Annotated in this window: 442 protein-coding genes, 3 tRNA genes, 3 rRNA genes, 6 pseudogenes, 1 riboswitch and 1 other annotated feature (2 of these 456 cut by a window edge); of the genes and pseudogenes, 236 read left to right on the forward strand and 218 right to left on the reverse strand. The window is 49.2% G+C overall.

The window, feature by feature from the left end:
* The 3 genes from HQ393_RS03185 to HQ393_RS03195 all read right to left on the reverse strand — a co-directional run.
* On the reverse strand, window positions 1-1,041 hold the 5' portion of the coding sequence (locus HQ393_RS03185; RefSeq protein WP_179357421.1) for a potassium channel family protein. It extends 675 nt beyond the left edge of the window; the window shows 1,041 of its 1,716 coding nt (coding positions 1-1,041); the start codon lies at window positions 1,039-1,041; the stop codon falls past the left edge of the window.
* Window positions 1,042-1,043: 2 nt separating this feature from the next.
* Window positions 1,044-1,427 carry a DUF6394 family protein gene (locus tag HQ393_RS03190; protein ID WP_179357422.1) on the reverse strand — a complete coding sequence of 128 codons (384 nt, stop codon included), beginning with the start codon at window positions 1,425-1,427 and terminating at the stop codon, window positions 1,044-1,046.
* 344 nt (window positions 1,428-1,771) lie between these two features.
* Window positions 1,772-2,401 (reverse strand): LysE/ArgO family amino acid transporter, encoded by a 630-nt coding sequence (locus tag HQ393_RS03195; protein WP_218871276.1) that lies wholly within the window; start codon window positions 2,399-2,401, stop codon window positions 1,772-1,774.
* Between the two features lie 120 nt (window positions 2,402-2,521).
* Here HQ393_RS03195 and HQ393_RS03200 point away from each other — a divergent pair, with 120 nt between their 5' ends.
* From HQ393_RS03200 to HQ393_RS03230, 7 genes are all read left to right on the forward strand, one after another.
* Window positions 2,522-3,421, forward strand: coding sequence for a LysR family transcriptional regulator ArgP (locus HQ393_RS03200; RefSeq protein WP_179357423.1), 900 nt, complete (start codon window positions 2,522-2,524; stop codon window positions 3,419-3,421).
* A gap of 463 nt (window positions 3,422-3,884) precedes the next feature.
* The gene (locus HQ393_RS03205) at window positions 3,885-4,601 is read left to right on the forward strand and encodes an energy transducer TonB (RefSeq protein ID WP_179357424.1); all 717 of its coding nucleotides are present in this window, start codon (window positions 3,885-3,887) and stop codon (window positions 4,599-4,601) included.
* A 9-nt stretch (window positions 4,602-4,610) separates the two neighbouring features.
* Window positions 4,611-5,282 carry a MotA/TolQ/ExbB proton channel family protein gene (locus tag HQ393_RS03210; RefSeq protein ID WP_179357425.1) on the forward strand — a complete coding sequence of 224 codons (672 nt, stop codon included), beginning with the start codon at window positions 4,611-4,613 and terminating at the stop codon, window positions 5,280-5,282.
* Window positions 5,283-5,347: 65 nt separating this feature from the next.
* The gene (locus HQ393_RS03215) at window positions 5,348-5,770 is read left to right on the forward strand and encodes an ExbD/TolR family protein (protein WP_179357426.1); all 423 of its coding nucleotides are present in this window, start codon (window positions 5,348-5,350) and stop codon (window positions 5,768-5,770) included.
* Between the two features lie 170 nt (window positions 5,771-5,940).
* Window positions 5,941-8,211, forward strand: a complete 2,271-nt coding sequence (locus HQ393_RS03220; RefSeq protein ID WP_179357427.1) for a TonB-dependent receptor — start codon at window positions 5,941-5,943, stop codon at window positions 8,209-8,211.
* Between the two features lie 100 nt (window positions 8,212-8,311).
* Window positions 8,312-8,992, forward strand: coding sequence for a Fe2+-dependent dioxygenase (locus HQ393_RS03225; protein ID WP_179357428.1), 681 nt, complete (start codon window positions 8,312-8,314; stop codon window positions 8,990-8,992).
* Window positions 8,993-9,209: 217 nt separating this feature from the next.
* Complete coding sequence (locus HQ393_RS03230) at window positions 9,210-10,508, forward strand: hemolysin family protein (protein ID WP_179357429.1); 1,299 nt, start codon at window positions 9,210-9,212, stop codon at window positions 10,506-10,508.
* A 527-nt stretch (window positions 10,509-11,035) separates the two neighbouring features.
* On the opposite strand, the gene HQ393_RS03235 is transcribed toward HQ393_RS03230, so the two are convergent.
* The 6 genes from HQ393_RS03235 to HQ393_RS03260 all read right to left on the reverse strand — a co-directional run bounded on the left by HQ393_RS03235 (window position 11,036) and on the right by HQ393_RS03260 (window position 18,755).
* Window positions 11,036-11,968: a DUF808 domain-containing protein gene (locus tag HQ393_RS03235; RefSeq protein ID WP_179357430.1), complete on the reverse strand. Its 933-nt coding sequence runs from the start codon at window positions 11,966-11,968 to the stop codon at window positions 11,036-11,038.
* A gap of 67 nt (window positions 11,969-12,035) precedes the next feature.
* A complete protein-coding gene (locus HQ393_RS03240) occupies window positions 12,036-12,257 on the reverse strand; it encodes a DUF1653 domain-containing protein (RefSeq protein ID WP_179357431.1) in 222 nt (73 codons plus the stop codon).
* 115 nt (window positions 12,258-12,372) lie between these two features.
* Complete coding sequence (gene alaS / locus HQ393_RS03245) at window positions 12,373-14,991, reverse strand: alanine--tRNA ligase (RefSeq protein WP_179357432.1); 2,619 nt, start codon at window positions 14,989-14,991, stop codon at window positions 12,373-12,375.
* Between the two features lie 242 nt (window positions 14,992-15,233).
* Window positions 15,234-15,695, reverse strand: a complete 462-nt coding sequence (recX, locus tag HQ393_RS03250) for a recombination regulator RecX (protein ID WP_179357433.1) — start codon at window positions 15,693-15,695, stop codon at window positions 15,234-15,236.
* Between the two features lie 80 nt (window positions 15,696-15,775).
* Window positions 15,776-16,819, reverse strand: a complete 1,044-nt coding sequence (recA, locus tag HQ393_RS03255) for a recombinase RecA (RefSeq protein ID WP_179357434.1) — start codon at window positions 16,817-16,819, stop codon at window positions 15,776-15,778.
* Window positions 16,820-16,901: 82 nt separating this feature from the next.
* Window positions 16,902-18,755, reverse strand: a complete 1,854-nt coding sequence (locus HQ393_RS03260) for an ATP-binding protein (RefSeq protein WP_179357435.1) — start codon at window positions 18,753-18,755, stop codon at window positions 16,902-16,904.
* Window positions 18,756-18,850: 95 nt separating this feature from the next.
* Between HQ393_RS03260 and HQ393_RS03265 the strand changes: the two genes are divergently transcribed.
* Window positions 18,851-20,245 (forward strand): D-amino acid dehydrogenase, encoded by a 1,395-nt coding sequence (locus tag HQ393_RS03265; protein WP_179357436.1) that lies wholly within the window; start codon window positions 18,851-18,853, stop codon window positions 20,243-20,245.
* A gap of 104 nt (window positions 20,246-20,349) precedes the next feature.
* Here HQ393_RS03265 and HQ393_RS03270 read toward each other — a convergent pair whose 3' ends face one another.
* The 3 genes from HQ393_RS03270 to HQ393_RS03280 form a co-directional block, all read right to left on the reverse strand.
* The gene (locus HQ393_RS03270) at window positions 20,350-21,939 is read right to left on the reverse strand and encodes a peptide chain release factor 3 (protein WP_179357437.1); all 1,590 of its coding nucleotides are present in this window, start codon (window positions 21,937-21,939) and stop codon (window positions 20,350-20,352) included.
* 118 nt (window positions 21,940-22,057) lie between these two features.
* The gene (locus HQ393_RS03275) at window positions 22,058-24,916 is read right to left on the reverse strand and encodes a PAS domain S-box protein (protein ID WP_179357438.1); all 2,859 of its coding nucleotides are present in this window, start codon (window positions 24,914-24,916) and stop codon (window positions 22,058-22,060) included.
* Window positions 24,917-24,968: 52 nt separating this feature from the next.
* Window positions 24,969-26,900, reverse strand: a complete 1,932-nt coding sequence (locus tag HQ393_RS03280; RefSeq protein WP_179357439.1) for an ATP-binding cassette domain-containing protein — start codon at window positions 26,898-26,900, stop codon at window positions 24,969-24,971.
* Window positions 26,901-27,007: 107 nt separating this feature from the next.
* Between HQ393_RS03280 and HQ393_RS03285 the strand changes: the two genes are divergently transcribed.
* From HQ393_RS03285 to HQ393_RS03300, 4 genes are all read left to right on the forward strand, one after another.
* Window positions 27,008-28,441 (forward strand): MltF family protein, encoded by a 1,434-nt coding sequence (locus HQ393_RS03285; RefSeq protein WP_179357440.1) that lies wholly within the window; start codon window positions 27,008-27,010, stop codon window positions 28,439-28,441.
* Between the two features lie 241 nt (window positions 28,442-28,682).
* Window positions 28,683-30,125, forward strand: a complete 1,443-nt coding sequence (gene pyk / locus HQ393_RS03290) for a pyruvate kinase (protein WP_179357441.1) — start codon at window positions 28,683-28,685, stop codon at window positions 30,123-30,125.
* A gap of 75 nt (window positions 30,126-30,200) precedes the next feature.
* Entirely contained in the window at window positions 30,201-30,602 is a 402-nt protein-coding gene (arfB, locus tag HQ393_RS03295; protein ID WP_179357442.1) for an alternative ribosome rescue aminoacyl-tRNA hydrolase ArfB, read from the forward strand.
* Between the two features lie 48 nt (window positions 30,603-30,650).
* Entirely contained in the window at window positions 30,651-31,403 is a 753-nt protein-coding gene (locus HQ393_RS03300; RefSeq protein WP_179357443.1) for a pseudouridine synthase, read from the forward strand.
* A gap of 58 nt (window positions 31,404-31,461) precedes the next feature.
* On the opposite strand, the gene HQ393_RS03305 is transcribed toward HQ393_RS03300, so the two are convergent.
* The gene (locus HQ393_RS03305) at window positions 31,462-32,589 is read right to left on the reverse strand and encodes an HD domain-containing phosphohydrolase (protein ID WP_179357444.1); all 1,128 of its coding nucleotides are present in this window, start codon (window positions 32,587-32,589) and stop codon (window positions 31,462-31,464) included.
* 189 nt (window positions 32,590-32,778) lie between these two features.
* Between HQ393_RS03305 and HQ393_RS03310 the strand changes: the two genes are divergently transcribed.
* A complete protein-coding gene (locus tag HQ393_RS03310) occupies window positions 32,779-33,411 on the forward strand; it encodes a YceH family protein (RefSeq protein WP_179357445.1) in 633 nt (210 codons plus the stop codon).
* A 222-nt stretch (window positions 33,412-33,633) separates the two neighbouring features.
* Entirely contained in the window at window positions 33,634-33,837 is a 204-nt protein-coding gene (locus tag HQ393_RS03315) for a cold-shock protein (RefSeq protein WP_157670506.1), read from the forward strand.
* A 68-nt stretch (window positions 33,838-33,905) separates the two neighbouring features.
* Here the strand turns inward: HQ393_RS03315 and HQ393_RS03320 are convergent, their stop codons facing one another.
* Both HQ393_RS03320 and HQ393_RS03325 read right to left on the reverse strand, forming a co-directional pair.
* A complete protein-coding gene (locus HQ393_RS03320; protein ID WP_179357446.1) occupies window positions 33,906-34,481 on the reverse strand; it encodes a lysophospholipid acyltransferase family protein in 576 nt (191 codons plus the stop codon).
* A complete protein-coding gene (locus HQ393_RS03325; protein WP_179357447.1) occupies window positions 34,481-34,654 on the reverse strand; it encodes a hypothetical protein in 174 nt (57 codons plus the stop codon). Before HQ393_RS03325 ends, HQ393_RS03320 begins: the two co-directional genes overlap by 1 nt.
* A 65-nt stretch (window positions 34,655-34,719) precedes the next feature.
* Between HQ393_RS03325 and HQ393_RS03330 the strand changes: the two genes are divergently transcribed.
* The 3 genes from HQ393_RS03330 to HQ393_RS03340 all read left to right on the forward strand — a co-directional run bounded on the left by HQ393_RS03330 (window position 34,720) and on the right by HQ393_RS03340 (window position 36,390).
* The gene (locus tag HQ393_RS03330) at window positions 34,720-35,028 is read left to right on the forward strand and encodes a nucleotide pyrophosphohydrolase (protein WP_179357448.1); all 309 of its coding nucleotides are present in this window, start codon (window positions 34,720-34,722) and stop codon (window positions 35,026-35,028) included.
* Between the two features lie 75 nt (window positions 35,029-35,103).
* Window positions 35,104-35,874, forward strand: a complete 771-nt coding sequence (locus tag HQ393_RS03335; protein WP_179357449.1) for an HAD-IIA family hydrolase — start codon at window positions 35,104-35,106, stop codon at window positions 35,872-35,874.
* A gap of 45 nt (window positions 35,875-35,919) precedes the next feature.
* Window positions 35,920-36,390 carry an SRPBCC family protein gene (locus tag HQ393_RS03340; protein ID WP_179357450.1) on the forward strand — a complete coding sequence of 157 codons (471 nt, stop codon included), beginning with the start codon at window positions 35,920-35,922 and terminating at the stop codon, window positions 36,388-36,390.
* A gap of 48 nt (window positions 36,391-36,438) precedes the next feature.
* Here HQ393_RS03340 and HQ393_RS03345 read toward each other — a convergent pair whose 3' ends face one another.
* From HQ393_RS03345 to HQ393_RS03355, 3 genes are all read right to left on the reverse strand, one after another.
* Window positions 36,439-37,182, reverse strand: a complete 744-nt coding sequence (locus HQ393_RS03345) for a Tll0287-like domain-containing protein (RefSeq protein WP_179357451.1) — start codon at window positions 37,180-37,182, stop codon at window positions 36,439-36,441.
* A gap of 144 nt (window positions 37,183-37,326) precedes the next feature.
* Window positions 37,327-37,656: an RnfH family protein gene (locus HQ393_RS03350; RefSeq protein ID WP_179357452.1), complete on the reverse strand. Its 330-nt coding sequence runs from the start codon at window positions 37,654-37,656 to the stop codon at window positions 37,327-37,329.
* 10 nt (window positions 37,657-37,666) lie between these two features.
* Window positions 37,667-38,095: a type II toxin-antitoxin system RatA family toxin gene (locus HQ393_RS03355; protein ID WP_179357453.1), complete on the reverse strand. Its 429-nt coding sequence runs from the start codon at window positions 38,093-38,095 to the stop codon at window positions 37,667-37,669.
* Between the two features lie 121 nt (window positions 38,096-38,216).
* Here HQ393_RS03355 and dnaB point away from each other — a divergent pair, with 121 nt between their 5' ends.
* The 7 genes from dnaB (at window position 38,217) to HQ393_RS03390 (ending at window position 47,659) form a co-directional block, all read left to right on the forward strand.
* Window positions 38,217-39,665, forward strand: coding sequence for a replicative DNA helicase (gene dnaB, locus HQ393_RS03360; RefSeq protein ID WP_179357454.1), 1,449 nt, complete (start codon window positions 38,217-38,219; stop codon window positions 39,663-39,665).
* Window positions 39,666-39,693: 28 nt separating this feature from the next.
* The gene (locus HQ393_RS03365; RefSeq protein WP_179357455.1) at window positions 39,694-40,068 is read left to right on the forward strand and encodes a cupin domain-containing protein; all 375 of its coding nucleotides are present in this window, start codon (window positions 39,694-39,696) and stop codon (window positions 40,066-40,068) included.
* Window positions 40,065-43,181 carry a DNA translocase FtsK gene (locus HQ393_RS03370; RefSeq protein ID WP_246307936.1) on the forward strand — a complete coding sequence of 1,039 codons (3,117 nt, stop codon included), beginning with the start codon at window positions 40,065-40,067 and terminating at the stop codon, window positions 43,179-43,181. Before HQ393_RS03365 ends, HQ393_RS03370 begins: the two co-directional genes overlap by 4 nt.
* Before the next feature lie 157 nt (window positions 43,182-43,338).
* Window positions 43,339-45,672 carry a serine/threonine protein kinase gene (locus tag HQ393_RS03375; protein ID WP_179357456.1) on the forward strand — a complete coding sequence of 778 codons (2,334 nt, stop codon included), beginning with the start codon at window positions 43,339-43,341 and terminating at the stop codon, window positions 45,670-45,672.
* A gap of 108 nt (window positions 45,673-45,780) precedes the next feature.
* Window positions 45,781-46,332, forward strand: a complete 552-nt coding sequence (locus HQ393_RS03380; RefSeq protein ID WP_179357457.1) for a phasin family protein — start codon at window positions 45,781-45,783, stop codon at window positions 46,330-46,332.
* Window positions 46,333-46,500: 168 nt separating this feature from the next.
* Window positions 46,501-46,671: a hypothetical protein gene (locus HQ393_RS03385; protein WP_179357458.1), complete on the forward strand. Its 171-nt coding sequence runs from the start codon at window positions 46,501-46,503 to the stop codon at window positions 46,669-46,671.
* 133 nt (window positions 46,672-46,804) lie between these two features.
* Window positions 46,805-47,659 (forward strand): mechanosensitive ion channel family protein, encoded by an 855-nt coding sequence (locus tag HQ393_RS03390; protein WP_179357459.1) that lies wholly within the window; start codon window positions 46,805-46,807, stop codon window positions 47,657-47,659.
* A gap of 14 nt (window positions 47,660-47,673) precedes the next feature.
* On the opposite strand, the gene HQ393_RS03395 is transcribed toward HQ393_RS03390, so the two are convergent.
* Window positions 47,674-48,594 (reverse strand): LysR family transcriptional regulator, encoded by a 921-nt coding sequence (locus HQ393_RS03395; protein WP_179357460.1) that lies wholly within the window; start codon window positions 48,592-48,594, stop codon window positions 47,674-47,676.
* 123 nt (window positions 48,595-48,717) lie between these two features.
* On the opposite strand from HQ393_RS03395, the gene metE reads away from it, so the two are divergent.
* The 8 genes from metE (at window position 48,718) to HQ393_RS03435 (ending at window position 55,148) form a co-directional block, all read left to right on the forward strand.
* The gene (metE, locus tag HQ393_RS03400; RefSeq protein WP_179357461.1) at window positions 48,718-51,099 is read left to right on the forward strand and encodes a 5-methyltetrahydropteroyltriglutamate--homocysteine S-methyltransferase; all 2,382 of its coding nucleotides are present in this window, start codon (window positions 48,718-48,720) and stop codon (window positions 51,097-51,099) included.
* Window positions 51,100-51,159: 60 nt separating this feature from the next.
* On the forward strand, window positions 51,160-51,663 hold the full coding sequence (locus HQ393_RS03405; protein WP_179357462.1) for a GAF domain-containing protein: 504 nt from the start codon (window positions 51,160-51,162) through the stop codon (window positions 51,661-51,663).
* Between the two features lie 144 nt (window positions 51,664-51,807).
* On the forward strand, window positions 51,808-52,371 hold the full coding sequence (locus HQ393_RS03410; protein WP_179357463.1) for a DUF1415 domain-containing protein: 564 nt from the start codon (window positions 51,808-51,810) through the stop codon (window positions 52,369-52,371).
* Window positions 52,368-53,063, forward strand: coding sequence for a peptidoglycan DD-metalloendopeptidase family protein (locus tag HQ393_RS03415; protein WP_246307937.1), 696 nt, complete (start codon window positions 52,368-52,370; stop codon window positions 53,061-53,063). Before HQ393_RS03410 ends, HQ393_RS03415 begins: the two co-directional genes overlap by 4 nt.
* A gap of 33 nt (window positions 53,064-53,096) precedes the next feature.
* Complete coding sequence (locus tag HQ393_RS03420) at window positions 53,097-53,351, forward strand: hypothetical protein (protein ID WP_179357464.1); 255 nt, start codon at window positions 53,097-53,099, stop codon at window positions 53,349-53,351.
* Window positions 53,352-53,384: 33 nt separating this feature from the next.
* On the forward strand, window positions 53,385-53,726 hold the full coding sequence (locus tag HQ393_RS03425) for an FKBP-type peptidyl-prolyl cis-trans isomerase (protein ID WP_179357465.1): 342 nt from the start codon (window positions 53,385-53,387) through the stop codon (window positions 53,724-53,726).
* A 545-nt stretch (window positions 53,727-54,271) separates the two neighbouring features.
* Entirely contained in the window at window positions 54,272-54,592 is a 321-nt protein-coding gene (locus HQ393_RS03430) for a hypothetical protein (RefSeq protein WP_179357466.1), read from the forward strand.
* Window positions 54,593-54,659: 67 nt separating this feature from the next.
* Window positions 54,660-55,148 carry a dihydrofolate reductase gene (locus HQ393_RS03435; RefSeq protein ID WP_179357467.1) on the forward strand — a complete coding sequence of 163 codons (489 nt, stop codon included), beginning with the start codon at window positions 54,660-54,662 and terminating at the stop codon, window positions 55,146-55,148.
* Window positions 55,149-55,254: 106 nt separating this feature from the next.
* Here the strand turns inward: HQ393_RS03435 and mltA are convergent, their stop codons facing one another.
* From mltA to trpS, 5 genes are all read right to left on the reverse strand, one after another.
* Entirely contained in the window at window positions 55,255-56,466 is a 1,212-nt protein-coding gene (gene mltA, locus HQ393_RS03440) for a murein transglycosylase A (protein WP_179357468.1), read from the reverse strand.
* The gene (locus HQ393_RS03445; protein WP_218871279.1) at window positions 56,467-56,718 is read right to left on the reverse strand and encodes a PhaM family polyhydroxyalkanoate granule multifunctional regulatory protein; all 252 of its coding nucleotides are present in this window, start codon (window positions 56,716-56,718) and stop codon (window positions 56,467-56,469) included.
* The gene (locus HQ393_RS03450; RefSeq protein ID WP_179357469.1) at window positions 56,711-58,999 is read right to left on the reverse strand and encodes an NADP-dependent malic enzyme; all 2,289 of its coding nucleotides are present in this window, start codon (window positions 58,997-58,999) and stop codon (window positions 56,711-56,713) included. The genes HQ393_RS03445 and HQ393_RS03450 overlap by 8 nt, the downstream gene beginning before the upstream one ends.
* Window positions 59,000-59,157: 158 nt before the next feature.
* Entirely contained in the window at window positions 59,158-59,661 is a 504-nt protein-coding gene (locus HQ393_RS03455; protein WP_179357470.1) for a DinB family protein, read from the reverse strand.
* Window positions 59,662-59,708: 47 nt separating this feature from the next.
* Window positions 59,709-60,722, reverse strand: coding sequence for a tryptophan--tRNA ligase (gene trpS / locus HQ393_RS03460; protein ID WP_179357471.1), 1,014 nt, complete (start codon window positions 60,720-60,722; stop codon window positions 59,709-59,711).
* 370 nt (window positions 60,723-61,092) lie between these two features.
* On the opposite strand from trpS, the gene rfbF reads away from it, so the two are divergent.
* The 7 genes from rfbF to HQ393_RS03495 are packed head-to-tail and all read left to right on the forward strand — an operon-like array spanning window position 61,093 to window position 67,179.
* Window positions 61,093-61,866 carry a glucose-1-phosphate cytidylyltransferase gene (rfbF, locus tag HQ393_RS03465; protein ID WP_179357472.1) on the forward strand — a complete coding sequence of 258 codons (774 nt, stop codon included), beginning with the start codon at window positions 61,093-61,095 and terminating at the stop codon, window positions 61,864-61,866.
* Window positions 61,866-62,984, forward strand: coding sequence for a CDP-glucose 4,6-dehydratase (rfbG, locus tag HQ393_RS03470; protein WP_179357473.1), 1,119 nt, complete (start codon window positions 61,866-61,868; stop codon window positions 62,982-62,984). Before rfbF ends, rfbG begins: the two co-directional genes overlap by 1 nt.
* The gene (locus HQ393_RS03475; RefSeq protein WP_179357474.1) at window positions 62,984-64,213 is read left to right on the forward strand and encodes a class I SAM-dependent methyltransferase; all 1,230 of its coding nucleotides are present in this window, start codon (window positions 62,984-62,986) and stop codon (window positions 64,211-64,213) included. The genes rfbG and HQ393_RS03475 overlap by 1 nt, the downstream gene beginning before the upstream one ends.
* A complete protein-coding gene (gene rfbC / locus HQ393_RS03480) occupies window positions 64,210-64,749 on the forward strand; it encodes a dTDP-4-dehydrorhamnose 3,5-epimerase (protein ID WP_179357475.1) in 540 nt (179 codons plus the stop codon). Before HQ393_RS03475 ends, rfbC begins: the two co-directional genes overlap by 4 nt.
* 52 nt (window positions 64,750-64,801) lie before the next feature.
* Complete coding sequence (locus tag HQ393_RS03485) at window positions 64,802-65,929, forward strand: DegT/DnrJ/EryC1/StrS family aminotransferase (RefSeq protein ID WP_179357476.1); 1,128 nt, start codon at window positions 64,802-64,804, stop codon at window positions 65,927-65,929.
* Window positions 65,922-66,557: a GNAT family N-acetyltransferase gene (locus tag HQ393_RS03490; protein WP_179357477.1), complete on the forward strand. Its 636-nt coding sequence runs from the start codon at window positions 65,922-65,924 to the stop codon at window positions 66,555-66,557. Before HQ393_RS03485 ends, HQ393_RS03490 begins: the two co-directional genes overlap by 8 nt.
* Window positions 66,550-67,179 (forward strand): LbetaH domain-containing protein, encoded by a 630-nt coding sequence (locus HQ393_RS03495; protein WP_218871281.1) that lies wholly within the window; start codon window positions 66,550-66,552, stop codon window positions 67,177-67,179. The genes HQ393_RS03490 and HQ393_RS03495 overlap by 8 nt, the downstream gene beginning before the upstream one ends.
* A gap of 2 nt (window positions 67,180-67,181) precedes the next feature.
* On the opposite strand, the gene HQ393_RS03500 is transcribed toward HQ393_RS03495, so the two are convergent.
* Window positions 67,182-69,383 carry an O-linked N-acetylglucosamine transferase, SPINDLY family protein gene (locus HQ393_RS03500; protein ID WP_179357479.1) on the reverse strand — a complete coding sequence of 734 codons (2,202 nt, stop codon included), beginning with the start codon at window positions 69,381-69,383 and terminating at the stop codon, window positions 67,182-67,184.
* A 193-nt stretch (window positions 69,384-69,576) separates the two neighbouring features.
* Here HQ393_RS03500 and HQ393_RS17875 point away from each other — a divergent pair, with 193 nt between their 5' ends.
* The 9 genes from HQ393_RS17875 to HQ393_RS03545 all read left to right on the forward strand — a co-directional run bounded on the left by HQ393_RS17875 (window position 69,577) and on the right by HQ393_RS03545 (window position 77,424).
* Window positions 69,577-71,061, forward strand: a complete 1,485-nt coding sequence (locus HQ393_RS17875) for a flagellin N-terminal helical domain-containing protein (RefSeq protein ID WP_179357480.1) — start codon at window positions 69,577-69,579, stop codon at window positions 71,059-71,061.
* Between the two features lie 79 nt (window positions 71,062-71,140).
* On the forward strand, window positions 71,141-71,521 hold the full coding sequence (locus HQ393_RS03510; protein WP_179357481.1) for a flagellar protein FlaG: 381 nt from the start codon (window positions 71,141-71,143) through the stop codon (window positions 71,519-71,521).
* A 35-nt stretch (window positions 71,522-71,556) separates the two neighbouring features.
* Window positions 71,557-73,527, forward strand: a complete 1,971-nt coding sequence (fliD, locus tag HQ393_RS03515) for a flagellar filament capping protein FliD (RefSeq protein WP_179357482.1) — start codon at window positions 71,557-71,559, stop codon at window positions 73,525-73,527.
* A gap of 2 nt (window positions 73,528-73,529) precedes the next feature.
* The gene (fliS, locus tag HQ393_RS03520) at window positions 73,530-73,988 is read left to right on the forward strand and encodes a flagellar export chaperone FliS (RefSeq protein WP_179357483.1); all 459 of its coding nucleotides are present in this window, start codon (window positions 73,530-73,532) and stop codon (window positions 73,986-73,988) included.
* Between the two features lies 1 nt (window position 73,989).
* On the forward strand, window positions 73,990-74,292 hold the full coding sequence (fliT, locus tag HQ393_RS03525; RefSeq protein WP_179357484.1) for a flagellar protein FliT: 303 nt from the start codon (window positions 73,990-73,992) through the stop codon (window positions 74,290-74,292).
* Window positions 74,293-74,320: 28 nt separating this feature from the next.
* On the forward strand, window positions 74,321-74,731 hold the full coding sequence (locus tag HQ393_RS03530) for a DUF2802 domain-containing protein (RefSeq protein ID WP_179357485.1): 411 nt from the start codon (window positions 74,321-74,323) through the stop codon (window positions 74,729-74,731).
* A gap of 2 nt (window positions 74,732-74,733) precedes the next feature.
* Window positions 74,734-75,918 carry a flagellar hook-length control protein FliK gene (gene fliK / locus HQ393_RS03535; protein ID WP_179357486.1) on the forward strand — a complete coding sequence of 395 codons (1,185 nt, stop codon included), beginning with the start codon at window positions 74,734-74,736 and terminating at the stop codon, window positions 75,916-75,918.
* Window positions 75,908-76,252: an EscU/YscU/HrcU family type III secretion system export apparatus switch protein gene (locus HQ393_RS03540; RefSeq protein WP_179357487.1), complete on the forward strand. Its 345-nt coding sequence runs from the start codon at window positions 75,908-75,910 to the stop codon at window positions 76,250-76,252. Before fliK ends, HQ393_RS03540 begins: the two co-directional genes overlap by 11 nt.
* Window positions 76,249-77,424, forward strand: a complete 1,176-nt coding sequence (locus HQ393_RS03545) for an MFS transporter (RefSeq protein ID WP_218871283.1) — start codon at window positions 76,249-76,251, stop codon at window positions 77,422-77,424. Before HQ393_RS03540 ends, HQ393_RS03545 begins: the two co-directional genes overlap by 4 nt.
* Window positions 77,425-77,488: 64 nt before the next feature.
* Here HQ393_RS03545 and HQ393_RS03550 read toward each other — a convergent pair whose 3' ends face one another.
* The 11 genes from HQ393_RS03550 to HQ393_RS03600 form a co-directional block, all read right to left on the reverse strand.
* Window positions 77,489-78,259: a flagellar brake protein gene (locus HQ393_RS03550; protein ID WP_179357488.1), complete on the reverse strand. Its 771-nt coding sequence runs from the start codon at window positions 78,257-78,259 to the stop codon at window positions 77,489-77,491.
* Complete coding sequence (locus tag HQ393_RS03555; protein ID WP_179357489.1) at window positions 78,260-78,835, reverse strand: SCO family protein; 576 nt, start codon at window positions 78,833-78,835, stop codon at window positions 78,260-78,262.
* A 42-nt stretch (window positions 78,836-78,877) separates the two neighbouring features.
* A complete protein-coding gene (gene bioD / locus HQ393_RS03560) occupies window positions 78,878-79,570 on the reverse strand; it encodes a dethiobiotin synthase (protein WP_246307938.1) in 693 nt (230 codons plus the stop codon).
* Window positions 79,570-80,472, reverse strand: a complete 903-nt coding sequence (gene bioC, locus HQ393_RS03565; protein ID WP_179357490.1) for a malonyl-ACP O-methyltransferase BioC — start codon at window positions 80,470-80,472, stop codon at window positions 79,570-79,572. The genes bioD and bioC overlap by 1 nt, the downstream gene beginning before the upstream one ends.
* Window positions 80,469-81,110 carry a DedA family protein gene (locus HQ393_RS03570; protein ID WP_179357491.1) on the reverse strand — a complete coding sequence of 214 codons (642 nt, stop codon included), beginning with the start codon at window positions 81,108-81,110 and terminating at the stop codon, window positions 80,469-80,471. Before HQ393_RS03570 ends, bioC begins: the two co-directional genes overlap by 4 nt.
* 65 nt (window positions 81,111-81,175) lie before the next feature.
* The gene (gene secF / locus HQ393_RS03575) at window positions 81,176-82,111 is read right to left on the reverse strand and encodes a protein translocase subunit SecF (RefSeq protein ID WP_179358382.1); all 936 of its coding nucleotides are present in this window, start codon (window positions 82,109-82,111) and stop codon (window positions 81,176-81,178) included.
* A 19-nt stretch (window positions 82,112-82,130) separates the two neighbouring features.
* Window positions 82,131-83,957: a protein translocase subunit SecD gene (gene secD / locus HQ393_RS03580; RefSeq protein ID WP_179357492.1), complete on the reverse strand. Its 1,827-nt coding sequence runs from the start codon at window positions 83,955-83,957 to the stop codon at window positions 82,131-82,133.
* Between the two features lie 56 nt (window positions 83,958-84,013).
* Window positions 84,014-84,337, reverse strand: coding sequence for a preprotein translocase subunit YajC (yajC, locus tag HQ393_RS03585; RefSeq protein ID WP_179357493.1), 324 nt, complete (start codon window positions 84,335-84,337; stop codon window positions 84,014-84,016).
* Window positions 84,338-84,498: 161 nt separating this feature from the next.
* Window positions 84,499-86,469: a transglutaminase TgpA family protein gene (locus HQ393_RS03590; protein ID WP_179357494.1), complete on the reverse strand. Its 1,971-nt coding sequence runs from the start codon at window positions 86,467-86,469 to the stop codon at window positions 84,499-84,501.
* Window positions 86,470-86,480: 11 nt separating this feature from the next.
* Window positions 86,481-87,434 (reverse strand): DUF58 domain-containing protein, encoded by a 954-nt coding sequence (locus tag HQ393_RS03595; protein ID WP_179357495.1) that lies wholly within the window; start codon window positions 87,432-87,434, stop codon window positions 86,481-86,483.
* A 1-nt stretch (window position 87,435) separates the two neighbouring features.
* Window positions 87,436-88,368, reverse strand: a complete 933-nt coding sequence (locus HQ393_RS03600; protein WP_179357496.1) for an AAA family ATPase — start codon at window positions 88,366-88,368, stop codon at window positions 87,436-87,438.
* A 69-nt stretch (window positions 88,369-88,437) separates the two neighbouring features.
* Here HQ393_RS03600 and HQ393_RS03605 point away from each other — a divergent pair, with 69 nt between their 5' ends.
* The 6 genes from HQ393_RS03605 to astE all read left to right on the forward strand — a co-directional run bounded on the left by HQ393_RS03605 (window position 88,438) and on the right by astE (window position 95,066).
* Window positions 88,438-89,376 carry a histone deacetylase family protein gene (locus tag HQ393_RS03605; RefSeq protein ID WP_246307939.1) on the forward strand — a complete coding sequence of 313 codons (939 nt, stop codon included), beginning with the start codon at window positions 88,438-88,440 and terminating at the stop codon, window positions 89,374-89,376.
* A gap of 79 nt (window positions 89,377-89,455) precedes the next feature.
* A complete protein-coding gene (locus HQ393_RS03610) occupies window positions 89,456-89,887 on the forward strand; it encodes a C40 family peptidase (RefSeq protein ID WP_246307940.1) in 432 nt (143 codons plus the stop codon).
* Between the two features lie 148 nt (window positions 89,888-90,035).
* A complete protein-coding gene (astA, locus tag HQ393_RS03615; RefSeq protein WP_179357497.1) occupies window positions 90,036-91,058 on the forward strand; it encodes an arginine N-succinyltransferase in 1,023 nt (340 codons plus the stop codon).
* Between the two features lie 3 nt (window positions 91,059-91,061).
* Entirely contained in the window at window positions 91,062-92,519 is a 1,458-nt protein-coding gene (gene astD, locus HQ393_RS03620) for a succinylglutamate-semialdehyde dehydrogenase (RefSeq protein WP_179357498.1), read from the forward strand.
* Window positions 92,519-93,883, forward strand: a complete 1,365-nt coding sequence (astB, locus tag HQ393_RS03625; protein WP_246307941.1) for an N-succinylarginine dihydrolase — start codon at window positions 92,519-92,521, stop codon at window positions 93,881-93,883. The genes astD and astB overlap by 1 nt, the downstream gene beginning before the upstream one ends.
* Window positions 93,884-94,049: 166 nt before the next feature.
* Complete coding sequence (gene astE / locus HQ393_RS03630) at window positions 94,050-95,066, forward strand: succinylglutamate desuccinylase (protein WP_179357499.1); 1,017 nt, start codon at window positions 94,050-94,052, stop codon at window positions 95,064-95,066.
* A gap of 64 nt (window positions 95,067-95,130) precedes the next feature.
* On the opposite strand, the gene HQ393_RS03635 is transcribed toward astE, so the two are convergent.
* Window positions 95,131-96,087 (reverse strand): C40 family peptidase, encoded by a 957-nt coding sequence (locus tag HQ393_RS03635; protein ID WP_246307942.1) that lies wholly within the window; start codon window positions 96,085-96,087, stop codon window positions 95,131-95,133.
* 85 nt (window positions 96,088-96,172) lie between these two features.
* On the opposite strand from HQ393_RS03635, the gene HQ393_RS03640 reads away from it, so the two are divergent.
* Entirely contained in the window at window positions 96,173-97,858 is a 1,686-nt protein-coding gene (locus HQ393_RS03640; RefSeq protein ID WP_179357500.1) for an ABC1 kinase family protein, read from the forward strand.
* Here the strand turns inward: HQ393_RS03640 and HQ393_RS03645 are convergent.
* Genes HQ393_RS03645 through HQ393_RS03660 form a run of 4 tightly spaced genes read right to left on the reverse strand, consistent with a single transcriptional unit; the run spans window position 97,855 to window position 101,090 of the window.
* Window positions 97,855-98,364 carry a DNA-deoxyinosine glycosylase gene (locus tag HQ393_RS03645; RefSeq protein WP_281361483.1) on the reverse strand — a complete coding sequence of 170 codons (510 nt, stop codon included), beginning with the start codon at window positions 98,362-98,364 and terminating at the stop codon, window positions 97,855-97,857. The genes HQ393_RS03640 and HQ393_RS03645 overlap by 4 nt on opposite strands.
* 36 nt (window positions 98,365-98,400) lie before the next feature.
* Complete coding sequence (locus HQ393_RS03650; RefSeq protein ID WP_179357501.1) at window positions 98,401-100,188, reverse strand: methyl-accepting chemotaxis protein; 1,788 nt, start codon at window positions 100,186-100,188, stop codon at window positions 98,401-98,403.
* Between the two features lie 53 nt (window positions 100,189-100,241).
* Window positions 100,242-100,655: a tellurite resistance TerB family protein gene (locus HQ393_RS03655; RefSeq protein WP_179357502.1), complete on the reverse strand. Its 414-nt coding sequence runs from the start codon at window positions 100,653-100,655 to the stop codon at window positions 100,242-100,244.
* Window positions 100,656-100,658: 3 nt separating this feature from the next.
* Window positions 100,659-101,090 (reverse strand): acyl-CoA thioesterase, encoded by a 432-nt coding sequence (locus tag HQ393_RS03660; protein ID WP_179357503.1) that lies wholly within the window; start codon window positions 101,088-101,090, stop codon window positions 100,659-100,661.
* A gap of 128 nt (window positions 101,091-101,218) precedes the next feature.
* Here HQ393_RS03660 and HQ393_RS03665 point away from each other — a divergent pair, with 128 nt between their 5' ends.
* Entirely contained in the window at window positions 101,219-101,677 is a 459-nt protein-coding gene (locus HQ393_RS03665) for a universal stress protein (RefSeq protein WP_179357504.1), read from the forward strand.
* A gap of 35 nt (window positions 101,678-101,712) precedes the next feature.
* The gene (locus HQ393_RS03670; RefSeq protein WP_179357505.1) at window positions 101,713-102,570 is read left to right on the forward strand and encodes a radical SAM protein; all 858 of its coding nucleotides are present in this window, start codon (window positions 101,713-101,715) and stop codon (window positions 102,568-102,570) included.
* Window positions 102,571-102,588: 18 nt separating this feature from the next.
* Here HQ393_RS03670 and HQ393_RS03675 read toward each other — a convergent pair whose 3' ends face one another.
* The 3 genes from HQ393_RS03675 to HQ393_RS03685 form a co-directional block, all read right to left on the reverse strand.
* On the reverse strand, window positions 102,589-102,870 hold the full coding sequence (locus HQ393_RS03675) for a helix-turn-helix domain-containing protein (protein ID WP_179357506.1): 282 nt from the start codon (window positions 102,868-102,870) through the stop codon (window positions 102,589-102,591).
* Window positions 102,871-103,175: 305 nt separating this feature from the next.
* The gene (locus tag HQ393_RS03680) at window positions 103,176-103,454 is read right to left on the reverse strand and encodes a barstar family protein (RefSeq protein WP_179357507.1); all 279 of its coding nucleotides are present in this window, start codon (window positions 103,452-103,454) and stop codon (window positions 103,176-103,178) included.
* Window positions 103,445-103,885, reverse strand: coding sequence for a ribonuclease domain-containing protein (locus HQ393_RS03685; protein ID WP_179357508.1), 441 nt, complete (start codon window positions 103,883-103,885; stop codon window positions 103,445-103,447). The genes HQ393_RS03680 and HQ393_RS03685 overlap by 10 nt, the downstream gene beginning before the upstream one ends.
* 192 nt (window positions 103,886-104,077) lie before the next feature.
* Here HQ393_RS03685 and leuC point away from each other — a divergent pair, with 192 nt between their 5' ends.
* The 7 genes from leuC (at window position 104,078) to HQ393_RS03720 (ending at window position 110,262) form a co-directional block, all read left to right on the forward strand.
* Window positions 104,078-105,487: a 3-isopropylmalate dehydratase large subunit gene (leuC, locus tag HQ393_RS03690; protein ID WP_179358388.1), complete on the forward strand. Its 1,410-nt coding sequence runs from the start codon at window positions 104,078-104,080 to the stop codon at window positions 105,485-105,487.
* Window positions 105,488-105,502: 15 nt separating this feature from the next.
* On the forward strand, window positions 105,503-105,619 hold the full coding sequence (locus HQ393_RS03695; RefSeq protein ID WP_179357509.1) for an entericidin A/B family lipoprotein: 117 nt from the start codon (window positions 105,503-105,505) through the stop codon (window positions 105,617-105,619).
* A complete protein-coding gene (gene leuD, locus HQ393_RS03700) occupies window positions 105,616-106,254 on the forward strand; it encodes a 3-isopropylmalate dehydratase small subunit (protein WP_179357510.1) in 639 nt (212 codons plus the stop codon). Before HQ393_RS03695 ends, leuD begins: the two co-directional genes overlap by 4 nt.
* Before the next feature lie 116 nt (window positions 106,255-106,370).
* Complete coding sequence (nagB, locus tag HQ393_RS03705) at window positions 106,371-107,102, forward strand: glucosamine-6-phosphate deaminase (RefSeq protein ID WP_179357511.1); 732 nt, start codon at window positions 106,371-106,373, stop codon at window positions 107,100-107,102.
* A gap of 177 nt (window positions 107,103-107,279) precedes the next feature.
* Window positions 107,280-108,344: a 3-isopropylmalate dehydrogenase gene (leuB, locus tag HQ393_RS03710; protein ID WP_438833116.1), complete on the forward strand. Its 1,065-nt coding sequence runs from the start codon at window positions 107,280-107,282 to the stop codon at window positions 108,342-108,344.
* Window positions 108,345-108,457: 113 nt separating this feature from the next.
* Complete coding sequence (locus HQ393_RS03715) at window positions 108,458-109,219, forward strand: substrate-binding periplasmic protein (protein WP_179357512.1); 762 nt, start codon at window positions 108,458-108,460, stop codon at window positions 109,217-109,219.
* A 107-nt stretch (window positions 109,220-109,326) separates the two neighbouring features.
* The gene (locus HQ393_RS03720) at window positions 109,327-110,262 is read left to right on the forward strand and encodes an Asd/ArgC dimerization domain-containing protein (protein ID WP_179357513.1); all 936 of its coding nucleotides are present in this window, start codon (window positions 109,327-109,329) and stop codon (window positions 110,260-110,262) included.
* Window positions 110,263-110,330: 68 nt separating this feature from the next.
* On the opposite strand, the gene HQ393_RS03725 is transcribed toward HQ393_RS03720, so the two are convergent.
* A complete protein-coding gene (locus tag HQ393_RS03725) occupies window positions 110,331-111,191 on the reverse strand; it encodes a 23S rRNA (adenine(2030)-N(6))-methyltransferase RlmJ (RefSeq protein ID WP_179357514.1) in 861 nt (286 codons plus the stop codon).
* Window positions 111,192-111,471: 280 nt separating this feature from the next.
* Between HQ393_RS03725 and HQ393_RS03730 the strand changes: the two genes are divergently transcribed.
* Window positions 111,472-113,175: a putative bifunctional diguanylate cyclase/phosphodiesterase gene (locus HQ393_RS03730; RefSeq protein WP_179357515.1), complete on the forward strand. Its 1,704-nt coding sequence runs from the start codon at window positions 111,472-111,474 to the stop codon at window positions 113,173-113,175.
* Window positions 113,176-113,213: 38 nt separating this feature from the next.
* Here the strand turns inward: HQ393_RS03730 and HQ393_RS03735 are convergent, their stop codons facing one another.
* Window positions 113,214-113,621: a hypothetical protein gene (locus HQ393_RS03735; protein ID WP_218871285.1), complete on the reverse strand. Its 408-nt coding sequence runs from the start codon at window positions 113,619-113,621 to the stop codon at window positions 113,214-113,216.
* A gap of 2 nt (window positions 113,622-113,623) precedes the next feature.
* Window positions 113,624-114,103: a DUF4231 domain-containing protein gene (locus HQ393_RS03740; protein ID WP_179357516.1), complete on the reverse strand. Its 480-nt coding sequence runs from the start codon at window positions 114,101-114,103 to the stop codon at window positions 113,624-113,626.
* 196 nt (window positions 114,104-114,299) lie between these two features.
* Here HQ393_RS03740 and HQ393_RS18010 point away from each other — a divergent pair.
* Window positions 114,300-114,728, forward strand: a pseudogene (locus HQ393_RS18010) (M16 family metallopeptidase); the annotation flags it as partial.
* 27 nt (window positions 114,729-114,755) lie between these two features.
* A complete protein-coding gene (locus tag HQ393_RS03745) occupies window positions 114,756-116,996 on the forward strand; it encodes a M16 family metallopeptidase (RefSeq protein ID WP_246307943.1) in 2,241 nt (746 codons plus the stop codon).
* Between the two features lie 56 nt (window positions 116,997-117,052).
* Here HQ393_RS03745 and HQ393_RS03750 read toward each other — a convergent pair whose 3' ends face one another.
* Genes HQ393_RS03750 through HQ393_RS03760 form a run of 3 tightly spaced genes read right to left on the reverse strand, consistent with a single transcriptional unit; the run spans window position 117,053 to window position 119,984 of the window.
* Window positions 117,053-118,078: a cytochrome d ubiquinol oxidase subunit II gene (locus tag HQ393_RS03750; protein WP_179357518.1), complete on the reverse strand. Its 1,026-nt coding sequence runs from the start codon at window positions 118,076-118,078 to the stop codon at window positions 117,053-117,055.
* Window positions 118,078-119,406, reverse strand: a complete 1,329-nt coding sequence (locus HQ393_RS03755; protein ID WP_179357519.1) for a cytochrome ubiquinol oxidase subunit I — start codon at window positions 119,404-119,406, stop codon at window positions 118,078-118,080. Before HQ393_RS03755 ends, HQ393_RS03750 begins: the two co-directional genes overlap by 1 nt.
* A 2-nt stretch (window positions 119,407-119,408) precedes the next feature.
* Complete coding sequence (locus HQ393_RS03760) at window positions 119,409-119,984, reverse strand: GbsR/MarR family transcriptional regulator (protein ID WP_179357520.1); 576 nt, start codon at window positions 119,982-119,984, stop codon at window positions 119,409-119,411.
* A 187-nt stretch (window positions 119,985-120,171) separates the two neighbouring features.
* Window positions 120,172-120,399, forward strand: a riboswitch (cobalamin riboswitch).
* 145 nt (window positions 120,400-120,544) lie between these two features.
* Between HQ393_RS03760 and HQ393_RS03765 the strand changes: the two genes are divergently transcribed.
* From HQ393_RS03765 to HQ393_RS03845, 17 genes are all read left to right on the forward strand, one after another.
* Complete coding sequence (locus HQ393_RS03765; protein ID WP_179357521.1) at window positions 120,545-122,386, forward strand: TonB-dependent receptor domain-containing protein; 1,842 nt, start codon at window positions 120,545-120,547, stop codon at window positions 122,384-122,386.
* Window positions 122,387-122,389: 3 nt separating this feature from the next.
* The gene (gene cbiB, locus HQ393_RS03770; RefSeq protein WP_179357522.1) at window positions 122,390-123,364 is read left to right on the forward strand and encodes an adenosylcobinamide-phosphate synthase CbiB; all 975 of its coding nucleotides are present in this window, start codon (window positions 122,390-122,392) and stop codon (window positions 123,362-123,364) included.
* Between the two features lie 15 nt (window positions 123,365-123,379).
* Window positions 123,380-124,402, forward strand: a complete 1,023-nt coding sequence (gene cobD, locus HQ393_RS03775; RefSeq protein ID WP_179357523.1) for a threonine-phosphate decarboxylase CobD — start codon at window positions 123,380-123,382, stop codon at window positions 124,400-124,402.
* Between the two features lie 11 nt (window positions 124,403-124,413).
* Entirely contained in the window at window positions 124,414-125,214 is an 801-nt protein-coding gene (locus HQ393_RS03780; protein ID WP_179357524.1) for an ABC transporter substrate-binding protein, read from the forward strand.
* Window positions 125,211-125,813, forward strand: a complete 603-nt coding sequence (cobO, locus tag HQ393_RS03785; protein WP_179357525.1) for a cob(I)yrinic acid a,c-diamide adenosyltransferase — start codon at window positions 125,211-125,213, stop codon at window positions 125,811-125,813. The genes HQ393_RS03780 and cobO overlap by 4 nt, the downstream gene beginning before the upstream one ends.
* A 178-nt stretch (window positions 125,814-125,991) precedes the next feature.
* Entirely contained in the window at window positions 125,992-126,438 is a 447-nt protein-coding gene (locus HQ393_RS03790; RefSeq protein WP_179357526.1) for a YiiD C-terminal domain-containing protein, read from the forward strand.
* A gap of 18 nt (window positions 126,439-126,456) precedes the next feature.
* On the forward strand, window positions 126,457-127,302 hold the full coding sequence (locus HQ393_RS03795) for an NYN domain-containing protein (RefSeq protein ID WP_179357527.1): 846 nt from the start codon (window positions 126,457-126,459) through the stop codon (window positions 127,300-127,302).
* The gene (locus HQ393_RS03800; RefSeq protein ID WP_179357528.1) at window positions 127,303-128,724 is read left to right on the forward strand and encodes a nucleotide-binding protein; all 1,422 of its coding nucleotides are present in this window, start codon (window positions 127,303-127,305) and stop codon (window positions 128,722-128,724) included. It begins immediately after the preceding gene.
* Complete coding sequence (locus HQ393_RS03805; protein WP_179357529.1) at window positions 128,721-129,587, forward strand: cobalamin-binding protein; 867 nt, start codon at window positions 128,721-128,723, stop codon at window positions 129,585-129,587. The genes HQ393_RS03800 and HQ393_RS03805 overlap by 4 nt, the downstream gene beginning before the upstream one ends.
* The gene (locus tag HQ393_RS03810; protein ID WP_179357530.1) at window positions 129,584-130,576 is read left to right on the forward strand and encodes a FecCD family ABC transporter permease; all 993 of its coding nucleotides are present in this window, start codon (window positions 129,584-129,586) and stop codon (window positions 130,574-130,576) included. Before HQ393_RS03805 ends, HQ393_RS03810 begins: the two co-directional genes overlap by 4 nt.
* On the forward strand, window positions 130,573-131,340 hold the full coding sequence (locus tag HQ393_RS03815; protein ID WP_179357531.1) for an ABC transporter ATP-binding protein: 768 nt from the start codon (window positions 130,573-130,575) through the stop codon (window positions 131,338-131,340). The genes HQ393_RS03810 and HQ393_RS03815 overlap by 4 nt, the downstream gene beginning before the upstream one ends.
* 486 nt (window positions 131,341-131,826) lie before the next feature.
* Entirely contained in the window at window positions 131,827-132,069 is a 243-nt protein-coding gene (locus tag HQ393_RS03820; RefSeq protein WP_179357532.1) for a hypothetical protein, read from the forward strand.
* Between the two features lie 108 nt (window positions 132,070-132,177).
* Window positions 132,178-132,948: a DUF2092 domain-containing protein gene (locus HQ393_RS03825; protein ID WP_179357533.1), complete on the forward strand. Its 771-nt coding sequence runs from the start codon at window positions 132,178-132,180 to the stop codon at window positions 132,946-132,948.
* Window positions 132,938-133,489 (forward strand): hypothetical protein, encoded by a 552-nt coding sequence (locus tag HQ393_RS03830; protein ID WP_179357534.1) that lies wholly within the window; start codon window positions 132,938-132,940, stop codon window positions 133,487-133,489. The genes HQ393_RS03825 and HQ393_RS03830 overlap by 11 nt, the downstream gene beginning before the upstream one ends.
* A gap of 291 nt (window positions 133,490-133,780) precedes the next feature.
* Window positions 133,781-136,699, forward strand: coding sequence for an HD domain-containing phosphohydrolase (locus HQ393_RS03835; RefSeq protein WP_179357535.1), 2,919 nt, complete (start codon window positions 133,781-133,783; stop codon window positions 136,697-136,699).
* Window positions 136,700-136,710: 11 nt separating this feature from the next.
* Entirely contained in the window at window positions 136,711-137,415 is a 705-nt protein-coding gene (locus HQ393_RS03840) for a transglutaminase-like cysteine peptidase (RefSeq protein WP_179357536.1), read from the forward strand.
* Window positions 137,416-137,427: 12 nt separating this feature from the next.
* A complete protein-coding gene (locus HQ393_RS03845) occupies window positions 137,428-139,341 on the forward strand; it encodes a bifunctional diguanylate cyclase/phosphodiesterase (protein ID WP_179357537.1) in 1,914 nt (637 codons plus the stop codon).
* A 127-nt stretch (window positions 139,342-139,468) separates the two neighbouring features.
* On the opposite strand, the gene HQ393_RS03850 is transcribed toward HQ393_RS03845, so the two are convergent.
* The 5 genes from HQ393_RS03850 to grxC form a co-directional block, all read right to left on the reverse strand.
* Window positions 139,469-140,008, reverse strand: coding sequence for a DUF1523 family protein (locus HQ393_RS03850; RefSeq protein ID WP_179357538.1), 540 nt, complete (start codon window positions 140,006-140,008; stop codon window positions 139,469-139,471).
* A gap of 91 nt (window positions 140,009-140,099) precedes the next feature.
* On the reverse strand, window positions 140,100-141,092 hold the full coding sequence (locus HQ393_RS03855) for an NAD(P)H-dependent glycerol-3-phosphate dehydrogenase (RefSeq protein ID WP_179357539.1): 993 nt from the start codon (window positions 141,090-141,092) through the stop codon (window positions 140,100-140,102).
* Window positions 141,093-141,116: 24 nt separating this feature from the next.
* Complete coding sequence (locus HQ393_RS03860; protein ID WP_179357540.1) at window positions 141,117-141,566, reverse strand: SH3 domain-containing protein; 450 nt, start codon at window positions 141,564-141,566, stop codon at window positions 141,117-141,119.
* Window positions 141,547-142,020: a protein-export chaperone SecB gene (gene secB, locus HQ393_RS03865; protein WP_179357541.1), complete on the reverse strand. Its 474-nt coding sequence runs from the start codon at window positions 142,018-142,020 to the stop codon at window positions 141,547-141,549. The genes HQ393_RS03860 and secB overlap by 20 nt, the downstream gene beginning before the upstream one ends.
* Window positions 142,021-142,157: 137 nt before the next feature.
* The gene (grxC, locus tag HQ393_RS03870) at window positions 142,158-142,418 is read right to left on the reverse strand and encodes a glutaredoxin 3 (protein WP_179357542.1); all 261 of its coding nucleotides are present in this window, start codon (window positions 142,416-142,418) and stop codon (window positions 142,158-142,160) included.
* Window positions 142,419-142,831: 413 nt separating this feature from the next.
* Here grxC and HQ393_RS03875 point away from each other — a divergent pair.
* The 6 genes from HQ393_RS03875 (at window position 142,832) to HQ393_RS03900 (ending at window position 148,789) form a co-directional block, all read left to right on the forward strand.
* Window positions 142,832-144,365: ribosomal RNA gene (locus tag HQ393_RS03875) — 16S ribosomal RNA — on the forward strand.
* Between the two features lie 119 nt (window positions 144,366-144,484).
* Window positions 144,485-144,561, forward strand: a tRNA-Ile gene (locus HQ393_RS03880).
* A gap of 38 nt (window positions 144,562-144,599) precedes the next feature.
* Window positions 144,600-144,675: transfer RNA gene (locus HQ393_RS03885), tRNA-Ala, on the forward strand.
* A 358-nt stretch (window positions 144,676-145,033) separates the two neighbouring features.
* Window positions 145,034-147,920 (forward strand): 23S ribosomal RNA (locus HQ393_RS03890).
* 161 nt (window positions 147,921-148,081) lie between these two features.
* Window positions 148,082-148,195, forward strand: a 5S ribosomal RNA gene (gene rrf, locus HQ393_RS03895).
* Together the 16S, 23S and 5S rRNA genes with 2 tRNA genes alongside form the textbook arrangement of a ribosomal RNA operon.
* A 132-nt stretch (window positions 148,196-148,327) precedes the next feature.
* The gene (locus HQ393_RS03900) at window positions 148,328-148,789 is read left to right on the forward strand and encodes a DUF4124 domain-containing protein (RefSeq protein WP_179357543.1); all 462 of its coding nucleotides are present in this window, start codon (window positions 148,328-148,330) and stop codon (window positions 148,787-148,789) included.
* 62 nt (window positions 148,790-148,851) lie between these two features.
* Here HQ393_RS03900 and HQ393_RS03905 read toward each other — a convergent pair whose 3' ends face one another.
* The gene (locus tag HQ393_RS03905) at window positions 148,852-150,741 is read right to left on the reverse strand and encodes an MFS transporter (protein WP_179357544.1); all 1,890 of its coding nucleotides are present in this window, start codon (window positions 150,739-150,741) and stop codon (window positions 148,852-148,854) included.
* A 177-nt stretch (window positions 150,742-150,918) separates the two neighbouring features.
* Between HQ393_RS03905 and HQ393_RS03910 the strand changes: the two genes are divergently transcribed.
* From HQ393_RS03910 to HQ393_RS03935, 6 genes are all read left to right on the forward strand, one after another.
* Window positions 150,919-151,722: a DUF1338 domain-containing protein gene (locus HQ393_RS03910; protein ID WP_179357545.1), complete on the forward strand. Its 804-nt coding sequence runs from the start codon at window positions 150,919-150,921 to the stop codon at window positions 151,720-151,722.
* A gap of 23 nt (window positions 151,723-151,745) precedes the next feature.
* Entirely contained in the window at window positions 151,746-152,867 is a 1,122-nt protein-coding gene (locus tag HQ393_RS03915; RefSeq protein WP_179357546.1) for a saccharopine dehydrogenase family protein, read from the forward strand.
* Window positions 152,864-154,480 carry an L-piperidine-6-carboxylate dehydrogenase gene (gene amaB / locus HQ393_RS03920; RefSeq protein WP_179357547.1) on the forward strand — a complete coding sequence of 539 codons (1,617 nt, stop codon included), beginning with the start codon at window positions 152,864-152,866 and terminating at the stop codon, window positions 154,478-154,480. The genes HQ393_RS03915 and amaB overlap by 4 nt, the downstream gene beginning before the upstream one ends.
* A gap of 88 nt (window positions 154,481-154,568) precedes the next feature.
* Window positions 154,569-156,629, forward strand: coding sequence for a prolyl oligopeptidase family serine peptidase (locus HQ393_RS03925; RefSeq protein ID WP_179357548.1), 2,061 nt, complete (start codon window positions 154,569-154,571; stop codon window positions 156,627-156,629).
* 28 nt (window positions 156,630-156,657) lie between these two features.
* On the forward strand, window positions 156,658-157,023 hold the full coding sequence (locus HQ393_RS03930) for a hypothetical protein (RefSeq protein ID WP_179357549.1): 366 nt from the start codon (window positions 156,658-156,660) through the stop codon (window positions 157,021-157,023).
* A gap of 104 nt (window positions 157,024-157,127) precedes the next feature.
* Window positions 157,128-157,442, forward strand: a complete 315-nt coding sequence (locus HQ393_RS03935; protein WP_179357550.1) for a hypothetical protein — start codon at window positions 157,128-157,130, stop codon at window positions 157,440-157,442.
* A 219-nt stretch (window positions 157,443-157,661) separates the two neighbouring features.
* On the opposite strand, the gene HQ393_RS03940 is transcribed toward HQ393_RS03935, so the two are convergent.
* From HQ393_RS03940 to mfd, 3 genes are all read right to left on the reverse strand, one after another.
* Window positions 157,662-159,092, reverse strand: coding sequence for an IS1182 family transposase (locus HQ393_RS03940; protein WP_179357551.1), 1,431 nt, complete (start codon window positions 159,090-159,092; stop codon window positions 157,662-157,664).
* A 185-nt stretch (window positions 159,093-159,277) separates the two neighbouring features.
* Window positions 159,278-163,387, reverse strand: coding sequence for a DEAD/DEAH box helicase (locus HQ393_RS03945; protein WP_179357552.1), 4,110 nt, complete (start codon window positions 163,385-163,387; stop codon window positions 159,278-159,280).
* Window positions 163,387-166,797 (reverse strand): transcription-repair coupling factor, encoded by a 3,411-nt coding sequence (gene mfd, locus HQ393_RS03950; protein WP_179357553.1) that lies wholly within the window; start codon window positions 166,795-166,797, stop codon window positions 163,387-163,389. The genes HQ393_RS03945 and mfd overlap by 1 nt, the downstream gene beginning before the upstream one ends.
* A 404-nt stretch (window positions 166,798-167,201) precedes the next feature.
* On the opposite strand from mfd, the gene tyrS reads away from it, so the two are divergent.
* On the forward strand, window positions 167,202-168,476 hold the full coding sequence (gene tyrS / locus HQ393_RS03955) for a tyrosine--tRNA ligase (protein ID WP_179357554.1): 1,275 nt from the start codon (window positions 167,202-167,204) through the stop codon (window positions 168,474-168,476).
* Between the two features lie 72 nt (window positions 168,477-168,548).
* Here tyrS and HQ393_RS03960 read toward each other — a convergent pair whose 3' ends face one another.
* The 4 genes from HQ393_RS03960 to phbB form a co-directional block, all read right to left on the reverse strand.
* Window positions 168,549-169,940: an efflux transporter outer membrane subunit gene (locus HQ393_RS03960; RefSeq protein WP_179357555.1), complete on the reverse strand. Its 1,392-nt coding sequence runs from the start codon at window positions 169,938-169,940 to the stop codon at window positions 168,549-168,551.
* Entirely contained in the window at window positions 169,927-173,082 is a 3,156-nt protein-coding gene (locus HQ393_RS03965; RefSeq protein WP_179357556.1) for an efflux RND transporter permease subunit, read from the reverse strand. The genes HQ393_RS03960 and HQ393_RS03965 overlap by 14 nt, the downstream gene beginning before the upstream one ends.
* Window positions 173,083-173,097: 15 nt before the next feature.
* Entirely contained in the window at window positions 173,098-174,276 is a 1,179-nt protein-coding gene (locus tag HQ393_RS03970; RefSeq protein ID WP_179357557.1) for an efflux RND transporter periplasmic adaptor subunit, read from the reverse strand.
* 253 nt (window positions 174,277-174,529) lie between these two features.
* Window positions 174,530-175,264, reverse strand: coding sequence for an acetoacetyl-CoA reductase (gene phbB, locus HQ393_RS03975; RefSeq protein WP_179357558.1), 735 nt, complete (start codon window positions 175,262-175,264; stop codon window positions 174,530-174,532).
* 156 nt (window positions 175,265-175,420) lie between these two features.
* Between phbB and HQ393_RS03980 the strand changes: the two genes are divergently transcribed.
* From HQ393_RS03980 to HQ393_RS18100, 13 genes and pseudogenes are all read left to right on the forward strand, one after another.
* Window positions 175,421-176,296, forward strand: a complete 876-nt coding sequence (locus tag HQ393_RS03980) for an SDR family NAD(P)-dependent oxidoreductase (RefSeq protein ID WP_179357559.1) — start codon at window positions 175,421-175,423, stop codon at window positions 176,294-176,296.
* A 102-nt stretch (window positions 176,297-176,398) separates the two neighbouring features.
* Window positions 176,399-178,051, forward strand: coding sequence for a CTP synthase (gene pyrG, locus HQ393_RS03985; RefSeq protein ID WP_179357560.1), 1,653 nt, complete (start codon window positions 176,399-176,401; stop codon window positions 178,049-178,051).
* A 69-nt stretch (window positions 178,052-178,120) separates the two neighbouring features.
* Window positions 178,121-178,960: a 3-deoxy-8-phosphooctulonate synthase gene (gene kdsA, locus HQ393_RS03990; RefSeq protein ID WP_179357561.1), complete on the forward strand. Its 840-nt coding sequence runs from the start codon at window positions 178,121-178,123 to the stop codon at window positions 178,958-178,960.
* A 211-nt stretch (window positions 178,961-179,171) separates the two neighbouring features.
* Complete coding sequence (gene eno / locus HQ393_RS03995) at window positions 179,172-180,467, forward strand: phosphopyruvate hydratase (protein WP_179357562.1); 1,296 nt, start codon at window positions 179,172-179,174, stop codon at window positions 180,465-180,467.
* A 120-nt stretch (window positions 180,468-180,587) separates the two neighbouring features.
* On the forward strand, window positions 180,588-180,926 hold the full coding sequence (gene ftsB, locus HQ393_RS04000; protein WP_179357563.1) for a cell division protein FtsB: 339 nt from the start codon (window positions 180,588-180,590) through the stop codon (window positions 180,924-180,926).
* A gap of 95 nt (window positions 180,927-181,021) precedes the next feature.
* Complete coding sequence (locus HQ393_RS04005) at window positions 181,022-182,497, forward strand: aminotransferase-like domain-containing protein (RefSeq protein WP_179357564.1); 1,476 nt, start codon at window positions 181,022-181,024, stop codon at window positions 182,495-182,497.
* Window positions 182,498-182,583: 86 nt separating this feature from the next.
* Window positions 182,584-183,213 carry a dTMP kinase gene (tmk, locus tag HQ393_RS04010; protein ID WP_179357565.1) on the forward strand — a complete coding sequence of 210 codons (630 nt, stop codon included), beginning with the start codon at window positions 182,584-182,586 and terminating at the stop codon, window positions 183,211-183,213.
* On the forward strand, window positions 183,210-184,235 hold the full coding sequence (holB, locus tag HQ393_RS04015) for a DNA polymerase III subunit delta' (protein ID WP_246307944.1): 1,026 nt from the start codon (window positions 183,210-183,212) through the stop codon (window positions 184,233-184,235). Before tmk ends, holB begins: the two co-directional genes overlap by 4 nt.
* Window positions 184,236-184,237: 2 nt before the next feature.
* Window positions 184,238-184,606 (forward strand): PilZ domain-containing protein, encoded by a 369-nt coding sequence (locus HQ393_RS04020; RefSeq protein WP_179357566.1) that lies wholly within the window; start codon window positions 184,238-184,240, stop codon window positions 184,604-184,606.
* Between the two features lie 95 nt (window positions 184,607-184,701).
* Window positions 184,702-185,478, forward strand: coding sequence for a TatD family hydrolase (locus HQ393_RS04025; protein WP_179357567.1), 777 nt, complete (start codon window positions 184,702-184,704; stop codon window positions 185,476-185,478).
* On the forward strand, window positions 185,478-186,257 hold the full coding sequence (locus HQ393_RS04030; RefSeq protein ID WP_179357568.1) for an MBL fold metallo-hydrolase: 780 nt from the start codon (window positions 185,478-185,480) through the stop codon (window positions 186,255-186,257). Before HQ393_RS04025 ends, HQ393_RS04030 begins: the two co-directional genes overlap by 1 nt.
* A 69-nt stretch (window positions 186,258-186,326) precedes the next feature.
* Window positions 186,327-186,530 (forward strand): annotated as a pseudogene (locus HQ393_RS18095) (DUF2237 family protein); the annotation flags it as partial.
* A gap of 23 nt (window positions 186,531-186,553) precedes the next feature.
* Window positions 186,554-186,697: a hypothetical protein gene (locus tag HQ393_RS18100; RefSeq protein ID WP_246307945.1), complete on the forward strand. Its 144-nt coding sequence runs from the start codon at window positions 186,554-186,556 to the stop codon at window positions 186,695-186,697.
* Window positions 186,698-186,762: 65 nt separating this feature from the next.
* Here the strand turns inward: HQ393_RS18100 and HQ393_RS04040 are convergent, their stop codons facing one another.
* The gene (locus HQ393_RS04040; RefSeq protein ID WP_179357569.1) at window positions 186,763-187,581 is read right to left on the reverse strand and encodes a pseudouridine synthase; all 819 of its coding nucleotides are present in this window, start codon (window positions 187,579-187,581) and stop codon (window positions 186,763-186,765) included.
* Between the two features lie 145 nt (window positions 187,582-187,726).
* On the opposite strand from HQ393_RS04040, the gene HQ393_RS04045 reads away from it, so the two are divergent.
* Window positions 187,727-189,046 (forward strand): hemolysin family protein, encoded by a 1,320-nt coding sequence (locus HQ393_RS04045; protein ID WP_179357570.1) that lies wholly within the window; start codon window positions 187,727-187,729, stop codon window positions 189,044-189,046.
* Window positions 189,047-189,125: 79 nt separating this feature from the next.
* On the opposite strand, the gene rquA is transcribed toward HQ393_RS04045, so the two are convergent.
* A complete protein-coding gene (gene rquA / locus HQ393_RS04050; RefSeq protein WP_179357571.1) occupies window positions 189,126-189,833 on the reverse strand; it encodes a rhodoquinone biosynthesis methyltransferase RquA in 708 nt (235 codons plus the stop codon).
* A gap of 192 nt (window positions 189,834-190,025) precedes the next feature.
* On the opposite strand from rquA, the gene HQ393_RS04055 reads away from it, so the two are divergent.
* Window positions 190,026-191,489, forward strand: a complete 1,464-nt coding sequence (locus HQ393_RS04055) for an aminoacyl-histidine dipeptidase (protein ID WP_179357572.1) — start codon at window positions 190,026-190,028, stop codon at window positions 191,487-191,489.
* Window positions 191,490-191,583: 94 nt separating this feature from the next.
* Window positions 191,584-192,042 (forward strand): copper chaperone PCu(A)C, encoded by a 459-nt coding sequence (locus HQ393_RS04060; protein ID WP_179357573.1) that lies wholly within the window; start codon window positions 191,584-191,586, stop codon window positions 192,040-192,042.
* A gap of 34 nt (window positions 192,043-192,076) precedes the next feature.
* Here the strand turns inward: HQ393_RS04060 and HQ393_RS04065 are convergent, their stop codons facing one another.
* Complete coding sequence (locus HQ393_RS04065) at window positions 192,077-194,245, reverse strand: EAL domain-containing response regulator (RefSeq protein WP_179357574.1); 2,169 nt, start codon at window positions 194,243-194,245, stop codon at window positions 192,077-192,079.
* A gap of 115 nt (window positions 194,246-194,360) precedes the next feature.
* Between HQ393_RS04065 and HQ393_RS04070 the strand changes: the two genes are divergently transcribed.
* Window positions 194,361-196,886, forward strand: a complete 2,526-nt coding sequence (locus HQ393_RS04070; RefSeq protein ID WP_179357575.1) for a bifunctional diguanylate cyclase/phosphodiesterase — start codon at window positions 194,361-194,363, stop codon at window positions 196,884-196,886.
* 26 nt (window positions 196,887-196,912) lie between these two features.
* Here HQ393_RS04070 and HQ393_RS04075 read toward each other — a convergent pair whose 3' ends face one another.
* The 7 genes from HQ393_RS04075 to HQ393_RS04105 form a co-directional block, all read right to left on the reverse strand.
* The gene (locus tag HQ393_RS04075) at window positions 196,913-197,803 is read right to left on the reverse strand and encodes an AEC family transporter (protein WP_218871290.1); all 891 of its coding nucleotides are present in this window, start codon (window positions 197,801-197,803) and stop codon (window positions 196,913-196,915) included.
* A 117-nt stretch (window positions 197,804-197,920) separates the two neighbouring features.
* Entirely contained in the window at window positions 197,921-199,090 is a 1,170-nt protein-coding gene (locus tag HQ393_RS04080) for an FAD-dependent monooxygenase (protein ID WP_179357576.1), read from the reverse strand.
* Window positions 199,091-199,201: 111 nt separating this feature from the next.
* Window positions 199,202-200,527 carry a Xaa-Pro aminopeptidase gene (gene pepP / locus HQ393_RS04085; protein ID WP_179357577.1) on the reverse strand — a complete coding sequence of 442 codons (1,326 nt, stop codon included), beginning with the start codon at window positions 200,525-200,527 and terminating at the stop codon, window positions 199,202-199,204.
* Between the two features lie 98 nt (window positions 200,528-200,625).
* The gene (locus HQ393_RS04090) at window positions 200,626-201,483 is read right to left on the reverse strand and encodes a M48 family metalloprotease (protein ID WP_179357578.1); all 858 of its coding nucleotides are present in this window, start codon (window positions 201,481-201,483) and stop codon (window positions 200,626-200,628) included.
* A 2-nt stretch (window positions 201,484-201,485) separates the two neighbouring features.
* Window positions 201,486-202,010: an SH3 domain-containing protein gene (locus HQ393_RS04095; RefSeq protein ID WP_179357579.1), complete on the reverse strand. Its 525-nt coding sequence runs from the start codon at window positions 202,008-202,010 to the stop codon at window positions 201,486-201,488.
* Window positions 202,007-203,818: a CHASE2 domain-containing protein gene (locus HQ393_RS04100; protein WP_179357580.1), complete on the reverse strand. Its 1,812-nt coding sequence runs from the start codon at window positions 203,816-203,818 to the stop codon at window positions 202,007-202,009. Before HQ393_RS04100 ends, HQ393_RS04095 begins: the two co-directional genes overlap by 4 nt.
* Before the next feature lie 98 nt (window positions 203,819-203,916).
* On the reverse strand, window positions 203,917-204,540 hold the full coding sequence (locus HQ393_RS04105; protein WP_179357581.1) for a TetR/AcrR family transcriptional regulator: 624 nt from the start codon (window positions 204,538-204,540) through the stop codon (window positions 203,917-203,919).
* Window positions 204,541-204,644: 104 nt separating this feature from the next.
* On the opposite strand from HQ393_RS04105, the gene HQ393_RS04110 reads away from it, so the two are divergent.
* Genes HQ393_RS04110 through HQ393_RS04145 form a run of 8 tightly spaced genes read left to right on the forward strand, consistent with a single transcriptional unit; the run spans window position 204,645 to window position 211,449 of the window.
* Window positions 204,645-205,928, forward strand: a complete 1,284-nt coding sequence (locus HQ393_RS04110; RefSeq protein WP_179357582.1) for an NAD(P)/FAD-dependent oxidoreductase — start codon at window positions 204,645-204,647, stop codon at window positions 205,926-205,928.
* Window positions 205,925-206,704 (forward strand): DUF1365 domain-containing protein, encoded by a 780-nt coding sequence (locus HQ393_RS04115; RefSeq protein WP_179357583.1) that lies wholly within the window; start codon window positions 205,925-205,927, stop codon window positions 206,702-206,704. Before HQ393_RS04110 ends, HQ393_RS04115 begins: the two co-directional genes overlap by 4 nt.
* Window positions 206,701-207,912: an SAM-dependent methyltransferase gene (locus HQ393_RS04120; RefSeq protein WP_179357584.1), complete on the forward strand. Its 1,212-nt coding sequence runs from the start codon at window positions 206,701-206,703 to the stop codon at window positions 207,910-207,912. The genes HQ393_RS04115 and HQ393_RS04120 overlap by 4 nt, the downstream gene beginning before the upstream one ends.
* Entirely contained in the window at window positions 207,881-208,453 is a 573-nt protein-coding gene (locus HQ393_RS04125) for a chalcone isomerase family protein (RefSeq protein WP_179357585.1), read from the forward strand. The genes HQ393_RS04120 and HQ393_RS04125 overlap by 32 nt, the downstream gene beginning before the upstream one ends.
* Window positions 208,450-209,712 (forward strand): MFS transporter, encoded by a 1,263-nt coding sequence (locus HQ393_RS04130; RefSeq protein ID WP_179357586.1) that lies wholly within the window; start codon window positions 208,450-208,452, stop codon window positions 209,710-209,712. The genes HQ393_RS04125 and HQ393_RS04130 overlap by 4 nt, the downstream gene beginning before the upstream one ends.
* Complete coding sequence (locus HQ393_RS04135) at window positions 209,709-210,245, forward strand: DUF3833 domain-containing protein (protein WP_179357587.1); 537 nt, start codon at window positions 209,709-209,711, stop codon at window positions 210,243-210,245. Before HQ393_RS04130 ends, HQ393_RS04135 begins: the two co-directional genes overlap by 4 nt.
* Before the next feature lie 2 nt (window positions 210,246-210,247).
* On the forward strand, window positions 210,248-211,030 hold the full coding sequence (locus HQ393_RS04140) for an SDR family NAD(P)-dependent oxidoreductase (RefSeq protein WP_179357588.1): 783 nt from the start codon (window positions 210,248-210,250) through the stop codon (window positions 211,028-211,030).
* Window positions 211,027-211,449 (forward strand): nuclear transport factor 2 family protein, encoded by a 423-nt coding sequence (locus HQ393_RS04145; RefSeq protein ID WP_179357589.1) that lies wholly within the window; start codon window positions 211,027-211,029, stop codon window positions 211,447-211,449. Before HQ393_RS04140 ends, HQ393_RS04145 begins: the two co-directional genes overlap by 4 nt.
* Window positions 211,450-211,492: 43 nt before the next feature.
* On the opposite strand, the gene metG is transcribed toward HQ393_RS04145, so the two are convergent.
* A complete protein-coding gene (gene metG / locus HQ393_RS04150; protein ID WP_179357590.1) occupies window positions 211,493-213,535 on the reverse strand; it encodes a methionine--tRNA ligase in 2,043 nt (680 codons plus the stop codon).
* Window positions 213,536-213,688: 153 nt separating this feature from the next.
* Between metG and HQ393_RS04155 the strand changes: the two genes are divergently transcribed.
* From HQ393_RS04155 to typA, 4 genes are all read left to right on the forward strand, one after another.
* Entirely contained in the window at window positions 213,689-217,948 is a 4,260-nt protein-coding gene (locus HQ393_RS04155) for a PAS domain-containing hybrid sensor histidine kinase/response regulator (protein ID WP_179357591.1), read from the forward strand.
* A 32-nt stretch (window positions 217,949-217,980) separates the two neighbouring features.
* The gene (locus HQ393_RS04160; RefSeq protein WP_246307946.1) at window positions 217,981-218,619 is read left to right on the forward strand and encodes a trimeric intracellular cation channel family protein; all 639 of its coding nucleotides are present in this window, start codon (window positions 217,981-217,983) and stop codon (window positions 218,617-218,619) included.
* Complete coding sequence (locus HQ393_RS04165; protein ID WP_179357592.1) at window positions 218,600-219,220, forward strand: CoA pyrophosphatase; 621 nt, start codon at window positions 218,600-218,602, stop codon at window positions 219,218-219,220. The genes HQ393_RS04160 and HQ393_RS04165 overlap by 20 nt, the downstream gene beginning before the upstream one ends.
* Window positions 219,221-219,434: 214 nt before the next feature.
* Window positions 219,435-221,252 (forward strand): translational GTPase TypA, encoded by a 1,818-nt coding sequence (gene typA / locus HQ393_RS04170; protein WP_179357593.1) that lies wholly within the window; start codon window positions 219,435-219,437, stop codon window positions 221,250-221,252.
* Between the two features lie 150 nt (window positions 221,253-221,402).
* Here typA and bamC read toward each other — a convergent pair whose 3' ends face one another.
* Together bamC and dapA are read right to left on the reverse strand one after the other, a co-directional pair.
* A complete protein-coding gene (bamC, locus tag HQ393_RS04175; protein WP_179357594.1) occupies window positions 221,403-222,467 on the reverse strand; it encodes an NlpB/DapX family lipoprotein in 1,065 nt (354 codons plus the stop codon).
* A gap of 108 nt (window positions 222,468-222,575) precedes the next feature.
* Window positions 222,576-223,457 carry a 4-hydroxy-tetrahydrodipicolinate synthase gene (gene dapA, locus HQ393_RS04180; RefSeq protein ID WP_179357595.1) on the reverse strand — a complete coding sequence of 294 codons (882 nt, stop codon included), beginning with the start codon at window positions 223,455-223,457 and terminating at the stop codon, window positions 222,576-222,578.
* Between the two features lie 466 nt (window positions 223,458-223,923).
* On the opposite strand from dapA, the gene nagE reads away from it, so the two are divergent.
* Both nagE and HQ393_RS04190 read left to right on the forward strand, forming a co-directional pair.
* Window positions 223,924-225,417 carry an N-acetylglucosamine-specific PTS transporter subunit IIBC gene (gene nagE / locus HQ393_RS04185; RefSeq protein ID WP_179357596.1) on the forward strand — a complete coding sequence of 498 codons (1,494 nt, stop codon included), beginning with the start codon at window positions 223,924-223,926 and terminating at the stop codon, window positions 225,415-225,417.
* A gap of 23 nt (window positions 225,418-225,440) precedes the next feature.
* Window positions 225,441-225,926 carry a PTS sugar transporter subunit IIA gene (locus HQ393_RS04190; protein ID WP_179357597.1) on the forward strand — a complete coding sequence of 162 codons (486 nt, stop codon included), beginning with the start codon at window positions 225,441-225,443 and terminating at the stop codon, window positions 225,924-225,926.
* A 73-nt stretch (window positions 225,927-225,999) separates the two neighbouring features.
* On the opposite strand, the gene HQ393_RS04195 is transcribed toward HQ393_RS04190, so the two are convergent.
* On the reverse strand, window positions 226,000-226,686 hold the full coding sequence (locus tag HQ393_RS04195; protein WP_179357598.1) for a hypothetical protein: 687 nt from the start codon (window positions 226,684-226,686) through the stop codon (window positions 226,000-226,002).
* A 24-nt stretch (window positions 226,687-226,710) separates the two neighbouring features.
* Window positions 226,711-227,457, reverse strand: coding sequence for a fumarate/nitrate reduction transcriptional regulator Fnr (fnr, locus tag HQ393_RS04200; protein ID WP_179357599.1), 747 nt, complete (start codon window positions 227,455-227,457; stop codon window positions 226,711-226,713).
* A 156-nt stretch (window positions 227,458-227,613) separates the two neighbouring features.
* Here fnr and hemN point away from each other — a divergent pair, with 156 nt between their 5' ends.
* Entirely contained in the window at window positions 227,614-229,038 is a 1,425-nt protein-coding gene (hemN, locus tag HQ393_RS04205; RefSeq protein ID WP_179357600.1) for an oxygen-independent coproporphyrinogen III oxidase, read from the forward strand.
* A gap of 16 nt (window positions 229,039-229,054) precedes the next feature.
* The gene (locus tag HQ393_RS04210) at window positions 229,055-229,723 is read left to right on the forward strand and encodes a sulfite exporter TauE/SafE family protein (RefSeq protein WP_179357601.1); all 669 of its coding nucleotides are present in this window, start codon (window positions 229,055-229,057) and stop codon (window positions 229,721-229,723) included.
* Between the two features lie 25 nt (window positions 229,724-229,748).
* Here HQ393_RS04210 and HQ393_RS04215 read toward each other — a convergent pair whose 3' ends face one another.
* The gene (locus HQ393_RS04215) at window positions 229,749-230,243 is read right to left on the reverse strand and encodes a GNAT family N-acetyltransferase (protein WP_179357602.1); all 495 of its coding nucleotides are present in this window, start codon (window positions 230,241-230,243) and stop codon (window positions 229,749-229,751) included.
* Window positions 230,244-230,328: 85 nt separating this feature from the next.
* Between HQ393_RS04215 and HQ393_RS04220 the strand changes: the two genes are divergently transcribed.
* Window positions 230,329-230,652 (forward strand): YkgJ family cysteine cluster protein, encoded by a 324-nt coding sequence (locus tag HQ393_RS04220; protein WP_179358393.1) that lies wholly within the window; start codon window positions 230,329-230,331, stop codon window positions 230,650-230,652.
* 117 nt (window positions 230,653-230,769) lie between these two features.
* On the opposite strand, the gene HQ393_RS04225 is transcribed toward HQ393_RS04220, so the two are convergent.
* Window positions 230,770-232,536, reverse strand: a complete 1,767-nt coding sequence (locus HQ393_RS04225) for a DEAD/DEAH box helicase (protein ID WP_179357603.1) — start codon at window positions 232,534-232,536, stop codon at window positions 230,770-230,772.
* Window positions 232,537-232,922: 386 nt separating this feature from the next.
* On the opposite strand from HQ393_RS04225, the gene HQ393_RS04230 reads away from it, so the two are divergent.
* The 4 genes from HQ393_RS04230 (at window position 232,923) to HQ393_RS04245 (ending at window position 237,303) form a co-directional block, all read left to right on the forward strand.
* Window positions 232,923-233,954 carry a hypothetical protein gene (locus HQ393_RS04230; RefSeq protein ID WP_179357604.1) on the forward strand — a complete coding sequence of 344 codons (1,032 nt, stop codon included), beginning with the start codon at window positions 232,923-232,925 and terminating at the stop codon, window positions 233,952-233,954.
* Window positions 233,941-235,632, forward strand: a complete 1,692-nt coding sequence (gene recJ / locus HQ393_RS04235; RefSeq protein ID WP_179357605.1) for a single-stranded-DNA-specific exonuclease RecJ — start codon at window positions 233,941-233,943, stop codon at window positions 235,630-235,632. The genes HQ393_RS04230 and recJ overlap by 14 nt, the downstream gene beginning before the upstream one ends.
* A gap of 61 nt (window positions 235,633-235,693) precedes the next feature.
* Window positions 235,694-236,920: a chitinase N-terminal domain-containing protein gene (locus HQ393_RS04240; protein WP_179357606.1), complete on the forward strand. Its 1,227-nt coding sequence runs from the start codon at window positions 235,694-235,696 to the stop codon at window positions 236,918-236,920.
* An 11-nt stretch (window positions 236,921-236,931) separates the two neighbouring features.
* Window positions 236,932-237,303 (forward strand): gamma-glutamylcyclotransferase family protein, encoded by a 372-nt coding sequence (locus HQ393_RS04245; protein WP_179357607.1) that lies wholly within the window; start codon window positions 236,932-236,934, stop codon window positions 237,301-237,303.
* An 11-nt stretch (window positions 237,304-237,314) separates the two neighbouring features.
* Here HQ393_RS04245 and HQ393_RS04250 read toward each other — a convergent pair whose 3' ends face one another.
* From HQ393_RS04250 to HQ393_RS04285, 8 genes are all read right to left on the reverse strand, one after another.
* Entirely contained in the window at window positions 237,315-238,118 is an 804-nt protein-coding gene (locus tag HQ393_RS04250) for an HvfC/BufC N-terminal domain-containing protein (protein WP_179357608.1), read from the reverse strand.
* Window positions 238,115-238,957 carry an MNIO family bufferin maturase gene (gene bufB / locus HQ393_RS04255; RefSeq protein WP_179357609.1) on the reverse strand — a complete coding sequence of 281 codons (843 nt, stop codon included), beginning with the start codon at window positions 238,955-238,957 and terminating at the stop codon, window positions 238,115-238,117. Before bufB ends, HQ393_RS04250 begins: the two co-directional genes overlap by 4 nt.
* An 84-nt stretch (window positions 238,958-239,041) precedes the next feature.
* Window positions 239,042-239,293, reverse strand: a complete 252-nt coding sequence (locus tag HQ393_RS04260) for a BufA1 family periplasmic bufferin-type metallophore (protein ID WP_179357610.1) — start codon at window positions 239,291-239,293, stop codon at window positions 239,042-239,044.
* Between the two features lie 80 nt (window positions 239,294-239,373).
* On the reverse strand, window positions 239,374-239,622 hold the full coding sequence (locus tag HQ393_RS04265; protein ID WP_179357611.1) for a BufA1 family periplasmic bufferin-type metallophore: 249 nt from the start codon (window positions 239,620-239,622) through the stop codon (window positions 239,374-239,376).
* A 177-nt stretch (window positions 239,623-239,799) separates the two neighbouring features.
* The gene (gene serB, locus HQ393_RS04270) at window positions 239,800-240,648 is read right to left on the reverse strand and encodes a phosphoserine phosphatase SerB (protein WP_179357612.1); all 849 of its coding nucleotides are present in this window, start codon (window positions 240,646-240,648) and stop codon (window positions 239,800-239,802) included.
* 18 nt (window positions 240,649-240,666) lie between these two features.
* A complete protein-coding gene (locus HQ393_RS04275) occupies window positions 240,667-241,629 on the reverse strand; it encodes an FUSC family protein (protein ID WP_179357613.1) in 963 nt (320 codons plus the stop codon).
* Window positions 241,630-241,707: 78 nt separating this feature from the next.
* Window positions 241,708-242,442 carry a UPF0149 family protein gene (locus HQ393_RS04280; RefSeq protein WP_179357614.1) on the reverse strand — a complete coding sequence of 245 codons (735 nt, stop codon included), beginning with the start codon at window positions 242,440-242,442 and terminating at the stop codon, window positions 241,708-241,710.
* Window positions 242,420-242,896 (reverse strand): GNAT family N-acetyltransferase, encoded by a 477-nt coding sequence (locus HQ393_RS04285; RefSeq protein ID WP_179357615.1) that lies wholly within the window; start codon window positions 242,894-242,896, stop codon window positions 242,420-242,422. The genes HQ393_RS04280 and HQ393_RS04285 overlap by 23 nt, the downstream gene beginning before the upstream one ends.
* Before the next feature lie 189 nt (window positions 242,897-243,085).
* Here HQ393_RS04285 and HQ393_RS04290 point away from each other — a divergent pair, with 189 nt between their 5' ends.
* The gene (locus HQ393_RS04290; RefSeq protein ID WP_179357616.1) at window positions 243,086-244,198 is read left to right on the forward strand and encodes a L,D-transpeptidase family protein; all 1,113 of its coding nucleotides are present in this window, start codon (window positions 243,086-243,088) and stop codon (window positions 244,196-244,198) included.
* Between the two features lie 112 nt (window positions 244,199-244,310).
* Here HQ393_RS04290 and HQ393_RS04295 read toward each other — a convergent pair whose 3' ends face one another.
* The 6 genes from HQ393_RS04295 to flgA form a co-directional block, all read right to left on the reverse strand.
* Window positions 244,311-246,092 carry a GGDEF domain-containing protein gene (locus tag HQ393_RS04295; protein ID WP_179357617.1) on the reverse strand — a complete coding sequence of 594 codons (1,782 nt, stop codon included), beginning with the start codon at window positions 246,090-246,092 and terminating at the stop codon, window positions 244,311-244,313.
* Between the two features lie 103 nt (window positions 246,093-246,195).
* Window positions 246,196-247,116 (reverse strand): 4-hydroxy-3-methylbut-2-enyl diphosphate reductase, encoded by a 921-nt coding sequence (gene ispH, locus HQ393_RS04300; RefSeq protein WP_179357618.1) that lies wholly within the window; start codon window positions 247,114-247,116, stop codon window positions 246,196-246,198.
* A gap of 4 nt (window positions 247,117-247,120) precedes the next feature.
* The gene (gene lspA / locus HQ393_RS04305; RefSeq protein ID WP_179357619.1) at window positions 247,121-247,624 is read right to left on the reverse strand and encodes a signal peptidase II; all 504 of its coding nucleotides are present in this window, start codon (window positions 247,622-247,624) and stop codon (window positions 247,121-247,123) included.
* A complete protein-coding gene (gene ileS / locus HQ393_RS04310; protein WP_179357620.1) occupies window positions 247,617-250,499 on the reverse strand; it encodes an isoleucine--tRNA ligase in 2,883 nt (960 codons plus the stop codon). Before ileS ends, lspA begins: the two co-directional genes overlap by 8 nt.
* Window positions 250,500-250,525: 26 nt before the next feature.
* Complete coding sequence (locus HQ393_RS04315) at window positions 250,526-251,452, reverse strand: bifunctional riboflavin kinase/FAD synthetase (protein ID WP_179357621.1); 927 nt, start codon at window positions 251,450-251,452, stop codon at window positions 250,526-250,528.
* A gap of 163 nt (window positions 251,453-251,615) precedes the next feature.
* Complete coding sequence (flgA, locus tag HQ393_RS04320) at window positions 251,616-252,305, reverse strand: flagellar basal body P-ring formation chaperone FlgA (RefSeq protein ID WP_179357622.1); 690 nt, start codon at window positions 252,303-252,305, stop codon at window positions 251,616-251,618.
* 69 nt (window positions 252,306-252,374) lie between these two features.
* Here flgA and HQ393_RS04325 point away from each other — a divergent pair, with 69 nt between their 5' ends.
* Both HQ393_RS04325 and acnB read left to right on the forward strand, forming a co-directional pair.
* Entirely contained in the window at window positions 252,375-253,856 is a 1,482-nt protein-coding gene (locus HQ393_RS04325) for a DNA recombination protein RmuC (RefSeq protein ID WP_179357623.1), read from the forward strand.
* Between the two features lie 264 nt (window positions 253,857-254,120).
* On the forward strand, window positions 254,121-256,706 hold the full coding sequence (acnB, locus tag HQ393_RS04330; RefSeq protein WP_179357624.1) for a bifunctional aconitate hydratase 2/2-methylisocitrate dehydratase: 2,586 nt from the start codon (window positions 254,121-254,123) through the stop codon (window positions 256,704-256,706).
* 165 nt (window positions 256,707-256,871) lie between these two features.
* On the opposite strand, the gene HQ393_RS04335 is transcribed toward acnB, so the two are convergent.
* A complete protein-coding gene (locus tag HQ393_RS04335) occupies window positions 256,872-257,678 on the reverse strand; it encodes a carbonic anhydrase (RefSeq protein ID WP_179357625.1) in 807 nt (268 codons plus the stop codon).
* Window positions 257,679-257,817: 139 nt separating this feature from the next.
* Here HQ393_RS04335 and HQ393_RS04340 point away from each other — a divergent pair, with 139 nt between their 5' ends.
* The 5 genes from HQ393_RS04340 to rfaD are packed head-to-tail and all read left to right on the forward strand — an operon-like array spanning window position 257,818 to window position 262,706.
* Window positions 257,818-258,312 (forward strand): PilZ domain-containing protein, encoded by a 495-nt coding sequence (locus HQ393_RS04340; protein WP_179357626.1) that lies wholly within the window; start codon window positions 257,818-257,820, stop codon window positions 258,310-258,312.
* A complete protein-coding gene (gene ung, locus HQ393_RS04345) occupies window positions 258,309-258,986 on the forward strand; it encodes a uracil-DNA glycosylase (RefSeq protein WP_179357627.1) in 678 nt (225 codons plus the stop codon). The genes HQ393_RS04340 and ung overlap by 4 nt, the downstream gene beginning before the upstream one ends.
* A 9-nt stretch (window positions 258,987-258,995) precedes the next feature.
* Window positions 258,996-259,880 carry an ROK family protein gene (locus tag HQ393_RS04350; RefSeq protein WP_179357628.1) on the forward strand — a complete coding sequence of 295 codons (885 nt, stop codon included), beginning with the start codon at window positions 258,996-258,998 and terminating at the stop codon, window positions 259,878-259,880.
* Window positions 259,881-259,924: 44 nt separating this feature from the next.
* Window positions 259,925-261,700, forward strand: coding sequence for a glycoside hydrolase family 9 protein (locus tag HQ393_RS04355; protein WP_179357629.1), 1,776 nt, complete (start codon window positions 259,925-259,927; stop codon window positions 261,698-261,700).
* A 1-nt stretch (window position 261,701) separates the two neighbouring features.
* On the forward strand, window positions 261,702-262,706 hold the full coding sequence (rfaD, locus tag HQ393_RS04360; protein ID WP_179357630.1) for an ADP-glyceromanno-heptose 6-epimerase: 1,005 nt from the start codon (window positions 261,702-261,704) through the stop codon (window positions 262,704-262,706).
* 73 nt (window positions 262,707-262,779) lie between these two features.
* On the opposite strand, the gene HQ393_RS04365 is transcribed toward rfaD, so the two are convergent.
* From HQ393_RS04365 to HQ393_RS04380, 4 genes are read right to left on the reverse strand one after another with little or no spacing between them, the layout of a single operon-like run.
* The gene (locus HQ393_RS04365) at window positions 262,780-264,930 is read right to left on the reverse strand and encodes a putative bifunctional diguanylate cyclase/phosphodiesterase (protein ID WP_179357631.1); all 2,151 of its coding nucleotides are present in this window, start codon (window positions 264,928-264,930) and stop codon (window positions 262,780-262,782) included.
* 57 nt (window positions 264,931-264,987) lie between these two features.
* Window positions 264,988-266,802 (reverse strand): M61 family metallopeptidase, encoded by a 1,815-nt coding sequence (locus HQ393_RS04370; RefSeq protein WP_179357632.1) that lies wholly within the window; start codon window positions 266,800-266,802, stop codon window positions 264,988-264,990.
* Between the two features lie 28 nt (window positions 266,803-266,830).
* Window positions 266,831-268,093, reverse strand: a complete 1,263-nt coding sequence (locus tag HQ393_RS04375) for a diguanylate cyclase (protein ID WP_179357633.1) — start codon at window positions 268,091-268,093, stop codon at window positions 266,831-266,833.
* Between the two features lie 14 nt (window positions 268,094-268,107).
* Window positions 268,108-268,497: an RNA-binding S4 domain-containing protein gene (locus HQ393_RS04380; protein WP_179357634.1), complete on the reverse strand. Its 390-nt coding sequence runs from the start codon at window positions 268,495-268,497 to the stop codon at window positions 268,108-268,110.
* Between the two features lie 173 nt (window positions 268,498-268,670).
* Between HQ393_RS04380 and HQ393_RS04385 the strand changes: the two genes are divergently transcribed.
* The 5 genes and pseudogenes from HQ393_RS04385 to pflA all read left to right on the forward strand — a co-directional run bounded on the left by HQ393_RS04385 (window position 268,671) and on the right by pflA (window position 273,550).
* Window positions 268,671-269,171, forward strand: coding sequence for a Smr/MutS family protein (locus HQ393_RS04385; protein WP_246307948.1), 501 nt, complete (start codon window positions 268,671-268,673; stop codon window positions 269,169-269,171).
* Entirely contained in the window at window positions 269,168-269,527 is a 360-nt protein-coding gene (locus tag HQ393_RS04390; protein WP_179357636.1) for a VanZ family protein, read from the forward strand. Before HQ393_RS04385 ends, HQ393_RS04390 begins: the two co-directional genes overlap by 4 nt.
* Before the next feature lie 465 nt (window positions 269,528-269,992).
* Window positions 269,993-272,338, forward strand: coding sequence for a formate C-acetyltransferase (pflB, locus tag HQ393_RS04395; protein ID WP_179357637.1), 2,346 nt, complete (start codon window positions 269,993-269,995; stop codon window positions 272,336-272,338).
* 107 nt (window positions 272,339-272,445) lie between these two features.
* Window positions 272,446-272,616, forward strand: a pseudogene (locus tag HQ393_RS04400) (glycine radical domain-containing protein); the annotation flags it as partial.
* A gap of 127 nt (window positions 272,617-272,743) precedes the next feature.
* Entirely contained in the window at window positions 272,744-273,550 is an 807-nt protein-coding gene (pflA, locus tag HQ393_RS04405; protein ID WP_179357638.1) for a pyruvate formate-lyase-activating protein, read from the forward strand.
* A 111-nt stretch (window positions 273,551-273,661) separates the two neighbouring features.
* Here pflA and HQ393_RS04410 read toward each other — a convergent pair whose 3' ends face one another.
* Complete coding sequence (locus HQ393_RS04410) at window positions 273,662-274,894, reverse strand: phosphoglycerate kinase (protein ID WP_179357639.1); 1,233 nt, start codon at window positions 274,892-274,894, stop codon at window positions 273,662-273,664.
* A gap of 173 nt (window positions 274,895-275,067) precedes the next feature.
* Between HQ393_RS04410 and hemH the strand changes: the two genes are divergently transcribed.
* The 3 genes from hemH to HQ393_RS04425 all read left to right on the forward strand — a co-directional run bounded on the left by hemH (window position 275,068) and on the right by HQ393_RS04425 (window position 278,332).
* On the forward strand, window positions 275,068-276,174 hold the full coding sequence (hemH, locus tag HQ393_RS04415; protein WP_179357640.1) for a ferrochelatase: 1,107 nt from the start codon (window positions 275,068-275,070) through the stop codon (window positions 276,172-276,174).
* A 69-nt stretch (window positions 276,175-276,243) separates the two neighbouring features.
* Window positions 276,244-276,942 carry a response regulator transcription factor gene (locus tag HQ393_RS04420; protein WP_179357641.1) on the forward strand — a complete coding sequence of 233 codons (699 nt, stop codon included), beginning with the start codon at window positions 276,244-276,246 and terminating at the stop codon, window positions 276,940-276,942.
* Window positions 276,902-278,332: a sensor histidine kinase gene (locus HQ393_RS04425; protein WP_179357642.1), complete on the forward strand. Its 1,431-nt coding sequence runs from the start codon at window positions 276,902-276,904 to the stop codon at window positions 278,330-278,332. The genes HQ393_RS04420 and HQ393_RS04425 overlap by 41 nt, the downstream gene beginning before the upstream one ends.
* 81 nt (window positions 278,333-278,413) lie before the next feature.
* Here the strand turns inward: HQ393_RS04425 and trhP are convergent, their stop codons facing one another.
* Window positions 278,414-279,772 (reverse strand): prephenate-dependent tRNA uridine(34) hydroxylase TrhP, encoded by a 1,359-nt coding sequence (gene trhP / locus HQ393_RS04430; RefSeq protein ID WP_179357643.1) that lies wholly within the window; start codon window positions 279,770-279,772, stop codon window positions 278,414-278,416.
* Window positions 279,773-280,004: 232 nt separating this feature from the next.
* Between trhP and HQ393_RS04435 the strand changes: the two genes are divergently transcribed.
* On the forward strand, window positions 280,005-280,805 hold the full coding sequence (locus tag HQ393_RS04435) for a polysaccharide deacetylase family protein (protein WP_179357644.1): 801 nt from the start codon (window positions 280,005-280,007) through the stop codon (window positions 280,803-280,805).
* Here HQ393_RS04435 and HQ393_RS04440 read toward each other — a convergent pair.
* A complete protein-coding gene (locus HQ393_RS04440) occupies window positions 280,799-281,587 on the reverse strand; it encodes an NUDIX hydrolase (protein ID WP_179357645.1) in 789 nt (262 codons plus the stop codon). The genes HQ393_RS04435 and HQ393_RS04440 overlap by 7 nt on opposite strands.
* Before the next feature lie 90 nt (window positions 281,588-281,677).
* Between HQ393_RS04440 and HQ393_RS04445 the strand changes: the two genes are divergently transcribed.
* The 7 genes from HQ393_RS04445 to rpoS all read left to right on the forward strand — a co-directional run bounded on the left by HQ393_RS04445 (window position 281,678) and on the right by rpoS (window position 289,184).
* Window positions 281,678-283,198, forward strand: a complete 1,521-nt coding sequence (locus HQ393_RS04445) for a fumarate hydratase (RefSeq protein WP_179357646.1) — start codon at window positions 281,678-281,680, stop codon at window positions 283,196-283,198.
* A 181-nt stretch (window positions 283,199-283,379) separates the two neighbouring features.
* Window positions 283,380-284,603 carry an aromatic ring-hydroxylating oxygenase subunit alpha gene (locus HQ393_RS04450; RefSeq protein WP_438833117.1) on the forward strand — a complete coding sequence of 408 codons (1,224 nt, stop codon included), beginning with the start codon at window positions 283,380-283,382 and terminating at the stop codon, window positions 284,601-284,603.
* Between the two features lie 102 nt (window positions 284,604-284,705).
* Entirely contained in the window at window positions 284,706-285,590 is an 885-nt protein-coding gene (locus tag HQ393_RS04455; RefSeq protein ID WP_246307949.1) for a DMT family transporter, read from the forward strand.
* Between the two features lie 56 nt (window positions 285,591-285,646).
* Complete coding sequence (surE, locus tag HQ393_RS04460; RefSeq protein WP_179357647.1) at window positions 285,647-286,402, forward strand: 5'/3'-nucleotidase SurE; 756 nt, start codon at window positions 285,647-285,649, stop codon at window positions 286,400-286,402.
* Window positions 286,392-287,042: a protein-L-isoaspartate(D-aspartate) O-methyltransferase gene (locus tag HQ393_RS04465; protein ID WP_246307950.1), complete on the forward strand. Its 651-nt coding sequence runs from the start codon at window positions 286,392-286,394 to the stop codon at window positions 287,040-287,042. The genes surE and HQ393_RS04465 overlap by 11 nt, the downstream gene beginning before the upstream one ends.
* A 180-nt stretch (window positions 287,043-287,222) precedes the next feature.
* The gene (locus HQ393_RS04470) at window positions 287,223-288,209 is read left to right on the forward strand and encodes a peptidoglycan DD-metalloendopeptidase family protein (protein WP_179357648.1); all 987 of its coding nucleotides are present in this window, start codon (window positions 287,223-287,225) and stop codon (window positions 288,207-288,209) included.
* A gap of 3 nt (window positions 288,210-288,212) precedes the next feature.
* Window positions 288,213-289,184 (forward strand): RNA polymerase sigma factor RpoS, encoded by a 972-nt coding sequence (gene rpoS / locus HQ393_RS04475; protein WP_179357649.1) that lies wholly within the window; start codon window positions 288,213-288,215, stop codon window positions 289,182-289,184.
* 100 nt (window positions 289,185-289,284) lie between these two features.
* On the opposite strand, the gene dapD is transcribed toward rpoS, so the two are convergent.
* The 5 genes from dapD to HQ393_RS04500 all read right to left on the reverse strand — a co-directional run bounded on the left by dapD (window position 289,285) and on the right by HQ393_RS04500 (window position 293,520).
* The gene (gene dapD, locus HQ393_RS04480; RefSeq protein ID WP_179357650.1) at window positions 289,285-290,106 is read right to left on the reverse strand and encodes a 2,3,4,5-tetrahydropyridine-2,6-dicarboxylate N-succinyltransferase; all 822 of its coding nucleotides are present in this window, start codon (window positions 290,104-290,106) and stop codon (window positions 289,285-289,287) included.
* 31 nt (window positions 290,107-290,137) lie between these two features.
* Window positions 290,138-291,325, reverse strand: a complete 1,188-nt coding sequence (gene dapC, locus HQ393_RS04485; protein WP_179357651.1) for a succinyldiaminopimelate transaminase — start codon at window positions 291,323-291,325, stop codon at window positions 290,138-290,140.
* Window positions 291,326-291,456: 131 nt separating this feature from the next.
* Window positions 291,457-291,984, reverse strand: coding sequence for a peptide-methionine (S)-S-oxide reductase MsrA (msrA, locus tag HQ393_RS04490; protein ID WP_246307951.1), 528 nt, complete (start codon window positions 291,982-291,984; stop codon window positions 291,457-291,459).
* A gap of 9 nt (window positions 291,985-291,993) precedes the next feature.
* Window positions 291,994-292,821 (reverse strand): NADPH-dependent 7-cyano-7-deazaguanine reductase QueF, encoded by an 828-nt coding sequence (gene queF / locus HQ393_RS04495; protein ID WP_179357653.1) that lies wholly within the window; start codon window positions 292,819-292,821, stop codon window positions 291,994-291,996.
* A gap of 111 nt (window positions 292,822-292,932) precedes the next feature.
* Window positions 292,933-293,520: a LexA family protein gene (locus HQ393_RS04500; RefSeq protein WP_179357654.1), complete on the reverse strand. Its 588-nt coding sequence runs from the start codon at window positions 293,518-293,520 to the stop codon at window positions 292,933-292,935.
* A gap of 121 nt (window positions 293,521-293,641) precedes the next feature.
* On the opposite strand from HQ393_RS04500, the gene HQ393_RS04505 reads away from it, so the two are divergent.
* On the forward strand, window positions 293,642-294,586 hold the full coding sequence (locus HQ393_RS04505; RefSeq protein ID WP_246307952.1) for a tRNA dihydrouridine synthase: 945 nt from the start codon (window positions 293,642-293,644) through the stop codon (window positions 294,584-294,586).
* A 91-nt stretch (window positions 294,587-294,677) separates the two neighbouring features.
* Here the strand turns inward: HQ393_RS04505 and HQ393_RS04510 are convergent, their stop codons facing one another.
* Together HQ393_RS04510 and HQ393_RS04515 are read right to left on the reverse strand one after the other, a co-directional pair.
* The gene (locus HQ393_RS04510) at window positions 294,678-294,872 is read right to left on the reverse strand and encodes a RepB family protein (protein ID WP_179357655.1); all 195 of its coding nucleotides are present in this window, start codon (window positions 294,870-294,872) and stop codon (window positions 294,678-294,680) included.
* A gap of 256 nt (window positions 294,873-295,128) precedes the next feature.
* Window positions 295,129-296,205, reverse strand: a complete 1,077-nt coding sequence (locus HQ393_RS04515) for a class I SAM-dependent methyltransferase (RefSeq protein WP_179357656.1) — start codon at window positions 296,203-296,205, stop codon at window positions 295,129-295,131.
* A gap of 202 nt (window positions 296,206-296,407) precedes the next feature.
* Here HQ393_RS04515 and HQ393_RS04520 point away from each other — a divergent pair, with 202 nt between their 5' ends.
* From HQ393_RS04520 to HQ393_RS04535, 4 genes are all read left to right on the forward strand, one after another.
* The gene (locus HQ393_RS04520) at window positions 296,408-296,725 is read left to right on the forward strand and encodes a hypothetical protein (RefSeq protein ID WP_179357657.1); all 318 of its coding nucleotides are present in this window, start codon (window positions 296,408-296,410) and stop codon (window positions 296,723-296,725) included.
* Window positions 296,726-296,963: 238 nt separating this feature from the next.
* A complete protein-coding gene (locus HQ393_RS04525; protein ID WP_179357658.1) occupies window positions 296,964-297,386 on the forward strand; it encodes a hypothetical protein in 423 nt (140 codons plus the stop codon).
* Between the two features lie 72 nt (window positions 297,387-297,458).
* A complete protein-coding gene (locus tag HQ393_RS04530) occupies window positions 297,459-301,640 on the forward strand; it encodes a PAS domain S-box protein (protein WP_179357659.1) in 4,182 nt (1,393 codons plus the stop codon).
* A 5-nt stretch (window positions 301,641-301,645) separates the two neighbouring features.
* A complete protein-coding gene (locus HQ393_RS04535; protein ID WP_179357660.1) occupies window positions 301,646-302,644 on the forward strand; it encodes a response regulator in 999 nt (332 codons plus the stop codon).
* A 115-nt stretch (window positions 302,645-302,759) separates the two neighbouring features.
* Here the strand turns inward: HQ393_RS04535 and HQ393_RS04540 are convergent, their stop codons facing one another.
* Window positions 302,760-304,847, reverse strand: coding sequence for a TonB-dependent siderophore receptor (locus tag HQ393_RS04540; protein ID WP_218871294.1), 2,088 nt, complete (start codon window positions 304,845-304,847; stop codon window positions 302,760-302,762).
* 246 nt (window positions 304,848-305,093) lie between these two features.
* Between HQ393_RS04540 and HQ393_RS04545 the strand changes: the two genes are divergently transcribed.
* The 4 genes from HQ393_RS04545 to HQ393_RS04560 all read left to right on the forward strand — a co-directional run bounded on the left by HQ393_RS04545 (window position 305,094) and on the right by HQ393_RS04560 (window position 309,655).
* The gene (locus tag HQ393_RS04545) at window positions 305,094-305,900 is read left to right on the forward strand and encodes a siderophore ferric iron reductase (protein WP_179357662.1); all 807 of its coding nucleotides are present in this window, start codon (window positions 305,094-305,096) and stop codon (window positions 305,898-305,900) included.
* Between the two features lie 181 nt (window positions 305,901-306,081).
* Window positions 306,082-306,861: an ABC transporter ATP-binding protein gene (locus HQ393_RS04550; protein ID WP_179357663.1), complete on the forward strand. Its 780-nt coding sequence runs from the start codon at window positions 306,082-306,084 to the stop codon at window positions 306,859-306,861.
* The gene (gene fhuB / locus HQ393_RS04555) at window positions 306,858-308,804 is read left to right on the forward strand and encodes a Fe(3+)-hydroxamate ABC transporter permease FhuB (RefSeq protein ID WP_179357664.1); all 1,947 of its coding nucleotides are present in this window, start codon (window positions 306,858-306,860) and stop codon (window positions 308,802-308,804) included. Before HQ393_RS04550 ends, fhuB begins: the two co-directional genes overlap by 4 nt.
* The gene (locus HQ393_RS04560; protein ID WP_179357665.1) at window positions 308,801-309,655 is read left to right on the forward strand and encodes an iron-siderophore ABC transporter substrate-binding protein; all 855 of its coding nucleotides are present in this window, start codon (window positions 308,801-308,803) and stop codon (window positions 309,653-309,655) included. Before fhuB ends, HQ393_RS04560 begins: the two co-directional genes overlap by 4 nt.
* Window positions 309,656-309,839: 184 nt before the next feature.
* Here HQ393_RS04560 and HQ393_RS04565 read toward each other — a convergent pair whose 3' ends face one another.
* Window positions 309,840-310,169, reverse strand: coding sequence for a helix-turn-helix transcriptional regulator (locus tag HQ393_RS04565; RefSeq protein WP_179357666.1), 330 nt, complete (start codon window positions 310,167-310,169; stop codon window positions 309,840-309,842).
* A gap of 171 nt (window positions 310,170-310,340) precedes the next feature.
* Here HQ393_RS04565 and HQ393_RS04570 point away from each other — a divergent pair, with 171 nt between their 5' ends.
* The 16 genes from HQ393_RS04570 (at window position 310,341) to HQ393_RS04640 (ending at window position 317,848) form a co-directional block, all read left to right on the forward strand.
* The gene (locus tag HQ393_RS04570; RefSeq protein ID WP_179357667.1) at window positions 310,341-310,616 is read left to right on the forward strand and encodes a hypothetical protein; all 276 of its coding nucleotides are present in this window, start codon (window positions 310,341-310,343) and stop codon (window positions 310,614-310,616) included.
* Window positions 310,613-311,404, forward strand: a complete 792-nt coding sequence (locus tag HQ393_RS04575) for a hypothetical protein (RefSeq protein WP_179357668.1) — start codon at window positions 310,613-310,615, stop codon at window positions 311,402-311,404. The genes HQ393_RS04570 and HQ393_RS04575 overlap by 4 nt, the downstream gene beginning before the upstream one ends.
* A 113-nt stretch (window positions 311,405-311,517) precedes the next feature.
* The gene (locus HQ393_RS04580) at window positions 311,518-311,793 is read left to right on the forward strand and encodes a hypothetical protein (protein WP_179357669.1); all 276 of its coding nucleotides are present in this window, start codon (window positions 311,518-311,520) and stop codon (window positions 311,791-311,793) included.
* Window positions 311,774-311,899: a hypothetical protein gene (locus HQ393_RS17880; RefSeq protein ID WP_281361484.1), complete on the forward strand. Its 126-nt coding sequence runs from the start codon at window positions 311,774-311,776 to the stop codon at window positions 311,897-311,899. The genes HQ393_RS04580 and HQ393_RS17880 overlap by 20 nt, the downstream gene beginning before the upstream one ends.
* Window positions 311,900-311,909: 10 nt before the next feature.
* Window positions 311,910-312,197 carry a hypothetical protein gene (locus HQ393_RS04585; RefSeq protein ID WP_179357670.1) on the forward strand — a complete coding sequence of 96 codons (288 nt, stop codon included), beginning with the start codon at window positions 311,910-311,912 and terminating at the stop codon, window positions 312,195-312,197.
* 9 nt (window positions 312,198-312,206) lie between these two features.
* Complete coding sequence (locus HQ393_RS04590; RefSeq protein ID WP_179357671.1) at window positions 312,207-312,692, forward strand: hypothetical protein; 486 nt, start codon at window positions 312,207-312,209, stop codon at window positions 312,690-312,692.
* Window positions 312,693-312,813: 121 nt separating this feature from the next.
* The gene (locus HQ393_RS04595; RefSeq protein ID WP_179357672.1) at window positions 312,814-313,371 is read left to right on the forward strand and encodes a hypothetical protein; all 558 of its coding nucleotides are present in this window, start codon (window positions 312,814-312,816) and stop codon (window positions 313,369-313,371) included.
* A gap of 9 nt (window positions 313,372-313,380) precedes the next feature.
* Complete coding sequence (locus HQ393_RS04600) at window positions 313,381-313,518, forward strand: hypothetical protein (RefSeq protein WP_179357673.1); 138 nt, start codon at window positions 313,381-313,383, stop codon at window positions 313,516-313,518.
* A 343-nt stretch (window positions 313,519-313,861) separates the two neighbouring features.
* Window positions 313,862-314,674: a major capsid protein P2 gene (locus tag HQ393_RS04605; RefSeq protein WP_179357674.1), complete on the forward strand. Its 813-nt coding sequence runs from the start codon at window positions 313,862-313,864 to the stop codon at window positions 314,672-314,674.
* 10 nt (window positions 314,675-314,684) lie between these two features.
* A complete protein-coding gene (locus HQ393_RS04610) occupies window positions 314,685-314,930 on the forward strand; it encodes a hypothetical protein (protein WP_179357675.1) in 246 nt (81 codons plus the stop codon).
* On the forward strand, window positions 314,931-315,290 hold the full coding sequence (locus HQ393_RS04615) for a hypothetical protein (RefSeq protein ID WP_179357676.1): 360 nt from the start codon (window positions 314,931-314,933) through the stop codon (window positions 315,288-315,290).
* A 4-nt stretch (window positions 315,291-315,294) separates the two neighbouring features.
* On the forward strand, window positions 315,295-315,849 hold the full coding sequence (locus HQ393_RS04620) for a hypothetical protein (RefSeq protein WP_179357677.1): 555 nt from the start codon (window positions 315,295-315,297) through the stop codon (window positions 315,847-315,849).
* A complete protein-coding gene (locus HQ393_RS04625; RefSeq protein WP_179357678.1) occupies window positions 315,849-316,424 on the forward strand; it encodes a hypothetical protein in 576 nt (191 codons plus the stop codon). The genes HQ393_RS04620 and HQ393_RS04625 overlap by 1 nt, the downstream gene beginning before the upstream one ends.
* Window positions 316,424-316,963 (forward strand): tail fiber protein, encoded by a 540-nt coding sequence (locus tag HQ393_RS04630; protein ID WP_179357679.1) that lies wholly within the window; start codon window positions 316,424-316,426, stop codon window positions 316,961-316,963. Before HQ393_RS04625 ends, HQ393_RS04630 begins: the two co-directional genes overlap by 1 nt.
* Window positions 316,964-316,982: 19 nt before the next feature.
* Window positions 316,983-317,195 carry a hypothetical protein gene (locus HQ393_RS04635; RefSeq protein ID WP_179357680.1) on the forward strand — a complete coding sequence of 71 codons (213 nt, stop codon included), beginning with the start codon at window positions 316,983-316,985 and terminating at the stop codon, window positions 317,193-317,195.
* The gene (locus HQ393_RS04640) at window positions 317,195-317,848 is read left to right on the forward strand and encodes a lytic transglycosylase domain-containing protein (protein WP_179357681.1); all 654 of its coding nucleotides are present in this window, start codon (window positions 317,195-317,197) and stop codon (window positions 317,846-317,848) included. The genes HQ393_RS04635 and HQ393_RS04640 overlap by 1 nt, the downstream gene beginning before the upstream one ends.
* On the opposite strand, the gene HQ393_RS04645 is transcribed toward HQ393_RS04640, so the two are convergent.
* Window positions 317,845-318,174, reverse strand: a complete 330-nt coding sequence (locus HQ393_RS04645; protein ID WP_179357682.1) for a hypothetical protein — start codon at window positions 318,172-318,174, stop codon at window positions 317,845-317,847. The two genes, HQ393_RS04640 and HQ393_RS04645, sit on opposite strands and share 4 nt — an antisense overlap.
* Before the next feature lie 48 nt (window positions 318,175-318,222).
* Here HQ393_RS04645 and HQ393_RS04650 point away from each other — a divergent pair, with 48 nt between their 5' ends.
* The 3 genes from HQ393_RS04650 to HQ393_RS04660 all read left to right on the forward strand — a co-directional run bounded on the left by HQ393_RS04650 (window position 318,223) and on the right by HQ393_RS04660 (window position 319,195).
* A complete protein-coding gene (locus HQ393_RS04650; protein WP_179357683.1) occupies window positions 318,223-318,654 on the forward strand; it encodes a hypothetical protein in 432 nt (143 codons plus the stop codon).
* A gap of 131 nt (window positions 318,655-318,785) precedes the next feature.
* Entirely contained in the window at window positions 318,786-318,983 is a 198-nt protein-coding gene (locus tag HQ393_RS04655; RefSeq protein ID WP_179357684.1) for a hypothetical protein, read from the forward strand.
* Entirely contained in the window at window positions 318,980-319,195 is a 216-nt protein-coding gene (locus HQ393_RS04660; protein WP_179357685.1) for a hypothetical protein, read from the forward strand. Before HQ393_RS04655 ends, HQ393_RS04660 begins: the two co-directional genes overlap by 4 nt.
* Here the strand turns inward: HQ393_RS04660 and HQ393_RS04665 are convergent.
* Complete coding sequence (locus tag HQ393_RS04665; protein WP_179357686.1) at window positions 319,192-319,425, reverse strand: hypothetical protein; 234 nt, start codon at window positions 319,423-319,425, stop codon at window positions 319,192-319,194. The genes HQ393_RS04660 and HQ393_RS04665 overlap by 4 nt on opposite strands.
* 443 nt (window positions 319,426-319,868) lie before the next feature.
* Here HQ393_RS04665 and adhE point away from each other — a divergent pair, with 443 nt between their 5' ends.
* A complete protein-coding gene (adhE, locus tag HQ393_RS04670) occupies window positions 319,869-322,478 on the forward strand; it encodes a bifunctional acetaldehyde-CoA/alcohol dehydrogenase (protein WP_179357687.1) in 2,610 nt (869 codons plus the stop codon).
* A 161-nt stretch (window positions 322,479-322,639) separates the two neighbouring features.
* The gene (locus HQ393_RS17515; protein WP_218871296.1) at window positions 322,640-322,786 is read left to right on the forward strand and encodes a hypothetical protein; all 147 of its coding nucleotides are present in this window, start codon (window positions 322,640-322,642) and stop codon (window positions 322,784-322,786) included.
* Here the strand turns inward: HQ393_RS17515 and HQ393_RS04675 are convergent.
* The 30 genes and pseudogenes from HQ393_RS04675 to HQ393_RS04810 form a co-directional block, all read right to left on the reverse strand.
* Entirely contained in the window at window positions 322,772-323,266 is a 495-nt protein-coding gene (locus HQ393_RS04675; RefSeq protein ID WP_179357688.1) for a retropepsin-like aspartic protease family protein, read from the reverse strand. The two genes, HQ393_RS17515 and HQ393_RS04675, sit on opposite strands and share 15 nt — an antisense overlap.
* A gap of 62 nt (window positions 323,267-323,328) precedes the next feature.
* The gene (locus HQ393_RS04680) at window positions 323,329-325,245 is read right to left on the reverse strand and encodes an ATP-binding cassette domain-containing protein (protein ID WP_179357689.1); all 1,917 of its coding nucleotides are present in this window, start codon (window positions 325,243-325,245) and stop codon (window positions 323,329-323,331) included.
* Window positions 325,246-325,384: 139 nt separating this feature from the next.
* Window positions 325,385-325,894: a phosphatidylglycerophosphatase A family protein gene (locus HQ393_RS04685; RefSeq protein WP_179357690.1), complete on the reverse strand. Its 510-nt coding sequence runs from the start codon at window positions 325,892-325,894 to the stop codon at window positions 325,385-325,387.
* A gap of 5 nt (window positions 325,895-325,899) precedes the next feature.
* Window positions 325,900-326,856, reverse strand: coding sequence for a thiamine-phosphate kinase (gene thiL / locus HQ393_RS04690; protein WP_179357691.1), 957 nt, complete (start codon window positions 326,854-326,856; stop codon window positions 325,900-325,902).
* 12 nt (window positions 326,857-326,868) lie between these two features.
* Window positions 326,869-327,315 carry a transcription antitermination factor NusB gene (gene nusB / locus HQ393_RS04695; RefSeq protein ID WP_179358398.1) on the reverse strand — a complete coding sequence of 149 codons (447 nt, stop codon included), beginning with the start codon at window positions 327,313-327,315 and terminating at the stop codon, window positions 326,869-326,871.
* 38 nt (window positions 327,316-327,353) lie between these two features.
* Entirely contained in the window at window positions 327,354-327,824 is a 471-nt protein-coding gene (ribH, locus tag HQ393_RS04700; protein WP_179357692.1) for a 6,7-dimethyl-8-ribityllumazine synthase, read from the reverse strand.
* A gap of 42 nt (window positions 327,825-327,866) precedes the next feature.
* Entirely contained in the window at window positions 327,867-328,958 is a 1,092-nt protein-coding gene (gene ribBA, locus HQ393_RS04705; RefSeq protein WP_179357693.1) for a bifunctional 3,4-dihydroxy-2-butanone-4-phosphate synthase/GTP cyclohydrolase II, read from the reverse strand.
* Complete coding sequence (locus HQ393_RS04710; RefSeq protein WP_179357694.1) at window positions 328,955-329,584, reverse strand: riboflavin synthase; 630 nt, start codon at window positions 329,582-329,584, stop codon at window positions 328,955-328,957. Before HQ393_RS04710 ends, ribBA begins: the two co-directional genes overlap by 4 nt.
* Before the next feature lies 1 nt (window position 329,585).
* The gene (locus tag HQ393_RS04715) at window positions 329,586-329,750 is read right to left on the reverse strand and encodes a YfgJ family double zinc ribbon protein (protein WP_179357695.1); all 165 of its coding nucleotides are present in this window, start codon (window positions 329,748-329,750) and stop codon (window positions 329,586-329,588) included.
* Between the two features lie 2 nt (window positions 329,751-329,752).
* Window positions 329,753-330,889, reverse strand: a complete 1,137-nt coding sequence (gene ribD / locus HQ393_RS04720) for a bifunctional diaminohydroxyphosphoribosylaminopyrimidine deaminase/5-amino-6-(5-phosphoribosylamino)uracil reductase RibD (protein ID WP_438833121.1) — start codon at window positions 330,887-330,889, stop codon at window positions 329,753-329,755.
* Window positions 330,890-330,897: 8 nt separating this feature from the next.
* Window positions 330,898-331,350, reverse strand: a complete 453-nt coding sequence (nrdR, locus tag HQ393_RS04725) for a transcriptional regulator NrdR (protein WP_179357696.1) — start codon at window positions 331,348-331,350, stop codon at window positions 330,898-330,900.
* A 208-nt stretch (window positions 331,351-331,558) separates the two neighbouring features.
* Complete coding sequence (gene glyA, locus HQ393_RS04730; protein WP_179357697.1) at window positions 331,559-332,806, reverse strand: serine hydroxymethyltransferase; 1,248 nt, start codon at window positions 332,804-332,806, stop codon at window positions 331,559-331,561.
* A 96-nt stretch (window positions 332,807-332,902) separates the two neighbouring features.
* Window positions 332,903-334,564, reverse strand: coding sequence for a hypothetical protein (locus HQ393_RS04735; protein ID WP_179357698.1), 1,662 nt, complete (start codon window positions 334,562-334,564; stop codon window positions 332,903-332,905).
* A 47-nt stretch (window positions 334,565-334,611) separates the two neighbouring features.
* Window positions 334,612-335,160 carry a hypoxanthine-guanine phosphoribosyltransferase gene (locus tag HQ393_RS04740; protein WP_246307998.1) on the reverse strand — a complete coding sequence of 183 codons (549 nt, stop codon included), beginning with the start codon at window positions 335,158-335,160 and terminating at the stop codon, window positions 334,612-334,614.
* Between the two features lie 27 nt (window positions 335,161-335,187).
* Window positions 335,188-335,751 (reverse strand): adenine phosphoribosyltransferase, encoded by a 564-nt coding sequence (locus HQ393_RS04745; RefSeq protein ID WP_179357700.1) that lies wholly within the window; start codon window positions 335,749-335,751, stop codon window positions 335,188-335,190.
* An 8-nt stretch (window positions 335,752-335,759) separates the two neighbouring features.
* A complete protein-coding gene (locus tag HQ393_RS04750; RefSeq protein ID WP_179357701.1) occupies window positions 335,760-337,052 on the reverse strand; it encodes an NCS2 family permease in 1,293 nt (430 codons plus the stop codon).
* A 102-nt stretch (window positions 337,053-337,154) separates the two neighbouring features.
* Window positions 337,155-337,724 (reverse strand): TMEM165/GDT1 family protein, encoded by a 570-nt coding sequence (locus HQ393_RS04755; RefSeq protein WP_179357702.1) that lies wholly within the window; start codon window positions 337,722-337,724, stop codon window positions 337,155-337,157.
* A 248-nt stretch (window positions 337,725-337,972) separates the two neighbouring features.
* Window positions 337,973-338,434, reverse strand: coding sequence for a low molecular weight protein-tyrosine-phosphatase (locus HQ393_RS04760; RefSeq protein WP_179358400.1), 462 nt, complete (start codon window positions 338,432-338,434; stop codon window positions 337,973-337,975).
* Window positions 338,435-338,580: 146 nt separating this feature from the next.
* Window positions 338,581-338,781, reverse strand: coding sequence for a hypothetical protein (locus tag HQ393_RS04765; protein ID WP_179357703.1), 201 nt, complete (start codon window positions 338,779-338,781; stop codon window positions 338,581-338,583).
* Window positions 338,782-338,913: 132 nt separating this feature from the next.
* Window positions 338,914-339,933: a type VI secretion system baseplate subunit TssG gene (gene tssG / locus HQ393_RS04770; protein ID WP_179357704.1), complete on the reverse strand. Its 1,020-nt coding sequence runs from the start codon at window positions 339,931-339,933 to the stop codon at window positions 338,914-338,916.
* Window positions 339,897-341,900, reverse strand: coding sequence for a type VI secretion system baseplate subunit TssF (tssF, locus tag HQ393_RS04775; protein WP_281361492.1), 2,004 nt, complete (start codon window positions 341,898-341,900; stop codon window positions 339,897-339,899). The genes tssG and tssF overlap by 37 nt, the downstream gene beginning before the upstream one ends.
* A gap of 72 nt (window positions 341,901-341,972) precedes the next feature.
* Window positions 341,973-342,461 (reverse strand): annotated as a pseudogene (locus tag HQ393_RS17605) (restriction endonuclease subunit S); the annotation flags it as partial.
* Window positions 342,458-343,429 carry an HsdM family class I SAM-dependent methyltransferase gene (locus tag HQ393_RS17885; protein WP_281361485.1) on the reverse strand — a complete coding sequence of 324 codons (972 nt, stop codon included), beginning with the start codon at window positions 343,427-343,429 and terminating at the stop codon, window positions 342,458-342,460. The pseudogene HQ393_RS17605 and the gene HQ393_RS17885, both read right to left, overlap by 4 nt.
* A 20-nt stretch (window positions 343,430-343,449) precedes the next feature.
* The gene (locus HQ393_RS17890; RefSeq protein WP_281361486.1) at window positions 343,450-343,914 is read right to left on the reverse strand and encodes a type I restriction-modification system subunit M N-terminal domain-containing protein; all 465 of its coding nucleotides are present in this window, start codon (window positions 343,912-343,914) and stop codon (window positions 343,450-343,452) included.
* Between the two features lie 85 nt (window positions 343,915-343,999).
* Entirely contained in the window at window positions 344,000-345,247 is a 1,248-nt protein-coding gene (locus HQ393_RS04785; protein ID WP_246307955.1) for a type II toxin-antitoxin system HipA family toxin, read from the reverse strand.
* A complete protein-coding gene (locus HQ393_RS04790) occupies window positions 345,244-345,561 on the reverse strand; it encodes a helix-turn-helix domain-containing protein (RefSeq protein WP_179357706.1) in 318 nt (105 codons plus the stop codon). The genes HQ393_RS04785 and HQ393_RS04790 overlap by 4 nt, the downstream gene beginning before the upstream one ends.
* Before the next feature lie 153 nt (window positions 345,562-345,714).
* Window positions 345,715-349,233: a type I restriction-modification system endonuclease gene (gene hsdR, locus HQ393_RS04795; protein ID WP_179357707.1), complete on the reverse strand. Its 3,519-nt coding sequence runs from the start codon at window positions 349,231-349,233 to the stop codon at window positions 345,715-345,717.
* A 275-nt stretch (window positions 349,234-349,508) separates the two neighbouring features.
* Window positions 349,509-350,651 (reverse strand): rolling circle replication-associated protein, encoded by a 1,143-nt coding sequence (locus HQ393_RS04800; protein ID WP_179357708.1) that lies wholly within the window; start codon window positions 350,649-350,651, stop codon window positions 349,509-349,511.
* Window positions 350,652-350,735: 84 nt separating this feature from the next.
* Window positions 350,736-350,912 carry a helix-turn-helix domain-containing protein gene (locus HQ393_RS18020; protein ID WP_179357709.1) on the reverse strand — a complete coding sequence of 59 codons (177 nt, stop codon included), beginning with the start codon at window positions 350,910-350,912 and terminating at the stop codon, window positions 350,736-350,738.
* A gap of 179 nt (window positions 350,913-351,091) precedes the next feature.
* A pseudogene (locus HQ393_RS04810) lies at window positions 351,092-351,394 on the reverse strand (integrase core domain-containing protein); the annotation flags it as partial.
* A gap of 67 nt (window positions 351,395-351,461) precedes the next feature.
* Between HQ393_RS04810 and HQ393_RS04815 the strand changes: the two are divergent.
* On the forward strand, window positions 351,462-352,838 hold the full coding sequence (locus HQ393_RS04815) for an IS30 family transposase (RefSeq protein ID WP_179355150.1): 1,377 nt from the start codon (window positions 351,462-351,464) through the stop codon (window positions 352,836-352,838).
* Between the two features lie 7 nt (window positions 352,839-352,845).
* Here HQ393_RS04815 and HQ393_RS04820 read toward each other — a convergent pair.
* A pseudogene (locus HQ393_RS04820) lies at window positions 352,846-353,768 on the reverse strand (IS3 family transposase); the annotation flags it as partial.
* Window positions 353,377-353,493: a sequence feature (AL1L pseudoknot), on the reverse strand. It overlaps the preceding pseudogene by 117 nt.
* A 196-nt stretch (window positions 353,769-353,964) precedes the next feature.
* On the opposite strand from HQ393_RS04820, the gene HQ393_RS04825 reads away from it, so the two are divergent.
* The gene (locus tag HQ393_RS04825) at window positions 353,965-354,507 is read left to right on the forward strand and encodes a hypothetical protein (RefSeq protein ID WP_179357710.1); all 543 of its coding nucleotides are present in this window, start codon (window positions 353,965-353,967) and stop codon (window positions 354,505-354,507) included.
* Between the two features lie 19 nt (window positions 354,508-354,526).
* Here the strand turns inward: HQ393_RS04825 and tnpC are convergent, their stop codons facing one another.
* Genes tnpC through HQ393_RS04840 form a run of 3 tightly spaced genes read right to left on the reverse strand, consistent with a single transcriptional unit; the run spans window position 354,527 to window position 356,822 of the window.
* A complete protein-coding gene (gene tnpC / locus HQ393_RS04830; protein ID WP_179357711.1) occupies window positions 354,527-356,056 on the reverse strand; it encodes an IS66 family transposase in 1,530 nt (509 codons plus the stop codon).
* A 32-nt stretch (window positions 356,057-356,088) separates the two neighbouring features.
* The gene (gene tnpB / locus HQ393_RS04835; protein ID WP_179357712.1) at window positions 356,089-356,427 is read right to left on the reverse strand and encodes an IS66 family insertion sequence element accessory protein TnpB; all 339 of its coding nucleotides are present in this window, start codon (window positions 356,425-356,427) and stop codon (window positions 356,089-356,091) included.
* Entirely contained in the window at window positions 356,424-356,822 is a 399-nt protein-coding gene (locus HQ393_RS04840; RefSeq protein ID WP_179357713.1) for a transposase, read from the reverse strand. Before HQ393_RS04840 ends, tnpB begins: the two co-directional genes overlap by 4 nt.
* 327 nt (window positions 356,823-357,149) lie before the next feature.
* Here HQ393_RS04840 and HQ393_RS04845 point away from each other — a divergent pair, with 327 nt between their 5' ends.
* Complete coding sequence (locus HQ393_RS04845) at window positions 357,150-357,887, forward strand: PEP-CTERM sorting domain-containing protein (protein WP_179357714.1); 738 nt, start codon at window positions 357,150-357,152, stop codon at window positions 357,885-357,887.
* A 131-nt stretch (window positions 357,888-358,018) separates the two neighbouring features.
* Here HQ393_RS04845 and HQ393_RS04850 read toward each other — a convergent pair whose 3' ends face one another.
* Window positions 358,019-358,645, reverse strand: coding sequence for a recombinase family protein (locus HQ393_RS04850; protein WP_179357715.1), 627 nt, complete (start codon window positions 358,643-358,645; stop codon window positions 358,019-358,021).
* An 805-nt stretch (window positions 358,646-359,450) separates the two neighbouring features.
* Between HQ393_RS04850 and HQ393_RS04855 the strand changes: the two genes are divergently transcribed.
* A complete protein-coding gene (locus HQ393_RS04855) occupies window positions 359,451-360,713 on the forward strand; it encodes an NUMOD3 domain-containing DNA-binding protein (protein ID WP_179357716.1) in 1,263 nt (420 codons plus the stop codon).
* 274 nt (window positions 360,714-360,987) lie between these two features.
* Here HQ393_RS04855 and HQ393_RS04860 read toward each other — a convergent pair whose 3' ends face one another.
* From HQ393_RS04860 to HQ393_RS04990, 28 genes are all read right to left on the reverse strand, one after another.
* Complete coding sequence (locus HQ393_RS04860) at window positions 360,988-361,545, reverse strand: hypothetical protein (protein WP_179357717.1); 558 nt, start codon at window positions 361,543-361,545, stop codon at window positions 360,988-360,990.
* A gap of 2 nt (window positions 361,546-361,547) precedes the next feature.
* The gene (locus HQ393_RS04865; RefSeq protein ID WP_179357718.1) at window positions 361,548-362,531 is read right to left on the reverse strand and encodes a transglycosylase SLT domain-containing protein; all 984 of its coding nucleotides are present in this window, start codon (window positions 362,529-362,531) and stop codon (window positions 361,548-361,550) included.
* Window positions 362,528-362,974: a hypothetical protein gene (locus tag HQ393_RS04870; RefSeq protein ID WP_179357719.1), complete on the reverse strand. Its 447-nt coding sequence runs from the start codon at window positions 362,972-362,974 to the stop codon at window positions 362,528-362,530. The genes HQ393_RS04865 and HQ393_RS04870 overlap by 4 nt, the downstream gene beginning before the upstream one ends.
* Before the next feature lie 37 nt (window positions 362,975-363,011).
* Window positions 363,012-363,521, reverse strand: coding sequence for a DUF7338 family protein (locus HQ393_RS04875; protein ID WP_179357720.1), 510 nt, complete (start codon window positions 363,519-363,521; stop codon window positions 363,012-363,014).
* Window position 363,522: 1 nt separating this feature from the next.
* The gene (locus HQ393_RS04880) at window positions 363,523-363,999 is read right to left on the reverse strand and encodes a hypothetical protein (RefSeq protein ID WP_179357721.1); all 477 of its coding nucleotides are present in this window, start codon (window positions 363,997-363,999) and stop codon (window positions 363,523-363,525) included.
* Window positions 364,000-364,011: 12 nt separating this feature from the next.
* Complete coding sequence (locus tag HQ393_RS18105) at window positions 364,012-364,761, reverse strand: gp53-like domain-containing protein (protein WP_438833118.1); 750 nt, start codon at window positions 364,759-364,761, stop codon at window positions 364,012-364,014.
* A 113-nt stretch (window positions 364,762-364,874) separates the two neighbouring features.
* Window positions 364,875-367,097, reverse strand: coding sequence for a hypothetical protein (locus tag HQ393_RS04885; protein WP_179357722.1), 2,223 nt, complete (start codon window positions 367,095-367,097; stop codon window positions 364,875-364,877).
* A gap of 14 nt (window positions 367,098-367,111) precedes the next feature.
* Window positions 367,112-368,854: a hypothetical protein gene (locus HQ393_RS04890; protein WP_179357723.1), complete on the reverse strand. Its 1,743-nt coding sequence runs from the start codon at window positions 368,852-368,854 to the stop codon at window positions 367,112-367,114.
* 10 nt (window positions 368,855-368,864) lie between these two features.
* On the reverse strand, window positions 368,865-369,464 hold the full coding sequence (locus HQ393_RS04895) for a hypothetical protein (RefSeq protein WP_179357724.1): 600 nt from the start codon (window positions 369,462-369,464) through the stop codon (window positions 368,865-368,867).
* A gap of 19 nt (window positions 369,465-369,483) precedes the next feature.
* On the reverse strand, window positions 369,484-370,476 hold the full coding sequence (locus HQ393_RS04900; RefSeq protein ID WP_179357725.1) for a hypothetical protein: 993 nt from the start codon (window positions 370,474-370,476) through the stop codon (window positions 369,484-369,486).
* Complete coding sequence (locus HQ393_RS04905) at window positions 370,469-370,909, reverse strand: hypothetical protein (protein WP_179357726.1); 441 nt, start codon at window positions 370,907-370,909, stop codon at window positions 370,469-370,471. Before HQ393_RS04905 ends, HQ393_RS04900 begins: the two co-directional genes overlap by 8 nt.
* Entirely contained in the window at window positions 370,885-371,190 is a 306-nt protein-coding gene (locus HQ393_RS04910; RefSeq protein ID WP_179357727.1) for a hypothetical protein, read from the reverse strand. Before HQ393_RS04910 ends, HQ393_RS04905 begins: the two co-directional genes overlap by 25 nt.
* Entirely contained in the window at window positions 371,187-372,638 is a 1,452-nt protein-coding gene (locus tag HQ393_RS04915) for a hypothetical protein (protein WP_179357728.1), read from the reverse strand. Before HQ393_RS04915 ends, HQ393_RS04910 begins: the two co-directional genes overlap by 4 nt.
* A gap of 1 nt (window position 372,639) precedes the next feature.
* Complete coding sequence (locus HQ393_RS04920) at window positions 372,640-373,245, reverse strand: phage adaptor protein (RefSeq protein WP_179357729.1); 606 nt, start codon at window positions 373,243-373,245, stop codon at window positions 372,640-372,642.
* Window positions 373,246-373,247: 2 nt separating this feature from the next.
* Window positions 373,248-373,538, reverse strand: coding sequence for a hypothetical protein (locus tag HQ393_RS04925; protein WP_179357730.1), 291 nt, complete (start codon window positions 373,536-373,538; stop codon window positions 373,248-373,250).
* Window positions 373,539-373,540: 2 nt separating this feature from the next.
* Entirely contained in the window at window positions 373,541-373,840 is a 300-nt protein-coding gene (locus HQ393_RS04930; protein WP_179357731.1) for a hypothetical protein, read from the reverse strand.
* Window positions 373,841-373,903: 63 nt separating this feature from the next.
* A complete protein-coding gene (locus tag HQ393_RS04935; RefSeq protein ID WP_179357732.1) occupies window positions 373,904-374,845 on the reverse strand; it encodes a DUF5309 domain-containing protein in 942 nt (313 codons plus the stop codon).
* A gap of 19 nt (window positions 374,846-374,864) precedes the next feature.
* Window positions 374,865-375,824 carry a hypothetical protein gene (locus tag HQ393_RS04940; protein ID WP_179357733.1) on the reverse strand — a complete coding sequence of 320 codons (960 nt, stop codon included), beginning with the start codon at window positions 375,822-375,824 and terminating at the stop codon, window positions 374,865-374,867.
* A gap of 61 nt (window positions 375,825-375,885) precedes the next feature.
* The gene (locus tag HQ393_RS04945; protein WP_179357734.1) at window positions 375,886-376,209 is read right to left on the reverse strand and encodes a hypothetical protein; all 324 of its coding nucleotides are present in this window, start codon (window positions 376,207-376,209) and stop codon (window positions 375,886-375,888) included.
* 15 nt (window positions 376,210-376,224) lie between these two features.
* Window positions 376,225-378,387 carry a portal protein gene (locus HQ393_RS04950; RefSeq protein ID WP_179357735.1) on the reverse strand — a complete coding sequence of 721 codons (2,163 nt, stop codon included), beginning with the start codon at window positions 378,385-378,387 and terminating at the stop codon, window positions 376,225-376,227.
* Between the two features lie 58 nt (window positions 378,388-378,445).
* Window positions 378,446-379,696, reverse strand: coding sequence for a PBSX family phage terminase large subunit (locus HQ393_RS04955; protein WP_218871297.1), 1,251 nt, complete (start codon window positions 379,694-379,696; stop codon window positions 378,446-378,448).
* A complete protein-coding gene (locus HQ393_RS04960) occupies window positions 379,693-380,154 on the reverse strand; it encodes a terminase small subunit-like protein (protein WP_179357736.1) in 462 nt (153 codons plus the stop codon). The genes HQ393_RS04955 and HQ393_RS04960 overlap by 4 nt, the downstream gene beginning before the upstream one ends.
* Window positions 380,155-380,286: 132 nt before the next feature.
* Window positions 380,287-380,781, reverse strand: coding sequence for a helix-turn-helix domain-containing protein (locus tag HQ393_RS04965; protein WP_179357737.1), 495 nt, complete (start codon window positions 380,779-380,781; stop codon window positions 380,287-380,289).
* Window positions 380,782-380,794: 13 nt separating this feature from the next.
* Window positions 380,795-381,247, reverse strand: coding sequence for a RusA family crossover junction endodeoxyribonuclease (locus HQ393_RS04970; protein ID WP_246307957.1), 453 nt, complete (start codon window positions 381,245-381,247; stop codon window positions 380,795-380,797).
* A gap of 1 nt (window position 381,248) precedes the next feature.
* Window positions 381,249-382,034 carry a hypothetical protein gene (locus tag HQ393_RS04975; RefSeq protein WP_179357738.1) on the reverse strand — a complete coding sequence of 262 codons (786 nt, stop codon included), beginning with the start codon at window positions 382,032-382,034 and terminating at the stop codon, window positions 381,249-381,251.
* Window positions 382,015-382,995 (reverse strand): DUF1376 domain-containing protein, encoded by a 981-nt coding sequence (locus tag HQ393_RS04980; protein ID WP_179357739.1) that lies wholly within the window; start codon window positions 382,993-382,995, stop codon window positions 382,015-382,017. Before HQ393_RS04980 ends, HQ393_RS04975 begins: the two co-directional genes overlap by 20 nt.
* 3 nt (window positions 382,996-382,998) lie before the next feature.
* Window positions 382,999-383,319 carry a CII family transcriptional regulator gene (locus HQ393_RS04985; RefSeq protein ID WP_179357740.1) on the reverse strand — a complete coding sequence of 107 codons (321 nt, stop codon included), beginning with the start codon at window positions 383,317-383,319 and terminating at the stop codon, window positions 382,999-383,001.
* A gap of 32 nt (window positions 383,320-383,351) precedes the next feature.
* On the reverse strand, window positions 383,352-383,555 hold the full coding sequence (locus HQ393_RS04990) for a hypothetical protein (RefSeq protein ID WP_179357741.1): 204 nt from the start codon (window positions 383,553-383,555) through the stop codon (window positions 383,352-383,354).
* A gap of 17 nt (window positions 383,556-383,572) precedes the next feature.
* On the opposite strand from HQ393_RS04990, the gene HQ393_RS04995 reads away from it, so the two are divergent.
* The 5 genes from HQ393_RS04995 to HQ393_RS05015 are packed head-to-tail and all read left to right on the forward strand — an operon-like array spanning window position 383,573 to window position 386,215.
* Entirely contained in the window at window positions 383,573-384,073 is a 501-nt protein-coding gene (locus HQ393_RS04995) for a hypothetical protein (protein ID WP_179357742.1), read from the forward strand.
* A complete protein-coding gene (locus HQ393_RS05000) occupies window positions 384,070-384,528 on the forward strand; it encodes a DUF6932 family protein (RefSeq protein ID WP_179357743.1) in 459 nt (152 codons plus the stop codon). The genes HQ393_RS04995 and HQ393_RS05000 overlap by 4 nt, the downstream gene beginning before the upstream one ends.
* Window positions 384,513-385,520, forward strand: a complete 1,008-nt coding sequence (locus tag HQ393_RS05005) for a hypothetical protein (protein ID WP_179357744.1) — start codon at window positions 384,513-384,515, stop codon at window positions 385,518-385,520. Before HQ393_RS05000 ends, HQ393_RS05005 begins: the two co-directional genes overlap by 16 nt.
* Window positions 385,521-385,580: 60 nt before the next feature.
* Window positions 385,581-385,886: a hypothetical protein gene (locus HQ393_RS05010; protein ID WP_179357745.1), complete on the forward strand. Its 306-nt coding sequence runs from the start codon at window positions 385,581-385,583 to the stop codon at window positions 385,884-385,886.
* Window positions 385,883-386,215 carry a hypothetical protein gene (locus HQ393_RS05015; protein ID WP_179357746.1) on the forward strand — a complete coding sequence of 111 codons (333 nt, stop codon included), beginning with the start codon at window positions 385,883-385,885 and terminating at the stop codon, window positions 386,213-386,215. Before HQ393_RS05010 ends, HQ393_RS05015 begins: the two co-directional genes overlap by 4 nt.
* A gap of 148 nt (window positions 386,216-386,363) precedes the next feature.
* Here the strand turns inward: HQ393_RS05015 and HQ393_RS05020 are convergent, their stop codons facing one another.
* Window positions 386,364-386,804 carry a hypothetical protein gene (locus HQ393_RS05020; protein WP_179357747.1) on the reverse strand — a complete coding sequence of 147 codons (441 nt, stop codon included), beginning with the start codon at window positions 386,802-386,804 and terminating at the stop codon, window positions 386,364-386,366.
* Between the two features lie 76 nt (window positions 386,805-386,880).
* Here HQ393_RS05020 and HQ393_RS05025 point away from each other — a divergent pair, with 76 nt between their 5' ends.
* The 8 genes from HQ393_RS05025 to HQ393_RS17895 all read left to right on the forward strand — a co-directional run bounded on the left by HQ393_RS05025 (window position 386,881) and on the right by HQ393_RS17895 (window position 391,558).
* A complete protein-coding gene (locus tag HQ393_RS05025) occupies window positions 386,881-387,294 on the forward strand; it encodes a hypothetical protein (RefSeq protein WP_179357748.1) in 414 nt (137 codons plus the stop codon).
* Between the two features lie 316 nt (window positions 387,295-387,610).
* Window positions 387,611-388,213: an HNH endonuclease gene (locus tag HQ393_RS05030; protein ID WP_179357749.1), complete on the forward strand. Its 603-nt coding sequence runs from the start codon at window positions 387,611-387,613 to the stop codon at window positions 388,211-388,213.
* Between the two features lie 60 nt (window positions 388,214-388,273).
* Window positions 388,274-388,651 (forward strand): Lcl C-terminal domain-containing protein, encoded by a 378-nt coding sequence (locus tag HQ393_RS05035; protein ID WP_179357750.1) that lies wholly within the window; start codon window positions 388,274-388,276, stop codon window positions 388,649-388,651.
* Between the two features lie 456 nt (window positions 388,652-389,107).
* Window positions 389,108-389,365: a hypothetical protein gene (locus HQ393_RS05040; protein ID WP_179357751.1), complete on the forward strand. Its 258-nt coding sequence runs from the start codon at window positions 389,108-389,110 to the stop codon at window positions 389,363-389,365.
* Entirely contained in the window at window positions 389,362-389,592 is a 231-nt protein-coding gene (locus tag HQ393_RS05045; protein WP_179357752.1) for a hypothetical protein, read from the forward strand. Before HQ393_RS05040 ends, HQ393_RS05045 begins: the two co-directional genes overlap by 4 nt.
* Window positions 389,589-389,735, forward strand: coding sequence for a hypothetical protein (locus HQ393_RS05050; RefSeq protein ID WP_179357753.1), 147 nt, complete (start codon window positions 389,589-389,591; stop codon window positions 389,733-389,735). The genes HQ393_RS05045 and HQ393_RS05050 overlap by 4 nt, the downstream gene beginning before the upstream one ends.
* Entirely contained in the window at window positions 389,732-390,667 is a 936-nt protein-coding gene (locus HQ393_RS05055; protein WP_179357754.1) for a YqaJ viral recombinase family nuclease, read from the forward strand. The genes HQ393_RS05050 and HQ393_RS05055 overlap by 4 nt, the downstream gene beginning before the upstream one ends.
* 6 nt (window positions 390,668-390,673) lie before the next feature.
* Window positions 390,674-391,558 (forward strand): RecT family recombinase, encoded by an 885-nt coding sequence (locus HQ393_RS17895; protein WP_179357755.1) that lies wholly within the window; start codon window positions 390,674-390,676, stop codon window positions 391,556-391,558.
* Window positions 391,559-391,561: 3 nt separating this feature from the next.
* On the opposite strand, the gene HQ393_RS05065 is transcribed toward HQ393_RS17895, so the two are convergent.
* The gene (locus HQ393_RS05065; RefSeq protein WP_179357756.1) at window positions 391,562-391,762 is read right to left on the reverse strand and encodes a hypothetical protein; all 201 of its coding nucleotides are present in this window, start codon (window positions 391,760-391,762) and stop codon (window positions 391,562-391,564) included.
* A gap of 108 nt (window positions 391,763-391,870) precedes the next feature.
* On the opposite strand from HQ393_RS05065, the gene HQ393_RS05070 reads away from it, so the two are divergent.
* The 12 genes from HQ393_RS05070 (at window position 391,871) to HQ393_RS05120 (ending at window position 399,358) form a co-directional block, all read left to right on the forward strand.
* Entirely contained in the window at window positions 391,871-392,722 is an 852-nt protein-coding gene (locus HQ393_RS05070) for an H-NS histone family protein (RefSeq protein WP_179357757.1), read from the forward strand.
* 3 nt (window positions 392,723-392,725) lie between these two features.
* Window positions 392,726-392,890, forward strand: a complete 165-nt coding sequence (locus HQ393_RS05075; protein WP_179357758.1) for a hypothetical protein — start codon at window positions 392,726-392,728, stop codon at window positions 392,888-392,890.
* Window positions 392,891-393,012: 122 nt separating this feature from the next.
* Entirely contained in the window at window positions 393,013-393,621 is a 609-nt protein-coding gene (locus HQ393_RS05080; RefSeq protein ID WP_218871298.1) for an Lcl domain-containing protein, read from the forward strand.
* A 30-nt stretch (window positions 393,622-393,651) separates the two neighbouring features.
* On the forward strand, window positions 393,652-394,131 hold the full coding sequence (locus tag HQ393_RS05085; protein WP_179357759.1) for an Lcl C-terminal domain-containing protein: 480 nt from the start codon (window positions 393,652-393,654) through the stop codon (window positions 394,129-394,131).
* Window positions 394,132-394,161: 30 nt separating this feature from the next.
* Complete coding sequence (locus HQ393_RS05090; RefSeq protein WP_179357760.1) at window positions 394,162-394,644, forward strand: Lcl C-terminal domain-containing protein; 483 nt, start codon at window positions 394,162-394,164, stop codon at window positions 394,642-394,644.
* Window positions 394,645-394,665: 21 nt separating this feature from the next.
* The gene (locus tag HQ393_RS05095) at window positions 394,666-395,019 is read left to right on the forward strand and encodes a four helix bundle protein (RefSeq protein WP_179357761.1); all 354 of its coding nucleotides are present in this window, start codon (window positions 394,666-394,668) and stop codon (window positions 395,017-395,019) included.
* Window positions 395,020-395,267: 248 nt separating this feature from the next.
* The gene (locus HQ393_RS05100; RefSeq protein ID WP_246307958.1) at window positions 395,268-396,452 is read left to right on the forward strand and encodes an RNA-directed DNA polymerase; all 1,185 of its coding nucleotides are present in this window, start codon (window positions 395,268-395,270) and stop codon (window positions 396,450-396,452) included.
* A gap of 178 nt (window positions 396,453-396,630) precedes the next feature.
* On the forward strand, window positions 396,631-397,359 hold the full coding sequence (locus tag HQ393_RS05105) for a DNA cytosine methyltransferase (RefSeq protein ID WP_218871299.1): 729 nt from the start codon (window positions 396,631-396,633) through the stop codon (window positions 397,357-397,359).
* A 55-nt stretch (window positions 397,360-397,414) separates the two neighbouring features.
* Entirely contained in the window at window positions 397,415-397,804 is a 390-nt protein-coding gene (locus tag HQ393_RS05110) for a hypothetical protein (protein WP_179357763.1), read from the forward strand.
* Complete coding sequence (locus HQ393_RS05115; RefSeq protein ID WP_179357764.1) at window positions 397,801-397,992, forward strand: hypothetical protein; 192 nt, start codon at window positions 397,801-397,803, stop codon at window positions 397,990-397,992. Before HQ393_RS05110 ends, HQ393_RS05115 begins: the two co-directional genes overlap by 4 nt.
* A gap of 71 nt (window positions 397,993-398,063) precedes the next feature.
* Window positions 398,064-398,243, forward strand: coding sequence for an excisionase family protein (gene xisR, locus HQ393_RS18190; RefSeq protein ID WP_498371127.1), 180 nt, complete (start codon window positions 398,064-398,066; stop codon window positions 398,241-398,243).
* A complete protein-coding gene (locus HQ393_RS05120) occupies window positions 398,186-399,358 on the forward strand; it encodes a tyrosine-type recombinase/integrase (protein WP_179357765.1) in 1,173 nt (390 codons plus the stop codon). The genes xisR and HQ393_RS05120 overlap by 58 nt, the downstream gene beginning before the upstream one ends.
* A gap of 24 nt (window positions 399,359-399,382) precedes the next feature.
* Here the strand turns inward: HQ393_RS05120 and HQ393_RS05125 are convergent.
* Together HQ393_RS05125 and HQ393_RS05130 are read right to left on the reverse strand one after the other, a co-directional pair.
* Window positions 399,383-399,473, reverse strand: a tRNA-Ser gene (locus HQ393_RS05125).
* Window positions 399,474-399,564: 91 nt separating this feature from the next.
* Window positions 399,565-400,389, reverse strand: a complete 825-nt coding sequence (locus HQ393_RS05130; protein WP_179357766.1) for a class I SAM-dependent methyltransferase — start codon at window positions 400,387-400,389, stop codon at window positions 399,565-399,567.
* A gap of 342 nt (window positions 400,390-400,731) precedes the next feature.
* Here HQ393_RS05130 and HQ393_RS05135 point away from each other — a divergent pair, with 342 nt between their 5' ends.
* From HQ393_RS05135 to rph, 4 genes are all read left to right on the forward strand, one after another.
* Window positions 400,732-402,060 carry a M23 family metallopeptidase gene (locus tag HQ393_RS05135; RefSeq protein WP_179357767.1) on the forward strand — a complete coding sequence of 443 codons (1,329 nt, stop codon included), beginning with the start codon at window positions 400,732-400,734 and terminating at the stop codon, window positions 402,058-402,060.
* 25 nt (window positions 402,061-402,085) lie between these two features.
* Complete coding sequence (locus HQ393_RS05140) at window positions 402,086-403,195, forward strand: anhydro-N-acetylmuramic acid kinase (protein ID WP_179357768.1); 1,110 nt, start codon at window positions 402,086-402,088, stop codon at window positions 403,193-403,195.
* A gap of 8 nt (window positions 403,196-403,203) precedes the next feature.
* Entirely contained in the window at window positions 403,204-403,461 is a 258-nt protein-coding gene (locus tag HQ393_RS05145; RefSeq protein ID WP_179357769.1) for a DUF2164 domain-containing protein, read from the forward strand.
* A gap of 68 nt (window positions 403,462-403,529) precedes the next feature.
* Entirely contained in the window at window positions 403,530-404,246 is a 717-nt protein-coding gene (gene rph / locus HQ393_RS05150) for a ribonuclease PH (protein WP_179357770.1), read from the forward strand.
* A gap of 35 nt (window positions 404,247-404,281) precedes the next feature.
* Here rph and HQ393_RS05155 read toward each other — a convergent pair whose 3' ends face one another.
* Window positions 404,282-406,429 carry a DUF1631 family protein gene (locus HQ393_RS05155; RefSeq protein WP_179357771.1) on the reverse strand — a complete coding sequence of 716 codons (2,148 nt, stop codon included), beginning with the start codon at window positions 406,427-406,429 and terminating at the stop codon, window positions 404,282-404,284.
* Between the two features lie 226 nt (window positions 406,430-406,655).
* Between HQ393_RS05155 and HQ393_RS05160 the strand changes: the two genes are divergently transcribed.
* The 3 genes from HQ393_RS05160 to lysS all read left to right on the forward strand — a co-directional run bounded on the left by HQ393_RS05160 (window position 406,656) and on the right by lysS (window position 414,152).
* The gene (locus HQ393_RS05160) at window positions 406,656-411,380 is read left to right on the forward strand and encodes an NAD-glutamate dehydrogenase (protein WP_179357772.1); all 4,725 of its coding nucleotides are present in this window, start codon (window positions 406,656-406,658) and stop codon (window positions 411,378-411,380) included.
* Between the two features lie 78 nt (window positions 411,381-411,458).
* The gene (gene prfB, locus HQ393_RS05165; RefSeq protein ID WP_179357773.1) at window positions 411,459-412,562 is read left to right on the forward strand and encodes a peptide chain release factor 2; all 1,104 of its coding nucleotides are present in this window, start codon (window positions 411,459-411,461) and stop codon (window positions 412,560-412,562) included.
* A gap of 75 nt (window positions 412,563-412,637) precedes the next feature.
* Window positions 412,638-414,152, forward strand: a complete 1,515-nt coding sequence (lysS, locus tag HQ393_RS05170; protein WP_179357774.1) for a lysine--tRNA ligase — start codon at window positions 412,638-412,640, stop codon at window positions 414,150-414,152.
* Between the two features lie 121 nt (window positions 414,153-414,273).
* Here the strand turns inward: lysS and HQ393_RS05175 are convergent, their stop codons facing one another.
* Entirely contained in the window at window positions 414,274-414,576 is a 303-nt protein-coding gene (locus tag HQ393_RS05175; RefSeq protein WP_179357775.1) for an HU family DNA-binding protein, read from the reverse strand.
* Window positions 414,577-414,753: 177 nt separating this feature from the next.
* Between HQ393_RS05175 and HQ393_RS05180 the strand changes: the two genes are divergently transcribed.
* From HQ393_RS05180 to HQ393_RS05190, 3 genes are all read left to right on the forward strand, one after another.
* Window positions 414,754-415,983, forward strand: coding sequence for an MFS transporter (locus HQ393_RS05180; RefSeq protein ID WP_179357776.1), 1,230 nt, complete (start codon window positions 414,754-414,756; stop codon window positions 415,981-415,983).
* A 9-nt stretch (window positions 415,984-415,992) separates the two neighbouring features.
* Entirely contained in the window at window positions 415,993-417,903 is a 1,911-nt protein-coding gene (gene mnmC, locus HQ393_RS05185) for a bifunctional tRNA (5-methylaminomethyl-2-thiouridine)(34)-methyltransferase MnmC2/FAD-dependent 5-carboxymethylaminomethyl-2-thiouridine(34) oxidoreductase MnmC1 (RefSeq protein WP_179357777.1), read from the forward strand.
* Between the two features lie 177 nt (window positions 417,904-418,080).
* A complete protein-coding gene (locus HQ393_RS05190) occupies window positions 418,081-418,383 on the forward strand; it encodes a DUF2917 domain-containing protein (protein ID WP_179357778.1) in 303 nt (100 codons plus the stop codon).
* An 89-nt stretch (window positions 418,384-418,472) separates the two neighbouring features.
* Here the strand turns inward: HQ393_RS05190 and rfaE1 are convergent, their stop codons facing one another.
* From rfaE1 to gluQRS, 27 genes are all read right to left on the reverse strand, one after another.
* Complete coding sequence (gene rfaE1 / locus HQ393_RS05195) at window positions 418,473-419,396, reverse strand: D-glycero-beta-D-manno-heptose-7-phosphate kinase (protein WP_179357779.1); 924 nt, start codon at window positions 419,394-419,396, stop codon at window positions 418,473-418,475.
* A gap of 15 nt (window positions 419,397-419,411) precedes the next feature.
* The gene (gene pyrF, locus HQ393_RS05200; RefSeq protein ID WP_179357780.1) at window positions 419,412-420,110 is read right to left on the reverse strand and encodes an orotidine-5'-phosphate decarboxylase; all 699 of its coding nucleotides are present in this window, start codon (window positions 420,108-420,110) and stop codon (window positions 419,412-419,414) included.
* A 33-nt stretch (window positions 420,111-420,143) separates the two neighbouring features.
* Window positions 420,144-421,319 carry a lipopolysaccharide assembly protein LapB gene (lapB, locus tag HQ393_RS05205; RefSeq protein ID WP_179357781.1) on the reverse strand — a complete coding sequence of 392 codons (1,176 nt, stop codon included), beginning with the start codon at window positions 421,317-421,319 and terminating at the stop codon, window positions 420,144-420,146.
* A 2-nt stretch (window positions 421,320-421,321) separates the two neighbouring features.
* The gene (locus HQ393_RS05210; protein ID WP_179357782.1) at window positions 421,322-421,624 is read right to left on the reverse strand and encodes a LapA family protein; all 303 of its coding nucleotides are present in this window, start codon (window positions 421,622-421,624) and stop codon (window positions 421,322-421,324) included.
* Between the two features lie 116 nt (window positions 421,625-421,740).
* Window positions 421,741-422,025 (reverse strand): integration host factor subunit beta, encoded by a 285-nt coding sequence (locus HQ393_RS05215; RefSeq protein WP_179357783.1) that lies wholly within the window; start codon window positions 422,023-422,025, stop codon window positions 421,741-421,743.
* 28 nt (window positions 422,026-422,053) lie between these two features.
* Entirely contained in the window at window positions 422,054-423,748 is a 1,695-nt protein-coding gene (gene rpsA / locus HQ393_RS05220; RefSeq protein WP_246307959.1) for a 30S ribosomal protein S1, read from the reverse strand.
* Between the two features lie 222 nt (window positions 423,749-423,970).
* Entirely contained in the window at window positions 423,971-424,624 is a 654-nt protein-coding gene (gene cmk / locus HQ393_RS05225) for a (d)CMP kinase (RefSeq protein ID WP_179357784.1), read from the reverse strand.
* 68 nt (window positions 424,625-424,692) lie between these two features.
* A complete protein-coding gene (gene mgrA / locus HQ393_RS05230) occupies window positions 424,693-425,682 on the reverse strand; it encodes an L-glyceraldehyde 3-phosphate reductase (protein ID WP_179357785.1) in 990 nt (329 codons plus the stop codon).
* Window positions 425,683-425,724: 42 nt separating this feature from the next.
* Window positions 425,725-426,606 carry a prephenate dehydrogenase gene (locus tag HQ393_RS05235; protein WP_179357786.1) on the reverse strand — a complete coding sequence of 294 codons (882 nt, stop codon included), beginning with the start codon at window positions 426,604-426,606 and terminating at the stop codon, window positions 425,725-425,727.
* The gene (locus tag HQ393_RS05240) at window positions 426,603-427,280 is read right to left on the reverse strand and encodes an META and DUF4377 domain-containing protein (RefSeq protein ID WP_179357787.1); all 678 of its coding nucleotides are present in this window, start codon (window positions 427,278-427,280) and stop codon (window positions 426,603-426,605) included. The genes HQ393_RS05235 and HQ393_RS05240 overlap by 4 nt, the downstream gene beginning before the upstream one ends.
* 9 nt (window positions 427,281-427,289) lie before the next feature.
* On the reverse strand, window positions 427,290-428,306 hold the full coding sequence (gene aroF, locus HQ393_RS05245) for a 3-deoxy-7-phosphoheptulonate synthase (protein ID WP_179357788.1): 1,017 nt from the start codon (window positions 428,304-428,306) through the stop codon (window positions 427,290-427,292).
* 78 nt (window positions 428,307-428,384) lie between these two features.
* A complete protein-coding gene (locus tag HQ393_RS05250; protein ID WP_179357789.1) occupies window positions 428,385-429,530 on the reverse strand; it encodes an MFS transporter in 1,146 nt (381 codons plus the stop codon).
* A gap of 81 nt (window positions 429,531-429,611) precedes the next feature.
* Window positions 429,612-430,184, reverse strand: coding sequence for a CDP-diacylglycerol--glycerol-3-phosphate 3-phosphatidyltransferase (pgsA, locus tag HQ393_RS05255; RefSeq protein ID WP_179357790.1), 573 nt, complete (start codon window positions 430,182-430,184; stop codon window positions 429,612-429,614).
* Between the two features lie 114 nt (window positions 430,185-430,298).
* Window positions 430,299-431,051: a 23S rRNA (guanosine(2251)-2'-O)-methyltransferase RlmB gene (gene rlmB, locus HQ393_RS05260; protein WP_179358406.1), complete on the reverse strand. Its 753-nt coding sequence runs from the start codon at window positions 431,049-431,051 to the stop codon at window positions 430,299-430,301.
* A gap of 106 nt (window positions 431,052-431,157) precedes the next feature.
* Window positions 431,158-432,330 carry an O-succinylhomoserine sulfhydrylase gene (locus tag HQ393_RS05265; protein ID WP_179357791.1) on the reverse strand — a complete coding sequence of 391 codons (1,173 nt, stop codon included), beginning with the start codon at window positions 432,328-432,330 and terminating at the stop codon, window positions 431,158-431,160.
* Window positions 432,331-432,398: 68 nt separating this feature from the next.
* Entirely contained in the window at window positions 432,399-433,934 is a 1,536-nt protein-coding gene (purF, locus tag HQ393_RS05270; RefSeq protein WP_179357792.1) for an amidophosphoribosyltransferase, read from the reverse strand.
* Between the two features lie 28 nt (window positions 433,935-433,962).
* Window positions 433,963-434,454: a CvpA family protein gene (locus HQ393_RS05275; RefSeq protein ID WP_179357793.1), complete on the reverse strand. Its 492-nt coding sequence runs from the start codon at window positions 434,452-434,454 to the stop codon at window positions 433,963-433,965.
* Window positions 434,451-434,978, reverse strand: coding sequence for an SPOR domain-containing protein (locus HQ393_RS05280; RefSeq protein WP_179357794.1), 528 nt, complete (start codon window positions 434,976-434,978; stop codon window positions 434,451-434,453). Before HQ393_RS05280 ends, HQ393_RS05275 begins: the two co-directional genes overlap by 4 nt.
* A 280-nt stretch (window positions 434,979-435,258) precedes the next feature.
* Entirely contained in the window at window positions 435,259-436,551 is a 1,293-nt protein-coding gene (folC, locus tag HQ393_RS05285; RefSeq protein WP_246307960.1) for a bifunctional tetrahydrofolate synthase/dihydrofolate synthase, read from the reverse strand.
* Window positions 436,551-437,417, reverse strand: coding sequence for an acetyl-CoA carboxylase, carboxyltransferase subunit beta (gene accD, locus HQ393_RS05290; RefSeq protein ID WP_179357795.1), 867 nt, complete (start codon window positions 437,415-437,417; stop codon window positions 436,551-436,553). Before accD ends, folC begins: the two co-directional genes overlap by 1 nt.
* 18 nt (window positions 437,418-437,435) lie before the next feature.
* A complete protein-coding gene (trpA, locus tag HQ393_RS05295; RefSeq protein ID WP_179357796.1) occupies window positions 437,436-438,239 on the reverse strand; it encodes a tryptophan synthase subunit alpha in 804 nt (267 codons plus the stop codon).
* A 61-nt stretch (window positions 438,240-438,300) separates the two neighbouring features.
* A complete protein-coding gene (gene trpB, locus HQ393_RS05300; protein ID WP_179357797.1) occupies window positions 438,301-439,506 on the reverse strand; it encodes a tryptophan synthase subunit beta in 1,206 nt (401 codons plus the stop codon).
* A gap of 2 nt (window positions 439,507-439,508) precedes the next feature.
* A complete protein-coding gene (locus HQ393_RS05305) occupies window positions 439,509-440,135 on the reverse strand; it encodes a phosphoribosylanthranilate isomerase (RefSeq protein WP_179357798.1) in 627 nt (208 codons plus the stop codon).
* Window positions 440,136-440,144: 9 nt separating this feature from the next.
* Window positions 440,145-440,936, reverse strand: coding sequence for a tRNA pseudouridine(38-40) synthase TruA (truA, locus tag HQ393_RS05310; RefSeq protein WP_179357799.1), 792 nt, complete (start codon window positions 440,934-440,936; stop codon window positions 440,145-440,147).
* Window positions 440,927-441,556 (reverse strand): hypothetical protein, encoded by a 630-nt coding sequence (locus tag HQ393_RS05315; protein ID WP_179357800.1) that lies wholly within the window; start codon window positions 441,554-441,556, stop codon window positions 440,927-440,929. Before HQ393_RS05315 ends, truA begins: the two co-directional genes overlap by 10 nt.
* 13 nt (window positions 441,557-441,569) lie before the next feature.
* Window positions 441,570-444,443, reverse strand: coding sequence for a motility hub landmark protein FimV (locus HQ393_RS05320; protein ID WP_179357801.1), 2,874 nt, complete (start codon window positions 444,441-444,443; stop codon window positions 441,570-441,572).
* A 158-nt stretch (window positions 444,444-444,601) separates the two neighbouring features.
* Window positions 444,602-445,546: a tRNA glutamyl-Q(34) synthetase GluQRS gene (gluQRS, locus tag HQ393_RS05325; protein ID WP_179357802.1), complete on the reverse strand. Its 945-nt coding sequence runs from the start codon at window positions 445,544-445,546 to the stop codon at window positions 444,602-444,604.
* A gap of 109 nt (window positions 445,547-445,655) precedes the next feature.
* Between gluQRS and fdxA the strand changes: the two genes are divergently transcribed.
* From fdxA to rplI, 5 genes are all read left to right on the forward strand, one after another.
* Window positions 445,656-445,979 carry a ferredoxin FdxA gene (fdxA, locus tag HQ393_RS05330; protein WP_179357803.1) on the forward strand — a complete coding sequence of 108 codons (324 nt, stop codon included), beginning with the start codon at window positions 445,656-445,658 and terminating at the stop codon, window positions 445,977-445,979.
* Window positions 445,980-446,087: 108 nt separating this feature from the next.
* Window positions 446,088-446,450 (forward strand): 30S ribosomal protein S6, encoded by a 363-nt coding sequence (gene rpsF / locus HQ393_RS05335; RefSeq protein ID WP_179357804.1) that lies wholly within the window; start codon window positions 446,088-446,090, stop codon window positions 446,448-446,450.
* Between the two features lie 10 nt (window positions 446,451-446,460).
* Window positions 446,461-446,766 carry a primosomal replication protein N gene (gene priB / locus HQ393_RS05340; protein WP_179357805.1) on the forward strand — a complete coding sequence of 102 codons (306 nt, stop codon included), beginning with the start codon at window positions 446,461-446,463 and terminating at the stop codon, window positions 446,764-446,766.
* Window positions 446,767-446,776: 10 nt separating this feature from the next.
* The gene (rpsR, locus tag HQ393_RS05345) at window positions 446,777-447,004 is read left to right on the forward strand and encodes a 30S ribosomal protein S18 (RefSeq protein ID WP_157315514.1); all 228 of its coding nucleotides are present in this window, start codon (window positions 446,777-446,779) and stop codon (window positions 447,002-447,004) included.
* A 21-nt stretch (window positions 447,005-447,025) separates the two neighbouring features.
* The gene (gene rplI, locus HQ393_RS05350) at window positions 447,026-447,478 is read left to right on the forward strand and encodes a 50S ribosomal protein L9 (protein WP_179357806.1); all 453 of its coding nucleotides are present in this window, start codon (window positions 447,026-447,028) and stop codon (window positions 447,476-447,478) included.
* A 59-nt stretch (window positions 447,479-447,537) separates the two neighbouring features.
* Here rplI and tcdA read toward each other — a convergent pair whose 3' ends face one another.
* Window positions 447,538-448,314 (reverse strand): tRNA cyclic N6-threonylcarbamoyladenosine(37) synthase TcdA, encoded by a 777-nt coding sequence (gene tcdA / locus HQ393_RS05355; protein WP_179357807.1) that lies wholly within the window; start codon window positions 448,312-448,314, stop codon window positions 447,538-447,540.
* 105 nt (window positions 448,315-448,419) lie between these two features.
* Window positions 448,420-449,091: a polyhydroxyalkanoate synthesis repressor PhaR gene (gene phaR / locus HQ393_RS05360; RefSeq protein WP_246307961.1), complete on the reverse strand. Its 672-nt coding sequence runs from the start codon at window positions 449,089-449,091 to the stop codon at window positions 448,420-448,422.
* A gap of 209 nt (window positions 449,092-449,300) precedes the next feature.
* Here phaR and HQ393_RS05365 point away from each other — a divergent pair, with 209 nt between their 5' ends.
* Window positions 449,301-449,870, forward strand: coding sequence for a phasin family protein (locus tag HQ393_RS05365; protein WP_179357809.1), 570 nt, complete (start codon window positions 449,301-449,303; stop codon window positions 449,868-449,870).
* A gap of 88 nt (window positions 449,871-449,958) precedes the next feature.
* On the opposite strand, the gene pnp is transcribed toward HQ393_RS05365, so the two are convergent.
* The 7 genes from pnp to rimP all read right to left on the reverse strand — a co-directional run bounded on the left by pnp (window position 449,959) and on the right by rimP (window position 458,871).
* Window positions 449,959-452,103, reverse strand: a complete 2,145-nt coding sequence (gene pnp, locus HQ393_RS05370) for a polyribonucleotide nucleotidyltransferase (RefSeq protein WP_179357810.1) — start codon at window positions 452,101-452,103, stop codon at window positions 449,959-449,961.
* Between the two features lie 236 nt (window positions 452,104-452,339).
* Window positions 452,340-452,609, reverse strand: a complete 270-nt coding sequence (gene rpsO, locus HQ393_RS05375) for a 30S ribosomal protein S15 (RefSeq protein ID WP_179357811.1) — start codon at window positions 452,607-452,609, stop codon at window positions 452,340-452,342.
* Between the two features lie 92 nt (window positions 452,610-452,701).
* Entirely contained in the window at window positions 452,702-453,619 is a 918-nt protein-coding gene (gene truB / locus HQ393_RS05380; protein ID WP_179357812.1) for a tRNA pseudouridine(55) synthase TruB, read from the reverse strand.
* Entirely contained in the window at window positions 453,606-453,989 is a 384-nt protein-coding gene (rbfA, locus tag HQ393_RS05385) for a 30S ribosome-binding factor RbfA (protein WP_179357813.1), read from the reverse strand. The genes truB and rbfA overlap by 14 nt, the downstream gene beginning before the upstream one ends.
* 152 nt (window positions 453,990-454,141) lie before the next feature.
* Complete coding sequence (gene infB, locus HQ393_RS05390) at window positions 454,142-456,862, reverse strand: translation initiation factor IF-2 (protein WP_179357814.1); 2,721 nt, start codon at window positions 456,860-456,862, stop codon at window positions 454,142-454,144.
* A gap of 18 nt (window positions 456,863-456,880) precedes the next feature.
* A complete protein-coding gene (gene nusA, locus HQ393_RS05395) occupies window positions 456,881-458,353 on the reverse strand; it encodes a transcription termination factor NusA (protein WP_179357815.1) in 1,473 nt (490 codons plus the stop codon).
* 83 nt (window positions 458,354-458,436) lie between these two features.
* Window positions 458,437-458,871, reverse strand: a complete 435-nt coding sequence (gene rimP / locus HQ393_RS05400; RefSeq protein WP_179357816.1) for a ribosome maturation factor RimP — start codon at window positions 458,869-458,871, stop codon at window positions 458,437-458,439.
* Window positions 458,872-459,088: 217 nt separating this feature from the next.
* On the opposite strand from rimP, the gene HQ393_RS05405 reads away from it, so the two are divergent.
* Complete coding sequence (locus HQ393_RS05405; RefSeq protein WP_179357817.1) at window positions 459,089-460,756, forward strand: AMP-binding protein; 1,668 nt, start codon at window positions 459,089-459,091, stop codon at window positions 460,754-460,756.
* A gap of 18 nt (window positions 460,757-460,774) precedes the next feature.
* Window positions 460,775-461,373 carry the 5' portion of a PilT/PilU family type 4a pilus ATPase gene (locus HQ393_RS05410; RefSeq protein WP_179357818.1) on the forward strand. The gene runs 541 nt beyond the window's last position, so only the first 599 of its 1,140 coding nucleotides appear in the window; its start codon is at window positions 460,775-460,777; its stop codon lies off the right edge, out of view.

The raw sequence follows: 461,373 nt of genomic DNA on the forward strand, positions 1-461,373 counted from the left end.
CTGTTCAATCCGCGCTTGACGCAAGGAGGCTGCATCTACGCCCAGCGCCAAAATAAAATCAGACTCGGGTAACTGCGCTTGCGGCTCTGGATCAATGACCGTGACAGTACATCCTGCCTGTATCAGTGCGGTATACACTGCGCCGCCAAAGCGTCCGTAGCCGACAATAACCCAGTGCCCAATCGGTGGTGGTGGATCATTGCTGATAAGATTGCCCGGGAAGTCGGCCAAGACATCACATAGCTGGGCAACCGTGGGTTGCTGCAATCGGCGCGCAAATTTGCGGCCTACAGTTTCAAATAGATTGATGACCTTATTCGTGCCAAACGAGGCCATATTTTCGGCGACTGATCGATTGCGGCTGCGGCAAATCGACAGTAATTTTGGGCGCAATACATAGGCACTGATTGCGATCGCTAAATTGACTTCTTCGTTGCCAGTGATACCGATAATGCCGATGCATTGTGGATGCTCTATGCCTGCGACTTTGAGTAATTCGGGATTGGCGGCATCGCCCGCAATGCAGGGGGTGTCGTAATGAAAATCAGCCAAGGCAATGTCGTTAATGCGCTCTTCACGCAATTCCACAATCACAAAGCGCATATCAAGATCATCGAGCACCTTGCACAGTAGCCGTGCGCTTTGCCCGTAACCGCAAATCAGATAAAAAGGCTCGCTAATGCGCCGCACTTTACGTCGGAATCGGGCATGGGCAATCGCTTTGCGTAGCGATTCATCGCGCATCAAGCCAAAAATCGAGCCTATCGTGTACGCCCAGCCTGTGACGGCCAAATAAATGCACACCAAGACCCATAAGCGTTGCTGATAGGTAAAAGGGTGGGGGATCTCGCCAAAGCCAATCGAGGTGGCGGTATAACTAATGAAATAAAAGGCGTGGAAAAAATCGATGTGATACGGCTTGCCATCGCCGTCTATCCCCGGAATCAAGACCAGACCGAGTACGGCGATCGCATACACGCTGATCAGCATGACAATCGGCGCGCGCAAGCGCCGCAGCATGAGGAAGAAGATGCCGTCCATGCTTAGCGCCGATGTTGCAGCGTTTCACCAATCAGCAGCACCACCGAAACCAAATTAGCGGCCAGTGCGCCGGCGGCAAATGACACCACCATCGAGGTAATACCCGGTGTCATGCCTAAGCCAGAAACATATTCGGCATGCCCCCAGATCAAGGCCGCAGTGACTAATTGCAAATCAGCGACCAGGCTAGTGGCCAAATGCAGCGCACCAACTTGGGTACGATCGCCAAATTTGAGTGTGGTCGCAATCAGATTAATCACAATCGCGGCAAATAGCTCAAACACATCATGCTGGTGCGCCACATCGATTTGGCCCAAGACAAAGCCGAAATTGAGCGTGAACGCGAGCAGGATGAAAAAACCAAAAATCACTTTTTCAATATTCATGATGCCAGCCTAGTGGGTAGATACATGCAGGGGTATATCGTTGTAAAGCCGCTGTAATGGCTGTGCAGGGATATACATATTGAATTGATTGTGGCGTAGTCCACTGCCGAGTTCAAGTGCATTTTGCCGCCGCTGAGCTTATCCACGCGCAAGGTGGATAAAACCGGCGCTGCGCTGTGGATAAGTGCGCTAAGTCCTTGAACTAATGTGCTGCTGCTAGATTGATGCAAAAAGTGGCAGCGAGAAAGGCTTTTCCCCGCATTACTGGCATAGCTGCGGGGGTAAGCTGTGGATGAGTGAGCTAAGTGGCTGTTTTGAATTACATAATCATCGCTGCTTAATTTTTAAGCAAAAACAAGCCCGCTCATCTTCAATAGTGACACGCCAATTGCGGCCATCATTAACGCAATCAAGCCATCCAGCACGCGCCAAGCCACGGGTTTGGCGAACAAAGGCGCAAGTTTGCTGGCACCAAAGGCCAAGGAAAAAAACCACAAACCCGAAAAACTCACGGCACCTAATAAAAACATCGGTTGATTGGCCGGATCTTGCTGCGCACCGATCCCGCCGACTAACACCACCGTATCCAAAATCGCATGCGGATTGAGTACCGAAAAACCCAGCGCTGCCAATGCCACGCCTTTCGCGGTTTTAATGCCCTGACTTTGCGCATCCAGTACCAGCGCTGCTGGGCGAATGGCTTTTTTCAGCGATTGCCAGCCAAACCAAAATACAAAGGCCGCACCGGCTAAAGCCATCCAGACTTCGAGTTGCGGTAAGGTCTGCAGCATTTTGCCCATGCCCAGTACGCCTGCCGACATCAGCAACATATCGCAGGTCACACAAGTGATCGCCGCAACAAAAAGATGTTGGCGCGTGATGCCTTGGCGCAAGATAAAAGCATTCTGCGCGCCAATCGCCATAATCAGGCTGGCACACAAAGCCATGCCTTGGAAAAACACACTGCTATTCATTGTTTCAACCCTGTTCGAATTATTTTTGGAATAAAGGCATTGTGCTAAGAAACGCTTGCTTGATAAAGAATATTTAATTTATCTTGTGAATACTTAAAATATCTTAATTTAGAGGCGGCGATGCAATTCGATCATAAACAGGCCGAAGCCTTATTGGCGGTCATTGATACGGGGAGCTTTGAACAGGCCGCCCATGAGTTGCATTTAACTGCATCGGCGATTTCGCAGCGCGTGCGGCAATTGGAAACGCAATTGGGTACGCCGCTGTTGGTGCGCTCGCGGCCATGCCGAGCAACGATGGCTGGGCAACAATTATTGCAATACCTGCGTCGCGCGCGGCTGCTGGAGCAAGATTTTTTTGCCAGCTTTTCCGGTGAGCAATCAATGCCTTTGAGTGTGCCATTGGCGGTCAATGCCGATACGCTGAGCACATGGCTGTTACCGGCGCTGAGTGATTTTTTGATTAGCGAAAATGTCCTGATTAGCCTCACTGTCGATGATCAGGATCATACCTATAGCCTGATGCAGGAAGGTCAGGCGCTGGCATGCGTGTCCGCCGAGCCCAATCCAATGCAAGGCTGTATGGTGCATGAGCTGGGCGTGCTGCGGTATCGGATGTTGGCTTCACCCGTATTTCACGCGCGCTGGTTTGGCAAGGGCTATCACCGCGAAGCGGCACGGGTGGCGCCCGTGATGGTGTTTAACCGCAAAGATGCCCTGCAGGCAGGGTTTTTGCAGCAGTTATTTGGATTGCGCCCCGGTAGTTATCCCGAGCATCACGTGCCGGCGAGCGAGCCCTATTTGCAATCGATTTTGCTCAGCTTAGGTTACGGCATGGTGCCGCACCTGCAAGCAGATGAATACATCGCCCGTGGTGAGCTCATCGACGTTGCGCCGCAAAAGCCCACCGATGTCGTGCTGTATTGGCACCATTGGAAAGTGCAGTCTCCACGCTTGGAGCGACTTTCGCGTCGCTTGGTTGAGGCGGCGCGGCAGACTTTGCTGACTCGGCTTGATTAATGGCTGTTGCAGCTTGTGCTTGCCGGTGTTTTTCAAACGCGCTTCGCGCTTGTTTCAGAGTTGAAAACAGCATAAAGCTGTTTTGGACGTGTTCTGTTTGAGCCGACTGCGCCACGCGGGCCTCAATCTGGCTTTTGCGCCCCGCGAGCGCGAGTGGTATGCCGCGTTCAGCCAAGCCTTGCTGTAAATCCCACATAGCCTGCTCGCCGGCCATATCAATTTGCGTAATCAGTGTTGTATTGATTGCCGCTAATGTGATTTTCGCTTGTTCCATAGACAATGCCCGTCAGAATTTCTGATGTATTTGCCCAAGGATTAGTCAAGTCAATGTATTGATGACTATACCCTGCACGGTATTTTGTAGGCCTTTGAGTGAGGTAAGCGACGACTTCGCAAGTCATTAAAGCAGAATCGAAGTTAAATACGTATTGCAAATGAGAATGGTTGCTAGTAGCATATGCGAATGATTCTCGATAACAAAAAAATTCTTTGCGGTGTCGTCGTCCTTCACGCGGCTATGTTTTATCAGCTGAGTCAGTCGGTACGGCCGCAGTCGCAAGCTGAGCCCCTGATGATGCAGGCCATCCCTTTGGCGATGGGCGACTTGGCTCCCGAGCCTAAGCCCGAAGCGCAAAAGCCGCTTGCTCAGCCCAAGCAAAAAATGAAGACGGTCAAACAGAAAGTGCAAGAGCGCGTTGTTCGACCTGCGCAGGTAGCCAAGACCGAAGCGCAGACGCAAACGCCAGAGCGCAGCGCAACGCTGGAAGTCGCGGCTGCAAAAGCCAATCAAAATGCAGATAACGCTGAGCCGACTGTGAGCAAAAGTCGCGATGCCACTGAGCACGCCGCAGCAGGCGGGCAAGAAGGCGTGAGCAAGCAGGTAGAGCCGACGGTTAGCGCGCCCAGCTTTCATGCCAATTATCTAAGCAACCCCAAGCCGCCTTATCCTCCCGCGTCACTGGCGCTCGGTGAGCAAGGCGTCGTGATGTTGCGCGTTGCAGTGAGCCCGGCGGGTTTGCCTGAAAAAATCGATTTGGCCAAAAGCAGTGGCTATTCGCGCCTGGATGCGGTGGCGCAAAGCACCGTGCTGAAATGGCGCTTTGTGCCGGCCAAGCGGGGCGATGAAGCGGTGGCTGGCACCGTTGTAGTACCGGTTAATTTTTCAATCAAGAAGTCTTAAGGATTCGTCATGGATTTGTCTTTGGTTTTGCACTCAGGTGACCCGATATTGCAATCGGTTTTTGGGCTTTTGGTCTTGATGTCGATCGTGAGCTGGGTGGTGATCATCGCACGCTCTCGCCTGCTTTGGATTATGAAGCGCCACCAGCAAAAGTTTATGAGCTCTTTTTGGGAGGCCAGTGATTGGCAAGAGGCACTCAGTTTAGCGCTCAAACATAAAGCGCCAGCGGCCAAATTGGCGCGCGCGGGGGCTGATGGTTTGCGCCATTATCGGGCTCATGAGGGCGGCGGCTTGGGTAAAGCTGTTTCGCTGGATGATTATCTGGTTCGCAATCTACGCACCAAATTAAGCCAAGAAACCGCCAAGATGGAGCGCGGCTTGACGTGGCTGGCCACCACAGGCTCGGTCGCGCCATTTATTGGCTTGTTTGGCACGGTCTGGGGGATTTATCACGCCTTGGTCGGTATTGCGACTAGTGGTAATGCCTCGCTGACAACGGTGGCGGCACCGATTGGTGAGGCTTTGGTGGCGACGGCGGCGGGTTTGGCGGTCGCGATTCCGGCGGTGATTGCCTACAACGCGTTTATTCGCAGCAACCGCCGCTTTGCGCAAGAGCTCGATGGCTTTACGCATGATTTACACGCACAACTCTTGACGGAGGGTGGTCATGGCATTCGGTAATTTTTCAGCGCAAGAAATTGTGTTAATCGCAGAAATCAATACGGGTTTGTGGATGGGGATGAATCATGGCATTCGGTAGTTTTGGGCAGCAAGACGCCGCGCCAATGGCGGAAATCAATACCACGCCACTGGTGGATGTGATGCTGGTGCTGTTGGTGGTCTTTATCGTGACCGCGCCGGTCATGACGCATGCCGTCAAAGTTGAGTTGCCAAAGGCGAGCGCTGAAGTAGTGCAACAGCAAAAAGCCGTCATTCGTTTGAGTTTACAGGCCGATGGGGCATTGCTCGATGAGAAAACGCCAATTGATCCGGCCAGCTTGAGCGCAAGATTTAGCGCGGCATTTGCGCAAGATCCGCTCACAGAAGTGCATCTATACGCCGACAAAACCGTGCAATACGAGCGGATTGCCCAAACGATGGCGCAAGCGCAGCAGGCGGGTCTGACGCGAATTGGCTTAATGACCAATGGACAGGGGGCAGGGCAATGAGCATTCAATCAGCACTGAATTGTAGTTTTTGGCTGGCGCAGCTTTGGGCTGCGGCCTGCTGTCGACACGAGCGACTCATTCATTCATAGCGTCAGACTGTGATTATCCAAGCGACGGCGGGTTAATCCCGCCTTTTTTTGTCTCAAAAATATAGAAAAGTGTTCAAGACCATGCGTGAGATTCATAAGAAAAAATCTGGGGTACGCCATTTGGCTAAATATCCCGCAGCTGCCGCCCTTTTTGGGGTGGTGGCCGGTGGCGCTCAAGCGGCGGATGCAGCCGCTGAAACGGTATTGGCGCCAGTTGAAGTTAAAGCGACCGCCACATCGCAAAACGGGACTGCCAATACCTACAATGCGCCGACTGTGAGTGTGGGCCGCACGACCGAAGAAGCCCGCGATGTGCCGCAATCCATCACCAGTATCACGCAGGAAGTGATGCATGATCAGGATGCCAATACGCTCAAAGAAGCGCTGCGCAATGCGGTTGGGGTGACATTTAACGCCGCAGAAGGTGGCGCGAGCGGCGACGGGATTCGTATTCGTGGCTTTGCTGCGTCTAATGATTTGTATCTGGATAATTTCCGTGACTCGGCACAATATAATCGCGACACGTTCAATACCGATACGCTGGAAGTTTTGCGTGGCCCATCTTCAATGTTGTATGGCCGTGGCTCGACGGGCGGGATTGTGAATCAGGTTAGCAAAAAACCGTTTTTGGGCGAGTTGAACCAGCTCTCGGCGACGGTGGGCACTGATGCCTACTACCGCGCAGAAGGTGATTTTAACAAACAGATCGGTGAAACCAGTGCGATCCGTTTGAATGTCATGGGTCAGGATGCCGGTAGCTTCCGCGAAGGTGCGGAAATGAATCGCTGGGGCGTAGCGCCTAGCGTGAGCTTCGGCATTGGCGAGCAAACCGAAGCGACCTTGTCTTACCTGCATTATGAAGAAAACAATGTCCCCGATTATGGCGTGCCTTATTACCGTAAAACGGCCGTTCCCAATGTGAAAAACACCAGTAGCTCCATCTATGGCAGCAATACGCCACTTGATCGCGTTGATACGTTTTATGGTTTGAAAGACTTTGACAGCGAAAAAACGCAAGCCGACGTGTTCTCGGTCAACGTCCAGCATCAGATTAAGCCCAATATGCTGATCAAGAACGCAACGCGTTATGGTCAGTATGACCTTGATCTGCGCGCTAGCGCTCCAGGCCTGCTCTTTGCCAACAGCAATGATCCATTGACGGACAGCACCACGGTGACACGCGGCCGTAAATTACGCGAACGCAATCAGGAAATCTTATCCAATGTGACTGATTTGCTGTGGGATTTTGATACCGGCACAGTGCGCCATAATGTGCTAGCGGGTGTTGAGCTGACGCGCGAAACCTTGCGCAGTACTGGCCGTATGCAACTCGATACCACTGGGAAAGTGAAGCCGGGTAGCAATGGTCTTGCGGGGTGCGTGTTGCCAACCACTACGGTCGGTAATCCAAATACCAGCGGCGTGCCGGCAAATTGTTCGGCCCCAGTTAAGACTGTCGTCGCTGATTCGACTGCCGACACGGTGGGTTTTTACGCTCAGGATATGATTGAGCTTAATACTCAGTGGAAAGTATTGCTTGGTGCGAGGTACGACCGTTTTTCTGCCAGTACGGAAAATCAGTCGTTCACTAAGGCTGCCGCCGCGCAAAACGTCAGCCGTACCGACAATGTCTGGAGCTGGCGTACGGGTGTGATCTACCAGCCTGATCAGCAGCAATCTTATTACATTTCGTACGGCACCTCGTTTAACCCATCGGCTGAAGCCTATTCAACCGACCCGAAAGGCGCGCTGACCGATCCAGAGAAAAACGCCAACTATGAAATTGGCGCGAAATGGAATTTACTCGATGGCAAACTCGCGCTGCGCACGGCGCTGTTCCGCACCGAAAAAACGAATGAACGCCAAACCGACATTGAGCCAGGCGAGGTGAAGCCTTACTTGCTATCGGGTAAACGCCATACCGATGGGATCGAGATTGAAGGTGCAGGTCAGTTGACCGATAAATGGCAGATTTTTGCCGGTATTGCCGTGATGGACCCAGTGATTGACGATGTGGCCAATCCAGCACGCAAATATCAGGAAGGCAATCGACCTGACAATGCACCGACCTATACCGGTAATCTCTGGAGCACTTACCAGATCGACGGCAATTGGAAGGTGGGTGGCGGAATGAACGCAATGGGTAAACGTTACACCAATCTCGACAATATCGTTTACCTGCCAAGTTATGTGCGTTGGGACGCGATGGCTGAATGGTCACATCGCGATCTGAGCGTGCAGCTAAATATTTATAACCTGTTTAATACCAAGTATTACGAAGGCCTATACCAAGGCTTTGCAGTGCCGGGTACAACGCGCGCTGCACGCGTAACGGTGGGGTATAAGTTCTAAAGCCTTTTAAAAAAATGATGTTTGAGTAAATACGTGGCCGGGTATATTCCCGGCCATCGGCATTGCAGTTTTAATTCAGTATTAGCGAAGTGAGAAAACCATGTTATTGCATATTCCCCAAGTGCTCGATCAGCAAACCGTCGCAGCGTGCCGCGCCCGCCTTGATCGGACCGAATGGCTTGATGGTCGAATTACTGCGGGTAGTCAGTCGGCCAAAGTAAAAAACAATGAACAATTGCCTAATGATGATAGAGAAGCCATCGCGGTGAGGAAGGTGATCTTGGCGGCGCTGGAAAAGAATGAGCTGTTTTTCTCAGCGGCCCTACCCAAGCGTATTTTTCCACCTTTATTCAATCGCTATAGCGAAGGCATGACCTTTGGTAATCATGTTGATAATGCGGTGCGCCGTATCACTGAAACGGGTGAATGGGTTCGATCGGATTTATCGGCGACGTTGTTTTTTTCGGCTCCCGAGGAATACGATGGTGGCGAATTGATTATTGAAGACACGTTTGGCTTGCACGAAGTTAAGCTGGCCGCAGGCGATATGATTTTGTACCCATCGAGTAGTTTGCATCGCGTCGAGCCCATTACGCGGGGTACTCGCGTCGCTTCGTTTATGTGGATGCAAAGCATGATTAAAGATGTTGGCGAGCGTGGCCTATTGTTTGATCTGGATACCAGTATTCGCCAGATTCGCGGTGAATTGGGCGATACCCCCACCGCGGTGCAACTCACTGGGGTTTATCATAATTTACTGCGCAAGTGGGGCGAGATCTAGTCAGTCTCTGTTTCTCCTGGTAGGGTATGTGCATAAAGGCTTTATTTAGTATTGATTCTATTGATATACATCGCAATTGTTGTCGGGTTGGTATGATTTCGCTCCAATCGGCCTCATTGTGTTAATAAGGCCGAAATCAGGCGTGCAGCCTAAACAGCTATGCGGTTAAGCGCTACTTTGTGACACAATAAGCGGGTCTCTTTCTTTTGAAGCGAAAATGGAAATCTTCATACTACTGGGGCTGATTTTGCTCAATGGCCTGTTTGCCATGTCTGAAATCGCCCTGGTGACAGCAAAAAAAGCACGGCTTACGAAAATGGCTGAGGGCGGCAATGCGGGCGCTGAAATCGCCCTCAAATTGGGCGCTGAGCCAACGAAGTTTATGTCTACCGTGCAAATTGGCATTACGTCGATTGGTGTATTAAGCGGTATTGTCGGTGAGTCAGTCTTGGCTGCGCCGTTTGCCGATTGGCTGATTAGCCTTGGCTTACCTGCGCACCTGAGTAATAGCAGCGCCACCGTCTGCGTGGTGGCCTCGGTTACGTATTTCTCGATTGTGCTCGGCGAATTGGTGCCCAAGCGTTTAGGGCAAATTTCTCCGGAAACCATCGCTTGCCTCGTGGCGCGACCGATTCAGATTTTGGCCTTGGTGTCGCGCCCATTTGTGCGTTTATTGACTTTCAGTACCAGCTATATCCTCAAATTATTGGGGGCGAATCAGCACGCGGCACACAGTGTGACGCAAGACGAAATCGACGCCATGCTGATCGAAGGCTCTGAGGCTGGCCTGATCGAAGAACACGAGCACACCATGGTGCGCAATGTGTTGCGTCTGGACGATCGCATGGTCACGTCCTTGATGATTCCGCGCGGCGATATGGTGTATCTGGATCTGGATGATCCCTTGGATGAAAATCTGCATCGTGTGGCGCAGGCTGATTATTCTCGCTTCCCGATCTGCCGCGACGGGCTTGAGAATATGTTGGGGGTGCTGAGCACCAAAGATATTTTGAAAAAGGTGCTCAAAGGTGAAGCGGTCGATTTATCAGCGCATTTGCAGCCTTGTGTATTTGTTCCTGAAACGCTGACCGGGCTGGAGTTGCTGGAGCAAATGCGCTCGTCCGGCGTTGAAATGGTGTTTCTGGTTGATGAGTACGGCGAGTTGCAAGGGTTGGTGACTTTGCAGGACGTGCTGGAAGTGTTAACCGGCGAATTTAAGCCACAAAATATCGATGACGCTTGGGCGATTCAGCGCGCAGATGGCTCTTGGTTACTCGATGGTTTAATTCCAATCCCTGAGCTCAAGGATCGACTGTCTTTCTCTAGCGTACCTGACGAGGAAAAAAACAGTTACCACACCCTGAGTGGTTTGGTGATGTTGTTATTGGGCCGTATGCCCCGTACCGGCGATATCGCTCAATGGGAAAATTGGTCGCTGGAAATTGTCGATATGGATGGGCGGCGGATTGATAAAGTGTTGGCCAGTAAGCTGCCCATTCAATCTATTAATCAATGATTAGCATTCTCGCCAGCTTAGTTAGCAACTATCATTGGTCAAACTTGATACAGTAGGTGACTCATTTCAAGCGAATGTGGTTTCACACTTTAGGCAGTCTTCAAGGCATGAATGGCAACGCGGGCGATTTGCATTGACCACATTACGCAATAGCGTTATTGCTTCCAGTAGAGTTGCTCGGTCTTTCTGATCATAGGAATGAAACAACCTATTCTCTAATCTAGCTAAGCGATGTTCTGGATAATTCAGGGGCATAGTTTTTTCCTTGGTATTTAGTAGTGGCAGGCGTCCTCTCTTTACGACCCGTTTTCGTTATATTTGAGTAATTTTGCGCGCATGTAGAAAATTCTGCGATGTAAATTTGCACACTAAGCAAATCTTATTGTGTTGGTAGGGCTTTGTTTTTTATACGAAAGTTAATCGGGTGTGATGTGTCAATATGGTGAAAATGCTCTGCGAGAACTATCGCCAATTGAAAAATAAAGGCCCATTAGGGGCCTTTTTTGAGTGTGTCTGAATAGATTGATTTAGTTATTTTTCTGCAGTATTTTTGATCCCAATTGCACGACTACTAGGCAAAGGGTCCCGGCTATAACGCCCACGATCAAGTCTGCTAGGCTCGGTACAAGGGCATGCAAAATTGGGCCAAGTCCAGCAATTGCCGCGCTTTCTTGTGTTAAACCTTCAATGCCGTGATGTAAAAATGGCAAACCATGCGTCAAGATCCCGCCACCGACCAAAAACATTGCGGCTGTACCGATCACCGTTAAGGCTTTCATTAATTTTGGGGCGGCAGCAACCAAGCCACGACCTAGGCGGGTGAGCAATGAATTGCTTTTTTTCATCAAGTAAAAGCCAATGTCATCAAGTTTGACGATGCCCGCCACAATGCCATACACGCCAACAGTCATAATCATGCCAATCCCCGCGAGTACGGCCAACTGCGTCATAAATGGCTGTCCATTAACGGTGCCCAGCGCAATGACGATGATTTCTGCTGACAGGACAAAATCAGTGCGGATCGCGCCGGTGATTTTTTCTTTTTCCAGCGCCACCAGATCGATGTTTTCGTCACTAACGGCTTGAATCAGCTCGGCTTCATGGGCGTGATCTTCATCGGCTGAGTGCAAAAATTTATGCGCGAGTTTTTCTACGCCTTCAAAGCATAAATACAAACCGCCAATCATCAGCAGCGGCACAATTGCTTGCGGCAAAATGGCGCTAATGGCTAATGCCGCTGGAACTAAAATCAGCTTGTTTTTCAATGAACCCACGGCCACCGCCCACACCACCGGTAACTCGCGCTCGGCTCGTACGCCGTTCACTTGCTCCGCATTGAGTGCTAAATCATCACCCAGCACCCCGGCGGTTTTCTTGGCGGCGACTTTGGTCATTAAGGCCACATCATCGAGTACCGATGCGATATCGTCGATCAGGGCAAGTAAACTGGCTCCAGCCATGGTGTTCATTCCTTTATTGGTTTTTTAGTGTGCAGCCGTGTAGGGGCTCAATTTCGTCAGTTTGCTGTTAGTTTTTAACTTTGGCAAATCGCGCTTGGCGTGTGCCGTTGACTTCGACTTCTTCGATAAACATGGCCAGCGGTCGTACCCACAAACCACGTTCGCCATATTGCGGCCGATATACGACCAGCCATTCTTCGGTTTCGGAGTGTTGGGCCAGGTCAATGACTTCATACAGCTGACCTTTATAATGGCGGTAGAGGCCAGTGTCGAGTTGGGGCTTGTTCATAGATACCTTGCTGAGTATGCCTCTAAAAGCTTTTTATCAATCGCCTTTCAGGGCTATACCTATAGTAAAAATGGCCGCCCGAAGGCGGCCATTTGAGTTTCAATTGCTTGAGCGCTTAGAGCTTGCCTTCCAGCCAAGCTGTCGCAGCTTCCATGGCTTCACTCAGTTTGGCAACTTCGGTGCCACCCGCTTGCGCCATATCTGGGCGGCCACCACCTTTACCACCGACGATTTGTGCCGCCACATTGACCAATTCACCCGCTTTCACTTTGCCGGTGAGGTCTTTAGAAACACGGGCAATCAAACTGACTTTGTCGTCGTTGATGCACGCGAGCAGGGCGACGCCGCTGTCGACGCGATCCATCAGTTTGTCGCTCATTTCACGCAACATACCCGCTTCAACACCTTCAACGACGCTGCCAATGCATTTCACACCATTAATGGTGCGCATGCCCACGCCGATCAATTGATCCAGCTGTGTGAATGCCATTTGGCCTTTCAATGACGACACTTCTTTTTGCGCCGCTTTCAGATCAGCTTGCAGCTTTTCCAGTTTGGCCAGTAATTCGCCCGATTGCGCGCCTGCGATGGCCGCTGCCGCTTTCAATTCAGCATCTTGCGCTTGGACGGCAGACAATGCTGCAGTACCAGTAATGGCTTCGATACGACGGATGCCCGCTGCGACGCCACCTTCAGAAACGATTTTGAACAGGCCGATATCGCCAGTGCGATTGACGTGCGTACCACCACACAACTCAGTCGAGAAATCACCCATTTTCAGGACGCGCACTTCGTCGCCATATTTCTCGCCAAACAGCGCCATTGCGCCAAATTTGATCGCGTCGTCATAGCTCATCAGGCGCGCAACCGCTTCTTCATTGGCCATGATAACTTGATTGACCAAGTCTTCGACTTTGGCGATCTCGTCGCTGGTCAATGCTTTGGGGTGTGAGAAGTCAAAACGCGTGCGTTCGTGATTCACCAGCGAGCCTTTTTGCTCCACGTGCGTGCCCAAAACTTCGCGCAAAGCGGCGTGCAGCAAGTGCGTTGCCGAATGATTACGCTGGCTGGCTTGGCGTTTTGCAATGTCGATGCTCGCAGTCACTGCATCGCCCACTTTCAATGTGCCGCTGATGATTTGACCTTGGTGACCAAATACATCGGCTTTAATTTTTTGCGTGTCGGTAACGTTGAATACGCCACTACCTGCAATCACGCCGACATCTCCGCCCTGGCCGCCTGATTCCGCGTAGAACGGTGTGTGATCAAGCACGATGACGCCTTCATCACCGTCAGCCAATTGCTGAACTTGTTCGCTGCCTTTGTAGAGCGCAATCACTTTGGCTGCGCGGCTGCTCTCGGTGTAGCCGTGGAAGCAGGATGCTTCACCTTCGTAGGCCAAGCCTGCGGTCATTTTGAATGTGCCAGCGGCTTTCGATTGTTTGCGCTGCGCTTCCAGCGCGGCCTCAAAGCCTGCGATATCGACAGTGACATTGCGTTCGCGACAAACGTCGGCGGTCAGGTCAATCGGGAAGCCGTAAGTGTCTGACAGTTTGAACGCCACATCGCCATCGAGCACTTGTTTGCCGCCACCCAATACGGTGTCGAGCAAGGTCATGCCGTTTTCCAGCGTGCGACCGAAGATTTCTTCTTCAGTTTTGAGTGCGTCAATGATGTGTTCTTTGCGTTGACGCAATTCTGGGTAAGCATCGCCCATGACGTCGGCCAATGGCGCAACGAGTTTGTGGAAGAAGTACCCTTTTTGGCCCAGTTTGTAGCCGTGACGAATCGCGCGGCGAATAATGCGGCGCAATACATAACCGCGACCATCGTTCGCTGGCAATGCGCCATCAGCGATCAGGAAGGCGCAAGAGCGGATGTGGTCGGCGATGACTTTAAGTGACGGCGAATTAGCATCCGTGGCGCCTGTTTCGCGCTGTGCTGCGGCGAGTAAATGCTGGAACAAGTCGATTTCGTAGTTGGCGTGCACGTTCTGCATTACGGCAGAAATACGTTCCAAGCCCATGCCGGTATCCACCGATGGCTTTGGCAGTGGATGCAAGACGCCCGCTTCGTCACGGTTAAATTGCATAAAGACGTTGTTCCAGATCTCGATGAAGCGATCGCCGTCTTCTTCTGGTGATCCTGGAGGGCCGCCCCAGATATGGTCGCCGTGATCGTAGAAAATCTCAGAACATGGGCCACATGGACCGGTGTCACCCATTTGCCAGAAGTTATCTGACGCATAAGGCGCGCCTTTGTTGTCGCCAATGCGAACGATTTTTTCCGCTGGAACGCCAACTTCTTTATTCCAGATATCAAAAGCTTCGTCGTCCGTGGCATACACAGTGACCATCAATTTTTCTTTTGGGATGCCGAGCCATTCAGGGCTGGTCAGAAATTCCCACGCGTACAAAATTGCTTCGCGTTTGAAGTAGTCGCCAAACGAGAAATTGCCGAGCATTTCAAAAAAAGTATGGTGACGGGCGGTGTAGCCAACGTTTTCCAAGTCATTGTGTTTACCGCCAGCGCGTACGCATTTCTGGCTGGTGGTGGCGCGCGAGTAAGGGCGTTTGTCAAAGCCCAAGAACACGTCTTTAAATTGGTTCATACCGGCATTGGTAAACAAGATCGTTGGATCGTTAGCCGGAATCAGCGATGATGAGGCCACGACTTGGTGGCTTTTGCTAGCAAAAAAGTCCAAGAACTTTTGGCGAATCTGGGATGATTTCATAAGACGGTTCACGCGCGCGCAGTTTAAATTCAAGGGTATCGATTCTAAAGCAAAGCGGCTTGGGCGGGTAGGCGGGAAGGGGATTTGTGTGGCGTCGCGATCAGAATCGATCTTTTCCCTCACATTTGGTCAAAATTGGTCCTGATTAGCACAGTTTGCCATTTGAATGCGTTGGATGTGTGGGTATATTGCTATGATTATTTTATTTATTAGTTTTCAGGTTTATACATAGGTAATGTATCTTAATCAAATTCCATGTCATCGATAAAATCATCGCTATTGCCACTCACCACACGATAGATAACAGCGGTGCTAAAGCCGCGACTGGCTAAAAAGCGCATTTGTTTGGCGCGTTCTTTCTGATCCTTAGGGGGGCTGCCGAATTTTTTTAGCCACAAGCGGCGAGCAGTAGCCTCTTCTTGCTCGGCAACGGCTTCGATGCTGCTGTCGATGATTTCGCTGGCAACGCCGCGTTGCCGCAATTCTTGTTTTAAACGGCTGAGGCCATAGCGTTGACTACGGTAATGCGTCCACTGCTCAGCAAAGCGGCTATCTGATAACCAGCCTCGGGCTTCAAAATCATCCAGTAGCGCGGGGATTTCTTCGGGCGTTTCGGTAAATGCTTGAAGTTTTTGCGCCAACTCTGCGCGAGAATGATCGCGACGCCCGAGCATTTGCAGTGCTTTATTGCGCAATGAAATCATGATGCAAATTCCATTTGAATTTGGATTGATGAAAAAAGGCTCTCAAATGAGAGCCTTTCGCGTTTTTACACTTGCTGAAATTACTCAGCTGCGTCGTCGTTTTCCGCGCCCATTTCAATAGGCAGGCTGCTACCAATCAATTTATCGCGTACTTTTTTGATGATCTCTTCGGCCAGCTCTGGATTGTCTTTCAAGAATTGACGAGAGTTTTCCAAACCTTGGCCAATCTTATTGCCGTTGTAGCTGTACCAAGCGCCTGATTTTTCTACGATCTTGTTAGCAACGCCTTGCTCGATAATCTCACCTTCGCGAGAAATGCCTTCGCCGTACAAGATATCAAATGTAATTACGCGGAACGGTGGGGCAACTTTGTTTTTGGCAACTTTAACTTTGGTTTGGTTGCCAATAATCTCTTCGCCTTTTTTGACTGCACCGATGCGGCGAATGTCGAGGCGTACTGAAGCGTAGAATTTCAGTGCATTACCACCCGTGGTGGTTTCAGGGCTTTGCCCTGGCATCATGGCGCCAATCTTCATGCGTAACTGATTAATAAAGATCACCAGCGTATTGGTACGCTTGATATTACCGGTTAATTTACGCAGGGCTTGGCTCATCAAACGGGCTTGCAAGCCGACGTGTACGTCACCCATTTCACCTTCAATTTCGGCCTTTGGAGTCAGCGCAGCAACCGAGTCAACGACGATAATATCTACGCCGCCAGAACGAACCAGCATGTCAGCAATTTCCAGACCTTGCTCGCCAGTATCAGGCTGAGAGATCAACATGTCGGATACATTGACACCCAGTTTTTGGGCGTAGATTGGATCAAGTGCATTTTCCGCATCAATGTAGGCGGCTACACCACCGAGCTTTTGGATTTCTGCGACGACGTGCAAGCACAAGGTTGTTTTACCCGATGACTCTGGCCCGAAAATCTCAACAATACGACCACGCGGCAAACCACCAACGCCCAGCGCCAAATCCAAACCGAGCGAGCCAGTTGATACGACTTGCAGGTCGTTTTCAGCTTGGTTTTCGCCCATTTTCATAATGGCGCCTTTACCGAATTGGCGTTCAATCTGGGCTAATGCGGCAGCGAGTGCTTTGCTTTTGTTGTCATCCATGATGTGATCCTGAGCTATTTTGTTTGGGTGATGTGATTATAGAACATTCGTTCTGTTTTGCAAGCGTTCTTGAGCGTGATCATCAATTTTGTAGCGGTTGGCCGTGGTGCGAAGGGAGGGTGAAGTAAAAAATCGTACCTTCATCGGGGGCTGACTTGGCCCAGATTCGGCCTCCGTGGCGACTGATGATCCGCTGGGTCACTGTGAGGCCAATGCCATTGCCGCTGTATTGCGCTTGTGAATGCAGGCGATAAAAAGGCGTGAATAGGTTTTTAGCCTGAATCATATTAAAGCCTATCCCCTCATCTGCAATATAAAACACGAGTTGGCCATTCACATGGGTGCTGGCAAACGTGATTTTGATGGTTTCTTTGCTTTGCGAGTATTTCCAAGCATTTTCAATTAAATTAAACAGCGCAATCCGAATCAGGCGAGGATCGGCATCTGCCAGTAGATCGGGGCTGATGTCGATGTGGTGACTACGATTGGGCTGCAAAATGGTGATTTCTTCCGCGATGTCATGTGCCATCACACTCAAATCAAGTGTTTGTGGTCGCAACTCCGCGCGGGAGAGCTGTTGCAGCATCAATAAGTCATCAATTCGGCTCGCCATGCCGTTAATACTGCTGCGAATACGCTGCAGGTAATTGCGGGCATTATTATCGAGATGGTCCTGATAGTCATCGATGAGCACTTGGCTAAATCCATCAATCGTGCGCAGAGGATTGCGCAAATCTTGGGCCAGAATATTGGTCAAGATTTCTAACTCATGCGTACTATTGGCTAATTCACGGCTGCGCTCTTCCACGACTTCTTCGAGGTGGTGGCGGTAATCTTCGAGTTGCGATTCATTGAACTTGCGATTACTGATATCAAATAAATAACCTTGTAGGTGCGGGCGACCAGTTTGGTCGAGGTCACAAGTCGCCATAATTTGCACCCAGACTTCCTTGCCATTGGCTGCGAGCAGACGACATTCAAATTCGTAAACTTGGCCAGGCTCATGCACATCGGCAAACAAGGGATAGGCAAAATGTCGATCGTCGGGGTGCAGATAGCTACTTAAAAAGCCCTCGCTGTACCAGACCGAGAGCGGATAGTTGAGTAGTTGCTCAGCTTGCGGGCCAACATAAGTAAAGCGCCACTCTTCGGGACGAGCGTCCCAAGGAATTAAGCGGGTAGATTCAACCAGGCGGCGCATTCGATCTTCACTGACCCTGAGTGCGAGCTCGATTTGTTGGCGACTCATTAAGTCGGCTTCAAGTTGCAGGTTTTTTTGTTCGAGCGTGCCAATCAGCTGTTTTAACGATTGCCGAGTTTGTTCGAGTGAGCGGCCTAATTGGCCAATTTCATCGGGGCGTAGCCAGATAAATTCACGATCGAGCTGATTATTGGCCAGTTGCTGCGATTGCTTGGTCAGCGTTTCTAAGGGTCGCAATACACGAGAATTCAATAGGAACAAAATCAGGCCAAGGCTAAAGCACACCTGAATGGCGACGGCGATTAAATATTGCTGCTGTTTACGTTCAATATTCTGTTTGGCTATCCCATCGTCAAGCTCAAGGGTGACGTTGCCAATCACATTGCCTTGTTTACTCACCAGATGTGAAAGCGACAGAATTTTGCCCAAGCGACGATCTGGTTTGTTTTTGGATAGAAAAATACCCAGCGAGGCGTCGTTGACCAAAATGCGCACGACCCGTGCATCGCTCATGACCGAGTCAAGTAGCGGCTTGCCTGATTCGGGGGCGAGATTCCACAGCGGCTCTTGCATCCCCAAGACCAGAATATCCAGCAGACGTTCGTGGTCTTCGCGGATACTTTGCTCCGCCTGCGCCAAATCCGAACGTATGCTCATATAGCCGTTAATGGTGGCTGGTAAGAGCAAACCGAGCAAAATTGCCAAAATCACGGCAGGGCGTAGAGACAGATTCATTCAGTGGTTCATTAGCATTAGCTGACAATAGGGTGAGTCTAATCGAGTTTAATTATTCCGACTATGGATTCGCTGTTGCTGGTCAATGAACGGCTATGGGGTGTTGTAAAGCAGAAGAAAAACGACGGATTTTCGCAAGATTTGATTTGTCGCAGCTTCGGGGCAGAATCTGCTTCGGGCGTGAGAATCTGCACGGCATAATAGCGTCACCAGTAAGGGGAGCTCAAAAAATGAAAATCATCGTCTTAGGTGCAGGGGTCATTGGTGTTACTACCGCGTGGTTTTTGGCGCAAGAAGGTCATGATGTGACAGTGATCGAGCGCGCACAAGAGCCGGCACGTGAAACCAGCTATGCCAATGGTGGGCAAATCTCGGTGTGTCATGCCGAGCCATGGGCCAACCCTAAGGCGCCATGGAAAACCCTGCAATGGCTGGGTGAAGAAGACGCCCCCTTATTGTTTCGCCTTAAACTCGATTGGAATCAATGGCGCTGGGGTTTACGTTTTTTACAGCAATGCACCAAGGCCAAAGCCAAGTCCAATTTACAAAATTTAGTCCGCCTGGGCTTATATAGCCGCGACACTTTGCAAAGCGTGCGAGCGCAAACTGGGGTGCGTTACGATCAGCGTACTGAAGGCATCTTGCATTACTACACTGAGCAAGCTGAATATGAAGCGGCCATTCCTGCTGCAGCGCTGATGCGCGAAGTGGGTTTAGATCGGCAAGTTAAAACTGCTGCCGAATGCTTGATGATCGAACCTGCTCTGGCACAATCGCGCCGCCCCATCGTTGGTGGCACCTATACGCCGAGCGATGAATCAGGCGATGCGCGCCAATTTACCAATGAATTGGCAGATCGTTGCGCAGCAATGGGCGTGCAATTTCGCTATGACTGTGCCATTGAGGCGTTAGAGCGAATCGGCGATGATGTGAAGACGGTACGCGTACGCAGCGCAGAGAATGACGTTGAGCGCTTGAATGCGGATCAGATCGTCGTCTGCCTGGGTAGCTACAGCCCACTGTATTTGCAGCCGCTGGGGATTACGCTCGATATTTACCCTGCCAAGGGATATTCAGCGACGATTCCGGTGGTTGATCCTGAGTTTGCGCCGACGGTGAGTTTGACCGATGACGGCTATAAATTGGTGTTTTCTCGCTTGGGCGATCGGCTCCGCGTGGCGGGAACCGCCGAATTTAATGGCTACAACCTCGATCTCAATGAAATTCGCTGCAAGGCTCTGATCGAGCGAACCAGTCAAATTTTCCCGCAAGGTATGGATTACACGCGTGCTGAATTCTGGACCGGTTTACGCCCCGCGACGCCGGGAAACTTGCCCTACATTGGGCAAACAAGGTATGCCAGTTTGTGGCTCAATACGGGGCACGGTACTTTAGGGTGGACTGAGTGTTGTGGCTCAGCCAAAGCAATTACCGACTTGATTTCTCATCGCAAGCCGGAAGTGGATTATCCGTTCGTGGTTGGTGTGTAAGCTTTGCTTGTGTAGCTGATTGCGAGTGAAAAAAAGGGTATTGCCTTGTAGATCAATTAAATCATGATCTACAAGGCAATACCCTTGGTTTTTTTGGCTGCTAATTACAGCGTTACAGCATGCTCGCGTGTCGCGTGGAATTTCAGCTCTGGCCAACGTTCCATCGTCAAATCCAGATTGACACGGCTGGTGGCCAAATAAGCCAAGCTGTCGGCCGCATCGCGACCGAGATTGTTGACCAGATTTTTTTCGAAGTCAGCGAGTTTTTTCGCATCATCGCAAGAGACCCAGCGCGCAGTGTAAATCGGCGTTGATTCAAACATCGCTTCGACGCCGTATTCGTTCAGCAAGCGGGATGCCACGACTTCAAACTGCAGCACACCCACTGCACCCAAGATCAAATCGCCACCGTTCAGTGGTTTGAACACCTGCACTGCGCCTTCTTCGCCGAGCTGTTGCAAGCCTTTTTGCAATTGCTTGATCTTCAGTGGGTTTTTGATCCGCACAATACGGAACATTTCCGGCGCGAAGTACGGAATACCGGTGAACGACAGCAATTCGCCCTCAGAGAAAGAGTCACCAATCTGGATATTACCGTGATTGGGCAAGCCGATAATGTCGCCCGCGTAGGCTTCTTCCACCTGCTCACGACCTTGCGCCATAAAAGTCACCACCGAGTTGGCAGCGATTTCGCGGTTCAGGCGCAGGTGCTTGAACTTCATGCCACGGGTAAATTCACCCGAGCACACGCGCAGGAAGGCAATCCGGTCGCGGTGTTTCGGATCCATATTGGCTTGAATCTTGAACACGAAAGCCGAGAATTTTTCTTCGGTTGGCTCCACATCGCGCTGAATCGCATGCGTTTCGGATGGTTGTGGCGCCCAGTCAACCAGTGCATTCAAAATTTCACGAATACCGAAGTTATTAATCGCCGAGCCAAAGAATACCGGCGTCAAAGTACCAGCGAGAAATTCTTCCAGATCAAACGGGTGCGAAGCGCCACGCACTAGCTCAAGCTCCATGCGGGTGTTTTCGATTTCGAGCGGGAATAGTTCATCCAGACGCGGGTTGTCGATGCCTTTGATGATTTCCACTTCATCGAGCGGGCCTTGGCCTGGCGTGAAGATGATAATCTCATCCGACAAAATGCTGTACACGCCGCGGAAGGTTTTACCCATCCCGATTGGCCAAGTGATTGGCGCACAGCGGATTTCCAACACACTTTCGACCTCGTCGAGTAATTCGAGGTTGTCCCGCACTTCACGGTCGTACTTATTCATGAAGGTGATAATCGGCGTGTGGCGCATGCGGCAGACGTTCAGCAATTTGATCGTTTGCGCTTCCACACCCTTGGCCGCGTCAATCACCATCAAGGCTGAGTCAACGGCGGTCAGTACGCGGTAGGTGTCTTCCGAGAAGTCCTGGTGGCCAGGAGTGTCGAGCAAGTTCACGACGTGATCGCGGTAATCGAACTGCATCACCGATGAAGCGACCGAGATACCCCGTTGCTTTTCGATGTCCATCCAGTCGGATGTCGCAAACTTGCCGCCTTTTTTACCTTTGACCGTACCGGCAGCCTGAATCGTGCCCGAAAAATACAATAATTTTTCGGTCAGCGTGGTTTTACCCGCGTCAGGGTGGGAAATGATGGCAAACGTACGACGACGCGCCACTTCGCTGCGAATATCCGGCATGGTCTTGGTCTTTGGCGAAAGCTGGGGAAAAACGCGCGATTGTACGCCAATTGCCTATTTTCGAATAGAGCAGGGGCTAAAAGCCCCTTGGGCTAAGCGGCAGAAAATAAAAACAAAATTAGGATGTGCTGGCGTGTTGCTTGCTTTGAACAGGCAAGCTGATTTGGAAGATGGCACCACCGTCAGGATGATTTTGAGCGCTAATCTGCCCGCCATGATCAAGCATAATCTGTCGGCTAATGGCGAGGCCGAGCCCGGTGCCACCACCGACTTTGACACGGCTGCTTTGGATAAATTTATCAAATATCGTTTCTAGCTCTTCAGGTGGAATGCCTGGGCCATGATCATGCACTTCAACCCCTACGGCAGGGCTACCATCATCGAGGGTGACTTCGGGCAAAAATTGGATATCAATATTGCTGCCGACAGGGCTAAATTTGATGGCATTTGATAGTAAATTAACCATGACTTGGGTGATGCGGGCTTTGTCAAAAATGGCCAGAATTTCTTCTTGCCCATCGTCCATTTTGATTTGCAATTGCTTACCGCTGATCAATGAGCCCATTTCTGCGCTGGCCATGCGCACGATCAGCTGCAGACTGTGTCGCCCTTTGTCGTAGCTCATTTTATTGGCTTCGAGGCGTGACATATCGAGCAGATCATTTAATAACACCAGAAGGCGTTTGCCTGAGGCATTAATGCGCTCGTAATAGCGATTGAGGTGGGCATTTTCAGGCAGATCGAGTTTGCTCGTTTTGGCGAGTCCCATTTCCGAGAAGGATAAAATCGCATGCATCGGCGTGCGCAACTCATGACTCATATTGGCCAAGAATGATGATTTGGCAAAGTTGGCACTTTCGGCGGCATCTTTGGCTTCGACCAAGCGTTTTTCGATTTCTTTGAGCTGGGCAATGTCGGTAAAGAAGGCGTAGGCATATTCGATGTTTTCATTTTCATCGAGGACTACACCACTATTGATCAGGAAAGGTCGAATGCGTCCGTGTTGATCGGCTAATTCAATATCCTTGGTAGTATGCTCTTGCAGAGCAAGGTCCATAAGGTCTTGCGGGAAGAACGGGGTACAGGTATCACCCCAGAGTGATTGTGGATTTAAGCCAATTAAGGTTTCCCGGCTAAAGCCTAAGAGGCGAGAAAACGAATGGTTTACATCGCAAATACGGTGTTGCGTATCGATGAGCAAAAAGCCGTCAGCAGTTTGGTCAATAATCGTACGGTTCAGTCGTTCAGATTGGCGCAATGCCTGAGCAGCAATACGCTGCGCAGTAATATCTTCAATTACGGCAATCATGCCCTTGCTCATATCACCCGCAACCAAGGCTTTGGCATAGATCATCGCCCAGAATGGCGTATGGTCACGTCGATATAGCTCGGTCTCTCCACGGTAAACCCCACCAGTAGCAATGCGCGACCAGATTTTTTGCCGAGTTTCATCAAATTGATCAGAAGACTGAAAAATATGCTGCGTCGAGGTGCCGATGATGTCACTGCTGGCGTAGCCAAACAGTAATTCAAACGCAGGGTTGACCAAGCGCACCACATTATTCATCGACAGCATGATGGCCAGTGGGCTGGCATCAAGTACCGTACGGATTTCCGCCGTACGTTCTTGCACCATTTCATGTAGTTGGTCACGGTGCTGGCGCAGTTCCTGTTCGGCTTGACGTCGCTGTGAGATGTCACGAGCAGTACAGCAGATATACGCTTCACGCTGGAATTTAATCAGCGAGAGCGTGAGCTCCATCGGGGTGGTATTGCCATTATTGTCGTGCAAAGCACTTTCGAGGCTGACTTGCTTTTCATTTTGTAATTGTTGCCAATAAGCCAGCCACGCTTGATCGTTAATGTCGGCAAAAAGGTCGCCAAAATGTTGATTCATCAATTCACGCCGGCTTAAACCAGACATCGCCGCCAGACTCTTATTGGCATAACGAATTAGGCCGCTATGATCGCACCAAAGGGTTAAATCGGGGGATTCATCAACGGTATGTTGTGTTAAAAATATTCGGCCTTCAATGTCTTCAACACGGCGAATTTGACGCAATAGTAAGTACAACAAGATCGAAACTACGGCCATTAAGCCCAGTCCAGCCAAAATGCGGGTGATTGTTTGAGTTTGGAAGGTCGCGAGTAGGGTGTCTAGCTCGTGGGTGATGACAATGATGAGCGGTAAATCACTTTGATTGACCATAAAGGTCACCAACTGATCTGCACCCTGTGGTGTTTTGGTAATGAAGGAGCTACTGCGCTTGAGGCGTAATTGTTCAAAACGCAGCGAGTCGTGCTGACGTAAATTGCTCGCGAGTTTGTTTTCGTCAAAAGGATAATTAACCAACACCACGCCATCACTACGCAAGACCTGAATCTTGACCCCTTTGGGCAGTGTTAGTGATTCGTAGAATTTTAGAAAATAGGAGGGCTCCATGCCCGAGAGCAATACCCCGCCAAATTCACCACTTGGTAAATCGATTCGACGCGTTAATGGGATAAGCCATTTACCATCGGTGCGCGAAATAACTGGTTCGCTGATGAAGTTTTGCGTGGTTGAGTATTTGCTGTGATATTGAAAATAACTACGATCGGAAAGGTCTATTTTCCTGGCTGGAAATTCCAATCCATGGCTATGAATAATGCCATTGGGGCCGATGGTGATAATGCCGCGAATTTGCGGCGTAAGGCGGACTTTATCTTTGAGCAGCAGGTGCATCAGATATTCATCGGCATGCTCAACCCCGCCTTGCCGATCAAGATCTTCGGCAATATTTTGCATTCCTTGCTCGGCCGATAAAAAAGCACGAGTCGCATTTTCATCGAGCGCCCGCGCTAGCGATTGATCGCTGCGTTCTGCTTCAGCAATCGCTTGGTGATAATCACGCACGGTAATCCATGCCAGCGTCAGCAGCACCAATAACACCATCACGCCATAAAAACCCAGCAAACCCGTGCGCAACGCGCGCAAGGTATGCCGGGTGTTGGTATTTGGCGTTTTTGTACCGTCAAAAATACCTAAATCAAAGATTTTTCTTGGCCTCCAGCGCTTCCCAGCGCTCAAGCTTTTCTAGGGTCAGTAATTCAATCGCTTCAATTCTAGCTTGCATTTCACGCGCTTTGTCGGGGGCGGTGCGATAAATTGTAGGATCGAGTAAAGACTGTTGTAATTGTGCTTGCTCGGCTTCTAATGCTTCCAAGTCAGCTGGCAATCGCTCTAGTTCCCGATTTTCATTGAAACTTAATTTATTGCGATTGTTTTTCGACTTGTCCTCAGCGGCAGGTTTAACTGCTGGCGCTGTTGCAGTAGTGGTTGTTGCCTTTTTCAACTCTGCTTGGCTAGCCTGCATGCGTGAGCGGGCGCTAATCCAATCGGCATAGCCACCTGCATTTTCAAGTAGTTGGCCGTTTGGCTCAAAAACGATAGTTTGAGTGACCACATTATCTAGAAACGCGCGGTCGTGGCTCACGACGAAAACGGTGCCGGTATAACTTGAAAGTAATTCTTCCAAGAGCTCTAAAGTATCGATGTCCAAGTCATTCGTCGGCTCGTCCAATACCAGAATGTTGGCTGGCTTAGTAAAGAGGCGAGCCAAGAGCAAGCGATTGCGCTCGCCACCTGATAAGGACTTGACTGGGCTGCGCGCACGTTCAGCAGGGAATAAAAACTCTTCCAGATAGCCAATGATGTGTTTGCGCTGTCCGCCAATTTCGACATAGTCGTTGCCTTGTCCGACAGTGTCGGCCACGGATTGCTCTTCATCGAGTTGCTCGCGGAATTGGTCAAAATAGGCAACTTGCAAATTTGTACCCTGTTTGACGCTACCTGTATCAGGTTGCAAGTCGCCCAGAATCATTTTCAATAATGTCGTCTTGCCTGCACCATTGGGGCCGATCAAACCGATCTTGTCACCACGTAAAAGGCGAGTGGTGAAATTCTTAATTAGAACTTTTTCGCTACCATCTGGATTGGTGTAGGACTTGCTAACGTTTTCCAATTCAGCAACGAGTTTGCCACTTCGTTCACCTGCATCCAGTTGAAATGAGACATTACCAACGCGCTCGCGGCGGGCAGCACGCTCACGACGTAATTGTTCGAGTCGGCGAACGCGACCTTCGTTACGGGTGCGACGCGCTTTAATCCCTTGGCGGATCCAAACTTCTTCTTGTGCGAGGACTTTATCAAACTGACGATTGGCCGTTTCTTCAATCGCAAGTAATTCGGCTTTTTTGGTTTCATACGCCGAAAAATTACCAGGGAAGCTCACGATATTGCCGCGATCCAGTTCGACTATTCGCGTGCTGACATTATCGAGGAAGCTACGATCGTGGGTAATAAACAGTACGCTGCCAGCAAAACCTTTAAGTAAGGTTTCCAGCCATTCAATTGCACTGACGTCCAAATGGTTGGTCGGCTCATCAAGCAGCAGAATATCGGGCTCCGTGACCAAGGCGCGTGCGAGTGCCACACGTTTTTTCCAGCCGCCAGACAATGAACTGACCAGCGTGTCGGGTGGTAAATTCAAAATCGACATCGTATTGGCAATGAGCGAATCTAAACGCCAGCCATCTTGGTTTTCTAATTCATGCTGCAAATCTGCGAGTTTTTGCATGCCTTCATCAGAGTCGTCTAAATCATGAATTGCCGCATGGTAATCGACCAATAACTGGCGCACATTGCCCAAGCCTTCGGCGACTGCTTCATAAACAGTATGGCTTGGATCAAACACGGGTTCTTGGGGGACAAATGCCATTTTGGCATTATTAATCAGTCGAATTGCACCCTCATCAAGTTTATTGACGCCTGCAATTGTCTTTAGTAACGATGATTTACCCGCGCCATTGCGACCAATCAAACCTACGCGTTCGCCTGGTTCTAAAACCAGATTTGCTCCATCGAGTAGAGGCCAGTGACCGAAGGCAAGATGGGCATTTTCAACAATGAGCAGTGGCATGAATAAACTTAAGAGATGATTTTATAAGCCGCAATTATACGTCGTGCGTTTGGACAATGACATGCTGCGATATAGAATCAATGCAATTGAATTTTGGAGCAGGCCGCATGAAGCGAGCTTTGTCCTTGTTTTTCCGTGTTTTTTTCTGTCTAGTGGCTAGCTTAATGGCCGTGCAAAGCATGGCCGCTAGCAAGGCCAAACCGAAGGCTGCTGCGGTTGACCGAGCCCACCCTGTATTACAACAGGCCAGCGAGCTGGCGCAGGATGGGCAATATGACTCTAGTAACCCGCCTGCCCGCCTCAGGGTACTCGTGGCTCTTGGCCCATCGACCTATTTTATTAAATATGGTAAACCGCACGGATTGGAATATGCATTCTTACAAGGTTTTGAAGCCGAGTTAAATCGCCGCCGAGCCAAAAACCGCCCACCTATTCGTTTTCAATATATTCCTATTGATGCCGGCGAATTAATTCCCGCCTTGCGCGAAGGTCGAGGTGATATTGCCGCGGGCATGATCCCATATAGTGAAGGCCTAAAATCGCTCATTGCCGTAACCGAGCCTTATGCCAAAGATGAGTGGTGTTTGGTCAGTCACACAAGTAATCCCATCACCTTTGAGAATATCAGTCAAAAACCTCTGAGCTTGGGCAGTGGTAGCTTGGGTCGTCGCCTCCTGGCTACGGAAGGTAAAACGGATCTGGTGATTGAAGAACCAGCAACAGGGTTTAATGCAGAAATGGTTTTACGCGAGATTGATAGCACCCCCGCTATGCAAACCTTGGCCAGCAAGCATATTTTTAAATTATGGTCCCCAAACTACGCCAATCTCAAACAGGCAGAATGCCTTAGTACTAATGTGTCATGGGTATGGGGGGTGCGCAAAGAAAATCACGCACTTGCCGAGGATTTGAATGCTTATATCAATAGCAAAAATAGCGTAACCATTGAAAAGGCGATTGAGCAAACACGGCGTTTTTTGATTGCGGGAGGCAAAGTTGAAAGCACTGACAAAATTTCGTCGATGGATAAACTAGCTATCTTTGCGCCCATTTTTCAAACCGCAGCAGCTGCAAATAATGTCGATTGGCTATTGCTTGCTGCGATTGGTCAGAAAGAATCGAAATTGAGCGCTGTTATCCGAAAGAAAGGCCCGACAGGGGTGATGCAGATTAATCCTTCTACGGCTCGCGCCATGGGGGTGAGTGATCCGCATGGCAATGAAGGTAATATTTCGGCGGCTGCGATTTACTTGGGCTATCTGCGAAAAATGTTTAGCAAGCAGGGCGTGACAGAAGAAAATCAACTCTATTTCATGATTGCAGCCTACAACGCAGGAGAGGGGCGTTTACAACAATTGCGCAATCAAACCCAGAAAAAAGGCTTAGATCCAAACGTATGGGTCGGTAATGTGGAGCAAATGGCCCTTCACTCGGTTAGTAAAGGCATGGTTGATTATGTTTCAACGGTCAATCGCTTGTATCTCGCGTATCAAGCCGCCGAAAAGGTAACAGGCAAACAAAAAAAAGCGACGGATAATTAATGCATTAAGTTGCTGGTTTGGGGCTAAAACACGTATTGCGCCCCAAATCTGTAGTGTTTGTAATAAAACTACGTGAGTAGTGCGCTTGCGATTCGCAAAAAATTACTAAAAATTACTAAAAAAATGTTGAAAAAAAATACAGGTTTAGCTTTTTACCTGTTTTAAGTCATGTCTTTCAGTCGCTAACTGGCGTATTGTTCTGCCTGAACAACCCAGCTTTTTCTTTCGGAGACTTCGTTCTATGCATTGCGGTACAAAAATTGTAGCCACGCTTGGCCCAGCTTCAACTGACCCAGTGGTATTGGAAAGCCTGATTCAGGCAGGTGTTAATACAGTTCGTCTGAACTTCTCTCACGGTACGGCGCAAGACCATATCGATCGCGCCGCCACGGTTCGTGGTATCGCTAAAAAGCTGGGTAAATCAGTGGCGGTGTTGGCTGACTTGCAAGGCCCAAAAATCCGCGTTGGTAAATTCGAAAAAAACAAAATCGAATTGGTGAAAGGCGCTAAGTTTGTGCTGGATGCTGAGTGTGAATTGGGTAACCAAGACACCGTAGGTCTGGATTATAAAGAATTGCCAAATGACGTTGAGCCAGGCGTTGTGCTGCTATTGGACGACGGTAAAATCCAATTGGTGGTTGATTCTGTCGTTGGCGCCAAAGTATTTACCACCGTGACTGTGGGCGGCCCGCTGTCCAATAATAAAGGTATTAATCGCCAAGGCGGCGGCTTGACTGCTCCGGCGTTGACTGCCAAAGACATGGAAGACATCAAAACTGCTGCAGTTTTGGAAGCCGATTACATTGCCGTTTCATTCCCAAAATCAGCTGCTGATATGTATATGGCACGCACTTTGGTGCGCGCTGCGGGCGGTCACGCTTTGCTGATTGCCAAAATCGAGCGTACTGAAGCCATTACTAACCTCGAAGAAATCCTCGATGCTTCTGACGGTATCATGGTTGCGCGTGGTGACTTGGCGGTTGAAGTGGGCGATGCCGCTGTTCCTGCCTTGCAAAAACGCATGATCAAACTGGCTCGTAAGAAACACAAATTGACCATCACTGCGACGCAAATGATGGAATCAATGATTACTAGCCCAGTGCCGACACGCGCCGAAGTTTCGGATTGCGCCAATGCGGTATTGGATGGCACCGATGCAGTCATGCTGTCGGCTGAATCTGCTGCGGGTAAATACCCGCTGGAAGCAGTTCAAGCGATGGCACGGACGTGTCTGGAAGCTGAACGTTCAGGCGAAGGCAAAATCGAAGGCGAATTCGATAATGTCAGCGATTTTGAGCGCATCGACCAAGCGGTAACGATGGCTGCGGTTTACGCCAGCAGCAATATGAATGTGAAAGCGATCATGTGCATTTCTCATTCGGGCGCTTCAGCGTTGTGGTTGTCACGTTATATCACTGGTGTGCCTATCTATGTATTCACACAAGAGATCAACACTTATCGTAAATTGGCGCTTTACCGTCATGTAACCCCAATTATGGTGGACGCGAAAATCGGTGCTGATCGTGAAGATCACGTGGCCTACGCACAATTGGAATTGCTGCGCACCGGTAAAGTTGTACCAGGCGATCGCGTGGTCGTGACTTTTGCGTCACACAAAAACGGCCCAAATTCTGGTGCCAACACCATGCGTATTATCCAAATTGGTCAAGGCCAACGCGTGTAAGCGTATGTCATGACAGCACATCAAACAGCCGGCTGATTGCCGGCTGTTTTTTTATGGCGGGAATCTGGAGTTCGCATGAATTATCAAGTTGATGAATCTGATGTGGTGTTTTCTGCGATTCGAGCGCAAGGCGCTGGCGGGCAAAATGTAAACAAAGTGTCGAATGCCATCCATCTGCGCTTTGATATTCGCCAATCGCGTTTGAGCGATGATCTCAAAGAGCGCTTATTGCATTGGCCAGATCAGCGCATTAGCAAAGAGGGCGTGATCATCATCAAAGCCCAAGCCTCACGCAGTCTGGAGGCCAATCGCTACGAGGCAATGCAACGCCTGCAAGCGTTAATCGATCAAGTCGCTCATCGCCCCAAAGCCAGGCGTGCCACCAAGCCAAGTTGGGGATCGCAGCAAACTCGCATGGACAAGAAAAACCTGCGTGGCTCAATTAAATCGCTGCGCGGGAAAGTTCGCATCGATTAATTGGCGCTGCGGCGCGTACAATAGCGTTTTAGCAAAGAGAAACGCGCCATGAGCACAGATAGCCAAAAAGGCCCCGAAGCAATTCGCCTCTCCAAACGCATGGCGGAGCTTGGACTTTGCTCGCGCACGCAAGCCGATGTATTGATCGCCGAAGGGCGCGTTCAAGTGGATGGTCAGATTGTCGACGTCCTAGGTAGCCGTGTTCTGCCGCATCAGGACATTAAAATCCTTGAAACCGATATGCTCAGTAGCATGCTGGCACCCAGCGATAAGGTGACTTTGCTTTGGCATAAACCTGCCGGTGTTGCAGCTTGGCCTGGGGAAGAATATACGCAGTTTTTTGTACCGGAAAATCGCGCTGCTGACGATCGATCTGGGATAGTCTGGATCAAGAAACACCGCTCACGTTTGGTTACGCCACTAGGGCTAGATGCCGATGCAACGGGTTTGGTGCTGTTAACGCAGGACGTTCGTTTGGCCCAAAAGCTCGCACAGATCAATGACTATGAGCAGGAATATTTGGTCTGGCTCGATCAAGTCGCCAGTGCCGAGCAAATTGATGCCATGAATGCCGTCAAAATGTTTGACGAGCAGCCAATCAAGGGCTGGAAAACCAGTCGTCAAAGCGAGCAGCAATTGCGCATGGTGATACGTGCGAATGCTGAGGGCGTGGTGCCTGATCTTTGCGATGTAGCTGGTTTGACAGTGACTGCCTACAAGCGCAACCGGATCGGCCGTCTGCCGCTGGGCTCGCTTGAAGTCGGGCAGTGGCGCTATTTACTGCCAAACGAAAAAGTGTAGGGTATATGGGTGAAGGCTTTTATTTATAAAGTCTTCATGCCTATACATCGCTATATATCTATGCGCGATGCCCCGCTTCAAGCTGGGTGCGGATGACGCGATTGAATGCGGCAATCCAGTCTGCCGCAAATTGTCGATCACCGGCGTTAATTTCAGCAATGGCGCGTAAGGTCGATTTTTGCTGGCCACGATGGCTATGGCGCAGCAAAATCGCATCAAAAGCATCGACCAGCGCCAAAATTTTGGCGCCATCACAAATCTCATTGGCCGTGAGCCCGTTTGGATAGCCACTGCCATTGATTTGTTCGTGATGCTGCAAAATCATCTGCGCAGCATCTTGCCAGCCTGCAATCCGATTGGCCCATTCTGCGGACCAAGCGGGGTGGCGAGCCATTTGTTGGCGGGCCTCATCACTGAGTTTTTCTGTTTTTAGCCACATTGATTCGGGCAAAAACATCATGCCAATATCATGAAGGTAAACCGCCGCTTCAAGTTGTTGCGGATCAACGCGGTTGCCAGCGGCCAAATTCGTCGCCAAAGCGAGCTCAAGCTTGCGAGTCGTGCGGCCTTGATACAAAGGCGAGCGTTGATCGAGTTGCAGAGATAGCTCGCGAAAAAAACGCAAATCCTGATGCGTTTCCGCGATGCTGCGTTCCATTTCGGGTTGATGGCGAGCCGCCATCCGCGCTGCGCTAGGTTTAAAGCCCGTGACGGCCTCAATCAGCCGCGCTGCTGCGGCATTAATTAATTGTGGTTCTTGCTGCGATAAGGCATTTAGCCCATCAGCTAGCGCTGGTAGCGCAAGGGCGCTGACGTTCTGCCCCTCTGCCAGCATGGCGATGCATTGCTCAAGTCGATCCAAGGTGAGCAAAATGACATCACCTAGGAAATCCGTTAAAGCAACTTCACCCGCGCGCATGCGCGATAGCAAGGTTTCAACGCCATGCACTAGCGGGATGACAAAGTTTAGGCGGCATAAACCTGCATCACCTTTGATATTATGAAACAGCCGAAATAGGCTGGTGATTTTTGCGCCATCATCAGGGCTACGCTTTAATTCAGCCAGCAGGCTTTCAATTTTTGGTGCATTGTCGGCCAGCCCGTCGCGAAAATCATTAAAACTATTCCAGTCTTCAATTTGCGGATTGATCAGACTCGCGGTAATTTGGTCGGGGATGTTATTCATAAGGGCGGTAACCGAGGGTGGGGCTGGCCAAGTGATATCTCAGTATAGGCGGCTTGATTCATGCTTGACCATGTGAATGGGCAAGTTTGGATTAGATTGTGGTGCGCATTGAGCGCTGAATGTGGCATCCTGACAGAGCCGATGTGTGTCACAGGCAAAATCTGAATTAACGTATGAAAGGAATTGGCAATGGATATGGGGCAATTAGATGCAGTACAAATTCGGGTGCTGGGCGTATTAATCGAAAAAGAGCGTACCGTGCCCGATACCTATCCATTATCGATCAATGGTTTACTCGCGGGATGCAATCAAAAAAGTAGTCGTGAACCGGTGATGGAATTGACCGAAGGGGACATCATCGCTGCAATTGATGCACTCAAGCAAAATGGCTGGGTCATTGATCACTTGAGCGCACGTGTCGCTAAGTACAGTCATCAATTTGGCAAAGTATTGCAAATACCCAGCCAATCGGTGGCGGCCTTGGCGGTTTTGATGCTGCGAGGCCCACAAACAGCGGGTGAGTTACGCAATAATTGTGAACGACTCCATCGCTTTGCTGATATCTCTGCGATTGAGGCTTTCTTACAAGAATTGGCTGAGCGACCGAGTGGCGCATTGGTTAAATTATTACCTCGCCAGCCTGGTTCGCGTGAGCCGCGATGGGCGCATTTGCTGGCGGGAGATGTGGAATTGCCTATCGCAAGCCATTTGCCAAGCAGTGAAAATCAGCTTGGATTACTGACAAGAATCGAAGAGCTAGAGGCGCAATTGGCCGAGCTGAAAAGTGAGTTTGTGGCGTTAAAAACGCAGTTAGGCGCATAAAAAAGGCGGCTTGAGTAAAAAAGTCGTCGTAATTATGCCGTTTTGCTCAATTTTTGCTCTTTTTATGTAAAAAATGCTTGCCAGCGCTGCCGCGCTCGGCGAATATATCAACCGCAGGATCTTCAAGCAGTGGATGTATGTTGTAGTGGCTAGGCCGTACCGCAGTGCTTTCCCTTGATTTTCGTGCATCTTTTATTTATTCCGCATTTTAGGATACGAAAAATGGCACAAGGTACCGTTAAGTGGTTCAACGACTCTAAAGGCTTCGGCTTTATTACTCCAGACGAAGGCGGCGAAGATCTGTTTGCTCACTTCTCACAAATCGTGTCTAAAGGTTTCAAAACCTTGGCTGAAGGTCAAAAAGTTTCTTTCGAAGTAACTACTGGCCCTAAAGGCAAACAAGCTTCTAACATCCAACCTCTGTAATTCAGAGCGGATAGTTAGCTTGAAAAAAACCCAGCGCTGCTGGGTTTTTTGTTGTCTGTCATTTCGGCTTATTGATTTTCTGGCCGTTTGCCGACGATGGGGGTATAAAAAGCGCGTATTTTAGCCATATCTGCCTCAATATCACCGGTCGGATAGAACACCTCACCACAGCCACCCATTTTGCGGCCAAAGTCGATGTAGCCCAACACAATCGGCAATTGACTACCGAGCGCGATGTAATAAAAGCCGGTTTTCCACTTTTCGACTTTTTTGCGTGTGCCCTCGGGAGGAATCGCAACAACTAATTGCTCATGCTCGCCAAAGACTTGCACCATCTGCTCGACCAGTGAATTCGATTTACGGCGATCGACGGGGATGCCGCCTAACCAGCGTGATAGCGGGCCGAGCGGCCCAGCAAACAGCGTATGTTTACCCATCCAGTAGACTTTCTGTTCCCGGGCAAAGCAAATGGCCATCCCGATCGGAAAATCCCAATTGCTGGTATGCGGCGCGCCGATCAATACGTACTTGGGCAAATTGGGAAACTCACCCTCAATTTTCCAACCGAAAATCCGTAATATCAGCCGGCCAAAGGCGGGGAGAATATGCCGCAATATCGGCGTATCGAAAATCGTGCGTTGCATTATTTGGCCTGAGTTTTTCCGAGCAATTTGCTCATCAGATTATTCATGCCCGCCTTGCGTTTTTTATCCTGAGCACTGGCCGTGCCAAAACGGTCTGGCGTGCTTGTGCCCTGCAGATCGTTGTGTAGTTTTTCTGCTTTGCGTTTTTCCAATTCGTATTTTTTCATTGGCATGATGGTTTTCCTTAATCTAGGAGGCGTATTCTACGGATTACTGTCCATAAAGTCCTAAAAAAACGATGAATCTGGCTGAACTCTCGATCAAAGTCCGGCAATTTGCCGACGAGCGCGATTGGCGCAAATATCATAATCCGAAAAATCTAGTGATGGCGATGTCGGTTGAAATGGCCGAACTCGTTGAACATTATCAATGGCTCACTCCCGAAGAAGCCTCACACTTGGAAGTCGATGAGCAATCGCCCATTGCGCAAGAAATGGCTGATGTCATGCTGTATATGCTACGGCTGGCCGATGAGTTGGGGGTCGATATTGAAGATGCCATTTTGCATAAGATGACACTCAATGCACAGAAATACCCTGTAAAATAATTCGATGTATATCGCTGAAAATCAATTGGTATCTGGTTTTTATGGCTATACCCATTAAATTTATTGGAGTTTGTTATGGTTAAGTGTGTAATTTCTGATATGGATGGTGTGATCTACCGAGGTAAGCAACTCATACCTGGTGCCAACGAGTTTGTGCAAAAGCTGCATGCTGATAAAACCCCATTTTTATTCTTAACCAATAACGCCGAGCAAACGCCTCTTGATTTGAAACTAAAACTGGAATCACTCGGTATTCACGATCTGACAGAAGATAATTTCATTACCAGTGCCATGGCCACTGCAATGTTTCTGCGCCAGCAAAAAGAGCGGGCAAAGGTCTATGTGATTGGCGGCGGCGGTCTGATTAACGAGCTGTATAACGTGGGTTTTTCGATTTCCGAATCCAACCCTGATTATGTGGTGGTGGCCAAATCGTCGACCTTTAGTTTTGAGCAACTTAAAAAAGCGGTTCGTTTTATTGATCATGGCGCGAAATTTATTGGCACGAATCCCGATATGATCGACCCGATTGAAGGGGGAAATGAGCCCGCCGCCGGGACGATATTGGCCGCGATTTCGGCCGCTACAGGCAAAAAACCCTATATTGTCGGCAAACCCAATGCGCTAATGATGATGCTGGCGAGCCGCAAGTTGGGCATGCATCCCGAAGATTGTGTAATGGTTGGCGATCGGATGGATACCGATATTGTGGGCGGTATGGAAGCGGGAATGAAAACTGCACTGGTGCTGTCGGGGGTCACGACCACCGCGATGCTCAATGATTTCCCGTATAAGCCTGATTATGTCTTTAATCATGTTGGGGAAATTGATTTCAAATCGTTATAATTACGGCAATTAAAACATTCGGCCTTTGCGCCGCGAGCGTTTCGTATGAAATTTGAGCACTTAGTCCAAATTAATGACTTACTCAGCCCTACAGCCCCGCCGTTGACGCGCAATCAAGTGTGGCAAGGCTTGGTTTATCGGGCTGAGTCGCCCAAAGAGTTCGTTGAGCATATCGATGAAGCTTATATTTTGCATCGCCATGAGCAAGGCATTCATCGCCGGGTGATTATGGGTAAACTGGAAGTCATTGATCATATCTATTACGAATATGAATCAGCGGTGCATTACGATACCCAACCCAGTGATTTGCATTTGGGTGGCAAATTATGGATGAAAATCGAAGAGCCGCAAGAGATGGCGCTGTTCGTGCGTTTCATCTACGAAACGCCTCATCCAGAGGATGCAGATCCTGAGCTCGATAAATACCTCAGCTACCTCAAGTCTGCATGGCAAGAGGCCGATATCGATACGATACGCTTGATTAAGCAGCTTGCTCAGGAAGGGCGATTGGGCTAATTGAGTTAAGCAATAAAAAAGGGACTACAAATTGTAGTCCCTTTTTTATTATCGTTTACGCATTACCCAAAAGCTTATAAGTCCCACTCCAAGCAGTGTAAGCAGGCTGAGTAAGTCAAATGCACTGAAGATCGACGTGGCAGAATAAGTCGTTGGAACCGTGACAGAAATAACGCCAGCTACTTTGCCTAACTCATAACCATAACCCTGAGTGGGGTATAAATTGCGCACCGAGTTTGGCGCTTTTTCAGCAGAGGCGTGACAACGCATACACGCTTCAGTGGCGATTAGGGCGCGAGCATAATGTAATGTCCCATTTTTGACTTCACTGTATTCGAGCGTATTATTTTTTCGCATATTTTCGATTGAATCTGTTTCGAAAACTGTCGGGCTATTTTTGGGGTTCATGTATTTATCGGATGTAATCCGATATGACGTATTGTTCTGATTTTTCTGCATTAAATCAGATATTTCACGCTGAATTAATGCTGGGTTTTTTAAGTGAAAATCGAGTGTGGTTTCTACTTGCTCTTGGCTAGTCACGGAGTTGTCGTTATTAGCTAACGTGACAGTCAATGTATCTAGGTGGGAACCTAGATCGACGGCTTGACCTTTGCCTTCTTTAATCCAAACACCGCGATATTGCGAAGCCCATTGCCCAATATGTTCAACCATATTTGCTACGGTGCGTGCTTGATTCAGTTGCTCTTTTTCGTAGATAGATTTGCCTAGCGTAAAGGCGAGTAATAGAGCTGCTACTAGAACAACTAAGGTCTTGATGGTGGTGTTCATTTCACTCTCTGCGTAAATACTTTTGGACAAGTTGTCAGAATTTTCTTGGTTTCGCTGTAATTTTTCGTAACCAAGCGGCATCTTAAATTATGTGTAGAGTGAAATAAATAATTAATACAATTGATGGTCTTTCTTGTGTCTTTATTAAGCTTCGCCGCCACCTTTCTTCATGATTTTGCCTTCAGCCGCACGCTGGCGACGGACTTCTTTGGGGTCTGCGATGAGGGGGCGATAGATTTCAACTCGATCTTTTTCGCGTAAAACGGTATCGAGTTTGACTGCTTTGGCAAAGATGCCAATTTTCTGCGTAGCCAGATCAATTTCTGGAAATTCAGCCAGAATGCCTGATTTTTCAATGGCCTGTTGAGCGGTGCTGCCGCTGGCTACCTTTACGCGTAAGAGCTTTTGTTTGGCTGCCGTCGCATAAACAACTTCAACATTAATCAGTGATTCGTTGTGGGCTGGCTTGTTCATGGTGTGTGTCTTATCCGTATTTACGATCGGCTTCTTTGACGAAGGCATCGACAAAAGTTGACGTGATTTTGCCAAACACGGGCCCGATCACGGCATCGAGGGTGCGGCTGGAAAATTCGTAATCAAGTTCGAATTCGATTTTGCAGGCATCTTCCATTAATGGCGTAAAACGCCAAGTGCCTGTTAGCGCCTGAAAAGGGCCATCGACAAAATGCATAATGATTTCGTTGTCCGATTTTGTGTCACGTGTGCGAAAGAAAGTGCTGACTTTCAAAAATTCAATTTTGATGGTGACATCCAAGATGGTCTCAGATCGTTCGTGCACTTCAACGCCGCCGCACCAGGGCAAAAAACGTTGGTAATCTTCGACACGATCGACCAATTCATACATTTTGGCGGCGGAGTGGGGCACAAGTACAGATTTGCGGATGGACTGCATGGTCATCAATGGGTAGGCGGGGTAAAATGGTCCGCTTGCGAAGGACTACTTTACGCCCTTGCTTGAAAACCATCGTTGCGACAGATTAAAGTCCGCCGAAAACATCCGCCAAAAAGTGAAAATGAACGAATATCCTACCGAGCTAGTTCGCGACATGCAAGCCGAATACAACGCCGCAGCGCAAGTCGATGAGACTGCGGCGTACCGCATCCCGCCCCATTCGGTGGAGGCCGAGCAATCGGTGCTGGGTGGTTTGATGCTGGATAACTCGGCATTTGACCGCGTGGCTGACATTATTGGCGATCAGGATTTCTATCGTGAAGACCATCGCCGGATCTATCAGGCGGTGTTAAAGCTGATTGAACATAATCGCCCCGCTGATGTGATTACGGTGAAGGAATCACTGGATATCACCAATGATCTTTCCTATGTGGGCGGCCTGGCTTATTTGGGCTCTTTGGTACAAAACACGCCGTCTGCGGCCAATATTCGTCGTTATGCCGAGATCGTGCGCGAGAAGTCGGTACTGCGCCAATTATCAGGTGTTGCGACTGAAATTGTAGATGCTACTTTTTTCCCTAATGGCCGTGATGCGAAGCAGATTCTCGACGAGGCCGAATCACGGGTATTCCAAATCGCTGAACAATCGGCGAAAGGCACGCAAGGTTTTCATGCGATGCCGCCGATTTTGAAAGAAATTGTCGAGCGCATTGATTATTTGTACCAGCAAGATAATCCGTCTGAAGTCACAGGTACACCGACTGGATTTATTGATCTCGATAAGATGACATCTGGCCTACAGGGCGGGGATTTAATTATCGTTGCAGGTCGTCCTTCGATGGGTAAAACGGCGTTCTCGGTCAATATTGCTGAGAATGTCGCGATCAATAGTAAATTGCCAGTGGCGATTTTCTCGCTTGAGATGGGCGCGGCTCAGCTCGGTATGCGTATGGTTGGCTCAGTTGGCAAGATCGATATGCATAAACTCAAAACAGGTCGTTTTGAGGATGAAGATTGGCTCAAACTCACGCATGCGGTCGGCAAATTATCCGAAGCGCCGATCTTTATTGAAGAGGCTGGCGCATTGACTGCGCTGGATGTTCGTACTCGCTCGCGCCGTTTGGCGCGCCAATGTGGCGGCCAGCTGGGCTTGATCGTGATCGACTATTTGCAATTGATGGCGGGGCGCCCAGGCGGTAAAGATCAAAATCGCGCCAGCGAGTTGGGCGAGATTTCGCGCTCGCTCAAAGGCTTGGCGCGTGAATTGAAATGCCCGATTATCGCGCTCTCGCAGTTATCGCGTTCGGTCGAGCAGCGTACCGATAAACGCCCGATGATGTCCGATTTGCGTGAATCTGGCGCGATCGAGCAGGATGCGGATTTGATTATGTTTATGTACCGCGACGAGTACTACAACCCCGATAGCCCGCACAAAGGTTTGGCCGAGTGTATTCTCGGTAAACACCGTAACGGCCCGGTTGGCCGGATTCCGTTGGTGTTCCAAGGTATGTATTCCCGTTTTGATAATGCCTTGATGCGGCCAGATGATTGGAATAGTGATCTGGAATAACGGCCTGAATGGATGCACCGAGATAACAATGAATAGCCCTGCCATTACTCATTTTTCCCGCGAAGTCGAAGTGAGTTTTGACCGCCCGCGCCCAGATCGTTTGGTGTCTGGGAATCCCAATCGGACGACTTGGACGCATTACACCTCAAACGACCAAATGCTTTCATGCGGTATCTGGGCTTGCAAAGTGGGTAGCTGGAATATTCGTTTTGCCTCGGATAAAGAAGAGTTTTTTTGCGTGATTAGCGGGAAAGTGCGGCTAGTTGATGAGCAAGAGCAAGGCGTTATCGTGAGTGCAGGTGAAGCGGCGGTCATTCCCGCAGGGTTTGTTGGGCGCTTTGAAGTGCTTGAAGCCGTGCGTAAATATTTTGTAGTGTTAGATCGTTCAGTGATTAGGGCATGAAAAAAATACAGCAGTTGTTTGATTCTTTGAATCAAAAATTAGAAGGTGATTTATCGCAGCTTGATCCGCTCAAAGATCAGCCAGCCTTACCCCAAGCCCCAGCGCCATCTGAGCACGAAGCACAAGAGAGGAGTGCTTCGAAGCTCGATGCAATGTTTGAATTGCCTTTATCACCCATGGCCAACGCCGCCGCGAAAGGCTTGGGCTCGCTCAAGTCGATGATTAGCCCCGTCACGAGCAAAATTGGCGCGAAAGTGGCTGATGTGCTGCATCATGCTACTGAAAAATCAGGCAATAGCCAGCCAGATGCACCGCGTGGGCAAAGAATAGAGCCCCAATTTGATCCCTTGTTTGCGCCTCGCCAAACCAAGGTCGCTGCACCTCAGCATGATTTGCCGCCAAAGCGCGTTTCTCCACAAGAAAATCCATCAGCACCATTAATTCGTACTGCTGGGTATCAGTCTACACAACAATCTGAATATGATTTGGCGGCGGATACCCTTGCTGATGATGGCGAATTTGATGCTGGCCTACCATCTGATATACGCACACAGCAAATTGATGCCGCTCAGCCACTCGCTAATCAATTCGCTTGCAATGAAGCGGCCAAATCGACAGCATCGCCGCAGTTAATTGAGCGCTTTAATGCTAAGCCGACTGCCGCAGCTTTTGCTCAGCCTACGCCAGAGGTGCACAGCGTTAAGCCAGAGCGCTCGGAGCAACACAGCGCCGTGGTGGCCGACCCTATAACAACGCCCAGCCCAGCCCAGATGTCGCCACCCAGCCCGCCTATTTTGTCGGCGGAACAAGTTAAAACGCCCAGCCAACCTTTACCGCCGCCACGCAAAGCAAAACGGGATTTGCCAGTGCTCGATATGAGCCATATTCAGCGCAATTTGGAGCGCAGTCAGCGCAAATTAGCGATTGAAGGCGCGAAAATGCCGGAACGCAAAGTGCCTGAGCCTTTGCCGGTGATTGATCCATCTGAAGTGCGTGAACGCTTGCAGGATATTCGCAGCGGCAAACAACCCAGCCCGAAAATTACGCCAGCGCATTCGGCACGAACTCCATTAACACATAGTCAGCCTGTACGCCCGCCGGCCGCAGGTACGGCCGCTAAGCCGCAGACTGAAGCGTTACGAGTGAGCTCACCTGAAGTCATACGCGTATTTCAAGCAGCAAACCCAGCCCAGAATGCTGCGACTATGTTGCCAACAGGCGCAAACCCACTGAGTCACGCGGATGACGCTCGGACACGGATCGTAGATAGCGCGGCGGTCATCGCAGCGGAGCAAGTTACTACCGCGATTGCTAGCTCGCCAAATAGCCCAACGATCGTTCACGACGCGGATGCCTATTATGCTGTGCCGCATTCCGCTGAATTTGACTCTGCCGTTTCACTACATGTTGGCAGCAGTGCTTCAGCCGCGCAAAGTAAAGCCAGCGAACCAGTGTCTTCCTTTGGGTATGTTGCCGCAGGTCTTTCTGGTAATGCTGTTCAGGGTTATACCCATGGTACACAGCAGCTGGAGTTCGCGCCACCTGAAGTACCACAAAGGCCGCAGCAGTTTTTACGGCCAGATACGATTGCTCCTGCAGCACGCCCAGCCCCCAATCCTGCGTGGCGTGGTGAAGATGGCTTGTGTTTGCCGCTGGAATTATTGCGCCCTGCGACGGTACAAGCGATCACCGTCACGCAAGAAGACTTGCTGGAGCGCAGTATTCTGATCGAAGAAAAGCTCAATGAATTCAAAGTCAAGGTCAGCGTGCTAGACGCCTACGCAGGGCCAGTAATTACGCGCTTTGAAGTTGAGCCTGCGACGGGGATTCGCGGCGCGCAGGTGGTGAATTTGGCCAAAGACTTGGCACGCTCGCTGGGGTTGGCCTCAGTGCGTGTTGTTGAAACGATTCCGGGTAAAACTTGTATGGGATTGGAATTGCCCAATCCAACGCGGCAAATGATTCGTCTGTCTGAAATCCTCTCTGCGCCCGAATACCATGGGCAGGTATCCCCCCTGACCATCGCACTTGGCAAGGATATTAGTGGTATACCCGTTGCCACCGATCTGGCTAAAACACCGCATATGCTGGTGGCAGGTACGACCGGCTCGGGTAAATCGGTCGGCGTGAACGCGATGATCTTGTCTATTTTGTTTAAAGCCACGCCCGATGAAGTGCGCTTTATTATGATCGACCCAAAAATGCTGGAATTGTCGGTGTATGAAGGCATTCCGCACTTGCTCGCACCCGTTGTAACCGATATGAAGCTCGCCGCGAATGCATTGAACTGGTGCGTCGGCGAGATGGAAAAACGCTACCGGCTAATGAGCGCGATGGGCGTGCGTAACTTGGCGGGCTTTAATCAGAAAGTGGCTGAAGCCGAGGCCGCTGGGCGCAAGCTGACCAATCCGTTTACGCTCACGCCAGATGATCCAGAGCCGCTGGAGCACCTGCCGATGATTGTGGTGGTGGTCGATGAGTTTGCTGATTTGATGATGGTGGCGGGAAAGAAAATCGAGGAATTGATTGCTCGCCTTGCGCAAAAAGCGCGCGCGGCGGGTATTCACCTTATTTTGGCGACGCAGCGTCCATCGGTGGATGTGATTACGGGTTTGATTAAGGCGAATATTCCAACGCGTTTGGCCTTCCAGGTGTCGAGCAAAATTGATAGCCGTACGATTCTTGATCAAATGGGCGCCGAGGCGTTACTGGGGCAGGGTGATATGTTGTTCTTGCCGCCGGGTACGGGCTATCCGCAGCGGATTCACGGTGCCTTTGTCGATGATGCTGAAGTCCATTGTGTGGTGGAATACCTCAAGCAATTGGGCGAGCCGAACTACATCGAAGGCGTGCTGTATCCAGCGACTGAGGCTGAAGCGGGTGGTAATTGGTCGGGTATTCCGGGCGATGCCGAAGAGAATGATCCGCTCTATGACGAAGCGGTGGCGCATGTCTTGCGCAGCCGTCGGGCGTCAATTTCTGCAGTGCAGCGGCAATTTAGAATTGGTTACAACCGCGCGGCACGCTTGATCGAGCAAATGGAAAGCGCAGGAATTGTTAGCGGGATGGAAAGTAACGGCAATCGCACGGTATTGGCACCGTCCAATGATTGAGTGAATTTTGTTCATCAGATAAGAAAACCGGCTTTATGCCGGTTTTTTTTATGAAATTTCGTCTCTAAATTGTTCGGTTTGGCACGGATTCGACTCTGCAATCTCGCAGCACTGCTATAGCAAGCTATATTGCAGTAAATAGAGCGGAAGGCTGGTAATGAAATCGTTTGGTGATGGTCGTTTTCAGGTGGAAAAAAAGCTCGGGCAAGGGGCTCAGGGCTTGGTTTATCTGGCGCGTGATACGCATTTAGACCGTGCGGTGGCGATCAAAGTACTGCACAGTCAGCCCTTGCAAGCGCTGAATGAAGCGCAACTTGTCAGTCGTATCCAGCATCCCAATATTGTGACCTTGTACGACGCATTTGCTGATCATGCCCATCCCTGTTTAGTGTTTGAATATGTCGCCGGTGAAACACTGGGCGATTATTTGCGCCGTGAGAAAAAAATGCAGCCCGTGGCGGCTGTCAAAATGATGATTGCGATTTTGGCCGGCTTGCATGCTGCGCACGAAAAAGGCGTGATTCATCGTGATATGAAGCCGCAAAATATCATTCTGGATGATGAAAAACAGCCGCGAATTATGGATTTTGGCGTTGCCAGCCAGCGCGGCCAAAGTTATGAAGGGCTGCAAGGAACGGCAGGATTTATCTCCCCCGAGATGATCAACAATCTCCCCGTCGATGCGCAGGCGGATGTGTTTGCTTGTGGCGTGATTTTGTATCAAATGCTCACGGGCAAGCTGGTCGCTGACGGCGAAAGCGTAATGGCTATTTTGTATCGCACCGCGCATGAGGCGTTTGATCCGCCTTCTAATTTTAACGATCAGATTGATGAGCAACTCGACCATCTGGTGATGGCCGCTTTGTTCAAAAACCCTGAAGCGCGCTATAGCGATGCAGGGGAAATGCGCGTGGCTTTGCTCGATTGGCTCGATACTGCAGGCGGTGAAAATGGGGCTGAGTCGAGTGATGCTCGACATAGCACCATCGAGTTTTTGTTACGCCGTCTGCGCCATTCCGCCGATTTTCCCGCTTTGTCACAAACCATCGCAGCGATTAATCGGGTGGATGAATCCAATGCAGAAAAAGTCCAAAGCCTATCAGGCGTGATTTTGCAGGATTTTTCGCTCACGAATAAATTACTTAAAATTGTGAATTCGGCGAGTTTCGGGCAATTTGGCGGCTCGATCAGTACGGTATCGCGTGCGATTGTGATTTTGGGTTTTGATCGAATCCGCAGTTTGGCGGTCACGATTTTGCTATTTGAGCATATGCAAAATAAAGGCCATGCTGCTCGGCTGCGTGATGTGGTGCTTGAGATTTTTTTCGGCGGCGTTTTGTGCCGCAAGCTGGCGGAAAAAAGTGGCTGGCGTGATGTCGAGGAAGCATTAATTTGCGGCATGTTCCAGCATCTAGGCCGATTGCTGACTCATTTTTACTTTAATGAAGAAAGCCTAGAGATCATAAAGCGCAAAACTCAAACGGGTGAGCGCGAATCAATTGCGGCTGAGGCCATTTTAGGTGTGAGCTATGCCGAATTAGGCGTGGCCATTGCCAAAGAATGGAATTTCCCTGATCGCATCGTCATTAGTATGCGCCCTTTACCTGAAACCAAGGTTAAAGAGCCCGCCAATCAAAGCGAGAGACTCCGAGTTTTTGCCAATTTGGCTTCTGATTTATTGCCGGTGATTGCGATGAAGGCACAGGAAAGTGTGCCGCATATGCAAAAACTAATGCAGCACTATATTTCAGTGGTGCCATGGTCCGAGCGTGAATTTCGCGAGATACTGCAAGAAGCAGCCAAGCAATATTTGGCCTATCTATCTGTGTTGCAAATCGAATTGGGCAGCGCAACTTTTGCAAATCAACTTCGTGCGCTTGCAGGACTTAAGCCAGAGCTGGGTGCGGGAGGGCAAGACACGTCGTCGCTGGTCGCCGAGTCGGGATTAACTGTCCCTCCAACCATTACCAATCCTGCTGCAATGCTCTCGGCGGGAATTCAAGACATTACCAATACCTTGGTTGGTGATTTTAATCTCAATGATGTATTGCGGATGATTTTGGAAACGATGTTCCGCAGCGTGGGTTTTGATCGCGTGCTGTTTTGTACTCGGGATGTCAAAAAAGGCACTATGGTTGCGCGATTTGGTTTTGGCAAAGAGGTGGATGCGATTTTGCCAAAATTCAGTTTTCCAGTTAGCCCCTTAGCAGATGTGTTCCAACTCGTGTTGGCGAGAAACGCCGATGTGTTTATTGAGGATGTCGACGCAGAAAGTATTGCACAGCGTATCCCTGATTGGTATCGCACACTCTCGCAAGCTAAAACGCTAGTCGTTTTTCCGGTGGTAGTCGATAAAAAACCCATCGGTTTATTTTATGCCGATCGCTTTGCTGCACATTCTTTGCATCTGCCGCATGAGCAGCTCAATCTGCTAAAAACCCTGCGTAATCAAGCGATTCTGGCGATCCGACAAAAACAAATGGGGGGCTGAGTGAGGCAACTCATAATTTATTGTGCGGCGCACAAATAGTGCTTGACATGGCGATAGATCAGGATAAAAATGGCGTTATTGCAGCGCACAATTTAACGGAGAAACGCCATGTTTAACGCACAAAAACAATTTGCAGAACTGAGCCAAGCTAATCTTGAGAAATCTTTGCGTCTGACGAATATCGCTTTAGCGGGTGCTGAGCGTTTGTTCCAGTTGCAAGTGGGCATCGCCCGCGATTTGTTGGCTGAAAATGCAGAAACTGCTAAATCTCTTGCTCAAGTTAAGAACGTGCAAGAATTGGTTGATCTGCAAAAAACACTGACTCAACCTAGTGTTGAGAAAAATATCGCAGTTGCCCGTACTATTTACGAAGCAGCAAGCAGCACTCAAGCTGAATTGAACAAACTGATCGAAGAGCAAGTTTTGGAATTCAACAAAAACTTGGTGTCTTCTTTGGAACAAGCCGCTCAACAAGCTCCTGCTTCTGGCGCAGCGGTAAATATGTTCAAAAATGCGGTTGAAAGCGCTAATACTGCATTTGAAACAGTGCAAAAAACTAGCCAACGCATTGCCAATGATCTGACGCAAGCGACTGTTGCTGCGGTTGAATCTGGCGTAAAAACGGTTGAAACTGTAACGCGTGCTTCAAAATCAGCCTAAGTTGATCATTGCTAGATCAAAGCCACCTTCATTGAAGGTGGCTTTTTTATTTCCTACGTTGTGACTCTCCCGAGATAGCTTGCGTATGATTTTGCGACTTTGAACCTTGAACGTCGCGACCGTATCAGGCGTATAATCTCAAAGATTGATGACCAGTGAGGCCAAACCATGAATGCAAAAATCAAACGTCTAAGCAAACGCCAACAAAAACGCTACCTGCTGCGTGAGGCAGAAAAAGTGCTGCAAAATTTGCTCATCACGAATAAAGCCTTGCCAACTGGTGATCAGCTCGAAGCTGCTGTTTCTGTGCGCTACAACGAAATCTTGATCAAATCCTGATCAGAATAGTCGCATGTGAAAGCCCTGCTTCCCTTCTGGGAGCTGGGCTTTTTCACATTTTATGCTGGAAAAATCCAGCGAAATCGACGCGGCCCATACTTCAATGGGTGATTTACCAACTGGAGAATACTAGATGTCTTTGATGCCGAGCTGGCTGGTCGATATTTTCCCATCGGCGGTTGATAAACCCACGCAGCACGATGTGCTCGCGTCCTTGCTGTTCATCGTGTTTCTGATTGTGACCCGCATGTTGGTAAAGCGTGCGGTCATTCAGCGTACGGATCTCAGCCTGGAGGTCAAGCGTCGCTGGTTGGTCACTCTGCGCAATATATGGTTTGTATTATTCGTTAGCGGCTTGATGATGATTTGGGGTCGCGAGCTGCAAACCTTGGCTGTGTCGATGGTCGCAATTGCGGCTGCTATTGTCTTGGCAACCAAAGAAATGATTTTGTGCATGATGGGCTCAATCTATCGCACTAGTACCCATGCGTTTAGCGTTGGAGATCGCATTGAGTTTAACAAGCTCAAAGGGCAGGTAATTGATACCAATGTCTTGTCGTTTACCTTAACCGAGTCAAGCTATGCCAGCGCTCAGCAAGGCACGGTAGGGCGGGTTGTCACGATCCCAAATAGTCTTTTGCTGGGAAATCCGGTTTTTAATGAAACGCGACTTGGCCAATTTGTAATGCACACGGTGCATTTGCATGTACCGCGTGATGCAGATTGGCAGCGGGTTGAAGAAATCCTCTTGCAAGCAGGTAATGAAGCCATTGCCGGATATGCGGATGAATTATCGGTCCATGTTTTGGAGCAAGCCCAGCAGCAGGTACTCAATAGCATCAATGTTGAGCCGCGGGTGCGGATTGATTTGGAAGACATCGACGCGATCGCCTTCCAATTGCAATTGCCCGTACCACTCGGGCAACGCGCCAAGGTCGAGCAGTCGATTTTGCGTCACTATCTGCGAATCTGCCCTCAATCGCTTTAGGGGAGCAAAACGGCTTAAAGCAGCACAACATCGGTCAGTGTCTGTACGCTGACCGTACGCATCGTTTCGACAAAATCGCTCAAATATGCCGCCTGATTGCGTTCGCTATGCATCGCCGCATGCAATTCGCTTTTAAGTCCATGAGCGGTGATGGGCTTGGCCAATACATAGCCCCGATCTAAATAGCCTTGCACACTCCAGCGCGGCAGCGCGGCAATGCCACGGCGGCTGGCCACGAGTTGCAACATCGCGACTGTCAGCTCAGTAGGGCGGCGTTTCGGGTTAATGCCGGCTGGTTTAAGCACTTTGCGCAGTAAATCCAGCATTTCATCGGGTACTGGATACGTAATCAGCGTGTCGGTCGCGAAATCTGCGGCTTCCAAATAGGGCTTATCGGCCAGTGCATGATCAGTCGCGATCAGCGCCACCATGTCGTAGCTAAATAGCGGCAAATGCGTTAACTCAGGCTGATTTTCTACTTCGGACACGATCGCAATATCGGCGCGATCTTCGTACAGCAGTTGCACCGGGTCGGCGTGAAAGCCCGACACAATATCCAGCTCAACCTCAGGCCAGTGGGTGCGAAATTGATCCATTGCTGGCATCAGCCAGTCAAAACACGTATGGCATTCCACTGCGATACGCAATTGCCCTGCTTGCCCTTCGCGCAATCGCGCAATATCGCGCTCGGTCGCTGCAATCGCGGGTAAAACATCCGCTGCCAGCGCTGCCAGTTTTTCGCCTGCGGCAGTGAGTTTAAGTGGGTTGGATTTGCGCGCAAACAGCGGCAAACCATAATGATCTTCCAGTAATCGCACCTGATGCGATAACGCTGATTGCGTCAGATGCAGTCGTTCAGCCGCGCGCGTCAGGCTACCAGCCTCGGCAATGGCGGTGATGGTTTTTAAATGGCGCAGTTCGAGTAGAGATTGCATGTGCTTTTCCATGTGCAATCGTATGATTAATAATTTTCATGACGATTGCAAAAATAATGAGCTGTAATCATAACGTGTGGCGGCGTAGTATGCAAATCACTTTCATGGATAAGGATCTTAGTGATGAACGCTGTTAATGAAGTTAGTGTTAAAGCCCACGTTTTAGGTTTTCCCCGCATCGGTGCGCAGCGCGAATTGAAGTTTGCACTCGAAAAATTCTGGCGCGGAGAAATCGGCGAAGGAGAGTTGGCGCAGGTGGGTCAAACGCTGCGTCGCCGCCATTGGCAATGGCAGGCCGAGGCTGGGCTGGATTTTGTGACGGTCGGTGATTTTGCTTGGTATGACCAGATTTTGAATGCAGCCGCTTTACTGGGGGCGCTGCCAGCACGGTTTGGTTTTGACGCTAAACGGCTCAGCTTGCCACAGTATTTTGAATTGGCGCGTGGCAATACCGAGCAATTTGCGATGGAAATGACCAAGTATTTCGACACCAATTACCACTATCTGGTGCCCGAAATCAGCAGCCAAACCACATTTGATGGCGGGGTGGAATGGTTCTTCCATGAAATCGAGGATGCGATCACCCAAGGCCACGCAGTGAAAGCGGTATTACCAGGGCCATTAACATTTCTGTGGTTGTCGAAATCTAAGCAAGATGGGTATAGCAGGCTAGATCTTTTACCATCTATTGTTGCAGCATATACCCGTGTGTTAGACAAGCTATCCGCATTGGGGGTTGGCTACGTACAGCTCGACGAGCCGATTCTGGCGCTGACGCTGCCAGCGGAATGGGTTAATGCCTTTGAGCCCACTTACCGTACCTTGGCTGATCAGGGTGTAAAAATCTTGCTGGCGACCTACTTCGACTCGGTGGCCGAGCACGCGCAACTTTTGGCTGATTTACCCATTGCGGCCTTGCATCTCGACGGTGTTCGCGCGCCGGAGCAACTCGATATTTTCGCCGCCATTTGGCCAGCCAATAAAACACTCTCGCTGGGCGTGATTGATGGGCGCAATATTTGGGCCGCTGATTTAACTAAAGTATTGGGTAGCTTGAAACCGTGGCATGCCAAATTGGGCGCGCAGTTGTGGATAGCGCCAAGCTGCTCTTTACTTCATACGCCAGTCGATCTGGAACAAGAGACGAAGGAAGAACAACTCGATGTCGAGCTGAAATCTTGGCTGGCGTTTGCCAAACAAAAACTGGCGGAATTGAATATTCTCAAGCAAGCACTCAACGGCAAAGATGTGCAAGCTGAGCTGGACAAAAACCAAGACGCGCACCATGCGCGCCGTACCTCAAAACGGATTCATAACTCAGCAGTAGCCGCTCGCTTGGCTGCTTTAGCACCCACAGCCGATCAACGTTGGGCTGATTTTGCTACGCGCCAAGCAGCGCAACGGGCGCGTTTCAATTTGCCGATCTTGCCGACCACGACGATAGGCTCTTTCCCGCAAACCAAGGAAATTCGCGCAGCGCGAGCTGCATTTAAAAAAGGTGAAATCACTGCCGAGCAGTATGAAACAGCAATGAAGGCGGAAATTGCTTTGGTCGTGCAAAAGCAAGAAGACTTGGGCATAGACGTGCCGGTGCATGGTGAGGCCGAACGCAACGATATGGTCGAATATTTTGGCGAGCAATTGGCGGGTTTTGCCTTTACCCAATTTGGTTGGGTGCAAAGCTATGGTAGCCGCTGCGTGAAACCGCCTGTGTTATTTGGCGATGTTTCGCGGCCGAATCCGATGACGGTGGCGTGGTCAAGTTATGCGCAAAGCCTGACGCAAAAGCCGATGAAGGGCATGCTGACCGGGCCGGTGACGATATTGCAATGGTCATTTGTGCGCGACGATCAGCCACGTTCGCTCACTTGCGAGCAAATTGCGCTGGCAATTCGGGATGAGGTGGTCGATTTGGAAGAAGCAGGCATCGGCATTATTCAGATCGACGAGCCCGCTTTTCGTGAAGGTTTGCCGCTCAAACAACGTGACTGGGCACAATATTTGGCGTGGGCGGGTCGAGCGTTTCGCCTCTCTGCTTCAGGTGTGGCCAATGGCACGCAGATTCACACGCATATGTGCTATTCGGAATTTAACGACATTCTGCCCGCGATCGCGGCGATGGATGCGGACGTGATCACAATCGAGACCAGTCGCTCGGATATGGATTTGCTTGAGGCCTTCGCTGGTAAAAATGGCAGTGCCTTTATCTATCCAAATGAAATTGGCCCTGGTGTGTATGACATTCACAGCCCGCGTGTGCCACAGGTTAATGAAATGCTACGGCTGATCGCCAAAGCACTGGAAGTCGTTCCCGCTGAGCGATTGTGGATTAACCCTGATTGCGGATTGAAAACGCGTGGCTGGCCAGAAACTGAGGCCGCTTTGGCCAATATGCTGAAAGCGACCAAAGAAGCGCGCGCAGCGATCGATGAAGGGCGCCAATTGGTGGTCGATGCGGCTAAAACGGGCAATACCAGCCAACATTCTGGATGTGCTTGCCATTAATATATTGCTGCACGGCGGGGCTTAGCTATAATTCGGCTTAGTATATTTAGGCCACCCATTATGCAAGCACCTGCCAATCCCAGTAATGAAGCATTACGCATTGAAACTCTGCGCCAGTTTTTGATTTTAGATACGCCCCCCGAAGAGCGATTCGATAATCTGACACGCGCAGCAGCGAGCTTTTTCCGGGTGCAAATTGCGGTAGTCAGCTTGGTGGATGTCAATCGCCAATGGTTTAAATCGACTTGCGGACTAGATGCGAAGGAAACGCCCCGTGATATCTCATTTTGCGGTCATGCTATTTTGCAAGATGATGTGATGCTCGTTCACGATGCATTACTTGACCCACGCTTTGCGGATAATCCACTCGTCACTGGCGAGCCAAAAATTCGCTTTTACGCTGGTGCTCCACTCAAAGCGAGTAATGGAGTTAATGTTGGGACTTTGTGCTTGATCGATCGAGAGCCCAAAATGCTAACGCCGACAGAAATTGAAATGTTGCAAGACATGGCCCGAGTGGTTGTTGGCGAAATTGAAAAAACGCCTGCGCTGCTAGCTAAGTAATTAGCTGATTCAATACCCAAGTAATAAAGCGGGGAAATGTGCTGAATTCACAGCGTATTTCCCCGTTTTTTTATGATTATTGACATGCATCAGCGGCTAAAGCTCGGTAAAATTGAGCCCATTCCATTGCATAAGAGCCGCCCGATGTCTGATGAAGTGATCATTAATCAAACCCGACATTGGCTGGAGCAAGCCGTTATTGGGCTTAATTTATGCCCGTTTGCCAAGTCGGTGTATGTCAAAAACCAGATTCGCTTTGTGGTATCGCACGCCAAGCACCTCGATGGCTTTTTGGATGATCTGGATCGCGAGTTAGATCTGCTGGCACAAAGCAATCCCGATGAAATCGATACGACACTGTTGATTCACCCCTCACTTTTTCCCGATTTTGAAGTGTTTAACGACTTTTTAACCATCGCGGATGAAGTAGTGGCCGAGCATGAACTCGAAGGCATTTTGCAAATCGCCAGCTTTCACCCCGATTTTCAGTTTGCCGAAACCGAAATCGCTGACATCAGCAATTACACCAATCGCGCGCCATATCCCACCTTACATTTGTTGCGTGAAGAAAGTATTGCGCGAGCGGTCGCCGCGTTTCCCAATCCAGAAGCCATATTCGAGCGCAATATCGAAACCTTGGAAAAGCTTGGTTTGGCAGGCTGGCTAGCGCTAGGATTGCAGCAGTCCAAAGCAGGGGATGCCGCTTGATCGCCAAGCTTGTCCAGCGGTTGAAATTGCTATGGGCGATTTTTTTCCTGTCACTCTTGGCAGCCTGTAGTAGTACGCCGACTGGCAATGCCGATGGCGCGCCAGCTGGTTTTTATCGGGTGAAAGCAGGCGACACCCTGTATCGCATTGCCAAAAACAACAACCAAAGCGTTGAAAATATCAAAGCGTGGAATAAATTAAGCAGCAACGATATTGAGGTGGGCCAGCTATTGCGGGTGAGTGCCTCGTCTGCAAGCGTACCTGCTAAACCCAGCTCGCCAGCAGCGAAGCCCGCCACGCCCAAGCCGACTGCTGCGCCTCGGGCCAGTATTAATCTAATCTGGCCTAATGCTGGCAATATCGTGCAAAAGTACGCGCCGCCGCGTAATAAAGGCATTGATATTGCGGGTAATGAAGGCGATACGATTGTTGCCGCCGCCGATGGCAAGGTGGTATACGCCGGGGATGGCATCCGAGCCTATGGCAATTTGCTGATTATTCGCCACAATGACGATTACTTAACGACCTATGCGCATAATCAAACCTTGCTCGTCACCGAAGGGGCGCAGGTCAAGCAAGGTCAGCCGGTGGCGAAAATGGGCAAAACGGGTACTGATAGTGTGAAGCTGCATTTTGAAGTGCGTTATAAAGGCCAACCGATTGACCCGATCGGCCCCTTGCCAGATCGTTAATGCCGTAGGATTCATGCCTAAAGAGGATGCACAATGACTGAGCAGAAAAAGTATTGGTTTCCAGCGAAACGCTATGGCTGGGGTTGGGGTTTCCCAAGCTGCTGGCAGGGCTGGGTGGTGCAAGCGATCTATATGGCCGTCGTTTTGGCCTTGGCATTGTCGCGATATTATGAGCAAAACCCGTTGATGTTCGTCGTGTGGGTCAGTATTGCAAGCCTGATTTTAACGGCGATTTGCTGGCTCAAAGGCGAACCACCGCGCTGGCGCTGGGGCAAGGATCGCCAGTAGGCGATAGTCTGATGAAATTTGATGGAAACTATGATGAGTGCAGAATTACAAATTATTGATCTCGAAGTCGGCACTGGCAAAGAAGCCGTGCGCGGCGCTTTGATTACCACGCAATATCAGGGCTGCCTCGAAGACGGCACGGTGTTTGATTCATCCTACGCCAAGGGCAAACCATTTCAATGTGTGATCGGCACGGGTCGCGTGATCAAGGGCTGGGATCAAGGGCTGATGGGAATGAAGGTCGGCGGCAAGCGCAAACTGTTTGTGCCAGCACATCTGGCCTACGGCGAGCGCCAAATCGGCGAGCATATCAAGCCAAACTCCAACTTAGTCTTTGAAATCGAGTTGCTCGAAGTGCTGACGCGGGATGATTGAGTATTCGGTTCTCGGCCAACTGCGGACAGTTTTGTGTCTTTTTATTTACTACATGAATAACATATACGTCCAAAAAGTAAAATACTTTGCATAAATCATTAATAACAACTTTGCAAATGAAAAATAAAATACCTATATACATTATTCTTTACTTAATAAATCCATATATTTGCTGGGTGATTGTTTTAACGTCACTTCTCAAAGAAAATAGGATGCCATGGTTCGTTCTTATTTTTATGTGCGCACTAACCACTGCGTTTTTCTTTGAAACCATCAAGAAAATAAAAAATTATGGTGAATTCACAAGCCCGATTGAAATATGTATTTATTATGTTTTATCTGGTTCAGCAGTTTTTTGGGGCTGGACATACCTATTGTATTTATTTTTTCATTGATCACCTTTGCCGGCTGTAGTTTCACATCAACAATATTTATGCCTAATGTTGGGTCGAAATTAGTGGCTAATTTCGGCCAAGAGCAGCCTCTCGTAGTTGCTTTATTCAGAATCAAAGGAACGAAACTATATCATTTTAACTTGGTGCTAAATGAACTTAACCATCCGAGATTACATGGCTTTCTTTACTGCTTTTGCTGTAATGTTTATTTATTATTTAATTTGGTATTTATTTAGATACATGAGTTGGCCATGGCATAACTCATACAACATCCCAGGTTTTTTCCTTCTTCTGCTTTCTTGGCCGTGGTCAGAAGTTTTGTTTTCTGCTCAAAGCTACTTCGAAGGACTTAATATTTTTGGAAAATATAGTTCACAAATTTTGTTGAATTTGCTTACTTCAATTGGGTTTGGGTTAAACGTAGTCATCGTCAGAAAAGTGTTTGTTGGCGTAAAGTTAATGCTGAAATGACTTCCGCTTTGGGTCGTGTCCAGCCAAACCATCTCGCAAATTATCACCATCTATATTTTGAGGTCGTATGCAATTAGCCATTATTTCTGCGGTGGGTGCCAATGGTGTGATCGGGATTGAAAACCGCTTGCCATGGCGTTTGCCGGAAGATTTGCAATATTTCAAAGCCCTCACCATGGGTAGCCCGATGTTGATGGGGCGCAAAACCTTTGAATCGCTGCCCGGACTGTTGCCCGGGCGTCGGCATTTGGTGGTGAGCCGCAATGCCGATTGGAAAGCGGACGGCGCTGAGGTGTTCCCAAGTATCGAGGCGGCCATCGCAGCCTGTTCGGCGTGTGCTGATCTGGATAAATTATTCGTGATCGGTGGCGGGGAAATCTATCGTCAGGCGTTTGCCTACGCTGATACGCTGTATCTGACTGAGGTGAACCTTAGCCCAGAGGGCGATGCTTATTTTCCCGAGTTTGATCGCAGCTTGTGGCAAGAAACCAGCCGCGAGGCGCATCGCTCGGCCAAAGACATAGACTATGCCTTTGTTATCTATCGGCGAAAATGAAGGGTATTTGTCTGAAGTTATTATTTTGATTGGTTTTTATGATTATACATCCAGGGTGTATATTTAAAAGGCCGCTTGATCGCGGCCTTTTTACTCGTTGAGCGGCTTAATTCGGCAGTGCCGTTCCTTTGGGCCACAGCAGCCACAATTTGCCATCTTGCTTCATCTTGCCGGCCAGCTCGCCTGCGGCATCGCCCGTGCCCCAGAAAAAGTCAGCTCGCACCGTGCCACGAATCGCGCCGCCCGTGTCTTGTGCCGCCACCATGCGGTGAATGCCGCCATCGTTATCCGGGCGCGTGGTCGCAATAAACGCGAGGCTACCCAAAGGCACGGTGTTGGGATCGACCGCAATACTGTAACCCGCCGTGAGTGGGACGTTTAGTGAGCCAATGGGGCCATCGGCCCCATTCGAACCAGTCCGGCCATCGTTGCTCGGTGGCAAGGTGCGGAAAAAGACATAACTTGGGTTGCTATTGAGCAGCTCGTCGATGCGTTTCGGATTGGCTTTGGCCCACGCGTTAATCGACTGCATTGATACTTCACTGGCTGGCATCAAGCCTTGCTCGACCAGCCAACGCCCCACTGGTTTGTACGGACGACCATTTTGATCGGCGTAGCCCAAGCGTAATTGCTGGCCATTGGGCAATTGCACTCGGCCTGAGCCCTGAATTTGCAAAAATTGCACATTCATCGGGTCAGTTAGCCATGCCAATACGGGCGCATCGAGCCCTTTGGCGACGATTTCGGCACGATCAGGGTAGGGAACGAGCTTGTTGCCGACAATGCGGCCACGCAGCCGCTTGCCTTTGAGTTCAGGGTAAACCTCATCCAGCGCTACGGTAATCATGTCTTTCGGCGGCGCGTACACAGGTTGATTGGCGGTGGCGGTGCGCGTTAGGCTCCCGGGATAAACGGGCTCGTAGTAGCCAGTGATTAGCCCCGTTTCATTGCCATCGGGGTTGATTAGCTGATACGGCGTGAGTCTGGTTTCGATAAATTGCCGAATCGCAGCGCTTTGCACTGGCACTGATTTGGCGTCTGCGCAGATTTTGCTCCACACAGTGCGCGGTTTGGCGCAGCCTTTGAGCCATGCTTGCCAGCCATTGACTAGCTGATCTTGATTCCAAGCCGGTACTTCTTGCCAGGTGCGCTCCGCATAACGAGGGGCGACTGGTGCACTCGAGGGTATAGGGCTAGGGGCTATAGTTGGCTTTGGTTTAGCTGGGGTACTAGGCTGGGTATTTTGCGTCGTGCTACAGCCAGATAAAAAAACGGCCAGTACACTGGCCGTTGTGAGTAGTGTGCTACGAATCTTCATTTACGGGTTTTCCGATGATTTGGGATCTAGCCCTTGTTTAAACGCCGCTAGCCCCGCTTTTTGCATTTCTAAAGTTTTGATCGTCATTTGCAGCATGCCCACTTGCAGGCTGAGCCATTGCTCAACGGTGCGACATTCGACAATTTTGCGTTCGATTTCTTCTTCAGACAAGGGCGGCAGAAAAGGGTTGCTGCCCGGTTTCATCATTTGCGAAAAAAAAGCGAATGGGTCGGCAGGGTTAAACTCACTCATTATGCTCTCCTGTGTGTAGGGCGGCGGCTTCGACCGCGGCCAGTGCGGCCATATTAATGATACGACGTACCGATGCCGTTGGCGTCAAAATATGGGCCGGTTTGGCCAAACCCATCAAAATCGGGCCGATGGTCACGCCGTCAACCGAGGTGGTTTTGAGCAAATTAAACGAAATATTGGCGGCATCCAGATTCGGCATGACCAAAATATTGGCCTCGCCTTTGAGCCGAGAATGCGGAAACACTTGCTGCCGCACCGCGACCGACAACGCGGCATCGCCATGCATTTCACCGTCGATTTCGAGCTCAGGCGCGCGCTCGTTCACCAATTGCAATGTTTGCTGCATTTTTAATGCCGATGGGCTTTCATAGCTGCCAAAGCTCGAATGACTGAGCAAGGCGACTTTGGGGACGATACCAAATTTGCGCACGGTCTCGCTCGCCATGATGGTGATGTCGGCCAACTGCTCGGCGCTGGGTTCTTGATTGACGTAGGTATCGCAAATAAACATATTGCCCGTTTGTAGCAGCACAATATTCATCGCGGCGGTGACCTTGCTGCCTTCTTTTTGCCCCAGCACATTCATTAAATGATGATGGTGATTGTGGTACAGCCCATAGGTGCCGCAGATCATCGCGTCGGCCTCGCCGCGTTTGACCATCAGCGCGCCAATCAAGGTGGTTTTACGGCGCACTTCAGCTTTGGCAAGGTTTTCTGACACGCCTTTGCGCATCATGATGCTGTAATACAGCTGCCAATATTCGCGATAGCGCGGATCATTTTCTGGATTACACACTTCAAAATCGATGCCGGGGCGAATGCGTAGGCCTAGTTTGTCGATACGGGCTTGCAATACCTGTGGTCGGCCGACGAGGATGGGCTGACACAATTTCATATCGAGTATTTCTTGCACCGCATGCAGTACGCGCTCGTCCTCACCTTCGCAGAAGACAACGCGTTTTTGCGCTTTTTTGGCGGCAGCAAATACGGGGCGCATAAATAAGTTCGTTTTGTAAACAAACTGCGTCAGCTCATCAATATAAGCATGGAAGTCAGTTATAGGGCGCGTTGCAACGCCGCTATCCATGGCTGCCTTGGCCACGGCGGGTGCGATTTTGATAATCAGGCGTGGATCGAATGGTTTTGGAATCAGGTATTCCGGGCCGAATGACAACTCTTGCCCGCCATACGCATCGGCCACTACATCCGATTGCTCGGCATGCGCCAATTCGGCAATCGCATTGACGGCGGCGTGTTTCATCGCTTCATTGATCGTGGTTGCGCCCACATCGAGCGCGCCGCGGAACATAAAGGGGAAACACAGCACGTTATTGACCTGATTGGGGTAATCAGAGCGACCCGTACAAATAATCGCATCACTGCGTGCCGCCTGTGCTTCGGGTGGGGTAATTTCTGGGTTGGGATTGGCAAGCGCCAACACTAGCGGGCAGGCGGCCATGGTTTGTAGCATCTCGCCCGTTACCAAACCTTGCCCTGACAGTCCGAGGAAAATGTCTGCGCCGACTAAAGCTTGGCTCAGTGTGCGCAAATCGGTGTCGCGCGCATAGCGTTGCTTGGTTTCATCGAGCGGCCCGCGTTCGGTATGAATCACGCCTTTGGAGTCGCACACCATGATATTGCTGCGCTGCACGCCCAAAGACACCAGCAAATCGAGGCAAGCAATCGCAGCTGCACCTGCGCCAGAGGCGACGAGTTTAACTTCAGAGAGCTGTTTACCAATTAAATGCAGCGCGTTTTTCACCGCTGCGCCCACGATAATGGCTGTGCCGTGTTGATCGTCGTGAAAAACGGGGATTTTCATCCGCTCGCGTAATTTGCGTTCCACATAAAAGCATTCAGGCGCTTTGATGTCTTCCAGATTGATGCCGCCAAATGTTGGCTCTAGCGAGGCAATAATTTCGACGAGTTTATCTGGGTCTTTTTGTTCGATTTCGATGTCAAAAACATCAATGCCGGCGAATTTTTTGAATAAGACGCCTTTGCCTTCCATGACGGGTTTGCTGGCGAGTGGGCCAATATCGCCCAAACCGAGTACGGCTGTGCCGTTGGTGATGACGGCAACCAGATTACCGCGGGATGTGAGATTGCGCGCTTCAGCAGGGTCTTCCACAATAGCATCACAGGCCGCAGCTACACCGGGGGAATAAGCCAGAGCTAGGTCGCGCTGGCTGGCTAGCCCCTTGGTGGGTACGACCTGAATCTTGCCCGGCTTTGGAAAACGATGATACTCGAGTGCTTTCTTGCGTAATTCTTCGTCCATGCTGCGCCCCTGTTGTGCTGCTTGTGCAGATGATTCATTCTAGACGCTGAAACTGCTTTGAGTATTGCTGAAATACAATATGGCGCAGCGCAACAATTTAATGTTGCAAATAGCCCAAAGTTGGGCGACAAAATATGCTGTGTGTTGTGCTTGATGGCTTATGAGGCAGATTGGTCTTCTCGGTTGCGATGCAAAAATCCAGTCAAAATATCGGCTGGAATTTTGACCTTAGCTTCGGCAATCACACGGCCGATTTGCCCGCGATGGTAGCTGGCGTGTGTGATCAAATGCATCAGGATTTCTGCGACACTCATCCGACCGGCTTTGCCGTCGGTAAAGACAAAATCAATCACTTCATCAAATCGCGCCTTGGGGCATTGAGCGATGAAATTGATTAATTCACGATCAGTCTCGCTGGTGTTGCGCAGCAAATCGGCCAGCTCAGGCGTTTCGGGGGTATTGGTGGCGGGATAGCCGTGCGCAATTCCGGTTAAATGGCCGATAAAAATGCGATCGACCACATACAGATGATTCATCAGCCGCGTCGCCAGCCGCCAGCTCTTGGCGTTCTCTACGCTTTGATGCGCAATCAGTTGCGCGAGTAGCTCCTGATTGGCCCAAGCTTTATGTTCAAATAAAGTCGTAAAGAGCTTGGCGGACATTTGGCTTTTCCTTGTTCGGCATTGGCGGGTTGCGGTGTAATGTTGAATTAAAAGTAGTACATGCCCATCGCGGTTTTGACTTTATGCAGCGTCAAGACTGCAGTTTGGCGTGCTTTGGCCGATCCGCACAATAGCATCGAGAGCACGGCATCAGGGTCTTTCGCAAACTCAGCACGGCGCTCGCGGATGGGGCCAATTAAGGCTTGTAGCACCTCATTGAGGCGCGCTTTGATGACGCTATCGGCCAAACCGCCATGCTGGTATTGCGCTTTTAATTCGGCGATTTTTGCTGAGTCAGGATCAAAGGCATCCAAAAAGCTAAAAACCACATTACCTTCGACTTGCCCAGGGCTGCCGATCGTGAGGTGATTGGCATCGGTGTACATTTTATTGACCGCGGCGGTGATGTCATCGCTGCTGGCCGATAAGGCAATATGGTTGCCAGCGCTACGGCTCATTTTGCCTTTGCCATCGATGCCGGGTAATCGTGTGGTGTTCGAGAGTAGCGCCTCGCATTCATTGAGGATATTTTCACCCACCATGCGGTTAAAGCGGCGCACGATTTCATTGGTTTGCTCAATCATCGGCAATTGATCTTCACCCACTGGAATCAAAGTGCCGCGCAGGGCGGTAATGTCGGCGGCCTGACTCACTGGGTAGGTGAGAAAACCTGCCGCAACGTCGCGCTCTTGGCCTTTCGCACGTAATTCAGATTTCACCGTTGGATTGCGCTCCAGGCGAGCGACTGACACCAGATTCATCATGTAAAACGACAATTCGGCGAGCTCTGGCACCATTGATTGAATCAAAATCGTCGATTTCTTTGGATCAATTCCAACCGCAAGATAATCGAGTGCCACATCAATCACCGCTTGACGCACTTTGCAGTAATCACCTTGGTGATCGGCGAGGGCTTGTGTATCGGCTAGCAAAATAAATGGGTTGTGATTTTGTTGCAAATTTAAACGCGTTTGCAAAGAACCCGCAAAATGGCCGAGGTGCAGCGGGCCGGTCGTACGATCGCCGGTAACTACGACGGTTTGTGAGTCTGTGTGAGACATGATCCTGCTCCTTGGAAACTTGGGAGCCACCGGATTTTGGGGAAGGGGAAATAAAAAAACCTGTCACCGTATCCGGCAGCAGGTTTTGTTTTGAACGAACAAACCCTAGTGCCGCCTAAAGGCGCCACCAGTAGTAATACGCAACTGAAAGGGTTTGGAGGTTCGTGTTCATGGTTACAATTCTGGCGCTTGTTGTTGCGATGCGTCAAGTAGAAAAAGACTGGGGAAAACCCTTAGGGTTTACATTAATTAGTAAATTTGTTCAATTTTTGCCAGATGTGCTGCCTTAACTTGTAGCACTTTCCTTCATAAAGTATCTTACAAATACTTTGCGAATTGTTGTAACGGCTTTGGTTTATATGGGGGCAATATGAAAGCTGTAATTCTTGCTGGTGGACTTGGAACCAGGATCCTAGAGGAAAGCCACTTAAAGCCAAAACCGATGATCCAAATTGGTGGCCATCCGATGCTGTGGCACATTATGAAAATCTATTCTGCGCATGGAATCAACGATTTTATTATTTGCCTTGGGTATAAAGGGTATTTGATTAAAGAGTATTTTAGTAATTATTTCCTGCATATGTCGGACGTGACTATTGATATTGCCAACAACAGTATCGAAGTTCACGAAAGAAAAAGCGAGCCATGGCGAGTAACTTTGGTTGAAACAGGTGAACATTCGATGACTGGTGGTCGCTTAAAACGAGTTGCACGATATCTTGATGAGAATGAACCGTTTTGCTTTACCTATGGTGATGGTGTAGCGGATATCGATATCAGTGCTGAAATTGCTTTCCATCAACAGCACGGCAAACTGGCTACGGTCGCTGCGGTGCAGCCGCCGGGACGATACGGCGCCCTACTGCGTGGTGATACTGGCCAAGTTTCTGGTTTTGTCGAAAAACCACAAGGCGATGGCGGCAGTATCAATGGTGGTTTTTTTATTCTCGACAAGCGCTGTCTAGAATATATTTTTGATGATGAAACAAGTTGGGAGCTAGAACCAATGCAGCGTTTAGCTCACGATGGGGAGTTGATGGCATTTGATCACCTCGGTTTCTGGCAGCCGATGGATACGCTGCGCGATAAAAATTTGCTGGAATCATTATGGGATTCTGGTAAAGCGCCGTGGAAGGTTTGGTAATGTTGCCTAACCACAAGGATGCATTGACACTAGGTAATGCCGATGAATCGGCAAACAGTTTTCCCGAATTATCGCTCTATGCAGGAAAGTCAGTATTCCTGACTGGTCACACCGGTTTTAAAGGTGGCTGGTTGACCGCTACATTGAGGTATCTTGGTGCGAATGTTCATGGGTATGCCTTAGTGCCAGATACCCAGCCTAATCTATTTGAAGTAGCCGATATTCAATCATTCTTGTCGTCGCACACGTTGGCAGATTTGGCGGATTCGACTGTGATGCTGGCTGCAATGCGCGCTGCTCAGCCTGAAATCATCTTTCACCTCGCTGCCCAGCCACTGGTGCGGCGCAGCTATTTAGAGCCTGCGATAACGTGGCAAACGAATGTGCAAGGCACGGTGAATCTGCTTGAATGTGTGCGGCAATGTCCATCAGTACGTGCTGTAGTGATTATTACGACCGATAAATGTTATGAAAATCAGGAGTGGTATTGGGGCTATCGTGAGAACGACCGTCTTGGTGGACACGACCCCTATTCGGCCAGCAAAGCTGCGTGCGAATTAGTGGTGAACAGTTATCGTGCTTCTTTTTTTAATGCTTCAGGCGTGCGTATAGCCAGCGCCAGAGCTGGCAATGTGATTGGAGGTGGGGATTGGGCTGCTGATCGGCTAATTCCTGATGCTGTCCGTGCCATTGCCGCAGGGCAAACGTTGCAAATTCGTAACCCAACGGCCAGCCGCCCATGGCAACATGTACTTGCCCCTTTGCATGGTTACCTATTACTTGGAAAGGCACTGTTGTGCGGTCAGGCCGAGGTAGGCTGCGCCTTCAATTTTGGCCCGCCGTCACAAGATAATCTCACTGTCGCTAATGTGTTTGAACAGTTGAAAATACATTGGCCACAGCTGCAATTGGAACTTGCTAACAATAACAATCAAGCTCATGAGGCTCAATTGCTTTACTTGGATTCAAGTAAAGCACTCAACGAATTGGCTTGGCGGCCCCGTTGGTTGTTAAGTCAGTCAATTGAACATACTGCAGCCTGGTATCAGGCTGCATACTCTAATCGTCTTGATATGCAGAGCTATACCCTAGCTCAGATAGAGGAGTACCTTGCATAATGAGCCAATGCCGATCCTGTGGTGCAACGCTAGAACACACTTTTGCTGATCTTGGCCTGTCGCCAGTTTCCAACGCCTTTATTCGTGAAGCTGATTTGCAGCGTGGTGAAATGTATTACCCACTGCATGTTCAAGTCTGTGGTCAGTGTTGGCTGGTGCAGTTAAATGATGTACTGGATGTAAGTACCCATTTCCATGACGATTACGTCTATTTCTCATCTTATTCTTCATCGTGGCTGGCACATGCCCGCCAATATGTTGAGAACATGACTCAACGATTCAAACTTGGTGATCTTAGCCAAGTGGTTGAAATAGCAAGCAATGATGGCTATTTGCTTCAATACTTTCAACAGGCGGGAATTCCTTGTCTTGGCATTGAGCCTTCGGCGAATACGGCACGGATTGCATTAGAACGAGGAATAGACACGCTTCAAGCTTTTTTCAATATTGAGACAGCAACTAAATTAATTGCTAAAGGTGTCAAGGCGGATTTGCTGCTAGGGAATAATGTGTTGGCGCATGTCCCTGACTTACAAGGTTTTGTAATAGCATTGAAAATGTTACTAGGTGCTGAAGGGGTTATCACGCTGGAATTTCCGCATCTGCAACAATTAATCGCCAATAATCAGTTTGATACGATTTATCACGAGCACTATTCATATTTATCTCTAACAGCTTTAATCCCCGTGTTTAATCGCGCTGGGTTACGGATATTTGACGTTCAGCAATTGCCAACTCATGGTGGTAGCTTGCGGATATTTGCTTGCCATCAAGCAGCAATTCATCCATTCAACACGGCTGTAGATGAGATATTGCGGGCTGAAGATCTAGCAGGGTTGCAGGATCTTCAAACATACTCGGATTTTTCTGCACAGATGCAGAAAATCAAATACCAATTAATTACCTTTTTGATTGCTGCACGCCAGGGCGGCAAACGAGTCGCCGCATATGGTGCGGCTGCCAAGGGTAATACCTTACTTAATTATTGTGGTATCAAGCCTGATTTACTGACGTTTGTAGCAGATCGAAATCACTTAAAACAAGGCCGATATTTGCCCGGTAGTCGTATTCCTGTTTATGCACCCGATGCGATTTTCGAGCATCGGCCTGATTATTTATTGATACTCCCTTGGAATATTCAGGATGAGATCATGGCTGAAATGAGCACAATTCGTGAATGGGGTGGTCAATTTGTTTGTGCCATCCCTGAGGTGAAAATTCTGTCATGATTTTTCATCCCTTACCGCTTGCAGGTGCTTTTTTAATCGAGCCCGAACCTATTCGCGATCAGCGTGGTTTTTTTGCCCGCACGGTTTGTCGTAAAGAGTTTGCCGAGCACGGGCTTAATGCAGAATTTGTACAGCAAAGTCTGTCGTGGAATGAGCAACAAGGAACTTTGCGTGGGATGCATTACCAAGTTCAAGAGCGCAAAGAAGCAAAACTGGTGCGAGTAGCAGCTGGATCTATCTATGACGTGCTGCTTGATCTGAGGGATCAAGAATCTACTTATTTGCAATGGTATTCTGTTGAGCTTTCGGCTATTAATCGAATGCATATCTATATCCCACCAGGCGTGGCTCATGGGTTTTTGACATTATCGGATCATTGCGAAGTCATCTATCAAATGACCGCATTTTATGATCCAACCGCGGCGCGAGGAGTACGTTGGGATGATCCTGTTTTTGGTATTGAGTGGCCTCAGGCAGTGGATCTATTAATGTCAGCGCAAGATAAAAGTTGGCCGTTATGGGTACGTGAAAGCTAATTTTTCGCACGAATTTTATATATTTATTCAATTTTGATATTCGAGGTGAGTTATGATTCCCGTTTTTAAACCTTTGATTGAAGCTGAAGAAATTAATGCAAGTAAAGAGTCTTTAGAAATGGGCTGGCTCGGCATGGGAAGTTATGTTTCTCAGTTTGAAGAAGCCGTTGCGAAAGAAATTGGAGGTGATCGTTATGTAGCAGCCGTAAGTACTGCAACAGCGGGGCTGCACTTGGCTCTTTTATTGGCTGAGGTAGGCGCTGGGGATGAGGTTATTGTTGCCTCATTTAATTGTTCGGCAGACTTTCAAGTTGTATCATGGGTAGGGGCGGAGTTAGTTTTTTGTGATTGCATTGATGATGGTTTAGGCATTGATCTTGATAAAGCCCAATTACTTGTTACGGAAAAGACCAAGGCCGTTATTGTGATGGACTATGCTTGTGGCGTAATGGATCACGAAAAAGTCCGCATCTTTGCTGAGAAAAACCAGGTTCGCATTATCCATGATGCCTCTCATTCTTTTGGATCATCCTATCAAGGGAAAAAAATTGGTTCTTTTTCAGACATTACAGTCTTTAGTTTTGACCCAGTAAAAACGGTGACGTGTCTTGATGGTGGTGTTGTCGTTGTAAAATCAGAGGCTGAATTGAAACGGTTGCATGAGCTCCGCTTACTTGGTATGCAGCAGCCTTCAACAGTAATGTATAAAAATCAGCGTGCATGGACTTTTGATGTTGCATCTGTTGGTTTTCGATATCACATGCTTAATATGCACGCCGCAATTGGAATGGCACAAATTAATAAATTAGATGTGATTAGGGATACTCGCCGTCTGGGGTGTCTTGAATACAGTAAACAACTCGCCAATTTTGATGCGGTAAAAATTCCGAAGGGTGATTTTTACGGAATGAATCCGTTTATTTATTATATCCGCGTTGATAGTCAGTATCGCGATAATTTACGTGAATATCTAAAAGAGCAGGGGGTGGATACGGGGATTCATTGGTTGCCTGGGCATACCTTTACATTATGGAAACAATGTAAAGCTGGTGATTTGACTGTGACTTCTTTATTGGCAAAAGAATTAATAACTCTGCCGTTGCATTCTAAGATGGCAATAAATGATATCAAATTTATTTGTGAGAAAATTAGAGCGTTCTTTGGAGATAAAAATGATTGAACCAGATGGTCTAAATCTGCTGAGATTGTTAAAGTCTAATAGGGGCTGGCAAGAGGGCTCACTCTGTTTGCCAGTCGGAAAGCCAGTTGTTGCCTTATTAAGGCCGATTGTTACCAAAGGCGATGCCCTTAGTGATCAAGACTTGGATAATTTAAGCGAGTGGCGAAATCGATTTGTGAAATCATTTTTGACTGAGTTTGACGCTACCCGAGAGCAGACAAGAAGATGGCTAGTCAATTCTGTCGATGCTGATCTAGGTAAAATATTGTTCATGCTTGAAGATTTGAATGGAAATTCTATTGGGCATTTGGGGTTGGGGTTTATTAATTGGGATGCAAAATATGGTGAAGCAGATGCGATTGTACGTGGTAATCCTGCTCCAAAAGGGCTGATGAAAGAAGCTCTACAAACCTTGATTAAATGGGCTAAATCTGAATTGGGCTTGGAAGAAGTTTGTGTCCGAGTTCGTTCAGATAATACGGCAATTGATTTTTACAGAAAATCAGGCTTTGTTGAGTATAAACGGGTCAGTATTATGGCGAGTCAAGTTGACAGCACGCTCATATGGTCAGAGCGAGAAGGTCATATTGCTCCTTTTTTAGTTTATATGCGTTATGCACATGCTTGATTCTGAACTTGCAGCATATGTTAATCGGCAGCTTGAAGCTGTGTATCCTGATGGTGATCACTGTGTTGCAGAGGTCGCTTCTCATATTGCCCCAGCTAAGCTTCGATTGATGCGATGTATTAATGAAGTTAAGCTATGGGAACCTAATAAATTCAACTACCTTCATTCGAGTCAATATTGTATATTTTTATACTATCTGTCTAATCAAATTTGGCGGAGCGGTGGCTCGCGCCAGGTATGTGAAAAGCTATTCGGCTTAAATAAAATGCTGAATGGGATTGATTTGTTTTTTGAGGTGGAAATGCCTGAGGTATTCTTTATCGGACACTCGGTTGGTATTGTATTGGCAAAAGCAAGCTATAGTAATTATCTTGTGCTGTATCAAAATTCTACTGTCGGAAAAAATCACGGTATTGCGCCAGTATTGGAGTCTGGGGTAGTAATGTATCCGAATACAGCAATCATTGGGCGTAGTCATATTGGCAAGAATGCCGTGATTTCACAAGGGGTTGGTGTTGTTAATCAAAATATACCAGCTGACTCGTTAGTATTTTCTGGTTCAGGTCAATTGCTGCTAAAAAAAGCAAAACACAATGTGTTGGCTGATATATTTAGAATGTGAATTTATTGTTTTATTATGCTCTGACTAATCCGGAGTTCTAGTAGTTTAAGAATTTTCTGTGCCGAAATGTTATCACCGTTAGCAATAAGCATCTCAGTTAATCGAATGTAGTAATTTGGGTTGTTCGGTGCGTTATCTAATGCATGGCTCATGTACGAAATAGCCATTGAGTAGCCGTTCGCAAAGTCAGCTTCCGCAAATGCTGCTAGTGCTTCCGCTTGCTGCGGTACTGATTCAAGTATCAGGTTGGCCTGATAGTAAACCTTGTTCCATTCTTTTGCGCTGATTGTCACTTGAAGCTGAGTCAACATTTCAGCTAAGTCTTTAGTTTGGCCACTGCCGATAAATACTTGTGTTTTATGCTTTGGAATTTCTGGTGAATTTTCAATTGTTACATTTTGTTTTTCGCACCAATGGATCCAAGCTTGGCGAAGTGCATTATCAAAATAAATACTGAATCTTACTTCATCCATTGCAAGGCTTTTTTCTAGTTTGATTCGAAGCCCTTGTCTTATTTGATTAAGTGTCACAATGTCGTTTGCTAGATTGAATGCTTTTTCAGTATATGAGTTGATGTCATTGGCAATCCAATCTACTTGATTAAGTGCTGTAAGAATCGAAGTCGAAATCCGCTCCCGATATGACCTTCCTGCTAGGGTGATTACAGGCACTCCCATCCAGAGGGCATCAAAGGTGCTATTTCCCCCTGTTAATGGGAAAGTGTCTAGGCTGATGTCAATTTTATGATAGGTAAGGTATTGATTATTTGCAGTCCTTGGTTCCAGAATAAGACATTCAGTTGCGATTCCATGTGAATTGCATTTTGCAATAAGCGCATTTTTGCTCTCAGAATCATCCATGCCCCAAGCTTCAAACAATATTTTCGAGTTTGGGACTAGCCTTAATATATCAGCCCATGCATTGAGCGTACGACTATTTATTTTTGAAAGATTATTGCATGTGCCAAATGTAATATAGCCGTTGGTTAGTGCTGGCGTTGGTTTGACTTGGTACTCCGGCCAGTAGCGTTGAATTGGATTTTTTGCACAAGGGCGATAGACACAAAAAGGTGCGGGCAAAATATATAATTTTTCAGAATACTCTTCATCAGTCGCATTTTCGTCAATAATTTCATCTGTTATGCGAATGTCAATATTAGATAGCCCCGTTGTACCAGGGTATCCTAGCCAAGTAACTTGCACAGGAGCTGGTTTTTCGGCTAGTACACGCATCGCATTACCAGCCGTATGACCAGAGAGATCAATTAAAATATCAATTTCATCTGCTTGAATTGTTTTGCATTGTTCATCTATAGTTTTGAATGCAATAGATTTAAATGAATCGAAGTATTTTACGAGTCTTTCAGTTAATGCATCTCCATTACTAATTGTGTGATAAGCATATACTGAGTATTGAGTTCTATCTAGTCGTGCTAGTAAAGGTTCCAAAATATAAGCGACTGGATGGCTTTTTATGTCAGCAGATAAAAAACCTATTCGTAATTTTCTCCATGGCAAAGGTTTATTTTTGTGGTTCACTGTAACAGTGGCTGCTTTTTCAATTAGATTTGCATATTTTTTACTTTCATAAACGATCTCATCTAAAGTGCTCTCTTCGTCATATTGCATGGCAAACAATAAATTTGTTCTGGCCATGTCAATGTTATTTGGTGTTTTTTCAATGATGTCACGATACCTAAGTACGGCTTCTCTTGGCCGCCCATTTTCAAGGTAATACGTGGCTAAGTTGTTTAGCGCTGTAATGTTATTAGGTTCAAGCTCAAGGGCTTTGTTGCATGAGAGAAAAACGTCCTCTTGATTGCAGAGGTTTTTAGAAATATATGACTTGCATACCCATGCATTTGCATCACGTTGATTTTTTTGCAGTGAAATTTCAATATGTTTACTTGCTTCGCTGAAACGATTCATCGAAGCATAAAGGGAGGCTAGATTAAGATTGAGCTGGCCACTATCGGGAGATTTTTCTAAGCCACGTTCTGTAATTTGTATGGCTTCTTGAATCTTGCCCTCAGTCGCAAGTATGTGTCCAAGGTTGCAAGTGGCATATTCATTGCAAGGATCGGACACTAAAATACGTTGGCATAATTGTTTGAGTTTTGTCGCATCACCTGCTTGATATGCTGTATCCGCAACGGTTTTTTCAGCGTGGAATTGACGTTGGAGGTGCGTTTTTACTTTGCGCATAGTTTGCTTTTTGTAAGGTTGCGAGCGTTTATTGTAGGTGGTTATAGATCACTTGCGAAGTTAGCCGCAAATAATTTTATTTATGGTCGAGCCTAAAGTTGCACAAACAAAAGTCGATAACTTTCCTGTAGGCGGTGTGAACAAGGTTGTGACCCGCCGGTTCTACAATCAATTGTTCTAGGAGATACTCATCATGGCTCAAGTCATTAATACTAACGTTCCATCGTTAAATTCACAGAATAACTTAAATAAATCGCAAAGCATGCTGAGTACTTCTCTGCAGCGCTTGTCTTCAGGTTTGCGGATTAATAGTGCCAAAGATGATGCTGCGGGCTTGGCGATTTCAGATCGTATGACCAGCCAGATTCGCGGTCTTGATCAGGCGCGGCGCAATGCAAATGACGGTATTTCATTGGCACAAACATCTGAGGGGGCATTGTCAACTAGCTCTGATTTGCTGCAGCGGATGCGTGAGTTGGCGGTTCAATCTTCTAACTCAACCAATACTTCAAGCGACCGTAAAGCCTTGCAGGCAGAGGTTGCACAGCTAAGTTCTGAGTTAGATCGCATTTCAACAACAACGCAGTTCAATGGACAAAACTTGCTGGATGGTACCTTTGGTACAGCCAATTTCCAAGTCGGGGCCAATGCAGGTCAAACCATTCAGGCGTCAACTGGTAACTTCCGCACCAATCAGTATGGAAATAACCAAATTTCTACTGCAGGTTCAGGTCCCGCAGCTTCAAGCGGTGCTTTTGGTTCCAATGGTGTTACTGGTGGTACGATCGCCGTATCTGGTTCTGCTGGCACTAAAAACATTACCGTTACTGCCAGCGATACCGCGCAGACCATGGCTAAAAATATCAATGACCAAACATCTGCTACTGGTGTGACTGCTACAGCAACAACAAATGTTGCTTTGGGCTTTACTGCTGCTGGTGCGTATACGATCAATTTGGCCTCTGATAATGGTTCTGCAGGCCAAACGATTAACTTTACTTTGGGTGCGGCAACAGGTTCTGCTGGATTGGCAACGGCCTTATCGGCTATTAATGACCAGACCTCAAAGACTGGAGTTACTGCTCAGTTGAATTCGGGTGGTACAGCTATCGTATTAACAAACTCAAACGGCAATGATATAACTGTAACTGCAGCTTCAGGTAATACTAATGCTGGTAGTGTTACTGTTGGCAAATTAGATACTTCCCTTGCCGCAGTTGGTGCAGGCCAGACCCTGGCTTCAGGGGGGTCAGCCGCGGCGTCAGCAACAGCAAGCGGGACTTTGACTTTTGACTCAGCAAGTGCGTTCTCTATCGTTCCAACTACGACGAATGCTGTTGCGTCAGCAACATCATCATTAAAAGCGGTATCTGGCATCGATATTTCAACCTTTAGTGGTGCACAGGATGCTCTGAAAACGATTGATGCTGCGATTTCAAAGGTGAGTAGCTCACGCGCAGATTTGGGTGCCTTGCAATCGCGTTTTGAAAACACGATCTCTAACTTGTCAACCAGCTCAGAAAATTTGTCTGCATCACGTAGCCGTATTCGTGATACTGATTATGCAAACGAAACAGCGAACTTGGCGAAAGCTCAGGTCTTGCAACAAGCGGGTACTGCGATGCTGGCGCAAGCGAATGCATTGCCTAACCAAGTGTTGAGTTTGCTCCGCGGCTAATTAGCAGTGAATTGAGGTAAACTAAGTATGCCCCGGTGCGAAACACGTACTGGGGCATCTTTGCAAGAAGAGGTGCATCATGCAAATTCAATCAGTGAATGTAACGCCTGCGCTTTCATCGCAGACGCAGAATGAAACTCTCCACCAGAATGGAACAATTAAGGCGGAGCAGGCCGTTGCCCCGGTTCAGGCTGGGCCAACGGCTGTTCAGGCTATTGATCCAAAGCAGCAAGCCAAAGATGTTGAAGATGCCGTCAAAAAAATCAACGAAACCGTACAAGCATTAAATCAAAATGTGGGTCTTGAATTTAGTACCGATCAGGATACGAAGATTCAACTAGTACGCCTAATTGATACAAAGTCAAAAGAAATTTTGCGCCAAATACCTAGTGCTGAAGTGATTAGCATTGCTAAGGCGCTTGATCGACTGCAAGGGCTTCTTGTCAGAGATAAAGCCTAAGTTGGGTCTAGTTAAAGTTCTGAGGGGATTAAATCATGGGCACGATCGATGTGAATTCAATTGTTAGTCAGTTAATGGCAATTGAAAAGCAGCCATTGCAAAAATTCGACGTTAGAAATGTCGGTATTAAGCAACGGATTAGTGCTTATGGAACCATTAAGGGCGCGTTGGCTACTTTTCAAGGCTCTGCTCAAAAGTTAGCTAATGCGGATAATTTTACGACTATCTCCGCAACATCATCCGCTAGTGATTTTGTTGGAATATCGGCCAGCAAAACCGCAGCAAAAAGTAATTTTTCTGTCGAGGTTTCACAGTTAGCGCAAAATCAAAAACTAGCGTCTAAAGCCCTAACGGCACCCACATCAATTGTGGGTACAGGTACGATTTCAATTGAATTTGGCAAATATACAACGAGTGGCACTACCACGAGCTTTACCGCTAACCCAGACAAAGTTTCAAAAACAATAACAATTGATGCTAGTAATAATACGCTTACTGGTTTGCGAGATGCTATAAATAAGGCAGGCGTAGGAGTGACTGCGAGTATCGTGAATGACGGTAGCGGTTATAAGTTGGCTATGGTTTCTACCGATACGGGGGAGTCCAATGCATTAAAAATTACGACTACAGATAGTGATGGTGACAATTCGGATACATCCGGTCTGTCTATGTTAGCCTTTAATGCTGCGACCGGAGGTGCAAGTAATCTTGCTCAGACGCAAGCAGCACAAAACGCCAATTTGAAAATCGATGGCATTGCAATTAGTAAGTCCACAAATACAGTGAGTGATGCTGTCGATGGAGTTACGTTGACACTCAATAAAATTACTACTTCAGCGGTAAATATGAGTGTCAGCCAGAATACCGGGGCAATCACCAAAAATGTTCAAGATTTTGTTAAAGCCTATAATGATTTATCAAAAATGCTAGGCGATCTGACCTCCTATGATCCAAAAACGCAAAATTCTGGCTTATTAAATGGTGATGTAGCTGTTCGGTCGATGCAAAATTCGCTACGTAAAGCGATGACGCAAATGATTTCCGGAACAGGTGGCGATTACAATTCGTTATCTCGTGTCGGTGTATCTTTTGATAAAAATGGCGTGTTATCAGTCGATACGACCAAATTTAATGCTGCCATGTCAAAGGACCCACAAGGTGTCATCAGTTTATTTGCTAGTAACTCAAGGGCTAGTGACTCATTAATCCGAATTGATACTTTTGATAAAAATACTACTTCCTTAGATGATTTAGCCGTGTCAGTAATTAATAATGCGACACAAGCAACCTTAAGCAGTGACGCGTTAACCCCCGCAGGTGGTCCTTTTGTTGTTGATGGAAATAATAATACATTTGGAATTAATGTAAACGGTACAAGCGCATCCATTACATTAACAGTAGGAAGCTATACTCCAGCACAGTTGGCTGCTGAATTACAGACCCGCATCAATTCGGATTCAACATTACAAAATATCGGTGCCAAGGTTAATGTTTCAATAGGGACTGATAATAAAGTACAAATTACAAATGCACGCTATGGTGCTGATGCCACATTGAGTCTCACGGGTAGTTTATTAGGTACAGCACAAACTGTTGCTACACCTGGGCTCGATGTTAAGGTGAAGGTTGGAAATAGCATTAAAACTGGGGTAGGGCAGCAAGTAACTTTAGATAATGGATTGAAGTTTTCGGTATTGGGCGGTGCTGCTAGTTCTCCTGATGGAGCTGACCGAGGAACAATTAATTTTTCGCGTGGTTTAGGCTATCAATTAGACTCTGTAGTAGGTGATATGCTTTCGTCTACGGGTCAAGTTGCATCACGTATCGATGGAATGAATCAAGAAGCAAAGAGAATCTCACAGCAAACAGATCGCTTTAACCGTCGATTGGTAGATATTGAGCAACGTTATCGAAAGCAATATACAGCGCTAGATTTAGCCGTGACAAAAATGCAAAGTACCAGTGACTGGTTGTCTAAACAACTGGCGAATCTGCCTAAGGCATAATTATGAATGCAAATAGAAAAGCACTTAATGCCTATGGCAGTGCAAGCCTTGAACATCAACTTGAGTCAGCTAGCCCTCATCGGTTGGTAGTGATGTTGTTTGACGGTGTTATCAAGTCAATCAATGCGGCAAAATTCCAGATGGGTCAAGGCAATATTGCTGAGAAAGGAAAGTCAATTAGTAAAGCTGTCGCGATTATTGAGGAGGGGTTACGGCTTTCACTCGATAAAACTGCTGGTGGAGAATTGGCGGAGAACTTAGATGCATTGTACGAGTATGCGGCTTACCAGTTGTTAATGGCTAATATGAAAAATGATAAACTTATTTTGGATCAGATTTTAGCGTTGATGAATGATTTGCGAGAGTCTTGGCTGAGCATTGATCCCGTTTTGGGTGCGGCTAATACTACACAAGTTGATTCGCCTGTCGTTGCGGGTGTGCTCAATTATGGTCGAATTTAAGATGATCGATCAGTTGCAGCAGTTATTACAGGCTTCTGAGCATCTTTTGAGTTTAGCAAAAGATGAAGCATGGGATGATTTTGAAATTGAATCGGCTAAGTATGATGCTTTAAGCCAAGATCTGCCGAGCATTACTTGGTCAAAGTATGATGCTACCATGCAAAGTAGGATCAAAAGTTTGTTACTTACAATTCAAGAACTACATCTGCAATTGCTTCCATTAACGCAGGCTTGGCATAGTGAATTACAGGCATTACTGCAGAACGAAGTGCAAGCTCGAAAATTAGACGAAAAATATCGCTAAACAGGTATCGAAATATATAGGAGGGGGCGTGGATAAAGCCGGTTTGTTTTTGACTTGGGCACAACTCCTCTATATTGGCGTTGTGCTGGTGTTGTTTTATGTCGCTGAATTACTGTTTATGTGGTTTCGGCATAGAAAAAATACACCGCCGCATATTGTTCAAGACTCTTCTGCAAGAATTGAGGCATTAGAGCAGGAAATTGAACTACTTAAAATTAGGGTGGCCGCAATTTCTGCTATGCCTCGTGTAAATAATCCGTCATCGAGTCAAATTGACGAGCTTTCTGATGCAGCTGAATCTGGCGATTCTTTGTATGCACAAGCAATTCGTATGGCGCAAAGCGGCGCAGATGCACCCAAACTAGTTGATGAATGCGGGCTTTCGCGGGCTGAAGCTGATTTAATCGTCGCAATTTACCACGGCGTGTACAAGGGGTAATCATGTTACCCGGCAATACTTCCAGTACTTTAGTTGGAAACTATATTCGCGCTCAACAAAGCGTGATTGATACGGTACGGATTTCACCTGATGATTTGCGCCTAACGGTCGGTGAAAAAGTACAGGCAGTGGTGACCAATCAACTCAATAATGGTCGTTTTGCGGTACTTATCAAAGATCAATTGCTCGATCTAAATCTGCCTCGAAATACCCAGCCTGGTGATCAATTTGAGCTCACAGTGCTGAGCAAAGAGCCGCAACTCACTTTCCGGCTCAATCCTAATTTGTCGCCAACAAATTTACCTCAAGCTTTAAGCACTGAATCGATTAGCAAAGATGCAAATGTGGCATTAAGCAAAGGTGCCACTTTAATTGGTGAGCTACTAAAACAAGATGAAAAGACGGCGAGTGCGTCTACATTGCAGCAATCTCAACCCTTATTTGCGGGTAAACCTGATCCTGCCCAATTAGCGAGCCAATTAGCGGGCCGGTTAGCGCAAAGTGGCTTGTTTTACGAATCGCATCAAGCTGAATGGGCTACGGGTCAGCGCACATTACAAACTTTACTTTCGGAACCGCAAGCCTTAATACATGGAAATAAGGCTTCGTCATTGCCTGCAGGCACTGCATCGATGACTTCAAGCAAAACCGAGCTGGCTGCAACTCCAATGCCGCAAATGCGAAATTATGACGTATCGGATACAAACACAAATTCCGTAATTAGCAATACAAATGCTAATCAAATGGCTCAAAATGCAGCTAAATTGGCAGTCGATTCTCAGTTGCAGAATGCGTCCACTTCGCAAATTCTCGATGAGCAGGGCTTGCATCAGATTGTTCGGCAGCAAATTGATTTGCTGGAAAACAAGCCATTAATTTGGCAAGGTCAGGCTTGGCCGGGGCAAGCTCTGCGCTGGGAGCTTGAGACCGATGTTGATCGTGATGCCAATGCTGAAAATGAGCATGTTCAGCAGCAATGGCAGACTCGCTTGAATCTTGATTTGCCAAAGCTCGGGTCAATTGGGGTGCTCGCTCAGTTGCAGGATGGGCAATTCAAACTCCGCTTTCAAGCTGGGAGTGAGGCCACATTGCAGTTGTTACGCGAGCAGCAGCCGGAATTGATGCGCCGCTTTGATGCCGCGGGCTTGAAATTGGTTGCGAGCAGGGTCGAGAGTGATGAACATTAAACCCAAGCGTGCTCAGGCTATCGCCTTAGCCTATCGTGAGGGGAGTGCTGCTCCGCGCGTTGTTGCCAAAGGCAAAGGGCAGATGGCCGAGCGCATCATCGAAAAGGCCAAAGAAGCAGGCATTTTCGTGCACGACTCACCCGAAATGGTGGCATTGCTGATGCAAGTTGATCTGGACAGCCAAATCCCGCCCCAATTGTATCGGGCTGTGGCAGAATTACTCGCCTTTATTTATATGCTCGAACGTGGTGATGAGATTACTGCGCCCGATTTTAGTTATTTATCAGAGCAGCTGGATCAGTTACCTGCTGCTGATACTCCGGATTCCTTGTGAACACTTCAGCGATCAAACTTCAGTCAGAACAAGAGTCAACTCCAAACCAGTCCCACATTGTCCGCACTCAATTGGCTGTAGCAACGTTATTTTTGGTATTGGGTTTTAATTTTGGTACTTGGGCCTCGCGAATTCCAGCATTAAAGTTTCAGCTACATTTATCAACAGCTGAGGTTGGGTTTCTGTTGCTGGCGAGTGGTTTAGGAGCTGTGTTTTCGTTTCCAATCACTGCAAGCATTTTGCAAAAATTTGGTTCGATAACGGCCTGCTTAGTCAGTGGGGCATTGATCCCATTAGTGCTGGTGGCTTTGGCCTTCGCTCCGAATTATCCAACCGCAATTGCTGTGATGCTGCTTGAAGGTGTACTGGCTAGTTTGCTCAATGTCGGTATGAACGCACAGGGCGTTTTAACTGAGGTAGCAGGTAAACAGGCAATTATGTCACGGCTGCATGCGGTTTTTAGTTTGGGTGGATTGGCTGCCGCACTTGTTGCATCAGGAATGACCTTTCTGTCGGAGCAAATCTGGGTGCATTTTCTACTTGCTGCTACGGCTTTGTGGGGGGCGGTTGCTATTTCTGTGCCCCATTTGTTGGCTGATCAGCCGCAGGCAAAAACCGATGGGCTACGTTTTGCTTTGCCAAAAGGCGCCGCGCTGTGGCTGGGTTTAATCGCGTTGTGTGGGACGATTGCCGAAGGTTCGATGTCCGATTGGTCTGCTTTGTATTTAAAGGAAATGACAGGCGCAAGCGCTCAATTGGCTCCGCTTGGTATCGCTTGTTTTTCGATTACGATGTTTATCGCCCGCTGGTTTGGTGACAGTTGGCGAGTTCAATTGGGGGCTCGGCAGTTGTTGCTTGGCGGTGGGCTTATTGCGGGTGGCGGCCTGCTATTAGCCTTACTGGTTGGCGGGCTGATTCCTGCGTTTTTCGGTTTTGCTTTGGTAGGACTTGGTTTGGCCGCCGTTTCCCCGTGCGTATATGCTGCGGCAGCCAAACACGGTGCTGTAGCCTTGGCTGCCGTAACGACTATGGGGTCGATAGGTGCTTTGATGGGGCCACCGCTGATTGGCTTTGTCGCGCATGAAAGCAACTTAGCCTGGGGGATGGCGCTAGTGGCATTGGCATCACTGATGATTGCTCTGCTTACGCCACGGCTAAACCGGAATCAATAGGGTATTGATCTGAATGCATTTGAATTAATATTGTCTTTGGCAATACCCAGTAGGGTATTGCTGGTTAGCCAGTTAATGCTTTTTTATCACGTTCCAACTGTACCATTAATCGCTGTAAGATCGATTCATTACTGCGTGACAAGTCAACAAACTTTACACCCAACATCCAGCGGGACATATCTTGTTTCAAGTGAATCAGATGCACGTTGCGTATTTCTAGATCAACTTGCATTCTGCCAACGCCACCGAGTTCCAGCGTTGCCTTGTGAATGATCGTACCCAATTCAAAGAGTTTGTGCTGCTCTGCTTTAAGCCAGATGCCCACGCCGCCAAGTGAAATGTCATGGAGATCTAGCGATATGCTGCTATTGTTCGCTAGTTTCAGGCTAATTGTGTAGGGCGTAGTTATCGGGGTGGTGAGTCGGAAAAACTCACGGCGTTGTAGTTTGACTAAATCATTGGGAAATTGAACCAAAAATGCAGGCTTACCATCGAGCGAACTACGGCTTGGGGTTAGCGTTGAAAATTGAATCTTCACGCCATCTAATGCGGTAACATACAGCGCCTTATCGGCCAAAAGTAAACTGGCGTTAGTGGGTTCATGACCACCAATATCAATAAAAAATTGCTTATTTTTACTATCAACTTGCAGCACGCGCGTTAGCATCATGTCGTGGCCAGCATTAAAGTAGACGGCGACATTAGTGTGCGTTTGCTCTAGCATTTTGAGTACATAGGCAATTTCAAGCGGCGTTTTTAATAGATACGGCGCAATATCTTGTGCATCGTGAATCGGGCTGACGCCGTGGATTTCTTCTTCGCTCATCATTCTCATCTAGTCGGCCAGCAGTAATTGAATATCATGGGTAAAGGTTGCTGCACCTGCTCCATAATTGACCAATACGCGGGTATTCCCTTTGCGGTCAATTAAATAACTTCCAGCCGTATGATCGACCAAATAATTATTTCCTTGACCCTGTTTTTGATAAATAGCACGATAATTTTTAGTTGCAGCATCTATTTGGCTTTTATTGCCCGTTAAACCAATAAAACTAGGGTGAAAGGCGGGGACATATTGGCTGAGCAACTGTGTAGTGTCGCGTTCTGGATCGACACTAATGAATAGCACTTGGACGTCTTTGGCTGCCTCGCCAAGTTCGCTCATGGTGTTCCGTAGTTCCGCCATGGTGGTGGGGCAAACATCGGGACAGGACGTGTAACCGAAAAATAACACGACAACTTTCCCTTGATAGTCAGCTAGAGTTTTTAATTGGCCATGATGATCGATTAATGAAAAACCACCGCCAATTTGGCTTTGGCTAATATCTGTGCCTTGAAATGCGGGTTTTGAACACGCCAGCAATAAGGTGCAAATGAATGAAATAAACGCGAGGCGTATCAATTTCGACATGGTTTGCTGCTAAATGATGGTTAATTAAATAGTAAGATAGGTTTAATTATTGCGCAATTTAAGCGTTTCGAAAGCCTGTATATTGAGACAGCTATTAAGAGCATTGCTGCTATGTGGAATTTCTGCCAGAAAAGGTGCGCTTAAATGGGTTTGCAAATAGGCTAAGTTTTCTGCGTAGCGGGACATGTGGGGATCGATCTGATTGGCGATCCAGCCCGCAATAGGAAGCCCCGCAAATTTGATCGCCTGAGCGGTGAGCATAGCGTGGTTAATACAACCTAGCCGCATTCCAACTACCAAAATAACGGGCGCTTCTAACGCGATGGCCAGATCTGCAATGGTGTGCGTATCACTGAGCGGTGCGAACCAGCCGCCTGCGCCTTCAACTACCACGGTATTGGCGTGTTCAGATAATTGTTCGGCGCAGCTAAGAATATGCGGCAGTTTAATTTCAATATCGGCCTCTCGCGCAGCGATATGCGGAGAGATTGCAGGTTCAAATCGATACGGGCTAACTAGTGCCAGTGGCGCAGCAATTGGCGTTGCATTTTGATGGGCGACTACATCATCATTGATGAGTATGCCGTTGCTATTCAAACAACCAGAGGCTGCTGGCTTCATACCTATGGTGGGTATTTTTTGCTGGTTGAGTAAGCGGATCAGTTGCACGGTGGCGACTGTCTTACCGACTTCAGTATCCGTACCGGTGACGAAATAGCGGGGAGCAATAGGCATTACGGTTTAGCTCTTGGTCGGAATTCAATGATCTGACTGCCATCTGCTCGGGGCGTATTTTTCTTTCCTTCCGATTTCCACGCGTGACCATAAACCACTTCATAGGTGCAGGGTAATTTACCATTGCTGCGCAAAGCTTCATATTGCGCCTGAACTTGGAGCCATGCTCGTTTGCCAAACATGCCGGCACGACGACCTTGCATATTGTTGTGCGCACCGATGCCTTTTAAGTCCTGCATGACCGATTTTGTGTCCTCATAGGTCAAGGTCAGGTATTCCATGTCCATGACGGGGGTGGCAAAGCCATGTTGCACCAATGAATCACCAAGGTCGTGCATATCGATAAAGCGGTTCACGTGCTCATAGCCATCAACGCCCGCAAACGCTGTGCGCAGTTCCTTGAGGGTGTCGGGCCCTAAGGTTGCGAACATTAAGAGACCACCAGGCTTTAAGACTCGTTGAAACTCGGCAAAAGCGGCATCTGGGGTATTACACCACTGCAGCGTAAGGCTAGACCAGATTACATCCAGCGAGTTATCGGCGAAAGGGAGTTGTTCAATATCGCTGCATACTTGCGCAGGCTGCTGATTACTTAATGTGCGTAGTAGTTTTTTAAGCCCAAAGCCAGCCTGCTTGGCACGGGAAACCTGAAGCATCGTGTGCGCCAAATCCAGTTCAATGATTTGGGCTTGCGGAAAACGTGCTTGTAATTTAGGAACGGCATAGCCCGTGCCGCTACCCGCATCGAGCACTCGTTGGGGTGTGACGCGAATTAAGGATAGTCGCTCAAACATCCGATCAATGATTTCACGTTGCAAAACGGCTGCAGCATCATAGCTATGTGCTGCGTTTTCAAAAGAAGTGCGAATGGCCGTTTTAAGCGTATGAAACTGCTCGCTCATGCCGGTGCCTTCTTAAATTTATGACGAATAAATTCCATGAATACAGGAATAAATGAAATGCCAACAATACCAATGACCATGATGGAGAGATTTTTCTTGATGAATTCAACGTTACCAAAGAAAAAGCCCAGAGTGACTAAGCTACCCACCCATAACACCGTGCCTAAGACGCTAAATGACAAAAAGCGTGCATAAGGCATTTTTCCGACACCCGCGACAAAAGGCGCAAAGGTGCGCACGATAGGGATAAAGCGAGCCAGTGTCACTGTTTTGCCGCCATGCTTGTCATAAAAAGCGTGGGTGCGATCGAGGTAATCACGACGGAAAACTTTGGAGTTCGGATTGGTAAATAGCTTTTCACCCACCGTGCGGCCGATGATGTAATTGGTGCTATCGCCCAAAATAGCCGCACTCATCAGTGTAGCCGCAAGTAGCCATGGATCCATACCGCCGAGGGCTGCAACTGCACCTGCAACAAAGAGTAGCGAATCGCCTGGCAGGAACGGCGTCACAATCAGACCCGTTTCACAAAATATCACCGCAAACAGAATGGCGTAGATCCAAACCCCGTAGTTTTGCACCAATTGGGCAAGATAAACGTCGAGGTGAAGGAAAATATCAATCGGATTGAATTCCATATATCGCTCGCAAAGAAAACGCCGACTTGGGGTCGGCGTGTTGAGGGTAGAGGCCGCTTAGGATATTAAACGACCGCTTCTTCTTTAATCTTAACCGGTTTGATCATGCTGTCGCGTGTTACACCAAACATCAGTAGCAGCGGAGACGCAACCAATACCGATGAATAAATACCGAACACAATACCGATGGTGAGTGCCATTGCAAACCCATGCAATGCGGCACCACCAAAAATCAACATGGCCAATACCATGGCTTCGGTTGAGCCGTGAGTAATGATGGTACGGCTCATCGTGGCAGTAATTGCATTGTCGATTACTTCGGGTACTGTTTTACCGCGCAAGTTCGGCTTCCGGAAATTTTCACGAATTCGGTCGAATACCACCACTGATTCATTCACTGAATAGCCCAATACTGCCAAGATACCTGCCAGAACCGTTAAGCTAAACTCCCATTGGAATAGTGCAAAGACACCCAAGATGATGATGACGTCGTGCATATTGGCGATAATAGCGGACAGTGCGAAGCGCCATTCAAAGCGCAGCATTAAGTAAGCTACGATACCAACACAAACTAGGATTAAGGCGGTGATACCGTGGGTAAACAGCTCATCACCTACGGATGGACCAATAAACTCCACTTTGCGCAACTCAACATCAGCGCGTTCTTTTTTCAAAGAATCCAGCACTTCATTGGAAAGCTGAGCACTTGTTTTGCCTTGAATATTGGGAATGCGCACCATGATGTCACGCGTTGTACCCAAAGACTGTACTTGTACCTCGCCGTACTTCAGGTTTTCAACGCCATGACGTACTTGGTTGATTTCAACCGACTGGCCGTAGCGCAACTCCATCACCGTGCCGCCAGTAAATTCGACACCAAAGTTCAGGCCTTTGGTGATCAGAAAGAAGATGGCAAGTACAAATGTGGCCAAAGAAATCGCTGTCGTGAGCTTGCCATAGCTCATAAACGGGATGTCGCGTTTTACATGGAAAAATTCGATCATTATTTTCTCCCGCTTCTTACACTGACAACGTGGTCAGGTGACGACGACGGCCATAAATCAGGTTAATCAAAGCGCGTGAAACAAATACGGCGCTAAACATTGACGTCATAATCCCGAGGCAATGCACCCAAGCAAAACCGCGCACCGCACCTGAACCGAAAATCAACAGGGCTAAACCAGCAATCAGGGTGGTGATGTTTGAGTCAAGAATGGTGTCAAAAGCATGCTTATAACCATTTTGAATCGCCATATGCGGACTCATGCCTTCACGGAGCTCTTCACGGACACGCTCATTAATCAGTACATTCGAGTCAATTGCCATACCGAGCGTCAGTGCAATCGCAGCAATACCGGGTAGGGTTAGTGTGATGCCAAGCAGAGATAGCAAGGCAATCAAGAACAGCAAGTTCGCACCCAGAGCCAGCGTCGAAACCACACCAAACACACGGTAGTAAATCATCATAAAGATGGCAATCGCAGCAAAACCATACAGCGTTGAGTTAAAGCCTTTACTGATGTTTTCTTTACCCAATGATGGGCCAATAGTACGTTCCTCAACGATATTCATTGGTGCGGCAAGGGAGCCAGCGCGCAATAGCAAGGCAGTATCATTGGCTTCAGCTACGCCCATTGAGCCCGAAATTTGAACTCGGCCACCGCCAATCTCACCACGAACGACTGGGGCAGTAACGACTTCGCCTTTACCTTTTTCGACCAAGATCATCGCAATGCGTTTGTTCACATTTTCGCGAGTCAGGTCTTTGAAAATCGTAGCGCCAGTGGCATCCAGACCCAAGTGAACCGCAGGTGCATTGTGATCATCAAAACCTGCTTGCGCATCATTGATGTTTTCGCCCGTTAATTCCACTTCTTTGCGCAGCAAGATAGGCACACTGCGACCATCGGCGCGACGCTCTGTCATCAACTCATAGCCAGCTGGAACATTGCCATTCATCGCTTCAGTCAGCTTAGCTTGGTCATCTTCAACCAGGCGGACTTCAAGGGTCGCAGTACGACCGAGAATGTCTTTGGCTTTTGCAGTGTCTTGCACACCAGGCAATTGGACAACAATACGGCCTTCACCTTGCTGTTGAATCACAGGCTCTGCCACACCCAACTCATTGACACGATTGTGCAGGGTGGTGATGTTTTGTTTTACTGCGTCATTTTTCAGTTGCAGCAAGGCAGTTTCTGGATAGGTAATCAGTAGTTTGAAGTTGCCGTCGGTGCTAACAGAGTCAACTTTCAGATTTACCAGTAATTGGCGAATAGCCTTATCAGCGGCAGCCAGCGTTTCTGCGTCGCGTAATTGTACTTCTACGCGATCACGTTCTTTGCTGATTTTGCCGTAACGAATTTTTTTGTCTTTTAGCTCGCGGCGGACATCGCCAGCGGTTTTTTCCAATGCTTTGTCGACCGCCGCTTTCATGTCAACTTCTAGCAGGAAGTGCACACCACCGCGTAAATCCAAGCCCAAAACCATAGGCTTAGCGTGCAATTTGCTCAACCAAGGTGGGGTGTCAGAGAGCAAATTTAAGGCGATGACATAGTCAGTGCCTAGGGCAGCTTGAATCGCATCTTTAGCCTTGATTTGACTGTCAGTGTCTTTAAAGCGAAGTTTGACAGAGCCCGCTTCAAAATAAGCGTCAATTGGCGTTACACCCGCCGCAGTCGCAATTTGACTAGCTTGGGTGACCATCGCTTCGGTGACTTTGACCGTAACACGGCCGCTTGAAACTTGAACGGCAGGGCTTTCGCCAAAGAGATTAGGTAAGGCATACAAAGCAGCCAAAACCAGACAGATAATCAGGAGGATATATTTCCACAGCGGATAGCGATTCATGCTGAGCCCCTGAGAGGCGATTTTCGTCGCCTACTCGGTTAATTTATTGTTTTAAATTACTTATTTGACTTCAAAGTGCCTTTTTCCAGGCGCTGGCCAATGGCAGCACGCTGAATAACGATCTCTACGCCTTCCGCGATTTCGAGTGTCACATACTGCTCATTCAATTTGGCAATGCGACCCAATAAACCACCGCTAGTCGTTACTTCATCACCTTTTTGCAAGGCGCCAAGCATAGCTTGGTGTTCTTTGGCTTTTTTCTGTTGTGGACGAATCATCAAAAACCAGAAAATCACGAAGATCACGATCATTGGCAGGAAAGACATAAAACTAGCTTCTGCGCCAGGCGCAGCAGATGCGAATGCAGGTGTGATAAACATAAATAAATAGTTTCCGTTTGTAAGCCCAACAAAGGCGGATCATTCTAGCCTTTGGAGCTATTAAAATCTACCGAATTACGGCCTTTTGTCCGTCCAATGTGATCTGGGCTTGATTTGAAATAAAGGTGAAGGGCTTCAGACGCGATAAAAAGCGATAAGTTTCACTTTGTTTTATCGCATTGAAAAGTAGCGACTTCCTTGCGTAAAGCCTGCAGTGCGGCCTGATCTTCGGCATAGCGAGCGCGTAAATATAGCGCCGTAATCGTGTTGATTGCTTCAGTGTTGCGAGGGAAGGTGAGTGAGGCCAGTTCGGCAAAAGACGCTGGCGTTTGTGACGGTGCTTTTTGCAGTGGACTGAGTTTATGAATAAATCGCCGATACAGTCGACTTGCTGGATCAGGGGCTGGGGCACGGTTTTTATACAGTAGCCAGGCTGCAAAACCGCCCAAAGTGGTGACAAACCCAGCAATCAGCCACAGCAAGAATGCGCTTGAAGCAAAGTCGTCAATTCCTAGTTTTTTTAATAAATCAATTTGCTTTTGTTGATCGTAACCCACGACCCATTGATTCCAGCCATTGACCATAATATCGAGTTTAAGCCGCAAAGCGCGTAGCCATGCGCTGTCATTGCGCATCATAAAGGGCAACTGTGCGCTATTGATACTACTGGCCAAGCCCTCATTGATGCGAGTAGGGGCAATGACAAAAGTCGGGTCTACTCGTTGCCAGCCTTGGTTTTCGTACCAGACTTCAACCCAGGCGTGGGCATCGGCCTGCCGCACAATCCAGTAGTTGGCATTTTGTGACGCGCCTTGGTAGCCCGTGATTACGCGAGCCGGCACGCCGGCCGCGCGCATTAAAAATGCAAAGGCGCTGGCATAATGCTCACAAAAACCTTGTTTGTTTTTGAATAAAAATTCGTCGATTCGATTTTGGCTGGTGAGCAGTGGTGGCGAAAGTGTGTAGCTAAAGTGATTTTGCTCTAACCAATGCAAACCCGTTGCAACCCGTTGTTCGGGTGCTAAATTGCGCCAGCTTTCAGCCAAAGCACGGCTTTGTGGATTAATCTCATCGGGCAGGTTCAAATTTCGCTCAATTTGAGTGGCACTATCACCTTCTGTTCGCCAAGTCAGATAGGCCGAAAAATCAAAGCGTTTTCGCTCGACGACAGGGATGTTATTGATTACTTGCAATCGATTGCTCATGCTGCTGTCGATCGGCGTGAGGGCTGGCATATCGAGCGCCAGGAGCCAATTTTGATTGTGCGGTTCAAGCGTCATGGTGTAGTTAATTGCCGGACTCAGACCAACGATGCGCGGCACTTTGCTAAATTGGCGGGCAGCCAAGAAATCTTGTTGCGTTTGCGCCGAGCGCCAACGTAGGCCATCGAACTCTTCAAACACAGGGCCGCGCCAATACATTTGGGCTGGCAAGGGTGGTTGGCCCTGAAAGGTGACACGAAAGGCCGGGCTATCGTCCTGAATCATTTTCGAAATCGTGCCCGGCCTCATTTCTTCGCCCGATAAACCACTGCTGCCAGTATTACTGTCTGGTACAGCCCAAAGCGGCCCAGGCAGCCGAGGGAAAAGTAAAAACAACAGTAATGCAATGGGTATGCCTTCGAACACTAATCTGGCGGTGGTTTTGGTATTGGTACTATTGGGGAGTATTTCTTGTTCTATTTTTTGTGCGGTGTAAATGATGGCGAAGGTGCTGAGCAATGCGTAGGCCGCGTGCCAAGGCTCTTGTCCGTGTAAAAATGCAACGCCAGTCAACAAAAACATCAACAGGATTAAAGCTCGCGCATCGCGTAATGTTCGTGTTTCGATCAGTTTGACTATGGTTAAGCCAAGTAATACGGCCACACCGCCTTCGCGGCCGACCAAGGTTTGGTGCGCTAAATAGACCAAGCCGCCGACAATCACACCCAGGAAGATGCCAAGATAACGGGGCATTCGCGTTCTCGTGTCTGCGCTTAAGCTACCCAGCAGCAACAAGATCAAGGCGAGACTCAGTCCTAGCCACCAAACTTGCTCTAGCAAATGAGGTAAGCTGATCGCCGCCAGCGTAATCGCTAGTTTTTGTTGTTCTTTCGGGTGAAGGATTCTGCTGCGAGAGTGGGCCTTTTTCATGTTTTGACTCATCAGAATAGGGCCAAGGCCATGAGGCAGCGATGCAAATGATCATGCCCCAGCGCGGGGGGGATTTTTTGTTGTGGCAAGGCAAGCCCGTATGGACGGCTGATGGCTTCGGCCTGCAAGAGCCAGGCGGTGAGTCTGGAGAGTTTAGCTTCTAAGCTTAAGCCAGTCAGTTCGTCAAAATTGAGCCAGAGCGTTGAGCCAACCGGAGATTGTTGCAGTTTCACCAAAATATTGTCTGTGCGGGCGCTTTGTTTCCAGGCAATGTCATGCATGGCGTCGCCGCGCTGAAAGTTACGTAAACCGGCAAAATCATCATTGCCTTGGGTGCGTTTTTTCTTGCCATCACTGAGTTGCCCTAGCTCAGGAAAAGGCGGGGGATTGAGTTCTGGTTGAGGGTAGATCAATACTTCGTTGGCCAGATCAACATAGGTCCAGCAGCGGAATAAGCCCAACGGCATCGTGCTGGCTACTTGTAATCGAGGTAGTTTTAGTTTTCCGCGCTGATGACTGGCAATGCCTAGGGTGATGATGGCGTGGTCTTGTCCTGAAACTTGAGCGCAAAACTGTTCGGGCTCTCCCTTACTACTCAAAATGATTCCGAAGCGAGCTTGCGATCTTTCATTGTGGAGGGTGATTGGAAAGTAAGCGTTTTCCCCCGCATAAACAGAAACGGCGGGCCCGCTACTGACTTCTAAACCTAAGAGATTGGCATAGGTGCGCAGCAGGATGGCATGTGCAATGCCAATGAGTAAAAAAGCGAAGAAAAACCCTAGGCTCAACTGATAGTTAATTGCGCCCACCAACATAATGATCGCGACCATGGCAAAGCCTAAACCATATACCGTGGGCACTATGTATAAGCGTTGGTGGCGCAGGCGAATCTTTCCGCTTTCGCTGGGGTGGCGTTTGGCGAGAAATTGCTGCCAATAGCGATCGAGCGCGCTGGGTATTCTCATCTTAAGGAATCGCTACGCTGCGCATCAGTTGCAAGGCGATCTGTGGGTCAGAGCGGCCGCTTTGCCGCAATATCAGCCGGTGACCTGCAAGCGCTGGGAATACACGCTGCACATCTTCAGGGATGACCATGCTGCGATCTTCCAGCCATGCACTGGCCTGGCAGGCGCGAACCAAACCTAAAGCTGCTCGGGGTGAAAGGCCGCAACTAAATCGCTGATCTTCGCGTGTGGCTGCGATTAGAGCCTGGATATAATCGAGCAAAGGTTCGGCTAATTTAACGAGTTTGATTTGAGCTTGAGCGGCTTTGAGCGCTTCTGGCGTCAATACCGGCGTAAGTTGAGCCAGAATGTCGCGCCGACTTATGCCCTGAAGTAGCGCTCGCTCGGCTTTGCTATCGGGGTAGCCTAATTCGAGTCGCAATAAAAACCGATCGAGCTGGGATTCTGGTAATTCAAACGTACCAATTTGTGCCTGTGGATTTTGGGTGGCAATAACGAAAAATGGATCTGGCAAAACATTGGTTTCGCCGTCGATTGTGACTTGTTGCTCCGCCATTGCTTCAAGCAGGGCAGACTGGGTTTTGGGGGTGGCGCGATTGATCTCGTCCGCGAGTAAAACCTGAGTGAAAATGGGGCCGGGATGAAATCGAAATGCTTCGATATTTCGCTCATAAACCGAGACCCCCAACAGGTCTGCGGGTAGCAAATCGCTGGTAAATTGAACCCGTGCAAATTGCAAACCCAATACCGTAGCCAGAGCATGTGCCATCGTGGTTTTGCCCACCCCTGGCACATCTTCCAGCAATAAGTGGCCTTGGGCCAGAATGCCAATTAAAGCCAGACGCATGGCGCTTTGTTTGCCCAAGATAATTTGGTTGAGTTGCTGTTCAACTTCATGCAACCGTTGCATCAATTCACGACTTTGGGGTGTCATTCTTTTCCTCGCTGCGCCTGAAGCGTACACTTTATTAAATATAAATCGATTAGCGAATAGGTAAAGCCATTGTACGGTTCTAGCGGCGCAACAGCATTGATTGGGCATTCGGCATGTAGTTTGCACGAAATGGGTAAGGGGCATCCTGAGTGCCCGGAGCGGATTGCTGCGATTCAAGATCGCCTGATGGCCGCCGGGATTTGGGATTACTTATTACATACTAATGCACATCCAGCGACGCGTGAGCAAATTGCGCGCGTTCACCCTGAATCTTATCTCGATAAGCTAGCCATGATGTCGCCGGGGCAAGGTCATGTCCATCTAGAGCCTGATACTGCGATGAACCCTTATTCCTTAAATGCCGCTTATTACGCTGCTGGCGCGGGGGTGCAGGCGGTGGATATGGTGATGACGGGCAAAGCGCAAAATGCCTTTTGTTTGATACGCCCACCCGGGCATCATGCCGAACGTGAGCGCGGGATGGGCTTTTGCTTTCTCAATAATATAGCGATTGCGGCGCGGCATGCCATTGCAGAATATGGCGTTGAGCGAGTTGCAATTGTGGATTTCGATGTTCACCACGGCAATGGCACTGAGGATGCTTTTTATGACGAGCCCAAAGTGCTAATGGTTAGCATCTTTCAGCATCCGTTTTTTCCCTACAGCGGCGATGTGCCCAAAGGGCCCAATATGTTGAATGTCTCGATGCCGCGTGCCAGTCGCGGCGCCGAATTTCGTGACGTTGTAACCGAAAAGTGGTTGCCAGCGCTTAATGATTTTGCCCCGCAGCTGATTCTGATTTCCGCCGGTTTTGATGCGCATTTGGAAGATGATATGGGCTCGATGGGCTTGGTTGAGGCTGATTATGCTTGGGTCACCAAGCAGTTGATGAAAGTCGCGCAGACGCATGCTAATCAACGCATCGTTTCTCTGCTCGAGGGTGGCTATGATCTTTCGTCATTGGCGCGCAGTGTGACTGAGCACATTAAAGTGTTGGCCGATGTTTAATCGCTTGATGGGCTATGCCCTGCTGCTTGTCCTAATACTAGGGGGGTGTACTACTACAAAAGCTCCGCCTGCTAAGGTAGTGAGGCCAATACCTGCCAAGCCAAGTCTCAGCAAGATTGAGGTCGATGGGGATGCTCGCGAAGTGGTAATGGTGGCGCTGGGCTTGCTGGATACGGGTTATCAATTTGGCGGGAATAACCCCGAGGCTGGCCTCGATTGCAGCGGTTTGGTGAAATACGTTTACAAAAATGCTTTGCAAGTTGATCTGCCCCGTACCGCCGCCGAGATGGCGCAGGTTGCCAGACCCGTGGATAGCAGCAAGCTGCAAGCGGGAGATTTGGTGTTTTTTAATACCTTAGGCCATTCGTTTTCGCACGTCGGCATTTATCTGGGTGATGGGCAGTTTATTCATGCGCCATCGAGTAAAGGTAAGGTTCGGATTGAGTCATTAAGTAATAGTTATTTTTCTGCCCGCTTTGAGGGCGGACGCAGTTTAATGGCCAATCAATAGGCATTTCTGAGCGCATCAAACTGCCGCTCCCCTTCAAAATTCACCCGATGACCGCATAGCCCCTGCTGGGGATAGACCCAATACGCTTTGTGAATTCCCTTTGCTACATTGAATAAGTCGTTTACGCCCTATAGACCAAGGCTTTTCAATGTTGATTCGTCCTACGCAACTTTCCGATCTTGATGCCATTCTGGCGCTGGCCAGCAGTGCAGGGGTTGGTGTGACGACCTTGCAGGCTAATCCAGAGCGATTTATCAAGCGCATTCAAGCCAGTATCGATAGTCTCAATGGCTTACCTGAATTAGGTCAGGCCAGTTATCTATTCGCTTTGGAAGATGATGAAACAGGGCAACTGGCGGGTATTTGTGGCATTGAGAGTGCCGTCGGGCTTGATGATACTTGGTATAACTACCGCGTTGGTTTGTCGGTGCATGCCTCGCGTGAGCTTGATATTTATAAGCAATTACCAACGCTCTTTTTGACGTCAGATTTAACGGGCGCCAGCGAGCTTTGTACGCTGTTTTTGGCGCCGGAATATCGCAAAGATGGCAATGGCGCTTTGCTATCGAAATCTCGTTTTCTGTTTATGGCGGCGAGTCCTGAGCGATTTAGTGAGCAGGTGATCGCAGAAATGCGTGGTGTGTCCGACGAGGCTGGCCGATCGCCATTTTGGGAAAGCTTGGGGCGCCATTTTTTCAAAATGGATTTTGCCCGCGCCGATTTCTTGTCCTACATCGGCAGCAAATCATTTATTGCCGAATTAATGCCCAAATACCCGATTTATACCTGTTTTTTATCCGATGAAGCGCAAGCCGCCATCGGTCATGTGCATCCCGCGACGATGCCTGCCCGGGCCATGCTTGAATCAGAAGGCTTTCGCTATCAGGGCTTTATCGACATTTTTGACGCAGGCCCAAGTCTTGAGTGTCCACGCGACAATATTCGTGCGATCCGCGATAGCCGCATCTACCAAAGTTTGGCGGTGGCTCAAGAGCCTAAAAATGGCGCTGCTTGGCTTGTGAGTAATGGGAATGTGGCCAATTTTCGCGCCACGATTGCCTATACCCGCCCGCTTGAAGATAGCTTGCCGCTCACGGTTGATGTTTTGCAACGATTAAATCTTGAAGATGGTGCGAATGTTCGCGCTGTCCTACTTTCTGCGAAGGGGTAAGCAATGAATTTGATTCACGGTCAATGGCAAGCTGGATTAGGCGCGACTTTTTGCTCCAAAAACCCCGTTACTCAAGCGGTCGTGTGGGAAGGGCAAAGTGCTGCTGCGCAGGATGTAGATGCTGCGATTTTGAGTGCGCGTTCAGCATTTCAGGCTTGGCGTGATTTGGAATTTGCCGCTCGCGTGGCCATCATCCGCAATTTTGGTGAGTTATTAAAAGCCAATCAAGCCGATTTGGCTGCAACGATCGGGGTGGAAACGGGCAAGCCGCGTTGGGAAGCGCTGACTGAAGTCACCACCATGATCAATAAGATCGACATTTCGATCAAAAGTTATGAAGAACGCACTGGCACGAAAGAAGCGGCGCAAGGCGATGCCATGGCCGTATTACGTCATCGCCCACATGGCGTCGTCGCCGTTTTTGGCCCATACAATTTCCCTGGCCATTTACCGAATGGTCATATTGTGCCAGCGCTGTTGGCAGGTAATTGTGTCGTGTTCAAGCCTTCAGAATTGGCACCGATGACGGCGCACAAAACTGCCGAGCTCTGGTTGGCTGCTGGCTTACCGGCGGGCGTGCTTAACGTGGTGCAAGGCGCGCGTGAGACGGGCATTGCATTGGCCAGCCACCCCCAAATCGATGGTTTGTATTTCACGGGCAGCGCTGGGACTGGTTATGCATTGCACCAGCAGTTTGCGGGTCAGCCAGATAAAATTCTCGCCCTTGAAATGGGGGGGAATAACCCTTTGCTGGTCGAAGAAGTCAGTGACATTAAGGCGGCCTTGCATCATGTGATTCAATCCGCCTTTATTTCTGCAGGGCAACGCTGTACTTGCTCACGGCGCTTGCTCGTGCCTAAAGGCGAGTGGGGCGATGCATTTTTAGCGCGGCTCGCCATCGCTGCCTCGGCATTGCAAGTGGGGGCTTGGGATGCTGAACCGCAACCATTTATGGGCGCCGTGGTGTCGGTCGCTGCGGCGCAAGGCCTGTTAGCTGCGCAGTCACGATTAATCGCTGCGGGTGCGACTAGTTTGCTGGAAATGAAAAATGTTCTCGCAGATACGGCCTTGCTGTCAGCAGGGATTTTGGATGTGACTGCGGTGACTGACTTGCCCGATGAAGAGTATTTCGGACCACTGTTGCAAGTACAGCGCTATGACTCATTTGACGAAGCAATGCGTTTAGCCAATGCCACTCGTTTTGGTTTAGCTGCGGGCATTTTAAGCGATAAGCGTGAGCAGTATGAACGCTTCTGGCGCGATTCGCGCGCAGGGATCGTGAACTGGAATAAACCACTCACCGGAGCCTCGAGTGCCGCACCTTTTGGTGGCGTAGGTGCATCGGGTAATCATCGCGCGAGCGCATATTATGCCGCCGATTATTGTGCCTACCCCGTGGCCTCCATCGAAGCCGAGCAGTTGAGCTGCCCAAGTCAATTATCACCAGGGATGACGTTGTAATGAGCCAAATGCACAATCCACACGGCCTAGAAGCCAATTTTGATGGTTTGGTGGGGCCAACCCATCATTATGGCGGCCATTCATTTGGCAATGTCGCCTCGACCGGGAATGCCAAATTAGTGGCTAATCCGCGCGAAGCTGCATTGCAGGGCTTGGCCAAAATGAAAGCGCTGGCGGATATGGGCTATGCGCAAGGCGTGTTGCCACCCCAAGAGCGCCCCGCCACATGGTTGATGCGTGAGTTGGGGTATACGGGTAGCGACAAAGAAATAATTGCCGCTGTTGGCAATACGCACCCTGGGTATTTGTCGGCAATGTGCTCTGCTTCATCGATGTGGACAGCCAATGCGGCCACCGTGAGCCCATCTGGTGACACGAGCGATGGTCGGGTGCATTTTTCGGTCGCTAACTTACAGAATAAGTTTCATCGAGCCATCGAGCATCGCCAAACTGAGCGTACGCTAAAAGCAATTTTCAGTAATGAACAGCATTTTAGCGTGCATTCAGCGTTGCCAATGATGGCGGCCTTTGGCGACGAGGGTGCCGCCAATCACACCCGATTCTGTCGTCATTATGCCGAGCAAGGGGTCGAGTTCTTCGTGTACGGTCGCCAGCATTGGGGTGGACAGGTCGAGCCGCAACGATTTCCAGCACGCCATACGCTCGAGGCGAGCCAAGCCGTTGCGCGCCGCCATGGACTGCGTGCGAGCCACACAGTATATGCCCAGCAAAATCCAGCCGTGATTGATGCCGGCGTGTTTCATAATGATGTGATTGCGGTAGGTAATCAAAATGTACTGTTTTGTCATGAACAGGCATTTTTGAATGCTCAGTATGTATACGCCGATTTACAGGGCAAGCTGGGCGCTGATTTCGAGTTAATCGAAGTGCCCAGCTCCGCTGTGAGTGTGGCCGATGCGGTGAAATCGTATTTATTCAATAGCCAATTATTGGCCAAAGAGAATGGCAAGCAGCGCTTGCTCGTGCCGGAGGAATGTCGCAATACGCCGACGGTGTGGGCTTATTTGCAGCAATTATTAAGTGAAGGGCGTGGCATTGATGAGCTGCTGGTGTTCGATTTGAAGCAAAGTATGCAAAACGGAGGTGGGCCTGCATGCTTGCGGCTGCGAGTTGCGCTTTCTGCTCAGGAGGCGGCGGCAGTGAATCCTGCCGTGTGGATGAATAATGGATTGTTTGAGCGTTTAACGGATTGGGTTAAACGTCATTATCGTGATCGTTTACAAGAGACTGATTTGCTAGACCCACATTTGGTCGATGAAGTACGCACCGCACTAGATGAGCTTACGCATATCCTGCATTTAGGCGCAATTTATCCATTCCAGCGGCATGGTAGTGACTTGTAATGTAATTGAGGGTGTCAATGGATGCCTCAAAGACGTTGCAATTATGCGTAAGGCAAACTGAGTTGTAAGTTTTGCGGTTTATTAAAGTTGGAAGGCTGCTAAACTACGGTTCACCAATTTGCGCCTGCAATTTGCGGCAGGATTAGCATTAAAACGAGGTTGTAATATGTCGGATACCACTTTTTTACAAAAAACGCTCGCTGGCGAAACAGCTATGGGCTTGCCTTATTGTTTGTCCCATGGCACCGCCGTGCAGGTCTTGGATGAAGGTGTGATTCGCTTTGAGCCGAGTGATGCCACGCAAAGCGTGCTCGATTTAGTGATCTCATGCGGTATTCATGGCAATGAAACAGCGCCCGTTGAGTTGGTCGAGCAATTGATTGAGCGGATTTTTGCACATCAATTGCGGGTGAAATCACGCGTCTTATTTATTTTTGGTAATGTTGCTGCATTACGGATGGGGCAGCGTTTTGTCGAAGAGGATATGAATCGGCTATTTAATCGCAGCCCAGAGGTTGACGATGGCATGGAAAAACGACGTGCCATGATGTTGGAAATGCATGTTGGCCGCTTTTTTTCTTCTAGCGACGCGCAGTGTAAGCCACGTTTTCATTATGATCTTCATACTGCGATTCATGGCTCATTGATTGAGAAGTTTGCGATTTACCCTTTGCCCAAACCGGGTTGCTCGTTTAGTGCAACTGAAATCGCGCGCTTGAGTTTGGCGGGGGTTGATACTGTTTTATTGCAATCGACTCAGTCGAGTACGTTTTCATTTTCATCCAATCATCGCTACGATGCGCAGGCCTTTACGATCGAGTTGGGTAGTGCGCGACCTTTTGGGCAAAACCAGTCGATTGATCTGAGTAAGATGGATGCTTATTTAAGCGCCTTGATTCAGGGCGAATTACCTGTGCCCGAGTTGGTTCCGCCGCAAGTGCAGATTTTCCGCGTGTCACGAGAAATCCCCAAAACATCGCATGACTTCAAGTTTGCCATTGATGGTAAAACCGATAACTTTACCCCTTTAGCGAAGGGACTTACGCTTGCCGTAGATGCGGGTGTTCCGTTTGTAATTACCGAGGATGATGCGCGGATTATCTTTCCCAATCCAGAAGTTCCCCCCGGACAACGAGCCGGTTTGGTCATTGTGCCCGCGCGTGATTTTCTTGCCCAAGTTTAATTTGGGCGAACATAATAAAAAAGCCTAAGCGATTGCTTAGGCTTTTTTATTGGCTACAGCCGACTCACTTCTTTTTTGTGCTTGTTGCGGCAGTCGGTTTTTTGCTACTTGATTTTGCCACAGGCTTTTTATTGCTGCTCGATTTTGCCGTGCTGCGCGTTGAAGACTTGGCGGTTGCTGTTTTAGCGGGCTTACTCGACGTGGCCGTTTTACTGCTATTTGCAGGTTTTTTGCCACTGCTAGGTTTGGCCTGATCTTGATTTGCCGGCGCAGTGTTGCATTGCAGTACCGTTTTTCTCTTTTTGCCTTTGCCTGTTGTGACTTTCTTGCATTGGCGCGCAGATGCCTGCGGCGCGTCATTGCTTGATTTTGCTGCCGTGGCTGAGCGAGCATTATTGTTGGTGGCAGCAAGCATCGCATTTACATTCAGCCCTTGGCCACCGCCCTCGGCGATCCGGCGAGCACCATTAAAGCGATTTTGCCAATAGCTTTGATTCATATTGGCTACTTCAACGCTGCGCCCGGCACGTGGCGAGTGAATAAAGCGGTTGTCACCGAGGTAGATGCCGACGTGCGAGAATGTGCGGCCTAGTGTATTAAAAAATACGAGGTCGCCCGGTTTTAATTCAGTTTTATCGATGTTTTGCCCCGTTTGTGCCATGCCAAAGGCTGTGCGCGGTAGCGTAATATTCATCGAGTTCTGGAAAACGTATTTGATAAAGCCAGAACAGTCTAGCCCCGACTCAGGCGAGTTTCCGCCCCAAGTGTACTTTACGCCAATCAAACTCATCGCTGAGAGTAGCAAATCCTGCGCAGGCGCGTAGTCTGTGCCTTTAGGCATCGTTGCAGTGGATTTGCTTTTTGCTCGGGATTTGGGTGTAGCGGTACTGGTGTCGGCATTTGACGAGCCCCAGCCGCCTTGGATGGAGGGCGTGGTGTCGCCAAGCGGCATGTCTTCGTCTGCTAGGGCAAAAGGCGCTGAACAGCTCAGTAGTGTGGCAAGAATGATGATCCATTTCATGGGCAGGAACTTTACGGGTGTAGAAAACGGCTGTAAAGCCTAAAATTCAGATAATTGGCTAAATAGGCCCAAATGGACAGACTCGATGTTAAAAGAAACGTTCACCGTGATGCGCGACTTACCGCGCGTACGCGAGATTATTGCAATTTTAATGCGTCATGGCTTGGGTAATTTGGTACAAAGATTGGGCTTGGCGAAGGGCGTTGAACGTGCTGGAGACCTATTACATTGGCCCGGTGACCATGAAGTGGAATTGCTTGAACCGCCAGTGCGTGTGCGTCGTGCTCTGGAGGAGTTAGGGCCCACATTTATTAAGCTTGGCCAGGTTCTGGCCACGCGGGTCGATATGTTTCCGCCGGAGTGGATTTCTGAATTTGAGAAATTGCAAAGCGATGTACCACCACTGCCATTTTCTGACCTAGAGCCTATTTTATTGGCGGCACTTGGGCGTGATCCGCATGAAGTGTTTGTCGAGCTAGACCCCAAACCCATTGGGTCAGCTTCAATTGCGCAGGTGCATCGTGCCAAACTGCAAGATGGTACTGAGGTCGTACTCAAAATTCGCCGCCCGAATATTATTCCGAAAATAGAAGCCGATTTACGCATTTTGCGCCATATCGCGGGTTTGGCGATGTTTGAATTCCCCGATTTGCGCCGTTATCAGCCGGTACGAATGGTCGATGAATTCGCTAAATCCTTGCACCGTGAACTCAATTTATCTATTGAAGCTAGAAATCTGGAGCGCTTTGTTACCAACTTTAATGGGCATGACGAGATTGTTATCCCGAAAATTTGGTGGGAATGGACTTCTGACATATTGATTGTTCAGGACTATATCGCGGGTGTGGCAGGGAATGATTTAGCGGCATTGGATAATGCGGGTCTGGATCGCAAAGTGTTAGCCGCACGCGGGGCTGATGCAGTATTGAAGATGGTGTTAATTGATGGCTATTTTCATGCCGATCCCCATCCAGGTAATGTGAAATACCTAGAGGGCAATCGCGTTGCGTTTCTTGATTTTGGCATGGTGGGCCGCTTGCCGCATCCGCGGCGTGATCACATCGTTGATTTGCTCGCCGCTTTAGCGCAAAGAGATGAACACGGTATTTTGAATGTCTTGCTCGAATGGACCGGGGAAACGGTGGTCGATGAGGATAAGCTCTCTGCCGATATAGCCGATTTTATGTTCAATTATGAGAATTTATCCCTCAAAGATATTCAGTTTGGGCATTTGTTGAATGATGTCGCCATGATTATGCGCGAGCATGAAATTACCTTGCCTGCAGATCTGACTTTGCTATTTAAAGCCCTGATTACGCTGGAAGGTTTAGGTCGCCAACTAGATCCCGAATTTCAAATGGTTCCGCATCTAACGCCGTTTGTAAAAGAAGTCATTCTGGCTCGCTATAATCCCAAAACCGTTTTGAAGCGGGGCAGGGAAAATTTGTTTGAAGCATTCTCTGTTATTTCAGGGTTGCCACGTGATATTGGTAAGCTGATCAAGCAAGCGCGGCGAGGCAATTTGCGGATTGATTTGGATTTAAAGCGACTAGATCAATTTGGCTATCAACTAGCAAAGAGTGCCAACCGTTTAACGATGGGTATAGTGACGGGCGCGCTGATTATTGGCTCATCCATCGCAATGACCATCAAAGTGGGGCCTACGATTTTTGGCATGCCTTTGTTGGGCTTTTTGGGCTTTGTCGTTGCCTTGTTGAATGCAATTTGGCTGATGTTTGCTATTTGGATTTCAAGTAAAGAAGAACGTTAATTTTTGTGAGCAAGTAATTGCAGCCAGGCCTGAAGTTTCTTGTCGAAACTGAGGGTATGGGCTGGGCTAGTTGATGGTGCAATGCTTTGCTTGATATACCCCGGGATTAGTTTGCTGCCGTGTTTGGCCGCAGTTTGCCCATTAAAAATAATGTGGCTTAAATTTGGCAAGGAAAAAATCAGTTCGGATAATGCGTTCGGGTTGATATGAGCCAATGCCGAATCGAGGCTGCCAGGCCGAATGGCACTCTGTACCACATCCCATAGTGCGATCTGATGAGCGAGTAAAATGGGGTAGCGTTCTTCAAAGGGTAGGGCATTCAGGTCGGTGCACGTCGCCTGGCTCATGATGCCCCAGAACGCATTTCGCGGGTGCGCGTAATAATGCCCCTGTACCAGCGACGCATCCCCCGGCAAACTGCCCAAAATCAGTATCGTGCAATCGGTGTTGGCAACCGGCTCAAATGACGTTTTGAACCTTGCTGAGTTGGTTTCTGTCGCAATCAAAATATAGGCATTAGTTTGAGGCGGATAAAAAAAGAATTAATGAAGCATTGCTGCGCCATCAAAACCCAGTCGCAAATTACCCCAGTGACGGCCATCGATGAAAATCGGCAAATCAAGCTCAGTCATGATCTCACCGGTATCACGAACATAGTTTTGCAGTAGGAAACGCTCGGTATTTTGCGCGGCACGTAGGCCGGCTGGGTCATTGAAAATGCGCTCGTTGCGGCTGTTGATTAAATCAACAGCTCGCTCCCCCGTCATTGCTTTTGAATACCAACTATTGTGCGTTGGGCCGTAACCTTTGTTATCGACGGCTAAAGAAAACTTGCCTCCAATTGCAGTTTTTGCCAGTTGATCGTACAAGGGCTGGATTTCCGCTTCAAATAACTTGTTATAATTGGTTTTGTATTTCTGCGGTTGAGTGTTCGGTATCGCTTGATAGTTTTGATCAAATACATTGATGCCGCGATCATGCATGGCTTTGATCTTGCTGGCCACTTGATCTCTAAAGTCAGCACACAACGCAATTGTTGCATCTAGTGGACCATGACCAATAACAAAGCGGCCGACCATGGCTTGAACTTCTTCTGTGGCTTTGGCAACATCTTTAGACGATTCAGCAGAGCGGAGCATTTTTTCATTCACGCTGAGAGATAGCTGGTGAATTTCTGAGACATTGGAATTAACAATGTTATTTGCAGCGGTAAATTCTTCCAGCGTGTTGGCAATGCCACTTAATGCCGCAGCGGTATTTTCGAAGTCGCCAACCAGATGTGAAAATTGAGCTGCAGTCTTTTCTACGACATCACGCGTTTTATTGGCATCTTGGGTAATCAACTGGGTTTCATTCAAAGTTTCAGAAACCTGAGTCAGCATGTTATCGATATCGCTGGAAATTTCATCGGTCGCAACGCCCACTTTTTCCGCTAGTTTGCGGACTTCATCAGCCACAATAGCAAATCCACGACCGTGTTCCCCCGCTCGAGCGGCTTCGATGGCAGCATTTAAGGCCAGTAGGTTGGTTTGACCCGCAATTTCCTTAATTAAATCGACGATGGTTTTAATGCTGGCAGAGCGCTTGTTGAGCCCGTCAACGGTATGATTAAAGTTGGAAATTTTTCCATTAATGGCGTTGATGCGCTCGACCACATCCTGCAGTTCAGCATAAGACGCATGTGCCATCTCCAGATTGTTTGACGTCGTTTGGGAAATGTCGCCAGTTTGCCGAGAGACATTATTAATTCCAATGGTCGTACTATTACTGGCATTAACCACTTTTTGTGCCAGCAAGTCTTGCTGCTCGCTGGCTTGAGCTGATTCACGGATATGTTTTTGTGATTTAGCGGCTTCCAAAGCCATGCCTATTGTCATGGTTTGGACATTGGCAATGATTTCACGCTGCTTGTTTAGAAAACGATTGCAGGTGATGGCCAACTGGCTAATTTCATCGCTATAGGGTGCGGGAATATTGCGCGATAAATCACCATCATGGTCTGCCGCATCGGCAAATACTTGATTGATCTGGATGACGGGCTTGGTTATCCAGAAGTAAAAATAGGTGATCTCAATGGCGGCTAGAATAATAGCGAGGGCGCTGATGAACCATGCCCAGAATATGAGGTCTGAGAAAACTTGCTGAATTTTAAGCCGTTCTGGGTTTGCCAAGCTTTGACTGATCTGTAAAACAGAGTCTTGCGCGCCATAAACGAGCAATAGCATCAGCAATGGAAAAAACGAGAGTAAGGCAATGAAGGCAAATTTACGCCCCAAAGTTGGGATGAAGTGCTGCTCAAACGAGCGATGAAAATCTGCCAGCCATGCCATACTTTAATACTCGCTTACTTGGTTAATAGCCTAATTCATTCAGTTAAGACTAATTAATGATCAAAAGCGAGTTGTAAATCGTCTAAGTTCAAATGCCATTTTTTCAACATGCGGCTAAATACTGCCAATTCTGCATCATTAATTTCTTGGTCTGATTTAGCCAAGTCGAGCGACAGAGCCGCCAGCTGCAGGCGTTTTTTCGGTTCATCCACTGTTTCGAGTAGTTGATCAATACGATCTTTATCGACTAAATGTACGGTACCCGCTTCATCAGCTTCGTCGCCAATATCGTTGCAATAGTCCTGCAGCACTTGAATGAAACCTTTGCGACTGATGCCCAGCACGTCATATACATGCAGGTGTTCCAGTTCATCGATTTCTTCTGGGTCAAAATTGCCGTCGCAAATCATTTGCAGTACCAAGATGCGAGCCATGGCTTCAGGGCTGTTATTAGCGTATTTTTTCATGTTCTATATTCCATGTGGTTCAATTGCCGCGCGTAAAGCAGGCGGTAATTTGCTTGTTTTTTTTAGTTGGTAATCGTACGCAACCATGGTTGTTTTTGCTTGAGCGATGGTTTGCGTTTGGTGAGTGACATCATAGTAAAGTTCAAAGCTGGCGCGGCTGATTTCATCAATACCTAAACGAATCTGCAACACATCACCGTGAAAAGCCTCGTTCTTAAATACAATGGCAGCGTCGGCCATAATCAGGCCTTTGCCTCCAACATCCGTCTCCGAGCCAAAGCCCAAGTGTTGCAACCATTGCAAACGGGCTTCGTGCAATAGCGCCATCAGGGCGTCATTGCTTAAATGCTGACCGTAATTAATATCTCTGATCCGTACTGGCAATTCAAGAGTAAATAAATCGCAACTGGGCAATTCAAGCTGTAAACGTGCCATGCTAGATCAGTAAATGCTTAAGTTTCGATGTCTTGAGTGTATTCCCGCCTTTGCCATGCCGCAATAGCCCAAACAGGAGCTAGCCTGCTAGACTGAAGAAAAACCTTACTTAGCTAGGAGAACTCATCATGTATAGCCGGATATTAGTGCCAGTTGACCATAGTGATACGAGTGCTGCCGCTTTGGCTGAGGCCAGCAAGCTAGCGACAGAGCAGCATGCCGTTGTTCGCCTGATTCACGTTATCGATTTGGCGCAGTTTGCTTGGAGTGCAAATGAGTTTCTGGATGTGCCGCAATTACAGGCATCGCTCAAAGAGGGCGGTGAAAAATTACTCCAAGAGCGTGTTGCACTACTGGAAAGCCAAGGGATAAAGGTTGAATCGGCTTTGGTGGAAATCTGGGGCGGACAAATTGCGCGCACTATCGTAGATGAATCGAGTAAATGGGAGGCTCATTTGCTGGTGATGGGAACCCATGGCTACGGTGGCTTGACGCATATGCTGCTAGGCAGTGTGGCAGAAGGGGTTATGAGGCATACCCACATTCCTGTCTTGCTGGTCAAAGCGGATGATCGCCCTGCGGTTTAAGTATTTTCTTTACGTCTGAATTAGGTTTTTTTGGAATGACAATCAAGGTAGCAGCGCCATTGTCTGTGGTGGATCATCGTCGTGATATTGCAGGCTTAAAATACGTTTATCCCGTGGTCTCAAGGCGCGCGGGTGGGGTTTCTATCGGCATTAATCTCAACCCAAACAATGCGTGCAATTGGCGCTGCGTGTACTGCCAAGTGCCAGATTTAGTGCGCGGCAGTGGCCCTACGATTGATCTGGCCTTGCTTGCGTCTGAGCTTGATCAGATGCTCAATCAAATTGTGACTGGCGACTTTATGCAAACCGCAGTGCCCGTGGAGGCAAGACGGCTGAATGATATTGCCTTTTCAGGTAATGGCGAGCCAACCACATCGCCGCAATTTTTAGAGGCTATTGAGCTAGTCGCTGCTGCGCAGCAGCGGTTTGATTTGGCGCTAAAAACGGTATTGATTACCAATGGTAGTCAGCTAGATAAAGCGTTTGTGCAGGAAGGGCTACGGCGCTTGGCGCAAATTCGGGGAGAGGTTTGGTTTAAATTAGATCGTGCACCCGTCGATGGATTTGAGTTTGTCAATCAAATCGCACTAAAGCGCGCACAAGTGGAGCGTCGTCTGGCCATGTCAGCGCAATGCTGCCCCACCTGGATTCAAACCTGTATGTTTGCAACTGATGGGCAGCTCCCAAGCGAAGCAGAGCTTGTTGCCTATGTGGATTTTCTGGCTGAGCAAATGGCTGCAGGTGTCAATTTGGCCGGTGTTTTGCTGTATGGCCTGGCTAGACCTTCATTGCAGACAGAAGCAAATCGCCTCAGCGCTGCACCGACTGACTGGATGCAAGCGCTGGCTGAGCGGATTAGGGCGATAGGGCTTGAGGTGAAGCTCAGTACCTAGTTGGGCAGTAAAAGCCTGTTAAGCCTCTGCTTTGGCTGCTTTTTTGATTAAATCATCAAGCAAGTTAGGTTGCTGTTCGCGCAGATAATTCAGCGCTTTGATTTCTTCGCGCTTGAGTGTCGCCAAATCTATTCCCTCAATGTGTACGACGCGGAGTAATTCGCGCACGGGCTTAGGCATGCTACGACCACTTTCGTAACGCGAGCCGCCGCTTTGGGTTACCCCAATCTGGCTCCAAAATTCTTGTTGGTTCATACCTAGTTGTTTGCGAATTGCTTTGGGATTGAAGGTCGTATTCATGGTGGGCTCCTGAAGAATATGCCAGTCAAAGGCATGCCAAATTGATAATGTTGATGTCATCATAAGAATTTTGGCTTGCGGAGACACGGAACTATTACACCTTATCCATGTTGAATATTGACAATCGAGCGGGGGAACTTTTTCTCTTGCTGAATGGGCAAAGCGCAGATTCGTAGCTTTTAATTTTATTGATACAACTGCAAAAGTAAAAATGCCACTCGATTGCAGTGAACGAGTGGCGTTTGTGGGGTATGTTCTTAAAAGCCTTATTGGGTAATGCCTTTTGGCCTATAGGTTGGTGGGTATTAGCAAAGTCCAACCTCTAAGTCATCACGCTCACCGGCGGCATCATTCAATACTGTCATCAAGTCATGAAATTGCGTACCCGGCATGATTTTTTCTGATTGCATAAATCCCCGCCACATGATTTGTACTGGACCTGCCAAATCTGTCGTGAGTACATCATAAAGCGCGTCCAAATTACGGCCAAAGTCGGCGGGTAAATTGGCTTGCGTGGCGATCTGCTGGTAGGCCTCGTCGAGCGATTTAATTTGGCTTAATACTATTTGGGTGCCTACTGACATGCGGAAATCTCCGTAAAAGTATTGTAGTGATCGACCGTAATATAGCGCGGGCCTTTGACTTGAAAGACAATCCGCTTTGCATTGCGCTTGTAGCCTTGATAGTCCAAATCGGCTTCGAAATATTTGCCATCAGGCAGTCGACGTTCCCGATTGCTAAATTTGTCCCCACCAATTGATTTGCCTGGCAGAGAGTCCCAGAGGCTGCTACCAGGTTTCCAGCCAGCCTGTTGCGCCGTTTTTTTGGTGACAAATTGATCAGGTAATCGATTGTTTTGATTCAGGCTCACTAAGATGTCTTGCAACTCTTTGGCTGGCACGTGTTTTTGCTGAGCGATATCGCGCGCTATTTGCTGGCAACTTGGTAAGGCAGCGTGATTGACGCCACTCCAGCTTAGGGTCAGTAGCACAATGAGGCTGGGTATTAATTTCATCGGTGACTCACTTGTTGGGAAGGCTTGAAGCGCAATTTATTTGGTTTTGCATTTGTTGCGCAAGACGCGAGTGATTTAATCGACTTATCCAAGTCGCGAAGCGGCTTCCTTGGTTGTCGCAGAAGGTCGAATCCGCTACTATCAGGGGTTTCCCGATTGTACCGAATGGCGATCCCTGTTATGGCTCAAATCCTGTCCGCTAAAACTCTGTACGATAAACTTTGGCATTCGCACGTAGTACGCGAAGAAGCTGATGGTACATGCTTAATTTATATTGACCGTCACTTGGTGCATGAAGTGACTAGCCCTCAGGCCTTTGAAGGCTTGAAACTGGCGCATCGTTTGCCTTGGCGTAATTCATCTGTGGTGGCGACGGCAGACCACAACACGCCAACGAATGAATGGGAAAAAGGGATTCAAGACCCTATTTCTCGTCTTCAGGTTGAAACGCTGGACGCCAATATCAAAGAATTTGGCGCGCTGGCTTATTTCCCATTTAAAGATCAACGTCAAGGTATCGTGCACGTGGTTGGCCCTGAAAATGGTGCCACCTTGCCGGGCATGACGGTAGTGTGTGGTGATAGCCATACTTCTACGCATGGTGCATTTGCTGCACTGGCGCATGGTATTGGTACCTCCGAAGTTGAGCACGTGTTGGCAACACAAACTTTGGTGGCCAAAAAATCCAAAGCGATGCTGGTGCGCGTAGATGGCAAACTCGGTACTGGCGTTACTGCGAAAGATGTCGCACTGGCGATTATCGGCAAGATCGGTACTGCGGGCGGTACAGGCTATGCGATTGAATTTGGTGGTGAAGCGATTCGTAGCCTGAGTATCGAAGGCCGTATGACTTTGTGCAATATGGCAATCGAAGGCGGTGCACGCGCGGGCATGGTGGCCGTTGATGATAAAACCATCGAATACCTCAAAGGTCGTCCATTCTCGCCAAGTGCCGAGCAATGGGATGCTGCTGTTGCTAGCTGGAAAGAGCTGGTTTCAGATGAAGGCGCGGTATTTGATGCCGTTGTTGAGTTGCGCGCAGAAGACATTGAGCCGCAAATCACGTGGGGCACATCGCCAGAGCAAGTCTTGGGTGTATCAGGCAAAGTGCCTAACCCAGCGAATGAAGCTGATCCAGTGAAGAAGGGTAGTTACGAGCGCGCCTTGCAATATATGGGCTTGGCGGCAGATACCCCATTGACTGATATCGCGGTAGATAAAGTCTTTATCGGCTCCTGTACCAATAGCCGTATCGAAGATTTGCGTGCTGCGGCGGGTGTAGTGAAGGGTAAAAAGAAAGCCGCTAACGTTAAATTGGTCTTGATCGTACCTGGCTCTGGTTTGGTTAAAGCGCAGGCAGAAGCCGAAGGCCTCGATAAAGTCTTTATTGAAGCGGGCTTTGAATGGCGCGAGCCAGGTTGCTCAATGTGTCTGGCAATGAATGCCGACCGCTTAGAGCCGGGTGAGCGTTGTGCTTCAACGTCAAATCGCAACTTCGAAGGTCGTCAAGGTCAAGGTGGCCGTACGCATTTGGTGAGCCCAGAAATGGCGGCTGCGGCAGCGATCGCGGGTCATTTTGTCGACGTCCGTACGTTTGCCTAAGCAAAGGTGATCACGATGCGTACATTGATTCTCGGCGTATTGGTTCTGGTATTAAGTGCCTGCAATACCATGTCGGGTATTGGCAAGGACATTAAAAAGGGTGGCGAAGCCATCGAAAAGGCAGCGAAATGAAACCTTTTGTGCAATTAGACGGTCTGGTTTGCGCGATGGATCGTGCAAACGTCGATACGGATGCCATCATTCCGAAACAGTTTTTGAAGTCGATCAAACGCTCAGGCTTTGGCCCAAATCTGTTTGATGAATGGCGCTATCTCGATCACGGTGAGCCGGGTATGGACAACAGCCTGCGCCAGCTCAATCCTGATTTCGAGCTTAACTTGCCTCGTAATCAAGGTGCTCAAGTGTTATTGGCGCGTGACAACTTTGGCTGCGGCAGCTCGCGCGAACACGCGCCATGGGCGATTGAAGATTTTGGCTTTCGCGCGCTGATCGCGCCAAGTTTTGCCGATATCTTTTTTAACAACTGCTTTAAAAATGGTTTGCTACCGATTGTGCAGCCAGCCGCAGTAGTTGATCAGCTTTTTGCCGAAGCAAAAACGGAAGGCTATCGTCTGAAAATTGATCTGGAAACTCAATCCATTACGACACCGAGCGGTGAAGTATTTAAATTTGAGATTACTGAACATCGCAAACATTGTTTACTCAATGGCTTGGATGAAATTGGTTTAACTTTGGCGCATCGCGATGAAATTAGCGCCTTTGAGGCCAAGCGTCGAGCTGAGCAACCTTGGCTGTTTGCAAAATAAGTTAATGAGCCCCTTTTTTATCATTGGGGCTCGTTTTTTTAGGCTTTATCAATATTATTCTCTGAATTTTGTCGTATCCTTTTACGGTCGAATTCAATTTCTTGGAAAGTAAACCGATGATCCTGCATAAATTTAAAAATCAAAGCGATCTAGATCGTGCCGCCGCTGACCTGATTATTTCTATGGTTCGTGCTAAACCAAACGCGATTTTGGGTATGGCTACTGGTGGTACGCCAGTTGGTTTGTATCAAGAAATCGTTAAAACATACCAAGCAGGTTTGGTGAGCTTTGCGCAAGCCAAAACATTCAATTTGGATGAGTATGTTGGTCTGCCAGTAACGCACCAAGAAAGCTATCGCAATTTTATGCAACGCAATCTGTTTGATCACATTGATATCAAACGCGAAAACACCCATGTGCCTGATGGCAATGCTGCGGACGTTGATGCTGAGTGCCGCAGCTACGATCGCATGATGTTTGAACAAGGCCCAGTTGATTTGCAATTGCTCGGTATTGGCGGCAATGGTCACATCGGTTTTAACGAGCCAGATGAGCACCTGTCACGTGGTACTTATAAAGTAACGCTCAAGCAAGACACTCGCGAAGCCAACAAACGCTTCTTCAACCACATCGACGAAGTGCCAACGCACGCCGTAACGATGGGTATGGGTACCATCATGCAAGCTAAAACAATCCTGCTCGTAGTTAAAGGCGCGGAAAAAGCGGCGATCTTGGATGCGACGCTCAATGGCCCAATCACGACGCAAGTGCCAGCTTCATTGCTGCAAACGCACCCACGCGTGATTGTGATGACTGATTGCGATGTAGACTACAAAGTATCGTTCTAATCGGATTATCATTCGATCAAAAGAGGGGCATGCCCCTCTTTTTCTACGTTTAAGTGCTGCAATAGTTGCACAGACAGCTTGGCATTTGCTGGGTATAGCGCTGTGAATCTTTATTTCAAAGGTTTTTCTGGCAATACCCATGCAGTTTATGAAACACACAACGACCACGAGATAAACATGAAAGTATTGATTCTGCCCGGTGATGGCATTGGCCCTGAAATTGTTGCGCAAGCTAAAAAAGTGCTCGAAGTATTAAAAAACGACGGCCTAGCTTTAGAGTTGCAAGAAGCGCCATTGGGCGGTGCTGCATATGATCAATACGGCGCGCCGTATCCAGAATTCACGCAAAAATTGGCCCGCGAAGCCGATGCGATTTTGCTGGGTGCAGTCGGTGGCCCGCAATATGACAAGCTCGATCGCCCATTGCGCCCAGAGCGCGGCCTGCTCGCGATTCGTAAAGATTTGAACCTGTTCGCTAATCTGCGCCCAGCGATTTTGTATCCAGAATTGGCGAACGCTTCGACGCTGAAGCCTGAAGTGGTATCGGGTCTGGACATCCTGATCGTGCGCGAATTGACTGGCGACATTTATTTCGGCCAGCCACGTGGCATCCGCGTCAACGAAGCGGGCGAGCGCGAAGGCTTTAACACCATGCTGTACGCTGAATCAGAAATCCGCCGTATCGGCCACGTGGCTTTCCAAGCCGCACAAAAACGCGGTAAAAAACTGTGTTCAGTGGATAAGGCCAATGTGTTGGAAACGACTGAATTCTGGAAAGAGATCATGACTGATCTGGCGAAAGAATACCCAGACGTTGAATTGAGTCACATGCTGGTCGATAACGCAGCGATGCAATTGGTCAAAGCACCAAAACAATTCGACGTAGTGGTAACGGGTAATATCTTTGGCGATATTCTGTCGGATGAAGCGTCCATGCTGACGGGCTCAATCGGCATGTTGCCATCGGCTTCGCTCGACGCCAACAACAAAGGCTTGTACGAGCCAAGTCATGGTTCAGCACCAGACATCGCGGGCAAAGACATTGCGAACCCATTAGCAACGATTTTGTCGGTGGCAATGATGCTGCGTTATACCTTCAATAACGAAGCGGCTGCGCAACGCGTGGAAAACGCAGTGAAATCCGTCTTGGCGCAAGGTTTACGCACTGCTGATATCTACGAAGCAGGTACGACGAAAGTCACTTGCTCAGCGATGGGCGATGCGGTGGTTGCCGCACTGTAATGACCTCGATCGAATTGAGATTCATAAAAAAAGAGCCGTAAAGGCTCTTTTTTTATGTGCGCAAAATGCGCACTGCTATGATGAATAAAAATGATATAAAACGAGAGCTGATCATGCGCATAAAATTGTTCGCTTCATTGCTTATCGGTGCCAGTGCCGCAAATGCTTTTGCCGAGCAAATTACACTGACTTTGCAAGAATATCCGCCCTATATGGGCGAGAAGTTAGCATATAAAGGGCTGCTGACTCGAGTGGTCGTCGCGGCGTTTGAACAGCAAAAAATCTCGGTTAAATTGGAGTCCGTTCCTAATAATCGGGCGATTGAAGGCGTTCGGCTGGGTTATTACGAGGGTGGCTTTGGTTGGGCGAAAAATCCCGAGCGTGAAAAAGACCTAGTGTATAGCGACCCAGTTTTATCATTACGGATGGTATTTTGCCTACAAAAAGGCCGTGTAATTGAATGGAAAAAATTGAATGATTTAGCGCCGTATAAAATCGGCGTAACGGCGGGGAATTTTTATTCGGACGATTTTGATAAATTAGTGAAATCAGGCGTATTAAAAACCGATGTGAGCAATAGCGACGTTGCTAACTTTAAAAAGCTTGGGGCTGGCTATATCGATGTGTTCCCAATTGACGCTGAAGTTGGCCCTTATGTGATGGCCAAAAACCTAAGTGCTGGTGAGCAAAATAAATTGACCTGTCAAAATCAGGCCTATTGGAATGCACCATTGCATGTGGTGTTCGATCGTAAAAATCCCAAAGCCGAACGCTGGGCCAGCCAATTTAATGCTGGATTACGCGCTTTGAGTGAGTCAGGTCAATTGCCGCGCCTGATTGAATCAACGCGACGCGAGATTAATCAGGCTAATTAGGTAAATCCTGCCCTCGTTTTATCGCGCGTTACCGAGTAAAATACGCGCTTCGCCGCCCCAGCGTTATGCTGTTGGCGGTTGTTTTTATTTATACCTGGAGTAAGTATATGTCTAAAGCTATTTCGGTTGCGCTCGTTGGTGCAGATACCCCTGCAGCTCAAACCGTGTTGGATGTATTGGGCGAAATGCTGACAGATAATCTGCTCGCGATTTCTGCGCTGTATCCTTTAGCTGATGACGAAGAGGCAGGTACTGTTGAGCTGCGCGAGCATGTGTTGCCGATTATTGACGTAGAGCTTTTCGACTGGAAATCTGCAGATGCCGTTGTTTTTGTCGGCTCGCCTGAATTGGCGGCAAAATATGCCGCGGTGGCTGCTGAATGTAATGCTGCCGTGATCGATTTGACTGGCGCGACCCAAAGTAAAGTCGGCCAGCCAAAACCTGGGCAAGTCGTGAGCTTGCCGCATGTACTGACTTCGATGATTTCTGCTGCGCTGGCCGCATTTAAATCACTATCAACGCTGGATTTTGCCGCCGCGACTGCGATGGTATCGGTATCGGAAGATGGCAAATCAGCCATCGAAGCGCTGTCGATGCAAACCCGCCAGTTATTTGCGCAGCAAGAAGTTGAGTTAGCGGGCTACCCAAAACGCTTGGCGTTTAATCTGCTGCCCACTGCAAATCGAGGTGAAGAGGCGCGGATTCAGGGTGAATTGGCTGCGGCAGGGCACGCGGTGAATAGCTTAACCGTAAGCCGCGTGCCGGTCTTTTTTGGCCATGCGGTGAGTTTGGCGGTGCAATTTAATTCGGCACAAACATTGGAAGCAGTGAGCGCCGCGTTGAAAGACGCGCCTGCTTTGTATTTCTTGCAAGCAGAAGGCGCAGCCGGTATTGCGACGCCGCAAGATGCCATCGGTGGCGATAAAATCTGGGCGAATCAATTGCAGTTGTCTAGCGATGGCCGCAGTGCGACGATTTGGTTGGTCGCTGATAATGCGCGTTTACCTGCGCGTGCTTTGGCTTTATTGTTGGCTTTGGTGTAAGTGCTTTAATTGCCTCAGTATCGCTGTTGCCCATTAAAAAAGCCCCGAATTTCGGGGCTTTTTTGTATTTAAACGGTTTGAAACTCCAGGGTATATTTCGCTCCGCTATCAATACCAAGGTGTTTAACCAGATACGGCATGATACTTTCTAGTTGATTGGCCAGTGTCCACGGTGGGTTGATCACAAACATCCCGCTGCCATGCATGCCAAAGCCATCTGGACTTGGGGTCTGGACGGTGAGCGCCACGTGTAGCCAGCTACCGTTCCATTTGGTGGCAGGCAGCTTTTTCAGCTTATCGAGCATTTGTTTGACTTCGACGCGCGATAATTGCGGATACCAAATCGCATACACGCCCGTCGGGAACCGCTCGAGCGCGATTTTCATCGTATCGGCAACGCGAACGTAATCGTGTTTATCTTCGTACGGTGGATCGATCAGCATCAATGCGCGGCGTGGTGGCGGTGGCAGTACACCCTTGATGCTGGCAAAGCCATCGGCGTGTACCACCTGAGCGCGTTTGCCCGCAGAAGCAAAATTATCGCTCAGGATTTTGGCATCGTTGGTGTGTAACTCAAACAAGCGCAATTTATCGTCAAAGCGTTGCAGAGCTTGCGCTACATAGGGCGAGCCGGGGTAGAATATCAGATGGTCTTGACCGGCATTCAGCGTTTTAACCAGCTCAATATAAGGTTTAAGTGCTTCGGGTAAATCGCTGCGCTGCCACAAACGGGCAATGCCGGTTTCAAACTCGGCATTTTTGGTCGCATAACCTTCAGTCAGCGAATACACCCCTGCGCCTGCATGCGTATCGATATACCACCACGGTTTTTCTTTTTGGTTGAGGTAGTCGAGTAGCAACACTTCAACAGCGTGTTTTAACACGTCTGCGTGATTGCCGGCGTGAAAGGCGTGGCGGTAACTCAGCATGATTTGATCCTGAACTCAATGCGCTATTGTAACCGTAAACCCATCATTCAGAGCTGGCTTGTGAGCGCGTTGGCCTTCACCGATCAGGGGGAAGCGGTATCTCGCCGGCGTCGGACGTGAAATCAACTATGCTGTAAGTAATATGTCGTTTTTATTGCTGATGAGGGAATGATTTTGATATTACGCTGACTAAATTGGCTAGAGTATTGAGCGAATGGGCGCGATGGCGGCGCTCAATTTGATCCTTTCGCATTCTCAAGTGATTGCAGCAAGGAGCACTATGATTTGGTTGCTTGTCGGATTAACTGCATTTTGCCTTGTTTTGCTGGCGTATGCTTTTCATGCTCGTCGTCTGCGAGATCGTTATCAGGCTTTACTCGATAGCGTGCCTGACTTGGCTTGGGTGAAAGATGCGCAGGGGCGATTTGTCGTCGTTAATCAGGCATTTCGCGATATTTGGCAGATCAAAGATCCCCACGAGTTACTCGGAAAGGACGATTTTTATCTATCGCCGCCGAATCTAGCCGCGGAATATCAGGCTGATGATCTCAAAGTCATCCGCACTGGGGTTGCGATCCGCAGTGAAAACCCTTTTGATCATGCCATTGATGGTCAACGCTGGATGGAGTTGATCAAAGTGCCCGTGTATGAGGGCAAAACCATCATTGGCACCGCCGGGATCGCGCGCGATATCAGTGAGCGCAAGCAAGCGCAGGAACAATTGGAATGGCTGGCTTGGCATGATCCACTCACTCAGCTGCTCAATCGCAGTTATTTGGAGCGACAACTGTCGATCTGGATCGACAGTGGCTTATCGTTTAGCTTATGGCTGATCGATTTGGATCATTTCAAACGAATTAATGACGCGCTAGGGCATGGCGCGGGTGATGCGGCCTTGCTGCAAGTGGCCAAACGTTTGCAGACCTTGAGTGATCAGGTATTTCGGCTGGGTGGGGATGAATTTGTGGTCCTGGCGCCATTGCAAGACATTGAGCGTATTGATGATTTACTGCATACGATCTTAAACCAAACCATCCAAATTGAAGACCTCGATTTTCAATTGGGCTTCACCGCTGGTCGAGTGCAGTTTCCTGAAGATGGTCAAACTGCCAGCCAATTGCTGAAACACGCTGATATTGCGCTCTATCGCGGTAAATCGGCGGGGCGCGGCGTCGTGAGTGTTTTTGCCAGTGCAATGGCCAAACACGCTGTGTTGCAGCTTGAGCTAGAGCGTGAGCTACGCCAGGCCTTGTTACTGAATGAGTTTCGGCTGGTTTATCAGCCACAAATTCGCCTCGCGGATAACCGCCTGATTGGCTATGAAGCGTTAATCCGTTGGAATCAGGCGCAGCGCGGTGAGGTTAGCCCAGTTGATTTCATTCCGTTTGCCGAGCAAACGGGGATCATTGCCAGTATTGGCGATTGGGCGCTTGATGAAGCGATCCGTCAGCTAGAAAGCTGGGCACAGGCAGGGCTAGCCGTGGTGCCAATTGCGGTCAATGTGTCGGCCTTGCAATTGGCAAATTTGGGCTTTGCTGATTCAGTGATTGCGCGCATCAAGCGTTTGCCGGTGTTTTTGCAGTGTCTGATCCAGCTAGAATTGACCGAATCAACCCTGATGCAAGCGCCTTCCATCCAGAGCATCCGCCAATTAACGCAAGCGGATATTGCGGTACATATGGATGACTTTGGCACGGGTTATTCCAATTTGGCCATGCTGTCACGCATGTCGCTGTCTAAATTAAAATTTGACCGCAGCTTGATTCAGAATATTCCGGATAACCACGCCCATCAGCAGGTTTGCCGTGCATTACTCGATTTGGCACATGCCTTGCAATTAGAGGTCGTCGCCGAAGGGGTGGAAACGCAAGCCGAAGCCTTGTGGCTGGCTGAGCAAGGCGTACAGTATGCGCAAGGGTATTGGTTTAGCCGACCGCTCGAAAAAGAGCTGGCAGCAAGATACATGGATGGGGTAACTGAGTGAAATCTTTTTAAATAGAGATCTTGCTTGGTATACCCCATTTAGGATTTGAAGCGCAATAATTCACTGGCCGATGCTCGCTCGCCAAAACAACGTACACAAAAATATACCCAATAAGCCAGCAGCCGGTTCATGCCATCAGCCAAACACACGCGCAACAAAATCTGATCGGCCGCATGTCGATATTGTTTCGCATCCAGATGTGCTTCACGCATTAGCTGGTACAGCGCATCGTGAATTAATGAGGCCCGCATAATGCTTGGGAAATCAGGCATTGGCCCGCTAGCGCCATCCCAGGCATAACGCTGGGCAATACTGAGCTTGCCTTGTTCAGTCAGGGTGATGAATTGACATTGGATGGTCCGCGCCAACTGCCAGCCTGTATCAAAGACTAAATTTGACTCCAGAATGTATTTGTAATTCCGGCGTTTTTTATACCAAATCGTCATGCTTATGTCGCGTTGCGTTCAGCGATTGCGTCATACCAGTAATTGATATTGCTTTCGGTGATGGCTTGATAATCATTGATAATGCTTTGCAGAATGTTCTCTTCAATAGCCTGCAAATCGGCGGTGAGATAAATCAATCGATCACGCAGGGCTTTAAGGCGTAAGTGGATCGCGTTATTGCGCATCCAGTATTCTTCAATATTCAAAAAACTGGCAATGCCGCCCAATAACGTGATCAATGCCCCCAACACCAAGGCAATATTTTTGGCATAGGGTTGCAGGCCAGCGGCATCTAGCCCCAGCACGATCGTGCTAATCGTGGCCAAAATCAGCATGCTGAATTTGAAAAAATAAGTACTGCGTTTCAGCCGCCGACTTTTTCGCTCGCAATATTGCTGGAATTTAATCATTTTACTGAGCAAAAACCGCACATTCATATTTGGATGCTGCTGCAAAATTTGCGCAATGATTTCGTTGTCCATGACGAATTTGATCTAGGGAAAACGGCATCATACCAGCCTTGTTTGGCGATGGACGGTAACAACTGGCGTGCGTATCATGCTTGCAACGTGTCAGCTTTATTTGGATTTTGCAGTGAATTTCATTCTACGAACAATCTTTTTTGTTTTCCTGTCTAGTCAACTGTTCGGTGTTGAACACCAGTTTGAAAAACCGGCAATGATTTCGCCGCAAGTTCGGCATGGTGAGTTAAGCAATGGCTTGCGATATCTGATTAAAGCCAACAAAGAGCCGAGTGATCAAGTCGAGCTTAGATTGCTGGTGAATGTCGGCTCGATCAATGAAACTGACGAGGAATTAGGCTATGCCCATTTGCTCGAACATATGGCATTCCGTGGTACTCGCCAGTTTTCTGTGAACCAGATTAAAAACCTGATCGAGTTACAAGGTGCCCGTTTGGGGAACGACACCAATGCATTTACTTTCCATGAATACACGCGCTATGAACTTGGCCTTCATTCTGGGCAAGTAAAAGATGGCTTGCGCTTGCTGGCTGATTGGGCAGGCGGGCAAATTGCGTTGGACGCTGAAAACTTGTCGATTGAAAAGAAAATTGTTTTGGCTGAAGGACTGCAACGCAGCGAAAGCCAGACGTATTGGCAATCTGTTTATGATGTGATTTTGCCCGACTCGGTTTATGCAAAACGGATGCCAATCGGTAAGAAGGCAAACATTGACCGCGCTAATCCTGATCAATTGCGACGTTTTTATCTTCGGGAATATCAAGCTCAAAGGATGACGGTGATGGTTGTGGGTGACGTAGAGCCACAGCAAGTTGAACAACTAATCCAAGACTACTTTAGCTCTGTTTCCAAGGGGGATAAGCCCCGTGAGCAAACTATAACCGTTTCATCCAAACCATTGCGCGAGTATGTGAATCGGGATATGTCAATTGCCCAGTCTACCTTGCGCTGGTCATGGCGCGTAGGTCAGATTGACCAAAATAATGCTGATTCCTTGGTCAAAGATTACCAAGATGAAGTGCTCATCAATTTATTGCGTCAGCGGTTGAATGCAAAATCACGCACGGTAGGTAGCGTGCTGCAAGCGGTTTCAGCAGATCAAGAAACTGGTTTTAATTGGCCTACGCGAGATATTGAAATTCTTTTTCAGGTGGAAGTGAAAGACAATCAGCTCAAAGATGGACTGCGCGAGCTATACCGCGAGTTTGTCCGCGCTGAGCGTTTTGGCTTTTCCGACGGTGAAATTGCTATGGCGATTGACTCCAACAATAAAGGGAGATCAAAAGTACTGAGTAATCGGCAGTGGATCGGCAGGATGCTAGCTCATGTGCGCCATGGTTATTATCTTAATACTCCGCAGGAATCGATGTCGCGGCGAGCGATTTACAGCAAAAGCATCAACAGTAGTGTGCTTCAAAAACGGATGGGTGAGTTGCTAAATGCTCCAGATCAGGTGGTGTATGTTCTTCAACCTTATAATTTATATAGCTTAACACCATATACCCTTTCTTCTTTGAGCTCCATGATTGAGGAGATTAAAGCCGAGCCATTGACGCCGACAGTGATCAATCAAACAACATCTCTGGTGATGGCTAAACTTGATCGGCAGCCAATTGCTAAGCAGCAAAAAGACTTAGCCACGGGCGGTATAATTTATACCCTTAGTAATGGCCTGCAGATTTTAGTGGTGCCGCCGCAATCCGCGAGTGAAAAGATTGCTTTAATTGCGTCTTCACCGCTAGGGATGATTAATTTAAGCGATAAAAGATACTTACCTGCAGCTCGGATATTGCCAGGTTATGCGGTACGCGCAGGTATGGGCGACAGCAACGGCAGCGAAGTAAATCAATATCTTGAAAATCATCCTGCGACGTTTTATCAAATTATTGGAATTGATAACACGCTGTTGATTGGGAAGGCGAATCGAGATGAGCTCGATACCGTACTTCAGCTGTTGTACCTAACTTTAATTGCGCCGCGTGATCAGGCCAGCGAGGTCAAGATTAGTAGCGACAAAGCGTATCAGCAGGAACTGGCGTCGATTAATACGCTTTATCTAGGCTTAAATTCATTGCGCTATGGCGAAGAATGGCCGATGCCAACATATTGGCAACGGAGTGATTTTGACGCCACACTCGCTGACATTATTGAAGTGCGCAAACAATTACTCAGTAATCCAGCTGACTTTAAATATGTACTAACTGGTGTTGAACCCACACAGGCCTTGCCTGTAATTGAGCAATATTTAGGAAATTTACAATGGCCAAGTAAAGCAAAGCCTTTGACTGCGAAGAAACTTAGCAACATCGTGCCCTCCCAGCAAATGCAGAGGGTTAAGTCAGATGTGGCTTGGCGTATTTTGCAGGCGAATATGCCTATTGCTGCAAGTGTTGAATCTAACCAAATCGGTGATGCCTTGGCGGAGCTTATCCACGCCCGCCTAAATCAGGAACTAAGGGAAGTAAGCGGCGAAATATATAACATTGCCTATTCTTCGACTGTATCACCCTCGCAAGGACTGCTTCTCAATTTTGAGTTCAAGCATAATGATGACAAGTGTAAAGAAATCGCCAGCGCGGTTGAGCGTACCCTATCGAGCCTGTATCTCAAGCCGCCAACCGAGGCACAGGCGGCGGCTGCAAATGAAAATACAGCCAAAAAATGGCACGATGAAAAGCAGCAACCACTTGAGTACGCATTTGAGCTGGCCCGAGCATGGCAATGGGCGGATAAGCTGCCCGCTCAACTTGAGCCACAAAGTTACTCGGCAGACACTTTGTTTTATTACTTGAACAATTGGCTGGGGCCAAGCCGCTGGACTAGTGGCGCATTTAACTGCACGAACGACATCAATTTTGACAAGTTAAAACCAAAGTCAGACGTAAAACAATAAATTGCTGGCGTGTTAAAAAGGCGACTCAAGGAAGTCGCCTTTTGTTTGACTGAAGTTTATTGGTAACTCAGCTCGCTCGCTTTTCCCCAGAACACGCGGTACGAATAAATCGTATAGCCAATGATTGTCGGCAGCACCAAAGCCGCGCCAAACAGCATGATCAGTAGCGCTTCAGGGCTGCTGGCGGCTTGCCAGATCGTGAGCTGGTCGATCACCAAGTGCGGGAAGATGCTGTAAACCAGACCAAAAAACGCCAACACCACAATCCCAACGGTTGCGGCAAAAGGCAGCCAACAAAAATTATCGTTGCCTTGCTGCTGGCGCGCAGCCAATTTGGGTAGTGCATACGCTATGACCGCAAAGAGTGCCGCGGTGAAAATCGGTACTGGTGCGAGCAAGACAATATTGGGCATGCTAAACCACAGCGCAAATACGCGCGGGCTGATCCATGGTGTCGCGATCGATACCAAAATGGTAGCCAAAGCCGCTAGCCACAAACTGCCTTGTGCCCAGCGCACTGCGCGCTGTTGCAATGGGCCAGTCGATTTCATCATCAGCCAACCCGCGCCGAGCAATGCATACGCCGCGGCTAAACTGGCGCCCACCAGCAGGGCAAAGCCCCAAGCGCCCCAGCCGGGGGCAAAGCCAGTGATATAACGTCCAAGCATCACGCCTTGCGAGACGGCGGCGAGCAACGAACCGGCAAAAAACAAGGTATTCCACATCGCCTGATGATGCGCTTTGGCTTTGACGCGAAAATCAAAAGCGACACCGCGCAAAATCAAGCCCAGCAGCATCAATGCGACGGGCAAGTACAGCGCCCCCAGAATCACGCCATGCGCCAGCGGGAAGGCGACCAACAATAAGCCCACGCCAAGCACCAGCCACGTTTCATTGGCATCCCAAAAAGGGCCAATCGACGCGATCATTTTGTCTTTCTCTTGGGTATCTTTCTCAAATTCAAGCAATATGCCAACGCCAAGGTCATACCCGTCGAGAATGACATAGGCGAACATCGAAATCACCATCAGTGCGGCGAAGATGACGGGCAGCCAGTAGGCTAGATCAATGGTATTGAGCATTATTGATTCTCCTGTTCCGCCGCCCCGGCCTTTTTGGCCAGATAAAACACGACTGAGATATACGAAATCAGCAAGAAGACATACAGCGCCAGATACATAATCAGCGTCGATAAAATCATTCCGCCCGGTACATGGGATGCCGCGTCGGCGGTTTTGAGTACGCCTTGCACCAGCCACGGCTGGCGGCCGATTTCGGTGACGTACCAACCTGCCACTGTGGCGACCCAACCGCTAAAGGTCATGGCGATCAGCAGTTTGCTCACTAACGGTGTTGGTTCACCTTGGCGACGTATCTGCCACACCGCCAGCCAGCTCGCCAGTAGCATCAACATACCCACCCCTGCCATAATGCGGAAAGCCCAAAATACTTTTGCCACGGGCGGATGCTCGGCAAATTCATTGAGGCCTTTGATTTCGCCATTGATATCGTGCGTCAAAATCAGGCTGGCAACTTTGGGAATACCAATCGCGTAATCGTTGCTGCGTGTTTCTTCATTCGGCAGCGCGAATAGCATCAATGGCGCGCCGTGTTCGGTATGCCAAATGCCTTCGACGGCGGCGATTTTGGCCGGTTGATGTTTGAGTGTATTCAGGCCATGCATATCGCCGACAAAAATCTGTAAAGGAATCAATGCTGCGGCCAATACGACGCCAGTTTTGAGCGCGGACAGCACACTGGGTATGCGCTGGCCTTTGAGCCAGCGATACGCCGACACGCCTGCAATCAAGAACGCGACGGTTAAGCCCGACGCGATCAGCATGTGCGTGAGTCGATACGGCATCGAAGGATTAAACACCACTTCAAACCAGCTTGTTACATGCGCCTGACCATTGATCATTTCAAAGCCAGTCGGCGTTTGCATCCAAGAATTGAGCACAATAATCCAGAACGCCGACAAGGTCGTCCCGCCGGCCACCAACACGGTCGCCAGCGTGTGCATGCGATTGCTCACTTTTTTCTGGCCAAACAGCATGATGCCGAGGAAGGTCGCTTCAAGGAAAAACGCCGTCAATACTTCATACGCCAGTAGCGGCCCGGCGATATTGCCGACGGTATTCATAAAGCCCGGCCAGTTGGTGCCAAACTGAAAACTCATCGTGATGCCGGACACGACGCCCAGCGCAAAGGTCAGCGCGAAGATTTTGACCCAAAAGCCATACGCCTCCATCCATTTGGCGTCACCCGTTGAATTAAAGCGCAGCTTGAAAAACAGCAGTACCCAGCCCATCGCGATACTGATGGTGGGAAATAAAATGTGGAAGGTGATATTAGCGGCAAACTGAATCCGCGCCAGTATCACGGGGTCGAGTAGGGCATCGGGAAGCATGATTATTCCTTGGTCGGATTGGCATCGCTACCACCCATAAAGGCAGGTAGCTTTTGTTTGAATTCGAGAAATTTCTGTACTTGCGAGCCCAGTTTCATTAGCTTTTGCAGTGTTTCAACGTCAAGGCGTTGAATATCGCTGAACCAACTGGTCGTCAGGTCGATCAAATCGTGCATTTGTTCCATTCGCGCTTGCGCGTGGCGGTCGGCCTCGTTGCTCGGTGATTCAAGCAGCGCACCGCGCAGCATCGTTAGCGTTGGGTCCACTTCGCGTTTTTTGCGCTCTTCGGCCAGCGTTTGGAAAATCACCCAGACGTCTTCAGGCGTGGAGTAATACTCGCGGCGATCGCCCGGTAAATGCTGCAATTTCACCAAACGCCATGACACCAGCTCCTTGAGCCCCATGCTGATATTGGAACGCGAAAAGCCCAGCGCTTCGGCCATTTCGTCGGCGTTGAGCGGCTTTTCACTCACAAACAGCAGCGCATACATCTGGCCGACGGTGCGGTTAATGCCCCAATGGCTGCCCATTTCGCCAAAGTGCAGCACGAAAGATTGGATAAGTGGAGTGAGGTTCATGGAAGTTTTGAATTTTCAGTAATTTGTGAAATTTGATCCAAATCATATTCTTACTCCCAGCACATAGCAATGCAGCGGCGGTTTAGCTGGCGATTGTATTTAGCTATGTATTCGATTGAAAAAACCTAAGTCGCAACTTAAATCGATTTGTCATATTCGCGACAGGTAGGCGCGAGTGCTTTGCGCTACAATGCGCGCCAGCAAAGGTGAGGCGGCGTATGGATAATCCTAAAAGTCGCCTTTAAACGGGAAACAGGTTCAATGCCTGTACTGCCCCTGCAACGGTAAAACAGTGTGAATCGGTCTGGCGTTTGAATACGCAGCCACTGTCGGAATGATGGCGCAATGCCAACGATGGGAAGGCGATCGATTAAGTCTGTTGAGTCCGGATACCGGCCTTGCGAGTTATTACGCTCAGGCGCAATAGCTGTGACGTACGGCAGGGTGGCCGTGGCGACAGATTTCTAGCCGCATTGCCGGCGACATTCCTGTTGATGCCATTTAAGTCTCCTGCCGCTTTATTGATGCAATACGCTGTGGGTGTATTGCCGGAGACTTAAATGAATACGCGCTTTTCCAAGTTATACCTCGTTGTTTTATCTACCCTAGCCGCAACCGCTCATGCCGAAGTGACTCAACTCGATGAAGTGGTGGTGACGGCCGCCCGTATCGCTCAGCCTGCACGTGAAGTGGTGGGCGATGTGACCGTGATTGATGCGGCCGAATTAGAAAACCAAAACAATACGACGCTCCCCGAATTGCTCGCTCGCCAGCCCGGTATTCAGGTGGCCAGCAACGGTGGCGCAGGAAAATCGGGCGCGATCTATATTCGTGGCGCGAACGCGCAGCAAACCGTGGTGTTGATTGATGGCGTCCGTTATGGCTCGGCAACGACGGGTCAGGCGGCTTTGCAGCATTTACCGCTTGAACAAATCGATCGCATCGAGATTTTGCGCGGCACAGCCGCCAGCTTGTACGGCGCAGACGCCATTGGTGGCGTGATTCAGATTTTTACCAAGCAAGGCGGCAAAGGCTTTCAACCTAGTGCCAAACTTGGTTACGGCACTGAAAATAGCTGGGATATGAGCGCCAATGTCAGCGGTGGCAACGAGCAAACCCATTACGCTTTAGGCGTAGCGTACAGCCAAACAGACGGCATCAGCGCCTTGGCGGTACCCAAATATCAAAAATACAGTAGCGATAAAGACGGCTACAAAAACCTGAGCGTTTCAGCATCGGCCAGCCACAGCTTTAATGAGCGCAATGAAATTGGCGGTAGTGTGTTGATCGCGCAGGTGAAAAACCAATACGACAATGCGTATGCCACCAACACCTACAATTATCGCGATGAAGGCAGCAATGGTAGCGGTACGATCTGGAGCAAAAACCAGCTGACCGATATTTGGGCGAGCAAATTGCAAGCGGGGCTAAGCGTTGATAATTCGTTTAACTATGCGCCAGCGACGTCCTATAGCCCTGAAAAGAGCCAATTCAAGACACAACAAAGCCAGTTTGCTTGGCAAAATGATATTAAAGCAGGCCCGGGCGTACTGACTTTGGCCGCCGAAACCTTGCTGCAAGCAGTGTCAGGTACGACGCAATACGATGTGGATTCGCGCCGGATTAATAGCGTTTGGGGCGGCTACTTGGCGCATCTGGGCGATGTAACGCTGCAAGCAAATCTGCGTAACGATGACAACTCGCAATTTGGCAACGATACCAACGGCACGATCGGTGCAAGCTGGGCCTTTGCCAATGCTTGGCAAGTTGGCGCGAGCTATGCAACAGGTTTCCAAGCTCCAACTTTCAATGAGCTGTACTACCCAGGCTACGGCAATCCGGATCTGAAACCGGCGCAATCTAAAAACGCCGAGGCATTTTTGCGTTATGCGCAGAAAACTCTGCAAGCGAGCGCTACGATTTACCGCAATCGGGTGACCGATCTGCTGCAATATGATGCCGCAAAAGGTGGCACAGCCAATATTGGGAAAGCGAATTTGCAAGGCTTAACGCTGACGGCGGATTGGCAAATCAATGGCGTGAGCCTTGGCGGTAGTTACGATTACCTGGATGCGACGGATGATTCCAGCACCGCCAATAATGGTAAGCAGCTCGCGCGTCGCGCTAAAAATGCCGGTTTCGCTTACGCCGCTTATGGTCAGGCCAATTGGACAGTCCGCGTCGAAATGCAGGCACAAGGCCAGCGTTTTGATGATGCCGCGAATAAAAAATCGCTGGCTGGCTATGCACTGACCAATCTGGCGGCGACATGGCAAGTGGCCAAAGACTGGGGGCTAGAGCTGCGTATTAATAATGTATTTGATCAGGAATACGAGTTGGCCAAAGACTACGGCACTTTAGGCGCCAACGGCATGCTCACTGTCAAGTGGGCACAGAAGTAAGCCATGCTGCTGTGCTTTCACCCACTCACGCTCTTGCTTGCTCTGGCCATCGCGCTGGTGCTGGAATGGTGCGTGGGTGAGCCACGGCGTTTTCACCCATTGGTCGGTTTCGGTCGATGGGTGAAGCGGATGGAGCAGCAATTTAATATAGGTCGTATGGGTATTGCTCTAGGTGCATTTTCAGTACTGATTTTGCTGGCAATACCCCTTGTTATTTTTCTGGCTGTTGAACAAATCGTCACGCAATTGACCGATCATCACGCGGTGCTACAGCTGGCGCTATTGGCGCTGCTGCATGGCATGGCGCTGTGGTTTGCGCTGGGCGCGAATAGCTTATTTCGCCACGTTGATGCGATTGCCAAACCGCTCATTGCCCAAGATTTACCTGCGGCGCGGTATGCGCTGAGCATGATCGTGAGCCGCGATTGCACGCAATTATCCGAAACCGATATTGCCAAGGGTGCAATTGAGTCGACGCTAGAAAACGGCGCCGATGCGATTTTCTCGACGCTGTTCTGGTTTGTGCTGCTGGGCGGAGTGGGTGCCATCGTGCATCGCCTGGCCAATACGCTGGATGCAATGTGGGGTTATCGCACCGAAAGATTGATCTACTTCGGCCGTTGCGCAGCGCGGCTGGACGATGTACTCAATTTTATCCCCGCCCGTTTAACCGCCGCGAGCTATGCCGTGTTGGGCGATACACGGCTGGCTTGGCAAGCATGGCGCGAGCAAGCGCCGTTGTGGGATAGCCCCAACGCCGGGCCAGTCATGGCGGCGGGGGCTGGGGCGCTGAGACTAACTTTGGGCGGCAATGCCATTTATCACGGCCGAATCGAGCTACGCACTTGGCTGGGGTTTGGCCCCGCGCCGCTCGCCGCCGATATTGAGCGCAGTATCGATTTGGTAAAAAAAACGCTGGCTCTGTGGCTAGTTTGCTTGTTAGCCTTACCGCTGCTCACAATTGCGATGAGCTTCTAAGTCAAGGAAACAGTAATGAATAGCGCACCACGGCACGGCGGCAATATGCAAACTTTGATGGCCAATTTTGGCGGCACGCTGGCCGATTGGATCGATTGCTCGACGGGTATTGCACCCTATGCCTACCCCTTACCGCCGCTGCCGGTGGAAGTCGTGCAGCGTTTGCCGCATCCAAGCCCACACTTTTTAAGCTGCGCCGCGCAATATTACGGCAGCGAGCAGGTGTTGCCGGTGGCAGGTTCGCAAGCGGCGATCTGCGCACTCCCGATGTTGCGCGCAGCGGGTAAGGTTGGCGTACTGCGCGCATCGTATGCCGAGCACGCTTGGCGTTGGCAAATGGCAGGGCACACGGTTGTACCACTCAATAGCAACGAAATCGAATATGCAGTCGATCGACTGGATGTGCTGGTGCTGGTCAACCCGAATAATCCTGATGGTCAAATGTGGTCGAGTGACACGCTGCTTAATTTGCACCAACGCATGGCTAGCCGGGGCGGCTGGCTGATTGTCGACGAAGCCTTTATGGATTGCATTACGCCAACGCAAAGCCTGTGCGCCGATGCTCATTTGCCTGGGCTGATTGTATTGCGCTCGGTTGGGAAATTTTTTGGTTTGGCGGGTTTGCGCCTTGGTTTTGTCTTTGCCGAGAAAAAACTGCGCGAGCAACTCGCTAGCTTGCTGGGGCCGTGGAGCGTGAGTGGCCCGGCGCTGTGGGCGGGCGAGCTGGCTTTGGCCGATAGCGCATGGCAAAGCGCGCAGCGCGAGCGGCTTAACGCCGATGCCGATTGGCTGGGGCAATTACTCAGCTCCGTAGGATTACCGCCGCGCGGCTCGCATCCCTTGATGCAGTTTTGCCCAGTGAAAGAGATCGATCAATGGGGGTATGCATTGGCAAGTAATAGAATATATAGCCGCCCATTCAATACCCAAGATATAGGCGTGGATGCCATCCGCTTCGGCGCAGTCGCCATCCATGATCGGGGCGAGTTTGAGCGACGTTTACGCGCTGCTGCGCAGCAAATATCGCCAGCAAAATAAAGGATATTTATTTGCAAGATAATCATCTTCAAGGCCCGCAACGCATCGCGTGTTTAAGCAGTGAAACGGTGGAAGTGCTGTATGCACTGGGTCAGCAGCATCGTATCGCAGGCATCACCGCCTTTGCGCGGCATCCGGCTGGCGTGACTAAACATCACCCGATTATTAGCGGATTTTCCACTGCCAAAGCTGAGAAAATTTTTGCCATTGAGCCTGATTTAATTTTGGCGTATTCGAGCTTGCAAGGTGAGATCGTTAAGGAATGCATTTTGGCTGGCTATGAAGTGCATTTTTTCAATCAAAAATCGCTTGCTGGCATCTTCAATATGATCGCCACCTTGGGGCGCTTGCTCGATTGCAGTGAACGAGCCGAGCAATTGATCGCCGAGCTGCAAGCAAACATCGCCGCCGCACAGCTGGAGGCCACCAGTTTTACCCAGCGGCCCAAAGTGTATTTTGAAGAATGGCACACGCCGCTGTATAGCGGCATTCGCTGGGTGTCTGAGCTGATCGCAATTGCAGGTGGCGAAGATGTGTTTGATGCCATCTCGCAAGCCCCGCGAGCGAAAGATCGCACTGTCACACCAGAGCAAGTTATCGCGGCTGCGCCCGATTTGATCTTGGGTAGCTGGTGTGGCCAAACATTTGACACCGAGGCGGTGAAGCAGCGTGCCGGCTGGCAAAGCATCCCTGCGGTACAAAACAATGTTGTCTTTGATATTGCCAGCGAAGATTTGCTGGTGCCCGGCATCACCGCCATCACGCGCGGCTTGCCGTTGATTCAATCTTTTATTCGGAATATCGCCCAATGAGCCAAGAAAGCACCCGCAATGAACGCCACGCCGCCCGCATGGCGCGCAAAAAAGCCATTATCGACGCCCACATTGCCGAGGCCAATATCGACACTGGCATCATGATTTTGCTCACCGGCAACGGCAAAGGTAAATCATCATCGGCCTTTGGCATGGTGGCGCGCGCGATTGGTCACGGCATGAAAGTGGGCGTCGTGCAATTTATCAAAAACCGCACCGATACCGGCGAAGAAGCCTTTTTGGGTAAGCACTGCGAATGGCATGTGATGGGCGACGGTTTTACGTGGGAAACGCAAAACTTTGAAGCCGACAAAGCGCGTTCGGAAGAAGCGTGGGCGATGGCAGCCAAAATGCTCAATGATGACAGCTACGATGTGGTCGTACTTGATGAGCTGACCTATTGCCTATCGTACGGCTATTTGGATAAAGCGACGGTGATCCGCGACATCGAATCGCGCCCCGAGATGCAACATGTCGTCGTGACGGGCCGCGCCGCCGTACCAGAACTGCGCGAGATTGCCGACACGATTAGCGAATTGAACGACGAAAAACATGCGTACAAGGCGGGGATCAGAGCCCAAAAGGGCTTGGAGTGGTAAAAACGGCTTGAGTCATGCTGCGCATCCCGTGATCGCCGCTCTGGCAGTACTCGATAGTTATGAAGCCTCATGTACTGCAAGTAAATTCCGGTTTCTGCGTTCCGGCCGCGCAGCGCTGACGCTCGCTCGCTATGACTCAACCTCGTTTTTGATGCATTTTTTGAGGGTTAGTCGGTGAATGTCTGAATTGAAAAACTTGTTAGAAAAAACACTGCACGTAGAAATCCCGCTGACGCGTGAAATCGGCATTTCAGTCATCAGCGCCAGCACTCAGTTAGTCGAGCTTGCAGCGCCGTTGTCGCCGAATATCAACCACAAATGCACCGCCTTTGGCGGCAGCTTGTACGCCGTTGCGGTGTTGGCGGGTTGGAGTATGGTGTTTGCTAGGTTACATGCGGCGGGGATTCATGCGCATATCGTAATTCAAGACGCGCAAATCGAGTATCTGCTGCCCGTGGTTGAAACTATCTCGGCAAGGTGTGAGTTAGCGGAAGACGACGAATTTGCGCGCTGCCTGAAATTATTCGAGCGCAAAGGGCGAGGGCGGATTGCTTTGGCGGTTGAAATCGTGACGCAGCAGGGTGTGGCGGTGAAATTTAGTGGGAATTATGTGATTCATAATTAATATCAAGAGAGAATAATAATGAGTAAACTAAATCCAAAGTTTGAATTCAAGTTTGAGCCTGAAAATAATCACCAAAGAATAGCTGTCTTGATTGATGCGGATAATGCACAGGCTAAACTTGTTAAACCCATTTTGGCTGAAATTGGAAAATTTGGTATTGCAACGGTCAAACGTATTTATGGCGATTTTACAAAACCTAATTTGAATTCTTGGAAAACAGTTCTATTAGAGCATTCAATTTTGCCTATGCAGCAATATGCATATACAACGGGTAAAAATGCCACTGACAGTGCGTTGATTATCGATGCTATGGATTTGCTGCACACAGGACGGTTTGATGCGTTCTGTTTGGTTTCTAGTGACAGTGATTTTACAAGATTGGCTGCAAGAATTCGTGAATCAGGTTTAACAGTGTTCGGAATAGGCCGAGCAACAACCCCAACGCCATTCAAAGCCGCGTGTGATAAATTTATTGAAACAGATTATCTTGCTGCTGATGCGAGTATTGACGCTGAGTTGCCTAAAGAAACTAAAGTCATCGAAAAGGCAATTATTAAAAAAGAACCAATTATTGTTAAAGAAGAAATAGCTCCTGCCGTGATCGGTACTGCAAATCTAAATCTTGACGTAGTTACACTACTTAAATCGGCTATTGACGAAATCTCAGATGATCAAGGGTATACCCGCATTTCAGATATAGGTTCATATCTGACTCGTCAACAGCCAGATTTTGACTCAAGAAAATATGGTCATAAAAAACTAAGTGATTTAATTAAGGCGCATGCAAATAAGTTCTTAATTGATGAGCGAGAAATTCGGATTGGTAGCCCAAAAGTGCTCTACGTTAAGAATAAAGGAAATTAATTGGCTTCAGTACTCCTCATCGCAGCCCCATCCTCAGGCTCTGGCAAAACCACCATCACCGCAGGTCTGGCATGGCTGTATCGTCGCCAAGGTCTGCTCGTAAAAGTTTTCAAATGCGGCCCTGATTTTCTCGATCCGCTGTTGCTCTGTTTTGCCAGTGGCGAGCCGGTTGATAATCTTGATTTATGGCTGGTTGGTGAGGATTTGTGTCGGCAGATGCTGGCGCAAGCGGCGCGTGATTTCGATGTGATCTTGATCGAATCGGTGATGGGGCTGTTTGATGGCGAGCCGAGTACGGCTGATCTGGCGGTGAAATTTGGCCTGCCGGTGTTGGCGATAATCGATGCGGGCGCAATGGCGCAGACCTTTGGTGCGCTGGCGTTTGGCTTGGCGCATTATCGTGCTGATTTGCCATTTTATGGTGTGCTGGCCAATAAAGTCGCGGGCGAGCGCCATGCGCAGATGCTGCAAGAGTCAATAAAGCCCCAGAACAAGGAGCGCGAGGCCGCGTTGCGAGCCGTTTGCGGGCAAGAAAAATCCGCAGCGAAAACTGAGGTAGTACAAGACGTACAGCGAGGTTTGCGCGAGGATTTGACGCCGCCTGCGAAAGGCGCAGTAGCGGAATCGCGTTCCGTTTGGATGGGTTGGGTCGGTCGGGTTGAACCCTTACCCGAACGCCATTTAGGCTTGGCACTGCCCGAGGAAATACCCGATCTTGCTGCCAAGCTCGATGCCATAGCTGATGCGCTGGCTGGCCAAGCGATTGCGCAATTAGGCGCTCCGATTGAATTTGCCGCGCCCATTGAGCCTGAAATCCAGCCTTTACTGCGTGGAAAACGGATTGCAATCGCGCGCGATGCGGCATTTTGTTTTATTTATCCGGCCAATTTACGCTGCCTTCAATTGCTGGGTGCGGAGTTGAGGTTTTTCTCCCCGCTGGCGCACGAGTCGCTCCCCGAGTGTGATGCGGTTTGGTTACCTGGTGGTTATCCCGAATTACATGCCGATACCTTAGCTGCGCATCCGACTATTCGCGCTGAATTAGCTGCGCATTTGGCGGCGGACAAACCGATTTGGGCGGAGTGCGGTGGGATGTTGGCGCTGTGTGAAAGTTTGACTTTGGTCGATGGCAGCGTGAAGCCCATGTGGGGCTTGCTGCCCGCGCAGGCCGCGATGCAAACGCGTTTGGCTGCGTTGGGAGCGCAAAGTTTCAATCTTGGCCGTGGCGAAATCCGTGGGCATACTTTCCATTATTCAAAGCTCACGACCGAATTAGCTCCCGTTGGGTATGGATCGCCATGCCGCTTGGGGTCTAATGGTGAGGCACTATACAAGCATGGGTATATCAAAGCGTCGTATATTCACAGCTGGTTTATGAGTCATCCATCCGCAACCGCGGCATTGTTTGGAGTTGTAGTATGAAGTTGATTTTTGCCCTTGCAATGAGCGTGGCCAGCGCAAGTGTATTGGCTGCGGTGAGTGTGAAAGATGATGTTGGCGCGACAATTGCATTGGCACAGCCCGCTAAGCGCATCATCAGCCTTGCGCCGCATGTGACTGAAGATTTGTTTGCGATTGGCGCCGGCAAATTGATTGTTGGCGCGGTCAATTATAGCGATTACCCGCCTGAGGCGAACCAAATTGAGCGCATTGGCGGCTATAACGGTTTTGACTTGGAACGCATCCGCGCGCTTAAGCCCGATCTGATTATTGGCTGGGCAACAGGCAACCCAGAGCGGCAACTCGATCAGATTAAATCCTTGGGCATTCCAGTGTTTCTGACGTTTTCCAAAAAAATGAGCGACGTGCCTACCGTGTTGGAACGGCTTGGCACGCTATCGGGCAATGAGGCGGGGGCGGCCAAGGCGGCGAAAAGCTATCGCGATCAATTGGCGCAGTTGGAAAGAACCTATGCCGGCCGTAAACCTGTGCGGGTGTTTTACCAGATTTGGGATAGACCGCTAATGACGATCAACAACACACAAATCATCTCGGATGTGATGCGCGTGTGCGGCGGCGTGAATGTGTTTGGTACCCAAGTCGATCTAACGCCCAAGGTGGATGTTGAGGCTGTGCTGGCCGCCAACCCGGATGTCGTCATGACGAGCGGCGAGCCGGGCATGAAAACCGATTGGCTGGTGCCGTGGAAAAAGTGGAAAAATCTGAAAGCCACGCAGAATAATCAGTTTTATATGCTGCCTAAAGATAGCGTCAATCGGATGGGGCCACGCCTCGTTGAAGGCGGCAAAGCCATGTGCGAAGCGCTCGAAAAGGCGAGGCAATGAAGTCTGCGCGTTTAACCCCGCAAAAAGTCAGCGCGACCATGGCGGTGCTCTTGCTATTGATGCTGCTAGCTATCGCAGCGAGCCTTTGCTTTGGCTCGACCAATTACCGGCCATGGCAGCTTTGGAGTAGTGCTGATGAGGCTGCGCTGGCGCGCGATGTGGTGCTCGAGCTTCGCCTGCCGCGCACCTTGGCGGCGCTGGCGGTCGGCGGTCTGCTGGCGCTGGCTGGTACATTGCAGCAAGTCTTGTTGCGCAACCCATTGGCTGATCCCTACATCCTGGGTACTTCTGGCGGGGCCAGTGTGGGCGCGCTGTTGGCGCTATTACTCGGGGTGGGTACTTTGGGCGTCAATCTGGCGGCAGGTGGTGGGGCGCTAGCCAGCATCATCATCGTGTTTTTGCTGGCGGGGCGTGATCACTCGGCGACGCAAACACGATTGCTGCTGACTGGCGTCGCTTTGGCCGCTTTTTGCGGTGCGCTTTCTTCATTGTTGCTCAGCATGGCGCCCGATGGCCTGCTGCGCGGCATGATTTTCTGGCTGATGGGGGATTTGGCAGGGGCGCATTGGCAGTCGGCCATGGTGATGTTGCTGGTGCTACTGATTGGCATTTGGCCCTTGGCGCGTGAGCTCAATATCATGGGTATGAGCTCAGAATCTGCGTTTTCATTGGGGCTAAATCATAATACCCTGCGGTGGATATTGTATTTTGCCGCAGCGCTGGCCTGCGCATTGGCGGTTACGACCGCAGGGATGATTGGCTTTGTTGGGCTCATCGTGCCGCATGCTTTGCGACTCATCATCGGGCAAGATTTACGTCTCTTGCTACCTGCCGCTGCGATGGCGGGTGGTGTTGTTTTGCTGCTGGCCGATATTCTGGCGCGCACCTTGATCGCGCCACAGCAATTGCCCGTCGGCGTGGTCATGGCCTTGCTCGGCGTGCCGGTGTTTTTATGGCTGCTGTCGCGCAAAGCGGGAGGCCGCCGATGAGCTTATTACAAGCGCAAAATTTGAGCTTAAAGCAGGGCGATCGTGAGCTGATTTGCAATTTGAATCTACAAATTAGCGCAGGCGAGGCGTGGATTGTGCTCGGTGAAAATGGCTGCGGCAAAAGTACGCTGTTGTCCAGCTTGGCGGGCTGGTTTAAGCCAAGTGCGGGGCAGGTACTACTGGGAGGTGTGCCAATGCAGCAAGTTGCACCTCTTCAGCGTGCGAAACAGCTTGCGTGGCAAACACAGCAAGATGAATGCCCATTTCCTTTGACTGTGTTAGAAAAAACGCTCACCGGTCGCCATCCGCATCTGAGCCGCTGGGAATGGGAAAGCGCGGCCGATCTGGCGCTGGCGCAGCAGCAACTGGCAAGGTTGGATTTGCAGGGTTTTGCCGAGCGCGATCTGGCAAGCCTGTCTGGCGGCGAGCGCCGCCGCGTTTCGCTGGCGACTGCACTCACCCAGCAAGCGCCATTGATGTTGCTCGACGAGCCGCTCTCGCAACTCGATCTGCGCCATCAGCAACAAGCACTCGCGGTGCTGCGCGAAGAGCTTGCCGCAGGCCGAAGTATCGTAATGGTCAGCCACGACCCCAATCACGCCGCACAACTGGCGACACACGCCTTGCTATTATTCGGTGATGGCACGTGGAGTGCTGGGGTATTGGTTGAAACATTAAATACAAAATTGCTTAGCAGGCTATACCATCATCCCGTATCTGCAATAGAGCAAAATGGCAGCAGCTGGTTTGTGCCGATGAGATGAAGTTGTGAGCGGGTATCTGACACGTAGCAGCAATATGACAATAGAAAGCTGGGATGTCCCAAAAGTGTTGTTCATATAAGGCCTTGAATTGCACTTTCCTGTTTTTTTAAGTACGCCTACGCAATGATTCTCGGCTTGCTGACTTTATTTTATTCATGTTGCGATTTAAGCATTTTCCTAGTCGCAAAGAGGATCTATATTGGTCATTGTTGCGTGTCATCCGTTTAGAATTTGCAGTATTTGATTCAAACTTTGCAGCCAATTCAAGCATCGCATTATGTATATGAATGTGGGGTTTTATGGGATCTGCAGCTTATTTTGCTATCTAGGTGAAGTTGATATGTATCGCTCCATATTTACTTTGATTTTCTCCAGCCTGCTTGCTGGGACTGCACAAGCTCAAACCTTGTCCTTGCAAGATGCAGCAGGTGAAATTGCAAATCAGTCGCGCAAACCACGATCTATACAGCCAACACTTTCATTACGATGAATCCTTTGCAACCACGTGCCGAGGCCATTGCCGTTCGCGATGGCAAATTTATCGCGATTGGCTCGCAAGCCGAAGTCGCTCGCCTGGCGGGCAGTTCAGCACGGATCGATAAAACGTTTGCCGGTAAAGTCAAACCGACCACTTTGCCGGCATTAAAACCGCAAGCGGCAGCGAGCGACTTGCAACAAGAGAGCACGCAAACCTTAGTCGCCTTGGTATCACATAAGCATGATCACTAATTAGCATAAACTTCTAATCATTAATACTCGCCATTTTACGACATCATGATGCTATGGGGCCCTGAAATGGCGTGAAAGTGAGTAGCAACATCACAAGGAGAGAACTGGATGAAATTACCGTTCAAATTGCTTGGCATGGCCTTGTTACCAATCACCGCCGTATCAGGAGCAACCGGCGAAGCCCCCGTAGATTCAAACATTAATCCTGTCGTGATAAGTAAATTGGTAGAGACGGGGGACTACCTTCGTTCGCTCACGCGCTTTCAGGTCGATGCTGATATAACACAGGATTTGGTGCTCGATAACGGCCAGAAGGTCAAAATTCATGGCAAAACCAGCATGAAGGTCAATCACCTTCAGCAAATCAGCTCCAGCATTGAAAGCGACCGCCTTAATCGGAAATTTTATTACGATGGTAAAAGCATCACCCAGTATGCACCGAAGCAAGGCTATTTTGCGACAGTGCCTGCAAGTAATAATGTTTACGATGCATTACACCAACTCGAAAGCGAATATGGACTGCAAGTACCGCTCGAAGACTTATTCCAACTGGGACGCGATGCTAAACAGCTCGATAAATTAACCGTGGCGGCATATGTAGGCCCAACGCAGATTAACGGTCAGCTATGCGACCATATGGCATTTCGCCAAGAAGGCGTTGATTGGCAGCTTTGGCTCAGCCGCAGCAAACCCGCGTTACCCTGCAAACTGTCGATTGTCAGTACAGATGAAGCTGCGCAACCTGAATATGTAGTTGAGTATCACTGGAAGATGAAACCTACTTTCAAAGAAAGTGATTTCAAGTTCAAACCAGGTAAACATGACCAAGCTATTCCGCTGAAAAAAGTCGGTGAACAGGGGGAGAAAAATGAACAATAATCGGTCGAAGCTAACAATCTGCGGCGTATTGGCTACTTCATTGATGGTCATTGGGATGCCCAATGCGCAGGCGCGACTCGAAGCTACAGGCAAGGCTCGCCCAAGTATTGGCCGAGTTTCTCCGGCCAAAGCGGAACGCCCAACAATTCAGCGTCCCGTTAATCAGGGCGCAAAACTCAATCAGCGAGACCGTGCAAATCATAAGCGCAATATGAATGCCAACAATGGCCATCGCAATATTAATATCAACAATAGCCACGATATTGATATCAATGTTGATCGCGGCGGTGGCTGGGGCCACCACCATGATCGCTGGGATGATGACGATGATTGGAATGTAGGCCGGGCCGTTGCGACCACCGTAGCGGTAACCACCACTGCGGCAATAATCGGTTCGATCATTCGTGCCAATCAATTACCAACAAATTGTGTGCAAATTGTTAATCGTGGCACGAGCTTTTTGCAGTGTGGTAATACATGGTATCAGCCCCAATATAGCGGGCCAGATATTACTTATATCGTAGTTAACCCACCGTATTAGATTGATCAGGATAGGCCTACCTACCTCAGTAGGTAGGCTTTGAATGTATATTTTGATTTGCCGACCTTTGGGCAAGTAAAATCATTTTTAGTAGGAATTTCCGTGTAGATCGAACGGCATATATTCTCGTTAAAAATCAAAGTTGCAAAGATTAGGTTGCGCACCATTTAAATAAATCCAAGCATCAGCCACAAAGTTTTGTGGCAACTCAATTGAATATTAGTAGAATGATGCGATTCGTTATTTTTTATCGCTATTCAAAAAAAATGCATTACAGCAAAGAAATTTAATATGCAAAACGACATAACAAACCGAATTCCATTCTACATTCATATTTCCTACCTCTTTGTTGCGCTACTGGTGGGGTTTGCCTTGTTAAGCGGTTGGAATCAATATCGCTCCAGCAGTTTAATTTTGAAAACCGCGGCTGATCAGCAGTTTGGCTTGGCGGCCAAATCAACCGCAGAAGAAGTTGAGCAGATTTACCAAAGCGGCGCACGCACCGCGCAGCTCTTGTCTGAGCAACGTTTAATGAATGCCACGACGCTGGATGAGCGGCTGGATAGCTTGAAATATCTAACGACCTCGCTCAGTTACAATCCGGCCGTCATTGCACACTACATTGGCTACGAAACGGGCGATTTCTTTCTGGTTCGCATTTACCGTGGCCATCCGGCGATGACTAAGCGTTTTAACCCGCCAAAAAATACGCTGTGGATCGTACAGAGCGTTAGCCACTCTACGGGTCAAGCCATTGGCGAATATCTATTTTACGATCAAGCGCTCAAATTAATCGAACGGCGCGTTGATCCTAAATATGATTTCGATCCACGTACGCGTGATTGGTACAAGGCTAAAAGCACTCCTGGTCAATTATTAATTACCGATCCATATTATTTTTCTGCTAGTGGACTGGTTGGTATTTCATTCTCACAGCAAACCGCAAACCAAAAAGGCGTGGTTGGCAGTGATGTTCGCTTGGAGCGCATTAATGATTTTTTACTGCGCCATCGCATCACCCCTGATACACGCCTCGCTTTGATTGATTCGGAGCAGCGGGTGATCTCTTCGCATAAAGGTACGCCAGATTTAATCAAAGAAGCCGATGGTCAACTGCGGCTACCCAAATTAGTGAGTTTTGACGCTCCTGTTTTGAAAAAACTCTTGGGTTTACCGCAAGGTAAAGCGGGCAATGCCAGTACATTTGCGACCGACAGCGGTGAAGATTGGGAAGGATTAACAACACAAATTAATTTACCCAATGGCAAAAAGCTAACGCTACTGATGGCGACACCCCACCAAGAGTTACTTAGCGCAGCAATTGCCGAGCGCAATCAAAGTATCTGGGTTGCTGCGCTGTTAATTGCATTTGGCGTGGTGCTGGCCATTTGGATGGCACACAAAGCCTCCAAACCCATTAATGCTTTAACAGAGGAAGTGCAAAAAATTGAGCAATTTCAATTTGATGAGGCGGTCGATGTTAATACCAATATCACTGAAATTGCACGCCTAGCTCATGGTCTGGGTGGTATGAAACAAACCATTTCCCGCTTTATGTCGCTCTCGCAAGCGCTGGCGGCAGAAAAAAACTTCAGCCGCCTGCAGGCCAAAATTCTGGATGAATTGGGCGCAGTCAGCCAAGCTAACGGCGGCGTAATTTATATTGCGCATAATCAGCAAGGCACGATAGAGCTCGAATCAACACAGTTTTTTTGGCATGGCCCAGCTCAAGCCGCGCACCCGGGAGCTGAAAACATCAATATGGCGAGCAATCACACGGTTGCCACGGCTTTGCGTGCGCAAGAAATACTGAAAACCGTGAGTGCTGCCGAATTTAGTCGGGATTTTCCGCTCTTGCCACCCATTGAGCGCTCACTCACACAACTGACTTTACCGCTTAGCAATCGCGACGGCGTACTGGTTGGCGCGTTGGCATTGGCGATTGATGAAAGTAAGAAACCGAGCGCAGATTTACTCGCTTTTGTACAAACCATTGCTGCCACCGCTGCCGTCGCCGTTGATACGCAACGCTTGGTGAATGAGCAAAAAGTATTGTTGGAAGCCTTTATTCAACTGATTGCCGGTGCAATTGATGCCAAAAGCCTATACACCGGCGGTCATTGTCAGCGCGTGCCCGAACTGACCAAAATGCTCGCCCGTGCAGCAGAAAAGCAAACCGAAGGACAGTTTGCCGACTTCAAGCTTAACGAAGACCAGTGGGAAGAGCTGCACATCGCCGCGTGGTTGCACGATTGCGGTAAGGTGACGACACCTGAATACGTGGTAGATAAAGCCACCAAACTTGAAACATTGTATGATCGGATCCATGAAGTACGGATGCGCTTTGAAGTGCTTAAACGCGATGCCGAAGTGCGTTGCTGGCAGGCGATTGCCGCAGGTGGCAAGACTGATGAACTACAAGCGCAATTGGCTAGCGAATGGGCCGAACTCGATGCAGAATTTGCTTTTATTGCGACCTGTAATGAAGGTGGCGAATTTATGGCCCCCGATAAAATCGAGCGACTTAAGCAAATCGCCGCCCGTACTTGGCAGCGCACTTTATCTGATCGTATTGGCATTGCGCATGAAGAAAAAGAGCGCAAACAGCGCACGCCCGAATCCGACCTGCCTGTTTCCGAGCTGTTGTTGGCTGATAAACCTGAGCATATCTTGCTGCGCGCCGAGCGCGACAAGCTGGGTGACGACAACCCTTGGGGCTTTAAGGTGAAAGTGCCTGAGCACATGTATAACCGTGGAGAGCTTTATAATCTTGGCGTTGCGCGAGGTACCCTCTCAGAAGAAGAACGCTACAAGATTAATGAGCACATTATTCAGACCATTGTCATGCTGGAAAAACTTCCCTTCCCGCGCCATTTGCAACGTGTGCCAGAAATCGCCGGCGGCCACCATGAAAAAATGGACGGCAGCGGTTACCCAAAACGTTTGAAGCGCGATGAAATGAGCCCAGCCGCCCGCATGATGGCGATTGCCGATATTTTTGAAGCACTCACCGCGGTCGATAGGCCGTATAAAAAAGGTAAAACGCTGTCGGAGGCGATTAAAATCATGGGCTTTATGGTGAAAGACCAGCATATTGACGTGGATTTATTCCGGCTGTTTTTGCAAGAAGGCCTGCATCTTGAATATGCTCAGCGCTTTATGAAGCCCGAGCAGATCGATGAAGTTGATATTTCCAGCTATCTCGCCTGATGACGCACCTTATGGTTAGAAGAAAAACCCACATCATATTGCTTCAATTGATCACCGCTCGGCGCTTGATATTCGCAGCACTGCTGTGTGTGCTGATTCAGGCTTTGCCTGCCAGATCGGGCTGGGATTTTGATAAACTCGTCAAAATGGCTCAGCAGCGCTACGGTGCCAATGCAAGCAAGCTGATGAGTGAGACACAGCAGTTACTTGCTAGCAGTAAAACCCTGGCTGAACCCGATAAGCTCAAGCGAGTAAACGAGTTTTTCAACCGGCGTTTTCAGTTTCAGGATGATATGACTATCTGGCAACAAGCCGATTACTGGGCTTCGCCACTGGAAATGGTGGGAAAAGGTGCGGGTGATTGCGAAGACTTTGCCATTATCAAGTACTTTGCACTCAAAGAGTTGGGCGTGGCGGCCGAAAAGCTGCGCATGAGCTACGTAAAAGCTAAAATTGGTGGCGCTAGTAGCACCGTAACACAGGCGCATATGGTGCTCACTTATTACCCAACGCCCGATGCCGAACCACTGATTTTAGATAATCTGATTACCGACATCCGTCCTGCTAGCCGCCGAGCTGACTTGGTCCCCGTGTTTAGTTTTAACAGCGAAGGTATTTTTGCTGGCAGCGGCAATCAGCCTTCTGGCTCGATTGATAGATTATCACGCTGGAAAGATGTTTTGCTGCGCATGCAAGCCGATGGCATTGAATTTTAAGGGAAACATTATATGTCTTTATTCCGCCAAGTTTGGCTGATGATCATTGCCTCTGCCGTCATGGCATTTATTGTGGCTTTGCTCGTTAGTACATTGAGTGCGCGCGACTATTTACAAACTCAGCTCTACACGCAAAGCAGTGACAACGCCTCATCGCTCGCACTATCAATATCACAGCAGGCCAATGACCCCGCAATGATCGAGTTAATGAGTAACGCACTGTTTGACTCTGGGCATTTTGAGTTGATTCGCATTACCGATCCGCACGGCAAAATCATCAATGAATTGCACAATAAAGACTTGCCTAGCGACGTGCCAAGCTGGTTTATTGCGCGCTTTCCAATTAGTGTCAGTGTAGGGACGGCGTTAATTACGAATGGCTGGAAGCAGGCTGGCAAAGTAGAAATTCAAGCGCATTCTCGTTTTGCATATGAATCGCTTTGGAAAAGTGCCCAAAAACTTTTCATCTGGATGCTACTAGGGGGTATTGCTACAGGGGCTTTGATGCACATTGTATTACGTCGCATACGTGCCCCAATACTACAAATCATGGCGCAAGCCGCCGCGATTAGTGAGCGCCGCTTTATCAATGTACCGCAACCACGTTACATCGAATTACGCCCAATGGCAGACGCAATGAATAGCATGGTCGACCGAGTGAAAGCCATGCTGGACGAGCAAACCGCGCATATCGAAGAACTAAAACGTGACGCCAATCGCGACCCCGTCACCGGCCTTGCTAATCGCAGCTTTTTTATGGGCCGGCTAGCCGATGCACTTAGCAGTGAAGAAAGTTTGCCGCTTGGTGTGCTGTATATGCTGCGCTTGAAGGATCTGGCTGGGATTAACCGCGATTTAGGCCGACAAGCTACCGATAAACTTCTGACCGAATTGGCGACCGAACTGGCTCATCACGCGGACAGTAACGAAGGCTGGCAAGCTGCGCGGCTAAATGGTTCTGATTTTGTCCTATTTGCACCTGGACAAGAATTGCAAGCGGACTTTGCCGAGAAACTATTGGGCAGTATTGCTGCACTGGCACCCACTCTGTCCAATTTCATCGCCTTGGGATATAGCTCCTACGCTCAAGGCGATGGTATTGGCGCAGTATTAAGCCGAACCGACGGTGCCTTAGCGCAAGCTGAATCCCAAATGCAAAACAATGTCGCAGCTGCTGCATATGCGGCGATCAAAGCAAGCCGTCCGAATGATGAATGGCTTCAGATTTTACAAAAAGCGATCGAGGCACAGCACTTTGTCGCAGCCAGCTTTGCCGTGCTCGATTTTAATGGTCAGTCATTGCATCAAGAAATGGTGCTTCGCCTCCCAGATCCTGCCACGGGAGAATTACAATCGGCAGGTGTGTTTATGCCGTTTGCCGCTCGATTTAATTTGCTACCAGCGCTCGATTTAGCGGCGGTGCAACTGGGGTTGAAAATGCTGTCTACGCAATCGGCCGATATTGCAATCAATATTGCGCCCCAATCCATATCGAATGTGCAGTTCCGTCGGGATTTGGCTACATTGTTAAATCAACAATCACGTGAATCTTTGATGCGTTTGTGGCTTGAAGTGAATGAAAGTGCCTTGATTGATGACTTGGAATCGCTCTCGACATTTATTACCGAAATGCGCAAATTAGGCGTCAAAGTAGGAATTGAGCATTTTGGCCGTCAAGTCGGCAGCATGCCCAAACTGTATGACTTGCCACTGTCGTACTTAAAAATCGACAGCAGTTACATTCATGACATCGATCAGCAGTCGAACAATCAACAGCTGATTAAAGCCATCATGGCTGTGACCAAAGCACTCAACATTATGACCATCGCCGAATTGGTGCGCACCGAAGGTGAATGGAGCAAACTGCAGCAATTAGGACTTAACGGCGCAACTGGGCCAGTTACTCAATTAAAAATGAAAATATAGTTTCGATTTTTTATATACGTTGCAATTACTGTACGCCTCAAAGCAACTTTTTCTGGCAAATAATATATGAATACGTCTTTTTTAAACGCAGCTTGCTCCCGCTTGCGATCATCAGTTTCTTTGAGTCTTAATTTTCAGGTAGCGGCGCAGGTTTGACTTTAAATAGGCGATGAATACCGTAAAAACCCAAGATAAATAGCAGTCCCACGACGCTAAACCAAAACCAGCGCCAAAAGCTAAAGGTAGCGGCATTTGCTTCTGCTAGCTCAATGGTGGTGATATTCGGAAATTGCGACAGCATGCTTAACCGCCAACCGTAGGATGTAATAAGTGCATCTTGCTGATGCGTTTGCAGCGAAGCGGCCTTAGCTTGCAGATCGGCTGAGTTAAATTTGAAATAGAACGGAAAACTCCAGACGGTGTCTTCATTGCGAAAGACGCGAATGTCTCGGGCGGGGTTTTCGGTGTAGATGTAATACACATCGTTTACGGGGCCATCCATGGGATTGGTTTTGCTGATTGGCCCATCTTTGTCGGTGAGTTTGACTTCAACGCCGGTGATCTTGACGATTTGTTTTTCCGGTAAGAAATAATCCAGCCCGATTAGGCAAACGATTGCGAGGCAGGCCCAAGCGACGAGCAACATTTTTTTTAGGGTTTGGCGCATGGTGTAGCTCAAAATAAAATGACAGGTAAGTATAACGCTGAACGCAGTTATACAATACCTGTCAGTTTATAGTGTATCAGCGACAAGCTGATTAAACGGCGGCTTCCATTTTGGGGCTGCGACCCATTAGATCGGAAATAATGTCGCTGACGGCGACGTTTTCAAATAGCACCTGGCAGACTGAGCGCGTGATTGGCATGTCGATGCCAAGCTCCTGTGCTTGGCGCAGTACTTCTCGCGCGGTTGGAACGCCTTCGGCCACGTGACCGAGGTTTTTCAAAACGCCGTCCAGATCCAGCCCTTGTGCGAGTAATAAACCAACCCGACGGTTACGCGATAAGTCACCCGTCGCAGTCAGCATTAAATCGCCAATGCCGGCCAAGCCCATCATCGTCTCGGGCTTGCCGCCAAGCGCTACGCAAAAACGTGCCATTTCGGCTAAACCACGAGTCAGCAAAGCGGCGCGAGCATTCAGGCCGAGATTGAGACCATCGGCAACGCCAGCGGCAATCGCCATCACATTTTTGACTGCAGCGCCGATTTCTACACCGACAATGTCATCAGATGCATATAAGCGCAGAATATTAGTATTCAGATCATTAACTACTTGCTGCGCAAAAGTGGCATCGCTGGCGGCAATCGTCACTGCTGCTGGCAGACCTTTGGCAACTTCTTGTGCAAAACTTGGTCCAGATAGCATACCGCGCGCGATGTGGGCGGGCATTTCTTGTTCTGCGACTTGGTGCGGTAGCAGCATCGTGCCTGCTTCCAAACCTTTACAAGCCCAAAGCACTGGTGCGCTATTTCCCAGCTCGGCGAGTGATTTTAACGTGCCGCGCAGCCCAGACATTGGCGTTACTATCAGGATTAGCCCCGCGCCGTCGATTGCGTCTGCTAAAGAGTGGGTAACAGCCAGTTGCGGCGGGAATGGGGCGTTGGGTAGATAGCGCTCATTGAGACCATCTTTCTGCATATGCGCGACTTGATCCACTTCTCGCGACCAAAGAGTGACCGATTGACGATCTGCAAATCGAATTGCTAGGGCAGTGCCCCAAGCGCCAGCACCTAATACAGCGAGTTTCAAAGGAATATTCTCCCCGTCGTGAGCTTAAGCGCCCCAGACGTCTTCAATGCGGATGTAGCCAACGGCGCCATCACGATGTTTGATTTTAAGCCAGCCCGTACGTGTGTCTTGGAGTAGCTCCAGCACGACATTGCGGTCGACTTTGAATAAGAGTGTGGATGATGTATTTGCGTCTTTGCGAACTTCCGCTAGGCGATTGACCTGTACATAGCGCGTTGTGCTGATGTCTGATTTCAGGGCCCAGGCTAACGTGCCGTCCCGATCTCGTACTCGAATCCAGTTGCCTTGTTCAGCAAGAAATTCGAGTGGAATATTAGTGCTTAGAATAAAACGTTTATCGCTCGTTTCGACTGGTGCGTCGTAAAGAATGACACCATGCTTGGCAGTCGAGCGATATTCAATTGCATACACACTACTGGTAGTGGCTACCAGTAGTGTCGCAATCAGAAGCTGATTAATGAGTGGTTTGCTCATTGGCTTGTGCTGCAGCAGCTTGCTGACGTTGTTGCAGATAGATCGCTTCGAAATTGATTGGCTGCAATACCAGCGGAGGGAAGCCAGCGCGCGTCGTCAAATCTGAAACCGCTTCACGCAGGTACGGGAACAAGATGCTCGGGCAGCCAATGCCCAATAATGGATCCAATTCAGTTTCTGGTACGTTTTCGATTTGGAACAGACCGGCTTGAGTTACTTCAACCAAGAAAGTTGTACGATCTTCGGTCTTTGCTGTTGCAGTTACAGTCAGGCTTGCTTCGAAAAAGCCGTTTTCAAAGCTGCGTGCTTGATTGCGGAACTGGATATTGAATTCTGGCTGCTCTTGTTCCATGAACGAGTTTGGCGCGGTCGGTGACTCAAGAGAGATATCAGTCACATACAGTTTTTGTACCGCAAATACAGGTTGCTTAACTTCTTGGTTTTCTTCGCTCATGGTCCATCCCTTGTGAGTCGGTTAGTGTATATAAGGTGTTGCTTTGGTTTCAGAACCAGCGCGCTGAAATCATCGCACAAAACTAAGCGCGGTGACTATCTGCGCACAATGAAAAGCTACAAAAGTGATCTATGTAATTAATTACCATTCAATAGAGGAATTAATTTGCCAGCATGATCAAGCGCAGCCAAGTCATCGAATCCACCTACATGATAATCATCAATGTAAATTTGAGGCACAGTACGGCGCTGAGTACGTTCCATCATTATCTCGCGCTCAGCAGGGTCAAGATCGACTCGGATCTTTTCTATCTTAGTTACACCACGCTGCGTAAGTAATCGCTCTGCGCGATCGCAATACGGGCAATAACCCGTGCTATACATTACTACTTTGGGCATTTACGCTCCTAATGTAATACCCAATTTCATCAATCGGGATTGCAATTAAACATAACTCTTTAGGTGGGGCTTGCCCTGCAAAGATGCAAGTGCCCCACGAGTTTGTTTTTATAACCCTATGAAATCAACAGTTTGTCGGCTTAATTGCAGTTTTTGTGTTAATGGGTGTTGACGGGTTTCGAGGCGGTGGGTATAGTTCGGCCTCTCTGCTGATGACGCAACGAAACGAAGCGATCCCAGCAACGATCTTTAACAATATACAGCCGATGAGTGTGAGTGCTTGATTCGTAAGTCGAAACAAGTGCTTGCACTCAATTGAAAAAGTAATATTTGTAGTCTGAACTTCGGTTCAAACTCGGATGTTCTTTTGAGTATTGAAGTACAAGCCAAGTAGTAAAAATAGCATAGCGATTAAACGAAAGAGTTTGATCCTGGCTCAGATTGAACGCTGGCGGCATGCTTTACACATGCAAGTCGAACGGCAGCACGGACTTCGGTCTGGTGGCGAGTGGCGAACGGGTGAGTAATACATCGGAACGTACCCAGTAATGGGGGATAACTATCCGAAAGGATAGCTAATACCGCATACGCCCTACGGGGGAAAGAGGGGGATCGCAAGACCTCTTGTTATTGGAGCGGCCGATGGCTGATTAGCTAGTTGGTGAGGTAAAGGCTCACCAAGGCGACGATCAGTAGCGGGTCTTAGAGGACGATCCGCCACACTGGAACTGAGACACGGTCCAGACTCCTACGGGAGGCAGCAGTGGGGAATCTTGGACAATGGGCGCAAGCCTGATCCAGCAATGCCGCGTGCGTGAAGAAGGCCTTCGGGTTGTAAAGCGCTTTTGTCTGGGAGCAAATCCTTGTGGCTAATACCCACCGGGGATGAGAGTACCAGAAGAATAAGGACCGGCTAACTACGTGCCAGCAGCCGCGGTAATACGTAGGGTCCAAGCGTTAATCGGAATTACTGGGCGTAAAGCGTGCGCAGGTGGTTTGTTAAGCACGATGTGAAATCCCCGAGCTCAACTTGGGAATTGCATTGTGAACTGGCTAACTAGAGTACGGCAGAGGGGGGTGGAATTCCACGTGTAGCAGTGAAATGCGTAGAGATGTGGAGGAACACCGATGGCGAAGGCAACCCCCTGGGCTGATACTGACACTCATGCACGAAAGCGTGGGGAGCAAACAGGATTAGATACCCTGGTAGTCCACGCCCTAAACGATGTCAACTAGTTGTTGGGCTTTTCGGAGCTTAGTAACGCAGCTAACGCGTGAAGTTGACCGCCTGGGGAGTACGGTCGCAAGACTAAAACTCAAAGGAATTGACGGGGGCCCGCACAAGCGGTGGATGATGTGGATTAATTCGATGCAACGCGAAAAACCTTACCTGGTCTTGACATGTACGGAATCCTTGAGAGATCGAGGAGTGCCTTCGGGAACCGTAACACAGGTGCTGCATGGCTGTCGTCAGCTCGTGTCGTGAGATGTTGGGTTAAGTCCCGCAACGAGCGCAACCCTTGCCATTAGTTGCTACCATTCAGTTGAGCACTTTAATGGGACTGCCGGTGACAAACCGGAGGAAGGTGGGGATGACGTCAAGTCCTCATGGCCCTTATGACCAGGGCTTCACACGTCATACAATGGTCGGTACAGAGGGTCGCTAACCCGCGAGGGGGTGCCAATCTCACAAAACCGATCGTAGTCCGGATTGCACTCTGCAACTCGAGTGCATGAAGTCGGAATCGCTAGTAATCGCGGATCAGCATGTCGCGGTGAATACGTTCCCGGGCCTTGTACACACCGCCCGTCACACCATGGGAGTGGGTTTCACCAGAAGTAGGTAGGCTAACCGCAAGGAGGCCGCTTACCACGGTGGGATTCATGACTGGGGTGAAGTCGTAACAAGGTAGCCGTAGGGGAACCTGCGGCTGGATCACCTCCTTTCAAGAGAAAGACCTGCGGGTCAAGTACTCACACTCATCGGCTGTAGAATTTGAAGATACAGAGAAAGTAACTGCGAGATGAAGCAATTGATCTCAGGGTTACGGACTTGGTTGGAAGCTGGGTCAGTAGCTCAGTCGGTTAGAGCACCGTCTTGATAAGGCGGGGGTCGCTGGTTCGATTCCAGCTTGACCCACCACTTACCTGTAAGTGGAAACAGCTTAGTAATGCCAGATTGGGGGATTAGCTCAGTTGGGAGAGCACCTGCTTTGCAAGCAGGGGGTCGTCGGTTCGATCCCGTCATCCTCCACCACACCTTGCGGCGAGCACTGTGCAAACAGTGGTGCAGCAAAAAAGTCACTGTCAAGAATTTAGAATTCAGTCAATAGACGGATCGGTAGTTGGGGTTCGGGTTGTTGATTTTGTTCTGGTTTCTTAAATCAGACCCACACAGCAATGTGTGACTGTATCGTTCTTTAACAAAATAGAAGAAGTAATATCTCCTAATTAAACAATGTGAAAACAGGGTGACTTGTTTTTACAGTAATAAATTGGGTTGATTGTATCTGCTGATGTAAAAGTCAGCCGTTGAATAGCGTGAGAAACTATTCAACAAGTCGTAAATACGAAACTCTGACCAAGAGTACGGTAAAACGTGTTTGAGGTTATAGGATCAAGCGAATAAGTGCATCTGGTGGATGCCTTGGCGATGATAGGCGACGAAGGACGTGATAGCCTGCGATAAGCGTGGGGGAGCTGGCAAAGTGCTTTGATCCCACGATTTCCGAATGGGGAAACCCGGCCCTTTTGGGTCATCCTTGACTGAATACATAGGTCATGTGAAGCGAACGCGGTGAACTGAAACATCTAAGTAACCGCAGGAAAAGAAATCAACCGAGATTCCCAAAGTAGTGGCGAGCGAAATGGGAAGAGCCTGTACGTGATAGCAGTCGTGTTAATAGAACGGAATGGAAAGTCCGGCCATAGTGGGTGATAGCCCCGTATATGAAAACACAATTGTGGTACTAAGCGTACGACAAGTAGGGCGGGACACGAGAAATCCTGTTTGAAGATGGGGGGACCATCCTCCAAGGCTAAATACTCATCATCGACCGATAGTGAACCAGTACCGTGAGGGAAAGGCGAAAAGAACCCCGGGAGGGGAGTGAAATAGAACCTGAAACCGGATGCATACAAACAGTGGGAGCGGACTTGTTCCGTGACTGCGTACCTTTTGTATAATGGGTCAGCGACTTACGTTCAGTAGCAAGCTTAACCAAATAGGGGAGGCGTAGGGAAACCGAGTCCGAATAGGGCGCATAGTTGCTGGGCGTAGACCCGAAACCAAGTGATCTATCCATGGCCAGGATGAAGGTGCGGTAACACGCACTGGAGGTCCGAACCCACTAACGTTGCAAAGTTAGGGGATGAGCTGTGGATAGGGGTGAAAGGCTAAACAAACTTGGAAATAGCTGGTTCTCCTCGAAAACTATTTAGGTAGTGCCTCATGTATCACTGACGGGGGTAAAGCACTGTTATGGCTAGGGGGTCATCGCGACTTACCAAACCATGGCAAACTCTGAATACCGTCAAGTGCGAGCATGGGAGACAGTCCTGGGGTGCTAACGTCCTGGGACAAGAGGGAAACAACCCAGACCGCCGTCTAAGGTCCCAAATGATCAATTAAGTGGAAAACGAGGTGGGAAGGCATAGACAGCCAGGATGTTGGCTTAGAAGCAGCCATCATTTAAAGAAAGCGTAATAGCTCACTGGTCGAGTCGTCCTGCGCGGAAGATGTAACGGGGCTCAAATTGATAACCGAAGACGCGGATATGTACGATGTACATATGGTAGAGGAGCGTTCTGTAAGCCTGTGAAGGTGTCTTGAGAAGGATGCTGGAGGTATCAGAAGTGCGAATGCTGACATGAGTAGCGATAAAGGGGGTGAAAAGCCCCCTCACCGAAAACCCAAGGTTTCCTGCGCAACGTTCATCGGCGCAGGGTGAGTCGGCCCCTAAGGCGAGGCAGAAATGCGTAGTCGATGGGAAACAGGTTAATATTCCTGTACTTGGTATAAGTGCGATGTGGGGACGGAGAAGGTTACCTCAGCCAACGGTTGGAAGAGTTGGTTTAAGCGTGTAGGTGTGTGGCTTAGGCAAATCCGGGCTGCTTTAACACTGAGGCGTGATGACGAGTCTACTTGTAGACGAAGTGAGCGATACCCTGCTTCCAAGAAAAGCCACTAAGCTTCAGCTTATATTGAACCGTACCGCAAACCGACACAGGTGGGTAGGAAGAGTATTCTAAGGTGCTTGAGAGAACTCGGGAGAAGGAACTCGGCAAATTGACACCGTAACTTCGGGAGAAGGTGTGCCTCTAGTAGGTGAAGGTGTACAACCGGAGCCCAATGAGGCCGCAGAGAAATGAGGGCTGCGACTGTTTATCAAAAACACAGCACTGTGCTAACACGAAAGTGGATGTATACGGTGTGACGCCTGCCCGGTGCTGGAAGATTAAATGATGGGGTGCAAGCTCTTGATTGAAGTCCCAGTAAACGGCGGCCGTAACTATAACGGTCCTAAGGTAGCGAAATTCCTTGTCGGGTAAGTTCCGACCCGCACGAATGGCGTAACGATGGCCCTACTGTCTCCTCCCGAGACTCAGCGAAGTTGAAGTGTTTGTGAAGATGCAATCTCCCCGCTGCTAGACGGAAAGACCCCGTGAACCTTTACTGTAGCTTTGCATTGGACTTTGAAGTGGTTTGTGTAGGATAGGTGGGAGGCTTTGAAGCTGGAACGCTAGTTTCAGTGGAGCCGTCCTTGAAATACCACCCTGACCCCTTTGAGGTTCTAACCTTGGTCCGTTATCCGGATCGGGGACCGTGCATGGTAGGCAGTTTGACTGGGGCGGTCTCCTCCCAAATTGTAACGGAGGAGCTCGAAGGTCGCCTAGGTACGGTCGGACATCGTACTGATAGTGTAATGGCAAAAGGCGGCTTAACTGCGAGACCGACAAGTCGAGCAGGTGCGAAAGCAGGACATAGTGATCCGGTGGTTCTGAATGGAAGGGCCATCGCTCAACGGATAAAAGGTACTCCGGGGATAACAGGCTGATTCCGCCCAAGAGTTCACATCGACGGCGGAGTTTGGCACCTCGATGTCGGCTCATCACATCCTGGGGCTGTAGCCGGTCCCAAGGGTATGGCTGTTCGCCATTTAAAGTGGTACGTGAGCTGGGTTCAAAACGTCGTGAGACAGTTTGGTCCCTATCTGCAGTGGGCGTTGGAAGTTTGAGGGGGGCTGCTCCTAGTACGAGAGGACCGGAGTGGACTGACCTCTGGTGTACCGGTTGTCACGCCAGTGGCATTGCCGGGTAGCTAAGTCGGGAATAGATAAGCGCTGAAAGCATCTAAGCGCGAAACTAGCCTCAAGATGAGACTTCCCTAGGTCTTTAAGACCTCTAAAGGATCGTTCGAGACCAGGACGTTGATAGGTCGGGTGTGGAAGCGCAGTAATGCGTTAAGCTAACCGATACTAATTGCCCGTGAGGCTTGATCCTATAACCTGAGACGCGTTAAGCGACTGATGGTATAATCGACCCAATACAAGTTAAGAGATATGAGATCAGTTGATGAGTGTAGCGAGTCAACTGATTGTTAAGACTTCTTCTATTTCGAGTGATTGTGAAGCGAAAGCGCACAGTTAACTCACCCAGTTTTGTCTGGTGACCATAGCGAGGTGGTCCCACTCCTTCCCATCCCGAACAGGACAGTGAAACGCCTCAGCGCCGATGATAGTGCGGATAGCCCGTGTGAAAGTAGGTCATTGCCAGACTCCCCTAAAGAAAGCCCAGCTCCATCGAGCTGGGCTTTTTGCTGTGGTGCCTGAAATTTAATCATAATCCCGATATTTGATATGAATGGCAACGCAGAAATCTGCTTCATTTTGTGTTATTGTAATTAATGAATGTCTAATTTAGTGGGTCAAATTATGCGGAATATTTCGCTATTTATTGTTGCAATGACTGCTGTTGCATTTTCCCTATCTGCACAAGCTCAAGTTTATAAGTGGGTTGATAGTACTGGCCGAGTGGTTTATTCCGATCAGCCCCCGCCAGCAGGTAGCGGGAAAGCGAAGACGGTGAATGTGAAAGATACCGCAGTGACTAGCGTAGCTAGCCCAAAAAAGCAGGAAGCTTCTACGGCTTCGGCTGTTGCAGTGAAACCAGCTTCTGCCGTAGCGACTGCTAAACCTCCCCGCGATGAAGCTGCGTGTGCTGCAGCTGAAAAACGACTCTCTTTCTTGGTAAATGCTAAACTCTATAAGGAATTCCCCAATGATAAGGGCCAAGTAGAGTTTTTGCCTGAAGATAAGAAAAAGCAAGAGATCGCTGAGAAAAAGGCTTATATCGAGAAAAGCTGTAAATAAAATCGAGATGTAAAAAGGTGCTTAATGTTAAGCGCCTTTTTTATTAATCATACTAATCTGAGTTATTGCCAGTTGCCTCGTAACTCCCGCACTTTTGCTTCTAATATTTTACGATCCGCCATGCTCGGTTCAATGGGTTGATCAATAATAACGCCAATTTTGGTGAAGAGGCGCTTCGGCATTTTCATCATGGCTTTGCCATCTTTTCGGCTAAAGAAGCTGCCCCATAACCCTTGAAGTGCCATCGGAATGACTGGTACTGGGGTGTCGCGTAAAATACGTTCGATCCCGGGCATGAATTTATTCATTTCACCATTTTTGGTAATGCGGCCTTCTGGGAATATCACAATTAAATCGCCAGCGCGCAATCCTTCCGCAATATCTACAAAAGCCTTTTCCAGTAGCTGTGGGTCTTCTTTTTGCGTGGCAATTGGAATGGTGCGAGTACTGCGGAAAATAAATTTAAGCAGGGGGATATTGTAGAATTGATAATCCATTACAAAACGCACCGGTCGACGAATAGAGCCCGCAATCACTAGTGCATCCATGAAGCTCACGTGATTAGAAACGATGACGCTTGCGCCTGTAGCTGGGATGTTGTCTAGCCCAGTTTTATTTACGCGATAGAGGGTGTGCGTAATAATCCAAACCATAAATCGCATCAAAAACTCTGGAATTAAAGTATAGATATAGATCGCGACCAGAATATTCATGATGGCGACGATCAATAACAAAGCTCTAAGTGATACGCCGCTATTGAGTAATACAATGCTCATGATTGAGCCTACAACCATAAACAGCGAATTCAAAATATTATTGGCAGCAATCGCGCGTGAGGTGAATTCGCGTTCTGTTCTGGCTTGGATTAGTGCGTAAAGTGGCACAATAAAAAAGCCGCCAAAAACGCCAATCAGGAGTATGTCGGCTAGAACCCGCCAGTGTTGCCATTCATAGAAGAACCCTGGGAGGGTATAGCTCATTGCACCTAATGATGCAGTTGCAAAGTAAAGGTCAATCCCAAAGAGCGACAGCCCAATTGAGCCAAAAGGCACTAGCCCTAATTCGATTTGGCGACCCGATAATTTTTCACACAGCATTGAGCCCAAGCCTACGCCCAGTGAAAAAGTCGCCATGATGAGCGTGTAAACATCGGCATCGCCATGCAGTACTGATTTAGCAAAATCAGGAAACTGCGTTAAATAAATAGCACCGAAAAACCAGAACCAAGATATACCAAGTAAGCAATTAAACACGGTTTTGTTCTGTTTGACATGCCGAATAATTGAAAACGTTTCGCCTAAAATATTCCAGTTTAATTTCAGATCAGGCGCGGTAGGTGGCGCTGATGGCATGGCACGACTGCTGAAATAACCAATGATTGCGACAGCCACGCAGGCAAATACGATTAAGTTTTCACCTGTGTCGCCAATTTGAACGATAACAGTACCCGCAATTTGCCCCAGCAAAATCGCAATGAAGGTGCCCATTTCAATAAGGCCATTGCCGCCGAGCAGCTCCTGCTCTTTGAGGTATTGTGGCAAGACGGAATATTTGAGCGGACCGAATAGTGCTGAATGCACTCCCATCAAAAATAAGCAGCTCATTAATAGGGTTGCGTTATGCCAGATAAACCCCAGACCCGCCGTAACCATAATGGCAATTTCTAATATTTTGATCCAGCGAGCTAGCAACGCCTTATCGTATTTTTCTGCCAGTTGCCCCGCTAAAGCGGAGAACAGAAAAAAGGGCAGCATAAAAATACCAGCACTTAAATTCACAATCGTTTGTGCATTCATGCCTAGCATGGTTAAACCATGAAAAGTCACCAAGACCAGAAACGCATTTTTGAATAAATTATCGTTGAACGCGCCAAAAAATTGCGTCAAAAACAATGGCAAAAATCGGCGCTGCTTAAACAGGTCAAATTGATTTTCTTGGTGGGTATGCGGCATAAAATGAGCTCTTGAACGATTGATGCAAAGTCTAATCGATGGTCTGCTTTGCGACTACCTTTTGTTGTGGGAATTGTATTTAAAACCATGGCGCATTTTGCCGCTAGTCGGCATGTTGCAGATGCACATCTCTTTAGTGCCTATGTTGTCAGCAATAGCGCATGAAAGAGGTGAATCATGCAAACCCAAGAATTCTTCGCGGCCCTATGGCGCGATTATGTGATGCTTGCCCCACAAGCAGACGCTATTCGAGCGCTGTTTGGCGCTGAACGAGTCGTTAATGATCATGTCGCTTTTCGTACCTTTGCGCATCCTGCAATCAGTATTGCGGTATTAGAGCAGCCCTTACTCGAAATGGGTTATCGGCGTGATGCGCCGTATTCATTTTCAGACAAACATTTGAGCGCATGGGGTTATGTGCCGGCGGTGCCAGGCGAACCGCTCATTTTCCTGAGTCAATTGCATTACGATCAGTTGCCTAATCTTGCCGCCGACATAATCGAAGAACTATTAGCGCATTTAAGCCACCCAACCGTAACGGGCGCCGAGGTGTTTTATTCGGGGCGACATTGGCCGCAGCTCAATCGCGAACAATATCAAACATTGGCGAGCGTGAGTGAGTATGCAGCATGGTTGGCGGTGCATGGTTTTCATGCGAATCATTTCACCATTGCAGTACACACCCTAGGGGTATCGATTCAGAATGTCGTTAGCAAAATTGTTAGCGAGGGATACCCTATGAATGAAGCTGGTGGGTTGATTAAAGGAACGCCAGATGATCTCTTGGTGCAGGCCGCCACTATGGCTCCCAATATCGAGATTGAACTGGCGGATGGTCAATGTTTGGCAGTGCCGGGTTGTTATTACGAATTTGCGCAGCGCTATGTTGATGAACGCGGCGAGTTGTTCCAAGGTTTTGTAGCCAATAATGCGAATCGAATTTTTGAATCAACTCATCGTACCAACGACATGATGAGTTAAATCTTTGCAGCGAGGAGGCCACGATGACAAGCGCAACTCCCGTCACGATTATCGGCGCAGGGAAAATCGGTGGCAGTATCGCCAAATTACTGGCCTTTACCCAAGATTATCAAGTCACGGTGCTAGATACTCAGCTCAGCGCGCTTGAGCATTTATCACGCTGTGCGCCGGTCATCACTCACCATCTTGCGCCGCACGATTCACTGCGTGATTTGTTGCTAGACCAACACGCAGTCATTGCTGCGACGGCGTTTGATCAAAATGCGAGCATTGCATTGGCCGCACTTGAAGCTGGGGTGAGCTATTTTGACCTCACCGAAGATGTCGCGACCACGCTGGCCATCCGCAAAATTGCCAAATCAGCCAAAGCAGGGCAAATCTTTATGCCGCAATGTGGATTGGCCCCGGGCTTTGTCGGCATCCTTGCACACGATATGGCGCAGCGTTTTGATCGGGTCGATACCGTCAAAATGCGGGTGGGTGCCTTACCGCAATACCCCAGCAATGCAATGAAATACAACCTCACTTGGTCAACTGATGGATTGATTAATGAATATTGCAACCAGTGTGAGGCGATCAAACACGGCCGCGCAATCTTGGTGCAAGCGCTGGAAGGCTTAGAGCATTTCTCGCTCGATGGGCTGGAATATGAGGCATTCAATACTTCTGGCGGGCTAGGGACTTTATGTGAAACCTGGGCCGGGCAGATTGCCAATATGGATTACAAAACCGTGCGCTATGTGGGGCACCGCGATTTAATGGATTTTGTGATCAATGGCCTGAAAATGGGGGCAACACCGGAAAAAAGACAGCAGCTCAAATATATTCTGGAAGAGTCTGTACCCATTACTTTTCAGGATGTGGTGCTGATTTTTGTCACTGCTTCGGGCCAGATTAACGGCCAATTTAGGCAGATCACCGATGCGCGCAAAATTTACCACTGCGAACTTTTTGGCGAATTATGGAGTGCGATTCAACTGACCACCGCTGCATCTGCTGCCGCGGTGCTGGATATGCATTGCCGCGGGATGTTGCCTACGCAAGGCTTTGTCGCCCATGACACCGTTAAATTGCCTGATTTTCTCGCTAATCGCTTCGGGCAGTACTACGCCATAGATCGCTATGCGCAGGAGGTGCCCGTATGACGGATGCGAATCATCGGGCCGAAAATGCGCCCCCTTATCAATTAAATGATGTGCTCAAACCACTGCAATTGAATGATCTTCGTCGAGATGGGGTTTGGGCCAGTAGCATTATTAATGGGTTGGCAAACTTTCATTCGGATTTTCATTTGCATGGTCAACGTGAGCTATCTAGCCCGATAGATTGTGTTTCGCATGGTCGCCTAGGGTTTGCAAATCAGCAGGATGTGGAATACGCCGTAGCAGCTGCGCACGCGGCCTTTCGTGAATGGCGTTTGTGGCCTGCGCCCAAGCGTGGGCAGGTGATCAAGGCCATTGCTGAGTCTGTGACGCAGCATAAGCAAGCATTGGCACGGCTAATAGTGCTAGAAGCAGGAAAAATTGAATCCGAAGCTTTGGGTGAAGTGCAGGAGTGGATCGATTTATGCGATTTGGCCGTAGGGCAGTCACGCCAATTGCACGGGCTGGTGATTGCGAGCGAGCGCTTTGAACATCAGTTGCTAGAACAGTGGCATCCGCTCGGTGTGGTGGGGGTCATTAGTGCATTTAATTTTCCAGTGGCAGTTTGGGCTTGGAATGCCATGCTGGCCCTGGTTTGCGGCAATGCAGTGATTTGGAAACCATCCGAAAAAACACCGCTGTGCGCCCATGCCAGTGTGCAGATCGTGTTGGACGTGCTCAAGCGTATGGATGCACCGCTGGGCTTGATGCAATTAGTGCAAGGCGATCATCAAGTTGGGCAGGCGCTGGTGAAAAATCAAAAGGTAGCGCTGGTTTCTGCTACCGGCTCCTGTCGTATGGGGCAGCAGGTCGCGCAGCAAGTGGCCGCTAGATTGGGGCGCAGCCTGCTGGAATTGGGTGGGAATAATGCACTGATTTTGGCTCCCAGTGCGCGGCTGGATATGGCATTGCGAGCCATTGTGTTTGCGGCGGTAGGCACCTGTGGGCAGCGCTGCACCAGTTTACGCCGCCTGATTGTGCATGAGTCGCTCCTGGACGAGGTCTGCTCGCGGTTGCCGCAGATTTATGCCAGCCTGAAAATTGGTGATCCGCGCGAGCCTGACACTTTGCTTGGCCCACTTATCGATGGTATTGCGCTGCAATCAATGAAAGAAAAGATTGAGGAGGCAATACTTGCCGGGGGTATTTTACTGTCGGGCGGGCAGGTCATTGTGGGGGTGCCAGTGGGGCATTATGTGCAGCCCACTCTGATACGCATGCCAATGCAAACCGCGCTGATGTATGAGGAAACCTTTGCGCCCTTGCTATTTATTGTGCCGTATAGCAATTTGATGGAGGCCATTGCAATCAATAATGCAGTGCCGCAAGGTTTGTCGTCGGCGATATTTACCCAAGATCAGCGCGAAGCCGAGTTATTTATGAGTGCTGTTGGCTCGGATTGTGGACTGGCTAATGTAAATGTGGGCACCAGCGGGGCGGAAATCGGCGGGGCTTTTGGTGGAGAAAAAGCGACGGGCGGCGGGCGCGAATCGGGCTCGGACGCGTGGAAAAATTATATGCGACGCAGTACCAATACCATCAATTACTCACAAACCTTGCCGCTGGCTCAGGGCGTGAATTTTGATGTCAATCCGCGTGGCGAATCCGATCGTTGAGCGCTAAGCCTGCGTCGAAGTCGGGAGATGAGCGGCCCCGCGCCGTCACGATTATAATTGCGGCCATTTCCTACGATATTACCTATTCATGAATCCCGCGCTCGATCCCTACCTTTTTCTTGAAGACAGTCACAGCGAGCAAGCACAGCACTGGCTAGCCGCGCAAAACGCGAAGACTAGCGCGCAGCTCGACGATGACCCGCGCTTTGCGACTATGGCCGCATCCATCTTGGCCAATATGCAGGATCAAGGGCAGATCCCCTATTTTTCAATGCATGGCAACGTCTGTTTTAACTTTCACCAAGATGCACAGCATATTCGGGGTATCTATCGCTCTTGCCATATTGATCAATACACTGCGGGCAATACCCAGTGGCAAACTTTGCTTGATCTTGACGCGCTGGCGCAGCAAGAGCAGGTAGATTGGTTTTTGAATGGCGTCGATCATTGCACTTTGGCACCGCATCGCTGTTTGCTCAGTTTGAGTATCGGCGGCGGTGATGCTTGTGTGATTCGGGAATACGATTTAGCCGCGCAAAGCTTTGTTGCTGATGGGTTTGCATTTCCATATAGCAAAACACAGGTGAGCTGGCGCGACCCCGATAGCGTGTTTGTTTGCCCCGCGTGGGATGAAGATCAAGTGACGCACACAGGGTATTCGCGCGAGGTGGTGCTGCTGCGGCGTGGGCAAAGCTGGGCAGAGGCGGCATCAATGCTGGTTTTACCCGAGACCGTGTTCAAAGTATCGGCTTGGCGTTTTCTCGATGGTGATCGCAGTGTATTGGATATGGTGCAGGTTTCGCAGGATTTTTACCGTAAAAGCTATTTTCATCTCAATGCTGATCAAGCCGAACTGGCCGAGCCCCAGTATCTGGCGCTCCCTAGCCGCGCCAGCATTGAAGCCTACAGTCATGGCGATTTGATTATTCATTTGCACGCAGACTGGCGCTACGGCGAGCAAGACCACGAGCAAGTATTCCCCGCCGGCAGTGCGATAGCCTTGGCGTGTGATCCAGTTTCTGCTGCCTTGGGCCGTGCCGAGTTGCTGTTTGCACCGAATGCGACGCAGTCCTTGCAAATGATCGAGGCGACGCTCAATGGCGTGCTTCTGATTATTCTAGATAATGTGACAAGTCGCATAATAAGTTTTATCCATGATGGCAATACATGGCAAAACATCCCAAATGCCATTGCCAGTGATGGGGTCATTGAAATTGTGGCGCAGCCGTGGCGCAGCGATGTGCTGTATTTTAATTTCAGCAATTTTCTGAGCCCAGCCCGCTTGCAGCGCTATGAACTTGGTGCGCAGACCACGCCAATGACTTTGCGGCAGCAACCTGATGCGTTTAATGCGGATGAACTCACGGTCGCGCAATATCGCGCGATCAGCACAGATGGTACGGCGATTCCGTATTTTGTGGTGCACCGCAAAGACCTGCGCTTTGATGGCAGAAATCCAACCTTGCTCTACGGCTATGGCGGCTTTGCCGTGCCCATCTTGCCGTATTACTTGGATAATCTGGGCAGTCAGTGGCTTAGCGCTGGTGGGGTGTATGTGCTGGCAAATATTCGCGGTGGCGGCGAATTTGGCCCCGCATGGCATGAAGCCGCGCGCGGCGCCAAGCGACAAACTAGCTTTGCTGACTTTATCGCCGTCGCGAAGGATTTGATCGCGCGACAAATCACCAGCGCAGCCCACTTGGGGATTGAAGGGGGTAGCAACGGCGGCTTATTGGTCGCCAGCTGTATGGTGCAAGCGCCCGAGCTATTTGCCGCCGTCGTCTGTGAAGTCCCTATTTTAGATATGTTGCGCTTTGATCAACTGGGGGCGGGTAGTAGCTGGATCGCGGAGTATGGCAATCCGCAGGTCGAGAAAGATGCCGCCTACCTTGGGGTATATTCACCTTATGCAAATATTAAAAAACATAGTGAGCAACACTACCCTAGGGTATTGATTACGACCAATCTCAATGATGATCGAGTCCACCCCGCGCATGGGCGGAAAATGGCGGCCAAGCTGCAAGATTTGGGGCACGAAGTCCTGTTTTATGAGGCCGAGCAAGGCGGGCACACTGGGCAACAAGGGCAGCGTCAAACCGCACACGATTTAGCACGTGTTTTGCTCTTTTTACGCCAAACATTACAATGAGTTTCCACTTATTTTGCCTGCCAAAGACATGGAATTTCACATCACCCAAGCTGGGTATTTGTTTTTCCTAGACGTGTTATTGCCGACCTTGGTGCTCGCCAGCTTGCTGGGTTTTCTGATTTATATTGTTTGCGCCCGACTGGTTTATGACCATTTGCGTGAAAACTATCACGATGCATTGCCTCAAAAGATGAGCATGGCTTTTGGGGATGCCGAAGACTCAGGTGGTGGCTATATCGCGGCGCTGTGGTATGCAGCCAGAACTGGCAGTTGGAAAAGGATACAGTGCAATACCTGGCGTAGGATGTTTATTGCCACGCAATCGATCGGCTCAATCACCGGGATTTGCGTCACTGTATTGTGCTTATCATTCTTATTCCCGCTCAAGCCATAACAGCAATATCAGCAGCACAGATGACTAGTAAGTTATGTTGCTGATGTATTATGTTGATAGGCAGAGAACGGCCAGTAGCAGTCATAATCATACGGGTGAGCGCTATGAGTCCAGTTAATGTTGATGAATGGTTAAATGAAATACTCTCTAGGGATGCAATGACGTTTGAGGAGGCATACTGGGGAGAAAGGCCACCAGCGAATGAAGCTGTGCCAAGAATACTTCAGGCACTAACTGCCCCTTTAGACTCATATACAAGAGGTAAGCTCATAGAACTTCTGGGGGAGTGTGAAGATTTATCCGTGCTCCATGTTCTCGAAAAAGAGCTATTAAGCCCTGATGAATCCATGCAATTCTGGGCAAGCTTAAGTATCGATGCACTCAATAGTCTTGCCCCGTGGCAGAAAAGTTCAACGTAACTATAGTCACCGAGTATGTCATTCCGGCCAAGCCCTTCGGCGCAGATGAATTCGTAGGTTAGCGTCTACAATTCAAAACGGCCAACGACTGCTTTGGGTCCAGACTGTGTAAAAACGCGGAGACAGGCAAAGCCTACTTCACCTACGCTACCGTTTTTTGCGTTCCCACGGCCATTTTTTTCTCAAACTTAGCCGCAGGTAGTGACAAATAAAAGCCTTTCAGGCCCTCATTGCCACCATCAGGTTTTCTATTCCTACAATCTTCATTACCCGCTTCATGTTGTACGCCAGGATATGCAAACTCATCTCTGTTCGGACATGCTCCAAGCCTTTGGTGAGGAAATGTGTTGCGCCCATCCATTCCTTTAAAGTGCCAAACGGATGCTCGACCGTTGATTTCCTGATTCGCATGGCATCGGGCATTTGGTCCAGTCGCGTTTGCATCTCATCCAAAATATCTTCATGCTCCCAGCGGGTGACGCGCCGATTATTGCTTGGTGTGCATTGCGCCTTTAAATGACAACCTTGGCAGTTTGAACTCCAGTACCTATGCAGCGTCAATCCCTTTTCAACGGTGGTAAATCGCCAAATGAGTCGTTGATTTGCAGGGCACTGATATTCATTGATCTGCGCGTCATAAATGAAATCGGATTTATCAAATCGGCCTTCTGCATTCGCGCCGGAGGTCTTGCATTTAGGAACGATGGCGCTAATCTGGGCTTCATCGCAAGCCTGAATTTCTTCGCTTTTAAAATAACCGCGGTCTGCAATCGCGGTGAGCGTCTCAACCGCCATTGCCGTTTTGGCTTGTTGCGCCATCTTGCTCAGTTGCGAACGGTCTGAGCCCTCGTTGTTCACATCATGTGCAACAATCAAATGGTTTTTGGTATCCACCGCCGTTTGCACGTTGTAACCAACGATGCCATTCCCTCGCGATTTCATGGAGCGAGCATCAGGGTCGGTCTGTGATATTTGCTTATCGGGTGTTTGGTTCAGCGCTACTTCAATCGTTTGCAACTCCGCCATCTTGGTTTTTAAAGCCGCGATTTTATTCTGCAAGCGTTCAGAGTTTACCGCCGCAGTAGCGGGCTCTTGGCGGTCTGCAGTATCCAGTGCGTTAAGATAACGCTGAATGCTGCTTTCAATTTCTTCCCTACGACGTTGTAGTTTAGCGCTGGTGAAGTTGCGGTCTCGATTGTTGACCGCTTTGAATTTACTACCATCGACCGCGATGATGGCTTCGGTGAATAAACCGAGTTGCTGGCAGAGTAATACGAATTGGCGGCAGACTTTGATGATGGCCTTGCCATTGTCTTTGCGGAAGTTGGCGATGGTTTTGAAGTCGGGGGTTAATTTGCCACTGAGCCACATCAGTTCAACGTTGCGCTGGGCTTCGCGCTCCAAGCGACGACTCGATTGAATGCGGTTCAAATAGCCGTAAATGTAAATCTTGAGCATCACGCTGGGGTGATATGCAGGTCGTCCCGTAATGGCTGGCGCGACACCGTCGAAACCAAGTTGAGCTAGATTGAGCTCATCGACAAAAACATCAACCACGCGCACTGGATTCGCTTCGGAAATGTAGTCATCAAGGCATTCTGGGAGCAAGGTAGTCTGCGTTCGGCTCTCGCCTTCGATAAAGCGTTTCAAAACAAACACCTCGTACCGTAGTCATGGCAAAATCATACTACAAGGTGCGTTTTTACACAGTCTGGGTCGAATGCTGCCCTCGAACTTCGTCATTTTCAACGCTAGCAAAGCCGAATCATGCGATTCGGCTTTTTGCTGGGTATTGGCATGTAGTCTATTGATTGATTGATCTTCGGCCATATACCCTAGCGACTAGTTTTAAGTAGATTAAGCAGGGCATCTGCATCCAATTTGCCGCTGGCGTCGCCGCCTTCGAGGAGTGAATCGGCCAGGTCGCGTTTATTGTGGTGCAGCGCGACGATTTGTTCTTCGATCGTGCCTTCGGCGACGAGGCGGTAAATGGTGACGGGTCTTTGCTGGCCCATGCGGTGTGCGCGATCCGAGGCTTGGTCTTCGACCGCAGGATTCCACCACGGGTCGAGGTGAATGACATAGTCAGCCGCGGTTAGATTTAGCCCCGAGCCGCCTGCTTTCAGACTAATCAGGAAAATATCGCCGACACCGGCCTGAAAATCATTCACCGCTTTTTGCCGCTGCTTGATTGGCGTGCTGCCATCTAGATATTGGTAGCTAATGCCTTTGCTATCGAGCCAGTCGCGCACGATGGCGAGATGGTCGACAAACTGGCTAAACACCAAGGCTTTGTGATTGTTGTCGAGCAGCTCTTCGGCAATTTCGGCAAAGGCGATCAGCTTGCTACCGGCTAGCTGGCTGTCTTTCATCACCAGGCGTGGGTTGCAGCAGAAGCGGCGCAATTTGGTAATTTCGGTGAGTACTTGCAGCGGTTTATTGCCCTCATCGGGGCGCATACTGTCGATGCGCTCGACCGCTTGCTGACGTAGCGCTTCGTATAAATGTAGCTCTTCACTCGATAGCGCGACTTTGTGCGTGATTTCGGTGCGCGCTGGCAGCTCGGTCAGCACCTGTGATTTGGTTCGGCGCAGCATAAAGGGCTGGATCAATTTGCGTAATGCCAGCTTGGCGTGCTTCGCGTCGCTTTGGCCGTCTTCGATTGGCTGCGCGAAGCGTTTTTTAAAGCGTTCCTGCGAGCCGAGCAGGGCGGGGTTGATAAAGCGAAATAGATTCCATAATTCGCCCAGATGATTTTCCATCGGCGTGCCGGTGGCGATCATTTTGAAATCGGCATTGAGCGCCATCGCGCTTTGGCTACGACGGGTTTGGCTGTTTTTAATCGCCTGTGCTTCATCCAGCACGACGGTATGCCAGTGGACGTTGGCAAAGCTTTCGGCTTCTTGCTGAAACAGGCCGTAGCTCACGACGACCAAATCAAATGGTGACAAGTCACTTAAATTGCGATCGCTTTGGAAATTGCGAATATTGAGTGTCGGCGCAAATTTGGCCGTTTCAGCCTGCCAGTTGATCGCTACCGATGTTGGGGCAACGACAAGGGCTGGGCCGTTGGGCGCGCGTTCGAGCAGTAGCGCCAGCGTTTGCACTGTTTTACCCAAGCCCATATCGTCGGCCAAACACGCGCCTACGCCCCAATGTGCCAGCCGCGACAGCCATTGAAAGCCTTCGAGCTGGTAATCGCGCAGCGTGGCTTGCAGCGTGGAGGGCACTTTGGGCTGGTGTTGTGCCAGACTATCGAGCTTGGCCAAATGGGCTTGCCATGCGCGGTCGGTTTCGACTTCGCCCGCTTCGCTGGCCAGATCGGCCAAGGCGCTGCTGGCGAGCAAATTGAGCTTGATCCCATCGCTGCCATTGGGTTCGCCCAAGGCGCGCAGTTCTTCGAGGCGACGGCGCAGATTGTCGGTGAGCGCCAGATAATCGTGCTCGCCCAGCGAAATAAATCGCCCCGGCGCATCATCGAGCAAAGACAGCAACTGACGCAATTGCAGTACTTTACCGTCGTCGAGCGTGATTTCGCCGTTAACGACAAACCAATCGCCTTGCTGCTTGATGCCCAGCTTCATTTGACCCATGGTGCGCGAGCCTTTCAGGCGGAATCGCTCGCCCTCGGGCCAGACCAGCTCGACGATGCCGGCAGGCATGTCGCGCAATTGGGCGAGTAATTCCAAACTGAGCTCGGGCGAGCCCAATTGCCAGTCGTTGCCATCCTTCATATCCCGTTCGGCATCGGCCAGCGCCGTGCAGTAATTGAGCACGTGTTGATGAGCCGCTTTTTCGGCTGCTAAATCGCGTTGCGCCTGCACTGTTTTGCCGTCGAGTTCACCCAATACATTGGCCGCGCCTTTGCCGGGGATAAACCAGCCACTTTCTGCTAATGGGCGCACCAAAAATTGCAGCCGCAAGCCGGTTTCGATCGGCAATAAATGCGCAAAAATGACCGGATTGGCCGCGATGCTGTCGATGTGGGCTGATAATTCGGGTAAATCGGAATGGATCGTAATATGCGGCGCAATGGCGGTGATGGCTTCAACGAGCTGCGGTTTGGCCTCAGAAGGCACGGTAAGGCCTTTGCCCAAAATGCCCGCAATTTGCGTCACATCAGGCGTGACTTGATACACCGCGAGGCGCGTTGGCGTTTCCTTTTGCCAGATCACGTTCGCGCCCTGCGTGATATGGGGGGCGAGCTTGAGCGAGATTTTGCCCGCGCTTTCTTTCAGGTGTAGTGTCACTTCGCCAGCGACAATGTCGATCCGTATATCGGGCGCATCGCTCCAGTACACATGCGGGTGGTTGATCAGGTCGGGTAGTGCGGCTTCACCATCTAGGGTATAGCCGCTATCGCCATAATAATTATAGTCTACAGCGATATACCGGCAAATTTTGCGGTCTTGCTCGCTCAGGTAAGTCAGCGTCGGGTCGCCCTGCATAAGTCGCTTGAGGGCCACGGCTCGGCCTTTGCTCCAAACGCCTTTTGCGCTGATCTTTTGCTCACGCGGCTCTAGCAAAACGCCGCCAGCGCCAGCGGTAAGTTGCCACGCCAGCCGAATGCTGGCCGCCGATGCGGCGCTGGGGGCTTTGTTAAATTGACTCAAAGCGCTCAGCGCACGTTGCCAGACGGGCTCGAGTTTGACCAGATCGATTAGCGGCTTCAGTTGTCGTTCACTGTGCCAATCGGGGGTCGCCCAATTCGTGCCATAGGCGCGATCGAGCAGTTGCGCGAGTTCTTCATGCACCCATGGATATTCTTGCCATTGAGCCAGTAATTGCTCCAAGGGGGCCTGCCATTGGGCATCGAGCTCTTGCTCTTGCCAAAACAGCAGTAGCAAATCGAAAAAGCCATGCAGCCCCAAGGCCGCGGGGGGGAGGTGATGCACTTGCGGCGAGGCGGGGATTTGCGTGGCGAGTTGTTTTACCCAGGGTAGGTGAATATCGTAAATCGCCGAATAACGCGCTTTATCGCCCGCTTCAAATTGCGTGAGCAAAGCCGCTAGATATTCACCGTTATTCGGTTCAGCAAATAGCGCCGCGCTGAAGAAAACCCCGCCGAGGCCGCCGATGGCAACTTTGCGTTTATTGGTGATTTTCTTAATCCCTGCGATGAGCTCTTGGCCGATGCGAAAGCACTTGTTGTGATTGCCCTGAATTGCGGCAAGGACAATCGCGATTTCGGCCTGTGGCTCCACTTCCATCGCCTGATAAAACAACTGAATATGCGCCAAATCGCCGCGGAAAATCGCCTGCCAGCACAGGTATTCGGCCAACTCAGGCGATTGCTGAAAACGATCATTAAAGTGCGCGCGTGCGTAATTATATTGCGCGCTGGCGGGCAATAATCCGCTGTAGGCATAGTGCAGATAATCGGTGAGCAGTGCGGTTTGCGTTTGCGCGCTGGCCAGCTCAAATAGATTTTTAGCCTGCGGCTGAAATAGCTGGTAAGCGGGGTGGCGTAGCAGGGCTTCTGGGCTCATGCCCACCGTGCTCATTTGATACAGTGCCTGCCCGCAGGCGTGGACATCGTCGCTGAGTACTGCTTGCAGTGCGCGATGAGCCCAAGCGCGCTGGCTGCCAGATTCCCACGGCTGGATCGTGGGCTGGTGCTTGCGCGTGACATTGAGCCAAGTTTGCAGTGTGCCTGCATGCTTGAGGTGTAACAGCACGGGCCACAGCCATGCTGAATCAATCTCGAAGCCTTGTATCGCGGCGGATTTGATGACTTTTTTCACCATCAAGCGCGCCATGCCATTTTTCAGCGATTCAATATCAAAATGAATATCAGACGGCGCTTGTGCGTCGTGAACGATGCTAAATAATCGCGTTTGCCCCAAGCCCATGCCATAGCAGGCAAAGGCCGCCAGCAAAGGCCAATCTTCGGTTTCTATCGCTGTTAAATCAACTTCATTGATGCCCGCAATCGGATTGCTCATTAATGTAACTCGTTAATCAATTCTTTAATTCGCACTGCGCGCATCGCGCTCTCAGGCCAATTGCCCTCGATCCGCAATTTGTCTTGTCCGGCCAGTTTGTAATTTTTCTTGGTCTGAATCAGCGAAATAATCTTCATTGGATCGACCGTCGTTTTGGGCAGGAAATGCACAATAATCGCGTTATCTGCCGCGTCGATTTTGCTAATACCCAAGGGGCCAGCGAGCATACGCAAGCGATGGCAGTCGAGCAGCACTTTGGTCGCATCAGGCAGCAAACCAAAGCGGTCGATCATTTCTTGATGAATGTCGTTCAGCTCGTCCGTGTTTTCTACGCTGGCAAGGCGTTTATACAGGCTTAAACGCTCGTTCACATCGGGGCAATATTCATTCGGTAATAGCGCCGGTGCGTGCAGATTGATCTCGGTTGTCACGCCCAATGGTTGCGACAAATCAGGCTCTTTGCCCGCTTTGAGCGCTTTAACTGCTTGCTTGAGCATTTGCGAGTAGAGCGCAAAACCGATTTCCTGCATTTCGCCCGATTGAGAATCGCCCAGTACTTCACCTGCACCGCGAATTTCCAAGTCATGCATCGCCAAATAAAAGCCCGAGCCCAAATCTTCCATCATCTGAATGGCTTCAAGGCGTTTTTTCGCGTCTTTTGAAATGCCGTCCACATCGGGAACGAGCAGGTAGGCATAAGCTTGGTGATGACTACGGCCTACGCGTCCGCGCATCTGGTGCAATTGTGACAGACCAAATTTATCGGCGCGGTTCATCAAAATGGTATTGGCGTTCGGGATGTCGATGCCGTTTTCGATGATGGTGGTACACAGCAGCAAGTTAAAGCGCATCTGGTTAAAGTCGCGCATCACATGCTCCAGATCAGTCGGGCGCATCTGGCCATGGGCGACGCCGATGCGTGCTTCGGGCAGCAATAGCGCGAGTTTTTCGCGCATGTTTTCGATGGTTTCGACTTCATTGTGCAAGAAGAATACTTGCCCGCCGCGCTTGAGTTCGCGCAACACCGCTTCGCGGATAATGCCGTCAGAAAATTTAGCAACGAAAGTTTTTACCGCCAGGCGCTTATTCGGCGCGGTGGCAATGACCGAGAAATCACGCAAGCCTTCCAAACTCATCGCCAAAGTACGCGGAATTGGCGTAGCGGTGAGGGTGAGTACATCCACATTGGCGCGCAGCGCTTTGAGCTGCTCTTTCTGGCGTACGCCAAAACGGTGCTCTTCGTCGATAATCACCAGCCCTAATTTGGCAAATTCAACATCGGGCTGCACGAGTTTATGCGTGCCAATCACAATGTCGACCGAGCCGTCGGCCAAGCCTTTGAGCGCCGCGGCAGTTTCCTTGCCAGAGCGGAAACGCGACAGCTCGGCGACTTTGATCGGCCAGTCGGCAAAACGATCAGCAAAGTTTTGATAGTGTTGTTCCGCCAATAGCGTTGTCGGCACGAGTACGGCGACTTGTTTGCCGCCCGCGACGGCGCAAAACGCGGCGCGCAGTGCGACTTCGGTTTTACCAAAGCCCACATCACCGCAAACCAGCCTATCCATCGGTTGTGTGGTGCGCATATCGATCAAGACTGCTTCAATCGCGGCGGCTTGATCGGCGGTTTCTTCAAAGCCAAAACCAGCGGCAAAGGCCTGATAGTCGTGATGGCTCCACTCAAAAGCATGGCCCTGACGGGCTGCGCGGCGCGCGTATAGATTGAGCAATTCGGCCGCAGTATCGCGCACTTGTTCAGCCGCTTTACGTTTGGCTTTTTCCCATGTACCTGAGCCAAGTTTGTGGACGGTCACACCTTCAGTTGAGCCGCCCGAATAGCGCGAAATAACGTGTAATTGGCTGACGGGTACATAGAGCTTGTCGCCGCCTGCATATTCGATCAGCAAAAGTTCAGTGTCGCCATCGCCCAAATCCATCGACGTTAAACCCATATAACGGCCAATGCCGTGGGCTTCATGGACGACGGGGTCGCCGATTTTGAGCTCTGACAGATCGCGCAGCATGGCGTCGGTATTGCTGCGTTTTTGCTGCTTTTTGCCGCGCGACTGAATGACCGCTGGGTAAAGATCAGCCTCGGTGATGACGGCCAATTGCTCGTCTTGCCAGACAAAACCACGAAAAATGGGCGCAGCAATTAGCTGGATTTTCTGTTTGCTATCTTTGGCGTCAAGCCAGTTGTCGACGAGTTCAGGTTTGAAACCATATTCGGCGAAAAATTGCGACATTGTTTCGCGTCGACCGAGACTTTCGGCGACCAGCAAGATCCGTCCCGGATAATGCGTCGCAAAGTCGGTGAGCTTGGTGATTGGATTGTCACTGCGGCGATCAACGTCCAGCGCGGGCAGTGGCTGCGTGATGCTGCTTGTGCCTTGGGTTAATTCAATCCGGCGATATTGCTTGAGGTGGCCAAATAATAAATCGGGCGCCAGAAATAGATCCCGTGGCGGTAGGAGCGGGCGATCTTTATCGCCAATGTTAAGCTTGTGCCGATCGGCAATATCTTGCCAGTATTGCTCTGCAGCGCTTGCTAAGTCGCCATGTAGGGCTAATACCCCATCTGTAGGGAGGTAATCAAAGAGGGTTGCAGTCGCGTCGAAAAATAGCGGCAGGTAATACTCAATCCCGGCTGGAATAATGCCATTGCTGACGTCTTTATAGAGCCGCGCATTCGTTGGTGCGCCTTCAAAAACTTCGCGAAAACGCTGGCGAAATTTGGTTTTTCCGGCGTCATCAGTCGGAAACTCGCGTGCGGGCAGCAGGCGAATTTCGGGTACAGGATACAGGCTGCGCTGGGTGTCGACGTCAAAGGTGCGGATGGTTTCGATTTGATCGTCAAAGAGGTCAATCCGGAAAGGTAGCGTGCTACCCATCGGGAATAAATCTATCAATCCGCCGCGAATTGAAAACTCACCCGGCCCGTAGACTTGTGTAACGTGGTTGTAGCCCGCAAAAGCCATATCAGCGCGCAGTTTCTCTGCGTCGAGTTTTTCGCCTTTTTTCAGGAAAAAGGTGGTGCCGGTCAAAAATTCAACAGGGGGCAAGACGCCCATCACGGTTTGTAGCGGTACGACCAAGACATCTGCCGCGCCTTGCCTTACTTGCCACAGCGCGGCGAGTCGTTCGCTAATCAGGTCTGAGTGGGGCGAAAAATGATCGTAGGGCAGGGTTTCCCAGTCGGGAAGTTGAATGACATTTTTTTCGGGCAGGAAAAAAGCCATTTCATCTTTGATCCGTGATGCTTCCTGCGCACTGGCGGAAATGACCACCAGCAACTTAACTTGGCTTGCATATTCGGCCAGTAAACGTGCATCACCCGAGCCGTGAGGCGTAGCGATTTGTAGGCGTTCTGAATTATTGGCGGTTGCGCGGGGTAGGGCTGGTAGCGTCATCATGCAATATCAGGTTAAGGTTTGCTGTGATTATATCAGGCTCTGTTTCATAGCTGAGCGCGATGGCACTATTTAGGTGTATTGCGATGTATATCGATAGGTGTTTTATGAATAATTGCTTTTGTAGATATACCTGGTGCTGGTATTGGATCGGGAGAGGGTATTTTTACGTGGAGATGTTGTGTGATATCCATCAGATAAAGAATGCTCGCGCTCGAATAATTAGATCAAGCTGAATGTTAAATTTAGCTTTATATGGCGGGGTATAGCTGCATCGAGTGTTATTGATAGCAAATATTCGCGATTGGGCTTAAGTCCAGTTTGGGCTAGAATAGTGGACTTTAATTGTTATCAATGTGCTGATTGCTGTTGTTGATGTTTTACAGCTCAGTCTTATGGAGTTCCGAATGCATTCGTCCAGCCTTATCCAAGATCTGCAAGCCCGTGGCTTGATCGCCCAATGTACCGATCAAGCAGCCTTGACTGAACTATTGGCCAAAGAGTCTGTGACCTTGTATTGCGGCTTTGATCCAACCGCAGATAGCTTACACATTGGTTCCTTGGTGCCCATTTTAGTACTGAAACGTTTCCAGCAGTTTGGTCACAAGCCGATTGCTTTGGTGGGCGGGGCGACAGGTATGATTGGTGACCCGAGCTTTAAAGCGACTGAGCGCAAGCTCAATACCCCTGACATTATTGCGACATGGGTTGAAAAAATCCGTGCTCAGGTCTCACCATTTTTGAGCTTCGAGGGCGATAATGCGGCGATTATGTCAAACAATTACGATTGGTTTGGCGGCATGGGTGCATTGGAGTTTTTGCGCGATATTGGGAAATATTTCTCGATTAACCAAATGATCAAAAAAGAGGCGGTGCAGCAACGTATCGCGCGTGAAGATCAAGGCATTTCATATACTGAATTTTCATACAGCCTATTACAAGGCTATGACTTTACCGAGCTCAATAAGCGCTTTGATTGCAAATTGCAGATTGGTGGCTCAGATCAATGGGGCAATATCACTGCAGGTACTGATTTGACGCGTCGCCTTAATCAGCAGCAGGTGTTTGGTTTGACTTTGCCTTTGGTGACCAAGTCGGATGGTACTAAGTTTGGCAAGACAGAAACTGGAACGATTTGGCTTGATGCGAAGAAAACTTCGCCATACGCTTTTTATCAATTTTGGCTCAATAGTGCCGATGCGGATGTTTATCAATTCCTGCGCTACTTTACCTTCCTGAGCCCCGCTGAGATTGATGCAATTGAAGAGGCTGATAAAATCAGCGGCAAAAAACCTGAAGCTCAGCGTATTTTGGCCGACCATGTGACTGCGATTGTGCACGGTGAGGGTGCTGTAGAGGCCGCTCAACGTATTAGTCATAACCTATTTAGCGATAGTTTGGCGGCATTGACGGAAAATGACTTCGAACAATTGGCGCAAGATGGCATGCCAAGTATCCAGTTGGATAAAGCGGCTAATCAGTTAATTGATACTTTAGTTGCCGGCGGTTTGGCAAAATCAAAATCAGAAGCCCGCACCTTTATTCAAGGTGGTGGCGTTATCGTGAATGGCCAAAAAGTTGATAGCTTGGAATATGTTTTTGGCGCTGCTGATCGTTTGTTTGATCGCTACACATTGCTTCGTCGTGGTAAGAAAAATTACGTGTTGGTATGTTGGAATTGATCTTCCTTGATCAATGACGGTAGACAATAAAAAAACCCGCCGAAGCGGGTTTTTTTATTGGGAATGCCAAAATCAATTCTTGCTCCAGCCACCGCCTAAAGCTTTGTATAGGCTAACTCGCGCATCGAGCAAATCACGTTGAGCGCTAACTAACTGAAGCTGGCTGCTAAACAAATTACGTTGAGCATCCAGCACTTCAAGATAGCTGGCAAATCCATTGTCATAGCGTAACGTTGCTAATTTAAGCTGTCGCTGTGTCGATGTGACTTGAGTTTGTTCGGCTGCGACGCGGTCATTAATAACTTTGTTAGCAACAAGTACGTTGCGAGTGTCAACAAAAGCGTTTTGAATTGCTTGTTGATAGATTGCTGCGGCCTGCCGATCACGCGCCTTCGCCTGATCAATTTGTGAGGCGGTTAATCCACCATCAAATAGTGGCATTGTGAGGTTGCCCGCAAATGCCCACGTCTGTGCCGAGCCTTGGAATAGTCGTGAAAAATCAAGGCTTTCTAACCCAAGTAGCCCTGTTAGCGACAATCGAGGGAAGTAGGCGGCACGTGCAGATTGAATGCGTGCACGGGCAGCGAGTAAGCCCGCCTCGGCCTGAGCAATATCTGGTCGACGAAGTAATAATGACGAATCCAGTCCTGCAGGGATCACTGGTGGCGTAGTCAATTGATCAATTGTTAGGCCACGGCTTACCCCAGACTCTACTAGTGCGCGTGGAGACTGGCCAACTAAAACACTCAAAGCACCTTCAGTTTTGGCGATTGAGATTTCTAAGTCTGGTTTCTTGGCCTGTGCAGCAGCTAACTCTGCTTGCGCTTGACGCACATCCAGTTCAGAGGTGATACCACCTTTAAAACGTTTTTCGCGCAAATCATAGGCTTCTTGCCGTGATTTAATTGTTTCATCTGTGATGATTAATTGCGCATCAAGGGCGCGAAGATTGAAGTAGTTTTGTGCCACTTCAGCTGTGAGGGTAAGTTTTACCCCTTCACGATTAAACTCAGTGGCCAATAAATCTTGTTTAGCTGCAGTAGACAGATTGCGAATTCTTCCCCATAAGTCGATTTCCCAGCTAGCTTGACCAACTAATTTATAGTCACTAACTGTGCTGCCTGGTGCTGTGCCGCCTTCTTTGGAGAATTTTTGTGTTCCAGCATCAGCTCCAAGTCCTAATTTGGGAAGCTGGTCAGAAGAAACAATCCCCAGTACTGCACGCGCTTCATCGACTTTGGCAGTAGCCAAAGCTAAATTTTGATTGTTAATCAGTGCGTACTCAATCAATTGATTAAGTATCGGGTCATTAAATTGTGACCACCAATTTTCAATTGCTACCGCATCTGCCTGAGTTGCTACAGCAGGAATTTCAACCGTGGGCAGGGTGTTGTCCGGAGTGAAAGCACAAGCGGATAGTAGCGTGGCAATACTCAGGGATAGTATTGTTTTACGCATGTTCATCTCCCTTGGCGACTTGGTTGCTCGTCGCTGTATCTGTGGCTACTTTCTTCTCGCTACTTTTCATAATCAAACGGAAGAACAATGGAATAAAGTAGATGGCAATAAATGTCGCCGCCAACATGCCGCCGATTACTGGGGTGCCAAGCGCTTTACGGCTGGCTGCACCTGCTCCACTTGAAATTACAAGTGGTACACAACCCAGAATAAATGCGAGCGAAGTCATGACGATGGGGCGGAAGCGGAGTCGTGACGCCTCCAGCGCCGAATCGAGTAAGCTCATTCCTTCTTCATGTTTCATTACCGCAAATTCGACGATCAAAATCGCATTCTTGGCGGCTAGCGCAATCAAGGTCACCATACCGATTTGGAAGTAGACATTATTGGTGAGTCCGACGAGCCAGACGGCAAGTAATGCACCGAACAAGGCAAATGGCACTGCCGTAATTACCGCAAGTGGTAAGCTCCAGCGCTCATATTGAGCTGCCAAAATCAGGAATACCATGATAATGCCGAATACAAAGGCAATAACAGACGACGAACCCGCCGATTTTTCTTGGTAAGCTGAACCTGTCCATTCAAGTTTGTATTCTTTGCCCAATACTTCTTTCTCAAGTTCCTCCATCGCTGCAATAGCCTGACCAGAGCTCACGCCTGGGGCTGGTTGGATCATCAGCTTGGCAGCCTGGAAAATATTGAAACGTTCAGCTAATTCAGGGCCGACAGAGCTTTTGACATGAACCAAACTAGTCAGTGGAATCATATCGCCATTGTTTGAACGAACATAAACGTTGGCAATATCTTCGGGGCGTGCACGGAAGTCAGCTTCTGATTGCATTTGCACGCGATAGGTGCGTCCAAATTGGTTAAAGTCATTGACATATACTTGGCCAAATGTCGCTTGCATGGTGTCAAACACGGTATTGATACTAACACCGAGCGCTTTTGCTTTATCCCTGTCAAGATCCAAATAAATTTGCGGTACATTGGCGCGGAAAGTGGTCGTCACAGATGCAAACTCAGGCCGTTTTTTGGCTTCTTCCAAAAAGCGAGCGACTTCTTTTGAAAACTGAGCCGTGTCACCTGTACCTCGATTTTGCAAGTAGCCTTCTAGTCCGCCAGTTGTCGACATGCCTGAAATGGCTGGAGGGTTAAATGTGGCAGCAAATCCGTCACGCAGACCCATGTAGGCCATGCCCTTAAAGGTTTGTGCTAGAGCGAACGAGTCATCACCTTTACCAGCGCGCTCTTTCCAGTCTTTCAGGGTGATAAATGAGATGCCGCTATTGCTCAAAACCGCTCCGGACAGCATGTCAAAGCCAACGAAAGAGACTACATTTTCGATGTTTTTATTGGACATCAGCATCTTGTCGTACTGTGCCGAAACCGCTTGAGTGCGAGTTAGTGATGCCGCATCAGGTAGCATGACCGCACTGAGTAAGTAGCCCTGATCTTCATCAGGAACCAGTGAACTTGGTACCGCTTTAAATAGGGCGAAAAGTGATATCAGCATGGCCGCAAAAATGATAAAGGCGATGCCGACGCGACGATTAAGGAAAGCTACGCCGCCTACATATCCATTGGTGAGGCGATCGAAACTATTGTTGAACCAAGTGAAGAATTTACCCGGTTTGTGGTGATTGTTTTTAAGTAAGATCGCGCAAAGAGCAGGCGTTAGTGTTAATGCAACCAAACCTGAGATGGCTACTGATACTGCAATCGTAATGGCAAATTGTTTGTACATTACGCCGGTCATGCCGCCCATAAAGGCGACAGGCAAGAATACCGCACACAGTACAAATACGATGGCCATTACCGGGCCTGCCACTTCTTGCATGGCTAAAATCGATGCTTCTTTTGCCGAGCATTTCTTCTCGGACATAATCCGCTCGACGTTTTCCAACACCACAATGGCATCATCTACGACGATACCAATGGCAAGCACCATGCCAAGAAGGGTCAATAAGTTAATTGAAAAACCGAGGAGTAACATGCCAGCAAAGGTACCAATCAAGGAAATTGGCACCGCAATGCAAGGGATCAAAGTGGCGCGGAAGTTTTGCAAAAATAAATATACAACAATGAAAACCAGTACGATGGCTTCAAGCAGCGTATGAATTACTTTTTCGATTGATACTTTGACAAATTCGGTTGTATCGTAAGGAATAGTATATTCAATATCATTCGGGAAGCGCTCTTTGAGCTGCTCCATTTTCGCGGTGACTGCATTGGCTACGGCAACCGCATTGGCGCCGGGCTGTAAATAGATGCCCATTGCTACGGCTTGCTTGCCATTCAGATTCGCCAAAATATCGTAATCTTTACCACCCATCTCAATCCGTGCGACGTCCTTTAGACGTGTTTTTGCGCCATCTGGCGTTGAACGGATGATGATGTTTTCAAACTCTTCAACACTCTTTAGTCGGCCTTGAGTATTTACAGTGAATGTAAAGTCAACTTTGCTGGTGGTTGGTTGGGCACCAATTTTACCTGCAGCAAATTGCGCATTTTGCTCGCGAATTGCGCTCAAAATATCGGACGTGGTAATTCCAAGTTGAGAGATACGATCAGGGCGCAACCAGACACGCATTGCGTAGTCAGTTCCACCAAACATTTGAAGGTCACCTACGCCTGGAATCCGCTTAATTTCATCGACGATATTAAGAAGGGCGTAGTTAGACAGGTAGGTCGTATCATAAGAGCCTTTGGGCGAGCTCAAAGTAATTACATTAAGAATGGAGGTTGATTTTTTCTTAACAGTAACACCTTGGCGCTTCACTTCCTCTGGCAATTGAGCCATGGCGGCCGACACGCGATTGTTGACGTTGATCGTCGCTTGGTCGGGGTCAGTGCCAATTTCAAAGTAGACATTCAAGGACATTTGGCCATTGGATGCCGAGCCTGATTGCACGTAGATCATTTTTTCTACGCCGTTGATCTGCTGTTCAAGTGGCGCAGCAACAGTTTGGGCAATCACGTCTGGTGTTGCACCAGGATAGAAGGCTGTTACGGAAACGACTGGCGGTGTAATGCCAGGGTATTGCTCTACTGGTAGCGAGCGCATCGCTGCCAGACCGGCCAGCACAATGATGATCGAAATCACACTGGCAAAAATGGGCCGTTCAATAAAGAATTTTGAAAACATATTTTCCTCGGCAACTTATTGTGCGGCTTGGGCTTGACTGGCTTGAGGTGCGCTGGCAGGCATTGGTTTGACAATGGCACCGGGCTTAACTTTCAGAATGCCTTCGACAATGACGACGTCCCCCGCTTGAAGTCCTGATTCAACGCGCACTTGTCCTTGAGCGTCTGCTCGCCCAACTTTGATTGTGCGTGGTGAAACTTTATTCTCTTTGTCGACGGTCATTACCAGTTTGTCAGCTTGAGATTGAACAATGGCGCGCTCAGGAATCAAGATTGCATTGTTTATCTTGCCAATATCGAGGGTAAGGCGAACAAACTGCCCTGGTAAAAGCTGTGAATGAGGATTGCTGAAAATCGCTCGGGCGCGAATTGTGCCGGTTTTTGGATCAACTCGATTGTCGGAGAAGTCGATTTTGCCTACTTGCTCATATTTTGCGCCATTCGAAAGATTGATTGAGGCTTTGATGTTTTTCGAATCACCCATTGAAATGGTTTTCGCTTTCGTCATTTGCTCTAAGCGTTGGCGATCTTCTTCAGAGTAAGAGAAAGTCACGTACATAGGATCAAGTTGCGAAATGGTTGTCAGTTTGCCCGATTCGCCCGCAGTCGAAACCAAGCTACCTTCTGATTGCGCGACTGTGCTGGTCATACCTGAAATCGGTGCTACAACTTTGGTGTAACCTAGGTTGAGTTCTGCTTCGCGCACCTTGGCTTCTGCCGATTGCTGGCTGGCTACAGCTGCTGCATAAGCTGTCATGGCGTCATCGTAATCTTTGCGACTTACCGCGTTTTCCTTAAACAGCGGAATGATGCGGTCTCGATCTGCACGTGCTTTTTCAAGGCGAGCTACTTCAATTGAGAGGCCACCTTTAGCTTGATCAAGGGCTGCTTTGTATGGCTCGGGATCAATTTCAAACAATGTTTGACCTGCGTTGACCGATTGACCTTCGACATAAGTGCGTTTAAGTAAAATGCCATTCACACGTGAGCGTACTTCTACGTCGCGATATCCCGCTGTTTCACCGACCAATTCGAACGACATGGGGGCTGAGGTCGGTTCGATTTTAATTACGCTAACAGGTGCAGGAGGGGGTGGCGGCGCGGCAGTTTTTTGACCGCAAGCTGTCAGAAGTAAGCCCGAAATAATAATGGATAGTGTTGTCAATTTTGGGGTGATCATACTGGGCTGGTGCATTGCCTTCTCCATGTTCTTTGGGGTATGTTTTGCAATTCAATCGGTTATAAGGCCTCTGCTTGCATACTGCAGCTAGTATATTGAGGCATGATGTTTGCATGAAAATTACTGTTAGTTTAGCCGAGTATGATCACTTTTAACCACCAATAATTTAAATGTAATATTACACATGGTAGTTGAGTCAAAATGATGTACCAAATAAAAAAGGCCGTTTGTATTAAGCGGCCTTTTACATTTTAAGAGTGAGTGCTGATTAGCAGGTATGCTGACCGCCATTTATGGCTAAGTTTGCACCGGTCATAAAACCGGCCAGATCCGAAGCTAGGTAGCTAATCAAGCCCGCAATTTCTTCCGGTTTGCCAAGGCGTGCAACTGGAATTTGAGCAATGATTTTGTTGCGCACATCTTCTGGTACCGCCATGACCATATCAGTTGCAATGTAGCCAGGCGAGATTGTATTTACGGTAACCCCTTTCTTGGCCACTTCCTGTGCCAGTGCCATAGTAAAACCATGCATGCCGGCTTTTGCTGCAGAATAATTCGTTTGGCCAAATTGACCTTTCTGACCGTTGATCGATGAGATATTGATCACGCGGCCCCAGTTGCGCTCGACCATGCCGTCGACAAATTGTTTTGAAACGTTAAAAACTGAATCCAGATTGGTGCCAATGACCGCATCCCAGTCTGTTTTGCCTAGTTTTTTAAAGCTCGCATCGCGAGTAATGCCAGCATTGTTTACCAATACATCGACTTGTCCAACGCTCTCGGTCACTTTCGCCCCTAGCGCAACACAGGCATCGAAGTCGGTTACATCACATTCGAAAGCCTTGAATTGATAGCCTGCCGCTTCATTATCGGCGAGCCATGCAGCTTCTTTGCCTGGGCGAGAGTATGTGGTTACTACAGTAAAACCATCGTCTGCCAATTTGCGACAGATTGCGGTTCCGATGCCCCCCATACCGCCTGTGACTAGAGCTACTTTTGCCATTCTTGTATATCCTTGTTGATTAATTATTTGGAACAAATATGTATTATTTGCAGACTTTGCGCTGATGAGCCTTCGTGAGGCTTGCAAAGCGTAGCTAAGGGTTATCCCCGATGTAAATGTAATTATTTGTTTTGTTGACAGAATGGATACACTTATATGACAGCAAAGATAGGTTCAATCTTAATTTCAGGCTGTTCAAGTGGCATAGGTCTGTGGTGTGCTCAGCGTATGGCAGAGCATGGCTGGCGTGTGTTTGCAACAGCGAGAAAGGCTGAAGATGTCGCTATGCTCTCCGAGCTTGGTCTAGAGGCATTGTTGTTGGACGTCGCTGATAGTGCTTCGATTAGCGCTTGTGTAGCTGAAATACTGCTGCGAACTGATGGGCGTTTGGATGCATTATTTAATAACGCAGGTTTTGGTGTGCCAGGTGCGGTGGAGGATTTGAGTCGTGAAGCAATGCGGCACCAGTTTGAAACCAATGTCTTTGGGGCAATTGAATTAAGTAATGCGATTTTGCCGGTTTTTCGAAAGCAAGGGTTTGGTCGACTCATCTTCAATAGCTCGGTGCTGGGCTTTGCGGCGATGCCATATCGGGGTGCATATAATGCGAGTAAATTTGCACTTGAAGGCTTTGCCGATACCTTGAGGCAAGAATTGCACGGCTCAGGCGTGCAGGTTTCTTTGATCGAGCCGGGGCCGATTCAAAGTCGTTTTCGCGCAAACGCGGCTACTCAGTTTTATCGATGGATCAATCCAACGGCAAGTTTTCATCGGCCTTCTTATCAGATCATGGATGAACGTTTGAAAAAGCAGGGCCCTGCGGCGCCATTTACTTTGCCTGAGCAGGCCGTGTTGGATGTGTTGCTCAAGGCATTGAATGCTAAAAAAGCAGCCGCACGCTATCGGGTAACTACACCAACGATTATTTTTTGGTATCTGAAACGATTATTGCCTACTCGTGCGCTAGACCGTATTTTGCTTGCGGCATCAGGCGATGAGCCCGGTTTTTGCTACGGCCGTAGGTCAAAATAGCGTGGTAAATAGTACGTTTCATAATATTTTTAATTTGTCCAGAATTGAGGACAAGGCTGTGGTTCAGGTAGAATAGGGGATTCAAACTTGTGCGCTCTTAACATGACCAAGTATATATTCGTTACCGGTGGTGTCGTTTCATCTCTCGGTAAAGGCATTGCCGCCGCTTCTTTGGCCTCTATTCTCGAATCGCGCGGTCTTAAAGTGACCATGATGAAGCTGGATCCCTACATCAATGTGGATCCAGGTACCATGAGCCCGATGCAACATGGTGAAGTGTTCGTAACCGAAGATGGTGCCGAAACTGACTTGGACTTGGGCCATTACGAACGCTTTATCACTGCCAAAATGAAGAAAAGCAATAACTTCACGACTGGCCAGATTTATGATTCAGTGATTAAGAAAGAGCGTCGTGGTGATTATCTTGGTAAAACCGTACAGGTTATTCCACATATTACTGACGAAATTCGCCTCTACGTAGAGCGTGGCGCTGCCGATGCAGAAATCGCCGTGATCGAGGTTGGCGGTACGGTGGGTGATATCGAGTCACTCCCTTTCCTAGAAGCGATTCGCCAAATGGGCGTCTTGCTGGGCAAAGAAAACACCTGTTTTGTTCATTTGTCATATGTGCCGTACATTGCGGCGGCTGGCGAGATCAAAACCAAGCCGACACAGCACAGCGTCAAAGAATTGCGCGAAATCGGTATTCAGCCTGATGTGTTGATCTGTCGTGCTGATCGTATGGTGCCGGATGAAGAACGTCGTAAAATCGCTTTGTTCACCAATGTAACTGAGCGTGCGGTGATTTCTTGTCCAGATCTGGATTCGATTTACAAGATCCCTCGCGTGCTGTCAGAGCAAGGTATTGACGACATTATCTGCAAACAATTTGGTCTAGATTTGCCAAAAGCGAATTTGACCGTTTGGGATAACATCGTTGATGCGATTCAAAACCCAAAACAAACCGTCAATGTCGCGATGGTGGGTAAGTATGTTGATCTGACCGAGTCGTACAAATCCTTGATCGAAGCCTTGCGTCACGCCGGCATTCATACTCGTTCCGAAGTGAAAATTCACTTTGTAGATTCTGAGTCGCTGGAAACCGAAGGTGCAAATTGTCTGAAAGACATGGATGCGATTTTGGTGCCGGGCGGTTTTGGTAAGCGCGGCGTGGAAGGTAAAATCGTTGCCGTGCGCTTTGCTCGGGAAAACAATATCCCTTATATGGGTATTTGTTTGGGTATGCAGATTGCGTTGATCGAATTTGCGCGTGATATTGCGGGCATGACAGGTGCTAACTCAACCGAGTTTGATCTGGAAACTGAATATCCGGTTGTCGCTTTAATTGATGAATGGGTGAATCACGACGGTAAAGTCGAAAAACGTGATGAAAACTCAAACATGGGCGGCACAATGCGTCTAGGTTCGCAAGAGTGTCGTTTGGGCGAAGGCTCATTGGCTGCGAAAATCTATGGTGCAGACGTGATTACTGAGCGTCATCGTCATCGTTATGAAGTCAATAACTACTACTTGGCGCGCCTTGAAGCGGCTGGTTTGAAGATCAGTGGTAAATCTGTTGGTGCTGAGCAATTGGTAGAAACCATTGAGTTGCCTGAGCATCGCTGGTTCTTTGCTTGTCAATTCCACCCAGAATTTACTTCTACTCCACGCGATGGTCATCCATTGTTCAAGTCCTACATTGAAGCGGCAATTGCGTACGCCCGTGATAACGGTCGCGAAGGTTTGAGCTGCTAAAATCTTGGGGTATTGCTCATAAGGCAATACCCTTTATTGTCTCCAGAGTAATACTAACCGGGGTATGTTATGAAACTGTGTGGATTTGATGTCGGTATTGATCAGCCATTTTTTCTGATTGCCGGACCATGCGTTATCGAAAGCGAGCAAATGGCACTCGATACCGCTGGGCAACTCAAAGAAATTTGCGCGGAACTGAATATCCCGTTTATCTATAAATCGAGCTTCGATAAAGCCAATCGCTCATCGGGTAAGTCATTCCGTGGCTTAGGGATTGATGAAGGCTTGCGCATTTTATCTGAAGTGAAAAAGCAACTTGGCGTGCCAGTGTTGACCGATGTACATACCGAAGCTGAAGCGCCGATTGTGGCTTCGGTGGTTGATGTGCTGCAAACGCCCGCTTTTTTAGCGCGCCAAACCGACTTTATTCATGCTGTTTGTGCCACGGGCAAGCCAGTGAATATCAAAAAAGGCCAATTTATGGCGCCCTGGGATATGAAGCATGTGATTGCCAAAGGTAAAGAAGCCAATGGTGGCTTGGATAATCTGATGGTGTGTGATCGCGGTACTTCGTTTGGTTACAATACACTGGTAAGCGACATGCGTGGCCTGATGACGATGCGCGAAACCGGCTGCCCGGTGGTTTTTGATGCCACCCATTCAGTGCAACAACCTGGTGGTCAAGGTGATCGCTCGGGTGGTCAGCGCGAAATGGTACCGGTGCTGGCGCGTGCCGCCGTTGCTGCGGGCATTGCGGGCTTGTTTATGGAAACGCATCCAAATCCATGCGAAGCATTGTCTGATGGCCCTAACTCAATGCCATTGGGTCGGATGAAAGAATTACTGATTACGCTCAAGGACATCGACCGTGTCATTAAGGCACACTCCTTGATTGAGCATACTTTGTAATAAAGTTTCAGTATTTGGCTGTCAATAAAGTAACAATAGACAGCCAATGTCATATTGTTTGTATATAAGTAATTGGACAAAGGTTTTCACGCAAGGCGCAAAGCCGGAGACAGTACAGCTAGTACGGCAAGGCAAAGCAACGAAGCGTGGGAGCTTTTGGTTTATTATTTAAGTTCTTTTTGTCTTCAAACCAACTTAAGGTGTAACGCCCATGAGCGCAATTGTTGAAGTTATTGCACGTGAAATTTTAGATTCTCGCGGCAACCCGACTGTAGAAGCTGATGTTTTGTTGGAATCTGGTGTAATGGGCCGTGCGGCTGTGCCATCTGGCGCATCGACTGGCGAACGTGAAGCCTTGGAACTACGTGACGGCGATAAAGCCCGTTACCTGGGTAAAGGCGTATTGAAAGCCGTTGAAAACATCAATACTGAAATCTGTGAAGCGATTATCGGTCTTGACGCTGCTGATCAAGCTTTCATCGACCAAACTATGTTGGATTTGGACGGTACTGAAGATAAAGCACGTATGGGCGCAAATGCGATCTTGGCCGTGTCTATGGCTGTTGCTAAAGCCGCTGCGGAAGAAGCTGGTTTGCCACTGTACCGTTACGTTGGTGGCTCAGGCCCAATGGCATTGCCAGTACCAATGATGAACGTGGTCAACGGTGGTGAGCACGCATCTAACAGCTTGGACTTCCAAGAGTTGATGATTGTGCCAGTTGGCGCGCCAACTTTCCGTGAAGCGCTGCGTTACGGCGCTGAAGTATTCCACAACCTGAAAAAAATCTTGCACGACAAAGGCATGCCAACTCAAGTGGGCGACGAAGGTGGTTTCGCGCCTGACGTAGCTGGCCCAGAAGAAGCGCTGGACATGATCATGGCTGCGATTGAGAAAGCAGGTTACAAAGCAGGTACTGATTTCCGCATCGCTTTGGATTGCGCGGCTTCTGAATACTATGACAAAGCCACTGGCAACTACGTATTCAAAAAATCAGGCGGCCGTACTTTCACTTCAATCGAAATGGTTGACTACCTCGAAAGCCTCGTGAACAAATACCCAATCATCTCTATCGAAGATGGTATGGGCGAGCGTGACTGGGACGGTTGGAAAGTATTGACTGACCGTCTGGGCAAACGTGTTCAGTTGGTGGGCGATGATTTGTTTGTTACTAACACCAAAATCTTGGCTGAAGGTATCAAAAAAGGCATTTGCAACTCAATCTTGATCAAAGTAAACCAAATCGGTTCATTGACTGAGACTTTGGCTGCCGTAGAGTTGGCTAAACGTAGTGGCTACACTTCTGTAATGAGCCACCGCTCAGGCGAAACTGAAGATGCAACGATTGCTGACTTGGCTGTTGCTACTAACTGCATGCAAATCAAAACGGGTTCATTGAGCCGTTCTGATCGTATCGCTAAGTACAACCAAATCTTGCGTATCGAAGAAGAGTTGGGTGATGCTGCTGTTTACCCAGGTATCGGCGCTTTTTATCAGCTCAAAGGTTAATTGAACGTTGTTATCTAGTAGCAATTGCAGGCCTCGTTTCGACGATGCCTGCAAGCTATAGTAAGATCAAAACCGGAGCTTAGGCTCCGGTTTTTACATGAACTCAATTTTGGTTGCTCGATGCGAATTTTAGCGTTGGTATTTGCGGTATTGATCATTGCTCTGCAGTGGCCGTTGTGGATAGGCAAGGGCAGCTGGATGCGTGTCTGGCAGCTGGATACCCAATTGGCGCAACGTCAGAGTGAAAATGCCAAACTAAAAGAGCGCAACACTGCTCTTGAAGCCGAGGTCAATGATTTGAAAAATGGCACCGATGCTATCGAGGAACGTGCCCGAAATGAATTGGGCATGATTCGCAGTGAAGAAGTTTTTTTTCAAGTCTTAGATCGTAACGCGACGAAATTGCCAGAAATAAAAGCATCCAATAGCAGTGCAGTAACAGCTGTAACTAATCCATAAACTGTACCGTAACATTTGGCTATTAACTGCCATTGTCTTGTATCTGTTATGTTGTCTCTAGTTCAGCTATAGTACGCTGACATAAGGAGTACATCATGCGTGAAGTGCACGAAATCACTGATTCCCCCGTCCAAAAGAAAACGACCTTGTACATTCAGCTGGCCGATGAAATGGCGCAGGCGATCTTATCCGGTGTGCTGCGTGTGGGCGAAAAAATGCCCTCGATTCGTAAACTGTCTGGGCAGCGTCAGTTAAGTCTCTCGACCGTGATGGAAGCTTATCGCGAGCTTGAAGATCGCGGCTTAATCGAGGCAAGACCTCAGTCTGGTTTTTACGTGCGGCAAAAACGCAATCTGGCTACACCAGAGTTGACCGCACCGCCGAAAAACCCATCCCATGTGTTTATTGACCCCTTGCTCACACCTGCTGCATTGTGGCGAATCAATAAAGAGATTAGCGTTGATTTTGGGATGGCCATTCTCTCGCCTAAATTATTTCCCAATCAGCAAATGCAAAGAATGTTGTCGCAAGTATCGCGCCAGTACCCTGATTTAATTTCCGATTATGGCGAATCACAGGGTGATATTGAATTGCGTCGGCAAATTTCACGTCGTTCCTTGCTGTGGGGTGGGCAAGTTGAAGCAGATGAAATCATTATTACGCAAGGTGGGATCGAGGCGCTCAATTTGTGTTTGCGCGCAGTAACCAAACCTGGCGATGTCGTGGCCATAGAATCACCTGCCTATTTTGGATTGTTGCAGATTTTGGAGAGTTTCAAGCTCAAAGCGCTTGAGATTCCTACCCACCCGAAAACCGGTATATCGGTTGAAGCGCTGGAATTTGCTACGCGCAATGGAGAAGTCAAAGCTTGTGTATTGTTGCCTAATTTCTCCAATCCTTTGGGTAGCCTAATGCCGGATGAGAATAAGCAACGCGTCGTCAAATTGCTCGATGAGCGCAATATCCCATTGATTGAGGATGATATTTACGGCGAGTTTTGTTATCAAGGCGATCGCCCGAAACCGGCCAAAGTCTATGACAAAACGGGCAATGTTATGTTGATCTCATCGTTTACCAAAATCGCGGCGCCTGGTTTTCGGGTCGGCTGGGTGGTGGCAGGTAAATGGCATAAGCAAATCGAGCAGTTGAAGTTCATTAATACGTATTCCACACCGGTGTTGTTGCAGCGAACCATTGCTAAATTTTTGGAAACCGGTGGTTATGATCACCATTTACGTCGCTTACGAAAAAGTTGTGCCGAACAAGTTAGTTATGCGGTAGATGCGATTCAGCGCTACTTTCCGGCAGATACCCGTTTGAATGTGCCGCAAGGGGGGTATGTGCTCTGGGTTGAGCTAAATAGCGCTATTGATACAATTACCCTGTTGCAAGATGCATTGGCGGAAGGTATTAGCTTTACACCTGGTTCATTATTTTCGCCCAGTCACAGTTATCGAAATTGTTTGCGCGTTTGTTGTGTTGAGGCTTGGACTACAAAGCACGAAAAAGCCATTGAGCGGCTGGGTCAGTTGGCCCGAATGCAGTTGCCACAATTAGCCTTGCAAACGTAGTCAATAATTGACGCTACTTCATACGCGAAATGTCGCTTCATGTGAGACAATTCGCGCCATACATAGAGTCCTGATTGAGCTAATACATGCAAGAACGCGGTCGTTTTATTTCGGTGGAAGGTATTGATGGTGCTGGAAAAAGCACGCATCTGGCGTGGCTTGCCCAGTTCCTCATCGCACGCTCTATATGCCTACGGCAAACGCGTGAACCGGGGGGCACCGTATTGGGGGAAAAATTGCGTGAGTTATTGCTCAATGACGCCATGCATCTAGAAACCGAAGCACTACTGATGTTTGCCGCGCGAAACGAGCATTTGCAGCAAGTCATCTTGCCGAGCTTGGCGCAGGGTGAGTGGGTGCTGTGTGATCGATTTAGCGATGCAACTTATGCTTATCAATGCGGTGGCCGTGGCTTATCGATTGAAAAATTTACGCAGCTTGAGCAATGGGTGCAAGGTCGTAGCGAAGGTTTCATTGAGCCAGATTTAACCCTAATTTTTGATGTGCCTCTTGATGTGAGCCAAGCAAGAATGGCCAATTCGCGGGTACTTGATCGATTTGAGCGTGAGCAGGCTCAATTTCATGCCAATGTACGCGCAGCCTATTTAGCGCGCGCTGCGCAAAATCCGCAGCGCATCAAAGTGATCGACGCGAATCGTTCGATCGAAGCGATCCAGCAGGAATTGGCGCAATTGATGACCGAGTGGCTTTCATGAGTAATTTACCCTATCCCTGGCTGGAGCAGCCTTGGCAAGAGTTAATGCGTGATCGCGAACGTTTTCCGCATGCCTTGCTGTTTACGGGTGAGGCGGGGATTGGTAAACGTGCTTTAGCGCAATATCTGGCGCAGTTTTTATTGTGTGAATCCGAGCATAAAACCCACCAGCCTTGTGGCGAGTGCGAAGGATGCCGCTGGTTTCTAGCGGGTAATCATCCGGATTTTCGCATGCTACAACCTGCCGATGCGGATGATAGTATTGAAGAAGCAGAATCGACTAAAAAGCCGAAAAAGAAGTCAGCGGTGATCGGCGTCGACGATGTGCGTGATTTAAGCGATTTTGTGAATCTGAGTGCGCATCGGCGTGGTACTCGGGTCACCATCGTCGCGCCTGCGGAAGCAATGAATACGGCTGCGGCCAATGCATTTTTGAAAACGCTAGAAGAGCCGCCCTCTGGCGCGGTATTTATTTTGATTTCTGATCATTGGCGGCGCTTATTGCCGACGATACGTAGTCGCTGCCGTGTTTTTCCATTGACGATTCCGTCGCAGAAAGTGGCGATGCAATGGCTGGCTGGATTGTCTATTGTGAATCCTGTGCTGCATTTAGCTCATACTGGCGGTGCACCGCTGGCGGCGGTGGAAGATGCTGGGGCTGAATGGCTGTCGGTACGCACTGGCATGCTGGAAAAATTGGCAGAACCTGCCACCTTGAATGTACTGGCTTTGGCCACCGAGCTCGAAAAAGCGAAGTTAGACACTAGTTTGCTCCTCGATTGGCTACAAAAATGGGTTTATGACGTAATCAGCTTGGGGCTGGCGGGCGTTATTCGCTATTATCCAGACTGGAAAGATGGTCTTGAACGTGTCGCATCACGGGCAAATTTACTATTTAATTTTGCTAATCAGCTCACTGAGGCGCAAAAACTGTCGCATCATCCTTTGAACCAGCGCTTGGTGCTGGAAGCATTATTATTTGGATATCTTGACGCGCTACGCGGTCAGGATCGCCGAGGTTAATTATGAGTGAAGATACTGTACGCGCCCCTTCGTCTCGCCCTGGGGTTTTGTCATTAAATATCAAAGAAAAAGCTGCGCTTTACGCGTCCTATATGCCTTTTATTAAAGGTGGCGGCATTTTTATCCCGACCAATAAAGGCTATACCTTGGGTGATGAGGTGTTTATGCTGCTTTCTTTGCTCGATGACCCTGCCAAAATTGCCGTATCGGGCAATGTTGTTTGGATCACGCCGCCAGGCGCTCAAAATAATCATCAGCAGGGGATCGGTGTGCAGTTTTCAGGTAATGAGGCGGGTAATCAAGCCAAAGTTAAAATTGAAAATTTGCTGGGCGGATATTTACAATCTGGCCGTACCACCCACACGATGTAATGGTGGCGTGACGCAAAACAAGCTGTTTTGGCGTATCATCGCAGCATCATAGCCGTACCGGCTGGTACGGCTTTTTTTACGTTTGGATTTAAGAAATGAAGTTTGTTGATTCGCATTGCCATATTAATTTTCCCGATTTACAGGCCGATATTGCCGGTCTGCTTAGTCGTATGGACAACTTTGATGTGAGCCATGCGCTGTGTGTGGCCGTCAATCTGCCTGAATTACCCAGTGTTTTGGCCTTGGCGGCGGAACATCACAATATCTTTGCCTCAGTTGGCGTGCATCCTGACTATGAAGACACGCCCGAGCCGACGGTGTCGCAATTGGTTGCGCTGGCTAAAACCCCCAAAGTGGTGGCAATTGGTGAAACTGGGCTTGATTATTTTCGTTTGACTGGCGATCTGGAATGGCAGCGAGAACGCTTTCGCACCCATATTCGTGCCGCACGTGAATCGGGTTTGCCTTTGATTATTCATACCCGTTCGGCTTCGGAAGATACGATCCGTATCATGCGTGAAGAGCGCGCGGACGAGGTCGGCGGAGTAATGCACTGCTTTACTGAAAGCTGGGAAGTGGCGCAACAGGCGATGGAATTGGGCTTTTATATTTCACTCTCAGGCATTGTGACCTTCAAAAAGGCTGAGGAGCTCAAAGACGTGGCGCGCAAAATGCCGCTTGATCGCCTGCTAATTGAAACAGACTCACCCTATCTCGCACCGATGCCGCACCGTGGCAAGCAAAATCAACCGGCATGGGTACGTCATGTCGCGGAACATATTGCGGAGTTAAAAGGCATTGCTTTGCAAGAGGTGGCCGATGCCACGACGGGGAATTTCTTCAAGCTTTTCGCACGTGCTGGTGCTGCCTAATGAGCTCGGTATCGGTGGAAACGGTTTTACTTGGCGTCGGCTCTAGCGGCGGCTCTCCGGCCTTGGGTTGTTCTTGTCCAACTTGCAGCTCAACAGACCCCAAAAACAATCGCACCCGCGCTTCTGCCTTGATGCGTGCCGGCGGCAAAACGTTTCTGATCGATACTGGCCCTGACTTGCGTATGCAGTCATTGCGCGAGCAAATATTGCGCGTTGATGCGGTACTTTACACGCATCCGCATGCGGATCATCTCAATGGGATTGATGATTTACGTGCCTTTTGCTGGTTGCAAAAAGCGGCTTTACCGGTCTATGGCAATCGGCTGATGATCAGTCATATTCGCGAGCGCTTTCCATATACTCTGTTCAAGCCCAATGAGTTTTGGGATAAACCTGTCCTCACGATTCATGAGGTTGAATCGGACCTCATCGAATTTGGTGGGGTGCAGATCCAGCCCATCCCCTTGATTCACGGCAAGTGGCCTATTTTGGGTTGGCGCATTGGCAATACCGCTTATTTAACCGATGTTTCTGAAGTCCCTGATTCAAGTTTTGAGCTTTTGCTGAACCTGGATGTTTTGTTTCTCGATTGCTTGCGAATTAAGCCCCACCCAACGCATTTGTCGCTCGAACAAGCCTTGCAAATGGCCGCACGAATTGGCGCGAAGCGTACCGTTCTAATCCACATGACGCATGAACTTGAGTATCACTCGCTTTCCGCCATTCTGCCTGCTGGGGTTGAGGTGGGGTATGATGGTATGCGCCTTGTAACTGAATGACTGTAGAGTGATACCTGCTATTAAGTTGATTTGATTGCTTGAGATATTGATTAAGCTGAGGGGATTTGAATGAATAGCAATGTCCTAGGGCAGCCGTTGCAACCGTGCAGTTTTAAGCCATTAACGGGATTTTTTCGGGATGGGTGCTGCCAGCATGATGAAAACGACCCAGGGTTGCATATTGTCTGTGCAGTGATGACCGAGCAATTTTTACGGTTTTCTACTTTGGCAGGAAATGATTTATCCACGCCACGTCCAGAGTATGGGTTTGCAGGCTTAAAGCCGGGTGATCGCTGGTGTTTGTGCGCGCTGCGCTGGTTGGAGGATTGCAAAATGGTGCTGCGCCGCAGATTGTGTTGGCGGCTACCCATGAGGAAATTCTGGATTTGATCTCTTTGGAAACACTCGTTGAATACGCGGTAGATCGACCTGTCTTTTGATTGGTCTTCAGGGTATATTGCTAAAGTCGTTTTCAGAAATGATTTTCATAGATATACCCCTTGTATTAACTCAAAAGCTTGACCTCTTCAGGCTGTAATTCTCGCCACTGACCTTTGGCCAAGTCGCCTAACAATAGCGATCCAATCGCGACCCGCATCAAACGCAATGTCGCGATGCCATGCGCTTCCAGTAGGCGGCGGATATGGCGATTTTTCCCTTCATCCAGTGTGATTTCCAGCCAAGCATTTTTTTCGCCGCTTCGCAGTAGGCTGACTTTTTTGGCCGCCAATTCAGTGCCATCGTCGAGTTTGATGCCGCGTTGCAGCGCTTGAAATAAATCAGGGCTCGGCGCTTGATCGATTTGCACGTGATAAATCTTATCCAAGTGGCTTTTCGGGTCGGTGAGGCGGGCCGCCCAACGCGTGTCATTGGTGAACAATAATAACCCTTCACTGGCCTTATCGAGGCGCCCGACTGGTCCAAGGTGCGGGAGTTGAGCATCACTAAAGCAGCTAAATACCGTTTCGCGACCTTGATCATCGCTGGCGCTGGTAATCAACCCACGCGGTTTGTTGAGCATCAGGTAAATAAACTGTGGGGCGGCTACGGCGATGCCATTTACCGAGAGCTGATCTTTTTCCAGATTAATCCGTTGCTCTGGGTCACGGCAAAGTTGGCCGTTAATTGCTACGACGCCAGCATGAACTAGTTTTTCCCCTTCGGTGCGCGAACAATAGCCCAACTTGGAAAGCGCTCGCGCCAAACTAACACCGGGATGCGCTTTGCCCGCGCGAGCGTTTGTATTGCCCCGGGCACTGTTTGTATTGCGACTCGGGCTGGGGCGTGACTTGCGTTGAAGCACATTGCTGGGGCGATTTTTCATTATTTATCTAAATTGGAGTGCTATTGATGCAAGATGGCGGACATTGCGTGCAATTTTACCGCGAAATGCCGCGTAATTCGCTCAATTGCAATGGACGCGCTAAAATAGCTTTGTCGTCGTTCTGGACGGGCGTTCTGCCCGCATTATGGATAATTTTTTATTAACGATTGTGGCGCTGTTTTTAGTCGCCTTAAATGGATTTTTTGTTGCTGCTGAATTTGGTTTGGTGAAGCTGCGGCAAACTCGGGTTCATAGTATTGCCAAAACCGGCTGGCGTGGTCAGATTTTGGTGAAGGTGCACAGCCAATTAGATGCCTATTTATCGGCCTGTCAGCTTGGCATTACGCTCGCCTCATTGGGCTTGGGCTGGATTGGTGAGCCGGCGTTCGTTGGTTTGCTGGAGCCTATCTTTGCGCTGATCGGCATAGAATCAGCCGCGCTCTTACACAGCGTCTCTTTTATCGTTGCCTTTACGCTGATTTCCTTTTTGCACATTGTGGTGGGCGAACTCGCCCCCAAATCGATGGCGATTCGCCGCCCTGAGGTGATCGCACTGTGGACTGCGACCCCGCTGTATTTCTTTTACTGGATAATGTACCCCGCGATTTGGCTGCTGAATCGCAGCGCAAATCTGGTACTGCGCGTCGCGGGTCTCGATGGGCATGGCGGACACGATAGCCATTATTCCTACGATGAGCTCAAACTGATTCTGCGCGCCAATCAAGACAGCGAAGAAATGCACCCGCAAGAATGGAATGTGGTCGCCCAGTCGCTTGATTTTAGTAAGCTAAAAGTCTCGGATTTAATGCGCCCGTTTCATGAGGCAGCAGCGCTGCATACCGACCGCACTTTGGATGAAAACCTGCAAACCATTGCTGAGCAGCGTTTTAGTCGTTATCCCTATGTTGATGAAGAAGGGCGAGTATTGGGTGTAATTCACCTCAAAAATTTATTTTTGGCTGAATTACGGGATGCGGAGTTGGGTGATTTAAGTGCTTTTGTTCGCCCAGTCGAAGAAGTTAGTCCTGATACGCCCGTGATGGAGTTATTTCGCCGCTTTCGCGCAGGCGCGCCGCATTTTGCTGTGGCCGCTTATGGCGACGAACCACCAGTCGGCTTTTTAACGCTGGATAATTTGCTCGGCGCTTTGGTGGGGGAAATTCGTGATGAGTTTCGCCAAAGCCGTAATGACTGGATGCGCCAAGATGATGGCTCTTTGCTTGGGAAAGGGAGTCTGCCGCTGTTTTCCTTAGGCCGTGCTTTAGGGATGGATATTGATCATCCTGAGGCTGAGACGGTGGGGGGCTTGGTGCAATGGAAGTTGGGTAATTTGCCGGCCGAGGGCGAGCGGATTGAGTTTGAGGGCTTTGATGTTGTAGTTAAAAAGATGAATGGCCCACGAATCGTGATGGTGAAAATTATTCCGCATACTGAAGCAGATGATGTGCTCGAAGACGATGGCTGACGTGAGAGTTAGGTGATAAAAAACGGCGCAAATTGCGCCGTTTTTTATACTCATCAAGTAAATAATGTGCTGGGTATGTTTATGAAGACTTTCTTTTTACGGTTACACATTGATATACCCCTGCAAAAATAGTCTCTTTTTCCCAGGTGAAATCATTGGCCTTGCTGGCGTAATGGCTGATTTCATTTTTCCAGAGCGCATTGGCAAATGGCTCTAGGTAATGATTAACCACATTCAAAATGTAGCGAATTGGCTGCCAACGTTTTGGGTTGTGATAGTCGACAAAAACGGCGGTGCCATTCTCGGGCAAATGAGCCAACATATGATCGACAATTTCACGTTTTTTGTCGTCAGGCACTTCATGCAGTAAGAAGAAGCTGCAAATGACGTCGTAGCTGACTTCAGGGGTGAATTCAGCGGCATCGCTGCGAATGACTTTCGCCCATGGCATCTGCTTTAGCTTCTCGCTGCCGTGTTCAATTTGAATGGGTGTTACATCAGTCAGGTGAAACTCTCCGTGCGGCCCAACCTTTTCTGCTGCACGCTGCACCAAGTCACCATACACATGCGCCAATTGCCAAACCCTTTGGCCAGGCTGAATGTGTTTTAAGTAACGACGCATCAGTCGTTGGTCATTCAAAAATAGCAAAACCTTCACCACAATATTGCGATCGAGCGCATTGACCCAGTTAGGGTCGACATAGGCCCAGTCATAGACCTCTGTCATGTACTCAGGCACGCCTTCGTAGTATGGGTTGCTGGCGAGTGCGGGAGGATTTTTGCTCATAATGGCGCTCAGCTGTGTGAATTAGAGTAGGTATATCGTAAGGGGTAATTCGGGCTCAAGTTTTGTTCTATCCCAAGGTTTTATGCGATAAAAGCCATCAGCAGCATCTCTAATGTCAACCTGAACTAAGTAGTGTTATGCTTACTTAATATTTCTAAACTACGTCGTATTATTACGCATATTGAGTTGCGAATGACAATTGATTTATTAGAACCCCAGCCGCTTTGGCAACATTTTGCGCAAATCTGCCAGTTTCCTCGTCCGTCAAAGCACGAATCTGCATTGCGCGATCACCTGCAGGCTTGGGCAACAGCACGTCAATTACAGAATGAATTGGATGCCGTCGGCAATCTGATTATCCGCAAGCCCGCCACCGCAGGCATGGCCGATCGAGTTGGCGTAATTTTGCAAGGCCATTTGGATATGGTGGCCCAAAAGAATGAAGCAACCCAGCATGATTTTTTGACCGATCCGATTGTGACGCAAATACATGACGGCTGGGTGAAGGCTAGCGGTACGACGCTAGGAGCGGATAACGGCATCGGCGTGGCTGCCGCATTGGCAATCTTGGAAAGCACCGACATTGCACATGGCCCCTTGGAAGTGTTGCTAACGATAGACGAAGAAGCTGGAATGACCGGGGCGCAAGGGTTGCAAGCAGGGTTGCTGCAAGGACAACTTCTGTTCAATCTTGATACCGAGGATTGGGGTGAGATTTATGTCGGTTGCGCGGGTGGCGTTGATATCACACTCAGTCGCTCTTTGCATCACGAGGCGATTCCTGCTGGCTATGTGCTGCGTGAAGTTGCGGTCACGGGTTTACAGGGTGGGCACTCTGGCGTAGATATTCATTTGCAGCGGGGTAATGCCATCAAACTATTGGCTGGCTTGATGTCTAGGGCTATACATCAGTTTGATGCGCGTGTTGTTCATTTTCGTGGTGGCACTTTACGCAATGCTTTGCCGCGCGAAGCGTTTGCGCAAATTGCAATTCCGGCCTGTGATGAAGCGCGATTTAATCAACTACTCGACGAAGTGCGGGTGCAGCTGACGCAAGCCATTGCAAAAACAGACCCTAAAGCAAGTTTGTTGTCTCAATCCTTGCTAGGTAGCGATACACCAAACGTCGCATTAAGTGCGGCAGATAGCCTCTATGTGGTGGATATGCTGTTGGCTTTACCACATGGTGTGCATCGCTGGAGCAGCGAAATAGCCGATGTCGTTGAGACTTCAAATAATCTTGGCGTGGTCAAAATTGATGAGCGGCGCTTTGAGGCTGTTTTAATGCTGCGCTCGCTCACCGATTTAGGTCTGCAGGATTTGAGCCGTCAAATCGAAGCCATTTCCCGTTTGGGTAAATTAAGCTTTGAAAGCTCGGGGGAGTATCCAGGCTGGGCGCCCAATCCTCAGTCACGTGCTTTGCAGCTCTTATTGCAAGTCTATCAGGCGCACTATGGGCAGCCTGCTGCGGTGAAAGTGATTCATGCCGGCTTGGAATGCGGCTTGATTGGCCGTGCTTATCCGCAACTGGAAATGGTTTCATTTGGCCCGACGATCCGTGGTGCGCATTCACCTGATGAGCGGGTGGAGATTGAATCTGTTGGGCAATTTTGGCAGTTATTGCAAGCCGCTTTGGCCGCAGTTCCCACTGCTTGAGAAAAAAGAATGTGGCGCTATTGAAATGTGAACTTTTCACACGCAAATAGTCACATAGGCAAGACATTACACTGAGGTCGAAATGAAAGTAGGGATGAAGTTAGGTTTAGCGCTCATGTTGGCAATGGGGACGGCTGCGGCACATGATTACCAAGTGGGGGAGCTGAAAATAGCCCATCCTTGGACGCGTGCGACGCCACCAGCAGCCAAAATGGGAGGCGTATTTTTGTCGGTCAATAATTTGAGCAAGGAAGGTGATACTTTGCTAAAGGCCGAAAGTGAAGTGGCTGAACAGGCTGAACTGCATCAAATGAGTATGGTCGATGGCGTCATGAAAATGCGCCAAGTACCCAGTATCAATGTACCTGCAAGTGGCGAAGTTAAACTTGCGCCGGGGGGCTTGCATATTATGTTGATTAATTTGAAGCAAGCCTTAAAAGAAGGGGAGAAAATCCCTTTGAAACTCACTTTTGCCAAGGCGGGAACGGTCGAGGTTAAAGTGCGTGTTGAAGCAATGGGTTCGCAAGGTGTTGCCCCTGGTGCTGCGCATTAATTGCGTGACAAATGGCAAAGGGTGACTCAAAAAGCTAATTGGCTTGGCGAGTCATCAACCATTCTTTCAATGTTGCAAGTGGCATAGGTTTGGCATAAAAATAGCCTTGCGCTATTGTGCAGCCCAGATGCTGTAATCTTTCTGCCTGTCTCTGGGTTTCGACACCTTCCGCTACCGTTGATAGGCCCAGTCTTTGAGCCAAACCGACAATCATTTCAACGTATAAACCGGATTTATCGGCATCTATGTCATCGACGAAGCTTTTGTCGATTTTTAGGCAGTCGATCGGTAGGGCTCGTAATTGCCCTAGTGAAGAATAGCCGGTGCCGAAATCGTCAATCGCAATTTGCACCCCAATCTCGCGTAGGCCCAACAGCGTACTGCGTACGTTTTCCGGCTCATCCATGGCGATACTTTCGGTGATTTCTAATTCGAGAGCGCTGCCAGGTAAGTCATGCTTGGCCAGAATGGCGCGGACACGCTCGAGTAGATTTCCGGTTCGAAATTGCGGCATGCTCACGTTGACTGCAACTCGTTCAGGTGAGTGAGGCAAACTGCTAAGCTCTTTGTAGGCGCGGCATGATTCATCCATTACCCATTCACCCATCTCGACAATCAAGCCAGAATATTCCGCTAAGGGGATAAAGACGGCTGGCGATTGGATAAATCCAACTTCCCCGGGCCAACGCAGTAGCGCTTCCATTCCGCAAATTGCCTTTGTGTTCAAATCAATTTGCGGTTGATACCAGACCTGAAGAATATTGGATTGAAATGCTAGGCGTAATTGCCGGATTACCTCGTGCCGCCAGCGCGTATTTGCCTCCATAGCAGGGCTAAAACTGGCCCAGCGAGGATGAGGTTTGCTCTTGGCTAGATTGAGCGCAATATTGGCTTGCTCTAACAATTGCAAGCCATTGACATGCTCGCCATTTATGGCGCGAATGCCGACTGATATTTGCACCGGAATGGTATGTTGCAGTGCTTGTAGCGGAGGTTTGAATAGCTCAAATAAACTATCTGGATTAACCAGTGTCAGTGGCCCGAATAAGCCGAATACATCATTTCCCAGTCGCGCCAATAAGGTCTCGCTGTCTGCAAAATGTTGCTGCAAGCGTTTCGCAAACGAACACAGTAATGCATTGCCAGCTTCATAGCCCAAACCATCGTTGATATCGGCGAAACGACATAAATCAAGAATGGCCACCGCGTGTGGTGGGCGAAGGGCGGATAATGATTGCCCTAATTGATCAATAAACCAAGTGCGGTTGCCAAGTCCGGTGAGTTCGTCATGATAGGCGAGGTAATTTAAACGCTCTAACTGACGTAAATGCCCTAAACAGGCTGAAGTATTGGCGGCAAAGACGCTGGCAATCTGGCCAATATTGATAAATTCATTGAGCGGTAAATCAAAGCGCAGATAAATTACCGCTTGATCAAGACCTGCCTGCAAAAATAGCCATGCTTCATGTAAGTCAAAGCAGTGATTAACGCTATACGCTGGGCGCGTTCTTAATAATTCAAGTGATTCAGCGACGAGTTGCGGACTACAAGCTCCAAAATCTTGGGGGGTGGGCGGCAATCCGGTGAGCGTTGCAACAAAGCCTGTGCAGCTTCGATCAAAAATCTTGGCGGCATTCACTAAAATAACCTGGCAAAAATCGCTAAATTGGGTGCATTCCATCAATTGGCTTTCGGCATGGACGATCATTTCAAGGCCACGACGGTTTGCGGAAATAGCACAAATTTGTTCGTAGCTGCGCAAAGCCGAAGAAAGTGCGGTAATAAGGCGATTACTGGTTAGCTCGGTTTTTAAACGGTAGTCATTGATGTCATGCAGATTGAAAATACCCGGCTCAGGGGCGTGGCCTGGTTGGCCGGTGCGCAAGATAATGCGTATTTCTTTCAGCCCTAAAATACCCCGAATTTTCGCGACCAGATCAAGCCCTGCGAAATCATTCTCCATCACCACGTCGAGTAAGATGATGGCAAAATCATGATGCTTGAGTAATAGTTCAAACGCTTCATGGGCGCTGTAGGCGTGAGTTAGTACAATCGGGCGTCCGAGTAGCTGCACATTCTTGAGCACCAAAGCCGTACTGAGATGAATGTCGTGATCATCATCGACGACCAAAATCGACCACGGAGCTAAGTTAAGCCCTGAAGGTTGGTCTTCGTTGGAAAAAATTAGCAGATCATCGTTCATGCGTACCGCTCGCAAACTATTAATATTACTTTAGCAGTTGTTGGCTCTTGTGCTCATTGTTTCCGGAATAATGGACGCAAAACCCAATTCATAGAAATATAGCCTACGTTTATTAGTGAACTCTGAAATAGTGAAAATCAAAGCCTCAGAGAGCATCTGGCTTCTCGTCTGCGTACTGGCATCCTTTCTTGATCTGGCTTTTTTGCCGACAGATCAAATGATTGGTTTGCTCAGCTTATCGAGTGGTATATACGTGCTGGCCCTGATGCAAAATGGGTGGCGCATTCTGCCTTACCTAGCCGCCGCCATTGCTTTGCCGTGCCTGTATCTTCCACTCTCAATCCCCCAGGTATTACTGCTCAGCACAATAAAACTCTGCAGCACCAGCATCGTTTACTCGGTGTTTAGCGCAGGGGCTTTTCGACAGCCTTTTAAAATTCGCGATGCGATCCGTCTATTAGTTTGGGGGGCGGGTGTCGCTGGCTTTTTGAGCTCGACCAGTATCATGTTGCTTTTACCTGGCATGATGGCGCAAATGCAGCCACAAACTGGTCTCCATCCTTGGTGGTTGCTCTATTTAAGTCATCTCTTGGGTGTTTTGATTCTTGTGCCTGGGTATTGGGCTTTATTGCATGAGCGCTTGGTATTGCGAGCGAATTGGCTGATTGAGACGACGTTTTTACTGGCGATTGCTGCGTCAGGCGGTATGTTGCAGTTGGCGCATTTCAACCCCTCGACTTTGCAATGGACTTATCTATGTTTTCCTCTGATGGTATGGTCTGCACTCAGAATGGGGCAAGTCAGTAATAGCTTGATGGCTTTATTGTTATTGCTGATTCTGGCTAGCCCCACGGTCAATCAAACATTGCCCAATAGTGAAATTTTAATGCAGGGCATTTTGTTAGCGATGGCGCAGCAAATGGGCATTTTTCTGGCTGTGATACGGCGAGAAAATGAGCTGGCTGTGTCTGAAGCTCGGTTGGCCAAGCAGGTGTTTCACCATGCTTCGGAGGGGATTATGATGATCTCGGCAGATCATCAGGTCGTTGCCGTCAATCCCGCCTTTAGCCGGATTACGGGGTATAGCGAAGAAGAGGCTTTGGGTCATCAATCACGTATTTTTGATACCCGACCGGGCAATCCAAATCAGTATCAAAGCATCTTATTGCGCGAACTCGATGCCAAAGGGCATTGGGAAGGTGAAATGCTCGATAAACGCAAAAGCGGCGAGGTGTATCCAGCTTGGTTATCGATCAGTGCGGTGCATGATCATGAAGGCCGATTAAGTCGCTATGTCGGTATATTTTCTGATTACACCACACGCAAGCAGGCTGAGCAGCGTGTCAATTACCTGGCAAGGCATGACTCCCTTACCGAGCTATTTAACCGCAATGGGTTTCATGAAGAATTGGCCAAGGCTTTGATTCGGGCGGGTACCAAGCGTCGTGGTTTGGCGGTGTTTTTTATTGATCTAGATCGCTTTAAATCCATCAATGACACCTTGGGTCATGACGTGGGCGATCAATTATTGCGCATCGTCGCTCAGCGCTTGAAAAAGCAACTCAAACAGGATGACATTATTGCCAGACTGGGCGGTGATGAATTTACTGTAGTGCTAGAAAACGTTCATCTGGCAGCGCAAATTGCCCAAGTGGCCGAGCGATTGCTGCATACCATTGCCGAAAGCTATTTGATTAACGGGCAAGAGTTGTTTGTGACCGGCTCAATCGGCATTAGCCTATATCCCAATGATGCTGGTTTGGCGTCGCAATTAATGCGCAATGCCGATTTGGCCATGTACCGAGCCAAGGACATGGGCAAAAATGCTTACCAGTTCTTTGCACAAGACATGAATAGCACCAATACGCAGCAGTTTTCGGTGCAGGCTGCGCTGCGTTTTGCATTAGAGCGTGAGCAACTTTATTTGATGTTTCAACCGCAGATGAATTTGGCTACGGGGCAATTGTGCGGGATGGAGTGTTTAATACGCTGGCAACACCCTGAAATGGGCGCGATTTCACCTGTGGAATTTATTCCCATCGCCGAAGAAACGGGAATGATTCTACAAATCGGTCATTGGGTTTTGCAGCGTGCCTGCCAAGTCGCGCAAGGCTGGCGCGAGCAAGGTTTGCAAGTACCTAAAATTGCGGTCAACTTATCGGTGCGCCAATTTAAGCCTGGTATTTTGGTTGAGCAAGTCGCGACGGTCTTGGCTGAAACAGGGCTGCCGCCGTATTTGCTTGAATTGGAGGTCACTGAGAGCCTGATCATGCGCCGTATTAATGAGGCGGTTGAGATTATGAATGACCTCAAAGCGATGGGGGTCAGCTTAGCCATTGATGACTTTGGAACCGGATATTCATCCCTGTCACAATTAAAGTATTTACCACTCGATATCTTAAAAATCGATCGCTCTTTTGTTGAAGGCCTACCAGCGAGCTCCGATGACACGGCCATTGCGCAAAGTATCGTTGCTATGGCGAAAAAGTTAGGCCTTAGCGTTGTCGCCGAAGGGGTAGAAACGCTGGAGCAGATGCAGACTTTGCGCGATGCGGGTTGCGATATGATGCAGGGGTATTACTATGCCAAACCGCTCTCTGAAATCGAAATGGGGCAATTTATCGAACGGGTATCGGCATAAAATAATTATTTTGAAAGGTGTTGGGGTTAATACCCTAGTGGTGTATTCAGGCTAATCCAGAGAGCAAGTGGTATAAAAATCAGTGAACACAAGGTACCAGCCACTACCAAAGCTGCGACAAGCTCTGGGTCTTGTTGATACTGATCGGCAAATAGATAATTGAGTACCGCTGGTGGCAGAGCACCAAAAACGAGCAAAATCCCTGCTTGCTGACTCGGCAGTAACTGCGCGAGCGGCCAGGCCAGTAATAGCCCCGTGAGCGGGCATAAGATCCCGCCTATCATCCCCGCGCGCCAGCGCGTGACTTTGAATTGCGCCATCCTCACCCCCAAAGCAAATAGCATCAGAGGAATCGCCATATCCCCCAGCATTTTAATGGGTTTAAGTAACCAGCTAGCCAATTCGATGTGCGTGTATTGCACGATCAGACCCGCGATTAAAGCCCACACCATGGGGGTTTTCAGTACCTCGGTCAATGGTGCTTGGCGATTGAATAGCTTAATTCCCAAGGTGAAATGTAATAAATTAAGCAGCACAAAAATCGCAATCGCGCCCGGAAATGCGGCTTCGCCAAAGGCAAACAGCCAGAGCGGTAAACCCATATTGCCGGTATTGGTGAACATTTGCGGCACTGCAAAAGCGGCGCGGTTGTAATTTAATTTGCCCGCGACCAAATAAGCCAGTAGTCCCGACCCCAGTAAGACGATCGTGGCAAAGAGCATTAAAAGCCAGTATTGCCCTAGTTGGGCATTTTTATTGGCCATCGCGCTAAATACCAGTAGCGGCGAAAGTAACTCTAGATTGAGCTTATTGGTCGCCGTCATATCCACCGCTTTGCGGCGAGCATAGGCCCAGCCGATCCCGATAATCAGGATAACTGGGGCAATGATTTGGAATAATTGATAGAGCGTATTCAAGTGGCAGCCTTGTATGGGCGAGAAGGGGCGATGTTCCCAGTATGTAGCACGCCCAGATGACGATGTAATGTGGATGTTGGGTGTGATTGGGTCGTAATCAGTAGCATCCTGCGCGGCTTAACGCGCGCCATACACCATGCGTTTGGCAAAACCCTTGCGTAACCATGTGACATGATCGATTGCCAGTAGCCCTAAGCTACGCGCATGTTTGATTGGGATGGACGGCGAATCGAAAATCCCGATCAAACTATCGGTAAAGGCGGTAACTAGGCCTGCATCGCGCTGGCGTAATTGTTTGTAGCGTTGCAATGAAGTTGCCTCACCTAATTGTGATTTAGGTGTTGCAGCCAGCACCTGGGCCAGTGTTTCTGCATCGCGCAGCCCCAGATTCAAACCTTGCCCCGCGACAGGGTGCAAAGTTTGCGCTGCATTACCGATCAAAACTACGCGTTGACCAATAACGGAATTCAGTGTTTTCAAGGCTAGCGGCCAACTGGCTCGCTCGGCTACAGCGGCAAATCCCGTCATGCGATCGGCAAAGCGCAGCTCAACTTCGGCAATAAACGCCTCGTCGCTTAGTGCTAAGCGCTGCGCAGCTTGTTCTGGAGTTTGTGTCCATACCAGCGTGTAGTCTATACCGTTGGGGAGTAATGCCAGCGGGCCATCGTCTGCAAAGCGCTCGAAAGCTATACCCTGATGGGGGTGTCGCGGCTTGATTTGGGCGAGCACTGCATGTTGCTCATAGGATTTGATGCTTTGTTTGACATCGTGCAATTGAGCCAATAATTGCCCGCCATCAGCCAAAACCAGCAAACGGCAAGTCATCTCATGTTCACCCAGCGCCGTTTGCATTTTAACTTGAGCAAAACGGGCCATTTGCTGAATATGGCTCACTTTGACGCCTAGTGCGATCGACGCTGCACCATTTTTCATGGTATCGAGTGCGTGTTGGGCCAAAGCTTGGTAGGGGATGGTACAGCCCAAATAATCCAAATCTAGTTCTTGTGCGTCTAGCACTGTGCGGCCTAGCGTGCCTGCTTGTGAGACGTGTACTTTTTTGATTGGGGTCGCGCCAAGACTCTCATGCCAAAGCTTGGCGTTTTGCAGTGCTGCAATGCTCGATTGAGCGATTGCTAGGGCGCGAGGGTCTTTGCCGATTTCATGCTTGGCTTCGACCAAGAGCACGTCATGCCCTGTGTTGCACAGACGCTGCGCCAGCAGGGCGCCAACTGGGCCGCCGCCCACAATCAAAATATCAATATGCAGCGGTAGACGTTCAATCAGCATTCGCAATCTCGATGGGCAAAATATTAAAAATCTGGCAATAAAAACCCGAATTGGCACGGTGGCCAATTCGGGTTTGATTTTACCGCTTGAGTGCGCCTTGGCGCGAATTAATTAGCGCAATGAGCTGTCCTTCATTACCGCTTCAATCTCTGCAACCGTTTTGGGGCAGTCAGCCGTCAGGTTTTCATGGCCTGTTGCGGTAATCAGCACATCATCTTCAATGCGAATACCAATGTTCTCAAAAGCTTTGGGGACGTTTGCGGCCGGGCGAATGTAAAAACCGGGCTCAACCGTCATCACCATGCCTGCTTTAAGTTCACGCCACTGACCATCTACTTTATAAGCGCCCACATCATGCACATCCAGCCCCATCCAGTGCCCCGTGCGATGCATATAGAACTGGCGGTAGCTTTCAGTCTCAAGTACTTCATCGAGTGTGCCCTTGAGTAAACCTAAATCGAGCATGCCTTGTGCAAGTACCCGCGTTGCCGCATCGTGCGGTGAATTCCAGAATCGACCTGGCTGGCATTGCTCTAGCGCGGCATATTGTGCGGCTAAGGTGATCTCATACACTGCTTTTTGCTCTGCAGAAAATTGGCCATTCACTGGGAAGGTGCGAGTAATATCGCTGGCGTAGCCGTGTATTTCACAACCTGCGTCGATGAGCAGTAAATCGCCCTCATTCAGGACGCAATTGTTTTCACCATAATGCAGCACGCAAGCATTCGCGCCGCTGGCGACAATGCTGCCATAGGCGGGGAAACGGCTGCCTTGACGGTAGTAATCATGCAGTATTTCAGCTTCGACTTGATATTCAAACTGGCCCGGTTTGGCAAATTGCATGGCACGTATATGTGCCTGGGCGTTGTTTTTTCCTGCTTGGCGCAAGATACCCACTTCAAAATCATCTTTGATTAGGCGCATTTCATCGACGACGCTGCGCACATCAATCACTGCACTTGGCGCTGAAATACCCGTGCGGACTAAGGCTCGCACATCGGTCAGCCAACGATTTACGCGACGATCCCAGCGCATTTCTTTGGCGAGGGGGTAATAAATTCGCGGCTGGTTTTTCATTAGCTCGACCATGCGGCGATCGAGCTCGTCGATGGGATAGGCGGCATCAAAACCAAATGTACTTGCCGCCGCTTCGGGGCCGTAGCGATAGCCGTCCCAGATCTCGCGCTCCATGTCTTTGGCACGACAGAACAGAATATTTTCGGTTTTATTTTCGCCAATGATTTGCACCAAGACGGCGTCAGGCTCAGTAAATCCTGTTAGATAGTAAAAGCTCGAGTCAAAGCGAAACGGATATGTCGAGTCGGCATTGCGGATAATTTCCTGCGTCGTTGGGATAATCACAATCCCTGGCAATAGCTGCTTAGCGAGATGTGCGCGTCGTGAAATACAACTGCTAATTAATTGGGTTTGTTGCATGTCTGTGCTCCGATCTCGGATTTAATTGATGTGTTGGGGTGTACCAAATTATAAGGCCGCAATCGAAATTGCGGCCTAGTGAATATCGCCAATTGAGCTTATCGCTTCACTTGATTGAAGCGCTTGGTGCTCTCAACGCCATTGGCGTAGGGCTCTAGCTGATCGCCTATCGTGCGGTCAATATTGTCGAGCCGATCTTTGGGCGAAGGGTGGGTGCTAAACATTAAAGCGACCGTGCCATCGCTGGGATTGACTGCGCCGAGCAATTGCAGGACGCTGACCAATGCATAGGGGTTGTAGCCCGCGCGTGCCGCCAGCACCATGCCATTGATATCGGCGCTGTATTCGTCGTTTTTGTCTAGTCCGCGCACAAACACTTCAGACCCCGCTTTGCCCAGTGTTGAGGCTAGTTTTTGCCCGCCTTGCACATTTTTAATTTCAGCGTACAGATTAATACTTTGTGCCGTCGCCTGTTGCAGGCGATCTGATTGCATGGCTCGGATTTGATCTTTGCGAATCACATGGCTGATTTCATGACCGAGCACGCCAGCTAATTCTGCTTCGCTTGTTAATCGATCCCATAAACCACGTGTAATCAAAATATATCCGCCGGCTGCAGCGAAGCTATTAATGTTGGGGCTATCAATCACGCCAAAGCGCCAAGGCAGGTTAGGCTCGGACGATTGTGACGCCACCCACATGCCAACCTGATTGACATAGCGTTGCAGCGCTGGGTCTTTGACGAGAGGTTCAGCGCCTAGCAAATTGGCCATGACGCTATAGCCGAGGGTTTGTTCCTGCGCTGGTGTGATTGTTTTATTCGACTCGAGCACATTACTTACAATTGAGCCTGCCGCATTGATGTTTTCTGTCGTTAGCAATTTGCTTAAATCGATGGCGTAGGCCGAGTTTTGGATTGCGATGGCTGTCAAAGCCAACAAAATACGGTGTTTCATGCTCAATTCCTCCGGCCTTCGGTGGCGTTGCTTTTGGTGTTGCTGCTGCCAGAGTTCGTGCTTGGGGTAAAAGTCGGTGTATTTTTACGGCTTAATCCATTGGCCAGCGCCGCTTGTGTCGCCGCCTGAGTGCTGGTGGCATAACTTTGCATTTTCTCTACTTCAGCAGGGTTGGGGTTGGCGTTATGAATTTGCTCTGCCGAGAGACCTTTTACCCCGGTCGTGACGGTTTTGCCGGAGGAACCTGTTTTGATAACATTACTTAAGGCGTTGCTAGAGCTGGTGGTGCCGCTGCTGGTGCGCACATTGAGTAATTTAATCCAGCCGGTTTTTCCATCGCTAAGCCGTACTTCCATCCACGCGCCTTTCCGGCTTTTAATCTCGACCTGGCTTGCATCAGGTACGCTCGCCAAGATGGAGGCATCCAAAAATGGCTTATCCCGCAGATCCGTTTTGCGGATCACTGTGCCGGATTCGGCCAGCGCAAAGCTACTGACCAGCAGTAGTGAATAAATCAACGCTTTCATGCTTTCACCTGTGGTTCAAAAAGTTGCACGGTTTGTTCGCGGCCTTTAACGTGATGTGTGCCGCGATCAATAAATTCAAAAGTTGATTGGCATTGCTGCATACTCGCTTGCGAGACCAAAATGCGTGCGACGCCTTTGGTTAAGCCTTCGATGCGCGAGGCCAGATTAACGGTGTCGCCAATTACGGTGTAGTCCAGTCGGCTTTCCGAGCCAATAAAACCGACCACCGCTGGACCGCTGTGGATGCCAATCCCAACGTCAAACTCAGCGCCTATATCCTTCAATTCTTCCTTGAATTTGACCAAGGCTTCACTCATCTCGATGGCGGCGGCAATGGCGTGTTGGGCGTGATGTTCATCGTGCGCAGGCGCGCCCCAGAAAGCCATAATCGCGTCACCGATAAATTTGTCCAAAGTGCCGCCGTGTTTGAAAATAATGGCAACCTGCATCGAAAAATAACGATTCAGTAGCTCAACAATATATTCGGGAGGATGGCTTTCGGACAAGGTTGTGAAGCCACGAATATCAGAGAAAAGCACGGTCAGCTCGCGTGATTCAGCCTTTTTATTCATATCAATTTCGCCGCTAGCAATCAGCTCGCCCACCACGCGCGAATCCAAAAAGCGAGAAAACATCGCTACTGCGTGTTCACGACTGGCTTTTTCCGCGAGATACGAAATCAAGGCCGCCAGCCAAAAGTAGACCCATGCCCAAGCAATGGGTGCCGCCAAAGATAGAAAATAGTGCTGTTTTAGTCCTAGCCACATGATGAGGGCTGCGATCAAGGTGCACATTATCAGGCTGGCGGCCAACCACAAGGTATTAATGCCACGGCGAAAACCCACTAGCAAAAGCGCGCACAAGATCAGTGCGATGGCAGCGTAGGGCGCTTTCGCGGTATCGCGCAGCCAATCATTATTTTTTAAATTATCAATCGCGGTGGCTAAGACCTCAACGCCAGGGTAGGTGGAGCTCAGTGGCGTAGCGCGTAGATCTTGTAAGCCAGGTGCAGCGGTGCCAATGATGATGATTTTGTTGTTGAATTCCTGTTTGGGGCGCAGTGGCTTTTCGCGGTTGGCATCTAAATAAACATCGGAATATGAAATGTGTTGGCGCTGGTGCTGCCAATTTATACGAATTTGTGCGGCTTTAACTTCTGGCCATTTCAAATCAAGCGCTAATCGCCAAGGTAGTGAAGGGATGAGCCAGCCTTGATTTTCACTATGAATCAAATATTGTCGGCCAATGCCATCTTGATTGGCGTTGAAGTTGATCAAGCCGCCACGCCACGAATTCCGATCGAGCACGGAAGGCAACATCAGAATTGCTCTGGCATCGGCCCGTGCCTTGTCGGTTGCGATTAAACCGACGCTGCGCGGTAAAGTTTTTAAGGCGGTACTGTTGCCGTCTTGTAATTGCGTCTGGGCGAAGTAAATATTCGAATATTTGGCCACCGTGTCACGAAAAAGCGTATCGGATTCTGTGCCAAAAGTGTCGGGCTCATTAAACATCACATCAAATACGATGGCTTTGGGGTGTTGCGCCGCAAGGTATTCGATCATTTCGGCATGTATCGAGCGTGGCCACGGCCATTTACTGGCTACCTCGTTCATCTCCTCTAGACTTTTTTGGTCGATGTCGAGGATAACAATGTCAGGGTCGGCCAGCCGCGAGGGGGCTATTTTGCGTAATAAGACATCGCCCATGCGCAGGTTGAGCAGTTGAGTGAAATTGAGACCGGCATAATCAATGCAGATCAGCATTGCAATCAGAGCAAATATGGAAGCAAAAGAAATACGGCGATGCATGTGGTCGACACGATGGCAGAAAGAAGCTTCTTTATAACCTCTTCTGCCACGACAAAGAAGCGAAATAACTCACTTTATGCCCCATACAGGCGTAACAATTAGCTAGACTGATTTGAGCCGCTAATCCCCGACATGCAAACCGCGAGCATGTGTTGAATGATTTGCTCATTATCGAGTTTGCTGTAGCGCTGCAAAAACTCGACAGCGGGATCACAGGTTCTAGAATAAAAGCTAAACAAAATCACATCACTGGGTAAGTCGGGGTTTAAATCACCCGTTTTTTGCGCCTTGGCGACCAATTTTTCTAACTGATAATTAAGTTTAATCACCCGAGCGACGTATTTAAGATTGCGCATCAACATATCGCGCACATGCGCGCTAGTAGAAGGCAGGAAAGGCATCCCACCTTCTAGGCGCACTCGCAGCGCCCACTCTAACAAGGCCGTTAACGTTGCAATTGGGCTTAATCCCTGATCTAGCCCGCTGAGAAAATCACTTGCGCCATCGAGCAGGCGCACCATGGCCTCACCAACTAGATCTTCTTTGGATTTGAAGTGCTTATAAAGGCTAGGCTTAGAAATGCCGACCGCGTTGGCGACGTCATCCATCGTCATCAGATCGTATCCTTTGTCTTTCAGGATATTGGTTGTCGCGTCCAAAATGGCCGTTTCACGCAATTTAAAGGCCTGATCTTTGAAGCTCAGCTTGGCAAGTATACTCATAAGATAATTTCGCTACTGACTGGTAGATTTAATTTCAAAGTAGTAGTAATCTTATCACTAGAGCAGCAGTTTTGACACTGCAACACTGGATAAACGGTAACGATATGACTCAGACCAAGCAGCGCATTGCCATTATTGGTGCAGGAATCTCTGGATTGGCCAGTGCCTATTTGCTAAATCGCAAACACGAGGTGGTGCTTTTTGAGGCTGGGAGCTACTTGGGTGGGCATACCAATACGGTCGATGTGACTTTAGAGGGGCAGACGCAGGCGGTTGATACTGGTTTTCTGGTGTTTAACCAGCAAACCTACCCCAATCTGATCGCTTTATTTGCTGAGTTGGGGGTGGAAAGCTACGCCACGGACATGTCATTTGGTGTGTCACTCAATGACGGCCAATTGGAATGGGCGGGAACCAATCTAGCGACGGTCTTTGCACAGAAACGCAATTTAGCGTCTCCTACATTTTTACTGATGCTCCGTGATATTTTGCGCTTCAATGCGGCGGCAAAAGAAAATCTGGTCAAAACTTCGCAAAGTGGCGCCACTTTGGCGCAACTACTTGATGAAGGGGGCTACGGTAGCCCATTTCGCAATGCTTATCTGCTGCCTATGGCTGCGGCAATTTGGTCTAGCTCGCCTAAAGATATTCTGGCATTTCCTGCGGCCACCTTTTTGCGTTTTTGTCTTAACCATGCGCTGTTGCAGGTAAATGATCGCCCGCAATGGCAGACGGTTAAGGGCGGTGCGCGCGAGTATGTACGCAAAATCGCGGCCACCTTAGCTGATATCCGCCTCAATACACCGGTGCTTAGTGTGAACCGCATCGCAGATGGGGTCGAGCTACGTCATGCCGATGGCGTTGAGGCTTTTGATGCGGTCATTTTCGCCACACATGCGCCGCAAACGCTGGCGATTTTGCAATCGCCGAGCCCGCAAGAGCAAGCCATTTTAGGTGCGGTGCGCTACCAAGCCAATACCGCCTATTTACACACGGATGCCGCGCAATTACCTCTACGGCGGAAGGTGTGGTCGGCGTGGAATTATTTGGGCGGGGAGCAAATCGATGGTGAGCGCGCCGTGTGTGTGAGTTATTTGCTCAATCAATTGCAGAATCTGCCATTTGCAAGCCACGTAGTTGTGACGCTCAATCCGTTTAAAGACCCAGCGCCAGAAAAGGTGCTGGCGCGTTTTGAGTATGAACACCCTGTATTTGATCAAGCTGCGATCTATGCGCAGCAAGCTTTGCCGACGATTCAGGGCGTAGATCGTATTTGGTACGCGGGCGCTTGGACAGGGTACGGATTTCATGAGGATGGACTGAAGTCAGCGCTACGGGTAGTGGCTGATTTTGGTGTCCTGCCCGATTGGGCGGAGATCACACCATGAATGCCACAGGCTATGTGATCCGAGGGCAGGTCATGCACGCGCGCTTGCGCCCCGCGGCAAATCGCTTTGTCTACCCCGTGTTCTGTATTCGTATCAATCTAGCCCGCTTGGCTGAGCTAGATAATGCATGGTTTGGGGTCGATCGTACTCGCATTGTTTCGATCCGTACCCGCGATTATGGCCCGCGGGACGGCAGTAATTTGCAGCGCTGGATGCGCCAATTATTGGCTGCGCAACACATCACTTGTGATGGCGAAATCTGGCTACAGACGTTCCCCCGCGTATTGGGATTTGCTTTTAACCCTGTGAGCTTTTGGTATTGCCATGATGCAGGTGGCAATTTAATTGCGGTGCTGGCTGAAGTTAACAATACCTTTGGTGAAACCCATAGGTATCTGCTGCAAGGCCAATCAGGTGCTGCTATTGATGGAAATACCCAGCTGATCATTAAAAAATTAATGCATGTTTCGCCTTTTTGCGAAGTGCAGGGGCATTACCAATTTCGTTTTCGGGATACCGAGCAAACTAGTTTTGTCGGTATCGACTACTACGACGAGAGTGGATTGCTGATCAAAACCGCCATCGGTGGTTACCGGCAAGCGTGGTCGCTCGCTGCCGTGCGGTACGCTGTGATGATGCAGCCATTTCTTACCTTCGGCGTGGTTTGCCGGATTCACTGGCAGGCCGCCAAATTATGGTGGAAGAAAGTCCCTTTTTTCCGTAAACCAGCACCACCTGAGCAAGGTTTGAGCTTTCAACAGGAGCGCACATTATGAGCCAAGTCCGTGCCATTACGGCTATATCGCGTAGCTTGCCTGCTGCCGCGAGGATTTTTATCAATTTACTGTCACGGCTTGAGATCGGCCACTTGCAGCTGTTGACGCCGCAAGGTGAATGTCTGATGTTTGGCGATTTGCGTGAGCCGCCGAGTGCGACCTTGCAGGTTCACGATTGGCGAGCTTGCGCGCGGATCATCAAAGCGGGCGATATTGGCTTTGCCGAGGCCTATGAGGCGGGCTGGATTGATAGCCCAGATGTCACTGCTGTGCTGCGGCTGGCGATACGCAATGACCGCGTACTCGATAAAATGGTGTTTGGCGGCAAACTAAGTACGCTGTGGTATCGCCTCAAACATCTATTGCGCCCCAATACGCGCAAAGGTAGCCGCAAAAACATCCATGCGCACTACGATATTGGCAATGAATTTTATAGCCGCTGGCTCGATCCGAGCTGGACCTATTCCAGCGCCATTTTTGCCGGCGATTACGCACAAAGCTTGCACAGCGCTCAAAGCCAGAAATATCAGCGCATAGTCGATGAATTAGGCTTAAAAGCTGGCGATCAAGTATTAGAAATCGGCTGTGGCTGGGGCGGCTTTGCCGAGCATGCCGCCAAGCTGGGTATTCGCGTGCATGGCGTGACGATTTCACCCGCGCAATTGGCCATTGCGACTGAACGCATTGCGGCACAGAATTTATCGGCTTTAGCGCAGTTAGAAATCTGCGACTACCGCGATTTACGCGGACAGTACGACGCCATTGTGTCGATCGAAATGTTTGAAGCGGTCGGCGAAAAATTCTGGCCGCAGTATTTCACGACGGTGGCTGCGCGCCTCAAACCCGGCGGCAAGGCGCTGATTCAAACGATCACCATCGACGAGCGCTATTTCGAGCGCTACCGCAGTAGCACTGATTTTATTCAGCAATATATTTTCCCTGGCGGCATGTTGCCCAGTCCCGAGCGCTTTGTCGCTGCGGCGAACAAAGCTGGGCTGAGCACGCAAGATCAATATCGCTTTGGGCCTGATTATGCCGAAACGTTGCGTCGCTGGGATCATGGTTTTACGCAGCAACGCGATCCAATCCGTCAGCAAGGTTTTGATGAAGCATTTATGCGCATTTGGCATTTGTATCTTTGCTATTGCGAGGCGGGCTTTGATGAGGGGCGTACCGATGTTATTCAATTTACGCTACAAAAAGACTAATTCAATTGCATTGGGTATCGCGCTAAAAGCCTTATTTATATTGTTATTGCTAGCTATACCCCAGGGGTGGGTGCTTGCTAACCCTTGGCGAGCGGAATTGCCGCAAGCCAAAGTGCTGGGTAGCGGAGAGTTAACGTGGTTTGGCTTGAAGGTGTACTCGGCCAAATTGTGGAGTGAACAAAAAACCTTTGACCCTAATTCGCCCTATGCTTTGGAGCTAACGTATCAGCGCCGCATCAGTCGCGAGCAGTTTGTAGAAACCAGCCTTGATGAGATCAAGCGTTTATTCGGTGCGCGCTACAACGATGCACAGTTGAAAAGCTGGGCTGCGGAGATGAACCGTGCATTTACCGATGTCAAAGACGGGGATCAGCTGATCGGCGTGCATCTGCCCGGCGTTGGCTGCCGTTTTTATAATCGCAGCCAGTTGCTGGCGGACATTCGCGACCCAGAGTTTGCCAAGGCTTTTTTTGCGATTTGGTTTGATGAACGCACCAAAGATAGCCAATTGCGTGCGCAATTAATGGGTGTGGCCAAATGAGCCGCCTCGCTGAACATCGCTCCTTAGCGGCGTATGGGCTGTTGGGTTTGCCTTTGGCGATGTCGGCTTTGCCGGTTTATGTGCAAATCCCTGCGTATTACAGTACCCAATTGGGGTTGGCTCTGGCGGGGACTGGCTGGGTGCTGTTTCTGGCGCGTTTGATCGATACTGTGCAAGACCCCTGGCTGGGGCGTTGCATTGACGGCCTGCATGGGCGGGCCTTGTTCAGATGGTTGCTTGCCGGTGCCGGGGTGCTCGCCTTCGCGTTTGCTGGCTTGTGGATGCCCCTGGTGGCCGGGGGGTATTTGATGCTATGGCTTGCCGTGATGCTTGTTGTGGCTTATACGGCGCACAGTATGCTCAATATTGCCTATCTTGCCTGGGGCGCACGTCTTCATCCTCAGTCAAATTCATCAACGGTACTCGGTGGGGCCGCGTGGCGAGAGGCAGCTGGCTTGTTTGGTGTGATTGTGGCCAGCGTGTTGCCGAGTTGGATGCTGACGTTGCCAGCTGCACGCATGTCAAATGCGCTGATGTTATATAGCGCCGCTTTTGCCACTTTGCTATTGCTTGCCGTGTGGGCGTTGTTGCGAGTTGCTCCGCCTTGGGTCCGGGTTGAAACGCCGTCAACTCACTGGCGCGACGCGGCCAATTTAATGCGGAATAACCCTCGCTTTGTCCGCTTGCTGTGGCCTTATTTTCTGAACGCCATTTCAGTGGCCGTCCCTGCGACTTTGGCGCTGTTTTTTATCAACGACCGACTCATGGCGCCCGATTTGGCCGGTGTTTTTCTGGCGCTGTATTTTGTTGCCGCAGCCATGGGTTTGCCGCTTTGGGTGTCGCTGGCGAATCGTATCGGCGTATTGGCCAGTTGGCGTTGGGGCATGTGCTTGGCAGTACTCGCATTTTGCAGCGCGAGCTTGCTTGGGCCTGGTGATCACTTAGCTTATGCCGTGGTGTGTTTTGCGGCGGGGCTGGCTCTAGGTTCTGATTTAGCGCTGCCCCCCGTGGCTTTGGCCAGCATCATCCCTGCGCAGCAAGCTCCAGCTTTGTACTACGGCATCTGGACCTTATTGGGTAAATTGGCGCTGGCCTTGGCTGGTTTGTCTTTGCCCTTATTGGCGGTTTTAGGCTATCAGCCAGGTTTGCCAGCCGGTGCTGAGTTGGCATGGGTTTACGCTGGTATTCCTTGCGTTTTCAAAGTGCTGGCTTTGTTGCTGTTAAATCGGACCGAACCATCTAGTGAGGCATCATCATGAAATCAAACATTAAAACAGCCATTGTGAGTGCGTTTTGTGGCGCGCTAATGGGCTGCGCTTCGCCTGATGTTCAGCAATATCAAAAATCGGAACCCAAGCTCGACCTGGCCGAGTATTTCCTTGGCACCACCGATGCCTGGGGCATGTTTCAAAAGCGCAATGGCGATGTGGTAAAGCGTTTTCATGTCGAAATTACTGGCACACAGCAGGCGGGCAAGTTGATTTTGGATGAACGTTTTAAGTATGACGATGGTAGTACGCAGCAACGGGTGTGGACTTTGGTGCAACAAGCGGATGGCAGTTGGCGTGGCACGGCCGATGATGTCAAAGGTGAAGCGGTGGGTAAAGTGGCTGGCAATGCCCTTAACTGGCAGTACACGCTGCTACTGCCCGTTGATGGCAAAACCTATGAAATGAAATTTGATGATTGGATGTTTTTGATTGATCGCAAATCGATGATCAATCGCGCCAGTATGAGCAAATTTGGTTTTGAATTGGGTCAGGTAACGCTGTTCTTTAAGAAAAGGGACTGATCATGTTTTCATCGCTCAATACCCCCATTGCAGATTGGGGTGCGCAAAGGGTCTGGTTAATTGGCGCGTCCAGCGGCATCGGCGCTGCTTTGGCCAAGCAGATGCTAAATGCAGGTGCTGAAGTGGTGATTAGTGCTCGGCGCTTGCCGCAATTGCAACAAGTGGCCGCTGACTATCAAAAAGCCCATATTGTGCCGCTCGATGTGAGCGATCAAGCGGCTTGGGCCGCGGCCTATGCTCAGGTTGTGCATCGAATTGGTACGCCTGATTTGGTGGTATTTTGCGCTGCAGATTATCGCCCTGAGCGTAGTTGGGAAGTGAACGTGTCGCAGGCGGAAAGCACCTTGCGTATTAATCTGCTTAGCGCCTATGCCGCGATTGAACAGGTTTTGCCTGCAATGTTGGCACGCGGCACGGGCGGCGTGGCGTTGATTGCTAGTGTGGCGGGCTATTTAGGCTTGCCCAATGCCAGTGTGTATGGCCCGAGCAAAGCGGCGCTAATTAATTTGGCTGAAATTTTATATAGTGATTTGCACCCAAAGGGACTCAATGTCTACCTGATCAATCCAGGCTTTGTGAAAACCGGCTTGACGGCGAAAAATACCTTCGCCATGCCTGCACTGCAAACGCCGCAGCAGGCCGCTATGGCGATTTGGCAAGGTATCAGTGCCGGTGAGTTTGAAATTCATTTTCCGCGCCGTTTTACCCGTTGGCTAAAATTGCTGCAATTGATGCCCTATCGTTTACGATTTGCGCTGTTTGAACGTTACCTGAAAATCTCATGACCCAATTAAATGAAATCCTTGCCTGGTATGGCAGCCTTAGCCCTGAGACTCTGGCTCAGTTGCCGGCGTATTATCAAGCGCAAGCGCGCTTTAAAGATCCATTTAATGATGTGATTGGGCCAGCGGCGATTGCTAAGATTTTCGAGCATATGTTTGCGACTACGGATAATCCACGCTTTGTGATTGAAAATACCATTGAACAAGGTCAACAGGCTTTCGTAACTTGGGTCTTTCATTTTCATTTAAATGGCCAGGCCTATTCGATCGTCGGCGGATCGCATTTTGTTTTTGGTGACGATGGTTTGGTGACCTTGCATCGGGATTATTGGGATGCGGCCGAAGAATTACTGCAAAAACTGCCCGTGGTTGGGGCGCCAATACGCTGGCTGCGGGGAAAGTTTAAAGTGCCTCAAACATAAAAAACGGCACGCTATACGTGCCGTTGTTTTTAAGTTGAAGCGCTTATTTCACCCGCATGCCCGGTTTTGCACCTGCGTGTGGCTCAAGGATATACAAGCCACCATCGCCGCCGGCCGCCAATACCATGCCTTCGGACATGCCAAACTTCATCTTGCGTGGCGCCAAATTAGCAACCATTACCGTGTGTTTGCCGATCAAATCTTCGGGCTTGTACGCCGATTTAATCCCTGCAAATACATTGCGAGTTTCATTGCCTAAGTCGAGGGTCAGTTGCAGCAGCTTCTCTGCACCTTCGACGTGTTGCGCATTGGCAATCAACGCAATACGCAGATCGACTTTCATAAAGTCATCAATGCTGCAGGTCTCAGCAATCGGTGCAATTTCAAAGCTTGGCGCTGCCTTGGCTGCGGCCGGTGCTTCGATGGGCGCGAGTGATTGCTTGTTTTCTTCGACCATGGCTTCGATGTTTTTCGGATCGATACGCACCATCAAATGGTTGTAGGCATTAATGCTGTGATCGAGCAATAGATTTTGCGCATCCGCCCATTGTAGTGGGGGTATATTCAGGAAAGCCTCTACATCATTGGATAGCTTGGGCAATACTGGCTTGAGGTATATCGTTAGTAGGCGGAACGCATTAATCAGGATCGAGCAAACGCGTTGCAAGTTGGCTTCCTGGCCTTCCTGCTTGGCCATTTCCCACGGTTTGTTTTGATCGACAAATTGATTTACTTCATCAGTCAGCGCCATGATTTCACGAATTGCCCGGCTGTACTCGCGGGCATCATAATGCGCTGCGATGCCCTCGCTTGCGGCTTGCAATTTGTTGAGTAATTCAACGCCCGATAAATCAGCCGCCAATTTCCCTTCAAATCGCTTAGTAATAAAGCCTGCTGCACGGCTGGCGATATTGATGTATTTGCCGATTAGATCGCTGTTCACGCGCGCCGTGAAGTCTTCGAGATTCAGATCGATGTCTTCAAAGGTATTGGATAACTTGGCGGCAAAGTAGTAGCGCAACCACTCAGGATTGAGGTGATTGAGGTACGATTCGGCAGTAATAAAAGTGCCGCGCGATTTACTCATTTTCGCGCCATCAACTGTCAAGAAACCGTGCGTGTTGATCGCTGTTGGGGTTCGATAGCCTGCGTATTCGAGCATTGCTGGCCAGAATAGAGCGTGGAAATACAAGATGTCCTTGCCGATGAAGTGATACAACTCGGTCGTTGAATCCTTTTTCCAGTACTCATCAAAATCGATACCAAGGCGGTCGCACAGGTTTTTATGGCTGGCCATATAGCCAACCGGCGCATCAAGCCAAACGTAGAAATATTTACCCGGCGCATCAGGGATTTCAAAGCCGAAATACGGTGCGTCGCGCGAAATATCCCAGTCCGACAAGCCAGACTCAAACCATTCCTGCATTTTATTGGCCGCTTCAGCTTGCAATTTACCTGGCGTATTGGTCCAGCCTTTCAGGAAATCTTCACATTCGCCGAGTTTAAAGAAGTAATGCTCTGACTCGCGCATTTCGGGTGTTGCGCCTGATACAGCAGAGTACGGGTTCTTCAATTCGGTCGGGCTGTATGTCGCGCCACAAGATTCACAGTTATCGCCATATTGATCTTTCGCGCCGCATTTCGGGCATTCGCCTTTTACGAAACGATCGGGCAGGAACATGCTTTTGACTGGGTCGTAGAGCTGGTTAATCGTGCGACTAGCGATTTTGCCGTTGGCTTTGAGCTTTTTATAAATATCACAGGCGAATTCGCGATTTTCAGCGCTATTGGTGCTGTAGTAATTGTCAAAGCCAACATGAAAACCTGCGAAGTCACGCGAATGCTCGCCATGCACGCGAGCGATCAGTGCTTCTGGTGTAATGCCTTCTTTTTCTGCCCGCAACATGATCGGCGTGCCGTGAGTATCGTCTGCACACACATAGTGGCAAGTGTGGCCGCGTGATTTTTGAAAACGTACCCAAATATCGGTTTGGATATATTCAACCAGATGGCCAATATGAATCGCGCCGTTGGCATAGGGTAGGGCAGAAGTAACAAGGATCTTGCGTGGACTAGTAGTGGTCATGAGTACGCCAAATGAAAGCAAACAATGGCTCGATTATAACTCAGACTGGGCCTGGGCTGTTCAGGCGCAAAGCTTGCTGATTGGGCTATAGTAAAAAAAGCCCAAAATTGGCCAAGCCACCTAGCTTAAATAAAAACGGTAGCTATTGCGCGCATGAATAAATTAATCAATCAATTTCTCGTCAATATACGCGCCGTGATCGTGTTGATTATTGTGCTGGGCGTGACGGCAAGCTTTATTGCCTGGCGCGTGGCTCAAGCGCGGATAGATGATCAGGAGCAAGTTCGATTTACCCAGCAAACAGATGTGCTAATCACTACGCTGCAATTGCGGATTCATAGTTTGACGCTGGGATTGCGCGGTGCGCGTTCTGTACCCATTCTCACCAATGGCGAAATGCTCCCCCATCATTTTCGTCGCTACATGGAAAGCCGTGATCTAAAGGTCGAATTTCCTGGCGCCTTGGGTTTTGGTTTTATTCGGAAGGTTGCAGCTGCCGATTTGCCTGCATATGTGCAGCAACAACAACATTACCGCCCCGATTTTGCTATCAAAACTCTTTCGCCAACTCAGAATTCCCAGAGTGAAGAATTTTTCATTATTGAGTATATCGAGCCGCTGGCGAGCAATCGGTCGGCTCTGGGCTTGAATGTCGCGACTGAAGCAAAACGTCGTGCCGCAGCAATAAAATCGATGCAAACTGACAGTATCGCTTTGTCGGAAGGCTTGCAGTTAGTTCAAGTAGGCAAAAAAGAGCCCGGGTTTTTAATATTCCTTCCATATTATTTGCCACCCATGGAAGGGGCTGCACCACTTCGCCCAGATCAAAGGGAAGATCATTTAATCGGCTGGGTTTATGCACCTATTTTGGTCTCCAAGATGATGGCAGGTTTGGTGCAATATTTGCCGAAGAATATTGATTTTAAGATGTATTCTGGGACGCAAATTAAGCAAGATACACTGTTATTTGATTTTAATCCGCATGCAAGCAAACTCTCTATTTTTGATCGCGAATTTCATCGTCAGGCCAAAGTAAATTTGGGGGGGCAGACTTGGACCTTGGTGATGAGCGGGCACGAAGAAAGGGCGAATGATCTTCAAGCGTGGCTACCCGAGGTATTGTTAATTAGTGGTATTGGTTTTACTGCTCTCATGGTCTTGTTTTTGCTCGGTCTGGTGCGGATGAGAAATCAAGCTTTGCGCTTGGCTGAGCAGATGTCGCATACGGCGCGGCAGCGCGAGTTACAAATGAATGCGGTGCTCGATAGCACGCCTGATTGCATTATTCTGGCCGATCAACATGGTGAAATCTTGAGCGCCAATCGAGCGTTGCTTCGTATATTTGGCTATCCACCTGGAGACTTGATTGGGCACAACGTACGAGTGTTGATGCCCGAATCGGTCGCTCAGATGCATCAAGCCTACGTTGATGCATACCATTATTCGGGTAATTCTGGATTAATGGGGCGTGGTCGAGCGCTAAGGGGGCGTCGTCAAGATGGGGGTGAGTTCCCCGTTGAAATCAACTTAAACCAATTTGAATTTGATGGTGAGAAATTTTTAGTCGCGCAGGTTACTGATATTAGTCTGCGTGATGCTGCCGAAAAAGCGCTACTCGAAAAGCAAAGGCAGTTGAGCATGATTATCGAATGCTCAGGTTTGGGGACTTGGGATCTAAATTTGCAGGATGACTCTGCGATGTTTGGGGGTATGTGGGGTGAGATGCTTGGATTTAAAACCTCTGAGCTTATACCCGACTTATCTACTTGGAAGAGTCTGGTGCATCCAGACGATTTGCCTTTGGCTCTAGCCGCCTTGAGCGCGCATTCAGCGAAGCAGAGTACCGTATATAGCGCAGAAATTCGAATGAAAACTGCGAGTGGCCACTGGCGATGGATTTTGGCCGTTGGCCGTATTTATGAATGGGATGAGCATGGTCATGCGCTTCGGATTGCCGGGGTTCATTTTGATATCGATGCGCGTAAGCAAAACGAATTAATTTTACTGAGTCGTGAAGCTCAATTGGCTCGTTTGCAGAGTCAGCTCAGTGGCGTGGTCAATGCCGCGACCGAAGTCAGCATTATCGCTACCAATACGGAAGGGGTGATACAGGTATTTAGCCCCGGCGCCGAGAAAATGCTCGGATACTCGGCGCATGAAATTATAAATCGGCAAAGCCCGGCGATATTTCATTTGCTTGATGAGGTGGTTGCACGCGCGCAGATCATCAAGGCGCAAACAGGCGATGAAGTATCGGGTTTTGAGGTCTTTATCTATTTTGCCAAACGGGGTCGCAGTGATACCAATGAATGGACGTATGTGTGTAAAGACGGTTGTCATATACAAGTACGCCTATCGGTTACCGCTATTTTGGATGATGCCGGACAAATTACGGGTTATCTCGGTGTTGCTTACAATATTACCGAGCAAAAACGCTTAAATCAGGCAATGGCTCAAGCTAAAGAATTGGCTGAGTCGGCCAATCAGGCCAAAAGCGATTTTCTCGCCAATATGAGCCATGAAATCCGCACTCCAATGAATGCTGTGATTGGATTTTCGAGTCTGCTGGCTGATACCGAACTAACTAAAATGCAGCAGGACTTTGTCGTTTCGATTCAGCAATCGGGCGATGCTTTGCTGAGCTTGATTAATGATCTACTCGATTTTTCAAAAATCGAAGCTGGCCACTTAGAGCTGGAGCATATCGAGTTTGATTTAAGGCACACCCTAGAGGGGGCCGTAGATATTGTTTCAGAAAAAGCAAATACGCAAATGATTGACCTGGCGTGCTTGATTGATCCGCTGGTGCCCAGCAAGCTCATTGGTGATCCAGGGCGCTTGCGGCAAGTGATGCTCAATTTGCTCAATAATGCGATTAAATTTACTAGCCAAGGTGAAGTGGTGGCGCGCGTTAGCGCTAAGATCAATGCCGATCAGACGTGCCGTTTAAGAGTGACGGTCAAAGACTCCGGCATTGGTTTGAGTGCAGAAAATCAACTCAAATTATTTAAGCCGTTTACACAGGCGGATTCTTCCACAACGCGTCGCTTTGGCGGGACTGGATTAGGCCTGTCTATTTGCAAACGCTTGGTCGAGGCTATGGGTGGTGAGATCGGCGTTGAGAGCGAGGTGGGGCAAGGGGCGCTGTTCTGGTTCGAAATCAATTTAGGTGTCGTTGAAAATCTTCCAGCTCCAGTGATGAGCCCGATTAGTTTGCAAGGCTTAAAAGTGTTGGTGGTGGATGATTTTGCGGCTAACCGTGAGTTGGTGACCTTGCAACTTAGTACTTTTGGTATGCAGGCCATTTGTTTTAGCTCGCCACTACAGGCGCTCGATTATTTAAGTCAGGGGCGGCCTGAGCTGGTGCTGGCTTTGGTTGATATGCAATTGCCAGAAATGGATGGTTTGGCTTTTGCACGTGCGGTGCATGCAATGGATGATTTTACGCAATTGCCATTGATTTTGCTCACTTCTATGGCTGTGCAAGGCATGGCCATAGAAGCCAAAGCTGCGGGATATTCGGCCTTTTTAACCAAGCCGATACGCCAAACTCAGCTGTGCTATGCCATTGAAGAAGCCCTCAAGATGAGGCATTGGCCAGCAGATGTAAAACCCTTGGTAACGGTGCACGTATTGGCGGAACAAATCGCGGCGAAAAAGCCCTATTTGCTTTTGGCTGAAGATAATCCAATTAATCAAAAAGTGGCTGTGCTGATGTTAGAGAAATTGGGGTGCCGCATTGATGTGGCGGCAAATGGGCAAGTCGCGCTAGAGGCAGTACAAAATCATCGCTATGATATGGTGCTGATGGATTGTCAGATGCCTGAAATGGATGGCTTTGGCGCGACTAAGGCTATTCGAGAGTTGGGCGGCGATTTCCTGAACTTGCCAATTGTTGCTTTAACAGCCAATGTGTTTCAGTCTGATATTGAATTATGCATGCAATCGGGAATGAATGATTTTGTTTCCAAGCCAGTTCGCGCAGAAGAATTACAGCGTGTATTAATGAAATGGGCTATTCAAAAAGATCAACAACAGGAGTCTTCCGTAATGGATGCAAATTTACCTTTGGTGGTAGAGCAAGAGCTGGCTGATATTGAGAAAATGTTTAATGAGCTGAAGCAAGCCGTTGGTATGGATATGCGCGAAGAATTATTGGCGCTGTTTTATCCTACTTTGGATGAGTGTCTGGCGGGTCTTGAGTTAAGTATTCCTGCGCAAGATGCCTTACAAACAGTGAGTTTTGCTCATAAGCTGAAAGGTGCCGCTGGGCAGTTGGGGGCGGCTAAGATTTCGCAAATGAGCAAAGAAATTGAGCTTAGTGCCAAGAAAAATGAATTTGAATCAATGCCGCAGACATTTGCAGCGCTTAAAGTCTTATCTGGCGCAGTAGTAAAAGCTTTGGCGCCTTGATTGCCCATGCATAATGCTGAAAAGGTTTTGGTTTGATACTTCCTGAATTTACTTGGTTATATTTGATTGGCACGGCTTCGTTTACGATTTCCGGTTATTTAATCGGGGCCAAGAAACATTATGATGTTCTCGGCGTAGTCATTTTGGCCTTATTGACCGCCATCGGTGGTGGGATGATTCGCGATGTGCTGGTGAATCAAGTGCCACGGGTATTCATTGATAATGGCCCATTCTTAACTATTTTCGTAACCTTGGCGCTGGCGTGGGTCATCAAGTTGCACCAGAAAAACCAGGGCATGTTACGCAAGCTTTTTATTGTTGCTGACTCGGTCGGTTTGGTGGCGTTTAGCATTGCAGGTGCTCAAGTTGCGATGGCAATGGATTTAAATCTATTTGGTGTTTGTGTACTGGCTTTTGTAACTGCTGTGGGTGGGGGCTTGGTGCGAGACATGATGGTCAACGATGTGCCTTTTATTTTGCACGAAGATTTTTACGGCACAGTATCAATTTTAGTGGCGGTATTGTTTTACTTTGGGCAAGAAATGGGCTTGAAAGCCGCGCCTTGGGTTTGGCTTTTGTTTTTGCTGGGCTTGGGTTTGCGTCTAGTGGCGCATTGGCGAGATTTAAGTTTACCGAAGGTGAAGCCTGATCATGCTGCCGACCCAACCTGAGGCACTACTCGCGTGGTTGCATCAACGGCTATCTGGTGTGGAGCAGATAGTTGCCGCTGATGTTCAAACAAATGCTCACCGGCCAGCAGCAGTACTAATCGGGCTGGTGCTGCACCCCGATGAGGTCACTGTTCTATTGACTCAACGCGCCTTGCATTTGAGTGTGCATGCTGGGCAAGTTAGTTTTCCGGGCGGGGCGCTTGAAGAGAGTGATGCTGATCTGGTGGCTGCGGCATTGCGTGAAACGGAAGAAGAAGTAGGGATTCCTGCGCATTGGATACGCCCGATTGCCACTTTGGGTGAATATCACACCATCAGCGGCTTTTGTGTGACCCCTGTGTTGGCTAGCCTTTCTCCTGGTTACCCGATTAAACCCGATCCAAATGAGGTGGCCGAAGTATTTGAATTACCTCTTTCCGTTCTACTTGATCCGAATCGTTATCAGAAACGGTGGGTTGAGCGTAATGGCGTTCGAGGAACGACGCATTTTCTAGATTATGCCGATCGTACTGTGTGGGGTGCAACTGCGGGTATGTTGTTACAACTATCACATTTATTGGGTTTGGAAGGTATACCTGAAGATAAGACGACTGAGAGCTGAGTACTGTTGGCTCTTGTGACGCGATTTTAGTAGCAAACTCTAATTATTTTTGCTGGCAATCTTCAAGTCTGAGTCCCATGCTGCTCTTGCCGTTGGTCATTTGCTTGTTAATGTTTCTGCGATTTATTCATCCCCTCGCTTGACGAGTACGCTGTATTGTCACTAAGGCGTGATACAATCCCGACCTTTCGCAAATCCCAAAAAATTTGAGACCATGACTCGCGCACTTCGTAACGTCGCCATTATTGCCCACGTTGACCACGGTAAAACTACCCTCGTTGACCAACTTTTACAACAAGCCGGTACTTTCCGTGCCAACCAGCAAGTCGCTGAGCGCGTAATGGACAGCAACGATCTTGAAAAAGAGCGTGGCATTACCATTCTGGCCAAAAATACCGCCATTGAGTACAACGGTACTCACATTAATATCGTTGATACCCCAGGTCACGCGGACTTCGGTGGTGAAGTTGAACGTGTATTGGGTATGGTTGACGGCGTCTTGCTGCTGGTTGACGCCGTTGAAGGCCCGATGCCACAAACACGTTTCGTGACGAAAAAAGCCTTGGCTTTGGGTCTGAAACCGATTGTTGTAATTAATAAAATCGACCGTCCTGGTGCTCGTCCTGACTGGGTTCACGATCAAGTATTTGATCTGTTTGATAAACTGGGTGCAACTGACGACCAGCTCGACTTCCAAATGATTTACGCTTCAGGTCTGAATGGCTTTGCCAAACTGACTTTGGAAGAAGAATCAGACAATATGCGTCCATTGCTCGACCTGTTGGTGTCGGCTGTTCCTAGCCCACCCGGCGATGCGGATGCACCATTGCAATTGCAAATCTCTGCGCTTGATTACTCAACATTTACTGGCCGTCTGGGCGTAGGTAAAGTGATTAATGGTCGCATCAAGCCAGGTCAGCAAGTTGTGGTGATGAATCACGACGAACAAGTATCTTCAGGCCGTATTAATCAGGTCTTGGGCTTTAAAGGTCTGGAACGTATTCCGGTTGAGCAAGCTGAAGCGGGCGACATTATCATTATTTCCGGTCTGGATGAGATCGGTATCGGCGTAACAATCTGTGATAAAGACGCGCCGGTTGGTTTGCCAGTGCTGGGTGTTGATGAGCCAACGCTAACGATGGACTTCATGGTGAATACATCGCCATTGGCCGGTACTGAAGGCAAGTTTGTAACTAGCCGTCAAATCCGTGATCGTCTGAATAAAGAATTGCTCGTTAACGTGGCTTTGCGTGTTGAAGATACTGATGACACAGATGTCTTCCGCGTTTCCGGTCGTGGTGAATTGCACTTGACGATTCTGTTGGAAAATATGCGTCGTGAAGGCTTTGAGATGGCCGTGGCAAAACCACGTGTTGTTTACAAAGACATCAACGGTGTGAAATGTGAGCCATATGAAAATCTGACCATCGACTTGGAAGATGAGCACCAAGGTGGCGTGATGGAAGAAATCGGTCGTCGCCGTGGCGAATTGACCAATATGGTATCAGATGGTCAAGGCCGTACGCGTCTGGAATACCATGTGCCAGCACGTGGCTTGATCGGTTTCCAAGGCGATTTTATGACGCTGACTCGCGGTACTGGCTTAATGAGCCACGTATTCGATGATTACGCACCTGCTAAAGCAGATATGCCAGGCCGTCACAATGGCGTGTTGATTTCCCAAGACAATGGTGAAGCCGTTGCTTACGCATTGTGGAAACTGGATGATCGCGGTCGCATGTTTGTTAGCCCTGGCGATAAACTGTACGAAGGTATGGTAATCGGTATTCATAGCCGTGATAACGACTTGGTTGTGAATCCTATCAAAGGTAAGCAGCTGACTAACGTTCGTGCCTCTGGTACGGATGAAGCAGTTCGTTTGACGCCTCCAGTAAAATTGACGCTCGAATCGGCGGTTGAGTTTATTGCGGATGATGAGTTGGTTGAAATTACACCAAAATCAGTGCGCATCCGTAAACGTTTCCTGACTGAAAACGAACGTAAACGCAACTACAAGGCTTCTTCTAACTAAGCTAGTTTGAAGAAAATGAAAAACGCCAATCCATGGATTGGCGTTTTTTTGTGGGGTCGAATACGTGGTGTGGGTATGCAAAAAAGGGTGTTGCACTACTTGATGTGTAGAGCAATACCCTTTGTTTTTTTTTTTTTTTTTTTGATGTGCTTATTTGAGTTGCAAGAGCAAATCGTTCAGCATTTTCTTTTGTACTGCAGGATCAATCGCACCTTCCTTGCTGGAAATGCTCAGTACAGTTTGATTGAGTTTTTCGCTCAAGGTTACTTCGAATACTTGTGAGGTTGGGGCGCTTGGGTTGTCTGACTTCGACTTTTTCCAGAAAGTTAAAGAACTGAAATAGTTGCTTTCACTTTCTTTGTCGATGTCGGTGGCCGCCCGTTGCACGGTGTAAACTCCAGTGCTGCGATTTTTATCTTGCACGTTGTAGCCGATACGATCGAAGGCGAGGCCAACACGACGCCATGCGCGATCGTAGTTGTCTACGATTTCAATTTCTTGACCCGATGCGCTTAGGGCTGCACGTGACTGCACTTTAATCTCGGGTTTGCTTGAGGCTGCTTTGGCCTCTTCCTTGGTCATGCCGAGGTTTTGCAACATCATGCCCATAATTTCAGCTTCAAGCTCTGGATTGGGTGGGCTTGGGGTCCAAGCTGTGCCATTCCAGGTTTCAGATTGTTGCGCGCCACCTTCTTTGTAGACTTCCGTCATGCCGCGGTGTGTAACGTAGATATTGACTACGCCCGGTGTTGCGCTGCGTTCAATACGCGTACGATATTTGTCTAGGCTATTGGTCGAAACAAATTGATCGACTAGCTTCCTAAAGAGGCGAGTGGCCAAGTCCACAGGCAAATTGGCACGATTTTCTAGCCAATCAGTCTCCATTACGCCAATTGTTGGATTGTCGATAGTGAGTAGAAAGCCATTGGCCAACCAGAAATCCTTAATGTCATCCCAGGTTTTGCTCGTCGAGCCATTGACTTCAATGTAACGAATGCCATCGTGACTAACAATACGGGCATTTTTGTATTCAGGCAGAACTTTCTGGCCTTCATCATTACGCTGGGTGTTTGCGTTTTGAGTTGCAAGCGCAGTATTGGGTGAACTATACGCGTACTGAGGGTTGGCTTGGACCGTAGTTAAGTCCGGTGGAATCTCAAGTGGATTTTTGTTTAGATTGTCGCTGGCACTGCGATAATCGACTTTGCTATTCATGAACGTTTCTGTCGATGAGCATGCGCTGAGCAGGCAAAGTACGGCGGTAGCTAATGTGATTTTTTTGAGGTGAATCGGTTGCATTGTTCTAACCCAAGTAAGCACAAATTATTGTGAGATCAGACCAGCGGTCTGCATCGCTTCAAGCAAGACGGGTTGAGCTGTTTGGCTCAATCGCGTCAAGGGGAGGCGTATGCCTGCTGGAATTTTCCCCATGGTTTCAAGAGCCCACTTTACAGGGATGGGATTGGCTTCAATGAATAGGTGGCGGTGGAGGCCTTGTAAGGTGTCATTGATGGCTTTGGCTTCGTCTATGTTGCCATTGGCAGCTGCAGCGCACATCTTGCTCATGGCCTGAGGGGCAACGTTGGCGGTGACAGAAATTGTACCGTGCCCACCAATCAGAATAAATGGCAAAGTCGATGCATCATCGCCACTGTAGAGTGCAAAATCTTTAGGTGCCCGTTTGATTAAATCGGCAGCTCTTTCTAGATTGCCTGTGGCGTCTTTGATGCCGACAATATTTGGCAATTGAGCTAATTGCAGGGCGGTGTCATTACTTAAGTCACAAGCTGTGCGACCTGGTACGTTGTAAAGCAAGGTGGGTAGGGCTGTGTTTTCGGCGATGGCCTTAAAGTGCTGGTATAGCCCACTTTGAGTTGGTTTGTTGTAGTACGGTACGACGCTTAAGCCGTAGTTTGCGCCAACAGCCAGTGCCTGATTTGACAGGTGGATCGCTTCGCGTGTCGAATTGGCGCCTGTGCCTGCAATGACTGGAACACGGCCTGCAGCCTGCTCGACAACCGTGCGTACAATGGCAATGTGCTCTTCAACATCGACGGTTGGGGATTCACCCGTTGTTCCTACGGCAACAATGCCGTTAGTGCCTTGCTCGATATGCCAATCAACGAGTTTTCGGAGTGTTGTGAAATCTATCTCGCCATTCACATCCATTGGGGTGACGAGCGCAACCAGGCTACCTTTGAGCATAAGTAGGAAAACCAATCACATAAAAAAGATCATTCTAACCGAAGCGTTAGAGCCTTGAAACAGCGTTGACTAACACTTTTCACGTTTTTAGTACCTTTAAGGCTGAAAATCAGGCCTAGGTAGCCCTAAATGTAAAGTTATGTTTCAAATTATTAAGAAGCTGACGAGTGGCTTGTAAAACTTGAGCCATCTCAAGATTATGGCGATCCACTTTGTGACATTCTCACTCCATTAAGGAAAAGTTTGTTGTAGGGGCGTTCGATCTTTCCTTAAGTTCAATTGTTTTCTGTCGCGCACATGTCGTAACGCAAACGTTGCTTAATGTTGCAATGACAGTTAATAATCGTACTACCTTTTGGATTTTCTCAGATAGCAATGGGAATTTCTTGGGATGGAGTCGTAAATAGTGTCAGCTTTAGCTGATCAAATAAATCTTAGGGTCGTTGTACTTCTAAAGGTGAATAAGATGAATATTCTGGGTTATCTACAAAAAATCGGCCGTGCGCTGATGGTGCCGGTGGCTACGCTACCAGCTGCCGCAATTATGATGGGTATTGGTTACTGGATTGATCCAAATGGCTGGGGTGCTGATAGTGCAACCGCAGCGTTTTTGATTAAGTCTGGTGCAGCCATTATCGATCACATGGCAATTTTGTTTGCTGTGGGTGTGGCTTATGGTATGTCTAAAGACAAGGACGGCGCTGCGGCGTTGGCAGGTTTGGTTGGTTATCTGGTATTGACTACATTGTTGTCACCAGGTGCTGTGGCTCAAATTCAATCCATCGACATCAAAGCGGTTCCTGCTGCCTTTGGTAAAATCGAAAACCAATTCGTTGGTATTTTGGTGGGCGTGATCGCTGCTGAACTCTACAACCGCTTCAGTGGTGTTGAGTTGCACAAAGCCTTGGCGTTCTTCAGTGGCCGTCGTCTGGTGCCTATCATCACCTCGTTTGTGATGATCATTGTGGCATTTGTGCTGATGGCTATTTGGCCTGTGATTTTCAACGGCTTGGTACACTTCGGTGAAAGCATCAAAGATATGGGCGCTGCAGGTGCTGGTATCTATGCCTTCTTCAACCGTCTGCTGATTCCAGTTGGTTTGCACCACGCACTGAATTCAGTGTTCTGGTTCAACGTTGCCGGCATTAACGACATCCCTAACTTCTTGGGTGGCGCTAAATCATTGGCTGAAGGTACTGCTGTATTGGGTAAAACTGGTATGTATCAAGCTGGTTTCTTCCCAATCATGATGTTCGGTTTGCCAGGTGCTGCTTTGGCAATTTACCACACTGCAAAACCTGCTAACAAAGCGCGTGTAGCTTCAATTATGTTTGCTGCTGCTTTGACTTCATTCTTCACTGGTGTAACAGAACCACTTGAATTCTCATTCATGTTTGTTGCGCCATTGTTGTATGTATTCCATGCGTTCCTGACTGGTGTTTCTGTGTACATTGCTGCAACTATGCAATGGATTTCAGGTTTCGGCTTTAGTGCTGGCCTGGTGGATATGGTCTTGTCTTCTCGCAATCCACTTGCGAAAGATTGGTTCATGCTGATCTTGCAAGGCTTTGTATTCTTCGCTGTGTACTACTTCGGTTTCCGTGCATTCATTACTGCATTGAACCTGAAAACACCAGGTCGTGAAGATGACGTAATCGAATCGATTGCTACTCCAGAAGTAACTGCTGCTGCAACAGGTAGCACTGCTGAATTGGCGATGGCCTATGCAACTGTGGTTGGTGGTGCGGCTAACGTAACTAATGTTGATGCGTGCATTACACGTTTGCGTTTGTCAGTCGTTGATGCTGATTTGGTAAACGAAGCGGCTGCCAAAAGCTTGGGTGCGAGCGGTGTAATTAAACTGAACAAACAAAGCGTTCAAATCATCGTTGGCCCTAAAGCTGAGCTGATTGCTGATTCGTTGCGTGCTGTTCTGGCTGGTCAAGCTTCAAAAAAGTAATTGAGGCAGCGCCACAGTCTAACGTGGCGCCAAAGTCCTCTAACCCCGGCGAGATCGTACTGCTCTCACCATTAACGGGTGAAGTAGTGGCTTTAGAGAATGTGCCAGATGCGGCATTCGCAACTAAAGCTGTGGGTGATGGTGTGGCCATTTTACCAACGGGTAATTTGGTAGTGGCACCGTGTGATGGGCAATTGGTTAAGATTTTTAATACCAATCACGCTTTTGCTCTGATCAACGATGCAGGTGTTGAACTGATTGTGCACATTGGTATCGAAACTGTGAAACTCGGCGGGCAAGGATTTACCCGTCTGGCTGAACAAGGTAGTTTCGTGAAGGCAGGACAACCCGTACTTGAGTTAGATCTTGAATACTTGGGTGCAAATGCCAAATCAATGATTAGCCCAATTGTTCTTACGAATGCGGATCAATTTGCACCACTGACCGAGCTAGCATCTGGCTCCGTGATTGCAGGGCAAACCGCGCTCTACACGATCAAACAAAAATAATTGATTCTGTTAGCAAAAACGCCACCTTCGGGTGGCGTTTTTTTTGCTTAATAGGTGAAAGTAGTATTCAAACTCAGTATTGGGCTAGCAGACTGGCGAGTTGATGTACGGGTGATGCTTCATTTTGCGGTAAAAATGGAAATAACTGAGTAGTTTGCGGATGGTGGGCGATGAATTGGCTAGGCGGATGCTCAAGCAAGTACCTGCGAGCTAGGCTCGCGAGTGTCTGGGTTTGTAATTGCTGCTGCGCCAAAAATTTGGCTAACTGGTCCAAAATATCAGGCTGAGTTAAGGTGAAATTTGTATTGCCCGTCGACGTGGGGGCTACACCATCCCACGCTAAAAAAACATTCGTGCCTTGCGGTGTCAGCAGTGCTTGCCATAGCTGATGCATAAAGCTTGCTGCACCGATATTCCCGCAATGTAGCCAGCCATTACTGATGGGTGAAAGTGAATTTAAGATGGGAGCGTGTAAATTGAGTGATGCAATATCGCCGCTGACTAGGGTAATAAACCCATAGTAGGGTGCCAGTGGCGCTGGGATAATAAATGCATCAACTAAATTGTGTGAGCGCTGCTTTAATTCGCAGGCGTAAGCTGCGTTTGGAGCTTGGATGAGCAGTAGATTCGAGCCTGGGCTGGGTGTATCTGTTTGGCTCTCTAGTGGATGAATACTGTACTGGCCGCTTGGAGGGCTGAAATTGAGTCTAGCGCTAATTGAGGGTATGAGCTCAGAGGGGGCAATCAGATGGGTTTGCATCAATATACCCCCTGTTGGGCTTAATTATTCATCGTGGCAAGTATTGAGTAGCTTTTTCAGGCTATCAATATTTTCTAATTCAATTAAACGATTCTGTACTTTGATAAAGCCTTGATCTTGAAACTTAGATAAGGTGCGGCTCACCGTTTCTAATTTGAGGCCGAGGTAGCTGCCGATCTCCTCACGAGTCATTCGTAAGTGGAAGCTGCTTGAAGAATAGCCGCGAATTGCAAACCGTTGCGATAGATTCAATAAAAACGCAGCCAAACGCTCTTCAGCCTTCATATTGCCAAGTAATAGCATTACGCCATGGTCACGCACAATCTCGCGACTCATCACTCTGTGGAAATGGCGTTGCAATAGTGGGATTTCGCGTGATAAATCTTCAATATCATTAAATGGCAACTCGCACACTTCGCTGTCTTCGAGTGCAATTGCATCGCAAGTGTGGACGTCAGTGCTGATGGCATCCATGCCCATTAGTTCACCTGACATATGGAAACCAGTTACTTGCTCGCGGCCATCTTCTGAAATCACGCTGGCCTTGAAGAAGCCTAGGCGAATTGCATATAAAGAACGGAATGGCTCGCCAGCACGATACAGCGCTTCACCACGTTTGATCGGGCGGGCTTGAGTGATGATGGTGTCCAGCTCTTGCATTTCATCTTGTGATAATCCCATTGGCAGGCACAACTCACGCAAGCTGCAATTGGTGCATGAATTACGCAGGTGGCGAGGTGAAAGATCGCGTACTTGAATGGGGGAAATCATGAAAATCTCACAAGAATAATAAACGTGCAGGAGGAGTATTGTAACTCTCTGAAGAGGTAGATACCCCAGTGTCATTGCATTTGACTTGATATAAATCAAGTTGGATCATTGTACTAGCTTTTAAGCTGCCGCTGCTAGTATGGAGAACGAGTAAAAATGACGATTTTGAATAGTTTGAGCAGCGCTCAATTGCCTGGATCGGCGGTGGTTGATTTTGATCGTGAATTGATTGTCCGCTATGACGGAAAAGGGCCTCGCTATACTTCGTATCCGACTGCAGACCGCTTTACTCACCCAATCTCGTCTGAGCAATATCGAGGTATTTTGCAGCAACGCTCGCCTGGTGCTTTGCTCAATCCTTTGTCGCTTTATTTTCACATTCCTTTCTGTAATACCGTATGTTACTACTGCGGCTGCAACAAAATTATTACAAAAGACACTGGCAAAGCTGATTTGTATATCAATTATCTTACAAAAGAAATTGAAATGCACGCTGCTGAGTTGCCCAATCGGCCGAAAGTGGGGCAGCTGCACTTAGGCGGCGGGACGCCGACGTTTATGTCGGAGGCGCAGCTTACTCGTTTAATGAATGTCGTGCGTACTCATTTTGACCTCTTGCCCACGGGCGAGTTCTCTATCGAGATCGACCCCCGTAAAGTGGGCGAGCCCATGATTAAAACCTTGGCAGAGCTGGGCTTTAATCGCATGAGTGTCGGGATTCAAGATTTTAATCCAGCGGTGCAAGAGGCTGTCAATCGGATTCAATCTGAGCAAGAAACACGCTCGGTGATTGAAGCCGCACGCATGCATGGGTTTAAGTCTGTGAGTGTGGATCTCATCTATGGTTTACCCAAGCAAACGGCAGAATCGCTCGCGAAAACCATTGAGCGTGTGTTAACGCTCCGTCCTGATCGTATTGCTTTATACAATTATGCGCATTTGCCAGAGCGGTTTATGCCGCAGCGTCGTATTAATGAGGCAGAGCTGCCGAGTGCCGATGTTAAGCTCGATATCTTGCAAAACTCAATCACGCAATTGATTGAGGCGGGGTATGTATTAATTGGCATGGACCACTTTGCCTTGCCGAATGATGATTTGGCTGTTGCGCAACGGCGGGGGCGTCTGCAACGTAATTTCCAGGGCTATTCGACGCATGCGGACTGTGATTTGCTTGCTTTTGGCGTCTCTTCAATTGGCAAAATTGGCGCTCATTATCAGCAAAATGTGAAAACACTTGAAGAGTATTACGAAAAACTGGATGCCAACGAGTTTCCAGTTGTCCGTGGCCTGCAAATGAATAGCGATGATTTGATTCGCCGCGCAGTCATTCAGGCTTTAATGTGCCAATTCGAATTGTATTATCAGGCGATTGAAGTGAGCTATATGATCGATTTTCTGGATTATTTTTCCGAAGAGATCACTTTGCTACAGCCTTTAATGGATGACGGCTTAATCACGATTGAGGCCGATGGCTTGTTTGTCACCGCAAAAGGGCGCTTGCTGATTCGATCGATCGCAATGATATTCGATCAATATTTGCGGACAAAAACTACGCAAGCAAGGTATTCTCGCCTGATTTGATTTTGTGTGTTGGCCTATGCTGGAAATTAATCTGCTCGCCTTGTTTTTGGCTGGGCTGCTCGGTGGTGGTCATTGTATTGGCATGTGCGGCGGGATCGTTTCAGCCTTTAGTTTACAACTGCCATCTGGCGCGCGTTGGCCCTATTTATTAGGGTTTAATGCTGGGCGGCTACTGGGTTATGTGCTCATTGGTGCATTCCTAGGTGGCGTGGGCAGTTTTGCCACTCTAGGTTCACTGCAAACGATCAAAATATATCTGTTTGTCATTGCAAACATCCTATTGATCATGCTGGGTTTGTATATTGCGGGTTGGAGCCGAGCTTTGACGCGCATCGAAAAGATCGGCCAGCCAATATGGCGCGCAGTTCAACCCGTGATGCGAAAATTACTGCCTGTGCACAGTGTCTGGCAAACACCATTAATTGGCTTACTCTGGGGGTGGATACCCTGTGGACTGGTCTATACCGCTAGTCTTTCTGCTTTGGCTAGCGCCAGTCCAGTGAGTGGTGCGGGTGTGATGCTGGCCTTTGGCTTGGGAACTTTGCCCAATCTAATGCTTATGGGGTTGTTGGCCAAACGCGTTCAGTCTCTCGTACAAAAAAGCTGGGTACGCAGACTATGTGGTTTGGTAGTTATTGCGATGGCGAGTTATCAATTGTTTTTGTTGATGGGTATCCTGCTGTAGTCCAATATTTGATTGAATTACACGGTCATACCCCTAATTTTTTGAGCATCAGTTTTGCGTTGCCATACTGACTGAGTGATGCACTTTGCTGCTGACTGACTTCAAACCCCAATTTCTGCCAAAACTGCTCTGCACCTTCAACAGCAACCAACATCGCATTTTGATATTCCATTTGCTGAGCCCACTGCAGGGCCTGGTGCGCTAATGAAATGCTTAGATTTTGCCCGCGAGCTTGCGGATGAATGGCCAGGTCGTGCAGGTAAAAGCGATCGGGTATCTCGGGACACGATGTTATGACTCGATTGAGCTCAGGTGCGGCGTCACCGCGCCAAGGGTGACAAAATAAATAGCCTAGAATCTTGCCGTTAGCTTCGATCAACCAGTTGGTCTCTGGTGAAGCCTGTAATTTGGCCAAAAAAGTATCATATTCTTCATGCAATTCAATGGGGTAGCATGCCGCCTGTATGTCTAAAATGCTGGGTAAATCCTTTGTTTGTATCTGACGAATAGGGAAGGACACTTGACCGAGCCTTTGGATTTGGATTGAATGCGGCTGATATTTTAATGGATTGGCGGTAAACAGGGTGAGTGTGAAAAATACATGTATGAGCTGTGGTGCTTGCTGCGCAGCTTATCGGGTGTCTTTTGATCGATCGGAGTTAAGTAGCGAAGGTGGACTTGTACCTGACGGTTTAGCAGATTACGAAACAGCTTACACCGCCCGATTGCGCGGGACGGATTATGCCCAGCCGCGTTGTTTGGCACTGATTGGCACGATTGGGGTTGATGTGTCTTGCGGTATTTATCGTGAACGCCCATCTCCTTGTAGGGAGTTTGGTGCTTTGGCGGAAATTGGCGTGTTTAGCGAAGCTTGTAATCGTGCTCGAGCTAGGCATGGCTTGCCAGCGTTAGAGACTGTTAGTGAGTGATCCATGTTTTGATTTCGATCGGCTTTTCTGCTGGTGATCACTGATGATGCGGTCGATGTTGAACCACAATGAATAAAGGCAGCCGAGGCTGCCTTTATTCATTGTGGTAATTAACTCTTAGCTAAAGCGACCGCCACCGCGGTTGCCGCCGCTTGGTTTACCGCCGTAGCCGCCACCGTTGCCGCGTGGAGCACCGCCTTCACGGTTGCCGCCGTAGCTGCCGCGATTGCCGTCGCGTGAGCCGCCTTCGCGGTTGCCTGCGTAGCCGCCACGGTCGCTGCGTGGAGCGCCGCCGTCACGGTTGCCGCCGAAATTACCACGTGGTGCTGAATCACGGTTGTAGCTGCCGCCATTGTTGTCACGCGCTTGGCCTGAACCAAAGCTGCGTTCGCGTGGGGCGCCTTGATAGCCGCTGTCACGTGGTGCGCGATCGCCGTAGCTGCCGCGGCCTTCGCTGCTGTGTGAGCGTTCGCCAAAGCTGCCGCGTGATGCTTCACTGCGATGACCTTCTGGACGATCGCCGCGTGGCGCGCGATCACCGTAGCTGCCGCCTTCGCGGTTGCCTTTGTAGCCACCACCGTCACGGTTGCCCGCGTAACCACCACGACCGCCGCCATTGCCGCCATTACCTGCGTAACCGCCACGACCACGGCCGCCGCCGTTACCTGGGCGACCACGATCGCCGCCTTGGCCGCCGCGACCTGGTTGGAAGCGAGCTTCCAGACCTTCGATTTCTTGGGTTGTGAAGTCAATATTGTATTGACGACGAATTTTAGTCAGCAAAGTGAAGTCGCTCTTTGTTACCAAAGACACGGCTTCGCCTGAGCGACCGGCACGGCCGGTACGGCCAATGCGGTGGATGTAGTCTTCTGAGAAGCGTGGCAAGTCAAAGTTAATCACCAAGCTGATGCCAGCAACGTCAATGCCACGCGCAGCAACGTCTGTTGCGACGATCATGTCGATGTCGCTGCGACGCAGACGATCCAAGGTGCGGCGACGATCACGCTGCGCCAAGTCACCGTGCATTGCTGCTGCTTTAAAGCCTTCCATTTTCAACCATTCAGCTACTTCGTCAGCAGAGATTTTGGTTGCGGTAAAGATGATCGATTGTTGGCCGTCATTTTTCTTGAGCAGGGCAGCAACGAGTTTTTGTTTGTGCTCGTAGCCATCTGCGTAATGAACTGATTGCGCAATTTGCGCTTGCATCGTGGCTTGTGGTGCCATTTCAACCAGTTTGGGTGAACGCAGCATTGGGCCAGCGAAGCGTTGAACTGATTCAGTTAATGTCGCAGAGAATAGGGCGGTTTGACGCTCTTTTGGCAATTGATCAACAATCGCTTCAACTTCATCAATAAAGCCCATGTCGAGCATACGGTCGGCTTCGTCCAACACCAACAATTCCATGCGACGGAAGTCGATGCGTCCACTGCGCAGCAAGTCAGTCAAGCGACCTGGCGTTGCCACCAAAACTTCGTACGGCTGAGCCAGCATTTTGTTTTGTACTGGGTATGGTACGCCACCAACAACAGTAACTACTTTGCAGCGTGGGATTTTGCGACACAGTTCAGTGGCAACTTTAGAAACCTGCTCAGCCAATTCACGTGTTGGCGTCAAAACTAAAATACGTGGGCCGCGAGCGTGATGAGTTGATTCTTTGGTCAGGCGATGCAGGGCAGGCAGTAAGAAGGCTGCAGTTTTACCAGTACCCGTTTGTGCTGAAGCCATGATGTCGTGGCCAGCGAGGATTTCTGGGATAGCTGCAGCTTGAATAGGGGTTGGTTTGGTAAAGCCTTGAGCTTCCAAAACCTCTGTAATTTGTGGCGCCAAGCCCAATGTTACGAATTCGTTAGGCGTGTCTGTAGCGGTAGCAGCAGTATGCGGCATGTTGGCAGTCCTTGTTGTATGGCTGGGTAAACTCACCAGCACGTCATCGACGCCAACCAGGAACAACCGCTAATCACAAGTGCTAGTGCGGGAATAAGGTCAGAGGCGATGGGATCGATAGAGTGGCTTGTGTGAAATGAAACACACACAACCGAAGGGGGCGAATTATGCCTAGATGTTGTTGATAATGCAACAACTATAGTTACTAAGTTTGAAATTACTTCGGGTTACTGCTAGGCGGCCAGGGTGAATTTCCTTTTGAGTTGAAAATCAATCGCTTAGCTTTTGGTTGAGATTGTTTCTTATTTTGAACAATACTTACAATGCGAGGTGCTTGTGAGGGACTGCATTCCTGAATCAGTCGCCAGGCGTGTAGAATTGCCACTATGAAGACTGAAAAACACCTCGAATTAATCATCCCAGCCAGCCTTTGGCCCGATGCAAATAGTCGCGAGGCCATCTGGCGCGATGTGAGTTTGCCTAGCTTGGCGCAACTTTATGGCAAAGGTAGAAAGTCGCAGCTAAGTCAAACTAGCGTTGAAGATTATTTGGCGTCCTTGTTTGGGTTGAATGATTTTGCAATCGCTCCACTCATGCTCCAGCAATATTCGGCCGAGCTTGAGCCGGGTTTTTGGCTGTGTGCTGATCCAATAACTTTGCGCGTCGATCGCGATCATCTGACTGTGCTGGGTGAGCCGTATCTGCAGCTAAGCCAAAATGAGGCAGATGCGTTAGTTGCCGCCTTAAATCAACTTTATCAACCCGATGGATTTCATTTTATTGCCCCGACGCCACAGCGCTGGTTTGTGCGCTTGCCCAGTAACCCGCAGCTTGAGTTCACGCCGTTTGAAAAAGCCTTGGGGCGGAATTTGAATGATGTACTACCCAAAGGTGAGGGCGCGCTGAAGTTTAATGCCCTGCTCAATGAGATGCAGATGTTGTTGTATTCACACGCAGTCAATGATGCGCGCGATGCAGCGGGCCAATTATTAATAAATAGTTTGTGGCTGTGGGGTGGTGGTGAGTTTTCAGGTTTGCAGTGTGGCGTGACAAGTCACGATAAATTAGGGCGCGCTGTACATGGGCAACATGCCGTAGTGCAGGCTTTGTCGGCAGCGCATGCTATGCCGCGACAATATAGTGATTTAGTCACGAATAATGCCGTTGTTGTGTTGGACGATTTGCAGTTGCACGCGATTTATGGGGCTGGCTATGAATGGCAACAAGTGTGGCAAAGCTGGGAATCGGCTTGGTTTACGCCGGCGCTGAATGCATTGCGTGAAGGTTCATTAACATCCTTAACGCTGACCTTCACTGACGTCGCCGAGCAAATTACGGTGCGCAAATCGGATTTATGGCGGTTCTGGCGGCGTGCAATTTTGCCAACTCACGAAGGGGTGGCACATGTCGCAGATTAAGGCGCGCGCAGTTCCTGCTGCCTTGGAGCAAAACCTACTCGCGGCAGGCTTTAGCGAATTGCAGGCTCGACTCTATGCCGCGCGCGGCATCGCTAACCCGCAAGAGCTAGAGCACGAACTCAAGCATTTACTACCATTTCAGCTGCTAAAAAACGCACCCGAAATGGGGCTGCGTTTGGCCGATGCGATCGAGCAGGGTAAACGCCTGTTGATCGTGGGTGACTATGATGCTGACGGCGCAACTGCAACCACCTTAGGCATGAAAGGTCTTGCTGCGCTAGGTGCGAAAGTCGATTTTATCGTCCCAAACCGTTTTGAATATGGTTACGGTTTAACGCCCGAAATCGTCGAGCTGGCGCGGGAAAAATCGCCCGATATTATTATTACCGTCGATAACGGTATCGCTAGCCATGCGGGGGTTGAGACTGCCAAATCCTATGGGATAGAAGTATTAATTACCGATCATCATTTGCCTGCCGATACCTTGCCAGATGCTTTGATCGTCAACCCGAATCAGGGCGGCTGCACCTTCCCGAGCAAAAGCCTCGCCGGTGTCGGCGTAATGTTTTATGTGCTGATGGCGCTGCGCGCTGTGCTGCGTGATCGCGGTGCTTTCGCCAATCAGCCCGAACCCAATTTGGCGCAGTGGCTCGATATTGTCGCGCTCGGTACGGTTGCGGATGTGGTAAAGCTCGATGCGAATAATCGTATCTTGGTTGAGCAAGGTCTTAAACGCATGCGTGCTGGGCGAGCTTGCCCGGGTATCATGGCCTTGTTTACGGCCGCAGGGCGCTTTTATGGCCGCGCGAGCTGTTTTGATCTGGGCTTTACGCTGGGGCCGCGGCTGAATGCGGCGGGTCGGCTCGATGATATGAGCTTTGGGATCAATACATTATTGGCAAGTAGCGAGGAAGTCGCCTTGCCGCAAGCCAAAGAGCTGGATCAACTCAATCGCTCCCGCCGTGAAATCGAGCAGGGCATGCGCGAAGAAGCAGAACGTGCGCTGATCAATGTCGATGTGGCAGATCGTTACAGCCTGAGCCTGTATCAAGCCGATTGGCATCAGGGGGTGGTCGGCATTGTTGCGTCGCGGGTCAAAGATCAATTTCATCGCCCGACTATTGTCTTTGCGGATGGTTCTGGTGATGAAATTAAAGGTTCTGGTCGATCGATTCCAGGTTTGCATTTGCGTGATGCGCTGGATCTAGTTTCTAAGCGCCATCCACACCTGATCAAAAAATTTGGCGGCCACGCAATGGCAGCGGGGTTAACTTTGCTGCGCGCCGATTTTGCAGAGTTTGAAACTGCTTTTGAGTCGGTTTGCCGCGAATTACTCGATGAGGCTCACTTAACTCGTACTATCGAAACGGATGGTGAATTACCGAGTTATGCCATGCAAATCGCGACAGCTGAAATGCTCGATAAGCAGGTTTGGGGACAAGGTTTTCCCGCTCCGATGTTTCAAGGGCAGTTTCGCGTCGTTGAGCAACGTATCGTGGGCGAAAAGCATAGCAAGTTAAAGCTGAGTTCTAGCGAGGGTATCTTGCTGGAGGCAATGAAATTTAACCATGCTGAGCCAATACCTCGGGATATCAATGCGGTTTACAAAATCAGCGTGAATGAATTTCGCGGTGAGCGGATTTTGCAGTTACAGTTAGAGTATTGTGAAGCGATCTAAATAGAGGCAGGCAAAAGCAGTTTTGACCTCGCTCGAATAAACCCACATGGGATGGAATGAGATGCGTTTAATACCTTGGTGTCTGGCTCTGCTCTGCGTACAAGCTCAGGCTGGCATATTGCTGTCGGCCAGTGAAGCCGCACGCCGCGAGCAGCTCGCTTGTCAGCCCACGGCAATATTGGGCGTGCTCGAGTGCGAGCAACTCGCACCGCCACCCCGGGCACCAAGTAACGACCCTGAAATCAAAGCGCCTGATTATGTGCCAAATTCGGGTGAATCGATTCCGGTACCACAAACAGAGCAGCCAATGTTGCCTGTCTTGGATGCAATACCGACCCGAACTAAGGCGGGGTCCCTAACCTTGGCTTGGGATATCTGGTTTGGTACGGCAGGGCTATGGTGGGAGGTGTGGGATAAAGATCAGCTGCGCTACCGAGGGCGAGATTTTACGCGCCGTATCAAAGATGCGCCGCCCAATACCCCTCCCGAGCAATTGATCGATGGTGGGATGCAGTCGGTGCAAAGCGGGACCTTCCAGATTGCCAAGTTAGAAGCGGGTGAGCATCAATTTTTGATCAAGTTGTGCAATGGCTCGCTGGAGCAGCCAGTTTGCAATGAAGTGGCTGCCAGCACTTGGACCGATGCGAGTGATGGTCAGGATGGCGCAGCCGCAAAGCCCGATGCGCCCGCTTTAGCTTGGATACCGCAAGTGACCACCGAAGGGAAAGTCACTGTGGCTTGGAATCTATGGTGGGGCAATACAGGCACACATTGGGAAGTTTTGAACGGCAGTAAAATCGTTTATCGTTCGGATAAATTTACCGAAAACTATGATCACAGCCAAGCTGGGCAGGTGGATGTGCCGTTGGCCAATGGAGCGCATAGCTTGTCGGTGCGCTTGTGTCGCGAGCTGGCGTGCAGTACGTCGGACACTCTGAAAGTTGACGCAATGCTGGGGCCTGAATTGTCACCTGCGAAGCCACAAGTGGCACTCTTTACGCCTGATGATCCAGATTTGGGCGATGGCTTGCTGCCTAGCCAAGTGTTGCTGAGCTGGAAAACGGACGAGCCGGGCATCGTGCCGGATCGTTGGATGATGATTGATCAAACAACTCGGCAAGTTTTGTTTAGTCAGCCGATTAAAGCGGATTGTGGCTCGGGTGTTTGGTGCGGCAGTTGGCAAGGTGTGCCGCCATCGCGTCCAGCCACGCTGCGCGTGAAATTGTGTAAAGCCAAAAGTTGTACCGACAGCGATTTGATTGAAGTGCCGGGCGTTGAAGTCAAGTGAGAAAAGTCTGAATGACTGAACAGTATTTATTTGTGTATGGTACTTTAAAGCGCGGTTTGAGTAATCATCATTATTTGGGCTCTGCCAGGTATGTTGCTCAGGGCATTACGCAGCAAAGGTTTGCGCTATATACCATCGAGTATCCATTTCTTAGCAAAAGCCCCGCCTGCTATCAAGTTCGCGGGGAGTTGTATTTAATTGATGCGCAAGACCTGGCGCAGGTCGATGTACTTGAGCAGCATCCGAGCGATTATTGTCGCGAGCTCACATCGATTATTGCGGATGATGGGCAAGTGATTTCGGCTTGGGCTTATTTTCATCCGCAACCCCGCGGCCGTTTATTGCCTCGCGGTGAATTTGAACCCGCCCAGATTGCGCTGTGAATGCGATGCAATTAATTGCTGATGCCAGTGATTAATTGCTCTTGCAGCCAAAATTGCAAATAGTCTGTTAAATCAAAATCGTCATCCGCCATATTCAGTGCCTCACCCAAGCTTTGCCCTGCCTGTAGGCTCTGTAAAAAAGCGGTGTCTTGTGGCTTAATCAATCGCGTGGCCTCGCCTAGCGCGGCTTGGCGCCAGACCAGTACAGATTCAGCTTTGGCCCAGTCTGTGGGTGTATCAGCACCATGATGCATCTGCCAAATAGATTGAATCGCCCAGCTCGATGACACTAGATGCAAACTGGGGTGGAAGGTTAAGCGAATCGCTCCGAGTTGTTCCGCATCGCTCAAATAAGGCACCAGCGCCTGCGCATCTAGAGCAGCGACGTTTTCGGCAAAGTGCGCGCAATGCAAGACCCAATCGAGGCGGGCGCAATCGGCTAAATAGGGATAGGGCGCGGCGGGAGGAAATTGCGCTATAAAATCGGAAAAAGTCGCGCCATCTTCGCTAAGGTTGGCACTTTGGGCGGGCGTTATGTCGACATATCTGAGCGCCATGGCGCGAAAGAAATCATCCCCCAACAAGGCCAAAATCGTCGGATAAGCCAGCGCTAGCGCATCGACACGATTGTAGCGATGATTGAGCTGATAAAAACGTATATTGCCGCGGGTGTTTTGCGTCAACGCACTGCTGTGTAACGTCGCTTGGGTCGTGGCTTGGGCGATGTCTTGAGTGATGTCTTGGGTAATCGCTTGGGAGATTGCTTGCGCGAAGAGCGCTTGTGCTGTTTCATAAGCTTGTTTGGGCGCACTCATTGCGGACACCTATTTTGCTCGCCGTATTGTGCTTGGCAAAACTGTACCAAGCTTTGATAGTCGGTATACAGCTCGGGCCAGCTCGGTAAATGCGTGTCTCGCTCTAGCAGCACGGGAAGTGGGCCACAAACTTTCAAGACGTCAGCCAGCAATTGCCAAACAGCGTCACAAGGCGGTGCACCATGGGTGTCAATTGCGACATCGTCGATCATTTCAAATCCAGCAATATGGATTTCCCCGACTGCCGCTAGCGGTAATTTAGCAATTTCAGAATACGGGTCTACCCCGAGATTGATTTGATTGACATAGAGGTTATTAACATCGAGCAAAATGCCGCAGCCTGTTTTTTGAACCAGATGGGCTAGTAATTCCGCTTCCGAATATATTTCCCCTTTGAATTGAATACTGGTCGACACATTTTCCAGCAAGATTCGTCGCTGCAATTTGTTTTGAACGTGGTCGATGTGTTCAACGAGCTTCTCAAGTACACCTTCTAGCCGGGGTAGGGGTAGTAGATCGGGAAAAACCTGCGCGCCATAGCGATTCCAAGCCAAATGCTCAGATACGGATTGAGGTTCAATCTCGTCGACCAAATTGACTAACTGCTGTAGATGTCGCGTCGAGATGGTTTGATTGCCCAGCCCAAGACCAACGCCGTGCAGGCTGATCGGATAATGCGATCTTAAATGGCGCAAAGTGGCCATAGGTGCGCCACCGCCAAAGTAATTTTCGCTGTGCACTTCCCACCATGCCACCTCAGGCATTTGCGCCAGCACCTCGGGCAAATGGGGCGTGCGTAGGCCTAGTCCGGCTTTTTGGGGTAGGGTATTGGTTTGCATGTATTGTTTAATCAGTGTTTTGAGGTGGTACGCTGCCGGGTATGTGCGCGATCAAGTTGGTCAATATGATCGCGCGCCCGATGTTTACATGGCCTTGAGGCTGCCCTTCATTTCAACGCACGTGCCTTTGGCGACATATTTCCACTCTTTGCCATCCATGTCTTTGGCGGCTTGCCCTGCACAGGCGTGACCATTGCCGGCGCAATCGTTACCTGCGGCCTTGGCGATGCCGTAGCATTTTTCTTTCCCGGCGGCATCGCTGGCGCTAGCGGGTTGAGCAGCTACAGCCAAAACAGCGGCCATTGCTGAAGCGAGAATGAGTTGTTTTTTTTCCATGATGTACCCCTAAGTGGTAGTGATTTTATGTTATGTGAACAAAAGTGCTTAAAACGAAGAGAAGGCAAGGCCAGCGCTCATTACATCGGTTTGAGCGTGCCCTTCATCTCCATGCAGGTGCCTGCCGCGACATGCTTCCATTCTTTGCCATCGAAGTCTTTAGACGCCTGACCTTTGCAAGAGTGCCCATTACCAGCGCAATCATTACCACCTGCTTTGGCAATGCCATAGCATTTCTCATTGCTCATATCCGCAGCGAATGTGCTCTGCGCAGCCATTGCCAAGACGGCACTCATGGCGGATGCTAGAACTAGTTGTTTCTTATTCATGATGTCTCTCCGATGATGTGAAAATCAGTGTCTACGCTAGACAATGATGTAGTCGCACCTTGATCACGGTTATTACATCGAAACTCAATAAAAGATGAAGAAGTTGGCCATCTTTATGATTTTAAAAATAAAATAAATTAACGGACAAGAAAAAGGCCACCGAAGTGGCCGTGAGATTTAGCAAAAATAATTGAGCACGCCTTCCATGCCCACCGTATTGATGACATAGGGCGCTTCGGCCTGCACTTTAGGCTTGGCGTGCAATGCGACCCCAAAGCCCGCGGCATGCAGCATGGGTAAATCATTTGCGCCATCACCCATTGCCACCACTTGATTTTCGCGCAGGCCCAAGGCTTCACGGTGGGCGATCAGCTCATTGCGCTTGCGTTCCGCATTGATGATGTCGCCAACGACACGACCCGTGAGCTTGCCATCAACGACTTCAAGTACATTCGCGATCGCATAATCAAGCCCGAGGCGAGCTTTTAATTTATCGGTGAAGAAAGTAAAGCCACCCGAAATCAGTAGTGATTTGGCGCCTGCCGCTTTAAAGCCATTAAGCATGGTTTCTGCGCCTGGCATCAATTGCAGGCGCTCTTCGTAAACGCGATTGAGCGCTGTTTCTTCCAGTCCGGCCAATAGGGCGACACGGCGGGTCAGACTTTCATTAAAGTCGAGTTCGCCTCGCATCGCCGCTGCAGTAATTTCTGCAACTTGAGGTTTGATGCCAAACATATCGGCGATTTCATCAATGCATTCGATCGTGATCAGCGTTGAATCCATGTCCATCACAATGAGGCCAATGTCGCGAACGCTGATGTCTTCGGGAATAAAAGCGTAATCGAGCTGATTGGATTCGCAAAAATCGGCAACCGCCTCAGTGTTTTCTAGCTCCGCACCGTGCAGCTTAAAAGCGTGTTGAGAATGTTGATGCACGGTTTCAATGCTATGCGCACCCGCGAGGCGAGCAAGCTGTTTCAGGTGCTGTGTTTCAATATGCGGAGCTTGGATAACAAGGCGGTACATGGATTTCTCAGATGAAAGTTAAGGAGTGGTTTTGGAATTGAGTAATTCGTAAATCATGGCAAAAAAAGCGGCGATCAACGCACCTAATAAGGTTTCAATGACCCGCATTTCAGCCGCGTGTTGTGCGGTATGTCCGTGTATACCCAGTAATGCCAACAACACGTACATGATAAATGTGATCAGAGCAGCAACATACATTAAGCCGTTGGCGAATGCGACAGGAACAAAGGCGCCAGCGACGATTGCTAATCCGAGCAGTGTCCAGCTCGATGCCGCAGGAAATACCAACGCCCATGCCAATATTGACGCCAGCAATACCCCAATCAAGCGCAGCCAGATCGTTGAGCTGGTGCGATCAGGCTCCGGCCTAAATACCATCAGCGTTGTAACTGCGGCGATATTCGGTGCCAGCAAATGAAAACTATGAGCGGCAAAAAAACTACTGACGCAGGCAAAGCCTAAAAATACGCCAAAGGTGATGCCCGCTTTATGTCCTGCACGAAGTTGCAGCCAGTCATTTCGCCAATGCGGGGTGATTGCGGCTGCAATTGGATTATTCATGCGTGGTGCAAATGCAGTACTAAGTAGCATGGTGCAGCTGGCCCCAGCTAGATACATCGGCAATATTTCGCTGGTAATTAAGCTGCCTGGGTAGGCGACCAGATAAGCAGCCGCCAGCATGCGCAGCTTTAAATCCAGTGCAAAGCCAGCCGCTAAGCTGCTACCAATAAAACTCAATAAAACCACCAAGCCGATCAACCAGGGTAGCCAAAAGTCATTGATGGCCATGCTTAGCGCGGCAGCGCAAACGATGAGGACATTGCCGACTAGCATGCTTTCCAAGCGTAGGCGACGTGTGCTGCCGATGTCCATAAAGAGACTAACAATTATGCCGAAGCCAGCAAATGCGGCCTGTTTGCTATGGCCTTGAGAAATTAGCCAACACAAGGGCAAGCCAAAAGCGAGTGCACCCAAAAACATACGGGAACGATGAAATGGGTTGCGACTCGGTTTTAGTAGCGAGAACCAATTGGGCATACTTATTTTGTGCGGGCTGAATTAAGCGCCATGACACTTTTTAAATTTCTTGCCAGAGCCGCAATGGCATGGGTCGTTGCGGCCGACTTTGGGCTCTTCGCGAACAACTTGTTCTACTTTGCCAAATTTCTCTTCGAGCACGTAATACATCACGTCTTCAATATGCCAAGGCAATTCAGATACACGTTCTTGACGCTCTTTGGTACTCAATAACTTTAATGGTTCCGCGCCCACTTCATCGCTTGGGCTTTGATCGGCATCATCGGCTTCACTTGCTGCAAGGGCGAGGATTTTTTCCACGGCGCTATCGAGCTCAGCATTGGCTTCGAGTAAATCATCCCAAGCTTCAGAGCGAGCTTCGATGCCCGCAAAAAAGCCAGAGGCCCAGTAAACGCCGCTGGTTTCCTGCCATTTTTCATCTTGATCCTCATCGGACAAAATCACCGGAACATACAGTGGGTTTTCACCTGGATTGTCACGGCGATTGACTGAAAAAGCCGCTTTGATGCTCGCTGCGTGCTGGCGAATTAAGCCGAAAATCTCATCCGCTTCCGCATGATCGTCAAACTCGGGCGGCGTACCTGCAAAAATAGCAGGTAGCCATTCTTCTTCCGGTACTTCTTCAGGGCCAATGGCCAAGGCCACGAGAAAACCATCGAGCATTTCGATGTCCATGGTTTCAGCTGGCGTGCGCGGTGACATTAAAAAGCCATCGAGCTGCTCGAGTTGGTCGTCAGTGAGTAGTTGTTGCTTCATATTTAATTTTCCATTTTGTCAGATCAGCAACTAGCCACTCGCTAAAATCACTGTCTTGGCTGCGAAAGCCATGTTCGATAAAAAAGAGTTTTGCTCCCAAGGTGCTATGGACTTGCAGGGTTGTTATATCGAGGCATTGGGCATTCAATGCCATTTCAGCCAATAAGGCGCGACCAATGCCGCGGCGCTGCCATTCAGGCTGGACATAAAACAACTTCACTTCCCCATCTTGGTTAAATTGTGCCGTACCAATCACTTCATCCGCCATTTGGCACACTAGAGTAATTGCATGATTGGCATCAGGTTCATTCAGTTGCGCCAGCGCTGACTCATTACAAGCATCAATTTGCTCGGGCAAAGCGGCGTGATCACGGATATCAGCCGCTTCAATCGCCGCGGTGATGAGCAAACGTGTTGGCACAAGATCTTTTTCTTGAATAGGGCGAATAATCATAGGCATGGCCCAATTATACCTTTTGTTCTGCTTTGCGCGGGAAAGTGCGTGCACTCATGGCTAGATGACATTGATAGGAAGGGTTGGTGTGGCTTGAGTGGCTAAATGCTTACATAGAAATATCATCAATTTGGGTTTCATGGCATATTGTGCCGAACAAATAACGCGAAATTCCCGTCAGGAAAATATATGTCGTTTGGCCGCGCACAGGCTCTAACTCTAAGTTTTTTAGCAATCACCTCCGCTGTTGCAATTGAGCAAAGCAGCATTTCATTTTTAATCCAGAATGCGGAGCAATTAGCATCTGGCGCAACTAAGGAAGGCACTTTGATTTCGGGTGCTCGGCCTTTACATCGTGGAGTGAGTGGTGCCGACGTATTGCAAGCTAAGCAGCGCATGAATGAAATTGGTTTTCCGATGGCGCTGAACGATCAGTTTGATCCAGAGCTGGATGCGAATGTGCGCGAATACCAGCTGGGTATGAATATGAAAGAAGATGGGATTATTGATAAGCAAACCCGCTTCAATCTTAATTTAACCGATGCAAGACGCCGTGAATTGCTGCTGTGGCAGATACCCCAGATGCAAGCCCTCAATCGACAGGCGCCTGTGCGATATATTGTGGTCAATATTCCAGCTTACACATTAACTGCTTATGAAAATGAAAAGACAGTCTTAATATCTAAAGTGATCATTGGTAAAAGTGATCGCGAGACGCCTTTACTTCGCACGCAAATCCAGGCCATTAAATACAACCCCGATTGGCATGTGCCACCGGTCGTTATTCAAAATGATCTGATTAAGGATGGCAAACTCAATCTGAGCAAAATTCAGAAGCATCATTTACGTATGAGCGACAGCAATGGGAATGAAGTAAACCCCGCCGAAATTGCAGCGTCAGGGGAAACTAATTTTGCGCGCTATCGTTATTCGCAAGACGCGGGTGCTAAAAATGCGCTGGGCCGCTTAAAGTTTGAGCTCAGCAATAGCAATGGTATATATCTGCACGATACGCCGAGCAAAGGCATTTTCGGCAAGGAAAATCGTGCAGCCTCATCAGGGTGTGTTCGAGTGCAGGAATGGCAAGCGCTGGCAGCATGGGTGCTCAATGTCAAACCCGCCATCATAGGTAAACGCATCAGCGAAGGCCGTACCTACACCGAAGCCTTGGCTGAGCCGGTACGTGTCTACTTTGTGTACTGGCCGGCACAAATAGAAGCTGGGAAAGTGCGTTGGTATGATGACATTTATGGCTTGTATCAAAGCAATAAAGGGGTTAATCCAGCACTCGTGACCCAGTAAGCCCCATGGCATTCATTGCGTTTTGGCCTAGAGCCTAATTGATGGCATCTGATAGGGTGTTAACGAATTCATTTGCATAATCCTTGAGCAAGCTTTGTATGCCTGTTTGAAATTACGCAATTTCAACGCGATTTTTGCCATTTTTCTTCGCGCGATACATCGCCGAATCAGCACGGCTCAGTACCGCGTCTCGCGCTTCATCTAGGCCCACTAATGTGATGCCAGCGCTAAAAGTAATCAGCACTTTTTCATTTTCATGCATAAAAAAGCGTTTGGTCAGTTCGCGCTGGACTCGTTGCATGACGACTGTGCCTTCTTCTAGCGTCGTGCCAGGCATCAAAATGACAAACTCTTCTCCGCCGTAACGCGCTACGGTATCGGTTGGGCGCAGTAGCTCTTTAACAACATTAACCAGGTGCTGCAAGGCTTTATCGCCCGCTGCATGCCCCAGGCTGTCATTGAGTTTTTTGAAGTTGTCGATATCGAGCAATGATAGGGCTAATGGTGCTTCGCTGCGCTGAGCGCGGGCAATTTCGACTTGGTAGGCGTCTTCCAATCCGCGACGGTTGAGTGCGCCTGTGAGTTGATCTTCGCGAACCTTATCGCTGAGGCTGGTGAGTTCTTTCTCTAGTTCAATCACGCGCGAATGGGCTTGGTCGGCTTGGCGCCGAGCTTCAAGCAGGTCATCTCGGGAGCGCATTACGTCGATTTGCATGCTGCGCGTATCTTGCATCAAGTCTTCCATGACATGACGGATACTGGTTAGATCGTTGGCTTCTTCGATCTTGCTCGCATATTGCGTGATTTTATTATGGTAATTGTCGGTGCTTTGCGACATTAAACCCAGGCGATCGATAAAGGACGCGAGCATCGTTTTGAGTACCGATTGCGCTTCGACCAAGCTGTGTTTTACTTGGCTTTGTTTGAACATCACTTCTTTTAAGCCCGCTTCCGCATCGTACAGCACGCGCATGTCGAGTGGCTGCGCCATGATGGCTTGCACAACCGCAATTTGCCCACGTACCCAGTCATCGTCAATCACGATTTCTGCGATATTGTCAGTGAGTAAACGCAATAGGCGCATCAAACCATCGGCAAGACGATCTTCCTGATCGTTTTGTAGTTCCAGTTTGAGCCAGAACTTACGCAGGCGTGGCAGCCATTTTTGCATTTCAGCTTGGGTATTGACGGCCTTGGCTTCTGCCGCGATGACTAAGGTTTCTTGCTGTAAATCTGGGTTATGGAGTAGCCGTGCAGCGAGGCCTAATTCAAGGGCCGTAATCGTCGAATCGCGCCATTCGCGCCAATCAATATTGTCTTCTGAGTTGGTACTGTTGGCTGTTGGTGTTGTATTGGGGGTGTTGGCGCCGACTGCATCAACGTTTGTAATGGTTGCAGCATCAATTCCAGTTTCAGACCAAGAGCTAATGAGGCTGCTGAGTTTATTGTTGAGCTCGTTGGCATTATTGCCAAAGTTAAGCAAGACTCGATCTAAAGCTTCTTTTTTTCTGCTGGGCGGATAGCCTGGGTTGCGTAAATCCCACTGCAAAATCAGGTCTTTGATTAAGTCAGCCCAGCCGCGCGTTAATTCAGAACTCCCGCCTTGACTATTGATGCAGCGAATAAGCTGATCAAATAGGGAGGCCCATTCTTCACGATTAATTAGCCGTTTGAGTTGCTCGATCTGCCGCTTCGCTTCGGGCGATTGGGAGTTGGTGCTTTCTAGGCTTTGGACTAATTCTTTGAGGCCTGGGTGCAGCTTTTCTTCGTCGCTCGACTGAGCGATCTCGTGATAAATCGCTTCGTAATGATCTGGCGAGGGCACCATGCGACGCATGGCAAGCTGCTTAAGCGTTTCACGTGCAATATCGGTGGGGTTGCTTAGTTTATCCATAGCTCGATTTAAGCGATTGGTTTGCCAAAGTATAGGTTGAATTTAGCGTGATAAAAGCAAGAACGCCACGTAAAGTGGCGTTCTATTTTTTAGCGTGCTCGGTTTACACCAAGCCTTTCGGTAGGGCAAAAATAACGTTTTCTTCTACACCTGACATTGATTCAACTGATTGCGCGCCAAATTCTTGGATTTTGGCAATGACACGTTTAACCAGTACATCGGGAGCGGATGCGCCTGCGGTAATGCCGACTTTGCCTTTGCTCGCAAACCATTCGGCTTTAAGCTCGGTTTCGTTGTCGACCATATAAGCATCAATGCCCAAGCCTGCGCCCACTTCGCGTAGGCGGTTAGAGTTTGAGCTATTGGGCGAACCGACGACGACCAAAATATCAATGTCTTTCGCTAATTGCTTAACGGCATCTTGGCGATTTTGCGTGGCATAGCAAATGTCGTCTTTTTTCGGGCCAACAATTTGCGGGAAGCGCGCACGCAGTGCATTGATCACGACTTGCGCATCATCCACTGAAAGGGTGGTCTGCGTCACGTAAGAGAGCTTGGCTTCGTCTTTTACGGTCAGCGCCAGTACGTCTTTTTCATCTTCAACCAAATACATGCCGCCCGTGGCCTGACCCATCGTGCCTTCCACTTCGGGGTGTCCCTTGTGGCCGATCATGATGATTTCAAAACCCTGATCGTGCAGACGTTTGACTTCGGAGTGCACTTTGGTCACGAGCGGGCAAGTGGCATCGAAAATATGTAATCCGCGCTCAGCCGCTTCAGCACGCACAGCCTGTGAAACGCCGTGTGCCGAGAAAATCAGTGTGTTTCCCGAAGGTACATCAGCCAAGTCTTCAATAAAGATCGCGCCTTTAGCTTTTAGATCCTCAATGACGAATTTATTGTGCACGACTTCATGGCGCACATAGATTGGAGCGCCAAATTTATCGAGCGCTTTTTCTACGATGGCGATGGCGCGGTCAACACCAGCGCAAAAGCCACGAGGTTGGGCAAGAATAATATTCATGGGTTTATTCATGATTGGCCTGTTTATCCTTTTTGAAGCTATCAATCACCATCAAGGCTGCACCAATACATATCGCTGAGTCCGCGATATTAAATGCGGGGTAAAACCAAATGCTTTGGTAATGAACCTGAATAAAGTCGATCACATGGCCAAACACCATTCGATCTATTGCATTGCCTAATGCCCCGCCCAAGATCAAGGCTAAAGCGGTGGCGTAGCGTTGTTCGGCTTGGTGCTTTTTCAGCAAAAACACGATGACCACAGACACAATCAAGGCCAAGCCAGTAAAGAAGTGCCGTTGCCAGCCACCTGCGTCGGCCAAGAAAGAAAAAGCCGCGCCGGGGTTGTAGGCAAGGGTCAGATTAAAAAAACCGGGAATAATGGATTTAATCTGGTGCATTTCAAATATCGCTTCGATCCAGTGCTTGCTGATCTGATCGATCAGCAGCACTAGCGCCGCCAAGCCCAAATAGCCACTAAACCGCTTTGGGCATAAAGACTTAAGCATGAGCACGAACCTCGCCTGCGCCATGCAAATTGTCATCGCAACGTGCGCACAGTGTTGGGTGTGCGGCAATCGTCGATACGGTGGGGTGGTAATGCCAGCAACGCTCGCATTTCTCTTGTGTTGAAGTCGATACCTTGATGTTGAATTCGCCTTCAATCAATTCTGCTTTCGAGGTGATCAAGACAAATTTTAACTCGTCGCCCAGTGCTTGCAGTGCGGCGAGTTTGTCGCCATTGGCTGCAATCACAACTTCCGCCTGCAAGCTAGAGCCCAAATCACCTGCGGCGCGGAGGACTTCAATGTCTTTTTGTGCTTGGGCGCGCACTTCACGTACCAGCGCAAATTGCTGGTTGAGTTGCTCTGCATCGCTCACGGTTGGAACGACGTACCAAGCGTCAAGGAATACGCTGTCATCTTTGCCATTGAGTACTTCCCATACTTCATGTGCGGTGAAAGAAGTGATGGGTGCCAGCAAACGCACCAAGGTTTGGGTGATGTGCCACAGCACGGTTTGTGCCGAGCGACGTCCTTGGCTATCTGCTCCCATGGTGTATAGGCGATCTTTGATGATGTCCAGATAGAACGAGCCCAATTCTTCCGAGGCGTAAGCGGTAATATCCTGTACCGCCAAATGGAATTCATATTTATCGTAGAAAGCCGTGACGCGATCTTGGAACGCGGCCAGTTGCACCAAAGCGTAGCGATCTAGCGTGGTCAAGTTTTCTACGGCAACTGCGTTTTCAGCTCTGAAATCGCTCAGATTGGCCAGCAGGAAGCGCAACGTATTGCGGATGCGGCGATAGCTATCTGCAGTGCGTTTCAGGATTTCATCTGAAATTGACACTTCGCCGGAGTAATCAGTACTTGCAGTCCACAGACGCAACATATCCGCGCCCATTTGGTTGATGACCTGCTGTGGCGCAACGACATTGCCTTTGGATTTCGACATTTTCATGCCTTTACCATCTACGACAAAACCATGGGTCAGCAATTGCTTGTACGGTGCGTGGCCGACGGTGGCGCAAGCGGTTTTCAGTGAAGACTGGAACCAGCCGCGGTGTTGATCTGAGCCTTCAAGGTATAGGTCTGCAGCTGGGCGGCTGTCGTCGCCATGGTTAAGGTCTTCGCGCTGCTTCACCACCGCAAAGTGCGTCGAGCCTGAGTCAAACCATACATCGATGGTGTCTTTTAATTTCTCGTAATGCGCTGCGTCATCGCCGAGCAATTCAGCGGCATCGAGCTTAAACCAAGCCTCAATCCCTTCTTGTTCGATACGCTGCGCCACTTGTTCGAGCAATTCAGTTGAACGTGGGTGCAATTCGGCCGTTTCTTTATGGATAAAGAATGTCATCGGCACGCCCCATGTACGCTGGCGTGAAACGCACCAGTCTGGGCTGTTTTTGATCATTGCTTCCAGGCGCGCACGGCCCCAGGCAGGGAAAAACTCAGTCGCATCAACCGCGCGGTTGGCTTTGTCGCGCAAAGTCTCAGAGCCCACTTGTTTATCCATGCCGATAAACCACTGTGTGGTGGCACGGAAAATCAGTGGCGTTTTGTGGCGCCAGCAGTGCGGGTAGCTGTGTTCGAGTTTTTTGTTCGACAGCAGCGCGCCGCGTTCCTCAAGCAAAGCCACAACTTTCGGGTTGGCTTTCCAGACGGTTTCGCCGGCGAAGTGTTCGGTCGTTGAAATATAGCGACCATCGTTGGCAACTGGGTTATCAACTGGAAGGTGATATTTCAGGCCGACTTGATAGTCTTCCAAGCCATGCGCTGGCGCAGTGTGAACAAGGCCCGTGCCGGCTTCAGCGGTCACGTGTTCGCCACAAATAATCGGCACTTGGCGTGACAAGAACGGGTGTTGCAACATCAGGCCATTGAGCGCCGCGCCTTTGGCTTGGGCGATAACTTCATTGGCATCGATATCGTAACGTTTGAGTGCGGCTTCAGCCAATTCGCGAACCAAGATTAGCAAGCCTTTTTCGGTCGCGATCAAATCGTAGGTGAATTCTGGGTGAACTGAAACCGCCTGGTTAGCTGGCAGTGTCCAAGGCGTGGTAGTCCAAATCACCGCTTGCGCACTGAGATCGCCAACATTGACACCGCCAAAGGCTTTCGAGAGTGCATCTTTATCGACCACTTGGAAACCAACGTCGATCGCGGCAGACACTTTATCTTCGTATTCAACTTCAGCTTCGGCCAGCGCCGAGCCACAGTCCACGCACCAGTGAACTGGTTTTTGGCCTTTCACCAAATAGCCGTTGTGATGAATTTTGCCCATTGTGCGAACGATGTCGGCTTCGGTTTTGAAGTTCATCGTCAGGTATGGATTATCCCAGTCGCCTAAAACACCGAGACGGATAAAGTCAACTTTCTGGCGCTCAACTTGCATCGCGGCGTATTCGCGGCACAGTTCGCGGATAAATGAGCTTGGCAAGTGGATGTCTTTTTCATCCAAACCATTGGCTTTACGATATTCAACAATCCGTGAGTGAATCACTGGGTTGGCTTTGATCGCGTCTTTGTCCGATTTCACCAGTTTTTCGATCTGATGTTCGATCGGCATGCCGTGGCAATCCCAGCCGGGCACGTAAGGTGCATCAAAACCGGCGAGGGATTTTGATTTTAAGATGATGTCTTTGAGGACTTTATTCATCGCATGGCCGATATGGATGTCGCCATTGGCGTACGGCGGACCATCATGCAGAATAAATTTAGGACGGCCTTGCGCTTTCGATTTGGCGCGCAATTTTTGGTAAATCTGGCCGTCTTGCCATTGTTTCAAAAAGCCTGGTTCACGTTTGGCCAAATCGCCACGCATTGGGAATGGCGTGTCGAGTAGGTTGACTGGGTATTTATTCGCTGGCTTGTCGCTCATCGCAATCTCTTTATTCAATGTATTTATTAATTAGGTTTGTTTGCTGCGAACCAAGCACGAGCCTGCTCACAGTCCACGCCGATTTGGGCAATCAGCGTATCAAAATCGGGGTATTTCTCTTCGTCGCGCAATTTAGCTAAGAAATCGATACGTAAATGCTGACGATAAATCACACGGTCAAAATCAAAGATGTGGACTTCCAACTTGGGCGTTAAGTCTCCGCCGTGAATGGTCGGTCTAAATCCGAGGCTGGCCACCCCTTGGTAGGTGCGCTCTAAACCGTGTATTTCAACAACAAATATACCAAGAAGTGGCGGTCGGTTGTGCTTTAGCTGGATATTGGCGGTGGGGAAACCGAATTTTCTGCCGAGTTGCTCGCCGCCGACCACTCGGCCAGAGATCGAGTAAGGGTGGCCCAGTAAACGCGCCGCATGCGCCATCTCGCCATTTTGCAGGGCTAATCGCACCGCGGTGGAAGATACACGTTCACCTTGAAATTCGTGCGTGATCAGGCTGTCGCAGTCAAATTGATTTTGCTGTTTGAGTAATTCGAAATCACCGGCTCGTTTGGCGCCAAAGCGAAAATCATCCCCCACCAGTACGTATTTGGCATTGATTTGCTGGCTGATGATGTGATCACGAAAATGCTCGGCGCTGAAGGACGCAAACTTGGCGTTAAAGCGCTGTACGATCAAGTAATCAACACCCGCAAGACTTAAAAGTTCGATCTTTTCTCGCAAACTGGTCAGTCGTGCAGGTGCGGTGGCGGGGGTAAAGACCTCGCGCGGATGGGGTTCAAAGGTCATCACAACACTGGCCAAGCCACGTTCTTTCGCTGCGCTATTGAGGCGTGCCAGCATGCTTTGATGGCCGAGATGCAGGCCATCAAAATTGCCAATGGTTAAGGCTGATTGCGGAAGAGGTTGGTGCGGTGTGCCGCGAAATACATGCATGCGTCGTCTGTTTTTTTGGCAAGAAAATGAAAAAATGGCGCATAAATACGCCACTTTAGTGGGTTGTTATTCTAACTTGCACGGCGTTTTTTGTCAGAAATATCCCGCGGCCTCAGGAGTTAATCTGCCAGCGCCCAGCTTTCTAATGTGGGCTTGAGTTACATTACGGCCCGACTTCAACAAGTCCACCTGCTTGCGCGGTGCCACTGAGGATCAAGTTACCCCCCACCCGTACCCTCACGACAGCTCCTTCTGCTGCGTTGCTGAGCGCTATACCTTCGTTGTGTATTTCGAGTCCATCTTCGCGATAGACTACCTTGACCCTTTGATTTTGCTGAATCACGATGGCAGCGCGTAGTTGCTCTTTACGAATGGGCTGTCCAGCACTGACGGCGGTATTGAGCGTGCGACCAATGGCTTGGTTGGGCTCCAAAATCACCGAGCCGGGCAGGGTGCCTAGATCGCCGCGCTGCACCATGAGATCAGCTTCGCCGAGGGTTTGATTTGCGCCCATAGGACGAGCTGCGGTGACGTATTGCACCTGCATGCTAATTTGAGTCGGCGCATTAATGCTCCAGCTCGCCCCTTCGATGCATTTAACGCGCAGCATGGTTTTGCCGATCAGGCGATAACCTTGCGGTAAGCCAATCTCCATCAAGTTACAAGCATCGAGCTGAAGTTTCGGGTCGAGCTTATTGACTGAATAGGAGGGTACGCCTGGGCTATTGGCCAGCGCAGCTTCTAGCCATTGTTCGATTTCCTTTTGCACGATATTCAAGTCTTGTTTGGCAGGACCTGCCAATGAAATAGTGCAGAGCAATGAAACTGCGAGGGCGAAGATATATTTTTGCATGCGCAAATTATATGCGCATCTGTTGGCATCGCCTACAATCGTTGTTTTGGAAATAATCGGATTTACATCATGCTGGAGTTGTTGTTTGGAATTTCAACCTTGGTTGTGCTGCTGACCGGCGTTTTGGTTGTTGCCCGGTTGCATCAACTTGCCAGCAATCAGCGCGAAGTGCTTGATACATTGACGCAGGATTTGGAGACCAAGCATCGTGAAATGCTATCCGATTTGCAGGCGGGGTTAAGTAAGCAGGCCGAATCGCTGCACGCAGGGTTAACCCAACACGGCAGCCTGCTGCATGAAGCGGTAAATCGCTCAGGTGATCGCTTGCGCGATACGATGAGTGAGTCATTTGAGCGTTTGCGCGCTGGGGTTGGCAATGAAATGAAGGCCAGTCGTGAGTCGATGGCGAGCTTGCAAAATGCGCAGGGCACCGCTTTGGCGGATTTGCGATTGTCCCTTGTAACGAGCCTGGGCGAGACGCGTGAGCAGACTTTGAAGCAATTGGGCGAAATTTCCGCCTCACTGCAGACCAAACAAGATGCCTTGCGTGAAGATATGTTGCTGAAATTATCGACCATGCTGGCCGAGCAATCGAAGCGCGAAATGGAGCAGCTGCAAGCAGCACTACTGCAGTCTTCACAAACCTTAACCGCCAGCGTGGCTGAGTTGACCAAAGCAACGGACACTCGTTTGGGTGAGATTTCGGGCAAAGTGACCGAGCGACTGGATGAAGGCTTTAAGAAAACCAACGAAACCTTTGCCAATGTGATGGCGCGGTTAGCAACGATTGACGAAGCGCAGAAAAAAATCGACGGGTTGACGACCAATGTGGTGAGTTTGCAGGAGTTGCTCGGTGATAAGCGCAGTCGCGGGGCGTTTGGCGAGGTGCAGTTGGAACACCTGATTAGTAATGTGTTGCCAGCACAAGTGTATGAATTGCAGGTGAGTCTGCCCGGCGGTGTGCGGGTCGATTGTTTGCTCAAATTGCCCGAGCCAACGGGGACGGTTGCGGTGGATTCGAAATTTCCGCTCGAAAATTATCACCGCATGTTCAGTAATGAAGTCGATAAGATCGTCGCTACCCGCCAATTTAAGGCTGACGTGAAAAAGCACATCGACGATATTGCGAATAAATACATCGTACCGAATGTTACTGCCGATGGTGCGGTGATGTTTATTCCCGCAGAAGCGGTGTTTGCCGAGATTCACGCCTACCACCCCGAGTTGGTACAACATGCGATGGCGCGACGCGTCTGGATCGTGTCGCCAACCACGTTGATGGCGGTACTTAATACGGCGCGGGCGGTAATTAAAGACGTTGAAACGCGCAAGCAGGTGCACATTATCAAAGATGCACTCGGCAAGCTCTCGCAAGAATTTAGCCGCTTTGACGATAGGATGAAAAAATTGGCGACGCATATTCGCCAAGCGCATGATGATGTGCAGCAAGTTAGCATTACCAGCGACAAAATCTCGAAACGTTTTATAGAGATCGAGCAGGTGCGTCTATCGGGTGAGAGTGATCCACTACTGGTTGATGTTGTGAACTAAATCTAGGTATTTCTTTTTAGGCCTTATCTGTAAAGGCTTTTAGCTACATACCTGTTGATTTGTTGATTAGATTTAGCCCGTACTGAGTTCGCTTTGTACGGGCTTTCCGCTATTTGACCTCGTAGTCACTTCATTTTTGCTACAAACAATGCGCCTTGCTGATTCACAGCATCGTCACATCGGGTTAAAATGCACAGGATTTGCTGTATATCAATAAGAACTGCAAAGATTTACTACCCTCCACACTCCTAAAAAGGTATCGCCGTGTTAGTAGCCTACCGTCAACATGTCGCCGAGCGCGCCGCGCAAGGCATTGCACCACTGCCACTGTCTGCACAACAAACTGCTGATTTGATTTCATTGCTGCAAAACCCGCCTGCTGGCGAAGAAGCATTTTTGGTTGAATTGTTGACTCACCGCGTTCCTGCTGGTGTGGATGACGCAGCCAAAGTTAAAGCGGCTTTTCTGGCGGCTGTAGCTGCAGGCACAGAAACCTGTGCTTTGATTTCTCGCGCCAAAGCCACTGAATTGCTCGGTACGATGTTGGGCGGCTTTAACATCAAGCCACAGATCGACTTGCTCGGCGACGCAGAAGTCGGCAGCATCGCTGCGGAAGGCCTGAAAAAAACGTTGTTGATGTTCGATTATTTCCATGACGTGAAAGAATTGGCAGATGCTGGCAATGCTAACGCTAAAGCCGTACTGCAATCTTGGGCTGATGCTGAGTGGTTCACTAGCCGCCCAGAAGTGCCATCACAAGTGACTGTGACCGTATTTAAAGTGACTGGCGAAACCAACACTGATGATTTGTCGCCAGCGCCAGACGCATGGTCTCGCCCAGACATTCCATTGCACGCCTTGGCCATGTTGAAGAACCCACGCGAAGGCATCGTTGCTGATCAGCCAGGTTCTGTAGGCCCAATGAAACAAATCGTTGAGCTACAGAAGAAAGGTCACCCAATCGCTTACGTGGGCGACGTGGTAGGTACTGGTTCTAGCCGTAAATCAGCGACTAACTCAGTGCTGTGGTGGACCGGTGAAGACATCCCATTCGTTCCAAACAAACGCTTTGGCGGTTACTGCGTTGGCGGCAAGATCGCACCGATCTTCTTTAACACCATGGAAGACGCTGGCGCATTGCCAATCGAGTTCGATGTCACTAATCTGAATATGGGCGACGTGATCACGATCTACCCATACGACGGTAAAGTTGAAAAAGACGGTCAAGTTGTAACGACTTTCAGTCTGAAAACTGAAGTCTTGCTCGATGAAGTACGTGCTGGTGGCCGTATTAATTTGATTATTGGTCGAGGTTTGACGTCAAAAGCGCGTGAAGCTTTGGGCTTGCCAGCTTCAACAATCTTCCGTCTGCCGCAAGATCCAGCTGCTTCGACTAAGGGTTTCTCTCAGGCGCAAAAAATGGTCGGTCGTGCTTGTGGCTTGCCAGAAGGCCAAGGTGTGCGCCCAGGCACTTACTGCGAACCAAAAATGACGTCGGTTGGTTCGCAAGACACCACCGGCCCAATGACCCGCGACGAGCTGAAAGACTTGGCTTGCTTGGGTTTCTCAGCTGATTTGGTAATGCAATCGTTCTGCCATACTGCGGCTTATCCAAAACCTGTAGACGTGAAAACTCACCACACCTTGCCAGAATTTATCCGCAATCGTGGCGGTGTTTCTCTGCGTCCAGGCGATGGCGTGATTCACTCATGGCTGAACCGCATGTTGATGCCAGATACTGTGGGCACTGGTGGTGATTCGCACACTCGTTTCCCTATCGGCATTTCATTCCCAGCGGGTTCTGGCTTGGTAGCCTTTGCTGCTGCAACTGGCGTGATGCCACTCGACATGCCTGAGTCTGTGCTAGTTCGCTTCAAAGGCCAATTGCAACCAGGCATCACTTTGCGTGACTTGGTCAACGCAATTCCGCTTTACGCGATTAAGGCAGGTCTGTTGACCGTAGCGAAAGCGGGCAAGAAAAACATTTTCTCTGGCCGTATCCTCGAAATCGAAGGTTTGCCAGACTTGAAAGTTGAGCAAGCATTCGAGTTGACCGATGCGTCTGCTGAACGTTCTGCTGCGGGTTGCTCTGTTCGCCTGAACAAAGAGCCAATCGCTGAATATCTGCAATCAAATATCGTCTTGCTCAAATCAATGATCGCAAACGGGTACGGCGATGCGAAAACATTGGCGCGTCGCGTGAAAAGCATGGAAAGCTGGTTGGCTAACCCAAGCCTGATCGAACCTGATGCAGATGCAGAATACGCAGCTGTGATCGAAATCGACTTGGCCGATGTGAAAGAGCCAATCTTGGCATGCCCGAACGATCCAGATGATGTGAAGGTATTGTCTGAAGTCGCCGGCACGAAGATTGATGAAGTATTCATCGGTTCTTGCATGACCAATATCGGTCACTTCCGTGCTGCGGGTAAATTGCTCGAAGGCAAGCGTGATCTGCCAACTAAATTGTGGATCGCGCCACCGACGAAGATGGACGCTCAGCAACTGACCGAAGAAGGCTACTACGGCACCTTCGGTGCAGCAGGTGCGCGGACTGAAATGCCGGGCTGCTCTTTGTGCATGGGTAACCAAGCGCAAGTTCGTGAAGGCGCAACAGTGGTTTCAACGTCAACGCGTAATTTCCCAAATCGCTTGGGCAAAAACACGAATGTGTTCTTGTCATCGGCTGAATTGGCAGCGATTGCTTCACGTTTGGGTCGCATCCCAACTGTTGAAGAGTACATGGCTGATGTTGGCGTGCTCGATAGCAAATCATCAGAAGTTTATAAATACCTGAACTTCAACCAAATCGATACCTATCAAGCAGAAGCTGACTCTGTTCAGGTCTAATATCTAAAGTAGTAGTGATTTAAGCACCAAGAAAAACCCCGTCAATATTGGCGGGGTTTTTTATTGCCTCACGTAAGCCTTGTCTCTGGGTTTTCTTGGGTATTGCTTTGAAATCCAATATACAAAATGTTTCTAGGGCAATACCTGTCGTGTGGTGGCGAGATGTTAGTTGCTATCTAAGATGGCTCGTTCAAAAACAGATTGCAGTGGCCGAGCATTCATCGCAAATTCACGTTTAAAGCGAGAAATTTGTTTGGCCGAAATTTGCAGCGGCTGCTTCAATACAAACCAGCGCACACCTTCGGAGCAAGGCGGCGTGGTTAATGAACCCATAAAGGTCCAATAACTTTGATTGCCCGGCAGCAAGTTGGCCACATTGTATTGAATGTCGTCAAAAATGCGGGTTTCTTTGTGCTCGGTCGGAAGCTTTTGCCAGAATTGATTAAATAGTGGGTTGTCTTCCTTGCCTTGGTTGATCAATAGGGCGACAACTGCCAATTGGCCAGCTTCATTTTTGTGTACCAAATGCGCCACCATTGGGTAGCGCTTGCCGCCGATGGCTTCTTCACTGGGCGTATGAAAGTGAAATTGCAGCAATTGGTATTTGTCTGAGCCGATCGTTAAAAAGCTACCCGAATCATAGTTGAGCTGAATGGTGTGGCCATTGTTTTGAATGTTGAGCTTGCTCGGCTGATAGCTAAACTGCAGCCGATCTAGCGATTGGGAATAGGTTTCGGTGATGTTAATGGGCGACTGTTGAGTGCCGGATTTACAAGTTGCAAACTCAGGCTTCATATTGCCCCAATTGTTGGGCCCCGTGCTGCCTTCATAGCTCCAATGTGATGGGTCGTGAGCCGCTGCTTCGTGTTTGGTTTTTTTGTTGCTACTGTGGGGGTCGTTGGCTTGGGCTGCCAGTGAAAGGATAAGGAATAATAGGGCGCATAAATTGGCGGGTCGTGATGGTGGGCGCATACTGAGTACTCTTGCAATGTTAGTTTGTCTATTTTAGTCAGGACTTACGTGTACACCCAATTTTTTCTGGTGATTTGACCGACTTATTGAGCCATATCGACGATATAATCCTTTCACCCTGTGTTTTGATGGAAAACTGATGTTGCAGATTGAAGGGCCAACTTTTGAGAGTACTTTGCCCTTTGCGTGGCAAGCTGGGGTGTTTAAGTCAAGCGCCACTGAGTGGGAAATTGTTCGCTATCTGATGGTGTTGGCTGATTTTGAGCAAACGCCCGTATCGATTGAGTTGGCGCAGGCCAAGCAAGACCTGCTTTTGCTCTGGCTGGCGAAAAATCAAAGTATTTCATTGCCTAACGCACAGCAAGTGCAGATGGGGCTATCGCAAGTGAGTTGGTTGAATCACGAACCGATAGAGGTGGGTAGTACCGGCGCTATACAATTTGCTTTTTCCGCCTTATTTCCATTTTTACTTAAGCTCAAGGTCATTGTGATTGCTTGTACGCCAGTGCAGGCTGGGCATCGCGTTATCGTTCAGTTCTGCGATTTAAGCCCCGTAGTACAGGATCAAATTGAGCAAACTATTTTTCGCTATCACCGCCGCGCAATTCAAAACGCCAAGCAGACCAATTTATGAATCTGATTAAATCTATTCCTGCCGCCTGGCAAGACGCTGTCACTGGATTGGCCTCTGAGCCAAAAATTGCTGAGTTAGAGAAATTTTTGTGCGCTGAAGTGGCCGAGCACGCTGTCTTTCCACCGCCGCAATCGTGGTTTTTTGCGCTGGAAACTCTGCCGCCAGACGACGTAAAAGTGGTGATTTTAGGGCAAGACCCATATCACGGCGCTGGCGAAGCGCATGGCTTAGCCTTTTCAGTACCCAAGGGCGTGAAAACACCGCCTTCACTCCGTAATATCTGGCAAGAGTTGGCGCAAGATCAAGGTATTACTGCGCCACCGCATGGCAATCTAGCTGGCTGGGCGGCGCAAGGCGTGTTATTGCTCAATACTGCTTTTTCGGTGCGAGCAGATTGTGCCGGTTCGCATGGAAAACAGGGCTGGGATTTGATCAGCAATGCACTGATTGAGTATCTTTCACGGACGCAATCCAATATTGTGTTTTTGCTTTGGGGGGCTCACGCGCAAAAACGCGCTAAGCTTATTGATGCACACCGCCATTGCATTATGCAATCAGCGCATCCCTCGCCTTTATCGGCCTATCGCGGATTCTTTGGTTGCGCCCATTTTTCACAGGCTAACGCATATTTACAATTGCATCAAAAGACCCCTATTGATTGGGCAAATGCTTAAGGTTTAGAGATGAATTTAATCGCTTTTGATGTTGGCGGTACACAAATTAAATACGGGATTGTCACCGAAAATGGTGAGGTTATATCGGCGGCCTTGTTTGATACGCCAAAATATAGCGGCGGAGCAGGCTTGGTGAGCGTTTTGATTCGCCTGGCCCGTGAGTTAATGGCGAAATATACCGTGGCGGGCGTGGCCATCAGTACATTTGGCTTGGTGGATGCTAAAAACGGCGTGATCATCGGCGCAGCAGAAGCAATCGATGGCTACACAGGTACACAGCTAAAGGCTGAGCTTGAACTTGCGCTGCAACTGCCTGTTGCCGTAGATAACGACGTCAACTGTGTGGCGATGGCTGAAGGTTGGCAGGGCGCCGCAAAAGGGGTGGGCAACTACATCGCTGTCGCAATAGGCACTGGCATCGGTGGCGGTATCGTCATTGATGAGCGAATTTATCGTGGCCATCGTGCCGCTGCGGGCGAATGGGGGTATATGCGCATCGATGGATTGATCTGGGAAGACCATGCGTCTATGCGCGGCTTACAAAATAGCGTAAATCAATCAATTGATTCGGCCGAGCCACTCGACGGCAAGGCGATATTTGCCCTATATGATCAAGGCAATACCCAAATTCAAGCGATTGTGCAGGCATGGTTTAAACTACTGGCTCGCGGCTTGGCGAATTTGATTTATGCCTTTAACCCCGAGCGTATCGTGATCGGCGGCGGCATCACCGCGCGTGGAGCGCAATTTCTTCATGAATTGACGAGTGCGGTGCAGACTGAATTGCAGCCTGATTTCCAAGAAATGACCCAAATCGTATTGGCGAGTGCTGGCAATCATGCCGGAATGATCGGTGCGAGCAAAAACTGGCTCAATACTTACCAAACGAAATAGATGAGTAATTCATATTTTTTATTGCAATTGCGAGCGAGCTAATTTTGAAAATCATTCTGAATCATTTGGGTTTTGAGCCCAATAATCGTAAAACTGCTTTGATTGAAGCTGCGGCAGATCAGCTCAAAGGTAAGAGTTTTACTGTTTATGACGCCAATATGCGTTTGGCAGTACACCGAGGCGCCATCGTTGCAATGGGGACAGTCGGCAACTGGACCAAAAATGGTGTGAAGCGCCATTACTGGCAAGCTGAATTTACCGCGTTAAACACGGTTGGCGAGTATTTTATCGCGATCGATGAAGTGACGCCGCCCTTGGCATCTCAGTCATTTAAAATAGCCAATCACTTAATGGGTGAATTGCTATTGTCCGATATCGTACATTACATCAAAGGGCAGCGTTGCACGGGCATTTTTGATGCGGCAGATCACGCGGCTCTCATCGTCGGCGGCGACACTCGCCGTGATGTGCATGGTGGCTGGTATGATGCTTCGGGCGATGCTTCTAAGTACCTGTCGCATCTGTCATTTGCGCAATATATGAATCCGCAGCAAACGCCACAAGTGGTGTGGAATCTGGTTGATGGTCTCCAAAGTTTGTCATCACGCCCAGTCTGGCTTGAGGACTATGTGCAACAGGGTTTGATCCCTGATGACGCAGAAAAAATCGCGTTCTTTAATAAATGGTTTTATGAACGGATTACGGATGAAGCATGTCACGGCGCCGATTTTCTGGTGCGCATGCAAGCCGAGCAGGGTTATTTTTACATGACCGTGTTTGATCAGTGGAGCAAAGATGTTACACGCCGTGATATTTGTGAATACAAAACGCAAAAAGGCGATAAGTACGCAACTTATCAAGCAGCTTATCGCCAAGGCGGTGGCGCAGCGATTGCCGCCTTGGCGCGAGCCTCGACGTTGGAGCGCGATGGTGAATTTAGCCGCGCAAACTATTTGCAAGCAGCGCAAAAGGGATTTGCTGATCTAGAAGCGAATAATCTGAGCTACCTTGAGGACAGCGTTGAAAATATCATTGATGAATACTGCGCTTTGCTGGCCGCGAGCGAATTATTCGCAGTCAGTGGTGATGCCCAGTATCAAGTTGCCGCGGAGCAGCGAGTTCAGCAATTATTGGCGCGCCAACAAGCTGAGGGTTGGTTCATTGCCGATCATTTGGCGCAACGTAGTTTCTTCCACGCTGCTGAAGCAGGCTTGCCCTATATTGCATTGATTCGCTTTATCGAGGTTTGCCCAGGTAGTGAATTGATCGGCAGTATCAAAGCTGCGCTGCGTAAAGCGTATGCTTATGAATTGAAAATTACCTATGACGAAGTGAATAACCCATTCGGGTATCCTCGTCAATACGTTATGCAGAATGGCGTTGCTGGCAATACCCAATTCTTCATTCCGCATGACAATGGTACTGGTTATTGGTGGCAAGGTGAAAATGCGCGCTTGGGCTCTATTGCGGCAGCCGCTGCCCGAGCTCAAAAATTGTTTGCTGATGACGCAGCCTTCGTGGCGCAACTGGCGGTTTATGAGCAAGCGGCTTTAGATTGGGTGCTGGGTAATAATCCATTTGATGCCTGCATGTTGCAAGGCTGGGGGCATAATAATCCCCGCTATGAGCCGGGGTTTTTTAATGCCGCGGGCGGTGTTTGCAATGGCATTACCAGTGGGCTCGATGATGAAACCGATATCGATTTCAGGCCTTCTGAGCAGGCCACGATGGCAAATAGTTGGCGCTGGACCGAGCAGTGGATGCCGCATGCTGCTTGGCTATTTTTAGCATTGTGCGCACGTATGAATAAAGGACAATAAGATGGCGATTATCGTAACTGGAGCGGCTGGCTTTATCGGCTCAAACTTGGTAAAGGCGCTTAATGAGCGCGGTGAAACCGATATTATTGCAGTCGACAATTTGACTCGCGGTGATAAATTTCGCAATTTAGCCGATTTGCAGATTGCGCATTACCTTGATAAACATGATTTTATTGAGGAACTTGCCGCGGGCTCATTTGATGGCATGGTCACGGCAGTGCTGCATCAAGGTGCTTGCTCAGACACTATGGAGCACAATGGCAAGTACATGATGGACAATAACTATCAGTACACGCTCAGCTTGTTTGAATGGTGTCAGTCGGAAGAAGCGCAATTTTTATATGCCTCTTCTGCGGCAACTTATGGCAATGGCGATCATGGCTTTATTGAAAGCCCTGACTGCGAAAAACCACTAAATGTCTATGGCTACTCCAAATTGCTATTTGATCAAGTGCTGCGCCAACGCATCGCAGCAGGTGAAATTACGGCTCAAGTAGCGGGCTTTCGTTATTTCAATGTTTATGGTCCGCGTGAATGGCACAAAGAGCGGATGGCCTCAGTCGCTTTTCATCATTTCAACCAATACCGTGCTACTGGCAAGGTGAAGTTATTTGGCGAATATGGTGGCTATCCAGCAGGTGGTCATACGCGAGATTTTGTCTCGGTTGAAGATATTGTCAAAGTGAATTTATGGTTTTTAGAAAACCCTGAGGTTTGCGGTATTTATAATGTCGGCACGGGGCATTCGCAGCCATTTAATGATATTGCCATCACTGCGGTAAATACCTGCCGTTTGGCAGAGGGCAAAAGTGTCCTTTCACTAGAAGAGATGTTGGCACAGGGTATTTTGGAGTACACCGATTTTCCTGAAGCACTCAAAGGGAAATACCAATGTTTCACTGAGGCGGATTTAACTTTATTGCGTGAAGCAGGGTACCAGGAAAAATTCTTGACGGTGCAAGAAGGCGTTAAGCGTTACGTAGAAGCCTTGCTGGAACAAAATTGAAAATAAAAAAATAAAATCAAAAAAGCCAGATCAGAATATTGATCTGGCTTTTTAATTGCTAAGTTTTTAATGCTTATAGTTTGTTTGACATGTTTGTCATAATGGGGAGTTCTAGGTGCTGGAAATCAGATTCTAGCCATTTTACAAAGTCTTTCGCATTTAATGGCTTAGAGATCAAATAACCCTGAATTTCATCACACCCCATAATCGCCAATGCTTGCCAGCAAGCCTGAGTTTCTACGCCTTCCGCAACGACTTTTAAGCCTAGAATATGCCCCAATTCAATCATTGAACGTACAATTGATACGCTCTCAAAAGTGCTATTCATCGCCATAACAAAAGTCTGGTCAATTTTTAGCTCATTGATTGGCATTTTTGCCAGATAGGCAAAAGACGAATACCCAGTACCAAAATCATCAATCGAAAGCGCGATATTGAGCTCGCGTAATCGAGTTAAGTTTTTTACCATCAAATCAGGCTGTTTCATTACGCCGGTTTCGGTGATTTCCAGGCAAATATTTGGATTTCCTTTGTGGGCTTGAATTTGTTCCGCAATAAAATCAACAAATTGAATATCTTCCACATCACCAACGCCAACATTAACCGAAACACAAACATCAATGCCTATGGCCTGCCATTGGCTCTGCTGGCGAAGCACGTCTTTCACGACCCACTCAGTAATACTGCGCAATTTCCCTGATTGTTCGGCGAATGCAATAAAAACACTGGGAGGAATCCAGCCTCGACGGGGGTGTTGCCAGCGTACTAGCGCTTCAACCGCATTTACTTTCATCTCTGCAATGAATATTTTGGGCTGATATTGCACGACCAGTTGGTTGTTTTCGATTGCTTCGCGTAAATCGCCCATCAATGTAAATTGACTTTGCCGATCAACTTCACGGGTTGGATCATAGGTAACACAAAGTTTGCATTCTTCTTTGGCTGAGAAAATACTAATTTCAGCTTGCCGCAATAGGCTCTCTGGGTCAGTGGCGTGCTCGGGATAACAACTTACACCAAAGCGCATGGCCAGATTAACTTTATGATCATCGATAACAATGGCCTTCGATAATGCCTCTTCAATTCTGAGAATGCTGCTAGCGTATTCTTGCTGTTGATCCGCACTTATCATTAACAAAAAGTCATTGCCCGACATGCGGCCAATCGCCAAAACAGGGTAAGGCTGCAATTCGGCCAAGCGATCTGCTACCGCACGCAAAACATTATCGCCTTCTGCAAAGCCGAAACAATCATTCACATAGTGAAAATCGGCCAAATTCATCATAACTACAGCAAAAGGGGCGCGATGATTCGTGATTTCTTGGTTGATGAGTTCAGCAAAGCGCGTCCGATTGGGTAGGCCAGTAATACGATCCACGAATGCCAGTTGGCGCAATAGACTTTCCCTGGCATTCAATGCATCGCCCATTGCATTGAATGCCGTCGCTAGATTACCCAATTCATCCTTAGATTGTACATTCATGCGTAAATCAAATTCACCCAGCGTAAAACGATGTACTGCGCTGCTAAAGCGGCGAAGTGGCTCGGTGAGTTTGGAAGCAAGTAACCATGAAATTAGGCTGCCTAACAGCATAATCACAGCAGCAAAACCCAGTGTTTGAGCGAGAACGAGCCATTCCTGCTGGTTTACCGTTGTCATTGAAATGTCTGCACCTAGCAGGTAAGGGTCGCCATTTCTCGCACTTAATATCATGGATAGGGAACGGAATTTTCCATATGAGTCACTTAGTTCGCCAAAGCGACTTTGATGTAGGCGTAATGCATTGAGGGTTGTTTGTTGTTCATCTTCGTAATGCTGATAAAAGTGCCCATAATTATCAGCCGCAATTTCGGTTTCTGAAGCGCTATCTGCCAGATAGACGACGCGATTTTGTTTGAGGGCAAGCACGTACAAATAGCGAATCCCAGTTTGTTTTGCGTATTCATTGAGGCGATTCATATTCTCAATGTAGTCGCCCAAAACAATGGGGTGTTTGCCAAGTGCCTGATCGATGTAGTGATCGGGGAGAATATACGGAATAGCGCTAGCCGCTGTTTGTAAGCGGCCATCAATTTCTGCATATAGCGAGTGAGTTAAACCCCGATAAATGCTGGCACTTAGAAAGATGCAAATCCCGCAGTTAAGCAGAATCAATACCAGCAGCACTTTGGCTCTGGCACTACGAATATATTGCAGTCCGAATTTAAAACGCTGGCTGGACATAGTGTGCTACTTCGTGATTTCGCACTTTTTTTTAGTCCAATATGGTGCACTGCGCAATTAATTCCTTAGGAATGTGGCCAACATCTCTTTGTTTACCTGACAGGAGTCTTTTGATTTGCAAAAGCCCCAAGTGTCAGCTATCGCATCTCGTGCAACTAATTCAAACTGCATCAATTCATCACGGCGAAAGGCGTGCACTTGATAGCACTGTCCTGATTTTGCATTACTGGCAAGGCTGGCAAACTGGCTTGCGCTTGCTTTGAGTCCATTGATCGCAATGACCACGTCGCCCGCAGCTAAACCGGCTGCGCAGGCTGCGCCATGGCGCAAAACATGGGTGAGCTTCACGCCTTGTGGATCATCCGCGGTGCGAACGCCCCAGGTGCATGCACTCGGCACTGGGTTGTCTTGCCAGCCCCCTTTGTCGGTGGGGTTGCTGGCTAAGCGCAACTGGGATTGCACGCCTATTTTTTCCAGCAAGTTGGATAAAGGTAAATCCGTGGTTGAGCGTAAAGCCATGTCAAAAAACGCAGTTAAATCCAAGCCAGTAACCGCTTGTGCAATGGTTTCCCACTCATGCTCTTTAATGCCTTGCCCGAGTGTGTCGAAGTGCCTGCCAAATTGATTCCAAAGTGCTCGCATCACATCATCAAGCGATTTTTGATTTTGCGTCTCAGCTCGAATATGTAGATCCAAGCACAATGCCACCAGTGCGCCCTTGGTGTAGTAGCTCACAACTTCATTGGGCGTGTTTTCATCTTGCCGATAATACTTTACCCAGGTATCAAAGCTGGATTCTTCTAGTGACTGACGTTTACGCCCATACCCCCGTTCAACGGCAGTTGCGGTCTGCGCCAATAAGTGAAGATATTGTTCAAATGTGATCAATCCGCAGCGCAATAAGCTGAGGTCATCGTAGTAAGATGTAATGCCTTCAAAAGCCCACAACAGGCGCGAATAATTTTCCTGTTGCAAGTCATAAGGCGCATAAGCGGCGGGCTTGATGCGTTTGACGTTCCAGCTATGGAAATATTCATGACTACACAAACCTAAAAATTGGCGGTAGCCATCGCTTTGCTGTTCTGAGCCAATTTCAGGTAAGTCAGTGCGTTTGCAAATAAGCGCAGTTGAATTGCGGTGCTCTAAGCCCCCGTAACCATCACCAACCGCCATGGTCATAAAAACATAGCGATTAAAAGGTGCAGGCTCTCCAAACAAGCGAATCTGATATTCACAAATCAAGCGTAAATCATGTGCCAATCGCTCCATGTCTGCATGGTGGCGGCCAGAAATGACCATTTGATGGGGTACGCCGCAAGCCTCAAACTCTATCTTTGAAAAATCGCTAATTTCGACTGGGCAATCGATCAGCTCATCGTAGTTTTGCGCGGTGTAATGGCCAAATCCATTGTCATTGACCGCTGCAGCGCATAGGCCAGTTGCCACTTGCCATTGCTTTGACATCGCTGAAAAAGAATCTGCTTTGATTTGAACACTACAAGGCAGAGTCTCAAACCCTTTGGCTGCTAGAAACACGCTGGTGCCATTAAAAAACGCACGAGTCTGGTCCAAATATGCGCCGCGCACTGACAGGTCAAAGGCATAAACCTCGTAGCGTATAGTCAGAGGGCCTGTAGTTGGAGCGATGCGCCAGCTTGATTTGCTCAACTTTTCAATTGGAATTGTTTTTTGTTTGCTAAATGCAGCAATTTGTACAATATTGCGGGCAAATTCACGAATCAAATAGCTGCCAGGAATCCAGACGGGCAACTCTAGAATTTGCCCCTTTGGATCTGGGGTGTCTATCGTTAGCTCAATAGCAAAGAGGTGAGCTGCTGCATCAGCGATTTCAATTGAATAGTGAATGGGCATGGGTGAAGCAAAATCCTGAAATTTGATATTAGCGGTTGGATGACAAACCAATTTGGTTTCGTCCGGCCGCTTTAGCTTGGTAGAGCGCCTGATCGGCGGCGTCAATCAATTGTTGTGCGGTCATGCCATCTTTTAATTGCGCTACGCCGGCACTAAAGCTGGCATTAAAATGTCCATCTGCATTGGATTGCGCTAGGTCTTGAAATAAGACCCGCAACTCATCGGTGCGCTGCGCCGCACGAATGAGGGTGTGGTCGCTCCAAATAAGAGCAAATTCTTCTCCGCCATAGCGGCCGACTGCATCAGGGTTGGGCATGGATTGCTTTAATAGCCGTGAAAGACTTTTTATGACTCGATCTCCAACTGAATGGCCGTATTGATCATTAATTCGCTTGAAGAAATCGATATCGACCATTGCATAGGAGAGGGGGCGTGATTCTTTGTGCGCTCGAGTGACTTCGCGGCTTAAAGCTTCAATAACGTGGGTGTGATTGAGTAGTCCAGTCAAGCTATCGCGGGTCATCCAGCGCCGAATTCTGCGATAGCGTTCGGCTGTAATGGTTACCGCCGCGATTAACTCGTCGGGCTCCATATTCTTCACCAAAAAATCATCGCCCCCCATGCTGCGAGCCATCAGTTGGCGCCCTCGATGTGTCTCAGTCGAGAGAAATACAATGGGAATAGAGTCAAACTGCGGTGTTTGCCTAATCACCTTGGCAATTTCGTCACCAGTGCATTCGGGCATGTAGACATCAAGCAAGAGAATGTCAGGTTTAAAGTTGGCAAGGTATGGCATCACCGTGAGCGGATTGTCGATGTGTTTGACGACCATGCCAGCACCGCTGAGCACGGAAGCTGTCCACTTTGCCGCTGTATCAGAGTCATCAACCAATAGCACTTTAAACGGGGACGGGTTATCTTGCTCATCAATGAGGTCAATACGATCAATGAATGCTTGCAGATTGAGTGGCTGGGCAATGAAATCGGTAATGCCTGCACGTAAGAAGGCAAGCTGGGCATCAACACCAAGCCCAAAATTGGCCAAAAACAAGGGCCCAGCGTACAGCTTTTTAAGTAAGGGCAGGCATTCAAGTGTAGAAATATCGCTCATGCCTGTTTCATCAATGACCATGGCGCATGGTTTTTCGCTATGCATGGCCGCCAGCAAGGCGCTATTACGATTAAAGGCTTTGTATTCAAACCCAAAAAAATGTAGCTGCCGCCCAATTTCAGCAAATTGCTCAATATTTGGAGCTACAAAGTAGATAAGTCTTTTAGTGAAAATGGACATAGCGCTCTTTCGTATTAGGCGTCAGGTTGTTCGAAAGCTGTGAGTTGTCGCCGCCATTTTTTGGTGGGGCGTCCTTTAATTTGTGGGTGATCAAACTGCGGCTGAAGTGACTTGGCAAATTGATCTCGTGCTCGTTTGGCGATGCTTTCTGGTGTTTCAGCATAAAGAGTTTGTGCAACTTCGGCTGAACGGCGTTGCTCTGAGAGCAATAAAACCTCAACTTCAAAATCACCATGGGGCGCGTGAATGCGGAGCATGTCACCAGACTTTAATGCGCGCGCCGGTTTTGCCCGCTCGCCATTCAGGTTAATATGACCCGCGTCAATTGCGCTAATCGCAATTGAGCGCGTTTTGAAAAATCGCGCGGCCCACAACCATTTATCCAAGCGTACTTTGTCTGACATCGCCATTTTCTCCTACCCATCATTACATTATATCTATACGTTTCTGATTCCACATGGACAAAACCGCACTCTTACAATTAAAACAGCTGAAAAAGAAGCTAAAGCAGAAAGCTCAGCCTGCGTTGCCCAAATCAAAACCTATCGTGGATGAGCGATCCTTATTGAAGTTGGCCATGAAAGACGTTCAACCGCTTAAGGCGCGCAATCAATATGTGCACCCAAGTCTTGAGTTGAGCCCTTGGCCACGGCAAGGTGCCGCGCAGATGGTCACTGTCACGGATGATATGAGTGACTTTTGGCCTTGGGATGAATTAGAGCAAGGCGAGCAACTGTTGTTTGTCAAGGCCGGCCTGCGACTCGATACGCTGCGCAAACTTAAACGTGGAGATTGGCAGATCGATGCAGAGCTTGATTTGCACGGTGAAAACACCGACACAGCCAGAATTAAGGTGGCGCAGTTTCTTGCGCTATCGGTACAAAAAAATTGTCGCTGCATCCGCATTATTCATGGCAAGGGCTTAAGCTCGAAAGAAGGTCTACCAATTTTGAAGCTTAAACTCAAGAACTGGCTTGCGCAGCGTGATGAAGTGCTTGCTTTTGCACAGGCCAATCCATTTCAAGGCAGCGCAGGCGCTGTGTTGGTATTGTTAAAGTCAGGAAAAAAAGACAAATGAAAGCTGCAGAGATATTCACGCCATTCTTTAGAAAAATGGCTTTGTTTGTGTGGATTTGCGCGATTTGGATTGGGTCGCTAATTCCCCTGAGTGCACCTCCTGTAAGTCATGGCGATAAGTTTGAACATTTTATAGGGTATGCGGTATTGGCGGTGCTTGGCTTTCTCAACTGGCCGCGGCTTTTTTATGTTTGGCTGGCGGCTTCCTTAATGGGGGTGTCTGTTGAAATTGCGCAGTCTTTTACAAGTTGGCGATCGTTCGATCTGTATGACATGCTGGCCAATAGTATCGGGGCTTGCATTGGTCTGATTGTTTGTCTGTTGTGCTCGCGAAAAAGCACATTGCTTCTAAAATGATGTTCAGCAATCGTTTGAGGCGACGTTGCTTTGTCTATTGCGGTTAATTAAAACTGAGAAGCATTCTTTGCTGGTGTGATTGTAATTATTAGCGTCTAAAAATAAAGCCGTTGCGCTCTTTAGTCTTACTCTCTCCGAGTGAATATTTACCAGATGAAAGTAACTATTAGCGATTTCATGTTCAGTTAAGAAGGAATATCATATTCATATGACATCAAATGAAGTATGGCAGAGCGCTGTAATGAAATGCTCTGAATGCGGCAAGGAATGTAGTTGAAATTGAGTTACAACATTTTTTCGAATCTGACTTATATCAATTTTTTTACGATGTAAGTTGTTACGATAGACGGATGTCATTATTAATATTGGCCGATGTATATTATCGCTGCTGATAAACGGTAAAACATGCCAAAAGCTGTTTTGGCTCATGATGTCTAGCCGACATCGCCACTAGGAGATTACCTCATGAACGCCCCAATCGATAAATCTTTGGATCAATCACAACTGGATGCATGGCGTGGTTTTGCCGCCGGTGAGTGGCAATCCAAAGTTGAAGTACGTGATTTTATCCAAGCGAACTACACACCTTACGTAGGTGATGACAGCTTTTTGGCGGGCCCGACTGAGCGCACAACTCAATTGTGGACTGAATTGTCGGCATTACTGAAAGAAGAGCGCAAACGTGGCGTATTAGAAGTTTCAGCCCAGTTTGGCTCAACAATTACCGCGCATGATGCTGGCTATATCAATAAAAATCTCGAAACCATCGTCGGTCTGCAAACTGACGCGCCTTTGCGTCGTGCGATTATGCCAAACGGTGGTTTGCGCATGGTTCAAAACGGTTTGTCGGCATATCACTTCGAAATGAATCCGCAAATCGAAGAAATCTATACCAAATACCGTAAAGACCATAACAACGCAGTGTTTGATGCCTATACGCCAGAAATCATGGCGTGCCGTAGCTCTGGTGTGATTACTGGTCTGCCAGATTCATATGGCCGTGGTCGTATTATCGGCGACTACCGTCGTGTTGCACTGTACGGTATCGACTTCCTGATCGCCGACAAAAAGCGCGAAAAAATTGAATTGGATGACGTGCCATTTACTGAGCCAGTGATCCGTCTGCGTGAAGAATTGGCTGAACAAATTAAAGCCCTGAACGAATTGAAAATCATGGCCAAAAAATATGGCTTTGATATCAGCCGTCCAGCGGCAACAGCGCAAGAAGCCGTGCAGTGGCTGTACTTCGGCTACCTGGCTGCGGTGAAAGAGCAAAACGGTGCCGCGATGTCGATTGGTCGTATTTCGACCTTCCTTGACGTGTATTTCGAGCGCGATATCAAAGAAGGCCGTATCGACGAAGCACAAGCGCAAGAATACATCGACCATTTGGTGATGAAACTGCGTATTGTCCGCTTCCTGCGCACGCCAGAATACGATGATTTGTTCTCAGGCGATCCAACTTGGGTGACTGAATCTATCGGCGGTACGGGTGAAGATGGCCGCACCTTGGTAACTAAATCAAGCTTCCGCGTCTTGAATACGCTGTATAACCTCGGTCCAGCACCAGAGCCTAATTTGACTGTGTTGTGGTCAACTGCCTTCCCACAAGGCTTTAAAGAATTCTGCGCTAAAGTATCGATCGACACGTCTGCGATTCAATACGAAAACGATGACCTGATGCGTCCAAAATGGGGTGATGATTACGCCATCGCCTGCTGCGTATCTGCGATGCGCGTTGGTAAGCAAATGCAATTCTTTGGTGCACGTGTGAACTTGGCCAAAGCAATGTTGTACGCTATCAATGGTGGCGTGGACGAGAAAACCGGTAAAGTCGTAGCCAAGGGTTTTGAACCAATCAAAGGCGACGTATTGGAATACGACGAATTGATGAGCAAGTACGATGTAATGCTCGACTGGTTGGCTAAAACCTACGTGACAGCACTCAATTCAATTCACTACATGCACGACAAATACGCTTACGAGCGCATTGAAATGGCATTGCATGACCGTGATATCTTGCGCACGATGGCGTGTGGTATTGCTGGTTTGTCTGTCGCTGCGGACTCTTTGTCTGCAGTTAAACACGCCAAAGTCCATATCAAACGCAATGAAGCTGGCTTAGCGGTTGATTATGTGATTGAGGGCGAGTACCCAGCCTACGGTAACAATGATGACCGTGCCGATGACATCGCGGTATGGCTCTCAACTGCGTTTATGGAAAAAATCAAAGCGCAACCGGTGTTCTACCGTGATTCAATGCCAACGCAATCCGTACTGACCATCACATCAAACGTGGTTTATGGCAAGAAAACTGGTAATACACCAGACGGTCGTCGTTCAGGCGCGCCATTCTCACCGGGCGCAAACCCAATGAACGGCCGTGATACGAATGGTTTTGTCGCTGCAGGCTTTTCTGTATCTAAGATCCCATACGAGTCAGCATTGGATGGTGTGTCTTGGACCGCTTCAATGACGCCAGATGCTTTGGGTCACAATGCGGCTGACCGTGTAAAAACACTGGCCGCTTCGATTGATGGCTTGTTTGGCCCACACGGCGACGAATGTTCAATGTGTGAAAGCGCGGACAAAGTGGATCAAAAATTGGCAGAGCTCGAAGAAGGCCCAGATCAATTGTTCCACTTGAACATGAATGTGTTGAATAAAGACACCTTGATGGACGCGATGGAGCATCCAGAAAACTATCCGCAATTGACGATTCGTGTTTCAGGCTATGCTGTGAATTTTGTGAAATTGACTCGCGAACAACAAATGGACGTCATTAACCGTACATTCCACGCGAAGTGCTAATTTAAAGCGAGCAGGGCAATACCTCAAAAGGGTATTGCCCTGTAGATCTTTTATTTAATGATCTGCAGTCGTATACCCAAAAGGAAATCTAGATGGCGCAATTATTTCACCTCAATATGAATGTTTTGAATAAAGAAACGCTGGAAGACGCGATGGCAAATCCAGATAAATATCCGCAATTGACCGTCCGCGTATCGGGTTATGCCGTGAACTTTGTTAAACTCACTCGTGAGCAACAATTGGATGTCATTAATCGCACTTTCCATGAGAAGTGCTAATTAAGCCTCAAGAATTCACGCAAACGGATCGCAAGGCTTGGCCTGCGATCCGTTTTTCTTTGTACAACGGTATGATGCTGACCCATGCGCTGTGAAGCGAAGCAGCATGACACTCTCTGGAAAAACCATGGCACAAGATTTAGCAAAACCTGCAGGCGAAATCGTTCCTGCCGCCTTTGACGCTGATGGCAATCAATTTGGCTATATTCACTCGATTGAAACTGGCGCCGCGGTGGATGGCCCTGGAATGCGCTTTGCACTATTTGTGAGTGGCTGTCAGTTCCGTTGTCTGTACTGCCACAATCCAGATACGTGGAAGCTGCATGCTGGTAAAACGTGGACAGTCGATGCCATTGTGGCCGAGATCGCGAAGTACGCTAGTTTTCTTCGGATAGCGGGTGGCCTCACTATTTCGGGCGGCGAGCCGTTGATGCAGGCGCATTTTATTGGCGAAATCTTCCGTCGCGCCAAAAATGAACTGAAAATCCATACGGCACTGGATACGCAAGGCTTTTTGGCTGCGCATTTGCCAGATGAATATTTTGACAATATTGACCTGGTCTTGCTCGATATTAAGCAAATGAACCCAGAGAAATACGAAGCTTTAACCGGCAAGCCATTGCAGCCGACACTCGATTTTGCTGAGCGACTGTTTAAAATGGGTAAAAAAATCTGGCTGCGTTATGTGCTGGTGCCAGGCTGGTCTGATGATGAAGCTGATGTGCAATTGCTAGCCGACTATCTCGCAAAAATGGCTCATGATTACCCCGAAGTCTTGGAACGTGTAGAAGTTTTGCCATTCCATAAAATGGGCGAAAATAAATGGGAGGAACTCGGCTTGAAATATGAGCTGGGCGACACTAAGCCACCCAGCAATGAAGTTGTCCATCGCGTGCGCGAGCAATTTCGTGCCAAAGGCATTTTTTGCTGCTAATGGCCTGGGTATTTTCTTAAAATCTAGGTATTTTAAGCCTCTGGTGAATATACCCATGAAAATAAAAAACCTCGCCGCAGCGAGGTTTTTTATTGGGTGCAACAAAGTCGATTATTTGTCGCTCAATGCATCTACACCTGGTAATGCTTTGCCTTCCAGGAATTCAAGTGAAGCGCCGCCGCCAGTTGAAACATGGCTGACTTTATCTTCCAGACCCGCTTTCTCAACCGCAGCAACTGAGTCGCCACCGCCCACGATGGTGATGGCGCCGTTTGCTGTGGCATCAACCAAGGCGTGTGCAACAGCGAATGTGCCTTCTGCCGATGCATCGATCTCAAAAACACCCATCGGGCCATTCCACAATACTGTTTTAGCCGACTTGATGATTTCAGCGTAGGTCGCACGAGTTGCAGAGCCAATATCCACACCTTCTTGATCGGCTGGAATTGCTGTCGATTGCACTTCAACCAAACCATCCAAAGTACGAGCGTCAAAATTCAAAGCACGTGTCACCATGGTGTCGCTTGGCAATACCAGTTTGTCGCCAGCTTGCGCCATCAAATCACGTGCCAAATCAACTTTATCGTTTTCGCACAGTGATTTACCGATCTCAAAGCCTTGCGCTTTCAAGAAAGTAAATGCCATGCCGCCACCGATGATCAATTTGTCTACTTTGGGTAGCAAGGCTTGGATGACATCGATTTTGCCAGAGATTTTTGAGCCGCCGATGATGGCAACCAATGGGCGAACTGGCTTATTTACAGCTTCACCAAGGAAATCGAGTTCTTTTTTCAGCAGGTAACCTGCTGCACGCGGCAAATCTACACCCACCATTGAAGAGTGCGCGCGGTGAGCTGTACCAAAAGCATCATTGACAAATACATCGCCCAACTTGCTCAGGCTGGCGCGGAACGCTGCTACTTTGGCTGGATCAGCTTTTACTGAATTGCCTTCAGCATCTTTCGCTTTGCCTTCTTCTTCGATATGGAAGCGGACGTTTTCCAGTAATACAACTTGTCCAGCAGCGAGGTTTGCGCATGCAGCTTCTACTTCGGCGCCAACACAATCAGCAAGGAAGGTTACTGGACTGCCTAGCAATTCACTCAGACGATTTGCGACCGGTGCAAGGCTATATTTTTCAACTTTTTGACCATTTGGGCGGCCCAAATGCGACATCAACACCACTGACGCGCCTTGTTCGAGGGCGTAGCGAATAGTTGGTAACGCTGCGCGAATACGTTTGTCACTTTCAACCACGCCATTTTTTACTGGCACGTTAAAGTCAACACGAATCAATACACGTTTACCTGCGAGATCGAGGTCTTCAATAAACAGCTTGGCCATAGGGTCCCCAAAAATGGTGGTTTGAACAAAATGACATTGTACCGTGTCTGCTTGCATTGAAGCTGACGCGGGTTAAAGTTTCTGCAGAGAATCTGCAAGAAATAAGGGTTTTATTCACAAGCAAGCAAATTACTCTATCATAGTCGCCTGCCAATTTACTGCCGAGTCGTGTGATGCCTCGTTTTTATCCCGAACCTAGTTTTTCTCATCAATTGCCAAGCAAAGTGGGGGTGTTACTCGTCAATTTAGGCTCGCCAGACGCACCAACCGCGCAAGCTGTGCGCCCTTATTTAAAGCAGTTTTTATCTGACCCCCGCGTAGTAGAAATACCCAAACCTATTTGGTGGATGATTCTTAACGGCATTATTTTGAATGTAAGACCAAAAAAAAGCGCCGCTAAATATGCCAGCATCTGGACCAAAGAGGGTTCTCCACTGCGGGTTTGGACTGAAAAGCAAGCAAAATTACTAAAGGGATATTTGGGGGAGCGCTATCCTTCGCAATTGACCATTGATTACGCCATGCGTTATGGCAATCCTTCGATCGAGTCGCAAATTCGCAAATTAAAAGAGCAAAATTGCCAGCAATTATTGGTGGTGCCGATGTACCCACAATACGCTGCCAGCACAACAGCGAGCGTGTTTGACGAAGTGGCGCGAGTGATGCAAAAAACGCGTTTTCAGCCTGGCTTGCGAATCATGTCGCCTTATTTTGATCAGCCCGCTTATATCAAGGCTTTAGCTCAGAGTGTTCGGGATGATTGGATGAATAATGGGCGCGGTGACCATTTACTGATGAGCTTTCATGGTGTACCTAAATATACGCTGGAAAAGGGTGACCCCTATTTTTGCCACGCGCAAAAAACAGGACGTTTGCTGGCGGAGGAGTTGGGCTTAACAAAAGAGCAATACACCGTGGCGTTTCAGTCGCGCTTTGGTAAAGCGGAGTGGCTTAAACCCTATACTTCGGAAGTGTTGGTGCAGTTGGCTGGCAAAAAAATGGGCAAGCTAGATGTAATTTGCCCGGGCTTTGCAGCCGACTGTCTTGAAACTTTAGAAGAAATCGCGATGGAAGGGCGTGAGGATTATCACGCGGCCGGTGGTGGCGTGTATCGTTATATACCCTGTTTAAATGATCACACGTTATGGATTTCGGGGCTTGCAGAGCTGGTTTCTGTCGAGCTGACAGGCTGGCTGACAAACGGTAAATGTGCCAAAAATGAAAAATCTATGCTAGAACAAAGGGATAGCCGCGCAAGAGCTTTTGGCTTACAAAAATGATCTTGGGGTTTGGCGAAATTGACGCTACACTCTGCGGTAAGTTTATTCTTACAAAAAAGGGGAATCCCGATGGCTACTCGCCTATTTCTTGCAGAAGATGATCTGATCCTCGCTGATGCGCTAAAAACGAGCTTGTCGCAAGCTGACTTTCAATGTGATTGCGTCAATGATGGCGCGCTAGCATTACAAATCTTGTTGCACAATGATTATGACGCAGTTGTATTGGATATCGGTCTGCCAAACATGGATGGCCTGACGGTATTACGCAATGTTCGTCAGCACAAGCCTTCATTGCCTATCTTGATTTTGACTGCAATGGATGGTCTGGAAGAGCGCGTAGCGGGTCTGGATGCCGGTGCCGATGATTATCTGACGAAGCCTTTCGAGTTTTCTGAGTTAGAAGCTCGTTTGCGTGCATTATTGCGCCGCAGCCAGATTTTGCCGCAATCGGTTCAGCAGCTGGGTAATTTACGCCTTGATCGCGCGGGCCAGCGTGCATGGTGCAACGACTCGCCGCTTGATTTGTCTGCGCGTGAACTCACAGTATTGGAAATTTTGATGTCCAATATTGATCGTGTGGTCACCAAAGAGCAAATCGTAGGTGAGCTCGGCAATGAAAATGCGGAAGTGGGCCTAAACGCGATTGAGGTATATGTTCACCGTCTGCGTAAAAAATTGGAGCCGTGTGGTGTGGTAATCCGCACAATCCGTGGCTTGGGCTATTTACTTGAAAAACAACAACCATTGGCAACGGATGCAGGTAACTAAACGTTCATTACAGCGTCAATTATTGTTATGGACCGTCCTGCCCCTGCTGGTCTTATGGCTAGCAGGGGCAGGTATCATTTATGCGGTTTCATTGCATTATGCGAGCGAAAATAATGATGCTCATTTATCCCGCCTGGCAGATACTTTAGCGGCGCAAGTCATCAAAGCGGCTCGTCATGAAAGTGCTTCCACGGCTGAGTCGATTAATGCAGCAGCGCAACTCTTGCTAAAGTCGGGCCCAGAAGGGCAGTTGCACTATGCCATTCAGTTTGGCGACAGAAAATCAGTCATCGGCTCAGCAATTGCGCCGTTCAAAACAACACCTTCTGATCAAAACCGACAAATTTTTAGTGATATTTCACTCGAAAATCGTCCATATCGCTTGCTTTCGGCCTATTACGCAGCAAATCACGCCGAAAATCAGCCTGAAGTGATTGTCGAAGTGGCAAAAGACCTAAGTGCCCAAACGGCAACGCTAAATCAGTATATGTTGCGTATGGCCTTGCCCCTGGTTGCAATGATGCTTTTGATCAGCGTGATTATCTGGTTCGGGGTAAAAAGCAGCTTAAAACCGCTCGTCTTGCTCAAACAAATGGTGGAAACTCGCCAAGCGCAAGATTTATCGCCTTTGGTGCTTGAAAACGCGCCTGAAGAGCTCAATGCTCTGTCAGATGCGCTAAACCAATTGCTTGCTAGCACCGAAGGCAGTGTCAATCGTCAGCGCCGATTTATTGCCGACGCGGCGCATCAGTTGCGAACGCCGCTGGCTGGGCTCAAGTCGCAAACTGAATTGGCGATGCGTGAAAGCAATCCTGAAGGCTTGCGGGATCGGCTCAATATGGTGCACACCAGCGCCACACGCAGTATTCACCTAGTTAACCAGTTATTGACGCTGGCTCGTTCAGAGCCCGGCAGTCCAAATGGTATTCCCAAGGTTAAAATGGATCTGGCTCGCCTGATTCGTGACCTTACCGGTGAATTAGTACCCCGAGCTTTGGCCGCCCGAATTGATTTGGGTTGTGACTGCCTGGTGCAGGAAGCTTGGATTGATGGAAATTCGGCCTTGTTACGCGAGTTATTTATTAATCTGGTGGAAAATGCGATTAAGTATATCCCACGTGATGGCAGTGTTACGGTGCGTTTGACCGAAACGGCTACGCAGTATGTGGTTGACGTTGAGGATAACGGGCCTGGGATACCAGATGCGGACAAGCAACGGGTGTTCGAGCGCTTTTTCCGTCGTGAGCAAACCGGCAACGGCTGTGGTTTAGGGATGGCGATTGTACGAGAAATCGTTGAACGCCATAGTGGTACGGTTGAATTGCTAGATGCTGAACCAAATGGTTTGATTGTGCACGTGGTATTGCCTAAAAATCTATTTATTGCTTAACGTTTAGGTGTATACCCAGGTGGGTATAAACAAAAAGCCATCCGAGCGGATGGCTTTTTTATTGGCTAAAACCAATTGATTTTAGAACAAACGTGCTAGTAAAGCGTTGCTGTATTTTGCATCAAGTGGAATGTGTACTTGAATACCGTTGCCCGGCGCAACAGAAATATCCTTGCCGTGCTTGTCACGCAATTGCGTTAATGTCACTTCGATATTGCCACTTGGGTGGATGACTTCAAGGGTGTCGCCAATCGAGAATTTGTTTTTAACCTCGATTTTGGCCCAACCATCAGCCACCTCAATGATCTCGCCGACAAACTGGCTACGTTTCGCTTTAGAGTGCCCATCCAAGTAGTTTTGCGCTTCGTGTGTGTAGTGACGCTGATAGAAACCATCGGTATAGCCGCGATTGGCAAGCCCATCCAGATCGGCAAGCAAGGCTGGATTGAATGGGCGGCCAGCGACAGCATCGTCAATGGCCTGGCGATAAACCTGTGCCGTTCGCGCCACGTAATACAGTGACTTGGTACGACCTTCAATTTTCAGAGAGTCAACGCCAATTTTGACGAGGCGCTCAATGTGTTGAACTGCGCGCAGGTCCTTGCTATTCATGATGTAGGTGCCATGCTCGTCTTCGATGATCGGCATCAGTTCACCCGGGCGATTGGCTTCTTCAATCAGATAAGTTTTGTCGGCGAGAGGATGCCGCTCTGCGCCGCCACAGGCTGCGAAATTTTGATTCGCTTCGTTCATGGCATTTTGGAAGTCAAACTGAATGACCTGTGATTTCGGTTGTACATCACCCGCATCATCTTCTTCGGTATCATGCGTTTTATAATCCCAACGGCACGCATTGGTGCAGGTGCCTTGATTGGGGTCACGATGATTGAAGTAGCCAGATAATAGACAGCGACCAGAATAGGCAATGCACAATGCGCCATGCACGAACACTTCCAGCTCCATGTCTGGGCAGAGTTGACGAATTTCTTCGACTTCATCCAGGCTCAGTTCGCGTGACAAAATAACGCGCTGCAAGCCCAGAGCTTTCCAGAATTTAATCGCCGCATAATTGACGGTATTGGCTTGAACTGAGAGATGAATAACCTGCTCAGGCCATTTTTCGCGCACCATCATGATTAGGCCTGGGTCGGCCATAATTAGTGCATCTGGCTTCATTGCGATTACCGGCTCCATATCCGCCAAGTAGGTTTTAACTTTGGCGTTATGCGGCAGGATGTTGCTGGCAACAAAAAATTGCTTACCACGCGCATGGGCTTCTTCGATGCCGATGCCAATTTGTTCTAGTTTGAACTCATTGTTGCGTGCACGTAGGCTGTAGCGCGGTTGACCGGCATACACTGCGTCAGCGCCAAAATCATAGGCGGCGCGCATTTTGTCCAAAGTACCGGCGGGCAGTAATAATTCTGGTGCTTTAAGCATGTTGCTGTATTCCCAAATAAAAAACCCCGCCCTAAATGGCGAGGTTGTAATTACCGCAATTTTATCGACCCCGCATGCGGAGGTGGATCGAAAGGAGGGTAAATTTGATTTAGATCAAATTTGCGTGGCGGACTTTGCTTGTTTAGTCAGCTGCAATACAATTTGTTTAATATTTACAAGCCCATACCCGTGTAATTGATTACGATAAGGCCTCATCACTGAGGTGTTAACTATGTCCTACTGCAAAATGCTCGCCACTACTTTTTTGCTATTCAGTGTGTCGCTTGTTTCAGCGGCTACGCCACAAACCGTTCGTACTCCTTTTGTCGAAAACTGGGGTCAAGTGCCCTTGGCAACACTGGAGCGACAGGCAAAAACATTCGAAGGCACTTACTATCTGGAAGGCCTAGGAAATAGCAAGGTCGTGGCTTTAACTTATGATGATGGCCCAAGTAAAGACACGCCAGCTCTGCTCGATGTTTTAAAGAAAAACAATGTCAAAGCGACTTTCTTCTGGTTGGGTAGCAATATCGAAAAGCACCCAGACATCGCCAAGCGCGCTTTGGCCGAAGGGCATACCCTAGGTAACCATAGCTACAATCACCCCAATTTATCTGATCTACAAGGAGATACCTGGTGGACAGATCAACTGGCAAAGACCCAAGATGTCTACCGCAAAGTATTGGGGGTGCAGCCTAAGTTGATGCGTCCTCCGTATGGTTTTTTGCGTGATGCTCAGATTGAGGCGCTTAAAGCGCATGAAATGAAAGCTATTTTATGGTCGGTTGATACTGCTGATTGGTATCACACCCACACGATCAAGAACGACCTTGAAGCAAGTCAGAAAATCGCCGGCATCGTCAATCAGTATGTCCATCCTGAAGCAATCATCCTCATGCACGATGCGGGCGGCCGCGGTCGAGTGCCGACGTTGATGGCGACGGAATTATTTATTGGGCAACTTAAAAGCCAAGGCTATGGCTTTGTGACGGTTGATCAGTTAATCAAAACCGATGTGGCAAAAGCTCAATAGCCTTGTTTTTGTAACAGTTTTGCCGTGACCAGCCCCGCGTCCCAAGTCATGCTTGGGAGTAGGGTAATCACAGCTTGAATTGATGTGCGCTGAAAACCTGCTACTTCACCATCGGTATTAAACGGAACAACGGTGTCGGGTAGCAGTAGATCGTAGCAATACAAAACTTCATCGTGCGTGCCGTCGATCTCATTGCGTTGCGTGCGCAACTCTCCGCAAAAAACGGCTTGTTTTGCCAACTCTGCGTGTATGCCAGCTTCTTCGGCGAGCTCTCGCACTACGCAATCAAATTCACTTTCTTGGTAGGGTATACCGCCAGCGGCTAGGTTATCTAATCTGTTGGGGTCGATACCCTTAGTGCTTGCGCGTTTGCCTAGCCATAAACTGCCGTCGGTACAGATGCCGTTGATGTGCACGGCCTTACTGCACAAACCAAAGCGCCGAAAAGCGCCGCGTTCGAGGGTGAAAAGCGTGATCTCGGTATTCAGTTCGCCATTGGCATGAAATGGGTGTACGGCATAGCGCTCGTTACGCCAAGCTTTGATGAAGCCCTGCGTGCGTAAATACATCGCTGCCGCATCCATTTGAGCTTGAATCTCGGATGCGGCTATCCTTAGCTCAATTTGTTGCGCTGAAGATTGAAAGTGGGCGCTAAAGCTTTGCAGTAGTTGGGCAACTTTAGGCTCGATCCAACCTAGCGGGATGTCATTAATACTAAAGCGCAGCAGCCCGTCAGTAGAAAATAGCGGTTGGCTATCTAGGTAAGATGTGATGGCATTCATGGCAACGATTCGATTGGAAAACGTAGAAAGTATCAGTAGTTCTGGCATTTTTGCTACAATCGCGCGGAACACACCCACGGAGTCGACACAATGAGCAAGATCCGCCAAGACGATCTGATCAGCAGTATTGCAGACAGCCTGCAATATATCAGCTACTACCATCCAAAAGATTATATTCAAGCGCTGGGCAAGGCCTATGAGCTGGAAGAAAGCCCTGCAGCCAAAGACGCGATTGCACAAATTCTAACCAATAGTCGGATGTGCGCCGAAGGTCATCGCCCAATTTGCCAAGATACCGGCATCGTCACGGTGTTCGTGCGCGTGGGTATGGATGTGCAGTGGGAAGGTGCGACGATGTCGGTGAGCGACATGATCAACGAAGGTGTACGTCGTGCGTACTTGCACCCCGATAATAAACTGCGCGCCTCCATTCTGATGGACCCAGCGGGTGGCCGTAAAAACACCAAAGACAATACGCCTGCGGTGATTCATTACGAAATCGTGCCAGGCTGTACGGTGGATATCGATATCGCGGCCAAAGGCGGCGGCTCGGAAAACAAAACGAAATTCGTCATGCTCAACCCATCTGACTCAATCGTGGATTGGGTGCTGAAAACTGTGCCATTGATGGGTGCGGGCTGGTGTCCTCCAGGTATGCTCGGCATCGGTATTGGCGGCACCGCTGAAAAAGCGATGGTCATGGCCAAAGAAGCGTTGATGGAAGAGATCGATATTCACGAATTAATCGCGCGCGGCCCGCAAAGTCGCGTGGAAGAACTGCGTATTGAGCTGTACGAAAAAGTAAATGCACTCGGTATTGGCGCACAGGGTTTGGGCGGCTTGGCAACTGTTCTCGACGTAAAAATCAAAGACTACCCAACGCATGCGGCCAGCTTGCCAGTGGCGATGATTCCAAATTGTGCAGCAACACGCCACGTGCATTTCACGCTAGATGGCTCTGGCCCTGCCGAGCTGGAAGTACCAAAGCTGGAAGATTGGCCAGATGTAACGTGGACGCCATCGGCAGCCGCGACGCGTGTTGATCTGAATAATGTCACGCGTGAAGAAGTGGCGAGCTGGCAGCCAGGCCAAACATTATTGCTCAATGGCAAAATGTTGACTGGTCGCGATGCTGCGCACAAGCGGATGGTTGAGATGCTCAATAAGGGTGAGCAATTGCCGGTTGATTTTACTGGTCGCTTTATTTACTACGTTGGCCCAGTTGACCCAGTACGTGAAGAAGTCGTTGGCCCAGCCGGCCCAACCACCGCGACGCGGATGGATAAATTTACCGATCAAGTGCTCGAGCAAACAGGTCTGCTGGGCATGATTGGCAAAGCTGAGCGCGGCCCTGCAGCTTGCGAGTCGATCAAAAAACACAAATCGGTGTATTTGATGGCCGTAGGTGGCGCTGCCTACTTGGTTTCTAAGGCCATTAAAGCCAGTCGAGTGGTGGGGTTTGCTGATTTGGGTATGGAAGCCATTTACGAATTTGATGTGGTTGATATGCCAGTCACGGTGGCGGTTGATTCAAACGGCACTTCTGTTCATGCGACGGCGCCAAAAGAGTGGCAGACTCGCATTGGTAAAATTCCGGTCGCATCTGTGTAATTGATTTGGGCTTAAATAGAGCGCCACCCTATGGGTGGCGTTTTTTTGCGATCAAATCTTGGCTAAGTCATTCTATTTAATCAATAAAAGCGCGGTCGGATTGCCAATAAATGTATATTCTGTGATAATCATCGGCTTTTTTCGGGTCGGCCAAACTGATTAAGTTTGCTGGCGTTACTCATTGTTTGATGGCTTGCCCACCCATCGCTGTGCTGTAAGTTGGCGCACAAAGTGGCAAGACCTTCTAGCCCAGGGGGTATTGGACATGTCCAATCTGGCTACAGCTGCTGCCGCAATAAATGACATGGGTCAGCTGGATTTAACTACACCACTACCAGTTGGCGCTTATTTTGATGAGCAACTCTATCAACTGGAGCTGCAGCACTTATTCGCCAAAGGGCCGCGCTATATCGGCCACGAGTTAATGGTTCCCAATGAAGGCGATTACCATGTGCTCGAAGGCGATAATGGCGCTCGCTACCTAAAACGCACCGATCAGGGCGTTAAAGTTTTTTCTAATGTGTGTCGTCACCGCCAGGCCAGCATGCTGACCGGACGTGGCAATGCTACGCACACGGTTTGTCCTTTACATCGCTGGACCTATGATCAGCATGGGCAACTCAAAGGTGCGCCGCATTTTCCAGTTAACCCTTGTTTGCATCTGCCTGAAACCGAGTTAAAAAATTGGAATGGCCTGCTATTTGAAGATAATGGCCATGATATTGAGGGCGACTTGAAAAATCTCGGCGTCAAAGCCGATCTCGATTTTTCAAAGTATGTACTGCACAGCGTTCACATTGACGAATATGAGGGCAACTGGAAGACCTTTATCGAGGTTTACTTGGAGGACTATCATGTCGTTCCATTTCACCCCGGTTTGGGCAAATTCGTAGAGTGCAACGAGCTCAATTGGGAGTTTGGCGACTGGTATTCGGTGCAAACGGTTGGGGTGCACAATGCTTTAGCGCGACCCGGTTCGAAAACGTATGAGGAATGGTCCAATCAGGTAAAGCGCTACGATCACGGTAAAATCCCAAAATATGGCGCGATCTGGTTAACCTACTATCCGAATATCACTGTTGAATGGTATCCGCATACTTTGGTGATCTCTACCATTATTCCGACCGGGCCTCGCAGCTATAAGAATGTGGTGGAATTTTATTACCCTGAAGATATTGCTTATTTTGAGCCCGATTTTGTGGCTGCAGAACAGGCGGCGTATGCCGAAACAGCCGTTGAAGACGTTGAAATCATCAACCGAATGGAGGCAGGGCGCATTGCTCTGCACAAGGCCGGACGCAATGAAGTTGGTCCTTATCAAAGCCCAATGGAGGACGGCATGAGGCATTTTCATCAGTTCCTGCGCCGCGAGTTGGGCGACGCCATTGAGCGACTTGAAAAGTAGTTTTGAAAAAAGGCAGCAAACGCTGCCTTTTTTGTTTGCGGGGTATGTCTTTGCGAGTCAATTCAAATCGAGTTTTAGAATAAATACAGCAATGGGGTATTAATGTTTTCGTGGATTGAACGTTGCAAACAGTCAGGGCCGTTCTGGATGGTGATGGCAGGCTTTATGTTTGCGATCATGGGGGTGTTTGTTAAATTAGGCAGCGAAGTTTTTTCAACGGCCGAGTTGGTTTTTTACCGCTGCGCTGCCGGATTAATCGGTATCGGCGTGATTGTGCTATCGCAAGGAAAATCTTTGCTCGTAGATAGAGCCAGCCTCAAGCTGCACCTCTCTCGTAGTGTTTCCGGTTTTGTGGCCTTGATGCTGTACTTCTATGCCATCAGCCATTTGCCGCTCGCAACTGCCGTGACCCTCAATTACACCTCGCCGATCTTTTTTGTCCTTGTTCTTACTTTTGCGCGCAAACAATGGCCGAGGCGAGGGCAAATTTTTAGCGTGCTACTTGGATTTATTGGCGTGGTAATTTTACTTCGCCCAACGATCTCTAGCGAACAATGGCTAGCCGGTCTATTGGGTTTGGGTTCGGGCATGTTGGCCAGTATTGCTTATTACAATGTCAGTGAATTGGGGAAGGTCGGGGAGCCTGAGTGGCGAACAGTTTTTTACTTTTCCTTGGTATCAACAATCGGGGCAGGGGCTTGGATGCTACTACAAAGTACGCCACTGCATTGGCCGGATTTTCAAGGCTGGATGGTCGTAGTTTGCATGGGTGTGGCAGCGACCTTGGCTCAGTTGAGCATGACCCGAGCTTATCGCAAAGGTCGCTCGCTGGTGGTCGTTAGCTTGGCCTACCTCACGGTTTTATTTTCAACGCTGTTCTCGTGGGTGATTTGGCGAGATCAAATTTCATTGTTCTCGCTCGTGGGAATGCTATTAATTGCATTGGCTGGCATTTGGGCTGGTGCTACACGACTGCAACGTAGTTGAGAAGCATATTTGCCGTGACTTCGGTTCAAGTTAGAATGGTCGGATCGGAGAAAAAAATGCGCTTTTTGATTAGTAATGATGATGGTTACTTTGCACCCGGCATCGCAGCCTTGGCGATGGCCTTGGGTGAAGAGGGTGATGCATTGGTGTGTGCTCCCGAGCGGGATCGCAGTGGTGCAAGCAACTCGTTGACCTTGGATCGACCGCTTCAAGTTCGAACCTCGCCATCTGGTTTTCATTACGTCAATGGCACGCCCACCGACTGCGTGCACCTAGCTGCTACGGGATTGATGGAAACGCCACCTGATATGGTTGTTTCGGGCATTAATCATGGCGCTAACATGGGCGACGATACGATCTACTCTGGCACAGTGGCCGCCGCAACTGAAGGTTTTTTGCTGGGCATACCCTCGATTGCCATCTCACTTGCTTCGCGCAATCCTACTCATTTTGAAACCGCTGCGCGTGTCGCTCGAGAATTGGTGCAACGTTTTAAGCGTGAACCTTTTCGTGGTGCCGTGCTATTGAATGTGAACGTGCCCGACCTGCCTTATCACGAACTGAAAGGCTTTGCGGTAACGCGGCTGGGCCGGCGGCATAAGTCGGCTTCGGTGATTCGTAGTGCAAACCCTCGTGGCGATACAATTTGGTGGGTTGGACCTATCGGTGAAATTGCAGATGCTAGCGAAGGTACTGATTTTGATGCTATTGAGCGAGGCTTTGTGTCAATTACACCGCTCTCGGTCGATCTGACCGCCTATCCGCAGTTGGAATTTGTTCAGTCGTGGATGGAGTTGCAAAATGCTGAGTAGTGGTAGCGGCATGACCTCTGCTCGTACACGCGCTAGGCTGGTAGAGCGGCTGCGGGGCCAAGGGATCCAAAATGAATTAGTGCTGCAGATTATGGGGCAAATTCCACGGCATGAGTTTATCGATGAGGCGCTATCGCACAAGGCCTATGACGATACATCGCTACCAATCGGATTTGGGCAGACTATTTCGCAGCCTTATATTGTTGCCCGCATGAGTGAGCTTGCTGCAACGGTACCAGAGCGCAAGCAGGTATTGGAAATCGGTACTGGCTGTGGTTACCAGACAGCCATCTTGGCCAAGTTATTCAAAACAGTACATACCATCGAGCGAATTGGGGGCTTGGTGCGCAACACACGAGACAGGCTCAGTCGCTTGGGCGTTCATAACGCAAGGCTGCGGCATGCTGATGGCAGTCTAGGCCTGCCAGATTTAGCGCCATTTGATGCGATCTTAATTACAGCAGCGGCGCCCATCGTACCCGAGAATTTGATTAATCAGCTCTCTGATGGCGGCCGATTGATCTTTCCTGTTGGCTCGCAAAATCAAGAGCTGAGAATGATTGAGCGGCAAGGTGAATCCTATTTCGAAACCCGCCTTGAAAAAGTTAATTTTGTCCCGCTCTTAACGGGTGTCTTGTAATTAAATGTGCGACAACTTGTCGCGCAATCAGGCAAGTCCTATTAATTCCCTCAAATTACACCGCTGGCGCGTGTAAACTGACGCCGCTTGCCCAGTTTTTTTTGCCTCTGGGATACACGTTTTAGGGTATCCAGTTAAATTTCTGATCCATTTATACTTGTCTGCAATAGGAGAGTTCGCGTGCGCGCTTATCGTTTGTTACTCATCGCCTCAGCCAGTTTAGTTGCGGCTTGTGCCGGTACGCGCAATGCCCCTGCTCCCATTGTTGATGGTACTCAATTAGCACAAGCCGCTACGCCTCAGCCTGCGCCTCTAGCTACGCCAACGCCCTCGATCGCTGCCAGTACGACGGGCTCCTATATGGTTAAAAAGGGCGATACTTTATATCGGATTGCAGCAGAAAATCATGTGGCAGCACGCGATCTTATGGCCTGGAATAACTTACAAGATACCAACATTAAAATCGGCCAAGTTTTGCTGCTGGCGCCGCCACTTGGCGCCAACGGGGTAACAGTAACCCCACTTTCAGATGGTGTGGCAAAAGGTCAGAGCACTGTAAATCCTTCTGTTGAAACGAAAAATACGCCCAAGGCAGTCAAAGAAGGGTACAGTCAACAATCTGCATCCAGTATTGCATTGGCAGCCGAAGGGCAAAAAGTTGCGACAAAACAACAGTCGATCGCAAGCCGGGCGACAGCATTAGAAACTAGGCCAGTTGCCACTACAGCATCTTCCATATCAACAGCAAACCCCAATAAAACAGCAACTCCAGTGGCATCATCGCCGGCGTCAGTCAATACCAATTCGGCAGAATTTGGTATGCCAACTAGTGGAAAAGTAATTCGCTCCTTCAGCGAGGCGAGCAAAGGAATTGATATTGCAGGCAAACTTGGGCAATCTATTGTTGCGTCAGCACAAGGAAAGGTAGTTTACGCCGGTGCTGGGCTACGAGGGTACGGCAAGATGGTGATATTGCAACATAACAATGGCTATCTCACCGCCTATGCGCATAACGATAAATTGTTAGTCAAAGAGGGGGATGTCGTTAAAAAAGGTGAAAAAATTGCAGAGATGGGCAATAGCGACGCGGATCAAGTAAAACTCCACTTTGAAATCCGCAAAGGCGGCAAGCCAATCGACCCAAGCAAATTCATCGCGACAGAATAGACTATGAGCGAACAAATAGAAATTCTTGAACAAGACCTCATTGCTGATGACGTAGAAGATCTCGATGCTGAAGCAGCCCTCGAAGATGAAGCCGAGGACGTCGATGCGGAAGCCAAAGAAGATCCGGAGCGATATGTCAGCGAAAGTACTGGTGACGTAACCCAAATTTATTTAAATGAAATTGGTCAGTGTAAATTGCTGACTCCCGATGAAGAACGAGCATTATCTCGTCGCGTAGTGCAGGGCGACTTTGCGGCACGTCAAAAAATGATTGAGCACAACCTTCGACTGGTTGTGAACATTGCAAAGCATTACATCAATCGCGGTATGACGCTGCTTGATCTGATTGAAGAAGGCAATATCGGTCTGATGCATGCACTAGAAAAGTTTGACCCTGAGCGTGGATTTCGCTTCTCAACCTATGCTACTTGGTGGATTCGCCAGAGCATTGAGCGCTCGATCATGAATCAATCTCGCACTATTCGCCTACCTGTGCATGTCATCAAAGAGCTTAATGTGTATCTACGTGCTCAGCGCCATTTAGAGGCGTCTCTGGGCCATGACCCTAGCGTTGAGGATATTGCACATCTGGTTGGTAAAGATGTCGAGGATGTCCGCCGCGTTATGGGGCTGAATGAGCGCGTTGCCTCCTTAGATGCGCCGCTCGATATAGATCCAATGCTCACCATTGGCGAGTCTATTCCTGATGACCAACATGATGGCCCTGAAGCCATTTTGCAAAATGCTGAAGTTGAACGCTACGTGCGTGAATGGATGAAGCAGCTAAATGAAAAGCAGCGCATGGTTATTGAGCGCCGCTATGGCTTAAATGGCTACGAGATCTGTACGCTGGAAGATTTGGCTGCGAATTTGAGCTTGACCCGCGAGCGCGTGCGCCAAATCCAGATCGAAGCCTTAGATCAACTGCGGCGCATTCTGCGTCGCTATGGCGTTTCCAGAGACGTGGTTTTATAACCCAGACGACAACGTAAAAAAGCCAGTCGATGACTGGCTTTTTTGTGGGTATTGCTCGAATGATTTGACACTTAAATGGTTTCGAGCGGATACCCCGAACTTAGATGCCGCGCAGCAATTCGTTAATGCCCACTTTCGAACGGGTTTTGGCGTCAACTTTTTTCACGATCACTGCACAATACAGGCTGTATTTGCCATCTGCCGATGGCAAATTACCAGAAACAACGACTGAACCTGCCGGGATGCGGCCATAAGTGACTTCGCCTGTTTCGCGATCGTAAATACGGGTAGATTGGCCGATATAAACACCCATCGAAATTACCGAACCTTCCTCAACGATGACGCCTTCAACCACTTCAGAGCGGGCGCCGATAAAGCAATTGTCTTCAATAATTGTTGGGCCTGCTTGCAGCGGCTCAAGTACGCCGCCGATGCCAACACCACCAGACAAGTGAACATTTTTACCAATTTGGGCGCAAGAACCGACGGTTGCCCAAGTATCAACCATGGTGCCTTCGTCCACGAAAGCGCCAATATTGACGTACGATGGCATTAGTACGACGTTTTTGCCGATGTAAGAGCCTTTGCGAGCAATTGCATTGGGTACAACGCGGAAACCGCCGGCACGGAAATCAGCTTCGGTGTAGTCGCCAAATTTACTTGGCACTTTATCAAAGAAGTTCGTGCAGCCACCATCCATAACAACGTTGTCATTGATACGGAAAGACAGCAATACCGCCTTTTTGATCCACTGATTGGTCACCCAGTCGCCATTTGTTTTTTCAGCAACGCGCAATTGGCCTTTATCCAGCGCATTAATAACTTCGTTCACAGCGTCACGCAACTCTGCTGAAACATTGCTCGGCGTGATGTCCGCACGGTTTTCAAATGCGGTTTCGATAATTGATTGCAAATTACTCATAATGACTCCTAAAGAAAACTAAGGCCCAAAATTACAGGGTTTTGCAGAAACGAACAATGCGTTCTGCGGCGATAATGCATTCATTGAGTGGCGCCACCAAGGCGATGCGCACATATCCTTTGCCAGGATTTACGCCGTGCGCTTCACGTGCCAAGTATGAGCCCGGCAAAACGGTGACGTGTTCTTGAGTGAATAGGCGACGGGCAAACTCTTCATCATCGATGGGGGTCTTTGCCCATAGGTAAAAGGCAGCATCGGGTAGAGTAACCTCAAGTACACTGGCCAATTGATTTGTCACTGCTTTAAATTTTGCGGTGTACTGTTCACGATTTTCAATGACATGGCTTTCATCACGCCAAGCCGCCGCGCTCGCAGCCATGACCATCGGACTCATAGCGCAACCATGATAGGTCCGATACAGTAAAAATTTCGCCATAATTGCGGCGTCACCAGCCACAAAGCCAGATCGCATGCCCGGTACATTGGATCGTTTTGATAGCGAAGAGAACATGACTAGACGGGTGTAATCGCGCCCTAGTTTTGCTGCCGCCTCAAGGCCACCTAAAGGCTTTTCCTCGCCAAAATAGATTTCGGAGTAGCACTCATCTGAGGCGATTACGAACCCATATCGGTCAGACAAAGCAAACAGCCGTTCCCAATCCGCTAGGGAAGCTACTGCGCCCGTTGGATTGCCAGGTGAGCAGACAAAAACCAACTGGGTGCGCGCCCAAACTTCTTCGGGGACGCTATCCCAATCGGGTTGAAAACGGTTTTCTGCTAAACAATTTACAAACCACGGCTCGGCTCCTGCCAAAAGCGCAGCACCTTCATAAATTTGGTAAAACGGATTTGGCGAGAGTACCGTGGGGCGCTCTGCGCTGGGGTCGATAACCGCTTGGGCAAATGCAAATAGTGCCTCGCGACTTCCATTGACCGGCAGCACTTCTGTAGTCGCATCGGGTGGCGCTATATTGTAACGACGTGCAATCCAGTCGCTAATGCTTTGTCGGAGATCTTCAGAGCCTAGTGTGGCGGGGTAGCTCGATAATCCAGCCAGATTGGCCATCAATGCATCTTTAACAAGCTGCGGTGCAGGATGTTTAGGCTCACCAATTGATAGATTGATGTGGTCTAGTGCCGAGTTGGGAGTTAGGTCACTAAATAACTGACGCAACTTCTGAAATGGGTAGGGGTGGAGAAGATCTAAGCGTGGCGACATGACACGTTCTAATTGGGGAAAACGGCAATTATAGCCTATGGTTCAGCTTATTGCGCTGCATGCCCGAGGAAAAATAGGCGCATGAGTGTGCGCTACGTTATCAAACTTGGCGGTTTTATCTTGCCGCCAGATCATTCCTTGAGTAATCCAGCAAAGTGCTGCATAAATTTTTGCACTTTAGGGCCGACGACGGCCATGCAGTACGGCTGAGATGGGTGCTGGTTGTAGTAATCGTGATGCTCAAGCTCTGCCGGCCAGAAGGTATCAGCGGCGCATAATTCAGTGACGATTGGCATTGGCCAGGCCAAAGATACTTTCTCAAGTATTGCTAAACTAGCTAGGCGCTGATTTTCATTGTGATAAAAAATCGCAGAGCGGTATTGCGACCCAACATCGTTGCCTTGTCGGTTTCGCGTGGTTGGATTATGGATGTCGAAAAAAACTTCCAACAACCCCTCGAACGAAATGATTGAGGTGTCATATTCGATTTGTACTGCCTCAGCGTGCCCGGTATTGCCATCACAGACTTGACGATACTGAGGGTGTCTGATGTGCCCGCCTATATAGCCAGAGGTCACCTTTTTTACGCCACGTACGCGCTGAAAAATAGCCTCAAGACACCAAAAACACCCGCCAGCCAATGTAGCTATCTCGGTCATATGCATCCTTTATTGGCGTGCGCCACGCAAATTGCTTGGAAAATCGGCATTGAAATTGCTGCGAAATGGGTTGATGTCCAATCCACCGCGACGAGTGTAGCGAGCGTAAACCGCCAGTTTCATTGGTTGGCATGCTCGCATTAAGTCAACAAAAATACGCTCTACGCATTGCTCGTGAAACTCATTGTGATTGCGAAAAGAAATCAGATAACGTAAGAGACTTTCCCGATTAATCGGTTTGCCAACATATTGAATTTGCACGCTGGCCCAGTCAGGTTGGCCTGTCACTAGGCAATTTGATTTCAGCAAATTTGAAGTGAGGGTTTCAGTTGTAGTGCCGTCGGACTCATCGCAATGCAATAATTGCGGCTGTGGGGAATATTCATCCACTTCTATATCTAAGTTGTCGATGCAAAACCCTTTTAGCTCTCCAAAACGCAGTTGCTCAAATTGATCCGGTAAATTCACTTTGACCTGCACCGATGCATTTACTGCGTGACCAATATCGCGCCGCAAAATATCTGTGAGTTGCTCTACGCTATCGAGCTTGGTTTGATTGAAGCTATTTAGGTAGAGCTTGAAAGACTTTGACTCGATAATGTTGTCGCTATCGGCTGGGATTTGAAAAGTCACCAGCGCAATTTGTGGTTTGCCACGAGCGTTGAGCCAAGAGACTTCGTAGGCATTCCAGATGTCCAAGCCCATAAATGGCAAAACCCCATCAATGCCGATCTCTTCGCGCTTGACTTGGCGGGGAATGGGAAATAACAGGCTTGGATCATACTCAGTGATGTATGAAACGGTTTTTCCAAGTGGGGAAGCGGCTACATCTGACACGGGGTGACCTTTGGTGCTTAATATTAGTTGATTAGATTTTACCGTCGAGGGCTTAATTTTGCTGCGGCTTTTTCCCTAATGACTTTGGGAATGACTCGATTAATAGCGTCGCTAGCGATATTTGCGCATCAAACCAACCATCACGCCGTAGATTTCTAAGCTCTCGCTAGGGCGGATAATCGAAAAATCCGGATTGTGCGGGATCAAAAAATACCCCTGATTGTCACGCCCCAACTCTTTTAGGGTGTACTCGCCATCAACGATTGCAACCACCAGGTCGCCGACGTGTGCCGCATGACGCTTCTCGACGACCGCGAGGTCACCATCGTAAATTCCAGCATTCATCATGGAATCGCCACGCACTTTAATAATGATCGAGGTTGAAGGGCGTGGCATGAGATATTCATCGAGCGAAATAGATTCGCTCATGGCGTCATTGGCCGCAGCTGGCATACCTGCGGGAACATTAAAGTCAGCCAATTCACGCTCAAAAAAGCGCTTGGTGGGCGCCAGGCGCTTATCAGGCGTCATTTCAATATACCCTGCCAGGGTAAGTCGCTTTACGAGCGCAGATACCGCCGATTTTGAGGCCATACCCAGCAGTTCACCAATAACGGCGTAAGAAGGGATGCTGCGATAGTCGGTGTAGTAATCTTGCAGCTTGCCTAGATATTCATGGTCACGATTTGGGTTGGCCATGGTTAACCTCGTTGAACATTCGTTCTGTAAGCGTATTGAACGATCGTTCCCTTGTCAAGCAAAACGCAATGCTGATTCGCTGTCTGGTAAAATGCCTATTTGCTTGTATCTGGAAGCTGTCGTGAGAATTCTCTTGGCCCCTATGGAGGGGCTTCTTGATTGTGTTTTGCGGGACGTGATTACCCGCGCCGGTGGCATCGATTTATGCGTGACTGAATTCATCCGCGTGAGTGGCACATTACTACCCAATCGCACCTTTGAACGGATCGCCCCCGAAATTCTCACCGATAGCAAAACGGCGACAGGTGTGCCAGTTCGCGTCCAGCTATTGGGTTCGGATGCTGTGTGCCTTGCAGAAAATGCCGCTCGCCTTGCAACGTTTAATCCGCACGGCATCGATCTCAATTTTGGCTGCCCCGCAAAAACGGTTAACCGTCATCGCGGCGGCGCGGTACTCCTCAAAGAGCCAGAGCTCATTTATCAAATTGTGAAAGCGGTTCGTGATGCGGTGCCGACTCATATCCCCGTGACCGCAAAAATGCGCCTTGGTTACGAAGATACTTCGCCTGCCATTGCTTGTGCTCAAGCAATCGAAGCGGCAGGTGCTGCGGAGGTCGTGGTGCATGCGCGAACGAAAACCGATGGCTATAAGCCGCCTGCATACTGGGAATGGATTGCTCTGATTAAAGAGAATGTTAAGTTTAATGTCGTGGCCAATGGCGAAATTTGGACGGTCGAAGAATTTAATCGTTGCCGTGAAATTTCCAATTGCGACGATATTATGCTTGGACGCGGTATTGTTTCAAATCCTGGCTTGGCACTAGAGGCCAAAACGGGTCAGAAACTTTCATGGGAAGAGATGGCACCATTATTTGTGGTTTTCTGGCAGCAAGTAATGATTCATTGCTATCCAAAATATCAGGCGGGCAGGCTCAAACAATGGCTAAATTATTTGCGCCGTCATTACCCCGAGGCGGGTGAATTGTTCCAACAAATTCGTACTATAAACACTGCAGAAGAGATCGAGGCCGGCTTCCCGACCTTGGTACTCGGGCATGAAAAATAATGCGAATGGCTCGTTGATTAAATCTCATTAAAATCGGCAGGTATATCTACTGGCGCCTTGTTAAATAGCGATTGCATAGATATACCCGCCTTTAAGTTGGTAATGACGATAGGATTTGCTCCATGCCTTGTGCCTGTGTTAATCCACGCGATTCACAATAGCGCTTAAATCGGCGATGCAAGCTGGCGTCGATTTCCACCGAAAGTGCTTTAGGTAGCCGCTGCTGGTGATCTTGCGTGGCGCGGGTAAGCTGTAACGCACGCGAGCGGCGCTTACGTTCAGCCATCGTCATCGCCTTGCTGGCAAGCGCGGGGCGGCCGCGAGGGCGCTTTGCTGGCTCTTTATCACTCATGTCGATAATTACTCACAAAATTGCCGAGCTTTAGCTCGATGATGCTGCGCTGATTGATTGGTTACTTTAAATGATGATTTTCAAGTTCATCTAGTCATTGTCAGCGCGTGCTCGCGCCACAAGATGAATGGTGACTTGTCACAATTAAAGATTATCTCGCCATACAGTCAGCACTGCAAACCTTAATCCATCACAACATCGCTTTGATGACGATGAATTTGGTGTTTTGCGCTATGCATTCCACTCGTTTGAACCATTTTTTCAAATCGCGCTGATATTCCAAATGCCGATTAGCGACGATCCAAAGCTCACTCGTACTAGTCATGCATTGTTTGGCTTGCGCAAACATGCTGAGCGCAATGTCAGTCATAACGGTGGTTTGCTGATGAAATGGAGGGTTGATCAGAATAAGATCAAATTGCTCGGCGATATCGGCTAATCCGTCATGATGGGTGATGCTGACTTTCTGATTGGGGAAATTGGCTTGAAAGCTTAGTTTCGCCGATTGAATGGCGGCCAAAGATTCGTCATACAGGAAAAGCTCAGAATCTGGATGCATGTTGCAATACGCTAAGGACAGCAGACCATTACCGCAGCCAACATCTGCAACGCGTTTGGCCTTGGGTAATAGCGTGAAATTTTCGATAAAAAAACGCGAGCCGATATCGATTTTTTGCTCGGCAAACACGCCCGCGCAATTGATTAGCTTTAGATTAAGTTCGGGAACAGGTACTTCGATTGGGCTTTGAGCAAAAATCTGCGGCGATAAAACTACCTGATAAAGCCGTGCTTTTCGCTGTGTTGGCAAGTACTCTACAGCGCCGCACATGGCTTTCAGTACATCCAAATGCCCATTGCTGACATGCTTTTGCATGCCCGAGAAGAAAAGTTTGAGCGGACGCTTGAGACTACCCGCTAATAGTTGTAACTGAGCCTGCAGCAATGAAATAGACTTGGGTAGCTTGACTAAGGCATATGTAATATCTTGCCCCTTGTACATGATTGGAGCCGCTTCATTCTCTATATTGAGCTCGATCGCTTTTAGTGAGCACCATGAATCATTGAGGTGGTATATACCGGCTGCTGCATGGTGTTTTGCTGCCAAATGCAAGGCGCCAAACCCGTCATTCACCAATAGCACAGGCTCGTTTGGCAAAATCATCTGTGCAAGATATTCGTCCGCAGCATCCCATGCACGCAGCTCTTTGGCGTGCTTACTGGGATAGCGATTTAATTTGTGTGCCGCAAAGTCAATTGAATCTGGCATTGTTTAGATAGCGCAGTGCTTATGGTGTGAGTGAATCGACAGATTTTAACAGTACGGCGGGTGTAGCTAAGGACTAAATTGCCGACCTTGCTAAATTTATTCAAGAGCGTGATTTATCTAGCTGCATTGCGGTCTGCAAGACAAAAAGGAGGCGGGGTTTGGGATGTATCAAGTGACCGATGCACGAAAAAAAGTGTAAAATGTGATTGTCACAAAAACCGCATCAGCTATGGCCAAGCATCCTCAAGACTTTCTCACCCTACCTTTAATCCCTGAACCCAAAAAGCGCGGACGGCCCATCTCAGGGAAAGCACTCACCGCCGCACAACGCAAAGCGAATGAACGCAAGCGCAAAGGCTTAAATGGCATAGTTAGCTTTGAATTTAGTCAGGCAGAATTAGCTCGCCTCATCGTGGCTTTAAACGAATGCGCCCCTGAATTTCATGACAAAGAACTACTTGATAAACTAAAGACGAAACTAAAGCAAAGCTCGAAAGAGGGCGTTACTGTCATTAGATGACAGTGCTCGAGAGCTGGGGGCCAGAAGTCAAAGCTCGACTTGATTTGCTAGATTTCACCCCTTTTTTGTTAGCGCATCAATGAGTCTGACGTAACTCACATTCTGCGGCTGCTGACATGGATGTCAGACTCACTTAAATTATTCTTTTGTTGCACTCATTTACTGCCTATATTTCATAACAACCGCGCCAAATAATTTTGGTACAAGACATTGAAAGCAAGACGAATAGTGCTTGCATATGTTGATTGCTGCGACGTTGTTGATGACTTCCAATCAGCTGGTCGCAGGGCATGCGACGAGAGCAAAGATGACTGCTACATTGGAAACCATATTAAATCGAGCGGCCAAGTCTGGGGTTGGAATTCAAGCCTCTTTATTTGCTATTTTAATACTGATAGTTCCAATACTCGCTATTGCTATATTTGCAATTTATCAGCCACAGATTGAAAAAAATGCATTTGTAAATTTGACGGAAATAGCTCGACTAAAATCCTCCCAGATTGAAACTTGGCTTGGTAGAATACAAGCAGATGGTGCTCTATTAAGTAGTGACCCTAAAATAGTCTCCCAAATTAACGCTATTTTTTCAGGCAAAGAGAGCGCAAATAAGCCTGGCTATGCTCAAGTATTATTTGAGCGAATGCGTTCGACATATGGTTAACATGGCATTTGCCTAATCACCCCCGAAGCTAAACAACTACAATCGAGTGGTGATTGCTCGTTAGATGATGCAGTGCTTCACAATGCATTGCAAACCACTAAATTTAGCAATAAAAACAATTACAATTTCTACCTATACCGAGACAAGACAAACGACATACATATAGACTGGTTGCTACCATTAGGTTTTCCCACTCTCAAAAAAAATGAAGTCCAATATACAGAAAACAAAAAGGCACCGCCATTAGCCATCGTAATTCTTCGTATGAATATTTCAGAGTTGCTTTACCCGCAGATTAGTAAATGGCCTAACTCAAGTAAATCAGGGGAGCTGATTTTAGTTAGACGACAGGGCGATAAAGTTGAATTTATTAATGATGTTCGTGATAGCAAACATTCAGCCCTCAGCTTCAAGCTCCCATTAAATCCCACGTCACCTGCAGCTGCAGCGGTATTGTCTTCAAGTACTGGAACTCTTTTAGGTAAAGATTATCGCGGCATCCAAGTGCTTGCCGCATTTAGCCCTGTTGCAAATACTGACTGGCATGTCGTAGTACAAGAAGATCAAGCGGAAGTAATGGAGTCTTTATTTCAATTAATTTTATGGGTTGTAGCAGTAACGTTGCTGGCAGTGATTTTTTTTGGATTGATTTTATGGGCATATTGGAAGCAGCGTACTCAGTTGCTTCATGCGAATGAGATCGCTAGGCAAGCCATAATCGAAAAGAAACTCATTCAGTCTTCTGAGCGCTTTTTTTCAAGTTTTGAACTTAATCCAATTGCGGGGATTATTGCGAAAGCCGAGAGCGGACGCCTTGTTATGGCCAATGTGAATTTTACTCGCGACTTCGGTTGGGAGAAAGAGGATTTGATTGGCAAAATAACCCTTGAAATCGGTTTTTGGCATAACGCTGAGCGTAGGGGGGAATATGTAGACAGCCTTTTAAGCAAAGAACGGTTAATCGACTTCAAAACTCAGATCAAGAAAAAAGATGGATCAATTAGCCAGGTTCGGATTTCTTCAGGCCTAATCGAACTAGATGGGGAGCAATGCATCCTCACGTTTGTTACTGACATTACGCAAAGTGAAATTGCAGCCGCTAAAATTATCGCGGCAGAAGCGTTTGGTCGGGACGTGCTCGATTCGAGTAGTGCTCACATAGCTGTGGTGAATAATGATGGGATCATCATCGCAGCAAATCGTCGTTGGCAAACTTTTTCAGAAGAGAACTCATCTATTCTTGATGAGCCCGCACCGGCAACAGGAATCGGCACCAACTACCTTGAAATTTGTGAGGGTGCAACAGGCAATGAATCGTCTGATGCACACACTGCGAAGCAAGGTATTGAAGGGGTACTCACAAAACACCTCCCATATTTTGAAATGGAATATCCGTGCCATTCCCCCACTGAGCAGCGTTGGTTTTCCATGTACGTTTCCCCACTGCATCGGGAGGAAGGTGGGGCGGTCATTTCGCATATCAACATCACTACGCGAAAATTGGCAGAATTACAATTGAGCAAGGTTTCGCTTGCCGTGGAACAAAGCACATCCACGGTGGTAATAACCGACATTCATGCAAATATAGAATATGTTAATGATGCGTTTGTACTCGCAACAGGCTATCGACGTGAGGAAGTGATTGGGCAAAATCCACGCATCTTGAAGTCTGGCGATACCCCTGCCGAGACATACACTCAGATGTGGTCTGAATTGGCGCAAGGTCACCCGTGGTCTGGGGAGTTCCATAACAAAAGAAAAGATGGTGTTATTTCGATAGAGTCAGCTCACATCACTCCGCTGCGAAACAGTCACGGAGAAGTAACTCACTACGTTGCGGTCAAAGAAGACATCACAGAAAAACGTCAAATGGCCGAAGAGCTTGATCGGTATAGGTGCGAACTTGAATTGCTAGTCAAGCAAAGAACGCACCAGCTTAATGAGGCATTGGAATCCCTACATTATAGCGAAGAGAGACTCGGGTTTGCGCTTGCAGCGACCAATGATGGACTCTGGGATTGGGATGTCCCGAGTGGCAAGGTCGTTTGTAATGAAGCTTACTACACTATGTTGGGCTATACCCATGAAGAATTGGGAGATGACGTTACTAATGTATGGATTAATTTACTTCCAGAGAATTCACGTAATGAAACAGTGAAACAGGTCATGCTATTGCTTGAGCAACAGGAAGGTTATGCAATTGAGTTTCAGATGAAAAATAAACTCGGAGAAACCAAATGGATTTTAAGCCGTGCAAAACTAACCAAACGAGATTCATTTGGAAAGCCTGAGAGGGTCGTCGGAACGCATACAGATTTGACTGAGCATAAACAATTAGAGTTAGCGCTGAGAAATGCCAAAGACGCCGCTGATGCGGCAAACATGTCAAAGAGTGCTTTTTTGGCCAATATGAGTCATGAAATCCGCACACCAATGAATGCAATTTTGGGAATGACATATTTATTGCATCGCGATGAACGCAACCCAACACAATTAGAACGACTCAAGCGTATAGAGGAGGCAACACAACATTTGCTCTCATTGATTAATGACATTCTCGATCTATCTAAAATAGAAGCCAATCACTTGCAGCTTGAATGCATCGACTTCCATCTTGGGATGTTGTTTGATCATGTCACATCAATGATGAGTGAAGCCGCCCGAAAAAAGGGGTTGATTTTCCGTTCCACACTGGGCAACACCCCCCTTTGGTTACATGGTGATCCAACTCGACTTCGTCAGTCTTTGATTAATTATCTAAGCAATGCGATTAAATTCACGCCAAGTGGTCAAATTGAGCTACGGGTTGGGGTTGTAAGTGAAACAGAATCGGGCCTCTTGTTGCGCTTTGAAGTGGAAGACAGTGGAGAAGGGATTTCCGAGGAGCAGCAAGCAAAGCTTTTTCACGCATTCGAACAGGCAGATGTTTCCACCACCCGAAAATATGGGGGCACTGGGCTTGGTTTAGCAATAACACGACGTTTAGCTAGGCTAATGGGCGGCGATGCAGGGGTATTTAGCGTGCAAGGGAAGGGCTCAACCTTCTGGTTTACTGCTTTATTGGCTCGAGCTCAAGAGGGGGCAAGTGACGGTAACAAGCAGGCAAACCCTTTTGCAACTATTGTTGGAGAAACAAGCCTCAATCAATTTTCGGGGACTCGTATTTTGTTGGCCGATGATGTGGACGTCAATCGAGAGTTAGTTATTTCGCTTCTTGAAGGGACTGGCTTAGTCATCGATACAGCAAAAGATGGGAAAGATGCGGTAAACAAAGCATCTAGTCACTCCTATGCCATTGTCTTGATGGACATGCAAATGCCGGAGATGGATGGCTTAGAAGCAACGCGGATTATTTTGAAACAATTGCAGCCAACAAAACCCATCATTATTGCAATGACGGCAAATGCCTTTGGCGAAGATCGCCGGGCGTGTGAGGAAGCTGGAATGGTTGATTTTTTGTCAAAACCCATTGAACCAGAGCAGTTATTCCAAACCCTGGCATTTTGGCTAGCCAAAATCACGCCTCAACATGCATTACTCAGAGGATTTGAAGAAACTAAATCACCCTTGCTGGCCGCCTCTTCAAACGCCGCAACTTTCAATGCGAGTGAAGTGACGACTAGTCCTGTAGTTGATGAGTTTTCTGGACTCGATCTAAATCAGGGCATAGCGCTCTGGGATGGAAAGGTGGCGTCCTATCAGAAATTTCTCGTCAAATTTGCTCATTCATATTCAGATGCGGCACAAAAACTAAGTCAAGCCTTGTCGCAGAACGACCTTCAAAGCATTAATGCCTTGGCGCACAAACTAAAAGGTGCTGCTGCGACCCTTGCCTTGACGGATGTTACACGGCTTGCAAGTGAAATCGAGCTTTTGACAAAAAGAGTTACGGTAGCTGACGAGCCATCAGAAATAACTCAGTTGTTGTTGAAGCTGGATGGCGCGCTAATAACAGCGATCGATTCGATAACTCGATATGCGCATTCAGACAATCAAGTCAAATCTAGCAACCCCACAATTGCACTAGAGCCAGAGCAGAGAGCCATAGTTTCGTCCATGCTCATTGCCTTATTGAAGGCGCTGGATACTGATAATCCAGATGAGGCAGAAACTGAGTTGGCCAAAATGGAGCAATATATTTCACCAGATCGACTATTGAATGTGCAAACTGCATTAGAGGATTTTGATTTTAGAGCAGCCGAAAATGCCACACGGCAACTGGCCATGGCGCTCAGCCTCACATTGGAGAGCTAGTTGCAATGACAACCCAGATATTAATAGTTGATGATGAACCCGCAAACTTAGCAACATTGCGCCAGATACTGTCACCCGAGTATGCACTCGTCTTTGCGCGCAGCGGTCATGATGCTTTGCATATGGCAACTAAGCACCGCCCCGACTTGATATTGCTTGATATTCAAATGCCTGACATGAGTGGCTATGAAGTTTGTCGTGAACTCAAGAAAGATGTGAATACGAATGGAATACCTGTAATTTTTATCACTAGCCTATCTGAGGTGGGAGATGAAGCTGCGGGGTTTGAAGTTGGAGCGGTCGATTTTATTTTGAAGCCTGTTACCCCTTTATTGGTGCGCGCGCGTGTGCGTGCACACCTTTCCTTAGTGAGCGCGATCCAACTAGAGCGAAGTTATCTTGAAGCAATATCGATGCTGGGGGTGGCAAGTGAGGTCAAAGATATTGATACCGGGGTGCACATTTGGAGAATGGCGTCTTATAGCCGAGCACTCGCTGCCGCTATTGGTTATGACGAAATACAGTGTAAACACATAGAGTTGGCTGCCCCCATGCATGATGTCGGAAAATTAGGTATTCCCGATATCATTTTGCGCAAACCAGGAGCCCTAGATCCTTCAGAACGATCCATCATGCAACGCCATTCGGAAATTGGATTCAAGATTCTAAGCAAAAGCAACGCTCCTATTTTACAAATGGCAGCGATGATCGCGCTTCACCATCATGAAAAATGGGATGGCAGTGGGTATCCACGCGGCTTAGTGGGTGAGGCCATACCGGAAGTCGCACGAATAGTGGCAATTGCGGATGTTTTTGATGCGCTTAGGATGGTGCGACCTTACAAAGCAGCGTGGCCACTTGAACAAGTCATTGAGGCTTTAACTAATGGAGCAGGAAAACATTTTGATCCGAACTTAGTGCGCCATTTCATTGGAATATTGCCACAGATATTGGCATTAGAAGCCGATTGGTCTCGTAAAGAACGAGAGGATTTATATTTGTAAAATAATAGGCAGCAAGCCAAGGGCTGCTGCCTATCTGAGTCTCATCATTGTCGATGAGATTCATCATTCGGTTCCGAAAACGCAGATGGAACGTGCGTCAGTTCAGGAATCTGCCTCAATATTTCCAGTTCACTGAAATGCTACCATTGATTGGTGCGCCGTAAAAAGCTTGTGGTGCCCAGTACAAGCTGGAAATGTATTTCTGATTGGTCACGTTATTGAGGTTGGCCGTTACGCTTAGCTGTTTGTTAACGTCATAGCGAGCCATCAGGTTGAGGATTGCATACGATGGCTGTGTAAAGTTGCCGTCGGCAGAATGGTAGCTGGTTTGGCTTTGCCAATTGACACTTGCGCCGATTTTTAATGCTTTCAGTTGTGGCAACTGATAAGTCGTGGAGATGCGCACGGTTTGCTTGGGGACATAGGTTTTGACTGTGGCGCCGAGCTCATTTTTAATACTGAGCGCAGTAGCCCCCATGCTTGCTTGCCACCCATCCGCCAACTCTCCAGCTAGTTGCATTTCAAGCCCTTGAGAGGCAGCATCGATCCCCTTGTAATATGCTTGGCTTCCGATATAGCCTGCCAACTCGGCCGAATTATTCTGCTCAACCTTAAAGACTGCAGCCGATGCATTCAGTTTTTGTGCAAAGAAGTCACCCTTAATGCCAAGCTCGTAACTTTTACCCTCAACTGGCTCCAATACCGTGCCGCTGGCGTCAGTTTTGTACTGTGGGTTAAATATCTCGGTGTAACTGCCATACAGTGAGAGATTCTGGCTGAGGTCATACACTAGGCCAATATAGGGTGTCGTGGCGTGGGCGTTGCTTTGGTGATTTACGCCATACGCGGTGCCACTGCTATCTGAATAGGTGTAGTTGGCGCCAAGCAATAGCTTGAGATCGTCCGCCAGATGTAGTCGTGTCGCTGCATAAATGCTCTTGCGCACATCTGTGTAATCGCTGCCGTCAGTCGAAGCATCAAAACTAGGCATAGGGTAGCTACCATCAAACGCACCGCTCGGCGTCAGAGAGGTGCCAATGCCTTGTCCGTAGTGTGAGATATCGCTCAGCGTCGAGCGCGAAGCACTGGCCCCAACGATAAATTCATGCTCACGACCGGCTAAAGCAAATTGACCGCTGAGATTGCTATCCATCAAAGCTTGCCGATTATTCGAGTTATATAGGGAAGGGTAGCTAAATAGCCCCTCACCGGTGTGTTGATCTGGATTCCCATATACATAAAATAGCGCACCATCAGATTTAAGCTGGTTGTAGCCCAGCGTGGTTTTCCATTGCCAGTTATTACTGAAGGTGTGATTGAGCTCAGCAAAAACTCGCTGATCCTGAGAATCCCAGTACGACCAATCGGCCGCTGTGTTGGTATTCACCGCGTAATCGGTCGGCGTGCCATTGCTATGCAGTAGCGGCAAAGCCCCCCACATCGCACCATCTGCATCATTCTTTTGGTAGCTATAACCCATGGTTAATACGGTCTGATAGCTTAAATAGGCCTCGATCACGCCATAGAACACAGTTTTCGCAGGTTCGTAGCGATCTAAATATGAATCCCCCTCCTGCCGTGCGATCACCACGCGCGCTGCGATAGTGCCTTCGCTATTGAGTGGGCTTGAAATATCGGCGTCAATGCGACGAGTGTTCCAAGATCCATATAAAACACCTGCTGACGCCTCAAACTCGGGCGTGGGGCGTTTGCGCACAAAATCGATAGTAGCCGAAGGATTGCCTGTTGAAGACGTCAGACCGTTAGCGCCAAGAACAACATCGATCCGATCGTAGATTGCAGTATCCATATCACCCATCTGGTGACCGGAGGTGAAGGGTACGCCTACGCCATCCACTTTAAAATTCGTAATGTCAAAGCCTCGTGCTGTGTAATACGTTCGCTCAGTCTCTGCCTTTTCGACGGTGACGCCTGTGGTATTGCCCAATACTTCATCAATATTGTCGAGTTTGAAATCATCCATCTGGGCTCGAGTGACGACTGATACTGTTTGCGGTGTTTCGCTTAACGGCAGGTCAAGCAACGTGGCGGAGTTGCTGCTACTGACGCGATAGAGACCCGTTTTTTCGCTGGGCTGTTGAGTTGCATTGGCGCTAACCTCCACTTGATTGAGCGTAACCTCCGCGGCGTGTGTTAGCACTGGCGTGGTGGCCGACAAAGTCAGCGCAACGGCTAGATTCATGGGCTTTATTTTCAAACGAAGTTGCGGTTGGTGTAGAGGTGAGGTGGATCGAGTATTGGGCATGGCAAATCCGAGGTAAGACGTGTTTTAAATGAAAAAATTGTGCCCCTTGGAAAGGGTGACGTTTTGCGGGGCACGGACAATATTAAACGATAATGATTATCATTTGTGTGTAATAATAACGTAGAATTCTTTCGATTTACACCGGTATGATAATAATTATCATTTAATGAGGGCCGATAAACGATGCAACTACCAACTGATGGTGGGCCAGAGTTCAACTCGTTTAAGTCGAATGTTAAGCAGCTTGCAGTGAAGGCTGATGACCAGAATATCTCGCCAAACACGCTAACAGTAGCGCTCGATCAGGTGGCGGCAGTGTTGCCTACTTTGCGTGGGCGAGTCGCGCAGACAAATGCGCAACCCAGATTGGCAGAGGCGTTGTATGCCCATTGGCAGGCCGCGCAGCCCGCTGCTGGCCGGCATTATTGGAGTGCACGTAGCTGGGGTATGTTGATCTGGCAGCCGGCTTATTTGGCTGTGCTGGCAGTACATCAGGCTCAGTGCGCTTTATCTTTGACAGGATTGCAGCAAAGTGTGAGTGCTGGAGTGACCTCTGGCTTTACCTTGCCTAATCAGCAATTACAGTGCGGGGGAACGGATGCGTTGATTGCCTACACGGCAAACAGTCTGCGCATTTATCACCAGCAGCATTATCCGCAGTTAAATGCAGTTCAGCCGTATGCCGAGCGTCTAGCTGCATGCCTTACGGTTGACTGTGTGCTGTCCGCGCTGTTGCTTGCTAATCAAATACAGCGTTGGCCCGAGCAAAGGCTTGTGCAATTGGCCGAGCGTTGGCTAACGGCGCTGCAGTGGACTCGACACGGTGCACTGATGCAGATCGAATTGCCGGCTGGCCGGCGTGTGCCGGCACTGCTCCGGCAAGGCTGCTGCCAGCATTTTCGTTTGCAGGGTGAAGCGCCTTGCAGTAATTGCCCACGCAGGCCGCTGGATGAGCGCATTGAAATAATGCGGAGCGAAATGGTGATCTAAGCACGGGGTATCAAAGGGGTATGTGAAATTAGTTCGCTTATATCGATCGATAGCCCTCAGTTTTACCTATTCAACCCTAAAGCCCGATGTGCTTGTGCTGGGTGTACATACCAAATCACGAAATACCCTGCTTGGTATATTTATCTAATCATTATTAAATAAGATCTCTATTCATATACCTATGAAAAATTCGCTTAGTTTTCACCTAGCCAATGTCAACGTTAGTCGGCAAGGGCGCGCTTTACTCGATATTGCGCAATTGCAGCTGCCCGCAGCGGGGCTCACCGTGATTCTGGGTCACAATGGCTCGGGCAAATCGACTTTACTAAAATTGCTGTCTGGGCAGATGGCGCCAGATCGAGGAGAGGTATTGCTGCAGGGGAAGTCGGTGACTCATTATATTCCGCGCGAGTTGGCCAAGCGGGTGGCATATATGCCGCAACAGATTCCGCAGCCAGCGCTGTTGCTGGTGCGCGAGTTGGTCGAGTTGGGGCGTTTTGCTTGGCGCGGCTGGTTGGCGCGTTGGCAAAGCGATGACCAGAGTTGGGTTAGTCGTGCGCTGCAGCAGGCCGGCGTGGCTCACCTAGCTGGGCATGCAGTTGATGAAATATCGGGGGGCGAGCGCCAACGAGTATGGCTGGCAATGTTGCTGGCGCAAAATGCGCCGCTATTACTGCTCGATGAGCCCAGCTCGGCACTGGATTTGGCGCACCAGTATCAGCTTATGCAGCTACTGCGCCAACAGGCTGATTTACCTGACTGCGGCGTGATTGCGGTACTACATGACCTGAATTTGGCACTGCAATACGCTGATCGGATTGTGGCGTTGCAGCGTGGGCGCATTTGGTTTGATGGCTCACCAAGCCAGTTGCTAGCGCATCCGGAGCTTGCTGCGTTGTATGGCATTGAATTGGAGGTATTGCATCGAGCCGGCAAGCCAGCGGTGGTGGCGGTGGTATGAAATATCTAACTTTGCCCGTCTTGCTAGCGTTCGCCTTGCTGCTGGCTGTTTTTCATTTGCAGATGGCGACACCGCTAGAGCTAGCGGCGCAATGGCGTGCAATAGGTAGTGATGATCTGGGAATGGATTCGATCGTATTTAAGTACGCCCATTTGCCACGCACTGTATTGGCTATTTTTCTGGGTGTGGCGATGGCGCTATCGGGCAGTCTATTGCAGCAGCTAACGCAAAACCCGCTAGCTTCGCCGATGACGCTGGGCGCCTCTGCAGGCGCGTGGTGCGCCATTGTGTTGGGTGGTTTGCTGTTGCCAGCGACATGGCATTTGCCAATCGAATGGTTGGCGATGGGCGGCAGTTTATTCGCGCTGCTGCTCGTGGTTTCCCTGGCAGGCTGGCGACAACTACACGGACTGGGCGCTTTATTAGCGGGTACTGCGGTTAACCTGCTGTTAGGGAGCGTGGCAGGGATCGCGGTGATGATGAATGATCAATACAGTCGCTCGTTACTAGTGTGGGGCGCTGGCGATATGGCGCAGAACGACTGGTATTGGGTTGGCTGGGTACTGCCGCGGCTGTTACCTGCGCTATTGGTGCTACCTATGCTGTGCCGCCCGCTGCAATTGATCCAGCTGGGTAGTGATGCTGCCACTGCCGCAGGGCTGAATGTTGCACGTTTCGCCATACTTACCAGCCTGCTGGCACTGTGGCTGAATGGACTGGCAATTAGCGCGGTAGGGATGATCGGATTTATTAGCTTGCTGGCGCCGGCGCTGGCGCGCTTGCTTGGCGCGGCCAAACCTGCGCAATGCTTGATGTATTCAGCCGTACTTGGCGTTATCACATTATTGGCAGCCGATACCCTGGCGATGTATGTATCGAGCCTGCTTCCTGAGCTTTTACCCAGTAGTGCGGCGGCAGGCTTGCTCGGTGCGCCCGTACTGGTCTGGTTATGCTTGAGACAGAAAATGCCTGATCGGGTTGGTGGGGCGCTGGCGGCGATGAAAGTGCGGCGGCGAGTACCATTGCCTGTGTATTTATTCCTAGGGTTGGCACTGATGGTGCTCTGCGCAGTGCTTGGGCGTGACGTGCAGGGCGCTTGGACGCTGGAGTGGCCCGATGCCGGCTTGTGGGCGCTACGTTGGCCACGACTACTGGCTGCAAGTGCAGCTGGAGTGGGGCTGGCAATGGCGGGTTTAGTTTTGCAGCGCTTACTCAACAATCCCTTGGCAAGCCCCGATCTACTGGGGATTTCGTCAGGCGCTAGTCTGGGCATGTTGCTAGGAATGGCATTGGGAGTGTCGCAGCCTTGGTTAATGACCAGCGCTGGCGCGGCTTTGGTGCTAATGGTTCTGTGTTGGTTGGCGCCGCGCCAATCGCCCGCACGCTTGGTATTGCTGGGGGTAGGGCTGTCATCGCTCTTGGAGGCGGTACTGCAATTCGTGCTCGCGCAGGGAAGTAATGATAGTTTCAAGCTGCTCAACTGGCTGGCGGGCTCTACTTATCATACCAATGCGGGTGATGCGCTGGCATTGGCCGCTTGGGTGGCACTACTGGGGTTGTTGATTCTGCCCGCTAGCCGAGTGTTGGCATTGTTGGGGTTGGGTGAAAGCCATGCTCGCGCAACAGGGCTAAATGTCCGCCGTGCCCGCGCACTATTGTTTTTGCTGGCTGGGTTATTGAGCCTGGCAATTAGCAGTCAATTTGGGCCGCTAGCCTTTATTGGACTGGTGTTGCCACAATTGGCAATTCAGCTTGGCGCACGCAAAGTGAGTACGCAATTACTACTCGCCAGCCTGTTGGGCGCGACGCTGTTGGCGCTGGCTGATTTTGCCAGTCGTACATTATTTTTTCCTATGCAATTGCCAGTCGGTGCGCTGGGTTCGCTCTCGTGCGGCATGTTATTGGTACTGGCCTTGTTGACTACTCGCAGAGGTGCGCCATGATCAATCGTTTCATTTTAGTCGTGGCATGCCTGCTAGCTTGTACAGCGCAAGCGGGGCCCAAAGTAATAGCATTAAGCTGGGAGAGTACCGAATACCTGCTCAACATTGGTGTCACCCCGCAAGCCATTGCTGATCGGGTCGATTACGATAAATGGGTGGTACAACCTGCGCTACCAGCGCACGTACTCGATGTGGGCAGTCGTTTTGAGCCCAACCTTGAGCGCATCTATGCACTCAAACCCGATCTGATCCTGATTGGCCCTGCTTTAAGTGGCATGCAATCGAAGTTACTCAAAATTGCGCCAACCATCGTGCTCGATGCCTTTCGCACAGATCACGATAATGCGCTTGTGGCCGAGCAACTGCAGCGGCAGTTGGCAATTCGGCTAAATCGGCTGCCGGCACACGAAGCTTTTTTAGAGGCGAGCCGACGTAAACAAGCTGAATTGCGTCAATCCATTGCACAACGTTTTGGTAGTCAGCCGCCGGCCGTATGTGTGGTTCGATTTGCTTCACCAACGACGTATTGGGCATATGGTGAAAATTCAATGCCCGAAGCTGCACTTAACCAGCTGGGACTACGCAATGCTTGCCCGCAAGCGCGTTCGATGTGGGGTTTGCAACTGCACAAAGTGCCTGATCTCTCCGTAATAGGCGACGGAGTACTGTTAAAAATAATGCCGTTTGAACGCGAGGCTGAGTTAATGCGCAGCCCAATCTGGCAGGCCTTGCCAGTTGTGAGACGCGACCGAGTTTACACTTTACCGCCGGTGTGGACGCATGGCGGGCTGCATTCCATTGATCTACTGGCGCAATCAATCGCCGATACACTCACTTCAAGTCGTAACTAAGCCTTGCTGAGCGCAAGGGAATGGGGCAGCTAGGAGTTGGTGGGGTACTGGCATTTTTTAGGGTGGATCGAACAAAAGGAACTATTACCCATGACTAATGCAAATGCGACTATTTAACTTTACATAATATACAGAGAGTGAACAAAAAACCCGCCATTCCTGACGGGTTTTTATGGGGTATTTTCTAGGCCGCCAGTAGGGGCTTTTTTGCGATTTCTTCCCTTATTTCCTTTTCATAATCAAAGCCTTTGCAGGCCGTATAGGCCGCCAGCCAACCCGCCATTTCTTCCCGTGTCGGCGCATCTGAATACATTATCGCCGAGTAAATTACTGGCAAGGGTACATTAAGAAATGATGAAATTTTCCGCGCTATATCTGGCCCGACCGATCGTCGTTTATTGACGATGTTTGAAATTGAGGTTCTATCGACCCCAATACTGATCGCAACCTGTGTTGCAGAGTCCGTGTTAAGCCTTGATTTCATTGCTAAAAGTAGCGTCTCAAAATCCAGCATTTCCTAATATCCCAATAGTTTTATTTTGTAATTGCTTACTTATTAGCACTTACTGGCCCGCTTATAAATCCGTTTCACTCTGAAACCCTGATTTGAGTATTTACATAGAATCCGACTTAACCAACGCAGACCAAACGCGGCGGGAAAAGTTCGATTCATTCAGGGGGTTATATGTCCAGTTACTTCGGCTTCAGTAATGTGAATAACGTCACAGTTTCGGACTGGACGCGCAAACAATACGGTAACGGCCCTGAATCAATGGTGAACTGGGAAAAAACCATTGAAGTGGAATACAGCGAATTTGATTCTTGCCAGGTAGGCAGCACAGTTGTTATCACCGCTAGCCACCAAAAAGCGAAAGAACTCGAAGCGGCATACCAGGCCGCCAAGCAGGCCGAGGCCGAGCAAGTCGCATCACTCAAGCAATCAGTAAGCGTTAGCAAATGACGCAAGCCAAGCAGCATCGCGCCTTTATTCCTGCCTGTCATGTGCAATATTGCCTTGACGCGGCAGTAAAGCGCATTTGGCCAACTTCGGAAGGTGCGCGAACAATCAGCGCCCAAACGATGGGCCGCCTCACTTCTACGCTGCTTTGCCTCATTGGCATGAACAACAAAGGGCGCGTTCGCGCCGATCAAGAATTCATTGCGGCCCGCCTGGGCAAGTCTGATCGCTCATTGCGTACCGATCTGCGCGACCTTGAGGCCCTGGGCCTAATCGAAACGCTCAAGCATTACGACAAGCATTTCAAAAAGGTGCGCAACACCTATGTAATCGCGCCTGTGCTCTTGCTTTGGAAGAAGGGCCAAGAGCTGGCCCGCCAGGCTTCGGCCGCGCTAATCGAAACCGTGGGGCAGACAAGCACTGTAGCCCGTCGCATGAAGAAACTGCATGAAAAATACCAAGAGCTGAACACTAAAAACCTGCGCCAGGGCAAGCAATCGCCCCAGGAGCGTATCGGCGCTTACCTGTCACGCGTTGAGTTTTCCACAGACCGGAAGAATCCTGCCGTGTTGACAGATTCTTCTTCGAAGAAAGAATCAAACCAAATAAGTGCGCAGCGAGCTGCGGATATTTGGGGTCTTGTATCCGCGTTCGGATACAAGCAAGCGGCCCGAATGGCCCGCTTGTCCGTGGCCCAGGTGATAGAGCTAGCCCGATCTATCGGGAAGGGGCCGCCAGGCTTTACGGCTAGCAGGGTTTCTCCGAATGACGGGGCGGGGAACTCAGGATAAAAAACCGTTCGGCAGTGGTAGCAGTGGTTTTTTGAGGTGAGGCGGTCTTTTTGGGCCGCATCAGCAGCACAAACAGCGCGGGGGCGCATCTTTTCAACAGGGTAGGGGGCTTTATGCTGAAACAACTAAACGAAGCACTGAACGCGCTTAAAAATTCGGGCGTTCTGGAAGCAAAAGCGAAGGCGGCCGCCTTTGCTGATGTAGCAGTCGAAACAATCGACCACTTGCACAAGGCTTTAGACACGGCCCAGCAATTGGCCGTTGATTCGGTCAATGAATTGGTAATCGTCGCGGCCCGCCTGGAGCGCCTGGAGCGCCTAAGCGGTTTACACGTTGAGCAGTACGAGGAAGCGCCAGCGGTGGCAAACCATGAAATTCAAGGACAGTGATTATCTGATTACGGCCGCCATTTTGGCGGTGTGGCCGCGCCCAGAATGGGAGCCGATCAAATTAATGGGGCCTAGCCCCGTCAAAATCAAAGTTTTGCAGGGATAAGGGGGGGCGTATGGCCGGGGGGCAAAAAGTTACGCGGGAATACCTGGGCGAGATGGATTGCCCGCTTTGTCACCGGCCCGCGCCGGTGCGCAAGCAGGCCAACGGCTTTGCAATCCTGAAATGCGGGTTTTGTGGCTGTACGCTGCAAACCCACGAACACAAATCAAGCTCAATTTTGGCGAGTCGCATCAAGGGCCAGCCGCTACCAGTGGCGGCCAATGAGCCAAAACCAGAAATCAAACCAAGTGCGCAAGCAGCGCCACAACCAAAGCCAGCGCAAAGCGGCACTTTTTGGTAAGGGGAAAGCATGTACAACGAAGATCAAACACACCAACAAACCGAAGCCGCGCCAGCGCCAAGTGAGGCCGATCACGAATTAGCCCGCCTGGAACAAATCGCGGCAGGCCATGACCAGGAAACTAACGCTGAATTATTGGCGGCAGCGGTGGGCGCTGATACGGTTTTGACTTTTCCGCACGATGCAGCGGCCGAGTGCGAAACGGTTTTAGTCATGGCCCGCACATTATTGGCCCCATTGTATCCCTCGCTGGAGGTCGTTTACTCCGATTCCACTATTCAAAAACTGAGCCAGGCGGCCGCGCCGGTGATGATTAAATACAACTTAACCGGCGGCGGTTTGTTGTCTAAATTCGGCCCTGAATTGACGCTCGCGGCCGTGGCCGTGCCGGTGGCCCTGGAAACAATCAAAGCCGTTCGCCACGATCACGCGGCCCGCATTGCGGCCAACGATGAACAAGCAGCAGCGGCGGCCTTAGCCAATGGCAGCAACTAGTAAAAATAGGGGGCCAGTGGGGGGCCGTGGGCCGTGGCCTGACCTGATCGAATCACGGGCCAATGAAGCCATAATTGAAGTGATTATTGGGGCCACTGGCGCGGGCAAAACCACTCATTTAATGCGCGAACTCAAAGCAGGCAAGCCCAAACGCTTGCTTGTTTGGGATGATAAAGGCGAGTTTTGCGATGATGGTTTTGTCAAGCCCGTCAAGACGATCACCGAGTTTGCAAAGCAGGTGAGGGCGGCGGGGAAGGGGCCGATGAAACTTGGCTTGATTCCCTACGGCAAGCCGAGCGATATGGTGAAACTGTTTGATCTGTTTTGCCAGATTGCGTACCAGGCGGGCCAGTGCGTGGTAATCACCGAGGAAATGAGCAACGTGTGCGACGGTGGCAAATGTAACGCTGCGGGCTGGCGCACACTCATCACCAAGGGCCGGACGCGGGGATTTCGCATTTATGCGCTGACTCAGCGGCCCGCGCTCATTGATAAAACGGTTTTGACTCAGGCCACGACGATTCGTTGCGGTGTTTTGGGTTCGGATAACGACGCGAAACCCGTTGCCAGTGTGATGCGCGGCGTACCGCATTCTGATCTGCTCGCATTGCAGCCCTTGGAGTACATCGAATACATCAAGAAAGGGCCGGTGATTAATCGCGGGAAACTGACTTTTTAGGGGGTAATTATGTTTGTTCAGAAATTAGCAGTTTGGAGCTTAGGCTTTTTTATGGGTGTATTGGCCGCAACATCAGGGAGCCTGATTGTTGAGAGCCAATTATTTAAGCATGGCTTTTACCCAATTTATTGCGATTCACAACAATAAATCGGCATTTATGCAACAAATTTTCAAATAATTTCAGAAAGTTGATGGGGGCCACTGGCCCCCATTTTGCCCTCAGTTAGCCCGCCTACGGCCCCTTTTGATAAGGGGCTTTTTTATTTTTATTGTTTGTGTAATTAACGCAAACAAAACGCTTTGTTTGTGTTTTTCCAACTCATTTACACAAACAAGGTAATGAAATGCCAACTACTAAACAGGCTTTGACAATTGTAGTCGTTTCTCTGATTGCAACAGCCATTGCGGCCCGCGTTCCAGCCGTTAAGAAAATCGTTTACGGCGCTTAACAGCGTCTGAATTGCGTTTCTAATTATTCAAGGCTGAGAAAATGACCCAACTTAAAAAAATGCCGCCAGTGCAAAACGTGATTGCCAATAATATGGCAACGCTGACTTTGCCATTGTCGGAAACCTTCGAGCGTTTGGTATGTGTCCTGGGCGGCACGTTCACCAAAGCAATGATTTTGAATATTCGCGTTAAATTGAACGGCAAAGTTATTCACGATTGCACCGGCGCTGACCTGGATGTAATGAACAACTACAACGGCCTGGCTTCCAATGCCTCAATTTTGTCGATCGACTTTTCCGAGCTGTTCGCTCGCGATGCGGTTTGGCAATCAGTCGGCGCAATCGGCACGGCTTCGGATAACGTGCAGTCTCTGATGGTTGAATTCGACATCGGCGCGGCGACTAACCCGACGCTGACCGTATTTGCCAACGTATCAGGCCCTAAAATTCTTGCGGGCATTAACAAGCTGTCAAAAGCCACAATGAATATTGCGGCGGGCAACGTAAAAACGCCTTTGCCGGTGGCGTTTGGTGCATCTGGCGGCGCGTTGATTAAGCGCATTTACATCAAGTCGGCAAACATGACCGCGCTTGAAGTGAAGCGAAACGGCGTTGTGATCCACGACTCAATCAAGGCCGTGAACGACTTCTACCAGCAAGAAAACAAAAAAGTGCCACAAACAGGCTGGTACATTTTCGACGCGGTAGTTGAAAACAACGGTAATGACATGATCGACGTTACCAACAACGACCCAAACAACAAAACATTCAGCTTTGAAGTGAATGTCACGTTAAGCGCGTCTGAGTTCATCACTTATTACGTTGAAACCATCGACGTTTTAGGCAACTGCTAAGGGGCCGACGATGGACGACGTTTTAGACCTGAGCTTTATTAAAAACATCATCTCTGATGCGTCCAAGGGTTACATCTACGAGAAATACGGCGTTGTTAGCGATAGCGGCAAGACGTATTTTCGCGGCCAAAACGGGGGCACGTTCCAGGCGGGTACAACGCCGGAACAAGCCCAGGCTCAAGCCCAAGCGACCAATTTCACGCCCTGGATTATCGGCGGCGTGGCTATTTTGGCCCTTGTTTTGGTGATGGACTAAATGGCGATTATTCCTGGCATTGATGACAGCCCAAACCCAACCGGCTTTGCAAGCTCGCTTTTGTCTGGCTTAGGCCAGCCATTAGCGGCGGGCTTGCAGGCCCTGGCGGGCGGGCCAACTTCTGCCGAGCAAAAATTCAGCGGCTCAAACAATCCGATCTTCGGGGCGGATTGGGCCGTTAATTTTAGCGGCACTCAAAAAGTAAACACCGGCCCCAAGGGCAGCACCGGCGCAAGCCAACCAGACGGCAACGGCAATATTACGGGCAGCCAGGGTTTCACCGGATTTAATAGCCCGCTCATTATCGGCGTGGTGGTTTTGGGTTTTGTGGCTGTGATTTGGCTGAAAAAAAAGCGATAAACATATGTTTAATAGCAGCAAGAATTTAACAACTCAAAACATAACGAATAACGACAATCGACAGTCGATTCAAGATGGGATGGGTATTTCAGGCGACAATTCCAGTATTTCCACAACGTCTAATGTGTTTACTGATTTATCAAATCGCAGCACAAACAATATTGATAATTCTAATCGCAGCGTTACCAATATAACGAACACAACGACCGACCAGGGCGCGTTAAAGCTGGCGGCTGATCAAGTTTTTGCATCATTGACTAGCCAGAATTCGACGGTTTCAGCAATGGCCCGCTTGGTTGAGCAAAGCCAAAAAAATGCGGGTGATACCAACATCAAAGTCATTAATTCGGCTTTTGATGCTTTGGGCACGAAAGACCACATTACGGCCGATCTGGTAAACAAATACGCCGATTTGCAAAATACAGCGACCAATAACATTGCAACCGCTTGGAAAAATGCAAAGGAATTCGAGGCGGGCAAATCGCTGGGCGATATTAAGTGGGTGATTGGCGGCTTAATTGGCGTCTTTGCATTAATGGCATTAAAGGGCGGTAAATAATGCAAACCATCACGAATATTTTTACCGATGCAAATCCGTGGTTTTTGGGCTGCTTCGGCTATTCATTTCAGCTTTTGGATACCAGCGCACCCGTCGATATTACTTTGACGCGGGGCAATAGCCCGGTCGCTAAAGCGCGCGGCGTTCAGTCTGGTTTCAAATTGCGCCAGCAAAAGCCCTTTGACGGCGTAATTATCGAAAACGCGGGCATTGGCTCCAGTGTCACGATCTTTGTCGGCTCCGAAGTCGATGCGGAATACACCCGCATTGCTGGCCTGGTCGATACGCGCATTAAGAGCGCCAAAACCCTACTCAATAAACCCATGCTCAACGTAGCGCAAAACACAGAAACCTTGCTGTGTGCGGCCAACGATGGGCGGGCACGTCTGATTGTCTGGAATAACGGCACCGCTGATGTGTATATCGGCGCACCTGGTCTGGCGATTGCCGACGCCGCAATCAAGCTGGCCGCTGGCGATCAATGGATTGAAGAAACCGCCGCGGCGTGCGCCTGGATTGTGATTCACAACAACGCCGCCGCCCAGGCCATCAAAGTGCAAGAGGCACTGTACTAATGGCCCGCGCAACACGGCGACGCAATACGCCAGTGATTGGCTCAATCAACACCTACACAGGAAAGCGAAAAGTGGCTGGAGAAATTCTACATTTTGCAGGCTCAACGCCACCAGTTGGCACGCTGGCGTGTAACGGCCAGCTTGTCAGCCGTACCACCTATTCAAATCTATTTGCCGCCATTGGCGTGACGTATGGCGCTGGCGACGGCTCAACGACCTTTGCCGTTCCTGATCTGCGTGGGGAATTCATCCGCAGCTTGGACGGTGGGCGCGGCATTGACGCAGGGCGAGCACTGGGATCTGCGCAAGCTGCGACGGAGATTTCAAACTATGTTCACTCGGACGGTGGAACACCTGGAGCCCTTGCTGCTGAATCTGTGCCAATTACAAACTCTGACGGCGTTGGGGCAAACATTGCAACGCCAAACGGAAATTATTATTTCAGCGCAGCAAATTCAACTAATGGCGGTTCTGCTTTTTCAACCGCGTCAAAAATTCGCCCCCGCAACATCGCCATGCTGGCCTGCATCTATTACTAATTAAAGGACTTGTCACGAAATGCCACAAGTAAAAGCTAAAGTATGTCATGCCTACAACCCAGCAACCGGCGCTTATTTACAGCCAACGGTGGCTTATTTAGATCCACTCACGCCAGGGCAATACAACTTGCCCGCGGGTGCGATTTGGGCCGACCCAAACGAGCTGGCCGCTTGGGATGCCACTAATTGGCCCTATGTGAACGGCAGCGCCTGGGAATTGAAGGCCCTCTAATGGCGGTGAACGGAAAACGCCTTTTTGTGCTGGCCCTGGCGGGAGTCGGGGCGTATTGGCTGATCGCATCACGCACTATGCAAAAGGGCGAAGCGGCAACAGAAAACGGGTTTTTTGTGCCTGATGTGTTTGGGTTTTTGAAAGCGTCATTGAATGATGCGGGTAATTATTTACAGGATGCATTCGACTTGGCTAATTCAGACTTTAGAACAAGTGTCACCAGTGGGCGCGGCAATCAATTTGTCGGCGTAATCGAAAAAATCGGTGAGGCAAAAGGCTTGCCGCCTTTCTTGCTTTCGCGGATTGCCTATCAGGAATCGCGGTTTAGACCTGATGCAACAAACCCAAGCGGGGCGCGTGGCATGTTTCAGATTAACAAAATCACGCAGCTAGAAATGTCTCGTCAAATGGCTAAACAGTTTGACCCGTTCAACTGGCAGCAAGCAGCCGAAGGCGCTGCGGTTTACCTGGCTTATTTGTATGCGAAATTTGGAACTTGGCTTCTTGCTGTGGCTGCCTATAACGCTGGCCCAGGCACTTTGCAAAAGAATATGGCGGCAAATGGCGGCAAATGGAATCCAGCCACAATGCCGCAAGCCGAACAGCGAGTTTATGCGCTGCAAGTGATGGCTGATATTCCAGCGGATTATTAATGTGTGGCGGCGTAAATCTCGCAGAGTTGCAGCTCAATTCCGACCATAGAGCCAGACATCAAATCACGCTCATTTTTGGCCGCTTGTTTTTTGCATAGCTTTGCGGATTTTTGGTAGTTGGATTTTTTGCTTTGAGGCATAGCCGCCACTGCAATATCAAGTTGTTTTGAAAGACATTCGTTCTTCTCAAACATGATTTGCATTGCGCGGCAGTCTTTTACACCTTGGCTAAATTCATTCGCATATTTATCACATGCGTAGCAATCAGTGTAATCAGCATGGGCAAAGCCAGCGACCAGGGCAAGAAGTAGGGCGGCGGTTTTCATGTATGAGAACTCCTTTTTTTAATCATATACAGGGCGCGACTTTATATCATGGCGACTGTGAAATTGAACACACCAACGGGCCTTTATGTTGTCGGCGGCCTGATTGCCTTGCTTTGGCTTAAGGCCACATTGAACGGCCGAACGATGGGCGAAGAAGCAGCCAAAACCGCATGGGATGCAACCGGCGGCGCGGTAACAACCGGCGCGCAAAAGTACGCCAAAGACACATACAAGGCGGCAACCGACAAGGCCGACGAAGAATTCATAAGCACGGTGCGCGGCCTCACTGGCGTATCACCGGCCAATTTTGCCGAGCAGCAAATCATTATCAGCTATCGGCCAACGGCGAGCGCCTGGATGGATGGCTTGCCGATCTTGGGCCTAGTACCAGCGGCCCAGGCTTATTTAGCAGCACAAGCAGTAAAAGAATACCGATCAACCAATATCGGAAAATCACTTAAACAATGGGGTGTTTACTAGTGAAAACTATTACATACATAGGTCTTTTAATTGCTGGGGTGGTTTTTCTTGAGTACCTCAGAGAGCAAGGCGCATTTTTAACAACTGAACAAAACAATCAAATCGTTCTAAGTAGATTACGGGGGTAATAAATGGCATTCATCGACAAACTAAAATCATTGGGCCGCTTTGTGGTTCAACGTGCGCAAGAGCCTAGCACCTGGGCAGCAGTCGCCAGCATTGGCGCATTGGCGCACGCTAACCCTGAAGTCATGAGCAATGTAGGTAATGCTGCGCCGTTGGTCGCGGCAATCCTGGGCGTATTTCTTCCGGAATCGCAAAAGCAATGAGCGTAAAAACCACGGTAAAGAATGCGCTTGTGGCGGTGGCCGTGGGCGTGGTGGCGATGATGGTTTACGACAAGATCAAAGCCATGAAAGCCCAGGCCGACGCAGACGAAGCGAAAAAGACGATCAATAACACGAGCCGATTCCCTGGTATTCCGTTACCAACCGAAGGCCCGATCAATTTATCGACCGACGATACGGTTTTGCGCATTTAGCCTGGGAAACCATACGCGGCCCGAAACATCGGTAAAAACTGAATATTCTTTCTCGCTGGAGGCGGCCATTGGCCGCTTTCTTTTTGCCGTTTGATCTTGCCGACCACATCCCAGGCAACAACATAATATTCACGTCGATAAGGCAAAGCCCCGAATTGATCGACGATAAACAACAGCCAATAATCAATTTCAGCCTGTGAAACGCCTGTGCCCGCATTAAATTGTCGCACCAGGTAGGCGCGTTTTTGATAGCCCGCGCTCAGTAGTGTCTTAAAAAGTGTGTTTTTTCTGTTTTTATGTGTTGTTTTAGTCATATTTTACAAGTTGATACATATGCGGCAATGTAAGTTACTGCAACGTAGTAAAACTACGGGAAAAGCCTTATTTTACAGCAAAAAGAAAGGGGCTTTGCTTACAAATTGCGTCACTTCTTCTTTACATAATATACATTATGCGATGTTATGTATAAGTTACGTGAAAAACATGAGAAATATCAATTTTCGTATTCCATAGTGATATTAAGATGACGTTCATCGAGCAGGATTGTTGTTGGCGTTTATTGTTTTCGTTAATACTGCCAACATTCATGACATGTAAATAAAGCACAGACAAGATAAACTGTCAGGCATAACATACAACCACAGATACCTTTTTCGCACGTCAGGAGCAAGAAATGACTGTTACAAACGTTCAAGAACTCGATGCACTAGTAGCTCGCGTTAAAAAAGCGCAGCAACTGTTTTCTACTTTTTCCCAGCAGCAAGTTGACGAAATTTTCCGCGTAGCGGCATTGGCTGCTGCCGATGCACGTTTGCCATTGTCAAAAATGGCCGTTGCTGAAACAGGCATGGGTATTGTTGAAGATAAAGTAATCAAAAATCACTTTGCATCTGAATATATCTATAACGCGTACAAAAATGAAAAAACCTGCGGCATTTTGTCGGTGGATGATGCATTTGGCACCATGACCATCGCTGAGCCGATCGGGATTATCTGCGGTATCGTACCAACTACGAACCCAACTTCAACGGCCATTTTCAAAGCGTTGATTGCTCTGAAAACACGTAACGGCATTATCTTTAGCCCACACCCACGTGCACGCAAATCTACATGTGAAGCTGCGCGCTTGGTATTGGAAGCTGCCGTATCTGCGGGTGCGCCACGTGACATTATCGGCTGGATTGATGAGCCAACAGTTGATTTGTCGAATCATTTGATGAAACACCCAGACTTGAACCTGATCTTGGCAACGGGTGGTCCAGGCATGGTTAAAGCGGCGTATAGCTCTGGCAAGCCTGCTATTGGTGTAGGTGCGGGCAATACCCCTGTAGTTATTGATGAAACTGCGGATATTAAACGTGCCGTTGCTTCGATCTTGATGTCTAAAACATTCGACAATGGCGTGGTGTGTGCGTCTGAGCAGTCCGTCATTATCGTAGATAGCATTTACGACCAAGTGAAAGAACGCTTTAACGCCAACGGTGGTTATATTCTGAACAAGAAAGAAACCGAAGCTGTGCGTAAAGTGATTCTGACTAATGGCAATTTGAACGCGAATATCGTAGGCCAATCAGCACTGAAAATCGCTGACATGGCTGGCATCAAAGTACCTCCTTACACCAAAGTATTGATTGGTGAAGTCACTTCGGTTGGCGAAGAAGAAGCATTTGCTCACGAGAAGCTCTCCCCTACTCTGGCGATGTACCGCGCGAAAGATTTCTTCGACGCTGTACACAAAGCTGAAGCCTTGGTGGCGTTGGGTGGTATTGGCCATACTTCATCGCTGTATACCGACCAAGACTTGCAAGGTGAGCGTATCGCTTACTTTGGCGACAAAATGAAAACGGCCCGTATTTTGATTAATACACCGTCTTCTCAAGGTGGTATCGGTGACTTGTACAACTTCAAACTCGCACCTTCGCTGACTTTGGGTTGTGGTTCTTGGGGCGGCAACTCGATTTCAGAAAACGTTGGCCCAAAACACTTGATCAACAAGAAAACTGTCGCCAAGCGAGCTGAAAATATGTTGTGGCATAAACTCCCAAAAAGCATCTATTTCCGTCGTGGTAGCTTGTCTGTAGCGCTGGAAGAATTGTCGACCAAAAAACGCGCGGCCATCGTGACCGACCGTTACTTGTTTAATAACGGTTATGTGGATGAAACGATCCGCATCTTGAAACAAAACGGCTTGGAAGTTGAAGTGTTCCACGAAGTTGAGGCTGATCCAACGCTTGCCGTAGTACGCAAAGGCGTTGCGATGCTTAACAGCTTTAAACCTGATGTGATTATTGCGCTGGGTGGTGGTTCACCAATGGATGCGGCGAAAATCATGTGGGTGATGTACGAGCATCCAGAAGTAGCGTTTGAAGACTTGGCGTTGCGCTTTATGGACATCCGTAAACGCATCTACAAATTCCCAAAAATGGGTATCAAAGCTGAGTTGATCGCGATTCCAACGACTTCTGGTACTGGCTCGGAAGTAACGCCTTTCGCAGTTGTGACTGATGAAAAAACGGGCATGAAGTACCCAATCGCCGATTACGAATTAACGCCAAACATGGCCATTGTTGATTCGAACTTGGTCATGAATATGCCAAAATCGTTGACTGCCTTCGGTGGTATCGATGCGGTAACGCACGCACTGGAAGCCTACGTGTCAGTGTTGGCAAATGAGTTCAGCGATCCACAAGCGCTGCAAGCCTTGAAATTGCTGAAACAACACTTGCCATCTTCATACGCTAACGGCGCAAATGATCCGAAAGCGCGTGAAGGCGTACACAACGCGGCAACGATCGCTGGCGTGGCTTTTGCCAATGCATTCTTGGGTGTTTGTCACTCAATGGCGCACAAAATCGGTGCTGAATTCCACCTCGCACACGGCTTGGCCAATGCTTTGTTGATCAGCAACGTCATTCGCTACAACGCGGTTGATATTCCGACTAAACAAACTGCATTTAGTCAGTACGATCGCCCACAAGCGAAATGCCGTTATGCTGATATTGCTGAACATTTGGGCTTGCCAGGCAAAAATGATGACCAGAAAGTGGCTGCATTGATCGCTTGGGTTGATGAGTTGAAAGGCCAATTGAACATCCCAATGTCAATCAAAGATGCGGGTGTGAATGAAGCTGACTTCTTGGCTAAAGTAGATCGTATTGCGGAAGAAGCATTCGATGACCAATGTACTGGCGCAAACCCACGCTTCCCATTGATCACTGAACTGAAACAAGTCTTGCTCGATAGCTTCTACGGTCGTGAATACAAAGAAACTTACGGTCAGTAATCTGTCCCGCTAGTTAAAGCAAAAAGCCCCAGTAATGGGGCTTTTTTATATGCTGATATTATAACGGCGCTTTTTGGCAGTTAAAACTACAGCAAAATATTCAAGATTTCGTGGGGAATGCCGATAACATAATCAAGCGTTTTAAATGTGTGAGTAGTAATATGCCTATCCGCCCTTCTGATTATTGTGACGATTTAAGCACTGCAATTGCCCAGTATTTATTGACGGCTGGTGAAGTTTTGAAACGTGTAGATCATTTATTAGGCGCCGAATTTCAATTGCACGGCACTGATTTATTTCAAGATTGAAAGTGAACGAATCGTCATTTGATCGCCCTGAATCTGCACCGCAAAATTCTTCAGTACATTCATCCCCAGTAAGCCCTCATCACCTAATTTGGGTATCACGCCAATGGGTACATTGCGCAATTGAAAAGTGCCTAAATCAAGCGTCTCGATCATCGATGCATAACCCATCACGCTACCATTGGCTGTTTGGGTCATAAATGTATCGCCGCGACTTAAGTTAAGTCTTTGCGCTTGAGCGTCATCCAGGGTTAGATTGCTAGCTCCGGTATCCACCATCAACACAATGGGCTCGCCATTGATCAGTACACTGAGGCGAAAGTGGCCGTCACGAGAACGTTTGAGCACCAAATCACCTGATTGTTGCGAGGTGATTTGAATGCTATTCGGATTGTGTTGGCGCAAAATCATGGCGTCGAACGCCCAGTAGATCAACGCCGCCACAAGCAGCCAAACTATCACAATGGATGCGGTTGACTTCAATATACCTCCATATCGTATTGCCATGTAAATCATATGAATAAATATTTACATGGCAATACCCTCTAGATCGCTTCGATTTGCTCCGTCAGCTCTAGCCACTCAAGCTCAAGCACTTCAACTTTTGCTTTCAAGTCCACTTCCTGTTTTAACACCTGCTGCAGCTCTTCTTTACGCTCGGCGGCATAAAGAGATTCGTCAGCAAGTTGTTCCGTAACAAGCGCCTGTTGAGCGTGCACCTTGGCCATCTCTTTTTCGTTCTTTTCGCGTTTCTTTTCTAGCGGTTTGCGCAAATCAGCTAGCTTTTGCCGCTCTTGTGCCTCTTGGCGCTTTTGCTCTTTGCGATTTACACCCTCGCTAGAGGCGGCCAATACAGCAGGCTTGCCTTGCTTATCTTGCGCGCTGCGTTGTTCCTGGCTGTAGCGGGTGTAATCGTCCAGATCACCATCAAATGGGCGCACTGTGCCATTTTCAATCAACCAAAAATCATCGACTGTAGCGCGCAGCAGGTGTCGATCATGCGATACAACAATCAATGCACCATCGAAATCTTGCAAAGCAAACGTCAATGCCTCGCGCATTTCAATATCCAAGTGATTCGTTGGCTCATCCAATAGCAAGAGATTCGGTTTTTGCCAGATTAAAAGCGCCAGTGCTAAGCGTGCTTTTTCACCACCAGAGAATGGCGCAACCGGGCAGGTTGCCATGTCACCATGAAAATTAAATCCGCCCAGAAAGTTTCGGTGCTCTTGCTCCCGAGTTTTGGGGTCAAGATTTTGCATATGCCACAAAGCGGACTCTTCAAGGCGCAGATATTCAAGTTGGTGCTGAGCAAAGTACCCTACTTTCAGCCCCTTGCCTTCGGTGCGAATGCCTTTCAATAGTGGCTGTTCACCAGCCAGCGAGCGAATAAAGGTGGATTTACCCGCGCCATTGACCCCGAGCAGGCCAAGGCGAGCTTTATTTTCCAGACTTAATTCGAGATCACGCAGAATTGGTTTGTCAGCGCTATAGCCGGCTTGTGCGTCTTCAAGCCGTACTAGCGGGCTTGGAGAAGAATCGGGCTCGCGAAATGCAAATGAAAACGGTGAGTCGACATGCGCAGCAGCGATTTTCTCCATCTTTTCCAACGCTTTAACACGGCTTTGCGCTTGCTTGGCCTTGCTGGCCTTGGCTTTGAAGCGAGTAATAAAGCTTTCCAGATGGGCAATCTGCCGCTGTTGCTTTTCATACGATTGCGATTGCAGCGCTAGTTTTTCTGCGCGTTGGTTTTCAAAGTCAGCGTAATTACCGGTATAAAGTGCTAATTCAGCATTTTCTACGTGCAAAATCTGGCCGACCGTCGAATCGAGAAAATCGCGGTCATGGGAAATAATCAGCAACATCCCGCGATAAGATTTCAACCAGTTTTCAAGCCAAACAACAGTTTCCAAATCCAAGTGATTGGTCGGCTCATCAAGTAGCAATAAGTCTGAGCGACACATCAAAGCCTGCGCCAAATTGAGGCGCATACGCCAGCCACCGGAAAAACTCGATACGGGGCGATTCACTTCGTCGATACTAAAACCCAAACCTGCAAGTAATTTCCCTGCCCGAGCCGGCGCAGAATAGCCATCGATCGCTTCGAGCTGAGCCAATAATTCGCCATGACGCAGGCCGTCATGGTCTTCTGCTGCATCCGCTTCTTGCAGTTGCGCCTCTATACGACGCAATTCAACGTCGCCATCGAGTACGTAATCTAGCGCGGAGCATGGTAAAGCGGGGGTTTCCTGCGCAACGTGGGCAATGGCGGCGCGTGGCGGCATTTCCAGATTGCCTTCGTCGGCGTGAATTTCATCGCGCAACAAGGCATAAAAGCTCGATTTTCCGGCACCGTTGGCACCGACGACGCCTGTTTTTGAGCCGGGATTGAGGGTTAAGTCAACGCGGTTCAATAAAACTTTGACGCCGCGACGGAGAGTGAGGGATTTTAGTCTGATCATCCCTCGATTTTAACAGAGCTGGCTCATTCAGCGCGGGAAAGATGATTACTATTAGTGGAGGAAATACAGCATTTCATTAGGTATTGACACGAAATCAAAGCTGGATATGGCTCATAAGCACATACCCGTGCCTCGCAAGTTAAATAAAACAACTTAAGCCTATAATGCCTGCAATAGCAAACAGCGCTGCGATCAGGTCGTCCAGCATCACACCCAAGCCGCCTTTGACGCGCCGATCAAACCAACTAATCGGCCAAGGTTTAATAATGTCGAACAGGCGAAAGAGTGCAAACGCCAGCAACCACGCTAGCGGCGTATTCGGCGTAAAACAAAGCACCATCATCATGGCGACAATTTCGTCAATCACGATGCCGCCATAATCACTCACGCCTAAGGCCCGCCCTGTGAGTTCAGCAGCATATACGCCGAGAGCAAATAGTGGTACGCAGAAAACGAAAATAATCGGATTCGGCAAAACGATTTGTAATGCGGCAAAAATGGGTAAAGCGACCAATGTCCCCCACGTCCCGGGGGCTTTTTGGGCTAGGCCGCTGCCAAATCCAAATGACAACATATGGGCGGGGTGACTGCGCAGAAAAGCCCAGCTTGGCATAATCTGCGGCGGCGTTTTTTTATTTGTGCTAGCCATGATATTTAGGAAGTTTTGAAATGATCGAAGCCACCAAAAGGCAGTACGACGGCCTGTTGATGTTGATCGACAAAGTGTAAGCCTTTGGTGGCGACGATTTCGCCGATGCGGCTAATGTTTAATTGGCATTGCGTCGCGATGTGTTGCAGTGCGCTTCGCGCACTGTGGGGCGCAGTAAAGCACAATTCATAATCATCCCCGCCTGCCAATTTCGCCTCCAACGCCAAAGCAGGTGCAAGCGGCTGTAGCTGCGGGGCCATCGGCACGGCATCGATATGAATCACTGCGCCACAATGTGATCGATTGCAGATATGACGCAAATCACCGGCCAAGCCATCCGAAATATCCAGTGCAGCATGTGCTAAATGTGCAATGGCTTGACCGAATATAACCCGCGGCTGTGGCAAATCGAGGCGTAAATCGCATTCGAGTGCAGTCGGCTCAGGTAGTTTTGCCCTTCCCGTTCGGTGCATGACTGCGGCGGCAGCCGCGCCGAGCGGGCCGCTGACCCAAATATCGTCACCAATTTGAGCGCCACTGCGTAACATGGCCTGCCCAGTAGGGACTTCGCCAGCAACCTGAATGGCAATCGTTAAAGGGCCGCGCGTGGTATCGCCGCCTACCAATTCAATTTGGTGCTCATCCGCCAGCGCAAACATACCTTGGCTAAATCGGGCTAGCCAATCGGGTTTTATTTCAGGCAAAGCCAAGGAGAGCGTAAACCACGTCGGTTTAGCGCCCATCGCCGCCAAATCTGATAAATTCACGGCCAGGCACTTATGCCCCAAACGATATGGATCTGCATCCGCAAAGAAATGACGACCTTCGACCAACATATCAGCGGAAACTGCAAGCTGATGGTTGGGGCTAATCGTCATCAGTGCGGCATCGTCCCCCACGCCCAAATCGGCATATCGCACTGGGCGGGTAAAATACTGGGCGATCAGATCAAATTCGTTCATAGGGCAAATAATTTATGCTTGGCGTTTGGCGCGAATCGAAGCAAATTCTTCAGCGCGAACCAATTCAGCCAATTTATCCAATACACCATTTACAAATCGATGTCCGTCCGAGCCGCCATAGGTTTTGGTCAACTCAATCGCTTCATTGATAATCACTGGGTATGGTGTTTCTGGCATTGAAATGATTTCAAATGCACCGGTGTACAGCACGGATAATTCAACCGTGCTCACTTCTTCAAGCGGGCGGTCTACGTGTGGCTCGATGGCCTTAGTTAGCGCTGCGGCATCTTTAATCACGCCAAATAAAATGGCGCGATACAGATTGGCATCCGCCTTGGTGAAATAGGTGCTGCTGCCGCGCAGATAAAGATCGATATTATTGACCGTATCATGGCTCATTAAGTACTGATAGACACCCTGAACCGCAAATTCACGTGCGCGACGACGCGCGGATTTCATTGGTGGTTTTTTTGCAGCGGGTGCTTTTTGTTCTTCGGTCATGCTTGTAATGCCTTTACTAAATTAGCGGTTTCAACCGCAACACGCGCAGCTTCACGCGCTTTTTCTACTACACGAACTTCAGCCTGTTCATCGGTTTCGGTCGTCAAAATGCAATTGGCAATGGGCAAGCCAGAATCTAAAGTAACGCGAGTAACGCCTGCGCCGGATTCGTTCGCCACCAATTCAAAGTGATAAGTTTCACCGCGAATAATTGCGCCAAGGGCAATTAAGGCGTCAAAACGATGGCTGTTGGCCATTGATTGCAAGACAACAGGAATCTCTAAGGCGCCAGCTACACTGCTGAGCAAGATGTCTTGTGGCGCTACGCCGAGCTTGACCAATTCATCGAGGCAGTTGTCACGCAAGCCTTCGCAAATCGGGGTGTTAAACCGGCTCATCACAACGCCGATGCGCATACCCTGCCCGGCTAAATTGGGCTTAATCAATGCAATACCTTCTACAGACATGTTTAATCCTTTTTATGACTCTTCAATTCGTTGTGACTTGGCTTAAGGCTGTGCAAAGCCTGTGATTTCCAAACCAAAGCCCATCATGCTTGGTATTTTCCGCTCGGGCGACATGAGTCGCATGCGGCCTACTCCCAGATCTTTGAGCATTTGCGCGCCAATGCCATAGGTGCGCATATCCCATTTTTGTGGCTTATTGAGCTTCAGCTCGGGTAGTGCCCTTGCCAGTAAGTCTTCACCGTCTTCGGCACGGTGCAGTAAGACAACCACCCCTTTGCCTGCTTTTTCAATCGCCAATAAAGCAGACTCAATACTCCACGAATGGCTGCGAGTATCAAGGTCAAGCCAATCCATAACGGAGAGCGGCTCATGGACACGAACCAAGGTCTCGTCATCAGTGGTTGGCTGGCCTTTGATCAAGGCCAAATGCGTAGCAGAGGTAAGCTTGTCGCGATAGACCGCCAGATCAAATTCGCCAGCGAAGGTGCGCACTTTCCGACGCCCCGCACACTCCACCAAAGACTCGGTGCGACTACGGTAATTAATTAAATCGGCAATCGTGCCAATTTTTAGTTTGTGTTCTTCAGCGAAAACGAGCAATTCAGGCAGGCGCGCCATCGTGCCATCGTCATTCATGATTTCGCAGATGACTGAAGCCGGGGTGAGGCCAGCCATCATGGCGAGATCACAACCCGCTTCGGTATGACCTGCCCGCACCAGTACCCCACCTGGTTGTGCCATGACGGGGAAAATATGCCCTGGTGACACGATGTCGCTGGCTTTGGCATCAAACGCCACTGCTTTACGAATCGTCAGTGCGCGGTCATGTGCGGAAATACCGGTACTCACTCCCTCGGCGGCCTCAATAGAAGCGGTGAAGTTGGTACCGAAAGACGAGCCATTGCTCGAGACCATTGTCGAGAGATTGAGTGTTTTGCAGCGCTCAGGGGTGAGTGTCAGGCAAACCAAACCACGACCATATTTGGCCATAAAATTGATGGCTTCTGGCGTGACAAAGTCAGCAGCTAAAACCAAATCGCCCTCATTTTCACGATCTTCCTCATCGACCAATACGACCATGCGTCCGGCTTTTAATTCGGCAACGATTTCATGAACTGGTGAGATTTGACTCATGCTTGGGCTCCGCCTTGGTTGGTTTCCAATGAAACCATGCGTTCAACATAGCGTGCAATCAGGTCTATCTCTAGATTGACCATTGCCCCCGCAGTAATTTGGCCTAGCGTCGTAACGCTTAAAGTGTGCGGAATCAGGTTGATGGAGAAAATACATCCTTCTGCCGTATCTTTGACTGTATTTGTGGTGAGTGAAACGCCATTCACCACGACCGAACCTTTGGCGGCTAAATATTTTGCCAGATGCTGTGGCGCGCAAATCCGCAGCTCGCGATTCTCGCCTATCGGGTCGAAGCTCAGCACTTTGCCAACGCCATCGACGTGGCCTGATACCATGTGCCCGCCCAGCATATCCCCTAGACGCAGCGCTTTTTCAAGATTGACATGAGAGCCGGGCTTATCTAAGCCTACCGTGCAACGTAGTGATTCATTCGATACGTCAATCTTGTAGCAATTGGGGGGTATAAGTTCAATCACAGTCATGCAAGCGCCATTGTGGGCAATACTATCCCCAAGTATGACGTTACCCATATCAAGATTGGCGGCATCCACCGTCAGTTGCACGCCACCATCAAAAGCTTTTACATCAGTAATCTGACCTACAGCCTGAATAATGCCTGTGAACATATCAGTCCTTTTGTTCAGGAAATAATGCGGGATTAGCTGCACGCACACGTGCGGAAGATTTCAATTCATTGCAGTGATTGCAGAAATAACTTTTTGCGCCACAGGCGGCTAAAACTTCAATATCTTTGCCGCAGTCTGGGCAAACGAGTGTTTTTTCATCGGCCATAGTTATTCTCCTGAAGTGCTATGAGCAAAACTCAGATCGGTAAAACGTAGCGTTGTTCGCTGATCATTGCCAATCATGCGACGATCAATGACGGTCGGACGATACTGCTGGCTTAAATCGGCCAAGCAAAAATCAGCCAATGCCTGACCTTGACCAATAAAGCTCATGGCTTGGTACAGCACTATCTCGTCCACTAAGCCCGCCTCTAGCAGGCTTCCCACTAGCTGACCGCCGGCCTCTACAGTCACGAGATTAAATCCCTGTTCTCCCAAATATAAGCATGCAGCCTGCAAATCGACACGACCATTTTGCGCAGGCAAAGTCGCAAGGACCGCATTTTCACCAAGAGCATCTGCTTGTTGTGGGGCTTGAGTCGTTAAAATATGCGTCTTGCCAGCCAGCTCTGGCGAGGCTGCGCTTAGTATTTTGGCATTGGCATTAATGCGCAAATGACTGTCGAGCACAATCCGCTGTGGTTGGCGTGTAACAGCAAAGCCTCGTGCATTCAATTGCGGATCATCGGCAAGAATAGTCCCGATGCCAGTTAGCATTGCGCAGGATTGCGCGCGTAAACGCTGCACATCAGCGCGTGCTGCGGCGCCGGTGATCCATTGAGACTCACCATTATTTAGCGCAATTCGCCCATCAAGACTGGCGGCCAATTTCACGCGCAACCAAGGGCGCTTACGGATCATGCGCGACAAGAAGCCTTTGTGATGTTCACGCGCTTGCTCGGCCAAGAGGCCATAAGAAACATCAACCCCATGCGCAGCCAAGCGGGCTAGGCCTTGCCCTGCAACCAGCGGGTTCGGGTCGCGTAAGGCGGCAACTACGCGCGTAACCCCCGCACCAATCAAAGTGTTGGCGCACGGTGGGGTACGGCCGAAATGACTGCAAGGCTCAAGCGTGACATAAGCTGTCGCACCGCGTGCGGCGGCACTCGAATGGTTTTTTGCCATTTTGAGCGCCATAATTTCAGCGTGTGCACCGCCGGCTGCTTGGCTGTGGCCATAGCCGATCAATTGTTGATCACGTACCAAAACGCAACCGACACTAGGGTTGGGCGATGTCATATTGGCGCCCAACGCTGCATATTGCAGCGCTTTTGCCATCATTTCGTAATCAAATGCAGAAAAGATCACCGTGATTATTCCTTGGTGACTTCGCGAATCACGTCACGAAAATCTTCTACGTCTTGGAAAGAGCGATAAACCGAGGCAAAACGGATATAGGCTACTTTGTCGAGCTTGGCGAGTTCAGCGATTACCATTTCGCCAATTTGGCGGGACATGATTTCGCGCTCACCCACGGTGAGCACTTTTTGAATAATGCGGGAAATGGCCTCATCGACCAATGGTGTTGGTACGGGCCGCTTGTGGAGCGCACGCAAGAAGCTAGTGCGAACTTTTTCGCGATCAAACTCAGCCCGCTGGCCGTTTTGTTTGACGACTTGCGGCATTCGAACTTCTGCGGTCTCGAAGGTGGTAAAGCGCTTATCACAAATCGTGCAGCGACGCCGACGGCGAACCACATCGCCCTCGTCGGAAACGCGCGAGTCAACGACTTGCGTATCGGGTGAACCACAGAATGGGCACTTCATGAACGACCCCGCAAAGAACAAAAGATCAATTAGAGATAGATAAGGCCAAAGTAATCACTTTCAATCGTGAACTTTGGCTTTTCATACTCTACTCAGGTATTGCTCTATAGACAATGCTACAAATCAAACCCAGACGTATACATAAAGAACAAAAAGTAAAAGGTGGAGCGCCGAGCGCCCCACCCTTTATTCAGTCATTGGCGTTTTCTTAAGCGCCGTAAACTGGGAACTGCGCCGTCAAAGCTTTTACTTTGGCTGACACAGCTGCGATATTTGCGTCATCTTCCGGATTATCCAGTACGTCAGCAATCAAGTTGGCCACTTGAATAGCTTCAGCTTCTTTAAAGCCGCGCGTCGTAATTGCAGGCGCGCCAATGCGGATGCCTGAAGTTACAAATGGGCTTTCTGGATCATTCGGGATCGAGTTCTTGTTTACAGTGATGTGTGCTTTACCTAAGAAGGCATCAGCCGCTTTACCCGTCAAACCTTTAGGACGCAGGTCAACCAAGAATACATGAGACTCAGTACGGCCAGAAATAATGCGCAGGCCGCGTTCAGTCAGTGTTTTTGCCATGGCTTGAGCATTGAGCAACACTTGTTTCTGATACTCTTTGAATTCTTCAGTGGCAGCTTCTTTGAATGCAACCGCTTTACCCGCGATCACGTGCATCAGCGGGCCGCCTTGCAGTGTTGGGAATACGTTTGAATTCAATGATTTTTCAAACTCAGCCTTAGCCAAGATGATACCGCCGCGTGGGCCGCGCAATGTTTTGTGCGTAGTTGACGTCACAAAGTGAGCGTGTGGCACTGGATTTGGATATACACCCGCGGCGATCAAGCCTGCGTAGTGAGCCATATCCACCATGAAGTACGCGCCAACTTTGTCTGCGATTTCGCGCATACGAGCCCAGTCAAAACGCAAAGCGTAAGCCGAAGCGCCACCGATCAGTAGTTTTGGCTTGGTTTCCATTGCGACGCGTTCCATATCGTCGTAATCGATTTCTTCGTTTTCGTTCAAACCGTAAGCTACGATATTGAACAATTTACCTGACAAATTAGCTGGCGAGCCATGAGTCAAGTGACCACCATGACCCAGATTCATACCCATTACGGTGTCACCTGGTTTCAGGATAGAGAAGTACACCGCTTGGTTGGCTTGTGAGCCTGAGTGAGGCTGAACATTCGCGTACTCAGCGCCAAACAATGCTTTTACGCGATCAATCGCCAATTGCTCGATGACATCAACGTGCTCGCAGCCGCCGTAAAAGCGTTTACCAGGATAGCCTTCAGCATATTTATTGGTCAGCTGTGAGCCTTGGGCTTCCATGACCGCTGGGCTAGTGTAGTTTTCAGAAGCGATCAATTCGATGTGTTCGTGCTGACGAACAACTTCTGCAGCCATAGCGGCAGCGAGATCGGGATCGTATGAGGCAATAGTTTGGGACTTCGAGAACATGAGCGTGAAGCATCCGTAGCCGTTAAAAGATGCGCAATTCTAACACGACTTAGATCAAATCGAGATGCGCAGTTATCAGCTAAGCATGCAAGATTTTCATGATTTCTTTTTTCGCCAGACATTTGCAAGGGTTTTAAGTGTGCGCCTTAAGGAAACTCGTTCATCAGACATCGCATCCAAAAACTCAGCCAAAGCTTTTGATTTTGCGACGGTATAGAATATGAGCCAAGTAATTGGGGCGCTCACCGCAATAAAATACCAAATCTTCGTGCTAAGCGATTCATCCGCTAAGCTAAATAAATTCATCCCCAGAAAGCCAGTAATCGTCGTACCCAACAGACCAAACACGGTCACCACCGTTAGTCGAACTACGGTGTCAGCTTGACGACGAAGATCTTCGTTTTCAAGATATTGATTCATGCTTTGCACCGATTCTTTGACGTCGCTATGTAAGCGATTGGTCTCCAGGTGGCGTGACATCATCTGAAACAGCTGATCCGAAACAATTTGATTTGACACTTCTCGAAACCAATATCTTTGGTTAAAGCGCAAGAAACCTTCCAGCAGCAAACGAATTTCTCGTTTAAAGGTACGAATAGAGCGTACGTTTTGTAAATTAAGCTCAGAAAGTGCTACCGCTAGGCGATCGGAAAACATCAGCAAGGCCGCCTTATGAAAATGTGCGATCAAGGCCATTAAAAAGTGTTGATGCCTAAACTGACCGAGCACGCCAGTATAAGGGTCGGAGTAAAACTGATTGGAATGCATACCCACCATCACGAACGCATGTCCATTACACATCATCCGAGTAGAGGCAGAAGAATGTTTGCGCTCTGGCACCCAAAATCGATCAAAACAGCATTGACGCTCGAACTCTTCAAACGTTTTCTGTGTATACGCGGCCGCATCATTGTTTCCTGGTCGAGTCACCATGCCAAGGCGATAGAAATCTTCATCGCTGAGCTTAAACGGATCGTCCACCGCCAAATAGGCAAGGATGGGCATACGGTGGTATTCAATCTGCCGATAGCGCAAATTACCCTTGGCCGCAGAATGATGCAGTACGAGTGGATTAAGCAGAAACTCCCAGTGACTCGCCATTCTTGGCGCTCGATGCCGGCCCAAATGACTTAAATAATTAGCCCTATCTTCATAATCAGATTCAGAGATAACATCCCCAACCCCATCTAGCCAGGCGACTTTACGCAAACAATTTGCCGCAGTTTTGTCTTCATCCCACTGAGCAGGAAAGGCGCGACCAAAACGAAACAAGGCATCCTGCACCCGCTTTAGCGGCAAATTTTCCCCCGCAATTTCAAACGCAAGAATGACTACATCAACGTCATAGAAAAAATACAGATCGATGTGCGCAACCGTAAAATGATGAACGGTGCCATCTTTAAACATCATTAGTACGGTGCGGATGTCTTGGCGTCGAAAGACGTGAAGTGGAGAAAGCCCGTAACCGGCAACATTGCTAGACTGACTTGCATTTTCGCCATACAAGAAGCGCTGAACGTAAGGAAGGAAGGTGACAAACTCGCGATAATGCCGCTCCTCGAAATTCTCAGGAGCCGCATCAAATTCAGTCGCCCGTGGCTGCCAAGGGGATCCCTCAGCAGCCTCTTGCTGCATGATTTTCCATTGCTGCCCCATGGCGCTACTCTCGCCGGGTTTGTGCGGCATAGGCATCAGTTGCAGCGGCCAAATAAGAATTTGGCGGAAATGCTTTACAATAACATCAGTACTTGTCGCCATCTTAGCGCCCTTTAGCGGACGGATGCTGGCGTCAAGCTCTGCGTTAACTAGAGCCCTTTGACTGCATAGACAGCCAATGTGTTACGCCAGTACCCTTGGTAGTCCATCCCGCAACCGAATAGGAAGCGATCCTCTACTTCCATACCAACAAAGTCAGCTTTAATGCCTACAGCTTTGCGATCATGTTTTTTATCAATCAATACCGCCACATGAACCGCACTCGCACCTTGTTGTTTGCAATACTCGACAATAGCGGCCAATGTGTGACCCTCATCGAGAATATCGTCAACAATCACAACCGTACGTCCACGCATATCTTCACGCGGCTTAACTTTCCAATCCAATTCGCCGCCCGAGGTTTCATTGCGATATCGAGTGGCGTGCAAGTAGGCCATTTCCAGCGGAAACTTCAATCTGGGCAACAAATGCCCCGCCACAATCAAGCCGCCATTTAATACGGTATACACCACAGGATTGGTGTGTGCTAAGGCTTTGCACATTGCTTCACCCATTTGATCGAGCGCAGCTAAAACTTCAGCCTCGGGGTGCAAACAATCGGCGTTGTCCAAAATCGTACGGGCTTCTGGCAGTTCCATAGTCACAATCGCATCCTCAATCCAGGCTCAATGCCCAGAAAAATCACAAACAGTAAATAATTCGATACCTTGCTGCCGCACTAATTGCGAACCACCAAGTTCAGGTAAATCGACAATCGCCGCGGCCTCAACGACATTTGCGCCAATGCGTTTTAACAGATTGGCTGCTGCAATCATCGTGCCGCCAGTTGCAACTAAGTCATCAATTAATAGCACGCGATCACCTTCTTTGCAGGCATCGGCATGCAATTCAACAGTAGCTGAGCCATATTCAAGCTCATATTCTTCTGCGATCGTATCAAATGGCAGCTTCCCTTTTTTACGAACAGGAACAAAGCCGAGATTTAGTTCATAGGCAACAACAGCTCCCAAGATAAAGCCTCGAGCATCAACACCAGCGATGATGTCCAGCTTTTGATCCATGTAGCGATGAACAAATATATCCACCAATACACGAAAGGTTTTTGGGTCTTGCAGTAGCGGTGTAATGTCGCGAAACATCACCCCTTGCTGAGGCCAATTAGGTACCGTACGAATACGAGAGCGAATGTACTCGGCATAAGGGGGCTCAGCAAGTTGGGCGATGGTCATTTTCTATCTCAATGAAAGAAGGCAAATTTAACAACCCACAGGCCTGCAATAATAAGCACTGCAGGGCTAAGATCTTTGTGGCGGCCAGCCAAAAGCTTGATCACAGCATAGCTGATAAAACCAAATGCAATACCATCCGCAATCGAGAAGGTAAATGGCATTGCCAGTGCAGTCATAACAGCCGGCGCAGATTCAGTGAGGTCATTCCATTCGATTTCCGCCAAGCCGCGAGTCATCAATACAGCAACGTAACACAATGCTGGAGCTGTCGCATACGCAGGGACCGTCGCCGCCAAAGGTGAGAACCAAAGTGCCAGCAAGAAAAGAATTGCAACAACCAAAGAGGTTAGACCAGTACGGCCGCCAACCGCCGTGCCAGCTGCAGATTCAATATAGGCAGTTGTCGATGAAGTACCCATTGCTGCACCCGCAGTAATCGCGACCGAATCTGCGAGTAGCGCTTTTTTGAGGCGTGGCAATTTTCCGTCTTTATCAAGTAAGCCCGCACGGTGAGATACGCCGATCAAGGTGCCCGTTGTGTCAAACAAATCAACAAAGAAGAATACAAACACCACGCCCAGCAAGCCGACGTTGAGTGCGCCAGCGATGTCCATTTGCATGAAAGTCGGTGCCATTGAAGGCGGTGCTGAAAACACCCCCTTGAACTCCGAAAGTCCTAAGGCAATCGAAACACCTGTTACAGCCAGAATAGAAATGATGATTGAGCCATGAATCTTGCGATACTCAAGAGCAATAATTAGGAAAAAACCGAAAATTGCTAACAGCGTCGTTGGAGAGTGAATATCACCCAAGGTAACCAATGTGGCTGGAGAGCCCACGACCACGCCGGCATTTTTAAGGGCGATAATCGCCAAAAACATACCAACACCAGCAGAAATTGCCAATTTCAAAGAGTGAGGGATGGCATTAACTATCGCCTCACGCACTTTAAACAGGGAAACTGCGAGGAAAATGATCCCTGAGATAAATACCGCACCCAGTGCGACTTGCCACGATACGCCCATCCCTTTTACAACGGTAAAGGTAAAGTACGCGTTCAAACCCATGCCAGGTGCGAGTGCGATTGGGTAGTTGGCTACCAAGGCCATAATGCCAGTACCCAAAGCAGCAGCCAGACACGTTGCCACAAAGACCGCATTAAAATCCATCCCAGTCAGCGCTAAAATAGAAGGATTTACAAAGACGATATACGCCATGGTCAAAAATGTTGTAAAACCGGCGATTACCTCGGTTCTAACATCTGTACCATGCTCTTTAAGCTTGAAAAAAGCGTCCAGCATGACTCTACCCCGATTGATTTATAAAAATAATAGTTAGTAAAAAGCGAGGCATACACCCATTGCGCAGGTGATTATGCTCTCGCTCGTTCCATTACTACAGGTTTAGTAACCTACACCCATGATGGCAAGGACGCCAATTATTGCAAAGATTGCAGCAGCTACAAATCGCACCATTCGTAACAAGTGCATACGGCTTGAAATCCACTCGCCCAAGTAAACTGCGGGCACATTAGCCAGCATCATTCCAACCGTGGTTCCCATAACAACCTGCCACAGAGGGTTATACTTTAATGCAAGTGCAACTGTAGCAACTTGCGTTTTATCACCCATTTCGGCAAAAAAGAAAGCAATACAGGTTGCTAAAAATGCCCCATACGGCTTAACGGTGGCTTCGTCTTCATCCATTTCATCGGGTTTGAGCGCCCAAGCTGCAATGACCAAAAACCCTAAGCCAACAACCCAGCGCAATATCTCAGGTGAAATAAGTCCTGCCATTTGCTGCCCCAGCCAACCAGCGGCAAAATGGTTAAAAACTGTAGCAACAAAAATGCCCGCAACAATAGGTAGCGGGCGACGAAAGCGAGCAGCTAGAATCAAAGATAACAACTGAGTTTTGTCGCCCATTTCAGCTATAGCAACAACGCCAGTCGAAACCAAAAACGCATCAAACATTGCAATACTCCAGGGCGGGCGAAGGACACGAGGCTAGCCGTGCATGCCCACCCATGAGCGCACAGATAACCTCGGGTCTCATCAGGCAGGGATACCCTGCTGCGTACACCATAAAATTCAGTCTTTGACGACTAATTTTAAGTTTGTTGATGCACGCCTAGCTCAAAAAAGGCTAGCGATTACTCCCCCGAAGGAAGAGTCAATTCTAAACAGAGAAAGAAAGACTTACAAGTAGGGGAAAATAGCGATTAATTATTCAGTTGATCTATCGTAAACGATAACAACCCTTCGCAACCATCTTCAACCAAGTCCAACACATGCTCAAACCCATCCGCACCACCGTAGTACGGATCTGGCACTTCGTCCTCGGGGTGTTTATTTGCAAAATCCAGAAAAAGTTGGATTTTATGTTGCATACCAGGGGGGCATTGATGCTGCAAGCTTCGTAAATGGCTTTTATCCATCGCCAAAATGAGATCGAACTGGCTAAAATCGCTGATTTTGACTTCTCTCGCTCGCAAGAAACCTAAATCGTAGCCTCGTTTTTTTGCATGTAACTGCGCGCGGCGATCCGGAGCCTCACCCACATGATAATCAGTGGTGCCTGCCGAATCAATTCTGACGCGGTGAGCCAATCCAGCCTGCCCCACAATTTTGCGCATAACCCCATCTGCCGTTGGACTGCGGCAAATGTTACCAGTGCAAACCATCAAAATTGAAAACTGCTTCACGAACCTTCCCCTGCAATGTAGCGAGATAAATTAAAACCCAGCTTAGAGAAACAAACACCGAAGACCATCCTCGTCGCACTTTAAGAAAAGGCCCCGGCCCGACTGTGATTTAATACGTTAAAATTTTAATAGCTAGACTGATAATCATGAACCAATGCTAGTGCAGCATTTTTCATGCTAACACATGCTTGGCATTGATTTTTCAACGCATCGTTTTCGATCGAGAGTCTGCGCAACTCAGTTAAAATCGCTTGCCGTAACTCCAAATCCGTCACTTCATCAAACTGAATGGATTCAAGTTTTTTTAAGAGTTCAACAGTTGTCATACGAATTTCTCCTTGTCTAAACAGTCAAACCTTTTGAATTAATGCGATTTAACCAAATTTTGCACTGCACAATATAGACAAAGATCAATAAGCCCTTACCCAACAAACACTTAAAGCCTGCCGTAAATGAGCTTAACGTAATAAACAGTATTTCAGATCAGACGGATTATCACTAGGCCAGCCCAACCAGCAACTACCGCCGAGCCGCAAAACATTATCGTTCGATAGCTTTGCTTTAGGCACATCATCACGCTTAAGGATTAAAGTAACATCGCATGCCAAGCTATGGCCGAGTGAAAACTTAAGCAGCGCCTGCAAGGCTTTAGCCCCAGATGAATCAGGCTGTAGATTATCAAATTGCTGCCAGCTTAATGGCCCCAACTGTAATTGCACCTTAGTTTGCCGATCCCAAGCGCGATCACCCACAAAGGCAGAAGCACCGAGCTCACAAGCATTGACACCTAGTGCAGTCTGCTCATCCTGGGGTAATTGCATCCACTGACCTGCAAATTGAACAAGCTTTGCGGGGAAACCAAAAAAACCCTCGATCAAAGTAATTAGTGCCTGAGCAGACATTGGCTTTTGACTTAGGAGGCCAGCGTAATAGATGAATAGGTTTTCACTTTGCAAAAAATCACTTCCCATTTGCGACTTCAATGCCCCTAAACCCATACCTCCCAGATCTAATAAGTTACGAGCAAAACCGTCCTGCTCACCCTGCTCCGCCTGTAGCCAGAAACGATATTTATGCCATGCCGCATAAAATAGTGCGATAGAGCGATGGCTAAAGATATCCAAAAAAGAATGGAGTGTTGGATCTCTATATTGCTGGCGACGCTCTATTAATTGCTCCGTATAGCTCGTCGGCAACACGCCACTCGGGCCAGTCAACCCCATAAATGACACTTCAAGTTCATCTAAAGCGTCTGTTTGCGTTTTTACAGGGCGGTAACTAGTCAATTCACTAGCTGGAAACGACAAATCCACTCTCGTACGAAACCGCAATTTAGCAGGCAGTGGACTTCGACGCTCTCCGCGCTTGCCTGCGGAAAGCCCCAGTATTCTTACTGCCTGAAAAAATCCAAAAGATGTTGGGTTTTCGAGCAACTCCTGCTCTAGATGACGAGGGCTTCCCCGGCGCGAGCTGGCCATGATGCTACCACTCCATTTTGTTGTTTGGTTTTTATGCACAAGCGGGTAAAACTATTTGGCGAGCAATAAAGCGCAAAAAAGCGCTCTAAGGCGCTGGCAAATAGATAAATGCTCCCACCAACGTAATACTCCCCATCCATTGTTAGTGTGATGTCGGTGCCACGAACAAAACCAGAAAAATTACGGCCAGAAACTCTCGTTACGGCAGGAGCACTTTCAATGGCGTAAAGCCCCTGAATTTGGCGAGCATTAACAGGTGAGTCCGTCTGATTGTATAGAGAGAGCATTTCTTGCAAAGCTGATCGACCAGACTCAATGAGGGATAAATAATTGAGCGAAAGGTGTGACACTAGTCGCCATTGCAAACCACGTTTATTGGGTGTTCGCAAACTACCCGTTGGCTTGCGAAGCAACTTAACCCGCTTAACAACCGAATGGCCAGGAAGTGTAAAGTCGGTATTACTTCCCGCTTGACTACCGCCAAATGGAATCAACTCAGGTAAGTCGCGGTTAGAGCAGAGCAACTCCAGACTGAGTACCTCTGCACTCGGTCGTACTGGATTAAAATTCAGATCAACCAAATGCAACTCTAAATCGGTACCTTTGTCATCCTGCCGCGGCGAAGCTTCACGACTAGCGTGCCAGTAAAAATCCGGCCCGTCATTTTCGGCGCCATGCCTGAGCGCATAAAAAGGCAGGACCTCTTCACTGCGTTCTTGGCTCCCCGTTTTTTCGATGCGAATTACTTTGCGAATCTGCATCACCTCAAACGCTTGTTGCTTACGTGCATCAGCAACAACCGGATAGCTCGCTTTATGGTGCGTAACTCGGATTGGCTCACCCTGCTGCACACTCACCATTTGATTGGCCCAATGACACGGTACTGAATAGCGATTGCGCTGGAAGGTAATCAGACACGTACTTGATACCCGCGCCAAGACTTCGGTGTAACCATCAAATGCACCTGGAAATGGCATCATGTGAAGCTGCTCATCTTGGCGTAATTCGGCTAATGTGAGCTCAGGATACTCTGGGTGACGCAATTGCTGCCAAGCCAACTGACATTGTTGCTCAAGCCAAGCATTGAGCTCGTCAAAGCTCGCGAATTTGAGCGCCAATGCGGCTTGCCAGATGTGTCGGCGCCGGTCTTGTACATTCTTCTCGACAATACCTTTCTCCCAGCCGGAGGCGACATTGCAAAACTCAGTATCAAACAGATAATGGGCAGTCATCGCATGAAAGCGGGCGTTGATGATGCGTTCCTTGCCGGGCAGCACCTTGTCGACTGCCGTCTTCATGTTGTCGTAAATCCCTCGCAGCGGCACGCCCCCTAACATCTGAAAGGCGCGAGTATGCGCATCAAACAGCATTTCATGGCTTTGGCTAGGATACGCCATCAATGCAAAAGCGCGACTCGCGCACAGCTTCATGTGGGCCAGCAAGACTTTGCGATGAATACCACCAATGAATGCATGCTCTTCGCTCCAATCGAACTGAAATGCCTCGCCCAAGGCAAAGCGCAGTGGCACAAATGCAGACTTCAAGTGATGCCCCATCGTTTGCGTGCGCCAGTGACGAATAAACGCAGTGACTCGGGAGTAATCGCCGCCAAAGCCCGCAGTCACTAGCTCCTGGAACAATACCTTGGCAGTACGCCGGTCTCGTTTGGGGCGATGTAGATCGGTTTGTAATGCTTTAACGAGTTGAGGAATAAAGGGAGACAGCTTGGTTTGGCTAGACTTGCGTCGATAGCGCGGCTCGGTAGCTGAGTCGGTACGTAGCCATTTCTTGATGGTATTGCGCGTTAAGCTGGTGCGCCGTGCAATCTCGTTGTAGGGTGATGTTTGGCTTAACTGGCCTGCATGGGTATTACCTTGCAGCTCTTTATCATCATTACCTGCATGACCATGCCCTTGCTGCTCGCGCCAGTCGGCGGTGAGTTGGCCGCTAGTGGCGGCGGCTAGCACCGATTGGCGGAAGCGTTTGAGGATGGGTTGGACGCGTTCGAGGCGTGCGCGGCAGGCATCGACCCGCGCCAGCGTCGCGTCGAGCTTGTCGGCGATGCGTTTTTGTTCGGGGAGTGGCGGCACAGCAATTTCTGTACTCTCGAATTTTCCCTTTGTCACATGGCGAAGCCCAACTCCCCCATGAGCAATGTCAATCAATGTATCCAAAGTTTGGTTGATTGCATGCCGGAAAAATCTTTTATCCAAAAAAAATTCGTCAAAGTCAATTTTAAAAATGTGCTGATTTAAGACCGCCTCACCCCCACTCCAGACATGCGCCCCGAATGAAGTTCCTGGAGTCCCAGACCATGCAAATAAAAGTTCACCGCCTTTGAGGTGATATTTCTCATCAAAATCGCCTTTGAAGTAATTAAAAGGCGCGTTTGCTTTATTTAGATTTTGAATCCTAACAATTGGTAGCCCCGTCTCCGACCACTCAGTTGGCTTAAATGCTCGTCCGTTGTTCAGAGTGCAAATACTGCCAATTGGGGAGTTGGCCCAATTCTGTGGCAATTTACTCATTCCGCCACCTCTTCACCCAGTTCAGCCAGTATCGCTTCCAGCTCGGCGAGTGCGCCGTTCAGCTCGTCCATCGCTTCACGCGCCAGCACACTCGGCTCGGGTAAATCGGCTGCGTCTTCGGCGTTGTCGTCTTTCAGCCAGCTAATGTCAAGACTGTCGCCGCGTTCGCGTATCCAGTCGCGACTAAACACGCGGAAGCGCCCTGCTTCGCCTTGGTCGCTGCGCGCGCTCGCGCCATGTGGGTCGGCACCGTAGGCGGCTTCAAAATCAGCAAAGTGGGCGCGGGTAAACGGGGTACGCTTGCCGAATTTGGGCATATTGGCGCGCAGGTCGTACACCCAGACGTTTTGCGTGCTGCCGGTGGCGTTGTTGCTGACCTTGCTAAAGAACAACACATTGGTTTTAACGCCCTGCGCGTAGAAGATGCCGGTGGGCAGGCGCAGGATGGTGTGCAGGTTGCACTTGTCCATCAGGTCGCGGCGGATGTCGGCACCGATGCCGGCCTCGAACAGCACGTTATCAGGCAGCACCACGGCGGCGCGGCCACCGTCTTTGAGGTGGCGATAGATGTGCTGCAGGAAGGCGAGCTGCTTGTTGCTGGTGTCAAAAGTGAGGTCGTCGCGCGTTGGCCCGCCGCCGCCTTTGGCAGTGCCGAATGGCGGGTTGCTGAGCATGATGTCGGCTTTGGACAACTGGTTTCCGGCGCTGCCGAGCGTATTGCCCAGATGCACCACGCCTTCGTCATCGCCTTCCATGCCGTGCAGCAGGCAGTTCATCAGCGCGAGGCGGCGGGTGTCGGGCACCAGCTCCATGCCCAGATAAGCCTTGGTGCGCTGGAAGCTGCGGGCGCGTTCGTCGAGGTCATATAAATCGTCGGTTTTGGCTTTGATGTAGGCGTCCGCCGCAATCAAAAAGCCTGCTGTACCGGCGGCGGGGTCCTGGATGGTTTCGCCAGCCTTGGGTTGCACCAGCGCGATGATGCTGTCAATCAGCGGGCGCGGTTGAAGTATTGGCCTGCGCCAGATTTGGTCTCAGAGGCGTTTTTCTCCAGCAAGCCTTCGTACAGGTCGCCCAGGCCGTCTTTTTGCGCCGAAAACCAGTCGAGACCGTCGAGCGATTTAATCAGGTGCTCCAGATGGCGTGGTTCTCTTAATCTGGTCTGCGCGTCGCGATAGATGGCAGAGATGAGCGGGTCTGGATGCGCGCTGAGCTTGAGCAGCATGGCGCGGTATTCGTTAAGCAGATTCAGGCCAGAGAGTGAAGCCAGATAATTCCAGCGCGCGTATTCGGGCAGCTTGTGCGCGGCCATCACGCCGCTTTGGGTGTTCTCGTATTCCATCTTGATGAACAGCAGCAGCACCAGCTCGGTGACGTAGTCGCTGTAGTTGATGCCGTCGTCGCGCAGCACGTCGCAGAGGTTCCAGAGCTTTTGGACGATGTCGTTATTGACCATGGGTATTACCTTGTAGATTTTATTAGTAATTGACTACAGGGCAATACCCTATAGATGTATTTTGAATCAATATGAAAAAAGCGGTTTAGCCACCCCGTAAGCGCGCGGCGTTGGCGGCAATGAGGTTGGCGAGGTTTTGTACGGTGGCGCTGCGGATAGCGTAATCCTTGGCTTTCTGGGTAAACGTCTCGGCCACGGTGAGTTGCTGCTCAATTACTTGCGCCGCCCAAAATTCAGCGAGCGAATTTTGCTGCGCCAGTTGCAGCAAGTGGGCGCGGTTGATATTGAGTGCTTCGCCGCAAACATCCATCTGGTGATAACCCGCTGGACCCGCGCAATAGGTGAGGTCGTAGGCCGGCGAGAGCTGCCAGCGGCGGTCTTGCCCCAAGAGGTAGCTGAAGTTTTTGGGGTGGTCGTCGCGGTTGTTGAATAGCACATTAAATACGGTGCGCTGGTAGGCTTTTTGCACTTCGCGCTCGTCGCGGGTGAGAAAGCGCGTGGCGCGCAGGAAGGTGCTGTAATCCACGCTGCCAGGCAGACGAAAATCTGCGTGCAAGAGGCCAGCTAGCGTGTGCGTGGGTATGCGAATCGGTGCATTGCCAGCACCTGCAACATCAAAGCGCGCAATGCCGAAAGCGGCCAGCGTTGGGCTAAGGTCGAAATACTGCGTGGCGGGGATGTCGAGGGCACAAGCACGCGCCAACTGGGCGTACAGGTATTCGATGGCGCAGACTTCTTTATGCTCGTTTTGTGCTTGGAATTTAACCAGCCAAGGCGTGCTGCCTGCAAAGCATTGTGTGCTGAGTTGCCCATTGGCGGGGTCGTAATGCACCAGCACTTTGGGCCGCGCACCGTGCGGCGAGCCGCCCATTAAGGCGAGTTGCTTCAGAATGGCGCTGTCTTCACCACTCAGCAGCGTTTGCGCTTGCTGGGCCAGATTGAGCAATTGCACATCAGTTGTGGGTATATCGCTGATGCTGGCGGGCTGAAAGCTGAGTGCGCCCATGGCACGATGGCCAATGAACGATAATCTATCGAGCACCGAGGCGCGCGCTGGGTCGATGCCATTTTGGCGAAACAGCCGGTCCATCAACAGTAAGCCCCAGCCATCGGGCAAGGCATCGGCAATCAACCCCGGCAGGCGCAGCTGGTAAGCAGGGAAATCGCTGTAGGCGGCGGCCTGTAGCTTGAGGTGGCGCGGCGAGAGCTCTAGCCCTTGCGCCAGTGCTTCTGGGCTGTATTCAAATAGCAGCTTGCGGCCATCATCGGCCAAGGTGGCCAAATGCCAGCGCTCGCCCCACCCCTCGTAAAACACATCGACTTTTTTAATCATGCTTTACTACCACTGCGGGGCGCACGCTTGCGCTCGGCGAGCTGAGCGCGTTCCATTTGGGCGATGGATTGCGCGGTTTTCAGCTCGAACAGCGTGGCCAATTCATCGACTAGCCCTAAGGCCACGACGACGCGAATAAAAGATTCCAACGATGAAATACCCTTGCCTTCTAGGTTTTTGACTGTCCCCAAAGCAAGGCCAGCACGCTCGGCAAGGTCTTTTTGCGTCAGCGACTGCGCCAAACGCTGCCGCTTGAGGCGCGTGGCGAGCTCGGTACAGATTTCTTGTTGCGTGGCAAAGGTAAAATCTAACATATTGGCTTTTATGAAAAATTTAATGGCGATATGGTCAATATATTAGCTCTAATACTCAAAATATACCAGAAAAAACAATGGCCAATCTATTGAACCTTAAGCAAATCAAACCCACGTAAAAGCCATCAAAATAGCCACTAACAGCATAAATCCCTATGCTGCCTGTGGCTCGCTAGCTTGCCAGAGTTCATCCGCCAAGGTCTCCAGCACGATAGGCAGTTGATTATCAAGAATCTTTTCTAGCTGCTGCGCACCACCATCTTTGCCAAAGGCATGATTCACAAAATCACGGTCGATGACGACTTCATGCGTCAACTGCTTGGCGATGCGGTCAAGCCATTTACGCTGGATGGGATTCCAATTGTGCAGCGCGTAAATTTTTTGCATCGCATTGGCAACGCGTTGCTCAAACGGCAGCAAGGCCTCACCAATGGCAGCACGGCGGATATAGCCGATGATGCTGGCGGCGATTTCCTGATTGGTCGCGTTGCGCCATGCGGTTTTCAATGTGGACTCAGTAAAGCCGTTTTCATCGAGCAGCATGCGGATTTCTTTGAGCTGAGCGCGGGTTAAATCTTTGGGGCGATTCACCACCAAGCTGAGCGCTGCGGACTGATTGAGCGAGCGCTGGATAAAGTCGGCAAAGCTCTCTAAATAATCGGCGGGCTTGTCGTACTTGCCGTAGATTTGTTCGCGCAGTAATAACTCGTCTTTGTGATGGGCAATCAATGGGCGGTATTCAGTGCCGATGAGTACGCCCACTTCACTGAGCTGGTCTAACAGGCGAGTATGGTGATGAATGAAATCAGCCGCAGCTTTGGGGCCTAGCTTGCGCAAGTGTTCGTGCATTTTTGCGGGCTCAACGCCCCACTGCTGCTCTAGCTCGGAGAGCTTTTCTTTCAACGCAGGGTTTTTCTCGGCTTTTTTCTCGGCCTTGCGTAGCACACGCATCACCTTTTGACTCACCGCAGCGAGCACATCGTCTGCGTGGGTTTTGCTTGCTGGGCTGGGCTCGGCCCCTTCGGTAGTAGGCTGCTGCTCGGCTGGCGTAGTGTAGCTATCTGGGTTATCCAATTCATCGAGCAATTGAGCCAAAGTGATGTCAGGATTTTTCACCAAAGGCTTCATCGTATTGACGTCTTCAAGTGCGGCGTAAATATCGACGGGGTCGTAGATTTTGAATTCCGTTTTGCCGATGTCATCACAACGACGCGTAGCACGGCCTATCATTTGCTCGTACAAAATCCGCGAACGGACACGGCGCATAAACACCAGATGGCAAATCTTTGGTACGTCGATGCCTGTGGTGAGCAAATCAACGGTAATCGCGATGCTGGGGTAACGCTCGTTTTTGTATTGCTTAATCATCTGGCTGACTTTGTCGGTCTTGCCGGTGATTTTCTGTACCGCTGCGGCGTTGTATTCGTCACCGTACAGGTTTTTGAAAGCCGTATCGAGCAGACGTTTAACCATATCGGCATGCGCGTCGGTGGCGCAGAAAATCATGGTTTTTTCATCACCAAGCGGGTCGATTTCTTTGGCCAACTCTTCGCAAATCACGCGGTTAAAGTCTTCGGTGATGACGCGACGATTGAAGCTTTCTACTTCAAAACTGACCTCATCGTTGAGTTCCGCCACATCAATCACACCAGTACGAGTATCAACCACAGAAACGGCTTCACCCTTGGCAAAACTTATCCCCGCTTTGCTCAGTTTGGTTTCGTAACGTATCGGTGGCTCGTGGTCAATTAACCAATCATCCGCCACGGCCTCGCGGTAGCTATAGGTGTAAACGGGTTTGCCAAAAATATCACTGGTGTGTTTTGCGGGCGTGGCAGTCAGACCAATTTTGACTGCATCAAAATAATCGAGCACTTGGCGGTAGCGCGATAAGTATTGAGCCTGGTCACGAACTGCTTGCTCGCCCTCGGTCATTTCTTGGTCGAGGGTATAACCACGGTGGGCGTCGTCAACAATGATGCAGTCGTATTCGCCCACCAGTGGCGGCGAATCGGCGTCAAAAATGCGGCGCACCATGGCTTGCACTGTTGCGACCTGTACACGGGTTTCGGCCTCGGCGGCCATATCACCTAAGTCGGCGATATTGTAGGCTTTAGAAAGCGGCAAGCCCTGCTCTAGCGGCGCTTCATTGAAGGCATCAAGGGCTTGGTCGCCCAGCGCGGTGCGGTCTACCAGAAACAAGATACGACGGAAGCGTTCGGCCTTGAGAAACCGATAAATCAATCCAATGATGGTGCGTGTTTTGCCAGTGCCAGTGGCCATTGCGAGCAAGATATTGCGCTGATTATTCGCCAGTGCGATTTCTACACATTCAATGGCTTTCTGCTGGTAATCACGTACTTTCAGATAAGCAAAGCCCTCAGCTTTTAACTTGGCTTCAGCATCTTCTCGACTGCGCTTGAGGAAATCAAGCAACTGGTCTGGCGCATGAAAATGCATCAAGGCCCGTGCCAAATTAGCGGGATGTCGGACATCTCGAAACCAAGTGCCGCTTTGCTCTTGTAGTTGTTTGAAATATGGACGGCCATTGCTGGAGTAAACAAACGGTATGTGAAATAGCCCTTTTTGGCCTTCATGGCTACCGTCTACCCAAGCAGCGCTGTGCCCCGCTAATTCCCACGCGGGTTTGTGCTGAGCATCAATTCGGAAATTATGTGAATATCGCTCGGCCTGCCCGATTTTGCCTGCGACGTTTTCATTTTCGCGTTTCGCTTCCACTACTGCGATAGGGGTTAAGCCCGCGAATAACACATAATCGGCAGATTGCTTACCCGCGCAAGGCCATTCAGCAATGGCTTTGTTTTTATTGCGCTCGGGTCGGGCACCTGCGGCATAGGTCAGCGTTTGACTATCAGCCTCCCAACCTGCTTCATTAAGCTGCTGGTCGATAATGATGCGGGTGAGCTCTTCGCTGAGCACGATTTGCTTAGTGGCCGCGCTGGTTTTCTTGCGTGTCTGATTGGCGGTGTCTTTGTTGATTTGCTGCTGCAAGGTCTCGATTTGCGCGGCGAATTCTTTTTGTGCGGAGGCAAGCTTGGCTTCATGTTCGGCGGCCATTGCCTCAAAGGTACGCGCCTCGATGTCCATTTGCGATGCGAGCACAGCGTACTGCTCTTTCTCTTGGGCAATCAGGTCGGCTAATTGCTGATTGGTATCGAGTGCTTGCTGGGTATCAGTTAGCTGGCCACGCAATTGCTCAATTTGCTTTTGCAATTCACGCAGTTCACCGCTTGGGTCAGCAGGCGCAACAAAAGGCCCGGCCTTAAACGCAGCGCCCTGCTTACCAAATGATTGGTGATACCAAATCGCTAAAACACGTGCGACTTTCAACCCTTCCATGGCCTCTTTGTGTTGAGTCTGGAATTCATGCGTCGCCCGGTTGCCTTCGATGCGTAGCGTGTGAAACAGCGTGCGGATTTCTGGCTCTAGCTCGCGGTTGAGCTTATAGAGCAAATCGCTTTGCGTGGTTTTGTCGTCGAACTCGACACCATAGCGCACGGCCAAATCCTGCGCTAAGGCTTCGCCGAACTGGCGCAGCTTAATCAACGTGGTATTGGGGTCACTGGCAAAGACTTGTTCGGCAGTCGAAACTAGTTGCACCAGTAGGGACGAATGCTCGGCTAGAAAACCAAAATTGCTTGTTGAACTCACTATTTCGCATCCAGTAGGCGATACGGAGTCTACTTTACTCGAAATTCAAGGCTACCTGAAAGAATCACAACAGAATTGGTAAATAACCAGAACAAAGACGACATTCTTAACCATCGATTTCTCGCATAGAATCTAACAGCGACGTGATTTACCACTGGAATTCATAACACGTTTCAGCGCTTTCATTTTGCGCATCACCTCACGAAGGCGGCCACGAAAGCGAGCACCGCAGTAGCCATGAATAGTGGCATTTTGACTTGATACAGCCTTGCCATCTACCGATACAGGGCCGGTCGATTTGAGCCAAGGTTTAGTACGTTGAATCGTCTCGCGCTGAGCTTGGCGCTGTTCTTCAGTCCAAATACGTGGCATTTTTCATCTCCAATTAAGTGCGCAACAGTGCACAAATTTTGCATAGTTCGTTCGCGAAAATAGGGGTTAGTGTTGCGCACGGATGCAAAATACCGAGCCCAAACAGCGCCATATGGTAATTTTGATAAAGGTTTAGGCGTAAAAAAACCGCCATCTTGGCGGTTGTAGTTAATTGCATTTTCGTTGTTTGCTGGGCTTGAAACGATGGTAAGTGCCAGAATAAAACTACGGCAGTTGAATGCCCATTTATTGCCCAGAATTTGAGTAAAGTGCGATATATTTCGGCAAATACGCTTGGTATTTTTTTCAACGAGTTGTGCAAAATGGGCTAGTTTTTTACGCCACTGCGCTGAACCAGCCGATACAAATGAAAACTTTGTAGACGCCATTCGAGCATTGCTGCTGTACTCCACAAGTCGTGCGCCCTTATCTTCAGGGCTACGTGCGGCAACTGCTTTTTCGATGTATTTGCTAACATACTTTGCAACGGCTTCAGTCGATGACTTAATAGGCATTAACTCTACGCGTCCAAATCCATACTTTTTCGCACGGCCTCGCCAAAATCGCCATTCACTCTTCAACGCAGTGCATGCAGATTGATAATTTTTACGCACCACTTCATCAAAGTTAAACCCACTTTGAATATCTGCCCGTAACACTACAAGCACATGGTAATGGATTCGTCCTGACTTGCAGCGTTCTAATACCCGTATGCGTGCTTGGTAGCGTTCACCAAGCACATGCGTGACCAGTGAATTAAACCTGCGCTGAGCTTCCTTGAAACACTTAACGTCATCTGGAAACGTTAAAGTTAAAAAGCCAATATGCTTGATACCGTGTTCCTTGATGAGCGCTTCTACATTCCACCCGAGCGCCGCTGCCGCTTTCTTGTGTGCTGTGCTGAGTTGATTATGCCCCTCCAGCTCTGCAATTGAGATGTCATTTAAATGGGGGGCATCCGCCATTCCGGTTGAGTTGTTTCTATTTAGACAAGGAAGCGCCCCGTCAATGGGCGCCGACTTGTTTTCAGCTACAATGAAAGTCATGTTGTTAGTTCCATTGAAAATGAAAAAAGCCCCGTACTGCGTCGAACAGTCGGGGCTTATTTTTTGGGTAGATGGCTGCGTTGCTTATGCGGAACGTTGCGACTCAAGCCATTTATCTAGTGCGGCTTTACTAAACATTGTTGCGCGCCCTCGCTTGAGACGAGGGGGGAAGCTACTGTCATTGCTGGCATGCCGATGCACTCCTCGAACGCTAATCTTTAAGTAGGCCGCAGCCTGTTGCACGTCGAAATTTACAACCATGTGAATATTTTCCGTAGTTGATGTCGTAAATTGCAGGCACAAAAAAACCCGCACGAGGCGGGCCGAATATAAATTTGAAATACTGATGTTTCAGTATCGCTTCATTTAGCACGTTTGGTTTCAAGCCATTCCAGCAACTCTGAATCGCACCGGGTTTCGCGGAGGCTGTTTGGTTTGAGTCAGACCAACATGGTCTGCTCACTTTGCTGACGATAATAGTTAGCTTCTGCTTCCGCAGGTGGGATATGGCCAATCGACCCCAGCAAACGATGATGATTGAACCACGAAACCCATTTCAATGTCGCTAGCTCCACAGATTCTAGGCTTTTCCATGGACCTAAACGATGAATTACTTCCGCTTTGTAGAGCCCGTTAATCGTTTCGGCTAGCGCATTGTCGTAGCTATCGCCGGTCGTACCCACGGATGGCTCAATCCCTGCTTCCGCCAATCGTTCGGTATAGCGAATCGACACATATTGGGCAGATTCAACCGGTCGTCGCAACACCGTATTATTATGGAGGTGTATAATGGGACGACCTGCAGGGTGGATGCTGAAGTTGACGGGGCGTGGTGCGATGCGCTCGCCAGGCGCGCCATCACTTCGCCGAGAAACGGAGCGGTTATTTTGGGAACAGATTGCTACCGGAATCACAAGCGAAAAGGCAGCGGAGGCCGTTGGCGTATCGCAAGCAGTAGGAACACGCTGGTTCCGTTATCGCGGCGGGATGCCATTGTTTATGTCTAACCACATATCAGGAAGATACTTATCATTCGCTGAGCGAGAAGAAATTGGACTGCTCCAAGCGCAAAGTGTTGGTGTGCGTGAGATTGCTCGCCGCCTTGGGCGAAGTCCGTCGACAGTGTCTCGGGAGTTAACTCGTAACGCAGCAACTCGTAGTGGCCGACTCGAATATCGTGCTTCAGTCGCGCAGTGGAAGGCGGAACTGGCGGCTAAAAGACCGAAGCCAGCGAAACTGGTGACTAATCTGCCATTGCGCCACTACGTGCAAGAGCGCTTGGAGGGCAAGGTTCATAATGCTGATGGCCTTGAGATTGCAGGGCCTAGACAGGCGCCGTTCAAGGGACGAAATAAACCGCATCGCGGTGACCGTAAATGGGTCAATGGTTGGTCGCCTGAGCAGATTGCCAACCGGCTTCAAATCGACTTCCCGGGTGACGAATCTATGAGAATCTCCCACGAAGCCATATATCAGGCGCTCTACATACAGGGTCGAGGAGCTCTCAAGCGTGATCTGGTGAGTTGCCTGCGTACAGGGCGGGCGTTGCGTATACCGAGAGCCAGAGCGCAGGCCAAAGCGTGGGCACATGTTAGCGAAGACGTTATGATCTCTAATCGCCCTGCTGAGGTGGAGGGTCGTGCGCTACCAGGGCACTGGGAGGGAGACTTGATCATTGGTTTGAACCGATCCGCGATAGGGACGTTGGTCGAGCGATCAACTCGATACACCATGCTCGTACATCTGCCTCGCGAGGAGGGCTATGGGCTGACTCCGCGAGTGAAGAACGGCCCCGCACTTGCCGGCTATGGAGCCGTCACCATGGCCAATGCACTGAAGAAGACAGTGACTAGCCTACCTGCACAATTGTGGCGATCATTAACTTGGGATCGAGGGAAAGAGTTATCAGATCACGCCCGCTTTACTATTGAGTCAGGAGTAAAGGTCTTCTTTGCCGACCCTCACAGTCCATGGCAGCGCGGCACAAACGAGAATACGAATGGTCTTTTGCGACAATATTTCCCGAAAGGCACTGACTTATCGCGATGGAGTGCCCAAGAGATTCAAGCTGTAGCCAATACACTAAACACCCGGCCCCGAAAAACACTCGGTTGGAAAACACCTATCGAAGCACTGAATGAGTATCTGAAATCTGTTCAACAAACGCGTGTTGCGACGACCGGTTGAATCTGCCTTGTGAACCACGGTCGCTGTGATGAATCAGCACCTCACGCTCAGGCTGTCGCGCCCACAGCGCTTGCTCCAATGCATCAAGTACAAACTCGGTGTGCATGCTGTGACTGACTCGCCAGCCCACGATATACCGAGCGAATACATCAATGACAAACGCCACATACACGAAGCCTTGCCACGTCGACACGTAGGTAAAGTCCGACACCCACAGCTGATTCGGTCGTTCGGCGACGAATTGACGGTTTACATGGTCGCGAGGGCAAACGGCAGCAGAATCTGAATAGGTCGTTCGCACCGCTTTGCCGCGCGTGACGCCGCGCAAACCAAGGCTGCGCATCAAGCGTTCAACAGTACAACGCGCCACCGTATGTCCATCACGCTTGAGCGCGCGCCAAACTTTGGCTGCGCCGTAGACCTGATAATTCGCTTTCCAGACCTGCGCAATTTCACTGCTCAATTGCTCATCACGAATGGCCCGTTGGCAGCGCAACGCAGGATTGCGCTGCCGAGCGGCATACCGTCGATAAGCAGACGGAGCGACCTGTAAAAGTTTGCAGATCGGCTCGACCCCGTGCTGCTCACGATGGGTATCGATGAATCCCCTGACTACTTCAATCGGCGGTCGAGCTCCGCCTGCGCGAAATACGCGCTGGCCAGGCGCAGAATTTCATTGGCCTTTTTAAGCTCGCGCACCTCACGCTCCAAGGCTTTGATGCGTTCACTCTCAGCGGCATTTTTATTGGCAGGAACAGCATCGCCACCTTGCCTACGACACCAGTTACGCAACGTTTCGGGCGTGCAGCCAATTTTGCTGGAGATGGAAACGAGGGTGGCCCACTCGGACGGATATTCCGCGCGGTGTTCAATCACCATGCGCACAGCACGTTCGCGGACTTCAGGGGAAAACTGAGTTGATTTCTTCATGACACCATTCTCTCAAGAATTGGAGCCTCCGCGAAACCCGGTGCGATTCAATATACCTTTGCCCCTTGCGACCGGTAAGCACAGAATTAGTCTGTAGACAGGTAAACCTTAGTTAGCCAAGCAATTTCTCAAAATCGAAGAACGCATTCTATTTGCTGTACCCCATACACAATCGCAAATCAATTACGACGAAATTATGAAAAACTCACTCTCAAATTTAGCAGAAAGAATCAAATCGGCAGCAGCGAACACCACAGAAGTTACTACAGCAAAAGTAAAGGAAGCGACCGAATACACTGCGGGGATAGGTAACAAACTCACAGAGTTGAGCGCAGATGCAACAAACGCCATAAGTGAATCTATTGGTGAAACGGCATCGGCAGCAAACACTTTAGCCAAAACCACTTACTCATCATTATCAGAGACCGCTGCTAAAGTTGGTAGCGCGGCAACAGATGTCGCCGCTGTGGCTGGTTCCGCAATCGCTTCAGGCGTAGATACCCTTGGTAAGGGTGCAGCAACTGTAGCTACGACAGTATTCGACCAAAATGGTGATGGCAGCTTTGACCAAGAAGACCTGAAAATTTTGACCCAAAAAGGTATGGTTGCAGCAAAGGCTGCTACCGCTGAGATGGCTACCATTGCAAAGACTGTTGCGCAGGATGTAGCCAAATCTGAATTGGTTAAAGATACGGCATCTGCGGCAGCGGTAGGGTATGCGTCCGGCGTAACCACCTAGTCGGACGCTCAGGTTTGAATTAGCCGCGCAGCGGCAGTAATTCATCAATCCGGCTGTTGGGCCAAGTGGGGAGTTTTTCCAGCGTATCCTTCAGCCACTCTGATGGCTCAATGCCATTCAGTTTGGCAGTCGCCAACAAACTTTGGATGGCGGCTGCGCGTTTACCGGCGCGTTCGCTGCCCGCGAATAGCCAATTCTTTTTGCCAATCGCAATCGGCCGGATGGCATTCTCAATCGGATTGTTGTCGATCGGGAGATCACCCGTTTCGGCGTAATGAAGAAGTGCTGGCCAGCGCCTCAACGTGTAGTCGATGGCTTTTGCTAAGCCGCCACCATTAGCGATATTCGGGCGCAGTTTCAACAGCCAGTCGTGCAGCGATTGTAGTTCGGGTTGGCTGTGCAAGGCGCGGCTTTGCGCGCGTTGCTCTGCGGTTTGGCCTTTGGCTTGTTCTTCGATGGCGTAGAGTCGCGCAATTCTTTGCAACGCTTCCGCTGCCACCGGATGACCACCCGCTGCGTGTAGCTCAAAGAATTTACGTCGAGCGTGTGCCCAGCAGCCGATTTCTCGCACGCCATTGGCAAACAAGGCTTTGTAGCCACTGTAGTCATCGACCATCAGTGTGCCGCGCCAATCCTGTAAATAGTTGGCGGCATGCTGACCACTGCGGCTGATTTGATAATCGAACACCACCATCGGTGGGCTACCACTCAGATCATTGCTGCGATACGCCCATAAATACGCGCGTTTGGTTTTACCTTTGCCTGGATCCAGTTGCTGTACTGGGGTTTCATCGGCATGCAGGCTGGTTTGTTGTCGTAACTTCTCGCTCAGTCGATCCGCCAGCGGTTGCAGTGCTACGCCAATTCGGCCGATCCATTCACTTAAGGTACTGCGCGCCAGAATGACTTGCTGGCGGGCCGCAATTTGTTCAACGCGATACAACGGTAAGTGATCGAGGTATTTGCTGATCGCCACCCAAGCCAATAAGCCCGGCGTCGCCATTCCGCCGTCAATCACCGCGGGTGGAACTGGCGCTGCAGTGATGGTTTCGCACAGGCGGCAGGCATACTGCGGCCGGATGTGGCGCACCACAAAGAAACGGGCCGGCTCGATCTCCAAGTGTTCGCTAACGTCTTCGCCGATCTTGACCAATTGGGCTTGGCATTGCCCGCAAGTGCATTGCTCGGGTTCGTGCCGAACTTCAACGCGCTCCAGATGCTCGGGCAATGGCTGACGCCCAGCACGCGGACGGGCTTTGAGGCGGGAAACGGGCGCATCGTCGCAGGTAGGCACTTCATCCAGCTCGGCGGCAATCGCCGCCAAATCCTGTTCGGCATCATCGTCGAACAATTGTTTTTGCTCGACCGTGAGCGCTTCGCTTTTAACGCCGAATTTGATGCGTTTCAAATGCGCCAGCTCTAGGATGAGTTTCTGGTTCTTCAACTCTAGAGATTGAATTTGAGCCTGCAACTGTGCGACCAATACCTGAGCTTCCGCCTGAGAAGGCGGATTGGTAGCAACCGTAGGAAGGCTTGGTACGAGCGTCATGCCGCTATTTTACTGGGCTCGAGCGATACCAGCTAGACCTGCCAATGACTTGGCGGCGTAGCGCACAATCGTTGCCAATCCACACCATTAACAAGCCAATGCCATTGTTCTCTGGGCATTGTAAAAGTAGCCTCACCCAAAGTCGGCCAGTGGAAACGCCCAGAGTGTAAACGGCGCTGGCAGAGCCAGACGCCATTGCCATCCCAGATTAATAACTTCAGTCGCGAATACGTTCGATTGGTAAACCCATAGGCAGTGCCATCGCACGGTGAACGGCCGAGGGTTTGTTGTACCAGCAATGACAGACGTTCGATACTCCAGCGCATATCGACGGGGGTGACCAGCAAGAAGACCTGTTCGGGTTGAATCATCGCAACAAAGCCTGAATTAAAGCCAGACAGGCCTGCGCCTGATCGGCGGGCCATTCAATGCTTAAATCGCGTTGACCTTGGAGAAATTTCAAACGAATGGGTGCAGATGCTGGAGTTGGCGTATCAGCGATTTGGATCGGCATGAAGGTCAATGCTGGTGAGGCTGGAGATACGTCACGAGAATTCGTTAACGACGAAGACTCTGGATCTGTACTGCGGCGCGCATCGGCCAACCATTTATGCACGATGTTATCGTTGAGGTCATATTGGCGCGCGATGGCTGCGACTGAAACACCGGGTTGGTGACAAGCAGCCAGCACAGCAGCCTTAAATTCGGGGCTGTGCTTGCGACGAGATCTACGGGGTGTTGATTGAAGTGGGAGTATAGCGTCCATGTGTCCACCTAAGTTTATCGTGGACACGATCATCCCAAGGAACGATAACGCTATTCAACGTGGGTCGGCTGGATGCTTACGCGGTAGGGGCTGTCATAGCAATTCCTGTTCCGCTAATCGGCCCAGCGGCCGGAGCGTTCATTGGTGGCACGCTGGGGGCTTATAAAAGCTTCAAGAAGAAATAAAATCACCTGCAAAGCTGACAAATTTGAATTCTTTGCTCATATTGAATTCTTTGCTCATAACTAAATGTTAATCTGGGCAAAGATGCCGCACACATTAATATCAATTTTAATAATAATTTCGAAAATAAGAAGAAATAAAACAATGACAACAGCAAACATCTTGAAAACTGCGCCTATTATTGCATTAGCAATATTCTGTACCAGCGCAAATGCGGCTTTCGTGAATTTTCAATTCTCAGGATTTATCACGGAAAGCTATGACCCAACAAACCTGCTCAATGGTACTTATCGTGCTGGGGATACATTTTCAGGGTTAATTAGCTACAACACGGAAGCCACTCAGGATGGCTGGAAGGGGCTCTACAATTTTAGAACTGACGGTTCCATTTCAATTACTTCTTCAAAAAACACATTTTTTGGGACAAGTACTTGGCCGAACTGCAGTACATCCCCAAACGGAAATACTCCAACGGGGCGCTGCACTGATACTTTTAATATTAGTGTATCCGACAATGGAGCGGCTGAAGGTGACCGTCTTGCTTATTCTAGTAGCGCTGTAACCTACAATGGAAAAGCAATGCCTGGAGCACCGAGTGGTGCAGGTGTTCAGTTGCGTTTACAGGATACCATATCCCAAACTGCCATTTCGAACTTGGAATTGCCATTATCTCCACCAAAAATAGAAACATTTAACCAACACCTAATTTATATTGGTGCAAGTGGCAATGCAATTCCAACAAATACACTTTACAGCATTACCGGGACTGTAACAAACATCTCCCCAGTTCCGGAACCCGAACAATACTCATTAATTGGAATTGGGCTCATGGGGCTAATATTCAGGCGCAGACATATTTTAAAAGGAAAATCTGCAAAATAAATAGATTTGCATTGCAGACTAAAGGTTGCACATCACTGAAACCAAGCACTTAGCCAAACATTCCTGCTTGGTTAAGCGCTAAATATTGTTTCAAGTTTCCCCCCAGTGCAACATCACACCTATAAGCTCGTCTAATTTTGAATATTCACTCGTACCGCTTCATCTTTAACACGCTTGATAGTCGCCCTTCCACATCCAAGCAAATCTTGAATGGCATTCCACGATTTGCCCTCTGCAAGTAGGCTTGTGATTTTTCTATGCAAGTCGATGTCTTTCGGTCGGCCTTTGTATAAGCCTTGCACTTTGGCCTTGGCAACACCTTCTGCTTGGCGACGGCGGCGGTCATCGTAGTCTTTGCGGGCAATCGCTGCGAGCATATCGAGCAGCATATTGTTGATGGCAGCCAGCATCAATGCGGTAAAACCATCGCCATCTTTCAGCATCGTATGGCTGGTCGGTAAATCCAGCGCCACGATGCGCACGCCTTTTTCAGCTATCAGTCGCCGTAGTTTCAGCCAATCATCATTCTTTAGTCGGCTGAGGCGGTCTACTTGCTCGACGAGTAGTACATCACTGTGGCTCGCATCACTCAGAAGCCGCATTAGCTCTGGTCGGTCGAGTTTTGTGCCGCTTTCATTTTCAACGTAATAACTCGCGATACGTAAATCATGGTTTGCGGCGAAAGCATCGAGTTGCCGCTTGGCACGGCTGGCGTCTTGCTCTTTGGTGCTGGCGCGTAGGTAAGCTCGGACGAACATAGTAAAACCCCACTCAAAAGTTCCGTTTACATGGTTTCAATGCAGGCGGTTTCGTTTGAGTGGTTTTAACTATTTATTGAACCAAATGATGAGCGGTTTGGGCTTGGTTTCGTATAGGTATAGTCAAAAAGACAAAAAATCTTGAAGTACAGAAAAAGTGGCTTAGCTGTAGTTAAGCTGCAGCACACACACCTTCGAAGCGCGATACTAGCTTTAAAGCCCAAACCACTCGAAACAGTTAAAGGCATACCCTTTAAATTTAGTTCCAAATTTGGAACTAAATAAAATATTCAAATATAGTTCCAAATTTGGAACTAAATATAATATCAGGCATACGCCCCGACAAACGGTTGCAAGTCAAGCTTGAATCAAGAAAATTCTTGGCTACATTGAAAAAGATGAGTCGATTAGTCAATGGAAAGCGGGTAAAACGCCCCAGCGTAAATCACGCCAGTCACACTCATTGGAAAAGTTAGATGCTAGAAAACTACAGGAGAAAATTGCTCTTGTGCATGATGACATTGCAGCTATAGCAGTGGCAATCCGTCTTCACCATAGACATTATGAAAACTAGGAGAAAGAAGAGCCTGAGGATGTGGTGATACTTTTTCATGACGCATTTACCTCAGTATTTTTTGCTTCGGACAAATACCTCGTTCAAGTTTAACCATCTCAAAATCAAAGACCTTATTAATCAAGATTTGTTAGCGATTTACAAAACAACCGAACATAACAGCACCATCAGAACGCCCTAGCTTACCTTTGAATCACAGCGACGCATTAGACCCACAAGGAACTCAATATTATGAGCAAAATAAACAAATCGTCAGATTACATTAATAACTGCACGATATATGCACTCATGGCAAATGACGATAACGAGATTCGATATATTGGTCAAACAACTAACCCTCTTCGAAAAAGACTAACGGAGCACATTTACGAGGCAAAAAATAAAACAACCTACAAGCACCATTGGATTAATTCGGTTTTAATGCGCGGTGCCAAGCTATTGATTGTGCCCATAGAAGAAAACACCAATATTGCTAGAGAAATTTATTATATTGCGAAATATAAGGAGGAAGGTCACCGATTGGTCAATCTTACCATCGGCGGGGAAGGCTCTCCTGGTGTTAAATTATCGCTGGAGCAACGAGCTCAAATATCACAGCGGATGCTTGGTAATCAATTTGGGAAAAGCAATTTGGGACGCCAATTTTCAGTCGAACATCGTGCAAAGCTCTCTTCGAGGTTAATTGGCAACACGCGCTCCGCAGGCAAAACCCCAGTGAACAAAGGGAAGCCCCAGTCTGCGGAGACCAAAGCCAAGATTGGTGCGAGGTTACGAGGTCGCACTACAAAACCCATGCCTGTCGCATTGAAAAACTATCTAACAGCCCTAAGTACAGGTAGAAAAGCAAATGAGGTAACTCGCCAAATATGGCGCACACAACGTAAGGGGTGTTTGAACAATGCTTCCAAATTGACGGATGAGCAAGTTTTGCACATTGTCGGTTTACTTCAGGTGGGGGTTGTTCAAGTTGAAATTGCAGAGCAGTACCATATTAGCCAAACACTTGTCAGTCGCATCCGGCGAGGAGAAGCGTGGACTCACCTAACTAAGCCTGAAGAAAACCCATTATGTCCACTACGTATTCCTGGAGTTGACTCACGCACCGGCATAGCTAAGACACCAGAGCATCGCGCTAAAATTAGCGCAGCTCTTCGTGGTCGAAGTTCTCCTTGGACCGCCGAGCGTAATCGAGCAAACAAAGGAAAGCCTGGGCATTCTATTTCAGTTGAAGTACGCCAGAAAATTTCAGAAGCCAATACGGGTCGGAAGAAGGAATGGTTAGCCCAAGCCAACCAAAATCGTAATTGGTCACAGGAAAGCCGCGATAAAATAAGTGAAGCTAATCGAGTTTTAACGAATAGCGATATTCGAGAAATTAAGCGCTTACTGGCGGAAGGATTCATGAATGGAACAGCTATCGCCCGTCAATTCAAGGTTAGTCCCTCGCTGATTAGTCAAATCAAACTAGGTAAGAAATATCTCGGTATAAAGTGAGTGCCCTTCAAATGACCCCATAATAGCCCACAACAGCGCGAGAAAAATGTGGGGCTAGATGTGGGGCTTCCAATCAATGGACGCAAAAAAACCCTGAATAATCAGGGCTTTAACGTTTAATTCTGGCGGAGAGAGGGGGATTCGAACCCCTAAACGTAGAAATCAGCCGTATGCCAACCGTTTAACAGCCTCAATACGAGGCTGTTTTTTTATCGTTGATATACGGGTGATTACTGCAATGTGTGCCAATAAATGTGCCAAGCATCTTGAACAATTATTGCATGTTCAGTGTCTGCCGCAACTTATTCGTGTAGTCGAAGCAAATCCGGTAGTCGGCAGCTAATTTGTTGGCGTCTCGGGTGAGATCGAGAAGATTTGCAGTAATCGAGTCTGGAAGTCGAATGCTGGCGGTTCCGGAAGCGTTGGTGGCGGTGGAACTTTGATTGCTGGTGTTTGTACTACTGCACCTGGTGCTTCCTGCGTCGGGTTTGAAGCGCAAGCCACCAGCAGCAGCGATGCGGCGCACATTATCAGCATTGATTTTATTGATTTGGATTTCATACAACGCCCTTTGTTGGTTGAGCTGCCCAATAATATCAGCCAGCAGTGATTGAAGATCGGCGACTTTCTTTGTTGCCAGAGCCAATTGGTTGGAGGCCTGAGCCTTTTGCTCATTCAGTGCTGCGTTATGGTTGGATATCACTGTATTCAGCTCCGCATCTGCAAAATGCTTTTCGACAGCAAAGCCTGTTCCAAAACTAATGGCGCCAATAAGTAGCGCACAAATAAGCAGTGCAGCCATTCGGTATTCGGCAGGAATTAGATTGAACATATTCACCCCCGATCCAAGAACGCATAGCGTGGCTGACGCACAATTAATATGTTGTGTGGATATTCTCGAGCGATATCGGCGGCAGTCCGCGAATAGCCTGGTAAGTTCTTGGCAGACTTTCCATCCGCCAGCTCAGCATGCCCAAACCATCGCGCAGGATCACAACCCGATTTGGTACTGCAAAGCGCTCGTCGTTTCGCTAATGTGCCGGGCCCAGCGTTATACCCTACCAGCATCATTGCCAGTTGCTCGCGCCGATCATCAACCCCACGAATTGACGAATAGAGACCTTTGTCTTGAAGAACCAATGCCCGAGATTGATACATTGGGTTGTAGGGCTTATCCCATGACCACCCCGCCAACAAAGCCCCATAACGTCGCTTTGCCTCGGCCATGCAATCAAACTTATCCGTTCGCGTGCACTGCCCTAGCCCGACGCCTCGCTCGTTATTGTTCTTGGCGTTTCGATTTTCAGCCCGTTCCGACCAACAATGCTTTGATTTCAGCGTGATGCAGGTTTCCTGCTCGACCTGTGCCGCAAGTGCTGACGGCATTGGATGATCAGGCCAGAACTGCATTTTTGCATCCATCACGATTGGCAGATTCTGATAGGCATTTGCTGGCAGACCTCGTGGTAGGTCAGATTCAGCATTGGCCGGACGAACAAACAGCGTCACCCCTGCCCATAACAAAGCAGCCATAAAACCAACAGTGGCAGCAAAAACGATGGCTGCGCCGATTGGATCATCAGCTGCTCGTCGCGCCGTAGAGATAAGCTGCACGCCGCCAAGCGCAATACGGCGCAGTAAATGCACCAGCAACACCAGTAACACCAACACAAACCCCACCACCGACAGCAGATCACCAGGTAAACCGCCCCAAGGTATAAAGTGCAATGAGGCGGCTAACACCAAAGCCAGGATTAGCCACTGGCCCACCCGATGAAAATCACCTCGCAATTCATTCCATACTTGATTCCACTTCATGATTTAATCCCCGTTTTAAGCCACAGCCAAACCAGTGCAATTGCCCCGCCGATGCCCGTTGCCCATTTCAGAAAGCCACCCAAAGCGCTCAAAACAGCCACCGTACCGCGCGCGCTGTCATAGACTTCAAGCAGTGATTTAATGTCTTCCAGAAGCTGCTTGACCTCCGTGACGTGCTGGCTGTGCGTATCCACCAGCAAGTCAATCCGTCGGATATCTGCACAACTCTGATCGTTTTTGCGCTCGATTTCGTTGAAACGCTCTGCGCCTAATTCCAATCGTCGATCAAATCCCTCTGCCCGGCTTTCTAACTGTCGCAACGCCTCGCGTAACTGGCTCACCAACTCAGCCAATTGAAAATACTGCGCCCACGTTGGTAACGGCATGCCGTGCATCGTGCGACCTAATTCTTCGAAGTCAATTTCGTTTTTCTGTTCGCCCATATCGCCCCCTAGGCAAAAAAATCCCGCACTTGGCGGGTTATTGTTTTTTGATCTGCTGAAGGGCTAAATTACGCCCAGAGAATGGATTACATCGATGTACGATCGGTATTCGCTCACGTGGGTCGCGATATAAATTGCCAAGCTTCCAGCCGATACGCAGATTCCACGGCGAATGGCTAATTTCAAAAGCACGGAGGCCAGTTCCGTCCCGAGCGAGTAGCAGATAGCCGCCGACCCAATCATGCTTTATGAGCTTTAGTGTTAAAGGGTCAAAGCCGATGCCGAGCCATTCTGAAAACCCAGCGGCCGGATTGCGCCACTGCCACAACACATACGTCCACCAGCCCGCTTTGTGCGTTGCGCAGAAGTTCGCATCACCGTCGCAGCCATCCATGCGCGAATCTGGCGTTTGAAACCACCACAAACAGCGAGGCAGATAGCCGTCAGAATGCACAAAGAGCGCAATCAGCGGGGCCAGCAGCATGGCCAGCACCGTAAACCCGAAATCCAGCAAGGCCAGCAATGGCCAAAGCAGCACCACCCACATATCAAACCCCGCTTAACAATGGCAATTCGCCCAGCAATTGATCAACACTTGGTTTATCGCGCTTACCAGAATTGACCAAATCAAGCTGAGCATAGGCGTACTCCCACACCTTTGAGCGCCATGCGCGGAACGCTTTTCCGTCGTTTTGAAATTTCGGAACGCTTGGCTCCTCGGCGTACGTCACAGCTGTTTTTATGTCGTCGTAGCCATGCGCAACAGCAGCGGCGTCAAGATGCGCTTGGATCGCGGCTGCGTAGATTTTCGCCTCTTGCTCCGATGTTGGCGGCGGGGGATCCGCAAGAATAGGATCGCCGTTTTTATCGGCAATCATTACTTTATCGGCCGGCCGATTGGTCACAACTTCGTCATAGACTTCGCGCGGGTATTCCTTCGCGTCATCTGGCCATGTGCCTGCGGCTTCATAATCGGCGCGAAAATCAGGCGCGTACCATGTGTTATTTTTTACGGAATAGAACATTAGTCGAATCCTCTAGTATCCGATTGCTGACCAAAATATAGGGGCTGATACCCTAGTTGACGCAGAACTCCACGCAGAAACAGAGCATGTAGATACCGCAAGGGCATTAGGCGTAGCAAAATATCCTGCGCCTGACGCGTAAGCCGTGGCGACCAAACTCTTTACCGCAGTTGGGAACGCTATCGGATAGGTAATAGTCACATCTGCCGACGCGCTGGAAGTCAATGTCCCCCACTGAAGAATCAACCCACTAGGTAGCTTCTGGTATCCGTTGGCAGCAAGGGACGCAGCGAACTGCATGGACGCCCCAAGGTTCTGTATCCCGCCGAATGCCGTCCAGCCGCCCGTTCCCGATTGAACAAGAGCGTCGTCCCCGTCTTGGAGGACGATATTCCCCGTAGTGACTCGGTTGGTAAGAGTGTCCGCCCCCTGCGGCTGAATGATTCGGTTTGCGCCCGATGTGGAAGTTCTGAAATAAATGCACGTACCGACAGGAACTGAACTTGCGATAGGGAGCGTAATCGTTGCCCCTGCGGTGACGTAGACACACCGCCCTGCTGCCTGTGTCCCTGTTAAAACAAGGCCGTTTGTGCCGCTGACCGGAGCGCCAGACAGACTCCCCGCGCTATCCCGTAATTGAGCAATAAAAGCAAATGACGCCCGCAGATAATCATCAAGATTGTTGCCAATTGGATCAGTCCCTGCGGGGCTATTTGATGCTGCTACAATATTCAAATCAGTTATTAAAGCAGGAACGGGCATAGGAGCCTCCTGTAATGACGCTTATATTCGCTTGGTTAGGAAATTTTCTGCTGAAGATGGTGATCGGCTACGCGTACTTTCTTTTTTTTGAGACTTACAAAGCTTTGCGTCGCTTAGTTGTTGCTTGGTTTAATGCTCGGCGGCAGCGCAAGCGGGAAGGCGCGCATGGGGCCGGTGAGTAATGGGTTGTATTGCGACCCATAGAGCTCCATAAACGTTTTGAGTTGACTCGGTGTGATCGCCGTTGGATTAATCGCTGTACTCATCTTGCTGTTACGCCCCATTGCCTCAAGGCCAGCAACACCTAAATCACCAAATGGCCCAAGCACTTTCCCCGCCAGTGGAATGTTGCGCATTTCTCCCAACATCCGAGTCAGTTGCTGTGCCGTACCTGAATTGGGCATGATTGCGCCAGGTGGCACATCATTAATCCATTGGCTCATATTGGTGATGGGTTGAAGTGGGTTCTTGCCACCAAAGAGCATTTGCGCTTTTTCAGGCTCAATCGATCGCACCATGCTGTTCAATCGCCCTGGCAAAACTCTTCCTGCCAATGTGTCCGCATTACCTGCCGTTGCATTTTCAAGAATGTGTGAGAGCAATCCCTGTTTTGCCTCTGGCAGAACAGGTGCACTGTTCAAAATGCCCTGTAGGTTCTCAATCGGCATATTGAACACATCGCGACCAAAATTCTCAGGAACATACTTGCCCTTATTGATCGGATCATAAAGCGGGTTGCCTTCTTGCCATTTGAAGCGTGCAGAAGCAGCTTCACGCGCTTTTTGATTCAGCGCTAGCGTGTCAGCCTGCGATAATTTGCCATTGCCTCCGACTGCTGTGCTTAGCTGTGAACCCGCGGGCTTTTGTGCTTCCAGCGCTTCAAGTAGGCCACTTTTAACGGTCTGCAATGCGGCACGCTTCTCGGCATCGTTGGTATTGTAAATCAGCCCATTCAGGGCTTGTAACCGCTGTAATGCAACCCCCATTGTGAAAGGTTCTTTGCCTTCAGCGACATTATTGAGCCAGCGAATCGCATCAGATCCATGCAGAACACCGCCCTGCATGTTCTCATCCAGTTTGGTACTGACATTGTTTACGAAGCCCATACCATCCAAAGGAATGCTCATATCGCCATGCTCACGCATTTGGCTATACAACCCATCCACATGAGACTTCATAGCGTCATCAATGCCCTGCACCTTGCCGCGTGCCGCATCGCCCAGCTGATACAGTGATCGGCTGTCTCCCTCGCGCAGGCCAGTCAGCATATCCATCAGCGAGTTATTGGCCTTCGCAAACCGTTCTGAAATGACAGGGCTCACCCCCATCATGCCGCGCTCACTCGCCATTTGGATTGGATCGCGCGTTACCCAGCCCTGTAGCGGATCAATCCCCGCCTCTTTGAACTGAGCTAGGCGAGCTAACGCATTTGGATCAAGATCTTTCCCAGTCGTAACGGCTTTTTTAACGTCTTGTGAGATCACATTTTTGGTGACGTTTGAAAGCTGGTTAAAATCAAAATTGCTAGCCTGCCCAGCCTTGGCAATAGCCTCATTGACCTTTTGCTGGATGGCATAGGGCGATGATACGAGCGCATCAAGGCGCGAAGTAACGCCTTTCACTGTTGGTGCGATGCGCTGCCCAACATAATTAACAGCAGCAGGTATTGCTTTGCTGAGGCCTTGACCTGCAGCACCAAGCCCCATGCCCAGTACGGGATTCAAAAGCGACTCTGTGTCATCCTTGGATGGCATGATCGCGCCTGTTGCACCACCCAAAGCCACCGCACCCTTGAGGGTAGTTGGATTCATCATTGAACTGCCAATGCTTGCCACGCGCGGGGCATTTAAAGCTAGGCCTGCCCCTTTCACCAATCCACCAGGCGCAAGCACCAAGCCGATATTGGTCGCGATGTTGCCAACCTTACCTGCAGTGGTGTCCATCAATGGCTTATTGCGAGCTCGATCTTCAGCCACTTGCTCTTGAAGTTGCTGAGTTCGTGTTTTGGGTTGTTGACCAGTAATGATGCTGGATAAATTTAGCTTCACAGGATCAACAAAGTCAGCAGCGCGCGCGCCCAGCTGCTTAATGCCAGTGCCGAGATCGTCAAAGGCCATACCTGCGCCTGCTAAAGTCCGGTAAACCGTGTCATTTAGCTTAATGCCTGTATCCAAAGGCCCAATCTTGAATGTTGCACCGTCAGCCTTGGTTGGGTCGATGTCTTGAACTGGAGCCGCGATGGGCTTGCTGGTAGGCCCAGATACTTCGTCAAAGGAATACGTCTTCCGACCCGAATCGGGAGCTGATACTTCATCAAACGAGTATGTTTTAGTCATTCACATTCCCTCCCTCAAAGTACAGACTCATAGTTTTTACCGTTCCAGCGCAACGGGCCATTGCTAGTGTCATAAACCGTGCCCGCCTTCATCTTCATGCGGTCAGGTTTGCCATTGGTCATTGGCAAGGCTTGAACTTGACCCTGTTGTGATGCCTTGGGCGTTGGCTGCGGCGTTGTTTGTTGTTGTGGCTTGGGCTGCGCGTTCAATTTTGCGAGTTGGGCTTGCAGCGCAATCACATTGGATTGCGACGCGTTGCGCTGCACTGGTGTCGCATTCGGATCACTAATAATTGCCTGATTCGCTTTCAGCTCATCAGTCAAAATACCGATCCGATCTGTGTCGCGTCGTTGCTGTACAGCTGGCGGCACTTTCCACGCTGGATTGTTCGGCGCTGGCGTCGCCACGGGCTTTGGGGTATTTCCTTGTGAATTACTATTTGTCGGTACTGTGACTCCATACAGCTTTAGGGTATCGCTCATGTCGTAGATTGGAAGAACTGTGTCCGTTCCTTCGATACTGCGCAATTTATTGACGTTTTGCTGATGGGCTTGCAGTGTATAAAGCGCCGTTTTACGCATAGTGTCATTCAACCGAAGCAATTCAGCTTTGGTCATATTGATATTGCCGGCGGCTGCATCAGCCAGCAATTTGCGCTCTCCGTCAGTAATCTGGCCTTGGCCGCGCATTTGCGCCGCAGCGTCGAGCTGACCTTGGGCTAAACCACGGATGACTTCACGTGTATTCGCAAGCTTGGCATCAGCATCTTTATCACCCATGCCTACCATGCTAAGAACTTGCTCGCCTTTTGCGCGAGTCTCTGCAAATGGCCCTGTGATTACATTACCGCTTTCGAGTAGTAATTTAATTTCATCGCTACGTTGCAGGGTGCTACGTGCTGTTTGGGCAGATGCGAAGGTGTTATCAACTTGCTTAGCCAGTCCTTCAGCCAAAGTGCCGCTGAATTTCTTGCCTGTGTCGATGCTAACGGTGGTGGTTGGCCGCCCGGCCGCCGCAATATCGCCCTTGCCGCTGATGTAGTTCGGGATCCATTCAACTACGCCTGTTTGCGGGTTCTTCCACATCCCTTCTGGCAATTTATGGTCGCCACCAGCAACCGGTTGATAGGTAGCTGGATTAAGAAGCGTCTCACCCTGCCCCAATTTAATCGGCGCAGGCGGCTTGCTCATATTCAACAAATTAATGGCCTGCTCAGGGTCATAAGGCAACATAGATTGAGCAACTGTTTTGTAGCTCGCAGGATCATCCAGCTTCAATTGACCGTAGATTTCACGCCGTTTCTGCTCGTTAATCTGGTTTTGGCGCATCGTTTCCATCTGAGTATTCATGATGTCCTGACGCGTTTGCTGCTGCTGCATGTCCTGATAATTGCCCAGCCCCTGTATAACGCCACGACCAATCGCAGGGGCAAACGAGCCGTAGTGCCCGGTGTTATTAGCCAAGATTCCCATCCCCATTTGCAGGTATGGGTTGTTCATGAGCGATTTGGCTGTATTGGCATCTCCTCCCGGCTCGCTCAGCTTATCCCACAGGCTTTTAGGTTGCGGCTGCGCTTGGACAGCTGGCTGAATTGGCGCAGGCTGTTGTGGGGCAGCAACCGCAGTAGGTGGCTCCATAGCAGGTGGCGTATCGGCCATGCTCGACATGTTTTGCGCATAATCCAGCAGGCCAAGCTTTTTAGCTACACCCTGATTTTGATCGATTTTATTGCTCAAATAGTCCCAAATGCCTGGCATGGCTGTATTCCTAAGAGATCAGGCCATACAGGCCTTGTTGGTTTTTCCCACCATAGATTGATTGCAGCATTTGGCTGTAATCAAAAGCAGGCTGTTTCACCTGTCTGTTCATCCATGGCATTGCTGTTTCTTGAGCAATGACAGGCGCAGGATGCAAAGCGGCAGCAGGCAGTGCGGCGATCGCAGGTGAAGGCGAGTATCCCTGTCTGCCACCATTGCCGTAATTGCTGCCATAGTTACCACCGTAACTTGCTCCAGCACTGGAGCTAGCGCCGCCATCACCACCCATTCGAGCGCCAATGGATCGCCCAAGCGACGCGCCAAACCCACCTCCACCTGGTATGCCTGTAGCAAGGCTAGCCCCCATGCCTAGCGCATTTCCGATGTTGTTGCCCATCGTAATGTTCCCAGCAATAGTGCCGTGCGCGTCAGTATTGTTGGACATGAAGCCCAGAGCCCCCATCAGCCCAGAACCGCCACTGCCTTGATTCTGTCCGTTGGAGCCATATCCAGTCCCCGCCCCGCCGAATCCATAGCCGCCATTAGTGCCGCCCATAGTCCCACCGTAGCCGCCTTGGTTGCCGCCATTACCACCGCCGAATCCACCCATGATTTTCTCCAAATTCCAATTACAGCAGCCCTAATAGACCACCGCCTAACGCACCTATTGGCCCAAACATGCCAAAGCCACTCATCGCACCGCCAAAGACATTGGCTGCACGGCTAGATTGATTTGGATTGGGAGACGAAGATGTATTGCCATAATTTGTGCCGACAGTGCCCTGTAACACGCCAAGACGGCGTTCAGGCTCCATATATTGCTGATACCAGTCTTGATAGGACTGATTCATTGCTGTCTGAGCAAGCTGTTGCTGCTGCTGTCCGACATCATTCAGCATCGCAAGATTTTGCAAATCAAATTGCTGCTGACGACCAAGGCGCGAATCAGCAAGACCTGCATTGCGTGCCGCATCTGTTTGCCACGCACCAAGGCGACGTGAAATATCGGAATCGGCAAGTGATGCGTTGCGTGCAAGGTCAGTTTGAGCGACGTTTGTCCGCCTATTCGCGTCGGCTTCGGCCATGTTGATTTGCTGGCCATAGTCCTGCATACGCATATCAGAAGAAACACGCCCTAGCGATTCTGCCAACGTACGATTAGCATCATTCTGCTGTTGATTCCATCCACTAGAGCCAAATGCACCGGCACGAACTGCTGCAGCATCAAGACCAGGCTTAATTGTGCTGCTGTAGTTCCGTGTGACATCGCCCTGTGCATAATTGATTTGGTCTTGCAGGTACGGATTGTTTTGCCCCAGATAACGGTTTGAGTAAACCGGCGTGGTCTGCCCCATGTACTGATTTGTTCCTACAGTGGCTTGTTGGCCTTCATAGGGATTCGTAGCTACTTGCTGGCCTTGCCGCGCCTGAACTGCGTTCTGGTACTGGGTTTGAGTTGGCGTAAAACCCGCCACGCGCTGACCAGAATATTGCTCATAGGGTCGGTTGTAGACGTTTTGAGCCTGTTGCAGCTGATTGACCAGATAGGGTTTAACATAATCCGGTGGCGCATTTACTTGCGTTATTGTCGACGGGGCTTTTAATCCAAATAATTTACCCATGTTTTAACTCCCGTTGATAAACCACCGACTTCGGTGTGAACCCGATGGTTTCTAGCCATTTGCACCAGCCTTTTCTCGGGCTGGAAAAGGTTATTTCTTTGGCAAATTCACCAGCGGCAATGGCGTCTAAATGCTCATTAAGGCAAAGCACCACGTCCGCGGAATGCCCAGCCACCCCAAAGATTTGCCAAAGGTGAAGCGTCTTCCCGAGAGGCTGAATCACGACATGACCCACAATTTCTTTTTCTGGCGTTAGGAATAAAAAAAGCCGCGCATTGGCGGCTTTTATTTCGTAAAAAACATCTTCAGCTAAATATGGCTCTTGCGCTTTGCTAATGACTCGCTCTACCCAAGGCCGAATAATTGGCCACACATCACCCAAAACGTGAGGCGAAACCCACTCAAGGGTTAATTTCCCGTCAGCATGCGACATTGCACCCAAGCCCCCGGCGTTCCGCTGGTGACGCAGCGCCAGCCATGAATAATGTATTTGCTGCCAGCGCTACCAAGCTCTGACGGCGTTTTGTTCAGCACAAAATCACCCTGCTGCCATGTTCCAGATGAAGGGGCTGCAGTTTGCGCGGAGTCATAGGCCGTTATTCTGCCGTCTGCCGTCGCATTAATCTGACTGGATGCAGATCGCAGCCATTGCATCAGAGCAAAGACCAGCGTCTTGTCATCCCCCGATTTCAAATTGGGTACATTGAGTTTCATTGCGTACCATCCGGAACCAGAGTTAAGTCAACGGCTGCTAGCTCAAATGAGCCGCTGGAGGTGGCAAGCTTGATCTGATGCCATCGCCCAGACCACAAAGGGTTGAATGCGCCTAAATACAATGCGGATGAACCGTGATTGCTCAGTGCCACCCCTGCATAATCAGCTGTGTAGTGAGTTAAGTTTGCCGCGCTTGGTATGGTTAGCCAGCGAGGGCGGACTTTGTTCAGCGTCGTGAATTCAGTGTCGTCGCCAAAGAAGCCGCTCGTCATCGAAGCTGCGCCAGGCGTTGCAGTTATCGTATTGAGTTGATGGGCCGTATCAATCACTGCTGCAACTGGATTTTCTGAAATCCAAAATGGCGAGTCATAGGCAATATTTGGCAATGCGTCCCAAGAAGCAGCCAAAGAGCCAAAATTATCGAATGTCATGCCGTTTGAAGCATATTCAATAATCGACTCAACATTCATGGAGCCAGCGCCCCATTTGTCCATCTTGTAGTGGTATGCAATCCATGAATCACAAACACCATTGCTACCCACCGATGGATAGAACCAGACTACCAATTTGCGCTGACGATCGTGCAAGCCCTGCACGCGTTGAATGTACTTAGGGTCAACGCGATTAAAGAACCATTTCCGAACTGGTGTCCCAATTGGCGTTGGCCGTACCCCATCAAAACGCCAAAAATCATCTTGGCTGATGAAAATATGCTCAGTTCCAATGCTGACAATGCACTCATGACTGATTGCCCCGATTTCGCCGGGTATTTCCTGCCATGACCAAATGAATGGTGCGCCTACATAACTAGCCAGAAACATGTTGCGCAGCTTGTACGCCACCATATTTTGACCAAGGCGCTTTGCCCCAATAACACGTCCCGCCGTGTCCATCAGTCGGCCAGTTGCGGCCTGCGTCGTACTGCTTGGCGTCCAAGTGGTGTAGTCATATAAGCCAGAGCACCACCAACGATCGGGAGAGTCTCCATAAGTCGCTTCGTTGGTATCAAACAGGAAAACAAAGCCCCCTACCGTCTCGCAGATCGATGCTTTAGGAGATCCAGCAAGATCAGCAAATGCACCGCTGATGCTCACCTGTGTTGCGTCGGATTTGTTGCAGCAAAGTGTTGCGTTGCCAAATTGAACAAAACGCCAACGAGAGTCAGGGCCTGTGGTGTAAACCGCAGCTCGACTCACGTCATTCCACGCTGAGCCAGAAAGCTCATAAATCTTGGTTTGTGTGCCCGCCAAAGTACGTTTTGTGTCGTCCAGTTTGCGCACCTTAGCTGCACCAAAGCATGCAGCTGGAAGTAGCGCACCAGATACAGCGATTGGCGATTCTAACGCCGCAAACCCACGCTCGGTAGGCACGATATTCGATACGTCAACCATTGCGCCAGGAGTCATTGGGTCAATATCTGGCGTAAATCCAAGCAATTCGGCCAGCATGTTAAACCCTCACATCGGTACGAACCCGCATCGTAAATTGCGCGGATCGGTCATCTGAAACTTCCGTGCTTTCAAAGGCGTCTTTGTAGAGCTGTTCCCAGACAGGAAGCCGCGCGTCGTCTTTCAGATAGGGCGCAGCTTGAAGCAGCGAGCCATACAAATACACATCAGGGCAGTTTGTCATTAGCCAATTTGTGCCATTTGCCGCCAGCGCGGGGAGTTTGGCGTAATACATCAACGTATAGCTGTAGGCGCTATCAGGGGCTGGAGCCATGACAATATTCTTGCCAATGAGCGTGAATACCCTAGGAAATGCACTATAGCCTTGCGAGTCACTTAAGGTATCTGGCGACACGTAAGCCACACGCATTGGCTTGCTGCCATTCATTACTGTCAACGATTTTGGCTCTACCGCATCCGATGGCAGTGGCAATGTGTCGCTGCTCAAAGCGCCAGAAGCAGAGGTTTCCATGGCTCGAACGCGCAAATCACGCGCTAACCGTGCTTCGGCCAACGCAATAAAATCGGGGATGACTGCAGTCAGGTTGTCGCGCTTGAGCCAGTTACCAATGCTGCTAACCAAATCGGTGTAGTTTGCCAGTGACATGTTTAGCCTCGGCCTTCACGGCCTTGATAAATTCGAAAGCCCGACAAATCAGGGTCATTAAGCATCGCCTGGGCATGCTTTGGTTCGCGCATGAATTCAGCAAAGGTGATGCTTGTGCGCTGGCAATATTTCTCGACCAGCACCATAGGAAAGCTAGCTGCATGACGCATGTCTTTGCTGCCATGAATGCCTTCGCGGGCTTTACGCTTGGCAGTCTCAAGAATGCCTTCAACATCCTGAGTTCTGACGATGGTCAGCTTGTCATCTGCATCATGTGCGGCGGTTTGAATCATGGTTACTGATCCTCTAGCGGCACGACTGATACTTTCGATGTTGAGCCGGCCAGAGCAGCAATGTGCGTGAAGCCCCAGCACCGCAAGACAACTGCATCGGCAGGTTGTACTAGCAAATCAACACTGCTTGCGGTTACACCCGCACTGGTTCCCAATTTCACATAGGTTTCCGCGGTGGCAGCGATGCGAACATACTTTGGAGCGGTGCCGTTTGAGGTTTGAGGAAGCGCTGCGCTTGCCGATGTTGCCGTTGCTGCGATATTGATGCCCGATGCCGTAACAGTCATTGCGCTTTCGTTCATGATTAATACTCCAGAAAACAAAAAACCCCGCCAAAGCGGGGTTCTTCATTACACAATGATTGATTAGGTCAGATCGCGGACCACGCCAGATGCCTTCTCTTGTCGTGCTTCTAGGCAGTACTCGGTAACGAGTGCAGCACCTTCACCGTCGAAGTTTTGTGGCAGGGCCTGCGTGCGAACACCATCAAGTGACGCCAATGCCCAGTAATCGAGATCCAGCACGAATGCAGAACGCGCACGCTGGAAGCGATTGGGCACAACTTTCAACGTACCGAAGTCCGATACATACACATCGACAGCCGCAACAAGTTTTTTGTCGTCGGCATTGTCAAAGCGCGTAGTCGCCGCGGTAAATGTTGAGAAGGTTTGCTTGTTTGATGGACCAACCATGATCATGGATGGATTGCCACCTTGCGTAAAACACTTCTGCAGCACGTTTTTCAACATGGCTTCAGTGAAAGCGCGTGCGGTGCCATCGGTTGGTGCGACATTGGTGTTGTAGTTTGGTGCAACGCCTGATGCGCCCAAATCACTATTGGTTGCCAACCAACCCTCAAGGCCACGTTGTTGGCGTGCAGTAGTTGAGTTACCCGCAACAGTGACATTGTTCTGTGTCAGTGCAAATTCCATATCGCGTGCGAGCTCTTTAGAAGCATTGGCAAGCTGATAGGCCAGCATTTTCTTAAAGCCATAGGCTGAAGTCGATTGCTGAGTACGCGAGACAATCACAGTTTTTGTACTGATCTGTGTGCGGTTGTTCAGACGCGCAGGCGTTGGGCGTGAGCCTGCAGCGAAAACATCACCCTCGACTGCCGCATTGTTTGCCGGTGCAGCGAGATCATCAGTGATCCATTCGTGCAATGTGTTGCTCGCCTTGGCCTTCTTGATGCCCGACAAGAACGGGGTATCGGTTGGCGCGATGTTGTAGATCACATCTGCAACATCTTCCTGATTTGTCAGCTGGTTATAGCTGAATGAGAGCTGAGTATTTGCTTGAATAGCCATTTTTGAAAATCCTTATGGATCAACCGAGCATGCGTTCAAAAATGCCTGCTGCGGTTTCGGTTCGATTTCCGCCCTGACCTGTCTTGAGGTTCTGCATGCCCTTGGTTCGGCCATCAGTTGGTTTGACAGGTTGACCACCTTTTAGTGGTTTTGGCGCTTGATTTACACGGTTTTGAACTTCCGGCTTTTTGGCCTGTAACTTATCGAATGCCATGGCCTTGCGAAGCAATACGAAAGCACGGTGATCACCCAAACCATCAACGTCTTGCTGCGTGAATCCATTGCTCAACAAGTAATCGCGGATTTGTGCTGATTCGGCCTTACGAACGGTTTCGTCTTTCCATTCGGGAATTGCGGTAAGTAGCTGCTCAACTTCTGACTGCAAGCTCTGCTGGTGAGCACGAAACTCTTCCTGCTGTTCAATGTGTTGAACTTGCTGAAGCTGGCCTTGAGCCTGTTGAAATTGATTGATGAGTTCCCGACGACGAAAATCGAGCTGCAATGCTTGCTGCGGGTTTTCCTGGATTAAAGCATTCCAGTCCAATGCATCAAGCTGCTGCAATTCATTCATTGCGACGTGACTAATCTGCTGGAGCTGTTGCGCATACTGACCACGTTGTTGACGTGCGGCTTCGGTCTCAGCCTGCGCCTGTCGGCGTTCCTCGGCCAAAGCTTGTGTTTTCTTCGTGTAATCAGCCTGCCGTAACAGGTAGTCAGCGCCATCTTTAGAAACCTTGATCTTCTTGCCATCGATCTCAATCTCTACGAGTTCATCGCCATCTTCCTGTTCTGATGCGTCTTGCTCTGCATTTTCATCAGACTCACCGTTCTCCAGCTGGCTATCATCCACTGGCAGCTTGTCAGACTCTCCTGCTTGGCCTTCATCATCAGATTGCATGCCTGCAGCTTCACGCATTAGGTCTGCAATACTTGGTTCACCATTGTCTGAGGCCGCTTGTTGTTGGGCTTGTTCTTCCATGGTTTTGCTCCATAAAAAAACCCGCCTCAATGGGCGGGTTGTATTTGATTTAATTGACCGATTACAGCAACGTCTCTTCGCCATCACTTGTGATCAGCTTCCACGCATCAGCGGCAAACAAATATGCGCTGCCAACATCAAGCATCTGATGTGCATTTTCTGCGAGCTCACCCAGTGGACCGTGAATCTGGGTGACCAACTTACCACTGGCAATCAGTTCATTTGCTGCCGAAACCGCATCATCGAGCGTCAATTCCCCGCCCAATCCTGCATTCGCTGCATCAATGTTCGGCGTTGTTCCAGTGTCTGCCGTGCCATTTGCCCCGTCTGCATCACCGTTTGGAGGTGTTGATTGACGTCGTTGAGTATTTTTTGCATCTGCCATAGTTTTTCCCTTCCTTCAGAGTCCCGAGCCGGGCTGTTCACCCATGCCTGGTTGATGTTGTCCCGCATCAGGCTGAAAGCCTCCTGATAAATCGGGTTGTCCAAAATCTCCTGAGCCTGCCGCCCCCGGTCCATCTCCTGAAGCTCCGAGGTCGTCGGGTGCTGGCTGTTCGTCTGCATCAGTTAATCCTTCCGTTTGCTGATATACCTGGTTGAAGTTGGCCGCTTCTGCTGCCGCTTGTTGCATGTATTTCAGCTGCAACTCTTCACGGCGAATTGCCGTGTCGATCTCCAGTTGCTGCCAACGCAATGCATATTCCTGCTCGGCCTTCCAGCGTTCTAGCGAGAATTCGCGCTGATCCGTCTGCGACTGTTGGTGCAGCTTGATCAATTCTGGTTGCGGTTGCGGAGGCTGTTCTGGTGCCGGCGGCTGCTTGCTTGGATCGCTAAAGAACTTCTCAGGCGATTTAAAGCCAATGGCTTTGGCGTATTCCGTCGCAGCGTTGTAGATTGACTGCGGGTCAGCAACACCAATCTGCATGGCCTCGCGTTGGATCTGCATGACAGACATCAGATGCTGGGCAATCTGATCTTTATTGCCAGTGCCTAGCCCAACGTTGATTTGCAATTGCAGCCGATCGCGCCATTCAGTTGGGTTGATCTGTTTGAGTGACCCGCCCATATAAACTTCGGTTGGCTGCTGATACTGGCAAATCAGCTTCAGGATTAACCGGAAAAGATCTGTAACGCCTGTCTCAGCAAAAACCCGAGCAATCAGCTCAATCCGCTGATCTGACTTGTTGGTGATGATGTTAATGCCGGTTGCCGTGTGGTTCAGGCTATCGGCCGTAGTGCCTTGGCTGTAACGAGTCCAGCCAGTAATGTTTTCCTGATAGCTGCTCATGTACTCGAGCAGCTGATAACCAGCTTGAGCGCCTTGAGGCTGTACCAATGGTACGACTGCACCAGGCGATTTCATCCGCACAATGCCGCCTGGGCGACTGGTCATCAAATCATCAAGATTGACCTGCCCATCTACAACGCCAAAGCGCTGATTAACCGTCAGATACAGATTATCGAGCATGGCTCGCATGATCGATGTCTTGATGCGGTGTGGCTCACGAGTCAGGTCGGCCATTGAGAGGCCAAACATCGAATGCGGCAATGGAATCGGCGTCAGCGTGACAAATGGATGCCCATCGACTTCTTCATTGCACAGCAGCATATTGCCTGCCTTGCGGATCATGCGCCATTCAGGGAAGCCATCGCCGTCATAATCGACCTTGATATAAGCTTCCAGCACATGAACGATGCGCGTCGATTCATCTTGCGTTTGCACGCCAAAGCTTTGCGGGTTGATTGCCTGCTCATCATTCTGAGCGCGCCGAGTAATGGCCTCCTGCGAGGTCATATTGGCATCTTCGCTACCGATACCCGCAAGCAGATCATCGCTGTAGCCCATGGCACGCAATTCAGCAATCGTCATGGCTCGACGCTGAGCCACAAAGGAAGCATCCCGCAGTGACTTGGTGTCACGCCGAATCAGCATCTCTTCAGGTGGGATAGGCTCAATTCGAACCTGAGATTTGCTTTTGCGAAAGGCCAATTCGATGGTCAATAATGGCTCGCCAGTTTCCTCATTAGGTACTTGTTCCGCACTGGCAATCTGCGCATCAGGATTTCGCTGCAGTAACAGCATCAAATCATCTTGCGTCAGGCCTTCATAGCGTTCAGTGCGCTGTGTTTCGTCACTATCCCAGTAGACTTTCAGAAAGCCATTCTTGAGCAGCAGTGCATCCTTGAACCACGAATACAGCGCCATAAAGCCGGGGTTTTGCCGATTAAATACGTGATTAACGTACTCGGTCGCATCTTGCGCGGCCTGCTCCATGTCTGGATGATCGGCAGTAAATTCCACCGTGTCATCACCAGCGGTGAAAATGCGGATCAGCTGCGGCAACATCCACTCAACCGTAGCCAGTGTTTCATTGCTGATGACCGTGCTGCGGCCTTCGATTTCAGGCGGAGCCAACTCACCAACGGCATTGCCAAGGTAATAATCCAGAGCGCGTTTACGGCTCTCAGCCAAGCGCCCACCGTTGTACCCCAACGCCCCGCGCGCTTCTGCATCAATCAGCGCAATCAGGCTCTGATCGTCCATCGGTTCGCGCTCACTCATTTATTGCCCCTGAAATGAAAAAACCCGCCGAAGCGGGTTAAGTGGATCTTGCAAATGACTATGCGTAACTACCCATTGACGGGTATCTGAGCGTACCGCCCCATTCGTCATTGCTAAAACTTTCGGCGTTAATGGCTAGATAGCGAAACATATCTGCGCCGTGGCTGAACTCATCATGCAGCGGCGCACCTGGCTCATTCGTTGTCTGCGGAATTCCTCGGCGATATCGCTTGAGACACTCAACAAGACGACTGGCCTGACGGTCAATGTATGTACGAGGCAACGCCATACGAGCCAAACGAATACCATCTTCGATGCTCATGCTGGGGGTGATTTGCACTGTCCACCCCATGTTTTGCATGATCTGTTGTGAGCTCATGCCTGTTTTGAAGTCTTTATGAGCACCATCGTGGGGTAAGTACATCGTTCCCCAATTCAGATTCATATTGCGCAGCTCAGCGCTGTAGCTATCTAGCGTTCGATGTGAATCTTCGATGTACCGAATCACGCGCAATTCAGATGCAACCTTTTGCACGACGCCGATCGACATCGCATCGTTCCACCCAAGGTCCACAATGACATGTGATTTCAGCATTGGGTCATAAGGCACATCACGATGACGGCCTTGCTCAATCAAATTGCCAACCTCGTCGGCATAGATCGCGCCATCAACGACAGACTTACATTTTCCTTCCCAGATGTTGGGATAAGACTTTGGATCTGAGAACTGGCAATGAACGCGCTCTTTTTCCAGTTCCTCTGGAAACCATGGGTTATCGTTGTAGTTGATCTGGACGACCCAAGCACCAGGCGGCGGATTGAGCACAAATCGCTGATAAGTCGGATCGGTATCCAGATCAGGGTTAAACGAAACCCAAATCTCACTACCCGGCTTCCGAATTGTTGGAGTCAGCGTATCCCATGACTTCTTGCTGACGGTTTGCGCCTCTTCGACCCAAACGATATCAACACCTTCGAACGACTTAATCGATTCAACTGTGTGCGATGCTAAGCCTGCAAAGGCAAACTCTGTGCCATTAGCACCCTTGATTGAGGTATCGGTGATGGTGAAGAACTGGCCTAGGCCAAGCGATTGGATTTGATCGCCCAAGAGCTTGTGAACCGAATCTTTGATGGATTTTTGCACCTCGCGAGCGCACAAAATACGCAAAGGCGATTGAGCGGCCTGAATGAGCAGCGCTCTGGCGAATGACCATGATTTTGCGCTTCCCCTTCCCCCATGCGCCACTTTGTAGCGGCACGGTGAAAACAGGCCGCGCAGCTTGGCAGGGAAAGGGGCGTTTATCATGGTTCGTGAAAGGTCACTTTAATCCCAAGGTTGATTGGATTATCTGGATCACCAGTCAGCTTCTGCTCGATCTTGTCACCGTACTTTTTCGGAGCCAATTTGCTGGCATACCATTTGCGAGCGTCGACACGCAGCTTTGAACGAGCCACAACGTCATAGTCCGTGCGCTGATTGCCTTTGTCGTCAACGTAGGTGTCATTCAGGCCATCGTCGGAAATGCTGATGATTTCATCAGCCAAGGTGTCTGCTTGGATTTCCCTCGCGCGCGCGTATTTCCCGCGAAACTCTTCGTGCCGATCAAGCCAGCGAAGCACTGTTGCCATGTTCGGCATGCCAGCACTCTTGCAAATTCGATTCAAACTTTCACCGCATGCGATGCGATTGCAGATTTCAGAAGTGAGCTTATCGGAGTACGTGCTTGGCCGATGTGCAGGTTTCTTTTCCGCCCCATTAGCCATGCTTCCTCCAAACAAAAAAGCCCCACAAAAGCGAGGCTCAGAAATGAAAAAAGCCACCGGTTAGGGTGGCTTCATAAACTTTGGACGTAACTTCTCCGTCTGCAAATATGGTAGTTATCCGACACCCTATTGTCAAGCAAGGGTCAGCTCCCGCTCATTTTCCACGCTTAGCAAAAGGCTGCGATGCTGAATTTCAAGTGTTGCATAGGCCAATAAACTCAACCGTTCTAGCCGCGGAATGATGTGATTTCTTTCGTAGCGACTGATCGTATTGTCGGCACAACCAACTGTTCGACCAATAGCTGCGTAGCTTGCCCCCTCGCCTGTCGCCCATTTGCGGATCAGCTCCAAATCAGTCTTGAGCCCAAACTTATGCGGCGTATTCGCAGCTAAAAACATCATCTCGGTATCACGGCCAACGTGCAGGGCCCAGAGTACAGCGCGTTCCTCGGCCGGCAATCGGTTGATTTTCAGCATCACATAGGCCGCTTGGGTTTTCTGGTCGTGAAACGTCATTTCCCCGAATGCAGGCGCTTGCGATTCGGCGAATTTTTGCACCTTGGCGCCAGAAACGGTTTCGATCTGGAAAGCCCAGCCGACTAAGGCCTGAATGCTGGAAAATTGCATGGTGTCGCCTCGATCAAGCAGCCTGCTTGGCTAATGGGGTAATACGCACACGAACGCCGGGCACGTCAGAGAAACGCTTGCGCTTTGACACCTCAACCACCTGAACATCATCTTTCCACGCCACATTGTTGAGCCCGTCGAAGATGGCTTTTTCAACGTTGTCGATATCGGGCTTCTTGGTTGGCATCACTTCGCCTTGGCGCGCTAGTTCCTGTTTTTTCTTCGACCAGCTAGCAGCAATGGGAACACGGATGTCCATCTGCACCATGACTGGACCTTCGATCAATTCGCGCTCGCCCATGGCCATACGAGCAGCATGTGCAATCAAGCCCTCGTAGGCGACGGTTTTCTCTGGCGTGTAGAGGTGCGCAAACTTACCGCCGCGGGTTGTCGCCTTCGGACGGCCCTTGCCAACAGGCGCACCAGGTACGAAAAATTCAAGCGGATTCATGTCTTGGTTTTGCATTTCACACCCCTTCCGGTAAAAGTTTTTGCAGGCCACGCTCGCAAACATGTGCAACCAAGCGCTCTGGAATTTGCTGCCCCCATGCGACGAAAGCCTTCACTGCTTTTTCCAGCGTCACCATGGGCAAGCCTTCCGGTTTTTCGGCGATATCGTGCGCCCATCTGGTGTACATCGTTGCCGCAGGCCTTCCGACTTTTGCAGCTGCGCTCAGCGTTTCAGTACGCTTTGCCGCTTCTTCACGACTGATCGTCGTTTTACCTGGCGCGGGCAGCGATGACTCAGGCTTAACCGCAGGTGGAATTGGATCGTTGGCACGGTCTTCTGCGCGTTGGTAACTTGCAGCCCAGCGGCTTTTGAGTTTTTCAGCAGGCAACAGCAGCAGATCATTGCCGATATTCACGGCAGCCCAAAATGTGCGTGCATCAGGCCAGTTCTCAGGCATTCGGCTACGCCGTGCACTCATGCAGTCGATTGCGACGTAGAGCAAGGCATCAACGTTCAGGGTTGATGCAGGACGGCAGGCGGCAAGAAATTCATCGCAGCTGGGTGGAAAATTAAATTTCGCTGTTAAACCAAGGCGTAAATCGTCCGCACTCAATCCCGCGAGTTCTTCGCCCCAGACCATCTTGGCGTTTTTAACCCCGATGTCTTCGCCGTCTGATGCCAGTTGCCCAGCTCGAAACTTATCCAAAAATGGGTTTCCAAAACGGCCATGCAGACGCATGAAAATCCGCTCTACCCAAGCGGCGGCAAGGGGCTGTGCAAACTCAGTTGATGGCGCGTTCATTGGAGTCTCCCATCAGGTGCGCAATGTGTTCGGGCTTGAAAATCGACTTAGCAGCAGCCGCTCGACCTGCGTCACGGCCTTTGGCTGTGGCTTGCGTTGGCGCAGACAACACGCTGTTGCGCAGAATCGTGTCGAGGTAGCTGGCGCTGATTGGCTGGTTGGACGCCTTCGCCTCTCGGGCTTCCTTCGCCAAGTCCAAGGCCTGCAGTGCTTGGGCGTCGGTAATGCCGTCCTTGACCCAACCGACGAAGGTCGGGTCTGCAGGGGTGACTGATGCGCCACGGTTTCGGAGCAAGACGGCAAATTCCGTCATTCGGCTTTGGGTCACCGTCGTCGTCGGGTCGGGTTCGCTTACCACTGCAGGTAGATTCGACGATGATGTCTCTACGGAGTAGTTATTTATATTCCCTGTCTCTGTCCCTATCCCTGTCCCTTGGATGGTGTTTCCCGAGGGACATTGCGGGGACATTCGTTGATTGTCCCTAGGGACAATTTCGGGACAAGTGCTAGGACATTGCTGGGACAGCCAGTCCTCAAAAGTAGGCGGATTGAATTCGAGCTGATGTCGCTGGCAATGCTTTTTCAGTCGTGCACACTCTGTTTTCCAGCGTTGAACCAACTTGGCCTGATAGGCTTCACGCGCTTTTTCAGCGATCACAGGATGATATAAACGGCCGTCGGAGCATTTAATCCAGCCACGTAGCGCGCCATTACGAACTTTTTTCCACTCCTTCACGACGCGCCCATAGCCAGCCAATTGGGCCAGCACAACATCATCATCGGGCAGGCTGGCCGCAGGCACTTGATGCCAACTCGCGCACCAAAGCAAAATGCCAGCACGGAACTCTTCGCCGTCAGTAAGCGCAGAAAAATCAGAATCACGCAGACGCACCACGTCAAGCGGAAGAAATGCAAAATCACGAAGATCGCAATCTTTTTCAGTGAGTGGTTGCGATGTCATTCGTTAAATCCTCTGCCCGCGCAGCTCATCGGCCAGCAAATATTTACGCGCCAGTGTTTTGAGCGCGGCCATTTCCGATGGCTCAACGACCATGTCGCATTCATTGACGACCTTGTCGTTCTCCTCGGCCAACTTCAGCCCTAGCGCCGTGAGCAGCTTCCCGATTTCAAGGAAATGGTTGTCTTTCTTCCACTTGCTGATCGTGGATTGATCGACGCCGATTCTGTCGGCTACTTGAACTTGTCCAGTCTCCGCCAGTTTCGCCAATAGCTGGCTTTCGATCTGGCGTGATCTTTCTTGAGCCTGCTGTAATGATGTGGACATGACTTAACCGCCAGCCGGCGGCCTCCGGTTGGTTAGGTTGATGGGGTGACTTGATTTTTTAAAGCCGTAATCGCTTGGTAGTTCTCAAGAACTACCGCAGAAGGTATGCCACGACTTTTCCAATTGTGGACGCGCTGCTGTACCCCTGGCTTTGACGGATCAAGTCCAATTAATTTTGCAAACGCGGTATCGCCGCCTGCAATACGAATAATGAGAGTGCTGAGATGTGCGTTCATACACAGGATTAAACCCCATGTTTACACAACATGCAACACTACGTTTAACAACAAGCCGTTTAAGTCGTGTAATGTCAACCAATATGGAAAGTACATTCGAACGCCTTTTTAGCGCTGCACAAAGCAAAGACCCTTCAGTTAAAGGGAATAGTGACTTGGCTCGTCTTGTGAATGAGCTGCCGCAAACCATAACCAATTGGCAAAAACGCGGAGTACCCAAGGCAAAATTGACCGACTTAGCGCGTTCACTCAATGTTCATGCCGAATGGCTCGCCAGCGGCACTGGGCCGATGAAAACGGATGCAGTGTCAGAGCCTGTCTATCACAGTGCACCATCCGAGACGCATCCGCCTTCGGTGGACGATTTGTTGAATTTGCTCAGCCAGCGCTTAAATGAAACCGATGAATCAACCAAATCTTCGGTTGGGCAAATGTTGTTGAAATACAGTGAAAACCCAGACCCTAACTCTCGGATTGCAAACGCCATCAAGGCGTTACTGGACGATAAAGATAAATGATCCCACCGCTTGATGAGCGCGGCTTATTGCCAGCGGGAATTCACACCGCCTCACTTGAGGCGGTGGCTCATGCTTTTTGCTCAGGCCAATATCGAGAACTGCTTTGGCAAGATTTGATTCGGTTTCTCCGGGATCATTTCATAGCAGCAAACCTGCATCCGCCCTTATACTTGGCTGGCAGTTTTTTTAGCGACAAGCCAAATCCGGGCGACATTGAACTGACCGTTGATTTAGGTGGCCGTAGCCAAGAGCAAATGTTAGCTGCACTGGCTTTGTTTCTTGAACGGCAGCGATGGCATAATGAGTACCGAGTCGACTATTATCCAAACATGCCTGGCAATAGTGATTTTGTGGCTTTTTTTCAATATGTTGGCCCTAAAACAGCACAAACCAAAGGCCTTAATGAAAAAGATCGGCGAGGAATTATAAAGGTGGAATCATGGACACTTGGGTAGAGCAAACAGAGCGGCGCGTCGCCATCCTGCTCGACCAAATGGCGGCCGCGTTATCCATAGCACAGGGCAGCAATCTCGACTTGAATAGATTACGTGCTCAATATCAAAACAAAATATCGCAAATTTATCGTGAAGAAATGCCCTTGGCTCGCGTCATGGACTCTTCTGATCTGGTAACTAGATATGAGGGGAATGCTGTCGATGATTGCACGCCCTCAGTCCAATTGGTCTCGGGTTTATTTGGCGATTTACAAAAATACATCAAGCAGCTAGTCAAGGCTCTCTCTGGCCTTCAAGTTGATCAACGCCCACACTGGCCAGAAGGCGTTGACCTTCGATTGTCTGGACTTGCCAAAGGGAGCCTGATTGTCGGAGTTAAGCTTGATGCACATCGTGGCATTGGCTCACAAATTGAATTGGATGGCACCCTTGATCCCCTGTTTATTCAGGTCCAAAAGGCTATGCGCACTTTAACCTCAGTGCCTCAGTATGTTGATGCCAATGAAATCAATGAAGATATCCGTAATGAAGTTAAAGACCCGGCAGTAAGAGATGCGTTATTGGTTGCAGCCTACAACTTGGCTCCGACAGGAAGAAAAGGCATTGAGCGTGTTTCTTTCAGCAATATCGAAGGCGATCCACACAGAGAAGCCTTAACCCCACAAAGCCGCAAGGTTTTACGATCAGCAATTGATCGTCCAACCTTTGAGACCAAGCGTGGCGACTTTGAAGGTGTGGTTCGAGAAATTGACCTTGATGCAAAGCGCTTTGAGATTCGAGGCGTTGAAGGCGTTCAAACAGTTCGTTGTATTTTCAACGAGATGAATGCAGCCAATGCAAGTGAATGGCTAAACCATAAAGTTGTTGTGCGTGGGCAATATGAGGCAGGCCCAAGTGGGATTCCACGATTAATGCAGGTTGAGCAAATCATCCCATCTTCTGAAATAGTTGCAATTGAAGATTTGTTTAATAAACAAACGTCGGATAATTAACCCGCATCAACTGCGATATCCGATAGTTTTCTGTCTTGTAGTTTGGCGAGGAAAAGGGCTGTGACCTTTGATGATGTTGTGCGTTTTATGACGCAAAAAGGCTTTGATTTAAAGTGCGCTTGCTGCCAATCGGATGAATGGACTCTCTATCGCGGGGATGGTGAGAGCAACACCCCGTTTGCATTTTCTTCGGTAAAACTCACACCCACTGGAGAGCCATTAGCGACTGGACGTTTTTTTTATCCAGTCTTGGTCGCCGAATGCGTTAATTGTGGTTTCTTGCGCCAATACAATTACAAAAGAGTCCAAAAGTGGGTCGATGAAAACCCATACCCCCCCGTCAAAGATAACGAGCTACCAGCATGAGTGCAGAGAAAATTCATGAGGCACCGAAGGATAATGTGGTGCGAAATAAATTTAATAATGGTCACGGTGGCGATGGCGGAGGCTATAATGGCGATATGGAACAACGAATTAGCAAGCTAGAAACAGCCGCAGACTCAACACGTGACGCATTGCATAAAGTCGATGCGCGTCTGACAGTGATCGAAAAAACCATGGCAACTAAAGAAGATTTGCATCGTGAGTTGACCGCACAAACTTGGCGAGTCGTTACCTACGTGACAGGTCTGGTTGTCACCGTTAGCGGTGCATTAGTCGCAGCTACCTATTTCATCGCTATCCACGCAAAATGAAAATCATCCGAAATTTTCTAAAAGACTGGCGATATGGTGTCACGATGATGCTGGCAGCGCTTGGCGCTACCGAAGTGGGTCAGACAATCGCTCAGCTTTTAGAGAAATTCCTTAAATAAATAACCCGCCTCGGCGGGTTTTTTGTTGCCTATTTCTTCACGTAAGCCTGATATGCCGTGCGCCAGTTGTCATAAATGGCGCTACGTGCAGCCTCTAAATCCAACTGCCCGTGGCAAACCATCTTCTGCAGCTTCACTTCCAAGCGGTCTTTTTCCTTTGCACCGCCCTCTCCTTCCCATGGCTGCAGCATCAAGTTTTCAAGTTTTCGTGGATGCCCCCCGAGCGCCAGTGGGATGCGGTGATCCAGCTCGTACTGGTCAGCATCTTTCCAATCTATACCTTGCCGCTCCATCAGAAGCTTTTTCACGCCATTGGTATAACTGGTCGCAGGCCGGACTGATTTTGTATAGCCAGACACACAGATTGTTTGCTGAATCGTTTCTTGGGTAACGTCTTGGTTGATGGCTTCTGGTGGGTAGGCGAAGGCGACCGAGCAGATGAAGAAACTGAGGAAAAGTGTTGGTTTCATGAGGAATTCCGTTCGATAACTGGCTGCCAGTATAGGCTAGGATTAAGATTGCTTATCGAATTAGTCAGGTGAAATCATGATGAATTTTGGCAGGAAATTGTTCCTCATAACTGCTTTAGTGCACCAACTTACTATCCCAACCATAGCTAACGCTGAGGATAAAAACGGCAATTTCGTTGTCGGTGGCGGAGTTGGAGGAGTTGAGTGCCCAGAGTTCGTTAGTACAATGGAAAGAGCAACCTCACACGGCCTTGGCTCTTCTGAATACACACAGGCAATATATCCATACGTAATGTTTATTGCAGGATTTATGACTGGTTACAACGCGCAAGCCAAAGACACATGCAATATTTTTGATTCCTACAGCAATGATCAAAGATTGGCCTGGCTGAATAATTACTGCAAATCCAATCCTTTGGATAAGTTTGGCTCCGCAGTAATTAAACTCTCTAAAGAGGTATACCCAAAGCGAAAGAAATCATGCAGCTAACTTGAACCAAGTCAGGAAATTCCACCGCCTTCGGGCGGTTTTTTTACGAGCAAAAACAATGAATTACACAAATTGTTTACATAAAATTAAACACTGCGTTGCAATAACAATAAACATGGTGTTTAATAACCCCATCAGCACACCAAACCGTGCACCGCTCTTTAACAACTCAACCGGAAACAAACTCTCCGCCCCGCTATCGGGATGCGCGTGCAGTACGGCCTACGACTGGCACGGCTGCACGATGGCACTGGCCTTAAATCGCAGTGGAACGAAATGACGGAGACAGCGCCAGCCAGCGGCGCAAGATTGCTGGATGAGTTGGTATGCGACCACGACGCATATGTCTGGCATGGGACACGATCCATGCAAACCAAAACAACCTTCAAAACTGCAGGCTTTTTTGGTTTATTTTGGAGCCAATTTTATGGCGTTAACACAAGAGCAGCTAAAAAGCTGCTTAAGCTACAACCCAGAGAGCGGTGAATTCATTTGGATAAGCCGCAATAAAAACAATGTCCGTTCAGGCCGTACCGCCGGCCATTTAAGGAGTAACGGGTACATTGAAATTCGCATAAAAGGGAAATCATATTTAGCCCACAGGCTTGCGTTTCTCTATGTGTTGAATGAACTTCCAGAGTCATCTCGCCAGATTGATCACATCAACGGGAATCGGATGGACAACCGTATTTCCAATCTGAGGCTGGCTACTCCCTCGCAAAATCTACAAAACCAAAGAACAGGCAGAGGAAGGTCAAAAATGCTTGGTGCAATCTGGGATCAAAAAAGAAACAAATGGGTGGCTCAAATTAAAGTCAACGGGAAGCGCAAATATCTCGGCATGTTTGAAACGCCAGAAGGAGCACATTCCGCCTACCTAAAAGCAAAGAAAGAGTTGCACGAATACTCAACGATTTAAATCGATTCAGGCAAACCAAAGCGGCTTGGGAACAGGTTGTTTTGGTTTAACAGGAGAGCAATGATGAACGAAGCACTGAAAGCATTATTTCCAGCCATTGTGCTGGCCGAGGGCGAATCCTACGCAGGCATCATGATCGGCGACAATGGCGAGAGCTACCACCTGATCAATACAAGCCACCAGCTTGAAGCTGCAACATGGAAGGAGGCAATGGGCTGGGCGAAAGAGCTTGGTCTGGCGCTACCAAATCGCAAAGAAGCTCGGTTGCAGTGGGTTAATACCCAATCAGATTTTGAAGAAGATTGGTACTGGACTGCCGAAGAATACGCTTCGGGTTCAGGTTGTGCATGGACTCAGGAGTTCGACTACGGCGGCCAGAGTTTCAGCCTCAAGACTTACGAGTTCCGTGCCCGAGCCGTCCGCAGATTACCTATTTAGTCATTTATCAATTTTAGCCAGCTTGAAAAAGCTGGCATCGTGAAGTGCCTTGACCTATTCCTTGAACCTTCAATCAGTACAATGGCTTTTTGGTTAGGACACTTCACGATGTATCGAGTCTGCATCGTTGAGCCTTGTCATTTTTAGATGATGATCTGTGTATGGAATTTGCAAACAGCGGCACAGGGTTTCGACCCGTCGCATAGCCGCAGCTTGGGAAGGTGTACCAGGCAAAACCCGACAAGGCTCTACGATGTGCGCTCCTAAGGTCGCAACATCGTGCTCTACCTCTCAACAGCAGGCCGATGTGCTGCAAGGCATAGTCTGAATCGGCCACCCTTTCCAGTACAAACAAGAAAGTGCATTCATTGGCGAGTTTATTTCCTTGTTTGTACTCCTCCCTGTGTTCCCCGCCCCGTAGCGATACGGTCGCGGGGATTTTTTTGGAGAATTCAAATGTCTTTTCGCTGTCACTTAGAAGACGTTGAGCTCAACGTTGAAATTGATTACGAACCGGCACAGAACGGTGGTTTAACTGATCCTTCATGGGATGCGTCGCTGGAAGTGACTGAAATCAAGACACTTCATGGTGATGACATTTCATCGATCATCAATCGCGACCAACTAGTGCAAATTGAGTCGCAGATCTGGGATGCGATTAAAGAAGAACGCGAAGCTGATGAAGCCGAACGCTATGAACGGAGGGCCGCATGATTAACTCCCCATACTCGCTTGGCATCGCATCGCTCTACTCTTTGGAGGCGTTGCTTGATGCAGAAGCGACCAGAAACCATTGCCCAGTAAAGCGCGAACTTCTTGAGAAATGGCTGGCAGATGATGACCAAACCTTATCTGCTTTTATTCATGAATGCCTAGCCCGTGGTTATCGCTACACGGCTCGTCGTTACAACGGACTTCCTATTTTGGTACCCCTGCAATGAACCCACTCAAACTCTGGAAAGACACACGGCCCGAGCAGGATTCCTCGGGCTTTTTTTCGATCATCGTTCTGCTGTTTTACATCTTGGCGGCCATTGCAGTGTTGATGTGGTTTGCCTCCCTCATTCATGGAGTAACGTCATGAACGCACCGACGCGTGAAGAATTCCTAGCCCAACGCATGAAGGGTATTGGCGGCAGCGATGCTGGCACGATCATGGGCGCAAACCCATATAAAACAGCCTATGAGCTGTACTTGGAAAAACGCCAAGAGCTTGAAGCCGAAGATATTGGCGATAAGTTGCCCGTCAAAATTGGCATTGATCTTGAAGACTTTGTTGCCAAGGAATACCAAGACCAGACGGGCTTCAAAGTCCAACGCTTCAACAATCAACTGCAGCATCCCGATCACCCATGGATGCTAGGCAATCTTGATCGCGTTGTTTCGCTGGATGGCAAAGCGCCAGCGCATAAAGGTGAATTGCGCACCAAGCGCCTGCTGGAGTGCAAAACAGCACTTGGCCGATTCCTTGATAAAACGATGTGGGGGCCTAGCGGCACCGACCAAGTGCCAGAGCACTACTTCTTCCAGTGCATGCACTATCTGGCTGTCTCTGGTGCCGATCAGATCGATCTGGCCGTGCTACTGGCTGGGCCTGAAGTCCGCATTTACCACATTGTGCGCGACGAAGAGCTGATTGCCTTAATGATCAAGGTAGAAGGCACGTTCTGGCAGCAAGTTCAGTCAGGCAAAGCACCTGAAATGGATTTCAATCACCCCACCACTGGCGCCCTACTTGATCGCCTTTATCCAGGTACAGATGGATCAACGATTGAGCTACCTGCAACCGCCGAACACTGGCAGCAAGTCATGGCCGACGCTAAAGAGCAAAAGGCCTTGTACGAGAAAGTAGCAGAAGGTGCAAAAAACCACATCCTGCACCTAATGGGCAATGCCGCCATTGCTAAGCTACCCGATGGCACGGCCTTCACCCGTAAGGTCATTAAAAAGAAAGCCTTCAGCGTAGAAGCCACTGAATACGTTGATTTTCGCTACACCAAGAATCCGAAGGAATAACAGACCATGGAAAATCTCCCCACTTTCGCACCGCAAGATACATCAACTGCGGCGCTAGTTCTTGATACTCAAACCCTCAACAACATGATGTCTGTCGCCAATATCATGGCAACAGGCATCAGTACTGTGCCAAAGCACCTACAGAAAAACTCTGGCGATTGTCTTGCCGTAGTGATGCAGGCTGTGCAGTGGGGCATGAACCCTTTTGCCGTGGCGCAAAAAACTCACCTGGTGAATGGTGTGCTGGGCTATGAAGCGCAGCTGGTCAATGCAGTAGCTCAGTCATCTGGCGCAGTTTCTAGTCGCTTCCACTACGAATACCAAGGTGAAGGTGAAAATGTTTCATGCCGCGTTGGTGCGACGTTGACCGGTGAGAAGGAAATTACTTGGGGCGAGTGGCTGAGCGCATCGAAGGTCACCACCAAAAACTCACCACTATGGAAAACCAACCCTAAGCAGCAACTAGGCTACCTTCAAGTGAAAAACTGGTGCCGCGCATTCTGCCCAGGTGCGATTCTCGGCGTTTACACCCCAGACGAGCTGGAAGAAATCGACGTTACGCCTCAAGCAACACCGACTGCGACGACCCAAAACGCGCAGCCTGGCACTCGAGCACAGTCAGCAAAAGAACGTGCCGCGGCAAAAGCGGCATCAATCGAAAGCACGGCGCGCGTGATTAACACCATCACGCTAGAAGAAATCATTGCTCGATTGAACAAGGTACAAACACCAGAAGAACTGGGGGAGCTCGATCAGCTCAGCATGCAAATGACGCAAGCAGACCGTGACGAATATACCGGAGCTCGCCGCATTCGACTCCAGATGCTACGTGCACAGTCGACAACTCAAGCGCCGGCTGGTAACGCAGCTGAAGAGGACGTTCCACAGTAACTATCACGCCACCATTCGATCTACTACACGCTCAGCGGCTGTTTTTCCCTCGTCCAATATGATCTGCTCATTTTGTAATGGCCGTTCTCTTGATTCGGAGTAGTGAGTGCCATCAATTGTGAAATCCCAATTCCAGCTGCCTTTGCGCTCCGATGTATTGATCTGAATGGTGTGACCTTTGTACTCGTATGACGTTGTAGACATTCCGTTCTCCATGGATTTCTTTTGAGGATACGGGAGTTACAACCCAGCGAAAAGAAACGCAATTTAGCCGTACTTTTGACGCCACTTATTACCCAAAAGGAAACCGCCATGAATGCCCCTCAAGACTTTCGCACCATGACCACAGAAACAGTCGGCAAAGACTTGCTGAATGCGTTAATGCAGGAAATCCGCTTATTGCCTGATGTTTGGCAGAAACTATCAAAGGCCAAGCAAGACGATGTGATTGATCGCTTGCGTAATCGCGTTGAATCGAACATCAAAATGGCTGTGCACACCCTCGCCAGCGCTGGCCGTACAGTGGTTGCGGGTGATCTGGAGCAGATCACGATTAAAGATGGCGTTAAAGCCGTGGTTAAATTTGGTGCATCTACTCCAAACCTTCACCAGTTGTATGAGGCCAGCAGCAAAGCTGTTTTGGTCGTCGTCGCCAACCCCGGTGATCACACTGGCGGCATGGATGAAGTTACTGGCGAATCGGATCAACGCGGCCTAGATCTTGGTCATGAGTACCACGATAACGATGGTGGCGGCATGGATGAAAAGCGCAGTGATGACTCTAATGTTGTCGACGCTGAATTCTACGCACTCCCCGCACCTGGCTTTGAATCCGTAACCGAAGAAGAACTTGAGCAGACTTTTAATGATGGCTATGCCGCAGCAGAGGAAGGCAAGCTGGAGAGCGATTGCCCGATCCTGAAGGGTGAGCTGTGCATTGCTTGGGTCAAAGGCTGGAAGCACCACCATGCTGAAGCATTTGAAAACAATCAAACCGATGTTCAACAACAGTCCGAAACAGTCACCTCATTGGTCAAATACCGCAATCCGAACGACCCAAGCCAGACTTGGACAGGTCGCGGCCGTCAACCAGCATGGATACAAGACTGGGTCGCCAATGGCGGTACGCTTGAAGAGCTCGAAGATCAATCCGACAAGGAATAAAACATGTCTGAGCAAATATCTGTAGAGGAATCCCGCATCAAACAGTTAGAGCAGCAGCTACAGGCTGCAGATGTGCGGATTAAAGAATTGGAAGCGGCATTAGTGCTGTCGCACCTACCTTCAGATTCCCGAAAAAACGTCATTGATTTGGTTCAGGAGGCAGCATGAGCGACCAGCAAAGACTGATGTTGGCATACAAGCGAGAGCTTGAGCAGCGTGCACCAATCCACGGCAAGACTGATAAACGATAGCCCTCTTCTGAGGGCATTTTTACACCCAAAGGAATCACAATGAAATCATCTATTGCAGAAATCACCCCAATCCTCGGCACTTCAATGGGCGGCGGCTTTTACGCTGGCCGCATTATGATCGACGGCAAAGCCTTTGCGCTGATCGCCTCCCCAAAAGCTGAGGGCGAAACCGAGAAAGAATGGATCTCCGATTATCAAGATGTGCCTGGCGCCAAATCGTACAACGATGGTCTCGCCAACACGATTGCAATGGCCGAGGCCGGTAGTGAGCTAGCGCAATGGGCGCGGGACCTGCGCATTGCTGACCATGACGACTGGTATATCCCGTCGCAAGATGAGCTGGAGATCATCTACCGCAACTTGAAACCAACTGCGCGCGAAAACTCGCAGTACGGCCGCGCAGGTATCAACGTCTCAGCGATTGAGCCAACCCGCCCATACACGCCTGAATTACCAGCACAGACCCAAGCTGAAGCCTTTCAAGAAGGCGGTGACGAAGCGTTCGAAACCGAGTGGTACTGGACGTCTACTCAGCACGCTTCGGATTCGAATTATGCATGGATTCAGTATTTAGACAACGGCAACCAGACTAACTACTTCAAGACTAACGAGTTCCGTGCCCGAGCCGTCCGCAGATTAGCCATTTAATCATTTATCAATTTAAAGGGGTTTCTCAATATGACCATCACCATTGAACAGCTCGAAACCAAACAGGCCGAGCTCGCCACCGAACAAACCGAACTAGCCAAGCAAATCGCTAAGTTCAAGGCGCAAAACACCATTGCGCAAGTCATCGCCCTCCCCGAAGCCCGCATCGAACTGCGCGAAGGCGAGCATTACGCTGGTTTCTTGGTCGGCAAGGATGGCGTAGCAGGTCATCACGTCATTCTATTGCCTGAACAGGCCGAAGACATTAAATGGGCTGATGCGGTGAAGTGGGCCGCGGAGCAAGGTGGTGAGCTGCCCACCCGCCGTGAGCAGGCTTTGCTTTTTGCCAATCTGAAAGAGCAGTTTAAAGCGGCTTGGTACTGGTCTAGCGAAACGCACGCTTCGGATTCTAATTGTGCATGGATTCAGGGTTTCGACAACGGCTACCAGAATTACTACGACAAGACTAACGAGTTCCGTGCCCGAGCCGTCCGCAGATTAGCCATTTAATCATTTATCAATTTAAAGGGGTTTCTCAATATGACCATCACCATTGAACAGCTCGAAACCAAACAGGCCGAGCTCGCCACCGAACAAACCGAACTAGCCAAGCAAATCGCTAAGTTCAAGGCGCAAAACACCATTGCGCAAGTCATCGCCCTCCCCGAAGCCCGCATCGAACTGCGCGAAGGCGAGCATTACGCTGGTTTCTTGGTCGGCAAGGATGGCGTAGCAGGTCATCACGTCATTCTATTGCCTGAACAGGCCGAAGACATTAAATGGGCTGATGCGGTGAAGTGGGCCGCGGAGCAAGGTGGTGAGCTGCCCACCCGCCGTGAGCAGGCTTTGCTTTTTGCCAATCTGAAAGAGCAGTTTAAAGCGGCTTGGTACTGGTCTAGCGAAACGCACGCTTCGGATTCAGATTTTGCATGGACTCAGGATTTCTACTACGGCTTCCAGGATAACGACGACAAGACTTACGAGTTCCGTGCCCGAGCCGTCCGCAGATTAACAATTGAGTAATTTAACTATTTGGTTTTAACCATGGCTTTACACACCGATCTACCGATTTATAAGCAGGCCTATGACTTACTCGACGTTGTAACTGACTTGAGCAAGAACATGCCACGCGACTTCAAGCACAGCATCGGCGGCAAGTTGCGTGATGAATGCGTGGAAATCTTGCTGCTTATATTTCGGGCGAACGTGAACCGGAATAAAGCGCCTCATCTCACCGATTTGATCGAACGACTTCAGGTTACTGAGTTATTGCTTCGGTTGTCGCGAGATAAGCGCTTTATTTCAATTCCCCAGTACGCCAAGGGAATCGAGCTCACGAACAGTATCGGCAAGCAAGCCAGTGGGTGGCGACGCAACGCAGCATCGTCTGTTTCGTGATGGTCACGGCCATTGCGACTGTACGATTTTAATCTGGTCGTGCGACTGGCCAACAAGGCCACTCCCATGCGCAACACAGAAACCACTGGCAGCAGCCAACAGGTCTCGCGCAGTTTCTTCGCTGATCGGCACGGCCTTCGGCGAAGCGACGTAGATAGCACGAATCAACGCTTCGGATTCAAATTATGCATGGAATCAGAATTTCAACAACGGCAACCAGAATAACAACAACAAGACTAACGAGTTCCGTGCCCGAGCCGTCCGCAGATCAAACCAAATCCGCGCACCACCCCGACTTTACCTTTGAAGAGCTTGTGCAAGCGTATTTCGATTGCCGAAAATCAAAGCGCAACAGTGGAAGCGCCCTAGCCTTTGAGCAAAGGCTGGAGCGCAACCTTTTCCGGCTTTATGACGAATTGAAAACCAATCGTTATCAGCCAGGTAAATCAATTTGCTTTGTGATTACGAGGCCCAAGCCACGCGAAGTATGGGCGGCTGATTTTCGTGATCGCATTGTGCATCACCTGTTTTACAACCGCGTCGCGCCACGCTTTTATGCCAGTTTTATTGCTGATAGCTGCGCCTGCATCCCTGGGCGCGGCACGCTGTACGGCGCGAAACGGCTTGAATCGAAAGTGCGCAGCATCACGCAGAACTGGAGCCAGCCAGCGCATTACCTAAAGCTCGATCTGGCGAACTTCTTTGTCAGCATCGACAAGCGCATTCTACGCGAGCAGCTGGCTAAAAGAATTCACGAACCTTGGTGGATTGCATTGGTCGAGACGATTCTGTTTCACGATCCACGCCAAGACTATGAATTGCGAGGCAATCCAGCCTTGCTTGAGCGCGTACCGGCGCACAAACGGCTGACGAATCACCCTGCCAATCTTGGCTTGCCGATAGGCAATCTGAGCAGCCAGTTTTTCGCCAACGTGTACCTGAACGAGCTGGATCAGTTTGTGAAGCACCAGATCGGCGCGAAGCATTACATCCGTTATGTCGATGACTTCATTCTGTTGCACGAATCGCCGCAATGGCTGAATGCAGCCAAGGTCAGGATTGAAACATTCTTAGCCGAACGACTCGCGGCAAAAATTAACCAGAGCAAAACCATTCTGCAGCCAGTCGCGCGCGGCGTGGATTTTGTCGGGCAAGTCATCAAACCGTGGCGGCGTGAAGTGCGCAAACGCTCAACCAACGAAGCCATGCGCAAAGTCGCCACGATGCCCGCAAGCGAATTATTTGAGACGGCTAATAGCTACTTTGGCCTATTCCGCCAATCCAGCGCCGGACATCACCAGTGCGCGAAGCTTGCCAATATTCTGCGTCGCCGTGGGCACACGATTAGCGGTGATGTGACTAAAACCTATCGGAAGAATTATGGAGCAAGCCATGCAAATCCACTGCCGATGCAACCACCAGGCCCCGTTTGAGCAGTTCACCACCACGCTAACAGGTGAACTACCGAAGGGGCAGTACCAATGCCCTGCTTGTGGCCATGCTTGGCGACTAGCACAAGACCAACCAGCCCGTTTAACCAGAACGGGCTTTTTTATGCCAGCGACCGTGAAGATTGTTGGGGCGCAGGCGCAGATTTAGGAGTGATGATGAATGAGTTGGCTCTTTTCGCAGGCGCTGGCGGAGGAATACTTGGGGGGGCTACTCGGATGGAGAACAGTCTGCGCAGTTGAGCGTGATGCCTACGCGGCACAAGTTTTGGCGCAACGACAAAACGATGGAATTCTCAAGCCTTTCCCAATTTGGTCTGACGTGCGTAGTTTTGACGGAAGGCCGTGGAATGGAATTGCTGACGTTGTTTCTGGCGGATTCCCATGCCAAGACATCAGCGTTGCAGGTAGAGGGGCCGGAATTAGCGGGGAGCGATCTGGCTTATGGAAGCACATGCTCCGAATCATTTGCGAAGTACAACCCGCATTTGCATGGATGGAAAACAGCCCAGCGCTCACTCTTCGAGGACTTGGAGTTGTCCTTGGAGACCTGGCCGAAATCGGGTTTGATGCGCAATGGGGAGTGTTTTCATGTGAACAAGTCGGAGGGATTCACAGACGGGAGCGGATCTGGATTAAAGCTGCCAACACCAAGCGCAAACGAAGGCAAGGGATCGAGCAAAAACAGGTACCGAAATTCAGCCGCCTACCGTGGTGCGAAAACATCGGAAGCGTTGAGGATTTGCGAGGACGATCCGATTTACCTGAACCCCTTATTCGCAGAGTTAATCATGATGTGGCCTTTGGGGTGGACCGGCTTAAAGCCATTGGAAATGGACAAGTTCCAAGAGTGGCTGCAGCAGCATACGCCAGCTTAAATCAAATATTTTGAACAAATCAACAAAGCCTAACCGCCCTCACCCGAGGGCTTTTTTGCGGAGAACGCAATGAGCGAAAATCTACAAAACCTGAAGTTGAAAAAAGTGTTTCGTGGCGAGGAAGGTTTCTACGATCTGGACCTTGCCAATGAGCCAGCCAGTATTGCACTAGAGATTGGCGAGAAATATGCCCGCCGCATCGTGGCCTGCGTGAATGTGCTCGCCGATTGCAAAACTGAAGATATTGAATACTGTATCGAACATAAATGGTCGCCGTTCAGTGGTAATGTTTTTGCTTCACGGGTCAAATTGCAACGAGAGCGCGACAAGCTGCTAGCGGCGCTGAAACTACTCACCAACGACACCACTTGCGCAATTGATGGCAGTTTGTCATGGCTAGCCCTTGGCAAGACACTCTCACTGGCTAAAGACATTATCGCAAAAGTAGCGAAGCCATGACTCGCCAGCAGTGGGAGCACCAAGTGCTAATGCGGGTTAAGCGTGACGGTGGCTTTTCAATGTTCTGGGTTACTGAAAATGGTCACCGCGCTGCAGCCGCAACTCGATTGGTCGAATCAGGAAAAATCATTAGGCAGCCCGATCAATATCCGTGGTGTGCCTATCAAATCAACCAAGCGCCCTGCTAGTCAAGGCTTTTTTCCACCTGTTTGGAGAAGAAATCATGGTCAATTACGTCATGATCCCAAAGTTCTGCGAAATGACTGGATATACAGACCGGGCTGTTCGTAGCAAAATCTATGAGGGCGTGTGGGTTGAAGGAATCCACTACCGGCGTTCCTCTGACCGACACATTTTCATTAACTTAACGGAATTTGAAAAATGGGTAGAGGGGCAAAGCTACGCTTCCCAGGCATCGTCGCAAGGGAAAGCAGCATAAAGCTCTGGTTTATGTATCAAGGGAAGCGGCATTGGCAGTCGTTAAAGCTTGATCCAACACCAGCAAATCTGAAGCACGCAAGCAAACTTAGGGAGGAAATAACACAGAAGATTGCCTATGGCATTTTCAATTATCAAGAGTATTTTCCTGATTCGAAGATAGCCAAGGACATGATCGAGGCAACACACGCCCCGACATTTCGGGAGTATTCGGTTCGTTGGATGACTGCCAATTCACACTTGGCCACGTCAACGCTGCATGACTACCGAAAACGGCTCGATCATTATGTATTGCCGAAAATCGGTGAAAAACCGATGAACACGATTACTTATGGCGATATTGCCGAGCTATTGGGTTCAATTGAATGGGGATCGATGAAAACGCGGAATAACACCTGCACAGTAATCAGACAACCATTTGAGATGGCCTTTTTAGATGGTGCGATCGACGCAAACCCAGCGGCCAGACTGAAGAACCTCAAAGCGCAAAAAGAACCGCCTGATCCGTTTTCACTTGATGAAGCGAATCAGATAATCAGTATCATGCGGAAAGATTGCGATATGTACGCCAACCTATTTGAGTTTGCTTTCTTTACCGGATTGCGAACATCGGAGCTGTTGGAGGTGAAATGGGGGGATATTGATTGGCAACTGAGCGTTGTTCGCGTTTCGCGCGCCAAAGTTGATGGTGAGGTCAAGGGTACAAAGACTGGTCAAGTTCGTGATGTTGAGCTGAACAGCCGAGCAATTGCCGCGCTGAATCGGCAAAAAGTACATAGTTTCTTGGCGGGGGCTCAGATTTTCATTAATCCGAACACTCGCAAAAGTATTTCAAGGGGATGTGTACTGCATCAGTACTGGGGGCGCATCATGCGCTTATCTGGCTTGAGATATCGGAACCCATACCAGACAAGGCATACTTTTGCGACGCTGAACTTGATGGCCGGAGCAAACCCGATGTGGGTAAGTCGGCAGATGGGTCACACAAGCATGAAAATGTTGCTTGAGGTTTATTCTCGTTGGATTGATTTAGCGGATCGCTCCAGAGAGAAAAACAAGCTAGAAATCATGCTGAATGTGCCAACTGTGTGCCAGTATTTAGAAAAATCATCTTAACCACTTGATTCTAAAGGCATATTCTGGCGGAGGGAGGGGGATTCGAACCCCCGATAGGCTATTAACCTATACACGCTTTCCAGGCGTGCGACTTAAACCACTCATCCATCTCTCCGCGAAGGAGGACGAATCATACGGAGCATGACTTTTTTTGACAAGCATTTTCGCACTTTTACTACGCCAGGATTGGCATCGCGGGCACACACTCAATACATAAAACGCGTACTCATTTCCGCTAGATTAAGCTCCTCCAGAATCTGCCCCATTCGCTCTTTAGCTTGTTTGCGCGGGGCATTGCTGCTTTGACTGGCGATAATGAGCTCATTTTTCATCGAGTGCTCCCAGCCTACCAACTCGGTGACAGTCACTTGATAGCCCTTGGATTGCAGTAGCAAGCAACGCAGTACATTTGTAATTTGGCTACCAAATTCTCGGGTATGGATCGGGTGGCGCCAAATTTCAGCCAAGGGCGTTTTCGCCAATGATTGGCTTTTATGTTTGCGCAGAACGCTGGCCACCTCGGCTTGGCAGCACGGTACCAATACCATGTGCTTTGCATTTTTCTCTAAGCCAAAGCGAATCGCGTCATCGGTGGCGGTATCGCAAGCGTGCAATGCAGTTACGATGTCGATTTGCGCCGGCATTTCCTTCGCGCTTGCAGCTTGCTCCACCAGCATATCTAGAAAGGTCATACGCTCAAACCCACATTGATGTGCCAGCTCGCGGGATTTTTTTACTAGCTCGGCGCGAAATTCAGTGCCGTAGATGTGCCCTGCTGCTTTTGACTTGAAAAACAGATCATAAATAATAAATCCCAAATACGATTTCCCGGCGCCATGATCTACCAGAGTGACATTCTCATGGTGACTCATTACGTCGTCCAGCAAGGGCTCAATGAAGTTAAAAAGGTGATAAACCTGCTTCAGTTTTCGCCGGCTATCTTGGTTGAGCTTTCCGTCTCGCGTTAAAATATGCAGTGCTTTCAGTAGCTCAAGCGATTGGCCTTCACGGATTTCTGGAATTAAATTCATTTAAAGTCCTTACAGGGTATATAACCAAGAGCCAATATATTGGCTGCGTCTAGCTAAATACCCGTGATATAGATAGATATTCCCTTGAGTTTTTTAACTCTGCAGGATATGAGAGCCTGGGCATTGTAAAAATTACCACTCAGGAACTGTAATGCGTGCAATGCAGTCTGTGGATTTAGACGTAAACCTTGATTTTGATTGCCGCTTTTTTTGCCCCAAATTGCCTCATTAGTTTAGCACGCTCACATACTGAATGCGAATGTAAGTGCCTGTTAGTTAATGGAAATTCGTTATTTCTGCTTTGTCTGTTAGTCTTGGGCAAAGTTGTATTTGAGAGTATGTATGTCCCCGATTGAAAAGCCCACCACCGTCGCTCACCCCGTAGAAAATCAGCACTTTGGCACCTGGCAACGTCAGCATATGCGCTGGATAGTGGCCGCCTTAATTGCGCCTTTGGGCATGACGCTCACCGCCTATGGCGTCGTTGAGTTTGGCCCCCAAGCTCAGATCAATATTCACACCGTCACACAAACTTTAGCCACGCCGCCCCTCATCAGTCGCGATGAAAATCAGCAACACGACCGGATGGAAGTGATTCGTAGCGGCGATACCGTGGGGCGTATTTTATCGCGCATGGGCATCATGGATCAGGAAGTGCAAAAATTCATCCAGACCGATGCCACTGCAAAAAAACTATACGAGCTTAGCCCTGGCCGTATTTTACACGCCAGCAGCAATGAAAATGGCGAGATTAGCCAACTGACTTATGTTAACGGCGCGGGTGAACAAGTCCGCATTTCTCGCACAGCGAATCAGCTCAGCGCCAGCAGCGAGCCCGTGGCAACGCAAAAACAAACCTTTATGAAATCTGGGCGAATCAACAGCTCGTTTTTTGCCGCTACCGATGCGGCAGACATCCCAGACGCAATTACCCAGCAACTGATTGACCTTTTCGCCAGTCGTGTCGATTTTCACCATAAATTGCAAAAAGGCGACCAATTTTCGGTGGTATATGAAAGTGAAGTTCATCTTGGCGCTATTGTTCGCCCCGGAAGGATATTGGCGGCGCAATTTATCAATAATGGCAACGTGCACGAGGCCATGTGGTTTGCCGATGGTTCGGAAAACGGCAATTACTATTCGCTCGATGGGCGCAGCCTAAAACAAGGCTTTATCAGCAATCCGGTCAAATTCTCGCGAATTAGCTCTGGCTTCGCGATGCGATTACACCCCGTGCTTTTTACTTGGAAACAGCATCGTGGTGTTGATTACGCCGCACCAACAGGCACAGACATCCAAGTAACCGCCGATGGGATTGTGACCAAAGCGGGCCGCGATGGCGGCTATGGCAATTTTGTTGAAGTAAAGCATGATGGCAAATACAGTACCTTATACGGGCATATGTCGGCCATCGCCAAAGGGCTTAAAGCAGGTCAAGCAGTCAGTCAGGGCCAAGTAATTGGCGCGGTTGGCCAAACTGGGCGAGCGACTGGCCCGCATTTACATTATGAATTTAAGGTCAATGGTCAGCAGGTCGATCCACTGACTGTCGCCATGCCCGAGGGAAAAAAACTATCCACTCAGCAACTGGCTGACTTTGCCCCTTTGGCGCGCACAATGAAACGTCAACTTTCAGTGGCAGGACAGGTAGAATTGGCGCAACTCGATTAATTAAGCCTAGTGCTGGCCTGCCCATATGACTGCAAATCCTTCTCCGCGTTATTTTATCGGCTTAATGACTGGTACCAGCCTTGATGGTATCGATGCGGTGCTGGTTGATTTTGCTACGCCAACACCGGAACTCATAGCAACACATAGCGCAGACATGCCTGATGAATTGCGCGCCGACTTAATGCGCCTGCAATCGCCGTCGGATAATGAAATCCATTTAACGCATTTAGCCGCCAATGCACATAGCCGTGTTTGCGCCGATGTCGTGGCGCACTTACTGCAGCAAGCCAATATCACCGCAGCGCAAATTATCGCTATTGGCAACCATGGGCAAACCATACGTCACCGACCCGAACTGGGGTATACGATTCAAATCGGCAATAATGCTGCTTTAGCGGAATATACTGGCATTACTGTTGTCGGTGATTTTCGCAGTCGCGATATTGCCGCCGGCGGGCAAGGTGCGCCTTTAGTGCCTGCATTTCATCAGGCTATTTTCGGGACAAATCACACAAATAGAGTCATCGTCAATATCGGCGGCATCGCCAATATCAGTTGGCTCGGTCAAGATGGCTATGTTAGCGGCTTTGATAGTGGACCTGGCAATGTGTTAATGGACTTGTGGGTTCAACAGCACAAAGGTCTTCATTACGATGCCAATGGCGAGTGGGCAGCATCCGGTCGGCCAGATGAAGGCCTGTTAACCCAAATGCTATCCGACCCCTATTTTAGCCACCCAGCCCCCAAATCGACTGGCCGAGATCTGTTTCATCGCCATTGGCTCGAGAGTCATCTAGCCCAATTTAATCGCGCAATCAAAGCAGAAGATGTGCAAGCGACTTTGGCGCAATTAACCGCCAGCACAATTGCTAGCGCGATTAATAGCCAAGGTAAAGTCGACGAAGTTTTTGTGTGTGGCGGCGGCGCTTATAACCAGTATTTAATGGACTGCATTGCCGCGCAGCTAGCTTGCCCAGTCTTGAGCACTGCAAATTTGGGCGTAGACCCGAGTTGGGTTGAAGCTTATGCATTTGCATGGCTGGCAATGCGCTGCATTGATCGGCAAAGCGGCAACTTGCCAGCGGTGACGGGCGCCGCAGGCTTGCGCATCCTCGGCGCGATTTATCCTCACTAAGGAATGCCATGACCATCAAACTCGACAAAGACCTTGAATTACGTCTCATCAGCAGCTTGCAGCGCTATCTGGATGAAGAAATGGATCATCAGGCCAGCCAATTGCAGACCCAATTGCTACTTGGTTTTATTCAACAAGAAATCGGGCCACACATCTATAACCAAGCCGTCACTGATGTACAGCAACACCTTCACCAACAAACTGAAGAATTGAACCTGCATTGTTATGCCATTGCCAAAAGCTACTGGGCACCCAAGGGTAGGTAAATCAATTTTGCGCCCAGCCTGATGCGGTATACTCAGCGCATCTTAAGTTCACACAGGTCAGAAACACAATGCGCTCATCTCAACGCCAAGCAGACCAGTTACGCAGCATCCGTCTCACCCGCCAATACACATGCCATGCCGAGGGTAGTGTTTTGGTTGAGTTCGGCAATACCAAAGTGATTTGCACCGCGAGTGTCGAGGAAAAAGTGCCGCCATTTCTGAAAGGCAAAGGCGAAGGCTGGGTCACTGCTGAATATGGCATGCTGCCACGCTCGACGGGCAGCCGGATGAAGCGCGAATCTGCGGCAGGCAAGCAAAGCGGGCGCACTCAAGAAATCCAGCGTTTGATCGGCCGTAGCCTGCGTGCCGTGGTCGATCTGAAAGCCTTGGGTGAGCGCCAAATCACCATCGATTGCGACGTGATTCAGGCCGATGGCGGCACGCGCACGGCCAGCATCACGGGCGCATTTGTGGCCTTGACTGACGCAGTGAATAATCTGATCGCCAGCGGAAAATTAAATGCCTCCCCTATTCGCGAAGCAGTCGCCGCAGTCTCAGTCGGCATCGTAGGTGAAACCGCATTGCTTGATTTGGATTATATTGAAGACTCTAATTGCGAAACCGACATGAACGTCGTGATGACTGCGGCTGGCAAATTTATCGAGATTCAAGGCACAGCAGAGGGTGAAGCTTTTAGTCGGAGCGAAATGAATTCTTTGCTCGACTTAGCTGAAAAAGGCATTGCTCAATTGATCGAATTGCAAAAGCAAAGTCTGACGCAATAATCTAGCGCGTTCGAAGGAGTGAATTAAACCTCACCTTAGTTTAATTCACTCATGACATTCTGAATCGCACGATCAAAAAGCGAGCCCTCAAGAATCAGGCGCGTCATCCTGCCGCTAAGTAAGGCCTCTTCTACCTCCGCCTTCAAGAAGGCCTGCCCTTTTACATTGCGATTGGTAAACAAATATCGTGTTTCTTGCGGGCTAATCCAAGATAAGCGCAGCCGAACAACATCACCCTGATCATTAAGCCAATCGACCCATTCGCCACGCAAAGGAAATATTGAGGCGGCTATTGATTCTTCTTCCTCTTCGGCATCAATTGCCTGATCCAGATCTAATTCAAATGCAACAACGGGCGCAGATTCAACTTCTGCAGGGGCCACTTTCGCTTCAACAACCGGCGCGGTTGGCGCTGGATTGCCTAGTTTCAAGCCATTGCGAATAGCTGCCGCATGGCACTGCACCAGCTCAGAAAAAAAGCCCTGCGCTTGCGCATGTGAAACCCCGACACTCTTAGCCCCCTCTTCCAAGGTTTTAAGCATGCCAGGGAGCATATTGACCATTTTGAAACGTTCATCTGCGCCTGATTTTGGCGCAACACTCCAGAGCAAATCGTCCATCGCTTGCAGGCGCTGTACAAATAAAGGTTCAGCTTCACCTTGTGATCCATATGATTGGCGCAGAGCCATTTGCCACGTTTCACGCAAAAACGCGGCAATAACTATAGGAATACTCTCATCAACCAGTCGCTGCTCAATCAGCTGCTCTGTAGTCACGGCGGCAAGCTCGGCCATCTCGATCGATGCCAATTGATTGAGTTCACCCGCCAAAGCCTGTACTGCGGTGTCTTCCTGCTGCTGATTTAATTGCGCCAATGCATGAAGTGCGTCATCAAAAACACTAATATCGTCTTCGAAGCGGCGCAGCAAGTTATTCACTATTTCTGCCAGCGCATCATAACGTGGCATGCCGCGCTCGAGTTCTTGATCATCCAGTGCCGTTAATGCTAATTCATCAAGAAAATGTCGCGCAGGGTGGTGCTTTTTAGCAAAGAAACTTGCATCAATCATGGCTACTTTGAGCAATGGAATTTGCAGGCGACCGATCAAGCTTTTGATGGATGGAGATAAGCGCGGATCATCAAACATATGCTCAAAAAGCATCGCGACCAACTCTAAGGTCATTGCATCCAATTGAGGTAGCTGTTTGGCCCAGCCTGAGTCGCGTAAAGCACCTAGCAAATTATGCGTGAGCGGGTTGCCCTCCTCGTCGCTTAACTCGTCACTAGCGGGCGCTTTACGCTGCAACATATCCAAAAAAGCCAACCAACCGGGTGCATGTTCTTGCGTTGGGGCTGCTGAATCGTGATTGACGCCGTCGCCAGTGGCCAATTGATTTAAGTACGCACCCAGCTCTTGCCCTTTGCTTGCGGCTTGTTGGGCTTGATTATTTTCAGGGCTGGGCGCTGCTGCCGCTGGCTTGGCGCTTGGGTTCTGGCGTCGCACCAAAGGTTGCACATTTTTTGAAATCAAATATTGATTTACGCGGTGATATACATCAGCCACCTGCGAAGAGAGCTCGGCCTCAAATGCCTGCATCGCCACCAGACGGGCATCAACCCCAGTTTCTAACTGCTTGCATGCCTTTAAAAAGGCATCGCAAATCGCCTCGGGTGACATTGGGTTGGCAGTGTCACCGGCCTGATTGTCTTTTGACAACAAGCGAGCGAACCGCATCTCAAGCTGATTGAGCTCTTCACCGCCACGAGATTTAATGCTTTTAATGACTTTATCAGTAGTGATCGATTCTTCGTACTCGTCATTGGCGACCAAACTCAGTTGGTCGGGGTCTGCATTAACGAAATAGAACTTTTTATCCGACTCTGAAGCTGCATTTTGGGCGCTTTTATCAAAAGCGGCAGTGAAGTATTGCTGGAACTGAGCAGCCAAAATCGCTTTTTTATTGTGCGTTTCAATGCGGGCCGCGAAATAGTCTTCGCGCTGTTTGCGATCAAACGTTTTGTCGGCCAGCTCAAAATAGGTTTCTTCTAAGCGCGCAAAAAAACCTTCCAGTGACTCCGTGAGCATCTTGATCGCCAGATCACGACAAGCCAACAACATTGGGTCTTGCTTGACCAATGTTTTATGACTTGAGAGTGCGGGCTTGGGTATGGGTTGGCTCATGGCATCACCTATGGACGTGATTATTCACACACTATATTAGCATTCAATTATATATGTATTATTACCGTTAGTCGTGAAAAAGACTTGTTCAGTCGTATTTCACCTACCCCCCTGTTTTGTTTGAACTTTTTGACCAAATAAAAACCAAGAGGGTTTGGTTAATCCTAGTAGAGATTCTGCTTTTTAAGAACTAGAGTGCAAACATCAAGCACTGAAAGGTCAGTCCATGTCCATACAGCCACGTTTTGAACAATTACATGATTGGATGCTGCAGCAAGGGCTTCAAAATATTGATCATCTGATCGCGCAATATTTCGCCGACACACCAGAAGATGAGTGGAGTGAGCGTAGCACCGAAGACTGGGGCGGCGCACTACTGGCTCATTGGCGCTTTGGACAAAAAAGACCCCCCGATCAACCGTGCCTCAGAATTTACAATCCCAACCAAAACGAACATGGGTGGGAGTGCGCGCACACGGTCATAGAGATCATTACCGATGACATGCCCTTTTTGGTTGATTCAGTGGGTATGGCTCTGAACAGATTAAAATACAATGCCTTCACGGTCATACATCCGGTATTAACTATTCAGCGTGATACGCAGGGGCAAATTGCAGAGCTTGAAAGTACCGCAATTAAAGAGTCCTGGATGCATTTTGAAATCACTCGCATCAGTGACCCGCAGCAACTCTTGCTACTAGAGACGCAAATCAAAGATGCGCTCAGCGCAATCAGCGCCGCGGTAAACGACTGGTCAAAAATGGCCAGCTGCGTAGCTCAAGCCCTAGAGAATCTCCGCCTGCACCCTAGCCCGCTGCCAGCTCACAACATCAAAGAGACTATTGCATTTATTGAATGGTTATTGGCAGGCCACTATGTTTTTCTGGGTGTTAGACAATATGCATTTGAAGCAGGTGAACTGATTGCTCAAGCCAATACTGGCCTAGGTTTGTTGCGCGACAGTGGTAGCAATGCCACATCCAAGATATGGTCCAGTTTAAGCGCCGAATTACGCGACATTGCTTATGCCAATGAGCGACTACTGATGCTTACCAAGTCAGATCGACGCTCGATCATTCATCGGCCCGCTTATTTAGATACTATTTTGCTGCGCCAATACGATGAACAAGGTCAAATCACGGGCGAGATTCGCATGATTGGCTTGTATTCTGCCAGCGCCTATACGACCCAGCCCCGGCAAATTCCTATCTTGCGCCTAAAAATTGATGAAGTGCTCAGGCTCAATCAAGTGGATTTATCGGGCTATCGTGGCAAGGCGCTACTAAACACGCTAGACACCTACCCCCGTGATGAATTAATCGAAATCGAAACCCCCGAGCTAAGCCGAATCGCGCTCGGTATTGTGTCGCTGCACGAACGGAGTCGGGTGCGCGCGTTCTTTCGGGATGACATCTACCGCCGCTATGTTTCCGTCATGGTTTTTGTACCTCGTGATAACTACAGCACCGAAGTGCGCGTCAAAATCGAATCTTTATTACTCAATAAACTCAATGGTAGCAGTGCTGAATACACCGTTTTACTCGGTGATGCGCCATTGGCGCGTATTCAATATATTATTCGTCGACTGCCAGAGGCACGCTCAAGCTATAACAGCAAAGAAATTGAGCAGGAAATCGCGCAACTCGCTCAGCGCTGGCCGGACGAGCTGAGACGCGAATTGATTCATACGCGCGGCGAAGAGCTAGGGGCGCAATTATTTCAACGCTACCAAACTGCTTTTTCAGCGGCTTATAGCTCTGATTTTTCACCTCGGATTGCCGTACACGATATTGAGGCACTAGAGCAAAGTCGCACTGCAAAAAAACTGGTCGTATCTCTGAGTGCAGGCAGCGCACTCAATGCCCATATTTGGCGCATTAAATTATTTCGCCACCAAGCCATTGAGCTATCCGATTGCTTGCCTTTGCTAGAAAACCTCGGGCTACGGGTAGCGGATGAACGGCCGTACCAAATTAATGCGTCCACTGGCGACACTATGTGGATTATGGATATCGGCATTCGTTTACCTGCCAATACATCGCTGGAAGATGCAGGCGAAAGAACCAGACTGATCGACGCATTTATCGCCTTGTTCAACGCCGAAGCCGAAAACGATAGCTTCAACCGCCTAACCTTAGTGGCAGGTCTGGCGTGGCGAGAAGTGGTTGTTTTGCGTGCGTACGCTCGCTTTCTCAAGCAAGTCGCCTTTAAGTATGCCATCGAGAGCATTGCCGACTGCCTATTAAAATACCCGTCGTACAGTAAGCAACTTGTTAATGCATTCATGCTGATGCAACACCCGCATGAGCAGCAAGAAGCCGTAGCTGAAATTGTATTGGAGGAAGTCGAGCAAGCCGCAAAAGTGCTCCCTAATGCCGATGAGGAACGTATCCTCACGGGGTTTATCCAAGCCATTCGCGCGACATTGCGCAGCAATTATTTCCAGCTTGTCGATGGCCATTCAAAATCATACTTGTCGCTGAAAATTGCCTCGCCACTGATCAGCTTTATGCCGCAACCGGTGCCGATGTGTGAGATTTTTGTCTACTCACCACAAATTGAAGGTGTGCATTTGCGCGGCGGCAAAGTGGCGCGCGGCGGCTTGCGCTGGTCAGATCGACGCGAAGATTTTCGCACCGAAGTGCTTGGGCTGGTCAAAGCACAAATGGTTAAAAATACGGTCATCGTGCCCGTCGGCTCGAAAGGCGGGTTTATTGTTAAAAATCCGCCAAGCGAGCGCGAAGCATTCCAAGCAGCTGGCATTGCTTGCTATCAGACATTTATCCGTGGTTTGCTTGATCTGACTGATAACCTGATTGATGGCGTAGTGATTCCACCGCTTGATGTTCGTCGTCGCGACGCAGATGACCCGTATTTGGTGGTGGCCGCAGACAAAGGAACGGCGACCTTTTCGGATATTGCCAACGCCATTTCGCAACAATATGGTTTCTGGCTTGACGATGCCTTTGCCAGTGGTGGCTCGGTTGGCTACGACCATAAGAAAATGGGCATAACAGCCCGCGGTGCCTGGATCTCGGTAGAACGATCATTCCGCGAGCTAGGGGTTAACACGAGAACAGAGGCATTCACTGCCGTCGGCATCGGCGATATGTCTGGCGACGTGTTTGGTAACGGCCTATTGCGCTCGCCACACACGCAGCTTGTCGCCGCATTTGATCATCGACATATCTTCATCGACCCCTCTCCAGATGCGAGTCGCAGCTTTACTGAGCGGGAGCGCCTCTTTGCTTTGCCGCGCTCGTCATGGGCCGACTATGATGCCAGCCTGATTTCAGCGGGCGGTGGGATTTGGCCTCGTAGCGCCAAAAGCATCCCAATCTCGCCGCAAGTCAGTGCATTGCTTGGCATTGAAGCCGAGCAATTAGAACCAGTGGCTTTAATCCAAGCCATATTAAAAGCCCCAGTCGATTTGCTCTACAACGGCGGCATTGGCACTTACGTTAAAGCCTGCACACAAAGCCATAGCGAGGCCAATGATCGCGGCAATGACGGCTTGCGTGTGGATGGTCGCGATTTGCGCTGCAAAGTCATTGCTGAAGGCGGCAATCTAGGCTTTACCCAGCTAGGACGAATTGAATACGCCGCTCACGGCGGGCGAATTCACACCGATGCCATTGATAACTCAGCGGGCGTTGATTGCTCTGACCATGAAGTTAACATCAAAATTTTGCTTGGACGATTAATTGCAACAGGCGATTTAACGCTAAAACAACGCAATGACATCTTAGCGAGCATGACAGAAGAAGTTGGACATCTCGTTCTGCGTGATAACGAGCTGCAAACACTGGCCATTTCACTGGAAAACAAGCAGGCCAAATCATTACTCAGCGTCCACACCCGTATGATGCAGACCCTAGAAAAAACTGGGAAGCTTTCACGCAGGATTGAATACCTTCCCACTGATAGTCAATTGGCCGATCGCCAAGCGGCAGGCTTGGGGCTTTACCCCCCTGAGTTAGCCGTTATATTGGCCTACGCTAAAATCGTACTTAATCAGGAGTTGCTCGCTGAAGACTTGGTCGATCAAGAGCGCTGGAATGATTTATTAACACGCTATTTCCCCAGCACATTACGGGAACGCTTTAGTAGTGCCATTCCTGCCCACCCCCTGCGGCGAGAAATCATCGCAACCCAATTATGCAATCACGCGATTAATCGTTTTGGGATGAGCTGCATTTTTAGATTGCAAGAAGAAACCGAGCAAACAGCGAGTGAAATTGTCGATGCGCTATTAACCTCCCAGCAGCTACTTGATGGTGAGGCACTGGCATTAGCCGTAGAAGCCCTAGATGGACTCGTACCCGCAGAGATTCAAACCGAGCTACAACTGCAAATTCGACGCTATACCGAGCGTATTGCACGCTGGCTATTGCAACATCCGCTCAGCAAAGCCGAAAGTGATCATTTGCATACCTGCGCAGCATTGACCCTGCCTAAAGCGCCAGAATGGCTTGCCGGTAGTGCACGCTATATGAGCCAGAAAAATGACTGGGTCAACGCGGGTGTGCCTGCAGAATTGGCTATGCGGATTTTGGTACTACAAGAAATCCAAGCCCTGCTCGAAATGGCACGCAAAGGTAACGATACAGGGCAATTGGCTGAGCGTTTGCAGCTGCATCTGGCGCTGGGCGACGCTTTGGATATTCATTGGCTACACCATGAAATCGAACGACTGCCTCGCGAAAATCGCTGGCAAACATTGGCACGCATGGCCGTACGCGATGATTTGAGTCAAATGCTAACGAGTCTTACTGAGTACGTGTGGCAAGCCCACCCTGGGGAGGATTGTTTGAATCATTGGTTGGACGAACACACAGTTGCACTAAAGCGAATAGAAGGCATGTTTAATGATTTGCGTAGCGCAACGCCTGATCTTGCGATGATTTCTGCCGCAATACGTGAATTAAGGCACCGTCTTTGCGTGAAATAAGCGGATGAAATTGCTCACAAAAACCGCGTCTACGCTGATATAATTGGCGGTTTTGCACCAGCGGACGCGGAACATCGCATGGAAAGCGAACAGCTAAACCAGATTGAAAACCAGCTCAAAGAGCTTGGCGCACGCGCAGACGAACTCAAGCGCTACCTAGACTACCCGACTAAAGTTGATCGGCTAGAAGAAGTGGTACGCCTGTCGGAAGCCCCTGAAACTTGGAATGACCCGAAAAAAGCACAGGAAGTCGGTCGCGAGCGCAAAGCGCTTGAAGACGTCGTTCATGTGCTCGATCGCGTATGCGGCGGCGTCACCGACGCGCTTGAGCTGTTTGAAATGGCCAAGATGGAAGATGACTTCGGCACGATCGAAGTCATTGGCGCCGATTACATTGAGCTTGAGGCTGAAATCGCCAAGCTTGAATTCCGTTGCATGTTTAACAACCCAATGGACCCCATGCCCTGCTTTATCGATATTCAGTCGGGTGCAGGCGGCACCGAAGCACAAGACTGGGCTGGTATGTTGCTGCGGATGTACGTGCGCTACGGCGAGCGTAAGGGCTTTGGTGTTGAAGTGATGGAGCAATCGGATGGCGACATCGTGGGTGTCAGCCAAGCAACGATTAAGCTGACTGGTGATTACGCTTACGGCTTTTTGCGCACTGAAACTGGCGTTCACCGCCTGGTTCGCTGCTCACCGTACGACTCAAACAACCGCCGTCACACTTCGTTTGCGTCTGTATTCGTTTACCCTGAAGTGGACGATAGCTTTGAAATCGACATTAATCCGTCAGATGTTCGTACCGACACCTATCGCGCATCAGGCGCGGGTGGTCAGCACATTAATAAAACCGATTCAGCCGTTCGTTTGACGCACATTCCAACCAATACCGTCGTGCAATGCCAGAACGACCGCTCGCAACACAAAAACCGCGATGAAGCATGGAAAATGCTGCGCGCGAAATTGTATGAGCTGGAATTGCGTAAACGCATGGAAGCGCAGCAATCACTGGAAGCCACCAAGTCCGATATCGGCTGGGGACATCAGATTCGCTCGTATGTATTCGATCAAAGCCGCATCAAAGATCTGCGCACCAGTTATGAGGTGGGCAACATCAAAGGCGTCATGGATGGCGACCTCGATGGCTTTATTGAAGCGAGCTTAAAACAAGGCGTTTAAGTTTGATTGCGGCAGATACATGCAAGTGTATCTGCCGCAAATCCATATAAATATTAACTTGCAGGCAAATACCTCATGTCAAATCCATCTTCAGAAGAACAAATCATTACTCAAGATGAAAACCAGATTATCGCTGAACGTCGCGCTAAGCTCGCTGCCATTCGCGAACGCGGCATTGCTTTCCCGAATGATTTCAAGCGTGAGCACTTAGCAGCCGACTTGGCTGCGCAATACGGCGAAATCGAAAAAGAGCCGCTCGAAGCGCAAAAAGTGGAGGTATCCGTGGCCGGCCGCATCATGCTCAAGCGCGTGATGGGCAAAGCCAGTTTTATCACGATCCAAGACGTTTCGGGTCGCATTCAGTTCTACATTAGCGGTCAAGCCGTGGGTGAAGACGTTTACGCCGATTTTAAAACTTGGGACATGGGCGACATCGTTGCTGCGCGCGGCACCTTGATGAAAACCAAAACTGGCGAATTGTCAGTGCATGTATCTGAATTGCGCCTGCTGACCAAATCGCTGCGTCCGCTGCCAGAGAAATTCCACGGTCTAACCGACCAAGAAACCAAATACCGTCAGCGCTATATCGATCTGATTACGAATGAGCAATCTCGTAATACCTTTATCAAGCGCTCAAAAATCGTTCAACGCCTGCGCGAATTCATGGTTGAGCAACGCTACCTTGAAGTTGAAACGCCAATGATGCACAGCATCCCAGGCGGTGCAACGGCTAAGCCATTCGTAACGCACCATAACGCACTCGATATGCCGCTGTATCTGCGCATTGCACCCGAGCTGTACCTGAAACGCTTGGTGGTAGGTGGTCTGGAGCGTGTATTCGAAATCAACCGCTCTTTCCGCAATGAAGGCATGAGCACGCGTCACAATCCAGAATTCACGATGATCGAGTTCTACGAAGCGTACGCCGATTACCAACGCATGATGGATATGTCAGAAGGCATTATTCGCGCCTGCGCGATTGAAGCCACTGGCCATGCCGTGATTACGTATCAAGGCAAAACAGTAGACCTGTCTAAGCCATTTGCCCGCTTCACAATTGCCGGTGCGATCAAGCACTACAACCCAGAATACACCGACGAACAACTGAACGATCGCGCATTCCTGAAAGCCGAAATCGCGCGCTTGGGCGGCAAACCAGTATTGACCGACGGCATCGGCGGCCTACAACTGAGCCTGTTTGAAGAAAACACCGAGGGTAAATTGTGGGAGCCAACCTTCATCGTTGACTACCCTGCCGAAGTATCGCCATTGGCGCGCGCTTCTGATACGCAAGCCGGCATCACCGAACGTTTTGAGCTGTTTATCGTTGGTCGCGAACACGCCAATGGCTACTCAGAGTTAAATGATCCAGAAGATCAAGCGGCGCGCTTCCAAGCTCAAGTCGACCTGAAGGAAGCTGGCGACGACGAGGCAATGCATTTTGACGCGGATTATATCCGTGCACTAGAGCACGGCATGGCGCCAACTGGCGGCTGCGGCATTGGTATCGATCGCTTGGTGATGTTACTGACTGACGCACCGAGCATCCGCGATGTGATCTTGTTCCCGCAAATGCGTCTTGAAGACTAATTCGCAGGGTAACAGTCGGCGTGCCTTTACCATTAAAGCCCGCCGACTGATACTCCGGTGAAGCAATAAAAAACCGGCATTAAGCCGGTTTTTTATTGCTCGATCAATTTGTCGTCAAAGCTTATTCGGCTGACTGAGCGGCCACTGCATCTTTCAAAGCTTTCGCAGGGGTAAATTTCAACACTTTCTTCGCTGGAATCTGCACCGCCTCGCCCGTGCGAGGATTGCGACCCACGCGAGCATCACGCGCCTTCAGTGCAATTTTTCCCACATTCGGCAAAGTCACATCGCCACCGCCACTCACCGTCGCAGTAATCACTTCGGACAAGGTATCAATTAAGGCCGCAACCGCTTTTTTGCTTAGCTCAGGATGTTCAATACTGGCCAAATTATGAACAATTGCAATCAACTCTGTTTTTGTCATTTTGTCTTTACCCTTGCGTTGTGATGACAGTAATTATGCAGCACCGAGCGAAAATTCAGCTAATGGTTTATGCATGACAAGCCAATAGTTTGCAAAAAAACCAATGCCAATGTAATTTTTACCGTGTGTTACGCCCTACATACTGGGAAAATACTGCTTTGCAAGCTTGAGCATCTTATGACCACGTCTTCCCAGCCCCCCATCATTACCCGACTGACCTGGTCCACCCTACTCTTTCCCCTCGCCTTGGTGCTGTTTGAATTTGCAACCTACATTTCAAACGACATGATCTTGCCTGGCATGCCCGCCGTCGTACATGAGTTTGGCGCCGATCCAACGCTAATCCCATCCGCCATGACATTGAGCCTACTCGGTGGCGCCAGCCTGCAATGGTTACTTGGCCCCTTATCCGATCGAGTGGGACGCCGCCCCGTGATGTTGTCGGGCGTTTTATTTTTTACCTTTGCCTGTATCGGCATCCTATGGGTAGAAACATTTGCAGCATTTTTGTTTTTCCGATTTTTACAGGGTATCGGCCTGTGCTTCATTGGCGCCGTGGGTTATGCATCAATACAGGAGAGCTTCTCTGAAACACTCGCCGTGCGCGTCATGGCGATGATGGCCAATGTGGCCTTGATCGCACCGCTGATTGGGCCTGTAGCGGGCGCGGGCGTGCTGTTAGTTGCCGATTGGCGTTGGATCTTTATCGTGGTCGCGATTGTATCTGTACTGTCGCTACTAGGCCTTTGGTTCAAAATGCCCGAGAGCTCACCCAAGGTGACTAGTCCGCTACGCATCAATACGCTCTGGCAAGAATACAAATTAGTCTTTCAAAATCGCCGCTTCCGGCTTGGCGGCCTAGCGCTGGGGCTAAATTGCCTGCCACTGCTCGGCTGGATTGCCTTAGCGCCGGTGGTTTTGATGCAAAAAGCTGGCCTAAGCACCTTTGATTATGGCCTGTGGCAAATTCCTGTTTTCGCAGGCCTCATTATTGGCAATATTATTTTGGCCAAATTTGTCGTTACCATACCTATTTATCGCTTAATCAGGCTGGGAACTTGGCCAATGATGATCGGGCTCATTGGTGCTTTGTATTTAGTCATAGCACCACAAAACTGGCTATGCCTCATTGCCTGCATGGGCTTTGCTGCACTTGGCATGGGCATGATCAATGCCGCGCTCTATCGGCTCACCTTGTTTTCGAGCGATCAAAACAAAGGCACCGTCGCAGCCTCGCTCGGAATGTTTAACATGGTCGTATTTGCCAGTGGCATTGAGCTGTTAAAATGGGCTTATGCCCATTGGGGCAACGCCAGCTTTGTGCTGATTTGTTTCGTATCCGGCCTGATTGCACTCTGGGCGCGTCGCGAGTTTTTGCGCGGCGCTCACGGTGAAGTAGCCGCCTAAGTGATTTGCATGATCCAAGCCGCCCAGCTCGAATACGCCAGCGATGGCACCACACTTTACTCCAGTCGCTTTAATGATGTTTATCATGCAGCTCATGGCGCCAAAGCGCAGGCGCTGTCCGTATTTCTGGCGGGCAACCAACTTCCACAACGTTGGCAAAATAAAGATAGTTTCACGATTATTGAAACGGGTTTTGGGCAAGGGATAAGCTTTTTGACCACTTGGCAAGCATGGCGCAATGATGCACGGCGCTCTGCTCGATTACACTTTCTATCGGTGGAGCAGTTTCCATTTAGCCGCGATGACTTAGCCAAGCTTCATCGGCACTATCCTGAATTTGCGACATTAAGTACCGAGCTGCTGCAACACTGGCCACACTTAACGCCTGGATTTCATCGCATCTACCTCGACAACGGGTGCGTCACCTTGACGCTATTGTTTGGCGACGCTTTGCCTATGCTGCACGAGGTAGTCGCCAAGGTCGATGCAATTTATTTGGATGGATTTTCGCCCAGCAAAAACCCAGAAATGTGGTGCTTACCGGTGTTCAAAGCACTCTGGCGCTTGTGCAAAGCGGAAACCACCCTAGCAACCTACACCGTCTCAGGCCACGTTCGTCGTGAATTAACCGAGGCGGGCTTTGCCGTGCAGAAAGTGGCAGGCTTTGCCAATAAGCGCCAAATGCTGGTCGGCCATTGCGCACGACTACCCCGAGCCCCGCGCATTATTCGCCAAAGAGCACCTGAAGTTTGTAGCGGCGAACAATCAGCGATCGTGATCGGTGCGGGCATGGCTGGCTGCGCCATAGCCGCCAGCTTGGCGCGACGCGACTGGCAGGTACAGATATTTGAAGCAGAAAGTGAGATCGCTCAAAAAGCATCGGGCAATCATATCGGTCTTTGCCACCCGACTTTCAGTATGGATGACAATGCTTTAGCCAGACTGTCACGCCAAGGCTTTGCGATCACGCGTCAGCATTTACTTCAGCTGCATTGCGAAAACACACCAGTACAGTTTGGCCTCGCTGGGCAATTTCAAATTGCCAAAGATGACGCACAAGAAATGCTAATGCAAGAAATTGTGGCTAGCCTGCAATATCCCCCTACCATGGTGCAATACCTGAACGCGGATGAAGCCCAATTGCAATTGGGTACCCGCCCAGCACGTGGCGGGTGGTGGTTTGCAGAGGCTGCCTGGCTTAATCCTCGCAGCTTATGCGAAGGGTATCTGCAACAAGGCCATTCAAATATTAGTCTTCAAATCAATACCCCTATTGCTGCTATCAAATACGAAACTGGCATGTGGCATGTCTACGACGAAAAAAATGACTGCATCGCACAAAGCCCCATATTAATTTTGGCAAATGCAACAGCTGCACTGCAATTATGGCCAGATCAGTATTTGCCACTCAGTGAAAGTTGGCGCGCGGTGACACAAATTCCAGCCGATACGGTGCCCAGCGCCCTCCCCAGCTGCGCTGGGTCAAGCTATCTTACAGCGGAATGGAATGGCTTTCGCAGCCTTGGCGCTGCGCCATACCTGGAAGATAGTGCCGGCACTACCCAAAATGCCAACCTTGCTAGTTTGCAGCGTATGCTGCCTGAGCTCCCAGCAATCAATGACTACCGTAGCTATACCCGCATCTGCGCCCGACCCAATTCACTCGATCGCCTCCCCTTAATTGGCCAATTGCACACCATGAATGAGGACCTCAAGTCCGTGCATCAACTCTACCAAATGCCCCGTGAGGATGGCTTGTACTGTGCATTGGGATTTGGTTCGCGCGGCATTACATGGCATGCTTTAGCGGCAGAAATTATCGCCGCACAACTGAATCACGAGCCCATGCCAATTGAGCGCAGCTTGCTTAATGCGATTGATCCTGCTCGTTTTTTACTGCGAACGCTCAGGAAAGGCTAACTGTGCCGCACTCCAACCTGCCAAAATGAGCTTACAAACAGTTTAATCACAAGGCGAGCAGTACAGTTTTCAAAACAGCAGGTGCTGTACCCATAATTCCAATACAGTTGTGGGTCTAATTCTTTTCCTGGTACAGGCGTAATCTTTCTCCATCAAGAAACGATCTGGAGATTCATCATGCAAACCATTTTCTTACCCCAACAAAGTCTCGCCAGCGTAAGTGGCAACGCCCAACAATGGATTGCATGCGAACAAGGCACAGTGTGGATTAGTGATGACGGCCACGATGTGGTATTGCAGCGTGGTGAGAAATGGCAAATTTGTAGCGATCGCTTGGTCGTGATTGAATCCTTGCAAGAAAGTCGCCTGGCAATCCGGTCGCCGCAGACAATCACACACAGCATCTGGCAACTAATGCTTGAGCACGGCAGCAATGCATTGCGCCACTGGGCTCATCGGCCAGAGATTAAAACGATTTGATCAATTACATGTCACTGCCCCATAAAAAAAGCACTCAAACTGTGAGTGCCTTTTTTATCGCGTAGTTTTGTTCTGGTTTTACCGCCAATTTAAAACAACTCTTCGGCGGTAGCGACCGCAGTACCTAGCTTGCCGACAACAATGCCAGCCGCTTTATTAGACCAATCCATCGCCTCCGGCATATCCAAACCCGCCGCCAACATTAAACCCAAAGTTGCGATCACGGTGTCACCTGCACCTGACACGTCAAAGACCTCTCTGGCCTGCGTCGGCTTATGGACAACGCCACCCGATTTAAACAGGGTCATCCCCTCTTCGCTACGTGTCACCAACAAGGCTTCTAATTGCAATTTCGTGCGCAATTGCTCAGCTTTCTGAGCCAATTCCTCATCTGATTTCCACGTGCCAGCCACTTGACGAAACTCGCTGCGATTCGGGGTGAGTAATGTTGCCCCTGCATAGTGAGCATATTCATCGCCCTTCGGATCAACCAACACAGGAATGCCAGCCTCTTTGGCCGCGGCTATCATTAGCGAAACATGGGCCAAGCTGCCTTTACCATAATCAGATAAAATCACTACATCGGTATTTGCCAGCGATTTTTTGAATTCATCCAGCTTTGCCGCAAGCACTTCATGGCTAGGCAAATCCTCAAAATCAATTCGCAACAATTGCTGCTGCCGCGCCAAAACACGCAATTTCACCGTAGTGGAAATGGCACTGTCACGATGAAACGAGGCATCGACGCCTGCTTGAATTAAAAGCCGCTCCAAACTACTGCCGGCCTCATCGTCACCAATCACCGAAAGCAATTTTGCTTGGCCACCTAGTGCGACAATATTCCGCGCCACATTGGCGGCACCACCGGCACGCTCATCGGTTTTATTGATTTTTGCAACTGGCACTGGCGCCTCAGGGGAAATCCGATCGACATTGCCAAACCAATAACGGTCTAACATGACATCGCCCACAACAAGCACTCGGGCTGCTTTTACTCTTTCTTTAATCTGCATCGATACGTACCAGATTTACGCCAACAACGACGCATTGATAGATTTCAAGGTTGCAATCGGATCCGCACTTTGCGTGATAGGTCGACCAATGACCAAATAATCCGAGCCAGCCGCAATGGCTGCGGCGGGAGTCATGATTCGAGTTTGATCATTGGCTGCCGCATCCGCAGGCCGAATACCTGGCGTGATCAATTTAAATGACTGTCCGCATGCAGCTTTGAGCAGCGCAGCTTCCTGCGCTGAGCACACCACGCCATCCAAGCCGCATGATTGAGTGAGACGAGCCAGTCGCTCGACTTGCACAGCAGGCTCAACATCAAGCCCTAATTCTGCCAATTCAGAACGCCCCATACTGGTTAATACGGTGACCGCGATCAACAATGGGCGTTGCGGTAGTTTTTCTAAAGTTTCGCGGGTCGTTTCCATCATTTTACGACCACCAGACGCGTGCACATTAACCATCCAGACGCCAAGCTCAGCAGCCATCTTGCATGCTTGCGCTACCGTATTGGGGATGTCATGAAACTTTAAATCCAGAAACACATCAAAGCCTTTGGCAACCAGAGTTTCAACCAATTGCGGACCAGATGCAGTAAATAATTCTTTCCCGACTTTGAGGCGACATAATTGCGGCGTAACCGTATCAGCAAAAGCCAGAGCTGCGTCTGCGGTTGAAAAATCAAGTGCCACAACGACACGGGGATCTAGGGTCATAAATTTCTCTTTTTAGTGCTATTTTTTAACTAATTACTGTGCAGACTGACGGCGTTTGCCACGAATCGGAGCGTAGGTTTCCCAGCCATTACACCCCGGGCAATGCCAGAAAAACTGCCGCGTTTTGAAGCCGCATTCACGGCAGTAATACATACTGTGTTCGCGTGTATTGTCGTGCAGTAATTTGCCTATCATTTCAATTTCTGGCTTTTGATCATCAGGTGCGACCAATAAGTGCGCTTCTAATAATTTACGCAAACCCGACATTGAAGGGCTTTCACGCAAACGATCACGAACAAATTGATGGGCAACTTCAATGCCTTGCGTTGCAATTAATTGCTCGTAAATCAAATCAAGTACATCTAACTCAGGGTAGCGCTGTAAATAGCGCATTAATAATGCAATCCCCTCAGAAATTTGGCCGAGTTTTTCGTATGCATTTAGAATATTTCTTGCTACGAGGGCGAGATAATATACATCCTGTGATTCAATCAGTAGCCATTGCTCTACCGCTTCTTTGTATTTATCCTCGGCAAATAAAATTTCACCCTGCATTAATCGTGCACGAACACATTGTCGATGCGAATTTAAAGCATCATCTAAAAATCCACGCGCCAGATCCACCTGATTTCGCACCAACGCAGCAGCGGCTTGCTCACATTTAAACTGGGCAATTTCGTGCTGGTAAGTATGACTTTCATCGCGCAATTGCTGTGCAATTTCAATTGCCTTTTGCCATTCATGCTCTTGCTGGTAAATGGCTAGTAATTCTATGCGTGCCTGCCGTGCCGCATTCGTTCCCGACAATTCATGCAATAAATTTTCAGCGCGATCAAAAAGGCCTGATTTAATAAAGTCGACCGCTAAATCCAGTTGAGCTTGCTCTTTTTGAGCTACGTTCAAATCTCTGCGAGCTAAAAGCTTTTGATGCATGCGAATGGCACGCTCAAGCTCCCCCCGGCGACGAAACAAATGCCCAAGTGTAAATTGCAGCTCAATGGTCTCTTGATGATTTTTGGCTATGTCCACATAAACTTCGATGGCTTTATGTGTTTCGCCCGAGAGCAAGTGATTAAGCCCTTTAAAATACGCCGCAGGTAAAGATTTGCTTTGCGCAATAACGTGCTTAATATCAACGCGTGCAGCTAACCAACCTAAACCAAAAAACAAAGGTAAAACTGCGAACCACCAATATTGGATCTCAATCATTATTAAATAGCATCTTTAGGTTGTTCTAAGATTTGGTCCGCTTGAGATTGCGGAGCGGGTGTCTGAGTGCGACTTACTTTACGCAGTTGCACCAACTCGCGTCGCAACCGAATAACTTGGCCAAAACTGGCCAAAATACCAAATGCCGCGCCAATAACAAAAAAAACCAATAAAATCATTGCGAGCGGTGCATTCCACGCATAACCCAAAAAGAAATGCAAATCGATAGGCGCGGCGTTATGCATTGCAAAACCGAACAAAACCACAAAGACCAAAAGCTTAATCATCCAGCTTAAATAGTGCATGAAGTAACTCCAGATAGTTTGCCTATATTGTAGCTTATTTTAAGCAAGCCCTCTTCGCACGCAGGCAAGAAAAAAGGCGACATCATCGATGTCGCCTTTTTTAGCTAGCTCAATTTTTACGCTTCTGAATCGACGCGTTCACGTAGCTCTTTACCAGCCTTGAAGTGTGGCACAAACTTTTCCGGAACCGATACTTTGGTGCCCGATTTTGGGTTGCGCCCCGTTCTTGGCGGGCGGTAGTTCAGGTCGAAGCTGCCAAATCCGCGGATTTCGATACGTTGACCCTGTGCAAGGCTACGCGCCATTGCATCGAGCATCGTCTTCACGGCTAACTCCGCATCTTTGGCTACCAGCTGTGGATAGCGTTCGGCCAGTTTTGCGATGAGTTCTGACTTGGTCATTTTCTACTGTAATCCCTATCAAAAAGGCTTATTCAGCAGAACCTGACAATTTAGCTTTCAACAACGCGCCCAAGCTTGTTGTACCAGCATTGCCTTCGATTGTAGAAGACAATTTGCTCATCGCCTCAGACTGATCAGCGCTGTCTTTTGCTTTGATAGACAGGTTGATAGTGCGAGTTTTGCGATCCACGTTGATGATTTGCGCTTCAACTTCATCACCTTCTTTCAGAACGGTGCGGATATCTTCAACGCGATCACGTGAAACTTCAGTTGAGCGCAGGTAACCTTCAACTTCTTCAGACAATGTAACTACAGCGCCTTTAGCGTCGAGGGATTTAACGATACCCTTAACGATTGCACCTTTGTCAGATTGAGAGATGTAGTTGTTGAATGGATCACCTTCCATTTGTTTGATGCCGAGGCTGATGCGCTCTTTCTCTACGTCGATAGAGAGAACCATAGCTTCAACTTCGTCGCCTTTCTTGAAGTTGCGAACCGCTTCTTCACCAGCAACGTTCCAAGACAAATCAGACAAGTGAACCAGACCATCGATGCCACCAGCCAAGCCTACAAACACGCCGAAATCGGTGATCGATTTGATCGCGCCTTTCAGTTTGTCGCCTTTCTTGAAGTTAGCAGCGAAATCGTCCCATGGATTAGCCATGCACTGTTTCATGCCCAAGCTGATGCGACGTTTGTCTTCATCGATATCAAGGATCATCACTTCAACTTCATCACCCAAAGAAACTACTTTAGATGGGTGAACGTTTTTGTTTGTCCAATCCATTTCAGAAACGTGTACCAGACCTTCGATACCTTGTTCGATTTCTACGAATGAACCGTAGTCAGTGAGGTTAGTCACTTTACCGAACATGCGAGTACCCGATGGGTAACGACGTGACAGACCCACCCATGGATCTTCGCCCAATTGTTTCAGGCCGAGAGATACGCGGTTTTTGTCTTGATCGAATTTCAGAACTTTAGCTTCAAGTTCATCACCCACTGCCAATACTTCAGATGGGTGTTTAACACGGCGCCAAGCCAAGTCAGTGATGTGCAACAGACCATCAATACCGCCCAGATCAACGAATGCACCGTAGTCAGTGATATTTTTAACGATACCCTTAACGATAGAACCTTCTTTCAAGGTTTCTAGCAATTTCTGACGCTCTTCGCCCAGAGAATCTTCCAGAACGGCACGACGAGAAACAACCACGTTGTTACGTTTGCGATCAAGTTTGATTACTTTGAATTCAACTTGTTTGCCTTCGTATGGAGTAGTGTCTTTTACTGGACGAATGTCAACCAGTGAGCCTGGCAAGAAAGCGCGCAGACCGTTAACCATCACAGTCAAGCCGCCTTTAACTTTACCGGAAATAACGCCAGACATGATTTCGCCACGTTCCAGGCAGTCTTCCAATTCGATCCAAGAAGCCAGACGTTTGGCTTTTTCGCGAGAAAGCTTAGTTTCGCCGTAACCGTTTTCGAGGCTATCGATTGCAACTGGTACGAAATCACCGATCTTAACGTCAACTTCACCGTTGTCGTTTTTGAACTCTTCCAGAGGAATCAGTGACTCAGATTTCAGACCTGCATTTACAGTAACAAAGTTGCTGTCGATGCCTACAACCTCGGCAGTAATCACTTCACCCGAACGCATTTCTTGACGGGTTAGGCTTTCCTCAAACAGGGCTGCAAAGCTTTCCATAGTAGCGGTAGTCATTAGTGGAAAATTCCATTTGCTGTCGAAACCAATCCAAACCGAGATTTGAACCAGCCACAGCGGGTTAGTTAATGAAAACCAGAACACAAAAGGTGGACTGGCTAATAGAAAAGCCCGAACACAATAGGTACTGCGTTACGGGCAAACAACCAATTTAGCAAAACCTAAATTGGAATCTGAGCATTCTAAAGAAAAATACTTATTTGATCAAGTGTTTAGCACTTATTTTTGGGCTCTCCACCAGAGCAAAACTTGTGCCACAGCCGCATCAATATCCATCTCAGTGGTATCTAGCAAAAAGGCATCTTCTGCCTGCGCTAGCGGAGCCACTGTACGCGCACGATCACGAGCATCGCGCGCCTCCAAATCGGCAGTAATAACGGCTAAATCAGCTGCTTCGCCACGCCCAATCAGTTGCCTATAGCGACGCTCGGCGCGAACCTTTGCGCTCGCAGTCAGAAACACTTTCAGTGGTGCCGCTGGAAACACAACGGACGCCATATCACGTCCATCAGCCACCAAACCAGGCGCCTGAGCAAAGGCCTGTTGCCGAGCAAGTAGTGCTTCACGCACTTTAGGTAGGGCGGCAATTTGCGAAGCGCCCGAGCCAATTTCTTCACTACGAATAGCATCACTTACATCAACACCCGACAGCAAAATACGCTCACCATCAAATACCACATCAAGGTATTGCGCCACAGACAAAACAGAATCTTCATCAGACCACAATACCCCCTGCTGCCGTGCAGCGAGCGCAGTCAAACGATAAATCGCCCCTGAATCGAGATAATGAAAACCCAATTGCTCCGCCACACGTTGCGCGACCGTTCCTTTGCCCGAAGCTGAAGGTCCATCAATGGCAATGATTTGGTTCATAAATCCATCCATAAAAATAGCAAAGCCGAAACCTCACGCGAAGTTTCGGCAAACAAAAATATGCGCTGTTAAGCTTGCTGCAAAATACGCTCAATGCGCGCCAATTCTTCTGCGCTAAACGCCAAATTTTTCACTGCGCCCACATTTTCTTCAATTTGCGTCACGCGGCTTGCGCCAATAATCACCGATGTCACCGTCTGCAGAGCCCAAGCCAGCGACATTTGCGCCAATGACTGACCGCGCTGCTGTGCAATTTCGTTCAGTGCTTTAATTTGCGCCAAACGCAAATCAACCTTATCAATGGTTAAGAAATGATTTTGCGCATCTGCGGCACGGGAATCGGCTGGCACGCCATTCAAGTAGCGATCAGTCAACAAGCCTTGCGCCAATGGGCAAAAAGCAATGCTTCCCATCTTTGCGTCCCGCAGCACATCCGTCAGGCCACTTTCAATCCAGCGATCAAACATTGAGTACGAAGGCTGGTGAATAATGCATGGTGTCCCCAGATCTTTGAGCACCTTGGCCGCAACTGCAGTTTCCTCAGCCGAATACGAAGAAATCCCAGCATACAAAGCCTTACCTTGACGCACAATGCTATCGAGCGCCCCCATGGTTTCTTCAATCGGCGTTTCAGGATCAGGGCGATGCGAATAGAAAATATCGACGTAATCCAGCCCCATGCGCTTCAAACTTTGATCGCAACTGGCAATCAGGTATTTGCGACTGCCAAAATCACCATACGGACCATCCCACATTTGCCAGCCCGCTTTGCTACTGATAATCAGTTCATCGCGATACGCAGCCAAATCTTCTTTGAGCAAACGCCCCATCGTTTCTTCAGCCGCACCAGGCTTCGGGCCATAATTATTAGCAAGGTCGAAGTGCGTAATACCCAAGTCAAAAGCCTTGAGCACCATTGCGCGACTATTGTCGTAAGGCTTGTTATCGCCAAAGTTATGCCACATGCCCAAAGAAATTGCGGGCAACTTCAAGCCACTGTGACCACAGCGACGGTACGGCATCGTTTCATAGCGATTTGCAGCAGCTTGATAGGGCATAACATTCCTCACAAAATAAATTAAAACCAGCGTTAGTGGCGGCTACTTATTGGATCGTTTCTTACCCCAAGCGCTGCGCGCCTGACTGGCCTGATTGATATACTCGGTCAAAGCATCTGCTTCGCCCGACTCAATCAAGGCAATCAAAGTCTGCAATTGCGCAGCATTGGCCCGCAAGTCGGACAATATCGCGTCACGATTAGCCAGGGTAATATCACGCCACATTTCTGGGTGCGAACCCGCAATACGCGTAAAGTCCCGAAAACCAGTGCCGGCAAAATCCAAGCACTGCTCGGCATTATCCTTAGCCAGCACTGCATTCATATACGCAAAAGACACTAGATGTGGAATGTGACTGACTGCGGCAAAAACGCCATCGTGTGTTTTCGCATCCATTTCATACACAATGGCACCACAGGCCTGCCAAAGCGCTTGCACGGTTTCAAGTGCTTGATCCGACGTTTCCGGCAAAGGTGTCAAAACAACACGACGTCCTTCATACAAACCATAAGTTGCAGCACTCGCGCCAGACAAATCAGAGCCTGCAATCGGATGGCCCGGCACGCAAGACGCCAACTGATTGGGCAAATACTGACGATACAACTCACAAACGTCCTGCTTGGTCGAGCCACCATCGGTCACAATGCAATGCACTGGCAAATGCGGCGCGATTTGCGCCATCAACGCCCCCATTTGGCCGACTGGCGTACCCAAAAATACCAGATCAGCACCTTCAACGGCTTGCGCAGCGTCATGGCTAGCGACATCAATCACGCGCAACTCAATCGCACGCGCTAGATTAGCGGCGTTTCGCCCAACCCCCACCACCTTATTAACGAGTCGCGCACGCTTTAAGGCCAAGGAAAACGAACCGGCGATCAAGCCCGTACCAAGCAAAACCAGCTTGTGAATAGCTTGCGTCATTTCGTTTCCAAAATCTCAATCAATGTTGTTTTAATTGCGCTCGCATCCGCCGGTGGGTTGGGGATTTTGTCTTCAAGAACTTTTAGCTTATACGTTGAACCTGCATGCCAATCAAAGCCCTCGATCTGGCCGTAGAAATTAAACCATTCTGCCGCGGCGCTTGATTTGTATTGCAAGCATTCGGTTTTCATCACGCCAGCAGAGCAAGGTTTTTTCTCTGGGCCGATCCAGATGATTTTTTCTACTGGTTTACTCGGTAGGATTTTAAAGCGCAGGCTTTGGTTTTCAGCGTCTCGGAAAACAATTTCACCCGCCGCAACTCGCTCAAGTTTTGATGCCTTTCCCAGCACACTCAGGAAATTTTGCTCCAACTGCATGACCGATGGGTCATGGCACATTTTACGTGTCGCAGCCACCGCCCCCACACTCAAGGGAGAAGACTTCAGCGTGCCGCGATACTGATTGCAGCCCGAAAAACCAGACAACTTCCCCCCCTTGCTGATGGTTAGTGTTAACGCAGGCTCAACTGGCAACTCAACTAACGCATTTTTTGAGCTAAATTCGATCAATTCGTACTGACCCAACATACTCGTTGCATTCACAGAGGAGGCCGCATCAGCAAGACTGACACCACCCATAGAAATCAATAGCGCACACATAGCAGAATATTTCATCGCAACTCCTTACAAACTACGGCCAACGGCCTGCGCAATAGCGCCTAAGGTTTTCATTAATTCGTTCAATTGCGTTGGCGAGAGCGCCTGATCCGCATCGCACCATGCCTCAGCAGGATTAGGATGCATCTCAATCAACAAACCGTCCGCCCCCGCTGCGACAGCGGCCTGTGCCAAGGCAGGCACCATCCACGCCTTGCCACCAGCGTGGCTCGGATCAACAATCACTGGTAAATGCGTTTCACGCTTTAATACTGGAATTGCCGTGACATCAAGCACATTTCGATAGGCCGTTTCGAACGTCCGAATGCCGCGCTCGCAGAAAATAATATTGTGATTGCCACCGGCAGCAATGTATTCGGCCGCCATCAGCCATTCATTGATCGTAGCGGACAAGCCGCGCTTGAGAATAATCGGCTTGTTGACTCGCCCTACTTCTTTGAGCAAATCAAAATTTTGCATATTGCGCGCGCCGATTTGAATCACGTCGACGTCGTATTCCATAAACGTATCGAGCATGCGAACGTCCATTAGCTCAGTCACAATCGGCAGATTATGTAGCTTGGCTGCAGTCTGAAAAAACTCCAAACCCTCTACACCCAGGCCTTGAAATGCATAGGGGCTGGTGCGCGGCTTAAATGCCCCACCGCGCATCATGCGGCAACCCGCCGCCGCAACACCCGCCGCTGCCAGATTCATTTGCTCTTGCGTTTCAATCGAGCACGGCCCGCCAATGACTTGAATCTGATTTCCGCCCAGTGGAATGCCGCGAATTTGAATAATTGACCCCGCAGGGTGACTATCGCGCGAGACGATTTTGTATTGCTTCATGATGCGCGTGACGCGTTCAACGCCGGGCAATATTTCAAAACGCGAGGCATCGAGCAAATCTTCATCACCCATTGCACCGATAATCACCAGCTCGGAGCCGCGCGAAACATGCTCTTTCAGCCCCGACTCGCGGATCAAATTTACCACGGCAGCCACCTGGGCATCCGTTGCCGAGAGTTTCATTACTATGATCATCAGTCGCCCTTTATGTGAAGTATCAGCCCATAGTCTAGTGCCGATAAGGCTTTCAAGCCAATACCTATTAATACCAAATTATGCCTTTGGCAAGCCACGCCAAGCAATCGCATACGCACAGGCACATGCCAAAGCGGCCAAACTAAAAACCCAAGCCCCACCAATTTGCTGCCACAGCATGCCAGCGATAATCCCGCCCAAGCTGCCACCAATGCCGAATGACATGGCAATATACAAGGCCTGCCCCTTAGCCTGATGCCGTCCAGCAAAATAGCGATGAATATAGGCCATATTCACCGCATGATTACTACCAAAGGTAAAAGCATGCGCAAGCTGCGCTAATAACAATAGCAGCAAGGAGCTTATTCCCCAGGCAATGATGGAAAACCTAAGCGCTGCAATGGCAAAACCAAACAGTAGTAGCGCTTTGTGACTAAATCGCAGGTTAAGCCGTGGCATCAACCAAAATATCGCAATTTCAGCCACAACACCCAAAGTCCAAAACCAGCCAATGGTGCTCTTGCTATAACCTTGATTTGCTACATAAATCGAATAAAAGCTGTAATACGGCCCATGCGCCAAGGCCATTAGAAAGCAAGCCAACAAGAGCGACTGCACTTCACGCCGCCGTAAAATATCGAGAAAACGGGTTTCCACCGCTTGCTGGGCCTGCACGGCAGGCGCCTCAGGCACCCACCAGCAATATAAAGCCAGGCCGGCCATCACCGAAATGACTGCCACCGGAAAAATCGTAACACCTTGCGCCTCGATTAAATAGCCAGCCGCCACTGTGGCCGCAACAAAACCCAGTGAACCCCAAATACGCAGCCGTGAATATGCACCGGAATCCCCTTTGAGCAAGCTCATTGCCGTGGCTTCAACCAGCGGCAAAGCGGCGCTCCAAAAAAAGCTACCGAGCAATACCGCGATAAAAATTGGCCAAAAGGTTTTGGTTATCAACAAAGGGATAAAAAACAGTAAGCCAAAAACCCCGGCAACCCGCAAAATGAGCTGGCGCTTCCCCGTACGGTCAGCCAAATAGCCCCAGAGTGCAGGTGCGTAGATGCGGTTGATTTGAGTCAGACTGGTTAAGATGCCGATTTGCCAGGCAGGAAATGCAAGCCCAGCCAAATACAGCCCCCAGAACGGGGAAAATAGACCGTTAAACGCGAAATAACAAAAGTAAAAGCCAGCAATCGCCAGCAAAGCAGCTTGTTTTTTCATGCAATACCCAATTGGGTATTTACCTATAAGATTTGATTTTAAATGTTTCCAACAACATACCTATACGCCACACCATCAGAACTAGTGCTGAGTTTTAAATTGCTCGGCGGCAACGCGCAAATAATAAAACATCGAAACAATCGTGAGAATGCCGGCAATATAGAGCGCGATCGTACCGAGCAATGGGGTTGAGAGCTGAGGAATCATCGGCTCCCACCACAGCAGTAGCAAAATCGCCAGCATTTGGGCGCTGGTTTTGAGTTTGCCTATCATATTTACCGCAACGCTTTTTGATTTACCCAATTGCGCCATCCATTCGCGCAGCGCTGAAATCGTAATTTCACGGCCAATAATAATCACCGCCAACCAACTGGGTGCGCGTCCGATTTCAACCAGCAAAATCAATGCGGCAGCCACCATCAATTTATCCGCAACAGGATCCAAAAATGCGCCAAATTGGCTGGTTTGATTCCAGCGACGCGCCAAGAAGCCATCAAACCAATCGGTGACAGCCGCAAGCGCAAATAGCGTGGTGCCGACAACATTTTGCCAATGCAATGGGTATTCAGCTTGCGGCAAATAAAATACCCCGACAAACACCGGTATCAGAGCCACGCGCAACCAAGTTAGAACGATAGGTAAATTTAAAGGCATTCTTGCGCCAAAAAAGTAATTAAAGTCGGCGGACATTATGCAATGTCACGCCATATACTGCCGCACGTATTAGTTCAGAAACAAATTGGTGACTGGCTTTTACATATATACCACTTATTTCGCTTTCTTTTCCGCCAGTCGCTGACGACGGCTTTCGGACAATACAATTCCAGTCGCCACCGAGACATTCAAGCTTTCGACCGACCCAAACATCGGGATCGACACCAAGGTATCGCACAACTCACGCGTAAGACGGCGCATACCATCACCTTCATTGCCCAGCACCCATGCAATCGGGCCAGTTTGACCGTAGCTATACAAGTCACACGAGCCTTCCGCATCAGTACCCACGATCCAGATGCCACGCTCTTTTAGATCGCGGATGGTACGCGCCAGATTGGTGACCATCACATAGGGTACAACCTCAGCAGCACCACAGGCCACTTTCGATACCGTAGCATTGATACCCACGCATTTATCTTTTGGCGCGATGACCGCATGCACGCCCATCGCATCGGCAACACGCAGGCAAGCCCCCAAGTTATGCGGGTCTGTAATGCCGTCTAAAATCAACAAAAATGCGGGTTCATCCAGATCATCCAGCACATCTTCAATCGACAAGTAGCTTTTTTCTGTGTCAATCATTGCAGCTACACCTTGGTGGCGCACATGACCGGCAATGCCGTCTAGTCGATCCGCCGACATGGGCGTCACTTTCTGATCTGCGTCTTTAGCCGCTTTGAGCAGGTCTTTCATCCGTGGATCAGTACGTTCACTGCTGACATACAGCTCCAATACGCTATCTGGAAAGCGACGCAAGCGGGCGGTAACAGCGTGAAAGCCGTGGATGATTTTCTTTTGCATGATGGGCAACTAGCTACGTTCAAAGGCGTGATTTTACGGGTTTTCTGCAGAAAAAGCGCGGTAAGATTCATGAGCTAATAAAAAACGGCGCTGTTAGCGCCGTTCAACATTAAAAACCTTGCTGAATATCTTTAATCAAATCGCCCACATGCTCCAAGCCTACCGAAATACGCACCAAGCCATCGCCGATACCAGCGGCGGCGCGCGCCTCAGGCGTAAGGCGACCATGCGAGGTCGTTGCAGGGTGTGTAATCGTCGTTCGAGTATCGCCCAAATTGGCAGTGCGGCTCATCAGCTCGACTTTATCAATTAATGACCAAGCCGCATCCTTGCCTCCGACCAAATCAAACGACACCACGCCCCCCCCCCCCGTTTGCTGGCGTTGTGCCAAGTCGTATTGCGGGTGCGATTTTAAGCCTGGGTAATATACCTTGGCGACTTGCGGCTGTGCTTCGAGCCATGTCGCTAACTCCAGCGCCTTTTCACAATGTGCTTTCATACGAATTGACAGTGTTTCTAAGCCTTTGAGCATTACCCAGGCATTAAATGGCGATAGTGTTGGGCCTGCAGTTCGCAAGAACAAATAGATAGGCTCGAGCGTGGCGTGGCTTCCTACTACCGCCCCACCCAAAACACGCCCCTGCCCATCAATGTATTTGGTAGCCGAGTGTACAACAATGTCGGCCCCCAACTTTAATGGTTGCTGCAAAGCGGGTGAGCAGAAACAATTGTCTACGACCAGCAAGGCCTTATTTTCATGTGCCACGGCTGCGATCGCAGCGACGTCCGCGATTTCGGTCAATGGATTAGATGGCGTTTCAAGGAAAAATAGTTTTGTAGTGGGGGTAACAGCCTGAACCCATTCGTCAACATTGGTTGGAGAGACATACGTCACCGTCACACCAAATTTACCCAGATAGGCATTAAACAGCTGTATCGTTGCGCCAAACAAACTATTGGATGAAACGATGTGATCGCCCGATTTGAGTAAACCCATGCAGAGCGACAAAATCGCACTCATTCCCGATGCCGTAGCGACACAGCGCTCAGCGCCTTCCAGCGCCGCCAAGCGCTGCTCAAATGCACTCACCGTTGGGTTGGTAAAGCGCGAGTAAATATACCCCGGAATTTGCCCAGTAAATTTCAGGGCTGCTTCTTCAGCAGAGCCAACCACAAAGCTCGAAGTCAAATGCATCGCATCCGAATGCTCGCCAAACTCGGAACGCATTGTTCCAGCTCGTACGGCCAGAGTATCGGGATGGAGGTCATTAAAATCGAGCATTTTTTATCCTTAGTAATTAAAACGGGAGCTTAAGCTCCCGTTTTTGCAGTCGTCATTAATACAATCAATTAAATCAAATTTTGCTCGGCAACGCCAATATTCAAATCAATGACCGTACCGGCTTCATTGGTTTTATTAGAAAGTGGCGAGAGTCGCTTGGCTTCGAGTTCATCAAGATAGGCATCCGTGATGTCGCCAGTGATGTAATGTCCGTCAAAACAAGACGTCTCAAACTCAGTGATTTTGCCACCACTTGCATCAGAACAGGCCTGAATTAAAGCCGACAAATCCTGATAGATAATGCCGTCAGCACCAATCTCAGCCGCAATTTGCGCATCAGTACGGCCAGTGGCGATCAACTCATTGCGCGTTGGCATATCAATACCGTATACATGCGGGAATTTCACTGGTGGCGCAGCAGAAGCCAAGTACACTTTTTTCGCCCCAGAATCGCGCACCATTTGCACGATCTCTTTTGATGTAGTGCCACGGACGATTGAATCGTCAACTAACATCACGTTTTTGCCGCGAAATTCAACCGCAATTGGGTTTAATTTTTGGCGTACCGATTTTTTGCGGCTTGCCTGACCCGGCATAATGAAGGTACGGCCGATATAGCGATTTTTCATAAAACCTTCGCGATATGGCAAACCCAAGGCATCGGCCAATTGCAAGGCTGAATCACGGCTGGTATCGGGAATAGGAATCACCACGTCGATATCCAGTGCTGGCACTTGCTTGCGCACTTTTTCGGCCAATTGCTCACCCATTTTCAGACGTGCTTCGTGCACTGAAATGCCATCGATTACGGTATCTGGGCGGGCAAAATAAACATGCTCAAAAATACAGGGAATCAGCGTGGGCGATGGATGGCATTGCTGGCTAAAGAACTCACCTTCAAAGGTGATATAAACCGCTTCACCCGGCGCAATATCGCGGACAAATTTAAAGCCCAGTACGTCATGCACGACCGATTCGCTGGCCACTGCGTATTCTTTGCCTTCTGCCGTATCGTGTTCACCCAAAGACAATGGGCGAATACCGTGCGGGTCACGGAAAGCCACCATACCAAAACCGGCAATAATGGCAACGACTGCATAAGCACCCTTCACTCGACTATGCACAGCAGTAATTGCATCAAATACCGTTTTTGCATCCAACTGCGGGCCACTCACACGGCGCGACAATTCATGCGCAAAGACATTACACAATGCCTCAGAATCTGAATTGGTGTTGATATGACGCAGGTCAGTGCGGTACATATCTTCTTTCAGTTGCTTATCGTTAGTCAGGTTGCCGTTGTGGGCCAACACAATACCAAACGGGCTATTCACATAAAACGGTTGGGCTTCAGCCAAGCTAGATGCTGAGCCTGCTGTTGGGTAACGAACATGGCCAATACCCACATTTCCCATTAAGGAGCGCATATTGCGCGTGCGAAACACATCCCGCACTAAGCCCTGCCCTTTATGCATATGCAGCACTTGCTGTTCTGCAGTGACGATACCGGCTGCATCTTGACCACGGTGCTGAAGCACCAGTAGTCCGTCATACAACATTTGATTAACCGGCGTTTTGGCGACCACACCTAGAATGCCACACATTGGTCAGAGCCCCTTCAACTTGCAAAAATTATTCAAACTGGATCCGAGTCGCCAAAACTTCGGGCAACATCGGCTTAACTAATACTGCGCTTTGCTCAAACAATGGACTGAACATTGCATTTCGCCAAACGGTACTTTTGGGAAAACTGGTCAACCCCGCCAACATCACTAAGGTTAACATCAATAAAAAACCACGCACGATACCAAAGGCTGCGCCAAAAAAACGATCGATGGGCTTTAGGCCTGTGACCATCAAAAATTGATTCAGCGTAATGCGCACAATGGCCGACAACAGCCACGTAACAAAGAATATAACAATAAAGCCAGCAGCATAACGCAAGCTATCATTAGGCAAGCTGTGCGGCATCCATTCAGCAGCTTGGCCAGCAAAGTGGGACGCGCACCAAAATGACAATACCCAGGCCAGCAAAGCCAAGATTTCCTGCGTTAGCCCTCGCATTACCGATAAAAACATCGACAGGCCGAGAATAGCCAGCGCAATGTAATCAAATTGCGTCATGGCGCAGCCTGAACAATCAATTTACCTGGGACACCTAAAGCATCTAAACGCTGCAACCACGCCTTAGCTTTTGCTTCATCATGCCCTGGACCGATACGAACTCGGGTTAATTCGCCCTTTGGAGTGGTCACTTTTTCAGAGCGCGCTGGTATTCCTGCATCTGTGAGCTTTTTAAGCGTTTGTAGAGCCTTACTTTCATCAGCATATGCACCAATTTGGATGTAGTACAAATTCGACTTATCGCTCTTCGGTTCAACAGATTTAACTTCCACCGTTTTACCCGTACTAGTGCCTTCCAAAATCGCTTTAGGGTCGGCAGGCGCTTTAGTTGATTGTGGTTTAAGGGTTGGTTTTGGTGATGGTTTGGCTGTTGGTTTTACAATTGGCTTAGCTGTAGCTTTTACAGCTGCATTTTCTTCAGCTTGTAGCGAGGTGGCATCAGGTACCACTTTTGGCGCTTTTTCTTGATGGCTAACCAACTTGCCAGGCAGCGCAATTGGGGCGACATGCGAAGCCTCTGGCACTTGGGGCGTTACAACAGGAGCCTCTGCAATAATCGCTGAAGCAATAGCAATAGGCGCGCTTGCAACTTGACTCGCAGTTTGGCTCACCACAGAGGATAGTGCTGGCGCACTCGATATAATTTCGACCGATTGTGTTTCAAGCAAAGATTTTGGTGGTTCACCATCGAGCGCAGTCCACAACACCGTCAACGCAAATATAACTAGTGCGATTGCACCCACTAAGCGGCGGCGCGCTCTTTTTCTCAGCTCTTGCAACTCGTCGCTAACATTGGCCATAAATTCAGTGTCCACGTGCCGTCATTACTTCCGACACGGTATAGAAAGATCCAAAGACCAAGATTCTATCAGCTTCGTTAGCCATCTCACAGGCTGACTGATAAGCTTTTTCAATGCTTTCGCATTGAATTACACGAGCTAATGGCGAGTGTGCGGCAATAAGCTCAGCCAAAACACTAGCTTGTGCTGCACGCGGCAGATTGGGTGCTGCAACATGCCAAACATCGATCCGATCGGCCACCAGTTTGATCACGCCTTCAATATCTTTATCTTGCATCATACCCAACACAGCATGGGTCACAGGATGAAAGCCCATATTATCTAGGCTGGCGCGAAAAACAGCGGCAGCGTGCGGATTGTGCGCGACATCGAGCACCACTACGGGTCGACCAGGCAGCACTTGAAAACGAGCTGGCCACTCCACTTCCAGCAGCCCGCGTTTAATATCACCTAGACTAATCGGTAGCTGCGCCTTGACTGCTTCAAGCAAACCTAATGCCATCGCGGCGTTCGCCATTTGATATTTGCCCCGCAAGGCAGGAATAGGCAGTGCATTTTTACGGACGCCGGTTTTATCCCACCACACCCACTGCTGACCTTCCGCTTGCATCTCAAAACCAAAATCCACGCCAATTAATTGCAAATTGGCACCGATTGCGTGTGCGGTATCGATCAGGGATTGGGGTGGATATGGGTCGGCACATAAAGCTGCCTTTCGAGGGCGATATACTCCCGCCTTTTCAATTGCAATCGCTTCTCGTGTATCACCTAAATAGGCCTGATGATCAATCCCTATGGTGACCACGCCAGAGACGGAAGGCTCAAAGATATTCACCGCATCAAGACGGCCGCCTAAGCCAACCTCTAAGATGGCAACATCCACTTCTTGCTGCATAAACTGATGCACAGCAGCTAAGGTGCCGAACTCGAAATAACTTAATGAAATATCTTGCCGCGCAGCTTCAATTGCCACAAAACTTTCCACAATGGGTTGATCGTCGATGGGCACGCCATTGATTGCAATACGTTCATTGTATTTCAGTAAATGCGGGGAGGTGTAAGTGCCAACTTTATAGCCAGCAATGGTGAGTATCCGCGTGAGCATGGCGCAGACAGAGCCTTTCCCGTTGGTACCCGCCACCGTAATGACGAGGCAACGAGGGAAAAGCCCCATGCGTTGTTGGACAGTTTTTACGCGCTCCAAGCCCATGTCGATCGCCATGGGATGTAGATTTTCCAAATAATTCAGCCAAGCGGCCAAATCCCGCTCTACACCCATTGCGATAGAATCAGACATTAATTTACAGAGGCTTGGTTATTCAATAAAGTCAGAACATCAGCTAGGCGCTGACGCAATTCACGACGATCAACAATCATGTCAATCGCACCTTTTTCAAGCAAGAACTCAGAGCGCTGAAATCCTTCTGGCAGTGTTTCGCGCACAGTTTGCTCAATGACACGTGGCCCAGCAAAACCAATCAATGCACCCGGCTCGGCCATTACGACATCACCAATAAATGCAAAAGAAGCTGAAACACCACCCATGGTTGGATCGGTTAACAAAGAAATAAACGGCAGCTTTTTATCCGCCAATTTGGTCAAAATGGCATTGGTTTTCGCCATTTGCATCAAGGAATTCAAGCCTTCCATCATACGGGCGCCGCCAGAGGCAGAAACACAGATGAATGGAATATTATTTTCAATCGCCACCCGCACGCCGCGCACAAATCGCTCGCCAACCACAGAGCCCATCGAACCGCCGATGAATTTGTACTCAAATGCAGCCACCACAACTGGCACAGTCAAAATGCTGCCCTGCATGACGACCATTGCGTCATCTTCGCCTGTTGCGCTAGCAGATGCAGTTAACTGATCGCTATAACGTTTATTGGCTTTAAATTTCAAAATATCGACCGGCTTTACTTCCGACCCAATTTCAAAACGGCCCTCAACATCAAGCAATTGATTTAATCGTTCGCGTGCCGGCACCGCATTGTGAAAGCCGCACTTTGGACATACTTCAAGATTATTTTCTAAGTCCGAACGATACAGTACGGCGCTACACGCCGAACATTTGCTCCACAAGCCTTCAGGCACGGCCGACTTATTGGGGGTCGTACGACTTTTGATTTTTGGCGGTAATAATTTTTGCAGCCAACTCATTGTGTTCTCCTTAGCCCGTTACGCGCGAGCTGTATCCATTGCAGCGCGTACGCCAGATAAGAATTGCGTCAGACGCTCAGCCAAACCTTCTTCACCGAGTTCAGCTTCCTGCACCAGACGCGAGCCGATCACAACTGCATCGGCAATTTTTGCGACATTTTTGGCTGATTCGGCATCACGAATACCGAAACCCACGCCAATTGGTAAATCCAGATATTGCTTTAAAAAGTCCAATTTTTCTGCGACAGCCGCGATATCGAGATTGGCCGAGCCCGTAACGCCTTTAAGCGATACGTAATACACATAACCACTAGCTAGACGAGCCACTTCTTTAACGCGAGACTCTGGCGTGGTTGGTGCCAACAAGAAAATCGGATCTAAGCCGTGTTTTTTATAAACCGCAACTGACTCTTCAGCCTCTTCAGGCGGCATATCAACGGTTAATACACCATCTACACCAGCGGCAATGGCTGCTTGTGCAAACACTTCGTAACCCATTGCCTCAACTGGATTGGCGTAACCCATTAACACGACAGGCGTTGTCGTGTTGGTTTCACGAAATTGAGCCACATAAGCAAGGACATCGCGTAATGACACATTGTATTTCAGGGCACGCTCAGAAGCGCGCTGAATTACGGGGCCGTCCGCCATTGGGTCAGAGAACGGCACGCCCAATTCCAGAATGTCTGCCCCTCCCGCTACCAATGCATGCATCAATTTGACGGTTTGATTCGGGTTGGGGTCCCCCGCCGTAATAAACGGGATCAAGGCCTGACGGTTTGCCGCCTTGAGATTTTGCATTACCAATTCAATACGTGACATAGGGTATATCTACCAAAGCAATACTGAGATTGATCTTGGGGCATATACCCCAAGATTATAATTAAAGTTGAATACCAAGTTTCTTAGCAATCGTCGGAATATCTTTATCGCCACGACCTGACAAATTTACCAGCAAGATTTGATCTTTGCTCATCGTCGCAGCCATTTTTGATGCTTGCGCTAAGGCATGACTTGATTCCAATGCCGGAATAATGCCTTCATATTTGCACAAATCATGGAAGGCCTGCATCGCTTCATCGTCGTTAATTGCCACGTATTCCGCGCGACCAATATCTTTCAAATGACTATGTTCAGGGCCAACGCCTGGGTAATCCAGGCCCGCAGACATTGAGTGAGTCTCACTAATCTGGCCATTTCCATCGTGCATCAGATATGAGCGCTGTCCGTGCAGGACACCCGCTTTCGCATTGGAAGTTAATGGCGCGGCGTGGCGACCTGTTTCAACACCATCACCACCCGCTTCCACACCAATCAAACGCACTCCAGGCACTTCGATATAGGGATGGAAAATACCAATCGCATTCGAACCACCGCCCACACAAGCAATGACCGCATCAGGCTGGCGGCCAATCATTTCCTGCATCTGAACTTTACATTCCTCACCAATCACCACCTGAAAATCACGCACTAATTGCGGATAAGGGTGTGGGCCAGCTGCGGTTCCAATAATATAGTACGTTGAATCCACATTAGTGACCCAGTCACGCATTGCCTCATTCATCGCGTCTTTCAATGTGCGAGTACCAGACTCAACGGCTACTACGGTAGCACCCAACAACTTCATCCGAAATACATTCGGAGCCTGGCGAGCAACGTCTTCTGCGCCCATGTACACCACGCATTCCATACCATAGCGAGCAGCGACCGTCGCAGAAGCAACACCATGCTGCCCTGCTCCAGTCTCTGCAATCACGCGCTTCTTACCCATACGGCGCGCTAGCAATGCTTGGCCAATGGTGTTGTTGACTTTATGTGCACCAGTGTGATTCAAATCTTCACGTTTCAGATAAATTTGCGCGCCACCAATAGCATTCGACCAACGCTCGGCATGGTAAATTGGGCTTGGGCGGCCAACATAATGTTTCAGATCATGGCGATACTCAGCCATAAAAGCAGGGTCTTTAATCGCGGCTTCAAATTCATGCTTCAGTTCTTCTAGAGCAGGAATTAAAGTTTCGGCAACATAAATGCCGCCATGCTGACCAAAGTGACCACGTGGATCAGGCTGCTGATATTTATCGTTCATCTTTATCTCACACTGTGTACGGCATTAATAAATGCTTGAACCCGCTCTAAATCTTTGATGCCTTTACTTGATTCGACACCACTCGACACATCAACCGCCCAAGGTTGAACTTGCTGAGTAGCGAAAGCCACATTCTCTGGATGTAACCCACCAGATAATATCAGTGGCAGCGGCAAAGTATCAGGCAATAGCGCCCAATCAAATGCTTCACCAGTACCACCAGGCACACCATCAACCCAAGCATCAACCAAAATGCCTCGACATAATGGATGGACATATCGCTGGGCGTATTCTACCAAATTTAGATCAGGTTTTACCCTGACGGCCTTGATAAAAGCACGATCATATTGAATACATTCGTCCAATGTCTCATCACCATGAAATTGCAGTAAGTCTAGCGAAACAGCAGACAACACAGACCTGACAACTTCAGCCTGCGCATTCACAAATAAACCCACCGTTGATACAAACGCCGGCAGAGCTGCGCTAATTTCAGCGGCCAACTCAATAGATACATTGCGAGGACTAGGCGGATAAAACACCAAACCAATCGCATCCGCCCCCATACCAATTACACGCAAGGCCGTGGCGCGATCACGCAAACCGCAAATTTTAATACGAGGGATCACGTCGATTCCTTAAATCAAGCCAAATCGATATTCTGGTTCAGTTGGAAGGGCATATTGCTCGGGATAGCTAACACCGGTCAGATACAAGCCATCAGGCATAAAGGTAGGAGGCGCCACACTTCGATTGCGCTGCTCAATCAACCAAGCCATCCACTCGGCTGATTCGTTGCCTTTACCAATATGAAGCAAGGCCCCCATCATATTGCGCACCATATGATGCAAAAAAGCCGTTGCGCTAAAATCAAAATAAATTAAATCACCCTGCTGTCCGATTTCGATTTTTAGCATTTTTTTTACAGGGGACAGGGCCTGGCACTCCGCAGCCCTGAAGCTGCTAAAATCATGCTCACCCAATAGATATTGGCTAGCGAATTTAATGGCGTTTAAATCAAGTTGATTATGTATCCAGCCCACTTTGCCAGCCCAAAGACTAGGGCGGATAGGATGCTGCAATAACAGATAGCGATAATGGCGCGCAGTAGCGACAAAACGCGAATGAAAGTCAGATGGCACTTGTTTTGCCCACAAAACAGAAACACCATCAGGCAAAAAACTATTAACGCCACGCACCCAAGCGGTGATTGGCCGATTAGCAGCCGTATCAAAATGCACAATCTGGCGCGTCGCATGCACCCCAGCATCAGTACGGCCTGCAGCATGCACACGCAATGAATGGCCAGCCATACGCCCTACAGCACGCTCCATCTCACCCTGCACTGTTGCAACATCAGGTTGAATTTGCCAGCCGTTAAATGCATGCCCATCATATTCCACTGCTAATGCATATCGTTTTACTTCCAAAGCGCGCTATTCCCAATACAAACAGTTAAAACGATCAGCAAAAACTGAACATTCAATATAATTTTCTGCCACTGCGACATCCCATCAAGGATGAGAATTTCGCCTTGTACACTATCAAGACCTGCATCCATTAAACCCTGCAATAATTCATAGAAGGATTTTCTTTGCTCCAACAGCATCTCTGCGTCAATCAAAGTCAAAGCTAGTCGAGCCGCACAGCGCTCAATATCAACACCCAACCACGAGAGAGGCTTTGCGCAACAATACAGAGCCGAAACTATATCGTCCTTATCAAGAAACGTCAGCAAGATTTGCAAACTACTGGCAACCACTAATAGGCGCATACCCTGCTCGAACCCTAACCGCACACCCTCCACTGTAGGCGAAAACCAATACGGAGAAAGATACACACCAGGTGTAGTCCATGCATAAATAACTACCATCGCCAAGAATAGCCAGCGCATCCTAGGCAGGCAGCGAATCAGCCGAGCCCGAGCAATGAGCACAGACAACACCACCACTACAAATCCAAAAACAAAAAGAGCAAAGCGCTCAAGCCATGGCAGAAAACTTAGCAGCCATAACCAGAGCGCCAGCAAATGAGCAGCGTGAATTTTCAATCGTATTTACAAATCAAAGGTCAGCCAATAGTGATTTAGCTACTTGCTGTTGCGACTCCGTCCCTTCCTGAACAGCTTCTTGCAAGATTTCACGAGCCCCTTCAACATCTCCCATATCAATGTATGCGCGAGCCAAATCAATCTTAGTTTGGACAGGGTCATCTGCAGCAAAATCTAGTTCGCCAGCTGCGGCAGCCTCTGTTAAATCCAGACTAATATCGCCAAACGTACTATCCGCCTCTAAAGCACTTAATCCGACAGGCTCAGCCTCAGCACTTACATCCAAAGGTTCCGCACCAGCACCCGCCAAGTCAAAATCAAAATCAAGTTTGAGGTCATCATCCATTGACTCCGATTGCTCAGCATGAGGCAACTCAGCCAATGCTTCGACCGCCCCTGCGACGGGCACATCAAAATCAGGCAACGTTACATTGCCGAAATCTAAGTTAGAAGCCGATATGGTTTCTACTGAAGGCAATTCAACATCCAAACCATCCAAATCAACCGAAGGCAAGTCAACCGAAAGATCTAAATCCGCCAAGTCTTCCAGTGCGGACAATTCACCAGATTCAGTGCCCAAATCAATCGGCAAATCCAAGGACATCAAACTATCACTGTTAACATCTGTAAGCTCTTCAACCGCATCCAAAGTAGGAGAAGGCAATTTGAAGTCTTCATTTAGAGCAAAATCACTTTCCGCGACAGCATCTAAAGCAGCCGCATCTGCATTATCAACAGCCAAATCTAAATCTAGGTCACCAATCGAAGGTGGGGCATCTAATGACAGGTCAGCAGCAAAATCACTTACTGAGTTATCATGTTTTGCATCCAAGTCCAATTCAAAATCCAAACTTGTATCTTGAGATTGCATAACATCTGGTGCAGTTGGTTCATCTAGCGATGGAGCATCAGACGAGTTTGCCATCGCCATAACACCAGCGACCGCAGCCACTGCTACAGCAGGCGCCACAACACTACTAGTATCAACAACGCCGGCAGGTTCTTTATGGTAAAGCGGATTTTCAGGATCAATTGCACGGCCGTTCATGGCTGCGCTATGCCAATTCTCACCCTGACCATTGGTTACCGCAAATAATGTAGATGCATGCTCTTCATACGAAGCCACATCACGGCGCGCTGCATAAATATCGAGCAACTTCATGCGAATTTCGTGACGAGTCGGATCTTTTTGCAAGGCATCTTTTAGAATTTCTTCTGCCTGTGCATCGCGCCCATACGCCATGTACACTTCAGCTTCTGCAATTGGGTCAACTTCGTCTGTATCAATGGTGCCCAAGCCTTGGCGACTAAAATCGGTCAAGAATGAATTTTCAGTAGCTTGCGTACTAATTACACCCCCGCCTGTACTCCCAAGTACAGTATTAGCCTTCAAGTCGCCACCTGTGATGATACTGTCCTCAAAAACACCTGGCTTTTGACGACGACGGGCATACCATAAGCCACCAGCACCCAGTGCTAACGCCAATATGCCACCACCAAGCGTCAAAGGATCTTCGAGCAAGCCATCAATAAAACTTGGCTCTTCAACAACAGGCGCTTCTACTTGTACTCGGCGCTTAGGCTTAGCAACTTCACTGGCGACTTTCGACGCAACGGAAGCCGCAGCGACAACGGGTTCACTCGCCACAGCCGCGACAGGGCCACTTGCCACAACGGAAGAAGCCACAGGTGCCGCGGTTACCAAAGTAGAAGCCTTAATTGGCTCTGCACTTGCTTTTGCCTTGAGTGCAGCCAGTTTTTCCATATCAGCAACATTTTTTTGCAATGCCGCTACACGCTGATTGGCCTCATCCAGCGCTTTTTGTCTCGTCGCAATCTCTTCTTCAAGCGCTTGCAATTTAGATGCATCACCCGCTTTCTTGGCCGCATCCGCTGCCTTAGATAGCTTTAATACATCTTTATTTTTATCCGTCGCGCTTGCGCCTTGATCTTGCACCTTGGCAGTTATTTTTCCGCCCGATGATTGTTCGCCCAAATCTTTTGCTGGAGCCTTAGCAGCAGACTCAGCAAGCTTGCCACGGTACGAATGCCAATCCGCAGCCTGCACAGTAATTTCTTTAGCCGCCTCTGCTTTTGACACTTGCTTCATTTCATCGGCAGCAGGGACATGCAAAATTTTGCCGCGCTTCAAGCGATTCATATTCCCATCAAATGCAGCGGCATTCGAACGATACAAACTTACCAGCACCTGCTCCAAGCTAACCCCAGAAGGCTGCACTTGTTTTGCAATTGAACTTAAGCTGTCACCAGCTTTAACTTTATAACTATCGCCAGTTGTTGATGCCTGATTTGAATCAGCACCACTAGTAGCTTCATGCTGCTGCGGAGTTTTAGGGGCTGGGGTAGTCGCAGTAGATTTTGACTGTTTAGGCTGCTTAGCCTCCTTAATTGCTCCACTAGTGCGAGCACCTGGTAATGCAGTAGATGCAAAACGAGCCTTATCAGCGCTCGAACCGCCGGAGTAGTCAGCGGGATCTATGAGCGCCGTATATTCACGCTGAATTCTGCCCGCAGCCCAATTGAGCTCAACGAGCAAATCAAGGAATGGCTCCGAAATGGGTTGTGTTGAATTAACTACGACATAGTACTGACCACCAGCACGCTTCTCGATATTAAAACGCAAACCTAGTGATGCAGGCGGATAGGCAATTTGAGCGGTGCTGTAGCTCTCCGGAGGAGCCAGACTCACCACGAGCGAATCAGCTTCATTAGGCTGAACGGAAACTAAATCTATCTCACCACGAAATGGCTGCCCCAAACCGGACAACACATTCAAACGCCCCAAACCTGCTGCCTGAGTCAATAAAGGCATTGCAGCCATCGCTACCGCCAGGACACATGCTTTAAAACGAGGTGACTTTTGCACAAGCAATCTCCGAAATGGGGCAACACTTCCTCGCCCACATCCAATGAGCAAATTGAAGGTACAAATGACCCACAATCAAGAAAGCATTTACCATCACACGCATTTCAATATGCGTAGTTATTCAACAATTAAAGCAATAATACGGACTTTTCAATCCATTACAGAAATTTATATTCATTTTTTCTGTCAATCGTAACAGCTACGCTACGTTTTTGCGGGATTTTAGCAACATCCCAACTTTCAAGAGCCCATTCCCATAACTCAAACAATGGCGCGGCTTTCATATCAATTAATGGCTGCTGCCACAATAGGTAAAGCGCCTGCCATAACTGAGCTGCCTCATTGGAGCTTAACAAAGCTGGAGCTAAAGTTTGCTTGCTCAGCTTTTCACCACGAGAGTTAGTAATCACTGGAATATGCAAATACTGAGGCTGATACAAATTCAATACTTGCTGAACATATCGCTGCCTAGGCGTTGAGTCTAGCAAATCGGCGCCTCTGACAATATGAGTTACACCACTATCTGCATCATCAACTACAACTGCAAGTTGATAAGCCCATAAACCATCAGCGCGCCTAATCACAAAGTCACCCAAATCATCAAACAATCTTTGAGATACCACTCCCTGCACTCGATCTACAACCTCCAGCAAGTCATTCGACACTTTTATTCGATATGCAGCCTTTACCGTTTCCATCATTGACCGCTCACGACAGCGCCCGACATAGCGCGCACCATCAATACCAAGCAAGCCATCGGATTGAATCATTTTTCTTGTGCAAGTACATTGATAGGCAGCGCCAGCCTCAATCAATCGCTCCAACATTGCCCGATAGCGTAATTCACGCTGACTTTGCCAAAGCACTGCACCATCCCACTCAAACCCAAAACGCTCCAGCGTAGATAAAATAGACTGAGCCGCCCCTGGCACCTCACGCGGAGGATCCAAATCTTCTATTCTCAACAACCATTGTCCGCCGTTTTTTCGAGCATCTAGGTAGCTGGCAACCGCAGCCATGAGTGACCCCATATGCAGCACACCAGTAGGACTTGGCGCAAAACGCCCAACATAAGGTGAATTTTGAGATGTAAGCGTTTGCATTGAAAAGCACTGTAAAATGGAAGGGTTTAATTACCTTGCCCACATCGCAACGATGTGCAGCTGTTAGAATAATGACCAATTACGTGTATTCGACCCCAATGGAGCCCACATGACTTATGTAGTTACAGACGCTTGCGTAAAGTGCAAATACACCGACTGCGTTGACGTATGCCCAGTTGACTGCTTTCGGGAAGGCCCCAACTTTTTAGTGATTGACCCCGATGAATGCATTGACTGTACTTTATGTGTGGCAGAATGCCCCGTCGAAGCTATTTATGCCGAAGATGATGTCCCTGCAAACATGACTCAATACATAGCCGCCAACGCAGAACTTGCAAAACAATGGCCCATCATTGTACAAAAAAAAGAACCGCTACCCGAGCATGAAGAGTGGGCAAGCATCAGCGGCAAATTCGATCAAATAGAACGCTAAGCATACAAATCCTTGAAACATATTGCAAATTGAGCTATAGTCGCGAACTCTTAAACCTTGCCTGACCGTGGTCGCTAACGGCAGGCTGCAAACCATAAGGAGCAATACATGCGACATTATGAAATCGTGTTTATCGTGCACCCAGATCAAAGCGAACAAGTTCCAGCAATGATCGAGCGCTACAAATCACTGATCACTACTGGTGCTGGTTCTATCCATCGCATGGAAGATTGGGGTCGTCGTCAATTGGCTTACCCAATTCAAAAAATCCACAAAGCACACTATGTGTTGATGAACATTGAATGCAGCCAAGAAACTTTGGAAGAAATTGAACACGCATTCAAATTCAATGATGCTGTACTTCGCCACCTGACTCTGAAAACAGAAGGCGCAGTAACTGAAGCTTCTCCGATGATGAAAGAAGAGAAATCAAAATCTCTGACTCAAGGCGCTGAAGTTCAAGCTGCTTAATTCGGAAAAATTGAATTTACGAAATCAAGCTTTAGCCGAAGGTCATTTACTGATCACAGACGCAATTCGCCGGACTCCTGCTGGCATTGCAATGATTGAAGGATGGATTATTCATCAATCAGAGCAAACCGAAGCGGGCTTACAACGCAAAGTTGACTGTGAAATACCTTTTGTGGCGCTCGGTGATATTTGTCAAAAATTGATCACCACAACAGCAAATCAAAAAGTTAAATGCAAGGGTTTTTTAGCCGCTCGCAGCAGTAAATACAGACAAAGCTTGGTTTTACACATTACCGCTTTTGAATATTTGAATTGAGGATTAGACAATGTCTCGCCAACTCTTCAAGCGCAGAAAATTCTGCCGCTTCACTACCGAAGGTATCGCTCAAGTTGACTACAAAGACGTAGCAATCTTGAAAGATTTCATCTCTGAAAACGGCAAGATCATTCCTGCACGTATCACTGGCACTAAAGCCAAATATCAACGCCAATTGTCGACAGCCATTAAATTGGCTCGTTTCTTGGCTTTGTTGCCTTACACTGATCAACACTAAGACGGACGGGAGAAACTTATTATGCAAATCATCCTGCTCGAAAAAGTAGCGAATCTGGGTCAATTGGGCGACATCGTTAAAGTTAAAGATGGTTACGCTCGTAACTTCTTGATTCCACAAGGCAAAGCTAAACGCGCAAATGAAGCCAATATGGCTGCATTCGAAGCTAGCCGTGCGGAATTGGAAGCTAAACAAGCTGAAATCTTGGCTGAAGCTCAAGCTCGCGCAGTTAAACTGGAAGGCGCTGAAATCACAATCGCTCAAAAAGCGGGTGTTGATGGCCGCCTGTTCGGCTCAGTAACTAACCACGACATCGCTGAAGCCATCACTGCTTCTGGCGTTGCAGTTCAGAAATTTGAAGTGCGCCTGCCAAATGGTCCATTCAAAGCAATCGGCGAATACGAAGTTGCTTTGGCTCTGCACCATGACGTAGTAAGCACCATCAAATTGCAAGTTGTAGGCGCAGCAGCTTAATTATTAGCTACTCGCAAAAAAAGCCACGATTGATTCGTGGCTTTTTTATTTACTACAAATCACTTCGATAACGACTTTAAAACCCGAGAAACAGCCACTAATCCAAAGGTTGCTGTTACCGTCATCACCGCACCAAAACCTCCTGCGCAATCCAAGCGCACTCCCTCGCCACTTTGTGGTTTTGCCGCACAAACCGAACCATCAGCCTGCGGATACATTAACTGCTCGGTTGAATACACACACTCAACACCCATCTTCTTGCCATTTTTGGCAAATCCAAAATCCCGCCGCAACAGATTGCGCACCTTTGCCGCCAAAGGGTCTTGAATCGTCTTACTTAAATCATCGACCTTGATTTGTGTCGGGTCGATCTGTCCACCCGCTCCACCCACCGTAATAATTTTAATTTTATTACGCCGACAATACGCAATTAATGCAGCCTTAGTTTTAACGCTATCGATACAATCAATAATGTAATCATGCCCATTCAAATATTGAGTAAAGTTTTCTTCTGCTACAAAATCCTCAATTGCACGAATTGCTATTTCCGGATTAATTGCCAATAGACGCTCTGCAACCGCCGCCACTTTCATACGACCAAACTGCCCTTCTAATGCAGGCAATTGACGATTGGTGTTTGAAATGCAGATATCATCCAGATCAATTAAAGTTACGCCACCTACCCCCGATCTCGCCAAACCTTCTGCTACCCAAGAGCCAACACCACCTATACCAATCACGCAAACTTTCGCAGACGCAAATTTCGCCAACCCTGCGGCGCCGTATAAGCGAGCTACACCAGCAAAACGTCGCTGATAATTATTTTCTTGTTCCATAGTCACTTAAACCCTAAAAACAATTCAGCCCCAAATGGGGCTGAAAATACTATAGCTATGTATACCTTACTAAGCATTGAATTAGCTTAACTTTAAGGCAATACCCTACTCTGCTTTCTTTGGTGCACGTTTGCGTAGGCTAGGTTTTGCAACAACACCCTCATTCACAGGTGCTTCTTCTTCCGGCATTGCTGGCGGCGGGGTCGTTGGATGCAAAGCATCTGCCGCAGCCGGAGCAGCCTTAGGGCCTCCCGGCATACCAAAGCCAGTAAACAGGTTTTTTGCACGTTCTTGCAGCTGCTGCTGCATTTCCACAAACATATTGGTACTGCTTTCCAAATAATTGCCCATCATATTTTGAATCGCGGGACCTTGGAATTTCATAAATTCCCCCCACAAATTCGCATTACTAAACATGGGATTATCACCAGCTATCGTCGACTTGGTTTGGTCTTGCAAGCGAGACTGCATTTCTGCAAACAATTGCATATTCTTTTCGAGATAATTCCCCATCAAGCCCTGCATTGCATGGCCGTAAAACCGGATAATCTGCGTTAATACATCGTAGGAGAACATCGGCATACCACCGGCTTCCTCTTCCAGAATAATCTGCAGCAACACACTACGGGTCAGATCTTCACTTGTCTTGGCATCTTGGATGGAAATATCGATACCATCGAGCACCAATTGCTTAACATCGGATAGCGTTATATAGCAGCTCGTAGTGGTATCGTAGAGGCGACGATTTGGGTATTTTTTGATGACCCGCTTTTCCATATTCATCTATCCTTTTTTACCGTATTTTGTGCAGACTCATATTATCTAGCGAGAAGGCAATCTACGCCAGTACAATACACATGGTGCGTCGCAACAAAATAGATTTGACAACACACAAAAGCTGTACCAAAATAGTTTTGGATTGTGCATTGCACCATACAACCGGATACTCCGGTTCTGGCCTTAAACCTACCCTTGGAGATTTCGAAATGACTACAGCACAGCAACAATACACTAGCTTTGCCACCGAACAAGTTGAAACCGCTTTGCGCTTTGCTCGCATTTCTTTGGATTCAATTGATCGTCTTGCCAAGCTGCAAGTTGAAACCGCTAAAACTATCTTAGAAGAAAATGCTAAAACCTTGAAACAACTTAGCACAATCAAAGATGTTCAAGAAGCTTTAGCTGCCCGTCAAAAAATTTCTGAAGCTGCAATTGAGCAAGCTACAGCTTACTCACGTAACTTGTATGAAATTTCATCACAAGCACAAAACGAATTTTCAAAATTGGTTGATGAACGCAACGTTGACTTCAATAAAAACGTAGTCTCAGGTTTAGACCGTTTCGTTAAAAACGCACCAGCAGGCGCTGATGCCGCTGTAGCAGCCGTAAAATCAACAGTGCAAGCTACTGCTGCCGCAGTTGACAGCATGACCAAAGCGGCAAAGCAAGTCGCTGAGTTTGCTGATGCTTCTGTAAAAGCGGCATCGACTGCAACTGCTGATGCAGTAAAAACAGCAGCTAAAAAAGCCAGCGCCACCAATGGCAGCAGCAACTAATTTGTTGGAAGCTACAAAAAAGGCTCCTTAGGGAGCCTTTTTTTCATGCAGGTAATTCAAGTGAGCGTGTTGCCACGCCCACTTAGCATCATTCCGCAGCAGGAGCCTCTTCAGCCGGAGCGGCCGCAGCAGGTGCCTCATCATTCAATACAGCTTTGATCGACAAGCGAATACGACCTTTTTCATCTTGTTCGATCACTTTCACACGCACAATTTGACCTTCTTGCAAGTGATCAGCAACATTAGAAATGCGCTCATTAGCGATTTGGCTAATATGAACCAAGCCATCTTTACCAGGCATAATTGATACGATTGCACCTACGTTTTTGTCCAAGATTTTTACGACTGGACCTTCGTAAATACGCCCGATTTCAACTTCGGCGGTAATTTCTTCGATGCGACGGCGAGCTTCTGTGGCACCTTCAGCAGAAATAGAAGCGATCGTAATCGTGCCATCTTCGCTAATATCGATTTGCGTGCCAGTTTCTTCGGTCAACGAACGAATCACTGAACCACCTTTACCAATCACATCACGAATTTTTTCTGGATTGATCTTCATCGTGTAAAGACGTGGCGCATGTTCACTCACTTCTTCACGTGCACCATCCAGAGCGCCTTTCATGATGCCGATAATGTGTACGCGACCTTCTTTGGCTTGATCGAGCGCAACAGACATAATTTCTTTAGTAATGCCAGTGATCTTGATGTCCATTTGCAGCGCAGTAATACCGTTTTCAGTACCTGCCACTTTAAAGTCCATGTCGCCAAGGTGATCTTCATCGCCCAAGATGTCCGACAGCACAGCGAATGCACTACCTTCTTTGATCAAACCCATTGCGATACCAGCAACGTGGTTTTTCATCGGCACACCAGCGTCCATCAGTGCCAAGCAACCGCCACACACCGATGCCATAGAAGACGAACCATTTGATTCTGTAATTTCAGATACAACGCGCATTGAGTAAGCGAAGTCTTCTTTGTTTGGCAGCATGGCAACTAAAGCACGCTTAGCCAAACGACCATGACCAATCTCACGACGCTTTGGCACGCCTACGCGGCCTGTTTCGCCAGTAGAGTATGGAGGGAAGTTGTAATGCAGCATGAAGCTATCAGTATAACCGCCGTGCAATGCATCAATTTTTTGCTCGTCCAGCTTAGTACCCAAGGTTGCAGCAGCAATGGCTTGCGTTTCACCACGAGTGAATAGCACAGAACCATGCGCACGTGGCAGCACGCCAGTACGGATCGAAATAGGACGTACCGTACGAGTATCGCGGCCATCAATACGTGGTTCGCCGGCCAAAATTTGGCCACGTACGATTTCAGCTTCTAAGCCTTTGAAAATTGATTTAATTTCATTGGCTTCAAGCGTACCCGTTTCTTCAGTGATCAATGCCGCTTTTACCAAAGCCCAAGTTTCGTTAATTTTCTGCGTACGAACTTGTTTATGGCGCAGTTTGAACGCCTGGGCAACGCCTTCAGCAGCAATCGCACGCACTTTTGCGATCAATTCTTCATTTTTTGCTGGAGGAGTCCAATCCATCAACTCTGGATTTACTTCATCGGCCAATTCGTTGATTGCATTGATGGCCGCTTGCATTTGCTCGTGGCCGAACACCACCGCGCCCAACATCACGCTTTCTGACAATTCATTGGCTTCTGACTCAACCATCAATACGGCTTGGCTAGTACCAGCTACCACCAGATCCATCTGGCTGTCTTTCATTTCTGACAGATCTGGACACAACACATACTCGCCATTGATGTAGCCCACGCGTGCAGCGCCAATCGGGCCATCAAATGGTACGCCAGAAATCATTAACGCAGCAGACGCGCCGATCATGGCTGGGATGTCAGAATCCACTTCTGGATTAATCGACATTACAGTCGCAATGATTTGGATGTCGTTGTAGAAACCTTCCGGGAACAACGGACGAATAGGACGGTCGATCAAACGGCTCGTCAATACTTCTTTTTCGCTTGGCTTGCCTTCGCGCTTGAAGAAACCGCCAGGAATTTTACCAGCAGCATAAGTGCGCTCTTGGTAATCAACAGTCAGCGGGAAAAAATCTTGGCCAGGTTTTACATCGCGCGCAGCAACAACAGTAACGAGGACACAAGTGTCATCCATGTTAACCATCACTGCGCCAGTTGCTTGACGTGCGATTTCACCAGTTTCGATGGTGACATTGTGTTTGCCGAAGGCAAAAGATTTGCTGATTTTATTGAACACGTTCTGTCCTTTTAACAATATATCTGCGACCTAGATAATGAGTTATTGCTGCGATGGGGGCCAGCCAAATCGATCGATATATTTGATGATTTGCCCAAGGCCGATTCCGGCACAACTGATCCTTGCTCTACCGCCGGAATCGCTATTGGGTAGAAGCAAAGAATTTGAAATCTGGGGAAAACTTGGATACTAGAAATGAAAAAGTCGCAGCTTTCGGCTGCGACTTTGGGGCTGAATTACTTACGCAGACCCAGCTTAGCAATCACATTGCGGTAGCTATCTACGTTAGTGCGTTTGAGGTAGTCCAACAAACGACGACGGCGAGAAACCATTTTCAACAAACCACGACGTGAGTGGTGGTCTTTTTTGTGTTCTTTGAAGTGAGGTGTCAGATCGTTGATACGTGCGGTCAACAATGCGATTTGAACTTCAGAAGAACCAGTATCGCCAGCTGCGTGTTGGAAATCTTTAACGATTTCAGCTTTTTGTGTAACTGTTACAGTCATTTTACTACTCCGTAAATGCGGCTAATTACTTAACCGCCAGACAAGCCAAACTGAGCATGACCCCAGTAGGGCTCCATTAGCCAGCGTAGGAATTAAGCTTGCGCCTCGCCCGTTGCCAGCAGACGTTTGGATCGCAGTACGCCATCAGCGCCCACTTCACCCAAACCAATAAACCGTGCATTATCCTGCTTTTCGCCGCCAGCGTAAAGTTTAACTTCACCGCTTAGCTCTGTTTTCAGCCCACGCACCGGCATGCCATTACAAATTAAGGCAGCCTGTTCAGCCGACAAGTTGATCATCGGTAAATTACTGAGCAATGACTCTTCCGGCAAAAGCAATTTTTCGCGCTCATCCATTTCCAGCGCAATAAAATCATCCAGCGAAATAGCATCTTCGAGCTTAAAACCACCCGTTAGAGTACGGCGCAATCCGGTTAGGTATGCGCCGCAACCCAAAGCCTCACCTAGATCCTGAGCCAATACCCTAATGTAAGTGCCTTTAGAACAACGCACATCAATCACCAAATCTGGTGCTTGGTAGGAAATCAACTCGATTGAATATATCGTAATGGGACGTGACTTGCGCTCAAGTTCGATACCAGCACGAGCATACTCATACATGGGCTTACCAGCCACCTTGAGCGCAGAATACATCGGCGGCGTTTGCAAAATCGGACCAATAAACCGCTCAATTGCCGCTTTGACATCCTCAATTGACGTCGGGGCAACGCCAGTGGTGGTAATTTCACCTTCTGCATCTAAGGTTGTCGAGGTTTCGCCGAACCGAACATGTGCACGATACGCCTTATCGGCATCAAGCATACGCTGGGCAAATTTTGTCGCTTCGCCAAAGCAGAGCGGCAATAGACCGGTAGCGTACGGATCCAACACCCCCGTATGCCCGCCTTTTTCAGCCTGAAATAGCCAACGACACTTATTTAGCGCCGCTGTACTCGTAACCCCAAAGGGCTTATCCAGTAGTAAAACGCCGTTCAGTTTACGCTTCGCCATCTTCGTCCGGGGCCTTAGGCAAGGCATTGGCCTCTTTGATTTTTTGTGCCAAATTCATGCCGTATTCAATCGACACATCATATTCAAAATGCAATTCAGGCATTTTGTACAATGAAATGCCGCGCGAAATTTGCGCCCGCAAAAAGCCTTTTGCTCGTTCAAGCAAAGCAGCAATCTCAGCACGCAAAGCCTCATCACCCATAAAGGTGTAGAACACTTTTGCGTGCGAATAATCACGTGTCACTTCAACGTCGGTTAGCGTAATCAGTGAGGCCTGAGGATGATCCAACTCGGCACGAATGACCGTTGCCAAATCACGCTGAATTTGCTGCGCCACGCGATCAGCGCGGGTAAATTGTTTATTCGCCATATTCTCTGCGTTTAGATTGATGCGAGGATTGAGGTGAACCGCCGCTCTGCATCGAGTTTCTGAAAAGCAAAAAGCGCAAGCGCCCAAACGGTGCTTGCGCCATGGTGCTAGGATAAGAACACCTCAACCTTATCCCAGACACTTCCGATCAATTACAGAGTACGCGCCACTTCGATAACTTCGAAGATTTCCAACTGGTCGCCCACTTGCAAATCGTTGTAGTTTTTCAGCTGCAAACCGCACTCGAAACCGGCCTTAACTTCTTTCGCTTCATCTTTAAAGCGCTTCAGATTTTCCAGCTCGCCGGTATGGATAACGGTGTTGTTGCGCAGCAAGCGTACGCCCGCTGAACGTTTCACCAAACCTTCCATTACCAAACAACCTGCAATCGTGCCGACTTTAGATACAGTGAACACCTGACGGATTTCAACCATACCCAAGATTTGCTCACGACGCTCTGGCGCCAACATCCCTGATAAGGCGGCCTTAACTTCATCAACCGCATCATAAATGATGTTGTAGTAACGAATATCCACGCCATCAGCTTCTGCCAATTTACGCGCAGCAGCGTCAGCACGCACATTAAAGCCGATAACAACTGCTTTAGATGCCAAGGCCAAGTTAACGTCAGACTCAGAAATACCGCCGACCGCACTGTGCAAGATTTGCACGCGAACTTCGCTGGTCGACAATTTTTGCAAGCTTTGTGCCAAAGCCTCTGAAGACCCCTGAACGTCGGCCTTGATGATGATAGGCAAGTTTTGAACCTCGCCTTCGGCCATCTGTGCAAACATGTTTTCCAGTTTCGAAGCTTGTTGACGAGCGAATTTCACATCGCGGAATTTACCTTGACGGAACAAGGCGATTTCACGAGCTTTTTTCTCATCAGCCAGAACCATGGCGTCTTCACCGGCGGCCGGAACTTCCGACAAGCCCAAGATTTCGACCGGAATCGACGGACCCGCTTCGTTAATCTGTTTACCATTCTCATCCAGCATCGCACGAATACGGCCGTAAACCTGACCCGCCAACACCGTGTCGCCTTTGCGCAAAGTACCGGACTGAACCAGCATTGACGCAACTGGACCACGACCTTTATCCAAGCGAGCTTCGATCACGATACCTTTTGCAGGGCTATCAACTGAAGCAGTCAGCTCCAAGACTTCAGCTTGCAACAAGATCGCATCGAGCAATTCATCAATACCCAGGCCTTTCTTCGCAGAAACAGGGATAAATTGCGTTTCACCGCCCCATTCTTCTGGCACGACTTCTTGAGCCACCAATTCTTGCTGGATGCGTTCAAGGTTTGCTTCAGGCTTATCGATCTTATTCACGGCAACTACGATAGGCACACCCGCCGCTTTCGCGTGGTGGATCGCCTCAATCGTTTGTGGCATCACACCGTCATCGGCAGCCACCACCAATACCACGATATCCGTCAACTTGGCACCGCGTGCACGCATTGCCGTAAACGCCTCGTGGCCTGGAGTATCAAGGAAAGTAATCATTCCTTTGCCAGTTTCAACGTGATACGCACCGATGTGCTGAGTAATACCACCCGCTTCGCCTGCGGCCACTTTGGCGCGACGAATATAGTCGAGCAACGATGTTTTACCGTGGTCAACGTGACCCATTACCGTTACGACTGGTGCGCGCGAAACCTGAGCGTGCTCAGTTTTCTCTTCGTCACCTAAGTAAATTTCTGGATCATCAAGTTTCGCAGCTTTAGGAATATGGCCCATTTCTTCAACGACAATCATCGCAGTTTCTTGGTCCAGCACCTGATTAATCGTCACCATCATGCCCATTTTCATCAGGGCTTTAACGACTTCAACGCCTTTAACCGCCATTTTGTGAGCCAAATCGGCAACAGAAATGGTTTCTGGAATATCAACTTCGTGTGTTACCGGCTCAGTTGGTGCCTGGAAAGCATGGGCATTATCTTGTTGATTCGATTGCTTCTTGCCGCCTTTTTTGCTTTTCCAATCATTACCAGCGTCACCACCGCGGGTTTTGATGCCCTTTTTATTGCGACCATCATTCCAGCCACCCTTCTCATCCTTTTTAGGACCGTTTGGCTTTTTATCAGCAGGTTTGGCTGCCGCAGGTGCCGGAGCAGCTTTTTCAGGCGCTTGCATCGGAGTGTCTTTTGGACGACGGAAATCAACGCGGGCACCGATGCGTGGACGGTCAGCTTCGTGACCTGGCTTCACATGCGGCTTAACAGCAGGTTTAGCGGCAGGCGCCGGAGCAGCCTGACGAGGTGCCTCAACTTTAGGGGTAGCAGCCTCAGCAGCTGGTTTTGCTTCCACCACAGGTTCTGGAGCCGCAACCGGAGCTGGGGTAGCCACTTCGGCTTTCGTTTCAGCCTGTTTGGCGCTGCGGTTTTGCTTAGCTAACATTTCAGCGGCTTGGCGTGCAGCCAATTCACTTTGACGCTTGGCCTGTGCTTCACGATTTTGACGCTCAGCATCATCAATCACTGGCGCAGCAACGGCAGCAGGCGCTGCAACTGGGGCTGGCGCAACAGGTGCAGCAGCTACGGGAGCCGGGACAACAGGCGCGGCTGCAGCAACAGCCTCTGGCGCGACAACACGTTTTTTGCGCACTTCGACTTGAATCGTTTTAGCCTTACCAGTGGCATCCGTCTTGCGAATCTCGGTCGTCTCTTTACGAGCGATCGTAATTTTTGGCTTGTCGCCAGCTTGACCATGCTTTTGCTTGAGATGCTCAAGCAAACGAGCTTTATCTTCAGCAGTTAACGTATCTTCAGCAGTGCGTTTTTCAACGCCAGCCGCACGCAATTGCTCAATCAGCTCTTGCGTTGGCATTTTTAATTCAGCAGCAAATTGGCTGACTTTGGGTTCACTCATAGATTACTCTCCCGCGCCTTAAGCGAACCAATGTTCGCGCGCTTTCATGATCAATTGTTTGGCGGATTCTGCGTCGATACCGGTCATTTCGGTTAATTCATCGACAGCCAGTTCTGCCAAATCATCACGGGTATGTATGTCTTTCTCAGCCAATGCAGCAGCCAATTCCGGCGTCATACCATCCAGCGTTTTCAGGTCTTCCGACTGGTGCTCCAGCTTCTCTTCACGCACGATAGCTTGCGTGAGCAAGGCATCGCGAGCACGGGAACGCAGCTCGTTTACGGTTTCTTCATCAAACGCTTCAATTTCCAACATTTCGTTCAATGGCACATACGCTACTTCTTCCAGCGTATTGAAACCTTCTTGAACCAAAACATTCGCCACGTCTTCATCAATATCCAACGCTTGTACAAACAGAGCGCGTACTTTGGTGAATTCTTCTTCGTGTTTTTGCTCAGCTTGATCAACGGTCATGATGTTGAGTTTCCAACCCGTCAATTCAGCGGCCAACTTCACATTTTGCCCGCCACGGCCGATAGCCATCGCTAGGTTTTCTTCATCAACAACCACATCCATGCTGTGGTTATCTTCATCCACAATGATGGAGTTCACTTCTGCAGGCGACAAGGCATTGATGGCAAACTGCGCAGCGTCGGTAGACCACAGCACAATGTCAACACGCTCACCCGCCAACTCATTACTTACCGCATTAACACGCGTCCCACGCACACCAATACATGTACCTTGAGGGTCAACGCGTTGATCATTTGACTTAACCGCAATCTTGGCACGCATACCAGGGTCGCGCGCTACGCCTTTCAATTCGATCAAGTTGTTTTCGATTTCTGGCACTTCCAACTCAAATAGCTTGGCCATGAATTCAGGTGCGATACGGCTCAACACCAACTGTGGACCACGGCCCATGCGGTCGATGCGCAGCAAGAAAGCCTTAATGCGGTCACCCACACGCAAGTTTTCTTTCGGGATCATTTGGTCGCGAGGCAAAATCGCTTCTAACTTGCCCATTTCGATAATGGCATTGCCACGTTCGATGCGCTTGATGCTGCCAGAAATAATGTGCTCACGACGCTGCAAGAAATCGTTCAGGTTCTGTTCGCGCTCAGCATCACGGATTTTTTGCAAAATAACTTGCTTGGCGGCCTGTGCACCAATACGACCAAATTCAATTGGTTCGAGCTCGACTTCCCAAACATCGCCTACTTTCAAGTCAGCACTGTAATCAGGCGCATCAGTAATAGCGATTTGGCGTGATGGTTCTTCGTGGTCGTTGTCTTCAACCACATCCCAGACACGGAAACTGCGATGCTCGCCGGTGTCACGATCAATCGAAACGCGCACCTCTACTTCTTCTTCGTAGCGTTTTTTTGTAGCAGAAGCGAGTGCCATCTCAAGAGCACTAAAAACCACTTCTTTAGCAACATTTTTTTCGTGCGCAAGTGCGTCTACCAGCACTAGAATTTCACGATTCATTGATATTTTCCTCCGGCGTCATGCTATGCCAAATAGTCGGGCAAACTGTAAATACTGCTGTTTTTTTAACTGCAACAATGGCTTTAGAATTTGGGCTCAATGCGTACACGATCGATTTGTGACAAAGGCAGATTAAGCACTTCGCCATTCACATCAACCACAACACATTCATCAAGCAAGCCTTTCAGCTGACCCACCACATTCCGACGGCGATCTGGCAGCGGCAAACGCAGCTTCACCCTCACCATCTGCCCAGCAAATCGTTCAAAATCTGCTGGTTTTTTAATCAAGCGATCCAACCCAGGGGACGACACCTCTAAACGGTCGTAAGGGATTTCTTCCACCATAAACAAACGCGTCAGGTGATTACTCACCGCAACGCAATCATCAATAGTGACGCCGCCTTCTTTGTCGATAAAAATGCGCATCAAGCCGTTACCACCCAGCTCGAAATCGACCAGCTCGTACCCCAAACCCGGCAGGGTATTGTCCAACACAGATTGTAAATTAACCGCCATGACTTCTTTTTAAGCTCCACAAACAAAAAATGGGCTGCAATACCTGCGCCCATTTGTAAGCACTCCCACAGCTGCGAATCATATACACAATGCGCAGCAAGAGATTTGTTGCGATTCTAACAGAAAGTCTCTGTCAACGAAACACCACTGGGGCGCAAATCAGTTGAATTCAAACGCCATTTAACCCTACAGTAGAAAAATAGTCAGGAGAATGACCATGGAAACAGTAGAAAAAGTATGGCTTGGCAACTACCAAGCGGGGGTATCAGACCAGATCGATCTCGATGAATTTGCATCAATTCCAGAAGTCATTGAACAAAGCGTCAAAAAATATGGCGAACGAGCCGCTTTTATTAACATGGGAAAATCCATTAGCTATCAAGAGCTTGATACGCTATCCAAAAACTTTGCCGCCTACCTGCAGCAACACCTCAAACTACCCGCAGGCTCACGCATTGCAGTGATGCTGCCCAATGTATTGCAATATCCGGTCGCAATTTTCGGCATCTTACGCGCCGGCTATGTCGTGGTTAACGTCAATCCACTTTACACCCCGCGCGAGCTGCAACATCAACTCAAAGACTCCGGCGCCAACACGATTGTGATTCTTGCCAATTTTGCTCACACACTGGAAAGCATCGTTGCGCAAACGGCCATTAAGAATGTCGTGCTCTGCGAGATCGGCGACATGCTTGGATTTCCAAAACGCCTCATTGTTAACGCCGCGATTCGGTACATCAAAAAAATGGTGCCCGAATATACCCTGGATGGGCATATTACTTTTAATGAGGCGCTAGCAGCAGGTCAAAAACATACCCTACAAAAAGTACAATTAAACCACTCAGACCTAGCATTTTTACAATATACAGGCGGCACCACAGGTCTTGCGAAAGGCGCGATGCTCAGCCACGGCAATATCGTCGCCAATATGCAGCAAGCCCACACCTGGATCAGACCCGCAGTCGCCGAGGGCAAAGAGGTCATTGTTACCGCATTGCCGCTGTACCACATCTTCTCATTAACCGCCAACTGCATGGTCTTTAGCAAAATTGGCGCCACTAATTTATTGATTACCAACCCCCGCGACATCCCCGGCATGGTCAAAACAATTTCGGCGTATCCCGTTACTTGCATGACCGGAGTAAATACCCTCTTTAATGCCCTTTTGAATAACGCCGAATTTGCCCGCCTTGATTTTTCCAAATGGAAATTAGCGCTAGGCGGTGGAATGGCCGTACAACACGCCGTCGCCGAGCGCTGGAAAAAGATTACAGGCGTCACCCTCGCCGAAGCCTACGGCCTCACCGAAACCTCACCGGCCGCAATCATCAACCCCATCAACATTAAAGAATATAACGGAATGATCGGCCTGCCGATCCCGCAAACCGAAGCCCAAGTTCGCAATGAAGATGGTCAACCCCTCCCCGCTGGCCAGGCCGGTGAATTATTCATCCGCGGGCCACAGGTCATGCAGGGCTACTGGCAAAGACAGGAAGAAACCGATGCCGTACTAGGCAAAGATGGCTTTTTGGCGACAGGTGACATTGCTGTGATGCAGCCCACAGGCTATTTTCAAATCGTAGATCGCAAAAAAGATATGATCTTGGTTTCGGGATTTAATGTTTACCCTAACGAAATCGAAAGTGTAGTGGCCGAGCTCGAGGGTGTCTTGGAAGTAGCCTGTATTGGCGTTCCCGATGACAAAACTGGCGAAGCCGTTAAAATCATTATCGTTAAGAAAGATGCTGAGCTAACTAGCGACGCCATTTTGCAACATTGCCGCAAACAATTAACTAATTACAAAGTGCCCCGCGTGATAGAGTTCCGCGACAGCCTACCCAAATCCAATGTAGGTAAAATATTGCGGCGAGAATTGCGCGCATAAAAAAACAAAGGGATAACAATGAACTTACTGCCTTTTTTTAAGCTCATGGCCGAGCGCAGCGCCTCCGACCTATTTTTAGCGGCGGGCTCGCCGATCGTGATTAAAATTCAAGGCCTGTGCCACCCAGTCAACAATCAAGTTCTAAGTGCCGAACATGTCAAGCAACTTGCCTACCAATTAATGGGCGCGGATCGCGTGGCGGCGTTCGAGCGCGATCTCGAACTCAATATGGCCTACCCCGTACCTGAGCTGGGCAACTTTCGGATTAACGTCTTCAAAAGTCGCGGCACGGTAGCACTCGTGGCGCGCTACATCAAACCGAAAGCTGACACGCTCGAAGAGCTTGGCATGCCAGATATTTTGAAAGATTTGGTCATGGAAAAGCGCGGCATTATTTTGTTAGTCGGCGCAACAGGATCTGGCAAATCATCGACCGTCTCCGCCATGCTGGAGCACCGCAATGAAAACCACAGCGGCCACATCTTAACGATGGAAGATCCGATCGAGTTTATTTACAGCCACAAAAAATCATTGGTCAATCAACGCGAAATCGGCACCGACACCCACAGCTATCACGACGCACTGCGCAACGCGATGCGTGAAGCACCCAACGTATT

The organism is Chitinibacter bivalviorum (assembly GCF_013403565.1).
GTDB lineage: Bacteria > Pseudomonadota > Gammaproteobacteria > Burkholderiales > Chitinibacteraceae > Chitinibacter > Chitinibacter bivalviorum.

Bases quoted from the DNA above. Each gene is read 5' to 3' on its own strand.
- HQ393_RS03270 (WP_179357437.1), bottom strand. From the start codon at position 21,939: ATGCCGGATATTCGCAGCGAAGTGGCGCGTCGTCGTACGTTTGCCATC.
- HQ393_RS03850 (WP_179357538.1), bottom strand. From the start codon at position 140,008: ATGCGCCAAACCCTAAAAAAAATGTTGCTCGTCGCTTGGGCCTGCCTC.
- adhE (WP_179357687.1), top strand. From the start codon at position 319,869: ATGACTGTTACAAACGTTCAAGAACTCGATGCACTAGTAGCTCGCGTT.
- HQ393_RS04895 (WP_179357724.1), bottom strand. From the start codon at position 369,464: ATGGGTGGATTCGGCGGTGGTAATGGCGGCAACCAAGGCGGCTACGGT.
- HQ393_RS04615 (WP_179357676.1), top strand. From the start codon at position 314,931: ATGGCGATTATTCCTGGCATTGATGACAGCCCAAACCCAACCGGCTTT.
- HQ393_RS05025 (WP_179357748.1), top strand. From the start codon at position 386,881: ATGATGAATTTTGGCAGGAAATTGTTCCTCATAACTGCTTTAGTGCAC.
- HQ393_RS04745 (WP_179357700.1), bottom strand. From the start codon at position 335,751: ATGACCATCGCCCAACTTGCTGAGCCCCCTTATGCCGAGTACATTCGC.
- HQ393_RS04295 (WP_179357617.1), bottom strand. From the start codon at position 246,092: ATGGATAAACTAAGCAACCCCACCGATATTGCACGTGAAACGCTTAAG.
- HQ393_RS04575 (WP_179357668.1), top strand. From the start codon at position 310,613: ATGACGCAAGCCAAGCAGCATCGCGCCTTTATTCCTGCCTGTCATGTG.
- secB (WP_179357541.1), bottom strand. From the start codon at position 142,020: ATGAGCGAAGAAAACCAAGAAGTTAAGCAACCTGTATTTGCGGTACAA.
- HQ393_RS04655 (WP_179357684.1), top strand. From the start codon at position 318,786: ATGGCATTCATCGACAAACTAAAATCATTGGGCCGCTTTGTGGTTCAA.
- HQ393_RS05055 (WP_179357754.1), top strand. From the start codon at position 389,732: ATGAACGCACCGACGCGTGAAGAATTCCTAGCCCAACGCATGAAGGGT.
- HQ393_RS04455 (WP_246307949.1), top strand. From the start codon at position 284,706: ATGTTTTCGTGGATTGAACGTTGCAAACAGTCAGGGCCGTTCTGGATG.
- HQ393_RS04420 (WP_179357641.1), top strand. From the start codon at position 276,244: ATGGCTACTCGCCTATTTCTTGCAGAAGATGATCTGATCCTCGCTGAT.
- HQ393_RS03230 (WP_179357429.1), top strand. From the start codon at position 9,210: ATGGAAATCTTCATACTACTGGGGCTGATTTTGCTCAATGGCCTGTTT.
- HQ393_RS03720 (WP_179357513.1), top strand. From the start codon at position 109,327: ATGTCTAAAGCTATTTCGGTTGCGCTCGTTGGTGCAGATACCCCTGCA.
- HQ393_RS03435 (WP_179357467.1), top strand. From the start codon at position 54,660: ATGCAATTAGCCATTATTTCTGCGGTGGGTGCCAATGGTGTGATCGGG.
- HQ393_RS03325 (WP_179357447.1), bottom strand. From the start codon at position 34,654: ATGCCAATGAAAAAATACGAATTGGAAAAACGCAAAGCAGAAAAACTA.
- HQ393_RS04900 (WP_179357725.1), bottom strand. From the start codon at position 370,476: ATGGGTAAATTATTTGGATTAAAAGCCCCGTCGACAATAACGCAAGTA.
- HQ393_RS05210 (WP_179357782.1), bottom strand. From the start codon at position 421,624: ATGCACTATTTAAGCTGGATGATTAAGCTTTTGGTCTTTGTGGTTTTG.
- HQ393_RS04750 (WP_179357701.1), bottom strand. From the start codon at position 337,052: ATGCTGGACGCTTTTTTCAAGCTTAAAGAGCATGGTACAGATGTTAGA.
- rplI (WP_179357806.1), top strand. From the start codon at position 447,026: ATGCAAATCATCCTGCTCGAAAAAGTAGCGAATCTGGGTCAATTGGGC.
- rph (WP_179357770.1), top strand. From the start codon at position 403,530: ATGCGCTCATCTCAACGCCAAGCAGACCAGTTACGCAGCATCCGTCTC.
- tmk (WP_179357565.1), top strand. From the start codon at position 182,584: ATGCAAGAACGCGGTCGTTTTATTTCGGTGGAAGGTATTGATGGTGCT.
- HQ393_RS04385 (WP_246307948.1), top strand. From the start codon at position 268,671: ATGAAAGACGTTCAACCGCTTAAGGCGCGCAATCAATATGTGCACCCA.
- HQ393_RS03345 (WP_179357451.1), bottom strand. From the start codon at position 37,182: ATGAACACCACCATCAAGACCTTAGTTGTTCTAGTAGCAGCTCTATTA.
- HQ393_RS03225 (WP_179357428.1), top strand. From the start codon at position 8,312: ATGTTATTGCATATTCCCCAAGTGCTCGATCAGCAAACCGTCGCAGCG.
- bioC (WP_179357490.1), bottom strand. From the start codon at position 80,472: ATGAGCGAGCAGTTTCATACGCTTAAAACGGCCATTCGCACTTCTTTT.
- HQ393_RS04800 (WP_179357708.1), bottom strand. From the start codon at position 350,651: ATGACTTTCATTGTAGCTGAAAACAAGTCGGCGCCCATTGACGGGGCG.
- HQ393_RS04965 (WP_179357737.1), bottom strand. From the start codon at position 380,781: ATGCAATTTTCCAGCATTCAGGCCTTAGTCGGCTGGGCTTTCCAGATC.
- rpsA (WP_246307959.1), bottom strand. From the start codon at position 423,748: ATGACTACCGCTACTATGGAAAGCTTTGCAGCCCTGTTTGAGGAAAGC.
- HQ393_RS05040 (WP_179357751.1), top strand. From the start codon at position 389,108: ATGTCTTTTCGCTGTCACTTAGAAGACGTTGAGCTCAACGTTGAAATT.
- HQ393_RS04985 (WP_179357740.1), bottom strand. From the start codon at position 383,319: ATGTCCACATCATTACAGCAGGCTCAAGAAAGATCACGCCAGATCGAA.
- HQ393_RS05085 (WP_179357759.1), top strand. From the start codon at position 393,652: ATGACCATCACCATTGAACAGCTCGAAACCAAACAGGCCGAGCTCGCC.
- cmk (WP_179357784.1), bottom strand. From the start codon at position 424,624: ATGAACCAAATCATTGCCATTGATGGACCTTCAGCTTCGGGCAAAGGA.
- HQ393_RS04545 (WP_179357662.1), top strand. From the start codon at position 305,094: ATGCAACTACCAACTGATGGTGGGCCAGAGTTCAACTCGTTTAAGTCG.
- HQ393_RS03500 (WP_179357479.1), bottom strand. From the start codon at position 69,383: ATGCGCAAAGTAAAAACGCACCTCCAACGTCAATTCCACGCTGAAAAA.
- eno (WP_179357562.1), top strand. From the start codon at position 179,172: ATGAGCGCAATTGTTGAAGTTATTGCACGTGAAATTTTAGATTCTCGC.
- HQ393_RS03590 (WP_179357494.1), bottom strand. From the start codon at position 86,469: ATGAAAAAGGCCCACTCTCGCAGCAGAATCCTTCACCCGAAAGAACAA.
- HQ393_RS03280 (WP_179357439.1), bottom strand. From the start codon at position 26,900: ATGCCACTGCTCATTGTTGAAAATGCCCATCTTGCCTTCGGTCACTGG.
- HQ393_RS04735 (WP_179357698.1), bottom strand. From the start codon at position 334,564: ATGGCGACAAGTACTGATGTTATTGTAAAGCATTTCCGCCAAATTCTT.
- HQ393_RS04020 (WP_179357566.1), top strand. From the start codon at position 184,238: ATGAGTGAAGATACTGTACGCGCCCCTTCGTCTCGCCCTGGGGTTTTG.
- HQ393_RS04785 (WP_246307955.1), bottom strand. From the start codon at position 345,247: ATGATTAAAAAAGTCGATGTGTTTTACGAGGGGTGGGGCGAGCGCTGG.
- HQ393_RS03335 (WP_179357449.1), top strand. From the start codon at position 35,104: ATGGTTAAGTGTGTAATTTCTGATATGGATGGTGTGATCTACCGAGGT.
- HQ393_RS04875 (WP_179357720.1), bottom strand. From the start codon at position 363,521: ATGTGGGTGGTGCTGCTTTGGCCATTGCTGGCCTTGCTGGATTTCGGG.
- HQ393_RS05160 (WP_179357772.1), top strand. From the start codon at position 406,656: ATGTCCATACAGCCACGTTTTGAACAATTACATGATTGGATGCTGCAG.
- HQ393_RS04565 (WP_179357666.1), bottom strand. From the start codon at position 310,169: ATGCTGGATTTTGAGACGCTACTTTTAGCAATGAAATCAAGGCTTAAC.
- HQ393_RS03655 (WP_179357502.1), bottom strand. From the start codon at position 100,655: ATGAAAAAATACGCTAATAACAGCCCTGAAGCCATGGCTCGCATCTTG.
- HQ393_RS03375 (WP_179357456.1), top strand. From the start codon at position 43,339: ATGAAATCGTTTGGTGATGGTCGTTTTCAGGTGGAAAAAAAGCTCGGG.
- HQ393_RS04960 (WP_179357736.1), bottom strand. From the start codon at position 380,154: ATGGCTAATGGGGCGGAAAAGAAACCTGCACATCGGCCAAGCACGTAC.
- HQ393_RS03935 (WP_179357550.1), top strand. From the start codon at position 157,128: ATGAGTCCAGTTAATGTTGATGAATGGTTAAATGAAATACTCTCTAGG.
- HQ393_RS05070 (WP_179357757.1), top strand. From the start codon at position 391,871: ATGAATGCCCCTCAAGACTTTCGCACCATGACCACAGAAACAGTCGGC.
- cobD (WP_179357523.1), top strand. From the start codon at position 123,380: ATGAATAGCGCACCACGGCACGGCGGCAATATGCAAACTTTGATGGCC.
- HQ393_RS03190 (WP_179357422.1), bottom strand. From the start codon at position 1,427: ATGAATATTGAAAAAGTGATTTTTGGTTTTTTCATCCTGCTCGCGTTC.
- surE (WP_179357647.1), top strand. From the start codon at position 285,647: ATGCGCTTTTTGATTAGTAATGATGATGGTTACTTTGCACCCGGCATC.
- aroF (WP_179357788.1), bottom strand. From the start codon at position 428,306: ATGATCATAGTAATGAAACTCTCGGCAACGGATGCCCAGGTGGCTGCC.
- ispH (WP_179357618.1), bottom strand. From the start codon at position 247,116: ATGAATATTATTCTTGCCCAACCTCGTGGCTTTTGCGCTGGTGTTGAC.
- gluQRS (WP_179357802.1), bottom strand. From the start codon at position 445,546: ATGCAAACGCTTACATCTCAAAATTCACCTTATGTTGGGCGTTTTGCG.
- HQ393_RS04610 (WP_179357675.1), top strand. From the start codon at position 314,685: ATGGACGACGTTTTAGACCTGAGCTTTATTAAAAACATCATCTCTGAT.
- HQ393_RS04340 (WP_179357626.1), top strand. From the start codon at position 257,818: ATGTTGCAGATTGAAGGGCCAACTTTTGAGAGTACTTTGCCCTTTGCG.
- metG (WP_179357590.1), bottom strand. From the start codon at position 213,535: ATGACCACTACTAGTCCACGCAAGATCCTTGTTACTTCTGCCCTACCC.
- rpsF (WP_179357804.1), top strand. From the start codon at position 446,088: ATGCGACATTATGAAATCGTGTTTATCGTGCACCCAGATCAAAGCGAA.
- HQ393_RS05235 (WP_179357786.1), bottom strand. From the start codon at position 426,606: ATGACGCAAGCTATTCACAAGCTGGTTTTGCTTGGTACGGGCTTGATC.
- HQ393_RS04275 (WP_179357613.1), bottom strand. From the start codon at position 241,629: ATGTTTTTGGGTGCACTCGCTTTTGGCTTGCCCTTGTGTTGGCTAATT.
- HQ393_RS04755 (WP_179357702.1), bottom strand. From the start codon at position 337,724: ATGTTTGATGCGTTTTTGGTTTCGACTGGCGTTGTTGCTATAGCTGAA.
- HQ393_RS03650 (WP_179357501.1), bottom strand. From the start codon at position 100,188: ATGGCATGGCTGGCAGATTTTCATCGCTCGTTTGAGCAGCACTTCATC.
- HQ393_RS05115 (WP_179357764.1), top strand. From the start codon at position 397,801: ATGACTCGCCAGCAGTGGGAGCACCAAGTGCTAATGCGGGTTAAGCGT.
- HQ393_RS03725 (WP_179357514.1), bottom strand. From the start codon at position 111,191: ATGCTGAGTTACCGCCACGCCTTTCACGCCGGCAATCACGCAGACGTG.
- HQ393_RS04540 (WP_218871294.1), bottom strand. From the start codon at position 304,847: ATGAATCTAGCCGTTGCGCTGACTTTGTCGGCCACCACGCCAGTGCTA.
- rquA (WP_179357571.1), bottom strand. From the start codon at position 189,833: ATGAGCAAAAATCCTCCCGCACTCGCCAGCAACCCATACTACGAAGGC.
- HQ393_RS03310 (WP_179357445.1), top strand. From the start codon at position 32,779: ATGGATATGGGGCAATTAGATGCAGTACAAATTCGGGTGCTGGGCGTA.
- ftsB (WP_179357563.1), top strand. From the start codon at position 180,588: ATGCGAATTTTAGCGTTGGTATTTGCGGTATTGATCATTGCTCTGCAG.
- HQ393_RS03380 (WP_179357457.1), top strand. From the start codon at position 45,781: ATGTTTAACGCACAAAAACAATTTGCAGAACTGAGCCAAGCTAATCTT.
- HQ393_RS03450 (WP_179357469.1), bottom strand. From the start codon at position 58,999: ATGGACGAAGAATTACGCAAGAAAGCACTCGAGTATCATCGTTTTCCA.
- dnaB (WP_179357454.1), top strand. From the start codon at position 38,217: ATGAACGAATATCCTACCGAGCTAGTTCGCGACATGCAAGCCGAATAC.
- HQ393_RS03970 (WP_179357557.1), bottom strand. From the start codon at position 174,276: ATGCACCAGCCCAGTATGATCACCCCAAAATTGACAACACTATCCATT.
- HQ393_RS04230 (WP_179357604.1), top strand. From the start codon at position 232,923: ATGAAGACTGAAAAACACCTCGAATTAATCATCCCAGCCAGCCTTTGG.
- HQ393_RS03730 (WP_179357515.1), top strand. From the start codon at position 111,472: ATGATTTGGTTGCTTGTCGGATTAACTGCATTTTGCCTTGTTTTGCTG.
- HQ393_RS03205 (WP_179357424.1), top strand. From the start codon at position 3,885: ATGATTCTCGATAACAAAAAAATTCTTTGCGGTGTCGTCGTCCTTCAC.
- HQ393_RS03430 (WP_179357466.1), top strand. From the start codon at position 54,272: ATGAACTTAACCATCCGAGATTACATGGCTTTCTTTACTGCTTTTGCT.
- HQ393_RS04125 (WP_179357585.1), top strand. From the start codon at position 207,881: ATGTTATTCAATTTACGCTACAAAAAGACTAATTCAATTGCATTGGGT.
- HQ393_RS03425 (WP_179357465.1), top strand. From the start codon at position 53,385: ATGAGTGCAGAATTACAAATTATTGATCTCGAAGTCGGCACTGGCAAA.
- HQ393_RS05405 (WP_179357817.1), top strand. From the start codon at position 459,089: ATGGAAACAGTAGAAAAAGTATGGCTTGGCAACTACCAAGCGGGGGTA.
- pyrF (WP_179357780.1), bottom strand. From the start codon at position 420,110: ATGACCCTAGATCCCCGTGTCGTTGTGGCACTTGATTTTTCAACCGCA.
- HQ393_RS04550 (WP_179357663.1), top strand. From the start codon at position 306,082: ATGAAAAATTCGCTTAGTTTTCACCTAGCCAATGTCAACGTTAGTCGG.
- HQ393_RS04570 (WP_179357667.1), top strand. From the start codon at position 310,341: ATGTCCAGTTACTTCGGCTTCAGTAATGTGAATAACGTCACAGTTTCG.
- fliT (WP_179357484.1), top strand. From the start codon at position 73,990: ATGATCGATCAGTTGCAGCAGTTATTACAGGCTTCTGAGCATCTTTTG.
- tssG (WP_179357704.1), bottom strand. From the start codon at position 339,933: ATGGCCAGCTCGCGCCGGGGAAGCCCTCGTCATCTAGAGCAGGAGTTG.
- HQ393_RS03765 (WP_179357521.1), top strand. From the start codon at position 120,545: ATGAATACGCGCTTTTCCAAGTTATACCTCGTTGTTTTATCTACCCTA.
- HQ393_RS04120 (WP_179357584.1), top strand. From the start codon at position 206,701: ATGAGCCAAGTCCGTGCCATTACGGCTATATCGCGTAGCTTGCCTGCT.
- HQ393_RS03900 (WP_179357543.1), top strand. From the start codon at position 148,328: ATGTCTAATTTAGTGGGTCAAATTATGCGGAATATTTCGCTATTTATT.
- HQ393_RS03640 (WP_179357500.1), top strand. From the start codon at position 96,173: ATGTTAAAAGAAACGTTCACCGTGATGCGCGACTTACCGCGCGTACGC.
- HQ393_RS17880 (WP_281361484.1), top strand. From the start codon at position 311,774: ATGAAATTCAAGGACAGTGATTATCTGATTACGGCCGCCATTTTGGCG.
- rimP (WP_179357816.1), bottom strand. From the start codon at position 458,871: ATGGCGGTTAATTTACAATCTGTGTTGGACAATACCCTGCCGGGTTTG.
- HQ393_RS03570 (WP_179357491.1), bottom strand. From the start codon at position 81,110: ATGGAATTCAATCCGATTGATATTTTCCTTCACCTCGACGTTTATCTT.
- HQ393_RS03680 (WP_179357507.1), bottom strand. From the start codon at position 103,454: ATGTCAGTAGGCACCCAAATAGTATTAAGCCAAATTAAATCGCTCGAC.
- HQ393_RS05140 (WP_179357768.1), top strand. From the start codon at position 402,086: ATGACTGCAAATCCTTCTCCGCGTTATTTTATCGGCTTAATGACTGGT.
- HQ393_RS04595 (WP_179357672.1), top strand. From the start codon at position 312,814: ATGCGCGAACTCAAAGCAGGCAAGCCCAAACGCTTGCTTGTTTGGGAT.
- HQ393_RS03510 (WP_179357481.1), top strand. From the start codon at position 71,141: ATGCAAATTCAATCAGTGAATGTAACGCCTGCGCTTTCATCGCAGACG.
- holB (WP_246307944.1), top strand. From the start codon at position 183,210: ATGAGTAATTTACCCTATCCCTGGCTGGAGCAGCCTTGGCAAGAGTTA.
- HQ393_RS03410 (WP_179357463.1), top strand. From the start codon at position 51,808: ATGTCTGATGAAGTGATCATTAATCAAACCCGACATTGGCTGGAGCAA.
- mgrA (WP_179357785.1), bottom strand. From the start codon at position 425,682: ATGCCCTATCAAGCTGCTGCAAATCGCTATGAAACGATGCCGTACCGT.
- HQ393_RS04560 (WP_179357665.1), top strand. From the start codon at position 308,801: ATGATCAATCGTTTCATTTTAGTCGTGGCATGCCTGCTAGCTTGTACA.
- fliS (WP_179357483.1), top strand. From the start codon at position 73,530: ATGAATGCAAATAGAAAAGCACTTAATGCCTATGGCAGTGCAAGCCTT.
- trhP (WP_179357643.1), bottom strand. From the start codon at position 279,772: ATGCTTAAAGCACCAGAATTATTACTGCCCGCCGGTACTTTGGACAAA.
- nagE (WP_179357596.1), top strand. From the start codon at position 223,924: ATGAATATTCTGGGTTATCTACAAAAAATCGGCCGTGCGCTGATGGTG.
- HQ393_RS03740 (WP_179357516.1), bottom strand. From the start codon at position 114,103: ATGGACAACGAAATCATTGCGCAAATTTTGCAGCAGCATCCAAATATG.
- HQ393_RS05080 (WP_218871298.1), top strand. From the start codon at position 393,013: ATGAAATCATCTATTGCAGAAATCACCCCAATCCTCGGCACTTCAATG.
- HQ393_RS04390 (WP_179357636.1), top strand. From the start codon at position 269,168: ATGAAAGCTGCAGAGATATTCACGCCATTCTTTAGAAAAATGGCTTTG.
- HQ393_RS04910 (WP_179357727.1), bottom strand. From the start codon at position 371,190: ATGAAACTCAATGTACCCAATTTGAAATCGGGGGATGACAAGACGCTG.
- rfbG (WP_179357473.1), top strand. From the start codon at position 61,866: ATGTTGCCTAACCACAAGGATGCATTGACACTAGGTAATGCCGATGAA.
- HQ393_RS05215 (WP_179357783.1), bottom strand. From the start codon at position 422,025: ATGACCAAGTCAGAACTCATCGCAAAACTGGCCGAACGCTATCCACAG.
- HQ393_RS03665 (WP_179357504.1), top strand. From the start codon at position 101,219: ATGTATAGCCGGATATTAGTGCCAGTTGACCATAGTGATACGAGTGCT.
- HQ393_RS17515 (WP_218871296.1), top strand. From the start codon at position 322,640: ATGCCTATCCGCCCTTCTGATTATTGTGACGATTTAAGCACTGCAATT.
- HQ393_RS04685 (WP_179357690.1), bottom strand. From the start codon at position 325,894: ATGGCTAGCACAAATAAAAAAACGCCGCCGCAGATTATGCCAAGCTGG.
- HQ393_RS04990 (WP_179357741.1), bottom strand. From the start codon at position 383,555: ATGAACGCACATCTCAGCACTCTCATTATTCGTATTGCAGGCGGCGAT.
- lapB (WP_179357781.1), bottom strand. From the start codon at position 421,319: ATGATTGAGATCCAATATTGGTGGTTCGCAGTTTTACCTTTGTTTTTT.
- HQ393_RS04660 (WP_179357685.1), top strand. From the start codon at position 318,980: ATGAGCGTAAAAACCACGGTAAAGAATGCGCTTGTGGCGGTGGCCGTG.
- tnpC (WP_179357711.1), bottom strand. From the start codon at position 356,056: ATGACGCTCGTACCAAGCCTTCCTACGGTTGCTACCAATCCGCCTTCT.
- nagB (WP_179357511.1), top strand. From the start codon at position 106,371: ATGATCCTGCATAAATTTAAAAATCAAAGCGATCTAGATCGTGCCGCC.
- HQ393_RS04905 (WP_179357726.1), bottom strand. From the start codon at position 370,909: ATGTCGCATGCTGACGGGAAATTAACCCTTGAGTGGGTTTCGCCTCAC.
- HQ393_RS03820 (WP_179357532.1), top strand. From the start codon at position 131,827: ATGAATCCTTTGCAACCACGTGCCGAGGCCATTGCCGTTCGCGATGGC.
- HQ393_RS04325 (WP_179357623.1), top strand. From the start codon at position 252,375: ATGCTGGAGTTGTTGTTTGGAATTTCAACCTTGGTTGTGCTGCTGACC.
- HQ393_RS03635 (WP_246307942.1), bottom strand. From the start codon at position 96,087: ATGAAATGGATCATCATTCTTGCCACACTACTGAGCTGTTCAGCGCCT.
- HQ393_RS05005 (WP_179357744.1), top strand. From the start codon at position 384,513: ATGGACACTTGGGTAGAGCAAACAGAGCGGCGCGTCGCCATCCTGCTC.
- truB (WP_179357812.1), bottom strand. From the start codon at position 453,619: ATGGCGAAGCGTAAACTGAACGGCGTTTTACTACTGGATAAGCCCTTT.
- HQ393_RS04380 (WP_179357634.1), bottom strand. From the start codon at position 268,497: ATGTCAGACAAAGTACGCTTGGATAAATGGTTGTGGGCCGCGCGATTT.
- HQ393_RS18105 (WP_438833118.1), bottom strand. From the start codon at position 364,761: ATGCCCGTTCCTGCTTTAATAACTGATTTGAATATTGTAGCAGCATCA.
- prfB (WP_179357773.1), top strand. From the start codon at position 411,459: ATGGAAAGCGAACAGCTAAACCAGATTGAAAACCAGCTCAAAGAGCTT.
- HQ393_RS04715 (WP_179357695.1), bottom strand. From the start codon at position 329,750: ATGGCCGATGAAAAAACACTCGTTTGCCCAGACTGCGGCAAAGATATT.
- HQ393_RS04855 (WP_179357716.1), top strand. From the start codon at position 359,451: ATGAGCAAAATAAACAAATCGTCAGATTACATTAATAACTGCACGATA.
- HQ393_RS04940 (WP_179357733.1), bottom strand. From the start codon at position 375,824: ATGGAAGAACAAGCCCAACAACAAGCGGCCTCAGACAATGGTGAACCA.
- HQ393_RS04030 (WP_179357568.1), top strand. From the start codon at position 185,478: ATGAGCTCGGTATCGGTGGAAACGGTTTTACTTGGCGTCGGCTCTAGC.
- HQ393_RS03795 (WP_179357527.1), top strand. From the start codon at position 126,457: ATGAGTAAACTAAATCCAAAGTTTGAATTCAAGTTTGAGCCTGAAAAT.
- HQ393_RS04445 (WP_179357646.1), top strand. From the start codon at position 281,678: ATGAGCAAGATCCGCCAAGACGATCTGATCAGCAGTATTGCAGACAGC.
- HQ393_RS03685 (WP_179357508.1), bottom strand. From the start codon at position 103,885: ATGAAATTAATACCCAGCCTCATTGTGCTACTGACCCTAAGCTGGAGT.
- HQ393_RS04790 (WP_179357706.1), bottom strand. From the start codon at position 345,561: ATGTTAGATTTTACCTTTGCCACGCAACAAGAAATCTGTACCGAGCTC.
- HQ393_RS04935 (WP_179357732.1), bottom strand. From the start codon at position 374,845: ATGGCTATTCAAGCAAATACTCAGCTCTCATTCAGCTATAACCAGCTG.
- HQ393_RS03485 (WP_179357476.1), top strand. From the start codon at position 64,802: ATGATTCCCGTTTTTAAACCTTTGATTGAAGCTGAAGAAATTAATGCA.
- HQ393_RS04740 (WP_246307998.1), bottom strand. From the start codon at position 335,160: ATGGAACTGCCAGAAGCCCGTACGATTTTGGACAACGCCGATTGTTTG.
- HQ393_RS04710 (WP_179357694.1), bottom strand. From the start codon at position 329,584: ATGTTCACAGGCATTATTCAGGCTGTAGGTCAGATTACTGATGTAAAA.
- astE (WP_179357499.1), top strand. From the start codon at position 94,050: ATGTCGGATACCACTTTTTTACAAAAAACGCTCGCTGGCGAAACAGCT.
- HQ393_RS03455 (WP_179357470.1), bottom strand. From the start codon at position 59,661: ATGTCCGCCAAGCTCTTTACGACTTTATTTGAACATAAAGCTTGGGCC.
- fdxA (WP_179357803.1), top strand. From the start codon at position 445,656: ATGACTTATGTAGTTACAGACGCTTGCGTAAAGTGCAAATACACCGAC.
- HQ393_RS04980 (WP_179357739.1), bottom strand. From the start codon at position 382,995: ATGACATCGCAACCACTCACTGAAAAAGATTGCGATCTTCGTGATTTT.
- HQ393_RS03930 (WP_179357549.1), top strand. From the start codon at position 156,658: ATGGAATTTCACATCACCCAAGCTGGGTATTTGTTTTTCCTAGACGTG.
- HQ393_RS03195 (WP_218871276.1), bottom strand. From the start codon at position 2,401: ATGAATAGCAGTGTGTTTTTCCAAGGCATGGCTTTGTGTGCCAGCCTG.
- HQ393_RS05050 (WP_179357753.1), top strand. From the start codon at position 389,589: ATGAACCCACTCAAACTCTGGAAAGACACACGGCCCGAGCAGGATTCC.
- HQ393_RS03355 (WP_179357453.1), bottom strand. From the start codon at position 38,095: ATGCAGTCCATCCGCAAATCTGTACTTGTGCCCCACTCCGCCGCCAAA.
- HQ393_RS05090 (WP_179357760.1), top strand. From the start codon at position 394,162: ATGACCATCACCATTGAACAGCTCGAAACCAAACAGGCCGAGCTCGCC.
- alaS (WP_179357432.1), bottom strand. From the start codon at position 14,991: ATGAAATCATCCCAGATTCGCCAAAAGTTCTTGGACTTTTTTGCTAGC.
- HQ393_RS05015 (WP_179357746.1), top strand. From the start codon at position 385,883: ATGAGTGCAGAGAAAATTCATGAGGCACCGAAGGATAATGTGGTGCGA.
- HQ393_RS04250 (WP_179357608.1), bottom strand. From the start codon at position 238,118: ATGAGTGCGCCCAAACAAGCTTATGAAACAGCACAAGCGCTCTTCGCG.
- HQ393_RS03905 (WP_179357544.1), bottom strand. From the start codon at position 150,741: ATGCCGCATACCCACCAAGAAAATCAATTTGACCTGTTTAAGCAGCGC.
- HQ393_RS04605 (WP_179357674.1), top strand. From the start codon at position 313,862: ATGACCCAACTTAAAAAAATGCCGCCAGTGCAAAACGTGATTGCCAAT.
- pgsA (WP_179357790.1), bottom strand. From the start codon at position 430,184: ATGCCTTTAAATTTACCTATCGTTCTAACTTGGTTGCGCGTGGCTCTG.
- tyrS (WP_179357554.1), top strand. From the start codon at position 167,202: ATGCATTCGTCCAGCCTTATCCAAGATCTGCAAGCCCGTGGCTTGATC.
- HQ393_RS04045 (WP_179357570.1), top strand. From the start codon at position 187,727: ATGGATAATTTTTTATTAACGATTGTGGCGCTGTTTTTAGTCGCCTTA.
- HQ393_RS05095 (WP_179357761.1), top strand. From the start codon at position 394,666: ATGGCTTTACACACCGATCTACCGATTTATAAGCAGGCCTATGACTTA.
- HQ393_RS04315 (WP_179357621.1), bottom strand. From the start codon at position 251,452: ATGCATGTATTTCGCGGCACACCGCACCAACCTCTTCCGCAATCAGCC.
- HQ393_RS03760 (WP_179357520.1), bottom strand. From the start codon at position 119,984: ATGAACCTCACTCCACTTATCCAATCTTTCGTGCTGCACTTTGGCGAA.
- phbB (WP_179357558.1), bottom strand. From the start codon at position 175,264: ATGGCAAAAGTAGCTCTAGTCACAGGCGGTATGGGGGGCATCGGAACC.
- HQ393_RS04155 (WP_179357591.1), top strand. From the start codon at position 213,689: ATGAATAAATTAATCAATCAATTTCTCGTCAATATACGCGCCGTGATC.
- HQ393_RS03750 (WP_179357518.1), bottom strand. From the start codon at position 118,078: ATGCTCAATACCATTGATCTAGCCTACTGGCTGCCCGTCATCTTCGCC.
- HQ393_RS04955 (WP_218871297.1), bottom strand. From the start codon at position 379,696: ATGATAAACGCCCCTTTCCCTGCCAAGCTGCGCGGCCTGTTTTCACCG.
- trpB (WP_179357797.1), bottom strand. From the start codon at position 439,506: ATGAACGATAAATATCAGCAGCCTGATCCACGTGGTCACTTTGGTCAG.
- bioD (WP_246307938.1), bottom strand. From the start codon at position 79,570: ATGCCTATTGCTCCCCGCTATTTCGTCACCGGTACGGATACTGAAGTC.
- HQ393_RS03475 (WP_179357474.1), top strand. From the start codon at position 62,984: ATGAGCCAATGCCGATCCTGTGGTGCAACGCTAGAACACACTTTTGCT.
- HQ393_RS03235 (WP_179357430.1), bottom strand. From the start codon at position 11,968: ATGGCTGGAGCCAGTTTACTTGCCCTGATCGACGATATCGCATCGGTA.
- HQ393_RS03945 (WP_179357552.1), bottom strand. From the start codon at position 163,387: ATGAGCAATCCGATTGCGGGCATCAATGAAGTTGATTTAACAGCGATA.
- nrdR (WP_179357696.1), bottom strand. From the start codon at position 331,350: ATGAAGTGCCCATTCTGTGGTTCACCCGATACGCAAGTCGTTGACTCG.
- HQ393_RS03300 (WP_179357443.1), top strand. From the start codon at position 30,651: ATGAGCACAGATAGCCAAAAAGGCCCCGAAGCAATTCGCCTCTCCAAA.
- HQ393_RS04640 (WP_179357681.1), top strand. From the start codon at position 317,195: ATGGCGGTGAACGGAAAACGCCTTTTTGTGCTGGCCCTGGCGGGAGTC.
- rbfA (WP_179357813.1), bottom strand. From the start codon at position 453,989: ATGGCGAATAAACAATTTACCCGCGCTGATCGCGTGGCGCAGCAAATT.
- pepP (WP_179357577.1), bottom strand. From the start codon at position 200,527: ATGCAACAAACCCAATTAATTAGCAGTTGTATTTCACGACGCGCACAT.
- lspA (WP_179357619.1), bottom strand. From the start codon at position 247,624: ATGCTTAAGTCTTTATGCCCAAAGCGGTTTAGTGGCTATTTGGGCTTG.
- HQ393_RS05135 (WP_179357767.1), top strand. From the start codon at position 400,732: ATGTCCCCGATTGAAAAGCCCACCACCGTCGCTCACCCCGTAGAAAAT.
- astA (WP_179357497.1), top strand. From the start codon at position 90,036: ATGTTGATTCGTCCTACGCAACTTTCCGATCTTGATGCCATTCTGGCG.
- nusA (WP_179357815.1), bottom strand. From the start codon at position 458,353: ATGAATCGTGAAATTCTAGTGCTGGTAGACGCACTTGCGCACGAAAAA.
- HQ393_RS03960 (WP_179357555.1), bottom strand. From the start codon at position 169,940: ATGAACATGCGTAAAACAATACTATCCCTGAGTATTGCCACGCTACTA.
- secD (WP_179357492.1), bottom strand. From the start codon at position 83,957: ATGAATCGCTATCCGCTGTGGAAATATATCCTCCTGATTATCTGTCTG.
- HQ393_RS03200 (WP_179357423.1), top strand. From the start codon at position 2,522: ATGCAATTCGATCATAAACAGGCCGAAGCCTTATTGGCGGTCATTGAT.
- HQ393_RS03815 (WP_179357531.1), top strand. From the start codon at position 130,573: ATGAGCTTATTACAAGCGCAAAATTTGAGCTTAAAGCAGGGCGATCGT.
- HQ393_RS04585 (WP_179357670.1), top strand. From the start codon at position 311,910: ATGGCCGGGGGGCAAAAAGTTACGCGGGAATACCTGGGCGAGATGGAT.
- typA (WP_179357593.1), top strand. From the start codon at position 219,435: ATGACTCGCGCACTTCGTAACGTCGCCATTATTGCCCACGTTGACCAC.
- HQ393_RS05120 (WP_179357765.1), top strand. From the start codon at position 398,186: ATGGGTAGAGGGGCAAAGCTACGCTTCCCAGGCATCGTCGCAAGGGAA.
- HQ393_RS04825 (WP_179357710.1), top strand. From the start codon at position 353,965: ATGAAAAACTCACTCTCAAATTTAGCAGAAAGAATCAAATCGGCAGCA.
- HQ393_RS04115 (WP_179357583.1), top strand. From the start codon at position 205,925: ATGAATGCCACAGGCTATGTGATCCGAGGGCAGGTCATGCACGCGCGC.
- HQ393_RS03925 (WP_179357548.1), top strand. From the start codon at position 154,569: ATGAATCCCGCGCTCGATCCCTACCTTTTTCTTGAAGACAGTCACAGC.
- HQ393_RS03860 (WP_179357540.1), bottom strand. From the start codon at position 141,566: ATGAGCAAACCACTCATTAATCAGCTTCTGATTGCGACACTACTGGTA.
- HQ393_RS03805 (WP_179357529.1), top strand. From the start codon at position 128,721: ATGAAGTTGATTTTTGCCCTTGCAATGAGCGTGGCCAGCGCAAGTGTA.
- HQ393_RS04350 (WP_179357628.1), top strand. From the start codon at position 258,996: ATGAATTTAATCGCTTTTGATGTTGGCGGTACACAAATTAAATACGGG.
- HQ393_RS05045 (WP_179357752.1), top strand. From the start codon at position 389,362: ATGATTAACTCCCCATACTCGCTTGGCATCGCATCGCTCTACTCTTTG.
- astB (WP_246307941.1), top strand. From the start codon at position 92,519: ATGAGCCAAATGCACAATCCACACGGCCTAGAAGCCAATTTTGATGGT.
- recA (WP_179357434.1), bottom strand. From the start codon at position 16,819: ATGGATGACAACAAAAGCAAAGCACTCGCTGCCGCATTAGCCCAGATT.
- HQ393_RS04280 (WP_179357614.1), bottom strand. From the start codon at position 242,442: ATGAAGCAACAACTACTCACTGACGACCAACTCGAGCAGCTCGATGGC.
- HQ393_RS04590 (WP_179357671.1), top strand. From the start codon at position 312,207: ATGTACAACGAAGATCAAACACACCAACAAACCGAAGCCGCGCCAGCG.
- recJ (WP_179357605.1), top strand. From the start codon at position 233,941: ATGTCGCAGATTAAGGCGCGCGCAGTTCCTGCTGCCTTGGAGCAAAAC.
- HQ393_RS04285 (WP_179357615.1), bottom strand. From the start codon at position 242,896: ATGATTATTCGCCCTATTCAAGAAAAAGATCTTGTGCCAACACGTTTG.
- HQ393_RS04220 (WP_179358393.1), top strand. From the start codon at position 230,329: ATGAGCTGTGGTGCTTGCTGCGCAGCTTATCGGGTGTCTTTTGATCGA.
- HQ393_RS03320 (WP_179357446.1), bottom strand. From the start codon at position 34,481: ATGCAACGCACGATTTTCGATACGCCGATATTGCGGCATATTCTCCCC.
- HQ393_RS05180 (WP_179357776.1), top strand. From the start codon at position 414,754: ATGACCACGTCTTCCCAGCCCCCCATCATTACCCGACTGACCTGGTCC.
- HQ393_RS04760 (WP_179358400.1), bottom strand. From the start codon at position 338,434: ATGGTTTGCACTGGTAACATTTGCCGCAGTCCAACGGCAGATGGGGTT.
- tnpB (WP_179357712.1), bottom strand. From the start codon at position 356,427: ATGATTCAACCCGAACAGGTCTTCTTGCTGGTCACCCCCGTCGATATG.
- HQ393_RS18020 (WP_179357709.1), bottom strand. From the start codon at position 350,912: ATGGTTGTAAATTTCGACGTGCAACAGGCTGCGGCCTACTTAAAGATT.
- HQ393_RS03265 (WP_179357436.1), top strand. From the start codon at position 18,851: ATGGGGTGTTGTAAAGCAGAAGAAAAACGACGGATTTTCGCAAGATTT.
- HQ393_RS05240 (WP_179357787.1), bottom strand. From the start codon at position 427,280: ATGAAATATTCTGCTATGTGTGCGCTATTGATTTCTATGGGTGGTGTC.
- ribH (WP_179357692.1), bottom strand. From the start codon at position 327,824: ATGTCTGTAGAAGGTATTGCATTGATTAAGCCCAATTTAGCCGGGCAG.
- HQ393_RS03490 (WP_179357477.1), top strand. From the start codon at position 65,922: ATGATTGAACCAGATGGTCTAAATCTGCTGAGATTGTTAAAGTCTAAT.
- HQ393_RS03315 (WP_157670506.1), top strand. From the start codon at position 33,634: ATGGCACAAGGTACCGTTAAGTGGTTCAACGACTCTAAAGGCTTCGGC.
- HQ393_RS04920 (WP_179357729.1), bottom strand. From the start codon at position 373,245: ATGTCACTGGCAAACTACACCGATTTGGTTAGCAGCATTGGTAACTGG.
- HQ393_RS04860 (WP_179357717.1), bottom strand. From the start codon at position 361,545: ATGTTCAATCTAATTCCTGCCGAATACCGAATGGCTGCACTGCTTATT.
- HQ393_RS04970 (WP_246307957.1), bottom strand. From the start codon at position 381,247: ATGCAAAACCAAGACATGAATCCGCTTGAATTTTTCGTACCTGGTGCG.
- HQ393_RS04260 (WP_179357610.1), bottom strand. From the start codon at position 239,293: ATGGAAAAAAAACAACTCATTCTCGCTTCAGCAATGGCCGCTGTTTTG.
- HQ393_RS04680 (WP_179357689.1), bottom strand. From the start codon at position 325,245: ATGATCAGACTAAAATCCCTCACTCTCCGTCGCGGCGTCAAAGTTTTA.
- HQ393_RS04005 (WP_179357564.1), top strand. From the start codon at position 181,022: ATGCGTGAAGTGCACGAAATCACTGATTCCCCCGTCCAAAAGAAAACG.
- HQ393_RS05030 (WP_179357749.1), top strand. From the start codon at position 387,611: ATGAGTTGGTATGCGACCACGACGCATATGTCTGGCATGGGACACGAT.
- rpsR (WP_157315514.1), top strand. From the start codon at position 446,777: ATGTCTCGCCAACTCTTCAAGCGCAGAAAATTCTGCCGCTTCACTACC.
- HQ393_RS03215 (WP_179357426.1), top strand. From the start codon at position 5,348: ATGGCATTCGGTAGTTTTGGGCAGCAAGACGCCGCGCCAATGGCGGAA.
- HQ393_RS03595 (WP_179357495.1), bottom strand. From the start codon at position 87,434: ATGAGAATACCCAGCGCGCTCGATCGCTATTGGCAGCAATTTCTCGCC.
- trpA (WP_179357796.1), bottom strand. From the start codon at position 438,239: ATGTCACGTATTGAATTGGTAATGCAAAATCTCAAGGCGGCAAACCGT.
- HQ393_RS04145 (WP_179357589.1), top strand. From the start codon at position 211,027: ATGACCCAATTAAATGAAATCCTTGCCTGGTATGGCAGCCTTAGCCCT.
- phaR (WP_246307961.1), bottom strand. From the start codon at position 449,091: ATGGAAAAGCGGGTCATCAAAAAATACCCAAATCGTCGCCTCTACGAT.
- HQ393_RS03550 (WP_179357488.1), bottom strand. From the start codon at position 78,259: ATGAGAATGATGAGCGAAGAAGAAATCCACGGCGTCAGCCCGATTCAC.
- HQ393_RS04580 (WP_179357669.1), top strand. From the start codon at position 311,518: ATGCTGAAACAACTAAACGAAGCACTGAACGCGCTTAAAAATTCGGGC.
- HQ393_RS04100 (WP_179357580.1), bottom strand. From the start codon at position 203,818: ATGCATCGCCGTATTTCTTTTGCTTCCATATTTGCTCTGATTGCAATG.
- HQ393_RS04600 (WP_179357673.1), top strand. From the start codon at position 313,381: ATGTTTGTTCAGAAATTAGCAGTTTGGAGCTTAGGCTTTTTTATGGGT.
- HQ393_RS05365 (WP_179357809.1), top strand. From the start codon at position 449,301: ATGACTACAGCACAGCAACAATACACTAGCTTTGCCACCGAACAAGTT.
- HQ393_RS05075 (WP_179357758.1), top strand. From the start codon at position 392,726: ATGTCTGAGCAAATATCTGTAGAGGAATCCCGCATCAAACAGTTAGAG.
- HQ393_RS04025 (WP_179357567.1), top strand. From the start codon at position 184,702: ATGAAGTTTGTTGATTCGCATTGCCATATTAATTTTCCCGATTTACAG.
- HQ393_RS03405 (WP_179357462.1), top strand. From the start codon at position 51,160: ATGCAAGCACCTGCCAATCCCAGTAATGAAGCATTACGCATTGAAACT.
- HQ393_RS05190 (WP_179357778.1), top strand. From the start codon at position 418,081: ATGCAAACCATTTTCTTACCCCAACAAAGTCTCGCCAGCGTAAGTGGC.
- serB (WP_179357612.1), bottom strand. From the start codon at position 240,648: ATGTACCGCCTTGTTATCCAAGCTCCGCATATTGAAACACAGCACCTG.
- HQ393_RS04435 (WP_179357644.1), top strand. From the start codon at position 280,005: ATGTCCTACTGCAAAATGCTCGCCACTACTTTTTTGCTATTCAGTGTG.
- HQ393_RS04930 (WP_179357731.1), bottom strand. From the start codon at position 373,840: ATGAACGAAAGCGCAATGACTGTTACGGCATCGGGCATCAATATCGCA.
- fhuB (WP_179357664.1), top strand. From the start codon at position 306,858: ATGAAATATCTAACTTTGCCCGTCTTGCTAGCGTTCGCCTTGCTGCTG.
- HQ393_RS03810 (WP_179357530.1), top strand. From the start codon at position 129,584: ATGAAGTCTGCGCGTTTAACCCCGCAAAAAGTCAGCGCGACCATGGCG.
- HQ393_RS04625 (WP_179357678.1), top strand. From the start codon at position 315,849: ATGCAAACCATCACGAATATTTTTACCGATGCAAATCCGTGGTTTTTG.
- HQ393_RS04515 (WP_179357656.1), bottom strand. From the start codon at position 296,205: ATGCCAGATTCAATTGACTTTGCGGCACACAAATTAAATCGCTATCCC.
- mfd (WP_179357553.1), bottom strand. From the start codon at position 166,797: ATGATGACGCTACCAGCCCTACCCCGCGCAACCGCCAATAATTCAGAA.
- infB (WP_179357814.1), bottom strand. From the start codon at position 456,862: ATGAGTGAACCCAAAGTCAGCCAATTTGCTGCTGAATTAAAAATGCCA.
- arfB (WP_179357442.1), top strand. From the start codon at position 30,201: ATGAATTATCAAGTTGATGAATCTGATGTGGTGTTTTCTGCGATTCGA.
- HQ393_RS04525 (WP_179357658.1), top strand. From the start codon at position 296,964: ATGTTGATTGCTGCGACGTTGTTGATGACTTCCAATCAGCTGGTCGCA.
- HQ393_RS03600 (WP_179357496.1), bottom strand. From the start codon at position 88,368: ATGACACCCCAAAGTCGTGAATTGATGCAACGGTTGCATGAAGTTGAA.
- rfbF (WP_179357472.1), top strand. From the start codon at position 61,093: ATGAAAGCTGTAATTCTTGCTGGTGGACTTGGAACCAGGATCCTAGAG.
- xisR (WP_498371127.1), top strand. From the start codon at position 398,064: ATGACTGGATATACAGACCGGGCTGTTCGTAGCAAAATCTATGAGGGC.
- HQ393_RS03420 (WP_179357464.1), top strand. From the start codon at position 53,097: ATGACTGAGCAGAAAAAGTATTGGTTTCCAGCGAAACGCTATGGCTGG.
- HQ393_RS03210 (WP_179357425.1), top strand. From the start codon at position 4,611: ATGGATTTGTCTTTGGTTTTGCACTCAGGTGACCCGATATTGCAATCG.
- accD (WP_179357795.1), bottom strand. From the start codon at position 437,417: ATGAGTTGGCTGCAAAAATTATTACCGCCAAAAATCAAAAGTCGTACG.
- HQ393_RS03445 (WP_218871279.1), bottom strand. From the start codon at position 56,718: ATGAGTGAGTTTAACCCTGCCGACCCATTCGCTTTTTTTTCGCAAATG.
- dapA (WP_179357595.1), bottom strand. From the start codon at position 223,457: ATGCTCAAAGGTAGCCTGGTTGCGCTCGTCACCCCAATGGATGTGAAT.
- HQ393_RS04865 (WP_179357718.1), bottom strand. From the start codon at position 362,531: ATGAAGTGGAATCAAGTATGGAATGAATTGCGAGGTGATTTTCATCGG.
- HQ393_RS17895 (WP_179357755.1), top strand. From the start codon at position 390,674: ATGGAAAATCTCCCCACTTTCGCACCGCAAGATACATCAACTGCGGCG.
- pflA (WP_179357638.1), top strand. From the start codon at position 272,744: ATGGCACAAGATTTAGCAAAACCTGCAGGCGAAATCGTTCCTGCCGCC.
- HQ393_RS04410 (WP_179357639.1), bottom strand. From the start codon at position 274,894: ATGGCCAAGCTGTTTATTGAAGACCTCGATCTCGCAGGTAAACGTGTA.
- kdsA (WP_179357561.1), top strand. From the start codon at position 178,121: ATGAAACTGTGTGGATTTGATGTCGGTATTGATCAGCCATTTTTTCTG.
- bufB (WP_179357609.1), bottom strand. From the start codon at position 238,957: ATGCAAACCAATACCCTACCCCAAAAAGCCGGACTAGGCCTACGCACG.
- HQ393_RS03240 (WP_179357431.1), bottom strand. From the start codon at position 12,257: ATGAACAAGCCCCAACTCGACACTGGCCTCTACCGCCATTATAAAGGT.
- dapD (WP_179357650.1), bottom strand. From the start codon at position 290,106: ATGAGTAATTTGCAATCAATTATCGAAACCGCATTTGAAAACCGTGCG.
- HQ393_RS03830 (WP_179357534.1), top strand. From the start codon at position 132,938: ATGAACAATAATCGGTCGAAGCTAACAATCTGCGGCGTATTGGCTACT.
- HQ393_RS04130 (WP_179357586.1), top strand. From the start codon at position 208,450: ATGAGCCGCCTCGCTGAACATCGCTCCTTAGCGGCGTATGGGCTGTTG.
- rpoS (WP_179357649.1), top strand. From the start codon at position 288,213: ATGAGCGAACAAATAGAAATTCTTGAACAAGACCTCATTGCTGATGAC.
- HQ393_RS03845 (WP_179357537.1), top strand. From the start codon at position 137,428: ATGTCTTTATTCCGCCAAGTTTGGCTGATGATCATTGCCTCTGCCGTC.
- cbiB (WP_179357522.1), top strand. From the start codon at position 122,390: ATGCTGCTGTGCTTTCACCCACTCACGCTCTTGCTTGCTCTGGCCATC.
- ribBA (WP_179357693.1), bottom strand. From the start codon at position 328,958: ATGAGTCAAATCTCACCAGTTCATGAAATCGTTGCCGAATTAAAAGCC.
- pyrG (WP_179357560.1), top strand. From the start codon at position 176,399: ATGACCAAGTATATATTCGTTACCGGTGGTGTCGTTTCATCTCTCGGT.
- HQ393_RS03495 (WP_218871281.1), top strand. From the start codon at position 66,550: ATGCTTGATTCTGAACTTGCAGCATATGTTAATCGGCAGCTTGAAGCT.
- HQ393_RS04110 (WP_179357582.1), top strand. From the start codon at position 204,645: ATGACTCAGACCAAGCAGCGCATTGCCATTATTGGTGCAGGAATCTCT.
- HQ393_RS04165 (WP_179357592.1), top strand. From the start codon at position 218,600: ATGCTGCCGACCCAACCTGAGGCACTACTCGCGTGGTTGCATCAACGG.
- HQ393_RS04335 (WP_179357625.1), bottom strand. From the start codon at position 257,678: ATGCGCCCACCATCACGACCCGCCAATTTATGCGCCCTATTATTCCTT.
- pflB (WP_179357637.1), top strand. From the start codon at position 269,993: ATGAACGCCCCAATCGATAAATCTTTGGATCAATCACAACTGGATGCA.
- HQ393_RS03695 (WP_179357509.1), top strand. From the start codon at position 105,503: ATGCGTACATTGATTCTCGGCGTATTGGTTCTGGTATTAAGTGCCTGC.
- yajC (WP_179357493.1), bottom strand. From the start codon at position 84,337: ATGTTTATCACACCTGCATTCGCATCTGCTGCGCCTGGCGCAGAAGCT.
- HQ393_RS03330 (WP_179357448.1), top strand. From the start codon at position 34,720: ATGAATCTGGCTGAACTCTCGATCAAAGTCCGGCAATTTGCCGACGAG.
- HQ393_RS05020 (WP_179357747.1), bottom strand. From the start codon at position 386,804: ATGAAACCAACACTTTTCCTCAGTTTCTTCATCTGCTCGGTCGCCTTC.
- HQ393_RS03365 (WP_179357455.1), top strand. From the start codon at position 39,694: ATGAATAGCCCTGCCATTACTCATTTTTCCCGCGAAGTCGAAGTGAGT.
- HQ393_RS05275 (WP_179357793.1), bottom strand. From the start codon at position 434,454: ATGACGCAATTTGATTACATTGCGCTGGCTATTCTCGGCCTGTCGATG.
- ung (WP_179357627.1), top strand. From the start codon at position 258,309: ATGAATCTGATTAAATCTATTCCTGCCGCCTGGCAAGACGCTGTCACT.
- HQ393_RS03980 (WP_179357559.1), top strand. From the start codon at position 175,421: ATGACAGCAAAGATAGGTTCAATCTTAATTTCAGGCTGTTCAAGTGGC.
- HQ393_RS04375 (WP_179357633.1), bottom strand. From the start codon at position 268,093: ATGTCCATTTTCACTAAAAGACTTATCTACTTTGTAGCTCCAAATATT.
- HQ393_RS03835 (WP_179357535.1), top strand. From the start codon at position 133,781: ATGCAAAACGACATAACAAACCGAATTCCATTCTACATTCATATTTCC.
- HQ393_RS05065 (WP_179357756.1), bottom strand. From the start codon at position 391,762: ATGTCTACAACGTCATACGAGTACAAAGGTCACACCATTCAGATCAAT.
- HQ393_RS17875 (WP_179357480.1), top strand. From the start codon at position 69,577: ATGGCTCAAGTCATTAATACTAACGTTCCATCGTTAAATTCACAGAAT.
- HQ393_RS05130 (WP_179357766.1), bottom strand. From the start codon at position 400,389: ATGAATTTAATTCCAGAAATCCGTGAAGGCCAATCGCTTGAGCTACTG.
- HQ393_RS03660 (WP_179357503.1), bottom strand. From the start codon at position 101,090: ATGGCACGTTTACAGCTTGAATTGCCCAGTTGCGATTTATTTACTCTT.
- HQ393_RS05035 (WP_179357750.1), top strand. From the start codon at position 388,274: ATGATGAACGAAGCACTGAAAGCATTATTTCCAGCCATTGTGCTGGCC.
- HQ393_RS04465 (WP_246307950.1), top strand. From the start codon at position 286,392: ATGCTGAGTAGTGGTAGCGGCATGACCTCTGCTCGTACACGCGCTAGG.
- HQ393_RS04195 (WP_179357598.1), bottom strand. From the start codon at position 226,686: ATGCAAACCCATCTGATTGCCCCCTCTGAGCTCATACCCTCAATTAGC.
- hemN (WP_179357600.1), top strand. From the start codon at position 227,614: ATGACGATTTTGAATAGTTTGAGCAGCGCTCAATTGCCTGGATCGGCG.
- HQ393_RS04440 (WP_179357645.1), bottom strand. From the start codon at position 281,587: ATGAATGCCATCACATCTTACCTAGATAGCCAACCGCTATTTTCTACT.
- HQ393_RS04620 (WP_179357677.1), top strand. From the start codon at position 315,295: ATGTTTAATAGCAGCAAGAATTTAACAACTCAAAACATAACGAATAAC.
- thiL (WP_179357691.1), bottom strand. From the start codon at position 326,856: ATGAACGAATTTGATCTGATCGCCCAGTATTTTACCCGCCCAGTGCGA.
- HQ393_RS04365 (WP_179357631.1), bottom strand. From the start codon at position 264,930: ATGTCCAGCCAGCGTTTTAAATTCGGACTGCAATATATTCGTAGTGCC.
- HQ393_RS03370 (WP_246307936.1), top strand. From the start codon at position 40,065: ATGAAAAAAATACAGCAGTTGTTTGATTCTTTGAATCAAAAATTAGAA.
- HQ393_RS03285 (WP_179357440.1), top strand. From the start codon at position 27,008: ATGAAGCGAGCTTTGTCCTTGTTTTTCCGTGTTTTTTTCTGTCTAGTG.
- astD (WP_179357498.1), top strand. From the start codon at position 91,062: ATGAATTTGATTCACGGTCAATGGCAAGCTGGATTAGGCGCGACTTTT.
- HQ393_RS03260 (WP_179357435.1), bottom strand. From the start codon at position 18,755: ATGAATCTGTCTCTACGCCCTGCCGTGATTTTGGCAATTTTGCTCGGT.
- grxC (WP_179357542.1), bottom strand. From the start codon at position 142,418: ATGCCCAAAGTAGTAATGTATAGCACGGGTTATTGCCCGTATTGCGAT.
- rfaE1 (WP_179357779.1), bottom strand. From the start codon at position 419,396: ATGCAGATTAAAGAAAGAGTAAAAGCAGCCCGAGTGCTTGTTGTGGGC.
- lysS (WP_179357774.1), top strand. From the start codon at position 412,638: ATGTCAAATCCATCTTCAGAAGAACAAATCATTACTCAAGATGAAAAC.
- HQ393_RS04995 (WP_179357742.1), top strand. From the start codon at position 383,573: ATGTTTACACAACATGCAACACTACGTTTAACAACAAGCCGTTTAAGT.
- fliD (WP_179357482.1), top strand. From the start codon at position 71,557: ATGGGCACGATCGATGTGAATTCAATTGTTAGTCAGTTAATGGCAATT.
- fliK (WP_179357486.1), top strand. From the start codon at position 74,734: ATGTTACCCGGCAATACTTCCAGTACTTTAGTTGGAAACTATATTCGC.
- pyk (WP_179357441.1), top strand. From the start codon at position 28,683: ATGCATTGCGGTACAAAAATTGTAGCCACGCTTGGCCCAGCTTCAACT.
- HQ393_RS04925 (WP_179357730.1), bottom strand. From the start codon at position 373,538: ATGATTCAAACCGCCGCACATGATGCAGATGACAAGCTGACCATCGTC.
- HQ393_RS05250 (WP_179357789.1), bottom strand. From the start codon at position 429,530: ATGAAAAAACAAGCTGCTTTGCTGGCGATTGCTGGCTTTTACTTTTGT.
- HQ393_RS04370 (WP_179357632.1), bottom strand. From the start codon at position 266,802: ATGCCCATTCACTATTCAATTGAAATCGCTGATGCAGCAGCTCACCTC.
- HQ393_RS04535 (WP_179357660.1), top strand. From the start codon at position 301,646: ATGACAACCCAGATATTAATAGTTGATGATGAACCCGCAAACTTAGCA.
- HQ393_RS05110 (WP_179357763.1), top strand. From the start codon at position 397,415: ATGAGCGAAAATCTACAAAACCTGAAGTTGAAAAAAGTGTTTCGTGGC.
- metE (WP_179357461.1), top strand. From the start codon at position 48,718: ATGAACGCTGTTAATGAAGTTAGTGTTAAAGCCCACGTTTTAGGTTTT.
- HQ393_RS04945 (WP_179357734.1), bottom strand. From the start codon at position 376,209: ATGGCAGATGCAAAAAATACTCAACGACGTCAATCAACACCTCCAAAC.
- tcdA (WP_179357807.1), bottom strand. From the start codon at position 448,314: ATGGAACAAGAAAATAATTATCAGCGACGTTTTGCTGGTGTAGCTCGC.
- dapC (WP_179357651.1), bottom strand. From the start codon at position 291,325: ATGTCGCCACGCTTAGATCTTCTCCACCCCTACCCATTTCAGAAGTTG.
- HQ393_RS04095 (WP_179357579.1), bottom strand. From the start codon at position 202,010: ATGAAAGCGTTGATTTATTCACTACTGCTGGTCAGTAGCTTTGCGCTG.
- HQ393_RS03350 (WP_179357452.1), bottom strand. From the start codon at position 37,656: ATGAACAAGCCAGCCCACAACGAATCACTGATTAATGTTGAAGTTGTT.
- HQ393_RS04245 (WP_179357607.1), top strand. From the start codon at position 236,932: ATGACTGAACAGTATTTATTTGTGTATGGTACTTTAAAGCGCGGTTTG.
- HQ393_RS05175 (WP_179357775.1), bottom strand. From the start codon at position 414,576: ATGACAAAAACAGAGTTGATTGCAATTGTTCATAATTTGGCCAGTATT.
- HQ393_RS03825 (WP_179357533.1), top strand. From the start codon at position 132,178: ATGAAATTACCGTTCAAATTGCTTGGCATGGCCTTGTTACCAATCACC.
- HQ393_RS03735 (WP_218871285.1), bottom strand. From the start codon at position 113,621: ATGACGATTTGGTATAAAAAACGCCGGAATTACAAATACATTCTGGAG.
- fnr (WP_179357599.1), bottom strand. From the start codon at position 227,457: ATGATTTCCCCCATTCAAGTACGCGATCTTTCACCTCGCCACCTGCGT.
- bamC (WP_179357594.1), bottom strand. From the start codon at position 222,467: ATGAATAGCAAAGTCGATTATCGCAGTGCCAGCGACAATCTAAACAAA.
- HQ393_RS03670 (WP_179357505.1), top strand. From the start codon at position 101,713: ATGACAATCAAGGTAGCAGCGCCATTGTCTGTGGTGGATCATCGTCGT.
- HQ393_RS04060 (WP_179357573.1), top strand. From the start codon at position 191,584: ATGAAGTTAGGTTTAGCGCTCATGTTGGCAATGGGGACGGCTGCGGCA.
- HQ393_RS05145 (WP_179357769.1), top strand. From the start codon at position 403,204: ATGACCATCAAACTCGACAAAGACCTTGAATTACGTCTCATCAGCAGC.
- HQ393_RS17890 (WP_281361486.1), bottom strand. From the start codon at position 343,914: ATGGTCAATAACGACATCGTCCAAAAGCTCTGGAACCTCTGCGACGTG.
- HQ393_RS03915 (WP_179357546.1), top strand. From the start codon at position 151,746: ATGACAAGCGCAACTCCCGTCACGATTATCGGCGCAGGGAAAATCGGT.
- HQ393_RS04840 (WP_179357713.1), bottom strand. From the start codon at position 356,822: ATGGACGCTATACTCCCACTTCAATCAACACCCCGTAGATCTCGTCGC.
- HQ393_RS04950 (WP_179357735.1), bottom strand. From the start codon at position 378,387: ATGAGTGAGCGCGAACCGATGGACGATCAGAGCCTGATTGCGCTGATT.
- HQ393_RS04240 (WP_179357606.1), top strand. From the start codon at position 235,694: ATGCGTTTAATACCTTGGTGTCTGGCTCTGCTCTGCGTACAAGCTCAG.
- HQ393_RS03715 (WP_179357512.1), top strand. From the start codon at position 108,458: ATGCGCATAAAATTGTTCGCTTCATTGCTTATCGGTGCCAGTGCCGCA.
- HQ393_RS04080 (WP_179357576.1), bottom strand. From the start codon at position 199,090: ATGCTGATTGAACGTCTACCGCTGCATATTGATATTTTGATTGTGGGC.
- amaB (WP_179357547.1), top strand. From the start codon at position 152,864: ATGACGGATGCGAATCATCGGGCCGAAAATGCGCCCCCTTATCAATTA.
- HQ393_RS03220 (WP_179357427.1), top strand. From the start codon at position 5,941: ATGCGTGAGATTCATAAGAAAAAATCTGGGGTACGCCATTTGGCTAAA.
- HQ393_RS03675 (WP_179357506.1), bottom strand. From the start codon at position 102,870: ATGAATACGACCTTCAATCCCAAAGCAATTCGCAAACAACTAGGTATG.
- ileS (WP_179357620.1), bottom strand. From the start codon at position 250,499: ATGAGCGACAAGCCAGCGAATAAATACCCAGTCAACCTACTCGACACG.
- HQ393_RS04645 (WP_179357682.1), bottom strand. From the start codon at position 318,174: ATGAAAACCGCCGCCCTACTTCTTGCCCTGGTCGCTGGCTTTGCCCAT.
- HQ393_RS04290 (WP_179357616.1), top strand. From the start codon at position 243,086: ATGTCGTTTGGCCGCGCACAGGCTCTAACTCTAAGTTTTTTAGCAATC.
- mltA (WP_179357468.1), bottom strand. From the start codon at position 56,466: ATGAAGATTCGTAGCACACTACTCACAACGGCCAGTGTACTGGCCGTT.
- flgA (WP_179357622.1), bottom strand. From the start codon at position 252,305: ATGCAAAAATATATCTTCGCCCTCGCAGTTTCATTGCTCTGCACTATT.
- HQ393_RS04265 (WP_179357611.1), bottom strand. From the start codon at position 239,622: ATGAATAAGAAACAACTAGTTCTAGCATCCGCCATGAGTGCCGTCTTG.
- HQ393_RS04890 (WP_179357723.1), bottom strand. From the start codon at position 368,854: ATGCCAGGCATTTGGGACTATTTGAGCAATAAAATCGATCAAAATCAG.
- msrA (WP_246307951.1), bottom strand. From the start codon at position 291,984: ATGACCGAGATAGCTACATTGGCTGGCGGGTGTTTTTGGTGTCTTGAG.
- HQ393_RS05105 (WP_218871299.1), top strand. From the start codon at position 396,631: ATGAGTTGGCTCTTTTCGCAGGCGCTGGCGGAGGAATACTTGGGGGGG.
- nusB (WP_179358398.1), bottom strand. From the start codon at position 327,315: ATGAAATCCGCGCGTCGTCGCGCACGTGAATTTGCGGTTCAGGGTGTC.
- HQ393_RS04105 (WP_179357581.1), bottom strand. From the start codon at position 204,540: ATGAGTATACTTGCCAAGCTGAGCTTCAAAGATCAGGCCTTTAAATTG.
- HQ393_RS04090 (WP_179357578.1), bottom strand. From the start codon at position 201,483: ATGAAACACCGTATTTTGTTGGCTTTGACAGCCATCGCAATCCAAAAC.
- HQ393_RS04885 (WP_179357722.1), bottom strand. From the start codon at position 367,097: ATGACTAAAACATACTCGTTTGATGAAGTATCAGCTCCCGATTCGGGT.
- mnmC (WP_179357777.1), top strand. From the start codon at position 415,993: ATGATCCAAGCCGCCCAGCTCGAATACGCCAGCGATGGCACCACACTT.
- rfbC (WP_179357475.1), top strand. From the start codon at position 64,210: ATGATTTTTCATCCCTTACCGCTTGCAGGTGCTTTTTTAATCGAGCCC.
- HQ393_RS03555 (WP_179357489.1), bottom strand. From the start codon at position 78,835: ATGTCGAAATTGATACGCCTCGCGTTTATTTCATTCATTTGCACCTTA.
- HQ393_RS04140 (WP_179357588.1), top strand. From the start codon at position 210,248: ATGTTTTCATCGCTCAATACCCCCATTGCAGATTGGGGTGCGCAAAGG.
- HQ393_RS04650 (WP_179357683.1), top strand. From the start codon at position 318,223: ATGGCGACTGTGAAATTGAACACACCAACGGGCCTTTATGTTGTCGGC.
- HQ393_RS03910 (WP_179357545.1), top strand. From the start codon at position 150,919: ATGCAAACCCAAGAATTCTTCGCGGCCCTATGGCGCGATTATGTGATG.
- HQ393_RS04880 (WP_179357721.1), bottom strand. From the start codon at position 363,999: ATGTTCTATTCCGTAAAAAATAACACATGGTACGCGCCTGATTTTCGC.
- HQ393_RS03390 (WP_179357459.1), top strand. From the start codon at position 46,805: ATGTCTTTGATGCCGAGCTGGCTGGTCGATATTTTCCCATCGGCGGTT.
- purF (WP_179357792.1), bottom strand. From the start codon at position 433,934: ATGTGTGGCATTCTAGGTGTGGTCGCCAAAACGCCGGTTAATCAAATG.
- HQ393_RS04915 (WP_179357728.1), bottom strand. From the start codon at position 372,638: ATGCTGGCCGAATTGCTTGGATTTACGCCAGATATTGACCCAATGACT.
- HQ393_RS03965 (WP_179357556.1), bottom strand. From the start codon at position 173,082: ATGTTTTCAAAATTCTTTATTGAACGGCCCATTTTTGCCAGTGTGATT.
- HQ393_RS04225 (WP_179357603.1), bottom strand. From the start codon at position 232,536: ATGCCGCATACTGCTGCTACCGCTACAGACACGCCTAACGAATTCGTA.
- HQ393_RS03790 (WP_179357526.1), top strand. From the start codon at position 125,992: ATGTCTGAATTGAAAAACTTGTTAGAAAAAACACTGCACGTAGAAATC.
- glyA (WP_179357697.1), bottom strand. From the start codon at position 332,806: ATGTTCTCGAAGTCCCAAACTATTGCCTCATACGATCCCGATCTCGCT.
- HQ393_RS04850 (WP_179357715.1), bottom strand. From the start codon at position 358,645: ATGTTCGTCCGAGCTTACCTACGCGCCAGCACCAAAGAGCAAGACGCC.
- rfaD (WP_179357630.1), top strand. From the start codon at position 261,702: ATGGCGATTATCGTAACTGGAGCGGCTGGCTTTATCGGCTCAAACTTG.
- HQ393_RS04845 (WP_179357714.1), top strand. From the start codon at position 357,150: ATGACAACAGCAAACATCTTGAAAACTGCGCCTATTATTGCATTAGCA.
- HQ393_RS04975 (WP_179357738.1), bottom strand. From the start codon at position 382,034: ATGAACGCGCCATCAACTGAGTTTGCACAGCCCCTTGCCGCCGCTTGG.
- HQ393_RS04510 (WP_179357655.1), bottom strand. From the start codon at position 294,872: ATGGCTGAACGTAAGCGCCGCTCGCGTGCGTTACAGCTTACCCGCGCC.
- HQ393_RS04815 (WP_179355150.1), top strand. From the start codon at position 351,462: ATGCTGAAGTTGACGGGGCGTGGTGCGATGCGCTCGCCAGGCGCGCCA.
- HQ393_RS04765 (WP_179357703.1), bottom strand. From the start codon at position 338,781: ATGACAACTGTTGAACTCTTAAAAAAACTTGAATCCATTCAGTTTGAT.
- HQ393_RS04500 (WP_179357654.1), bottom strand. From the start codon at position 293,520: ATGGCCAACCCAAATCGTGACCATGAATATCTAGGCAAGCTGCAAGAT.
- HQ393_RS04040 (WP_179357569.1), bottom strand. From the start codon at position 187,581: ATGAAAAATCGCCCCAGCAATGTGCTTCAACGCAAGTCACGCCCCAGC.
- leuD (WP_179357510.1), top strand. From the start codon at position 105,616: ATGAAACCTTTTGTGCAATTAGACGGTCTGGTTTGCGCGATGGATCGT.
- leuB (WP_438833116.1), top strand. From the start codon at position 107,280: ATGAAAGTATTGATTCTGCCCGGTGATGGCATTGGCCCTGAAATTGTT.
- HQ393_RS03305 (WP_179357444.1), bottom strand. From the start codon at position 32,589: ATGAATAACATCCCCGACCAAATTACCGCGAGTCTGATCAATCCGCAA.
- HQ393_RS05265 (WP_179357791.1), bottom strand. From the start codon at position 432,330: ATGCTCGATTTTAATGACCTCCATCCCGATACTCTGGCCGTACGAGCT.
- HQ393_RS04065 (WP_179357574.1), bottom strand. From the start codon at position 194,245: ATGAACGATGATCTGCTAATTTTTTCCAACGAAGACCAACCTTCAGGG.
- HQ393_RS05155 (WP_179357771.1), bottom strand. From the start codon at position 406,429: ATGAGCCAACCCATACCCAAGCCCGCACTCTCAAGTCATAAAACATTG.
- rpsO (WP_179357811.1), bottom strand. From the start codon at position 452,609: ATGACTGTAACAGTTACACAAAAAGCTGAAATCGTTAAAGATTTCCAA.
- hemH (WP_179357640.1), top strand. From the start codon at position 275,068: ATGCCTCGTTTTTATCCCGAACCTAGTTTTTCTCATCAATTGCCAAGC.
- HQ393_RS04210 (WP_179357601.1), top strand. From the start codon at position 229,055: ATGCTGGAAATTAATCTGCTCGCCTTGTTTTTGGCTGGGCTGCTCGGT.
- HQ393_RS03540 (WP_179357487.1), top strand. From the start codon at position 75,908: ATGAACATTAAACCCAAGCGTGCTCAGGCTATCGCCTTAGCCTATCGT.
- HQ393_RS03395 (WP_179357460.1), bottom strand. From the start codon at position 48,594: ATGCAATCTCTACTCGAACTGCGCCATTTAAAAACCATCACCGCCATT.
- HQ393_RS05000 (WP_179357743.1), top strand. From the start codon at position 384,070: ATGATCCCACCGCTTGATGAGCGCGGCTTATTGCCAGCGGGAATTCAC.
- cobO (WP_179357525.1), top strand. From the start codon at position 125,211: ATGAGCCAAGAAAGCACCCGCAATGAACGCCACGCCGCCCGCATGGCG.
- folC (WP_246307960.1), bottom strand. From the start codon at position 436,551: ATGTCTGATTCTATCGCAATGGGTGTAGAGCGGGATTTGGCCGCTTGG.
- trpS (WP_179357471.1), bottom strand. From the start codon at position 60,722: ATGTCTCACACAGACTCACAAACCGTCGTAGTTACCGGCGATCGTACG.
- HQ393_RS04630 (WP_179357679.1), top strand. From the start codon at position 316,424: ATGGCCCGCGCAACACGGCGACGCAATACGCCAGTGATTGGCTCAATC.
- HQ393_RS04635 (WP_179357680.1), top strand. From the start codon at position 316,983: ATGCCACAAGTAAAAGCTAAAGTATGTCATGCCTACAACCCAGCAACC.
- HQ393_RS03755 (WP_179357519.1), bottom strand. From the start codon at position 119,406: ATGCTTCCCGATGCCCTACTCGACCCCGTGATACTGGCGCGGATTCAG.
- recX (WP_179357433.1), bottom strand. From the start codon at position 15,695: ATGATTTCATTGCGCAATAAAGCACTGCAAATGCTCGGGCGTCGCGAT.
- HQ393_RS03840 (WP_179357536.1), top strand. From the start codon at position 136,711: ATGGTTAGAAGAAAAACCCACATCATATTGCTTCAATTGATCACCGCT.
- HQ393_RS03340 (WP_179357450.1), top strand. From the start codon at position 35,920: ATGAAATTTGAGCACTTAGTCCAAATTAATGACTTACTCAGCCCTACA.
- HQ393_RS04870 (WP_179357719.1), bottom strand. From the start codon at position 362,974: ATGGGCGAACAGAAAAACGAAATTGACTTCGAAGAATTAGGTCGCACG.
- HQ393_RS04055 (WP_179357572.1), top strand. From the start codon at position 190,026: ATGACAATTGATTTATTAGAACCCCAGCCGCTTTGGCAACATTTTGCG.
- HQ393_RS03385 (WP_179357458.1), top strand. From the start codon at position 46,501: ATGAATGCAAAAATCAAACGTCTAAGCAAACGCCAACAAAAACGCTAC.
- HQ393_RS04135 (WP_179357587.1), top strand. From the start codon at position 209,709: ATGAAATCAAACATTAAAACAGCCATTGTGAGTGCGTTTTGTGGCGCG.